The sequence below is a fragment of the Marinovum sp. J2-8 genome (genome assembly GCF_055808435.1).
This window is the reverse complement of record NZ_JBVVRZ010000004.1, coordinates 113,428-468,337: the sequence shown is the minus strand read 5'-3', so window position 1 is coordinate 468,337 and position 354,910 is coordinate 113,428. Positions and strand designations below refer to the sequence as shown.

At 59.0% G+C, this 354,910-nt stretch carries 326 protein-coding genes, 18 pseudogenes, 1 riboswitch and 2 other annotated features (1 of these 347 cut by a window edge); of the genes and pseudogenes, 206 read left to right on the top strand and 138 right to left on the bottom strand.

Annotated features, from left to right (window positions below; genetic code table 11):
- The coding region (locus AC0L4F_RS15195) for an ABC transporter substrate-binding protein (protein WP_244689715.1) at positions 1–505 on the bottom strand (505 nt) is incomplete at its 3' end.
- A 283-nt stretch (positions 506–788) separates the two neighbouring features.
- Between AC0L4F_RS15195 and AC0L4F_RS15190 the strand changes: the two genes are divergently transcribed.
- The 3 genes from AC0L4F_RS15190 (at position 789) to AC0L4F_RS15180 (ending at position 3,727) form a co-directional block, all read left to right on the top strand.
- Positions 789–1,997 (top strand): mandelate racemase/muconate lactonizing enzyme family protein, encoded by a 1,209-nt coding sequence (locus tag AC0L4F_RS15190; RefSeq protein ID WP_244689713.1) that lies wholly within the window; start codon positions 789–791, stop codon positions 1,995–1,997.
- Between the two features lie 65 nt (positions 1,998–2,062).
- Positions 2,063–2,722, top strand: coding sequence for a GntR family transcriptional regulator (locus AC0L4F_RS15185; RefSeq protein ID WP_244689711.1), 660 nt, complete (start codon positions 2,063–2,065; stop codon positions 2,720–2,722).
- Between the two features lie 36 nt (positions 2,723–2,758).
- A complete protein-coding gene (locus AC0L4F_RS15180; protein WP_244689709.1) occupies positions 2,759–3,727 on the top strand; it encodes a D-2-hydroxyacid dehydrogenase in 969 nt (322 codons plus the stop codon).
- Positions 3,728–3,903: 176 nt separating this feature from the next.
- Here the strand turns inward: AC0L4F_RS15180 and AC0L4F_RS15175 are convergent, their stop codons facing one another.
- The 3 genes from AC0L4F_RS15175 to AC0L4F_RS15165 all read right to left on the bottom strand — a co-directional run bounded on the left by AC0L4F_RS15175 (position 3,904) and on the right by AC0L4F_RS15165 (position 6,723).
- Positions 3,904–4,557 (bottom strand): GntR family transcriptional regulator, encoded by a 654-nt coding sequence (locus AC0L4F_RS15175; protein WP_244689707.1) that lies wholly within the window; start codon positions 4,555–4,557, stop codon positions 3,904–3,906.
- Positions 4,558–4,666: 109 nt separating this feature from the next.
- On the bottom strand, positions 4,667–6,052 hold the full coding sequence (locus tag AC0L4F_RS15170; RefSeq protein WP_244689705.1) for a sensor histidine kinase: 1,386 nt from the start codon (positions 6,050–6,052) through the stop codon (positions 4,667–4,669).
- On the bottom strand, positions 6,049–6,723 hold the full coding sequence (locus AC0L4F_RS15165; RefSeq protein WP_244689703.1) for a response regulator transcription factor: 675 nt from the start codon (positions 6,721–6,723) through the stop codon (positions 6,049–6,051). Before AC0L4F_RS15165 ends, AC0L4F_RS15170 begins: the two co-directional genes overlap by 4 nt.
- 140 nt (positions 6,724–6,863) lie before the next feature.
- Here AC0L4F_RS15165 and AC0L4F_RS15160 point away from each other — a divergent pair, with 140 nt between their 5' ends.
- The 5 genes from AC0L4F_RS15160 (at position 6,864) to AC0L4F_RS15140 (ending at position 12,470) form a co-directional block, all read left to right on the top strand.
- The gene (locus AC0L4F_RS15160) at positions 6,864–7,973 is read left to right on the top strand and encodes a type 2 periplasmic-binding domain-containing protein (protein WP_244689700.1); all 1,110 of its coding nucleotides are present in this window, start codon (positions 6,864–6,866) and stop codon (positions 7,971–7,973) included.
- Between the two features lie 82 nt (positions 7,974–8,055).
- Positions 8,056–10,086: a tripartite tricarboxylate transporter permease gene (locus tag AC0L4F_RS15155; RefSeq protein WP_244689698.1), complete on the top strand. Its 2,031-nt coding sequence runs from the start codon at positions 8,056–8,058 to the stop codon at positions 10,084–10,086.
- 11 nt (positions 10,087–10,097) lie between these two features.
- Entirely contained in the window at positions 10,098–11,189 is a 1,092-nt protein-coding gene (locus AC0L4F_RS15150; protein ID WP_244689696.1) for a 4-oxalomesaconate tautomerase, read from the top strand.
- Positions 11,190–11,253: 64 nt separating this feature from the next.
- Entirely contained in the window at positions 11,254–11,493 is a 240-nt protein-coding gene (locus AC0L4F_RS15145; protein WP_244689694.1) for a hypothetical protein, read from the top strand.
- On the top strand, positions 11,490–12,470 hold the full coding sequence (locus tag AC0L4F_RS15140) for a D-2-hydroxyacid dehydrogenase family protein (RefSeq protein ID WP_244689692.1): 981 nt from the start codon (positions 11,490–11,492) through the stop codon (positions 12,468–12,470). Before AC0L4F_RS15145 ends, AC0L4F_RS15140 begins: the two co-directional genes overlap by 4 nt.
- Positions 12,471–12,534: 64 nt before the next feature.
- Here the strand turns inward: AC0L4F_RS15140 and AC0L4F_RS15135 are convergent, their stop codons facing one another.
- Entirely contained in the window at positions 12,535–13,212 is a 678-nt protein-coding gene (locus AC0L4F_RS15135; RefSeq protein WP_244689690.1) for a GntR family transcriptional regulator, read from the bottom strand.
- Positions 13,213–13,323: 111 nt separating this feature from the next.
- Between AC0L4F_RS15135 and AC0L4F_RS15130 the strand changes: the two genes are divergently transcribed.
- The 11 genes from AC0L4F_RS15130 (at position 13,324) to AC0L4F_RS15080 (ending at position 25,398) form a co-directional block, all read left to right on the top strand.
- The gene (locus tag AC0L4F_RS15130) at positions 13,324–14,661 is read left to right on the top strand and encodes an FAD-dependent oxidoreductase (RefSeq protein ID WP_244689688.1); all 1,338 of its coding nucleotides are present in this window, start codon (positions 13,324–13,326) and stop codon (positions 14,659–14,661) included.
- Positions 14,662–14,686: 25 nt separating this feature from the next.
- Positions 14,687–15,439 carry an enoyl-CoA hydratase/isomerase family protein gene (locus AC0L4F_RS15125; protein WP_244689686.1) on the top strand — a complete coding sequence of 251 codons (753 nt, stop codon included), beginning with the start codon at positions 14,687–14,689 and terminating at the stop codon, positions 15,437–15,439.
- Positions 15,436–17,037, top strand: a complete 1,602-nt coding sequence (locus AC0L4F_RS15120; RefSeq protein WP_244689684.1) for an acyl CoA:acetate/3-ketoacid CoA transferase — start codon at positions 15,436–15,438, stop codon at positions 17,035–17,037. Before AC0L4F_RS15125 ends, AC0L4F_RS15120 begins: the two co-directional genes overlap by 4 nt.
- A gap of 220 nt (positions 17,038–17,257) precedes the next feature.
- The gene (locus tag AC0L4F_RS15115) at positions 17,258–18,124 is read left to right on the top strand and encodes a dihydrodipicolinate synthase family protein (protein WP_244689682.1); all 867 of its coding nucleotides are present in this window, start codon (positions 17,258–17,260) and stop codon (positions 18,122–18,124) included.
- Between the two features lie 18 nt (positions 18,125–18,142).
- The gene (locus AC0L4F_RS15110; RefSeq protein ID WP_244689680.1) at positions 18,143–19,189 is read left to right on the top strand and encodes an NAD-dependent epimerase/dehydratase family protein; all 1,047 of its coding nucleotides are present in this window, start codon (positions 18,143–18,145) and stop codon (positions 19,187–19,189) included.
- A 3-nt stretch (positions 19,190–19,192) separates the two neighbouring features.
- Positions 19,193–19,948 (top strand): ABC transporter permease, encoded by a 756-nt coding sequence (locus AC0L4F_RS15105; protein ID WP_244689678.1) that lies wholly within the window; start codon positions 19,193–19,195, stop codon positions 19,946–19,948.
- Positions 19,945–20,709: an ABC transporter ATP-binding protein gene (locus AC0L4F_RS15100; RefSeq protein ID WP_244689675.1), complete on the top strand. Its 765-nt coding sequence runs from the start codon at positions 19,945–19,947 to the stop codon at positions 20,707–20,709. Before AC0L4F_RS15105 ends, AC0L4F_RS15100 begins: the two co-directional genes overlap by 4 nt.
- 32 nt (positions 20,710–20,741) lie before the next feature.
- Positions 20,742–21,722: an ABC transporter substrate-binding protein gene (locus AC0L4F_RS15095; protein ID WP_244689672.1), complete on the top strand. Its 981-nt coding sequence runs from the start codon at positions 20,742–20,744 to the stop codon at positions 21,720–21,722.
- A 50-nt stretch (positions 21,723–21,772) separates the two neighbouring features.
- The gene (locus tag AC0L4F_RS15090; RefSeq protein WP_244689670.1) at positions 21,773–23,188 is read left to right on the top strand and encodes an enolase-like domain-containing protein; all 1,416 of its coding nucleotides are present in this window, start codon (positions 21,773–21,775) and stop codon (positions 23,186–23,188) included.
- A 205-nt stretch (positions 23,189–23,393) separates the two neighbouring features.
- Entirely contained in the window at positions 23,394–23,870 is a 477-nt protein-coding gene (locus tag AC0L4F_RS15085) for a TonB-dependent receptor plug domain-containing protein (protein WP_244689668.1), read from the top strand.
- Positions 23,830–25,398 carry a TonB-dependent receptor gene (locus tag AC0L4F_RS15080; RefSeq protein WP_244689665.1) on the top strand — a complete coding sequence of 523 codons (1,569 nt, stop codon included), beginning with the start codon at positions 23,830–23,832 and terminating at the stop codon, positions 25,396–25,398. Before AC0L4F_RS15085 ends, AC0L4F_RS15080 begins: the two co-directional genes overlap by 41 nt.
- 100 nt (positions 25,399–25,498) lie before the next feature.
- Here AC0L4F_RS15080 and proC read toward each other — a convergent pair whose 3' ends face one another.
- From proC to AC0L4F_RS15030, 10 genes are all read right to left on the bottom strand, one after another.
- Complete coding sequence (gene proC / locus AC0L4F_RS15075; RefSeq protein WP_280520622.1) at positions 25,499–26,287, bottom strand: pyrroline-5-carboxylate reductase; 789 nt, start codon at positions 26,285–26,287, stop codon at positions 25,499–25,501.
- Between the two features lie 20 nt (positions 26,288–26,307).
- Positions 26,308–27,234, bottom strand: a complete 927-nt coding sequence (locus AC0L4F_RS15070) for an aminotransferase class IV (protein WP_244689663.1) — start codon at positions 27,232–27,234, stop codon at positions 26,308–26,310.
- A gap of 23 nt (positions 27,235–27,257) precedes the next feature.
- Complete coding sequence (locus tag AC0L4F_RS15065) at positions 27,258–28,184, bottom strand: ornithine cyclodeaminase family protein (protein WP_244689661.1); 927 nt, start codon at positions 28,182–28,184, stop codon at positions 27,258–27,260.
- Positions 28,181–28,918, bottom strand: coding sequence for an amino acid ABC transporter ATP-binding protein (locus AC0L4F_RS15060; protein WP_244689659.1), 738 nt, complete (start codon positions 28,916–28,918; stop codon positions 28,181–28,183). The genes AC0L4F_RS15065 and AC0L4F_RS15060 overlap by 4 nt, the downstream gene beginning before the upstream one ends.
- Complete coding sequence (locus AC0L4F_RS15055; RefSeq protein ID WP_244689656.1) at positions 28,911–29,990, bottom strand: amino acid ABC transporter permease; 1,080 nt, start codon at positions 29,988–29,990, stop codon at positions 28,911–28,913. The genes AC0L4F_RS15060 and AC0L4F_RS15055 overlap by 8 nt, the downstream gene beginning before the upstream one ends.
- 1 nt (position 29,991) lies before the next feature.
- Complete coding sequence (locus tag AC0L4F_RS15050) at positions 29,992–31,050, bottom strand: ABC transporter permease subunit (protein WP_244689653.1); 1,059 nt, start codon at positions 31,048–31,050, stop codon at positions 29,992–29,994.
- A 136-nt stretch (positions 31,051–31,186) separates the two neighbouring features.
- Complete coding sequence (locus AC0L4F_RS15045) at positions 31,187–32,221, bottom strand: transporter substrate-binding domain-containing protein (RefSeq protein WP_244689651.1); 1,035 nt, start codon at positions 32,219–32,221, stop codon at positions 31,187–31,189.
- Positions 32,222–32,249: 28 nt separating this feature from the next.
- Positions 32,250–33,407, bottom strand: a complete 1,158-nt coding sequence (locus tag AC0L4F_RS15040; RefSeq protein ID WP_244689649.1) for a mandelate racemase/muconate lactonizing enzyme family protein — start codon at positions 33,405–33,407, stop codon at positions 32,250–32,252.
- 1 nt (position 33,408) lies between these two features.
- Positions 33,409–33,918: a GntR family transcriptional regulator gene (locus tag AC0L4F_RS15035; RefSeq protein ID WP_244689647.1), complete on the bottom strand. Its 510-nt coding sequence runs from the start codon at positions 33,916–33,918 to the stop codon at positions 33,409–33,411.
- Positions 33,905–34,147 (bottom strand): GntR family transcriptional regulator, encoded by a 243-nt coding sequence (locus tag AC0L4F_RS15030; protein ID WP_244689645.1) that lies wholly within the window; start codon positions 34,145–34,147, stop codon positions 33,905–33,907. The genes AC0L4F_RS15035 and AC0L4F_RS15030 overlap by 14 nt, the downstream gene beginning before the upstream one ends.
- Positions 34,148–34,312: 165 nt before the next feature.
- On the opposite strand from AC0L4F_RS15030, the gene lhpI reads away from it, so the two are divergent.
- The 6 genes from lhpI to AC0L4F_RS15000 all read left to right on the top strand — a co-directional run bounded on the left by lhpI (position 34,313) and on the right by AC0L4F_RS15000 (position 42,846).
- On the top strand, positions 34,313–35,989 hold the full coding sequence (lhpI, locus tag AC0L4F_RS15025; protein ID WP_244689642.1) for a cis-3-hydroxy-L-proline dehydratase: 1,677 nt from the start codon (positions 34,313–34,315) through the stop codon (positions 35,987–35,989).
- Positions 35,990–36,238: 249 nt separating this feature from the next.
- Positions 36,239–37,762: an ABC transporter substrate-binding protein gene (locus tag AC0L4F_RS15020; protein ID WP_244689640.1), complete on the top strand. Its 1,524-nt coding sequence runs from the start codon at positions 36,239–36,241 to the stop codon at positions 37,760–37,762.
- Positions 37,763–37,818: 56 nt separating this feature from the next.
- A complete protein-coding gene (locus AC0L4F_RS15015) occupies positions 37,819–38,736 on the top strand; it encodes an ABC transporter permease (RefSeq protein WP_244689638.1) in 918 nt (305 codons plus the stop codon).
- Positions 38,733–39,650, top strand: coding sequence for an ABC transporter permease (locus tag AC0L4F_RS15010; protein WP_244689636.1), 918 nt, complete (start codon positions 38,733–38,735; stop codon positions 39,648–39,650). The genes AC0L4F_RS15015 and AC0L4F_RS15010 overlap by 4 nt, the downstream gene beginning before the upstream one ends.
- The gene (locus AC0L4F_RS15005) at positions 39,647–41,473 is read left to right on the top strand and encodes a dipeptide ABC transporter ATP-binding protein (RefSeq protein WP_244689634.1); all 1,827 of its coding nucleotides are present in this window, start codon (positions 39,647–39,649) and stop codon (positions 41,471–41,473) included. Before AC0L4F_RS15010 ends, AC0L4F_RS15005 begins: the two co-directional genes overlap by 4 nt.
- Before the next feature lie 8 nt (positions 41,474–41,481).
- The gene (locus tag AC0L4F_RS15000) at positions 41,482–42,846 is read left to right on the top strand and encodes a lyase family protein (protein WP_244689631.1); all 1,365 of its coding nucleotides are present in this window, start codon (positions 41,482–41,484) and stop codon (positions 42,844–42,846) included.
- Here AC0L4F_RS15000 and AC0L4F_RS14995 read toward each other — a convergent pair.
- From AC0L4F_RS14995 to AC0L4F_RS14965, 7 genes and pseudogenes are all read right to left on the bottom strand, one after another.
- A complete protein-coding gene (locus tag AC0L4F_RS14995; protein WP_244689629.1) occupies positions 42,839–43,768 on the bottom strand; it encodes a LysR family transcriptional regulator in 930 nt (309 codons plus the stop codon). The two genes, AC0L4F_RS15000 and AC0L4F_RS14995, sit on opposite strands and share 8 nt — an antisense overlap.
- A 300-nt stretch (positions 43,769–44,068) precedes the next feature.
- Positions 44,069–44,865, bottom strand: a pseudogene (locus AC0L4F_RS14990) (HpcH/HpaI aldolase family protein).
- A complete protein-coding gene (locus AC0L4F_RS14985) occupies positions 44,865–45,992 on the bottom strand; it encodes a cupin domain-containing protein (protein ID WP_244689627.1) in 1,128 nt (375 codons plus the stop codon). Before AC0L4F_RS14985 ends, AC0L4F_RS14990 begins: the two are co-directional and overlap by 1 nt.
- 21 nt (positions 45,993–46,013) lie before the next feature.
- Positions 46,014–47,069 (bottom strand): ABC transporter ATP-binding protein, encoded by a 1,056-nt coding sequence (locus tag AC0L4F_RS14980; protein WP_244689625.1) that lies wholly within the window; start codon positions 47,067–47,069, stop codon positions 46,014–46,016.
- 12 nt (positions 47,070–47,081) lie between these two features.
- Positions 47,082–47,897, bottom strand: coding sequence for a carbohydrate ABC transporter permease (locus AC0L4F_RS14975; RefSeq protein WP_244689623.1), 816 nt, complete (start codon positions 47,895–47,897; stop codon positions 47,082–47,084).
- On the bottom strand, positions 47,894–48,778 hold the full coding sequence (locus AC0L4F_RS14970; RefSeq protein ID WP_244689620.1) for a carbohydrate ABC transporter permease: 885 nt from the start codon (positions 48,776–48,778) through the stop codon (positions 47,894–47,896). Before AC0L4F_RS14970 ends, AC0L4F_RS14975 begins: the two co-directional genes overlap by 4 nt.
- A gap of 68 nt (positions 48,779–48,846) precedes the next feature.
- Positions 48,847–50,121 (bottom strand): ABC transporter substrate-binding protein, encoded by a 1,275-nt coding sequence (locus tag AC0L4F_RS14965; RefSeq protein WP_244689618.1) that lies wholly within the window; start codon positions 50,119–50,121, stop codon positions 48,847–48,849.
- 137 nt (positions 50,122–50,258) lie between these two features.
- Between AC0L4F_RS14965 and AC0L4F_RS14960 the strand changes: the two genes are divergently transcribed.
- Positions 50,259–51,020 carry a GntR family transcriptional regulator gene (locus AC0L4F_RS14960; protein WP_244689615.1) on the top strand — a complete coding sequence of 254 codons (762 nt, stop codon included), beginning with the start codon at positions 50,259–50,261 and terminating at the stop codon, positions 51,018–51,020.
- On the opposite strand, the gene AC0L4F_RS14955 is transcribed toward AC0L4F_RS14960, so the two are convergent.
- Positions 51,017–51,898, bottom strand: a complete 882-nt coding sequence (locus AC0L4F_RS14955) for a LysR family transcriptional regulator (protein ID WP_244689613.1) — start codon at positions 51,896–51,898, stop codon at positions 51,017–51,019. The genes AC0L4F_RS14960 and AC0L4F_RS14955 overlap by 4 nt on opposite strands.
- Positions 51,899–52,005: 107 nt before the next feature.
- On the opposite strand from AC0L4F_RS14955, the gene AC0L4F_RS14950 reads away from it, so the two are divergent.
- The 11 genes from AC0L4F_RS14950 (at position 52,006) to AC0L4F_RS14900 (ending at position 66,543) form a co-directional block, all read left to right on the top strand.
- Positions 52,006–53,037 (top strand): YeiH family protein, encoded by a 1,032-nt coding sequence (locus tag AC0L4F_RS14950; protein WP_244689610.1) that lies wholly within the window; start codon positions 52,006–52,008, stop codon positions 53,035–53,037.
- Between the two features lie 824 nt (positions 53,038–53,861).
- Positions 53,862–55,334, top strand: coding sequence for a sodium:solute symporter family transporter (locus tag AC0L4F_RS14945; protein ID WP_244689608.1), 1,473 nt, complete (start codon positions 53,862–53,864; stop codon positions 55,332–55,334).
- Between the two features lie 82 nt (positions 55,335–55,416).
- Positions 55,417–55,728: a hypothetical protein gene (locus AC0L4F_RS14940; protein WP_244689606.1), complete on the top strand. Its 312-nt coding sequence runs from the start codon at positions 55,417–55,419 to the stop codon at positions 55,726–55,728.
- Complete coding sequence (locus AC0L4F_RS14935) at positions 55,725–56,819, top strand: LLM class flavin-dependent oxidoreductase (protein ID WP_244689604.1); 1,095 nt, start codon at positions 55,725–55,727, stop codon at positions 56,817–56,819. Before AC0L4F_RS14940 ends, AC0L4F_RS14935 begins: the two co-directional genes overlap by 4 nt.
- A gap of 70 nt (positions 56,820–56,889) precedes the next feature.
- Positions 56,890–58,218: an LLM class flavin-dependent oxidoreductase gene (locus tag AC0L4F_RS14930; protein ID WP_244689602.1), complete on the top strand. Its 1,329-nt coding sequence runs from the start codon at positions 56,890–56,892 to the stop codon at positions 58,216–58,218.
- 17 nt (positions 58,219–58,235) lie between these two features.
- Positions 58,236–58,757: a flavin reductase gene (locus AC0L4F_RS14925; protein WP_244689600.1), complete on the top strand. Its 522-nt coding sequence runs from the start codon at positions 58,236–58,238 to the stop codon at positions 58,755–58,757.
- Entirely contained in the window at positions 58,748–59,425 is a 678-nt protein-coding gene (locus AC0L4F_RS14920) for a 3,4-dihydroxy-2-butanone-4-phosphate synthase (protein ID WP_244689597.1), read from the top strand. The genes AC0L4F_RS14925 and AC0L4F_RS14920 overlap by 10 nt, the downstream gene beginning before the upstream one ends.
- A 288-nt stretch (positions 59,426–59,713) precedes the next feature.
- Positions 59,714–62,146, top strand: coding sequence for a calcium-binding protein (locus AC0L4F_RS14915; protein WP_244689595.1), 2,433 nt, complete (start codon positions 59,714–59,716; stop codon positions 62,144–62,146).
- A 23-nt stretch (positions 62,147–62,169) separates the two neighbouring features.
- Positions 62,170–64,257, top strand: coding sequence for an ATP-binding cassette domain-containing protein (locus AC0L4F_RS14910; protein WP_244689592.1), 2,088 nt, complete (start codon positions 62,170–62,172; stop codon positions 64,255–64,257).
- Positions 64,254–65,531 carry a beta-barrel domain-containing protein gene (locus AC0L4F_RS14905; RefSeq protein ID WP_244689590.1) on the top strand — a complete coding sequence of 426 codons (1,278 nt, stop codon included), beginning with the start codon at positions 64,254–64,256 and terminating at the stop codon, positions 65,529–65,531. Before AC0L4F_RS14910 ends, AC0L4F_RS14905 begins: the two co-directional genes overlap by 4 nt.
- A 193-nt stretch (positions 65,532–65,724) precedes the next feature.
- Positions 65,725–66,543: an IclR family transcriptional regulator gene (locus tag AC0L4F_RS14900; protein ID WP_244689588.1), complete on the top strand. Its 819-nt coding sequence runs from the start codon at positions 65,725–65,727 to the stop codon at positions 66,541–66,543.
- A 78-nt stretch (positions 66,544–66,621) separates the two neighbouring features.
- Here the strand turns inward: AC0L4F_RS14900 and AC0L4F_RS14895 are convergent, their stop codons facing one another.
- Entirely contained in the window at positions 66,622–67,581 is a 960-nt protein-coding gene (locus tag AC0L4F_RS14895; protein ID WP_244689586.1) for a cupin domain-containing protein, read from the bottom strand.
- A gap of 98 nt (positions 67,582–67,679) precedes the next feature.
- Here AC0L4F_RS14895 and AC0L4F_RS14890 point away from each other — a divergent pair, with 98 nt between their 5' ends.
- Entirely contained in the window at positions 67,680–68,462 is a 783-nt protein-coding gene (locus AC0L4F_RS14890) for an IclR family transcriptional regulator (protein ID WP_244689584.1), read from the top strand.
- Positions 68,463–68,468: 6 nt separating this feature from the next.
- Here AC0L4F_RS14890 and AC0L4F_RS14885 read toward each other — a convergent pair whose 3' ends face one another.
- Positions 68,469–69,605, bottom strand: coding sequence for an FAD-dependent monooxygenase (locus tag AC0L4F_RS14885; RefSeq protein ID WP_244689582.1), 1,137 nt, complete (start codon positions 69,603–69,605; stop codon positions 68,469–68,471).
- Positions 69,606–69,894: 289 nt separating this feature from the next.
- Here AC0L4F_RS14885 and AC0L4F_RS14880 point away from each other — a divergent pair, with 289 nt between their 5' ends.
- The 15 genes from AC0L4F_RS14880 to AC0L4F_RS14810 all read left to right on the top strand — a co-directional run bounded on the left by AC0L4F_RS14880 (position 69,895) and on the right by AC0L4F_RS14810 (position 83,533).
- A complete protein-coding gene (locus tag AC0L4F_RS14880) occupies positions 69,895–70,662 on the top strand; it encodes an ABC transporter ATP-binding protein (RefSeq protein WP_244689580.1) in 768 nt (255 codons plus the stop codon).
- A 26-nt stretch (positions 70,663–70,688) separates the two neighbouring features.
- Entirely contained in the window at positions 70,689–71,663 is a 975-nt protein-coding gene (locus AC0L4F_RS14875; RefSeq protein WP_244689578.1) for an ABC transporter substrate-binding protein, read from the top strand.
- Between the two features lie 77 nt (positions 71,664–71,740).
- A complete protein-coding gene (locus tag AC0L4F_RS14870) occupies positions 71,741–72,508 on the top strand; it encodes an ABC transporter permease (protein WP_244689576.1) in 768 nt (255 codons plus the stop codon).
- On the top strand, positions 72,508–73,245 hold the full coding sequence (locus AC0L4F_RS14865; protein WP_244689574.1) for an SDR family oxidoreductase: 738 nt from the start codon (positions 72,508–72,510) through the stop codon (positions 73,243–73,245). Before AC0L4F_RS14870 ends, AC0L4F_RS14865 begins: the two co-directional genes overlap by 1 nt.
- Positions 73,245–74,078, top strand: a complete 834-nt coding sequence (locus AC0L4F_RS14860) for an alpha/beta fold hydrolase (RefSeq protein WP_244689572.1) — start codon at positions 73,245–73,247, stop codon at positions 74,076–74,078. The genes AC0L4F_RS14865 and AC0L4F_RS14860 overlap by 1 nt, the downstream gene beginning before the upstream one ends.
- A gap of 1 nt (position 74,079) precedes the next feature.
- Positions 74,080–75,006, top strand: coding sequence for a VOC family protein (locus AC0L4F_RS14855; protein ID WP_244689570.1), 927 nt, complete (start codon positions 74,080–74,082; stop codon positions 75,004–75,006).
- Entirely contained in the window at positions 75,006–75,794 is a 789-nt protein-coding gene (locus AC0L4F_RS14850; RefSeq protein ID WP_244689568.1) for an SDR family oxidoreductase, read from the top strand. The genes AC0L4F_RS14855 and AC0L4F_RS14850 overlap by 1 nt, the downstream gene beginning before the upstream one ends.
- A gap of 16 nt (positions 75,795–75,810) precedes the next feature.
- Positions 75,811–77,478: a thiamine pyrophosphate-binding protein gene (locus tag AC0L4F_RS14845; RefSeq protein WP_244689566.1), complete on the top strand. Its 1,668-nt coding sequence runs from the start codon at positions 75,811–75,813 to the stop codon at positions 77,476–77,478.
- A gap of 3 nt (positions 77,479–77,481) precedes the next feature.
- Positions 77,482–78,306 carry an aspartate dehydrogenase gene (locus AC0L4F_RS14840; protein WP_244689563.1) on the top strand — a complete coding sequence of 275 codons (825 nt, stop codon included), beginning with the start codon at positions 77,482–77,484 and terminating at the stop codon, positions 78,304–78,306.
- Positions 78,307–78,318: 12 nt separating this feature from the next.
- Complete coding sequence (locus AC0L4F_RS14835) at positions 78,319–79,827, top strand: aldehyde dehydrogenase (protein WP_244689561.1); 1,509 nt, start codon at positions 78,319–78,321, stop codon at positions 79,825–79,827.
- Positions 79,824–81,062 carry an FAD-dependent oxidoreductase gene (locus AC0L4F_RS14830; protein WP_244689559.1) on the top strand — a complete coding sequence of 413 codons (1,239 nt, stop codon included), beginning with the start codon at positions 79,824–79,826 and terminating at the stop codon, positions 81,060–81,062. Before AC0L4F_RS14835 ends, AC0L4F_RS14830 begins: the two co-directional genes overlap by 4 nt.
- Entirely contained in the window at positions 81,062–81,526 is a 465-nt protein-coding gene (locus AC0L4F_RS14825) for a flavodoxin domain-containing protein (protein ID WP_244689556.1), read from the top strand. Before AC0L4F_RS14830 ends, AC0L4F_RS14825 begins: the two co-directional genes overlap by 1 nt.
- Before the next feature lie 61 nt (positions 81,527–81,587).
- Positions 81,588–81,848, top strand: coding sequence for a recombinase-like helix-turn-helix domain-containing protein (locus AC0L4F_RS14820; RefSeq protein WP_244689554.1), 261 nt, complete (start codon positions 81,588–81,590; stop codon positions 81,846–81,848).
- Positions 81,849–81,863: 15 nt separating this feature from the next.
- Positions 81,864–82,925 carry an aromatic ring-hydroxylating oxygenase subunit alpha gene (locus tag AC0L4F_RS14815; RefSeq protein ID WP_244689552.1) on the top strand — a complete coding sequence of 354 codons (1,062 nt, stop codon included), beginning with the start codon at positions 81,864–81,866 and terminating at the stop codon, positions 82,923–82,925.
- Positions 82,922–83,533, top strand: a complete 612-nt coding sequence (locus AC0L4F_RS14810) for a pentapeptide repeat-containing protein (RefSeq protein WP_244689550.1) — start codon at positions 82,922–82,924, stop codon at positions 83,531–83,533. The genes AC0L4F_RS14815 and AC0L4F_RS14810 overlap by 4 nt, the downstream gene beginning before the upstream one ends.
- 85 nt (positions 83,534–83,618) lie before the next feature.
- Here the strand turns inward: AC0L4F_RS14810 and AC0L4F_RS14805 are convergent, their stop codons facing one another.
- From AC0L4F_RS14805 to AC0L4F_RS14775, 7 genes are read right to left on the bottom strand one after another with little or no spacing between them, the layout of a single operon-like run.
- Positions 83,619–84,323: an SDR family NAD(P)-dependent oxidoreductase gene (locus AC0L4F_RS14805; protein WP_244689548.1), complete on the bottom strand. Its 705-nt coding sequence runs from the start codon at positions 84,321–84,323 to the stop codon at positions 83,619–83,621.
- Positions 84,316–85,032 (bottom strand): GntR family transcriptional regulator, encoded by a 717-nt coding sequence (locus tag AC0L4F_RS14800; RefSeq protein ID WP_244689546.1) that lies wholly within the window; start codon positions 85,030–85,032, stop codon positions 84,316–84,318. Before AC0L4F_RS14800 ends, AC0L4F_RS14805 begins: the two co-directional genes overlap by 8 nt.
- Positions 85,004–86,317, bottom strand: coding sequence for a TRAP transporter large permease (locus tag AC0L4F_RS14795; protein WP_244689544.1), 1,314 nt, complete (start codon positions 86,315–86,317; stop codon positions 85,004–85,006). The genes AC0L4F_RS14800 and AC0L4F_RS14795 overlap by 29 nt, the downstream gene beginning before the upstream one ends.
- Positions 86,310–86,831, bottom strand: coding sequence for a TRAP transporter small permease subunit (locus AC0L4F_RS14790; RefSeq protein WP_244689542.1), 522 nt, complete (start codon positions 86,829–86,831; stop codon positions 86,310–86,312). The genes AC0L4F_RS14795 and AC0L4F_RS14790 overlap by 8 nt, the downstream gene beginning before the upstream one ends.
- A 49-nt stretch (positions 86,832–86,880) precedes the next feature.
- Positions 86,881–87,867 carry a TRAP transporter substrate-binding protein gene (locus AC0L4F_RS14785; RefSeq protein WP_244689540.1) on the bottom strand — a complete coding sequence of 329 codons (987 nt, stop codon included), beginning with the start codon at positions 87,865–87,867 and terminating at the stop codon, positions 86,881–86,883.
- Positions 87,868–87,901: 34 nt separating this feature from the next.
- Positions 87,902–89,536: a hydantoinase B/oxoprolinase family protein gene (locus AC0L4F_RS14780; protein WP_244689538.1), complete on the bottom strand. Its 1,635-nt coding sequence runs from the start codon at positions 89,534–89,536 to the stop codon at positions 87,902–87,904.
- Complete coding sequence (locus AC0L4F_RS14775) at positions 89,533–91,596, bottom strand: hydantoinase/oxoprolinase family protein (RefSeq protein WP_244689535.1); 2,064 nt, start codon at positions 91,594–91,596, stop codon at positions 89,533–89,535. The genes AC0L4F_RS14780 and AC0L4F_RS14775 overlap by 4 nt, the downstream gene beginning before the upstream one ends.
- 423 nt (positions 91,597–92,019) lie before the next feature.
- On the opposite strand from AC0L4F_RS14775, the gene AC0L4F_RS14770 reads away from it, so the two are divergent.
- The 6 genes from AC0L4F_RS14770 (at position 92,020) to AC0L4F_RS14745 (ending at position 97,619) form a co-directional block, all read left to right on the top strand.
- On the top strand, positions 92,020–92,598 hold the full coding sequence (locus tag AC0L4F_RS14770; RefSeq protein ID WP_244689533.1) for a tripartite tricarboxylate transporter TctB family protein: 579 nt from the start codon (positions 92,020–92,022) through the stop codon (positions 92,596–92,598).
- Position 92,599: 1 nt separating this feature from the next.
- A complete protein-coding gene (locus AC0L4F_RS14765) occupies positions 92,600–94,129 on the top strand; it encodes a tripartite tricarboxylate transporter permease (RefSeq protein ID WP_244689531.1) in 1,530 nt (509 codons plus the stop codon).
- 25 nt (positions 94,130–94,154) lie between these two features.
- Positions 94,155–95,132 carry a Bug family tripartite tricarboxylate transporter substrate binding protein gene (locus AC0L4F_RS14760; protein WP_244689527.1) on the top strand — a complete coding sequence of 326 codons (978 nt, stop codon included), beginning with the start codon at positions 94,155–94,157 and terminating at the stop codon, positions 95,130–95,132.
- A gap of 66 nt (positions 95,133–95,198) precedes the next feature.
- Complete coding sequence (locus AC0L4F_RS14755; protein ID WP_244689525.1) at positions 95,199–95,372, top strand: hypothetical protein; 174 nt, start codon at positions 95,199–95,201, stop codon at positions 95,370–95,372.
- 625 nt (positions 95,373–95,997) lie between these two features.
- Positions 95,998–97,059, top strand: a complete 1,062-nt coding sequence (locus AC0L4F_RS14750; protein ID WP_244689523.1) for a protein kinase domain-containing protein — start codon at positions 95,998–96,000, stop codon at positions 97,057–97,059.
- A gap of 341 nt (positions 97,060–97,400) precedes the next feature.
- The gene (locus AC0L4F_RS14745; RefSeq protein WP_244689521.1) at positions 97,401–97,619 is read left to right on the top strand and encodes a DUF6500 family protein; all 219 of its coding nucleotides are present in this window, start codon (positions 97,401–97,403) and stop codon (positions 97,617–97,619) included.
- Positions 97,620–97,750: 131 nt separating this feature from the next.
- Here AC0L4F_RS14745 and AC0L4F_RS14740 read toward each other — a convergent pair whose 3' ends face one another.
- From AC0L4F_RS14740 to AC0L4F_RS14705, 8 genes are read right to left on the bottom strand one after another with little or no spacing between them, the layout of a single operon-like run.
- A complete protein-coding gene (locus tag AC0L4F_RS14740; protein ID WP_244689518.1) occupies positions 97,751–99,355 on the bottom strand; it encodes a GMC family oxidoreductase in 1,605 nt (534 codons plus the stop codon).
- A gap of 46 nt (positions 99,356–99,401) precedes the next feature.
- Positions 99,402–100,676 carry an ABC transporter substrate-binding protein gene (locus tag AC0L4F_RS14735; RefSeq protein ID WP_244689516.1) on the bottom strand — a complete coding sequence of 425 codons (1,275 nt, stop codon included), beginning with the start codon at positions 100,674–100,676 and terminating at the stop codon, positions 99,402–99,404.
- 31 nt (positions 100,677–100,707) lie between these two features.
- Positions 100,708–101,592: a carbohydrate ABC transporter permease gene (locus AC0L4F_RS14730; protein ID WP_244689514.1), complete on the bottom strand. Its 885-nt coding sequence runs from the start codon at positions 101,590–101,592 to the stop codon at positions 100,708–100,710.
- On the bottom strand, positions 101,589–102,467 hold the full coding sequence (locus AC0L4F_RS14725; protein ID WP_244689512.1) for a carbohydrate ABC transporter permease: 879 nt from the start codon (positions 102,465–102,467) through the stop codon (positions 101,589–101,591). The genes AC0L4F_RS14730 and AC0L4F_RS14725 overlap by 4 nt, the downstream gene beginning before the upstream one ends.
- 1 nt (position 102,468) lies before the next feature.
- The gene (locus AC0L4F_RS14720) at positions 102,469–103,557 is read right to left on the bottom strand and encodes an ABC transporter ATP-binding protein (protein WP_244689510.1); all 1,089 of its coding nucleotides are present in this window, start codon (positions 103,555–103,557) and stop codon (positions 102,469–102,471) included.
- Positions 103,557–104,603 carry an aldo/keto reductase gene (locus AC0L4F_RS14715; RefSeq protein ID WP_244689507.1) on the bottom strand — a complete coding sequence of 349 codons (1,047 nt, stop codon included), beginning with the start codon at positions 104,601–104,603 and terminating at the stop codon, positions 103,557–103,559. Before AC0L4F_RS14715 ends, AC0L4F_RS14720 begins: the two co-directional genes overlap by 1 nt.
- 1 nt (position 104,604) lies before the next feature.
- Complete coding sequence (locus AC0L4F_RS14710) at positions 104,605–105,588, bottom strand: amidohydrolase family protein (protein WP_244689505.1); 984 nt, start codon at positions 105,586–105,588, stop codon at positions 104,605–104,607.
- 10 nt (positions 105,589–105,598) lie between these two features.
- Entirely contained in the window at positions 105,599–107,044 is a 1,446-nt protein-coding gene (locus AC0L4F_RS14705) for a sulfatase-like hydrolase/transferase (RefSeq protein ID WP_244689503.1), read from the bottom strand.
- 264 nt (positions 107,045–107,308) lie between these two features.
- Between AC0L4F_RS14705 and AC0L4F_RS14700 the strand changes: the two genes are divergently transcribed.
- The 9 genes from AC0L4F_RS14700 (at position 107,309) to repC (ending at position 122,610) form a co-directional block, all read left to right on the top strand.
- Positions 107,309–108,181: a LysR family transcriptional regulator gene (locus AC0L4F_RS14700; RefSeq protein WP_244689501.1), complete on the top strand. Its 873-nt coding sequence runs from the start codon at positions 107,309–107,311 to the stop codon at positions 108,179–108,181.
- Between the two features lie 266 nt (positions 108,182–108,447).
- Complete coding sequence (locus AC0L4F_RS14695; RefSeq protein ID WP_244689499.1) at positions 108,448–109,470, top strand: amino acid ABC transporter substrate-binding protein; 1,023 nt, start codon at positions 108,448–108,450, stop codon at positions 109,468–109,470.
- A gap of 286 nt (positions 109,471–109,756) precedes the next feature.
- Positions 109,757–112,411 carry a hypothetical protein gene (locus tag AC0L4F_RS14690; protein WP_244689497.1) on the top strand — a complete coding sequence of 885 codons (2,655 nt, stop codon included), beginning with the start codon at positions 109,757–109,759 and terminating at the stop codon, positions 112,409–112,411.
- Between the two features lie 149 nt (positions 112,412–112,560).
- On the top strand, positions 112,561–113,877 hold the full coding sequence (locus tag AC0L4F_RS14685; RefSeq protein WP_244689495.1) for an NHLP bacteriocin system secretion protein: 1,317 nt from the start codon (positions 112,561–112,563) through the stop codon (positions 113,875–113,877).
- Positions 113,874–116,147, top strand: coding sequence for a cysteine peptidase family C39 domain-containing protein (locus AC0L4F_RS14680; RefSeq protein ID WP_244689493.1), 2,274 nt, complete (start codon positions 113,874–113,876; stop codon positions 116,145–116,147). The genes AC0L4F_RS14685 and AC0L4F_RS14680 overlap by 4 nt, the downstream gene beginning before the upstream one ends.
- Position 116,148: 1 nt before the next feature.
- Positions 116,149–118,980, top strand: a complete 2,832-nt coding sequence (locus AC0L4F_RS14675; RefSeq protein ID WP_244689490.1) for an ATP-binding cassette domain-containing protein — start codon at positions 116,149–116,151, stop codon at positions 118,978–118,980.
- A gap of 241 nt (positions 118,981–119,221) precedes the next feature.
- Positions 119,222–120,406 carry a plasmid partitioning protein RepA gene (repA, locus tag AC0L4F_RS14670; protein WP_244689488.1) on the top strand — a complete coding sequence of 395 codons (1,185 nt, stop codon included), beginning with the start codon at positions 119,222–119,224 and terminating at the stop codon, positions 120,404–120,406.
- Complete coding sequence (repB, locus tag AC0L4F_RS14665) at positions 120,406–121,362, top strand: plasmid partitioning protein RepB (RefSeq protein ID WP_244689486.1); 957 nt, start codon at positions 120,406–120,408, stop codon at positions 121,360–121,362. The genes repA and repB overlap by 1 nt, the downstream gene beginning before the upstream one ends.
- A gap of 159 nt (positions 121,363–121,521) precedes the next feature.
- A complete protein-coding gene (gene repC, locus AC0L4F_RS14660) occupies positions 121,522–122,610 on the top strand; it encodes a plasmid replication protein RepC (RefSeq protein ID WP_244689742.1) in 1,089 nt (362 codons plus the stop codon).
- Positions 122,611–123,013: 403 nt separating this feature from the next.
- On the opposite strand, the gene AC0L4F_RS14655 is transcribed toward repC, so the two are convergent.
- Positions 123,014–124,261, bottom strand: a complete 1,248-nt coding sequence (locus AC0L4F_RS14655; protein ID WP_473446586.1) for a replication initiation protein — start codon at positions 124,259–124,261, stop codon at positions 123,014–123,016.
- A 585-nt stretch (positions 124,262–124,846) separates the two neighbouring features.
- Between AC0L4F_RS14655 and AC0L4F_RS14650 the strand changes: the two genes are divergently transcribed.
- From AC0L4F_RS14650 to AC0L4F_RS14605, 10 genes are all read left to right on the top strand, one after another.
- Positions 124,847–126,217 carry an AAA family ATPase gene (locus AC0L4F_RS14650; protein WP_244689484.1) on the top strand — a complete coding sequence of 457 codons (1,371 nt, stop codon included), beginning with the start codon at positions 124,847–124,849 and terminating at the stop codon, positions 126,215–126,217.
- Positions 126,214–127,302, top strand: a complete 1,089-nt coding sequence (locus tag AC0L4F_RS14645; protein ID WP_244689482.1) for a ParB N-terminal domain-containing protein — start codon at positions 126,214–126,216, stop codon at positions 127,300–127,302. The genes AC0L4F_RS14650 and AC0L4F_RS14645 overlap by 4 nt, the downstream gene beginning before the upstream one ends.
- Positions 127,303–128,260: 958 nt before the next feature.
- On the top strand, positions 128,261–130,024 hold the full coding sequence (locus AC0L4F_RS14640) for a CHRD domain-containing protein (RefSeq protein ID WP_244689479.1): 1,764 nt from the start codon (positions 128,261–128,263) through the stop codon (positions 130,022–130,024).
- A 23-nt stretch (positions 130,025–130,047) separates the two neighbouring features.
- Positions 130,048–133,404 (top strand): DUF4214 domain-containing protein, encoded by a 3,357-nt coding sequence (locus tag AC0L4F_RS14635; protein ID WP_244689477.1) that lies wholly within the window; start codon positions 130,048–130,050, stop codon positions 133,402–133,404.
- Between the two features lie 128 nt (positions 133,405–133,532).
- On the top strand, positions 133,533–134,081 hold the full coding sequence (locus AC0L4F_RS14630) for a hypothetical protein (RefSeq protein WP_473446583.1): 549 nt from the start codon (positions 133,533–133,535) through the stop codon (positions 134,079–134,081).
- A 428-nt stretch (positions 134,082–134,509) separates the two neighbouring features.
- Positions 134,510–134,845, top strand: a complete 336-nt coding sequence (locus AC0L4F_RS14625; protein WP_244689475.1) for a type II toxin-antitoxin system RelE/ParE family toxin — start codon at positions 134,510–134,512, stop codon at positions 134,843–134,845.
- On the top strand, positions 134,845–135,195 hold the full coding sequence (locus tag AC0L4F_RS14620) for a helix-turn-helix domain-containing transcriptional regulator (protein ID WP_244689473.1): 351 nt from the start codon (positions 134,845–134,847) through the stop codon (positions 135,193–135,195). Before AC0L4F_RS14625 ends, AC0L4F_RS14620 begins: the two co-directional genes overlap by 1 nt.
- Positions 135,196–135,270: 75 nt before the next feature.
- Complete coding sequence (locus tag AC0L4F_RS14615; RefSeq protein WP_244689471.1) at positions 135,271–135,513, top strand: hypothetical protein; 243 nt, start codon at positions 135,271–135,273, stop codon at positions 135,511–135,513.
- A gap of 143 nt (positions 135,514–135,656) precedes the next feature.
- On the top strand, positions 135,657–138,146 hold the full coding sequence (locus AC0L4F_RS14610) for a calcium-binding protein (RefSeq protein WP_280520594.1): 2,490 nt from the start codon (positions 135,657–135,659) through the stop codon (positions 138,144–138,146).
- Positions 138,109–139,284, top strand: coding sequence for a calcium-binding protein (locus tag AC0L4F_RS14605; protein ID WP_244689468.1), 1,176 nt, complete (start codon positions 138,109–138,111; stop codon positions 139,282–139,284). Before AC0L4F_RS14610 ends, AC0L4F_RS14605 begins: the two co-directional genes overlap by 38 nt.
- A 261-nt stretch (positions 139,285–139,545) precedes the next feature.
- Here AC0L4F_RS14605 and AC0L4F_RS14600 read toward each other — a convergent pair.
- Positions 139,546–139,785, bottom strand: a pseudogene (locus AC0L4F_RS14600) (integrase core domain-containing protein); the annotation flags it as partial.
- Here AC0L4F_RS14600 and AC0L4F_RS14595 point away from each other — a divergent pair.
- The 4 genes and pseudogenes from AC0L4F_RS14595 to AC0L4F_RS14580 all read left to right on the top strand — a co-directional run.
- Positions 139,781–139,966, top strand: a pseudogene (locus tag AC0L4F_RS14595) (hypothetical protein); the annotation flags it as partial. The pseudogenes AC0L4F_RS14600 and AC0L4F_RS14595 sit on opposite strands and share 5 nt — an antisense overlap.
- Positions 139,958–140,443: pseudogene (locus AC0L4F_RS14590) on the top strand (ParB/RepB/Spo0J family partition protein); the annotation flags it as partial. The pseudogenes AC0L4F_RS14595 and AC0L4F_RS14590, both read left to right, overlap by 9 nt.
- Before the next feature lie 76 nt (positions 140,444–140,519).
- The gene (locus tag AC0L4F_RS14585) at positions 140,520–141,113 is read left to right on the top strand and encodes a regulator (protein WP_244689466.1); all 594 of its coding nucleotides are present in this window, start codon (positions 140,520–140,522) and stop codon (positions 141,111–141,113) included.
- Positions 141,113–141,767: pseudogene (locus AC0L4F_RS14580) on the top strand (DUF6927 domain-containing protein). The gene AC0L4F_RS14585 and the pseudogene AC0L4F_RS14580 overlap by 1 nt, the downstream one beginning before the upstream one ends.
- A gap of 649 nt (positions 141,768–142,416) precedes the next feature.
- Here the strand turns inward: AC0L4F_RS14580 and AC0L4F_RS14575 are convergent.
- The 4 genes from AC0L4F_RS14575 to AC0L4F_RS14560 are packed head-to-tail and all read right to left on the bottom strand — an operon-like array spanning position 142,417 to position 144,948.
- Complete coding sequence (locus AC0L4F_RS14575) at positions 142,417–142,854, bottom strand: NADPH-dependent FMN reductase (RefSeq protein WP_280520593.1); 438 nt, start codon at positions 142,852–142,854, stop codon at positions 142,417–142,419.
- Positions 142,770–142,946 (bottom strand): hypothetical protein, encoded by a 177-nt coding sequence (locus AC0L4F_RS14570; protein ID WP_244689464.1) that lies wholly within the window; start codon positions 142,944–142,946, stop codon positions 142,770–142,772. Before AC0L4F_RS14570 ends, AC0L4F_RS14575 begins: the two co-directional genes overlap by 85 nt.
- Positions 142,947–142,970: 24 nt before the next feature.
- Positions 142,971–143,855 (bottom strand): intradiol ring-cleavage dioxygenase, encoded by an 885-nt coding sequence (locus AC0L4F_RS14565; RefSeq protein WP_244689462.1) that lies wholly within the window; start codon positions 143,853–143,855, stop codon positions 142,971–142,973.
- Positions 143,856–143,880: 25 nt separating this feature from the next.
- Positions 143,881–144,948 (bottom strand): maleylacetate reductase, encoded by a 1,068-nt coding sequence (locus AC0L4F_RS14560; RefSeq protein ID WP_244689460.1) that lies wholly within the window; start codon positions 144,946–144,948, stop codon positions 143,881–143,883.
- Positions 144,949–145,142: 194 nt separating this feature from the next.
- Here AC0L4F_RS14560 and AC0L4F_RS14555 point away from each other — a divergent pair, with 194 nt between their 5' ends.
- The 12 genes and pseudogenes from AC0L4F_RS14555 to AC0L4F_RS14500 form a co-directional block, all read left to right on the top strand.
- Entirely contained in the window at positions 145,143–145,862 is a 720-nt protein-coding gene (locus AC0L4F_RS14555) for a GntR family transcriptional regulator (protein WP_244689458.1), read from the top strand.
- Between the two features lie 45 nt (positions 145,863–145,907).
- Positions 145,908–147,404 carry an aldehyde dehydrogenase family protein gene (locus AC0L4F_RS14550; protein ID WP_244689456.1) on the top strand — a complete coding sequence of 499 codons (1,497 nt, stop codon included), beginning with the start codon at positions 145,908–145,910 and terminating at the stop codon, positions 147,402–147,404.
- 15 nt (positions 147,405–147,419) lie between these two features.
- The gene (locus AC0L4F_RS14545; protein ID WP_244689454.1) at positions 147,420–148,043 is read left to right on the top strand and encodes a nuclear transport factor 2 family protein; all 624 of its coding nucleotides are present in this window, start codon (positions 147,420–147,422) and stop codon (positions 148,041–148,043) included.
- Complete coding sequence (locus AC0L4F_RS14540) at positions 148,019–149,167, top strand: C4-dicarboxylate TRAP transporter substrate-binding protein (RefSeq protein ID WP_244689452.1); 1,149 nt, start codon at positions 148,019–148,021, stop codon at positions 149,165–149,167. The genes AC0L4F_RS14545 and AC0L4F_RS14540 overlap by 25 nt, the downstream gene beginning before the upstream one ends.
- A gap of 137 nt (positions 149,168–149,304) precedes the next feature.
- Entirely contained in the window at positions 149,305–151,179 is a 1,875-nt protein-coding gene (locus AC0L4F_RS14535; protein WP_244689450.1) for a TRAP transporter large permease subunit, read from the top strand.
- Positions 151,180–151,248: 69 nt separating this feature from the next.
- Positions 151,249–152,031: a coniferyl-alcohol dehydrogenase gene (locus AC0L4F_RS14530; protein WP_244689448.1), complete on the top strand. Its 783-nt coding sequence runs from the start codon at positions 151,249–151,251 to the stop codon at positions 152,029–152,031.
- A 102-nt stretch (positions 152,032–152,133) separates the two neighbouring features.
- Complete coding sequence (locus AC0L4F_RS14525; RefSeq protein ID WP_244689445.1) at positions 152,134–153,315, top strand: OsmC family protein; 1,182 nt, start codon at positions 152,134–152,136, stop codon at positions 153,313–153,315.
- 74 nt (positions 153,316–153,389) lie between these two features.
- The gene (locus AC0L4F_RS14520) at positions 153,390–154,229 is read left to right on the top strand and encodes a 3-oxoadipate:acetyl-CoA acetyltransferase (RefSeq protein WP_244689443.1); all 840 of its coding nucleotides are present in this window, start codon (positions 153,390–153,392) and stop codon (positions 154,227–154,229) included.
- 328 nt (positions 154,230–154,557) lie between these two features.
- The gene (locus AC0L4F_RS14515) at positions 154,558–154,692 is read left to right on the top strand and encodes a hypothetical protein (RefSeq protein ID WP_280520592.1); all 135 of its coding nucleotides are present in this window, start codon (positions 154,558–154,560) and stop codon (positions 154,690–154,692) included.
- Positions 154,693–154,739: 47 nt separating this feature from the next.
- Positions 154,740–156,125 carry an IS1182 family transposase gene (locus AC0L4F_RS14510; RefSeq protein WP_244689735.1) on the top strand — a complete coding sequence of 462 codons (1,386 nt, stop codon included), beginning with the start codon at positions 154,740–154,742 and terminating at the stop codon, positions 156,123–156,125.
- Between the two features lie 129 nt (positions 156,126–156,254).
- Positions 156,255–156,587: pseudogene (locus tag AC0L4F_RS14505) on the top strand (DDE-type integrase/transposase/recombinase); the annotation flags it as partial.
- 31 nt (positions 156,588–156,618) lie between these two features.
- Positions 156,619–156,783, top strand: a pseudogene (locus tag AC0L4F_RS14500) (IS21 family transposase); the annotation flags it as partial.
- 15 nt (positions 156,784–156,798) lie between these two features.
- Here AC0L4F_RS14500 and AC0L4F_RS14495 read toward each other — a convergent pair.
- The 4 genes from AC0L4F_RS14495 to AC0L4F_RS14480 all read right to left on the bottom strand — a co-directional run bounded on the left by AC0L4F_RS14495 (position 156,799) and on the right by AC0L4F_RS14480 (position 159,682).
- Positions 156,799–157,332, bottom strand: coding sequence for a hypothetical protein (locus tag AC0L4F_RS14495; RefSeq protein ID WP_244689441.1), 534 nt, complete (start codon positions 157,330–157,332; stop codon positions 156,799–156,801).
- Between the two features lie 337 nt (positions 157,333–157,669).
- Positions 157,670–158,476 carry a transglutaminase-like domain-containing protein gene (locus AC0L4F_RS14490; RefSeq protein ID WP_473446630.1) on the bottom strand — a complete coding sequence of 269 codons (807 nt, stop codon included), beginning with the start codon at positions 158,474–158,476 and terminating at the stop codon, positions 157,670–157,672.
- Between the two features lie 508 nt (positions 158,477–158,984).
- Entirely contained in the window at positions 158,985–159,371 is a 387-nt protein-coding gene (locus tag AC0L4F_RS14485; protein WP_244689437.1) for a hypothetical protein, read from the bottom strand.
- Positions 159,368–159,682, bottom strand: a complete 315-nt coding sequence (locus tag AC0L4F_RS14480) for a hypothetical protein (protein ID WP_244689435.1) — start codon at positions 159,680–159,682, stop codon at positions 159,368–159,370. The genes AC0L4F_RS14485 and AC0L4F_RS14480 overlap by 4 nt, the downstream gene beginning before the upstream one ends.
- A 272-nt stretch (positions 159,683–159,954) precedes the next feature.
- On the opposite strand from AC0L4F_RS14480, the gene AC0L4F_RS14475 reads away from it, so the two are divergent.
- The 3 genes from AC0L4F_RS14475 to AC0L4F_RS14465 all read left to right on the top strand — a co-directional run bounded on the left by AC0L4F_RS14475 (position 159,955) and on the right by AC0L4F_RS14465 (position 161,201).
- Positions 159,955–160,380 (top strand): hypothetical protein, encoded by a 426-nt coding sequence (locus tag AC0L4F_RS14475; RefSeq protein WP_244689432.1) that lies wholly within the window; start codon positions 159,955–159,957, stop codon positions 160,378–160,380.
- Positions 160,377–160,796 (top strand): hypothetical protein, encoded by a 420-nt coding sequence (locus tag AC0L4F_RS14470; RefSeq protein WP_244689430.1) that lies wholly within the window; start codon positions 160,377–160,379, stop codon positions 160,794–160,796. The genes AC0L4F_RS14475 and AC0L4F_RS14470 overlap by 4 nt, the downstream gene beginning before the upstream one ends.
- Positions 160,797–161,012: 216 nt before the next feature.
- Positions 161,013–161,201, top strand: a complete 189-nt coding sequence (locus AC0L4F_RS14465) for a hypothetical protein (protein WP_244689428.1) — start codon at positions 161,013–161,015, stop codon at positions 161,199–161,201.
- Between the two features lie 33 nt (positions 161,202–161,234).
- Here AC0L4F_RS14465 and AC0L4F_RS14460 read toward each other — a convergent pair whose 3' ends face one another.
- Complete coding sequence (locus tag AC0L4F_RS14460) at positions 161,235–161,969, bottom strand: Crp/Fnr family transcriptional regulator (RefSeq protein WP_244689426.1); 735 nt, start codon at positions 161,967–161,969, stop codon at positions 161,235–161,237.
- 150 nt (positions 161,970–162,119) lie between these two features.
- Between AC0L4F_RS14460 and AC0L4F_RS14455 the strand changes: the two genes are divergently transcribed.
- Positions 162,120–162,356: a hypothetical protein gene (locus tag AC0L4F_RS14455; RefSeq protein WP_244689424.1), complete on the top strand. Its 237-nt coding sequence runs from the start codon at positions 162,120–162,122 to the stop codon at positions 162,354–162,356.
- A 395-nt stretch (positions 162,357–162,751) separates the two neighbouring features.
- On the opposite strand, the gene AC0L4F_RS14450 is transcribed toward AC0L4F_RS14455, so the two are convergent.
- Positions 162,752–163,986, bottom strand: a protein-coding gene (locus AC0L4F_RS14450) for an IS3 family transposase (RefSeq protein ID WP_244689421.1) whose coding sequence is annotated in 2 segments (ribosomal slippage) — positions 162,752–163,692 and positions 163,692–163,986 — 1,236 coding nt in all. Because the reading frame shifts where the segments join, the coding sequence is not laid out codon by codon here.
- Positions 163,585–163,699 (bottom strand) — a sequence feature (AL1L pseudoknot). Its footprint overlaps the gene before it by 115 nt.
- 83 nt (positions 163,987–164,069) lie before the next feature.
- Between AC0L4F_RS14450 and AC0L4F_RS14445 the strand changes: the two genes are divergently transcribed.
- Positions 164,070–165,421, top strand: a protein-coding gene (locus AC0L4F_RS14445) for an IS3 family transposase (protein WP_244689419.1) whose coding sequence is annotated in 2 segments (ribosomal slippage) — positions 164,070–164,406 and positions 164,406–165,421 — 1,353 coding nt in all. Because the reading frame shifts where the segments join, the coding sequence is not laid out codon by codon here.
- Between the two features lie 35 nt (positions 165,422–165,456).
- Here the strand turns inward: AC0L4F_RS14445 and AC0L4F_RS14440 are convergent.
- From AC0L4F_RS14440 to AC0L4F_RS14415, 6 genes are all read right to left on the bottom strand, one after another.
- Positions 165,457–165,831, bottom strand: coding sequence for an NAD(P)-binding domain-containing protein (locus AC0L4F_RS14440; RefSeq protein WP_244689417.1), 375 nt, complete (start codon positions 165,829–165,831; stop codon positions 165,457–165,459).
- Positions 165,832–165,968: 137 nt separating this feature from the next.
- Positions 165,969–166,637: an alpha/beta fold hydrolase gene (locus AC0L4F_RS14435; protein ID WP_473446628.1), complete on the bottom strand. Its 669-nt coding sequence runs from the start codon at positions 166,635–166,637 to the stop codon at positions 165,969–165,971.
- Between the two features lie 14 nt (positions 166,638–166,651).
- Complete coding sequence (locus AC0L4F_RS14430; protein WP_244689413.1) at positions 166,652–167,482, bottom strand: sulfite exporter TauE/SafE family protein; 831 nt, start codon at positions 167,480–167,482, stop codon at positions 166,652–166,654.
- A gap of 1 nt (position 167,483) precedes the next feature.
- Positions 167,484–168,971, bottom strand: coding sequence for a tripartite tricarboxylate transporter permease (locus AC0L4F_RS14425; protein ID WP_244689411.1), 1,488 nt, complete (start codon positions 168,969–168,971; stop codon positions 167,484–167,486).
- Between the two features lie 10 nt (positions 168,972–168,981).
- Complete coding sequence (locus tag AC0L4F_RS14420) at positions 168,982–169,437, bottom strand: tripartite tricarboxylate transporter TctB family protein (RefSeq protein WP_244689409.1); 456 nt, start codon at positions 169,435–169,437, stop codon at positions 168,982–168,984.
- A 64-nt stretch (positions 169,438–169,501) separates the two neighbouring features.
- The gene (locus AC0L4F_RS14415) at positions 169,502–170,449 is read right to left on the bottom strand and encodes a tripartite tricarboxylate transporter substrate binding protein (protein ID WP_244689406.1); all 948 of its coding nucleotides are present in this window, start codon (positions 170,447–170,449) and stop codon (positions 169,502–169,504) included.
- 113 nt (positions 170,450–170,562) lie between these two features.
- Here AC0L4F_RS14415 and AC0L4F_RS14410 point away from each other — a divergent pair, with 113 nt between their 5' ends.
- The gene (locus tag AC0L4F_RS14410; RefSeq protein ID WP_244689404.1) at positions 170,563–171,576 is read left to right on the top strand and encodes a LacI family DNA-binding transcriptional regulator; all 1,014 of its coding nucleotides are present in this window, start codon (positions 170,563–170,565) and stop codon (positions 171,574–171,576) included.
- A 30-nt stretch (positions 171,577–171,606) separates the two neighbouring features.
- Here AC0L4F_RS14410 and AC0L4F_RS14405 read toward each other — a convergent pair whose 3' ends face one another.
- Entirely contained in the window at positions 171,607–172,515 is a 909-nt protein-coding gene (locus tag AC0L4F_RS14405; protein WP_244689402.1) for a LysR family transcriptional regulator, read from the bottom strand.
- A gap of 110 nt (positions 172,516–172,625) precedes the next feature.
- Between AC0L4F_RS14405 and AC0L4F_RS14400 the strand changes: the two genes are divergently transcribed.
- The 12 genes and pseudogenes from AC0L4F_RS14400 to AC0L4F_RS14345 all read left to right on the top strand — a co-directional run bounded on the left by AC0L4F_RS14400 (position 172,626) and on the right by AC0L4F_RS14345 (position 184,638).
- The gene (locus AC0L4F_RS14400; RefSeq protein WP_244689400.1) at positions 172,626–174,113 is read left to right on the top strand and encodes a sulfatase-like hydrolase/transferase; all 1,488 of its coding nucleotides are present in this window, start codon (positions 172,626–172,628) and stop codon (positions 174,111–174,113) included.
- A gap of 98 nt (positions 174,114–174,211) precedes the next feature.
- Complete coding sequence (locus tag AC0L4F_RS14395) at positions 174,212–175,192, top strand: tripartite tricarboxylate transporter substrate binding protein (protein WP_244689398.1); 981 nt, start codon at positions 174,212–174,214, stop codon at positions 175,190–175,192.
- A 74-nt stretch (positions 175,193–175,266) separates the two neighbouring features.
- Positions 175,267–175,746, top strand: a complete 480-nt coding sequence (locus AC0L4F_RS14390) for a tripartite tricarboxylate transporter TctB family protein (RefSeq protein WP_244689395.1) — start codon at positions 175,267–175,269, stop codon at positions 175,744–175,746.
- Positions 175,747–175,756: 10 nt separating this feature from the next.
- Positions 175,757–177,301 (top strand): tripartite tricarboxylate transporter permease, encoded by a 1,545-nt coding sequence (locus AC0L4F_RS14385; protein WP_244689393.1) that lies wholly within the window; start codon positions 175,757–175,759, stop codon positions 177,299–177,301.
- Entirely contained in the window at positions 177,298–178,107 is an 810-nt protein-coding gene (locus tag AC0L4F_RS14380) for an alpha/beta fold hydrolase (protein WP_244689391.1), read from the top strand. The genes AC0L4F_RS14385 and AC0L4F_RS14380 overlap by 4 nt, the downstream gene beginning before the upstream one ends.
- A complete protein-coding gene (locus tag AC0L4F_RS14375; protein WP_244689389.1) occupies positions 178,107–178,943 on the top strand; it encodes a sulfite exporter TauE/SafE family protein in 837 nt (278 codons plus the stop codon). Before AC0L4F_RS14380 ends, AC0L4F_RS14375 begins: the two co-directional genes overlap by 1 nt.
- A 17-nt stretch (positions 178,944–178,960) precedes the next feature.
- Positions 178,961–179,858 (top strand): annotated as a pseudogene (gene ltnD / locus AC0L4F_RS14370) (L-threonate dehydrogenase).
- A gap of 4 nt (positions 179,859–179,862) precedes the next feature.
- Entirely contained in the window at positions 179,863–181,134 is a 1,272-nt protein-coding gene (otnK, locus tag AC0L4F_RS14365; protein ID WP_244689387.1) for a 3-oxo-tetronate kinase, read from the top strand.
- The gene (gene otnC, locus AC0L4F_RS14360) at positions 181,131–181,781 is read left to right on the top strand and encodes a 3-oxo-tetronate 4-phosphate decarboxylase (RefSeq protein ID WP_244689385.1); all 651 of its coding nucleotides are present in this window, start codon (positions 181,131–181,133) and stop codon (positions 181,779–181,781) included. Before otnK ends, otnC begins: the two co-directional genes overlap by 4 nt.
- A complete protein-coding gene (locus AC0L4F_RS14355) occupies positions 181,778–182,545 on the top strand; it encodes a hydroxypyruvate isomerase family protein (protein WP_244689383.1) in 768 nt (255 codons plus the stop codon). Before otnC ends, AC0L4F_RS14355 begins: the two co-directional genes overlap by 4 nt.
- Positions 182,546–182,588: 43 nt before the next feature.
- Complete coding sequence (locus AC0L4F_RS14350; protein ID WP_244689381.1) at positions 182,589–184,088, top strand: sulfatase family protein; 1,500 nt, start codon at positions 182,589–182,591, stop codon at positions 184,086–184,088.
- 22 nt (positions 184,089–184,110) lie between these two features.
- Complete coding sequence (locus tag AC0L4F_RS14345; protein ID WP_244689379.1) at positions 184,111–184,638, top strand: tripartite tricarboxylate transporter substrate-binding protein; 528 nt, start codon at positions 184,111–184,113, stop codon at positions 184,636–184,638.
- A 195-nt stretch (positions 184,639–184,833) separates the two neighbouring features.
- On the opposite strand, the gene AC0L4F_RS14340 is transcribed toward AC0L4F_RS14345, so the two are convergent.
- The 6 genes from AC0L4F_RS14340 to AC0L4F_RS14315 form a co-directional block, all read right to left on the bottom strand.
- The gene (locus tag AC0L4F_RS14340) at positions 184,834–185,544 is read right to left on the bottom strand and encodes an IS6 family transposase (protein WP_244689377.1); all 711 of its coding nucleotides are present in this window, start codon (positions 185,542–185,544) and stop codon (positions 184,834–184,836) included.
- Positions 185,545–185,607: 63 nt separating this feature from the next.
- On the bottom strand, positions 185,608–186,210 hold the full coding sequence (locus AC0L4F_RS14335; RefSeq protein WP_244689375.1) for a protein-methionine-sulfoxide reductase heme-binding subunit MsrQ: 603 nt from the start codon (positions 186,208–186,210) through the stop codon (positions 185,608–185,610).
- Between the two features lie 87 nt (positions 186,211–186,297).
- Positions 186,298–187,146 (bottom strand): NAD(P)H-binding protein, encoded by an 849-nt coding sequence (locus tag AC0L4F_RS14330; protein ID WP_244689373.1) that lies wholly within the window; start codon positions 187,144–187,146, stop codon positions 186,298–186,300.
- A gap of 68 nt (positions 187,147–187,214) precedes the next feature.
- Positions 187,215–187,706: a nuclear transport factor 2 family protein gene (locus AC0L4F_RS14325; protein ID WP_244689371.1), complete on the bottom strand. Its 492-nt coding sequence runs from the start codon at positions 187,704–187,706 to the stop codon at positions 187,215–187,217.
- 26 nt (positions 187,707–187,732) lie between these two features.
- Positions 187,733–188,575: a nuclear transport factor 2 family protein gene (locus tag AC0L4F_RS14320; protein WP_244689368.1), complete on the bottom strand. Its 843-nt coding sequence runs from the start codon at positions 188,573–188,575 to the stop codon at positions 187,733–187,735.
- 99 nt (positions 188,576–188,674) lie between these two features.
- A complete protein-coding gene (locus AC0L4F_RS14315; protein WP_244689366.1) occupies positions 188,675–189,001 on the bottom strand; it encodes a DUF2218 domain-containing protein in 327 nt (108 codons plus the stop codon).
- 66 nt (positions 189,002–189,067) lie between these two features.
- On the opposite strand from AC0L4F_RS14315, the gene AC0L4F_RS14310 reads away from it, so the two are divergent.
- On the top strand, positions 189,068–189,976 hold the full coding sequence (locus AC0L4F_RS14310) for a LysR family transcriptional regulator (protein ID WP_244689364.1): 909 nt from the start codon (positions 189,068–189,070) through the stop codon (positions 189,974–189,976).
- Between the two features lie 284 nt (positions 189,977–190,260).
- The gene (locus AC0L4F_RS14305; protein ID WP_244689733.1) at positions 190,261–191,295 is read left to right on the top strand and encodes an IS110 family RNA-guided transposase; all 1,035 of its coding nucleotides are present in this window, start codon (positions 190,261–190,263) and stop codon (positions 191,293–191,295) included.
- A 414-nt stretch (positions 191,296–191,709) separates the two neighbouring features.
- On the opposite strand, the gene tcuB is transcribed toward AC0L4F_RS14305, so the two are convergent.
- Positions 191,710–192,774 (bottom strand): tricarballylate utilization 4Fe-4S protein TcuB, encoded by a 1,065-nt coding sequence (gene tcuB, locus AC0L4F_RS14300; protein ID WP_244689362.1) that lies wholly within the window; start codon positions 192,772–192,774, stop codon positions 191,710–191,712.
- Positions 192,764–194,149, bottom strand: a complete 1,386-nt coding sequence (tcuA, locus tag AC0L4F_RS14295; protein ID WP_244689360.1) for an FAD-dependent tricarballylate dehydrogenase TcuA — start codon at positions 194,147–194,149, stop codon at positions 192,764–192,766. Before tcuA ends, tcuB begins: the two co-directional genes overlap by 11 nt.
- Positions 194,150–194,227: 78 nt before the next feature.
- On the opposite strand from tcuA, the gene AC0L4F_RS14290 reads away from it, so the two are divergent.
- A complete protein-coding gene (locus AC0L4F_RS14290; RefSeq protein WP_244689358.1) occupies positions 194,228–195,163 on the top strand; it encodes a LysR family transcriptional regulator in 936 nt (311 codons plus the stop codon).
- Between the two features lie 390 nt (positions 195,164–195,553).
- Here the strand turns inward: AC0L4F_RS14290 and AC0L4F_RS14285 are convergent, their stop codons facing one another.
- Together AC0L4F_RS14285 and AC0L4F_RS14280 are read right to left on the bottom strand one after the other, a co-directional pair.
- Positions 195,554–196,036, bottom strand: a complete 483-nt coding sequence (locus AC0L4F_RS14285; protein ID WP_244689355.1) for an aldolase/citrate lyase family protein — start codon at positions 196,034–196,036, stop codon at positions 195,554–195,556.
- Between the two features lie 14 nt (positions 196,037–196,050).
- Positions 196,051–197,541, bottom strand: a complete 1,491-nt coding sequence (locus AC0L4F_RS14280) for a tripartite tricarboxylate transporter permease (protein ID WP_244689353.1) — start codon at positions 197,539–197,541, stop codon at positions 196,051–196,053.
- Positions 197,542–197,642: 101 nt separating this feature from the next.
- Between AC0L4F_RS14280 and AC0L4F_RS14275 the strand changes: the two are divergent.
- A pseudogene (locus tag AC0L4F_RS14275) lies at positions 197,643–198,354 on the top strand (IS6 family transposase).
- A 223-nt stretch (positions 198,355–198,577) separates the two neighbouring features.
- Here the strand turns inward: AC0L4F_RS14275 and AC0L4F_RS14270 are convergent.
- The 7 genes from AC0L4F_RS14270 to AC0L4F_RS14240 all read right to left on the bottom strand — a co-directional run bounded on the left by AC0L4F_RS14270 (position 198,578) and on the right by AC0L4F_RS14240 (position 206,737).
- Positions 198,578–199,504, bottom strand: coding sequence for an electron transfer flavoprotein subunit alpha/FixB family protein (locus AC0L4F_RS14270; protein WP_244689350.1), 927 nt, complete (start codon positions 199,502–199,504; stop codon positions 198,578–198,580).
- Entirely contained in the window at positions 199,504–200,262 is a 759-nt protein-coding gene (locus AC0L4F_RS14265; protein WP_244689348.1) for an electron transfer flavoprotein subunit beta/FixA family protein, read from the bottom strand. The genes AC0L4F_RS14270 and AC0L4F_RS14265 overlap by 1 nt, the downstream gene beginning before the upstream one ends.
- 280 nt (positions 200,263–200,542) lie before the next feature.
- Positions 200,543–201,571: a TAXI family TRAP transporter solute-binding subunit gene (locus AC0L4F_RS14260; protein ID WP_244689345.1), complete on the bottom strand. Its 1,029-nt coding sequence runs from the start codon at positions 201,569–201,571 to the stop codon at positions 200,543–200,545.
- 2 nt (positions 201,572–201,573) lie between these two features.
- On the bottom strand, positions 201,574–203,466 hold the full coding sequence (locus tag AC0L4F_RS14255; protein WP_244689343.1) for a TRAP transporter permease: 1,893 nt from the start codon (positions 203,464–203,466) through the stop codon (positions 201,574–201,576).
- A 295-nt stretch (positions 203,467–203,761) separates the two neighbouring features.
- Complete coding sequence (locus tag AC0L4F_RS14250) at positions 203,762–204,544, bottom strand: enoyl-CoA hydratase/isomerase family protein (protein ID WP_244689341.1); 783 nt, start codon at positions 204,542–204,544, stop codon at positions 203,762–203,764.
- A gap of 158 nt (positions 204,545–204,702) precedes the next feature.
- On the bottom strand, positions 204,703–205,533 hold the full coding sequence (locus AC0L4F_RS14245) for an IclR family transcriptional regulator (protein ID WP_244689339.1): 831 nt from the start codon (positions 205,531–205,533) through the stop codon (positions 204,703–204,705).
- Positions 205,534–205,558: 25 nt separating this feature from the next.
- Entirely contained in the window at positions 205,559–206,737 is a 1,179-nt protein-coding gene (locus AC0L4F_RS14240; protein WP_244689337.1) for a CaiB/BaiF CoA transferase family protein, read from the bottom strand.
- A 136-nt stretch (positions 206,738–206,873) separates the two neighbouring features.
- Between AC0L4F_RS14240 and AC0L4F_RS14235 the strand changes: the two genes are divergently transcribed.
- From AC0L4F_RS14235 to AC0L4F_RS14195, 9 genes and pseudogenes are all read left to right on the top strand, one after another.
- Positions 206,874–208,049, top strand: a complete 1,176-nt coding sequence (locus AC0L4F_RS14235; protein ID WP_244689335.1) for an acyl-CoA dehydrogenase family protein — start codon at positions 206,874–206,876, stop codon at positions 208,047–208,049.
- A gap of 10 nt (positions 208,050–208,059) precedes the next feature.
- Positions 208,060–208,893 carry an acyl-CoA dehydrogenase family protein gene (locus AC0L4F_RS14230; protein ID WP_280520591.1) on the top strand — a complete coding sequence of 278 codons (834 nt, stop codon included), beginning with the start codon at positions 208,060–208,062 and terminating at the stop codon, positions 208,891–208,893.
- Positions 208,827–209,120: an acyl-CoA dehydrogenase family protein gene (locus AC0L4F_RS14225; RefSeq protein WP_280520590.1), complete on the top strand. Its 294-nt coding sequence runs from the start codon at positions 208,827–208,829 to the stop codon at positions 209,118–209,120. Before AC0L4F_RS14230 ends, AC0L4F_RS14225 begins: the two co-directional genes overlap by 67 nt.
- Complete coding sequence (locus AC0L4F_RS14220; RefSeq protein ID WP_244689333.1) at positions 209,117–209,899, top strand: oxepin-CoA hydrolase, alternative type; 783 nt, start codon at positions 209,117–209,119, stop codon at positions 209,897–209,899. The genes AC0L4F_RS14225 and AC0L4F_RS14220 overlap by 4 nt, the downstream gene beginning before the upstream one ends.
- A 9-nt stretch (positions 209,900–209,908) precedes the next feature.
- Positions 209,909–210,880 carry an NAD(P)H-dependent flavin oxidoreductase gene (locus tag AC0L4F_RS14215; RefSeq protein WP_244689331.1) on the top strand — a complete coding sequence of 324 codons (972 nt, stop codon included), beginning with the start codon at positions 209,909–209,911 and terminating at the stop codon, positions 210,878–210,880.
- A gap of 38 nt (positions 210,881–210,918) precedes the next feature.
- Positions 210,919–212,097, top strand: a complete 1,179-nt coding sequence (locus AC0L4F_RS14210) for an acetyl-CoA C-acyltransferase family protein (RefSeq protein ID WP_244689329.1) — start codon at positions 210,919–210,921, stop codon at positions 212,095–212,097.
- Positions 212,098–212,105: 8 nt separating this feature from the next.
- On the top strand, positions 212,106–213,227 hold the full coding sequence (locus AC0L4F_RS14205) for a 3-hydroxyacyl-CoA dehydrogenase family protein (RefSeq protein WP_244689326.1): 1,122 nt from the start codon (positions 212,106–212,108) through the stop codon (positions 213,225–213,227).
- 20 nt (positions 213,228–213,247) lie between these two features.
- Positions 213,248–213,368, top strand: a pseudogene (locus AC0L4F_RS14200) (FAD-dependent oxidoreductase); the annotation flags it as partial.
- Positions 213,369–213,370: 2 nt separating this feature from the next.
- A pseudogene (locus AC0L4F_RS14195) lies at positions 213,371–213,892 on the top strand (IS30 family transposase); the annotation flags it as partial.
- 7 nt (positions 213,893–213,899) lie between these two features.
- On the opposite strand, the pseudogene AC0L4F_RS14190 reads toward AC0L4F_RS14195, so the two are convergent.
- Positions 213,900–214,839 (bottom strand): annotated as a pseudogene (locus tag AC0L4F_RS14190) (IS3 family transposase); the annotation flags it as partial.
- Positions 214,434–214,540: a sequence feature (AL1L pseudoknot), on the bottom strand. Its footprint overlaps the pseudogene before it by 107 nt.
- A gap of 94 nt (positions 214,840–214,933) precedes the next feature.
- On the opposite strand from AC0L4F_RS14190, the pseudogene AC0L4F_RS14185 reads away from it, so the two are divergent.
- The 7 genes and pseudogenes from AC0L4F_RS14185 to AC0L4F_RS14155 all read left to right on the top strand — a co-directional run.
- Positions 214,934–215,122: pseudogene (locus AC0L4F_RS14185) on the top strand (DDE-type integrase/transposase/recombinase); the annotation flags it as partial.
- 57 nt (positions 215,123–215,179) lie between these two features.
- Positions 215,180–215,818 (top strand): annotated as a pseudogene (locus AC0L4F_RS14180) (IS6 family transposase); the annotation flags it as partial.
- A 587-nt stretch (positions 215,819–216,405) separates the two neighbouring features.
- Entirely contained in the window at positions 216,406–217,740 is a 1,335-nt protein-coding gene (locus AC0L4F_RS14175; protein WP_244689323.1) for an FAD-dependent oxidoreductase, read from the top strand.
- A gap of 25 nt (positions 217,741–217,765) precedes the next feature.
- Positions 217,766–219,313 (top strand): BCCT family transporter, encoded by a 1,548-nt coding sequence (locus tag AC0L4F_RS14170; protein ID WP_244689321.1) that lies wholly within the window; start codon positions 217,766–217,768, stop codon positions 219,311–219,313.
- A 70-nt stretch (positions 219,314–219,383) separates the two neighbouring features.
- A complete protein-coding gene (locus AC0L4F_RS14165; protein WP_244689319.1) occupies positions 219,384–220,511 on the top strand; it encodes a mandelate racemase/muconate lactonizing enzyme family protein in 1,128 nt (375 codons plus the stop codon).
- The gene (locus AC0L4F_RS14160; protein ID WP_244689317.1) at positions 220,511–221,647 is read left to right on the top strand and encodes a mandelate racemase/muconate lactonizing enzyme family protein; all 1,137 of its coding nucleotides are present in this window, start codon (positions 220,511–220,513) and stop codon (positions 221,645–221,647) included. The genes AC0L4F_RS14165 and AC0L4F_RS14160 overlap by 1 nt, the downstream gene beginning before the upstream one ends.
- Positions 221,644–222,300: a GntR family transcriptional regulator gene (locus AC0L4F_RS14155; protein WP_244689315.1), complete on the top strand. Its 657-nt coding sequence runs from the start codon at positions 221,644–221,646 to the stop codon at positions 222,298–222,300. The genes AC0L4F_RS14160 and AC0L4F_RS14155 overlap by 4 nt, the downstream gene beginning before the upstream one ends.
- Positions 222,301–222,836: 536 nt before the next feature.
- On the opposite strand, the gene AC0L4F_RS14150 is transcribed toward AC0L4F_RS14155, so the two are convergent.
- The 3 genes from AC0L4F_RS14150 to AC0L4F_RS14140 form a co-directional block, all read right to left on the bottom strand.
- Positions 222,837–223,661, bottom strand: coding sequence for an aldo/keto reductase (locus tag AC0L4F_RS14150; RefSeq protein ID WP_244689313.1), 825 nt, complete (start codon positions 223,659–223,661; stop codon positions 222,837–222,839).
- The gene (locus AC0L4F_RS14145) at positions 223,658–224,629 is read right to left on the bottom strand and encodes a TIGR03571 family LLM class oxidoreductase (RefSeq protein WP_244689311.1); all 972 of its coding nucleotides are present in this window, start codon (positions 224,627–224,629) and stop codon (positions 223,658–223,660) included. The genes AC0L4F_RS14150 and AC0L4F_RS14145 overlap by 4 nt, the downstream gene beginning before the upstream one ends.
- A gap of 63 nt (positions 224,630–224,692) precedes the next feature.
- Positions 224,693–225,874: an MFS transporter gene (locus AC0L4F_RS14140; protein WP_244689309.1), complete on the bottom strand. Its 1,182-nt coding sequence runs from the start codon at positions 225,872–225,874 to the stop codon at positions 224,693–224,695.
- Positions 225,875–225,958: 84 nt separating this feature from the next.
- Here AC0L4F_RS14140 and AC0L4F_RS14135 point away from each other — a divergent pair, with 84 nt between their 5' ends.
- Complete coding sequence (locus AC0L4F_RS14135) at positions 225,959–226,471, top strand: LysR family transcriptional regulator (RefSeq protein ID WP_244689307.1); 513 nt, start codon at positions 225,959–225,961, stop codon at positions 226,469–226,471.
- A 19-nt stretch (positions 226,472–226,490) separates the two neighbouring features.
- On the opposite strand, the gene AC0L4F_RS14130 is transcribed toward AC0L4F_RS14135, so the two are convergent.
- Positions 226,491–227,201, bottom strand: coding sequence for an IS6 family transposase (locus AC0L4F_RS14130; protein ID WP_244689305.1), 711 nt, complete (start codon positions 227,199–227,201; stop codon positions 226,491–226,493).
- Between the two features lie 104 nt (positions 227,202–227,305).
- Between AC0L4F_RS14130 and AC0L4F_RS14125 the strand changes: the two genes are divergently transcribed.
- The 4 genes from AC0L4F_RS14125 to AC0L4F_RS14110 all read left to right on the top strand — a co-directional run bounded on the left by AC0L4F_RS14125 (position 227,306) and on the right by AC0L4F_RS14110 (position 228,879).
- Positions 227,306–227,962 (top strand): DUF6927 domain-containing protein, encoded by a 657-nt coding sequence (locus AC0L4F_RS14125; protein WP_244689731.1) that lies wholly within the window; start codon positions 227,306–227,308, stop codon positions 227,960–227,962.
- Positions 227,963–228,064: 102 nt separating this feature from the next.
- A complete protein-coding gene (locus AC0L4F_RS14120; RefSeq protein WP_044353023.1) occupies positions 228,065–228,364 on the top strand; it encodes a type II toxin-antitoxin system RelB/DinJ family antitoxin in 300 nt (99 codons plus the stop codon).
- Positions 228,351–228,626, top strand: coding sequence for a type II toxin-antitoxin system RelE/ParE family toxin (locus tag AC0L4F_RS14115; RefSeq protein ID WP_093994038.1), 276 nt, complete (start codon positions 228,351–228,353; stop codon positions 228,624–228,626). The genes AC0L4F_RS14120 and AC0L4F_RS14115 overlap by 14 nt, the downstream gene beginning before the upstream one ends.
- A gap of 106 nt (positions 228,627–228,732) precedes the next feature.
- Positions 228,733–228,879 (top strand): hypothetical protein, encoded by a 147-nt coding sequence (locus tag AC0L4F_RS14110; RefSeq protein ID WP_244689746.1) that lies wholly within the window; start codon positions 228,733–228,735, stop codon positions 228,877–228,879.
- A 58-nt stretch (positions 228,880–228,937) separates the two neighbouring features.
- Here the strand turns inward: AC0L4F_RS14110 and AC0L4F_RS14105 are convergent, their stop codons facing one another.
- Positions 228,938–229,648 (bottom strand): IS6 family transposase, encoded by a 711-nt coding sequence (locus AC0L4F_RS14105; RefSeq protein WP_244689305.1) that lies wholly within the window; start codon positions 229,646–229,648, stop codon positions 228,938–228,940.
- Positions 229,649–229,696: 48 nt separating this feature from the next.
- On the opposite strand from AC0L4F_RS14105, the pseudogene AC0L4F_RS14100 reads away from it, so the two are divergent.
- The 9 genes and pseudogenes from AC0L4F_RS14100 to AC0L4F_RS14060 all read left to right on the top strand — a co-directional run.
- Positions 229,697–230,395: pseudogene (locus AC0L4F_RS14100) on the top strand (strawberry notch-like NTP hydrolase domain-containing protein); the annotation flags it as partial.
- A 48-nt stretch (positions 230,396–230,443) separates the two neighbouring features.
- Entirely contained in the window at positions 230,444–231,154 is a 711-nt protein-coding gene (locus AC0L4F_RS14095; protein ID WP_244689302.1) for an IS6 family transposase, read from the top strand.
- 244 nt (positions 231,155–231,398) lie between these two features.
- A complete protein-coding gene (locus tag AC0L4F_RS14090) occupies positions 231,399–232,742 on the top strand; it encodes an ABC transporter substrate-binding protein (RefSeq protein ID WP_244689300.1) in 1,344 nt (447 codons plus the stop codon).
- A 72-nt stretch (positions 232,743–232,814) separates the two neighbouring features.
- Entirely contained in the window at positions 232,815–234,116 is a 1,302-nt protein-coding gene (locus AC0L4F_RS14085; RefSeq protein WP_244689298.1) for a carbohydrate ABC transporter permease, read from the top strand.
- Positions 234,113–234,937 carry a carbohydrate ABC transporter permease gene (locus AC0L4F_RS14080; RefSeq protein WP_244689295.1) on the top strand — a complete coding sequence of 275 codons (825 nt, stop codon included), beginning with the start codon at positions 234,113–234,115 and terminating at the stop codon, positions 234,935–234,937. The genes AC0L4F_RS14085 and AC0L4F_RS14080 overlap by 4 nt, the downstream gene beginning before the upstream one ends.
- Entirely contained in the window at positions 234,937–235,983 is a 1,047-nt protein-coding gene (locus AC0L4F_RS14075; protein WP_244689293.1) for an ABC transporter ATP-binding protein, read from the top strand. Before AC0L4F_RS14080 ends, AC0L4F_RS14075 begins: the two co-directional genes overlap by 1 nt.
- A complete protein-coding gene (locus AC0L4F_RS14070) occupies positions 235,980–237,404 on the top strand; it encodes a glycerophosphodiester phosphodiesterase (protein ID WP_244689291.1) in 1,425 nt (474 codons plus the stop codon). The genes AC0L4F_RS14075 and AC0L4F_RS14070 overlap by 4 nt, the downstream gene beginning before the upstream one ends.
- Complete coding sequence (locus AC0L4F_RS14065) at positions 237,397–238,413, top strand: LacI family DNA-binding transcriptional regulator (protein ID WP_244689289.1); 1,017 nt, start codon at positions 237,397–237,399, stop codon at positions 238,411–238,413. The genes AC0L4F_RS14070 and AC0L4F_RS14065 overlap by 8 nt, the downstream gene beginning before the upstream one ends.
- Entirely contained in the window at positions 238,410–239,210 is an 801-nt protein-coding gene (locus AC0L4F_RS14060; RefSeq protein WP_244689286.1) for an inositol monophosphatase family protein, read from the top strand. The genes AC0L4F_RS14065 and AC0L4F_RS14060 overlap by 4 nt, the downstream gene beginning before the upstream one ends.
- 163 nt (positions 239,211–239,373) lie before the next feature.
- Here AC0L4F_RS14060 and AC0L4F_RS14055 read toward each other — a convergent pair whose 3' ends face one another.
- Genes AC0L4F_RS14055 through AC0L4F_RS14020 form a run of 8 tightly spaced genes read right to left on the bottom strand, consistent with a single transcriptional unit; the run spans position 239,374 to position 248,278 of the window.
- Positions 239,374–240,126: a TIM barrel protein gene (locus AC0L4F_RS14055; RefSeq protein WP_244689284.1), complete on the bottom strand. Its 753-nt coding sequence runs from the start codon at positions 240,124–240,126 to the stop codon at positions 239,374–239,376.
- Positions 240,126–241,187: an Ldh family oxidoreductase gene (locus AC0L4F_RS14050; RefSeq protein WP_244689282.1), complete on the bottom strand. Its 1,062-nt coding sequence runs from the start codon at positions 241,185–241,187 to the stop codon at positions 240,126–240,128. The genes AC0L4F_RS14055 and AC0L4F_RS14050 overlap by 1 nt, the downstream gene beginning before the upstream one ends.
- A 43-nt stretch (positions 241,188–241,230) precedes the next feature.
- Positions 241,231–241,836: a MurR/RpiR family transcriptional regulator gene (locus AC0L4F_RS14045; RefSeq protein WP_244689279.1), complete on the bottom strand. Its 606-nt coding sequence runs from the start codon at positions 241,834–241,836 to the stop codon at positions 241,231–241,233.
- Positions 241,817–242,728: an alpha/beta hydrolase gene (locus AC0L4F_RS14040; protein WP_244689277.1), complete on the bottom strand. Its 912-nt coding sequence runs from the start codon at positions 242,726–242,728 to the stop codon at positions 241,817–241,819. Before AC0L4F_RS14040 ends, AC0L4F_RS14045 begins: the two co-directional genes overlap by 20 nt.
- The gene (locus AC0L4F_RS14035; protein WP_244689275.1) at positions 242,725–243,795 is read right to left on the bottom strand and encodes an ABC transporter ATP-binding protein; all 1,071 of its coding nucleotides are present in this window, start codon (positions 243,793–243,795) and stop codon (positions 242,725–242,727) included. Before AC0L4F_RS14035 ends, AC0L4F_RS14040 begins: the two co-directional genes overlap by 4 nt.
- Entirely contained in the window at positions 243,792–245,744 is a 1,953-nt protein-coding gene (locus tag AC0L4F_RS14030; protein WP_244689273.1) for a dipeptide/oligopeptide/nickel ABC transporter permease/ATP-binding protein, read from the bottom strand. The genes AC0L4F_RS14035 and AC0L4F_RS14030 overlap by 4 nt, the downstream gene beginning before the upstream one ends.
- Positions 245,741–246,694 carry an ABC transporter permease gene (locus AC0L4F_RS14025; RefSeq protein WP_244689270.1) on the bottom strand — a complete coding sequence of 318 codons (954 nt, stop codon included), beginning with the start codon at positions 246,692–246,694 and terminating at the stop codon, positions 245,741–245,743. The genes AC0L4F_RS14030 and AC0L4F_RS14025 overlap by 4 nt, the downstream gene beginning before the upstream one ends.
- A 54-nt stretch (positions 246,695–246,748) precedes the next feature.
- Positions 246,749–248,278, bottom strand: coding sequence for an ABC transporter substrate-binding protein (locus tag AC0L4F_RS14020; protein ID WP_244689269.1), 1,530 nt, complete (start codon positions 248,276–248,278; stop codon positions 246,749–246,751).
- 159 nt (positions 248,279–248,437) lie between these two features.
- Here AC0L4F_RS14020 and AC0L4F_RS14015 point away from each other — a divergent pair, with 159 nt between their 5' ends.
- Positions 248,438–249,514, top strand: a complete 1,077-nt coding sequence (locus AC0L4F_RS14015; protein ID WP_244689267.1) for a substrate-binding domain-containing protein — start codon at positions 248,438–248,440, stop codon at positions 249,512–249,514.
- Positions 249,515–249,735: 221 nt separating this feature from the next.
- On the opposite strand, the gene AC0L4F_RS14010 is transcribed toward AC0L4F_RS14015, so the two are convergent.
- The 6 genes from AC0L4F_RS14010 to AC0L4F_RS13985 form a co-directional block, all read right to left on the bottom strand.
- The gene (locus tag AC0L4F_RS14010) at positions 249,736–251,004 is read right to left on the bottom strand and encodes a TRAP transporter large permease (RefSeq protein ID WP_244689265.1); all 1,269 of its coding nucleotides are present in this window, start codon (positions 251,002–251,004) and stop codon (positions 249,736–249,738) included.
- On the bottom strand, positions 251,001–251,462 hold the full coding sequence (locus tag AC0L4F_RS14005; protein WP_244689263.1) for a TRAP transporter small permease: 462 nt from the start codon (positions 251,460–251,462) through the stop codon (positions 251,001–251,003). Before AC0L4F_RS14005 ends, AC0L4F_RS14010 begins: the two co-directional genes overlap by 4 nt.
- 64 nt (positions 251,463–251,526) lie before the next feature.
- Positions 251,527–252,504: a C4-dicarboxylate TRAP transporter substrate-binding protein gene (locus tag AC0L4F_RS14000; protein ID WP_244689261.1), complete on the bottom strand. Its 978-nt coding sequence runs from the start codon at positions 252,502–252,504 to the stop codon at positions 251,527–251,529.
- A gap of 38 nt (positions 252,505–252,542) precedes the next feature.
- On the bottom strand, positions 252,543–253,214 hold the full coding sequence (locus AC0L4F_RS13995; protein ID WP_244689259.1) for an RraA family protein: 672 nt from the start codon (positions 253,212–253,214) through the stop codon (positions 252,543–252,545).
- 11 nt (positions 253,215–253,225) lie between these two features.
- Positions 253,226–254,005: an SDR family NAD(P)-dependent oxidoreductase gene (locus AC0L4F_RS13990; RefSeq protein ID WP_244689257.1), complete on the bottom strand. Its 780-nt coding sequence runs from the start codon at positions 254,003–254,005 to the stop codon at positions 253,226–253,228.
- Entirely contained in the window at positions 254,002–255,012 is a 1,011-nt protein-coding gene (locus tag AC0L4F_RS13985; RefSeq protein WP_244689254.1) for a zinc-binding alcohol dehydrogenase family protein, read from the bottom strand. Before AC0L4F_RS13985 ends, AC0L4F_RS13990 begins: the two co-directional genes overlap by 4 nt.
- A 150-nt stretch (positions 255,013–255,162) precedes the next feature.
- Between AC0L4F_RS13985 and AC0L4F_RS13980 the strand changes: the two genes are divergently transcribed.
- From AC0L4F_RS13980 to AC0L4F_RS13970, 3 genes are read left to right on the top strand one after another with little or no spacing between them, the layout of a single operon-like run.
- A complete protein-coding gene (locus tag AC0L4F_RS13980; RefSeq protein WP_244689252.1) occupies positions 255,163–255,933 on the top strand; it encodes a FadR/GntR family transcriptional regulator in 771 nt (256 codons plus the stop codon).
- Positions 255,930–256,229, top strand: a complete 300-nt coding sequence (locus tag AC0L4F_RS13975; protein WP_244689250.1) for a UxaA family hydrolase — start codon at positions 255,930–255,932, stop codon at positions 256,227–256,229. The genes AC0L4F_RS13980 and AC0L4F_RS13975 overlap by 4 nt, the downstream gene beginning before the upstream one ends.
- The gene (locus AC0L4F_RS13970) at positions 256,226–257,428 is read left to right on the top strand and encodes a UxaA family hydrolase (protein ID WP_244689247.1); all 1,203 of its coding nucleotides are present in this window, start codon (positions 256,226–256,228) and stop codon (positions 257,426–257,428) included. The genes AC0L4F_RS13975 and AC0L4F_RS13970 overlap by 4 nt, the downstream gene beginning before the upstream one ends.
- Positions 257,429–257,861: 433 nt before the next feature.
- Here the strand turns inward: AC0L4F_RS13970 and AC0L4F_RS13965 are convergent, their stop codons facing one another.
- Positions 257,862–258,248, bottom strand: coding sequence for a YybH family protein (locus AC0L4F_RS13965; protein WP_244689245.1), 387 nt, complete (start codon positions 258,246–258,248; stop codon positions 257,862–257,864).
- Positions 258,249–258,252: 4 nt separating this feature from the next.
- On the bottom strand, positions 258,253–258,561 hold the full coding sequence (locus tag AC0L4F_RS13960; RefSeq protein ID WP_244689243.1) for a hypothetical protein: 309 nt from the start codon (positions 258,559–258,561) through the stop codon (positions 258,253–258,255).
- A gap of 98 nt (positions 258,562–258,659) precedes the next feature.
- On the opposite strand from AC0L4F_RS13960, the gene AC0L4F_RS13955 reads away from it, so the two are divergent.
- From AC0L4F_RS13955 to AC0L4F_RS13935, 5 genes are all read left to right on the top strand, one after another.
- Entirely contained in the window at positions 258,660–259,562 is a 903-nt protein-coding gene (locus AC0L4F_RS13955; RefSeq protein ID WP_244689241.1) for a LysR family transcriptional regulator, read from the top strand.
- A gap of 112 nt (positions 259,563–259,674) precedes the next feature.
- Positions 259,675–259,771, top strand: a riboswitch (TPP riboswitch).
- 47 nt (positions 259,772–259,818) lie between these two features.
- The gene (gene thiM, locus AC0L4F_RS13950) at positions 259,819–260,607 is read left to right on the top strand and encodes a hydroxyethylthiazole kinase (protein ID WP_244689239.1); all 789 of its coding nucleotides are present in this window, start codon (positions 259,819–259,821) and stop codon (positions 260,605–260,607) included.
- The gene (gene thiE / locus AC0L4F_RS13945) at positions 260,604–261,218 is read left to right on the top strand and encodes a thiamine phosphate synthase (protein ID WP_244689237.1); all 615 of its coding nucleotides are present in this window, start codon (positions 260,604–260,606) and stop codon (positions 261,216–261,218) included. The genes thiM and thiE overlap by 4 nt, the downstream gene beginning before the upstream one ends.
- Entirely contained in the window at positions 261,215–262,021 is an 807-nt protein-coding gene (gene thiD / locus AC0L4F_RS13940; RefSeq protein ID WP_280520588.1) for a bifunctional hydroxymethylpyrimidine kinase/phosphomethylpyrimidine kinase, read from the top strand. The genes thiE and thiD overlap by 4 nt, the downstream gene beginning before the upstream one ends.
- Complete coding sequence (locus AC0L4F_RS13935; RefSeq protein WP_244689233.1) at positions 262,018–262,674, top strand: TenA family protein; 657 nt, start codon at positions 262,018–262,020, stop codon at positions 262,672–262,674. Before thiD ends, AC0L4F_RS13935 begins: the two co-directional genes overlap by 4 nt.
- Positions 262,675–262,924: 250 nt before the next feature.
- Here AC0L4F_RS13935 and speB read toward each other — a convergent pair whose 3' ends face one another.
- The 5 genes from speB to AC0L4F_RS13910 are packed head-to-tail and all read right to left on the bottom strand — an operon-like array spanning position 262,925 to position 266,833.
- Positions 262,925–263,878 (bottom strand): agmatinase, encoded by a 954-nt coding sequence (gene speB / locus AC0L4F_RS13930; protein ID WP_244689729.1) that lies wholly within the window; start codon positions 263,876–263,878, stop codon positions 262,925–262,927.
- 50 nt (positions 263,879–263,928) lie between these two features.
- Entirely contained in the window at positions 263,929–264,711 is a 783-nt protein-coding gene (locus tag AC0L4F_RS13925) for an amino acid ABC transporter ATP-binding protein (protein ID WP_244689231.1), read from the bottom strand.
- A 29-nt stretch (positions 264,712–264,740) separates the two neighbouring features.
- A complete protein-coding gene (locus tag AC0L4F_RS13920) occupies positions 264,741–265,358 on the bottom strand; it encodes an ABC transporter permease subunit (protein ID WP_244689229.1) in 618 nt (205 codons plus the stop codon).
- Positions 265,358–266,011 carry an amino acid ABC transporter permease gene (locus tag AC0L4F_RS13915; protein WP_244689227.1) on the bottom strand — a complete coding sequence of 218 codons (654 nt, stop codon included), beginning with the start codon at positions 266,009–266,011 and terminating at the stop codon, positions 265,358–265,360. Before AC0L4F_RS13915 ends, AC0L4F_RS13920 begins: the two co-directional genes overlap by 1 nt.
- Before the next feature lie 6 nt (positions 266,012–266,017).
- The gene (locus AC0L4F_RS13910; RefSeq protein ID WP_244689224.1) at positions 266,018–266,833 is read right to left on the bottom strand and encodes a transporter substrate-binding domain-containing protein; all 816 of its coding nucleotides are present in this window, start codon (positions 266,831–266,833) and stop codon (positions 266,018–266,020) included.
- Positions 266,834–266,938: 105 nt separating this feature from the next.
- On the opposite strand from AC0L4F_RS13910, the gene AC0L4F_RS13905 reads away from it, so the two are divergent.
- Entirely contained in the window at positions 266,939–267,853 is a 915-nt protein-coding gene (locus AC0L4F_RS13905; RefSeq protein WP_244689222.1) for a LysR family transcriptional regulator, read from the top strand.
- A 102-nt stretch (positions 267,854–267,955) separates the two neighbouring features.
- A pseudogene (locus tag AC0L4F_RS13900) lies at positions 267,956–268,145 on the top strand (integrase core domain-containing protein); the annotation flags it as partial.
- A gap of 98 nt (positions 268,146–268,243) precedes the next feature.
- Here the strand turns inward: AC0L4F_RS13900 and AC0L4F_RS13895 are convergent.
- The 4 genes from AC0L4F_RS13895 to AC0L4F_RS13880 form a co-directional block, all read right to left on the bottom strand.
- Positions 268,244–269,074 carry a GntR family transcriptional regulator gene (locus AC0L4F_RS13895; RefSeq protein ID WP_244689220.1) on the bottom strand — a complete coding sequence of 277 codons (831 nt, stop codon included), beginning with the start codon at positions 269,072–269,074 and terminating at the stop codon, positions 268,244–268,246.
- Positions 269,075–269,396: 322 nt separating this feature from the next.
- On the bottom strand, positions 269,397–270,152 hold the full coding sequence (locus tag AC0L4F_RS13890; protein WP_244689217.1) for an ABC transporter ATP-binding protein: 756 nt from the start codon (positions 270,150–270,152) through the stop codon (positions 269,397–269,399).
- On the bottom strand, positions 270,152–270,970 hold the full coding sequence (locus AC0L4F_RS13885) for an ABC transporter permease (RefSeq protein ID WP_244689215.1): 819 nt from the start codon (positions 270,968–270,970) through the stop codon (positions 270,152–270,154). The genes AC0L4F_RS13890 and AC0L4F_RS13885 overlap by 1 nt, the downstream gene beginning before the upstream one ends.
- Before the next feature lie 146 nt (positions 270,971–271,116).
- Positions 271,117–272,154, bottom strand: coding sequence for an ABC transporter substrate-binding protein (locus AC0L4F_RS13880; protein ID WP_244689213.1), 1,038 nt, complete (start codon positions 272,152–272,154; stop codon positions 271,117–271,119).
- Between the two features lie 222 nt (positions 272,155–272,376).
- Here AC0L4F_RS13880 and AC0L4F_RS13875 point away from each other — a divergent pair, with 222 nt between their 5' ends.
- The 12 genes from AC0L4F_RS13875 (at position 272,377) to AC0L4F_RS13820 (ending at position 285,599) form a co-directional block, all read left to right on the top strand.
- Positions 272,377–273,942 (top strand): sulfatase, encoded by a 1,566-nt coding sequence (locus AC0L4F_RS13875; protein WP_244689210.1) that lies wholly within the window; start codon positions 272,377–272,379, stop codon positions 273,940–273,942.
- Between the two features lie 5 nt (positions 273,943–273,947).
- The gene (locus AC0L4F_RS13870; RefSeq protein ID WP_244689208.1) at positions 273,948–275,900 is read left to right on the top strand and encodes an acetoacetate--CoA ligase; all 1,953 of its coding nucleotides are present in this window, start codon (positions 273,948–273,950) and stop codon (positions 275,898–275,900) included.
- A complete protein-coding gene (locus AC0L4F_RS13865; protein WP_244689206.1) occupies positions 275,897–277,060 on the top strand; it encodes a thiolase family protein in 1,164 nt (387 codons plus the stop codon). Before AC0L4F_RS13870 ends, AC0L4F_RS13865 begins: the two co-directional genes overlap by 4 nt.
- Positions 277,057–277,482 (top strand): Zn-ribbon domain-containing OB-fold protein, encoded by a 426-nt coding sequence (locus AC0L4F_RS13860; RefSeq protein ID WP_244689204.1) that lies wholly within the window; start codon positions 277,057–277,059, stop codon positions 277,480–277,482. Before AC0L4F_RS13865 ends, AC0L4F_RS13860 begins: the two co-directional genes overlap by 4 nt.
- A complete protein-coding gene (locus AC0L4F_RS13855) occupies positions 277,479–277,931 on the top strand; it encodes a MaoC family dehydratase (protein ID WP_244689201.1) in 453 nt (150 codons plus the stop codon). The genes AC0L4F_RS13860 and AC0L4F_RS13855 overlap by 4 nt, the downstream gene beginning before the upstream one ends.
- Positions 277,932–279,143 carry an MFS transporter gene (locus tag AC0L4F_RS13850; RefSeq protein ID WP_244689199.1) on the top strand — a complete coding sequence of 404 codons (1,212 nt, stop codon included), beginning with the start codon at positions 277,932–277,934 and terminating at the stop codon, positions 279,141–279,143.
- 14 nt (positions 279,144–279,157) lie between these two features.
- On the top strand, positions 279,158–279,811 hold the full coding sequence (locus tag AC0L4F_RS13845) for a class II aldolase/adducin family protein (RefSeq protein ID WP_244689197.1): 654 nt from the start codon (positions 279,158–279,160) through the stop codon (positions 279,809–279,811).
- Positions 279,812–279,935: 124 nt separating this feature from the next.
- Entirely contained in the window at positions 279,936–280,790 is an 855-nt protein-coding gene (locus AC0L4F_RS13840; protein WP_244689195.1) for a carbohydrate kinase family protein, read from the top strand.
- Positions 280,787–281,530, top strand: a complete 744-nt coding sequence (locus tag AC0L4F_RS13835; protein WP_244689193.1) for an SDR family NAD(P)-dependent oxidoreductase — start codon at positions 280,787–280,789, stop codon at positions 281,528–281,530. Before AC0L4F_RS13840 ends, AC0L4F_RS13835 begins: the two co-directional genes overlap by 4 nt.
- A gap of 7 nt (positions 281,531–281,537) precedes the next feature.
- Complete coding sequence (locus AC0L4F_RS13830; protein WP_244689192.1) at positions 281,538–282,974, top strand: flavin-containing monooxygenase; 1,437 nt, start codon at positions 281,538–281,540, stop codon at positions 282,972–282,974.
- Between the two features lie 26 nt (positions 282,975–283,000).
- The gene (locus AC0L4F_RS13825) at positions 283,001–284,419 is read left to right on the top strand and encodes an aldehyde dehydrogenase family protein (RefSeq protein WP_244689189.1); all 1,419 of its coding nucleotides are present in this window, start codon (positions 283,001–283,003) and stop codon (positions 284,417–284,419) included.
- Between the two features lie 4 nt (positions 284,420–284,423).
- Positions 284,424–285,599: an acetyl-CoA C-acetyltransferase gene (locus AC0L4F_RS13820; protein ID WP_244689187.1), complete on the top strand. Its 1,176-nt coding sequence runs from the start codon at positions 284,424–284,426 to the stop codon at positions 285,597–285,599.
- Positions 285,600–285,894: 295 nt separating this feature from the next.
- Here AC0L4F_RS13820 and AC0L4F_RS13815 read toward each other — a convergent pair whose 3' ends face one another.
- Positions 285,895–288,462 carry a DUF4214 domain-containing protein gene (locus AC0L4F_RS13815; RefSeq protein WP_244689185.1) on the bottom strand — a complete coding sequence of 856 codons (2,568 nt, stop codon included), beginning with the start codon at positions 288,460–288,462 and terminating at the stop codon, positions 285,895–285,897.
- Complete coding sequence (locus tag AC0L4F_RS13810; RefSeq protein ID WP_244689183.1) at positions 288,462–289,964, bottom strand: calcium-binding protein; 1,503 nt, start codon at positions 289,962–289,964, stop codon at positions 288,462–288,464. The genes AC0L4F_RS13815 and AC0L4F_RS13810 overlap by 1 nt, the downstream gene beginning before the upstream one ends.
- 84 nt (positions 289,965–290,048) lie before the next feature.
- On the opposite strand from AC0L4F_RS13810, the gene AC0L4F_RS13805 reads away from it, so the two are divergent.
- The gene (locus AC0L4F_RS13805; RefSeq protein ID WP_473446533.1) at positions 290,049–290,288 is read left to right on the top strand and encodes a hypothetical protein; all 240 of its coding nucleotides are present in this window, start codon (positions 290,049–290,051) and stop codon (positions 290,286–290,288) included.
- A gap of 109 nt (positions 290,289–290,397) precedes the next feature.
- Here AC0L4F_RS13805 and AC0L4F_RS13800 read toward each other — a convergent pair.
- Positions 290,398–290,529: pseudogene (locus AC0L4F_RS13800) on the bottom strand (IS5/IS1182 family transposase); the annotation flags it as partial.
- 40 nt (positions 290,530–290,569) lie between these two features.
- Positions 290,570–291,418: a helix-turn-helix transcriptional regulator gene (locus tag AC0L4F_RS13795; protein ID WP_244689181.1), complete on the bottom strand. Its 849-nt coding sequence runs from the start codon at positions 291,416–291,418 to the stop codon at positions 290,570–290,572.
- Between the two features lie 171 nt (positions 291,419–291,589).
- On the opposite strand from AC0L4F_RS13795, the gene AC0L4F_RS13790 reads away from it, so the two are divergent.
- The 11 genes from AC0L4F_RS13790 to AC0L4F_RS13740 all read left to right on the top strand — a co-directional run bounded on the left by AC0L4F_RS13790 (position 291,590) and on the right by AC0L4F_RS13740 (position 300,831).
- Positions 291,590–292,720: an enolase C-terminal domain-like protein gene (locus AC0L4F_RS13790; protein WP_244689179.1), complete on the top strand. Its 1,131-nt coding sequence runs from the start codon at positions 291,590–291,592 to the stop codon at positions 292,718–292,720.
- Between the two features lie 56 nt (positions 292,721–292,776).
- Positions 292,777–293,769 (top strand): sugar ABC transporter substrate-binding protein, encoded by a 993-nt coding sequence (locus tag AC0L4F_RS13785; protein ID WP_244689176.1) that lies wholly within the window; start codon positions 292,777–292,779, stop codon positions 293,767–293,769.
- 181 nt (positions 293,770–293,950) lie between these two features.
- Positions 293,951–294,895: an ABC transporter permease gene (locus AC0L4F_RS13780; RefSeq protein ID WP_244689174.1), complete on the top strand. Its 945-nt coding sequence runs from the start codon at positions 293,951–293,953 to the stop codon at positions 294,893–294,895.
- Positions 294,892–295,446, top strand: coding sequence for an ATP-binding cassette domain-containing protein (locus AC0L4F_RS13775; protein ID WP_244689172.1), 555 nt, complete (start codon positions 294,892–294,894; stop codon positions 295,444–295,446). Before AC0L4F_RS13780 ends, AC0L4F_RS13775 begins: the two co-directional genes overlap by 4 nt.
- A 22-nt stretch (positions 295,447–295,468) precedes the next feature.
- Entirely contained in the window at positions 295,469–295,837 is a 369-nt protein-coding gene (locus tag AC0L4F_RS13770; protein WP_244689169.1) for a hypothetical protein, read from the top strand.
- Complete coding sequence (locus AC0L4F_RS13765; RefSeq protein WP_348524106.1) at positions 295,734–296,405, top strand: ATP-binding cassette domain-containing protein; 672 nt, start codon at positions 295,734–295,736, stop codon at positions 296,403–296,405. The genes AC0L4F_RS13770 and AC0L4F_RS13765 overlap by 104 nt, the downstream gene beginning before the upstream one ends.
- On the top strand, positions 296,405–297,175 hold the full coding sequence (locus tag AC0L4F_RS13760; protein WP_244689167.1) for an SDR family NAD(P)-dependent oxidoreductase: 771 nt from the start codon (positions 296,405–296,407) through the stop codon (positions 297,173–297,175). The genes AC0L4F_RS13765 and AC0L4F_RS13760 overlap by 1 nt, the downstream gene beginning before the upstream one ends.
- Before the next feature lie 3 nt (positions 297,176–297,178).
- Complete coding sequence (locus AC0L4F_RS13755) at positions 297,179–298,216, top strand: zinc-binding alcohol dehydrogenase family protein (RefSeq protein WP_244689164.1); 1,038 nt, start codon at positions 297,179–297,181, stop codon at positions 298,214–298,216.
- Positions 298,191–299,177, top strand: coding sequence for an aldo/keto reductase (locus AC0L4F_RS13750; protein WP_348524105.1), 987 nt, complete (start codon positions 298,191–298,193; stop codon positions 299,175–299,177). Before AC0L4F_RS13755 ends, AC0L4F_RS13750 begins: the two co-directional genes overlap by 26 nt.
- Positions 299,174–300,016, top strand: coding sequence for an amidohydrolase family protein (locus tag AC0L4F_RS13745; protein ID WP_244689160.1), 843 nt, complete (start codon positions 299,174–299,176; stop codon positions 300,014–300,016). Before AC0L4F_RS13750 ends, AC0L4F_RS13745 begins: the two co-directional genes overlap by 4 nt.
- Positions 300,017–300,159: 143 nt before the next feature.
- A complete protein-coding gene (locus AC0L4F_RS13740) occupies positions 300,160–300,831 on the top strand; it encodes an RraA family protein (protein ID WP_244689157.1) in 672 nt (223 codons plus the stop codon).
- A 301-nt stretch (positions 300,832–301,132) separates the two neighbouring features.
- Here the strand turns inward: AC0L4F_RS13740 and AC0L4F_RS13735 are convergent, their stop codons facing one another.
- A complete protein-coding gene (locus AC0L4F_RS13735) occupies positions 301,133–301,537 on the bottom strand; it encodes a winged helix-turn-helix transcriptional regulator (RefSeq protein WP_244689155.1) in 405 nt (134 codons plus the stop codon).
- 22 nt (positions 301,538–301,559) lie between these two features.
- Between AC0L4F_RS13735 and AC0L4F_RS13730 the strand changes: the two genes are divergently transcribed.
- On the top strand, positions 301,560–302,042 hold the full coding sequence (locus AC0L4F_RS13730; RefSeq protein WP_244689153.1) for a hypothetical protein: 483 nt from the start codon (positions 301,560–301,562) through the stop codon (positions 302,040–302,042).
- A 256-nt stretch (positions 302,043–302,298) separates the two neighbouring features.
- On the opposite strand, the gene AC0L4F_RS13725 is transcribed toward AC0L4F_RS13730, so the two are convergent.
- The 3 genes from AC0L4F_RS13725 to dctP (AC0L4F_RS13715) form a co-directional block, all read right to left on the bottom strand.
- Complete coding sequence (locus tag AC0L4F_RS13725; RefSeq protein ID WP_473446526.1) at positions 302,299–303,744, bottom strand: TRAP transporter large permease; 1,446 nt, start codon at positions 303,742–303,744, stop codon at positions 302,299–302,301.
- Complete coding sequence (locus tag AC0L4F_RS13720; protein ID WP_244689151.1) at positions 303,741–304,253, bottom strand: TRAP transporter small permease subunit; 513 nt, start codon at positions 304,251–304,253, stop codon at positions 303,741–303,743. Before AC0L4F_RS13720 ends, AC0L4F_RS13725 begins: the two co-directional genes overlap by 4 nt.
- A gap of 65 nt (positions 304,254–304,318) precedes the next feature.
- Positions 304,319–305,341: a TRAP transporter substrate-binding protein DctP gene (gene dctP / locus AC0L4F_RS13715; protein ID WP_244689149.1), complete on the bottom strand. Its 1,023-nt coding sequence runs from the start codon at positions 305,339–305,341 to the stop codon at positions 304,319–304,321.
- Positions 305,342–305,389: 48 nt separating this feature from the next.
- Between dctP (AC0L4F_RS13715) and AC0L4F_RS13710 the strand changes: the two genes are divergently transcribed.
- The 3 genes from AC0L4F_RS13710 to AC0L4F_RS13700 all read left to right on the top strand — a co-directional run bounded on the left by AC0L4F_RS13710 (position 305,390) and on the right by AC0L4F_RS13700 (position 307,732).
- On the top strand, positions 305,390–306,172 hold the full coding sequence (locus tag AC0L4F_RS13710; RefSeq protein WP_244689147.1) for a GntR family transcriptional regulator: 783 nt from the start codon (positions 305,390–305,392) through the stop codon (positions 306,170–306,172).
- Between the two features lie 16 nt (positions 306,173–306,188).
- Positions 306,189–307,283 (top strand): isocitrate/isopropylmalate dehydrogenase family protein, encoded by a 1,095-nt coding sequence (locus tag AC0L4F_RS13705; RefSeq protein ID WP_244689144.1) that lies wholly within the window; start codon positions 306,189–306,191, stop codon positions 307,281–307,283.
- 167 nt (positions 307,284–307,450) lie between these two features.
- Positions 307,451–307,732, top strand: coding sequence for a putative quinol monooxygenase (locus AC0L4F_RS13700; protein ID WP_244689142.1), 282 nt, complete (start codon positions 307,451–307,453; stop codon positions 307,730–307,732).
- A gap of 232 nt (positions 307,733–307,964) precedes the next feature.
- On the opposite strand, the gene AC0L4F_RS13695 is transcribed toward AC0L4F_RS13700, so the two are convergent.
- From AC0L4F_RS13695 to AC0L4F_RS13660, 8 genes are all read right to left on the bottom strand, one after another.
- Positions 307,965–308,939, bottom strand: a complete 975-nt coding sequence (locus AC0L4F_RS13695; RefSeq protein WP_244689140.1) for an aldo/keto reductase — start codon at positions 308,937–308,939, stop codon at positions 307,965–307,967.
- A gap of 159 nt (positions 308,940–309,098) precedes the next feature.
- Positions 309,099–309,860 carry an SDR family oxidoreductase gene (locus tag AC0L4F_RS13690; RefSeq protein ID WP_244689724.1) on the bottom strand — a complete coding sequence of 254 codons (762 nt, stop codon included), beginning with the start codon at positions 309,858–309,860 and terminating at the stop codon, positions 309,099–309,101.
- A gap of 2 nt (positions 309,861–309,862) precedes the next feature.
- Positions 309,863–310,903 (bottom strand): zinc-dependent alcohol dehydrogenase, encoded by a 1,041-nt coding sequence (locus tag AC0L4F_RS13685; protein ID WP_244689138.1) that lies wholly within the window; start codon positions 310,901–310,903, stop codon positions 309,863–309,865.
- A 4-nt stretch (positions 310,904–310,907) separates the two neighbouring features.
- Positions 310,908–311,750 carry an amidohydrolase family protein gene (locus AC0L4F_RS13680; RefSeq protein ID WP_244689136.1) on the bottom strand — a complete coding sequence of 281 codons (843 nt, stop codon included), beginning with the start codon at positions 311,748–311,750 and terminating at the stop codon, positions 310,908–310,910.
- Complete coding sequence (locus AC0L4F_RS13675; protein ID WP_244689135.1) at positions 311,747–312,580, bottom strand: carbohydrate ABC transporter permease; 834 nt, start codon at positions 312,578–312,580, stop codon at positions 311,747–311,749. Before AC0L4F_RS13675 ends, AC0L4F_RS13680 begins: the two co-directional genes overlap by 4 nt.
- A gap of 1 nt (position 312,581) precedes the next feature.
- Positions 312,582–313,502 carry a carbohydrate ABC transporter permease gene (locus AC0L4F_RS13670; protein WP_244689133.1) on the bottom strand — a complete coding sequence of 307 codons (921 nt, stop codon included), beginning with the start codon at positions 313,500–313,502 and terminating at the stop codon, positions 312,582–312,584.
- A 60-nt stretch (positions 313,503–313,562) separates the two neighbouring features.
- Positions 313,563–314,828: an ABC transporter substrate-binding protein gene (locus tag AC0L4F_RS13665; protein ID WP_244689131.1), complete on the bottom strand. Its 1,266-nt coding sequence runs from the start codon at positions 314,826–314,828 to the stop codon at positions 313,563–313,565.
- 14 nt (positions 314,829–314,842) lie between these two features.
- On the bottom strand, positions 314,843–316,024 hold the full coding sequence (locus AC0L4F_RS13660; protein ID WP_244689129.1) for a mandelate racemase/muconate lactonizing enzyme family protein: 1,182 nt from the start codon (positions 316,022–316,024) through the stop codon (positions 314,843–314,845).
- A gap of 153 nt (positions 316,025–316,177) precedes the next feature.
- On the opposite strand from AC0L4F_RS13660, the gene AC0L4F_RS13655 reads away from it, so the two are divergent.
- Both AC0L4F_RS13655 and AC0L4F_RS13650 read left to right on the top strand, forming a co-directional pair.
- Positions 316,178–316,813, top strand: a complete 636-nt coding sequence (locus tag AC0L4F_RS13655; protein WP_244689127.1) for a GntR family transcriptional regulator — start codon at positions 316,178–316,180, stop codon at positions 316,811–316,813.
- A gap of 11 nt (positions 316,814–316,824) precedes the next feature.
- The gene (locus AC0L4F_RS13650) at positions 316,825–317,904 is read left to right on the top strand and encodes an ABC transporter ATP-binding protein (RefSeq protein ID WP_244689125.1); all 1,080 of its coding nucleotides are present in this window, start codon (positions 316,825–316,827) and stop codon (positions 317,902–317,904) included.
- A gap of 315 nt (positions 317,905–318,219) precedes the next feature.
- Here AC0L4F_RS13650 and AC0L4F_RS13645 read toward each other — a convergent pair whose 3' ends face one another.
- The gene (locus AC0L4F_RS13645; protein ID WP_244689122.1) at positions 318,220–319,335 is read right to left on the bottom strand and encodes a LacI family DNA-binding transcriptional regulator; all 1,116 of its coding nucleotides are present in this window, start codon (positions 319,333–319,335) and stop codon (positions 318,220–318,222) included.
- A gap of 187 nt (positions 319,336–319,522) precedes the next feature.
- Here AC0L4F_RS13645 and AC0L4F_RS13640 point away from each other — a divergent pair, with 187 nt between their 5' ends.
- From AC0L4F_RS13640 to AC0L4F_RS13605, 8 genes are all read left to right on the top strand, one after another.
- Positions 319,523–321,427 carry an ABC transporter substrate-binding protein gene (locus AC0L4F_RS13640; RefSeq protein WP_244689120.1) on the top strand — a complete coding sequence of 635 codons (1,905 nt, stop codon included), beginning with the start codon at positions 319,523–319,525 and terminating at the stop codon, positions 321,425–321,427.
- A 98-nt stretch (positions 321,428–321,525) separates the two neighbouring features.
- Entirely contained in the window at positions 321,526–323,640 is a 2,115-nt protein-coding gene (locus tag AC0L4F_RS13635; protein WP_244689118.1) for a family 10 glycosylhydrolase, read from the top strand.
- A gap of 3 nt (positions 323,641–323,643) precedes the next feature.
- Complete coding sequence (locus tag AC0L4F_RS13630) at positions 323,644–324,630, top strand: ABC transporter permease (RefSeq protein ID WP_244689116.1); 987 nt, start codon at positions 323,644–323,646, stop codon at positions 324,628–324,630.
- Between the two features lie 10 nt (positions 324,631–324,640).
- Complete coding sequence (locus tag AC0L4F_RS13625) at positions 324,641–325,819, top strand: ABC transporter permease (RefSeq protein WP_244689114.1); 1,179 nt, start codon at positions 324,641–324,643, stop codon at positions 325,817–325,819.
- Positions 325,819–327,549 carry a dipeptide ABC transporter ATP-binding protein gene (locus tag AC0L4F_RS13620; RefSeq protein ID WP_244689112.1) on the top strand — a complete coding sequence of 577 codons (1,731 nt, stop codon included), beginning with the start codon at positions 325,819–325,821 and terminating at the stop codon, positions 327,547–327,549. The genes AC0L4F_RS13625 and AC0L4F_RS13620 overlap by 1 nt, the downstream gene beginning before the upstream one ends.
- Positions 327,550–327,561: 12 nt before the next feature.
- Positions 327,562–328,347: a 2-oxo-tetronate isomerase gene (gene otnI, locus AC0L4F_RS13615; protein WP_244689110.1), complete on the top strand. Its 786-nt coding sequence runs from the start codon at positions 327,562–327,564 to the stop codon at positions 328,345–328,347.
- Entirely contained in the window at positions 328,344–329,216 is an 873-nt protein-coding gene (locus AC0L4F_RS13610; RefSeq protein WP_244689108.1) for a 2-hydroxy-3-oxopropionate reductase, read from the top strand. The genes otnI and AC0L4F_RS13610 overlap by 4 nt, the downstream gene beginning before the upstream one ends.
- 89 nt (positions 329,217–329,305) lie before the next feature.
- Positions 329,306–331,420, top strand: a complete 2,115-nt coding sequence (locus AC0L4F_RS13605) for a beta-galactosidase (RefSeq protein ID WP_244689106.1) — start codon at positions 329,306–329,308, stop codon at positions 331,418–331,420.
- A gap of 190 nt (positions 331,421–331,610) precedes the next feature.
- On the opposite strand, the gene AC0L4F_RS13600 is transcribed toward AC0L4F_RS13605, so the two are convergent.
- Positions 331,611–333,122: an aldehyde dehydrogenase (NADP(+)) gene (locus tag AC0L4F_RS13600; protein ID WP_244689104.1), complete on the bottom strand. Its 1,512-nt coding sequence runs from the start codon at positions 333,120–333,122 to the stop codon at positions 331,611–331,613.
- Between the two features lie 21 nt (positions 333,123–333,143).
- Complete coding sequence (locus tag AC0L4F_RS13595) at positions 333,144–334,280, bottom strand: iron-containing alcohol dehydrogenase (RefSeq protein ID WP_244689102.1); 1,137 nt, start codon at positions 334,278–334,280, stop codon at positions 333,144–333,146.
- Positions 334,281–334,446: 166 nt separating this feature from the next.
- Here AC0L4F_RS13595 and AC0L4F_RS13590 point away from each other — a divergent pair, with 166 nt between their 5' ends.
- A complete protein-coding gene (locus AC0L4F_RS13590) occupies positions 334,447–335,373 on the top strand; it encodes a LysR family transcriptional regulator (RefSeq protein ID WP_244689100.1) in 927 nt (308 codons plus the stop codon).
- A gap of 89 nt (positions 335,374–335,462) precedes the next feature.
- Here the strand turns inward: AC0L4F_RS13590 and AC0L4F_RS13585 are convergent, their stop codons facing one another.
- The 3 genes from AC0L4F_RS13585 to AC0L4F_RS13575 all read right to left on the bottom strand — a co-directional run bounded on the left by AC0L4F_RS13585 (position 335,463) and on the right by AC0L4F_RS13575 (position 337,173).
- Positions 335,463–336,194, bottom strand: coding sequence for an SDR family NAD(P)-dependent oxidoreductase (locus AC0L4F_RS13585; protein ID WP_244689098.1), 732 nt, complete (start codon positions 336,192–336,194; stop codon positions 335,463–335,465).
- 9 nt (positions 336,195–336,203) lie between these two features.
- Complete coding sequence (locus tag AC0L4F_RS13580; protein WP_244689096.1) at positions 336,204–336,731, bottom strand: 2,4'-dihydroxyacetophenone dioxygenase family protein; 528 nt, start codon at positions 336,729–336,731, stop codon at positions 336,204–336,206.
- A 91-nt stretch (positions 336,732–336,822) separates the two neighbouring features.
- On the bottom strand, positions 336,823–337,173 hold the full coding sequence (locus AC0L4F_RS13575) for an amidohydrolase family protein (protein WP_244689094.1): 351 nt from the start codon (positions 337,171–337,173) through the stop codon (positions 336,823–336,825).
- Positions 337,174–337,193: 20 nt separating this feature from the next.
- On the opposite strand from AC0L4F_RS13575, the gene AC0L4F_RS13570 reads away from it, so the two are divergent.
- Positions 337,194–337,649 (top strand): hypothetical protein, encoded by a 456-nt coding sequence (locus AC0L4F_RS13570; RefSeq protein ID WP_244689091.1) that lies wholly within the window; start codon positions 337,194–337,196, stop codon positions 337,647–337,649.
- Between the two features lie 99 nt (positions 337,650–337,748).
- Here AC0L4F_RS13570 and cueR read toward each other — a convergent pair.
- The 3 genes and pseudogenes from cueR to AC0L4F_RS13555 all read right to left on the bottom strand — a co-directional run.
- Positions 337,749–338,132: pseudogene (cueR, locus tag AC0L4F_RS13565) on the bottom strand (Cu(I)-responsive transcriptional regulator); the annotation flags it as partial.
- A gap of 12 nt (positions 338,133–338,144) precedes the next feature.
- Positions 338,145–340,664 (bottom strand): heavy metal translocating P-type ATPase, encoded by a 2,520-nt coding sequence (locus AC0L4F_RS13560; protein ID WP_244689089.1) that lies wholly within the window; start codon positions 340,662–340,664, stop codon positions 338,145–338,147.
- A 204-nt stretch (positions 340,665–340,868) separates the two neighbouring features.
- Entirely contained in the window at positions 340,869–342,002 is a 1,134-nt protein-coding gene (locus AC0L4F_RS13555) for a S1C family serine protease (RefSeq protein ID WP_244689087.1), read from the bottom strand.
- A gap of 198 nt (positions 342,003–342,200) precedes the next feature.
- On the opposite strand from AC0L4F_RS13555, the gene AC0L4F_RS13550 reads away from it, so the two are divergent.
- The 6 genes from AC0L4F_RS13550 to AC0L4F_RS13525 all read left to right on the top strand — a co-directional run bounded on the left by AC0L4F_RS13550 (position 342,201) and on the right by AC0L4F_RS13525 (position 347,378).
- Positions 342,201–342,419 carry a hypothetical protein gene (locus AC0L4F_RS13550; protein ID WP_244689085.1) on the top strand — a complete coding sequence of 73 codons (219 nt, stop codon included), beginning with the start codon at positions 342,201–342,203 and terminating at the stop codon, positions 342,417–342,419.
- 250 nt (positions 342,420–342,669) lie between these two features.
- Positions 342,670–343,038 (top strand): hypothetical protein, encoded by a 369-nt coding sequence (locus tag AC0L4F_RS13545; protein WP_244689083.1) that lies wholly within the window; start codon positions 342,670–342,672, stop codon positions 343,036–343,038.
- A gap of 76 nt (positions 343,039–343,114) precedes the next feature.
- Positions 343,115–343,786 carry a winged helix-turn-helix domain-containing protein gene (locus AC0L4F_RS13540; protein WP_244689081.1) on the top strand — a complete coding sequence of 224 codons (672 nt, stop codon included), beginning with the start codon at positions 343,115–343,117 and terminating at the stop codon, positions 343,784–343,786.
- A 3-nt stretch (positions 343,787–343,789) separates the two neighbouring features.
- A complete protein-coding gene (locus AC0L4F_RS13535) occupies positions 343,790–345,184 on the top strand; it encodes a sensor histidine kinase (RefSeq protein ID WP_244689079.1) in 1,395 nt (464 codons plus the stop codon).
- A 162-nt stretch (positions 345,185–345,346) separates the two neighbouring features.
- Positions 345,347–346,018, top strand: a complete 672-nt coding sequence (locus AC0L4F_RS13530) for a winged helix-turn-helix domain-containing protein (protein ID WP_244689722.1) — start codon at positions 345,347–345,349, stop codon at positions 346,016–346,018.
- The gene (locus AC0L4F_RS13525; RefSeq protein ID WP_244689077.1) at positions 346,011–347,378 is read left to right on the top strand and encodes a HAMP domain-containing sensor histidine kinase; all 1,368 of its coding nucleotides are present in this window, start codon (positions 346,011–346,013) and stop codon (positions 347,376–347,378) included. Before AC0L4F_RS13530 ends, AC0L4F_RS13525 begins: the two co-directional genes overlap by 8 nt.
- Here AC0L4F_RS13525 and AC0L4F_RS13520 read toward each other — a convergent pair.
- The 5 genes from AC0L4F_RS13520 to dctP (AC0L4F_RS13500) all read right to left on the bottom strand — a co-directional run bounded on the left by AC0L4F_RS13520 (position 347,347) and on the right by dctP (AC0L4F_RS13500) (position 351,591).
- Positions 347,347–348,450 (bottom strand): metallophosphoesterase family protein, encoded by a 1,104-nt coding sequence (locus tag AC0L4F_RS13520; RefSeq protein ID WP_244689074.1) that lies wholly within the window; start codon positions 348,448–348,450, stop codon positions 347,347–347,349. The two genes, AC0L4F_RS13525 and AC0L4F_RS13520, sit on opposite strands and share 32 nt — an antisense overlap.
- A gap of 173 nt (positions 348,451–348,623) precedes the next feature.
- Entirely contained in the window at positions 348,624–349,172 is a 549-nt protein-coding gene (locus tag AC0L4F_RS13515) for a TRAP transporter large permease subunit (protein WP_280520583.1), read from the bottom strand.
- On the bottom strand, positions 349,169–349,939 hold the full coding sequence (locus tag AC0L4F_RS13510) for a TRAP transporter large permease (protein WP_280520582.1): 771 nt from the start codon (positions 349,937–349,939) through the stop codon (positions 349,169–349,171). Before AC0L4F_RS13510 ends, AC0L4F_RS13515 begins: the two co-directional genes overlap by 4 nt.
- On the bottom strand, positions 349,936–350,463 hold the full coding sequence (locus AC0L4F_RS13505) for a TRAP transporter small permease (protein WP_244689072.1): 528 nt from the start codon (positions 350,461–350,463) through the stop codon (positions 349,936–349,938). The genes AC0L4F_RS13510 and AC0L4F_RS13505 overlap by 4 nt, the downstream gene beginning before the upstream one ends.
- Positions 350,464–350,553: 90 nt before the next feature.
- Entirely contained in the window at positions 350,554–351,591 is a 1,038-nt protein-coding gene (gene dctP, locus AC0L4F_RS13500; RefSeq protein ID WP_244689070.1) for a TRAP transporter substrate-binding protein DctP, read from the bottom strand.
- Positions 351,592–351,764: 173 nt separating this feature from the next.
- On the opposite strand from dctP (AC0L4F_RS13500), the gene AC0L4F_RS13495 reads away from it, so the two are divergent.
- Both AC0L4F_RS13495 and AC0L4F_RS13490 read left to right on the top strand, forming a co-directional pair.
- Positions 351,765–352,109 (top strand): EF-hand domain-containing protein, encoded by a 345-nt coding sequence (locus AC0L4F_RS13495; protein ID WP_244689068.1) that lies wholly within the window; start codon positions 351,765–351,767, stop codon positions 352,107–352,109.
- Positions 352,106–353,548: an aryl-sulfate sulfotransferase gene (locus AC0L4F_RS13490; RefSeq protein ID WP_244689066.1), complete on the top strand. Its 1,443-nt coding sequence runs from the start codon at positions 352,106–352,108 to the stop codon at positions 353,546–353,548. The genes AC0L4F_RS13495 and AC0L4F_RS13490 overlap by 4 nt, the downstream gene beginning before the upstream one ends.
- Here the strand turns inward: AC0L4F_RS13490 and AC0L4F_RS13485 are convergent.
- Positions 353,543–354,466, bottom strand: a complete 924-nt coding sequence (locus AC0L4F_RS13485) for a LysR family transcriptional regulator (protein WP_244689064.1) — start codon at positions 354,464–354,466, stop codon at positions 353,543–353,545. The two genes, AC0L4F_RS13490 and AC0L4F_RS13485, sit on opposite strands and share 6 nt — an antisense overlap.
- A gap of 284 nt (positions 354,467–354,750) precedes the next feature.
- On the opposite strand from AC0L4F_RS13485, the gene AC0L4F_RS13480 reads away from it, so the two are divergent.
- Positions 354,751–354,910: the beginning of a cytochrome b561 domain-containing protein gene (locus AC0L4F_RS13480; RefSeq protein ID WP_244689062.1), read on the top strand. Its footprint extends 617 nt past the window's final position; the window shows 160 of its 777 coding nt (coding positions 1–160); its start codon is at positions 354,751–354,753; its stop codon lies off the right edge, out of view.

Sequence of the window (354,910 nt, the reverse complement as noted above, 5' to 3'; positions counted from 1 at the left end):
AATATTCGACATCATCAACCGTCAGCGGCGCGCCATCCGACCATTTCATGCCTTCGCGCAGCGTGATCGTCAGAACCTTGCCATCGTCGCTGAGCGAAAAGGATTCCGCCACATTGGGCACAACAGTCCGTAGATCGGTGTCGAACTTGAACAGCGTTTCAAGCCGCATCAACAGCGTGTCCCACCCGCGTGAGTTCGGCACCGTCGCAGGCGACACCATCGCGCCGCCGTATTTCCCGATCGAATCGGCCGGTACGATCACCGCCGGATTCTTGGGCAGACGTTCGGCCAGCGGTGGCAATTTGCCCGCCGCAACCATTTCGGCAAGCTCGGGCGCCTCGTTATAGCCCGTCACCGACATGCCGGTGCTTTCAGAGAAAAACTCGGGCGTGGCATATTGCTCTGCCATGCCGCTTTCTGTCTGGGCGATGGCCGCATTTGATAGCAAAGCCGCCATGACAAATCCTGTGGCCAGCGATCCGCGGGCCAATGACTTAATCTTCATGTCGAAAAACTCCTCTCCTGTTTCTCGCGCCTTTTTTGCAATCCGGGCTGATTGGCCGGACCCCAATATTGACGCGACCAAGCCCTCCTCCCGGGCTTATTCGGCGTCCTGTTCGGACGTATCGGCACATGATTTGTCGTCTTGTGCGCTAACTTTGTAACACAGTTTTTTCCAAATCGTCGACTATTTTCTTAGATCGTCGATTATTTTTGTGATAGCGTCGACGAAGAAAGCGAAATTGTCGTCGCGATACGACAGGACACAGAACAAGGAAAAGCTGTATATGACTCTGAATTCTCGGGAAAAAACTTCCGCCGGCGCCACGAGTTCGGCCTCTGGTCACAAGATCCGCTCTGTCCTGCCCCGGATTGCGCCCAGTGGCCTGCGCCCGCAATTGCTGGTGCGGGTCGAAACCGAGAACGGTCTTGTCGGTTGGGGGGAATGCGGGCTTGCGGGCCGGGAAAAGGCGGTGATGGGCGCCATCGAACATTTCACGCCCTTGTTGGTTGGGCGCAATGCCATGGATATCGGCGCGATTTGGCAAAGACTATATCGCAGCCAGTATTATGAAGGTGGCCGGGTTCTACAGGCGGCGATATCCGGGCTCGACATTGCGCTGCATGATCTCAAGGGCAAGGCCCTGAATGTGCCGGTTCATCAGCTTTTGGGCGGACGGCAACGCGACCGCATTCCGGTTTTTGCGTCGATTCCGTCCATGCATTTTGACACTGCGCGCGAAACGGCCAATGCCTTTTATCGCGATGGATGGCGCTGCATCCGCCTGTTTCCCGATTTCAGCAATCTGGAATATTTCGAACCCCGCGAAGAAATTGCAAGAACCGCAGAGCTGTGCCGCAACGTGCGCGCCGACCTCGGAGAAGATGTGGTGTTGGGAATTGACTGGCACCATCGGCTGAGCGTGGCCGAAGCGGCGTCATTCTGTCATAAACTGCCCACTGGAACGCTGGATTTTCTGGAAGAGCCAATCCGCGACGAATTGCCGGGGGCCTATGAAGCCCTGCGACAGATGACCGACATCCCCTTTGCCATTGGGGAAGAGTTTTCCAGCAAATGGCAGTTCCAACCCTATATTGAACGCGACATTCATCAGTTCAATCGCGTCGACGTCTGTAATGTCGGCGGCCTGACCGAAGCGATGAAAATCGCCGCGATGAGCGAGAGCCATTATATCGACATCATGCCGCATAATCCCATGGGGCCAATCTGTGCGGCGGCAACAATTCATTTCTGCGCCGCGATTTCCAATATGGCCTGGATGGAATTTGCCCTGCTGCCGGACGGCTACAACCCGAGCGACAAACCACCTTCCCCCTATCTGCGCGAACCGGTTTTGAACGGAACCAGCTTTGATGTGCCCGAAGGTTGCGGCCTGGGGATCGAGATCGACGAAAGCCTGTTGCTCGATGACATGCCCGAACTTTGGCAATGTCCAATGTTGCAGCGCGCGGACGGCAGCCTGACCAATTTCTGATTTCATCTCCATGACGTGATGGCAGCAGCCCCGCGCGCTTTGGACCCCACACAGGACGGAGACAAATGGCCTCTGACAATGATCCAAATGCCGGGGTTGCGACCCTTTACGACACGGTCCTTGACGAGATCGCCACAGGACAGCTTCTTGGGGGGCAGCGGTTGAAGGTTTCTGAGCTTGCGGCGCGGTTCGGCATCAGCGCCAGCCCGGTCCGCGAAATGCTGCGCCAGATGCACGGCGAAGGTTTTGTCGAAATCAACCCGAACCGGGGCGCGACGGTCAAGGCCTCGGATCCCGGTCGGGTCCAGAACATATTCGAGGTTCTGCAACTGCTGGAGCCCTATGCAGTCAAATGGTTCGCCGAAGACGCCCCCGTCGATGCGATTGATCGGATGCAGGCGATTCAGGATCAGATAAAGGCGGCCCCGCCCGACGACGCGCTGGGGTTTACCCGGCTGGATACCCAATTTCATGCCATCGTCTTTGCCGATCACTACAATGATGTTGCGACCGAAACCTGGAAAAAGCTGCGCGTTGCCTTGTCCGTGCATTCCGCCCCGCTTCGGATCAGCATGTCACGACGGCGCAACATCATCGAAGAACATGACATGTTGATCGCCGCTTTCCGCGACCGGAATGCGCCACGGGCCGAACAGGTGATTCAGCAGCATCTTCATGGGGCATATGTCCAAATGTCCCGACAAATCCGCGCGATTGACACCTGACGCGGTTAGAAACGCACCTACAAAGGAAACAATGCAATGCATTTGATAGTGGTTGAACCAATGCTGTCCGACGTCATGACCGACAAGGATCAGGAACGGCAATGGTGGGCACGGCTAGAGGCGGCGGCGCCCGATCTGACCGTCGAATATCTGACCAATCAGACAGACCTCTGTGAAAGGATCGCCTTTGCCGATGCTGTCGCCGGGTTCATTTCCGAACCCGCACTTGCGCGGGCGGGCGACCGGCTGCAATGGGTGCATTCCTTTGCCGCCGGACCGCAGAACCAGCTTTACCCGGCCTTCCTTGCCCGCAAACTCAGGCTGACCTGTAGCAAGGGCAACGGCGCCGTGCCGCTGGCCGAACATGCGATGATGTCGATGCTGGTGCTTGCGCGCAATCTGCCGGCATATTTTCAAAGCCAGCAGAACGCCAAATGGGCCCAGCATCTCAACCTTGAATTGGCGGGCAAGACCTGTGCCATTCTGGGTGCGGGCAATTCCGCCAGGGAGCTGGCCAAACGCGCCCGGGCCTTCGGGATGCGGGTGCATGCGCTGAAACGGCGGCCACAGGATCTGCCGGATTTTGATCGTGTCATTGGATCGGATGATTTGCGCGGGTTCCTTGAGGGGGCTGATTTTCTCGTCAACACCCTGCCGCTGACCCCCGTCACCGCCAACCTGATTGGCGCAGAGCAGCTGAACTGGATGAAGCCGACGGCCTTTTATGTCTGTGTGTCGCGCGGCGGCATTGTCAATGATGAGGCGCTGATCGCCGCGCTTCGCCAGGGCCGGCTGGCCGGTGCCGCGCTGGACGCGCATTCACAGGAACCTTTGCCCGAAGACAGCCCCTTCTGGACTCTGCCCAACACCATCATTACGCCGCACGACGCCGCCCATTGCGTCGGCACGCATGAGCGTGGGGTGGAAATCCTGATTGAAAATGTGATGCGGTCGCACAACGGGCAGGACCTGGTGAATGTTGTCGATCTCAGCGCGGGGTACTAGGGGCAGGCCCCATTAATCAGACGTCTCTGGCACCAAATCCACGAAATGAAACAGCCTGTCCCGCACCATGCGGGACCGGCAAGGCGGCGCATATTCGAACCCGCCCGCCAGAGGCGTTGATCGTCCCGTTCGGCCATATGGATGCGCTACGGGCACCAACCGCACCCTGTGTGGTGCTAAATCCCCAAAGCGCGGATTTGTTGTGACATTTGCACAAACGACCCGTCCACATGTTTGCGTACGATCATATCGGCACGTGCGGTATCATTGGCGCGAAAGGCCGCAATGAGGGCATCATGTTCTTCTTTGATGGTTTCAAACCGGGTGGGCGAAATCCGAAGTCGCGCCGCCTGAACATTCAATGATGTTCTGAGGTTGCGCCAGATCTCGGCCGCGGTCTGATTGTAATGCCCGCGGCAGAACACCTCGTGAAACTGCAAATCGAGTTTTCTGAAAGCCCGTTGTTCGAAATGCGAGGTTTGCTTGATCTTGGCTTGAATATCCTCCAGCTCGTCCAGCAATTCCATTGGCGCGTAATCTGCGAACCAGGTCACGAAATAGGGTTCCAGCATCTGCAGGACTTCAAAGATATTCTGAATTGATCCGGCATCGGTGGCCTTGACCATCGCGCCACGATTGGGGTGGATCTCGACAAATCCTTCGCCCTGCATTCGGCGCAAGACTTCGCGCACCGGGCTGGTGCTGACACCAAAACGCGCGGCCAATTCCGATACTTTCAGACGCTGCCCGCCGATAAGGCGACCCTCATAGATGTCATCGAGGATTGCATCATAAAGCGGGACTTCCGCAATGTCGGCGTCAGTTTTCATAATAGCCAAATTCTCTTTTGATCAAACTCTATTATAACGTCAGGTTCCGGCGGAAACCAGTGCAGCGGGTTTGCCGGGCAAATGGCGCCTTGGCACAAGGACAAAGCGCCTATTCGTCGGGCAGCGCATCATTGGACAGCAATGGCAGGGTCACGACGATCAATGCCCCCTCTGGCGGGTCCATGATGTCCAGAAAACCTGCGTGATTTTTCATGACCCGCGCGGCAATCGGAAGCCCAAGCCCGCTGCCCGGCCCATCGTTCACCTGACTGAACCGGCTGATCGCCTCGACATGTTTGTCGGCTGGAATGCCAATGCCATCATCCTGAATGGACAAGATGGCCCCGCCCCTGTCGGTTTTCAGGTCGAGCTTGATGTGCCGCATGTTGGCCCCGCCATGCACCACCGCGTTGCGCAAGAGGTTCAAAATCGCCTCTTGCAACATCACCGCATTGCCCGAAATGATCACCGCCCCCCGGGGCAAGGCAACCTGAACGTCGATGGGGTGATCCATGTTTTGCTGGCGAAACGTATGGACCACCTGATCGACCAGCGCCCCGAAATCCAATGGCACATGCGACGCGCCGTCATCGGATCCACCGGCACGCTCAAATGACAGCAGCTGATTGGTGAGATTGCTGGCCTCGCGCGCGGCCTGAACCAGCGCGCCACAGCGTTCCTTGACCGCCTCGGGGGTGCGCGCATTCTGGACCGCTTCGGCAAGCGCGATGACACCGGCCACCGGGTTTCGCAATTGATGGGCGGCATTTGCAATGAATTCATCCTTGGAGCTGATCCGACGGGACACGCGATCCAACAGGTCATTCAACGTATTCACAAGACCGCGCGCCTCGATCGGCACCGGGCGCATGATGGGGTCCAGCTCGCTTGGGCTTCGCAGCGCGATCGCCTGTTCAAGATCCAGAAGCGGGCGCAACCCCCGTGCGACACCGAACCAGACAACAAAGGCAACAGAGACCACAAGCAGCACAATCACCGCAAACGACCGCGACACCACCTCGCGGACAAAATTTCTGCGCACATCGGCGTTTTGCCACACGGTAATGTTGAAGACACCGGTGATGCCGCTGACGGTTGTGCCATCCTGAAACCGCAGAACGCGCACGTCCTCGCCCTGGTAGCGGGCGTTGTAATAAAACGGTTCGGTCGAGTCCTCCGGCGCCGATTTTGGCAGCACCGGCGGCGTGGAATAGCCGGTCACAAATACCCCGTCTGGGGCGTAGACATGATAAAACAACACCCCACCGGAGGTGTCATTGATCAACCGCCGGGTCGCGGGGCTGAGCGCGTCACCATCCGACACCGCAATGTCCCGCGAAATCGCCAGCGCCGCCGACAAAAGCCCACGGTCAAAGATGCTTTCTGCACTTCTGGTGGTATTGCGAAACTGCCAGACGCCGGCCACCAGCGCGATCACCATCAGCGGCGTCAGGATGATCAGAATCAGCCGCCCCCGCAGCGAATAAGACGTCACCTGTCCCTCTCGATCAGCAATTGATAGCCCAGACCGCGCTGGGCCTTGATCTGAATCCCAAAGGGGCTGAGCCTGCGGCGAAGCCGCGATACATAGACTTCGACCACCGTGTCCGCCACATCCGCCCCAACACCATAGGCATGATCCAGCACCGTGCCCTTTGGCACAAGACGGCCATTGGCCGCAAAAAGACATTCAAACACCGACATTTCCCGTCGCGGCAGGTCGATCTCTGTGTCGCCGTCAAAAAGCTGGCGGGTGACGGGGTCATATTTCAACCCGCCAACATCCTGTAGCTGCTGCTGCGGGATCGTGCGCCGCCGCAAAAGCGCCCGCACCCGTGCCTCTAATTCCGCCATTTCGAACGGTTTGATCAGGTAATCATCCGCGCCGGCATCCAGCCCGATCACCCGATGCTCGGTCTCTGCCCGTGCGGTCAAAAGGATCACCGGGCGCATGTCGCCGCGTTTTCGCATCTGTTTGAGCAGGGTCAAACCGTCGATGCCGGGCAGGTTGATGTCAAGAATGATCAGATCCGCACCATCCTGCACCAGATAGCTTTCGGCCTCTGCCCCGTCGTCGATCCAATCCACGGCATGGCCCTCGTCCTCCAGACGATAGCTTATGCCCTTGGCGAGGCTGGCATTGTCTTCGACCAATGTGATGCGCATGGCAGATTGTTTCACTTGTGCAAGTTTCGCGCAAGGTTGGCAGGTCACAAGCAATTCATCAACCGGGGGCGGACACCCCCACGCGATTCGATTTTTTCGGTGATTTCAAAAATGAAGCGCCGAACTAAAGGGAGGAATATATGTCCATTTTCAAAACCACGCGTCGCGTGGCCAGCGGTCTTGTTGCCGCTGCCGCAGCAACATTCGCCGTTCAGACCCAGGCGGGCGGCCATGGCATCGACCTGACCGGGAAAACCGTTGAATGGATCATTCCGTTTTCGGAAACCGGCGGCTCTGCCAAATGGGCCAATTTCTATGCGCCGCTGCTGTCCGAAGCTCTGCCGGGAGAGCCGACCGTTGTCGTGAAATTCATGCCCGGCGCCGGTTCGACCAAGGGCGCGAACTATTTCCAGAGCCAGAAGTTTGAGGATGGCACCACGATTTTCGGGTCCAGCGGGTCCACACAATTCCCGTTCCTGCTTGGCGATCCGCGTGTGCGCTTTGACTATGCTGATTGGAATGTGGTGCTTGCCTCTGGCACCGGCGGCGTTGCCTATCTGCCGCCGGAACTGGCGGCCAAGATGGACGGGTTGGATGCCAGCGGCCTTCGGGACGTCGATTTCATCTATGGCAATCAGGGCGCCACGCGTCTTGACCTTGTGCCGACGCTGGCCTGGGAAATGCTGGGTCTGAATGTCGAAAGCGTGATGGGCGTCAAGGGTCGGGGCGATGGCCGTTTGATGTTCGAACGCGGCGAAGCCAATATCGATTATCAAACCTCGTCGTCGTATCTGTCGGGCGTGACCCCATTGGTCGAGGCAGGAACAGCCGTACCCATGATGACATGGGGCGCTTTGGATGACGATGGCAACATCGTGCGCGACCCCACATTCCCCGATATCCCGACCTTCAAGGAGCTGTGCGAAGCAACCGAGGGCTGCGCCACCTCTGGCGAGGCCTGGGACGCATGGAAAGCCTTCTTTATCGCGGGCTTCCCGGCGCAAAAGATGGTCTTTCTGCCAAACGGGGCGTCCGATGATGCGATTGCGACCTATACAGCCGCATTCGAAGCCGTAAAAGCCCGCCCTGATTTCGCCGAGATTTCCGCAGCGCGACTGGGCGTATACCCCCAGATGACCGGCGCGGCCGCGAATGCCGCATTGGCAAGCGCCACCAAGGTGTCGCCCGAAGCCAAGGCGTTCATCGTGAACTGGCTGCAAGAAAAGTACGGCGTTTCGCTGAACAACTGATCCTTGCTTTTTGAACGCCCTGCCCGCGCGGCGGGGCGTTTTCAAAAGCACGGATATTTCCAAAAAATTCGGGAGCGAGAGCATGGACGTCATCATGGAGGCGCTGCCAGCGTTGGGCAGCGCGTGGGGTCTTATATTACAGCCAATTGTCTTGGGGTATTTGATACTTGGCGTTGTCATGGGACTGTGCATCGGGGTCTTTCCCGGCCTTGGCGGCATTGCCGGGCTGTCGCTGCTGTTGCCGTTCATGTTCGGAATGGACCCGATCCTTGGGCTGGCGCTGATGGTGGGCATGGTTGCCGTCGTGCCGACATCGGACACCTTTGCATCGGTTTTGATGGGCATTCCCGGATCGTCCGCCAGTCAGGCAACCGTTCTTGACGGCTTTCCCATGGCCAAACGTGGCCAGGCCGCGCGGGCATTGTCGGCGGCCTTTGCCTCGTCTCTGTTTGGCGGTTTGGTTGGGGCGGCCTTCCTCACGGTCTTTATCCTGATTGCGCGGCCCATCGTGTTGGAATTCCGCACGCCAGAGCTTTTGATGATCACCATCTTTGGCCTGTCGATGGTTGGCATCCTTGCCGGGCGTGTTGCGATCAAGGGCATTGTCGCGGCCGGTCTTGGCATGTTGGTCGGCACCATCGGCGAAGGCGCGTCTTCGGGTGATTTGCGCATGGCGTCTTATGATTACCCTTATATGACCGACGGGCTGAAGCTGGTGATTGTCGGTCTTGGCATCTTTGCCATCCCGGAAATCATATCACTGCTGCGTCAGGACCGCGCAATTTCGCAAGAACCGCAGATCGGCGGCGGCTGGATTGACGGCGTGCGGGATTGGTTTGCCAATATCTGGCTGTCGGTGCGCTGTTCGATCATCGGGGTGATTGTCGGGGTGATCCCCGGTCTTGGCGGGTCGGTTGTGGATTGGATCGCCTATGGCCATGCGGTGCAGACCACCAAGGACAAATCGCAGTTCGGCAAAGGCGAAGTGCGCGGCGTGATCGGGCCGGAGTCGTCCAACAATGCCAAAGAGGGCGGCGGTCTGGTGCCTACATTGCTGTTTGGCATTCCCGGTTCTGGCTCGATGGCGATCTTTATCGGCGCAATTGCCCTGCTTGGATCAGGTCAGATCGAAGTCGGCCCGGCGATGCTGAAAAACAATCTCGACATCACCTATTCCATCGTCTGGTTGCTGGCATTGGCCAATGTGGTCGGCACGGTGATCTGTATCGCCGCCTCTGGTGGTATTGCCAAGCTGACAACCATCCGCTTTGCCCTGCTCGCGCCATTCCTGTTCATGATCATCAGCTTTGCAGCCTTTCAATCAGGTCAGAACCTGATGGATCTGGTGGCGTTGTTGGGCATCGGGTTCCTGGGGCTCATGCTGCGCCGATTTGATTGGTCGCGCCCGGCGTTCCTGATCGGTTTCGTGCTGTCGACGCCGGCGGAAACCTATGCCAATCAAGCGGTGCAAATCGCCCAGAGCCAGTTCCGCAAAAGCTTTGGTGAGGGGCTTGATTACATCTTCTCGCCCATTGTCATTGTCCTTGTGGTGATCACGGTCTTTTCCGTGGTGCTTGGCCTGCGGCAGGCCAAGACCATCCTGGCCGAAGGTGATGTGCAATCCGGCTCGAACAAGCGCGCACCGATGGTCATGCTTTTGGCTGTCACGGCCTATATCGCCTATGCGTTTTATGATGCGGCCTCGATCCCCAGCTACAGCCGCGACCGGGTCTTTCCGATGTTTGTCGGCGGTGTGAGCCTTGTGGGCTGTGCCATCCTGATCATCCGCATGATGTTGAAACCGGAAAGCGACACGGTCTTTGCCGACCGCGAATTGAACGGCGAAGAAGCCAGTGCGGCGCATGGGCTTTGGCCGACTCTGGCGTGGTTCGCGGGGCTGCTGATCCTGACTGCGCTCTTGGGCTTCATCCTTGCGCTTGGCCTGTTCCTGTTTGCCTTCATGCGGTATCGCGCCAGCGTCAGCACCACTTTTGCGACGGTCTATACGGCGGCGGGCATTGCCTTCATGTGTGGCATGGCGTGGCTGTTGAACCGTGATTTCCCACCGGGGCTTTTGCAGGACTATGTCACCCTGCCATGGCCGCTGGGCTGAGGGGGCATCACATGAAACAAACAGCAATCCCCTTTCTGTTCATGCGTGGCGGGACATCGCGCGGGCCCTATCTGAACCGTGCCGACCTGCCCGAAGATCTGGATCAACTGGCCAAGGTTCTGGTTGCGATGATCGGGTCGGGGCATCCGTTGAACATCAACGGCCTTGGCGGCGGCGCAGCGGTCACGACCAAGGTCGCAATGCTGTCGCGGGCAAATGACAATTGGGCCGATGTCGATTATTTCTTTGCGCAGGTCGGCGTCGAGGACCAGCTTGTCGATTTCAAACCCACCTGCGGCAATATCATGTCGGGCGTTGGCCCTGCCGCCATTGAAATGGGCCTGGTCGCGGCGCAGGACGGCGAAACCATTGTGAACATTCACGCGGTCAATACCGGCGCCAAGGCCACCGCCGTGGTCCAGACCCCCGGCGGCATCGTCAGCTATGATGGCCCGGCCCGGATCGACGGCGTGCCGGGCACCTCTGCCCCGGTGGCCCTGCAATTCATGGAAACGGTTGGCGGCATTACAGGGGCGTTCCTGCCCACCGGCAATCTGATCGACACCCTTGATGGCGTCGATGTCACCTGCATGGATGTGGCAATGCCGATGGTGATCGCCACGGCCGAAAGCTTTGGCTTGACCGGCTATGAAAGTGCGGCCGAACTGGACGAAAATGCCGATTTTTATGCAAGGATGGAGGCCATTCGCCGTTTGGCCGGGGCAAAAATGGGTATGGGCGATGTGTCCAAATCCGTGACCCCGAAATTCGGGTTGCTGGCCCCGGCCAATCAGGGCGGGACCATCGCGACACGGTATTTCATGCCGTGGAAATGCCATCCGACCATGGCGGTGACCGGCGCGCAATGCCTTGCCTCCTGTGTTTTGACCCCCGGCACCGTCGCTGATGGGCTGGCGGCCAGGCCAAACGGGTCACCCGCCAGGATCACGCTGGAACATGCCTCGGGTCTGATTGATGTGCTGGTCGACTTTAGCGACAGCAACGACGGGTTTGCGATCAATTCCGCCGGTCTGGTGCGCACGGCCCGGAAACTTGCGGCGGGCGAAACCTTTGTCCCGGCTTCGGTCTGGGAAAGGAATTGACCTGTCGCGAATACGGTATACTATGGCATACACACAGCGGGGATAGCACAGCAGGGGGCGAAACATGTCGGAAGGCTATGAGGAATGTCTGATCATCGCGCGGTCGGAATTGGCAACGGCGCGTCAGCGCCTGAATGCTGAAATCGCGCATTATCCGACGCCGATTTCGGGATGCGACGCACAGTTCAATCATCTCTTGGCCAAACGCGGGAATGTGCAACAGGCGCTGCAATCGTTGGACCGGGTGATCTTTGTGCCGACACCGCGTTCCCCGACATCACACAACATGGTTGAAAGCCGATGAAAGTTCACATTCTCGACGATTGGTTCGACACGCTGAAAACGCTGCCCTGTTTCGACCGGCTGGCCGATCATGACGTGACCATCTGGACCGATCATCAACCCGACCCTGTGGCGCTGGCCAATCGGGTGCAGGAGGCAGAGGCGCTGGTGCTGTTCCGCGAACGGACCAGAATTGGCGCTGATCTTCTGGGCCGTTTGCCAAAGCTGAAACTGATCTCGCAACGCAGTGTCTATCCGCATGTGGATGTTGACGCCTGCACGGCAAATGGCGTGCTGCTTTGTTCAAACATGCACAGTGGCACCCCGTCTTATGCGGCGGCGGAACATACGCTGGCCTTGATCCTGGCCAGCTATCGCCAGATCCCGCAACAATCTGCGTCGCTCAAGGCGGGCGAATGGCAATCGGGGGTTGGGCGGACCCTGCGGGGCCGGACGCTTGGGCTTTATGGGTATGGGCGGATTGGCCGTGCGGTGGCCGAATATGCCCGCGCATTGGGAATGAAGGTGCAATGGTGGGCGTCCGAGGCCGGTCGCGCCCGGGCGTTGGCCGATGGCGAAACCCTGGCCCCAACGCGCAAGGCGTTCTTTGCCACATCCGACATCGTCAGCCTGCATTTGCGGCTGAAACCCGCGACCAAGGGCATCGTCACCGCAGAAGATCTGGCCGCGATGTCGCCGCGCGCCTTGCTGGTGAATACCTCGCGCTCTGGTCTGTTGGCCCCCGGCACGCTGGAGGAAGAGCTGTCAAAGGGGCGGATTCATGCGGCGGTGGATGTGTTTGATCAAGAGCCAATGACCGACAAGAACAACATCTTGCTGACCCATCCCAACGTGATCGCCACCCCCCATATCGGTTATGTCACCAAAGACGAATTTGACCTTCAGTTTGCCGACATCTTTGATCAAATCAATGCCTACGCCAATGGCGAGCCGATCCATATGATCAACCCGGGCGTCCGCGACCAGACGCAGGATTAATCGGGCCTGACCGGAGGCTCTGACATTGAAGCCTGTGCAGTGTTCGGGCGCAGGTGGGCGAAATTCATTTATTCAATCGGCCCAGAATGGCAAGCTTGGATACTTCTTCAAGCAAATCCAGCAAGGCCCGCGCCTCTTGCACCGCCATTTCGGGTTCGCCGTTTGAAATCGCCCGCAGCACCCGGGCGTGATGCACCGCCGCTTTTGAAAAGCGGTCGGTTTCGGTGATGAAGGAATACCAAAACCGGCGCGACAACCCGTGCACCATCTGGATATGGGCGGCCAGATACCGGTTGCCCGCCGCCGCCGCCTCGATCCGGTGGATGTCGCTGTTGATTTCCAGATAGCGGCCCCGGTCCTTCTCGGCGATGGCCGCCTCCAGATCATCCGCCAGACGCAACATTTCCGCGCGCTGGGATTCATCGGCGCGTGTCGCGGCAAGGGACACCATCATCTCTTCCAGCGGCCGCCGCGTTTCCAGCAATTCCAATTGCCGGTTCACGTCCACCGGCGTGACCATGATCCCGCGTCGCGGCAGCACATCAACAAAACCCTCGAATTTCAGGCGCTGCAGCGCCTCGCGCACCGGCGTGCGCCCACAGCCGATCCGACGGGCCAGATCGTTTTCCGACAATAGCGCATAGGCTTCGATTTCGCCGGTGACGATCCGGCGCTGGATCTCGGAATACGCCTGCTCAGCGGTCGAAATCTCGGCCTTCGGGTTTTCAGTGCTGGCGTTCATGACGGCCCCTTCGGTTTCCCGCCATCATAAGTCTTGACTCGCTGATAAGCAAGAACTAGACATCTGATCAACAACTGATATGTCAGTACCGAATTCAGGGAGGAGACGGTTTTGACCCAACCAACAGATGTCCGCGATGTGGACAGGCTTGATACTGATCTGGTGATTGTGGGCGGCGGTGCCGCCGGTGTGGCCACCGCGATCACCGCGGCGCGCAACGGATTGCGCGTGGTTGTCATTGAGCGTCACGGCTTTTGCGGCGGTGGCGCGGTGGCGGGACATTCCGGCACGATCTGCGGCCTGTACGAGGCGTCAGAGACGCACCCCAACGGCCCGGTGCAATCGGTCTTTGGCTTTGCCGATGAATTTGTAAAAGCGCTTGAGGCGCGCGGCGGGCTGGACCGGCCTGTGCGCTATGGCAAGACCTTTACCCGGGTGCACGATCCCATTGTCTGGCGCGAGACTGCCGATGATCTGCTCGCAGCGGCGGGGGTCACCGTGATCTATCACGCCGTGGCCACCCGCGTCCTGACCGAAGGCGACAGGATCGAGGGGGTCGAGCTTTGGACCAAGCAAGGCCCGCTGCGGGTGATGGCGCGGTTGACGGTAGATGCCTCTGGCGATGCTGATCTTGTGGCGATGGCCGGATTGCCGAATTTTGTCGGTGACAATGGCCGGGTGCAGAACCCGACCATGATCTTTCGCCTGATGGGGGTCGATGTGGCACAGTTTCGCGCGGCCTATGGCGATGACACCATCATGCCGCCGGAAGTGTCGGACATGATTGTTGCGGCCAATGCGGCCGGCACCTACGCCCTGCCCCGTGCCAAGATCTGGCTGTTCACAACCACACGGCCGGGTGAATTGCTGTGCAATTGCACCCGCATTCTGGGCGAAGACGGTCGCGAGCTGAACCCGTTGTTCTGGCGTGATTTTGCCGAGGCAGAGATCCAGGGCCGCAGGCAGGCCCGCGAATATGCGCGTTTCTTCCGGGACACATTGGCTGGATGCGCGGAATCCTTCGTGAATGACATGGCGGTGCAGGTGGGCGTGCGCCAGACCCGCCAGATCACCGGCGTTGCGCGGCTGAGCAATGCCGATGTGGTGTCTGGCGCCAAATTTGCCGGCGGCATCGCCCGTTCTCCCTGGCCTATCGAGCTGCATGCCGGCGCACGCCCACGTGTCGAATGGTTGCTCAACGATGTCTATGAAGTGCCCTATTCCTGTTTCGTGCCCCAGCGTGGCGAGGGCCTGTTGGCGGTCGGCCGCTGTCTTTCAGCAGAGCATGAGGCCGTGGCTTCGGCGCGGGTGACGGCACAGTGTTTTGGCTACGGCCACGCCATCGGACATGCCGCAACAATCGCCGTCCGGGATGGTGTCGCCCCGCGCGACATCGACGGGGCCGATCTGCGCATCCTTCTGAACCGCGACGGCGCCCAACTGGACTGACCAAAAGAATTGAAAGGACCGCCTCATGACCGAACAGGTAGTGATCGAATTACGTGACGGATATGCCGTTGTCACCATGAACAAACCCAAGCGGCGCAACGCGCTTGGCACCGAGAGCGTTCGCGGTCTGTTGGCGGCATTGTCCCAGCTGGCCCAGGACGACCGGTGCCGCGCCGTGGTGCTGACCGGGGCTGCGCCTGCGTTTTGTGCGGGCAGCGACCTCAAAGAATTGGGGGGCCTGTCGATCCCCGACATGTGCGCCCACGAGGAAGAGACCGCCGCCATGGCCCGCCGCATTGCGCATCTGCCGGTGCCGGTGATCGCCGCGGTCGAGGGCTTTGCCCTTGGCGGCGGGTTCATCCTTGCCACCTCCTGTGATGTGGTGATCACGGCACGCGATGCCAAATGGGCCCTGCCCGAGGTGCGCAATGGCTGGCTGCCGCCCTGGGGATTGCAGAGCCTTCTGGCGCGTGTCGGCCCGGTCAAGGCGCAGCAGATCACATGGGGGTTCCTTGATATGGACGGGGTCGAGGCACATCGCCTTGGCGTCGCTGACGGGCTGGCCGAAAATGGCAAAACGCTGGACATGGCCTGTGACTGGGCGGCGCGCATTGCCGACCTGCCGCCCGAAGCGGTGCGGTCGACCAAACGCTATTGCGCGGCCACAATCGCCGCCGATGCCGAACGGCAAGACGCCGAGGCCAGCCGCCTTTTTGCCGCCGATTGCCAGGGGGCTGCGGCCAAGGCGACACTGGCCAAGTTCACGGTGACAGCATGACCAAGATCGTCACCGCCGAAGAGGCCGTCGCCGCCATCCCCGACGGGGCCACCGTGGCCAGCGCCGGGGTCATCGGCTGGGTCACCCCTGACAAGGTTCTGGGCGCTTTGGGGCGCCGCTTTCGGGACACGGCCCAGCCCCGCGATCTGACATTCTATTTCCCCTGCGGCACCGGCGATGCCATGGGCATCAAGGGGATGGACCATGTGGCCCAGGACGGGCTGATGAAACGCATCGTGTCGGGCAGCTATATCAACCCGGTCGACCCCGCGACGGGCAAACGCCCCGAGCTGATGCGCCTGATCGCGGAAAACCGGATCGAGGCCTATTCCTGGCCCATCGGCGCCAGCATGCATTGGCTGCGGGAAGTGGCGCGCAAGAGCCCGGGCTATATCACCCGCGTGGGTCTTGGCACCTATGCCGATCCGCGACAGGGCGGCGGAAAATTCACCGACCGGGCCAGCGATGATCTGATCCGCGTGATCGAGATCGACGGCGAGGAGCTGCTTTATTATCCGACATGGCCGCTGGATGTGGCAATTCTGCGCGCGGCGTCCGCCGATGCACAGGGCAACCTCAGCTGGGAGGACGAGCCGCTGACCACGGCCAACGTGGCGCTTGCATTGGCGGTCAAGGCCAGCGGCGGGCGGGTGATCGCCCAGGTGCGCCGCGTGGTCGACACCAACGACCGCCCGGCCAGCACGGTGCAATTGCCCGGCATCTACGTCGATCAGGTTGTCGTCGATCCCGACATGATGATGACCACCAATGTGCCATATGATGCGGCCTATTTCTCTGGTCCGCGAAAGGATATCGCAACGCTCAGCCCGCCCCCCTTTTCGGCGGACCGCATTATCGCCAACCGGATTGTGCCCGAGGTCCGCAAGCACGAACTGTCGATCTTCGGCTTTGGCGCGGCCACCGATGTGCCGTTGGTGATGGCGGAACAGGGGCTGTTCGATGATGGTGCGCTGGCCGATTACCCCGGCACCACCGAACATGGCGCCTATGGCGGTGTGGTGATGCCGGGTTGGCAATTTTCGGCCAATATCAACCCCGATGCGATCCTCGATGGTGTCACGCAGTTTGATGCCATCGACGGCGGGCTTTGCCGCTTTGCCGCCCTCAGCTTTGCCGAGTTCGATGCGCAGGGCGTTGTGAACGTGTCGAAATTTGGCCGGGCCAACCCCGGCGCGGGCGGTTTTATCGACATCGCCCAAAACGCAGAGCGATTGATCTTTGCCGGCACTTTCACCACTGGTGGTCTTCAGGCCGATGTGGTCGACGGCCAACTGGTGATCGAACGCGAAGGCAAAGTGCGCAAATTCGTGACGCAGGCGGCCTCGATCACCTATCGCGTGGCTGATGGCGTCCGCGACCGCAGCCAACAGGCCCTGATCGTCACCGAACGCGCGGTGTTCAGGGTGGCCTCCGATGGGTTGGAGCTGATCGAGATCGCGCCGGGGGTCGATCTGCAAACCCAGGTGCTGGACCTGATGGATTTTGCCCCGGTGCGCATCGCCGATCCGCTGCCCTGCATGGACGCACGGCATTTCATCCGCCTGACAGAAAAAGAACCCGCAAAGGTGACCGCATGAACCTACAGGACCTTCCCCCATCCGCACTTGCGTTGTTTCGCAAAGGCACCGCATTGCCCGCGCATGCGCTGGCATTGACCGCCGACCGCAGGCTTGACCCGATGCGCCAACGCGCCATGACGCGATATTATATGGACGCCGGCGCCGGGGCGTTGCGGTCGGGGTCCATACCACGCAATTTGCCATCCGGGATGTCGGCCTGTTTGAGCCGGTGCTGCGCATGGCGGCGGACACCGTACAGGATTGGGCCGAGGATACGCGTCTTTTGATCGCGGGTGTCACCGGGCAAACCGCACAGGCGGTGCAGGAGGCACAACTGGCCCGCAGCCTTGGCTATCACTTCGTGTTGCTCAACCTCGCCCGTCTGAAAGGTGCCTCGGAAGACGAGCTGCTGACCCATTGCCGCGCCGTGGCGGCCGAAATGCCGGTGATCGGATTTTCGCTTTTGCCAGAGGTCGGCGGCTTTCACCTGTCCTATGATTTCTGGCGTCGCTTTGCCGAGATCGAGAATGTCGCAGGCATCAAGATGGCGCCGTTCGACCGCTACCGCACGCTGGAAATCGTGCGCGCCGTTCAAGATGCGGGCGCAACGGACCGGGTGACGCTATACACCGGCAACGACGATCACATCGTGCTGGACCTGTTGCAACCCTTCACCGTGCGGTCCGAGGATGGCAAATCCGAGACCCGCCTGCGCATTCGCGGCGGATTGCTGGGCCATTGGTCGGTCTGGACAAAAACAGCGGTGGAGCTGCTCGACCGTATCCATGCCTTGCCCGATGGGGCGGATATGCCCGAAGATTTGCTGGCGCTCGACAGTATTGTCACCGATTGCAACCTTGCGATCTATGACGCGCTGAACGATTTGCGCGGCTGCATTCCCGGCTGTCTGGAAGTGATGCGGCGGCAGGGGCTTTTGGCGGGAACCTGGTGTCTTGATCCGAACGAGGTGCTGAGCCCCGGACAAGAGGCCCAGATCGACCGCGTCTATCGGCAATATCCCGAAATGAACGATGACGCCTTTGTGCGTGCCAACCTTGATCGCTGGCTGAGTGATGCCGGCAAGACCCGGCCGCTGGTGGCCTGAGGCAAGACAGGAATGACCATGACAGATATATTGAGCCCCGCGCTCTTTCCCGAACATTTCCGCGACGTTGCACATCTGGAAGACTTCATGTCGATCCCGACCCAGGGTGTGATCGACGATCTGAACGCGCTTGAGGGCGACATCATGATCCTTGGTGTCGGCGGCAAGATTGGCGTCACCATGGCGCGCATGGCCAAGAAAGCCGCCCCTGACAAGCGGGTGATCGGCGTGTCGCGGTTTTCAGAGGCGGGCGTCGAAGATCGGCTGAATGCCTGGGGGATCGAAACGATCCGCTGTGATCTGCTGGACCGCGATGCCGTGAACGCCCTGCCCAAGGTGGCGAATGTGATTTACATGGCAGGGCTGAAATTCGATGCCGCCGGGCGCGAGGATTTCCTGTGGGCGATGAACACCATCGCGCCGCAGATCACCGCCGAGGCCTTTCGCGACAGCCGGATCGTGTCCTTCTCGACCATCCACGTCTATCCCTGGTCGAACCCGCTGCATGGCGGCGTGACAGAGACATGCCCGCCCCACGCCCGCCCCGGCGAATACGCCAATTCCGTGGTCGGACGCGAACGGACGTTTCAGTATTTCTCGCGCAAATATGACACGCCGGGCCGCATCATGCGCTTCGTCTATGCCATTGATCCGCGTTACGGCGTGATGCAGGAGGTCGCGCAATGGGTAAAGGACGGCACGCCAATTCCGCTGGACACCGGTCACGTCAACATCATGTGGCAAGGCGACGCCAACGCGCAGTTCCTGCGCACGCTGGCCCATTGCGACACCCCCGCCAGCGCCATCAACATCGGCGGGCCGGAAACGGTGTCGGTGCGGTATCTCGCCAATCGTTTTGGCGCGGCCCTGGGCGTCGAGCCGGTGTTTGAAGGCGCAGAAGCCGACAATTGCCTGCTGGTCAATTGCGACAAGGCAAACGGCATTTTCGGCAATCCGGTGGTGCCGATGGACGCGATGATCGGTTGGGTCACCGAATGGGTGAAATCCGGCAAACCCGTCCACGGCAAACCTTCAAAGTTCCAGGTCCGCACAGGGAGTTTCTGAACCATGACACTCTTGTCACGTTATATCTGGGCCGCGGCGGGCCTTTCCGGTTTCATCATCGCCTGGTGGCTGGCCACGGTGCTGACCGATCTTCCGGCCTATATCCTGCCCAGCCCCGGCGCCGCCTTTGCCGAGATCTGGGAGCCGTCCTACAATTGGGGCACCCATATCTGGGCCACCACGCAGGAAATCTTTGGCGGCTATCTTCTGGCTGTGATCATCGGTGTCGCGCTGGCGGTGCTGTTCAGCTGGCTGCCCGCCCTCAACGCGGCGCTGATGCCGCTGCTGGTGTTGTTGAACATGGTGCCCAAGGTCGCGATGGCCCCGCTGTTCATCGTCTGGCTGGGCTATGGCATCGTGCCGAACATGGTGATCGCCTTCACCATCTGCTTCTTTCCGATCATGTTGACCACCTATCGCGGTCTGCAAGAGGTCGAACCGGACCTGTTGAACCTGGTGAAATCGCTGAAGGCCAATCGCTGGCAGATCTTTCTCAAGATCCAATTGCCCGGCTCGCTGCCCTTCCTGTTTTCGGGGATGAAGGTCGCCGCGGTGCTGGCCGTGGCCGGGGCCATCGTGGGCGAATTCATCGCCTCGCAAAAGGGTCTCGGCTACTTCCTGTTGGCCCAGCAGAACGCGCTCAACACCTCGGCGATGATGATGGCGCTGGCGTTCATCACCATGATCGGCGTGGCGCTCTATGGGGTGGTCATCGCGCTCGAATATTTCTTCATCACACGCAAGGGGATCAACCAATGACCGAACCGTTCGTGCGCCTCGTCGGCGTGACCAAGACGTTCAAGGTCGGCAGCAAGGAATTCCTGGCGGTCAAGGATGTGACCATCGACGTCGAAGAAGGAGAGTTGGTGTCCATCGTCGGCCCGTCGGGATGTGGCAAGTCGACAGTCCTGTCGATCCTTGCCGATCTGCACGAGGCATCCGGCGGCACGGTGGATGTCGGCAACCCCGAAAGCCCCTTCACCCCGGGTCGTGACATCGGCATGGTGTTTCAAAAGGCGCTGCTGCTGAAATGGCGCAATATCGTCGACAACGTGATGCTTCCGGCCGAAATCCTTGGCCTGCCGCGCAAGGAAAGCCGCGAGCGCGCGCTGGATTTGCTGGAAATGGTCGGGCTTTCGAAATTCGCCACCGCCTATCCCCAGCAATTGTCGGGCGGGATGCAGCAACGGGCCTCGATTGCGCGGGCGCTGGTGCATAACCCAAAGCTGATCCTGATGGATGAACCTTTTGGTGCCCTGGACGCGCTGACGCGGGAACGGATGAACCTTGAGCTGCTGCGCATCTGGCGCGAAAGCAGCAAGACGATCCTGTTTGTCACCCATGGCATTCAAGAGGCGGTGTTCCTGGGCAGCAAGGTCGCGGTGATGACCGCAGGCCCGGCACGCATGGCGGCGCATTTCCCCATTGATCTGCCAGAGCCGCGCACGCTCGACATCAAGACGACCGAGAAATTCGGCGAATACACCCGCGAAATCTATCAGCTGCTGGGCATGCACTGACCCGGTGTTCAAAAATCAATTGGGAGGAAAAAATGATCAATACCAAGACAACCGCCGTGGCCTGTGCCGCGCTTCTGGCCGGTTCTGCCGTTATGGCCGAAGACCTGAGCCTGCAACTGAACTGGACCGCCGGGGGCGATCACGCGCCGGTCTATTATGCGCAGCAACAAGGCTGGTATGCCGATGCCGGGGTCGCGCTGGAAATTCGCCAGGGCACCGGATCGGGCGCGGCCGCCACCGCGCTTGAGGTTGGCCAAGCCGATATCGCCATCATCGACACGCCCACCGCGCTGCAATTTCTGGCCAAGGGCGCGCCGTTTACCGGTGTGTTTGTCGCCTATAACGACAACGCCGCCGGGCTTTACTGGAAGAAAAGCTCTGGCATCGAAACGGTAAAGGATTTCACCGGCAAGAAGATCGGCGCACCGGCATTTGATGCCACCCGCCAGATGTGGCAACCAGCCTCGCGCGCTTTGGGGATTGATCCGGACGCGGTGGAATGGGTCAACCTGCAACCCACCGGCAAGCTCGCGGCGCTGCAATCGGGGGCGGTGGATGTCACGACGCATTTCTACTCTGTGCATTTCATCTATGAAGACATCTTTGGCGATGATCTGGGCTTTGCCCTGCTGCGCGACAATGGCATGAACACCTATAGTCTGGCCTATTACGCCGCCGACGCGGTGCTGGCCGAAAAAGCCGAGGCCGTGAAACAGGTGGTGCAGGTCACGCAAAAGGCCTTTGCCTTCTGTCTGGAAACGCCGAAACCCTGCACCGATGCGCTGTCCAGTTCGGTGTCGATGAAGGCGTCGGATGCAGAACGTCAATTCGAATATGCCGCGCGTGTGATGCCGGGATCGGGATCGGATTTGCCGATCGGCGCATGGGATATGGACAGGGTGGCCAATGATTATGTCGTGGTGCAAGAGGCTTATGGCCTGCCCGACATGGAGATCACGACAAAATTCTCCAATGATTTCATTGATGACGACCTGGCCTATCCGGCAAAGTAAGCCCGTCTGACACGGGTTTTGGCGCGGCGGAGAAGTCTGCCGCGCCTTGCATGTCCAGCACAAAGGTATCCGATACCATGATCGACACCGCGCCGCGTTTTCGCGTTACCGAGATCACATTTGACGAGCGCCCCGTGGGGCTTCGGATTCCGTTTCGCTACGGCGCGGTCACCCTGCGGCAGGCCGTTCAGGCGGTGGCGCGCGTCACCCTGACCTTTGCCGACGGGCGCATGGCCACCGGCACAGCGGCGGAACTGATGGCGCCCAAATGGTTCGACAAATCGCCGGAACTGACCAATGACCAGAATGTCGAACAGCTGCGCCGGGCGCTGGCCCTGACCCGGCAACGCTACCTGGACCACGGTGCGGAAATGACCGCCTTTGGCCTGCATGCCGCGCATGATGCCGCCCAGCGGGCAGAGGCCGCGACAGAGGGGTTGAATGCCCTGGTGGCGGGCTTTGGCATGGCGTTGATCGACAAGGCGGTGATCGCCGCGCTCTGCACCCATTGCGCCCTGCCCTTTGCCACACTTGTGCGTGACAATCTGTTCGGGCTGACCCCGGCCACGGCACCGGATCTGTCACAAGACCAGATCACCGCAACCCTTGCCACGCTGCGCCCCGCGCCGACATTGCGCGCGCGCCATACAATCGGCCAGATCGACCCCCTGACCGTGGCCGACCTGCCGGCAGAGCGTCGGGTGAACGATGGCCTGCCCGAAACGCTGCAAGCTGCAATTGCCACCTGGGGGCTGAGCGCCTTCAAACTGAAACTCTCTGGCGACGGGGATTTCGATCACAACCGGTTGGTGGCGATTGCGGCGATCCTTGACGGTATTCCCGACCTCACGGTGACGCTGGATGGGAACGAGCAATTTCCCGATGGCGCGACCTTTGCCGCGTTTTGGCACCGCATTACGGCAGATCCGCGCCTGGCGCGGCTGGTCGCGGCGACAGGCTTTGTCGAACAGCCGATTGCCCGCGCCACGGCATTGTCGACGCCGCTTGGCCCCGAATTGGGGGATCTGGCGGTTGAAATCGACGAATCCGACGACAGCCCCGATGCGTTCCTCAAAGCACGCGACATGGGGTATCGCGGGATATCGTCCAAATCCTGCAAAGGGGTGTACCGCGCCCTGTTGAACCGTGTCCGCGTGGCGGTCTGGAACGACGCTGCGGGGGATACGCGATACTTCATGTCGGCCGAGGATCTGTCGACCCCGCCGGGGCTGGCGCTGCAACAGGATCTGAGCCTAGCCGCCACATTGGGTGTCGGGCACATCGAACGCAACGGACATTTTTATGGCGATGGCACTACCGGGCTGGACCCGCAGGAAACGCAAGATCGGATCGCCGCCTTTCCAAATCTGTACTGTCTTGACCGGGGGCGGATGATGCTGCGGATCGCAAAAGGCACCATTGATCTGACGGATCTGACCGCCGCCGCCGAAGGCTATATCCGCTAGCCCCACCTTGGGTGCAGGACAGCCGACCTGTGCCCGCACATTCGCTTGCCAAACCGGGATTGTTGCACAGCGGTCACATCGGGATTGCGGCCAGCGGCCCGACAAATTGACATGGCACAAGCGGCATGGTCTTGCACCGCAATCAGGCCGCCAGCATATCGTCGCAAGCTACCTTTTCCTTAATCAATGAAAAGGCGCGCGGATGATGAAATCCAAAGCTCTCATGTCCATTCTGGCGGGAACGACCATCGTCGGATTCTCGTCAGCCACTGTGGTTTCTGCGGAAGACGCGTTCCTTGGAACGATTGTTCTGGCCCCGCCTCAGTTCAACCCCATCTCCGCCGGCGAGGAAGGTCTGTCGGACCTGGCCACGGGCGAGGTCGATGTGACAAGCGCCGGAATTGCGCTCAGCAATCCCGCCGATCTATCAGAATTGTTTGTGGCAGAGCCGACCATCGCGGTCGGCAGCTCTATTCCGATGTCGCAGAAGGTTTATGTGCAGGGGATCGAAGAAAACAACCTTGCCATCTCGATCGACGGGGCGCGGCAAAACAACAAGATTTTCCATCACAACACGACCACGCTGATTGATCCGGCCCTGCTGAAAGCGGTGCGGATTGATCCCGGTGTGGCCCCGGCCGATGCCTGGCCCCGGCGCGCTTGGCGGGTCATTGGCCTATGAAACCAAAGACGCGGCTGATCTGTTGGATGCGGACAAATCCATGGGCGGGCGCTACAAGCTCGAATACGACAGCAACGGCGGAATTCTGTCCAACAGCCTGTCGGTCTATGGCGTGGAAGGCGGGTTTGAATACCTTGGGTTTGCCAAATATGCCGAGGGCGACAATCGCATTGACGGCGACGGCGATGACATTGTGGGCTCTGGCACCGATGTTCTGAGCGGCCTTGCCAAATTCGCCTATGAAACCGAAAGCGGCAGCCGGTTGGAATTTTCGATGGAGCGGGTCAAGGATGACAATGCCCGGCCCTATCGTGCCAACATCGGGGCCATTATCGGCGGCCGACCGGTGCCGGACACCCGCCCCTACGATCTTGACCGCACGAATTATGTGCTGACCTATACCGAAACGGCGCCTGACGGCTGGTGGGATCCCAAGATCCAGCTGGCCTATAGTGTCACCGACCTGCGGATCACGGAACCGGATCAACAGATCAATGGATCAACCGATAGCCTGAGTGGCGTCATTCAGAACCGGTTCAATCTGGCCAATGGGTCGATCACCGCGGGGATCGATTTTTATTCTGACGAGGCAGAGTCGGATTATTTCTATCTGCCGGATGCCGCATGGGATGAAGCCGCCGAAGAGCATCTGCGCAATTTCGGGATCTTTGCGCAGGCGCGGCTTGAACCAACGGCCAGCACACGTGTGTCGCTGGGGGGGCGTGTCGATTTTCAGGAATTCGAAGGTGTTGACGGCTCGACGCAATCGGCCTCTGGCCTGTCCGGCAATATCTCTGGTGAATGGGACGTGACGCAGGCGCTGACGTTAAGCGCGGGCTATGCCCATGTCTGGGGCGGGATCGAGCTGGCCGAGAACTTTATCATGAACCCGTCCTGGACCTATGCGGATGACATCAAAGAGGTCACATCGGACAGTTTCTATGTCGCGGCGGCCTATCAAACCGGCAATTGGACCCTGGACGGCAAGGTGTTTTCCACCGCGCTCGACAATGCACGGGCGGCAAGTTACGGGGCCGGTCCGGCGCTTTCGGCGGATGTTCTGTCGCAGGGGTATGAGCTGGGCATTGGTTATGCCTGGATGAATGGTTTTGCCCGTGTCGGTTATGCCAAACTGGACACCGAGGTGAACGGGCGGACCGCAAATTCCTATACCGGCAATTACCTGACCATGCCGATGGGCGAGTTCATTACGCTGCACACCGCGCATCGGTTCGAAAATGGTTTGCTGATTGGCGGCGATGCGCAAATCGCGCTGGATTCTGAAAACACCTATGACACCGCCACCGGGGGCGAAGGGCCGACCTTGCCGGGGTATGCCGTTGCCAATGCCTTTGTCGAATATACCCCCGCCAGTTTCGGCGGCCTGACGCTGCGCGCCGAGATCAACAATCTGTTTGACGAAGATTATGCGGCGCGCGCCACCTATGGTCAGGAATTCGTCGACGCGGTGGTGCCGTTGAACGAACCCGGTCGGTCCTTCCGGCTGAGCGCAGAAATGCGGTTCTGACGCCCTCGGGATCGGGACTGACGACATGGAAAAGGCCGACGATCACGTCGGCCTTTTTGAATTTCGGGGGGTATCTGGTCTTGTTAGCCTGGCACAAAGGTTAGGGTTGGCTCAGCGCGATGCTTCGGTCGCGGGACGCACAGGCGGCCGTTTCCATCAGATCGAACAAACCGGTTTTCGGGGCCAGAAGATGTGCCAAGGCTTCGGCGGTTGTGCCGCCTTTTGACGTCACAGCCCGGCGCAAGTCACCGGCATCGGTGCCGGTTTCGCGCATCATCTCGCCCGCCCCGGCGACGGTGTGCACCGCAAGTGTGGTGGCCAGATCACGCGGCAATCCCATTGCCTCGCCCGCCTTGGTCATGGCTTCGGCCATGGCAAAGACATAGGCCGGACCGGACCCCGAAATGCCGGTCACGGCGTGCAATTGCGCCTCGTCCTCCAGTTCGACCGCCGCACCAACCGCGCCAAAAAGCGCGCTGGCCAGGGCGCTCTGTGCATCGCTCACATTGGCATTGCTGGCAAACACGGTGATCCCGGCCCCGACGGCGGCCAGCAGGTTGGGCATCGCCCGAACCACCGGCGTTTTCGCGCCAAAGACAGCTTCATAATAGGCCAGTGGCGCGCCGGTTGCGATGGTCACCACAATGGTGTCGCCATCGCCAAAAGCGGCAAGCGGCGGCAGGACATCCCCCAGAACCTGCGGCTTGGTCGCAATGACCAGAACAGCCGGGTTGTCAGGCAGCGCTTGGTTCAGATGGAACCCGGTTTGCGCCTTGAGCCAGTCCGAGGGAGCCGGATCCTGCACATGGATCGCCCCCGGCGCGACGCCGCTGGACAGCCACCCCTCCAACAACGCCTTGCCCATGAAGCCGCAGCCGATCACCACCATGCCGCGGTCGTTGATCGCCCTCACAATGTTGCCCCTGTGTCGGCGCGGATCAGATCCTTGTACAGCGCCTGAATGCGTTCCATCACGGGGCGCTGGCCATTGCCGATTGCCTTGCCGTCGATGGTGCCAACCGGGGTCTGCGCACCAAAGGTGCCGGTCATGAAAGCCTCATCTGCGCTATAGGTTTCATACAGCGAATAATTGCGTTCATGGACCGGGATGTCATTGGCCTTGCACAGGTCGATCACCTTTTGGCGGGTGACACCGGCCATGCAATAATCCCCGGTCGAGGTCCACACCGCGCCCTTGCGCACAATAAAGAAGTTGCAGGCGTTGGTGGTGTTCACGAAACCATGCGGATCAAGCATCAGCGCCTCATCTGCGCCCACCTGTTGCGCCTGAATACAGGCCAGCACGCAGTTCAGCTTTGAATGGCTGTTGTATTTGGCATCCTGGCTCATCGGCAGGCCACGCACCTGCGGGACGGTTGCCAGGGAAATGCCACGGGTTTGCAAGGCGGCAGAGGGCTTGGAATGTTCCATGATGATCACCAGCGTCGGGCCAGAGCGGCTCAACGACGGGTGTTGATACGGCTTGGCCTTTTTGCCGCGGGTCAGCATCAGACGGCAATGGGCATTGTCGGTCATGCCGTTGGCCGCGGCTGTGCGGGTCAGCGCGTCAAGAATGCCGGCGCGGTCCATGCCCACATCCAGCGATACAGCGTGGCAGGAGCCGAAAAAGCGGTCCATATGTTCCTCGAAAAAGGCCCATTTGCCGTTGTACAGGCGCATGCCTTCCCACATGCCATCACCCAGCATGAAACCACTGTCATAGACCGACACCTTGGCCTCGTCCCGATGCACGATCTCGCCGTTGACATAGACCTTGGTGTCAAGGTTCCGGGGATCTTCTTCGGCATCATGCGAGGTCTGTTTTTCATCCAACATGGATTTTATCCTTATTCAGCAAATTATTGGTCGACGTCGCCAAGGATGGCAAAGGCGGTCATCAGATCCAGATGCGCCCCGCCGCCATTCTTGAAAACGGTGATGTCGTCGGGGCCGGTGCGCCCGACCTGACCCTGGCTCAACTGGTAAAGATCGGCCAAGACATCGGTTTCGGCGATTGCCCCGCTGGCCAGGGGAATTTTCAGCTCGCCGATGTGGTGCATGGTGGTGTCGCGGCTGTCGACAAAGATCCGGGCCTTTTGCAACAGCGCATCGTCAGCCTCGCGCATTTCTGCCCGGAACGCCCCGATCAGATCGACATGGGTGCCGGGGGTGATCCACTCACCACGAAGCACCGGGTCGCTCGACATGGTGGCGGTGACAACGATATCGGCCTGACCGGCCGCATCGGCAAGATCGGTCACGGCCTCGACCGGCAAACCGCTGGCCACAAGATCCGCCGCCAAGGCACGCGCTTTGTCCGCCGTGCGGTTCCAGATCATGATACGCTCAAGACCGGGCAAGATCTGGCGATAGGCGGCGGCGACATTGCGCGCGACCTGTCCTGCGCCAAGGATCAGCAATGTCTTGCTGTCCTTGCGGGCCAGATAACGTGCGCCAAGCGCGCTGTCGGATGCGGTTTTCAAATCCGTGACCAATGGGCTGTCGATGGTGGCAATCAGCGCCCCGGCGCGGTCTTCGAATACCAACATCGCGCCCTGAACCGTGGGCAGGCCACGGGCCGGGTTTTCCGCCATGACAGTGACGCTTTTGACGCCATATCCCAAACCCTCGATCCAGGCTGCGCGACTAAGCAGCGTGCGCCCCGGCGGGCCGAGGAAGACATCCTCGATATGGGCGGGTGGCATCCGGTGTCCGGCGTCAATGGCATCCACGATCATGGCCCAGTCAATTTGATCGCCAAACGATTGGCGTGTCACTATTTTCATCGCTGTACAGCCTTCATGAAGTCACGGGTGATTTGATGGGTTGGCGCGGTGAACATCTGTTCTGCCGTGCCTTCTTCGACGATGCGGCCTTCGGCCATCAGGATCACACGGTCGGCCACGGCGCGGGCAAACCCCATTTCATGGGTGACACAGATGATGGTCATATCTTCGCGCGCGAGGGCCTGCATGACATCCAGAACTTCGGAAATCATTTCCGGGTCAAGCGCCGAGGTCGGTTCGTCAAACAGCATGATCTTTGGCTTCAAACACAGGGCACGGGCCAGCGCCACCCGCTGTTGTTGGCCGCCAGACAGCTGATCCGGGTATTTCTCGGCGTGGATGTCCACCTGCATCCGGGCCAGTTGCGTGCGGGCCTCCTCGGTTGCGGCGGTGCGGTCCTTGCCGATGGCGCGGATCTGCGGCAGCACACAGTTTTCCAGGATTGTCAGATGCGGAAACAGGTTGAAGTGTTGAAACACCATACCGACCTGTTTGCGCACCAGATTGCACAGATGCCGGTCATCCCCGACCGCAAGGCCCAGAACCTCGACGGAGCCAGAGGCATAGGTTTCCAACCCGTTGATGCAACGGATCAGCGTGGATTTGCCAGACCCGGACGGGCCGCAGATCACCAGCGTCTGGCCGTCCGGCACATCAAGGCTGACGTCGCGCAGCGCGTGATAATCGCCATAATATTTGTCGACGGATTGAATGTGGATTGCGGGATCAGCCATGTCCGAGCCTCATGCGGGTTTCAAGCCACGCGCCATAACGCGACAGACCAAAGACGAAGATGAAGTAGATAAAGGCGAGGAAGACGTAGACCTCGACATATTGATTGCCCCATTCGCCGGTGCCTATGGCGGCATTGCCCGAGGCCATCAGCTCGAAAAAGCCGACGAAGGTGACAATCGAGGTTTCCTTGAAGGTAATGACCGCCTGATTGATGGTCGAGGGCAGCGTATTGCGGAACGCCTGTGGCAACAGGATATCCACCACCAGGGACCAATAGGGCATGCCCAATGCGATGGCGGCTTCTTCCTGACCGGCAGAGGTGGATTGCATCCCGGCGCGAATGATTTCGGCCTGATAGGCGGCAAAGAACACCGCAAAAGCCACAACCACACGCATCAGCTTGTTGCCTTGCAATGCCTCCGGTGCGATCAGCGGCACCACCACGGCAGCGGCAAACAGAATGGTAAGCAGCGGCAGCGACCGGACGAAATCAATGATCAGGCCAAAAGATTTGGCAATCACCGGCAAATCGGATCGCCGCGCCAGCGCAAAAAGCACCGCCAGCGGCATGCCGATCACAAACACCGCCGAAAAGATGAACAGCGTCAGTGCCAAGCCACCCCATTGTTCGGATGTGACCAGCGGCATGTTCCAGAACCCGCCGCGCATCAACAGCACAAACACCGTGAACCCGCCGACCCACAGGGCCGGCAAACGCCGCACCGACCAGAACAGAGGCACACAAGACAGCACCATTGTCGCAATGATGACGAAACAGGCCAGAGTAGACCGCCATTGTTCGGCATAGGGGTAAAGGCCGAACATGATCAGCCGCCCGCGGCTTTCAATCACCGCCCAGCAGGCGCCGGCCTCATAGGTGCATTGATCCCGGTTTTCCAGCCGGAAAATCGCGTCAAGGATCGCCCAATCGACGACGCCCATCACAAACCAGATGATCAGCGCCCCGAACACCAGGGAAATGACCGCGTCCAATTTGGTGGCAAAGAAATGTTTGCGCAGGGCTGCAACAAACCCGGTCGGGTTGTCTGGATTGCTGAGTGTCAGGCTCATCTCAACTTCTCCCCTTGATCTTGATGCGGTCGTTGATCGCGTTCATCACGAAGGCGATGGAATAGTTCAGCACAATGAACCCACCCATCAGCAACGCCAGAAGCTCCAGCGTTTGACCGCTTTGGTTGATGGATGTTGAAATCACCGCAAAATAGTCGGGAAAGCCGACGGCAAGACCCACGGTCGTGGCCTTCATGAGCCAGACATATTGGTTGGTCAGCGACGGCAGCGAAGCGCGCAGCGCCAGCGGCACAAGGATCAGCCGGTTGATCTGAAACGTGCTCAGCCCCAGCGAACGCCCTGCCTCCAGTTTGCCCCGGTCGACCGAGATCAGGCCACCGCGAATGATTTCGCCGATATAGGCCGCCCCGAACAGCACCAAACCAATCACCAGCGCGGTCATTTCCGGTTTCAGCGTGACACCCCCAGCAATGCGCAGACCTTTGAGCTCAGGCAACGAAAGGATCGGCGTGCCCGCCTCATGGCCCAGCACCGCAAGAATGACAAAGATCACCCCGACCCCGCCCAAAGCGCCGCCAAACCGGACCACCGCCGACAGCCGTTCACGGCTCAGCCAAAGCCACAGGCCCGCAGCCACAACCGCCAGAGCCAGATATACAAGACCCCCGTCAACCAGCGGAATACCGGGCAGCACGATCCCCCGGTTGGACAGCATCGCAATATCCCAAAGATTGTAGGCCTGTTTCGGCCCCGGCAGATGGGTCAGAACGGCGTACCAAAAGAAGACCTGTAAAACGACGGGCACATTGCGAAACACCTCGACATAGGTCGTGCCAACGATCTTCATCAGCGTATTGCTGGACACCCGGAACAGCGCCAGAAGGATACCCAGAAGGGACGCGAAAAACAGCGTGAGAAAGCCGACCAGCATGGTGTTCAGCAGCCCGGCAAATATGATCCGGCTATAGGTCGATCTTGCGCTGACCTCGATGACCGAAAAATTGATCGGCCACCCGGTTGTGCGCTCCAGAAAGCCAAAGCCTGTGGCGATCCCCTGGGCGACGATGTTGCGTTGGCTGGTGACAACGAGGCCATACACCACGAGCACCACAAGAAGGATAAAAGAAGTCTGTATCGCCGCCCGTCTGAAGCGGCGAGATGCAAGTAACTGGCGCATGTTTGCTTTTCCGGCTTGGGGAAGAGCCGCCCAGAAAAGGGCGACCCTTCTGCTGGGATTAGTCCAGAACCAGCGGGTAAAGGACGCCGCCGTTATTCCAAAGATTGTTCAGCCCACGCGGGAGTTTGTACCGCGAACCTTCGCCAACGGTGCGATCATAAATCTCGCCGTAATTGCCGACCGCCTTGATCACGTTGTAGGCCCAATCGTCGCTCAGCCCCATGCGTTCGCCGACGCCGGGGGTCACACCCAACAGACGCTCGATTGTTGGCGAGGGCGGGTTGGCCTTCATCTCGTCGACATTGGCCATGGTGATCCCGCTTTCCTCGGCCATCAGCAATGCGCTGACCATCCAGTTGATCACGTCAAGAAAGTCTTCCTGACCCTGGCGCACCACGATGCCTTCGGGTTCAAGCTTCATCACATCGCCAAGGATGGTAAAGCCGTCGGGGTCCGGCGCATTGACGCGGGTGGCGGACAGGAACGGACCAAAGCCCGCGATCGCATCACAGCGGCCGTTATAGAACGCGGCGCGCAGCTCTTCGCCTTTTTCAAATGCCAGCGGCTCATAAGAAACGCCGTTGGTTTCCATGTAATCCGCCAGAACACGTTCCACAGTGGTGCCCGCATTGACGCAGAACACACCGCCATCAAGATCCGCGATGCTTTCGGCGCCCAGCTCTGTCTTGGCCATGGTATAGAAGGGGCCAATGAAATAGGGGCGCGAAAATTGCAGGCCAAGGTCGGTGTCGCGCGATTGGGTCCAGCCGGTGACCTTGATGATCACATCGACGTCACCCGATTGCAGCGCCGGGAACCGCTGGGCGAAGCTGACCGGGATAACCTGAAGCTTGTCCGGGCTGCCAAGGATCGCGGTGGCCAACGCCTTGCAGAATTCAATGTCGAACCCCTGCCATGCGCCTTCGCCGTCGACTTCGGCAAACCCAAGATAGCTGCCGTTGTGGCCGGTGCAGAGCAGGCTGTCGCGTTCCTTGATCGTGTCGAGCAGGTTTGCTTCCTGTGCGCTGGACGCGGTTGCGCCCGAAAGGGCAAGCGCCGCCGCCCCTGCCAGTTTGATAATGGAATTGGTCATCGGTTTCTCCGTCTGTTGAACTTGAATGTCATGGCCGCTTTTGCGGTTCTTCGAACGCGGTTGGGGCGTTCTTTGTATTGGCTGCTGTTGTGATGTCCTCCGGCAGCGAAACGCCAATGCCGGGGAGGTTCGGCAAGGCGAAATCTTTCGGCGCGCACCCCAGCGGGTCCAATCCGAATTGCTTGAAAAAGACCTGGTGCACGGTGTGATATTCCACATGCGCCACTAGGTTTTCGGCGGCTGCGATGTGACAGGCGGCCATCAACGCCACGCCGGTGGAAGACACCTCCAGCGACAGGCGGGTTTGGCTGCCGGCACATAAATCCGCCAGCGCCCGCACGCCGGCAACACCGCCACTGGCGACCGGGGCCGTTTGCAAAAAGGCGATTTTCGCCGTGTTGACCAAAAGCGCATGCACTTCGCGGCGGTATTCGGCCTCAAGCGCCATCACCGGCACACCGGCGCGCGACAGGCGGGCCATGCCGTCGATGTCATAAGCCTTGGTCGGGGATTGGAACGCTTCGATCCGGCCCTCGGGCAAGGCGCGGTAAATCGCCAGCGCGTCCTGGGCCGTATAGGAATAGACCCCGTCGATGATCAATTTGGCCTCGGGCGGCAAGACGGACAAAACCGCCCTGACCCGGCACAGATCGTCCTCGATCGACAGCCCGCCGATCTTCATTTTGCTTAATCCGAACCCCTGCGCGGCAAAGCCTGCCATTTCGGCGACCAGATCGTCGGTGGTTTTGCCCTGACCATAAAGCCCGCCACTGGCATAAAGATCCGCCGTGCCGCGCCCCGCGGGGTTCAGACATTGCCACAGCGGCACACCGTCCCGGCGGCTGCGCAAATCCCAAACCGCCAGATCAATCCCCGACACCGCAGAGGTCAGGATGCCATGCCGCGCGGTCAAGGTCGCCCGGTCGATCAAACCCGCAGTGATGCCGCCCACTTCGTTTAGGTCAACCCCGTCAAAATGCGGCAGAACCTCTGTGCGCAGATACGCCAGCAATGCGTCGGGCGCGGTATCAAAGCACCAGCATTCGCCAAGCCCCCGATTGCCGGCATCATCCTCTATCATCACGAAAACAGCGTGCTTCAGGGTCCATCGGATTGCCGGGTTCCACAGCTTTCCGCCAAGATCATTGGCGTGCGTGGCAAGCGTGATGCGGGCGATCCGGCTCAACTCAGGACTCCTGCGTTTTCGGCATCGCGGGCGGATCGCCGATCTTGAAACTTTCGTCCGGCTCGTGGCGCAGGGCAGCTAGAAACCGGTCGTGGAATTGCATCGAATGGGCGTGGGCGATGGCATCCGCCGCCGTGACGTCCTGAGCCTCGATCGCATCGACAAAGTCATGGTGCTGGTCACGCATGACGTGCTTGCGGTTTGCGGCGTCCAGATACCGAACATGGATATGCAGCAGCCTGCGCGCCTCGGACAGCAGCACACGATATTGCCGGATGACATAAGGGTTGCGCCCGGCCTCGGCCACGCCGACGTGAAAGGCGAAATTCGACTGCATGATCTTCAGCGCGTTGGAATCATGGACAAACAAGTTGAAATCATCCGCCAGCGCCCGCAGCCGACCGATGTCTTCTTCTGTGCGATTTTGCGCGGCAAGCCGGGTCGCAAGACGCTGCTGAACATCAAGCGCAAGAATGAATTCAGGAAAATGTTTAAGATCAACCGGCGCCACAATTGTCGAACGATTGGGCAGGCGCTGCGCGAGTTCTGGATGACGTCAGACGATAGAGCGCCTCGCGGATCGGCGACCGCGACACGGCAAACCGTTTCGACAACCCGACCTCGTCCAGCGGCGCGCCGGGTTCCAGCGTCAGCGTCAAAATCTCATCCCGCAGGATGTCGTGAATTTCCGAAGCGGCAAGACCGCGCTGATAGGGTTTGGCCGTGTCATCAGTGGTCATTTTGGGGCCTCTGAAATTCTGATGAGCCTGAGCGACTCACCTTGCTTTCCATTGTGTACAACATGTATGCAAGACGCGACAAGGGCGGATTTTTGGATCTCGACCGGTTGGAATTGGCACTTTGGACGCTGTCGGCGGGGCAAAACACGCCGACAAGGGGGTTAGATGGATCAGATAATTGTGGCGCATGACGTTGGCGGCCCTGTCCTGCAATGCGCAGAAGGGCTGAGTTTTTGGGGCGGTGTGAATGCCGCAACCGGCGTGGTGCAGGACGCCCATCACCCCCAGGCTGGCGCCACGCTTGCCGGGGCTATCGTGATGATGCCGACCAGTCGCGGTTCCTGTTCCGGTAGCGGCGTGTTGCTGGAACTGGCTCTCAACGGCCATGCCCCCGCCGCTTTGGTGTTTCATGAACCCGAAGACATCCTGACGCTGGGGGCCTTTATTGCCGGGCGCATGTTTGATCGCCCGGTTGCCGTGCTGCGCCTGTCACGCGAAAGCTATGATCGCCTGGCAGAACACCCCAGTGCAACAATCCAAGGGAACAGTATCATCGCCGGGGATATGACGCTGGCATTGACGCCGCTGGACGCCAGCGCGCTGTGTATGTCGGACGCGGACAAGGCCATGCTGGCGGGCGACAAGGGCGAGGCGGTCAAGCTTGCGATGGAGGCGATTTTCACCATGGGCGTGGTGCAAGGGGCGGCACGATTGACCGATATCACCCGCGCCCATATCGACGGCTGCATCTATGCCGGGCGCGCCAACCTCGTCTTTGCCGAAAAGATCCGCGATATGGGCGCGCGGGTCACCGTTCCGACAACCATGAATGCCATTTCTGTGGATCAGGACAATTGGCAATCGCAGGGTGTGCCGCCCATTTTCGGCGAACCCGCCAGCAGGCTGGCCTCGGCCTATGTCACGATGGGCGCCAGCCCGACGTTTACCTGTGCCCCCTACCTTGCCGATGATCGCCCGCGCGAAGGCGAGGACATCGGATGGTCGGAATCCAACGCCGTGATCTATGCCAATAGCGTGTTGGGCGCGCGAAGTGTCAAACATCCTGATTTCTTTGATCTCTTTGTGGCCATGACCGGCCGCGCGCCTATGTCGGGGGTCTATCTCGCTAAGAACCGCCAAGCGCAGCTGCGCATTCATATCGACCTGCCGGAACACTACAGCGAAGCGATCTGGCCGTTGATCGGCTGGGTTGTGGGCCAGGCCGCGCCGGATCGGATTCCGGTGATCGAGGGGCTGGAAGATGCCGAGATCGGGGCCGATGACCTCAAGGCGCTGTGCGCCGCTTTCGGAACGACATCCGCGATGCCGATCCTGCATATTCGGGGCGTGACGCCCGAGGGGAACCGACCGGCACGAGAGGGTGCCGAACACCGCACATTGACGCCAGAGGCGCTTGGCCGGGCCTGGGCACAGCTGAACAGCGGCCCGACACAGATCGACCTTGTAGCGCTTGGCAGCCCGCATTTCTCGCTTGATGAGACCCGCCGGCTGACCGAATTGATGCGGGGCCGCAGATGCGCGCCCGCGACCGCAATGATCGTGACGCTCAGCCGCGAAACCTATGCCCAAGCCACAATTGAGGGGCTTCTGCCCGTGCTGGAGGCCGCCGGCGTTCAGATTGTCAAAGATCTGTGCTGGTGTTCGATCTCGGAACCTGTCTTTCCGCCAAACGCCCGCAATCTGATGACCAATTCCGGCAAATACGCCCATTACGCGCCGGGGCTTTCTGGTCGAACGGTACGTTTCGGCAGTCTGGAAGATTGCGCCAAAGCGGCGGAAAGCGGCCATATGTCAAAGGAAGTGCCGACCTGGTTGATGTGAGGTGCGCGCCTTGATGGTTTGCACATTCGCGGCCCGCACAGGCGCATGACCCTGACAGGGGCATTCCCTTATCCGATGCCGCGCGATGCATCACCATTGCTGCAACATCAGGCACCCCGCCCCCAAGGTTGCGTTTCGGGAAACAATTGCCCGCGAATTCGCAATTTTTGAAACCTCGATCCTGCGATACTCTTCCCGATATGAACGCGCCCCTGGTCTATAACGAGGCGCAATTGGGAGGAGAAAATTATGCAATTTCAAAAGATCTTGCGCCGCGCGGTCCTGTCTGCTGCGGTGCTTGGGGCATCTTCGGCCGCTTTCGCCGGGTCCGAAGATGACACCCTGCGGGTTGCCATGGCCGAAGAGATCCTGAATCTCGACTACAATTATACCACCAAACGCGAATATATCATTCTGGCACAGCTGACCGATGCCAAGTTGTTCGAATTTGATCCCGACACCCAGGACGTCCTGCCATCCGTCGCCACCAGCTATGAATGGGTGGATGACACCACGCTCGACGTGGTTTTGCGCAGTGACGTCCAGTTCCACGACGCCAGCCCGCTGACCGCCAGGGATGTCGCCTATAGCTATAACTGGCTTCGCAGCGCAGAAAGTGAATCCAACGCCACCGGCGTGGTCGAACGCTGGTTGGAAAATGCCGAAGTGATCGCGCCGGACCGGGTTCGGTTCCATATGACGGCGGTTTACCCGCTGGTGCTGCGCGACATGTCCAGCCGCATCATGCTGCGCAAAGAGGGCACTTATGACGCCGGTGGTGAAATCAACCGTGATGCCATGGCCAGCGATCTGATCAGCACCGGACCCTATCGGGTCGAAAGCTTTGAGCCGGGCACCGAATTGGTGCTGAAACGGTTTGACGGCTATTTCGGGGACGCCCCGGCGATCGAGACGATCGTGGTGCGCAATATCCCCGACATTGGCACGCAACAGGCGGAAATGATGTCCGGCGGCATCGACTGGGTGTTCAAGGTGCCCGAAGATGTGGCCACCGCCGCCGATGCCCACCCGGATGTCGATTTCCTCAGCGGTCCTGACCTGCGCATCGGCTTTCTTGTGCTGGATGCCGGCGGCTGGAGCGACCCCGAAGGCCCGATGACCAAGGTCAAGGTCCGCCAGGCCGTCAATCACGCGCTGAACACCGAAGAGATTGCCCAATACCTGATGGGCGGCTCGTCCCAGGCCATTCACACCGCATGTCATCCGGCGCAATTCGGCTGTGATCAAAGCGTGACGCGCTATGGCTATGACCCCGAACGGGCCAAGGCGTTGCTGGCCGAGGCCGGTTATCCCGACGGGTTCCCGCTGGATCTTTGGGCCTATCGCGACAAACCGGTGTCCGAGGCGATTGCCGCCAACCTCACCGCCGTCGGGATCGACGTCAACCTGCGCTATGTCAAGCTGGAGAGCCTGAATCAGGCGCGTGCGGCCCGCGACATTCCCGTCTATTTCGGGACATGGGGATCGGGCGGGACCGCCGATACCGCGGCCATCGCCCGAATTCACTTTGCCGACGGCGACCGCAATCTGTCGCGCGACGCCGCGCTGACGGAAATGATCCTCGCCGCCGAACAGACCGCCGACCCGGACAAGCGCAAAGCGCTGTACACCAAGGCCCTGGGCCGCATCGCCGATCAGGCCTATTGGGCGCCGCTGATGTCATACACGGCAAACTATCTTGTGGCTTCGGACCTCGACTTTCCGCTTAGCCCCGATGGGTTGCCGCGTTTGCAGAACGCACGCTGGAAGTGATCTTTTATCGGCGGCCAGATCCCTGACCGCCGACCTTCTACAGGACCCCAAATCACATGTTGAAATATATTGCACTCAAGGGCTTGTTGGCGATTCTTGTCGCCTTCACCGCGTCCTTGGCCGCCTTCCTTTTGCTGAATGTCGCCTCTGATCCGGCCCAGGCCATAGCAGGCGAAGACGCCACCCCCGACGTCGTGGAAACCATCCGCATTCGCTATGGTCTCGACCGACCGGTTTACGAAAGATACCTCTCCTGGTTGGCCGGCGTGGCGACCGGGGATTTCGGCGAAAGCTATTACTGGCACAAACCAGTGGCAGAGCTGGTCGCCGACCGCGCGGACGAGACCCTGACACTTGCGCTTTCGGCGCTGTTCGTCACCATCCTGATTGCGGTTCCGCTGGGCGCGCTTGCCGGTCTGAACCCGAATTCCTGGATCGACCGGGCGGCACTGGGGGTTGCGGTTTCGGCCCAGGCCATTCCCAATTTCTGGCTCGGGTTGATCATGATCATCCTGTTCGCGGTGATGATCCCGATTTTCCCGGTCTCGGGTGACAACACCTGGTATCACTTTGTGCTGCCCGCGATTGTTCTGGGGGCATCGTCGGTGCCTGCGGTGATGCGTCTGACCCGCACCGGCCTGATCGAGGTCATGGGCGCCGATTACATCCGCACCGCCCGCGCAAAGGGATTTCGCGGCAATGCCCTGTTGCGGCGCCATGCGCTGCGCAACGCCATCCTGCCGGTGATCTCTGTCCTCGCGGTGCAGCTGGGCCAGAAATTCGGCGGCTCTGTCATCACAGAAAGTATCTTTGCCATCAACGGGTTGGGCCGTCTGGCGCTGGAATCCATTCTTGGGGCCGACATTCCCACGGTCCAGATGCTGATTTTCGTCTTTGCCATCGTCTTTGTGGCAATGAACCTTTTGGCCGACATCCTGAACGCGGCCCTCGACCCAAGGATTAGAATTGGATGACCGACGTTCAAATCACACAGACCACCGCCGCGCCGCAGGCCGAAACCGAAGGCCTGTCACCGGGGCAGGAGCTGCGCCAGCGGATGCTGGGCCACACCGGGTTTCTGATCGGGGCAGGTCTGATCACGCTTGTTGTGTTGATCGCGATCTTTGCCCCATTGCTGGCCCCACATGATCCTTATGCGCAAAGTCTGGCCAACCGGATGCTGCCCCCGATCTGGCAGGAGGGCGGTTCGGCGGATTATTTGCTGGGCACCGATCAAAACGGCCGCGACTATCTGAGCCGGCTGATCTATGGCACGCGGATTTCCGTCACCATCGGCATCGGCGCGGCCACCATTGGCCTGTTGATTGGCGTCACCTTTGGCGTGCTGGCGGGCTATTTTGGCGGCTGGGTGGATCATGTCATCAGCTTCCTGCTGACGGCCCAGCTTGCGCTGCCGGGGCTGTTGCTGGCGATGGCGCTGGTGTTCATCATCGGCCCGTCGATCTGGGTTGTGATCGGCATCGTCGGCGTGTTGCACTGGACCTATTACCTTGTGGTGACACGTTCGGCCACGCAACGTCTGCGCAGTCTTGATTTTGTGGCGGCCTCTGCGGCCTCTGGTGCCAGCGCGCCACAGATCATCCTGCATGAGATCCTGCCAAACCTGATCCCGCAGATCATCGTGATTTTCACCTTTGAATTGGGCATCTCGATCCTTGCGGAATTGAGCCTGTCGTTTCTGGGTGTCGGGATTCAGCCGCCAACCCCGTCCTGGGGGTTGATGATCGCCGAAGGCAAACAGGCGATGTTCTTTCGGCCCTGGTTGGTGATCCTTCCCGGTATTTGCCTGTTTTTGCTGGTGATCGGCGCCAATCTGATGGGCGACGGGCTTCGTGACATCACATCCCCGGAGGGCCGCAACGGATGAGCGCGCTTTTGAACATTTCCAATCTCAACGTCAGCATCAAACTGCCGCATGGCACCCTGAGTGCGGTGCGCGACACGACAATCACCCTGCAAAAGGGCCGGTCTCTGGGCATCGTTGGCGAAAGCGGATCGGGCAAGTCGATGACGGCGCTGTCGCTGATGCGGCTGTTGCCCCGCAGCGGGGATTTTACCGCCGACGCCATCGAATTTGACGGCACCAACCTGCTGTCACTGGATGACCGCCGCTTTGCCGAAACGATATCCGGCCCCGGGATCGGCATGATCTTTCAAGAGCCGATGACATCGCTCAATCCGGTCTACACAATTGGCCGGCAAATGACTGAAGCGGCGGTCTGGCGTGGCATGATGTCGGCCCCGGCCGCCCGGACCAAGGCCATCGCCCTGCTGGACCGGGTTGGCATTCCCGACCCCGAAGGGCGGATGTCGCAATATCCGCACCAGATGTCGGGCGGACAGCGCCAGCGGGTGATGATCGCCATGACGCTGATGCTTGATCCCAAGCTGCTGATTGCGGATGAACCGACCACCGCGCTGGATGTCACAGTGCAGGCGCAGATCCTTGATCTGCTCGACGATTTGCGGCGCGAGCGTGATATGGGCATGATCCTGATCTCGCATGATTTGGCCGTCGTGGCGCAACGCACCGATGCGGTGGCGGTGATGTATGGCGGCGAAATGATTGAACAGGGCCCGGCCGAGGCGGTGCTGCGCCTGCCTGCGCATCCCTATACCCAGTCGCTGCTCAATGCGATTCCGCAAATCTCGGGCGCGCCGGGGCGTCTTGGGGCCATTCCGGGGCTGGTGCCGTCGATCATGCAGGCCACCAACACCTGTATCTTTGCGCCCCGTTGCGCCCATGCCCATGCGGCCTGTACCGCGCAACGCCCCCCGTCGCGTGCCCAGGGGGGCGGGCATATGTGCCGCTGTGTTCTGGACACACCGCCAACGATTGTCACCTCGGTCACGCCCCTGCGGGCGTCCGCGCCGCAACCAGACACAGAGCCGGTGTTGTCTGCCCGCGATGTCACCCGCGTTTACACGTCGCGGCGGGGCATGTTCGGCCCGAAACGCGACATCAGGGCGCTGGACGATGTGTCGCTTGACCTTCGCAAAGGGGAAACCCTGGCCCTGATCGGCGAAAGCGGCTCTGGCAAATCGACGCTGGCGCGCATCCTGTTGGGGCTGGATCACCCGACATCGGGTGCGGTGTTCATGGGCGGCCGTCCGGTGGCGGAGGTCGCGGTCAAGGACCGGGCGCATTTTGTCCAGCCGGTGTTTCAGGACCCCTATTCCTCGCTCAACCCGCGTCGGCGGCTGGCGGAAATCATTGCCCGGCCGCTGGAACTGTCCGGGCATGGCAGTGCTGCGGAAAACGACGCGCTGGTGCGCAGCACGCTGGAATTGGTGCGCCTGCCGCTGCGGCTGTTGCATGCCTATCCTTCACAGCTGTCCGGGGGGCAACGCCAACGGGTGGCCATTGCCCGCGCGCTGGTCACCAAACCACAGGTGCTGGTCTGTGACGAACCTACTTCGGCTCTGGATGTGTCGATCCAGGCGCAGATCCTCAACCTTCTGGATGATCTGAAAGCCGAAATGGGGCTGACCTGTCTGTTCATCACCCATGACATGGCGGTGGTGCATCAAATCGCCGACCGGGTGGTGGTGATGCTGAAGGGTCAGGTGGTCGAAGAAGGTGCCGCGCGTCAGGTGCTGCGCCAGCCGAATAATGACTATACGCGTCGGCTGGTCGCTGCTGCGCCGCGCTTTGAGGCCAAGACCGAAGAAATGGAGATCGTGCAGTGAACAGGTCAATGAATACCAAAGAAGGCGCGCTTGCCTGGACCGGTGGCGCCCTGACGCCGCAGACCCTGTTCAGCCGTGAATCCAAATGGCAATCCTGGTTGGATGTCGAGGCGGCCCTGGCCGAGGTTCAGGGCGAAATGGGCATCATTCCCGATTGGGCGGCTAAGGCGATCCGCCAGGCCGCCAAGCTGGAAAATATTGGCGCCGAAACAATGGCGGCCCATGCGCGCATGACCATGGCGCCGGTCCTGTCGCTGACCCGGTTGCTGGCCGAAGCTGCGGGCAAGGCGGGCGATTATGTGCATTGGGGCGCCACAACCCAGAACATCACCCAGACCGGGCGCATTCTTTTGATGCGCGAGGCCGACAAGGCCATTCGCATCAATCTGGAGGCCACGTTGCAGCATCTTGCTCTGCTGGCAGAGAACCATTCTGCCACGCTGATGGCGGGCCGGACCAACCGGCAACATGCCCTGCCGATCACCTTTGGCTTCAAGGTTGCCGGCTGGATCGAAGAGCTGGGCCGCGCCGTCCAGCGGCTGGATGGCGGAATACAGCGGCTGTCGTCGCTGCCCTTTGGTGGCGCTGTGGGGGCCTTTCATGCCTTTGGGGCTGAGGGAAAGGATCTTCAGCATCGTCTTGCGGCGCGCTTTGGTTTGCAGGACATGCTTGTGCCCGGCCGCGCCATCAATGACATCTTTGCCGATTATGTGGTGCAGCTCTGTCTGTTGGCGATGACGGTGGATCGGATTGCCAGCGAGATCTACGGTCTCATGACCCAGGAGATTGGCGAGCTGGCCGAGCGGCTTGACCAGGGCACAATCGGATCGTCGACCATGCCGCACAAGATCAATCCGAAATTCGTGGTTCAGGTGCTGGCCGAAGCATCGCAGCTGCGCAATCTGTCGGGCATGGCGCTGGAAACCGGGCGCACCAGCCACGAAGGCGACGCCGCCGTGAACCAATTGCTCAGCGCGTTGCTGGACGATGCGGTGCCATTGGCCTGGCGGATGACGGACAGTTTCAAAACGCTCTTGGGGCGGCTTTCGGTTGATGTCGACCGGATGGAAAGCAACGTGCATCTCACCGGCGGGGCCATTGCCACCGAACATCTGATGATGAAACTGGCCCCCAAGATCGGGCGCGCCCAGGCCCATGATGTGGTGCACCACGCGCTGGATGCACGCCCCTCGCCCACGTCAACCGTGGCCGAGATCATGCAGAACGACCCAGAGGTGTCGACCCATCTGACGGTGGATGAAATCCGACAAGCGCTTGATCCCGCCGAATATTGTGGCGACAGCGAACGTATCGCAACCGAGGCTGCGGCCATGGCCCGATCGCTGGCCCGCCAGCTTGCGACGCCTAGATAAGGGTCATCAAATCGGCGACCTGAGCATGCGCCGCCCTTTGTTGTTCGACATGCGCGCCAAGCGCATTCAGGAACGGCTCTGTCAGGGCGGCGCGTGACCCTTTGGCAAAAACGGCGGCATAGGTGATCCAAGTGTTGCCCTCGATCGGGCGCAACACCTCGTTTTTCTGCGACACATCCGGCGCAAAGACGATATCGGCCAGGGTGATGCCGATGCCGTTGCGCACCATTTCCATGGTGACCAGCGACGACCCGGTTTGAAAGGCGATGTCGGGGCGATGCCCGGCCTTGCCCATCACCTTATCCAGCCGCAAGCGCCAGCGCTGACCGGCTGTCAGGGTCACGAATTTCTCACCCGCCAAACGATCGACCGGCACCTCGTCCAAAGCGGCAAAGGGATGGTCGGCAGGCGTCAACACACACAGCCGCGTGCGCAGCAACGGCAGCACATCCAGCGGCACGATTTCGTTTTCCACCGGCAAGGAGATCAGGCCAATGTCATAGCCGCCGCCGCCAACCTTGCTTTCGATATCAAAGCGGCTTTCCACATGGATATTGACGTCATAGCTGATGCCATCGCCGTCCAGCCGCGCCAGTGGCGGCACGACAAGCCCGTTTGCAATCGGCGCGGCGGCCACAATCGACAGGGTGCGGTTGCTTCTGTTGGCCACCTCACGCGCGATATTGGGAATCTGCGTCAACCCGTCCAGCGTGTTCGAGATCTGGTGGTAAAAAAGGATGCCGTGTTCGGTCAATTCCAACGCCCGCCGCGTGCGCGAAAAAAGCGTCAGCCCCAGCTGATACTCAAGCTGTGTCAGCAGCCGACTGGCAGCGGAATTTGACATATTGGCCCGGCTCGCGGCCTCGGCCAGGGTGCCGGTGACAACGATGTCCCGAAAGAGTTGCAAGCCGCGCAGATACATAGGTCCAACAGTTGTGAATTTTGCAACATAAGACAGCAAAACCGGGTTTCGGTCAAATGTTCAACCGGGTCTGCCCCCCTTCATCGCGTGATGCGCTTTGCCCCGGCCGCCCGATTGTGATCGGTTCCTGAAAACCGATCTTGCCACATGAATTTTGGTCCCAAATCACAGGATTGGCGCGCCCGCCACGGCACGCCGCCGCATCGCACGCGGCCAGTTTCACGCGCACCAGCCGCAGCCGCAGACGCAGCCGACCGGGGGTCTGACCCCAAAGCCGGCCGCAAGATCACGGGCGTCAGGTCAATATCCGGTGCCGGGCTGATCCTGTGCCCCCGCCGCATCTTCTTCGTCGGACAATGCGGCAACCGCCGCCGCCACGCTGCGCGTCAGATGGGCAAAGTCATTGCCCGGTGTCACCAGCGCACAGCCCTGATCGCGGCGGGCGCGGGCGTCGTTGGCATCCGAACAGAAGATGCCCACCGGGGTGCCATGCCGTTTTGCACTGGCTACGATCTTGGTTATCGCCGCCTCTGATTTCGGGCGCGGGAACCCCACATGGCCATCAACCGCAAAGGCCAGGTCATTGGGCCCAATATAGACCATGTCGACGCCCTCAACCGCGAGGATATCGTCAATCCGGTCAACGGCTTCGGCGGTTTCGATCATCGGGATGACCATCACGGTATCGTTGGCCTCAGCGACATAATCCTTGCCACCATAGAGCAAACCGCGCGACGGCCCGAAACTGCGGGTACCAAAAGGCGGATAGCGGCAGGCCGACACCAGCGCCTCGGCCTCTTCCGGGTCGAGATCATCGGGCAGATGATGCCATAAGCGCCTGCGTCAAGCAGATGCATGATCTGGGCCGGGTCAAGATCCGGCACCCGCACCAGCGGAATGGCCGGGGTAGAGGACAGCGCCTGCAACATGTGCAGCGCCTCCTGAAAGCTCAACATACCGTGTTGCAGATCGACGGTGACGGAATCGACGCCGGAATGCCCGACACCTTCGGCGGAATAGGTTGACCCGATGGAAAGCCACCCGTTCACCACGGTCTCACCTGCGGCCAACCGCGTCTTGATTGTATTGCTGCGCATTATCCTGCTCTCCTGTAATCTGGTAAAAGGGCCGCATTGGCCACATATCCGCCAGCGTCAAGCGCAAGCCCGCCGGCACGCGCGGCCGCAATTATGTCGTCCGCAAAAACCGGGTGCTTGCGATGATCGCCGGACACAACCACCAACACCTCGGCCGGGGTGTCGCCAATTGCCTTGATCGTGCGAACCGCATCCGCCGGAATGGAATAGGTGTCGCGCGCGGCCAGATCAACCGTCACATCGGCCTCTTCATTCAAGGTCAGCCGGATTTGACCGGAGCGGACGATGAGCACCATCTTTTCCGACAGGGTGAACGGGCTGACCTGTGCGCCCGCCGCAAGCCGCAGCCATTCCACCGAAAAGCCGTGCGGATTGGTGACCGGGGCGGCGTGATCGCGGTTCTGCGTCAGACCAAATCCGATCACCGGCGCGATCTCGGCCCCGCATCCGGGCAGCTGGGCGTCAACAAAGGCAGGCCGGAAATCCCGGTCGCCTTCGGTCACGACGCGGCGGCGCATCTCTTCGGGTGAAACGACCCGAAGTTGGGCAACGTCCTCGTCGGGCATCGGCGCAATGCGCGCGTCTTCGCTCGGCACCTTGTCACCGCGAGAGGTATCAATCAGCGTGTTGTCGTTCGAGATATAAAGCCCGTAAAACGCCGCCTCGCGGATAATGTCGGGGTGGAAAATCACGCCGCCGGTGTTGTCGCCGCCCAATGCGGTAAACAGCCAGCCGTCATCCGGCCCGGTGTTGGTAAAGCCACGAAAAATCCAGGTCGGCACCGAAAGAATGTCGCCCTCGCGGCCAATGAACTCATTCTCGCCTTGCGCGCCCCAACGGAAGGTCCATTCACCCTTTTGCACGATGAACACCTCGGCGGTGAAGTGCACATGCAGGTTGTTGGTGATGCCGTTGGGCATGGCCGCCGCACCGATGTTGAACCCATGCGGTTCGGGCAGGTTGATCACCTGTTCATCGGACGAGGTCACGCCGGGGCCGATGATGGAATAGTTTTCCTTCAGATGCGAGCCGGGCTTCTTGCAGTCGATGAAGGCGACAGTGCAGGAGACATAATCGTCACGTTTGACGTGGCGGGCGTCGGCCTCGGCCTGGGAAAGTCTGGGCATTTCAGTGTCCTTCTGGTTCGGTCACGCGTCGAGACGCTGGCCGGTTTGTTTGTCAAACAGGTGGATGCGCGCACCGGGCTTGGGGGCCAGGGTGCAGGGCGCGTCGATCGGGGCTTCGAAATCCGCCGGGCCGCGGGTACAGACCGATGTCCGGCCATTGCGCAGGGTGACCAAGGTGGAATCGCCGGTCAGCTCCAGCGCATAAAGTTTGCCCGAGATCGGCGCCGCGCCGGGATCGGTCAGCTGCAGATCCTCGGGGCGAATACCCAGCACGACATCGCCGCGATCAGCCCCCGCCACCGGCAATGACACGCCGGGTGCCTCAAAACGGCCACCGGTGATCCGGCCTTCGACAAGGTTCATCGAAGGCGAGCCGATAAAGCCCGCGACAAACAGGTCGGCGGGTTCGGAATAGATCTTCTTGGGCGTATCCAGCTGCACGATCCGGCCTTCGCGCATGATCGCGACGCGGGATGCCAGCGTCATCGCCTCCATCTGGTCGTGGGTGACATAGACGGTGGTGACCCCCAACTCATGATGCAGGTGCTTCAGCTCGGCCCGCATGGTCACCCGCAATTTGGCATCAAGGTTCGACAGCGGCTCGTCCATCAGAAAGATCTTGGGCGTGCGCACGATGGCCCGGGCCAGCGCAACCCGCTGGCGCTGGCCGCCGGACAATTCCGAAGGGCGGCGTTTCAGCAAGGCTTGCAGCTCGACCTTCTCGGCGGTTTCCTGCACCCGCGCCTCACGCGTCTTGCGGTCCATGCCGCGCAGCTTCAGCGGATAGCCGATGTTTTCGGCCACCGTCATATGCGGATAAAGCCCGTAGTTTTGAAACACCATGGCGATGTCACGGTCCTTGGGCGGTTTGTCGTTGGCACGTTCGCCCGCAATCATCAGATCGCCCGCGGTAATATCCTCCAGCCCGGCAATCATCCGCATGGTCGTGGTCTTGCCGCAACCCGATGGACCCAGCAGAACAAGGAATTCACCCTCTTCGATGGTCAGGCTCTGTTTTGGCACGGCGAGGAAGGAACCATAGCGTTTTTCCACGTCGACGAGTTGTACTTCGGCCATATCCCGGGCCCCCTATTTGACTGCGCCAGCGGTCATGCCGCGCGTGAAATGTTTCTGGATAAGCAGCGCCATGATGAAGATCGGCACCGTGATCATGACCCCGGCGGCGCTCATCAGCTCCCACAGATCGCCGCGTTCGGTGCGGAAACTGACCAACCCCACCGGCAGCGTGACGGCATCGCGGCGCGTCAGGATCAGCGCAAAGAGGAACTCGTTCCAGGTCAGGATGAAACAGAAGATCGACGAGGTCAGGATGCCCGGCGCCGCCATTGGCAGCACGATGTCCTTGATCACCCTGAGGCGCGAGGCCCCGTCGATCATCGCCGCTTCCTCACTGTCGGTCGGGATCGCGTCGATGAACCCCTTGATCATCCAGATCACAAACGGAGTCACAATGGCCAGATTGACCACGATCAGCGCAAGTCGCGTATCAAGCAAGCCCAGCGACCGGAACATCAGGAAGAAGGGCAGCACGATCACCACCGCCGGAATGAACTGGGTCGACAGGATCAGAAAGAACAGGAACTTGCGCCCCCGCACCCGGAACCGCGAAAACGAATAGGCTGCAAGCGCGGCACAGGGCACCGCGATCAGCACCGTCACCGATGCCACAATCACCGAATTCAGCACCATATCGCCGAGGTTCCAGGGATCGGAAAACACGGTGACAAAGTTCGACAGCGTCGGGCTGAAATCCAACGACAGGGAATAGGCATCGCGCGGACGTTTGAACGCGGTCAGGAACATCCAGGCGATGGGGAAGAGGACAATGGTGGAAATCAGCAGCAGCAATCCGCGCTCGACCCACCAGAAAACGGTTTTTCTCATGCCGTGGCCATCTTTCTTTCGCTGAGCAGCATCCGGACATACCAGACAGAGATCAGCATCATGATTGCGGTGAGGATCCAGGCCAATGCCGAGGCATAGCCCATGTCGTACCATTTGAAGCCGACGTTGAAGATGAAGAAGGCCAGCGTCTCGGTCGAGGTGCCGGGGCCGCCGCCGGTCAGGGTCACCACCTGATCGAACATTTTCAGCGCAAAGATCGTCTTCAGCACCGCCACCACCAGCAGCACGCCTTTCATCTGCGGCAGCACGATGCCGAATATGATCCGCAGGTTGGAGGCCCCGTCGATCCGGGCGGCCTCTTCTGTCTCTCGCGGGACAGAAGCCAACCCGCCAAGGCACATGAAGGTCATGTAGGGCGCCCAATGCCAGACATCGGTCAGCACCAGAATGGCCATCGCAAGGTCAGGACTGGCCAGCCAGGGCACGCCGTCCAGCGCCGGAAAGACCGCGCCGAGACCCTTGGCGATGACGCCGAATTCCGGGTTGAACATGAAACGATAGCTGACCCCGATCAGCGCCGGGCTGATCGCAAATGGCAGGATCAGGATCACCCGGGTAAAGGTATGCATCCGCCCCTTGCGCCGCAAAAGCAGCGCCAGCGACATGGCGATCACCAGGGTCAGGATCACACTTGTGATCACAAAGACCGAGGTCACCCAGAGCGAGTTCTGAAACCCCGGTTCGGAAAAGGCGTATCCGAAATTATCGACCCCGACGAAATCACCGGGGCGGCGTTGCTTGGTCAGATCCCATTCGCGAAAGGCCGTGACCAGCGAATAGGCAAGCGGATAAAGCGTTGTCGCCAGCACGATCAGGAATGCCGGGACCAGCAGTAGGTAAGACAGGGACCTGTCCTGCATGGCGCACCTCTGTTGATAGGGAAACGTGGCACGCGCCCCGCGATACGGGGCGCACCGAACACCGGGGATCAGCGAATGCGCCGGATTTCCTCGGCCGCGTGGTTCAGCGCCGTGGCGGTGTCGGTCTCTTCGCCGCTGGCAAGGCTGGAAATCGCGGTTTCGATGATTTCGGAAATCCGCGGCCAGTTGTCACCGAAATCCATACCCGCCGCCGTGGCCAAAGCATCGGCAGCGGCGGAATGCATCCCGCCCCAACGCGCGTTGACCTCTTCGTCGCGCAGGTTGGAAAAATGCACCGCGACAACCTCGCTCAGGTTTTCGTCAAGCAGCACCTCGCGTTCCAGCGCCGGATCTGTCAGCCAGCCAAGGTATTCCGCCGCGGCATCCTTGCTGTCGGCGCCCTGGGTCACGGCAAAGATCCAGGTGTTGGTAAAGGTCGTCTTGTCCGCATCCCCCACCGACGGCAGCGAGGTAAACCCGATCTGATCGGCGGTCAGTTTGGATTGCTCGGGGTCGGAAAGCTGCGAGCGCACCCACCACCACACGGGCAGCATGGCTGAATTGCCCTGTTTGAAGCTGTTGACCGCATCCTGTTCGACAAAGGTGGCCGATCCCGCCGGGGCAATCTTTTCGTCCCGCAGCAGGCTGACATATTGCTCCGTCGCGGCGATACCCGCATCAGAGATGAAGGCCGGGTCGCCGTTTTCATCAAACAGATCGCCACCGTGACCCCAAAGCAGGTTGATCCAGACCATCAGGTTCTGGCCGTTCAACTTGCCATAGGGCAATGCGATCCCGGAGGCGTCGGTCGCCCCCTGCACCGCTTTGGCTGCACTCACCACCTCGTCCCATGTCGAGGGCGCTTCGACCCCGGCCTGTGCCAGCAGATCCTTGCGATAAAACAGCAGCTGCACGTGGCCGCGCACCGGCAAACCCACCAACGCGCCGTTCACCCGTCCATGACGCAAATGCGCGGCGGGAAAATCCCCAAGGTCAACACCCTGCGCCGCGATCTCGTCTTCGATCGGCTGCACCAGCATCTGCAACGAGGGCACCCATTGGTCCATGATCGACACCACGTCGTAATCACCACCGGCAACCATCTCTGTGGTCAGCGCCTCTTTCATGTTGGGAAAGGGCACATAGTCATAGACCACATCAATTCCGGTCGCCTCTTCAAAGGCGGCGAGCCGCGCTTCATGCGCCTCGAACTGGCTGGATTTCACCGCCAACACATGAACCGTTTTGCCGTCATGGGGTTTGCCTGGGCTGGCCTCCCAGGCGCTGGCGCCTGATGCAATTAGCGCCGCGGCGATGGCAATCGCGCTGGTAAATCGTTTCATGTGAACCTCCCGAGTTGAAACAAATGTGACCATACAAATGGGTAATAATTTGGTCAATAAGATTATCAATAAGATTATTGTTGATGAAAATCGCCACACAGCCTAGGATCGTGCGGACCATTACGAGGCCAGATACAATGCCGACATCCCTTCAGGCGGACTTGGAAAACGATATTATTTTTGGGGTTTACCCCCCCGGAACGCGGATCACCGAAGACAGCGTCATGGAACATTACGACGCCAAACGGCATGCCGTGCGTCACGCCTTTGCCGAGCTGGAAAATCAGGGCCTGCTCGTGCATCGCCCCCGCCGTGGGGTCGAGGTTGTCGACTTTACACCGGATGAGGTCGACACGCTTTATGATCTGCGGATCGCGCTGGAATGCGCGGCGGCGCGGCGCACGCCCCTGCCCGCCCCGCCCGAGGTCACAAGCCAGCTTGACGACCTTACACAGCGGCACAGTGCAGCGGTGGAGCGCGGCGCATTCCGCGAGGTTTATGACCTGAACCAGCAGTTCCACGAGCTTCAATACAGCTGCTGCACAAACCCGAGACTGGCGGAACTGATCGCAAAACACGCCCGCATGGCACAGCCGATCCGGGTGGTGAAATACGATGACAAACAGCATATGCGGGTCATCGTGGAACAGCATCTCGCCATCATCGAGGCGCTGCGCGGCACATCCTCGGACATCTACGAAGCCAGCGTTCGGGCACATCTTCCGGCCTCGGCCGAAGCCTATCGCAGCCTGTATGAACGCCGCTTTGCCGCCGCAGGGTTGGCGACGGGCAAAGCTGAAAACCCGAAAACCGCATCGCGCGCGCCGCGCCCCGATCAGAAAACCGGTTCAGACCACCGGAACCAGTATGCCGGGCTCAAAAAACTGCGGACCCGTTAACCGGGGGCAAGAATATCAAGCATCACGCGCATGGCATGGGTCCGATGGCGATCGGGATGGGTCAGAACCGCAAAAGGCCGGCTGGGATGCGGCACCGGGCGGGTTATGATCCAGCCAGCCGCCTCTGATGCGACCACGGCGCGCTGTGACAACACGCTGAAATACCGCCCCGATGCAACGGCGGCGATCACGGCCTCATTGGACGGCAGTTCCAATGCGATCGACAAATTTTGCACCCCAAGCGCATGCGCCTCCAGCACCGCTTCGAACTCTGATCGCGTGCCGGAGCCTTGTTCGCGCAAGATCCAGTCTTCGGTCATGTATTCTGCCGGATCGAGCGTCGCCTGCTTCGCCCGCGGATGATCCGGCGCCATGATCAAACAAAGCGAATCCCTGACCACGACCTGACGACGCAAGGCCAGATGCGTGACCTCGCCTTCGATCAACCCAAGGTCGGCGCGCCCATCCTGGACCGCATCCGCCACCTGCGCCGTGTTGCCAATCGACATCTCCACCGCGATCTTGGGGTATTTGTCGTGCAACGCCACCAACCGCGACGGCAGCCAATAACTCGCCACGGTCTGGCTGGCATGAATGCGCAATCGCCCGCGCGGGGTAGAGGAAAAATCCTCGAGCATCAATTCCGCGGTTTCCGCCTGGGCCAGCACCGCCTGAGCTTCGCGCAGGAAGGCATTGCCGACCTCTGTCAGCACGATACGCCGCCCCACCCGGTCAAACAATTGCACCGCATGGCGCGTCTCAAGCGCCGCGATGGCGGCGCTCACGGCGGATTGGCTCAGGCCCAACCGCTTGGCCGCGCGGGTGACATGCTGCCCTTCGGCGACGGCCAGAAAAATCCGAAGTTGTTCAAGTGTCATGCGATCAATCTATTTTGTCGATGAATACAATCAATATAATTCGATGGAATGGTCAAGCGGAACATGGAACCCTGAAGGAAATTACTGAACCTGGACGTCCCCCGCACATGACTGACACGATTTCCCACACGAAAATTGCCGTTCGCCCGCGTTTCAGCGGCCTGTTGCCCGCAGCATTTGCCATTCTGCCCGGACTGGCGCTGTGCATGGGGATCGCGCTTGCGGCCATGGCCGTGCAGGGGCTGACCGGCCTCAAGGCGCTCAGCCCGCTTATGTTGGCCATGGTGTTTGGCATTGCGATCCGGAACAGCCTGGGGATGAACGTCCGGCTCGTTGATGGCGTCAAATTCTCGCTGCGCCGCATCCTGCGCTGCGCGATTGTGCTGCTTGGCTTTCAGCTTTCACTCGATCAGCTTGCCGCCATCGGGCTTACCGGGTTCGGGGCGGTTGCGGTGACGCTGATTGCGTCCTTTGTCGCAATCAAACTGGTGGGCCGGCTGCTTGGGGTCGACGACGGGCTGACGGCATTGATTGCGGTCGGGACCTCTGTTTGTGGGGCCTCTGCTGTTGTGGCCGCGAATACCGTTGTGCGCGGAACCGACGAAGATGCGGCCTATGCCATTGCCTGTGTAACCGTGTTCGGATCGCTTTCAATGGTGCTGTTTCCCCATCTGGCGCAATGGCTTGCGATGAGTGACGCACATTACGGGCTCTGGGTTGGGGCCTCGGTTCACGAGGTTGCCCAGGTGACCGGCGCCGCGTTTCAAAACGGGCAAGAGGCCGGCCAGCTCGGAACCGTGGCCAAACTCACACGGGTTGCCCTGTTGGCGCCGCTGATCCTGGTGCTTGGTGCGCTTGCTGCGCGCCACGGTGGCCAAGACGAAAAAGCCGCAGCACCCCTTCCCTGGTTTGTCTTTGGATTTATCGCCGTGGTTGTGATCAACACCTTTGCGCCCCTGCCCGCACCGATCCGTGAGGTGACGGTTTCCGGCACAACAATCATGCTCACAATCGCGTTGGCCGCTATGGGCCTGGAGACAGATTTCCGTAAACTGAAGGAAAAGGGCCTCCGCCCGCTTCTCCTCGGCGCGTTTGGCTGGCTGTTTATTTCGGTTCTGGCTTGGGTTCTTTTGATGTGATGGGAAATGAGTTGACCCATTTATTAAAGCGCATTTCTCAATTTTATTTGGCACTCCATTAATTAGAGTTGCGACCTCATCGAATTATTTACCGCACTTTAATTTCACAATTGGCGGCGAACCAAGCCCCAATTGGGGTCAAAATCATATCTAATCAATTCACTCAAACATTAAAAGAAATACGCGCGCATTATACGTGTGACTTTTACCTTATCACATACACTTAGCTTTAAATAGACCAACATGTCTTTCCAGGCACAGGTCAGATGTGGCGCCGCACGCCTCACCCCCATTTATAAATCAAAATTACTAATTACGCAGACCCGCTCAGGTGAACCGGCGGGGCACTTGCACGTCTTCCGGGCCAATCCCGGAACGCTACGCGACCTGTCGCGGGGCATGGCGACCCCGCCGTAACTGCCAGTTACGACCCCCCATACAGCAAAATTTTGATCTGTTAGCGCATAAAACGGCGCTAAGCGTCCATCTTTGGGGAAACAACAAGTGAAAATGTGATTCAAATCACAGGTTTCCGCACAAATCGCTTTGCCGAATACAATTTATAGTTGCCGGACAAACCATCAGAGATTGCTGCGCAATGACAGACGAGCGTCAAAAAGATCGGCATTTCCATATTTTTCCGCCTAATTTGTAACCATTTCATGAAAATGCACCTACCTTCCAATTCATTCCTCTGCGGCGCAGCGGGCTAATGTTTTAAAGTCTAATTGTCATACTTTGTATCTGAACAGGCCAATTACAGGCCACGTCAGGCATAAAGACTTTTACACTCTCTATTGCCACACCGACAAAGGAAACGAAAAATGGACAAGGCGGTTCTCGTCCCCACAGAAGGATTAAGTGCCCCGCTGGGGCTCACCTTGATGATAGGCACCGGCTTGGTGTTTCTCGCAATTGCGTATTTCATCAAGACATATCTTGTACGCAACACCAATGACTACATCATTGCCAACCGGCAGATCGGTTTGGGCTTCGGCATCGGCTCGGTCGTGTCGGTCTGGACCTGGGCGATGGCCGTGATGATGAGCTCTGCCATGACCTATCAATGGGGATTGTCGGGGCTGTTCTGGTTCGTCGTTCCCAACGGGTTGGCGGTGCTGGCGATGGTGCCCCTCGCCAAGACCCTCAAGAAGCGGATGCCAGAGGGCTTCACCATCTCGGAATTCATCTTCAAGCGGTTCTCGGAGTTGAAAATTGCCGCCGGCGTGGTCACGACAACCATGATCTTCGGCATCCTGCTGGAAATTCTCATCAACCTGAAAGGCACATCTGTCGTCATGTCGATCGTCTTTCCGATTGATTGGAAGGTCGCGACGCTTCTGACGGTGGCTGTTGTGCTGGGCTACTCCTACTTTGGGGGCCTCTGGACCAGCGTCATGACCGGCACGATCAACACCTGGATGATCACTGTGCCTTCGGCCATCGTGGTGGTCGCGGTGTTCGGCATGATCGACGGCGGTGCCGACAGCGTCTTTTCCGCCATCGAAGCCAACAATGCAGCCGATCTGTCAATCTTTGAGCCCGGTGCCGCAGCAGGGTTCGGGATCACGCTGGCCTTTGGTCTTTTGGCGGCCACGGTCGCGGACCAGACGTTCTGGCAAAAGGTCTGGGCGATCCGCCCGAACCAGGTCGGACGCACGTTCATGTGGTCCGGGCTGTTGTTCTACCCGATCCCGATCTGCCTTGGCATGCTGGGTCTGGTTGCGCTGGCCTATGGCGTCGTGCCCGAGGATTTCGGCGGCGACATCATCGCGGTCGGCCCCTACATCGTCAGCCACATCGGCCTGCCCATGGTCCTGATCATTGCCTATGTGTTGGCCATTCTGGCGGCATGTTACTCCACCGTTGATGGTGCCAGCTCGGCCTTGTCGTCGATCGTCGCGGTCGACATCATCCGCCGGTTCCGCCCGCAAACCACTGAAAAGGTGCTGTTCTACATCACCAAGCTGTCCATGCTGTCGGGCGGGCTCATTGCGGCGATGATCGTGTTGTCCGGGGTCGATTTCACCTCGCTGGTGTTGACGACCTATGCGCTCAAGACCTCGATCCTGTTGCCGCTGGTGCTGGCGATCCTGTGGAAACCGACCAACACCGTCGGATTTGTCGGCGGCATCGTTCTGGCCATCGCAATCGGCATGCCGCTGCGCTCTGTCTATGGCGAGCTTGTCGGAACCTTGTCCATCCTGGCGGTCAGCGGCGGTGTTGTCCTGCTTGCCGGTGTCCTGCTGGGACGCTCCGGCGAAGAGACCCCCGATATCGAGCTGAACCAAGCCTGAAAAATGTACCATCGGCCGCCCGCGACGGATCGGGCGGCCGCCCCACCCACATCACCCGAATGCCCAACAAGGAGCCCATTCCATGTCCAGCCTACTGATATTCTTCATTGTTTGCGGGATCGTCGCGACGGTCCTGTTTGTGGCCGGCTACACGCGCGGTGTGCGCGGCGCGCTCAAGACCTTTGATGACGACACAATCGACACCGAAACATCCGGCGACCTGAATGCAAAATGGTGGATGTTCGGCATTGCCGTTGTCGCCGCCAGCGTGGTCATCGCGCTGATCGGCGTCGCGCCGGTCTTTATCTACCTTGGGCCGCTTCTGGCCATCGGCAGTGCCGCCGCCAACGGCGTGGCATTTTTCCTCGACACCCCGATGCGCGAGGCCCAATGACACCCGCACCCCATCAAAACCCGGTCAGGCGCGGGACATCCGCGCCCGACACGGCACCCGGCACGGCACCGGACTCTGCGGCCCCGCAGATCGGGATATGGCTGCCGGTCTATGGCGGGTGGCTGCGCACGTTGGATATTTCGCCCACGGCCAGCATGGCCGCCTGTCTGCAAACCGCGCGGCTGGCGGACTCCTGTGACTACGACTTTCTTTATTGCTCTGAAAATCTGCTGAACCCGGTGCACGGCGCAAACGCCCCGGTCATTGACGCCTGGACCCTGCTGTCGGCCATCGCCGCCACCACGACCCGCATTGACCTGTGCGGCGCGGTCAAACCGGGGTTCCGATCCCCGCTACAGGTCGCGCGGATGGTCGATACCGTCTCGGCGCTGGCCAAACGACCCATTGCGCTCAGCATTGTCTGCGGCTGGTGGCAATCCGAATTTGAACGTGCCGGTGTGGACTGGCTTGACCATACTGGGCGTTACGACCGGGCCGAGGCCTTTTTGACCGCGCTTCACACCCTGTTCGACAGCGGCGCGTCCGGGCTTGACCCGGCGCACCGGCCCGAGGTCTGGATTGCGGGCCATTCGACCCGCGCCGTTCAAATGGCGGCTGAGGCCGGGGAATGTCTGTTCCTTAATGGCATGGATGACGCCGCCCTGGCGCATCAGATCGCAACCCTGCGCAAGACCGAGGCTGCCACCGGGCGCAAGGCGACCATCGCCATCAATGCCCATGTAATCGCCGAACCGACCAACAGCGCGGCACAGGCGCGGGTGGAGCGCCTGATCGCGCGCCGCGATACCCGGTCCATCGCAGAATTCCGCACCATCATGCAGCAATCCGGCGCGACAAGCTGGGCCAACCTCAGCGATGCCGAAATGGTCGATTCCAATGCCGGTTTCGCCGCCGGTCTGGTGGGCGATTACGCAACGCTACAGGCGCGGTTGCGCCAGCTTCGATCCCTGGGCGTGGATCGTGTGCTGTGCCAGTTCGACAACCCCGCCGCCGATATCCCTGTTTTCATGTCCCGGGTCGTCGACCCAATCCGCGACACATCGCCGGAACCCGTCGCCACCCTTCCCTGACCCTCTTCGATGCAACCCAACGGTCCGGCCCCCGCCGGGCCCCAACACTCCAAGAATGAAAGAGACTACCTTGTCCAAGAAAAAAGCTCACCTCCTCGGTTTCGTGCAACATGGTGTCAACAGCCACGCCACCGGCATGTGGCGCAACCCGACTGACAAGATCGGCTATCACTTCTCGCGCCCTGATTATTGGCAACAGATGGGCCGCACGATGGAGCGCGGCCTGTTTGACGCCATGTTCATTGCTGACGAACTGGCACCTTATAACACCTATGATGGCAGCTCTGATGCGACCATCAAATATGCGGTGCAATGCCCGACGCATGAACCTTCGACCATCGTGCCAATTGTTGCCGCTGCGACCAAGAATCTGGGCATTGGCGTGACCCTGTCGACCATGTTCACCCATCCCTATGCCATGTGCCGCCTGCTTTCGAGCCTCGACCACCTGTCTGCCGGGCGCGTCGCGTGGAACATCGTCAGCTCTTATTCCAAGAGCGAATGGGACGCCTACGGGCATGAGGACATGACCCCGCGCAACGAACGTTATGACCGGATGGACGAATACGTGAAGCTCTGCTGCGAGCTGTGGGATTCCTGGGAACCGGATGCGGTGATCGCGGACAAGGAAAGCGGGGTTTATGCCGACCCGGACAAGGTCAAGGTGATCGACCATGACGGCAAATACTTCAAATGCAAGGGCCGCCATTTCTGCTCGCCCTCACCGCAGGGCCGCCCGGTGTTCTGGCAGGCCGGCTCGTCACCGCGCGGTCGCGATTTTGCCGCTGAAACCGCCGAGGCCGTCTTTGCCGTGCATCCCAGCGTCGAGCGCATGCGCGAATATGCCGACGATCTTCAGGCACGCGCCCGCAAGTTCAACCGCCCCGACGGCAGCATGAAGCTGATCTATGGGGTCCAGACGGTTGTCGCCGCCACCCGCGAAGAGGCACAGGCGAAATATGAACGTATCGTGTCCTGCATCCCGCTGGAGGGCGCGCTGGCCTGGATGTCGGGGCACTTCGGGCTCGATTTTTCCAAAATGGATCTGGATGAAAACGTGCGGAATCTCGAGGTTCCGGGAATTCAGGGTCTGTTTAAATCGATCATCTACGCCAAGGATCCCAAGGGCGAACTGCCGGTCACCGTGCGCGAAGCCGCGCTGATCTATGCCCAGGGTATGGGCATGCCGGTGCTGGTCGGTACGGCGTCCGACATCGCCGACCAGATGGAAATCTACATGGACGAAGGCGGCGCCGACGGCTTCATGCTGGCCGCGACCTATACCCCGGGTTGTTTCGAAGAATTCGTGGATCACGTGGTGCCCGAACTGCAACGCCGCGGGCGCTATCGGACGTCCTATGCCGGGCCGACCCTGCGCGAAAACCTGTTACAGGACTAATGCCAATGGCCATTTCAATGACAAAACAGAAAATAGACACATTCCCCGCGGTCACCAAGGATCAGTTTCGCGCGGGCATGGCCCGTTTTGCCGGCGCGGTCAATGTCATCACCACCGATGGCAGCGCCGGGCGCGCGGGGTTCACGGCAACGGCGGTGTGCAGCGTCTGCGACACGCCGCCGACGCTTCTGGTCTGCGTCAACAACACCAGCTCGGTTGGTCAATCCTTTCGTGAAAACGGGCGGCTCTGCGTCAATACGCTGGGGCCGCGCCATGAAGATCTGGCCATGCTCTTTGGCGGCAAGACCCCAACAGAAGAACGGTTCGCCGCTGCGGATTGGTCGGTTGGCGTGACCGGCGCCCCGATGCTTGTGGATGCGCTGGTGGCCTTTGATTGCGATGTCGTCGACACCAAGGTCGTCGGCTCGCACAGCATCCTGCTTGGCGTGATCCGGCAAATTTCCATGTCAGAAGATGACAAGGCAAGCATCTATGCCGCCCGTCAATTCCATCAAATCGAGATCAACACATGCCTGTGACATCGCTTTTGCCAGACCGGTTCCCGTCGACCTATGTCGCCGGGCCGAATGCCACCCTGTTGCCGCATCTGAAATCCGGGAGGCTGGCCATTTTCCTTGATCCAGCCACGGATCAAGCCCTGATGTTCTGTGCGGCCCGCAACGTCAGTGCAAGCGCCATCAACGATATGGCCACGCACGCCAGAGGTCTTGTCAGCCTTGTGCTCAGCGCAGAGGCGATTGATCGTCTGGGCATTCCCATGCAGCCGGTGCGCCACCGAAATATCGGCTGGGGTCAGGCGGTTTCTATCGAGGCGCGGGACGGGATCACAACCGGCATTTCCGCAGCCGAGCGGGCCCACACAATCCGCACCGCGACTGCACCAAACGCAGGGCCGGACGACATCGTATCACCGGGGCATATCTTTCCGATTGCCATCGGGGCGGATGATGACACCGCGCGTTCGTCAAACAACGTGTTGTCGCATCTCGGGTCTGTCCTGCAACTTGTTCGGATTGCGGGCGGTGGCGGCGCTGTCATCTCGCAAATTCTGGGCGCAGGCGGCGAGGTCGCCACAGTCGAAGAAGCCATGGCCCTGGCCGCAAGAACCAATCTGCCAACGATCGACGAAATCGGCATGCGCAAATGCACCAAATTGCACTGTGTAACGCCGGCGCGCGACATCTGAACCCGGAATTACGGGTGATTGACGTCACATGTTCCCGCGCAGGGGGCTGACACGGCACGATGATCACAACGACACCAAAGGGCGCGGCCAATGATTGGCGCGCCCTTGATTGATGCCGCAATGCGACAATGACGGTGCTGGCGGGCTGGTTGCGAAAAGGTTCCGGCAATAGGCAAAATTAACACTAAAATCCCCGCAGGTTCTGTCGCAAGACGGGCCTGAGGTTAGACTTTATTTAGCGAATGTCCTGCATCCCTGCATGAGTATTTTGTCTGGGAGTAGTGAAATATGGTGAGTGAACACGACAATACATTTGTTGGTACGACCAACAACGATGCAATTACAGACGGGTTTTCGAACGGCGGTTCCAAGTCCCTGTCAGAAAAGCTGGCAGAGGTCGACAAGGTCAACGGCCATGCCGGTGACGACACGATCAGCACCGGGCACGGCAACGATCTGGCCGCCGGGGACATGGTCGGCAATGAATGGAACTATGTGAACGGGAAATGGGTCTATGACCCGGATGCGGTGGTTGTCAGCGACCTTGGCGACATCCGGTCGTTCAACGACCTGATCAAGACCGGGGCCGGCAATGATGTCCTGCTTGGGAACGGCGGTGATGACACCCTGCTTGCCGGGGCCGGAGATGACATTGTCAACGCAGGCCAGGGGAACGATCGCGCCTTTGGTGACGATGGTCACGACCTGCTGAACCTTGAACGCGGCGACGATTACGCCGAAGGGGGTCAGGGCAATGATACGGTTAACGCCGGAAGCGGCGATGACATCATTTTTGGAGATACAGCGGGCAACAACCTGCTTGGCGGCGCGCTCGACGGTCTGCAGACCATGTCGCAATTGGCCGAAAAGGGCGGATGGACCATGACCGACGACGTCGACGGCACGTCGGCGATCTCTCAGTCGGCGGGAACAGAGGCGGGTCAGGAATACACGATTTCCTTTGAGGTCGCGGCCAACCTTGCCGCTGGTCATACAACCGGCGAGATTGAGGTGCTGTGGAACGGCGAGGTCGTCGACACCGTTTCGGTCAACTCCGGCGTCTATCAAACCCACGAGGTCCAGGTGACCGGCACGGGCGAAAACGGTGAATTGACCTTCCGCACGGTCGACCCGGAGCCCGCGGAAAATCCGGGTGCGATCCTCACCTATGACAAGGAAATGATCATTGGCGGCGAACCAGTTGCGGTGGATGCCTTTGTTGCCGGTCAGGCCAAACTGTATCAGGTGATAGATGGCCAGCTAAAGGTTTTTGACACCGCCGCCAGCGAATATACCAATGTCGGCGACGATCCCGGATTCAAGATCAATTCCATCGGCTTCAATCAGGAAGACGACCTGATCTATGGCGTCGCCAAGAGCGGCGGCACGGATGCCTTGGGCAACGCGGTCAGCGCCAAGGATCTGGTGATGATCGATGCCTCCGGGTCGGTCTATCGCATCGGCGAGGCCGGAACCGGCAGCTATACCGGCGATTTCGACGACAGCGGCAACCTCTGGGCCTTCAACGCAAGCCTGAATGAGGTCAAGGTGATCGACGTCGACACCCTTGACGCCAATGGCAATCCGGTGGTCACCCATGTCGACCTGCCGGACGGCATGTTTCACGGCAACATGTGCGACATTTCCTATAACGCGGCCGATGGCATGTTTTATTCCGTGATGCCGCCGTCGACAAACGGCGGCGCGGGCAAGGTCTATCAGATCGACATCAGCGATGTTGCAAACGGCGGCGATCCGGTGGTGAATTCGGTCGAAATCACCGGCACGCTGTACGGCGACACGATGGAAAGCGGCATGGCCAAGGGCGCCTATGGCGCGGTTTTCCTCGATGGCGACGGCAATCTTTATTACGGGTTGAACCGTGGTGACCATGACCTTGATGCATCAACCGGAGCCCAAGGCGGCATTTTCAAGGTCAATGTGGATTGGCAAACTGGCCAGGCCTATACCGAATTCATGGCCGAAGCCGAGGCAACCGGATCAAACGACGGGGCGGTCGATCCCCGGTCGATGGATGCATTTTCAGAGGTCGATGCCAGTGCCGCGGTTCTGATCCGCAGCCCCGAACTTGCCGCGGATATCGGCGGCAACGACAAACTGCGGGGCGGCGACGGCGACGATAAGATGTTCGGCAATGCGGGCAACGATACGCTGCACGGTGGTTCCGGCGACGATGAAATGTCCGGCGACAGCGGCAATGACAACATGAGCGGCGGCACCGGCGACGACCAGATGTCCGGCGGCACCGGCAACGACAGCCTGATGGGGCAGGACGGTGATGACGCCCTGTCCGGCAACGCAGGCCGCGATTACCTGAATGCCGGCTCCGGCAATGACAATGTCGACGGCGGCGCGGGGAACGACAAGATTGTCGGCGGCAGCGGGTCTGACACGATCACCGGCGGCGAGGGCAATGACCACATGTGGGGCGGCAATTGGTGGAAAGACGGGTCGTCCGACACCTTTGTCGTCTCCGGGGGCAGTGGCAAGGACATGATCCACGATTTCGAGGTCGGCCATGATCAGATCGACCTGTCGGCCTATGGGCTGGAATATTCCGACCTGGAAACCGTGATGGTGGACAAGGGCTGGGCCACCGAGATCGACCTCAGCGGGCTGAGCGGCGGCAAAGAGGGTGACACGCTTCTGATCAAATCCGTCAAGGCTGACGACCTTGACGAAAGCAACTTCATCCTGTGACCACGCAAGCGGAGACGACACAAATGCAAGGAAACGACTTTCCCCTGGTCAGCCGTGTCGTTCCGCCATTGCTGTGCCTGAGCCTGATCAGCAATCTGGCAATTCTGATCAGCCCGTTGTTCATGATGCAGCTTCTGGATCGTGTGATCCCCAGCGGCAACATGGCAACCTTGCTTCTGATCGGCGGGCTTGCGCTCGCCGCTCTTGCACTACAGGCCCTGGTCGAAGCGGCCAGGGACCTGTCGCTTGCGCGGCTGTCGCGGTGGTGCGAGCAATTGGGCACTGCGCTGGTTCTGCGTCAGGACGGGAAATCGGACGGGCCGGACCAGCAACAACTTGTCGAACAAACCGCCGGGTTTTCCAAATTTCTGGGCAGCCCAAGCGCCGTGGCGGCGCTCAGCCTGCCATGGCTGCCGATTTTCCTGCTGGCGCTTTGGCTGTTGCATCCTGCCTTCCTGATCTTGTTGGCGGTTATGGCAACTGTCTTCATGGTCAGCACCTCTCTTGCACAGACGCTCAGCCAGCCTTCGGAAACTCAGGCCGCGGCCTGTGCCCGAATGGAAACCAAAACCCTGAGCCGCGCCGAACAGCTCCGCGCCAGCCTGGGCATGGCGATTGTCGCCCAGAACCTGCGGCATCGGTTTGCTGAAATTCAAAAGCTGCGGCACGCGCATCTGGACCGGGTCGAACTGACACGCACCTCGGGCAGAGCATTGACCGGCCTGGTGCGCAACTCTGGTCAGATTGCGGCGCTTGCGCTGGGGGCCTGGTTGGTGACGATGGAATTGATGAGCGCGGGCGGCATGATCGCCGGGTCGATCATCACCTCCAAGGCCTATATGTCGATAGAGCAAAGCCTGACGCATTTCCCCCGCATCCGATCCGCCCTTGCGGATTATTTTGCCCTGACAAAGATCGAGGCGGGCCAAAACGCAGCCCAGACCCAACCACAGACCCCTTCCGGCGCGTTGCGGGCAGAGGGTCTGATCGTCCCGAGGGGCGGCGGCGCACGCCCCCGGCTGGACCGTGTCAGCCTGGCATTGAAACCGGGGGAATGTCTGGCGATTGTCGGCAATTCTGGATCGGGGAAATCGACATTGTTGCGGGCGCTGGCGGGGATCGAACCGTCGCCAATCGGCTCCGTGTTTCTGGACGAAAGCGAAATTCGCGGCCTGAGCGCAGAAGCCCTGCACCAGATGGTGGGGTATCTTCCGCAATTGGGTCGCGTGACCCAAGGCACGATCGCGGAAAACATCAGCTACTTTGATGTCCATAGAGAATCCGACCGCATCATCGACGCGGCCAAGACCGCAGGCGTGCACGGCCTGATTTCCGCACTGCCGAACAGTTTCGAAACAGATCTAGAGGCCCAGCCGCATCTTCTGTCGGCGGGCCAGGCCCAGCGGGTCGCGCTTGCGCGGGCGATCTATACGACGCCGCGATACCTGTTTCTGGATGAACCCAACGCCCTGCTGGATGCCGACGGGGAACGGGCGCTTGGCCAGACGCTGCACCGCCTGAAACAACAGGGAACGACAATCGTGATGGTCGTGCACCGATCGGGCATCCTGCAACTGGCGGACAAGATCCTGCACCTCGACAACGGTCGCATGTCCGACTTTGGCAACCGGCGCGATGTGATGCATCGGCTGGGGATCGGCGGGCGTCAGATTGATATTCCGTTGCTGGCCACATCGGCCCCCGATGCGCGCGATTGGGTCGCGTCCCATTTCACCCGCGCAACGGATCAGGAATTTTCGCAAAAAGCACAGATCCTGTGCAGCGAGCTGTTGCAGATCGGCTGTGATCACACGCCACCGGACACGCTGCTCTATGCGAAATTTGCGTTCAGGTTCATGAACGACACCAGCTGCCAGATCGTCATGACCCAACCCGTCGCAACGGATTTGGACGAAAAGGTCAAGATCCTGACCGCGGCGCAGGATCGGGGGAAAACCGGCCTTTCTGCGGACATGGCGCGGATCACCAGGGTCATGGACATAAGTGACACGGTCGAGGTCGCCTGTGATGATGCGGCCACGCGGTTTCAGGTCGTCCTGTCGGTCGAGGGGTGCGAACAGACCCCGGCAATCGAAAGAAAAGTATCATGAGCCGCTCTTCAAATGCGCTCCCGTCTACGGTTCGTCGCCCGCTGGTCATTGCAACGCTGGGTGTCGGCGGGTTTCTGATCCTGTTTGTGATCTGGGCTGTGACCGCCCCGCTCGCCACCACGATTTCCCTGCATGGCACGATCGGCTCGTCCGAGCCGACATTGGCGCTACAGCATCCCTATGGCGGGTTGGTTGACGAAGTCTTGGTCGAGCATCACGCAACGGTCGAGGCCGGTCAATTGCTTGTCCGGCTCGACACCTCGCTTGAACAGGCAACCCACGCCACCCGCCTGTCTGAGCGCCGCCGTATTCAGGATGAGAATGCGGCCATTGACGAACTGCTCGCGCGACGCGAGGGCACACAGCCCCGCGTTGACAGGCCCAAAATGGCATCCCCCTTTGGACTTCGGAAACAACAGTTGGAGCTGAAGGCCCGCACCCAGCGGGAAACTGCCGCGATTTTGGGACGACAGATTGATACGTTGAACACCAAGGTCGCCTTGACCGAGGCCCAATTGGCCCTGATGGTCGCCCGATACGCGCGGCACACCGAATTGCGGCAAAAGGGGCTGCTTGCGCAGAACGAAAACGAGCGTTTGCAGGAACAGATCCTGATCGTCAAAGGCGAGATCGAAACCGACAAGGCCTCAATTCTCGAGCTGGAGAACAAGGCCGCCCAGACGTTGAAACAGATCGACGAAGAGGCGCTTGCCCTCGACTATGAACTTGCCGCCACCCGGCAACGCAATTTGACGCGGCTGGATAAGCTTGAGCGGGCCATTCTTGACGCGGGCGAAAGGATCAGACGATCCGAAGTGCGCGCTCCGATTTCGGGTGTGGTGTCCAGCATCCCGATCGAAGCCAAAGGCATGTTTGCCGCGCGCGGCGACACGCTTCTGACATTGTCGCGCCCGTTAAAAAACGCGCGGCTGTCGTTTGGGATACCGGTTGATTACATTGACCAGGTGCGCCCGGGCATGCAGGCCCGGTTGGTCATCTCCAGCCTGCCACAACGGAAAATGCCGCGCATTGATGTGCAGATCACCGCCATTTCACCACGGGCAAAATCCGACGACCAGGGAAACCCGGTAGAGTTCGAGGGCCTTGCCGTGGCGGCAGATCATTCGCTTGAAGATTTTGAAAAAAACTTTGGCATCGGCGCCCTGTCGGAAGACATGCCAATTGTCCTGATGGTTGCCGTGCGCGAAACCACCTTTGCCAATTACCTCGTCGCGCCGCTGGTGGATTCCTTTTCTCAGGCGCTACAGGACTGACGCCGACGCCCGGCGGGCGGGTTGTGTCGGTCATTCCACGCAGGCAGCTGCCCGATCCAAGCGGTCGCAACCGCCAATCCCGACAAAACAAATGGTTTTGGCGCTTCCGCGCACATGGCTATGTTGCAACGGTCTTGCCCTCTTTGTAATGTGTTCACATTAGAGTAAAATGTTCAAGAATGAAGGGCTGATTATGGCTCCTGAGGGTTCGGGCGACGACAAGAAGACGGAATATTCCGTTCCGCCAGTGGTGCGTGCCATTGCGGTGATGCGGTATATTGCGGCCGGCAATCGCTGTCGTAACATCACCAAGGCCGCAAAATCCTTGGGGATCAACCGGACCACATTGATACGCCTTCTGGCCACGCTTGAATCCGAAGCCATGATTGAACTTGTCGACGAAGATGCGGGCTATCGGCTGGGCACGGGGTTGATCTCTTTGGCGTCAGAGGCGTTGAATGACCGATCCATCATGCAGGTGGCCAGACCGTTTTTGCGCCGCCTGGTGGATAAGCTTCAGCTCTCGGCCCATCTGGGCATTCTGGACGGACGCGAAATCGTCTACCTGCTGCGCGAAACCCCGAATTCGCATTTGGCCAGCAATGTCCGGGAAGGCACGCGGTTGCCCGCCCATGCCACGACAATTGGTAGAATATTGCTGGCACAGCAGCCCAGGGTGATCCTGCGGCAATTGTACGGTGGCAAGACACTGGATTCCTTTACGGAAAAAACCCAGACCACATTAGAGGCGCTTGAAGCGCAAATAGAGCGTGACCGCGACAATGGCATCGCCTGGAGCGAAGCCAATTTCGAGCCGGGTATCGGATCAGCGGCTGTGGTGGTGTATGATCACCTTGGATCTCCGGCCGGGGCGATCAATGTAACCGGCCACGCCAGCGAATTCAGCCCCGAAAGCGGCAAGCTGGACCAAATCGAAGTTGTCCTGAAATCCACGGCGCGGGATCTGTCCGAGGCGCTTGGGTATCGTGGCTGGGCGTCGGATCAGATGTAGCCCCCTGCCCCCGGTTGCGGGCAGGTTCAGCAATTTGGTGGGTGGCCCGCCGCAGAAACCGCAACGGGCCGTCGGGCATCAGGCCGCCTGATAGACCACGCCGTCATCTTCCGCTGTGCCCATCACATGCCAGACCGTCGCTGGCGCGGCGGAATTGTTGCGAATCCAATGGGCTGTACCGGCCGGGGTCTTGACCAGATCGCGCGGGCCAAGTTCGACTTCGCTGGTTTCGCCATCCTTTTCCCAACCCACGATCAGCGATCCTTCCAGCACCATAAAGGCATCTTCGACGCTGCGCGAAAATGGTTTCAACGCCACGCCCGATGGCACGCCCCACATCTCTTTGCGGCATGTGTCGTGATTGATACCGCCTTCGCCGACATAGACCTTGCGGGTAAACCCGGCATCTTCCCAGATCGTCGGCAATTCGGTGTGGCGCACGACATATTGCGCCATCAGTTTTTGCAGCGGGTGATCGCCCTCTGGATCAAATTTCAGCGTCTTGCCCGGCGCGGCACCAAAACTACGGGCCAGTTCGGGCGCATGTTCCTTGGGGTGATAGTGATAGACCGGCGGCAGCGGTTTGCCCACATCGACCGAGATCGACATCATCACCGGCTCTACCCCATCGACGCGAAAACCATGCCCGATTTCACGGGCGTTGAGGATCATGTCCTTGGGGCCAAGGTTGACCTCGACCACTTCGCCATCTTTTTCCCAACCCACAATCAATGCACCATCAATGATCAGGAAACTTTCCTCGATCTCATGGCTATGACAGGCGGCATATTTGCCGGGTTCCTTGTAGATCAGCGATACCGTGAAATTGTCGGGTTTCAGCGTCGAGGTATCGCCAGCCTTGGGTGATCCGCCAGAACCGATATAGCGCATCTGGGCACGGGCCAGATCGTCAAAACCACGGTTGGAGGGGAAGGCATCCCAATCAAACATCTTGTCGGTAAAGCGGCCAGTATACGACTTGAGCTCTTCGGCCAGGGTTGCGGTTTTGGTTGGTGCGGGGGGCGTTTGTACGTTCATGTTGTCCTCATGCGGCTGAAAGTGATGCCATGAAACTAGCAAACCGGGGGCATCCGCAGTATTGATCGTTTTACTGGCAAAACGCTATGCGGGGCATCATGGCCGAATCGGATGACAGATATCTTGTCCCGGGTCTGATCCGGGGGTTGGATGTGTTACAGGCATTCACACCTGAACAGCCAAGCCTGTCGCTGTCGGATATTGCCCGCCATCTGGGGGTCAGCCGATCCGCCGCTTTTCGGTCGGTCTATACCCTTGCCAGTCTTGGTTTTCTGCTTCAGGACCAGCGGGAAGAGCGTTACGCCCTTGGCCCGGCGGTCTTGCGGCTGGGTCACGGGTATCTGGCCACGCGCGAATTGGTCGAAATCGCCCTGCCGGTTTTGGAAAAACTGCGCGACGACAGTGGCTGGTCCGCGCATCTGGCGGTGCGCGAAGGCAGTAGCGTGCTTTATATGCTGCGCCTGCCGGCGTTAAGCGGATTGAACAGTATCGTGCATGTCGGCAGCCGGTTGCCCGCGGCGGCAACGACCATGGGCCGTGCCCTGTTGGCGGATCTGAGCGAGGAAGCTTTGATCAAACTCTATCGAGACGAAGATTTCAGCCGCGCGCCGGGGCGCAGCCCGCGCAGTCAGGCGGCCTTGCTGAAACAATGGCAGGACGATCGCGGCCGCGACACCATCATTCAGGTCGGCGAGTTCGAGGCCGGCATGGCCTCGATCGCGGCACCGGTCCGCGATATGACAAACGCGGTGGTTGCCGCCATCAACCTGACCCGAATGACGTCCGCCCCGCCATCAACCCAGGTATCTGACGCCCTTCGGACCGAGGTGGTGCAAGCCGCCGAGCGCCTGTCGCATTTGCTGGGGTGGCGGGACGGGTAATGGCGGTTATGCGGCTGCGTCTTTCACCGCTCCCCACGCATCATACCCATAGACCCAATCGGCATTGCCACCTTTTTTGAGCCAGTCATTGGCAAGCGAGCCTTCCTGAACCCGCGTTGTGCGGGGCCGCCGGATGTCGGCAAATCGTTCCAGCGCGGCGGGCAATCCGGCGGGGTCCACACTGTCCAACGCGCAGCCCAGAACCACGGCATCCTCTGATGCCATACATGCGCCTTGCGCCATGAACGGCACCATCGGATGTGCCGCATCGCCCAGCAAAACCACCCGCCCCTCGGACCAGCGCGGCATCGGCGCCCGCACATGCAGGGCGGACCGGGTCACGTCGCGACAGGCCATCAGCAGGGCGCGGGCCTCTGGGTGGAAATCCTTGTAAATGTCGCGCAGCGCGTCGATGTCGCCCGGCAGGGTCCAACCCTCTTCTGTCCAATCCTTTTGACCTGTGGTGGCAAAAACAAAGATCTCCTTGCCGCGATTGAGCGGGAAGGTCACGATCTGCAAATCCGATGTCGGTCCCCACCATTTGGTAAAACTGTCGAGATTGGGCAGATCCGGTGCATCCTCGCGCGCGAAGACCCCGCGATACGACACAAGGCCGGTGAATTGCGGATCATCCGCACCGTATAACGCATAGCGGATTGCCGAATGGATGCCGTCCGCCCCGATGACAAGATCGAAATCTTCGCGGCTGTCATCGGCAAAGATCAGTGTCGCACCATCGTCAGACTGGCAAACATCCGCGACGCGGCGGCCAAAGATCAGGGTATCCGGCAAAAGCGCGCTTTCCAGCGCAGCCAGAAGATCGGCGCGATGAATGGTCAATTGCGGCGCGCCGTATTTTTCCTCTGCGGCGGCGCTCATCGGCAGGCGCGAGGTTTCCTCGCCGCTGTCCCAGGTGCGGGAAATGCGAAATTCCGGCCGTGCGGCGGTGGCGCGCAGCCGGTCGCCAATGCCCAAGCCATCCAATGCGTGAACGGCATTGGGCGTCAGGTTGACGTCAGCACCGATTCGTCCGAAGGCCCGCGCCTGTTCGAAAACCGTGACCGCATGGCCCTGATTCTGAAGAGCAATGGCAGCCGCCATTCCCCCAACGCCGCCTCCGGCAACAGCAATTTTCAACGGCATCTCAACTCTCCTATGTGTTCATAAGTGAACGTTATGTTCAAAATCTATTCTGATGAGCCGGTTGCGCCCTGTCAAGTCCAGCGCCCGCCACGCCCGAGCGATCAAAAGATGGGCGTTCAAACGCTCGTGAATTCCGCTCTCGGCGATACGGCTTGACAGCTGCGGTCGCAATCGGCAATCTAATATGTGAACACTACGTTCAATATAGAACTATTGCACGTTTGAACATTCAAACACCCCTTGGGCGACCTCGCCCGGCCCCTGATCGGCCACATGAAGGAGACCTGGCATGGCACTTGAATTTCGCAACGTCACAAAAGAGTTCGTGTCAGCGGACCGCACGCTGACCGCCATTCGTGATGTCAGCTTTCAGGTCCAGGAGGGAGAGTTCGTGTCCGTCGTCGGGCCGTCGGGCTGTGGCAAATCCACCCTGCTCAGCATGACAGCGGGCCTCTATCAACCGACCGAGGGCGAGGTCCGGGTCAGCAACCGCACCGTGACCGGCCCCAACGCCGAGGTCGGGTTCATGTTGCAAAAAGACCTGCTGCTGCCCTGGCGGTCGATCCTGGCGAACATCGAATTCGGTCTTGAGGCGCGGGGCGTTTCGCGCGCGGATCGTCGCAAACGCGCCCTTCAGGAGCTGAAACATTGCCAGCTTGACGGATTTGGCGACCATTATCCCTATCAGCTGTCCGGCGGCATGCGCCAACGCGCGGCCCTGGCCCGCACGCTGGCCATCGACCCCGAAATCATCCTGCTCGACGAACCTTTTTCGGCGCTGGATGCCCAGACCAAGCTGATCATTCAGGACAGCTTTGGCGCCACGATCAAAGAGACCGGCAAGACCACCCTGCTGATCACCCATGATCTGTCCGAAGCGGTGTTGATGTCGGATCGGGTGCTGGTGCTGTCCGAACGTCCCGGCACCATCGTCGCAGAAATCAAAGTGGATCTGCCGCATCGTGAATCGCCGCTCAAACGGCGGGTCATGCCCGAAGTGGCCGATTATTCCGCCCAAATCTTCAAACATCTGAAACTGGAAAGCCAAGCCGCATGAGACGGCACAACCAACAGGAAACCCACATGAAACACGTCCTCAAAACAACCCTCACCGCCGCTGTCATCGCCGTTTCCGGCGTCGCCGCACAGGCCGCCGAAGAAATCACCTATCTCTTTCCCGCGCCCGACTTTCTGCCCGCCTTTGCCCCGTTTCAGCTGGCAAAATCCAAAGGTTATTTCGAAGATGCGGGCCTGGATGTGACATTTCGCGTCGGCAAGGGCGGTGCGGATGTGGCAACCCAGGTTGCGGTCGGCAACGCCGAATTGGGCGGCGGCATTGGGGACACGCCCATCGTTGTGCGCGCCAACGGCCTTGAAATTCGCGGCGTTGCCTTGCTTGGCGGGCGCGGTTTGACCCAGATCGCATGGCGCACGGACAGCGGTATCACCGGGCCAGAGGATCTGAAAGGCAAATCAATCGGCGTTCTGTCGTTTCAGGATACAACCTATTACAACCTGTTGGGTGTGCTGGCCTCTGTCGGGCTGAGCAAATCCGACGTGGATATTCAGGCCGTCGGATCGGGTGGCATCATTCAACTGTCGATTGCCGGAAACCTGGATGCGATTTCCGGTGTGCCGGAATGGATTGCCGCCATCGAAGGCGCCGGTGTCGACATGGATCAAATGCCCGTGGACACCGTATTCCCGGCCATGGCCCAGGCGATCTTTGCCTCGGACGAAACCATCGCAGAGCGCCCGGAAATGATCGCGGGCTTTGTCGGCGCCATCTTGCAGGCGGTCAAGGACATTCAGGCTGACCCCAAAACCGCCGCCGCCGATTATGTCGCAACCATGTCGCAACACACCGGCAAAGAGGCCATGATCGAAGGCATCCTGCGGTCCTATTCCGAACTGGTCTATCCGGCGGCACCCGGCCAACCATTGGGCAGCTTTGATCCGGTCCGCATCAAGGAGGTTCAGTCGTTCTATGTCGTCAACGGCATCGTGCGCACCGCCGTACCGGTCGAAGATCTCTACACCAATGACTTCGTCAAGTGACCGATAGCACACACGCAGTCGGAGGTGCCACCGCGGCACCTCCAGGCCCCGCAACCGCAAAGCCGAGGATTTCTCCGATGCGCTCTCTCAATCCCGCGATGCTCGCGAGCTTTGCCATTCTGGCGCTGTTTCTGCTGGCATGGGAGTATCTTCCGACGGCACTTGATGTCCCGAAATTCATCATTCCGACCCTGACCGATTGTCTGATCGAAGCCAAGCGGATGTGGGCACAGGAGGGGCTGCTCCAGCATACGCTGTCGACTGCGCTCTACACTGTTTTGGGCTTTGCCATCGGCAGCGCCCTTGGGGCCGCCATCGGCTATTTGCTGGGCATGTCGGAATTCTGGGAAAAGGTTCTGTCGCCTTATATTCTGGCGTTGCAGATCGCGCCCAAGGTTGCTTTTGCGCCGCTTTTCATCATGTGGTTCGGTTATAATTCGATCCCGAAATTGCTGGTCACGGTTCTGATCGTGTTCTTCCCGGTGCTGGTCAATGTGCTTCAGGCCATGCGCACCGTGGACCGCGATCTGGTCAATCTGGCACGGGCCTACAACCTGTCGCGGTGGGGCGTGTTCATGAAGGTCGAGATGCCTTCGACACTTCCGAATTTGATGGCCGGTCTGCGCATCGCCTCGACCCTTGCCGTGATCGGCGTGACGGTTGGCGAACTGGTTGGCGGCAACACCGGGTTGGGCTTTCTGATTTCTTATGGCGGCGGTCAGGCCAATGCGGCCATGGTGTTTATCTCCATCGTCCTGCTCACTGTCATCGGCTTTCTGCTCTATTCCGTTTTGGTGCGGGTCGAAAACCGGGTGCTGCACTATCTTCCAAAGGCGGAACACTGATGTTGACCGGTCGTACCATCGTCATCACCGGTGCCGCCCGCGGGCTTGGGGCCGAAATCGCAACCACGCTGGCGGCGCATGGGGCCCGTCTTATCCTTGGCGACATCCTTGCAGACGAGGGCCGCGCCACCGCCGACAGATTGCAGGCCGACTTCCTTCCGGTCGACCTGGCAGAACCGCAATCCATTGCCGACTTTGGCGCGGCGGTTCAGGATCTGGCAGGCGGCACCGTGCATGGGCTGGTCAACAACGGCGCTATCGCCACCGGGATCGGCGGCATCCCCTTTGAAGAGATCGAAATTGACAGCTGGGATCTGGTGCAACGCGTCAATGTGCGCGGCACGTGGTTGATGATCCGGGCGATGGCGCCATTGCTGCGCGCCTCCGGCTCTGGGCGGATTGTCAATCTGGCCTCGGACACCGCGATCTGGGGCGCGCCGAACCTGATGTCCTATGTTGCATCCAAAGGGGCGGTGATTTCCATGACCCGGTCGCTGGCGCGGGAACTGGGCCCCGATCAGATCGGGGTGACCGCCGTCGCGCCCGGCATCCTGACCACGGAATCGACGGAATATGTGCCCGCGGCACGGCATGCGCTCTATGCCGATGGCAGCGCCGTTCCCGGCCCGCAAGCGCCCGGAAATGTGACCGAAACCGTGGCCTTTCTGACCAGCCCCGGCGCATTGACGCTGACCGGGCAGGTGCTGCCGGTCAACAACGGCTTTGTGTTCGCGTGATGGGCGAATTGCAAACATATCTCTCTGACGGTGTTGAATATGCCGAGCGCAGCGGTGACGGACCGGTCGTGGTACTGCTGCATGGCATCGGCTCGAATGCCGCGTCCTTTGCGCCGCTCCTGCCCCAGCTGCCCGCCGACTGGCGTGTGGTGATCTGGAATGCGCCGGGCTATGGCCGATCTGAGCCTTTGCCCGACAACTGGCCGGTTGCATCCGATTACGCCGAAGCCTTGGCAGGTCTATTTGACCGGCTGAATTTGCAGGATGTCCTGCTTGCCGGGCATTCGCTGGGCACGCTTGTGGCCGCCGCTTTTGCCACAACCTACCGCGAGCGGGTTTCGCGGCTGCTTCTGGCCTCGCCCGCACTGGGACATGGCATGGCACGCGGTGGCGCGCTCAGCCCCGCGGCACAGGCCCGGATCGACGATCTGACCACCATGGGCGCCAAGGACTTTGCAGCCGCCCGCGCCGATCGCCTGGTGTTTGAACCGGGTGCAAACCCCGATCTGGTGGCGGGTGTGCGCCGCAGCATGGAACAGGTTCAGATGCCCGGCTATGGCCAGGCGGCGCGGATGCTGGCCTCGGGTCGTTTGCTGGACGATGCCCAGCGGTTGTGCCTGCGGACCGATGTGATTGTCGGCGCAGGTGACCGCATCACCCCGCCGGACGGCGCGGCCCGCGTGCATGCGGCGCTTCGCCCGGACTGGCGCGGCCGTTTCACACAGCTGCCCGCCGCCGGGCACGCACTTTATCAACAGGATCCCAAAGGTTTTGCCACCGCAATGGCGCACCTGATCGAGGACGCCCGCAATCCGGGCAAATGGAGGCCATGAAATGACGGATACAATTCGCGTAGGCAGTTTGCGGGGCATCGTGATGCGCGGCCCCGGGCTGACCGCCACCCTGCCGTTCTATGAAGACATGTGGGGGTTGACCCTTGCGCATAATTCCGATGGCGAAGCCTATCTTCGCGGCACCGGCTCCGAGGCATTTTTGTATGGTCTGAAGGACGGTCCTGTCTTTGGCATCGAATATGTGCATTTTGCCATGCCCGACCGCGCCAGCATGCAGGCATTGCATGATCAGGTCGTGACCAAAGGCGCAGAGGTGGTTCGCCCGCTGGGTGAATTCGATGATTTCGCCGGCGGATACGGTTTCGAAATCCTCGACCCGGATGATCGCCGCCTGCGGTTCCGCTGCGATGCGCTGCAACAGGACGAGGCCCAGGAATGGGCCAAACCGCGCAAGGTAAGCCATGTGGTGTTGAACACACCCGATATTGATGCCCGGCAAACCTGGTACGAAGAGGTGCTTGGGTTTCGGGTGTCGGATTATTCCGCCGATCAAATGGTCTTCTTGCGTTGCAATTCCGACCATCATTCGATTGCTCTGGTGCGTGGAAGTTACGCTAGCGTCAATCATGTGGCCTTTGAAATGCCGACGCTCGATGAATTCATGCGTGGCATTGGCCGGATGAAGCAAAAGGGCCATGTCGCGACCTGGGGGCCGGGACGTCACGGACCGGGCGACAATCCTTTTGCCTATTTCGTGTCGCCCTCGGGGTTCGTGATCGAATTCACCTCTGAACTGCAACAGATCGACGAAGCCACCCACGAGGCCCAGGTCTGGTCGCGCGACAACCCCGAAAACATGGATCGCTGGATGACAGCAGGCCCACCCACACCGGCACAGCGCGCCGTGATGCAAGGCCTGCCCGATCCGGGATTCCCGGAATTGCGCAGCAATGGGAAGTTGGACTGATGGATTACAAATACAACGACAGCGTGGCGGTGATCACGGGGGGGTCTTCTGGTATCGGATTGGCCACTGTGCGGACCCTGCTGAACGAGGGCGCAAAAGTTGCGCTTTGTGCCCGGACCGAAGGCCGATTGATGGACGTGGCCGCAGTGCTGAAACGCGACTACGGCGAAGACCGGGTTCTGGCGCGGGCCTTGTCGGTTCTGGACCGCGATGCCGTCCATGATTTCGCCGCCGAGGTTCGGGATACTTTCGGGCGCTGCGATCTGCTGGTCAACAATGCGGGCCAGGGGCGTGTGTCGACCTTTGCCGATACAACCGATGAAGACTGGAAAGCGGAATATGAGCTGAAGCTGTTCAGCCAGATCCACCCGCTTCGGGCGTTTCTGCCGATGCTGAAAGAGGCGCAGGGCGCGGTTGTGGCGGTGAACTCGCTTCTCGCGCTTCAGCCCGAGCCGCATATGGTCTGCACCGCGTCGGCCCGTGCCGGGGTGCAGAACCTGCTGAAATCGCTATCAAAGGAAGTCGCCCCAGATGTGCGGGTCAATTCGATCCTTATCGGATTGGTGGAATCCGGCCAATGGACCCGGCGATTTGCAGACCGCAAGGAACAAAACCAGAGCCGCGCAGAATGGTACGGCAATCTGGCGCAATCAAAGGGCATTCCGCTTGGTCGCCTGGGCGCCCCGGAAGAAGCCGCCGCTGCAATCGCCTTTCTGGGGTCGCGTGCGGCCAGCTACATCACCGGGGCACAGCTGGAAGTCTCCGGCGGCCTGTCACGATCCATCTGAGGAAGAAGAGATGAAAATGGAACCGATTGCAAAGACCGGCACCGTCGGCGATTTTGTCGCCCGCTATTTGGCCGATATCGGCGTGACCACCATTTTTGGTGTCATCTCGATCCACAACATGCCGATCCTGGACGCCGTCGCCCGCCAGGGCCGGATCAGATTTGTTCCCGCACGGGGCGAAGCCGGGGCCATGAACATGGCGGATGCCTATGCCCGCGTCACCGGACAGCTGGGCGTGTGCATGACCTCGACCGGGACGGCAGCGGGCAATGCCGCGGGCGCCCAGGCCGAAGCGTTGACCGCCGGATCACCGGTGCTGCACCTGACCACCCAGGTCGATCGGGAATTTGCCGACCGCGACCGTGCGGCGATCCATGACGTGCCGCGCCAGCCAGAGATGCTGCGCGGGGTGTCCAAGGCCGTTTATCGGATGTGGGATGCCAATGGCGCCATTGGCACGCTGACGGCGGCGGTCTCGGCGGCGGTATCCGCCCCCACCGGCCCTGTCAGTCTTGAAATCCCGGTCGATGTCCAACGCTCGCCCGCGCATCCCGCTGCGCGCGTACATGCACCGCTGCCACAAACGCCACGTGCAACCGACAGCGCCGTCGAAGAGATCGCCGAATTGGTAAAACAGGCCAAACGCCCCATGCTTTGGCTGGGGGGCGGTGCGCGCGGCGCGCGTGAACAGGCCACCGAGCTGATGCGCCGGGGTTTCGGTGTTGTCACATCGACCAATGGCCGCGCTGTGGTGTCCGAAGAAGAAAGCGGCTCGCTGGGTGCTTTCAACATGACGCCCGAAGCGGCAGAGCTTTATGCCACATGCGATCTGATGATCGTGGTGGGATCGCGGTTGCGGGGCAATGAAACCCGCAACAACAAGCTGCCCCTGCCCCGCCCGCTGATCCAGATCGACGCCGAGGCCAGCCAGGGCGGGCGCAATTACGGGGTGGAAATCTTTGCCCATGGCGATGCAGCCGACACCCTGACCCGCCTTTTGGATCTGCTGCCCGCAAAACTGGACACCGATCCGGATCTGCCGTTTGACATCGCCCGCGCCAAGGCCCTGTCAGAGGGGCGGATGCGCGATCTGCTTGGCCCGTACAGCGTTGTCGCCGACGCGCTGGCCGAACGGGTCAGCCGGGATGGGCATGTTTGGGTGCGCGATGTGACGATCTCGAACTCGACCTTTGGCAACCGCTATGTTCGGATTGCCGATCCGCGCCACGGGGTACATGCGCTTGGCGGCGGCATTGGTCAGGGGGTGTCGATGGGCATCGGGGCTGCGCTGGCGTCAACCGGACCAAAGGCGATCACACTTCTCGGCGATGGCGGCACCATGCTGGGTCTGGCCGAAATGATCACCGCCGTCGATGAACGCGCGCCGCTGGTCTATGTGCTGATGAACGATCAGGCCTATGGCGTGATCCAGAACATCCAGGATGCGCAATACGACAGCCGCAGGCATTATTCGCAGGTCGCGGTGCCCGAGTTCGAAACATTCTGCCGATCCATCAACATGCCGCACCACAAGGTCACCGATGTCGAAGCCTTTGGCGCGGTGCTGGACACCGCACTGGCGGCGGATGGTCCACAGGTGATCGAAGTCGACATGTGCGTCATTGGCCCCTTCGCCGAGGCCTTTTCCGGCCCGCCCGCCGGTGCCGCCGGGAACAAGGACTGAACCATGAGACTGGCGCTGATCGGATTTGGCAATATTGCCACCACCCTGCTGACGCAGCTGGCGGCAGAACTGGACGCCCCGCTGGACGCGATAAACGTTCTGGTTCTGCCGGAAAAAGCCCCGGCGGCACAGGCCAGGATGGACGACCTGTTTCGCGATCTCGCGCCGATGCGCAGAATATGCACCGATCTGCCGGCGCTGTTGCAGTGCAAGCCGGATCTGGTGGTGGAATGTGCCCGCCATGCGGCGGTGCGGGCCTTTGCGCCCGATCTGCTGCGCAATGGGATCGACGTCGTGCAAGTCTCAATCGGCGCTTTGGTCGACACAGTACTGCATGACCGCCTGCTTGCCGCCGCCCGCGAGGGTGGTGCCCGGCTGATCCTGCCCGCCGGGGCCGTGGGCGGCATTGATCTTTTGGCGGCGCTTGGCCCTGCGGGTGAGTTGGAAGTGCACTATCGCGGCACAAAACCCCCGGCGGCCTGGGTCGGCACGCCGGCAGAAGACACGCTGGCGTTGGACAGGCTCACCGAAGCGACAGTATTCTTTACCGGAACGGCACGACAGGCGGCGACGCAATTCCCCAAGAACGCCAATGTTGCGGCGACCCTTGCCCTGGCCGGGGCCGGTTTCGAGGCCACCAAAGTGGACCTTGTTGCCGATCCAAAGGCCCCCGGCAACGTGCATGAATATCAGGTCAAATCGCCATTGGCCCAATATTCCATGCGGATCGAAAATCTGCCGTCGACCAGCAATGCCAAGACGTCGGTTTCGACTGTCTATTCCGTGCTGCGCGAAATCCGCAACCGGATCGGGCCGATGGCAATCTAAGGAAAAGAACCGATGTATGATGCAAGCAATATCGCGCTGCCCGACGGCAAGCTTTTTGTAGGTGGGCAATGGGAAACCGGCACCGGGGCCGAAATCACATCGGTGTTTCCGGCCGATGGCTCGGTAAACCGTGTGTTGCGCGGCGCGTCCCGTGCCGATGGCGAACGCGCGATTGCGCGGGCCAAGACCGCCCAGGCCGATCCGGCATGGCGCGGGTTGAAACCGCATGAACGGGCCCGCCATCTCTATGCCATTGCCGATGGGATCGAGGCGAACATCGAACGGATCGCCGTGATCCAAAGCCGCGACACCGGCAAATCCCTGAACGAAACCCGCGCCTTGGCGGGGTCCGCCGCCGGCACATTCCGCTATTTCGGTGCCGTGCTTGAAACCACGGATGAGGATCTGACCGCGCAGCGCGGCACTGCGCTGACCCTGTCGGTTTATGAGCCGCTGGGGCTGGTTGCGGCAATCACGCCCTGGAATTCGCCCATTGCATCGGATGCGCAAAAGATTGCCCCGGCGTTGGCGGCGGGCAATGCTGTGCTGTTGAAACCCGCGTCCTGGTCGCCGCTGGTCAGCCTGGAACTGGCCCGGATCGTCGAAGAGGCCGGTCTGCCCAAAGGGTTGTTTTCGGTCCTGCCCGGCGCGGGCCGTGAAATCGGCAACCTGTTGGTGGAACATCCCGATATCGCACGGGTCAGCTTTACCGGCGGCACATCCACCGGGCGCATGCTGGCCCGGCAGGCGGCAGAAAAGTTGATGCCGGTGTCGCTGGAACTGGGCGGGAAATCCCCGACCATCGTATTTGACGACGCCGATATTGATCAGGCCATTGCGGGTGTGATGTTCGGCGTGTTTTCTTCGACCGGGCAAAGCTGTATCGCGGGCGCACGGTTGTTTGTGCAACGCAGGATTCACGATGAATTTGTCACCCGCCTTGTGGCCGCAACCAAACGGTTGAAGGTCGGCCACCCCTTTGATCCCGCGACCCAGGTGGCCCCGATGGTCCATGCCGATCATCGCGACAGCGTGGCGCAATATGTGGAAATGGCACGTGCGGACGGGGCCGAGGTTCTGTGCGGCGGCACAGCCCCCGCAGGGCGCGATTACGAAAACGGCGCTTATTTTCTTCCGACCATCCTTGCCGGGGTCGACAACACCGCCCGGATTTGCCGCGAAGAGGTGTTTGGCCCGGTTCTGGTCGTGCTGCCGTTTGAGGACGAGGCCGACGTCATCGCGCAATCCAATGACAATGATTATGGGCTGGCGTCGGGAATCTGGACCCGCGACTTCCCCAAGGCCTGGCGTGTGGGCCGCGCGATCAGCACCGGCACCGTCTGGGTCAATACCTACAAGCAGTTTTCGATTTCGACCCCGTTTGGCGGTGAAAAAGACAGTGGCATAGGCCGCGAAAAAGGCCGCGAAGGCATGCGCGCCTATATGGCGCAAAAATCCTTTTACGTAGATCTGAGCGGCGCACCCCACCCCTGGGCCGGTGCCGCATTGGAGGTCTCATGACCGGACAGATTGCCATCATCGGAACCGGTCCTTCGGGCTGCTATCTGGCGCAGGCGCTGTTAAAGGCCCAGCCCGAGCTACAGGTCGATCTGATTGATCAATTGCCGGTGCCATACGGGCTGGTGCGCTATGGTGTGGCGCCGGATCATCAAGGCAGCAAAGGCGTCATTCGCCAATTCGCCCGGCTGTTCGAACGCCAGGGGGCCAGGTTCTTTGGCAACCTGACCGTGAATGATCAGCTGTCACTTGACGATCTGCGCGCGGCTTATGACGTGGTTGTTTTGGCGGCAGGTCTTTCGGGGGATCGCCGTTTGGGTGTCCCGGGCGAGGGTCTGAGCGGGGTTTTTGGCGCCGGTCGTCTGGTCTGGGCGATCAACGACCACCCGGATGCCATGGCCCTGCCCGATCTGGGGGCCCATCCGGTGATCATGGGCAACGGCAATGTGGCGATTGATCTGTTGCGGCTCTTGGCCAAGACCCCATCAGAGCTGGACGGTTCCGACGTCGGCGCATCTGTTGGTGACTGGCTTGCCAACAGCGGCATCGAAAGTCTGGAAATCATTGGCAGATCTTCGGCGGAACAGGCAAAGTTCGACCCGGTCATGGTCAAGGAATTGGCCAAGCTGACGGGCGTGTCGATAGAGGTGATCGGGGCGGCCGCAACGTCGGACGACCCGGCCGCCGCCCGCAAACTGGCCGCATTGGCCGAAATCAACGGCCATGGCAGCGGTCCGCGCCGCATCACCTTTCGCTTTGGGCTGACGCCCGTGGCGATCAAGGGCGACGACCGGGCAAACGCGGTGCACTTCCGCACCGAAACCGGCGATGACCAGATCATTCCCTGTTCCGCCTTTGTGACCGCGATCGGTTTTCAGGATCAGGGGCGGCTTGACCGGGAAACCCTGCTTGCACAGGCCGAGGATATTCAGGTCGGCAAACTGGCGGCGGGTCTTTATGCCACCGGATGGTTTCGCCGTGGCCCGCAAGGGACCATTCCCGAAAACCGCGGCGATGCACAGGCCCTGGCCAAACGCATTCTGGCCGATCTTGCCCCCATGTCCGACAAACAGGGTGCCGCCCTGTTTGCGTCACACCCCGATCTGGTGACCTATGCGGATTGGCAAATCATGGATGCACATGAAATATCGGCACCCCCAGCCGGGCGGTGCCGCCACAAGATCAAAACCCGTGCCGAGATGCTGGCACTTGGCAAGGCAAGCAAGGAGTTACTCTGATGAAGATCACCCTTTTGTACGGAACTGAAACCGGCAACGCCGAAATGCTGGCCGATGACATTCAGGCCGAATTGGAAGAGGCGCATGAAGTCGCCTGCGAAAACCTTGAGGATTTTGCGCCAACCGATTTTGAGCCGGGATGTTTCTATCTGCTGGTCTGTTCCACCTATGGCGATGGCGACCTGCCGGCCTCTGCCCAGCCGTTTGCGGCGGCGATGGCCGCTGAAACCCCGGATTTGAACGGCATTCATTTTGCCATCTTTGGGCTGGGGGACCGGGAATACGAAACCTTTGCGCAGGGCAGCGAGAAACTTGCAGCCTTGCTGGCATCACATGGCGCAACCCAATTGGGGGATCGGGTGGTGCATGATGCATCCGGCGATGACCTGGCCGAGGATCTGGCGTTTCCCTGGGCGCAGGCCATGGTCGAACTGGCCGAGGAAAAACTGAGCCAGGCCGCATGATCACCGGCGGATCAACGCCGCAACAGTTTCAACACCCATTCCCCCAGACAAGGAGGACGCCATGCAAGACCCCGCACTGCGCACCCAATCCAAAGGCCGCCCGCTGAGCGAAGCGGAAACCACCTTTGCGACCGATCTTGAACGTATCTACGAAACCGGCTGCCATGATTTCACGCTGGTTGTCGAACAGCTGAATGCCAGGGGCATCGCGCGCCCGTCGGGGCAAACCGGCGATTGGACGATCGAAATTTTCGCGGATGAATTGAAACAGATCAACGCATCACATGATGCGGCCCATGCCGAACACGGCGTCGGGGCCTGAAGGGGGAACAAGCCAATGCAAGCCAATGACGCAAACCGCCACAATCGCAACCGGGTCGAGGATTACGTGACCCAGGGCCTGCGCGGCTTCTGGATGCCGGTCGCGACCTCGGTCCAGCTCAAGGTCGGCAAGCCGCTGGCGCGCAAGATCGCCGGTGAAAACCTGGTGATGTGGCGTGACGGGGCCTGCAAGGTGCGGTGTATCGAGGATTTCTGCCCGCATCGCGGCGCGAAATTGTCGCTTGGCCATGTGCATGGCGACAACATCGCCTGCTGGTATCATGGTGTGACCGTTGATGGCACCGGCACGGTGGTGCGCGTCCCTGCGATGCCGGATTGCGCGCTGGAAGGGCGCAAGGCGCTGACCTCTTATGCCGCCGAAGAAGCCGGCGGTGCGGTGTTCATTTATATGCCATCGGCGGATCAGCCCGAAGCCCCGGAATTCGTTCCGCCTGTCGAATTCACCTCTGACGCCTGGCAGGTGTTCCCCTGCATGACCCATTGGGATTGCAACTACCGCCTCAGCCTCGACAATGCGGCCGATCCGATGCACGCCAGCTATTTGCACGCCGACAGCTTCACGCTGGCCTATGGGTCCAAGCAGGACACAATGAAGCTGGAAAAGCGCGAAAAGGGCTTTCAGATCGAACGGGTCTCGCAGCAGGGCGTGAATTTTGACTATACCGAGGTGGTGATGGACGAAGGCACGATGTTCTTTCGTCTCGACATTCCCTATCCCGATGGTGCCGGGCCGGGCGGGCCGTTTCGCATCATCGGGTTCGCCACGCCGATTGATGAAAACACCCATCACAGCTTTTTCTGGCGCTGCCGCGAGGTTCAGGGGCTGGCGGCGGAAAGCTGGCGGTTCCTGTATCGCGCGGTGCTGGAAGACCGCCATTGGCACGTTCTGGAGCAGGACCGCACAATGCTGGAATTGATCCCGTCCGACGCGCGCCGCCGCGAGATGCTGTATCAACATGACATCGGGGTTTCGCGTTTGCGCCAGATGATGGTGAAACGCGCCAAGGCACATTTCAAAGCGCTGGATGCGGCAGAGGCCGCAAAGGAAACCGCATGACCCCGATGGGCGCGGATGCGGTGCGTGCGGCTTTGACCGCACGTTTCGTGCCGGGCAAGGCGCTGGACCTGACCCGGCGCCACGTGACCGGGCCACTGGATTTGCGCGGATTGACGGTGAGCGGCTTTGACCTGAGCGGGTCGGTGTTCGAGGGACCGGTCGATCTGTCCGGCGCGACCTTCCTTGGGCTGACCTGGCTCAGAAACTGCCGCTTTGCCGCGGGTGTGCACGGGATGGACGCGCTTTTTGGCCATGACCTGCGGCTTGATGGCTGTGACATCAACGGCGATCTGACCCTGACAGGTGCCGAAATGCGCGGCACCTTTGTTCTGGATGATGCCACGCTGGGCGGAGCAACGGATTTGCGCAATATTCAGGCGCTTTCCAGCCTGTCCTGTGCCCGCACGCTGTTTCGCGGTGCTCTGGATCTGAGCGGCGCGGAATGCCTTGGCGGGATTTGGGCGGACAGCGCAGGTTTCGAAAGCGGCGTGATCGCCGAACAGACCGAAGTGCACGGCCGGACATGGCTGCGCAACAGCCGTGTTGGCGGGCCGTCACCCCGGACGCTGCAAACCCAATTGGTCACCTACGGCTATCTTTGGGAATGATCGGCAAATGGGACTGGCGGGCACGGTCCTATTGCCGGGAACATCATGGGGATCTGCGGGGATCGGAACACCGGGAAACCGCGACCTAGAACATATGGGAAATACTGGCTCCGCCGTCCTGCGACACGACCTGCCCGGATACAAAGCTGGCATGATCACAGGTCAACAGCATGGCCATGCCGGCAACCTCTTGCGGGGTGACTTTGCGTTTTGCGGGTGTCACGCTGGTCCAGTCGGAGACATGGGCCGCGTCGGGAACCATCCCCGCCGACACCGCGCCGGGGGCCAGGGCATTCACGCGAATGCCGAATTCGGACAGCTCTGTGGCCATCACCCGCGTCATGGATTCAATGCCCGCCTTCGACGCGCCATAGGCCAGTCGGCCCTTGATGCCATATTTGGCGTGGATCGACGAAATGAACAAAATCCGCCCCCCCAGTGTCACCATCTTGGCGGCGACCCCTTGGGCAATGCGAAAACTTCCCATCAGGTTCACATTCAAGACTTCGGAAAATTCGCTCTCGGACATGGACAGGAATTCATTGGCGCGGAAAATCCCGGCGGAATGAATTAGAACGTCAATGCCGCCAAGGATATCCTCGGCTGTGTCAATCGCCTCTGACACCGACTGACCATTGCCAAAATCGGCCTCGACCCAAGTGGCGTTGTCGCTTTTGGTTCTGTCAAGGTTCACCACATGGTCCCCGCGCGCCAACAGCGCCGAGATGATGGAAGACCCCAACGCCCCGCTGCCGCCGGTCACGATTGTGCGCAGTGGCGGCTTAGTCAATTTCGACATCCGTTTGCAGCTGAAATCTTTCCGGATCAAAGGTGGCCACCGAAATCTCCATCAGAATTGCGTTTTTGTCATAAAGCTGGGCAACGATGCGCAGCGCGGGGGCATCGACATCAACCCCGATGATACCGGCGATTTCAGCCGGGCATTTGATCGCCTTGGCCGTCTGGCTGACCCGGCCCACCGTGATTCCGAACCGCTCTTCTATGGTGCGAAAGACCGAAGGACCGCTTTGCTCCAGGATATGTTCAATCGCGGCATAGCGGGCGGGCACATAGATCTGGGTGTTGTTGAATGGCACCGTTTCCCCCGGCAATGTCCGGGTGCCGCTGATTTCCAGCCATTGATCGGTTTCGCTTTCATAGCCCTGCAAATGCGCGATTGTGTCGGTGGGAACGGTCCGGGTTCCGGTCAGGCGCAATTCAGTATCCCGGCCAAGGCTGAGCAGCTCATGCAATCCGGTTGTGCTCATGTTGAAGCGGGATTGCGGGCGGTCGGAAATGATCGTTGTGCCTGCCCGTTTCTTGCGTTGCAGGACGCCCACCCGCTCCAGCTCGGTATAGGCAAGCCGCAAGGTCGAGCGGCTGACCCCAAGCTCCACGGCATAATCGGCCTCTGGTGGCAGCTTTTCACCAACCTGCAATTGCCCTGCCTGTATCTTCTGTAAAATGGAGTCAGACAATTGTTGGTGTAATGCGGTCATTGCAAAGTCCTTGGAAGCCAAAGTGCCAGATCGGGAACACCGCAAGCAATATCGCAAAGCCAAGCAGGATGCCAAAGAATGGCAAAGCCGCGCGGGCAATTGCCCCGATGCTTTCGCCGGTTTGGGATTGAATGACGAACAGGTTGAACCCGATGGGCGGTGTGATCTGGCTGATTTCAACCGCGACAACCACAAAGATCCCGAACCAGATCGGATCAAACCCCGCCGCCGTGATCAATGGCAACGTGATCGGCAGGGTCATGACGATGATGGATGTCCCGTCCAGGAACATGCCCAGTGCGGCATAAAACACCAGAAGGACGATGATCAGCGCCATCGGCGACAGACCAAAGCTGGCGATTTGCGCCGCAATCGCCTTGGGTATGCCCAAGAAGCCGAAAGCCGAATTCAACAACGCCGCGCCAATCACGATCAGCCCGATCATCGCAGAGGTGCGCACCGCCCGCCGCCCCGCCGCCAGCATCGCCCGCCAGCTGAACCGGCCCATCGCGACCGAGATCAGAACCGCCCCAAGAACCCCCAGGGCGGCAAGCTCGCTCACGCTGGCAAACCCAAGGTAAAGCGCGCCCATGATCGTGCCAATCAACAGCGCAATCGGCCCGATGTCGCGCAACCCAGCCAAAAGCTCTCGGCCGGTTGGGCGTTCCACATGCGGCTGCGTGCGGGTGATGGTCTGATGTATCGCGATATAGAGCATGTAAAAGGCCGCAAGCGTCAGACCGGGAATGACCCCTGCGATAAACAGTTCAAGAATGGATTGCTCGGCCACCACGCCGTAAATGATCATGATGATCGACGGCGGGATCAAAAAGCCCAGGGTTCCCGCCCCGGCCAACGATCCCATCGCCAATTGCCGGTCATAGCCGCGCGCCTCAAGCTGGGGCAGGCTGACATTGCCGACAATCGCCGTTGTCGCCGCCGAAGACCCGGACACAGCGGCAAACAGCGTCGAGCCAACCACATTCACATGCAACAACCCGCCCGGCAAACGGCCAACCCATGGCGCAAGACCGGAAAACAATGACCGACCAAGACCGGCGCTGACCAGCACCTCGCTCATCAGGATGAACAATGGCAGCGACAGCAAAGGCGTGGGGATCAACGAGCCCCAGATCACGCCGCTGCTGAAAATATCCATTGGAATGTTGGGCTTGAAGATCGACAGCATCAGATAGCCGGTCGCAAACAACGACAGGCCGATCCAGACCGATCCGGCCAAAAGGCCGACAAACAAAAGACAGGCGACAACCGCGATTTCAAACATCAGCTTGTTCCTTGTCCGCGCCGCGCCATTCGAATTCGCGATTGGTGATGCGCCGTATCATCCGCGCAAGAAGATCGAGCCACAGCTGTGCAAACCCCCACAGGACAACCGCCTGCGGTATCCAGAGCGGGGTCTTGGACACCGAGGTCGCCAGAACATTGCGGTCAAAAGAGGTCGAAACCTTTGTCCACATGGCGCCCACGATCGCGGCAACAATGACAAGAGCGACCAGATTGGCCAGCACATCCATCCACTTTGCCACGCCCGAGGGCAGTTTTTCGGTCAGCAGCGTGATGCGCACATGCACCGCCGTTCGGATCGCGGGGCCAGAGGCCAGCGCGAAAACCGACGCCATCGCATATTGGCTGTATTCCCAGGTAAAGGAAAAGCTGCTGGCCTGCGCGCGGGCGACAACTTCGACCAGCATCAGGATGCAATAGCCGAAGATCAGCACAACAGCGGCCAATTCGGCCAGCCGCGACAGACGGTCTATGAGGGTGAGAAATCGGGTCATGACAGATCACGATACCAAGGGGCGGGCGCACCCGCCCCCAAGCATCTGCTTACTTGCCGGTCTGTTCGGCATAGGCCTCGACGACGGCCTGTGCTTCGGGAACATTGGCAAAGAAATCCGCCCACATCGCCTTGCCCGCTTCGGCCATTTTGGCGGTCAGGCTGTCATCGGCGGCAGAGATTGTCATGCCGTTTTCGACCAGAATGGCGGTTTTGGCCGCATCCTCGGCAGCAGAGGCCGCCCAGAAATCGGCCTCCATCTCGTCAGCCAGACCCTGGATCGTTTCGCGTTCCGCATCGGTCAACGCATTCCAGGCATCAAGGTTCACCGTCACCGCATCCGGCGACATCGACCAATTCAGCGGATTGAAATTGTCGGTGAACTGATACAGCTTTGAATTCGCCCCGGTCGAGGTCGAGGTCGCCGCGCCATCAACCGTTCCGGCGGCAACGGCTGTTGCCAGCTCCTCAAAAGGCAATTCAACCGGCGCTGCGCCCATCTTTTCCAAGAAGGTAAACGACGTCGCGTTGAACGAACGGATGCGCAGGCCGTTCATGTCATCCGCGCTGACAACCGGGTCTTTGGTGTAGACGCCGGGGGACGGCCACGGCACGTAATACAGAACCTTTTGATTGTGACGTTCAAAGATCGCGTCATAGGTCGGGCCAGCCACGTCAAGCCAGACCTTCATCTCGTCCTGACCCTGGATCAGATAGGGCAAGGTATCAACGCCCAAGAATGGCTCTTCGCCCGCCTGAAGGAACAAAAGCATATCGGCCATCTGAACGATGCCGACCTCAACCGCCGAGAGTTTTTCGGTGATCTTCACGCCAGTCTCACCCGACAGATGCACGGTGATATCGACCGATCCATCGGTTGCGCTGCGCACGGCATCGGCAAAGGCAATCGCGCTTTGAGCGTGAAAGTTATTGGCGCCCCAAGCGGTTGTCAGATCCCATTTGGTCTCTGCCATGGATGCAGTGCCGACAAGGGTCAGCGCGGTTGTGGCAGCAAAAAGCCTGGTCATCATAGTCATTCGTAGGTCCTCCTGTTGAGTGGAACGTTCTTGTTTACTTTGGTTTATAGATTTCCCGGGCAGAGTTTTGCGACACCAACCCATCGGCGACATCCCGGTCCAGGGCGGTTTGATCACGCGCTGCTGGGGCGCCATATCCACCGCCGCCCGGCGTTTGCAGGATGACGCGTTCACCGGCCGGAATACGGTACATGCCTTTGTCGGTCACCTCTGTGCCGTCGGTGATCGACACTTTGCCATTTGCGCCGCGCTTGCCGTTCTGACGGCCCTCTGGGCCGGATGTCAGACGTTCGAAGGCGGCGGCGGACATGAACATGTCCTCATTGATGCGCGAACCGATTTCGATCCTTTGCCCCAAACCGCCACGATACTGCCCAGCCCCGCCGCTGTCGCAAATGAACTCCTTGGCGTGGTAGATGACCGGCGCGGCCACTTCGGCGGCCTCAACCGGAACCGACCCGACACCAGAGGGAAATGCGGTCGTCGACAACCCATCGGTTTCGGGCCGCGCGCCCATGCCACCAAGAGCGACATTCAGCGAGGTAAACGGTGTTTTTCCCGCACCGGACAAGGACAACGTCCAAAGCGCACCTGCGCTTTCGGCCAGAACTTCGCCGGGCAAAGCCTGTTCAAGACAGCCCAGCATCAAATCGGGCAAGGCCTGGCCGATGACATGGCGGGCGGAAACCGGACTTGGCCGTTCGGCACTGACCACAAGGCCGGGTTCAGCGGTGATCGTGATCGCATCAAGCGAGGCCTGGTTGTTGGGAATATCCGGCGTCAGCAAGGCGCGGATGCCAAAAGACGCATATGCCGCACTGTAATTCAGTGGACAATTGATGCCGCGCCCGACCGCAGGCGACGACCCCGACAGATCCACCGCAATCGCCCCGTCGGATATGGTCATCCGCGCCCGAAGCTCGATCGGCGCATCATAGCCGTCCAGCATCATGGTATTTTCGTAAACCCCCTGAGCGGCGCGGGCCAAAGCCTTTTTCGTGCCAATCGCAGAGCGTTCAAAGATGAATTCCGCGACAGACACCAAATCCGCCAGACCGTATTCACCCATCAGATCCAACAGACGCGCCACACCGGTATCATTGCACGACAACAGCGACAGGATATCACCGCGCGCTTCATGCGGGACGCGGGAATTGGCGGTCACAATCGCCAGAAGGTCTTCGTTCAACGCCTTTCCACGGCGCAGATGCATCACCGGAAAGGTCACGCCCTCTTCATGGACCGAGGCCGCCTCGGCCGACCAACCACGCCCGCCAATATCAACAATATGGCTGGTAGAGGCGAGGTAGCCAACAATGTCACCATCCAGAAAGGCAGGCGTGACAACAACAAAATCAAACACATGCCCCGCGCCCAGCCACGGGTCGTTTGTCACCAGCACATCGCCGGGTTTCAGGCTGTCTGCCGGCACAAATGCCAACATTGCCCGCACAGAGGCCGCCATTGTGTTCACATGCCCCGGCGTGCCCGTGACCGCCTGCGCCAGCATATCGCCATTCGCGTCAAAGACACCGGCAGACAGATCGCCCGCCTCGCGCACAATCGCGCCAAAGGCCGCGCGCATCAGCGCATTTGCCTGTTCTTCGCAGACCGACACCAACCGGTTCCACAGCACATTCTGCGCCACGATATCCAATGTATGGCTCATGCCTCGCTCCGATCCAGAATAAGGTGGCCCTGGTCCGAGGTATGCACAGACCAACCGGGGCGCACCAATGTGGTGGTCTGATCTTCGGTCACAACCGCCGGACCCTGGGTCAGTGTCGGGCCAAGCGAGGACCGTTTCAGGGTTTGGTAGGTCAGTCTTTTTTGTGCTGCCAGATCAAACACTTGCCGCGTGGCAACCGGATCATTGGCATTTTGCGGGGTGAAATCCTGGGTGTCCAGCCCGCGTTTTTCGCGCGCCGTGACACTGACCGACACCAATTCAACCGGAATGTTTTTCAGGGTAAAGCCCACCAGATTTTCGTAGCGGCGGAAAAACTCGGCCTCCAGCTTGGCGGCATCAATCACAAAGCTGTCGGCGGGGTAATCCAGCGCCACTTCCAACCCCTGCCCCTGATAGCGCAGTTCAAATTTGACCGTGGCGTCGATGTGATCGGCTGGCACCGCCTCTCCGACAATTGCGCGCACATGCGCCAGTTGGTCAACAACCCGCTGCGTCAACTCTGGCGCATCAACCTCTGCCAATACCGCCATCACCGAAAGCGCGCTTTCAAATGCCACGGGCGAGCGCAGGAACCCGACCGCCGAACCGACACCGGCATTTTGCGGCACGATGATGCGCCGGATTCCCAGTTTCTCGGCGATCCGGGCGGCGTGAAGCGCGCCACCGCCGCCAGAAACCAGAAGATCAAAGCTCGCGATGTCATGACCCAGCTCAATGCCGTGCACACGCGCCGCATTTGCCATGGTTTCATCGGCCAGCTCGATAATGCCTGCCGCTGCGGTGTCCACATCGGCAATTCCCATCGGCCCCTGCACATGTTGCGCAATAACCTTGGGCGCGTTTTCCGGCGTGAGCGAAATCATCCCACCGGCAAAGCCTTCGGCGGCGATATTGCCAACCGTCAAATGCGCATCCGTGATCGTGGCATCGCCACCGCCCCGGCCATAGGCCGCAGGCCCCGGATCAGATCCCGCACTGCGCGGCCCGACCTTCAACCGCCCAAGCGTATCAACCCCGGCGATGGACCCGCCACCGGCGCCGATCTCGACCAGTTCAACCGTCGGCACACGCACCGGCAGGCCGCTGCCTTTGACGTCACGCCAGGCGCGGGCGACCTCGAACCGGCGGGTGGTGTGCGGATTGCCATCACAGATAAAGCAGATCTTGGCTGTGGTGCCGCCGATATCCAGCGACAATGTCTTGTTCGAACCGACCTCGCGGGCCACATGCGCGGCCAGCGCCACACCACCGGCGGGTCCGCTTTCGACCAAACGGATCGGAAACCGCATCGCCTGATCAAGCGTTGTCAAACCGCCGCCGGACAGCATCATCAGGAACGATCCGTCAAAACCCAATCGGTTCAACTCGGCCTTCAACGCGCCGAGGTATTTCGACATCAGCGGCCGCACATAGGCATTGGCACAGACCGTCGAGAACCGTTCGTATTCCCGAATTTCACAAGCCACATCAGCGCTTTGGCAGATGGTGACCGTATCGCCCAGCGTTTTCTGCAACCGGTCCGCAACATAGGCTTCATGCGCCGGATTGCGATAGGAATGCAGGAACCCGATTGCGACGGCCTCTACCTTTTCGCGAAGAAGCGTGGCCGCCAGCGCATCAATCTCGTCGTCTTGCGGCGCCTGATAGACAGACCCATCCGCAAGGATACGTTCCTTGATGCCCAGCCGCAGGGGCCGCGCGACCAGCGATTTGGGCATTTCGATGTTCAGGTCATACTGCTCGAAACGTTTTTCATACCGCATGTCCAGCACGTCGCGGAATCCCGCCGTGGTGACAAATGCCGTCTTGGCCCCGCGCCGTTCGATCAATGCGTTCGTGGCAAGGGTTGTGCCGTGGATCACCGCGGAAATGTCGGCATAGGTCTTGCCAAGATTGGCCAACAACCGCCCCATCCCATCAAGCGCACCCCGGTCAGGTGACGCTGGCGTGGTCAAAACCTTGACCGAGGTCAGCCCGGTTTCGGTTTCCGCGACGACGTCCGTGAACGTGCCGCCAATATCTATCGAGAACTTTATCATCCATCCATTAAGTCCGTACTTATTAATTAGGTCAACTTATTTACGATGGACCGTCAAAATATCTTTCGGAGCGCCCAAAAATTAATCAAAAGCGCAGGGTCGGGGCAGGAATCCGTGGCAAATCCCGGGGCACGCGCCAAGACAGCATGCGCCAGACGGCAAGCCGCGCCCGGCGCGAAGGCCGCCGGCGATCAATCCGACATCGGAAAATCTCTGACAACAGGGGCGATTTTGGTCGCGATAAGTAATACCGAAACCAACTTATTCAGATACGAAAGATATATTGGATGTACATATCGCTTGGGGATTAACATCAACACAACAAATGCCGCAGGCCCGCCGGGGACGTTTCGCGCCGCAATGGCGGTGCCAAATACGGCGCGGGCGGGCAGAGACCGCGGCATCATCGGGAGGACATCTAGAATGGAAAGACACGCACGCACGCGTGCCGACTTGTGGCAGTGCGAAGGCATGAAGGACTTGCAGACAGCGATCGTCCTGCTTGCGGTTGCAGTGGCCGGATTCGTATTCATCAACCCAAACGGATCATCGGTCTATCCCGGTGATGGGGGCCTGACATGGCGCACCCTGCCCTTTGGATATGCGGGTTTTCTGGGGCTGCTGGCCTGTGTCTATATCGCGCAATCCATCCGCAAGATCCGCATCGAAATGGGCCAGGTCCGGCCGACCCCGCCGGCGCCAGAGCAAGCAGCCGAGGACAGGGTTGTCTTTATCCGTCGGGCGATCAGCATCGCGCTGCTTCTGGCCTTTGCATCGCTGCTCAAGGTGTTCGGCTTCGCCCTTATGGTGCCGATCTTTCTGTTTTGCCTGTTCCGATTGTACCAACGCGGGCCCTGGACCGGCGATCTTGGCCTGTCGGTCGGCGGTGGTCTGGCGCTGTGGGTGCTTTTTGTGCCGGTGCTCAAGATGAACCTGAAGGGCGATATTTTTGACCCCCTTACCCCATTTCTTTTGACGATCACCAAAATGGCGGGCCTTTGATATGTTAGCTGGATTGTTTCAGGGCTTTGCCGAGATGGGCAGCCTCACCAACCTGTTGTTGCTCTTTGCGGGCACCGCGCTTGGCATCCTTGTGGGTGCGTTGCCGGGGTTGTCGTCGCCGATGGCGATCATCGTGCTCTTGCCCATCACCTTTACCATGGAAACGATGCCCGCCTTTGCGCTGATGATCGGCATCTACGTGGGCACCAAGCTGGGCGGGTCGTTTTCGGCCATCCTGTTGCGCACGCCGGGCACACCGGCATCGGCCTGTACGGCGCTTGACGGCTATCCGATGGCGATGCGCGGCGAGGCCGGGCTGGCGCTGGGATATGCCACCATGTCATCAACCGTGGGCGGCATTCTGGGCTGGATCGGTGCGGTGGTTGCCATTCCGTTGATTGCCGGGATCGCGCTTTATTCCGCGCCGCCGGACATTGCGCTGATTGGTATTGCCGGGCTGATCATGGTGGCGGCCTTTGCGCGGGGTTCCATCGTCAAGGGGCTGTCCGGGGTGCTGCTGGGGCTGCTGGTTTCTTCGGTCGGGATCGACGGGCAGGACGCGGTCATGCGCTATACCTTTGGCCTGACCTCGCTGGAAAGCGGCATTCCCTTTGCGGCCGTGCTGGTGGGGATCTTCGGCTTTGCCGTGGTCTTTGCCGACATTTCCCTGACCGTAAAGGGCAGCCAGTTGCTGACCAAGGATGTCACGCTGCGGGTGCCGCGCCCCGGCGACCTGTTCCGCCGCTGGCGGGCATGGTCCATCGGCAGCCTGTATGGGCTGGTCATCGGCGCCATCCCCGGTGTCGGGGCTGATGGCTCCACCTGGCTCAGCTATGCCACGGTCAAGAATTCCTCGAAAAATCCCCCACCCGAGGCGTTTGGCACCGGCGTCCCCGAGGGCATCATCACGCCCGAAGCGTCGAACAACGCCACAACCGGCGGCGCGTTGGTGCCGATGCTGACACTGGGCATTCCCGGCGACGGATCGACCGCGATCATGCTGGGCGCGATGATCATGCACGGGCTGACCCCGGGCGTCAGCCTGATGCGCGACGATCCCGATATCGTTTACGGGCTGCTGGCGGCGCTGCTGATCGCGACGATCTTCATGTTCTTTATCGCCATGGGCGCGATCCGGGCCTTTGTCTTTGTGCTGCAACGCGACCGCAATGTGCTGTTTCCCTTCATCCTGGTCTTTGCCTCTATCGGTGCCTATTCCAGCGCGAATTCGGTCTTTCCGGTCTATGTCGCCATCATCTTTGGCATCATCGGCTTCCTGTTGGAAAAACGCGGCTTTCCGGTGGTGACCATTGTGCTGGGCGCCATCCTGGGGCCGATCATCGAATACAACGTCCGGCTGGGGCTGGCACTTTCGGGCGGCGACTGGATGACCTTTGTCAACACCTGGCCGCGTATCTGCCTGGTCGCGGTGATCGCCCTGCTGCTGGCCAAGGAAATCCGCACCGCCCTGCGCCTGCGACCCGACACATCGGCGCGGTCCGCCATGACCGCCGCCAAATCTGCCGACTGATACCAACCCATCCAAAGGAGGAGCCATGAAACTCTCAACCCTGACCCGCACCCTTGCGGCGACCACCCTTGGTCTGACCCTGTCCCTCGGGGCGGCAACAGCCCAGGACTATCCCAGCGACACGATCCGGTTGATCGTGCCCTATAAACCCGGCGGCGGCAGCGACAGTATCGGCCGCGCCTTTGCCGCCGCGCTAGAGGAAGTCTCTGGCCAGCCTGTGGTGGTCGAAAACGTCCCCGGCTCGGCCGGCATCAACGGCATGCTTGCCTTGAAAAAGGCCGCGCCCGATGGCTATACGCTGGCGATCAACGGCACGACCGACGTGACGGCGCCAATCGCGTTCCGGGAAAACCCACCATATGAGCTGGCGGATTTTTCTTGCGCCGGGGCGGTGTTCAACACGCCGGTCTGGATGCTGGCGCATAGCGACAACGGATACAGCGATCTGGGCGATTTCCTGGCAGAGGCCAAGGCCAACCCCGGCACATTGACCCTTGGCATCACGGGCAAGATCTCGGCCACCGACTTTGTCGCCTCGACCGTGCGCGGCGTGAATGAGGCGGATTTCCGCATTGTGTCCTTTGGCGGCGGCGGTCCGTTGAAAAAGGCGATCCTGGCCAATCAGGTCGACGCTGGCGTCATCATCTCGCCTGTTCTGCTGAACGAAGTGGCGGCAGGCGATCTGACCGTGCTGGCGGCGGCGGGCGACATGCAGGGCATCACCTATCCCCCCGCACGCGAGACGCCACATATTCGCAATTGGGGCGCCGAGATCGACGTGGCCCTGGTGCGCGGCATTCTCTTGCCCGCGGGCGTCCCGGCCGATGTACAGACCAAGCTGGAAGGCCTGGTCACCGAGGCGCTGGAAAGCGACACCTTTGGTGATTTCGCCCAGACCTTTGGCTTTGCGCCCTATCAGGAAAGCGCCGAAGCCTTCTGTGGCCGCATGCCGCAAGAGGTCACCGACCTGAAAACCGTGCTGAGCGAACACCTCGAAAAGTGATCCGTTCAACCGGTGGTTCGGAATAGGTGCCGCCCGCGTTGGGCGGCACCCTTACCGGATGTGTTGATGATCGCGACCGTCAAAAAGGGGGGAACGTCGGTTTCGAGTCCATTTTGGCAGATGCTGCATGGTGTACGGATGTCCGCTACCGAAGGACAATCAAAAACGTTCAACAACCGCTTAGGTTTTGAACGGAGTTTTTGGCAGCCGGAAATTTGCCGTTTTTCAACCGTGCCCTAAAGGAGAGCTTACGGTACTCTGCGCATTTCGTCCGCGCGCTTCGGCGACGCTTGGCGGGATACCACAGCCGAAGCCGGGTCGACACAAAGATGAACTGTTTGAAACTAATGGGCCATCTCCTTAGTGCGCACGACTTCATCGGCAGGTCATGAAGGTTGAAATCCGTTCCGCCACTCTCAGGGGCTTCACCGCTCTTGGAATCCAACTCATTGTTGCCATCGGCTAATTTTGTTAGCTATAACGAGAAGCAAACCCAAAGGGGTATTTGCGCAACAAAGTCATGTTCGAGATAAAGATCTAACGAACACTCAATAAGTGTTCACGAAGATCAGCAATCAGCAATCAGCAATCAGCAATCAGCAATCAGCAATCGAGGTCTTCAGGAGAATACTTACTTTCACAACTGCAATCGCATTCGCCACAGGTGAGTTCGCCACTTTTGCTTCAGCCGGTGCCACAACATGTGAAACAACGGGCAATGGTGAGGGTAATACTATTTCGTGTGGGGGGGGGGGGGCAGGCAACGACTTGTGAAACTACCGGATTTGGTGCCGGAAATGACGTAGCGTGTGGCGGAGATGGCGGTGAATAAGCATTAAAATATGAACTATGAGGACTTCCCTATATGATAGCATCGGCCTTCGACGAGCTCCCAGCAGAGAAGAGGAATGACCTAATTGCTTTCCACGGCAAAGCTCAAAAAGCCATCGGAACTGGTGAAGGCTTTTCTGGAGCGATTGTATACTTGGACAACGGCGCGAATGTTAGTCCCCGCTATATCGTGGCAAAATACCCCAAAAAGAAAGAGCCAATTCAATCAAGAGAACGAGCCCTTCGCTTCCTTCGCGAACTGGAAACGCAAGCGAAATCCCACTATCATCCGAATGTTCACGGGCCTTTCAAAATTTCTATGATTTTGGGTGTTCCCGTTGCCTACTTTCGCCGATGGGAAGGTGATCTCTCCTCCTATATTGCGTCCGATGCGCTCGGAGATACAGGCCGGTTAATGCTGATGATTCAATTGATTTCGGGGTTATCACATTGTCATGCAAGAGGATTAATCCATCAAGATTTGAAACCAGAAAACATCTTTGTTCGTGATTTGAGAAGCAGTATTAAAAGCCTCCCAAATACTGATTTTTGGTTCCGACCAAAGGTTGCAGATTTTGGCAGTGTGAACCTCGCTTCAGAGATTAGTGAGTTTCGCGGAAGTCGACCCTACATGGCTCCGGAACAATGGAAAAAGCAGCCATTGGGAGAATGGACCAGCTCGTTTGTAGTTGGAATAATATTACATGAGATGATCTCACGCGGGGAGCACCCAGAGGGTGTTCAGATTGGGGCTTGGCATAGCCGTGAAAATCCTGTGTTCAATCGATTGCAAAAGGATAATTACTGGCGGAAATGGCTGGATCGGGCTTGTCAAGTGGCCTGCCCCCTTTCGAACACAGGTTTAGCTGCAGTCGTAGCCGATTGCCTTCAAGTTACCCCCAATTTGCGACCGACGTTGATCGATGTACAACAACGCCTTCAATCCATTTTGTCTGAACTGTCTCAAGCTGCGTCTGATCAATCCGATTTATTTCTTCGGGAAGCAGACGAAATTTCTACACCAAGTAACTGGGAATATCTCAACGAACAATTGGCATCACTAAAGCGGACTATTGATAAAACGTATCCGGCATAGTCCATGCTTACTTATCGAGTGTCAGCTTTGGAATATTGCAACGCAGGGGCTCTCAGCATTGCGAAACTCCGTGATGGGGCCATTCGCCGCGCCAGCATTGACCGCTCAAGCAGGACCGTTTGTTGAACGGTTCACTAAACCGGACATTGGTGCTGTTGCAGCGAAGGTTTGAAAAGTCCCGCACAACCGACTACCGGGGCGGCGAAAATAATGGATTTTGCTCGCTGCGCCGCCGCATGTCCGCTTTAGCGCCCAGACCGACCAAACACATCGCATTGCGGCTCGCGGATGTTCGCTCTATGTTCTTGCCTGTGTAGCTCCAACAGTAAGGTTCAACTAATATGAGGTCCACTCTAAGAACGAAGGCAATCGCAGTCTGCAATGACAAAATTGCGAAGAAGGGGGAGACTGTAGGTCTTTCATTCTATGCATTTTTTGCCAATAAGAATGACGATCCGGAATTGCTCATGGAGGCGGCTGAATGGTGGATCAAGACACATGAGCTTGATCACTTCGAGAAGGCCGTGAAAATCCGAGAGATGATCAGCTCAGGCGTTTGAGCAATGGCGACGTCGTCCGCACAGCCGGCATCCTGGGGCATCAGGCCTTTTGCGAACCATAGTGCTTTCACAATTATGCTGGGCCTTCCAACACATCCGGCAAGAGGCCTGGGCGTTAAACGCCACCCTTTTTAGGATCCGGCAAGGATGAAGTCGGCCACCATTTCACCGGCCAGAAGACTGGGGGCATGGGTGTTGGCCGAGGGCATGGTGGGAAAGATCGACGCATCTGCGATGCGCAGCCCCGTGATCCCGCGAACCCGCAATCTTGCATCGACAACCGCTTCGCGCCCTTCGCCCATCCGGCAACTGCCGACCGGATGATAAGAGGTTGTGCCGGTCTCGCGGATGAATGCGGCGATGTCATCATCGCTTTGCGCCACATCGCCGGGTCGGATTTCAACCGGGTCAAACGCCGCCAAGGCAGGCTGCTGCGCGACCTTTCGGGCAAGGCGCACACCGGCAACCGCCCGCACCAGATCCTCTGGATTGCCTAGATAATTCGCCACAATCACCGGCGGCGTGTCAGGATCGGCAGAGCCCAAATGCACCGACCCCGTGGCGCGGGGGCGCAGGGGGAACGTCCCGATGCCAAAGCCGGGAAACCGGTCGAACACCAGCTTGCCAGCGGCGCGCGCATCGGCCGAGGACATGGGATGCAATTGCAACTTCATATCCGGTTGGCCGGGGCCATCGCCCGTGCGCACCAGTGCATGTACGGTTGAGGTCGACCCCGACATCAAACCATCACGTCGCAGCAGATAGCGCAGGCCAAACAGCGCCTTGCGCAACGGATTATGCATGATCTGGTTCAAGGTCACGACGTTGCGACAGCGAAAGGACAACCGCGTATGCAGGTGATCGCGCAGCCCCTCGCCCACGCCGGGCAGGTCATGCACCACATTGATCCCGAGCTGGCGCAATCGCGCGCCCTGACCGATGCCGGACAGTTCCAACAGCTTTGGTGTGTCTATCGCCCCGGCGGCAAGGATGATCTCGCCCCGGCAGGCATAGTGTTCCTGCTGTCCCGCGCGTTTCACGACAACGGACACCGCCCGCGCACCATCGAAATCAACCCGCTGCACCACGGCATCCGACAGGATGTCCAGCCCCGCGTGGTCTTGCATCCGATGCAAATAGGCCTCGCGCGCGCCATGGCGCAACCCGCGCCGGGTGTTCGTCTGTAAATAGGCCACGCCGCCATACTGCGCGCCGTTATAATCATCGGTGCGCGCAATGCCCGCGCCCTCGCACGCCGCAATAAATCCGTCCGACAGCGGGTCATCGGGGCCATAGCGCGTGACATGCACCGGGCCATCGCGCCCGCGCTGCGCATCCTCCCCCAATGTCGTGCTTTCCATCCGCTGGAAGCGCGGCAAAAGCGACGCATGGTCCCAGCCGTCACAGCCCTGCGCCGCCCAGCTGTTGTATTCCGCCGGATCGCCCCGCACCCAGAGCATCCCGTTCACCGTCGAGGTGCCGCCCCAAACCCGGCCACGTGGCCAGAAGATCTCGCGGTTGTTCAGATGTGGTTCCGGCGCGGTCCAATACCGCCACAGCGCGCGCTTGCCCGTCAGCACCTTGCCGATGCCCAATGGCACCCGCAGCCAATGCCAGGGATCGTCCCGCCCGGCCTCGATCAGCAATACGGAATGTCGACCGCCCTGGGCCAAACGTGACGCAGCAGCAGAACCTCCGGCACCTGCCCCCACCACAATATAATCATAGGTTTTCATGTCAGGATAAATGGCCCACGGCGTGCCCGCCGCAGGCCTGCTCCGATTAACGCGCCAGAAGACGCTGGATCTGCTTGTCCGCAGCGGCAAGCGACGATTCAATATCGCCCCCCTTCAGAATGCGCTGATACTCCGGCACAACCTTGTCGAGGATCGCATAGAACTTTGGATGTTTGATCGGCAACTCGTTATAGACCTCAAGCTCTTTGACAAAAGCCTGGGTAAAGGCATCCGCGCCCATCGGCCCCTTGGACAGCAGATCGGCAGAAGGTGTCGAAACCTGATCGCTACGCTCATAGTACATGTCGGTGATGCCCTGATCGAACAGGATCAGCTTGATGAAATCCGCCGCAAGCTGTTTGTCCTCGGCGGCGCTGGAGACGGCGATCACATGGCTGTTGCCGATCGTGCGGTGGCTGCCGTCCGGCGCATTAGGCAGCGGTGCAACCCAGATATCGCCATCGGGCGCGGTCTTGATGGTGTTTTCCGACAGGTTGTTGAACAGCCCCCGGCCCCAGGGCCCTTCGAGGATGAAACCGGCCTTGCCCGCCGCCATCAGATTGCGGGTCTCACCCACAGAGAAGCCATCGGGCGCGCAACCCGCTTCGGAAATGTCCTGCAACCAGGAATAGGCCGCCACGGTTTCCGGAGTGTTGAAGGCAACATTGCCTTCGTCATCCACCACGTCGCCGCCAAAGCCATAGATCCACGGGATCGACCATTGCACCGCGTTGGGGTTGGACCAGCTGCGCAATGCCAGACCATAGATCTTGCCATCATCGCCCGCAGGCAAGGCACAGATGCCCATGATCATCTCTTTCAACCCGTCCCATGTGGTGGGCGGTTGATCGGGATCGAACCCGGCCTGTTCCAGAAGGTTGCGGTTATAGAGCATCATCACCGGGCCCGGCACCCAAGGCAGCGCATAAAGCTTGCCGTCATCAAAACGCAGGGCATCCAGCGCCGCATCGGGGATCTGTGCCAGTTCATCCTCGGTAAAGAGATCATCCAGCGGCGCCAGCCCGCCAATCGCCTCCATCGCGGGCACCCAGCCTGGGATCAGGTGAATGAGGTCCGAGGCATTGCCGCCCAGATGGGCGACTGTGGCCTGATCAAGCGCTTTTTCGAACGGCACGTCCTGACGGATGAAATCCACACCGGGATGTTGTTCCTCGAACTTCTTTTCCATCTCGCCTGCGACCGGCTCAAGATAGCTATAGGTGCCAAGCCAGCCGGAATAGACAAGCTCTTCTGCCTGTGCGCCCCCGGTGGCGGCCATGCCGATGGCCAGCGCCGTCAGGCTTGTTTTCAGATGTTTCATGGTATCCTCCCATTGGTTTGTTGAAACGTGATCAGCCTTTGACCGCACCGGCCGTAACGCCGCGCAGAAAGGTTTTTTGAAAGAAGAAAAAGAGCACCAGCACCGGAACAGACACGATCACCGCAAGCGCCATCATCTCGCTCCAGGCGCCTTCGAATTCCTGAAGGAAGATCAGGGTAATCCCGGCGGGCAGTGGGCGCATGTCGGTGGTGCTGGTAAAGGTCAGGCCGAACAACAGTTCATTCCAGCTGACCACAAAGACAAAGATCGCCGAAGCCGCCAGCGCGGGCCGCGCCATTGGCAAAACGATGAACACAAACACCTTGAGCGGCGTCGCGCCATCGACATAGGCGGCTTCTTCGACCTCACGCGGGAGCTGGTCGAAGAAGTTCTTGAGCAGCCAGATCGACACCGGAATGGTGATCGCCGTATGGCCCAGAACCAGCGCAGCATAGGTGTTGAGCAGCCCCAGTTTCACGAACAGCCCGTAAAGCGAGATCATGATCAGCGGCACCGGAAACGCCAGCGACCCCATAAAGAACAGCATCAAAACCGGCCCGCCCCGAAAGCGGAAACGCGAGATGCCATAGGCGGTCATCGCGCCGACAAATGTCGACAGCGCCGCGGCACAGACCGCCACGATCAGCGAATTCAGCGTCAGGGTTCCCAGCACCTCGTTGAACTGGGCGGCATAGTTTTGAAAGGTGATGACCTCTGGAATCCAGCGCGGCGGGATCTGAAACACGTCCTTGAGCGGTTTGAACGAGGTCGAGAGCATCCAGCCCACCGGGATCAGCATCACCATGACCAACGCGGTGACACAGACGTAAATCATGCCCAGGTTGGCGCGGCGGCGCAGGGTTCGGGAAATGCGGCTTGGGCTGGCGCGGCGGCTCATCGTCAGGGATTGGGTCATGCGGATTTCCTCAGCGCAACGCGGTTATAGATGCCGGCAAAGATGATCACGAAGACCAACCAGAAAGTGCCAGCGGCGGCGGCAAGCCCGAAATCCCATTCAGTGAAAGCGGCCTTGTAGGTGAACAGGCTGAGCACATTGGTCGCACCGATCGGCCCGCCCTGGGTCAGCACCAGCGGAATTGTGACCTCTTGCAGAAAGCGCACGGCCTCAAGCAACGCGGCGGTCATCACGATGTTCTGCAACAGCGGCAAAAGGATATGACGCAGCCGGTTGAAATATCCGGCGCCGTCGATCTCGGCCGCCTCCTGAATTTCCTTGGGGATGCCCTGCAATGCGGCAAGGGCAATCACCATGACAAAGGGCACCGCGCGCCAGGAATAGGCAAAGATCACCACCCAGGGCGCCAGCTCTGTCTCGAACAGCCAGGCCATCTGGCCCTCGACCACACCGATGCTGCGCAGGAAGTGGTTCACGATCCCCCATTCATCGTTGAACAGCCAGCCCCAGAGGATGGCAATCACGATCCACGGCACCACCCAGACCTGAAAAACGGCGGCACGGAAGAAGCCGACAAAGCGGATGCCACTGTCCAGCAACAGCGCCACGATCAACCCCAGAACGGTGCAGAAAATCGTGGACACGCTACAGATAAAGACGGTGTTGCCCAGCACATCCCAGAACTGGGGATCTTCGAACAGATAGACATAATTGCCCAACCCCACAAAGTCGGTCGTCGGGCGCAGCGGCGAGGCATTGGTGAAGCTCAGCCAGATGCCGTTGACGATAGGATAGAGCAGCAGCCCCCCCACCAGAAACAGCGCCGGGGCGAACAGGGACATAAAGAAATAGGGATGACGTTTGATCGAATACATATCAGACCCCGATCTCGGCGATGCGCTGTCCGGCGGGGCGGCTGAACAGGTGCAGACGGTCGTTGTCCATCGCGATGCCGGTTGTTTCGCCCACGCGCGGCACCGGGGTGCGCGCCGGGGCCCGCACACAAAGATTGCCGATGGCGGTATCCGCAAAGACCAGCACCTCGCCGCCGGTGTGTTCCACCACGGCCACCTGCCCCTGCAACACACCCGCACCCGGCGCACAAAGCGACAGATCATCGGGGCGGATGCCCCATGTCACGTCGGCGTCGGTCGGGGCAAAACGCCCGCCAAGATCGACGCCAGATCCATCCGTCAGGGTCAGCGCAGCGCGCCCCCCGCTATGCTGCAACTGGCCATCAAAAAGGTTCATCTGCGGCGAGCCAATGAACGAGGCCACAAAAACCGTCGCCGGGCGATCATAAAGCTCCATCGGGGCGCCCTGTTGGACGATATGACCGTCGTGCAACACCACGATCCGGTCGGCCATTGTCATTGCTTCGACCTGATCATGGGTCACATAAACCGAGGTCGCCTCAAGATCCTGGTGCAGCCGCCGGATTTCCGTCCGCATTTCGACACGCAGCTTCGCGTCAAGGTTCGACAAGGGTTCGTCAAACAGGAACACCTTGGGCTTGCGCACCAATGCCCGCCCCATCGCCACCCGCTGGCGTTGTCCGCCAGAAAGCTGCGCGGGGCTGCGATCAAGGTAATCCGTCAGGTTCAGCGCATCCGCAGCGGCGCGCACCTTCTGGTCAATCTCATCCCGTTTGGCCCCCCGCATTTTAAGGGTGAAGGCCATGTTTTCATAGACGTTCTTATGCGGGTAAAGCGCATAGGACTGGAACACCATCGCGATGTCGCGGTCCTTGGGCGTCAGGTCGTTCACGACATCGCCGTCAATGCTGATCTCGCCCTGACCCAGTTCCTCCAGCCCGGCGATGATCCGCAGCAATGTGGATTTTCCGCAGCCCGATGGCCCTACCAGGGCAACAAATTCGCGATCCTTGATGCCAAGGTCGATGCCATGCAGGATTTCCACCGGCCCATAGCTTTTCCTGACTTGGTTGATTTGAACATTGGCCATCAGTCTTGAGACTCCTGAATAAGACGCGCGTCGATTATTCCGGCCGATGCAAGATCGGGGAACAGTGACGCCGGAAGCGGGGCTTGGAACGCCGCCGCACATTGGTTGACTTCATCCGCCGTGCGCATGCCGGGCACGACACAGGCCACCGCGGGGTGGATAAGGGGAAATTGCAGGGCGGCGGCCACCGGGCTTACGCCGTGATCGGCACAGATGGCGTGGATGCTGCGCACCTTGGCCACGATCTCTGGTGCGGGTTTGCGATACATATGCAGCGCCTGTTCGGGGTTGTCGGCCACCAACAACCCAGAGGCAAAGGGGCTGCCCAGCAACACCGCCTGATTGCGGCGCTGGCATTCGGGCAGGAACCGGTCAAGCGCACCCTGATCCAGCAGGTTGAAATGCCCGGCCATCATGAAGCAATCGAAATCACCTTCTGCCGCGAACCGTTCGGCAATTGTCCAGTAATTGTTGCCAACGCCAAGCGCCTTGACGGTGCCTTCGCTGCGCAATTGGTCCAGCGCGCGATAGCCGTCGGTCATGCATTGCGAAAACAATGCCTCCAGCGCGTCGGGCGCATGGTTGGCCGGGTCGATGTTGTGAATATGCAGGATGTCGACACCGGGCAGGCCCAGCCGTTGCAGGCTGTCTTCGACGCTGCGCATGATACCGTCGTAGCTGTAATCATTGGTCAGCGAGAAGGACAAAGGCCGCTCAAAGATGCTGGCCGCCTGATCGCCGGTCAATTTGCCCGACCGGTCGGGAACAAGCTTGCGGCCCACCTTGGTTGAGGTGACGAAATCGCCCATCGACTTGTTGCGCAGGAAGGCCCCCAGCCGATGCTCGGCCAAGCCATGACCATAAAGCGGCGCGACATCGAAATAGCGGATACCGGCGTCCCATGCGGCATGAAGGGCGGCGTCGGCCTCGGCATCGCTCAGGACCGTGGGGTAATTGCCAAGCGGCACGCACCCAAAGGCCAGCCGCGTCACCCGAAGCCCGGTGTCGCCGATATAAGAGGTCGGTATGGAATGTGGTTCTGTCATGTCAGGGGGTCTTGCTCTTTGGGGGTTGTGGCGTGTCGATCCGGTAAAAACCCTTTGCGGTATCGTGGAAAATGGCGCGCAGATCGGCCTCGGGCAGCGGCCCGAGTGCGGCGACATATCCCGCCAGAAGCGTCGGGTAATCGGAAAACAATCCGTCCACCGGAAAATTGCTGCCGAACATCAAACGGCGCGGTCCAAAGGCGGTGCGCAAATGCTGGACCAAGGGCGCGAGGCTGTCGCAGGTCCAATGCCAATCAGTCATCGCCAGACCCGACAGTTTGACCACCACATTCGGGGCCTCGGCCAGACGGCTCATGCCATCGCGCCACCGCTCCAGACCTTCGGCGCTGCGATCCAACGGCAATCCGCAATGGGTGATCGCAATGCGCGCCTTGGGGAATTGAGCGGCCAGCTCGGCTACGGCAACATGGGTGATCGGCGGGGCCTGAAGATCGACACAGAGATCCTGCGCCACCAGCGCCGCCATCCCGCGCTGAAATTGCGGATCCCGGTAGAGCGCCGCACCCTCGGGCGCGCCCCGCCCCATCGCCATGACACGAATGCCGCGAAAGCCGGGGAATGCCTGATGCGCCGCAAGCACCTGATCCAGATCGGGCGCGGCCAGATCCGCCGCCCCCATCATCACGCTGGGCAGGCCATGGTCGCAGGCATGGCCGGTCAGCCATGCCGTTTCGCCTTCGGGTGCTGTGCCGCCCCGCCAATGGGCCTCGATGTGAACCGATGCTGCCAAGTTTACCTGCCCCAGATCGGCCCTCAGGTCCGGTGCCAGATAGCTGCGCCGGATCGCGGCATAATCGCCGAAATGCGCGGTGATCAACTGATCCTGAAGCCAGGGGTAATGGTTGTTCGCCAGATCCCAGAAATGGTGGTGGGCATCTATTATCCCGCCAACAGCCACAGCCACCCGGCCACTGCTGGCCGCATCTGGCCGCCCATCGGGGCCGATGATTATTTCAGACGTCACAGACACGGGCTCAGGCGTCTTCCGATTTGGCAAAGGTCGCTGTCACACCCGGCGGTGGTGAAAAGCCGAAATCGCCGCGCGCGATGATCTGATCCGCGCCACCAAGACTGTCGATCCGGCTCTGTTGATCCGCAATGGCGCGATCATGGGCCGCCGACGCATCCACCTTGGCAAAAAGCGCGGCATGACATTCGGCCAAAACCTCGGCATGGGGCGGGTCTTGCGCCAGATCGGTCATCTCTTCCGGGTCGGTTTCCAGATCAAAAAGCTGGGCCGCATATTTAGCGTAATAGACGTATTTCCATTGCCCCTTGCGCAGCATGAACGCCCCGCTGCGCGACCCGGTCGCATGGTATTCCGACAGGACGACACCGGCCTCATCGCTCAGCAGATCATGTTCGCCAAATCCCTGGCCGTCACATCCCGTCGATTCCAGGATAAAGCGTGACAGGTCGATCAGCGACCGGGGCTGGTCGTTGACCTCCCCCGCTGCAACCCCATCGCCCGAGACAATCATCGGCACGCCGACCGCCTCTTCGTACATGTTGGATTTGCCCCAAAGCCCCCGCGCGCCAAGATTGTCGCCATGATCGCTGGTATAGACAACGCGCGTGCTGTCGTTGAGCCCGGCCTCCTCCAGCGAGGTCAGGATGTGACCGACCTGATCGTCGATAAAGGTGCACAGACCCATGTATCCGGCAATCGCCCGGCGCACATCCGCCTCGGTGCGGAAATGGTCGTCATAGGCAAATGCTTCGCGGTAGTCGCGCAGATAGGGGTGATCCGGGCGCTCGTCCTTGCCATAAAGCTTGGGCATCGGCAGCTTGGACTGGTCATAGCGATAGAAATATTCCGGCGGTGCGGTCAGCGGGAAATGTGGCGACACGAAGCTGACAAACAACACCCAGGGCTTGTCGGTGATCGCCGGGGCCTCTTCGCGCAGCCATACCTGTGAACGTGCCGAAATATCCCGGTCATAACGGGTATAGATCGACTCGCCCGGACCAGCCATGCGCGCCATCTTGTCCGCGGCACCGCGCACCACAGACCGGTCACGGATCAGGCCCAGCACATCGCCCATCCCGTCCACGATATTCATCGGGATCTCGGACTCGGTGAAACCATTGTCATCGGCCTCTAACCCACGGAAATGCAATTTCCCGATAGAGCGCACATGATGACCATTTTCGCGCAGCCGGTGGTGCCAGCTTTCCTGTGTGCCGTCATAGGCATGGGCGTTGTCCCAGGCACAGATCTCATGCACCGGACGCCCGGTGGCAAAGCTGGAGCGCGCCGGCACACAGATCGGGCTGGGCGTATAGGCGTTGGTAAAACGTGTGCCGTTTTGTGCCAAACGATCCAGATTGGGCGTTTGTACAATGTCATTGCCGTAGCACCCAAGGTTCTTGATGCTGTGTTCGTCCGACATGATGACGACAAGGTTCTTGGGTTCCATCCATCATTCACAGACCTCTGGGGTCCGCGTCCTCTTGTTTTTGAAATTGTTGAAATGCGGTCTTGGTGCGCTTGGTGAACGACCGGGGCTAACGGTGCCCTGGTTCGAAATGTTGGCCCAAAATTTTGGCCCGATACTATAGCCCCTCCCCGGCCATTCGTTCGTGTCTTCGCTCCACTTTACGCAGCCGACAAAAAGACATCCAATATCCTTTTAATCTTGCATTAATACCGGCAGCGTATTTATATGCCCGGCATTATGGAGATGCATCAACTTCGATATTTCGTTGCGGTCGCCGAGGAGCTGCACTTCGGGCGCGCGGCGCGGCGGGAAAATGTCTCGCAGCCGCCGCTCAGCCTTCAGATCAAGAAACTTGAAGAAGAACTGCAGGTTACGCTGTTTGAGCGCACCAAGCGCCGGGTCGCCATCACCCCCGCCGGCAGCGCGTTCCTGCCCGAGGCGAAATCCATTCTGGCCGCGACGTCACATGCCAAACACGTGGCACAAAAGGCATATCGCGGCGAAATCGGACAGGTGCGCATCGGGTTCGTACATTCGGCCTCATTGGGATATTTGCCGTCCTTGATCGGGCCGTTTCGTCAAATTTATCCCCAGATCGAGATTCGATTGCATGAAATGACGGTCAGCGAACAAAACGTCGCGCTGGCCAAGGGGCGCGTCGACATCGGCATCGTGCGCCCACCGATCGAAAACCCGCAACTGGCCAGTTTCGATGTGGTCAGCGAACCGTTTTGCGCGGTGGTTCCGGTTGATCATTGGGCGGCATCGGAAACCGCGATCGAACTCAACGCGCTGGCAGATGAAGATTTCGTATTCTATCCCCAACACCGCTCGCCTGCGTTCTATCAGCAGCTGATGACGATGTGTTCGTCCCAGGGGTTCCTGCCCAGAACGGTGGTCGAGGCCAATACCATGTACACCGCCATCGGGCTGGCGGGGACCGGCGCCGGGGTGGCCATCGTACCCCAAAGCGTGAGCTGCATTGCGATACCTTCGGTGCGCTACATTTCGCTGACCGGATTGACGGAAAAGGCAACCCTGACGCTTGTGCATTCCGACACGAAAGTATCGCAAAGCACCCGCAAACTCATCGAGTTCGCTTACGAGCGCCTGTAACGCAAGGCCCGCGCCAAGGTGTTGCCGGTTGCCACAAATGTCCCGGGTCCATCCCTATCTTCCCCGGCATGGGACCAGCGGTTTCAGCAGCGCGATCAACCGCGCGCGGATGGCCGGGTGCAATGCGCCGATTGAAATACGTGTCGATACCACCACGGAATATGTTACCCCTGCGCAGAGCGCTTGCATTCGAATTCATCGCACGATCACATATGCCGCACTGGGATACGGAAGCGCCCCGGGTGTCCATGACTGGGAGAAGAGACGTGAAGAATTTGATTTCGATGGTGATGCTGTCCTTGATGGCCCCTGTCCTGATGCCATCGGTCACGCATGCGGGCGAAACGCTGGATGCTGTTCGGCTGCGGGGCGAAGTCGCCTGTGGCGTGTCGGGCAAGGCCATCGGGTTTTCCGAGATCGGACAAGACGGTGACCGTCAGGGGCTTGATGTGGACATGTGCCGCGCCATCGCCGCCGCCGTGTTCGGCGACGCCAGCAAGGTCGATTTTGTGGAACTGTCAAATCTGGACCGCTTCGATGCCCTGCGCTATGGCGAAATTGACGTTTTGATCCGCAACACCACATGGACATATACCCGCGACACCACGCTGGATCTGGCCTTTACCGGGATCACCTATTTCGATGGCCAGGGGTTCTTGGTGCATTCCGACGCGGGCATTCGTACGATTGATGATCTGGACGGCAAACGCATCTGCTTCAAAACCGCCACCACGCATGAGCTGAACCTCAATTCCATCCTGACCGCGCGGGATCTGACCTTTGAGCCGATGCCAATGGATGAAACCGATCTTGCCATCCTGATGTTTCAAAACCGCCGTTGTGATGTGCTGACATCGGATCAATCGGAATTGTTTGGCATTCGCACCGCTTTGGCGGCCCCGGACACCGCCTATGTCATGCCCTTGCTGATATCCAAGGAACCGCTGGGCCCGTCGGTGCGCCAGGACGATCCCGAATGGGCAAATATCGTCGAATGGACGTTGTTTGCCATGATCAACGCCGAAGAACTGGGCATCACCAGCACCAATGTCGGCGATATGTCCACCAGCGATGATCCCGCCGTCGCCCTGCTGTTGAACGGCGCAGAAAGCGAAGCTGGCACGCTGGGGCTGGATGCCGGATGGCCCGCCAAGGTGATTGCCCAGGTCGGCAATTACGGCGAAATCTTTGATCGCAATCTTGGCGCAGAGTCGCCCATTGGCATCAAACGGGGGCTGAACGCGCTCTGGACCGAGGGCGGGTTAATGTACGCACCGCCATTCCGATAACGGCACCGTTTCCAATCCAAAATCAAAATGAGCCTTCATCAGGCGCTCCGTCATGGGGCGCCTTTTGTTTTTCAACGAATTTGCCGCCTGTTTTTAAGGGCCATCGCAGCTTTTGCGCGAAACCCAAGGCACGCCAAACTCATCGCGAGCGCCCAGCATTCGCCTCAAATTGTTGATTTTCGACCGAAGTTTTCCAGATTGCTCCCCATTCCCGCCGCATTTGACCGGAAAGAGTGACCCATCGTCAACGTCACCAAATTTATTTCAAAAAATGGACCTCCCCGAAATGACCAAGCAAAAGAAAATTGATACCGCCACCGCCAAGCCAATTGTCGACAACGGCATCGAAGAACATTTGCTTGAACAGGTCGTGGGGGGACGCGGCCGCGGCTATTCCACAGCCCAGCGCAACCGGTTCAACGAAGCCGCCGCAGAGGCCGCAACAGAAGAAGCGCAACCCGTATATTACGGCAAGTTCGGTGCCCCGGTCGAAGTCACGCCCGAACCGACCCCCGCACCGACCCCTGCACCAACCCAGGTTCCGGCGCCCACACCGGAACCCGACGTGACCGCCACGGTCGCAAGCGTGATGGCGGACCTGCCGGACACAGAGCCGACATATGTCGCACCGACAGCGCCCGAGGAAGAAGAAAAACCGGATTACGAGCTGTCCACCTCGTTCGAGGCAGAGGCCGATGGCATCAAATCCGTTTACACCACCGGGATCGCCGGCGTCTGGAACGCGGATTCCTCTGGTGCGGCGGTTGGATTTGGCCTGAGCGCGCAAATCATGACCGAAATGGAGCTTGGCGGTGGCGCAACACTGACAAACACCACCGAAGCCTCGATCGGCGCAGGCGCGGAAATCATGATCGAAAACGGCCTTGGTGCCGAAGTTGCCGCCGAAATTTCCGTTACGGTCGCATGGGAAATCGCCCGCCAGACAGAGCTTGGCAATGGCGTGACAATGGACAACAGCGCCGGCGTCGAAGGTTTTATGGGCGCCGCCGCCGAAGGCGAGGCCTATGTCGGCGAAGAAGGGGGCAAATGGGGATTTGATGCCAAGGCAGGTGCCGACTACACCGCAGAAACCTCGGGCACGATTGATGCCTCCCAGGTTGCAATGACCGGCGAAGCCTCGATTTCATCCTCCGGCAGCATCGGCGGGGCATTTTCCCAGGAAGCCACCTACAAAGACGGCGCTTTGACCCTTGGCCTCAGCGGTGATGTCGATGCGGTGATTGCCGGTGGGGGCCTTGGTGGATCGGTCAGCATCCAATTCGAAGACAAATACGGCACCGTTGGATCGCCGGCGGAAATCGCCGCCGTTCAATCGCAACTGCAACATTTCGACAGCGCGGCCGATTTGGACAATGCTTTGACCAACACCTGGCATAATGACCTGAAAAATGACGTCACAACCATGCGCCAGGAACAGGAATGGGCCGAACACCGGATCGAACAACACGCTGAGGTTCTTGAAAAATTTGACGAAGCCGTCAGCACGACAATCGACGATCTGGCCACCCGCGAAGCCGATCTGAAAGACACCGCCGCAACAATCGAAGCACAAGAAACCGCCATTCGGGCGCACTTCCCGGATGATGCCGCCTTTGAACAAGCCATGGCAGATATCCGCGCGTTTGAAAGCGGCAGGATCAACGATGTCGTCAAAGACAACGCCTTTGGCGATGTGGGTCGTGTGGTGGACGGCATTGCGAAAGCCGCAGATGGAAGTGAGGTACGCGACACGGTTTTTGCAGTCGTGGAAAGCGGCGAACCGCCGGTTTTCCTCGATCGTCCAACCGAGGAAGCCAATGCACGGATTGAAGCGCTTCGTCAGGAAAACCCGGACCTTTTCGATGACATGCGGTCATTTGCCGTCATGGATGCCAAACAGGACGCCGAAGAAGCGCGCCTGGATCGGGACAAAGACATCTTTCACGCCGTCATGCAATCGGACGGCGTTCAGGAATTTGTCGCCGAGGAAAAGGCGGTGATTGATGGCTATATCCTGCATATGCAAACCGCAGGGGCGATTGCGGACAGTCTCGAAGCCAAATTCGAAGCGGTGAAAGACATGTCATATTCAGCAGCCGTCGTGACAGCAGACAAAATGGTCGCAATTGCCGACGCCAATGTGAACGACGCAAGTGCCGAACTGGTCGCCGCCCAGGAACGCCTTGCTGTGGCACAGACAAATGTCGACAACAGCCCCTATGTCGGCAAAAGCAGCAGCCCGGTTGTGTCCGCAGAAGATGCCAAAGCATTGGAAGACGCCAAAGCAGACGTCACAGCCGCCACCGCCAATGTGACCCAGGCTATGGTCGACCAACGCGCGATCTATGCCCAGGCCACCGCATTGCACCCCGAAAAATCCATGGCCGCAACCGAAGAAATGGCTGGGAACCTTCATCAAAAGGCCGAAGAAGTGCGCGCTAACTTTGAGGCACAATTCGTCGGTGTCGAAATGACCAAGGTCGAACAAGCCCAATTGCGCGCCTATCAACACGCCGAACATCTGATGGACAAATTCAGCGACATCACCAAAGATGATGGCGCTCTGCTTGGCAAAAAGGCCGAAGCCTTCGGTGAAAAATCCGAGGTGCTCAAAGCCCAGCTTGCGCTTTTGACCGCGATGGAACTGAAAGAGCGCGGGGTGATCGGCTATGCCGAGGAATATTTCAACGAGGCCACCGGCGTGCTGGGCGAAGGTGTAACCACAATGGCCCGCGCCGGCGAGGTCACAATCGAAGCGATCGGCGACGCGGCCACAACGGCGGGCAATGCCGTGGCGGATGGTGTCACAACCGGCGCCAATGCCGTGGCGGATGGCGTCACGACCGGCGCCAATGCCGTGGCCGATGGCGTTACAACCGGTGCCAATGCCGTGGGCGATGCCGCCGAAGACACCTGGAACTCGGTCACAAGCTGGTTCTGATACGCAGCGGGCTAAATCCCCCCAAACTCTTGTTTACGGCGGCCCCGCTGGGTCGCCGTTTGCATTAAACCGCCCAAGGCTTGCCCTGATTAATCCACAATCTCAGGCAAGATTGTTTCCCAGCGCGAAACCAATCGGAACCCCAGGCCATGAACGCATCAAATAACTCGACCGCCGGTCTCTTTCGAAAGTCAGCCCTGGACAAGGCCGGTGGCAGTGCGATTGAAAATGTCGATCTTGGCGTGCATGTGGTCAAGGCCCCGCAATGGATCATGCTCGCGGCGGCGGTGGCGGTGGCAGTGGCCGGAATAGGGCTGAGCCTGCATCTCCCGGTCCCGTCCAAGGTCGCGGCCCAGGGCATTCTGATCACCGCACAAGGTTTGAAAGACATCGAAGCGGCCACAGCAGGCCGTGTGGGTATGGTGTTTGTCGCGCCCGGCGATTTTGTCATGCGCGGTCAAAAGGTTGCACAGATCGAACAACCCGATCTGACCCAACAACTGGAACAGGCCCAGGCCAAAATGGCCAATCTGCGCAACCGCCACAAACGGATCGTGGGGTTCCACAACCGCACCCGCACCGATTACGACAGCATGACCGCCCAACGCCGCGCCGAACTTGAAAGCATGGTCGAATATGACGAACAGCACGTCGTGTGGTTGCAAAGCAATCTTGAGGGCTATGAAAACCTGTCGGCCAAGGGGCTGACCTCAAAAATGGCGCTGATGGATGCGCGGGTCCGGCTGAACGAAGCCAAAGAAGCCTTGTTGCGGGATTCCAACGCGCTGGCCTCGCTTGGCTATGAAAGCAACACCCGCCAGATCGAACAGGAACGCGAAATCCTGTCGCTTGAGGTCGCAATCGAAGAGGCCCGGCGCGAGGTCTCGGCGCTGCGCGAACGCCGCCAGCGTTTGGCCTATCTCGAAAGCGCCTATGACGGCATGGTGGTCGAGCAGAAATTGAACGTCGGCGAATTGGTCGATCCGGGCACATCGGTGTTGTCGATCCTGCCCGGCGTGTCCCAATCCGAGGTGGCCGACGGCCAAACCAACATACCGCTGGTCGCCACGCTCTATATTTCCTCGTCCGAAGGCAAAAAGGTGCGCCCCGGCATGCCGGTTCAAATCGTGCCCTCAACCGTGAAGCGCGAAGAATACGGTTTCATCCTTGGGGAAATCACCGATGTCGCCACCGTGGCCTCGACCGAAGAGGGCATGATGCGCAATCTCAAGAACAAACAACTGGTGCAGGATCTGTCGGCCAATGGCGCGCCTTTTGCCGCCACCGCGGAACTGACGATCTCGCCCGATACGGTGTCGGGCTATAAATGGTCCTCCTCCGAAGGGCCGGACCAATCCATCGGTCCGGGAAGCATGGCGCGCGCCGAAATCATAACCAAGGAACAGCGCCTGATTGCCTTGGTCATGCCGGCCTTGCGCCGTCTGTTCGGTGATTTCACATCATGAGCACCGCAGCGATTGCCGACTTCACCACCGATCTGCCACGCCATGCGCCCCGCGCGCGCGTGCCCACCGTCATGCAACAGGAATCCGCCGAATGCGGCGCGGCCTGTCTGGCGATGGTGCTGGGCCGTTTCGGGCTTTGGGTCAGCCTGGAGGAACTGCGCGATCGCTGTCAGGTCAACCGCGACGGCACCAATTCCGCCAATATCCTGACGGCGGCCCGGTCCTATGGATTGGAAGCGCAGGGATTGAAACAGGACATCGAAGACCTGCCAAGCGCCGATCTGCCGATGATTTTGTTTTGGAATTTCAACCACTTTGTAGTGCTGGAACGGATCACCCGCTCTGGCGCATGGATCAACGATCCCGCCACCGGGCCGCGCCGTGTAACCCTTGCGGAATTCGACCGCTGCTTTACCGGTGTCGCCCTTCGTCTGCGCCCCGGTCCTGACTTTCGCCCCGGCGGACATCGGCCCAGCTTGGCCGGCATCGTCCTGCGCACCCTGGGCGAGGCCCGGATCGGCCTGATCTATGCCATCATCGCCGGGATCGCGCTTTTGGTGCCGGGGCTGGCCGTGATGGGCAGCTATCGCATCTTTACCGACGACATCCTGATTGGCGGCGAAAGCCGCTGGCTCATGCCGCTACTGATCGGATTGATCGCAGCGGGGTGTTTGACGGCGCTTTTGACCTATGCGCAAAAGAACGTGCTGGCCCGTATGGAAACCTCGCTGTCGGCATCCATGTCGCTGCGGTATTTGTGGACGGTGATGCGTTTGCCGCTGGATTTCTTTGCCCAGCGATATTCCGGCGACATCACCAACCGGATCACCCAAGCCGAACAAATGTCCAGCGTGGTGTCCAGCGGTCTGGCCGTCGCTCTGGTCGGGATTGTGCCGATCATCGGCTATGGCGTGGCGCTGTTGCTGATTGATCCAATGCTGGCCTCGATCGTCTTTGGTGGCGCGGTGCTGGCGGTTGTGTTGCTTTTCGTGGCGTCGCGGCTGTTGCAGGATGCCAACCGCCGGGCGCAAAACGATAACTCCCGCCTTCAGGGTCTCACGCTTCAGGGGTTGTCGATGCGCGACGATTTCCGCGCCGCCGGCAGCGAGGGCCTGTTTCACAAACGCTGGCAGGCCGCACAGGCCCGCGTGTTGGTCGGCGAACAGACAACCGGCCGGGCCAACCTCTGGGTCAGCGAAGCAGCGGCCCTGATTTTGGCGCTTGCCGGGATTGGCGTGCTGGTGGTGGGTGGCCTGCGGATCATGGAGGGCGCCTTGTCCATCGGTCTTCTGATCTCGGCCCGCGCCCTGATGTCCAGCTTTTCCAGCCCGGTGGTCGGGCTGGTCGATGCCGGCGCACAATTGCAATCGGTGCGCGGCATCACCGAACGTTTGGCGGATGCGATGAACCACAACGGGGCGGCGGCACCCGCACCGTCGAACACATCTGTGGATACGCCCGCTGCAACGGCCAAGTCCCCGGTTGCGCCCGCATCAGACCTGCCGCAATCCCTGAAGGACGCTGCACATACCACGCCCAAGCCCGCCGATGGCCCCCTGTTGCCACTGCGGGCGTGCAATATCACCTTTCGCTACGAGGCCGGCAGCGTAGCCGCGGTTCAGGACGTGTCCCTGTCGCTGGGCGAAAGCCAACGCATCGCCCTTGTCGGCGGCAGCGGCAGCGGGAAATCCAGCCTCGGGCGGGTGCTGGTCGGTCTTGCCACCCCCGAAAGCGGCCACATCGACATCTATGGCCAACCGCTTGACGCCGACGGCACCGCCCGTACCCATGGCCAGGTGGCCTATGTCGGCCAAACCGTCGATCTGTTCGGCGACACGGTTCAGGACAATATCACGCTTTGGGACGACACCATGCCCGAAGAACAGGTGATCGCCGCCGCTCAGGACGCCTGTATCCACGATGTAATCACCGCCCGCGCCGGCGGCTATCTGGCCCGGCTGTCGGAAAATGGCGGCAATATGAGCGGTGGGGAACGTCAACGTCTTGGAATTGCACGCGCCTTGGTCGGAAACCCCCGCATTCTGGTGCTCGACGAAGCCACCAGCGCGCTGGACCCGACCACCGAACTTCGGGTGCTGGACGCCCTGCGCCGCCGTGGCTGTGCAACGGTCATAATCTCGCACCGTTTGGGCAGCATCGCCAGCTGTGACGTCATCCATGTGATGGAGGCGGGCCGCATCGTCGAAAGCGGCAATCACCGCACATTGCTGCGCCGGGGTGGCATGTATTCAAAAATGGTAGGAAGCTGAGATGAACCAGACGGTCAAACAAACCGGGCTTACCGTTCTTCACACCGGCGACCAATACCAACCGCGCGGCGAAAAAAACGCGGCCATTCTGGAAAGCGGACATTGTGACGTCTACGCGGTGGTCGGCGGGCGGCGCATCTTCTTGCACGACATCACTGCCGGATCGCTTGTGGTGGCCCCCGCCACGCAATTCGGGCAAATCGTCCTTGTCGCACGCGACCAAACAGTCCTGCGCAAAATCATGCTGGCCGAAGCCGTGCGGTCGCAGGATTGGATCGGGGCCGTCGAAACCTGGTGCGAGGCGCTGTCGACCGGCCTTGCACGGTTGGCCCATCAACGCCCGGCCATGGCCCCGCTGCATGCGGGAGCCGAACTCAGCACCGAACCCGACCTGTCGCTGACCGCGGCCCACGGCATGGTGTGGATCGCCACCCATGCGCTGCGCGGTGTCGATTATATGGACATGCGCCCGCTGGAGGGGCGCGGTTTCCTGCCGTTGACCCATCGCACATGGATTTCAATAGATGCGGACCAAACGCTGACCGCCATGACCACGGCGGATGTGCTGGCCAAATCACCGATGGGCGGCTTTGCCTGGGTTCAGGTGCCCCAGGCGTTTACCTCGTTGGTGCTGGACACCGTGACCCGGTTTGTCGCCCGTCAGGACAAAACAGAAGCCGACAGGATCGCCCGCCGCGAAGACAAGGTCGCCGCAGATCTCTCTGGCGGTGTCGAACGGTTCCAACGCATTCTGACCGACAACATCAGCCTGCCCCCGCAGGCCAGCGATTTCGGCTTTGTCTGGCAAAGTCTGGCCGGGGAAAAACCCGATCCCCAGGTGATCAAACGCGATCTCGACGACTTTGACCGGTTCTGCGAACTTCATGATGCGCGCATTCGCACGATTTCCCTCGCAGAAAACTGGTGGCACCGGGACACAGGGCCGATGGTTGTCACCCGCCGCGAAGACGGCCGTCCCGGTGTTGTCAAAACCGATGCTCTGGGCCGCTATCGCCTGTTTATCAGGGGCGCGCGCCCACGTCGGATCACCGCGCGGCTGGCCCAAACGCTCTTGCCCGAGGCCCGGATCGTTGCGCTGCCGCTGGCCAACCGCCCGCTGTCGGTGCGCGATGTGATGATCACCGCCTTTGCCATGAGCAAAATTGACCTTGGCACGCTGATCGTCGCCTCTTTTGCGGCGGCACTGCTGGCGCTGTTGGTGCCGCTGGCCACCGGTGTTCTGGTCTCCACCTATATTCCGACGGGCGCGCAAGGCCCGGCCATTCTGATCGGCATCGGCCTTGTCGTCGCCCAGATCGCTGCGACCTTGATGACATCGGCTTCGGGTTTGTTGCGGTTGCGGATGGATGGGCGCGTGGCCGAACGGCTGAACGGCGGGATGATGGACCGGATGATGCGCCTGCCCGTGGCCCTCACCCGCTCGATGAGCGCGCCGGATCTTGCCCTTCGGGTCGCGGCGGTGGACGGCATTCGCCGTTCCATCATGGGGGCGGTTCTGGATTTCGTCATTTCCGGCGCATCCGGGCTGGCGGGCATTGCGCTTTTGCTGTGGTACAGCCCGATTGCCGGCGCGGTGGCCTTTGGCATGCTTGTCCTTGCGGTGACGGCGGGCATTCTGACCGGGTTTCGTCAGGAACGCGCGATCTACGAAGGCGAAAAGATGAACGCCAATGTGATCTCTTTCACCCAGGAAATGATTTCCAACATCGCCAGCCTGCGGGCCGCCGGCGCGGAACGCCGCGCCTTTGCCCGTTGGGCCGGCAGTTCCGCCGAAATGCGGGCGCGGTCGTTCCGCACCCGGCAGATCGGCAATATGTTCGAGGCATTCCTGTCGGGATTTCAGATTTTTGCAGTGGCGGCGGTCTTTGCCATCATCGGCTTTTCACTGGGGCCGGACACGGGGCTGTCCACCGGCGGATTCATTATCTTCGTCACCACGTTTCAGGGCTTCTTGATGGCGGCCGTCATGCTGGCCCGCAGTGCCAATCAGTTGGTGATGGTCCGCCCCCAGCTGAAACGGGCCAAACCCTTGTTGGACAATGCCCCCGAAACCCCTCCGCACACCAAAGATCCCGGCGATCTGAGCGGCGCGGTCGAGATTTCCAACCTGACCTTTCAACATGACGATCAGCGCCAAATCCTGCGGTCGGTGTCGTTTCGGGTCAATCCCGGCTCTTTCGTGGCCCTTGTTGGCCCCTCTGGGAGCGGTAAATCCACCCTGCTCAGCCTGATGGTCGGCTTTGATCGTCCCGATAACGGCGCGGTGCTGTTTGATGACAAGGATCTTGGCGGGCTGGATCTTGCACAGGTGCGCCGCCAGATCGGTTTCGTGCGCCAGAATGGCCGTCTGTTTGCCGGCACCTTGTTCGAAAACATCATCGGGGCACACAAGGCCGACGAACGCGCGGTCTGGAAGGCGGCGGAGGCCGCCGGCATCGCCGATGAAATCCGTGACATGCCGATGGGGCTGCAAACCGTCGTGACCGAAGGCGACACCGCCTTTTCCGGCGGTCAGGTTCAGCGCATTCTGCTGGCCCGCGCCATCCTTGGCCATCCCAAGATCCTGTTGCTGGACGAAGCCACCAGCGCCCTGGACAACCAGCTTCAGGCCAAGGTCTCGGCGAATATCGAGGCCCTGGGCGCCACCCGCATTGTCGTCGCCCACCGTCTCAGCACTGTGCGCAATGCCGATCTTATCCTGTTTCTTCAGGATGGCAGCATCGCGGAAAGCGGCACATATGATGCACTGATCGCGCGCAACGGCGCATTCGCATCTTATGTCCGCGATCAATCACCACAAGCCGCAGCATAACCCCCCTGCCCCGCCTCGGTGCCTTCCCACCAAATCGCCGCCACAACCCCGGATATTTTCGAATTACTTCAATTACTTACAGTCGAACCTTCAGATCCCGCTTCAACATCCACAGAATATGCCCTCCCAACCAATTTCCGTCGCTTTGCAAGATTTTCTTGCCAACGGCCCCTGCACTTGCTTAAAGAAACGGTAAATAACGCGATGGCGGAAAATACCGTTACCGAGCGAGGCAAAGCAGATGATCGGATCACAACAGATCCATATCAATTCCCGTATTCGCGAGAATGCGGAAAATTTGGCGGCGGCATTAGAGCATCATATGCTCAAAAGCTTCGCACCCGATGCGCGCAAAGAATTGCGGTTGTTCAGTGCGGGCGAAGCCGCGGAACTTCTGGGCATATCGACCAGTTTCCTGCGCAAGTTGCACTTTGACGGGCGGATTGCGGATGTACACACTACATCTGGCGGGCGGCGGCATTATTCCATGGCCGATCTGAACGGCATCCGTGCGGTTTTGGACGATACGGCCAAGACCCAAGGCACCTATCTGCGCGGGCGTCGTCCCGGTGACAAGGTTCAGGTGCTGTCGTTCCTGAACTTCAAAGGCGGCTCTGGCAAAACCACAAGCGCCATCCATGCCGCGCAACGCTTTGCCCTCAAGGGCTATCGCGTTTTGGCGGTCGACATCGACCCTCAGGCTTCGCTGACCACGTTGTTCGGCTATCAGCCAGAGGTTGATTTTCTGCATTCCGGGTCGATCTACGATGCCATCCGCTACGAAGACCCCCTGCCCTTCTCGTCGATCATCCAGAAGACGTTTTTTACAGGTCTCGACCTCGCGCCTGGGGGGCTGATCCTTCAGGAATTCGAACACGAAACCCCGACAGCGCTGCGCAACAACCTGCAACCGCCGTTTTTTGCCCGCATGGCCACCGCCCTACAGGAGGTCGAGGCCGATTATGACGTGATCATTTTCGACTGCCCCCCCCAACTTGGCTATCTCACCATGTCGGCCCTTTGTGCGTCGACCGGGGTTCTGATCACGGTTGTGCCCAATATGCTCGACGTGGCCTCCATGTCGCAATTCCTTCAAATGAGCGCGGACCTCCTTGATGTGGTGTCCAATGCCGGCGCCCGCATGGAATTCGATTTCCTGCGGTTTCTCATCAACCGATACGAGCCGTCGGATGGCCCCCAGCAACAGGTTGTGGCCTTCCTGCGCCAGCTTTTCGACAAAGAGGTCATGGTCGCGTCCATGCTGAAATCCACAGCGATTTCTGATGCCGGGCTGACCCAGCAAACCGTTTATGAGGTCGAGCGAAACGCATTTCACCGGTCAACCTATGACCGTGCGGTCGAATCTCTGAACGCGGTCAACGACGAAATCGAAAGTCTGATGCAACAGGCATGGGGACGGGGTTGATGGCACGCAAGGGTATCCTGACGACTGACAACACCCCATCACAGCGCCGCAACAGCGGCGGTGGCCTTGCCCCGCGCGGGGCAGTTGGCGCGCTGCAAAGCTCGCTTTCGAAACTTCAGGAAAACGCGGTTCAGGACATTGATCCCCACCACATTCATCAGGCGGGTGTGGTGGATCGACTTGGCAATGACACCCAGGCCGACGAAGCGTTAAAGGAATCGCTGCGCATCTATGGCCAACAGGTGCCGGTGCTGGTGCGCCCGCGTGATGGCGCGCCCGGCCAATATGACATCGTTTATGGCCGCCGCCGGGTGCTTGCCCTGCGTGACCTTGGCCTCCCGGTCAAGGCGATGGTCCGCCAGTTGGACGATCACGCCCTTGTGCTGGCACAGGGTCAGGAAAACACCGCCCGTCAGGATCTGTCCTTTATCGAAAAGGCCAGTTTCGCCGCCCAGCTTGATGCGTTGGACTATGACCGCCAAACCATTGCGGCGGCCCTGTCGATGGATCTGCCAATGGTCAGCCGCATGCTCAAGGTCGGCCGCGCCTTTTCCGTCGATTTTCTGGTGCACATCGGCTCGGCCCCTGGGATCGGGCGGGAACGCTGGATGAAACTCGTGGCCGCAATGGACGCCCCCGAAATGCGTGACCGGGTCGAGGCCCGGTTGCCCGCGCTGGTCCCAGTGCCGACATCGGATGCGCGTTTCGAACAGGTGCTTGCCTGGGCCACCGGCGCACCGCCCCCCAAAGCGGCCAGGCCCCCTGCCCCACCGGCGCGCAAGATCACCAGCGCCAATGGCATCCCCCTGGCCAAGGTCAAGCGCACCGAAAGCGGCGTGACCGTCACCATTCCTGCCGCCGACGCGCCCGGTTTTTCCAACTGGATCAACGCCGAAGCGGACACCCTGATACAAGACCTTTACGACCGCTGGCTTAAAACGCGGTCGGAAGACTGAGAGCAACCGAGCAGACAAAGGAGCACGACCACCAGATAAAAGAAAAGCCCCCCAGGACAAATCCCGGAGAGCCTCTCATTTCTCGCACTCTTGAGATACCCTCCCTGCCCTGACTCTGTCAACTCTGCCTATTCGGCGGACGGCTTTTTTTTGTCTTTCGTGATGTTTTACATGAAAAGAATGTCCCAGATCGCTGTGGGGCAGCCGGAGACGGCTGTTCAACCGACAGATAAATGGGCGCTACTCGCCGCCCTGACCGAAGCGGCGGAGGATGTGGGTGTGAATCATCGCACCCTGTCCGTGTTGCGCGCCCTCCTCACCTTCTACCCGGATCGCATCCTGCCCTGCGGTCCCGGCTGCGCGGTTGTCTTTCCGTCCAATGCCACGCTGTCCAAACGGCTGAATGGCATGCCCGAAAGTACCTTGCGCCGTCATCTGGCTGTGTTGGTCCAAACCGGACTAGTCGCCCGGCAAGACAGCCCCAATCGCAAGCGGTTCGCGCGGCGTTACGGTTTGGCCTTCGGGTTTGACCTTAGCCCCCTTGCCCGCGCGGCACAGGACCTTGTCAATGCCGCCGACAGCGCCCGTGAACGCCAACGCCAAGTCGCAGCCTTGCGTGACCGTCTGGCATTTGTCCGCGCACAGTTGCTGAACGAAGCTGACGTGACACAGAACCACGAATGGTTGGAAACCGCCCGTCTGGTTCTGCGCCGTAAAACCAACATCCAAACGCTGCAAGCGCTGCTGACCAAATTGGAATCTCTGTTAAAGACCCCGATAACAACACCCCCCGTTTCAGAAAAAATGAGCGGCAGCCACATCGAAAATGAGCGGCACATACAGGGTACAAATAAGAAGAATATAGTAAGAAAGACGTCTACAGATCCGGACCGCACAGGACCGAAATCCCAGACAGTGTCGCTGGGGGATGTGCTGGAGAATTGCAAAGAATACGCCTGCTATTTCCCCAAAGCCACGTCCGATTGGTCAGGATTGATTTCGGTGTCCAATCAACTTCATTCGATGATCGGGATCGAACGTCCGATTTATGATTTTGCCCTGCAACGATTGGGGCCGAACATGACCGCGACCATAATGCTTTGCATGCTAGAAAAAATTGGCCAGATCAAGAATCCTGGCGCTTATCTGCGGGGTTTGGTCCGACGGGCGGAAACCGGTTCTCTTAATCTTCGAGCGATGGTTTTCGGGTGTCAGCTTCGAAAATTGTCAGCTGACAATTTTGCCTGATTTGGGTTAGCTTGGTCCGGGTTTTCCCGGATTGCGTCGGCGTGCTGTGCGGGCAAATGGAAAAATTGTCAGCTGACAATTTCACCACCCATAGCTCCATCGCTTCGGTCCGACTGCCCATTTTCCCATCCGCAGAACCGAAGCACCCCCGAGGATCAATGCCGCGCCGATCCAGAAGCCCGTCGATGGCACCGCGTCAAATACCAGATGGCCGACGCGTGGCGGTCCACCCCGGGGGCCAATCGAGCACGACGAAACGGCCACATTGTTCCGCCTTGGCCTATCGCCAGAAACGAGCTTTAGCATTCACTCAATGAAACTAACCTGACTATGCCCACGCAAGATCTCTGTGATGACTGATCACCGCAGCACAGTGGCGGCGTTGTCTCGCACGCGAGACGCATCAATCCGATTGCTCTGGCAGACCTTCCGGGATCAAATCGGACCAGAAGTCACGCACCTTGGAAAACACCGCCCGTGCGTGCCAGCCGTACCGCCGGAACTGGCCGAGTTCGAAATCGTCCTCCAGCTGACGTTCGAACCGAACCCGCACCGCTTTTCGACTGGCTGGAGACCGTTTCTCGAGGCTGGCGTCGATCAGTTCGAGGCAGGTCTGCCGCCAAGCGGCAAAGCGTGCCTTCTCGGCGGTGCGCTCGATTTCGGCAATCTCTTCCTCACTCGGTTCCGCAACCACTGGCGTAGATTTTACTGGCGCCGGAGCCGTCTGTTTGAAGTCGCCCTTGATCGCCGCCGCGAGATACCCAGTCGGGGTCTTGCGCACCCTGCCCCGGCGACGCTCGGCTTCGACAAAATCCATTTTCTCGGCCACATAGGCCTCGCCGTGTTCGGCAATCCAACGCTGAGCAAGCCGCTCTGCAATTCCGTTTTGAACCAACCGCCGAAAGGCGTCCGACTTGCGAACAGCATCGTCATCGCCGAAGTCAAACAGCGTTTCCTGACCATTACGCGAAATTAGAAACCGGATGTATTTCGCCCGGCGGCTCTCGCGGCGAACCTCGGCCACCAGCGAGATGTCGGAAACGGCGTTCACCTCTTTGACAGACGGCTTGATGATCTTGGCGTTCAATTTCGAGTAATCATCGTAGTACACCATGTCATGCACGCCCATCAGGCGACGAAAGACATCAAGCTCCCACCAACCGGTGCTCCCTGTGCGCACAAAGCGAAAGCAGTTCTCATAGAGCGCCAGCGCATGCCCCGAGGTGAAGTTACGCTGAATGCGCATGTTGATCATTGAAAACACGCTGGGATCAAAGAGCTTGGCCGCCAGCGGCGCGGAGTAGGCATATTCGCAGACCCCGCCCGCCAGCTTCGCATAGGAAATCAACGAGGAAACGCCCCATTCCTCCTCGCCGTTGTCACCCAGCATGTTCCATTCCGCAGTGGTCTCAGCCAGGGCCCGTAGCGCCGCCTTGAGTGTATCGCGATCCCGTGACGTATAGCCCGACAAAGCGCAAAGTGTTTCGGCGTCGATCCGATGCGTATTCTTGGTCAACAGCTCATCATAAGCATGGAGCAACAAGCAGTTGCTAAGCTTACGCTGCAACAAGGTCAGCTTGCCGCCGACATGGATTGCAGCCACGTGCTTGCGAAGACTTTCCCGTTCGGTGACTGTGCGGAACTGCGTCACTGCGCGACTCACATTATTGTTTTGGCCATACGACCGGAAAACCAACCCGACTGTCAATCGCCACGGGTAGATATTTTCCCTGCCATCCCGGACGGCCGCACGTATCTGGGTAGGTTTCGCACAAGGGAGTGCACGTAAACGGGTCTGTTTCGAAGGCAACCCACCCCCAGACGAGGCAAAAATGGGCCGAGAGCCGCAGTTTACAACAGGTTTTGACTCTGTTTCCTACGCGGCGGCCAGAAATAAAGCCTGCACGCAAACGGGTCGACTTGTGCACGTAAAAGGGTTGGTTTGCGACCGTATCTGGGTCGATCCCATCCCGAAGACGGGTCGATTTCATCCTGATCTTGGGGCGATAGCAACCGGCAAGTGATTGAAAGATAACACTCAATTCAAACGGAAAGATTTTAAGAGTTCCTAAATAATACAAAGGTTTTGCTGTCTGTTTTCTTTGAAATTTAGATCTGGGAAGGGTGTCTCGCACGCGTGACACCGGAAAATAATTCTCTTATGATATCCACGAGCTCTGGAGTTCGCACAAACGCGCGTAAGCAGAGAAAGCACGAACATTCGAGGCAATGACACATGAGCAGCCCCAACCCCTCTATATCACTGCAACCTATTGATCCGAGGGATGCGCTAAACGATGTGCCGGACCGGGTCACGACCGAACGGTTCACCGTCGCAGCCGAGATCTGTATGCGGGCCAGAGATGATCTTGCCAGACGAGGCTACAAACCTGATGGGGCAAAAATCCTGCGACGCTTCGGCATTTGGGAGATTACCACTTTCATGTTGCCAGTGTCGGCACAACATCTGCGGCGGGTTCTTAAGGCTAACCCGGATCTGCCCCAAGGAGAGTTCGAAAAGGCCGGCAGTGCCAAGACCTTTACCTTGAATGAGGTCAACCAGATACGGGCCTTCCTGGAGGCCGAGGGACAGCAAGGCAAAGGTTATCGCCCATACCGGCCCAAGGACCGGCCCGCCAAGGTTGTCTCGGTTTGCAACTTCAAGGGAGGGGTGGCAAAAACCACCACCGGGGCGCATTTGGCGATGGCCTCGGCGTTGGATGGCTACCGCGTGCTTGTCATTGATCTCGACAGTCAGGCGTCGATGAGCACGATGTTTGGCTCCCTGGCTGAGGATGAGGGGCAGACCGCCTATTCTATCCTCGCCTGGCACCGCGCCCGTCACGCAGCCATGACGATGGGTATCGAGGACCTGACCTCTGAAGAACTTGACGAGGAAATCCGCGAGGCCGCCGCGGTGACGGCAGATGACGTGATATTCGGAACGCACTGGCCCACGATCGACATCCTGCCAGCGCAGCTCAACCTGTATTGGGCGGAGTTCCAAGTGCCTGTTTGGATGCAGACCCACAGAAGCTGGCAGTTCTGGGATGCGCTGCGCGCTTTCCTGGAGGTTCAAAACCTGCTGTCCGATTATGACATCATCATTATCGACACGCCGCCCGCGCTTGGCTATCTGACGATCAACGCGCTCTCTGCGGCGGATATTCTTCTGATTCCAGTCGGTGCAAGCTTCATCGAGTTCGACTCCACCGGCCGCTTCTTTGACATGCTTTACACCACTTTCGTTAGTATCGAAGACAGCATGGCACGGTTGCACGAGGATGCCCCGAAGTTTTCCTGGGATGCGGTGCAGGTCCTGTTGACGCGCTACGACGACGCTCAGCAATCGGAGCTTGCCAATGTCATCCAGGTCTATCTCGACGATTTCGTCGCCAATTATCGGCAGGAGTTCACCGCACTTGTTGGCCAGGCGGGGGAACGTGTGTCCGGCATTTATGAGGCCAGCCACACGGATTTCAACCGCGACACGTATCGTCGCGGCCGCGAGACATTCGACCGGTGTTATCACGAATTCAAGAGACTTTTGATCGGGTGCTGGGAACGCGACCGGATCGAAGCAGAGCGCAAGGAGGCTGCTGAATGACACGCAAAAGACTGGGCAGTATCGACAAGGACGCGGTTTCAACGCTCCGTTCCGTTGCGGAAAAAACTGCGGCCGACAGGCGTGGCGGTATCGGCGGCAAGACGCCCCCGATTGCGCAGGTCGCGGGTGGCGCAGCGCGCTCGCTCGAGGGAGAGATCCTGCGGCTACGCAAAGACCGGGACATGTTCAAGGGCGATGCCGAAGCTTGGCGCTCGGCACAAACCGCCGGGCTTGTCATCGTTCAGATCAATCTCGACCGGATCGACGATCATGCCTATACGCGCGACAGACGGTATCTGGATCGCGATGGCGAGGCTTGGCACGAGCTGAAGGACAGCCTGCGCGCCCGTGGTCAGCAGACCCCAATCGAGGTCACGGTGTCGGACAAGGATCCGGACACTTACCGTCTGGTGAGCGGGTTCCGACGGCTAAGCGCCTTGCGCGAGTTGCGGTCCGAGACCGGCGAGGACCGCTTTGCCACTGTCAAGGCGCTGGTCACCGATCGGCCCGAGACGGTTGATGCGATGGTGGCCATGGTCGAGGAAAACGAAATCCGTCAGGATGTGAGCTTCTATGAACGTGGGCGGATTTGCTGTCTTGCGGTCGAACACGGTGTGGTGGAAACCGTCGACGATGCCATCCAGATCCTATTCGCCAACTCCAGCCGCAACCGGCGTTACAAGATCAGGAACTTTACGCTGATCCATCAACAGCTCGCGCCCTATCTGGACTATCCGGAGGCCATCGGCGAACGGTTGGGCGCGCGTCTGGCTCAGGCCTTGAAAGAGGGCAGGGGCGGGGAGTTGACCGCGGTGTTGACCGACCGGGGTGAGAAATTCGCTGATGCCTCTGAGGAGACCGCGCTGTTGGGCGCGTTTATTGAACGTAAAGGTGTTTTCGCAGAGGAGCGATCGGTGCGAAGACCGGACGTATTGACGGCCAATTGGGAAGGGCAGGGTGGTCTAAGGTTGAGCGCGAAGGCACGCGGCAAGCGGGTCACGCTGGATTTGTCCGGGCTTGAGATCACGGATGAGGCAGTGCTTGAGGAGCTTCTGATCCGGATTGGCGCCGCGGCGGAGACTTAAGAGCAATCCCGGTGTCTCGCGCGCGAGACACCCCCCTTGGCGGCCCGTGGCGGATTTGCAGTTTGAGAGCGGACAGGTTCCGTGAGACGAGACCGCCAGGGCAGAGGGCGTTCTGGCTGGCGCGATGGGGGCGGCATCCGGTGATCCTGTGTGTTCTCTTCGGGGCTACTTTGTCCCCGGCGCCGTGTTGCCAGTGACCGCCCGTATTCCTTGTTACGGTGTGCTGCGCAATTGCTGCGGCAGTCGGGCGGTCAAGGCGTGCGGCCTACACTGGAACGTGGCGAGCCCACAGGTTGAGCAAGAGACCTGCCCGACAGGTGAATAATAATTCTGAGGGTGAAAACCCTATTTTGGCCGAATCCACCCATGAAATCAAAACGACTTTGCCAAGGTGATGTGTATTTTAAATAATGTCCGATAATGCAAAATTATTGGACGCAATTTGGATCAATACTGTGCGGCGGTTCATGCGCTATTTGACGGCTAAAGCGCCCTTGCGCGATACTCTGAGCGCATGATCTGTCCTGGCAAAACCGTTGGGGGCAGACCCCGATACGCTACCCCGGACGCCCTCCCGAGTTACGCACCTGCAGGGTGAAGCCGTTGAAGATGTTGCGCTTTTGTCAGTTGTGTCGGGCGGTTCCCTTCATCTTGTGTGGAGGTGTGTTCATACTCCTACCCCTCGTTGAGTGATGGTCCCTTCCCTCCGGTCGTTTCGGGTTCTCTACGCCAAGTAACGGTGTGACGCCGACGCGCAATAACAAGGGCGTCGCACATGAAAACGGCTCCATCGAGGGCAGCACCGGTCCCAGCAAAGGTTTGAATTTACTTGACTGATTCAACGGGCATCAAGACAGTGTTGCGATACGCTGCTGCTCTGGCGTTCAGATTGAATTTAAACAATTTCATTCCCCAAAGAACGGATTGAAATCGTTAAATTATTCCTGGGGGGGATATTATGCAGATTGTTTACCAATTTTCGTTGGACAGCGGCCAAGTGACAACCGCGACGGGGTCGACCGCCACCGGCACCGGCTTTGGTGTGTTTGACACCGACACCGGCAGTCTGACCTATAGTTTAAGCGTCACCGAGCTGGATTTTGGCAGCCTGCTGCCCGGCTTTCCGGACCGTGCGACGGCGGACACCACGGATGATGTGACCAACGCGCATATCCACAATGGCGCACGTGGTGTGAACGGCGGCGTGGCCTTTGGCTTTTTGAACGATGCGGACCTGAGTGCAGTCCTGAATGCCGATGGCTCCTGGACGATGAGCGGTATCTGGGACAGCAGCGATGGGATTGATCCCTTTGCGACGGCGTTTGGCACGACCGCGCCGGGCACCGACATGCCGCTTTATTTCAATGTGCATACAACGAGCTTCGGCGGTGGTGAAATCCGGGGACAGATTGTGTCTTCGGCAGATGACACGGCAAATACAATCACCGGCACGGCGGGCAATGACACCTTGTTGGGTCTGGGTGGCGAGGACACGATTGAGGGCGCGCAAGGCAATGACAGCCTCGATGGCGGGGCGGACAGCGACTCGTTGATTGGCAACGCGGGCGCGGACGTTCTTAACGGCGGCGCGGGCGATGACACTATGGTTGGTGGCACCGAAAACGACATATATTACGTGGAATCCGCAGGTGATGTTGTCAGCGAAAATGACGCAGAAGGTGACAACGACGTTGTGTTTTCGGCGATCACCTACACTTTGGGCGATCATCTCGAGCGTCTGATCCTTACCGGACCAAGCGGTAGCGTCGCAGACACCCTTGCTATTGATGGCACCGGCAACGCGCAGGCCAATAATGTTTTCGGCAACGCCGGGGACAACCAATTGTTCGGGATGGCCGGCGACGACACTTTGTTTGGCCGCGCGGGGAACGATGCGTTGTCAGGTGGCGACGACACTGATACGGCGATTTTTTCTGCGGCGAGTACCGATATCACTGTGGCTATGGGGACAAATGCGCTGATCGTGACGTCAACAGAGGACGGCGTTGATACCGTTATGAATGACGTGGAAAATTTTCAATTTTCCGACCAGACGCTGACCTATGCCGAAGTTATGGCGATGGCGCCGACACCGGAGGAGCGGGTCTATCAGTTTGAACTGAATGGTGCGCAGGCAAATGCCGGGGCTGGCACCGGAAGCCCGGCAATTGGCACCGGCTACGGGGTTTTCAACCCCACGACAGGTGAACTGACCTATTCTCTGAATATCTCCGGGTTGGATTTTGGCACCTTGCTGCCGGGCTTTACAGATCGCGCGACGGCGGACACCACAGATGATGTGACAGTTGCCCATATCCACGATGGCGCACGCGGCGTAAACGGTGGCGTTGTGTTCAACTTTCTGGGCGATAACGACCTTAGCGCGCGCATGAATTCCGATGGCTCGTGGTTGATATTTGGCAAGTGGGACAGCGGCGATGGGATTGATCCCTTTGCGACGGCGTTTGGCACGACCGCGCCGGGCACCGACATGCCGCTTTATTTCAATGTGCATACAACGAGCTTCGGCGGTGGTGAAATCCGTGGACAGATTGTGTCTTCGGCGGACAGCACAGGGAACACGGTCAACGGAACCGCAGGCGACGACATGTTATTGGGTCTGGGCGGCGAAGATACGCTGGATGGTCGCGCGGGCAATGACCAATTGCAGGGTGGGAACGACGACGACACCCTTCTTGGGGGGAGGGCGACGACGGCCTGATTGGCGATGCCGGCGATGACAGCATGGTTGGTGGCCCCGGCGACGATACCTATGTCGTGACTGAAGCTGGCGATGTTGTGGTTGAACAGGCGGACGAGGGTTCGGATACGGTTGTTCAATGGATCGAGAGCCTGACGTTGGGCCAGAATGTCGAAAATCTGGTTTTGCGCGGGGCTTTGGCGCACACCGGCATCGGAAACGATCTGGACAACGTCATTTACGAGAGCCGTGCACCGACCGATAGCACCATCGCTTTGACCCTGCGGGGCCTCGGCGGAAATGATTATCTCGGTGGCGGTGGCGTCAACGACACGCTGGAAGGCGGCGAAGGCAACGACATTTTGGATGGCATGGCCGGTGTCGATTCCATGGTAGGCGGACTTGGGGATGACGTTTTCATTCTGAGCGAACCGGCTGATATCGTGGTGGAAAATGCTGGAGAAGGCAATGACACTGTTCAAGCTGCGTTTGATTTGGATTTGCGCAATTTCACCGCAGAGATCGAGAATTTCTCGTTGGGGGGATCGAGCGCCGATTTGAACGGCACGGGGACCGATGGTGATAATTCCGGCATCGGCAACTCGGGTGCCAATATGCTGATCGGCCTCGGCGGTGACGACACGCTGGAAGGCCGCGGTGGCAATGACACGCTGGATGGCGGCGAAGGCAACGACAGCCTGCGCGGCGATGAAGGCGACGATTCCATGATCGGCGGCGAAGGCGATGACCGGGGTTATGGCGCTGACGGTGACGACACGATGGAGGGCGACGGAGGGAACGACTGGCTCAGAGGCAATGGCGACGGCGACAGTATTTCCGGCGGATCGGGGCAGGACAGTCTTTCGGGTGACGAAGGCGATGATCGTCTGGATGGCGGCGCAGATGCTGACAGCCTCTATGGTGGTGACGGCGATGACAGTCTGACCGGTGGGAGCGGAAACGACTTGCTTGCCGGCGATTTGGGCGTTGACCGTTTTGACGGAGGTTTCGTGGGCAATGACACTTTAAGAGGCGAAGAAGGCAACGACACGCTTGAAGGCGGTGCTGGCGATGACTTGTTGGAGGGCGGTGTCGGCGATGATCTGGTCTCTGGCGGCGATGGCACTGATACGGCTGTGCTTGGTGTTGCCAGCGGCGATGTCACTTTGGCGCAAGGGACAAATGCGCTGATTGTGACATCCACAGACGGCGTAGATGTGATCAACGATGATGTCGAATTCATTCAGTTTACAGACACGACACTGACCTATGCGGAGCTTGCAGCGACGATCAATACGCCCCCCAGCAATGTGGTGCTGGTCAACGCTGTGACCGATATTGATGAAAACACCGACACGACAACCCGCATAAAGATCGCGGATATTTCGGTTGCCGATGATGGGCTTGGCACCAATGATCTGGGGCTGGCGGGGGCTGACGCGGCGCTGTTTGAAATTGACGGTACGGAGCTATTCCTCAAAGCGGGCACTGCGCTTGATAATATGACCCAGAGCCAGTTCGATGTGTCTGTCACCGTGGATGACACCACTGTTGGGGCAACGCCTGATGCGAGTGTGGCGCTGTCACTTGCGGTGAACCAAGTGAACGCGTCCCCCACCGCTGTGGCGCTGGTCAACGCTGTGACCGACATTGATGAAAACACCGACACGACAACCCGCATAAAGATCGCGGATATTTCGGTTGTCGATGATGGGCTTGGCACCAATGATCTGGGGCTGGCGGGGGCTGACGCGGCGCTGTTTGAAATTGACGGTACGGAGCTATTCCTCAAAGCGGGCACGGCACTTGATAATATGACCCAGAGCCAGTTCGATGTGTCTGTCACCGTTGACGACACCACTGTCGGGACAACACCTGATGCGAGTGTGGCGCTGTCACTTGCGGTGAATGATGTGAATGACCCGCCCACGGGCGCGATTTCGATCAACGGCTTCACCGAAGAGAATGCGGAACTAAAAGCCACCTCTACCATCGCTGATGCCGATGGCTTGGGCGCGTTGAACTATCAGTGGCTGCGCGATGGCACCGCCATTCCGGGGGCCACTGCAGAGACCTATGCGCTGACTGCGGATGATGTCGGCGCGCGGATTTCTGTCAGGGCGACCTATACGGATGACGGGGGTACGCTTGAATCCGTGACTTCCGCCCAAACCACCGCGATTGCGGAACGTGTTGATCTGCGCGGCACCCCGGCGGCGGATCTTTTGGTGGGCACTGCCAACCCCGAGCTTATCGAAGGGTTGGCTGCCAATGACACCATCACCGGCGGTGGCGGGAGCGATCGGATTTATGGCCGCAATGGCGAAGATATCCTGTTTGGCGACGGCGCCGCCGCCGCATATTATGGGGCCAGTTTTGCCAACCAGATTTTCCGGCTCTACAAGGCCACGTTTGACCGCGATCCCGATGCAATTGGTCATGTAAACTGGACCGGGCGGATCGCGACGGGTGTGCGCACGTTGCAGGAAGTCACCCAGGGGTTCGTGGCCTCACAAGAGTTCCAGAACACCTTTCCGGATGGCACCTCGTCTGAGACCTTTGTGCGCGCACTTTACAAAAACGTGCTGGATACCGACAACCCCGATGCCATGGGCCTTGCCCGCTGGACAGCGGTTGCCGATTCCAACCGGGCAGACGCGGTGATTGGCCTGATGAACAGCCCGCAATTCATCCAAAGCACAACCGATGCGGCCAACGCTTATGCATTTATGAACGTCACCACCAATTGGAGCGACGATGTGTACCGGCTGTTCCGGTCGACACTGGATCGAGATCCCGATGTCACTGGCCAGACCAACTGGGTTGAACGGCTGGCAACGGGGGAGCGGACGTTGACCGAGGTGGCCGAGGGGTTTGTCGGCTCGCCGGAGTTCCTCGCTGCCTTCCCGGCGAATTCAACGGACGAGGCCTTTGTGCGGCTGTTGTATCAAAACGTGCTGAACAACGACGACCCAGATGCCGCTGGCCTGGCGCGCTGGACAGGTGATTTGGCAAATGGCATGAGCCGCGCCGACGTCGTCCTAGGGTTTTCCCAAAGCCCGCAATTCGCCGCAGAAACCGCAGCGCAACTCAAGTCCTGGATGCGCAATCAGGGTGTAGATGACCGGATCGAGGGCGGCCCGGGCGGTGATCTGATGGCGGGCGGCCAGTTCGCGGATGTTTTTGTGTTTGACGCCAGCCACGACGGTGCCAATTTCGTGGCCGATCTGGAGGCTTGGGATTACATTGAACTGAACGGTTTTGGGTTTGTCGACGCAGCTGCGGCGCGCGCAGAGATGACCCAGGTCGGTGCAAATCTGGTGTTTGATGACCAGGGGGTGCAGATCACATTTGCGAACACCACGCTGGCGCAAATCACTGACGATATGATCTGGGTTTGATATTGCCGGAACTGTTGCATTAATCTGTTCGCTTGGTCCATCCAACGGCTTTTGAGGTTGGTTATGCCGCGCAAAACTGCGTTCTTATCAGGATGTGGCTGACCTGCTGGCTCAGCGTGCAATGACTGTTGGTTGATCGACTGTGTGCCGCTCGCTGGGTCCAGAAGCTTGGTCTTGAGCTGGCGAAGCGGACCGAGAAACACCTGCGCCGTGCAAGCGTCAACCGGTATGTGGACGAGACCCACATTCGTGTTGGTGAGAAAGGGCGCTACTCGCTGCTCTCTTGGGTATTCCAAAGGAATATCCAAGAGGGTTGGCGTGCAATTGATGCCAACGGGCTAGGTGGTCGAAATCTTCGCGTAAACGCACGCCATTCCCCGGCATCTATGCGACCAGCCAAAATTAATGCAACGGTCACCGCCGTCCTCGGCCTGAGAGATGGGCGCGACGCTCACATGGAGCATATCGCCGAGCATGGCCGAATGGCGTGGCAGGCAGCGACGGGGTACAATGATCGCGCCCTCGTCGAAGCCCAAATCGGGCGCCGCAAGTTCGTCATCGGCCCAGAGCTGAACGCCAGGGAAATGAACCGCCAAGTCACAGAAAACCAGATCGCCACAAAATCACTCAACCGCATGACCCGCCTTGGTCGTGCGGTCTTCAAGCGAGCCGCATAGTCACTTGGGGAAAGGGGCGACTGCGCCCATATTCTGACCCATGCAACAAGCTGATCTTAGGCCGCAGGCGACCAGACGAGCAAAAGAAAGAAAGAGTGCTTCCGCACTCACCAAAGCAGGGGGATTTTCACCAGCTCCCGCCAACTTTCGACGTTTACGATCCATCACACAGAACCATGCCTACAACCCCGCAAGGGGGTATTCCGGCAGAACCATGTGTGACGGAACGACACTCAAGCGAAAGCAGGCTCATACGAAGCAGGGGAAAATAGGAACCACCTTCCAACACAACAAACAGCGGGAGCCCTTTTCGTCAGGTTCCAGTCAGCTCAGAAGAGCAGGTTGGACTTTCTACCCAATGATTGGGGTAGGCACAGGGGTTAGATAGTTCTTGCTTTTTGAGTATCGTATATGATACCGCTACCTATATGATTGAGATTGAAGTTTACACAACGCCAGAAGGGAAGCAGCCATTTATCAAGTGGCTTTCCAAGATCAACAGGCAGGCCAGAAAACGGGTGACAGTTGCGTTAGGCCGATTGGAAGAAGGCAACACTGGAAGCCTCAAATCCGTTGGTGACGGTGTTTTCGAAATCAGGCTCACATTCGGGGCAGGGATTAGGATTTACCTAGGCCAAGAGGGCGATAGGCTTGTGATCCTGCTTCATGGCGGCACAAAGCGCCGCCAGAGCGATGACATCGCAAAAGCCAAACAGCTTTGGCGTGATTATCAGGATGAAACCACAACAGAAAGGAAAGGATAATGCCAACCACATCATACAAAGCCGCCATGAAAGCCATGGTCGATGAAAATCCCGAGTTTGGGGCGGAAATGCTGGAAGACGCACTCAATTCGCTGCTCAGTGGTGAGCTGAACGAGGGGCGGCTTTTGCTACGTCAGTTCGTCAACGCCACCATGGGGTTCAAAGAGCTGGCTGAGCGTACTGGCAAGGTGGACAAGAACCTCATGCGCACCTTGAGCGCCGCAGGCAATCCAACCGCGTCCAATCTCTTTGAGATCGTACAGGCTTGCATTCAGGCTGAAGGTGTCACCGTGGCCGCTCATGTTCAGCGGCAGGGCGATTGCAATCTGCCCCAAGCGGGCTTGCGGTAACTTACCCACAGGAAGGGCAGGGGTTTTTGCTGTTTTCTCTCAGGTGATCGACGGCAGGGCGGTTAAGCTGCTGCCATGACAAAGCTTGAAGCACTCGCACTGGCCGTTCTCTCCATCGTCGTCATGTTTGGCGTGTTTTGGGTCAAGGCGGTCTACGTGGATGCGCCAGCCGTGGCGCAGGAAGGGGATAGTGAGCTGGATGGAAAACGGGGTACATATAAAATATTTGAGACCGCTCAATCATGCGGATGTGAGGCGGCGGAGCTGCTATTTCGTGCCGTGGGTTTTGAACCCGCCCAAAAACAAATTCATCATTGATGCCGCTTGTATGGGAATTGAGGTTATTCGGGTGATCTGGTCGAGTTGACACTCTGTGTGTAAGCGCGCTCATCTTGTCCGTGACAAGAGCCACCATCTCTGCAAAAGTCATTCACAGCAAGATATTTACTGAGTGATCATTTATGCCCAATCCTTACACTCTCATTGATATTCACGATTACACTGGTAACCAAGTCATTGGCCATGCGCTGTTTGAAGGCTCTCAAGTCGGCCCAGGGCAAGGTGAGTTTGTCGCGCTTATTAGCGGTTATGATTTTCGTGATGCCAATTTCGACGGTAATGTCTCATTTTTAGAAAGCTTCGCAGACACGGTGTTTGGATCATCCTTCATTGGTCAAAGCGAATTTAGCATTCAGGCATTCAGACAACTTCATCTGCTAACAGCCGATGGTCGCTTTCATCAAGCTGCCAACAGAGAGCTTTTGTCTCTAACCACAGATTTAGTCGCTGAGGGTGTGTCTTATGCTTGGGGTATTGAAGACAGCCTTCTAGAGCAGCTAGCAAGCAGTGTTGGTGTTCCTGCGCTTAGTTCACTAGCTCAATCCGTTGTTGGCGACTATATTCCGCAGTTTATAACAACCGCCGCAAGTCAAATTATTGTCGAAGGCTTGCTTGAAACGGTCACATTAGAACAAGTACCAACGAGTCCATACACATACGTCGCCACAAGCAGTAACGGCAGCAGTTACTCAAGCGGAGATGGGGACGACAATGCCTACTTGATCCTTGACGATGATGAAGGGAACCAAACATCCTTTTTCGGTGGTGGCGGTATTGATCACGTCACGCTTGATCTCACACGGTTCAACGAAGGCCTGTCTTTTATCACTTGGGGCACGGATGGCTTCCGCGTCATTGGACGCGACACATCAACCGTTTTTGCCCAAGCAAATGGCGAAGCCTTCACCATGCTGGGTGGCGAAGGTGATGACATATTTTCATTCGCTAATGGTATCACCGAAGACCTTGTGATCCATGGCAACGGCGGCAACGACAATCTGAACGGTGGCGAAGGCAATGACAGCATCACAGGTGGCAGCGGAAACGATGTCCTTGATGGTGAAGAAGGCAATGACACCCTCGATGGCGGTGAAGGCGATGACTATATCAGTTCCGATTACGATGACGGCCCCGATACTCTTATTGGCGGCAGTGGCTTTGATGCGCTCTCTATCAATCGCCGCGATTTTGCGGGAGCTCTGGACTTCACTTATGACGCCGCCTCCGATGCACTGATTTCTCTTGCTGATGGAACATCCTTCGAGGGCTTTGAGTGGCTTCAATCGTTGACAAGCGGGCAGGGTGACGATGCCGTTACGCTTATCCTTGATCCAACAAACACTAATCGAACCTACTACAACGGCAACGGCGGCATTGATCACATTACGCTTGATCTCACTCGCTTCAATGAAGAGCTGAGCTTTCATACTTGGGGCCCGAACGGTTTCCGCGTCATTGGACGCGACACATCAACCGTTTTTGCCCAAGCAAATGGCGAAGCCTTCACCATGCTGGGTGGCGAAGGTGATGACATATTTTCATTCGCTAATGGTATCACCGAAGACCTTGTGATCCATGGCAACGGCGGCAACGACAATCTGAACGGTGGCGAAGGCAATGACAGCATCACAGGTGGCAGCGGAAACGATGTCCTTGATGGTGAAGAAGGCAATGACACCCTCGATGGCGGTGAAGGCGATGACTATATCAGTTCCGATTACGATGACGGCCCCGATACTCTTATTGGCGGCAGTGGCTTTGATGCGCTCTCTATCAATCGCCGCGATTTTGCGGGAGCGCTGGACTTCACTTATGACGCCGCCTCCGATGCACTGATTTCTCTTGCTGATGGAACATCCTTCGAGGGCTTTGAGTGGCTTCAATCGTTGACAAGCGGGCAGGGTGACGATGCCGTTACGCTTATCCTTGATCCAACAAACACTAATCGAACCTACTACAACGGCAACGGCGGCATTGATCACATTACGCTTGATCTCACTCGCTTCAATGAAGAGCTGAGCTTTCATACTTGGGGCACGGATGGCTTCCGCGTCATTGGACGCGACACATCAACCGTTTTTGCCCAAGCAAATGGCGAAGCCTTCACCATGCTGGGTGGCGAAGGTGATGACATATTTTCATTCGCTAATGGTATCACCGAAGACCTTGTGATCCATGGCAACGGCGGCAACGACAATCTGAACGGTGGCGAAGGCAATGACAGCATCACAGGTGGCAGCGGAAACGATGTCCTTGATGGCGAAGAGGGCAACGACACCCTCGATGGCGGTGAAGGCGATGACTATATCAGTTCCGATTACGATGACGGCCCCGATACTCTTATTGGCGGCAGTGGCTTTGATGCGCTCTCTATCAATCGCCGCGATTTTGCGGGAGCGCTGGACTTCACTTATGACGCCGCCTCCGATGCACTGATTTCTCTTGCTGATGGAACATCCTTCGAGGGCTTTGAGTGGCTTCAATCGTTGACAAGCGGGCAGGGTGACGATGCCGTTACGCTTATCCTTGATCCAACAAACACTAATCGAACCTACTACAACGGCAACGGCGGCATTGATCACATTACGCTTGATCTCACTCGCTTCTTATGACGCCGCCTCCGATGAAGAGCTGAGCTTTCATACTTGGGGCACGGATGGCTTCCGCGTCATTGGACGCGACACATCAACCGTTTTTGCCCAAGCAAATGGCGAAGCCTTCACCATGCTGGGTGGCGAAGGTGATGACATATTTTCATTCGCTAATGGTATCACCGAAGACCTTGTGATCCATGGCAACGGCGGCAACGACAATCTGAACGGTGGCGAAGGCAATGACAGCATCACAGGTGGCAGCGGAAACGATGTCCTTGATGGCGAAGAGGGCAACGACACCCTCGACGGTGGCGAAGGCGATGACTACGCAATTAGTGGATCAGGCAATGACCAAATAACCTCGTCATCTGGCTCGGACCTTCTTCGAGGACTAGCTGGAAATGATGTGATCCTCCTTTCAGGCTCGTCCTATCACACATCTGGCTATGTCGCCTTCAATGTCAGCTCCGATACCCAAGTAGGCACACAGGCGCGGGTCAACCTCGAAGGACTGGTACGCATCGAAGCCGTGACCGATGGCGGCGCGGATGCTGATATTGTCGAACTCAGTGGCGAAGGCGATGCTTTCTTCTTGCATGACGCCTATTCCGGCTTCCACAGCTCAGTTGCTTTGACCGAAGACTACGTGGGCAACGAAAGCGCCGCGCGTTTCGCCAACATCGAAGAAATCCGAGGCATGGGCGGCGATGATATCATCGACTTGACCAGCCCAGATTACAGTCTTTCTGGCGTCGCCATGTCCATCGACGGTGGTGAAGGCAATGACGTGATCTGGGGCTCGGATGCCAACGAAGACATCTCCGGTGGCAACGGCAACGACACCATCTTTGGAGGTATTGGAACCGACGTGCTGACAGGTGGAGCTGGCGCAGATGTGTTCGAGTTCACCCGCACATCAACCGATACATCCGTAACCGATTTTGATGCTAGGGAAGGTGACGCCCTACGGTTCTACAATGTTGGCGGCGTAGAGTTCGACGCGTCGAGCGTAGCATTGACTGCCAGTGGAATAACCATCTCCTACACCGACACCGCGTCTGGAGCCGAGTATGATATTTCCATCGCTCTTGCGGCAAACGCTGCTGATTTCACGACCACGCTGCCAGAGATTTTGAACGCCTTGGAGATTGTTTGACGGCTAGTGGTGTGAGATTTTCCACTCTCGGCCATAGTGGAAAATCTCACAATTCCGGTGCCAATCCGTCCCCAATCGCGGCACCGCAGAATAGATCAGGCGGGAGCCGATAGAAACCGTACATGCTCGTTTTGGGGGCTATGGTCGGGTGGCAAGCAGTGCTGTCACCTGTTCAACTGAATTTACCCATTGCGCGGTACCACGTCTTCTCCATTCAATAACTGAGCTACTCCCCATTTGTTGGACAGGATCTGGCGTAAGTTAAGCTACTCTTTGCACCTGCTGATCGGAGTTGGTGGTTTCATTTTGCTGCCAATAGACCACGGCAGGTGGTCGCCCGCCAAGGGCAGAATGCGGGCGCTTTTGGTTGTAGAACTCCATCCATTTCCTCACGCCAGCTTTTGCCTCTGATCCGGTTTCCCAAGCGTGCAGATAGACGCATTCATACTTCAAGGATCGCCAGAGCCGTTCGACGAAGATGTTGTCCAGGAAGCGACCTTTGGCCACTCTTGCGGTCGCACGAGGCACGCCGTTCATCGATATCAGACCCGTCACCGATGTCATCGCCTTCGTGCACCTGCCGCGGGTGACGCGGAACGGAACGGCCGACCCTGACCCTTCGGGTGCCGGCAGGTCCGTTTCACTGACCACCTACATCGACATGGTCGACAAGCTCGGTGCCACCCGCGCGCCCGCCGATCAGTTCGCGGCGTTTCGCGCGCTGGAGGCAGACGAGAAAGCTAAGCTCGTGGCCTATGCCACCGCCAGCACCACACAGTCTTGTTTCGCGCGGGACCGGCAGCGTGACAGCCTGATGCATGACTTCGAGATCGAGATCATGCCCGACATTCGCGCGCATTGGACGCCGAACGCGGCGCTGTTCAACCGCTTCAAGAAGGCCTGGCTCTTGAAGATCCTCGGCGAGGATCTGGGTCTGGCCCAGGAGGCGGTGACGCTGGCCTCGTCGAGCAAGAAGGAGATCGTCGCCTTTTGTGACAAGCTCTTCGCCGAGCCCTTCGCCACCCTCACGGACGCGCAGCGCGCTGCCGTGGCCGCCTGGTGCCCGCCCATGATGCAGACCGCCGGTGTCGCCTGTGATGAGGCGGAGCCCGCTGCGGGAACCCCCGAGCCTGAAAGCGAGGTCGCGCAAGCGGCCTGAGCCATCACGCGACCCGCGCGTGGACCATACCACCCGCGCGGGTCGACCCTCCCACACCCAACTGAAAGACATCCCCATGGCTATTCTCAAGTTCTCTGCGTCGGCGGTCGCGGCGCAAATCGCACATGCGCGCGCCTGCAAAACCTTCCTGCCCAACTGGAACGGGCCCGTGGACAGGCCGGCCCTGATCCTCATCGTCGGCAATGGTGTGCATCTGCGCTCGAACGGCATCGATGGCACGACCACCTGTATCGTCACCACCGAACAGGCCGATCCCTCCTTCGCCTTCGCCGACGGTATGAACCCGTTTCGGGATACCGACTGGATGGCGCAGCGCCGCATGGCGTTTCGCGATCTGACCGGCCAGTTCTACACCGACATCCTGGATGACGTGCAGGTGCTGATCGACCGGGGGCGGGGGGCGATCCGGCTCGCCACCGATGGCCACAGCATCCGCGTCTTCGTGCGCCGGGCCTCGGACTATCTGATCGGCGGGACCTACGAAGTGCCCTCGGGCCTGGGCGGCACCTTCCGGGTCATCCTCAAGGATGCCTGCGACACCTTCGCGATCGTGCAGAACTGCGGCAATTGCGAAGATTTTGACGCGATGCAACCCTACCGCGTGCCGCTTGATGTGCTGATGGAGATCGACGATCGGAGGGCGGCCTAATGGGTTGGCTGTTCTACACCGACCGTCGCGTCAAATCCTACGCGGATGAGAAGGCGGAAATCACGCGGCTTTGCACCTTCGAGGGCGACACGCGCAAGACCGAACTGGTCAAGGCCTGCAAGGTTGGCTCCACCTGGTATGCGGCGGCAAGGGTCACCAATCTCGACGGCACCGCTGTCGAAGACGCAACCTATGTGACCGATGCGGATGGCTCCATCACGTTCGGGGCTGTCTTCCTCACCCGATACGATGACGGCTGCTGGGGCTACAAGGACATGGAGGAAAGCGCTGGCCCGAACGAGTTCGTGCTCCCTTGGGCTGATCGAGCTCCTCTCCGACCTGAAAGACCCGGACAGCTACGCCCATGCCTGGCGCCAGCGTTGCCGGGACTGGGCTGCGATCCCGGACTACGAGGAAGGCGACAAGATCAGGCTCGCGGCCCCTGTGACGCTCACCGATGGCAGCACCTGCCAGATCGTCACTGCGACCCACTACAGGCGGGGGCGGCAAAACCGCCGCTGCTACCGCATTGAGGAAACCGGCGGGCTCGTGCGCCTGTCTAAAGCGACGCTCGCGGGCTCGGAGCTGCTCAGCTCCGCGAAGGGCGCGGCCAGTCCTGTGCTAGCGGAGTTTCTGGCGGGGCAGGGTGGCTGAATCGCAACTGGCCGCCGGTTGACCAGAGCGGACCTTCATTATCAATAAATCGAGAGGCAGCTCTGCGGACGTTGCCGTCATTCGTTTTTCGCAGTTAGCTGACGCAGCATGATTGTGCACGCGCAGCAGATTTCAAGTTGCGTTGCAGCCAATTTTATCGAAGCGGTCATTGCTTCCGCAACGTTTACCTAAGTTAACCGTGTACTTGTCACGAGGATTTATCTCGTGTGGTCGAATGGGGCACTGGAAGCCACAGCGCGACGCTTCATTCGAACGATTTATCCAGAAGCCGATTTGGTTAGACGCAGCGAATGCGTTCCTTATTCGCTTGGCTTTTGCACCGATTGAGATCACCCAACAGTGGGAATAGCATTTATTCAATTCCCGAAGTTTGAGATAGGTTATGAATGTGGTTAGGGAAAATCAAGCCACATCCGATCAACTACTGTTTTCTTAACCAGTCACTCTAGGATTTATGTGAAATTGATAGGGCTCAGGCCAACAAACCGAGAAGCACGATATGTTTTGATCGCGTAGCAGACACTGAAAGCGATAAATGGAAATGGGGCGGTTTATGTTACGCACAAGTTTCTTTCACCGTGAACCACCTTCTTCAAGCTATGGCAAGTCGCGTTCGATTTAAGACTACTCAACCAGCCAGATGTGCCAAAAATTTGTTCAGGCTCTCCAACGCAAAATCCAACGTTGCTGCATTTGCAAAAGCTCTGTCCTTAACTGCCGCAACGGCATGGGGCACGGCCACCTCCGGGGTCGTGTAGACCTCTGCAAGCATCCCGTTCAGGATATACTTTAAATGGGATTGGGCGCGGACGCCGCCAAGGGCGCCTGCGGAAATAGAGATTGTGAAAACCGGCTTGCCTTTGAAGACCGAGTTCATGGCAGGGCGGGACGCCCAGTCGATTGCGTTTTTCAGAACGCCCGGGACACTATAGTTGTACTCTGGTGTGACAATGACCACGCCATCGGCATCCGCAATCTTTTTTAGGAACACCTCAATCGCCCCGTCGGGGGGATGTCGGAATTGAAATGCGGCAGGTGTCCGATTTCGGCAATGGATGTGCCGCATGCCCCGCTCAGGCGGCTGACCAGCGCCTGGGTCAGGGCTTTGGACGCGGACTGTTCGCGCAGGCTTCCGGGAATGAACAATAATTCTGCCATTGGTCTCTCCAAAATTGTTAGGTTTTATGCCTTTTGGGCGAGCACGAAGTCATATTCCACGTCGTAGAATTTCGACCCGTCGAAGCCATGTTTGGCGGCTTGTTCCGCATCATCTATGGGCTTGAATTCAGCCATCAGGCTTTCTTTCACTCCGAACACAGCGTCTGAATTGATATATTGATCATCAGGGTCAAAGATGTGCGTTGTTAGCTTTTGATAGCCGTCCAGCGTGATCAAGTAGTGGAAATGCGCAGGACGGAAGGGGTGTCGACCCAGTTTGCCCAGCAACTGGCCTACAGGCCCATCGTCGGGGATCGGGTAAAACTTTGGTTTAATCGCTTTGAACCAATACCGGCCATCCGCGCAGGTTCTAAAGACGCCGCGCAGGTTGAAATCTGGCTGAACACCGCGTTGCTGAACGTCGTAGAACCCTTCGTCATTGGCTTGCCAGACATCGATCTTGGCCCCGGCCAACGGCTTGCCATGAATATCCCGCACATAGCCATGCACGAACATCGGCTCACCCTTCTCATCAAGGCAAATATCCGATCCCATTTCAAGTTCGGGGGCATCACCCACATGGAATGGGCCGAGGACCGTGTTTTCGGTCGCACCAGATGGACGGCGGCTTTGGATCGCGTCAGATAACATCGACACGCCAAGGATATCGGACAAAAGGATGAATTCTTGCCGATAATCATCGCAAATCTGGCCCGTCCGGGTTAAAAACATGATCGCTTCCAGCCACTCATCCTCGCTTGGCTCGATTTCTTTGACCGCTTCGTGCAATTTGCGCACGATCACTTCCATTACCTCTTTGAGGCGCGGGTCTTTAGTGTTCTTGTTGCGGGCAACAACAACGTCTACCGAGTTATCTTCGGTGAAATATCCTGCCTCGTGGTCATCCATATCAACGCGCCTTTCTGGTCAGATTTTAAATGTTTGGATCCGGTGGCATAGCGCCATCAAATGCGTTTTGTAACATCGCCCGTAGGCCGCTTTGGTCGATAGGTCGTGGGTTCCAATATGGATTGGCTGCCGCAATCTCTGCGGCGCGATCCAGATCCTGTTCTTTCAAACCCAGCTCTTTCAACGATGTTGGCGAGCCAAGCTCCTTGGCAAAACCAAACAGCCCAACCCCCGGGGATTTCCCGAAAATGTCGCCGATCGGGGCCAGCAAATCAGGCACACTTTTCGCATTGAACCCAATGGTATGCGGCAACATCACGGCGTGAGTTTCGGCGTGGGGCATGTTGAAGGATCCGCCCAGCGTGTGGCAAATCTTGTGGTGTAGCGCCATGCCGACTTGGCCCAAAACGGTGCCACACAGCCACGCCCCATAAAGGGCGGCGTCGCGCCCCTCTATGGACCTTTCATCTTCAACAATCAGGCCAAGGCCGGTTTTCATCGCACCAAACCCTTCAACCGCCAACATCGATGAAACCGGATTGCGGTCTTGGGCATAAAGCGCCTCTGCCGCGTGGGCCATTGCATTTAACCCGCTGACGATGCTCATCTTCAGAGGCAAACCATCGGTCAATGTCGGGTCATAGATCACGGCCGTAGGCAGAATGCTGCCCGCCCTTATAGTGGTCTTGAGGCCGTCTTCTGTTTGCCCCAAGATATCCGTCACCTCAGAGCCTGCATAGGTTGTCGGCACAACGATATGGGGAAATCCTGTGCGATGGGCCAACGCCTTGCCCAGCCCCGTGGTCGACCCTCCGCCCACGGAAACGATGCTGTCAGCGCCAATGGATTCGCAATAGGCTACCGCTGTGTCGGTCACATCTGTGGGCGTGTGCATCACTGCGCCTGAAAACATGCCTGCTGCTGCACCACCTAAATAGCCGACAGCGGTTTCTGCCATAGGCTGTTGAAATTCCGTGGATAAAACCAAGGCCCGGATTGCGCCGCAATCCTCAACGACTTGAGGAACCTGTTCGAACGCTCCGCGACCAAACGAAATCCGTGACGCGCCGGTCCGGTAAGAAAAACTTCTCATGACTCCCCCTTTTGATATTTATCCTGCAATGGATTCATACTTGAGGTCAATGGGGTCATTTTCGCTAGAGTTGCATCATTATGGATTCATTTATCTTGATCGAATCCATTATTGCCTCTAGGCTAAATGGATTGGTGCCCCCTTGGTGGCCCGAGATTAACGGTCTAGGCCGCTAGAATTTCAGGGAGAATATCTTGGCAGAAGCAGAGCAGAAAGTTCTTTCGGATCTACGTAAAATGATCATGGAGGGGGCGATTGTCGCGGGAGAAAAGATCTCTGAAGTAAGCGTGTCGCAGATGCTCGGCGTGTCACGCACGCCTGCCAAGTTCGCGCTTGCGCGCCTTGAGATGACCGGCCTAATCGAAAAATTGCCGGGCCGTGGGTACGCTGTTTGCAGCGTCAAGCTGGAAGACATCGAAAAGATTATTCAGCTGCGCGGCGTGCTTGAAGGGTCTGCAGCGGGCCACATGGCGATGCACGGCATGTCCGAGGAGGCGCGCAAAGCGTTCGTCTATTCGCTGAGCGTGTCTGGCGCGATCACCAAAAAAGGCAGTGCCACAGTTCAGGACATCGAAGACTATCAGGCTGTAAACACGCTGTTTCATGAAACTGTGATGGACCTGTGCGGCAACGATTATATCCCGAAGGTGTATGACCGGATCCGCCACCTGCCTATGGCGGAACTCGGCGCGGTTGTGCCCGACCTTGATCGTCTTGCAGGCGAATTCATGCGTATGTCCATTGGCCACGCCCAGCACACCATCATTTACGAAGCGATTTCGTGCGGCGACGCGATGCGCGCCGAAATGGTGATGCGCGAACATTCGCATGCCACGCTTGATTATGCCCGTCTGTTTGTCGGCAAAGACGCCGTCGATAAGTCCATAAAAACCGTTACCGCAAAGCCGTCGTAGTGAGGGCCTTGGGGACTGCAAAACTAGACAGTGAGGACTTTTGAAATGTCATTTGATGCGACCAGTACGAACGCTGATTACGCAGCTGGCTATGTTGCCAAGGGCATGTCTATGGGGGGGCGCTGGGTCGCTGCCCAGGACGGCAAGACCTTTGATGTGCACAATCCCGCGACTGGCAAAGTCTGGAGCAGTGTTCCGGATGCGGGTCGGGTGGACGCCGCCGCCGCGATTGCCGCTGCCGCCGCCGCACAGCCCGCATGGGCCGCGATGGCCTTTGACAAGCGTGCTGTGCTGATGAACCGGGTGGCCGAAGTTTTGGAGCGTCGCAAGGACGACTTTATCAAGGCGCTGACATCTGAGTGTGGCGGCTGGGTTCGCAAAAGCATGTTCGAGATCAACTACGCGCCGACAGTCTATCGCGCCGCCGCCGCCGCTGCCTATTCGCCGATGGGGGAAACCCTGCCGTCCGAACACGGCAAGCTGAGCATGGTGGAACGCACGCCGTTGGGCGTTGTGTCCGTAATTTCGCCGTGGAACGTACCGCTTTTGCTCTCAAGCCGCGGGATCGGTGTCGCGATTGCCATGGGCAACTGCGTGGTTCTGAAGCCGTCCGAGGAAACGCCTGTCACCGGTGGGTTGATGCTCGCCGAAGTGTTCGAAGAGGCGGGCGTACCCGCGGGTGTGCTTAACGTCGTGACTTGTTCGCGCGATCGCGTGTCCGAAGTCGGCGATGAACTGGTGGTCAATCCGTTGGTCAAGGCGATCAGCTTCACTGGCTCCACGGCTGTGGGAAAACATATCGCCATGACGGCGGGGGGGCTTTTGAAAAAGGCCTGTGTAGAACTTGGTGGCAAGGATTCCTTGATTGTGCTGGATGACGCGGACATGGACCGCGCGATCCGCACAGCGCGCTTTGGCGCGTTCTTTCACCAAGGACAGATCTGCATGTCGACCGAAAAAATCCTTGTCGACAGGAAGCTGGAAGACGAATTCATGTCTCGTTTCATTGCCGCGACCAAAGAACTCAAGGTCGGTGATCCGACGCAGATGGACAACCAGATCGGACCAATCATAAACCAAAAGCAAGTCGAGGCCGTTGAAGCACGCCTTGCCCAGGCGATTTCGGATGGCGCGACGCTGCATCATGGTGGTACGCGCGACGGGCTGTATTTCAACCCGACCGTCATCACGGGTGTGACGCCGGATATGGCGATGTTTCACGAAGAAACCTTTGGCCCGGTCGCCAACATCATGTTCTTTGAAAACGAAGCAGAAGCGCTGTCGCTTGCCAACAATTGCGACTACGGGCTGTCCGCATCCGTTATCACCCGCGACGAAGCACGCGGATTGCGTGTGGCCCGCCAGATCGAATTCGGCATGGCCCACGTCAATGATGCGACGATCTATGACGAACCAACGATCCCCTTTGGTGGCGTAAAAAACAGCGGCATGGGGCGGCACGGCGGCAAGGCATCGATTGACGCATTTACACAAACACGCTGGCTCACGGTTGAACGTGGCGGGCGCAATACACCCTTCTAAGACAAAGGAACGAACGTGGATCAGGATCTATTGGACCGCCTCGAACTTAGGCAGCTTATCGACAATTGGGCCATTTGGCGTGATGCGGGCATGTGGGACAAATTCCGCACGGTCTGGCACGACGATGGGCGGATGATGGCTACATGGACGCAAGGCACCGCTGATGAATTCATCGCGATGAACAAAGAGGGCTGGAAAAAGGGCGTATCGATCCTGCATTTCCTTGGGGGGCATACGGCCGAGATCAACGGTACCCGCGCCGTGACCCAAACCAAAATGACCATTTCACAACGCGGCGACGTGCATGGCGTGTCGTGCGATGTGGTCTGCACCGGTCGGTTCTATGATTTTCTGGAAAAGCGAAAAGGTAAATGGGGCATGTGCCTGCGACAGCCGATCTATGAAAAAGACCGTCTTGATGCGGTGGACGCAAATGCCCCGCTTACCCTTGAACAAGACCTGCTTGAGCAGTTCCCAGTGGGATACCGCCACCTCGCCTATATCCAGACCAAGGTCGGATACGAGGTCGAAAGGAACATGCCAGGTCTGAAGGGAGAACGCGTCGAAGAGCTTTATGCGACGGGTAGCGACTGGCTCGCAGGGAAATCAATCTCATGGTCTGGAAATACATGGGGATGAGTCTGAAATCGCACGGGGGGAGCCGTGCATACAATCAAAAGAAAACAGGGAGGACTACAATGTTTAAGTTTACCACAGCCTGCGTGCAGGCCGCCACCTGTGTGGCCGTCATGGCAACACCAACCTACGCCGATAAAATCAAGCTGACCGCCGCGTCCAGCCATCCGCCGATCCTGCCATGGGTCGAGGTGATCACCAAACACGTCGTGCCGGAAGCCAACGCACGTCTGGCTGCCATGGGCAGCGAAAACGAAATCCTGTGGACAGAGGCATATGCGGGCGCGCTGTTTAATGCGCTAAACGCACTTGAAGGTGTCGAGGGCGGTCTGGCTGACATCGCATGGGTTGGAACGATCTTTGAACCTGCGAAACTGCCGCTGCAGAACGTGCATTTTTACGCACCGTTCGTTGTGGGTGATGTGCATGCGCTGACTGAAATCGGCAACGAATTGCACGCCACCTTACCGATCATGAACGAACAGTGGGACGACAATAACCAACGCTTCCTGGGGGCGATGGCGGATGGGTCTTACCATCTGATCACACGCGAACCGATCAATTCGATCGAAGACCTTCAGGGTCTTAAATTGCTGGCAGGTGGCGCTGTTGCGAACTGGCTCGATGGCACGGGGGCCACGGCCGTGAACGCGGCGTTCCCCGAGTTCTACAACTCTATCTCAACGGGCATTGCAGATGGTGCGGTCATGACGATCAACGGCATGTTGCCGTTCAAGATCCACGAAGTCGCACCCTACATTACGCTGGTCGACATGGGTGGCCCGATTACCGGTGTGCTGACGATTAACAATGACACATGGAACAGCCTACCCGAAGACGTGCAGGGCGTTCTGACCGAATTGGGCGGTGAATACAGCACCATGGTCGCAGATTCTGTGGCAGCGCGCGAAGAAACGTTCCTTGGGATCATGGAAAGCGAAGGCGCGACGATCTCTACGTTTGATGCCGCTGAACGTCAGAAATGGGCCGATGCACTGCCGGATCTTGCCGGTGACTGGGTTGCATTGAACGAAGCTAAGGGTTTGCCCGCTGGTGAAGTTCTTAAGGCCTTCCTCGAAGGTGCCCGCTCCAGAGGCTATGAGCCTTTGCGCGCTTGGGGTGAGTAAAGCGTACTCTGACAGATAGGAAATCAGCAATGGCCGAAAACATTCCCTCAAACGAGACACCGTCTCTCGGACAGGTTCACCCGGCCATTGCGGCGCTTCGAAGGTCGGATACGGGGCTCAGGCGCCTCACTGAGTTCATGAGCAGTATCGGGACTATCTGGTTCTTCGCGTTGGTCATTCTAATTTGCGCAGAAGTTTTCCTGCGCGAGGTCTTCTTGTCGCCCATTCGCGGCGTCACAGAAATGGTCGCCTATTCCGTTGTCGGCGCGACGTTCCTGCAACTGGCGGGCACTCTATATTCCGAGCGCATGACGCGTGCGGATTTCCTTGTCTCCATCTTGGGCAAGCGCATGCCCAAGGGCGAAGCGGTGCTAGAGGTCGTGGTTTCGGTGATCGGGGTCATCGCGATGATCTTGCTGCTACAAGCGGCCTTGCCCAAGTTTATGGATGCTTATAGCGAAGCCGAAATCGTTGGTAATCCGGGTGAATTTTCCTTCCAAGTCTGGCCGCTGCGTCTGCTGGTGATCATCGGCAGCGCGGTGACGGCCCTTGCCTTTGCCGCGCGTGCGTTGCGCAAAACGGGCACGCTCATGTCGGAATATGGCATCAATGGCCTTGTCTGGCTGGCTGTGACCTGTGTTGTCCTTGTCGCGATGTGGTTCATTCTGTTCCCGATGCTAATGGACGCAGGTCTGAGCAACTTTACCCTTGGCGCGATGATGCTGGGTGTGTTGGTCGTTGTGGTCCTGTTTGGTGTGCATATCGGAATCGCGATGCTGGTCATCGGCTTTGTCGGGCTGTGGTTACTGAAGGGGCGTATCGCGTTCGGCTATACGATGCTCGGGATCGCCGGGAATGAATTTCTGGCGAACTACTATTTCAGCGCCGTGCCGCTGTTTGTGATGATGGGCCTGCTAGTGGCCGCCGCTGACATCGGGCGCGAGACATTTGCGGTTGCCGCATGGATCACCAAACCGATCCGTGGCGGGCTTGGCATTGCCACAGTCGGCGCGAATGCGGTCTTTGCCGCCATCACCGGATCCTCGGTCGCCTCTGCGACGGTGTTTGCCAAAATCGCGACCCCCGAAATGATCCGTCACGGCTATAACAAACAATTCTCGGTCGGCGTTGTAGCGGGCAGTTCGGTGCTGGGCATGTTGATCCCGCCGAGCCTTTTGTTGATCGTCTATGGTTTCCTTGCCGAACAATCGGTCGGTTTCCTGTTTATCGCCGCGATCGTGCCGGGCCTATTGTTGGCGGTGATGATGTCACTGATGATCTGGCTGAACGCAACGTTCCGTCCCCACACCGTGTTCGAAGCCGAACCTGTGTCAGACGCGGAACTCGAAGTCGTTAGCAGTATCGGGCAGGCGGGCATTCTTCTGGCGCCAGTCTTAGGGCTGATCATTCTGGTGCTGGGCGGTATCTATGGCGGCTTCTTTACACCGACCGAAGGCGGCGCTGTCGGGTCGGCGGGTGCGCTGATCTATGCGGTTTTGCGGCGCCGTCTGAACTGGGCTTCGCTGTGGCAAGTGATGGTGGAAACAGGCCAGATTGCCACGACGGTTCTGTTCATGATCCTCGCGGCGAACATCTTTACGATCATGCTGGCCTCATCAGGGTTCGTGCAAAATATAGGCACGATCATCAACACGCTGGATCTGAGCCTGTTCCAGTTCGCGGTTGCCTACGTGATCCTGCTAGTTTTGTTGGGTATGTTCCTTGAATCCGTTTCGATCATGCTGATCGTGGTGCCGATTGCATTCCCAACGATGCTGGCCTTGGGCGGGGATCCGATCTGGTTCGGTATCCTGACAGTAATCGCCGTAGAAATTGGCCTGCTGACACCGCCGTTTGGACTGGCCTGCTATGTCGTGTCTGCCACCTTGCGCGGCACCGGGATTGAGCTATCCGATATCTTTAAGGGTGTGATGCCGTTTGTCGGTGTGATGTTCCTGATCACTGCCATCATCATCTTGTTCCCGAGCCTTGCATCGATAACGTTCCGATGACTGGGGTCGCGTGCAAGACGTCAACTTAACCTACTTTGTAAGAGCCCCCAAATTCTGGAGAATCCAACCATGCATGAAGGCAAAACCTATATCGTAACCGGCGTGGCATCGGGCATCGGAGCAGAGACTTGCCGCCTGTTAAAAGCGCAGGGCGCGGCTGTTATCGGCATTGACCGCAACGAAACAGACACGGCCGACCAATTTTTTCAGGCTGACCTCAGCGATCCAACTTCTATTGATGCATTGATCGAAAATCTGCCTGCTGGGACAAACGGACTAGCTAACATCGCGGGTCTGCCACCGACTGCGCCTGCCTCTCTTGTGATGCGGGTGAACCTTTATGGTTTACAGCGACTGACCAATGCGCTGGTGCCCAAAATGGCGGATGGCGCGTCCATTGTGAACCTTGCCTCTCTGGCAGGGTTTGGATGGTCCAACGCGCTAGAACAAAGCACTGCGGCGCTGGCGCTTTCGATGGATGATAACGTCGATGGTTTTTGCAGTGCTCAGGGGCTGGACACGGATGATAGTGGACGAAGCTACTTTTTATCCAAAGAGGCACTGATCATCTGGACCATGCAAAACCGGTGGACCTGGCGCGACCGCGGGATCAACATGAATTGTGTAAGTCCCGGTCCGGTCGACACACCAATCCTTGGCGATTTCATCCAGACCTTAGGCGCGCGCGCCGAAGAGGACATGAAAGTTATGGATCGCCCGGGCGCGCCACAGGATGTCGCTCCGGTAGTCAGTTTTGCCCTTAGCGCGCATGCCAAGTGGTTCCGTGGCTCCAACCTGACGGCAGATGGCGGCATGTCCAGCCACATATTATCCAACATCCATCACTTCTGAGGATTATCTGTACCGCGCATCATAGCACCTACCTGGCCCACGAAAACTTCAACACATAGCGCCATGACAAGCAAAAATGGCAGACACTAAAGGACAAATACCATGGCAGCACTCGGCGAAAACCTCATTGGCACAAGTAGCGTCGCTCCGTTTTTCAAAGTGACGAACGCGGATGACGTGTCGATTGATGCGCCTGAAAACCGCAAAGGCGATGCGTTGCGCACTTGGGTGCGTTCATTGTCAGGATTTCAGAAAGAGGCGCTCGTGCGTTCTGCCAAAACCGGCGAGACGTGGCGTTTGGTGTCTGACGAAGGGCCTTATCTGAACGGCCATGATGCAGCGCCGTGCCCGCTGGCTTTCTTGTCGTCCGGCATGGCAGCAAGTTTTATGAATGAAATCCTCGCACTGGCCAAAATCCAGAACGTCGAAATCCGCAAACTGAAGCTGATCCAGGACAATTATTATACGATGAAGGGGTCCATGCCCAAACGCACCATGGTTGGGGGCGCCGAAAATATCGACCTTCAGGTCGAGATTGACTGCGACCTTGATGATGCTGCGCTGAACGAATTCTTGATCAACGCCACCTATGCATCGCCGCTCAACGGTCTGATGCGCGGACAACTCGAAAGCCTATTCAAGTTGGGTAAGAACAACGTCGAATTGCCAACGGCCAAAGTGGCTGAACTGGATGGTGCATTGTTCCCTGATCCGGGCAACCACTTTGCCAAATCAAAAGCAGACTCCAGCGATCTGACGTTGATGGAACCTGTCGGGCCGACTCCGAAGAAGGACGTTGTCATGGGCACCTCATCTGCGGGTGGCAGCATGGCCGAAGAACAAGACCGCCGCCTAAACATCGGCGCTGTCGCGATCATGCGTGAGGATGGCATCAAAGAAATCCAGCAGATGCAATATTCGCCTTATGGCACGTCCTTTCGGTTCCTAAGTTCCGAAGACGGACGCGCGCCAGATGCAAATAGTCTTATCAGTGCAGGCATCGGTTTTTGTTTCATGACCCAGTTCGGGCGGTTTGTCTCGATGCTGAAACTTGACCTGCCGGACTACCGGATCGTGCAGGACACCCATTTCAGCCTTGGCGGCGCATCCGGCGGGACGGGCAAGGCGGGCGAAGCGGATTTAATTGAAACTCACGTCTATCTCGAAACGTCCGAGTCCCATGAGACGGCGCAGGAGATGCTCGACATCTCAGAACAAACTTGTTTCCTGCACGCCTTTTGCCGGACGGACCTGAAAACCAAACTAAAGGTCGTGCGCGTTTGAATTCTGGTGATGGACGATACTGCACCTGTCGCCCCTCGTCGCTGTCCACAGCATGATTGAATGGAAACTGAGAAATGACCACACCCTGTATTATTTGTGTCGCGATCACCGGTTCACTGCCGACCAAGGCGGACAATCCTGCGGTGCCCATCTCCGTTGATGAGCAGATAGATAGCACACAAGCCGCCTTTGAGGCCGGGGCGACGATCTGCCATGCCCATGTACGTAACCCGGATGAGACGCCCAGTTCTGATCCAGAAAAATTTGCGCTGTTAAAGGAAGGTCTTGAAAGGCACTGCCCGGGGATGATCATACAGTTCTCAACAGGGGGGCGCTCTGGCGCAGGCAAGACGCGAGGCGGTATGCTGACGCTCAAACCTGATATGGCGTCTCTGTCGGTTGGGTCTAATAATTTTCCAACCCGCGTCTATGAAAATCCACCGGATCTCGTGGCGTGGCTTGCGTCTGAGATGTTGACCCATGAGGTCAAACCAGAGATCGAGGCCTTTGATCTTAGCCACATCATTCAGGCACATTCGATGTTCAAGAACGCTCAGATTGCCGCACTGCCATATGTCCAGTTCGTCATGGGCGTCAAGAATGCCATGCCTGCCGATCGCCATATTTTTGACTACTATACTGCGACTGTGAAACGCTTGTTTGGAGTAGGCGCTCCGTGGTGCGCAGCCGGGATTGGCGCAAACCAGTTGGTCCTGAATGACTGGGCGATATCATCGGGTGGTCACGCGCGCACCGGACTGGAAGACAACATCAGGTTGGACCGCGACTCTCTCGCTCCGTCAAACGCAGCGTTGGTCAGGCGCACTGTTGAGGTCTGTGAAAAATATGAACGACCTGTCGCGACCTACACGCAGGCACGTGAAATCCTTGGTCTGCGCCCATTTGCCTGCTAAAGGTCTCAATCCGCAATTAACTCTGCTTCAGAGCATAGCAAATAACTGCTTCCCGCATGATGCATCGTAATTATCCACTGTCAGGATATTGTACGACCGCGACAGTTTAGACGACCTTCTCAGCAGCTGAAATGAACGCTGCCGCCAAGGGAATAGATTTGGCCCGACATCACCGAAAAGACAGTTTGTGAGTATGCCGTAGCGCCGCAGATTTGCCACTTCTTGCGCTGCGAAAGATCGCTACAATGGCCGGGGTTGCACCCGCATCGGGCCTTAAACACTCAAGACCAGAAAGTTGTGCTCCCCTCCAGCACTGCGGATAGCATAAATGGCTACTTTATTCGCCGCGCAGCAGCACCGGAATTTTGGCTCATGTGGCATTTTTGGCACCGCTTCGGCACGCCGTGAAAACGCGTCACTTCCGCTTTGGGCTTATTTTGTTGAAAAACTCTTGTTGATTTGACGGCTCATGGCTGATTCAATTTCTCTATGGCAGCGGGGGATTGAATGATGATGGGACCAAAACAGGAAGCGCAGGGCGCACTGTTCTACGAGTTCTCGCTGGAGGATCACGTTCCACAAGACCACCTGCTGCGCTCGATTGATCGGTTTGTCGATCTGGATAGCATTCGCCCCCATCTGTCGAGTTTCTACAGTCACACGGGCCGTCCATCGGTTGACCCCGAGCTTCTGATCCGGATGCTTTTGGTTGGCTATTGCTTTGGTATCCGGTCTGAGCGACGTCTTTGCGAGGAGGTGCATCTGAATTTGGCCTATAGGTGGTTTTGCCGCCTCGACCTGACCGATATGATCCCGGATCATTCAACATTTTCCAAGAACCGGCATGGACGTTTTCGTGATAGCGAACTTCTGCGCCATCTGTTCGAGACGACTGTCGCTCGTTGTATCGAGAAAGGTTTGGTCAGCGGTCAGCGCATGGCCATCGACGCCAGCCTGATTGAAGCGGAGGCGAACAAGCAGAACTCGACGCCGAAGGGAGAGTGGGACGCCTCGACGATTGATCCAACTGACGCGGCCCGCGCCGTGCGTGAATATCTCGACACGCTGGATGAGGAGGCATTTGGCTCAGCCAGCGAGGTGCAGCCGAAGTTCTCCTCCCATTCCGACCCGGCGAGCCAGTGGACGGCAGCGCGTAAGGGCCCTGCATTCTTTAGCTATTCTGATAATTATCTCATCGACACGGATCACGGTGTTATCTTGGATGTGGAACCTACCCGTTCCATCCGGCAGGCCGAAGTTGGATCAACCAGGACGATGCTGACACGAGTGAAGGACAAGTTCGGCCTGGTCCCTGACTGGATGATCGCCGACACGGCCTATGGCTCAGGCCCAATGCTTGGCTGGCTCGTAGATCGTAAGATCGCCCCTTACATCCCTGTGATCGACAAGGCCGGACGCCCCGATGGCACCTGGACACGTACAGATTTCGACTGGGATGCGCAGAACGACCAATACATCTGCCCCGAGGGGCATGCCCTCAAGCAGTTCCGCCGGAATTATTCCGATCCGAACCGGGGCCCGACGGGCAAAGGCACCGCGAAATATCGTGCTCTGAAACTGACCTGCCAGGTTTGCCCGTCCAAACCGAAGTGCTGCCCCAATGCCGACGCCAGATTGATCACCCGTGAAGAACAAGAAGATGCCCGCCAAGTTGCCAGGGATTTGGCCAACACTGATGAATACGTGATTGCGATGAAGCTCCGAAAGAAAGTCGAAATGCTATTCGCCCATCTGAAACGTATTCTCGGTCTGGGACGGCTCCGATTACGTGGACCATGCGGTGCAAATGACGAATTCCTCCTCGCCGCCACCGTCCAAAACCTCCGCAAATTGGCCAAGATCTTTCCTGCACCGCAGCAAACGCGAAAAGCCTGACCTCAAAGGCGCTTGCGCCGAATTTGGAAGTCCCAGTTCTGCATTCGCAAACGTCAGTTTTTCAACAGAATCGGCTCCTAGCGGTCGATCGCCGCGCGCTGCCTCAATGTCGGCTCTATTGATCAACAAGTTCGGCGGTTTGGCAAACCGCGTGTCGTCGTGACGGACAAGTTGCGGAGTTACATCAAACCGGTCCGGACCCTCGCGCCAGAAGCGGATCATCGGGCACACAAAGGGCTCAACAACCGCATCGAGGGTTCGCATCGACCGACCCGCAAACGAGAGAAGGTCATGGGACGGTTCAAATCGATCCGACAGACGCAAAGGTTCCTCGCGGCCCACGATCAAATCAACACCATGTTCAAACCCCGACGCTACCGCCTCTCCACCGTCTCATACCGCCAAGCAAGGTCCGATGCTTTCGACCTGTGGCACGATTATGCGTTCGAAATGACCGCCTGAGAAAATCACCCCTGGGGACCGTCACAGGTCAATGCCGTCAAGTTGGCAATGCCTAGCGAAGATCCGGCGGGCGTATTTTCAGGACAAGAAGTCGATCAAGCAGATCTGCCGTGATCTGCGGGTATCGCGGAACACGGTGCGCAAGGTGATCCGGTCGGGTGCGACGGAGCTCACCTACGAGCGAACCATTCAGCCGAGGTTTTGTTCGCGATCATGTCAAATCCGCGCTGACTTCCGTGCGCATAGCCGACGTCCCTGTCGGTCGTGGAGGCATGCCCTCGTTTTCAGCAGCATGGATTGACGCCATGTCACGTGCACCTAGACGCGCCGGGTTCCGGTCCAGAACATCCCTGTCAGATTGGGGCGTCCTAAGCCCCGAATAGAGATGCCGCATTTGTGCTGCAGAGACCCCGTCGGCCTCCATCACGAGGCACACCATCGGATCACCAAGCATTTCCTCAAGGAAGAAGTCGGACAACGCTCTGCCTGTCAGCTTGTCCCTGGCGCGGGCATAGTCCAGATCGGCTAGGGAAACGGTCAGAGATCGCGCAAGCCCCGGATGCGATGTCCGGGGATGAAGTCTCACCAGGACTGAGGCTTTCCAGGCTGCAGGGTCCTGTTGATCCGGGGGTGAAACCAATTCCGTTTCGATCTCGTACTCTCCCGCCGGAAGCGTCTCGTTGAAGCCTGGAACGGTGAACGGGCGGGAAAAAACCGCAACGGTCTTGCTCATCAATTCTTCCATTAGTATGGTCCTTTCCCTTGTTGCTGTGGGTGGTCCGCGCGGCCGTTAAGAATGGGGCGCGTGGCCGGTGCAAATCTCAAGATGTCTTGGATTTCGCTGGTGCTTCCTTGCCAACAGCCTTGGGCTCGTTCTCTTTGGCAGGGGTCTTCGCAGGCTTCGGCTTCATTGCGGCCGCAGCCCTGGCTGTCAGGTCCTTGAAGGACATATCATCGATCCTTTGATTGGCCGACGCCAACTCCTTATCCATGTCGGACCGGGATGCTTGACGCCAGTGTTACTTATATGGGGGTTGGCGACCCCGTTTACGATAGCGCATCAAAAAGGAAGCCAAGGTCAGTCAGGCCAGTTCATCCGTCCAGACCTTGAATTCCGTCAACGTATTTTCCCCAAATGTCTGGGTCAGCGGTACATCGGCGGCATCGCGCCCGCGAGCAATCAAAATTCTCGCGAACTTCGGCTTATTGTTCCGGGGGTCGAACATGTGCCATTCGCCGGAGAGAAAGACCTCAATCCAAGCGGCGAAGTCCCCCGGCGGATGAGGCAGAGGCTCCCCGATGTCGCTCAGATATCCGGTGCAGTAGCGGGCCGGAATGTTCATGCAACGACATAGGGCGATGGCGAGATGGGCGAAGTCGCGGCAGACACCCTGTCGCTCGGCGAGGGTCTGCGATGCGGTACGCGTTGCCTTCGCCTGCATGTAGTCGAAGCGGACATGCACGTGCACGAAATCGCAAATCGCCTGAACGCGTGACCAGCCCGGGTCCGTGGTCTCGAAGAGACCCCACGCCTCCTCCGAAAGAAGATCGGTATCGCAATACCGGCTGCCCTGCAGAAACACGAGTGTCTCGAACGGCAGATCCTGAACTGCGTGCTGCTGCGCGTCCGGGGACGCGGGATCGGGTCGGCCATAGTCGCGGAAGATGCCATCTGTCGACAGGCAGAAGTCGCCCGTCGGAGCCAGGAGGCGCGTACACCAGTTGCCGAAGCCGTCCCGATAGCTTTCGAGCGGCACGCTCGGCTGCGTCACAAGATAGTCGGCACGCTCCAGATCGCCAAAGCGCGAGTAGTGGACGTTCAGCATCGCGATCAGCGGCGTCGGCTGCGGGAAGCTGTAGCGCAGACGGCACCCGATGCTGACGCGCATGCCGGACCCGCCACGACGAAAAATATCCGCTTCACCGCCCAAGGATGCACACCCCATCGGAGAGCCGTAAGCCTCGATTGCAGCCCCACCGGTTGCCGGATCGGTCGATATAAGCGTTCTTGGGCAGATCAATGTCGATGCAAACACCACCATAGCTGGGCGCCTTGGCATCCTGCTGTATCGGCCCCGTGACGTCCTGCGCAAGCACAGGGAAGGCGAAAGACGCTATCACACCGGCAATGACTGGCGTCTTCGCAATCAGCTTCGCGAGGGGATGTCTCATCGCCGCTTGCTCCTCGGCGGACCAGAGTCCGCCGGTTGCCGCACGAATCTTGGATAGCCCAAGCGTGAGCGTTCCGATCAGCCGTGGAGTGGGCGTAGGCGGGGTGCCTCTGGAATTCGATCTCGATGACATGCCTTCGTTCTCGGCCACCTGGATCGAGAAGTCCTGTGGGACTGTCAGATGAATCCTACTAGTCATCGGGGGACGCTATCGGCATGGCGCGGTTCATCCTTCATCGACCGCACTTTCCGGACGCTCCGGCAATCCGTCAACATCAAGGGCGCCTAGGCAGGCCTGCGCGATATCGCGGTCCGGGGCCTCGGTTCCGGGCATCGTCGCCCAGCCGGATGTCATGAGGGCGTCGCGCCTCTGGTAGGTCGAGGCAGACCGGATTGTTGCAAGCTTGTCCGCCCGAGCCGGGTCTGACCGCGCCATGTCGAGGCAGACCGGGACCATTGAGGTGACAACGTTGTCGCGGGACATCGCCATCGCCCTGTCGTTCGAGGTGCCACCGGTCACCCAGCCACCCCAGGAAAATCCGACGATGCCGACACAGGCGGCGCCGATTAACGCGCCATAGATGCCGGGCTTGAGCCATTCGGGAGTATTCATTTTAAGTCCTCCTGCGGAGAAAGCGCCGCTTCGCTGTGTTTGTTTGTTTCGAATATGTCCGCGTCCCAGCGCAGCGCCTCCTTTAGGTCGCTCTCGGTCGTCAATCGGAGCTCACTTCGCCCCGCGTGAGCACCCTTGCCGCGCACCGTCATGTAGGTTGCCGTCCGTCGATAGGCCTCGAAGCTAAGCCCCTGGAGAAGCTCCTCTTCGACAAGAACTTCGTAGTCGCCCGCAGGCAGTTCGCCCGGGTATCCCGGCAAGGTGAACGGGTTCGAAAACGTCACCATCGATCTGGTCGACCGCATGTTCATCTCTGGTCTCCGCGATGTTGGCAGATTTGTCGCCCGCCACTGTTGACGGCCCCTTGGAGTGGGGGACGGACCAGTCGAACGAGTTAATTTCTTATACCCCGGGATCGTCCGACGGGCGCTGACGCATGTTAGTCCCGGGCTCCGAACCGGCTGCGACCTTCCTGGGGGCAGTCACCCGCACTGACCTGTGTAAGGGCGGCGAGACCGACCTGCGCGTATCCTTTGGGAAACAGGGATGATTTGCGTTCCTGCAACCAAGGAATGGAATGACAATGGCCGCCCCCAATTTTCTCAACCCGTACCCGCCCGAGTTCGATCAGTTTCTCTATGCATCCGTCGGCGAGGACCGGAACGGCTACGCCGTGACCGTGCTCTCCACTCTCGCGCGGCTTGGCCTCGATCCATGGAAGGAAACCGCGGAAATGGTCATGCTGGGGCACAACGGCGCGCGGGCACGATTGGGACCGCTGCTCGCCCGATTTCGAGACGTTCCGGCGCTCACCAGCGATCATGGCAGGATTGCACGAGACCTGTGCCAGCTGCTTCCCGAAAGACTAACGCCAGGTGCCCTGCAGCGCGCCGCCTCGACCGTCACAGACAGCCACCCGGGCAAAAGCGGCGCGATCTGGGCAGTACTCGCGATCATCTTTGTACTGTTTCAGATGTTCATGGTTGGCGGGTCGGGGTCAGGCCAATGACCGCCTCAACCACTACCACGACCACGGGCAGACCGGCCCATGCGGCATACAAGTCCGGCACGCTATCGCCTCGTGAACAGAGCGTTCTCTGGGACATGGAGGAACACTTCTGGACCAGTGGTGCTGAAAATGCGCGGACGACGACAGCAACCAACGCCGTTATGGTCTTCCCCTATCCGCCCGGCATCCTTCAGGGTGACCAGATCTGGCCCCATCTTCGCGAAAGGAGCGGCTGGCGTTCCGTCGTCATGGCCGAACGGCGCGTGATACGGTGTCCTGACATTGCCATTCTCACCTATCGCGTCTCGGCAGAGAAACCTGATGTGCCGATCTACAAGGCCCTCTGTGCCTCGACCTACCTCAACGATGACGACACCTGGCTGAGGATCTCCCACCAGCAAACCATTGTGGCCTGAGTGCCGCTGTGTCATTCGACCTGCCGCACGCGCCGGGACTAACCTGCGTCAGTGCGGCGGGGCGTTGATATCGGCTAGGTGAGATGTGCCCGCCAATTATTTGGTGAGGCACTTTTTTTCCGAGCACCCAAGAAGCGTGTTGGCGTGTTGAAACCGAAAGGGTCGGCATGTCGGCGCGCTTCTTATTTCTCGGAACGTCCAGAAAGGACATTCCCAATGACACCCGAACAGACCAAGACGGCCGACAAGATGAAGTCAGTGAAAGCCGCCTGGGACAATGCACCCTCAGGCCCGAAGAAGGATTCGGCGCTTAAGCATTACCAGGCAGCTGAGAAGGCGAAAACGGCGAAGAACGACGCCGAGACTAACAAGGAACTCGACGCGGCGCAGCATTCGCTTGCGTGACAACCAGCGTCTGACCTGAACACCAGGGCCTTCTTATTTCAAGAGCGGGCCGGTCTGATCCAGATAGGCTGCATCAAACTCAGCCAGCTCCACCAACCCGGCATGATCTTCAAAGGACACGCGACCGTCCCGAAAGGTCACCAGTCCACTCTCGCGAAGCTGACGCAAAACGCGGTTCACGTGGATGGCACTCAGCCCCAGCGCATCCGCGAGGTGGTACTGGGTCAGCGGGCAGTCGTACCCACCCTTGGTCCCCATGCCCACCAGCGCAAGCCGCGATCCCAACTCCAACAGAAAATGCGCCATGCGGGCGTCCGCATCACGCCGACCGATTCCGACGAGATGTTCCACGACCATCGCTTCGTCCCGTGACGCCGCCCAGAGTATGGCGGTTGCAAGGCGCGGCGTCTGCGCGAATGCATCCAGAAGGTCGCTCTTCAGCACTTCCGCAGCCTCGATGTGGACGATGGGTTCGAAGCTGTGGTCCGACGTGCGCAAAAGGACGCTTCGCAAGCCCAGAAAATCCCCCGGCACCTGGAAATCCACGATCTGCCGGGTCCCGTCGGCCTGCAATTTGTAGGAACAGACCCAACCCGCGGACAGAATATAAGCGGCCCGAGCCGACTGGCCCTGATGCACCATATCACGCCCCGCGGCGAAGGAGCGCCGCCGCTGGTGCAGTTGTTCAAGGACAGCCAGTTCGACCTCCGACAGGGCGACGAAGGCCGACAGCTTGCGGGTAAGAGGGCTGTGTTCAACTGATGTCATGGGGCCTCCCGGCGTGTCGTGACCCAAGAGCAGAAATCGGCTCGGGCACTGCTCTGGATCAGTCCAGCATAGAACACTTCCTGCGAGATGTACGGATGTATCTGAATCTTACCTTCTCCCAGACTCACGATGCCAACGAAGGAAACTCAGATGTCCACCTCAAGCGAACATGCAGGCCAGGCCGCCCTATCGATCTGCGAGGCGCTCCTGCTTGCCATGAACGATCACGGGTTGCTGCCGGAAAACGAGATCGTGGGGATTCTTCGTGACGCCGCGGCGACCCATGTGAACGCCATTGGCACCGAACTCGAAATGGAAAGGCACCGGGCTGTCGCCGAAATGATCGAAGCGATCATCTCTGGCGGGAACTCTGTTCGACGCCCGTGAAGCAATACAGCGGCGGTCGCGATCCGCAATCTCGCAGTAGAAGCCGGACAGGCTTGTTGGAATGTCCGAAATCGATGCCATGAGCGGCATGATGAAAACTGGCTCAATGCTGATATCCAACGACGCACGACAGAGTTTGTGTTGGCAAGAAACGTCGGTATCCGTCCGACCATTTGAAAGCACAATAAACATGACATTGCAGGGGGACTGTTGCGTTCATCGACGGACTGTTCGACCGCGCCGCCATATAGCCGACGTACAACACTGTTATCCATGCGGCCGTCGTCAATTAACGCAACAGTCCCAGGCCGACAACTGCGGCTGCCAATGCGGCGGTAAATGTGGATCGCATTCTATGAACCGCCCCTTATTTGCCGGAGGCAGATTACTTCATCTCATGCGACCATATCTAACGTGTTGAACTGTGCATAGTACCTCTCTTCTGCTTCAGCGGGCGGGATATATCCGATAGGCTCAAGCAGGCGGCGATTGTTAAACCAGTCGACCCATTTGAGCGTTTCCCATTCGACGGCGGCCATGGTTTTCCATGGACCAAGCCGGTGAATGACCTCAGCTTTGTAGAGACCGTTTATCGTTTCGGCCAAGGCATTGTCATAGGAATCGCCAACGCTGCCAACAGAGGGTTCGATCCCTGCCAGGGCCAATCGCTCGGTATAGCGAATGGACAAATATTGCCCGCCGCGGTCCGAATGATGAATGAGACCACCTTTGTGAACGGGGCGGCGATCATGCAGCGCCTGCTCCAGCGCATCGAGTGCAAAATCTGTTTTTGGTGAGCTGGAAACACGCCAGCCCACGATCTTATCGGCGAAGGTATCGATGATAAAAGCGACATAGACGAAGCCCTGCCACGTTGAGACGTAAGTGAAATCGCTTACCCAAAGCATGTTTGGTGCCGGGGCTCGGAACTTGCGGTTCACCTTGTCTTTTGGACATGGTTGGCTCTTATCCGGTACGGTTGTCTTTTGCACCTTTCCGCGAATAACACCCTGAATATCAAGCCGTTTCATAAGCCTGGCCACAGTACAGCGTGCGATAGTGAACTTCTCACGCTGTAGTTGATGCCAGACCTTCTGGATGCCGTAGACTTCATTGTTCTCTTCCCAAACACGTTTAATCTCAGGGCTAAGATCGGCGTCCCGCTTGGCACGATCCGAGGCCAAGTCTGGGTTTTTGATGATCGCTGCATGCGCATAAAATGTGGACTGGGCGATTGGCAAAACCTTGCAAATCGGCTCGAAACCCAGGTCATTGCGGTGCTCCTCTATGAAGGTAATCATCGTTTGAACGGGCGGGCGAGCTCCGCCTGTGCAAAATACGCTGAGGCCTTTCTCAGGATCTCATTGGCTTGGCGCAGCTCTCGGATCTCGCGTTCCATCGCCTTGATCTGGGCGCGCTCATCAGAGGTCTGCCCGTCTTTGCAGCCGTTATCGATGTCGGATTGTTTGACCCAACGCCGCAACGTGTCCCTGCCACATCCGATCTTTGGTGCGATTGCCATGATCGCAGCAGATTGATTGGCGTATTCATGCTCGTGTTCCAAAATCATCCGAACCGCGCGGGCACGCACCTCAGTCGAAAATCTGTTGGCTCTGCTACTTTTTTCCATGGGCTCCATCCATACTTACTTTGGAGCCTCCGGCAAACTGGGGGCGGTTCATTCAGGCTCATCGTAACCACCAAGGAGTGAAGATGAGACAGAAACCCGGAACCAAGCGGGGCCACGGCGAGAAGGTCGTCAAGGACATCCGCCGCGCGACCCGCAAACAGTATTCGGCCGAGGAGAAGATCAGGATCGTTTTGGACGGCCTGAAGGGCGAGGACAGCATTGCGGAGCTGTGCCGCCGCGAGGGCATAGCCCAGAGCCTGTATTACAGCTGGTCGAAGGAGTTCCTTGAGGCTGGCAAGAAGCGGCTGGCGGGGGATACAGCGCGTGCTGCTTCGACAAGCGAGGTCAAAGATCTGCGCCGTGAAGCCCGTGATCTCAAGGAGGTCGTTGCTGAGCAGGCCCTGGAACTGCGGCTGCTCAAAAAAAGCATGATCGCGGATGGGGACGACGGCGAATGAGGTATCCCGCATCCGAGAAACTGGAGATTATCCGCCTCGTCGAAGGCTCACACCTGCCGACGAAGCGAACCCTGGACAAGCTGGGCATCCCGAGGGCCACCTTCTATCGCTGGTATGATCGGTATCTGGCCGGCGGTCCCGAGGCGCTTGAGGATCGCAGCCCCAAGCCGTCACGGGTCTGGAACCGCATACCCGAGCCGGTCCGCGAGAAGATCAAGGACCTGGCCCTGAAGGAAAGCGAACTGTCGCCGCGGGAGTTGGCCGTGCAGTTCACCGACACGGAAAAGTATTTTGTGTCAGAGGCTTCCGTCTATCGCATCCTCAAGTCTTATGACCTGATCACCAGCCCAGCCTATGTGGTGGTGTCGGCGGCCGACGAGTTCCGGGACAAGACGACCAGGCCGAACCAGCTGTGGCAGACCGACTTCACGTACCTGAAGGTCATCGGCTGGGGCTGGTTTTACCTGTCCACCATCCTCGACGACTTCAGCCGCTACATCATCGCCTGGAAGCTTTGCACGACGATGAAGTCGGGCGACGTCACCGACACGCTGGACCTGGCGCTGCAGGCTTCGGGCTGCGATCAGGCGACGGTGCTGCACAAGCCACGGCTGCTCTCGGACAATGGGTCGAGTTACATCTCGGGCGAGCTGGCCGATTGGCTGGAGGACCGACAGATGGGCCATGTCCGCGGCGCGCCCTATCACCCCCAGACCCACGGCAAGATCGAGCGGTGGCACCAGACTCTGAAGAACCACATCCTGCTGGAAAACTACTACCTGCCGGGTGATCTCCGACAGCAGATCGACGCATTTGTCGATCACTACAACCACCGACGATACCACGAGAGCCTGCAGAATCTCACACCCTCCGACGTATACTTCGGACGGGGCCAGACCATTCTGAAACAGCGAGAAAAGATCAAACGAAAGACCATCGAAACGCGACGCTTGCTTCACCGCAAATCCGCCGCATAATCAAACCAACCAGATGAGCCAGACCCTTTCTTAGATCAGGCCGCCATCGGTCCCAAAATCCCTGACGACGGACACGCCGCACAGCGCCGCGCCATGTCTTTGGCGAAATCCGGGGCAACAGTGGCACAGGCGATCACGGTCGCGCCTTTTTGCAACTGCGCGGCCCAGCCCGCGTCGCCAAACAAAACGCTTTCGGTCTGGGCGGCGTTCAGCACCACCAGAACCAAACAATCTGTCCGCGCTGCCGCATCGGATTGGGGGTCTGACTGGCCGCTTTCTTCGGCGAATTTGGCGGTGGTGTCTGGGTTGATGTCGAACCCGTGAACAATATGGCCCGCGCGCAACAGCGATTGCGCCATGCCGTACCCCATGGACCCGAGCCCGACGATGGAAGTGTGATGAACGGTCATTTCGGAAATCCTCTAATTGGTCCAATGCTGAAGTAATGTCGCGACCGGCTCTGGCGTTGCAAAACAGATCGAATGGCCGCCTTCTATGATGTGCAGCGCTGCATCGGGCATGGCGTTTGCAATATTCTCGGCTCCTGTTAGCGGGGCCTGTTGATCGTAGCGCCCGGCAAAAACCAGCGTGGGCGTTGGTATGTCGGGCAAGGCATCCCAAGCGTTGTGATCTGCGCGGGCGGCCAACAGACGCGCATGATTTTTGGCGTTGTCACCACTGGCCAGAAAGGCGGCCTCGGCCACGATGCGCGTATCAATGCGGTTCTGTGCCTCGGTCGGATCGCTGTCACGCAGGGCGGCAAATCGATCATCCATGATCCCAAGCGCGGCACAGGCGCGGTCATTTGGGTCGGTGATATCGCGCAGCTTCTGGATGGGATAGGATCCCCCCCTGCGCCACCGGCAGACCCGGCAACAAGCGCCATGCGCCGAATGCGGTGATCCGCACGCGCCGCCATATGAAGCGCCGTCATCGCGCCAAAACTTTCCCCCAGCACATAGGCATTTTCCCAATGGAGCGCGTCCAGAATATCCAGCGCATCCTGCGCATAATCCTGCATCGTCCAGGTCCCATCAGGGGCCTCAGTGCCGCCCAATCCGCGCGGATCAGCGGCGGCAACGGTGAAATGCTGCACCAGAGCGCTGTCAAAAACCGGGGCATTGACCGCAAGATCAAAACTGGACCCGCCCAAAAACAAAAGCTCTGGCCCCGTGCCCTCGACCCGAATGTTGAAGGTCAATCCCTTGGTCTTCATCTTGTGCGCGCGGGTCATACCACGGATTTCCAAAGCATCCGCGCCGCAGAAATGGCAAGGAACACCGCAAAGGCCAGTTTAAGTTTGCGCGGCGCCATCAGGTGGGCAATTTTCGCGCCATACGGGGCGGTCAGAACGCTCATGGAAAACAATGTCACCGCCGCAGGCAGGTTCACATAACCAAGCGACCCCGGCGGGCGGCCTTCTACGCCAAGGCCCGCCCAGACAAAGCCACAGACCGCAGGCACCGCAATCGCCAAACCAAAGACCGACGCCGTGGCCACCGCGCGATGCACCGGCACGGACAACATCGACATGACCGGAACCGACAGCGTGCCGCCCCCAATGCCCATCAAGGCCGAGGTAAACCCAATCGGCAGGGCAATTGCGCTTTGTTTTGCGCGGGATGCCGGTGGTTCGGCGGCCAAGGTCAGGGTTTTGGGCAGGGCAAGATTGACCGAAACCACCAGGGCCACAGCGCCAAAGATAAGCGTCAAACCAGCCGAGCCGATGTATTTTGACGCAATCCCGCCAATCAGGGCCCCAAGGAAAATCGCAGGCACCCAGCCGCGCAGGATGGCAGGATCAATCGCGCCGCGTTTTTGGTGGGCCCGCGCCGAAGATATCGACGTGGGGATGATGGTGGCCAGCGACGTGCCAACCACCAGCAACATGGCGATGCTGTCGTCGATCTTGAAAAGCTCGGCCACGATGATCAGCACCGGCACAATGACGATGCCGCCACCAACCCCCAGCAGCCCCGCCAAAACACCCGCCATTGCCCCGGTGACCAACAGCCCGACAACCAGCCCCAAAAGGATCGGAAGTGTGAATTCAACAATCATGTTAAGCAGCTTTCCTGTTTTTAAGGATGCGGATAAGGGGCAGCGACAGCATGCCGAAAGCCGCCATCACCAACACTGCGGCGATTGGATGTCCGACGAAAAAGGCCGAAAACTGACCATCCGTGATGATCAAACCTTGGCGCAGGCTGATTTCCAATGTGGGCCCAAGCACCATGCCAATGACCAGCGGCGCCATTGGATAGCCCTGACGCCGCAGGATAAATCCAAGAATGCCGGCAATCGCCATCACCACCAGATCAAACGGATTGCCGCGCACGAAATACACGCCAACGGTACACAGCAGGCAAATCATCACCAGCATATAGGCCTCTTTGATCCGCAGGATCGGGGCCGCCATCCGCGACACAAGCATACCCAGCGGCAACAGCATCAGGTTGATCACAAAGAACCCCGAAAAGATCGCGGCCATCAAAACCGGGTTGTCGGTCATCAGCCGAATGCCGGGCGTCACGCCATGCAACGTCAGCGTTGCCAGCATAACCGCGGTGATCGCGTCACCGGGGATCCCCAGCGCCATGGTGGGCACCAGCGCGCCGCCGGTCACGGCGTTGTTTGCGGATTCCGATGCAATAAGCCCGTCTGGTTCGCCCTTGCCAAAGTTTTCGCGCGTGGGCGCGGAACGGCGCGCCTCGGCATAGGAAATAAAGGCGGCGGTGGCGGCCCCGGTGCCGGGCAGAATGCCAATGCCGTTGCCGATCAGGACCGATTTGATCAGACCTTTGATCCGCCCCTTCCATTCATGCAGCTTGGGCAAGACGATGCCGTTGAAATCCACCAACGGCGGCTCGCCATCGCGCGATGCGGCGGCCCGGGTCAGCACTTCGGACAGGGCAAAGACCCCAATCACAACCGCCAACAGGTTGAACCCCGCGATCAATTGGAACTGGCCAAAGGTAAACCGCGCTTCGCCGGTGATCGGATCGCCGCCAACGGTGGACAAAAACAGCCCGATGAACCCGGCGATCAACCCTTTGACCAACGAACCTTCGGACACCGACACGATACATGTCAGCCCCAACAGGATCAGCGCAAAGGTTTCAATCGGACCGAAATTCAACGCAAAGGCCGCCAGTTGCGGCGCCGCAAAGATTAACACAACAGCAGAGGTCAGCCCGCCCACAACCGAGGCAATGGTGGACCAGCCCAGCGCTTTGCCCGCCTCGCCCCGTTGCGCCATCGGATAGCCATCAAGGCACGTCGCGGCAGATTGCGGTGTGCCGGGTGTGTTGATCAGAATGGCCGAAATCGACCCGCCGTAAACCGACCCGGCATAGATCGCCAACAACAACAGGATCGCCGGTGCCTGACCCATGGTCAACGTAAAGGGCAGGATCATGGCCACCGCCACAGTTGATCCGATACCGGGCAATGCGCCCAAAATAATGCCCAACATGGTGCCCAGCGTCAGGACAATCAGGCCCTCAAACGTCAGGATAAGCCCCAGGGCCTCAGGAATTGATTGAATCATCGGTTCGCTTTCATATCCACCAGAAAAAGGGCGAGCTGGGCAGCGGCATTTTCAAAACATGATTGAAAAGCCCGACAAGCGCGCCAGCGCCACAGAGCGGAAAGAGAATGATTTGCAACGGGTTGCGCAGGCCAAGCGCCAATAGGATGACCAAACCAACGGCAAACGAGCTGATGAAATAGCCCAACGACATCACCACAAGAACATAGGCGACAAAGGCGATGCTGATGATCACAACCGGCCAAATCTCTATCGGGTACTGTTCTTCGGGTGTATGCAGATCAACCGCCATATTCAGCGCCGCCAACCCAAGCAACACGATAAGAATGATGCGCGGAAAGAACATCGGGCTGAAGGCGCCACCAAGATCCGCAAAATCAAGCCCAAAAGTCGAAACAACAAGCCCCGCTGTCAAAACCAGAATAATGATCGAAAAAACACGACGTTCCGTGAAAACAGGTGCCATCGGATTGCATCCTTTTGATCAGCCACCCCCGGATCAGACCCGAGGGCGGCTTTGTCGATAAAGTTCAGAGACCTGCCGCTTCGATCAGCGATGCGTTGGCGTCGTATTGCGCGCGGAAAAAGGCATCAAATTCGGCGGCGTCGCGGTAGCTCAGCACTGTGCTGGTGTCTGCCGCGAATTTCTGAAATCCGTCCGAATTCATCGCCGTTTCACAAGCATCCGACAGCGTGGATGTTACATCGGCGTCCATGCCCGCAGGTCCAAACAACCCGCCCCAGAGGTACAGCTCGTTCAACGGTGCGGCGATGCCCACCTCGGCCGCGGTGGGCACATCGGGCAGGCTGTCCAAACGTGTGCTGTTGAACACGACAAGCGGGCGGAAATCGCCCCGCGTCATGAGCAATTCTGTGTCGCCAAAGAATTGGATCGTGCCCGCCGCCATAGCCTGAAGCGCGGGGCCAGAACCTTGAAACGGCAGGTGCTTCATATCGTCAATCAGGCCAAGCCCGGAAAACGCAGCAACCGTTGTCAGATGGGTGATGGCACCGGGGCCAGACGAACCATAGATGTATTTGCCCGGTGCGTCCTTGACGGCGGCAACCACATCCTGAATCGTTTCAAACGGGCTGTCCGCCTGGGTAAAGAGCACAGTCGGAGAGGCCGCCACCGAACAAATCGGCGTCCAGCTATCAACACCGTAGGGGACGTTTTTGATCTGGGGCTGGATGGTGGACACCGTGACCGACCAATAGCCAAGCTGATAGCCATCCGGCTTTTGCCCGGCAAGTGCAGCCGCGCCAACCGTACCGGACCCACCGGCCATATTGGACACAAATGCATCGCCATCCAGCGCTTCGGCCAGATGGGGTGCAAGCGCGCGCAGCAACAAATCCGTGCCTCCGCCCGCATTGAACGGCGCAACAAGGTTGATCGGACGCACAGGATAGTCCTGCGCGAATGCCGCACCTGCGGCGGCGGTCAGGGCAAGGGCTGCGATGGTTTTCTTCAACATTGGATGTGTCTCCTCCCAAAGAATCTTCATTGGTAACGTTGTCAATTTTCTTGGTAACGTTGTCAATCTAAAATTCACCCGTCATACTCTGGCTGCCGGACGGAGGAGAAATGATGAGCAAGGACAGTCGCCCGCCAACGCTAAAGGACGTGGCAGCCCACTGCGGTGTCAGCGTCATTTCGGCATCGCGCGCGATGAGCGACGCGCCAAACGTATCCAAAGCTCTGCGGGAAAAGGTGGAACGCTCGGCCCGGATCATCGGCTATCGCCGCAATCGGATCGCCGGATCCTTGCGCGGCCAGGCCACCGACCTGATCACTGTGATCGTCCCATCGATGAGCAACCACGTGTTCCCGAATATCGTCGATGGCATTGATGACGCGCTCCAAGGATCCCAGCTGCGCCTTGTTCTTGGCATGACCAAATATGACGACGCCAACGAAGAGGCGATACTGCGCGATATGCTGACGTGGAACCCCGCCGGCATCATCCTGAGCGGGCTGGAGCATTCCGACACGACCAAGGAACTGCTGTCGCATTTTGCCGGCCCCATTGTCGAAGTCATGGACACCGACGGCGATGCCATCGATATGGCTGTCGGCAATTCCATGAGCGAAGCAGGCGAGCTTATTGCCCGGCATCTGGTTGCCAAGGGCTATGGCCGGATTGCCTATGTTGGCGCATGGGGCGAACGGCCGAAACGATCGGCCAAACGGCGTGTGGCATTTGAAACCGAACTGGCCCGACTGAACAATCCGCTTGTGACGTCGGTTATCCTAGAGGGCGAGTCATCTCTTGAACTCGGCGCAACCGGGATCAAGCAACTGTTGGATCGTGACCTGAACATTGACGCGGTGTTTTTTGCCAATGACGACCTTGCCCTGGGGGCTTTGTTCTACTGTCAGGCCAATGGCATCCACGTGCCAGAGGACATCGCGCTTGCCGGTTTCAACGGGATTGAAATGTGCCAATCGATCACACCGCGCCTGACAACAATTGCCACGCCACGATACCAAATCGGGCGACTGGCCGGGGAGTTGCTGCAAAAAAAGGTCAGTCGCGCAGAGATGCCCGACAAAAAGACGTTTCAGCTCGATTTGGAATTGATCGAAGGCAGCACAACCTAGGGTCCTGACCCTTGGGTCAGGCCCGCGCGTTTACGCGGTGGCAAACCGTTCAAATTCCACCTTCAGATAGCTCATGATCCGCTTGGTCCGATTGTCCAATGCGTGTTGTTTGCTCTGAAGGATGCCATAGGTCAAATGGACCTCGGGCCGCCACGGGCGGGTGATCAGGCCACTTCCGACAAAGGATGTCGGGCTGAACGGATCACACAGCGCAACGCCCAGCCCCGATGCCGCCATCCGACAACAGGTGATCGCGGACGAGGATTCCAACTGAGCCGACACATGCAGCCCCGCCTTGTTCAGCGCCGCATCGATCCGCGTCCTCAGCGGCTGACGGCTTGGCAGGATCAGGCGGTCGTCTTGAATATCCTCCGGGGACACGGTCTCTTGGGCGGCCAGCCGGTGATCGGCGGGCATCACCACAACGGCGCGGGTCTCGACCAGGGGCGTTTCTGTCAGCCCGGGATGGTTTGACGGCAAAAGCGCCAGCGCAAGGTCAATGTGCCGGGCTACCACCCAATCTTCGATTTCGATCCGGTGCCTGGGTTCAAGCGCAATCCTGACATCCGGGTGATCCGCGATAAACCGCGATGTCGCCGCCATCAGCGGCGCGCTGTTGATCAGCGGCGGCGTTGCGGCAATTCTGATCCGGGTGGTGTTGCGATGCTCGATATCGCTGGCGATTGTCTCAATCTCTTCGAGCCCGACAATGGTGGCCTCGATCGCGCGGAAAAAATCCAGCCCCTGTTGCGTCGGCGTCGCGGCGCGCCCGCTGCGCCGATCAAACAACCGCAGGCGAATGGCGTGCTCCAAATCGCTCAGCTGTTTGCTGATCGCCGGTTGTGTCAGGTTCAGCCGCTCGGCGGCGGCTGTCACGCTTCCGGTGACGATAACCGCGTGAAAGGCACGCAGCTGGCGCAATCCCAGACGTTTGGTCATTACAGGCCTCCAAAACATTCCATATTCGTATGTTAAGCGAAGAAATCGTCATTGGCATTATTTTTCGAAATGCCACATAACACTGTCCAATGAGGAAGGACACCAAAACAATGACACATACGCGTCCAAACGTTCTGCTGATCTGCACCGATCACTGGGCGGCAGAACATCTTGGCTTTGCTGGAAATTCATCGATCATCACCCCGGGCCTGAACGAGCTTTCGGCCTGTGGCGTGCGATATTCCAATGCCTATTCCGAATGTCCGGTCTGTATTCCGGCGCGTCGCACCCTGATGACCGGGCAATCGCCCCGCACCCACGGCGACCGCGTGTTCAACGACCAGCTGACCATGCCAGATGTGACAACCATGGCCCAAGCGTTCCGGGATGCCGGGTATCAGGCCGATGCCGTGGGCAAACTGCATGTGCATCCGCAACGGGACCGGGTGGGCTTTGATTCAGTGCTGTTGGACGACGAAGGCCGCCCCCAATGGGGCACGCTGGACGATTATGACATCTATCTTGGCGATCAGGGTTTGCCGGGCCGTCAGTTCGATCATGGCATGTCAAACAACCAATACAACTGGCGGCCCTGGCATCTGGACGAAGAACACCACGCCACCAATTGGGCAGGCCGGATGATGGCCCGCACGATCAAACGCCGTGATCCGAACAAACCGGGGTTTTGGTATCTTGGGTTTCGTCACCCGCATCCGCCGCTTGTGCCGCCACAGGCGTTCATCGATCTGTACCGCGATGTCGAAATCGAAGCGCCCTATGTCGGCGATTGGGCCAAGGACGGGGCCGACCGCCCGTTTGCCATTCAGGCCCAACTGAGCCGCACCAACCTGTATACCAAGTCCCAGATGCAGGCCGCCAAACGCGCCTTTTATGCGCTGTGCAGCCAGATCGATTACCAAATCCGCTATCTTGTCGGCACCCTGCGGTTAGAGGGTATCCTGGACGACACGATCATCATGTTCACTTCGGATCATGGGGATATGCTGGGCAATCATGACATGGCCGCCAAGCGGATATTTTATGAAAGCAGCGCGAATATTCCGATGATCCTGTCGCCCAACAAAGGTAACCCAAAGGTCACCGAGGGTGTTGTTGATGACCGCCTTGTCGGGTTTGCCGATGTGATGCCAACCCTGCTGGATCTGTGTGACATCGAGCCGCCGGAAACGGTTGACGGAATCTCGATGGTGGGCGCGCAAACCCATGATCACATCTATGGCGAATGCGGCGAAGACGACACATCAAGCCGGATGATCCGGGATGCGCGCTATAAGCTGATCTATTACCCGGTTGGCAACCATTCCCAATTGTTTGATCTGGACCAGGATCCGCGTGAAATGGTGGATCTGGCGCGCGATCCGGCCCATGCCGAGACGCTTGCGCGCTTGCAGGACACTTTGATTGGCGAAATGTACGGCGTTGATCTTGATTGGATCGACAATGGTGCGCTGGTGGGGAAACCCGATCGGGAATACCGCTGGGCCCCACACCGCAGTTTGAATTCACAACGCGGGGATGGCTGGCCGCCATCGCCCAAGGTGGAAATTCAACAAATCGAATGGACAATGGAGCGCTGATCAAAGCGCCGATTTTCTCAGCCTGGATCAAGGGGCGCTGGCCACGCGCCGCATCTTTTGCCCCGGCTGGTTACAACTTTATGGAGGAGGAAAACCCAATGATTAGGACGTTTAACCGTCGCTCTGTGACCGCCGCTCTTGGGGGCGCGGCACTTGCTCTTGCCACGTTTGTCGCAGGTCCGGCGCTGGCCGATTATCCGGTCAAGCCAATCAACCTTGTGATCGGGTTCAATGCCGGGGGCGGCACTGATCTGACCGGGCGGGCGATGGCCGCGGAATTGCAATCGATCCTCGGCAAACCCGTTGTTGTGGTCAACAAACCCGGCGCCGCAAGCATGATTGCCGCCAAGTTCGTGGCAGACAGCCGGTCGGATGGCTATACGCTGTGGTATGGTTCTGTCGGGACCATGGTGTTGAAACAGGAACTCGGCCAATCCGACGTCGATGTTTTCACTGATTTCAAACAGGCGGGCACAGTCACGCGGCTGGTGCCGGCCATCGCGGTGCCCACCGACAGCCCCTATCAAACGCTTCAGGATCTGATCGATGATGCCAAGGCACGCCCCGGCGAATTGCGCTGGGGCCATGGTGGCAGCGGGTCGGCGTTCATGGCCTCTGGCGTTGGGTTTGTCGAGGCAAACGGGCTTGATGTTCAGGCGGTTCCTTTTAGTGGGTCGGCCAAATCGCGCATCGCGATCATCGGCGGTCAGGTGGATTTTGGCATTCAAAACATGAACACCCGCATCAATTTCGGCAAGAAAATGCGGGTTTTGGGGGTGTTGCGCCAGAGCAAGGCCGATCTGATTGACCAAGAGGTGCCCGCAGCAGGCGAAGAAAGCATCGAATACATCGCGATTGACAGCCCGGTTGGCGTTCTGGCACCGGCGGATGTGCCCGACGATGTGCTTGCCACCCTAGCCGCGGCCGTGGAACAGGCCACCGCCAGCGAAAGCTATCAGGCGGCGATGGATAAGCTGTTGTTCCCGGTGGCCTTTGTACCCGCGTCCGAAGGACCGGCCCAAGCCGAGACAATTCAGCAAAACGTTCGCAAAATCCTTCCGCAACTGAACGGAAACTAAGCCGGATGGCCCGGGCGCATAGGGGACGCCCGGGCCTTTCAGTTTTTTTGGAATGACAGTGGGGGAGTCAAAAAGTGGATCGAAATATTGGCTGGCTGACCAATGTAGTTATCCTTGTGTTTGGGTTGGTTTTTCTTTTTGAGGCAATCAAGATTCCGGCGGGGTTTGCGGATTCAATCGGGCCGCGTTTGGTGCCGGTGTCGGTTGCGATTGCTACGATTGGGCTGACGTTGCTTTTGATGCTGGTCGATTGGCGCACAGCAGACCCAGAAGAAACATCGCATGACATCACGGCCAGAAACCTTTTGGTTCAGGCAGGGCCGATGCTGATGCTGGCGGTGCTGTCGGGGCTGATGATTGGATGGCTTGGCTACTTGTTGGCCACGGCGATCGGCGGCGTTGTCATCTTTCGCCTGTTTGCCAATTCCTGGCGGCTGTCACTGGCCAATGGCTTGGCCTGCGCGATCGTATTTTACCTGTTGTTTATCAAAGGCATGGGCATCTACGACCCGCCCGGAACCATCCTCGACATTTCCAATTATCTAATCTGGTAGGAGCAAAACCATGGATATTCTCAACGGATTTGCTTATCTGTTTTCCAACCCGACAGCGCTTGGATTTGTTGTTCTGGCGGCCTTTGTCGGGGTGATTGTTGGCGCCATTCCGGGGCTGACGGCGGCGGCCGCGATTGCGATGCTGGTGCCGGTGACATTTTACCTTGATCCGCTGTCCGCGCTGGCATTTTTGTATGTGATCGGCAAATCCGGCCGGTTCGGCGGCTCGATTTCCGCAATCCTGTTCAACACGCCGGGCACGGCGGCCTCGGCGGCCACCCTGAGCGATGGCTATCCGATGACGCGCGCCGGCAAAACCGGCAAGGCGCTGAAAGTGGCGACAATTGCCTCGGTCATCGGCGATACCGTGGGCGAACTCATCCTGATCTTTGGTGCTGTGGCCATTGCGTCCGTGACCGAAGCCTTTGGCCCGCCGGAATATTTCGCGGTCTATATGATGGCCTTTATCGTGATCAGCTCGGTCACCGGCAATTCGATCATCAAGGGGCTGTTGGCAACGGTGCTTGGATTTTTGGTGGCGATGATTGGCATCGATCCGATTTCGTCCGAACCACGTTTGGATTTTGGCGTGCTTGAATTTCAATCCGGTCTTGCGCTGATTCCGCTGTTGCTGGGGATTTTCGTGTTGTCCGAACTGGCGATTCAGATCGAAAGCGCCCGCAAACAGCAAACGCACCAGAAAAACGCGCCCAGCGACGATCCCGATGCCGCGCGTTTCACCATGCCGGAATTCATCCGGTGCCTGCCGGTGATGCTGCGCTTATCCTTGATTGGGTCTGTTATTGGCATTCTGCCCGGGCTTGGATCCGCCGTTGCCGGTTTCGCCGCCTATGGCGAAGAAAAACGCCGCTCAAAAAACCCCGAGAAATGGGGCACCGGCATTGTCGAAGGCATCGCCGCCCCGGAATCCGCCAACAACGCCGTGTCCGGCCCGACGATGATTCCGCTGTTGGCGCTGGGTGTTCCCGGCAGCACAATTGCTGCTATCCTGATCGGTGTGTTCCTGATCCATGGCATCCCGGTCGGCCCGTCGATCTTTGACACCTCAAGAGAGCTGATCTTTGGTCTGTTTGCCGCCGGATTGCTTGGCATCGCGCTTTACGGGGTCATTGGCTACTTTGGAAGTCCCCTTGTGGGCCGGGTCATCGCCATGGTGCCGCCGCGTCTGATCTATCCTTACATCTTTCTGACTTGCATCATCTCGGCCTATTCCGCGCGCACAAATATCTTTGATATCATGATCATGTGCGCGGCGGGGCTGCTGGGGTATCTGATGCGCAAACATGATTTTTCGCCTGCGGCGTTTATCATCGCCTTTGTGCTGGCCCCCGGTGCCGAAGAGGCATTCCGCCAAAGCCTGCTTTTGTCCAACAGCGGTTGGCTGATCTTTTTCCAACGCCCCTGGGCCATTGCGTTTCTCGCGATTGCTGTGCTGATCTCGGGTCAGAGGATCTGGAAAAAACTTCAGGCCGCGCGCCTATCCCCAGCCCGTCAATCGACCACCGACACGCCAATTGACGAGCTGGCAGAATGAGACCGGTTGTCGTGAATGGGCTGCGCTTTATGACCGGCGTTGCCGGGGCCGGGCCACGGCTTTTGTTCCTGACAGGCAGCGGTGCAGACCTTCGAAAGCGCAAAACGCCACTGAACGGGCCATTGGCCGCGCAATTTGAGGTGCTGAGTTATGATCAACGCGGCATGGGCCAAAGCGACAAACCCGACAGGCCCTACAGCATGCAGGACTATGCCGAGGATGCCATCGCCATTCTGGACGCTTACGGCTGGGATCGCGTGCGCATTGTTGGGTACTCCTTTGGCGGCATGGTGGCCCAGGAAATCGCGCTGGGCTGGCCCAAGCGCGTGCAAAAGCTGGCTTTGGTGGCCACAACGGCGGGCGGGGAAGGGGGATCCTCCTATCCGATCCAGAACCTTGCCGACCTGCCGCCGCGCGAACGCGCCCGCAAGGGATTGGAGATCGTCGATCTTGGCTTTACCCCCGACTGGCAGGCCACCCACCCCAAAGAGGCCGCCGCCCGGATCACCGCCCGCGTCGCGGCGCAGACGCGCTTTGCCGATGAACCCGGCGCCGCCATCGGGCGACGGCGGCAATTGGCGGCGCGCGCGTGTCATGACACCTTTGACCGGCTGACGAACATCACCGCGCCAACGCTGGTTCTGGCCGGACAACAGGATGGCCAGGCCCCTGTCGCCGCCCAGCGTGCGATGGCCCGCCGCATTCCCAACTGCCGATTTCAATTGATCGACGGCACCCATCAGATGGTTTGGAACAACGCGCAAACCAATGAAATTATTGCTGAATTCATGAAGGATGTCGCATGATGACCGATCAGTATTCTGCCGCCATGCTGGCCGCATTGATTGTCGGGCTCTTGGCGACCGGCGCGGTTGCCGGGGTGTTGGCCGGTCTTTTGGGGGTCGGGGGCGGCATTGTCATCGTGCCGGTGTTGTTTTGGCTGTTTGACTTGTTGGACGTGCCCACCGCCGTGGCCATGCACCTGGCCGTTGGCACATCGCTGGCCACGATCATCCCAACTTCGATTGCTTCGGCCCGGTCACACCACCGCAAAGGCGCGATTGACGTGGAAATGCTTTGGGCCTGGGCGCCGCTGATCTGTGCCGGCGCGTTGGTGGGGGGCGTTCTGTCGCGCTTTGTGTCCTCTGGTTTTCTGACGTTGTTTTTTGGCGTGGTCGCGATGATCGTCGCGCTCAACATGGCCTTGCCGAAAAAGATCACCCTGTCCAATGGGTTGCCCCGCAATCGGGTTGCCAAATCGTCCATCCCGTCGGGGATTGGCCTGTTCTCGGCGCTGATGGGGATTGGCGGCGGCACGTTGTCAGTGCCGATCCTGACGATGTTCTCGGTGCCGGTGCATCGGGCGGTGGGCACAGCGGCGGCGTTTGGATTGGTGATCGCGGTGCCCGCGGTGTCGGGCTTCATCTGGTCCGGGCTGGGCCAGCCGGCGCGCCCGCCGTTTTCCATCGGCTATGTCAACCTGCCCGCCGCGATCCTGATCTTTTCGACCAGCGTATTCACCGCGCCGCATGGCTCTCATCTGGCGCATCGCCTCAACCCGGACCGGCTCAAGAAACTTTTTGCTCTGTTCCTGTTTCTGACCTCGCTGCGCATGCTGTGGTCGGTTTTGGGAACGGGCTGAACCATGGAGAAGACAATATGAAAATGAATGTAGCCGTCATTGGCTTGGGCTCGATGGGATTTGGCATTGCAGGTGCGGCGCTTCGTCGCGGGCATCGCGTCTGGGGCGCGGATATCAATCCCGATCAGGTCGCCAGATTTCAGGCCGAGGGCGGCCAAACCGGCGCTTTGGCTGCGGTGGCCGGCACTCTGGATGCGGTGGCTGTCGTGGTGCTGAACGCCGCCCAAACCGAAAGCGTTCTGTTTGGCGATGCCGGGATCGTTGACCAGCTGAAACCCGGTGCGGTGGTGTTGGCCTGTGCCACCGTACCGCCCGCCTTTGCCCGCGATATGGCGGCGCGCTGCGCGGATGCGGGTGTGCTTTATCTGGATGCGCCGATCTCGGGCGGGGCGGCCAAGGCCGCTTCGGGCCAGCTCAGCATCATGGCCTCGGGCTTATCCGCAACATTCGCCGCCGCGCGCCCGCTGTTGGACAGCATTGCCGAAACGGTTTTCGAGCTGGGCGATGCGGCTGGTGCTGGCAGCGCAATGAAGGCCGTCAACCAGCTGTTGGCAGGTGTGCATATCGCCACCATGGCCGAGGCGCTGACCTTTGGCATGACCCAGGGTGTGACACCCGACAAATTCGTCGAGGTGATCAGCAAATGCGCCTGGCACCAGCTGGATGCTGGAAAACCGCGCGCCGCATATTGTGGCCGGGGATTACACGCCGCTGAGTTCGGTCAATATCTGGCCCAAAGACCTTGGGATTGTGCTTGATATTGCCAAATCCGCGCAATTCAGCGCCCCCATCACGGCAACCGCGTTGCAACAATTCGTGGCCGCGGCGGGCATGGGCCATGGCGGTGAAGACGATGCAGCGGTGGCCAAAGTCTATGCGCGCAATGCCGGGCTGACCCTCCCGGGCGAGGCATAGGGCCATGACAACGATACTGGGCTGCATCGCGGATGATTTCACCGGGGCCACGGATTTGGCCGGATTGCTGGCGCGCAGCGGCGTGCGGGTGTCGCTTCGGATCGGGGTGCCCACCACACCGCCAACCGACACCGCCGCATTCGAGGTGATCGCCCTGAAATCGCGCACCGCCTCGGTGACCGAGGCAGTGGCAGAAACCCGCGCCGCGCTCAGATGGTTGCAAGCGGCGGGCGCAAAACGGTTTTTCTGGAAATATTGCTCAACCTTTGACAGCACGGCCAAGGGCAATATCGGCCCGGTGGCCGAGGCTCTTATGACCGATCTGGGCACCGATCAAACCATCTATTGCCCGGCCTTCCCGGAAAACGGGCGGGCGGTGTTTATGGGCAATCTCTTTGTCGGACAACAACCGTTGTCGGAAAGCCCGATGAAGGATCACCCCCTGACACCGATGCAGGACAGCAATCTGATGCGGCTGCTTGCGCCCCAGGTGACGCGCCCGGTTGGGTTGGCGGATCGGTTGACCGTGGCAACCGGGGCCCAGGCGCTGCGTGGCAAGCTGGCATCGCTTGGGGCCGAAGGGGTGGCGCATGTGGTGGTAGATGCGGTGGCGGACAAAGACCTGCAAATCATCGCAACAGCCTGTCGTGACATGCCCCTGATCACCGGGGGCAGCGCAATTGCCATGCCTTTGCCCGCGCTGTATCTGGCCGATGGCACCCTGTCCAAAGACGCGGCCAAAAGGGCAACCCCGGCGATTGGGACCGGCACGATTGTCCTGTCTGGCAGCTGTTCGGCAATGACCAACGCACAGGTGGCCCACTATATCGCGACCGGCGCAGCGGCGTTTCAGCTTGATCCGCTGGCCATCGCCGACCACGGCATCGCCGCGCCGCTGGATTGGTTGGCCGCCCAGGATTTGGACCGGGCGCCGCTGATCTATGCCACCGCCCACCCCGCGCGGGTCAAAGCGGCGCAGAACAAAATCGGCGTCGCCCGCACCGGCGAGATGATCGAACAGGCGCTGGCCGCCTGTGCCATTGCGGCGCGCGATCATGGGGCGCGGCGGGTCATTGTGGCGGGGGGCGAAACCTCGGGCGCAGTGACCAAGGCGCTTGGAGTGGCCCAGCTTGATATAGGTGCCGAAATTGCGCCGGGGGTGCCCTGGACGTTCTGTCAATCGGGCGGGCATCAGATCGCCCTGACCCTGAAATCGGGCAACTTCGGCACCGAGAGCTTTTTTAGCGATGCGCAAATGCGGCTGGGGGCGGAATGAGCCAGGAAAACGCACTCAGAGATCAGATGTGCCTGCTGGCCCGGTCGATGTTTGACCGGGGGCTGACGGGGGGATCGACCGGCAATATTTCGGCGCGCACCCCCGATGGCGGGCTGTTGGTCAGCCCGACCGGAACCAGCTTTGGCCGGCTTGATCCAGGGCGGCTTAGCCGGTTTGATGGACAGGGCCGCCATATCGCCGGGGACAGCCCCACCAAGGAAATGCCGCTGCATTCGGCGTCTTATGACACCCGCAGCACAACAGGCGCGGTGGTGCATCTGCATTCTTGTCATTCCGTAGCTTTGTCGATGATGCCGGATGTCGACCCTGACAATTTTCTGCCGCCGCTGACGCCCTATGGGATAATGCGGCTGGGCAAGGTGACATTGCTGCCGTTCTTTTTGCCGGGGGATCCGGCGATGGGCGATGCCGTGCGCGGATTGGCGGGCAAACGCAGCGCGGTAATGTTGGCCAATCATGGCCCCGTGGTGGCGGGCAAGGATATCGAAGCCACCTGCAACGCCATAGAAGAGTTAGAGGATACCGCGCGTTTGGCGATGATGACCCGGGGATTGATGCCGCGCGCGCTGACCGAACCCCAGGTGCAGGCGCTGATCACCAAATTCGATGTGGAGTGGGACGTATGAAATTTTCGGCCAACCTTGGATTTCTCTGGAACGACCGGCCTTTGCCCGGAGCCATTCATGCGGCCCATGCCGCAGGTTTTGACGCGGTGGAATGCCACTGGCCCTATGATGTGGCGGCGGCGGATGTGCGCGCCGCCTTGGATCAAACCGGGCTGGCCATGCTGGGCCTGAACACAAGTCGCGGCGATGTGGCGGCGGGCGAAAACGGCCTGTCCGCGCTCCCCGGTCGCGAGGCTGAGGCCCGCGCCGCGATTGACGAGGCCGTCACCTATGCAAGCCAGATAAAGGCACGGAATATTCATGTGATGGCCGGCTTCGCCTCTGGCCCTGCAGCGCATGACACCTTTGTCGCCAATCTGAACTATGCCTGCGATCTTGCGCGCCCTGCCGGCATCGACATTCTGATCGAGCCGCTGAATGTCTATGATGCGCCGGGGTATTTCCTGACCACAACCGATCAGGCCGTCACGATCCTCGATGCCGTCGCCGCCGCCAATATCAAGCTGATGTTCGACTGTTATCACGTTCAGCTGATGGAGGGCGACCTGTCCCATCGGTTGGCTGACCTGTTGCCGCGGATCGGGCATGTTCAAATCGCCTCGGTGCCCGATCGCGGCCCGCCGAACCATGGCGAAGTGAATTACAGCCATATCTTTGAAGTGATCGCTGGCCTTGGATACAGCGCCCCGCTGGGGGCAGAGTACAAACCTACCACTGACACCGATCAATCGCTTGGTTGGCTGCGCGCCATCCGGGCCAAATGACCCCGGTGAAAATCCATACCTTGAACGTTCTGAGGGCAAAACCATGAGCAAAAAACCCAATATTCTGATGATCTATGCCGATCAGATGCGGTACGACTGCATGGGATGTTCCGGCAATCCCGATGTCAAAACCCCCAATATCGACCGGCTGGCCCAAGAGGGCGTGTGTTTTGATGAGGCATTCACGTCCTATCCGCTGTGCACGCCGTTTCGGGCATCGCTCTTGACCGGGAAATACGCGCATGAGGCCGGGCTGTATTCAAACCATTTCCCGATCAACACCGATCAGCCATCGCTGGCACCCTATCTGAACAGCATCGGATATCAATCCGGCTATATCGGAAAATGGCATCTGTTTGGCGGCCCCAAGCCGGGATTTGTGCCGCCGGGCCCGGACAGGATGGGGTTTGACCATTTTGTCGGTTACAATCGCGGCCATCAATATATGGACGCGATTTTTTACCGCGACACCGATCAACCCTATCATTGCAAACGCTATGAACCGGATTTTCAGACCGATCACGCCATTGAGTTCATGGACAAAGTACAGTCCGAAAGCGATGATCCCTTTTACGCCTATATCTGTTTTGGCCCGCCGCATTTCCCGATGGATATGCCGGAAAACTGGCGCAACATGTATGATCCCGATGCGATCACCCTGCCCAAAGGCACCCCCAATCCCGAGCTGCAAAAGCGCCGGACGCAGGAACGCACCTTGCTGGATTTTGATGGCGATGACCGGTTTGGCGAACGGTCCAAAGCTGACAAAATCGAAGGCCAGGACCGCGAAATTGAAACCGAACAGCAAATTCGCAAATTCGTGGCGGAATATTACGGCATGATTTCGAATATCGATTTCAACGTTGGCCGGCTGCTCAGTTGGTTGGATGCCAAGGGATTGGCCGAAGATACATTGGTGATCTTTTTCTCGGATCATGGGGACATGCTGGGGCAGCATGGGTCATATTGCGGTTTGAAACGACAGGCCTATCGCAGTTCGGCGCATGTGCCTTTGATGGTGCGCTATCCCGGAAAAGTCGCGCAAAACAAACGCGTCTCGTCGCTTGTTGATGTGGCGGTGGACACTATGCCAACCCTGCTTGAGGTATGCGGGCTTGAGGTGCCAAAGGATGTGCAGGGCCGCAGTTACCTTTCGCTGTTGCGGGACGGCCCCGACACCGCCACGCGCGATCATGTGCAATATCAGGTGATGAAGGCCGATTTTGGCGGCCGCCCGGAACGGCACGTCAAACCCGAACGCGGCATTCGCACCCCGGAATGGCTTTATGTCCGCAAAAAGGACCGGCCGTTGTATTTGTTTGATCAGATCAACGATCCAGACGAGGTATTCAATCTGGTGGATGATCCGGCATATGCCACTGTCCAGGCCGAGCTTGATGCGCGGGTACTGGCGAATATGGCCGAGACCGGGGATGGCTGGGATCTGGAAATGGATTTCCCGCCGCCGGGTTACATGACCCACGCCGAGGCGCACCAGCATTTGTTGACCACAATCAAACCAGCCGCGATCGAGGTGCTATAGCAACTGTATTTTTCAGGCGGTTATGCTTGAAACCGCCAAGGAACGTGGCTGGATCAACTATGCGTCGATCATCCCGTTGGACCGGGCAATCATGCAATATGTCGGCAAAAAGGAAGACATCGCTGTCAATATCGTGCCGACCCGGGGCGGGGCCGGTGCGCGGCAGGCGGTGCTTGGTGGTCACGTGGACCTGGCGTTTTCGGGCTCGAACGCGCTGCCGATGATGGAAGACGGCGCGCTGAAGGTCGTCGCCGCCCTGAACCCCGAAGGCATCGAGGAGCATCCCGGCATTCCGACGCTGGACGCGCTTGGCTATGGCGTCAGCGCCGTTGAGGCCGCGGTGTTTTTTGGGCCGAACGACATGGATGCCGACGCCGTGGCGACGCTGGAATCCGCGTTGGCGCAAGCCGTGCAATCCGACACGTTCAAGGATTTCGTGAACAACAAGTTCCGCGGCTTCGAGACATTCAAGACCGGGACTGAGACCGCCGATGGCATCGCCTCCGACGTCCGGGCCTATCGTGGTCTGCTCGACTTTATTTCGGAGTAGGGCGCGATGTCACGTTCTCCCGAAGGGCCCGGCGGCACCACGTCGCCGGGTTTTGCGACCGATCTGATCCTTGGGATCGTGATTGTCCTGTTCAGCCTTCTACTTCTTTTCTGGATCATCCCGGCCCAGGTGAATGACGCGGGGGGGATTGCCAAGTTGTTGTTCTTGGATTTTAAAGTTCTGATGTTCGGTCGATCACGTCACCATTTCGGCGGTGTAGTCGGCCCAGAGGCTGAACGCGTCGTGACGAGCGTGGCGGTATGATGTTGCGGTGAGTTTGTAACGGCGGGGACGAAAGATCAGGTTGATCGGGTCATGTGCGGTCAGGAATCTCTGTGCTTGCCGGTGAGATTTGAACCGCCCGAGTATCTTCTCTCGCTTTCGTGTCAGCCTGTGAGACCCTTCAATTGCGTTATTCAATCGCTTGTGAGCGCGGTGGTCAGCGTCCGGCGCCAGCGTTTTGATCGGCTTGATGTAGCTGCGTAATTTATCCGTGATCACGACCCTCGGCGCGCCGAACTGAACTACCAGCCTTTTGAAAAACCTCTTTGCTGCCTTTCCACTTCTGCGCGTTTGCACAAGTATATCGAGAACCTCGCCGTTCGCGTCCATTGCGCGCCACAGCCAGTGCTTCTTGCCGCGGATCGGAACAACGACTTCGTCGAGATGCCATTTGTCGTTGGGACGAGGGCGATCACGCCGGATGCAGTTCGCGAAATGGCGACCAAACCGATTGACCCACAACCGGACGGCTTCCCGGCTGACAATCACGCCCCGCTCAGCCAGCAAGTCTTCAACGTCAGCCGTGCTCAGCGCGAAGCGGTGGTACGCCCAAACAGCGTAAGCGATGATCTCGCGAGGGTAGCGGAAGCCCTTAAGGCGAGGCAAACTGGTCGGAATTCTCATACCGCTAAAATAGCCCGGTCATGTCTGACGAACAAGTTGGCAATGCCGTCAGTTGTCCTTCGGTCACGCCACCCGCGGGCGCAAGTACCAGTACCAGAAGCGGTAGCCCTCCAGCAGGCCGAGCGGGACAAAATGCACCAGTGCAGGGCCGAGACCACCCCAGTCGTGCAGCGTTGCCCAGTGTAGCAGTGTCAGGACAGCGGCGGCATAGGTCGTGCGCTGCAGCGTTTTCCAGGTGCGGCCCATCTTTCGAACAAGGTAGTCCGAAGAGGTCACGGCCAGCGGCACGAAGATCAGGAAAGCGATCCAGCCGGTCCAGATGTAGAATTTCGGCAGGTCGGCGATCACCTTCTGCGCGCTGCCAAGGTCGACGAGATACAGCACCGTATGCGCCAGCGCGTAGAAAAAGGCCGCGACGCCAAAGTAGCGGCGGTTTTTCTTCAGCCAGCGCGGGCCGCGCCAGCCCTTGAACACCAGCGCCAGCGGCGAGGCCAGCATGGCGATGATCATGAAGCGCGCGCCGAATTCGCCGGTCGGGTGCAGCGCCGCGTGGATGGCAGCACCGGTGGCCTCGGCATCCGCCGCGCCCAGGATGCTTGCAAGGATGCCGAGGCCCGGCAGCGCCATCAGCGCCCAGAGCCAGTAGGGAGAAAATCGTGACAGCATGTCTGTTGCCTTTCTTGGATTGGTCGCGGCGGCGACCCCATAGACGGGTTGGTGGTGATACGCTGCAGCGCAGGAGTTCCGTCGCGCTCAGGCGCGGAGCGAGGAAAAATAATCTTCCCAAGATTGGTGCGGGCAACCGGTGACCTTTGCAAAGTCACCCGGCCGGTCATAGGCACCTTGGCGAATGCCCTCGTAGATGCCGCCGATGATCGGGCCGATGAAATCGCCCAGCTCGGTGCTGCGGTCGGCGACGAAATCTTCGGAGGTCATCTCGCGGTAGGTCAGGTCGGTGCCGAAAGTGCGGTTCAGGTAGCCTGCCAGTCTTCCTTGCGTGATCGGCGTGCCGTTCAAGTCATAGGTCCCGCCGTTCAGATCGTCGCGCGTCAGCAGAGCGGCATAGGCATGGGCAAGTTCCGACCGCGTGGTGTAGCCGCATTTGCCGGTTCCTGCGCTGTTGGCGATCTCACCGCGGGCCTTGTAGCTGTCGATGTATTCGACATCGGGCTCAATATAGATGCCGTTGCGCCCAATGGCCCAGTCCAGACCACTGGCGCGAATGTCCGCCTCGGTCTGCCGATTGCTTTGCACCACCGGCGAAAAGCGCGTGTCCTGTTCGGAGCCGATAATGCTGGTGTAGACCAGCTTCTGCACACCTGCGGCGCGGGCGGCGTCGATCACGTTGCGGTGCTGCTGGATGCGGTCCTCGGGTGGGGCCATGCCCGAGACGATCACCAGCGCGTTGACCCCCTCCAGCGAGGCTTTCAATTGATCCGGTTGATCGTAGTCGCCCGGGCGTACCTCGACACCAAGATCGGTGACCTTGGCGGGCGTGCGGGCCAGCCCGATGACGGGCGCGCCGCCCGGCATGTCAATCAGTTTGCGGGCGATCTCATGGCCAAGCTGGCCCGAAACGGCGGTAACGGCATAGGTCGTCATGGTCTGTCCTCTATCCGAAGCGATGGGCAAAGCCGCCAGAACCGACGGCTTTGCCAAGGGTATGCAGATCAACCGTGGTAGGCTTGACTGACGGCAAAGCTGTCCTCGAACCAGTGCCACAGCACTACTTGGCCATCGCGGACCTTAGCCCGCAGGGCAAAGGTGAATTCGCCGATTTCCTTGCCTGAATGGGGCGTGATGCCGTTCATCTTGCCAAAGACGGCAACCGTGTCACCCGAGGCGAAGGCGTCGGTGTTTTCCCACTTGGTCGTCTGAAGGTTCTCGGAAAACACGCCGAGGAATTCAAAGATATTCTCTTTCCCTTCCGCGCCACCGATCCACGGCAGGCTTTCGTCGCCTTCGTTGTGCCACACCATGTCGTCGGCCATCAGCGCGCTCATCTTTTCCATGTCGCCCGATCCCATCGCGCCCATAAAGGCCATGACGGTGTCAAAGCTGGCTTGTGTCTGGTCGTCCATTGTCTGTGCTCCTGCGTGTTGTGCGAGAATTGTGGCGAGCGCTGCGCCAATCGAGGTTTTCAAAAGTGTTCTGCGGTTCATGTCGTGCTCCTTGAGGGGCGGGGTGATCAAAATTTGCCAGCTTCGTTGTGCGGGGCGTCCGGGCCGGGCATGGGGGCAATGACGTCCCAGTGCTCCACAATCAGCCCGTCCTCGACGCGAAAGAGGTCGTAGAAGGCAGTCGGTTCACCGCCGAGGGCGCCCTCGGACAGGGTCAGCACGAAGTTGCCTTCGCCGATCACCTGATTGACCTGGGTGTAATCCATGCTGATGCCCTGTTCGGCCATCTGCGCCATGAAGGCACCAAAGCCTTCCAGCCCGTCAGCGACCATCGGGTTGTGCTGAATGTAAGTAACCGGGCTGATGTAGTCGGTGATATTCACCTCGGCATGTTCGATCAGGGATTTGGTGATGAATTCTTCGACCAGCGCCTTGTTGGCCTCGGTCTTATCCAAGTCAGTGATTTCAGTCGCGCCGTCGATCTGGGTGCGGCCCGAGGGGTTCGGTGCGGCCTCGGGAATCAGGTTGTCCCAATGCTCGGCGATCTTGCCGTCCTCGACGCGGAAGACGTCAAAAGCGATCATCGCTGTTTCGCCAAAGCCCTCATAGCGGGCATGAACGGCCACGATGTCATCATCCGCGATTACGCGGACGTAGTCCGCCTTGAAGGTGCCGCTGCCTGCGAGAAAGCCGACGACGCCTTTTTGCGCTTCGATGCCGCTGGCGAACATCTCGTTGTGCTGGATGATGTCTTCGGAAAAATACTGGTCAACGGCTTCGACATCGCCCGCCAGCAGCGTGTTTTCCAGCGCTTCGAGAACAAAGGCCTTGTTCTCCGCACTGTCGGCTTGCGCCGCAAACGGCAGAGTGGCGACGATCGACGCTGAGGCAAGAAGTTGGGTCAGTTTCATTGTGGTCTCCTCGGGGTGTTTGGACATGCCCTCTCTGTTCGCGCTCCGGGGTGGGGCGTGTTCGGGCGTGTCCTGGAATGGAAAGAGTTTGGGCCGACGTCAGGCCCCGGTGGATTCGGCCCGGCTCCAGGTCAGGTCCGGGTTTTCGCGGAATGCGAAGCGTTCAAGGTGGTTGGTGATCACCTCAATCGTCTTGTCGAGTTCGGGCGTGTCCGCGGCGATGGCGGTCAGGCGCAGGCCATCGGTGTCGGCGCGCAGATCGCACTGTCCAAAGGGCAGTTCGATGTGGCCCGCTCCGGGCTCGAAAGAGACCGGAACCTTGTGGCCGAAATGCTTGCACAGCGTGCCCAGATAGCGTTCGGCGTTTTCCGTCTTGAAGAATGTGCTCGCGTTCATGTCGATGCTCCGTCGTGTTGCAAAGAACATCTATCCCTACCGCATTGATCCGGGTATTGCTTGTTTTCGGAAGTCATAATTCGGGTCAGCGGAACAATGATCGAGCATCTGCGCCATATGGCGATCTTTGCAAGAGTCGTCGACGAGGGGTCGTTCCGTGCCGCGGCCAAGGCGATCGGCCTTGCGCCATCCCGCATCAGTGAGACTGTGTCGGACCTGGAGGATTTCCTTGGCGTGACATTGCTGTATCGCACCACACGCAAAATCGCCCTGACCAACGAGGGGCGTATGTTCTATGCCCGCGCGGCCGAGATGCTGCGCAGCGCGGAGACCGGGTTGAACGAATTGAACGCCCTGTCGCTGGAACCGGTGGGCGCGCTGCGGGTGTCCATGCCGGCTTTCATGTCCTCGTCCACGCTGGCCACGGCCATAGCGGAATTTGTGCGCCGCCACCCGCAGGTCGCGCTGTCGGTCAGTTTCACTGATGGCCGCACCGATCTGCTGGAGGATGGGTATGACGTGAACATCCGGGCCGGATGGCTGGATGACAGTTCGATGATGTCGCGCAAGCTTGGCGAGAGCGCCCGCGCCTTGGTTGCGGGGGCGGGCTATGCCGCCGCCCGACCGCGCCCGTTGCATCCCTCAGAGCTGGAGGACTGGGACTGGCTCCGTTACAAACACCGGTCCGAATACACCACGCTGACCGGACCAGGGGGCGACACGGTCAAGGTGCTGGGCCAGGCTCGCCTGGAGGCTGACACCATCGATGCACTTTATCATTTCACCTGCCAGAACCTTGGCGCGACGGTCCTGCCCGAACATCTTGCCGCCCGGGGTGAGGCCGAGGGAAGGCTGGTGCGCCTCCTGCCAGATTGGCGGTTGATACCGCTGGGGATCTTCGCGGTCTGGCCGGACACATCAAGACGCGAGAGCCTAACACGGATATTCGTGCGCTTCGTCGTCGATTGGCAGGCAGGCGTGTCGCCCCAATCAACAGGCATTTGACTCCCAAAGCGATCAAACCCGCATCAGCATTGCGCAACCGATACAAGGAGTTTGGATGAAACGGCATCAGCGTTCACCTCGTTCTTGGCCAAATCTTGCCTCCTCCCATTGAAAGCTTGCCGAACATTCCAGACCTTGGCGCATCGTGCAGCAAAATTCCGCTTCCTGCCGGTTGGTGTTGATGGACGCGAACGGCCCGAAGCATGCGTAATTGGGCTGCCCTCTGTTCTGAGGTCGAGCTCCCGATAGGATCACAGCATAGCTGTGAACAAGGGAGATAGATGATGGAATACTATGCTGGTTTAGATGTGTCGCTGCGGTCGTGTGCGGTTTGTATCGTCGATACCAAAGGGGCGGTGCTGTTGGAGCGGGAACTGCTTTGTGAGGTCAAAGAAATCGCAGAGTGCCTTGCCGTTTTTCCATATCCGATTGAACGGGTCGGCTTCGAAGCAGGCACCATGAGTCAGCATTTGTACTTCGGCCTCAAGGCAGAAGGTCTTGACGTTGTATGCATGGAAGCGCGTCAAGTGAACGCCGCGCTGTCGGCCATGCGCAACAAGACGGATAAGAACGATGCGCGTGGTATTGCGCAAATCCTGCGCACTGGCTGGTTCAGCCCAGTCCACATGAAGAGCCGTGAAGCCCATGGTGTTCGGGCATTGCTTAGTACTCGCAAAGCGCTGCTGAACAAAACGATTGATCTTGCCAATGAGGTACGGGGGCTGCTGAAGATCTTCGGGATCCGCCTGCCCAAGACTGTGAAGCATGGCAGCTTTGACGGCATCGTCAGACCTATGATCGAAATGGACGATGTTCTGGCACATGCGCTGGTGCCACTCCTTGATGCGCGGCTCGTGTTGTATCAGCACTTTCTGGAACTTGACTGGCGGGTCAAACGCGCGGCAAGCCACGATGACGTATGCATGCGCATGATGACTGTGCCGGGTGTCGGCCCTATTGCCGCTTTGACCTTCAAGGCTGCTGTCGATGATCCCGCTCGCTTCAAGCGCTCCCGCATGGTTGCCGCGCATTTTGGACTGACACCGCGACGATATCAGTCGGGTGAACACGACAATCCTGGCCGCATATCGAAGGCAGGCGACCGAGATGTCCGTGCAACGCTCTACGCAGCGGCCAATGCGCTTCTGATGCGCACGATGGCCGGGTCGCAGATCAAATCCTGGGGCATGAGGCTGATCCGCACCAAAGGCCGCCGTCGTGCTGTCGTTGCTGTCGCCCGCAAACTCGCCGTTTTGCTCCACCGGATGTGGGCAGATGGCACAGAATTCCGTCTGGCACAGGTGGAGGGCACAGCATGATCTGATACGCCAACCACCTAACCTGACGGGGTCGTCCCTCACCGGACGAGGTCTGTGGAAGAAGCCGAAAATGGCTGCTGCGCACCTTGAAGAGCGTCTCCAAGCAAGGCTCTCCACTGCCGATCCGACATATGCGTGCAGCGGTGCTATCGCGGCATCAACAAGACTGCGAAGAGAAGCGTGACCCGGATGAGCGACAATGACCCAAAATAAACAAGGAAAACGAGCTTGACCCAGAAACCCAATTAGTGAAGCTGCCACTCACAGTGCTTCTATGATGCGGCGCTCGCAGCCCGCATCGCCGACATTCGTTGTAATATGGCGATCAAGAGGTCAGCGTAGTCAAAGGTTGCAGGACAAATCGGCATTTTGCAAATGTTGCCGCGCAGGCCGGGAAGGGCTTTCAACATCGCGCTAGGCCCCCTTGCGCTGTGCGTCGCGCACCAACGCGGCAAGGCGATAGAACCCGTGGGCCATTTTCGTGTAGGGCGTCAGAAGGAAAAACGCGAGGACCGAGCCCAGATGCAGGGCCAGTATGACCGGCATCAAAGTCGTTGCGCCAAGCCCATAAAGAGCAAGCCCGCTGAATCCGACGAAGCCTAGGAGCGCGATGAACCCGAACTCACCGCTTCGCGCAGCCTTGGCTCCAAGTTCAGGATCAGCCTTGAGTTTGAGATGGAACAGCCAGATAGCGCCGAAAGTCATCATCAGGCCACCAGGGATCCCCAACAACTTGGGCAGCGAAAACAGGCCGTAGGGGGCAGGCAGGTCGAAGACGTAGTGCAAAATGGTCCCAGACGAGGTGCTGGCGAAGCACAGCAGGAACCCATAAAGCACAAGTTGGTGCGCAGTACGACGGGCCTGGGTGAAGCGATCCTCGTCCTCAAAATTGCAGCCGTCGCCATGGCCGCCCGCAAGGTTGCGCATGTTGGCAACTGCTCCGAAGGCCTGCTTGATATGGTTGAACGTGACGGGTTTCCCGTCGACGGTTGACCAGTAACGCCGCAGACTAACGACGAGACTAGCCAGTGGGAACAGGAAGGCAGGTGCAAATATGGCGACCATCAGATTGTGCGACATGACCGCATAGAATCCTTCGCCTTCCCTCAGCCCGATCCATTTGGCCAAAGCGAATAGCACTGCAAAACAAAGCGTTGCTGCAATGGCGACGGCCATGCCGTTCTTTTGGAACTGGCGCGCGACCACGCTTGGATAGGCCAATTCCTCCCAGCTGTCGTGTCGAACCTCCGCCAATGCGGCAGGTAAGTTCAAGTCAAACTCGTGCGGGGCCGTGTATTGGCAGGCATAGTAGCACCCCCGGCAGTTGTGACAGAGGTTGGCGAGCTGCGTGATGTCCCCATCAGAAAACGCGCGATTGGCGTGGAGTGACGGGAAGACGGAACAATAGCCTTCGCAATAGCGGCAGGCGTTGCAAATCTCCGCCTGACGGCGGGCTTCTTGAATCAGATCAGTTTGCATATTTTGCCGCCTCTTTCCCTGCGATACGCCCGAAGACGGTGCCGATGGTCATGCCGAAACCGGCCAAGTAGCCTTTTCCCAGGATCGATCCGGCCATGGTTTCGCCCGCAGCCCAAAGATTGCGGACAGGGAGGTTGCCCATGCTGCACTGCGCAGCATCATCCACCTTCAACCCCAGATATGTGAAGGTCACTCCGGTGCGCAGGGAGTAGCCATAGAACGGGGCCTGTGTGATCGGCCGCGCCCAGTTTGTTTTTGGCGGAGTCAGACCAGAGGTTGAGACCCCATCAAGGTCGGTCGGGTGAAAACCCGTCGTGTCGCCGCAGGCTGCATTGAATGTATCGACCGTGTCGCGCAGCCCGTCCGCTGGCAGGCCCATCTTTTGTGCCAGCTCTTCGATCGTGTCCGCTTTGATTGGTGGAAAGACCGAGGGCATGAACAATTCCAGCGACTTTGCATCGATGATGACATAGCCCACCTGATCGGGCTGTGTGGCGACGAGGCGACCCCAGATCGCATAACGTTTGGGCCAGATATCCTCGCCCTCGTCATAGAACCGCTCTGCATTCTTATTCACGACAATGGAAAATGGGACGCAATCGAGCCGTGTGACAATTCCCCCGTCGAACTTGGGCGCCCGCCCGTCGATGGCCACGGCGTGACATTGCGTCGGGTCGCCCACCTGTTCCACGCCCTGTTCCAGCAGATCCGCCAAAACAACGCCGCGATTGTAAGGCGTACCACGAATGAGGAAGTTCTTTGCCGCTGGCCCCCATGCCCGCGCAAGCCAGTCCATGTCTGCCTGAAACCCGCCGGATGCGACAACCACGGCCTTCGGCGCAAGCCGATGCGTCTGTTCGCCTTGAACATAGTCTAGGTAGACAACCTTGCCATCTTCCACTTCTAGGTGGGTGACCTTTGCGTCGTACTCGACATCGACACCCAGCTTGGCGGCGGTGCGGTAATAGGCATTCACCAACCCCTTGCCGCCGCCCAAGAAAAAGGCGTTGGTCCGCGCGAGCGACAAGGTGCCCGACAGGGACGGCTGAAACCGGACGCCGTGAGATTCCATCCAGGGCAGGCATTCTTCGGAACGGCGAATGGCCATCCGCGCAAGCCCCTCATGGGTCTTGCCATCCGTGACTTTCATGAGATCGGCAAAGTATTCCTCTTCGCTATAGCTTTCGATCAGCGGCCCTAGTGGCCCTGAATGCATGCAACGAAAGTTACGGGTATGGCGTGAATTGCCGCCTCGATAGGCTTTGGGTGCCGCCTCAAGGATCAAGACCTTCGCACCATCCTCTGCGGCGGTCATCGCAGCGCAAAGGGCCGCGTTTCCGCCCCCAATCACGACAATGTCGTAGAGATTATTCATGCCCGGTCTCCTTCAAGTGCGAACATATTCGGTCTGGTTTTATTTGACTAATGATCAAGTTTGTCTAATTATTGCATTATGCGCATCAATTACGATTTCAATGACCTAGAAGCGTTCTTGGCCGTAAAGGAGACGGGTTCTTTCCATCTTGCCGCTGACAAACTGAACCTGTCGCAATCCGCGATAACCCGACGCATCAAAAAACTGGAAGAGGCGCTGGACTCCCAACTGTTCGAGCGCACAACCCGTGCCGTCAAACCGACCCTTGCGGCAAAGCGTTTGCAGGCACGTGCAGAGGCCATATTGGATAGCGCCAGGGAAACGGCCCATGCAATGCGAGACGAAAGCGCGGTTTTCGGCTACCAGACAAATGCAATTGTCACTGTCGGGATCATACCCAGTGTTGCCGCCGCCTTGCTTCCCACAGCGTTGCGGCGTTTCCGTGCCGCCGGTCATACCGCGCGCATAAGGTTGCTGGATGGTAACGCCAACGAGGTCGCCGAGGCCGTCTCCGGCGGCGAAGCTGACTTCGGGATATCCTCGCTCCCCATGCTTGAACCTTCCACCACCTTCGAGGCCCTGTTCGATGATCGGATCGGTCTGGCCATGCCGCCGTCTCATCGTCTTGCGGCGAAAAACGCGATCCTTTGGAGTGACCTTGCGGGCGAGGAATTGATCGTCCCTGTGCGTGGCACGGGTAATCGACTGCTGATTGATGAAGCGATGGCGCAAAGCCGGCAACCTATCGCATGGACGTTTGAGGTGGGGCGCTCGACCACTGCGTTGGAAATGGTAAGCGAAGGCGTTGGCGTGGCTATCCTCCCCCAATCAACGGCATCCTACGCAGTTGTCCGTTCCGTCATCATGCGCCCCATGATCGACCCAAGCATCGCTCGGCCCGTCGGTTTGCTGACCCGAACAGGACAACGAGAGACCAAAACGGCCATGTCTCTCAAGCGAACCATTTTGGAAACGACCAAGCAGGTCGCCACCCGGATGATGCAGCAAGATTGAGTAGATGAGGCCGTAAAGATCCGAAGCGGACATCTGCAGGTCGGAGTTTCGAACCCGCAGCGAATGTCGGCAATCCGCCCTTGGTGCTACCGGTCGGAAGCGGCCCAGAGCCGCCGTCTATCAATGGTCAAGAATGCTGCGGTGCGGCCAGAGATTGCGGCCTTTAGCAGCGCTCGTGTAGTCTCTTGTGCAACAGGAAGGTTAGCAAAAAATCGTTTAGATAGGCTGACCTTCGTCGCTTGCAGAAGCAATGACTTTAGCCGTGAAATATCTCTTCTGCAGTCCGCGACGTGTGGGCTATCGGCCTATGTCGCTCTGATGCCGGCGGATTGGCTGGCGCTATTATGGTCGCAGGGCACAGGCACTGTACGGTGCCGGGATGCCGGTACGTCAGCCAGACAGCGGCCCTCGCGCGATAATGGACTGGGCCCGGGTCACCAGCGGCAAATCGATCATCTGGCCATCGAGCTTCGTCACGCCTTGCCCCTTTCTGGCGGCGGTCTCGGCGGCCTCTACAACTCGTCGCGCCCATCCAAGCTCGGCCTCGGTAGGCGAAAAGACGTCGTTGAGAACCGCCACCTGGGCCGGATGTACCGCGTAGCCACCAGTGGACCCGATGGCGCGGGCGTATGTGGCAGCGGCCCGCAAGCCATCGATGTCACGAAAATCGGACATGCCTGCGGCGACGGCGAAAGAGGCGACCGATGCCGCCCGCGCGGCCTGGTTGACCTGTTGAACAGCGGGCCTCAGAACATCCGGCGTGGCGGCGACGCCCATCGACGTTGCATAGTCCTCGACACCAAGCCGCGTCATATCGACAACGCGCAGCCCGGTGAGCGGACCTTTGGCATCAGGTGTGTAAGGGGTCTTCATGGAATTCCTTTCCATTAGCCGTCGGACAGGCGGTTACGATCGCGGATCAGCAGCCACGCCACGAACGGCGACGCGGCAAACAGGACCAGCGCGAATGGATGATCGAGGATGGCAGCGGGGTTGCGGCTGAGCAGGATCACGGATTGACGGATCGAGAGTTCGATCATCGGGCCGAGCACGAGCCCGATGATGAAGCAAACGATGGAGATCTCGAGCTTCAGCATGAAGAAGCCCAGCACCGCGAAGGCCAGCATGACGCCGACGGCGAAGAATCCGCCCTGGCTCACGTAAATACCTACGACACAGAGCAACAGCACGATGGGATAGATGACGAAGGGTGGGACCTTCACAATCAGCGCAAACGCACGAAGCCCCAGGGATCCGATGATCAGCACCATGACATTGGCCATGATCATCGCCGCAAAAAGCCCGTAAACCAGCGACGTATCGCGCTGAAAGATCAGAGGCCCGGGCGTGACACCATGGATCAGGAAGGCACCGACCAATAGGGCGGCGGTAAGGTTGCCGGGGATACCCAACGTTAAAAGCGGGATCAGGTTCGCGCCTGAGACAGCAGAATTGGCGCTTTCGGTTGCGGCAATGCCCTCGGTCGCGCCGGTGCCGAGTTTCTCAGGCGCTGTCGAGAACCGCTTGGTGGCGGCGTAGCTGAGAAAGGCAGCGAGCGTTGTGCCAAGCCCCGGCAGTGCGCCGATGGCCGTTCCGATACCCGCCCCACGCAGGACAGTGCGTCTCAGGTTCAGGAATTCACCAAAAGTCAGGCGATCATCCCCCTCACTGTTGGCAACGGCCCTGCTGGCATCGGGGCGGTAGCGACGGCCCTCCTGCAGCCTCAGAATGATTTCGGGTACAGCGAGAACGCCGATGGCAACGGCCGCGAGGGGAAGGCCATCAAAGAGGTCGACCTGTCCGAAGGTAAAGCGCGGCGCAGCGGTTTCCGGGTCCACCCCAACTGTGGCAAGAAAGGCGCCAAGCGCCGCGGCAAATATTCCCTTGGTCAGCGAGCGGCCCGACAGCGAAGCGATCAGCGTGAGCGAAATCACCAGGATTGCTGCAAGTTCGACCGGTCCTGCCCGAAGGGCAAAAACTGCAAGCGTGGGCGCCAGCAGGATCAGCACAAGGTCAGAGCAACTGTCCCCCGCGACGGAGGAATAGAGCGCGGTCTGCAGGGCCTTGCGCGGTTTGCCGCCCTTGGCGAGCGGATGTCCGTCAAGGGTCGTCGCGGCAGAGTGCGGCTCACCCGGCGTGTTGAGCAGGATGGCCCCGATTGCGCCGCCGAAGCCACCCCCCTTCATCACGCCCACCAACATGCCGATCGCCGCGAGCGGCGCCATCGTGAATGTCAGCGGGATGGCCACCGCGATGGCCATAGGGGCATTCAGCCCAGGCACCGCGCCAATCACGATCCCAATCATGACGCCGAGCACGACCGACAGAAACGTCGTCAGCGACAGCGCGTCGAGCATGGCTGCAAAAATGATATCCATGTCTTGTGTCCTGTCAGGGCAAAGGCAGTTCCAGGCCCCACCAGAACCCGGCATGGCATTGCTAACTTGTTCGTCAGACATGACCGGGCTATTTTAGCGGTATGAGAATTCCGACCAGTTTGCCTCGCCTTAAGGGCTTCCGCTACCCTCGCGAGATCATCGCTTACGCTGTTTGGGCGTACCACCGCTTCGCGCTGAGCACGGCTGACGTTGAAGACTTGCTGGCTGAGCGGGGCGTGATTGTCAGCCGGGAAGCCGTCCGGTTGTGGGTCAATCGGTTTGGTCGCCATTTCGCGAACTGCATCCGGCGTGATCGCCCTCGTCCCAACGACAAATGGCATCTCGACGAAGTCGTTGTTCCGATCCGCGGCAAGAAGCACTGGCTGTGGCGCGCAATGGGACGCGAACGGCGAGGTTCTCGATATACTTGTGCAAACGCGCAGAAGTGGAAAGGCAGCAAAGAGGTTTTTCAAAAGGCTGGTAGTTCAGTTCGGCGCGCCGAGGGTCGTGATCACGGATAAATTACGCAGCTACATCAAGCCGATCAAAACGCTGGCGCCGGACGCTGACCGCCACGCTCACAAGCGATTGAATAACGCAATTGAAGGGTCTCACAGGCTGACACGAAAGCGAGAGAAGATACTCGGGCGGTTCAAATCTCACCGGCAAGCACAGAGATTCCTGACCGCACATGACCCGATCAACCTGATCTTTCGTCCCCGCCGTTACAAACTCACCGCAACATCATACCGCCACGCTCGTCACGACGCGTTCAGCCTCTGGGCCGACTACACCGCCGAAATGGTGACGTGATCGACCGAACATCAGAACTTTAAAATCCAAGAACAACAACTTGGCAATCCCCGTCAAACGCCTTCTTCCTGAGTGGGGCCGCCGGTACTATTGCTTTGGTGCGGGATGAATCGGACAAGCGCTTTGCTCAAAATGGCAAAGTCGCACCAATGAGGTGATTTTCGCCATGAGTTTTCGCAATATCGCCGATCAGCCGTGTGGCTGATCGGTCGGTGGGGCGATTTCATAGCTTTTCGGTCATTTCCGGGACAGCGTCGAAGAGGTCTGCCACGAGGCCGAAGTCGGCGACTTGGAAGATCGGGGCTTCTTCGTCCTTGTTGATGGCGACGATGACCTTGGAGTCCTTCATGCCTGCCAGATGCTGGATCGCGCCCGAGATGCCGATTGCGATGTAAAGCTCTGGTGCGACGACTTTACCGGTCTGTCCGACCTGCCAGTCATTCGGCGCAAACCCGCTGTCTACCGCTGCGCGCGATGCGCCAACGGCGGCACCCAGCTTGTCTGCCAGCGCCTCGATCATCGCGAAGTTCTCTTCTGATCCGACACCGCGTCCGCCAGAGACCACGACACCGGCCGAGGTCAGTTCGGGACGGTCGCTTGCAGCGACCTTGTCCTCGATCCATTCGGACAGGCCGGTGTTTTCGGTTGCCGAGATCGTCTCGACCGGGGCGGCGGCCTGTTCATCGGCTGCGTCGAAGGTCGACGTGCGGAATGAAATCACCTTGGTCGCGTCCGAAGATTTGACCGTCTGGATCGCGTTGCCCGCATAGATGGGGCGTTCGAAAGTTGCGCCATCAACGACACCCGACACATCGGTCAACACCATGACATCCAGCAGGGCGGCGACGCGGGGCAGGATGTTTTTCGCATCCGTCGTTGCAGGTGCCACGATATGTTCATAATCGCCTGCAAGGCTGACGATCAGCGCTGCGGTCGCTTCCGCCAGACGGTGGCCAAGGCCTGCATCCTCTGCGCACAGCACCTTGGAAACACCGTCGATCTTGGCCGCTGCTTCTGCTGCGGCTGCGGCAGTTGCGCCGACACAAAGCGCGGTCACATCGCCAAGCGATTTGGCGGCTGCGACAGCCTTGGCGGTGGCGTCCAGCGCCAGTTCACCATTATTTACTTCGGCAAGGAGAAGAACAGCCATTACACAGCCCCCGCTTCTTTGAGTTTCGCGACAAGCTCGTCGACCGTGCCAACCTTGATGCCCGCGGCGCGTTCTGCCGGTTCGGAAGTCTTGACGACTTCCAGACGCGGAGAAACATCAACTCCGTAATCAGCGGCGGTCTTCTCGTCCATCGGCTTTTTCTTGGCCTTCATGATGTTGGGCAGCGACGCGTAGCGCGGCTCGTTCAGGCGGAGGTCAACGGTGACAATCGCGGGCATCTTGACCTTGATCGTCTGGAGGCCACCATCGACTTCGCGTGTCACGGTTGCCGCGTCGCCTTCGATGTCCAGCTTCGAGGCGAAGGTTGCCTGCGACCAGCCCAGCAGCGCCGAGACCATCTGGCCGGTGGCGTTCATGTCATTGTCGATCGCCTGCTTGCCACACAGCACGAGGCCGGGCTGCTCTTCTTCGACGATTTTTGCCAGGATCTTGGCAACGGCGAGCGGTTCGATATCGGTATGCACGTCATCGGCGGCAATCACCAGAATGGCCCGGTCCGCGCCCATCGCCAGCGCGGTGCGCAGCGTTTCCTGGCTTTGCTTGACGCCGATGCTGACCGCGACGATCTCGTATGCCTTGCCCTCTTCCTTGAGGCGGATCGCCTCCTCAACGGCAATCTCGTCGAACGGGTTCATCGACATCTTCACATTGGCAAGATCGACACCCGAACCGTCCGCTTTCACACGAACTTTCACGTTGTAGTCGATCACACGCTTGACCGGCACAAGGACTTTCATCGGCGTAACTCTCCTGAAAATTTGTTGAACAAGGACCGAGTTACAAAAGCCGAAACACTCGAAGGCTTCTTCAACTGCTCGAACTTGGGCAACACCCGGTCGGTTTTCTTTTGTTCAGCTCAGCCGTGGTTTGGCCAACGAGTATTATCGTTTCGACGGATACCGTTTTGTCGGACCTGGCTGCTTAGGCTGGTAAGGGGAACCATCCCCATGCTTGGAAACCAAGATGGGGACGATCCAGATCGCGTCTTACCGAAAATACCGGGCAACGCTGTTCTTGTTACTTCGCTTCCGGTGGAATCAGATCTTCAGGGATATCGATGCCCACTGACTTGTAGTATTTGTACGCGCCAATGTGCAGCGGTGCGTTCATTTGCGACAAGGCGTTTTCCGGCGTGATGACCTGCATCCACTGTGCGGCGGCGACCAGATCGTCACTGTTTTCGAAGATCGCCTTGGTGATGTTGTATCCATCTTCCTCGGACAGCCATTTGTTCGTGCTCAGCCCGACAATCGTGTTCACTAGGCGCACAGGTTTTTCGTTGACGAGGCCGCTGTATGAGCCCGGTGCGAGCAACGTGAACTCGCGACCCGGAACGTTAAAGGCCTTTTGGATGGCTTCGCTTTCCACCTTGTCATCCGGGATGCCGAGAACCCGGAATTTGCCAAGAGCCGACAACTGCTGAAGCTCCGCGCTCGGGACAGGGGCGGCGGTAAAATAGACGTCGATCTGGTGATCCTGAAAGGCCTGCTCGGCAGACGACCAGTCCACGCTGATGGCCTCGAAATCGGTGCCGACCTCGTAGCCGGTCACGCCAGTTATGATCTGTCCAATGGTCGCGCGGGCCGCGCCGGACGGTGGGCCGATGAAGACCTTTTTGCCTTTGATCTCTTCAAGCGACGTGATGCCTGAGTTTTCCCAAACGATAGCGTGATAGGCGCCAAACGGATAGTTCAAGATGCTGCGCAGGTTCCCAAACAATTCTGGCGCGTTTGGCATATCCTTGTACATGCGCGTTCCGTCCCGAAGAAAGCCGTTAACCGACACCGCCGACACGAACAGATCCAGCTGCTGATTTGCCGCTTCGACGGCTTGGCGGGTGGCTGGAGACCCTGTCGAGAGCTGGGTAGAGTAGCCGTGCTCTTCCTTCAGGATCTGCGTAACGGCAATCGAGAAGACGGTTGTGGGCGACGATTGACCGAGCGATGCCATGCGCAAAGACTTGCCCTGAGCGTGGGCGGCGCTGCCCAAGGTTAGGGCCGCCACGGCTAGGGCCAAAGCGCCGCTTTTGATATTTTGTTTGAACATGTTTAGGTCTCCTCCGGTGAATGTTCAGTGGTTTTTACAAACATCGCCGTCTCTGCGAGGCGTGGGCTTTTGTGAATGGCGAGAAGCCCGACAGCGGCAAGAATGCAAAGGTATTGCAGTTCCGGGATCTGGATGATCAGGCCGACGGCGAGCGCGATCCTGACCGCGCGGCCAAATAGGCTCAGGCGTTCGCTAGCATACCCGGCCGCTCCTGTGTTGAGCATCCAGATTGCGAGCGACAATGCGGTGCATACGCGGATGAAGCTGAGCAGGTCAAAGTCAAGGACAAGCAGCAGCGACGGTTCATAAATGAAGATGAATGGGATGATGAAGCCGACGATGGCCAATCTGACCGCCACGAAGGCTGTGCGCATTGGGTTCGAACCCGCGATGGGAGCTGCAGCGAATGCGCCGATGGCTACAGGCGGGGTGATCGCCGAGAGCACGCCAAAATAAAGGACGAACATATGAACCGCCAGCAGATCAGCGCCGAGATTGGTGACGACAGGTCCCAGCACCAGCACGATGATGATGTAGGCCGGCAGCGTCGGCATCCCCATCCCCAGCACAAGGCAGGCAAAGGCGGTGATGATCAGTGACCACAGGAGAGATTCCTCGCTCAGCGACGAGATCATCGAGGCAAAGCTGAGACCCACGCCCGTCAGGTTCATGACACCCAGGATGATACCGATACAACCGACCGCGACCAGGATCGAGGCACAGGCGATACCCGCCTTGACTGCAATGTCCCAATAAAGATTGAGGCTGGAACGGTTCTTCTTCCGGAACAGCCCTAGAGCCAGGGCGAGTGTTACGGCAACAAGGCCCGCCATCGTCGGCGAGCGCCCCAACAGCAGCACAATGATGATCGACACGATCGGCAGCAGGAATTGCAACGACGCGATGTAGTCGGCCCGGGTCAGCGTGATCCGCTCGCTTTCGGGAATCGGCTGAATACCGGCGGCGTTCGCATCGACCGACACCGCGGCGAATAGGGATCCATAGTAAAAGAGAGCGGGAACCAGTGCAGCGAGCGCAATGGTCGTGTATGGCTCGCCCGTCAGATCGGCCATCATGAATGCGGCAGCCCCCATGACCGGCGGCATGATCTGCCCGCCAGTTGAAGCAGCGGCTTCGATCCCGCCTGCTGTGGCAGCCGGGAACCCGCGCCGTTTTATCATCGGAATGGTAAAGCTGCCCGAGCCAACCACGTTGGCCGTGACGCTGCCCGACATCGAACCGAGCAACGCGCTTGCCACAACGGCTGAGTGGGCGGGTCCGCCTCGGGTTTTGCCGGTCAATGCGACAGACACTCGGATCAGCGTATCACTTGCCCCGGTGCCTTCAAGGACCACACCGAAGACGACGAAGATAAGCACGACCCGAATGACAACACTGGTCGGTGATCCGAAAACACCTTGGTAGCCGTACCAGATTGTATCCATTGCGCGGTCCAGGCTGATGCCAGGATGGTTCAGGAAACCCGGCAGGGAATTGCCAAAGAAGCAGTAGACCAAGGTCAGGATGGCGATTACGACAATCGGCAACCCGAAAAGCCGCCGGGTGGCTTCTAGCAGGACTGCGATTCCGCCGAGCGACAGCCAGAGATCGAAGCTGGAGAAGAAGTACAGCGTCTGCTCCATCAGATACGCAACCTGAGTGAAACGGATGCAGGAGGCGACGATCACGGCGATCATCAACCAGTCAAGCACCAGTCCGGCGGCCCTTACCGCGGAGGAATGGTGTTCGTATGGGTCAATCGTCGGCTTGGTAATAAGGACGATGACAATCGCGGCGCCCACCAGCATGTTAAGGCCATAGGCGATGTTCCATGGGCCAAAGTACGCCACATAGATCGACTGGATCGAGACAAAGGCCGCGATGATCCAAGCCATGTACAGGGCGATGTTTGTTATCGAAAGAGATCTTTGCATAGGTCGTCTACCATCTGCTTGGAATGTTTGGGTATCGGAAGTTGCACAACATTGTCGCTGGGGCCGTGAAAAGCGCTGCCTGCCGTGTTGGGGCGCTCACTGCCGAATCCCGGAACTGCGGTGACTACCTATCGTCAGATGATACATTTTTCCCTCCCGTTCGTTATATGCACAGATATATACTATGTGTTCAATATAATGCAACAAAAAACGCTGATGTTGTATTTTTTGACATTAAAGCCACGAGCCGCCTGCCTCACGCGCCCCTGAAACTTGGCTTTTGCTTTGACAGAAAGGCTTCTATTCCGGTCTGTCCGTCATCCGTGCGCATCATTTCAGCAATCGAGCGGGTTTCCTTGCCGAGCTGGGTCTCAAGGCTCTCGCTGTAGGCTGTATCAAGCAAACGCTTTGCGCCACCGAAGGCCCTCGTTGGACCTGATGCCAATTCGGTGGCGAGTTTGCGGGCGTCAGCAATCATCTGCCCAGATGCAACCACACGCGTAACCAAGCCCCACTTGCAAGCCTCCTGCGCACTGAGCACGCGATTGGTGAGGATCAATTCCTTGGCGCGCAGCAGGCCGATGTGTTTGGCGAGATAGTATGTCAGCGAGCCATCCGGTGAGAGACCGGAGGCTGTGTAGGCCGACACAAATCTGGCGTTTTCCGACGCCAGAACAATATCTGCCGCCAGCGCCATGGAAAAACCGGCGCCGCCAGCCGAACCGTTGACAGCGCTTATCAACGGAGCGTCCATATGTGCAAATCGCGAAATTGCCGCATGGACCATCGTGGCCATTCGCGTCACGTGTTCAGCTTTGTTCTTTGCGCGTGAGAATTCACTAAGATCGCCGCCGACATTGAAGGTTTTGCCTGTCCCGGTCAGAATGACCGCGCGCGCGCCTTCCGTCTCGCAGCGGCAGGCAGCATCGAACAATTCGTCGCACATCCGCGCATTCAACGCTGTGGCGCTGGCGTTTCGGGTCATGACGATCTCGGCCACGTCATTTTCCAGTGACCACAGAATTGTTTCGTAGGCCATGTATTAATTTCCTGCCTGTTGCTTCGAGAAATTGGGATCAAACACTGTGCCAACACCGTGCGACTTCCACTCGATAATTGACGTGAGTTTTGGGGCAGGCGCTTTCGGGCTAGCCGAATTGACTGCGGAATGGTGCTAGTCTCAGCGAGACTGGACGGTTAGTCTCGTCTAAAGAGCCCTTTGGCCCTCAACGCTTCGGCCACATGTGCCAAGCGAGGTCCGATGCTAGTTTCGAACTTGTCTTCGACAACACGATAGCTCGGCATGCCACAGGCCATTGCAACCAACAGGCCGTCCTCTGTTTTCCCCAACGGGGTCGCGGCTGCTACAATGCTGGATCGCCACTCACCGTAAGAAACGCAAAAACCCTCGTTCCTGCAGCGAGCGATGCCTTTGCGGGTTAGCTCTCGCGACTCGTCAGACACTTCCGTGTCCAGCCCGTCCAAATACTGCAATTTCGCGTTTAGCTCAGGCTCATCCAAGAGAGATAATAGCGCCCGACCTGTAGAGGACCGAAGCAGCGGTCCATTCAAACCGATTTCGGGGACGTGCGGGTACTGATCCTTTACACCAACTGTCTTGATCTGCACGAACTTGTCATCGGACATGATCGACAGCGTCATTGAACCACCGGTCAATTCGGCGACTTCTTCCATCACGTCGGTGGCTTCATGCCGCCAAGGCATCGCGGCCAACAGCGGATAAATGAGAGTCAACAAGTTGGGCGCCAGTCGAAACGTGCCATTGGCGTCGCGTCGCAAGTAGCCTACGTGCAAAAGAGTTTTGCAAAGGCGCGAGACCGCAGGTCTGTTCATGTCTAACCTGCGGGCCAGTTCAGCATTGCTGAGGGCGGCGTCTTTGTCAGTGAAGCATTGAAGCACCTCGAGACCACGTATCAACGTCGTCGAAAGGGTTGATGCTTCGGTCTGGCCCAATTTGCTTGTTCCCTGCTCGCATAGCGTCGCCTGAACGTCAGTATGTTCAATCATATGACGCCTCTCCTCTTCAAGTCGATCAACGACTCTTCGTCAAGCCCCATAAGCTCGCCGTACACCGCCTGGTTGTGCGCGCCCATGCCCTTGGCGGCCCAGCGAATTCGCCAGGGCTGTTACGGAAGCGGGGTACGAGGTTCTGCATCTTGACGGTGCCAAAATCGTCATCTGCGACCTCGGTGATGGCGTCTCGCGCAATGAAATGCGGATCTTCGAACATCTGGTCAATCGAATAGATGGGCGCAATGGTGCCGCTGGCGGCCCGGAAAGTAGCAACGACCTCGTCCTGCGTGTGCGCTCCGATCCAGCCGCCGAAAATGCGGTCCAGTTCGGCCGAGTTCTTTACGCGTGCGAGGTTTGTCGCAAAGCGTTCTTCCAGGATCAGTTCAGGTCGCCCGATTGCTGCGGCATTATTCTGAAAGATACGGTTGGTGCTGCCGGACAACGACACGTAACGTTTGTCACTTGTCATGTAGACACTCGCAGGCGCGGAGTATTGGTTGCGGTTTCCGCTTCTCTGATGCACTTGGCCGAGTTGATCATACTCGATAGCCAGAAACTCCAGAATCCGGAACGTCGCCTCGGTCAGCGAAACGTCGATCTCTTCGCCCTTTCCGTTGTTACGCTCACGGTTCAGAAGCGCGGTGACGGCCGCAAAGGCGCCGAACAGCCCCCCAATCGGGTCGCCCAGCGGATAGCCTGTGTGCATCGGCGGGCGATCTTCGTCTCCTGTTATATGTGTCAGGCCGCCCATAGCTTCGAAGATGCGCGCGAAGCCCGGCAACTTTGCGTATGGGCCGTCCTGACCGAACCCGCTTACTCTGAGCACGACAAGGCCGGGATTCGCCTCCCATAGCGTGTCGATATCGAGCCCCCATCGATCCAATGTGCCAGGCCTGAAGTTCTCTACGACCACATCCGCTTCGGCCACCATCTTCAGAAACAGCTCGCGCCCGTCTGGCTTGCGAAGGTCGAGAGTGGCGAAGTACTTGCCGCGATTCGTCACTTTCCACCAAAGCGGCTTGTCATCCTTCAGCGGAGGAAAGCCACGCAGGCCGTCGCCGATGCCGGGCAATTCGACCTTGATCACCTCAGCGCCAAAATCGGCCATCAAGGTCGCCGCCATGGGGCCGGCAATAACGGTAGAGATATCCAAGACACGGATTCCGGATAGCGGCCCTTTGCCTGAGTTTTTCAGCATGCTGCGAGCTCCTATAAAGCGGATGGCTTCGTAAAGTGTTTCATTATATATAACGAAACAAAAAAACATGTCAAATAGTGTTGCAAAGATAATAAATTGTTGTATCAGAAGTGGCAGGCACATAGTGAGGCAAAAAATGGATTTCAGTTTCACACCTGAGGAAAACAGCTTTCGCGAAGAGGTTCGCGCGTTCATGGCTGCAGAGTTGCCGCAAGACATCCGCGACACGCATTTCGGCTTTCGTCGGCATACGTGGGAGCAGATGTTTCGCTGGCACAAGATCGTCGCTAACAAAGGCTGGGTCGCGCCCTATTGGCCGGTTGAATACGGCGGCACGGGTTGGACGCCGGTCCAGCAGTACATTTTCGATGAAGAAGCGATGCTGGCCGGCGCGCCAAGGCTGCGGCCTTTCGGCCTGAAGATGATAGGGCCGGTTCTGATCCGCTATGGATCTGACGAACAGAAGGCACATTTCCTGCCGCGCATCTTGTCTGGCGAAGACTACTGGTGTCAGGGGTTCTCCGAGCCGGGGGCGGGGTCGGACCTGGCAAGCCTCAATACACGTGCGGTACGCGATGGTGATATCTACAAGGTGAACGGACAGAAAACGTGGACCACGACAGGTCAGCACGCGAACTGGATGTTTACGCTCGTTCGGACCGATCCCACTGCCGAAAAGCCACAGCAAGGCATCTCGCTTCTATTGATCGACATGAACCTGCCCGGGGTCGAAGTGCGCCCGATCATTACGATCGACGGCGATCACCATGTGAACGAAGTGTTTCTCAATGATGTCGAGGTGCCTGCCAGCATGCTCGTCGGTGAAGAGAACAAGGCTTGGACTTATGCGAAATTCCTGTTGGGGAATGAGCGTGTTGGCATCGCCAATGTCGGGCAGAACAAGGCGGAGCTGCGTCTGCTCCGCTTGCTTGCGCTGAAACGGCAGCGCAATGGCGGGCCACTGATCGAGGATCCGGTGTTCGCGGCGAAGCTTGCCGATCTGGAAACGGATTTCATGGCGTTGGAAATCACCAATCTTCGGATGCTTTCTTCCATCAAGCCGGGCGGGGATTCCGCCGAACTGGCACCGTTCCTGAAGCTGCGGGGCAGCGAAATTCAGCAGCGCACCAACGAACTGGCAATGGAAGCGGCAGGTCCGCGCGCGGCCGTTTGGGAAAAAGAAAATTCGGGCGACGCCGTTTTGGACCGCTATGGCACGCACGGTTGGTTGTTGTCGCGGGCGTTCACGATCTTCGGTGGTTCCAGCGAAGTGATGAAAAACATCGTCGCCAAACAAACACTCAGGCTTTGAAGGACCCGTCATGGATTTTGATCTGACAGATGAACAGCGGATGATTGCGGACACGGTTACTGATGTCATGCGCGACGCAGACGGTACGGCGGTTTGGCAGTCTTTGGTTGAGTCAGGCCTTCTGGGCATGACCTATTCCGAGGATGACGGCGGTGCCGGACTTGGGGTGTTGACTCTGGCGCTGGCGCTTGTCGCGATGGGCCACGGCAAGGATAGCCTGCCTGTCGTAGGCGCGGCGGTCCTGCCCGGATTGCTGACTTCGCGTTGCGAATTGCCGAACTTTAACGCATCTTCGGCGTTGGAAAACGCTGTGCCCGTTGCTGTCGCACTGCCCGAGAACGCCGCCGGACTACGTACAGAAAACGGCGTGTTGAACGGGACCGTGCAAACGGTTCTTGGGGGTGCGGAAGCGCAGGTGCTGCTTTTGTGTCTAGAAGGCGCAAACGGGTCTGCCTGTGGTTCGGTCGAACTGACGGGCGAAGGCGTCACGGTCACGCAGCTTCCGTTGCTCGACGGGCAGATTGCGGCCGATATCACGTTCGATAATGTTGCGGTCTCGCTGTCGCGGGCAAGCGAGGATCTGACCGGGTGGATGAGCGATGTTGCTGCGGTGTGCCTTTGTGCAATTGCCTTGGGTGCGGGGCAGGCAATGCGGGAGTTGACGCGGGACTACCTTACGACACGTAAACAGTTCGGCAGACCCATCGGCAGTTTTCAGGTGTTGCAGCACGAAATGGTCGATGTGTTCCATGAAACCGAACACTTTGAATTCTCGTCTTGGCTGCCGCCAGTGCCTGTGACGCGGACGATGCGGAGGCGCGCCAGAAAATCGTCTCGGCGTTGAAACGCTACTGCGGCACGCGCATGCGCGATGCGGCCAGTGCCTGCATCCAGATGCATGGCGGCATTGGCACTACCGAAGAGTACGAACTCGACAGGCTGGTCAAGCGTATCCTGATGGCCGACATGCTGTTCGGCACCGTCGACATGCATACGAACCGATTGGGACAGTTGATCGCCATAGCTGCGCGGAAAGAAGCAGAGACTTTCGGCTTGGAGATCCCGGCGTGACGGAAGTTGTTTCTCACAGCCAGGGCGGCATCCTCGCGTTGACGCTAAATGGTCCGGACAGCCGGAACTCGATCAACCCAGAGATTTATCGCACCGTGCGTGACCACGTCATCAACGCGGGAGATGACCCCGACACACGGGCGGTTGTCATTACCGGGGCGGGCGGCTTTTTCAGTTCGGGCGGCAACGTTAACGCCCTGAAAAATAGCGCCGGTGGACCTTTATCTGCGGTCAATGCAAATACCGATTACCTCAATGCGATGATCCGGGCGATTGTAGATTGTCCGACGCCTGTAATCGCCGCCGTCGAGGGTGGCGCGGCAGGTGCGGGCGTTGCCCTTGCGCTAAGCTGCGACATGATCGTGGCCGAGGCCGAAGCAAAATTTACTGCAGGCTATGTGCGTGTCGGTCTCAGCCCCGATGGTGGCGTGACGCATTTTCTGCGCTCGGCGATGCCCCGTCAGTTCGTGAACGAGCTTTGTATTCTAGGCCGTCCAATCACGGCTGAACGTCTGGCGCAATTCGGCATCGTGAACGAGGTAACCGTGCCGGGCCAAGCATTGGACAGCGCCATGGCTCTGGCGGGAAAGGTCGCGGCGGGCCCGCCATCGGCCATCCGCTCGGTCAAACATCTGGTCAACATCGCCGCCGATACCGAACTTTGCACCCATCTCTGGGCCGAAGCAGACCATATCAACAAGGCAAGGTTCGGCCCCGAGGCAGCAGAGGGTCTTTCGGCCTTTCTGGAAAAGCGCAAACCCGACTTTCGCAAGATCTGAGGCACCGTGATGACAATTCCAATTCAACTTCAATCCCTCCGCCTGCCATTGATCGCAGCCCCGATGTACATCGTGTCGAACCCAGATTTGGTGATCGCGCAATGTCAGGCCGGGATCGTCGGCAGTGTGCCCGCCCTGAACGCGCGGGACAAAGACGGCGAGGGCATCGTTCTGGAGGTCTGGCTAAAGCGCATCACCGAAGAACTGGACGCTTGGAACCAAGCCAACCCTGACACCCCGGCGGCGCCGTTTGCGGTCAACCAGATCGTCCACAAGTCAAACGAGCGGCTAGAGCGCGACACCGAGATTTGCGCCAGATGGAAAGTGCCGATCTGGATCACTTCGCTGGGCGCGCGGGAAGACGTGAATACGGCGGCCCATGACGCAGGCGCGATTGTCTTGCACGATATCATCAGCGACCGCTTCGCGCGCAAGGCAATCGAAAAGGGCGCTGATGGTCTGATCGCTGTTGCGGCTGGGGCCGGAGGCCACACGGGGGCGCAGTCGCCCTTCGCCCTGATCCAGGAAATCCGGCAGTGGTTTGACGGGCCGCTTGTTTTGTCCGGCGCGATTGCATCTGGCGCATCCTTGCTCGGGGCGCAGGCGGCTGGGGCGGACTTTGGCTATATGGGGACGCCCTTCATCGCGACGAAAGAGGCCAGCGCACCGCCTGCATATCAGGACATGCTCTGCCGCGCGCAGGCCCAAGACATCGTCACGACTGCTGCAGTCACGGGGGTGAACGGCAACTATCTTTCAGAGTCGCTCACACAAACCGGCGTTGATCCCAGCACGACTGGTCAATTGTCGCTTTTAGGCGACAAGAGCAATACGGGGCCAAAACCTTGGCGCGATATCTGGAGTGCTGGCCAAGGTGTCGGTTCGATCACGGATGTCGTGCCTGCCAAGAGTTTGATAGCGCGCATCGCACGGGAATACGACGCCGCGAAAATGCGTCTTTCGGCCGCGACGGGCAGCTGACGCCAGAACATTATCGCCAGACTATTGAAAGGAACACCATGCAGGAAGTTGTCATAGTCTCTGCGGTCCGGACCGCAATCGGGAGCTTTGGCGGATCGCTCAAGGATTTGTCGCCCACAGAGCTTGGGGTGGTCACCGCAGAGGCCGCCATCGCTCGGAGCGGCCTTGAGCCCGCTGACATACAACATGCGTTCTACGGCAACGTTGTTCACACCGAACCTCGGGATATGTATCTGGCGCGAACGATCTCGGTTGAGGCAGGCGTTCCCACCGAGTCCGCTGCGCTGACGGTGAACCGACTTTGCGGCAGTGGACTGCAAGCGATTATCTCGGGGGTTCAGACACTGGCCCTTGGTGACGCCAACATCGTGCTGGCGGGTGGGGCCGAGTGCATGAGCCGGGGCGGCTATCTGATGCCCACAGCCCGTTGGGGCCAGAAGATGGGCGATGCTCAGATCATCGACATGATGATTGCCGTGTTGAACGACCCCTTTGGCCACGGTCACATGGGGATCACGGCCGAGAATGTCGCCGAGAAATTCGGCATATCGCGCGAGCAGCAAGATGCCTTTGCCGTTGAAAGCCATCGACGCGCTGCGGCCGGCATCGAGGCCGGGCATTTTGATGATCAGATTGTCCCTGTTTCGATCAAGACGCGCAAAGGCACAATCGAATTCAAGACAGATGAACATGTGCGCGGCGATGCCTCGGTCGAGCGCATGGCAAGCCTGCGGCCGGCTTTCAAAAAGGACGGGAAAGTCACCGCCGGGAATGCCTCGGGTATCAATGATGGCGCGGCATCGCTTGTCTTGATGACCGCAGATGAGGCCGCGCGCCGAAATCTGAAGCCAATGGCCAAAGTGCTGTCCTATGGCCATGCGGGTGTTGCCCCGCACGTCATGGGAATTGGCCCTGTTCCAGCCATGCAAATTGCGCTGCGCAAGGCTGGCCTTTCGGTAGGCGATCTGAACCTCGTGGAATCCAACGAAGCCTTTGCGTCGCAGGCCTGTGCCGTAACCGCCGAGCTTGGATTGGACCCTGCAATTGTGAATCCCAACGGCGGGGCGGTGGCCTTGGGGCATCCGGTAGGGGCCAGTGGTGCCATCATCACAACAAAGCTGCTTCATGAAATGAAGCGCCGGGAGGCTCGGATCGGAGCGGCAACGATGTGCATTGGCGGCGGGCAAGGTATTGCCTTGATTGTGGAAAACATCTGAGGCGACTGGTGCGCGATCTGCGTATGCGTTCGCGCAGCTCTTCCTTGGGGGCGCCAGCTTTGATCCCCGGAAATCTGATGTCTTCGAAAATGACAGGTTCGAACAAGGGAAACCGTATGCTTAGGCAAATTGCTATTATTGGGGCTGGAACCATGGGGACCGGCATCGCCGTCAACGCGGCCATGAACGGGGTGTCAGTAATCCTGTTGGATACCAGCACTCAGTCGTTGGAGCGAGCCACACCGAGAATGCGGAAGATGTTGGACCGCCACTGTGCAAAGGGACGGCTCAGCGATCAGGAAAACAACGATAGCCTGGCCCGCATCGCGGTGACATCGAAACTGGAAACCGTCCGCTCCGCACCTCTTGTCATCGAAGCGGTGTATGAAAACTTCGACGTCAAGACCGAGGTTTTGACCCGACTTGGCCTCATTTGCGCGGTGGACGCCGTCATTGCGACAAATACAAGCGCCTTGCAGGTTTCCGCTCTTGCCAAAGTCGTTCGAAATCCTGGCCGGTTCCTTGGCATGCACTATTTTTCGCCGGCAGACAGCTCGCCTGTGGTTGAGCTTATTCAGGGCGATCAGACGAGCGCGGAAGCAATTGATTGTGCCAAAGAATTTCTTGTTCGCACCAAGCGGGATATTCTTGTTTGCAAGGATTCACCCGGCTTTGCGATCAACCGTTTCTTCGTACCCTTCCTGAACGCGGCCGCGCAGGCCGTCGACGCCGGGCTAGGCACTGTTGGGCAGATCAATGCGATTGGCCGGGAACTGACGGGCTGTCCGATCGGACCTTTTGAAGTCATGAACTTCATCAAGCCGGAAATCGTCTTGCACGCACAATGCAATCTCGGTGCGTTGGGGGATTTCTACCAACCAGCCGCCGGCCTCGCTCGCTTGGTTGAAAAGGGTGAACAATGGCAGATCGAAGACGAACCACTGCGCTTGGAGGATGCTGAGAAAGCTCGCCGCGCCTTGCAACGCGGCATTCTGATACCGGCAGCTGCATTGCGCGAAGAAGGAGTGGCTCACCCGGCTGACATCGACCGATGTGCCAAATCAGCTTTGAAGTGGGCAAACGGCCCTTTCAGTGCTGATTGGGCGGAGAACGGTGAGGTTTCGCCGTGAGTGATTTTCAACGCGAAGCGATGGAATATGACGTAGTGATCGTTGGGGGCGGGGCCTGCCGGTCTGTCGGCAGCGATCCGCCTGAAACAACTGGATGCCGATCTTCAGGTCGTCGTGCTGGAAAAAGGATCAGAGGTTGGCCGGACCTCATTCTCGGCCTCGGCAGCTCGGCGATCGGCACGCTGGTCGAACGCACGACCCGTTTCACCATGCTCCTGCACCTGCCACGCATGAAAGGGGACGGAACAGGGAAACCAGTCAAGAATGGACCAGCCCTTGCCGGTCATGGTGCCGAGGCTGTCCGGGATGCCATCTCAGCGACGATCAGCAGCCTGCCTGCTCAACTGCGTCGCTCGCTGACCTAGGACCAAGGTGCAGAGATGACCCAACACGCGCAGCTTCGGATCGAAACCGGTCTTGAGATATACTTCTGCGAACCTCAAAGCCCATGGCAGCGTGGCAGCAATGAAAACACCAACGGTTTGCTCCGCCAGTACTTCCCAAAGGGCACGGATCTCAGCCAGCATTGTGCTGACGAGTTGAGCGCCGTTGCCAACGCGCTGAACACTTGCCCTCGCAAAACACTGGGTTGGCAAACACCGGCAGAAGATCTCGACCGGCTGCTCAAACAGGATATGGTAGTAGGTGTTGCGACGACCGGTTGAATCCGCCTTGCCCGCCGCGGTCCGAATGATGGATCAATCCGGCTTTCTGTACGGGCCGTCGATCATGTAGGGCCTGTTCCAGAGCATCGAGGACAAAGTCTGTTTTTGCAAATCGCGAAACCCGCCAGCCGACGATGTGATCTGCGAACGTGTCGATGACAAAAGCCACGTAAACAAAGCCCTGCCAGGTTGAGACGTAGGTAAAGTCGCTCACCCACAACAGGTTCGGCGCAGGTGCGCGGAACACGCGGTTCACTTTGTCGCGCGGACAGGGCGCTGATGTGTCAGGGATCGTTGTCTTTGCCACCTTTCCACGCTCGGCACCACAGATACCAATCTGTTTCATCAGTCTCTCCACGGTGCAGCGCGCGAGTTCGAAGCCCTCGCGCTTGAGCTGATGCCATGCCTTTCGGACCCCGTACACTTGGTAATTCTCGTCCCAGACCCGCTTGATCTCAGGGCGCAGCTCTGTGTCGCGCTGATACCGTGCCGAAGCTTTGGATGGATCAGCAAGGCACGCCAATCGGTGGTAATATGTTGACGGTGCAATCGGCAGCACCCAGCAGATCGACTCGACACCGCAAACAACGCGCTGATCGTCGATGAAGCCGATCATCGCTTCAGTGGGCGGTCGAGTTCCGTCCCGCTGCACGGCAGTCGTTTGCATTTCAAACGATGAGAGTGGGCGCAAAATAAGTTGACGCCTTGCGAAGGATCCCGCTGGCCTGGCGCAGCTCCCGGTTCTCTTGTTCCAGTGCCTTGATCCGGTCGCGCTCCTCAGTGGTCACACCGTCGCGCATACCGCTGTCTTTCTCGGCCTGCTTGATCCATCCGCTCAAAGTCTGGGGAATTGGTGCAATGGCCGCGATCGCGCCCGCCTGCGTTTCGTAGGCGCCTTGATGCTCGAACACCATCGGTAATAATTTCAAGCTCAGACATATGCACATGCTTAAGGCTATCCTTAAGCCTCCAGACGCAGGCGGAGGTGTCCGGTCGAAATGGGGGCCAGTTCAGTCTCCGACAGACCCGGGGCGATTTAACCTCAACAATATCATTGATCAGGATCACCGTTTCATCAAGAAGTTCACCCGGCCGATTCAGACTTTCAAATCGCTGGATTCAGCTTCGGCTACTCTTGCCGGGATTGAAGTCGCGCATATGATCCGGAAAGGTCAGTTTGACCGGTCAGAGAAGTCTGGCTTCGCGCAGTTCGCAGCACTCGCTGGATAGGTGTGTCGGCTTTGTCAGGTTGCCTGTCGCCGGCTGTGAGGTTACCGCTGGCTGATGATGTTTTCTGTCCCGTCATCGGCCTTGAAGGGCTATCGCTTTCCACGTTCGGTCATTGGTTATGCCGTTTGGGCCTATCACCGCTTCGCCCTCACCCTGCGGGACGTCGAGGATCTTCTGGCAGAACGCGGCATCACGGTTAGCCATGAGACGATCCGAGATTGGGTTGCAAAATTTGGAACACACATTGCTGCCAAGATCCGGCGTGATCGAGCGAAGCCCGCCGACAAGTGGCATCTGGACGAAGTTGTGATCACGATCAGCGGGAAGAAGCACTGGCGCTGGCGCGCGGTCGATGGCAACGGAGACACGCTCGAGATCCTTGTGCAATCACGCCGAAATGCTAAAGCCGCCAAGCGGTTTCTGCGGAAACTTATGAAGCGGTGGGGTGCACCTCGAGTCATCGTGACGGACAAACTGCGCAGTTATCGCGTTGCCACGCGCGAGCTTTGCCCAAGTGTCGATCACAGATCACACAAGGGATTGAACAATCGCAGCGAGGCATCGTATCGACATACTCGTCGACGGGAGAAGATATTTGGCAGGTTCAAATCGGCAAGACAGGCCCAGATGTTCCTGTCCGTCCATGATCAAACTGCCGTTCTCTTACGCCCGAAGCGCCACCGTCTATCAGCTGCTGACTAACGCCGCAAATGAACAGAGGCTCAGGGCATCTGGGTTGGTTACGTAGGCGAAATAGTGGCGTGATGCTTCCGCATCTGCTTCTTATCCAAGCGTTGAGAAATAACCTGACAAAGCCGGGTGAAGTCCGACAATGCACCAGCGTATTCCGTGCCGCCTGAGAGCGCAGGGGTCACCGGATCCAGCTGTGGAAGCAAACCGCAGTCGCTGTTGAACAAACTGTCGGTGCGCAATACTTCTCGGGATTTCGCGCTTGGGACTGACTGACAATCTTGAGGCAGACCATCATCTTGATCGCAGCATAGTACCAGTCCGAGCCCATTCCGGTCATTGTGATTTCGTGCGGCAATCGCAAACGGCGCTCGAAGTGCCGCAACAGGATGGTTTCTCACTTTACGATGCGGCGCCGGAATCAGCCCTTCGTACTTCACGCAACGAGGTTAGCGGTGTCAGTACTCGGGATCGTCCGCTTGAGTCGATCCGCACCGCAATTTGTCGTAATACATGCTTATATAGTCGCTTTTAGATCAGACCAGCTTTCAATATATTTACGATATATCTAGAAAATATTATCGGAGAGCTGAATGCAAAAATACCTGCCAAGCCAGGGACCTGGCGGTTATAAAGGTGTCCCGGAATTCGGGGCATTTGACGTAATCGTGCTCGGCGGCGGTCCTGCGGGGATCGCGGCGGCGACTACAGCCGCGGAGTCAGGCCACAGCACGCTCCTGATTGAGCGGTTAGGTTTTTGCGGCGGCGCGGCGGTCTCGGGCATGTCGGGAACGATCTGCGGGCTCTACATGACCGTCGCTGAGCCGAATGTCGCGCAGCCTCGGCAGATCATTTTCGGCTTCGCTGAAAGGTTCCGCGCCGCGCTTGACAAAGAAAGGGGGCTTACGGCGCCGCAGATCTACGGCAAGACCTGGGTCACCACTCACGATTGCGCCAAGTACAAAAAGGTTGCGACAGACCTGCTGCGCGGTGCCGGTGTGCAAATTCTCTACCATACAGAAATGGTGGACGTGATCACCGAAGATGACGCTCTGACAGGTCTGGTATTGCACACGCGCTCCGGTTTCACGCGGGTCACGGCCAAGCGCGTGATCGATGCCAGCGGCGACGCAGATGCCGTGTTCCGCATGGGGCTGACAACTACCAAAGGAAATAACGGTGTCATCCAGAACCCGTCGATGATGTTCAAGATCGGCAATGTGGATCGGGATACCTACCTGAACTACTGGGGTGACGACACGATCTCGCCGCTCAAAGTTGTTGAGAAGTTGGAAAAGCGTGACGAACTCCTGAGAAAGAAGGTCTGGCTGTTCCCGACGGTGAACCCCGGCGAGATTCTCGTCAACGGAACCAAAATCACCGGTTTCGACGGCCGCGATCTGGATGTCACCAACCCGGTTGATCATTCCGAGGCAGAACAATTCTCGATCTACCAGGCGAAGGCCTTCTTCGACTTCTTGAAGGAGGAAATCCCAGGCTGCGAGAACGCCTACTTCATCGACTACGCGCAAGAAGTGGGTGTGCGGCAAACCCGTTCGATCGAAGGCGTAAAGCGGCTGATGAACGACGACGTGGTGAACACCCGCAAGACCAAGGATTCGATTGCCCGGTCAAGTTGGCCAATCGAACTGCACTACGGCGCCAAACCGAAAACCGAATGGCTGGTGGACGACTACTACGATGTGCCCTTCGCCACCTTGGTGCCGAAACAAGGGCGCAACGTGATTGTCGCAGGCCGCTGCCTGAGTGCCGAGCACGAGGCGCTGGCAAGTTGCCGGGTGACCGCGCAGTGCTTCGAATACGGACGGGCCGCCGCGCTCGCTGCCGACATGTCGATCCGGGAGGGGATGGATTTTCAAGCCATCGACGGGGTCGAGATTTCCCAACGCATGCAATCCGCCGGCTGATCCGGCACACTTGGAGGAGACAGACGTGGCAATAGTTGAAGAGGCGCTCTATGGCGCCGAGCAAAAGCGGGTGGGTGGACCCGAGACCGACCGGCGGATGCAGGGCATCAGCCTGGCGCTGATTTTCGGATCGGCAGCGTTGCTGATCCTGTTCCCCGAACAGAGCAAGACAACGCTGGACGGTCTATTCAAGTGGATGACGGACAGCTTCGACTTCGCCTTCCTGAGCGTTGGCTTCGGTGCGCTTGTCTTCGTTATCTGGCTCGCCGCATCGCGCTTCGGCACCGTCAAGCTGGGCGCCGAGGGCACCGCGCCGGAATTCACTTGGTCGGCCTGGGGCGCGATGGTCTTTCTTGCCGGGATCGCCTCCGGGCTGATGCTCTGGGCAGGCACCGAATGGGCCTATCACTACGCCTGGCCCCCCTTCGGGCTCGAAGCCGCGTCACCGCAGATGTTCACCGTGGGGCAGGCCTATGGCATGTTTCACTGGGGTCCGACCGCCTGGGCGCTCTACTGCATTCCTGCGGTTGCCATGTCCTACATTTACTACGTCCGCAAGCGCCATATCTACAAGGTGAGCGAAGCGTGCCGCGGCGCGCTGGGGAACATCGTCGACGGGCCGGTGGGCCAGGTGATCGACTACATGTTCATCTTCGGCATTCTTGGCGCGGCGGCGACCTCTCTGGGGCTCGGAACCCCGATGATCGGCGGCGCGCTGGCCAACGTGCTGGGGATCGCACCTAACGTCTGGCTCGACGTGGCGATCATCCTGTGTTGCACTGCGGTCTTTTCGATTTCCAGCGGCCTCGGCCTCGACGACGGGATCAAGCGGCTGTCCTATGCCGGCTCGTTGCTGACCCTCGCAATTATCGTCTACGTGTTCTTTGCAGGCCCGAGCGCCTTCATCGTCGAGCTTGGCATGGACTCGGTTGCCTACACGCTGAGCAACTACGTCACCATGAGCCTCTGGACCGACGCGGTGGGCCAGTCCGGCTTTCCGCAAGCCTGGACCGTGTTCTACTGGGCCTGGTGGGTCGCCTACGCCCCGTTCATGGGCCTCTTCGTGACCCGTATCTCGATGGGGCGCACGATCCGCGAGGTCATCATCGGTCTCCTGACCTTCGGCTCCTCGGGCTGCGTTCTGTTCTACGTGGTGCTGGGCGGTTATGGCATCGACCAGCAGATCAACGGCACCCTGCCAATGGTCGACCTGGTGAACGATCGGGGTGTTGCCCCGGCGATCATCGAGATGTTCAAGACCCTGGCGGGCAGTTCGCTGGTCCTTGTCGCGGTCGCGGTCTCAGGCATCGTGATGCTGGCCACCACCTTCGACTCCGCGGCCTACGTGATGGCCTGCGCCTCGACCAAGGAGCTGGACGAAGGCGAAGAGCCGGCCCGGGGCAATCGGCTGTTCTGGTGCGGGGCCATCGCCGTCCTGCCGATGTCGCTGCTTTTTCTCGGCGGGCTGAAGACCATGCAGACCGCGGTGGTGCTGGTGGGTCTTCCGGTCATCGTCATCATGGTCTTCATGATGATCACCACCGTCCGGTTCCTGAAACAGGACCAGGCCTGATTTTCGACACCGGCGGCGGCCCCCCGGCCACCGCCGGTTCTCTCACCCCATTCCTTTCCGGATACGCATCATGTCTGCAGCACTGGTTGAAGAAATCGAACTCCTGGCCGTCGGTCCCGACGGCGAACGCGTCACCTGGTCCTCGCATCTGGGCGAGATGTACGAGGCCCTGATCATCGCGCGCCTGAAGCTGTCGAACGGCGTCGAGGCGATCTCAGGCATGACAGTCTATACCGAGCACGAATTCGACAACACCGTTTTCTCCGCCGTCTCGCTGATGGCGCCCTTCGTGTTGCGCCGTAACATTCTCGAAACCCCGCAGGTCTACGCCATGATGCGTAGCCGCTACGTGCCGCTGAACCATCTGGCGACCTCGCTCTTCGACATTGCGCTGCATGACGGCAAGGCCAAGACGCTGGGCTTGCCGATCTACCAGATGCTGGGCGCGGTGCGAGACAAGATCATGGCCTATGCTTCGAGCCCGCTTCTGCCCGACGACGATGCCTATGTCGCCTATTGTCAGAGCATGCTCGACCGGGGCTATCGCGCGATCAAGGTGCATCCCTATTGCCGGTTCCACGATGACATGCGGCTGGTGCTGCGCCTGCGCGAGGAATTCGCGGGACAGGGGATCGGCTGGATCCTCGACGCCGACGCCAATTACAGCCTTAACCAGGCGTTGCGCATGGGCCGCGTGCTCGATGCCTCGGGCTGGGAATTCTTCGAAGCGCCGATTCCGGACAGCGACCTGTCCGGCTATCAGGCCCTGTCCAACGCGCTGGACACCGACGTGATCTGTGGCGGCAATTCCGTGCCCGACCTGCGGCTGATCCAGCTGGCCCTTCAGATGCGATCCTGGGACCGCAGCCGCTTTGACGTGACCGGCATCGGTGGTTTCACCGGCGGCAACGAAGCGATGGCGATCACCCGGGCGCACGGCATGAAATCCGAGGTGCAAAGCTGGGGCTACACCTTGACCCAAGCCGCCAACCTGCACCTGATGCTGGCCAACGAGAACTGCGACTTCTTCGAACAGGCCGCGCCGTTCGAGAAGTACGAATTCGGCGCCAAACAGGTGATCCGTCCCGATGAGCAGGGGTTTGTCCATCCCAGCGGCTTGCCGGGGTTGGGCATTGAAATGGACTGGGATGCGATTGAACCCTTCGTCTATGCGCGCAGAACGTTCCAGGACACGTGATGATAAAAATTCAAAAGGTTGAAGTGATCTGCCTGCGCGACGCGCGGGCGGGTGACCATCAGTTCGAGGGCAGCTACCAGAATGCCCTCGTGCTGGTTCACGGGGATAACGGTGAAATCGGGATCGGAGAAAGTGACACACCGCCAAGTGTGATCAAGGCGATTATCGAAATGCCGGATTACAATTCGCTTGCTTGCGGGCTGGCGGGGATTTTGGTTGGGCAAAGCTTGGACGATCCAAGCCGGCTGACACAGGAGATGTATGATCGCACGCAATGGTTCGGGCGCCATGGCGTCGTGATCCATGCGATCAGTGCGCTTGATATTGCCCTTTGGGACCTGTTTGCACGCACACAATCCAAACCGCTGCATGAGGTTCTTGGCGGCAGGCATCATGACCGGTTGCCGGTCTACGCCACAATTTACCCTCTTGAAACCAGCTTTGAAAAGATAACCGATCAGGTCGCACCATTGCTTGCGGGCGGGTTCCAAAACCTGAAGGTCTGTGCCGACGCCAATTGGCGGGACATGCAGCTGGTGCGGCGCAACCTGACGCATCTGCGCGCGGTTGTTGGGTCTGATCGCCGCCTTATGTTGGATGTAGCGCAGGAATTTCAACGGTTCGAGGATTTCGCCCCGTTCCTGCCACTTCTTGAGGAACTTGATTTTGCCTGGATCGAGGCGCCGTTTCCGCTTGGCAATCTGGAGGATCACGTCAGGTTGAAGGCTGCAACTGCGATCCCGATCGGGGTTGGTGACCTGGGGATGACCACATGCCGGGAGTTCGCCCCCTATCTTGCCGCAGGCGCTTTTGACATCGCGCAGCCCGACCTGACCATGTTTGGCGGCATAACCGAGGCAAGGCGACTGGTCGCCATGCTGGCCCCGACCGGACGCCAAATCGTGCCACATGGCTACAACACCGACATTACAATTGCGGCCAACCTGCATTTCCTGGCGTCATTGCCCCAGGGCGGCCTGATCGAGTATTCAACAAGCCCATCGCGTGTGCGCCGTGAACTTGCGGCCGGGTTGGCTCCGATCAACAGTGATGGTACACTCTACGTTCCAGACACGCCGGGGCTTGGCCTGACCTTGAACAGGCAACTGGTTGAGGCAACAAGAGCAACGGCGTGACGCAAAACAGCACTTCTTTCCGCAAGACCAAGGCAGAAACCGCAGCTGAGATGCTGGAGGCGGCGATCGTCAACTGTGATCTTGAACCGGGCAGCATCGTTGCCGAAGCGGATCTCATGGAATTGCTGGACTTGGGCCGGACCCCGGTGCGCGAGGCTTTGGTCCGGCTTTCCAGCGAGAACCTCGTCAGGCTGGGTCGCGCGGGCATTCTCATTCCTGAACTCAACGCCATGACGATGCTCAAATTGCTGGAACTGCGCGAACCGATCGAGCGGCTGAGCATCGAGAAAGCCGTTCAGCGCCACAACAGCGCTGACATGGAGCGGTTCGCGCAAATCCTCGCCCAACTGGAACCGCTTCCCAACACTGACCGGACGGGTTTCATGGACCTCTTGCGCCAAATTCATGCTGCGCTGGCCGAGGCTTCAAAAAACGAATTCATCCTTTCGACAATGAAAACGACCCAAGGTCTTTCTCGCCGTTTCTGGCGCTATTATTCAACAGACGAAGATCAGCAGTTCTGCACTGAACTCTACTGCGCATTGTTGCAGGGTCTGTTGTCGGGCGACGCAGCAGTGCCGATAAAGAAATCGTCAGAACTCATGACCTATTTGAGGGTCTTTACCCAGCGCCAAATGGAGGCGCTTGTCTAGACCGTGGTGACAAAGGGTTTTCACATCCGGGTGCCGGTCGTAATTCAGACAGGCATCTACGATGGAAATCGGCTTGGCACGAAGCCTGGTTTCGACCAAGAGAAGGTTTGCACCCGACTGTCATCCTTGCGCTGATGAAACAGTGTTAGAATTTTCAGACTTCAAACTTTATCTGACGGATACGCTGCATATTGGTATGTCCGGCTTGTTTGCGCGTTTCGTCTGCCCAACCAAGCCGCAGCGAAGGAGCGGTCTGAGTTCCGCCGATTTCCGCGGGCCCTAATGACCGGAAACGGGAAGTTCGCCGCGCTGCTGAAACGAGGGTTTTCTGCGTCAGCAACGGCAGCGACCGCAAAAGTCCGGATCGTCCGCACACTGTGAGTTCGCCCCCAACGCTTTTGGCGTGCGCAGCTAACGGCCGTTTCGGTGGGCCGCACCTCAGCGTTGCGATGGTTTGTTGATTGGCCGGTGAGGGCCGAAGGCCGAAGACGACGGGTATATAGGTCCTGCAGTGTTTTTGCAGGACCAGTGAATGATCAATCCCAAGCTGGGGCGAGTGTCTCCGGGCTTACCAACCGACCCTCGGCTGTTCCAAGGGCATCAATTCGGGAGATTTCCTCTGCGCTCAGCACGATTTCTGTTGCACGGAGATTGGCGGCAAGCCGGCTCGGGTTGCCGGTCCGGGGCAACGCGATTCCCATTGGTCGGGTCAATGCCCAAGCGACGGAAATCTGAGCGGGGCTGGCATCGTGCGCGTAGGCAATCTCGCGCAGCGTGGCGTTCTCCATGACCTTACCTTGCGCCAGCGGCGAGTAGGCCTCAACCGGAATGCCCTTGCTGGCGAGGTGAGCGATCATCCGTGTTTGGTCAATCAGCGGATGCAGTTCGATCTGGTTGGCGGCCAATGGCGTGTTCAAAGCAGACTGTGCTTGATCGACCATAGCCATGGTGAAATTAGACACGCCCCCATGACGGGCTTTGCCCGCAGCAATCAAAGTATTCAGGGCGTCAATGGTGTCGGCAATCGGGACTTCCTTTGAGGGCCAGTGTAAGAGTAGCAGGTCGACATAGTCCGTCCCCAGTCGTTTCAAAGAAGCGTCGGCGGCAGCGATGAAGGCTTCAGGCGAGAAGTGCTCGGGCAGGATTTTGGTGGTGAGGAACACATCATCGCGGCGGACATCGGCGCGGCGCAAACCTTCGCCAACTTGCTCTTCGTTCTCATAGGCCTGCGCCGTATCAATATGGCAGAACCCTTCGGAAAGCGCCGCGGCCACCATGTCGGCTACCGTATCTTGCTCAAGTTGAAAGGTGCCGAAACCCATGGACGGAATTTGGGCAGGGCCTATCAGGGTGATACTCATTGTTCTGTCTCCATTGTGTTTTCTTGTGCAAACTCAGGGATGACGTGCTTGGCCAGCTCGGCCAGAACGTCTTCAATATCGCGCTGTGATTGGCGCAGGTTAAAGGCGATGTGGGCGACCCCTGCAGCGTGCAGCGATTGAACATGTGTGATGAGCGCATTGCGACCGATACGGCTCCCGAACTGGATTGGCCGGGAGGGCGCATCGGGATCAGGGTCAAGGTCCAAGTGCATGGCGGTCAAGACCGGCGCAGGGGGAAGGCCAGCATCGGTGCGCGCCTGCCGCCACATCGACAGACGGCGTTCGGCCTGCTCAGGAGGGCCGGGATAGGTGAACCAGCCGTCCAATGTGCGGGCGATCCATTGCAGGCTTTGCTGGCCCATCCCGGCCATGACCATCGGGATACCTTCCGGCACATAGGGGCGCACGGTGACGGGGCCTTGTGGTCCTTGCAGCGCATCCCCTGACCAGAGGGTGCGCATCTGTTCGACGCGATCGCGCAGGGTGGCCCCGCGAGCCTCGTAGTCGAGCCCCATAAGCGGGTATTCCACCGGGCGGTCCCCCGACGCTATGCCAAGGATGAACCGCCCGCCAGACAGATGGTGCAAGCTGGCCGTCATTTTGGACAGCAGGATCGGGTCGCGCAGGGGCAGGACGATACCGGCGGTGCCAAGTGCGATCCGTCGCGTGCGGCCCGCAAGAAAGCCGAGATAAGGGAAGGGGTCGAAGACCTGCCCCGCATCCCCGAAGCTTGGATCGTGGACCGGCACATCCCGGAGCCAGACCGCATCAAAGCCAAGGCACTCTGCCAGCTCCACGCCCCTTTCGGGGTTTGTGATGTCAGGCACGCCAAAGGGGCGACCCTCGGTACGGGCACGGCGTTGCCCGGCTTCGGACCAGTCGCGGTCCAGTGGCAATTCAACGCCAAAACTCATGCGGTCTTTGTAAATCAGATTTAGGGCAGACATGTTACGAACTTCCTGTTCATTGGTCTGCCCCGCCGCACGTTAGATACGGCGGGGCAAATGAGGTTATTCAGCAGCAACAGTTTGGGGTGCTGTTGCGTTCAAGCGACCAGACAGGCGCACCAGAACAATCCCAACGACGACTACACCTGCGGCGATGTAGGGAGCAGCGGCAAGGCCGATGCCTTCGACTACAAGCCCCCCGGCCCATGCGCCCCCGGCAATGCCAAGGTTGAACGCACCAATGTTCAGGCCGGACGCCACATCCACCGCACCCGGAGATACTTCGCGTGCGATTTGCACGACGTAAGACTGCAGCGGCGGCACGTTGGCGAAGGCAAAGCCGCCCCAGAAGGCCGCAACCGCGATGGCTGCAATCGGGTGTGTAAGGAAGGCACCAAGTGCGACCAGTGATATCGCAAGGCCAGCAAAGATCACCGTCAGGGACGCCACCGCACCAATCCGATCCGCCAGTTTGCCGCCCGCAATGTTGCCCACGGCAACAGATGCACCATAGAGCAGCAGCACAAGGCTGACCGCACCCGCCGACAGGCCGGTGACCTCGTTCAACATCGGCGCAAGGAAGGTGAAGGCGATGAAGTTACCGCCATAGCCGACAGCCGTGATCAGATAGACCAGCAGAAGCCGCGGCGAAGTCAGCACCTGCAACTGTGCCTTGATCCCTGCCGAGGCGGTCTTGGTCAGATTGGCGGGCACCAAAATGGCAGAAGCGACAAAGCCGATCACACCCAACGCGACAACGCCAAGGAAGGTCGACTGCCAGCCGAAGTTCTGGCCGATGAAGGTCCCCAGCGGCACCCCCGTCACCAGCGCGACGGTCAAGCCAAGGAACACCAAAGCAATGGCCGAGCTTTCCTTTTCGGGCTCCACCAGATCGGTCGCGATGGTCGACGCGATGGCGAAGAACACACCGTGCGCCAGACCAGTAATGAAACGCGCAGCGACAAGGCTGCCGTAATCCGGCGCAAAGGCGGCGTAGGCATTGCCGAGCGTGAACAGCGCCAGCAAGAGCAGAAGCAGCGTTTTGCGCGGCACCCGGTCGGCCATGGCGGTCAGCACCGGCGCGCCGATGGTCACGCCAAGCGCATAGAGGCTGACCAACAGACCAGCGGAAGGGATAGACACCCCCAGATCGGCGGCGATGGTGGGCAACAGGCCGACGATAACGAACTCTGTCGTTCCAACGGCAAAGGCGCTGATGGTCAGCGCCCAAAGGGCAAGTGGCATCGGGTTTCTCCAATAAATTTGATGTCGACGCCACATATGCCTGCCGTTATCTATTGCGGGAACGGACAAGTTTGGAATGGATCATTGCAGAAACTGCACGAATTGCTGCGCATGGGGGATTTGGCTGCCTTTGTCGGGATCGTCGATGATGGCGGTTTTGCGGAATCCGCACGGCGGCGTGGCGTGTCGGCCTCGACGCTCAGCCGGTCAGTCACGCGGCTGGAAGAACAGTTGAAAGTCACATTGTTGCGCCGCACCACACGATCCATCGAGATCACCCCCGAAGGCGCCGCAGTTCTGGCCGAGGCGCGCGAAATTCTGGACCGCAGTGAAGCGCTGCAAGAAATCGCAACCAGCGGACAGGCCCCCGCCGGGCCACTGCGGGTCAACGCACCGGTTCCTTACGTCCTGCATGTTCTCGCCCCGCATCTTGCCGAATTTCATGCGACATACCCGGGTATTCAGCTGTCGATTGATATGACGGATACGCTGGTTGACCTGATCGGCAGTCATGCGGATGTCGCCATTCGTCTGGGCCGCCTGGGAGATAGCCAGATGTTGCATCGGGATTGCCAAGTTGTTGTTCTTGGATTTTAAAGTTCTGATGTTCGGTCGATCACGTCACCATTTCGGCGGTGTAGTCGGCCCAGAGGCTGAACGCGTCGTGACGAGCGTGGCGGTATGATGTTGCGGTCAGTCTGTAACGGCGGGGACGAAAGATCAGGTTGATCGGGTCATGTGCGGTCAGGAATCTCTGTGCTTGCCGGTGAGATTTGAACCGCCCGAGTATCTTCTCTCGCTTTCGTGTCGGCCTGTGAGCCCCTTCAATTGCGTTATTCAATCGCTTGTGAGCGCGGTGGTCAGCGTCCGGCGCCAGCGTTTTGATCGGCTTGATGTAGCTGCGTAATTTATCCGTGATCACGACCCTCGGCGCGCCGAACTGAACTACCAGCCTTTTGAAAAACCTCTTTGCTGCCTTTCCACTTCTGCGCGTTTGCACAAGTATATCGAGAACCTCGCCGTTCGCGTCCATTGCGCGCCACAGCCAGTGCTTCTTGCCGCGGATCGGAACAACGACTTCGTCGAGATGCCATTTGTCGTTGGGACGAGGGCGATCACGCCGGATGCAGTTCGCGAAATGGCGACCAAACCGATTGACCCACAACCGGACGGCTTCCCGGCTGACAATCACGCCCCGCTCAGCCAGCAAGTCTTCAACGTCAGCCGTGCTCAGCGCGAAGCGGTGGTACGCCCAAACAGCGTAAGCGATGATCTCGCGAGGGTAGCGGAAGCCCTTAAGGCGAGGCAAACTGGTCGGAATTCTCATACCGCTAAAATAGCCCGGTCATGTCTGACGAACAAGTTGGCAATGCCGCCTTACCGCGTGCCGCTCGATGCGCTGATGGAAATCGACGACCGGAGGGTGGCGTGATGGGTTGGCTCTTCTACACAGACCGCCGCGTCCAGACCTACGCGGATGAGAAAGCGGAAATCGCCCGGCTCTGCACTTTCGAGGGCGACAGGCGCAAAACCGAACTGGTCAAGGCCTGCAAGGTCGCCTCCACCTGGTATGCGGCGGCAAGGGTCACCAATCTCGACGGCACCGCTGTCGAAGACGCAACCTATGTCACCGATCCTGATGGCTCGATTACTTTCGGGGCTGTCTTCCTCACCAGATACGATGACGGCTGCTGGGGCTACAAGGACATGGAGGAAAGCGCTGGCCCGAACGAGTCTCGTGCTCCCCTTGGGCTGATCGAGCTCCTCTCCGACCTGAAAGACCCGGCCAGCTACGCCCATGCCTGGCGCCAGCGTTGCCGGGACTGGGCTGCGATCCCGGACTACCAGGAAGGCGACAAGATCAAGCTCGCAACACCGGTGACGCTCACCGACGGCAGCACCTGCCAGATCGTCACCGCGACCCACTACAGGCGGGGGCGGCAAAACCGCCGCTGCTACCGCATTGAGGAAACCGGCGGGCTCGTGCGCCTGTCTAAAGCGACGCTCGCGGGCTCGGAGCTGCTCAGCTCCGCGAAGGGCGCGGCCAGTCCCGTGCTGGCGGAGTATCTCGCGGGGCAGGGTGGCTGAGTTTCCCGCTGAGACAACACCACAGGCACGCGCGCGCATACTGCCGACTTGAAATTGTATCTCAAATGAGATACATCACTTCCATCAATTAGAGGACTATCCATGCCTGCCCAAACATCCATGCTTCATGTTCGTGTTGACGATCAGCTGAAAGCACAAGCTTCTGACGCACTTGCGGGCGTCGGTCTGACGCTCTCCGACGCGGTGCGTATTCTTCTGACCCGCGTGGCCGCAGAAGGCGGCTTGCCTGCCGGATTGACCGCTGATCCGGATGCCTATGACGCCTGGTTCCGGGCGAAGGTACAGGAAGCGCTGGACGATCCAAGGCCCACAACGCCCCATGCCAAGGCGATGCAAGACGCCCAGGCATTGATTGACGGGAAGCGCCTTGCCAAATCTTGAATGGAAAGCCACGGCCATCGCCGACTTGTTGGCAATCATTGACTACATTTCCGACGACAACCCGGATGCCGCCCAAGTTCTTAAAGATGAGATTGAACACAAGACGTCCCTCCTTCCAGAACGCCCTCAAATGTACCGCGCGGGCCGTGTCGATGGGACCCGGGAGATGGTTATTCGGCCGAACTACATCGTGGTTTATGCGGAAAGCCCTGAGATGGTGACCATTTTACGCGTTCTTCATGCTGCGCAGCAGTGGCCATGATCGGCGTGCAGGCCCTCCGCTAAGAAATTGCCCGCTCTACGCCTTCAAAGTGTAGAGCGGGCTTTTTGTCCTTTGGAACTCAGACCCTGATCCAAAGGAAACCCCCATGACCAAGCCCAAACCGGCAAACTCGGCTCCTTCGATCTCCCACCCTGACCTCGCCTCTGCCCTCGCGCGCATCATGCGCGAGACGTTCAACGGCAGTGATGCCAGCGGTGCCTGGGACTGGCGGATGGCCTACGACCTGATGTAGGCCGCAGGGGATTGCCAAGTTGTTGTTCTTGGATTTTAAAGTTCTGATGTTCGGTCGATCACGTCACCATTTCGGCGGTGTAGTCGGCCCAGAGGCTGAACGCGTCGTGACGAGCGTGGCGGTATGATGTTGCGGTGAGTCTGTAACGGCGGGGACGAAAGATCAGGTTGATCGGGTCATGTGCGGTCAGGAATCTCTGTGCTTGCCGGTGAGATTTGAACCGCCCGAGTATCTTCTCTCGCTTTCGTGTCGGCCTGTGAGCCCCTTCAATTGCGTTATTCAATCGCTTGTGAGCGCGGTGGTCAGCGTCCGGCGCCAGCGTTTTGATCGGCTTGATGTAGCTGCGTAATTTATCCGTGATCACGACCCTCGGCGCGCCGAACTGAACTACCAGCCTTTTGAAAAACCTCTTTGCTGCCTTTCCACTTCTGCGCGTTTGCACAAGTATATCGAGAACCTCGCCGTTCGCGTCCATTGCGCGCCACAGCCAGTGCTTCTTGCCGCGGATCGGAACAACGACTTCGTCGAGATGCCATTTGTCGTTGGGACGAGGGCGATCACGCCGGATGCAGTTCGCGAAATGGCGACCAAACCGATTGACCCACAACCGGACGGCTTCCCGGCTGACAATCACGCCCCGCTCAGCCAGCAAGTCTTCAACGTCAGCCGTGCTCAGCGCGAAGCGGTGGTACGCCCAAACAGCGTAAGCGATGATCTCGCGAGGGTAGCGGAAGCCCTTAAGGCGAGGCAAACTGGTCGGAATTCTCATACCGCTAAAATAGCCGGTCATGTCTGACGAACAAGTTGGCAATGCCGTTTCACGAGCTTCGATGTCCCGCGCGACAACACGCCTGTCTCGGACATCTATGCGCGCTACCGGCCGCAGCGGATCGAGATCGCGGGTGCGCAGGAACATCCCACCCCGCTCGTCGAAAGCATCGCCATGGCCTCGGTTGCCCCGCCCATGCCCTCAAACACGGGCAGTGATGACTTGCGCCTGCCCACACGGTTGATCGAGGAGGGAGATCTCTCCGAGGCGCAGCTCGAGACCACCATCATGGCGCATGACGCCCATGGGCGTGATCTGCCCGGTCGGTTTACCATCGATGACGACCAGACCAAGCTGACGCGCGCCGATGATGATCCGGATGCACGTGCCTATCGCCTTGGCTATTTCCTCGGCGACGGCACCGGTTGCGGCAAGGGGCGTGAATGCGCGGGGCTCATCCTTGTGAACTGGCTGGCCGGACGCAGAAAGGCCATCTGGGTCTCCAAATCCGCAACGCTTATCGAGGACGCGATCCGCGACTGGACCGATCTCGGCGGCTCGCCCGCCGACATCCAGCCGCTCTCCAAATGGAAACCGGACCAGCCCGTCCCTATGGGTGACGGTATCCTCTTCGTCACCTACGCCACGCTGCGGTCCGCGGGCAAATGCGGCACCACGCGACTGAGCCAGATCCTCGCCTGGATGGGTGAAGACTTTGAAGGCGTGCTGGCCTTTGATGAGGCCCATGGGCATTGCCAACTTGTTCGTCAGACATGACCGGGCTTTTTTAGCGGTATGAGAATTCCGACCAGTTTGCCTCGCCTTAAGGGCTTCCGCTACCCTCGCGAGATCATCGCTTGCGCTGTTTGGGCGTACCACCGCTTCGCGCTGAGCACGGCTGACGTTGAAGACTTGCTGGCTGAGCGGGGCGTGATTGTCAGCCGGGAAGCCGTCCGGTTGTGGGTCAATCGGTTTGGTCGCCATTTCGCGAACTGCATCCGGCGTGATCGCCCTCGTCCCAACGACAAATGGCATCTCGACGAAGTCGTTGTTCCGATCCGCGGCAAGAAGCACTGGCTGTGGCGCGCAATGGACGCGAACGGCGAGGTTCTCGATATACTTGTGCAAACGCGCAGAAGTGGAAAGGCAGCAAAGAGGTTTTTCAAAAGGCTGGTAGTTCAGTTCGGCGCGCCGAGGGTCGTGATCACGGATAAATTACGCAGCTACATCAAGCCGATCAAAACGCTGGCGCCGGACGCTGACCACCGCGCTCACAAGCGATTGAATAACGCAATTGAAGGGGCTCACAGGCCGACACGAAAGCGAGAGAAGATACTCGGGCGGTTCAAATCTCACCGGCAAGCACAGAGATTCCTGACCGCACATGACCCGATCAACCTGATCTTTCGTCCCCGCCGTTACAGACTCACCGCAACATCATACCGCCACGCTCGTCACGACGCGTTCAGCCTCTGGGCCGACTACACCGCCGAAATGGTGACGTGATCGACCGAACATCAGAACTTTAAAATCCAAGAACAACAACTTGGCAATCCCAATTGCCCTGCTGTTCATCGGTTTTCCGGACGCTTTTTTCTGGCAAGAGAAGTCAAAGATTTTTCGATAAAAGTGATGTTTTTACAAAACTGACACAAAGCTTGTAATCTTCTGTTGTAAAAAATGTGCACTACTATGCACACGTGTGCAAAACCTCACCGCGCGCGCCCTACAGCTTGGAGAGATAGATTCCATGATAAAGATGACCTGCGCCACCGCGCTGATCGCCGCCACCGCCGCAATGCCGGTTTTGGCAGAAGATATCACCATCACAGTCTGGGCAGGCGGGTCCAATGAGGGTGATCATTACCGCATCGAAAACATCGAAATTGCCGCCGACCTTTTGTCGCGCGAAGCCGCCATTCACGGCGAAGAATTGAACATTACCGTAGAAGGCAAGCGCGACTTTGACGGTTGGGATGGCTTTAAACAGGCCGTGACCCTGGGCGCCGAAGCGAACAATGCACCGCATATCGTTGTCACGTCGCACCTGGATATCGCCCCCTGGGCCAGTGCAGGTTACATCGTGCCGGTCGAAGATTATGTCGATCTGGATGCCTGGCCGCTGAACAACATTTACAGCAACCTGATGGATATTGCGGCCTATGACGGCGTGCAATGGGGCGTGCCCCAAGATGCCGAAAGCCGCCCGTTCTTCTATTGGAAAGACACATTCACGCAGCTGGGTTACACCGATGCGGACATGGCCGAAATGTCGGCCCGCGTCGAAGCCGGTGAATACACCCTGCGCGACATGCTGGCCGATGCGAAAAAAGCCGTGGACATGGGGCTGGTCGAAGAAGGCTATGGTTTCTATCCGCGCGTGTCCAACGGACCGGATTATGCCCAGTTCTATCAATCCTTCGGCGGCGAGCTGACGGACCCCGAAACCGGCAAGCTGCTGTTTGACCGCACCGCGATGACCGAAATGTATCAATTCTTTGTTGATGCGGTCGAAGCAGGCGTGACCCGCAAGAACCACATCGGCACCGAATGGGACCAGTGGTATTCCGAAGTTGCCAACGGCAAAGCCGCATTCTGGCACGGTGGCACATGGCATTATGGCCGTTACACCGGCAAAGAGGGCAACGAAGATTTCTTTGGCACCATCGGCTTTACCCTGATCCCGGCGGGCAATGATGCGGGCCGCGCCAACACTGTGACCCATCCGCTGGTTTATCTTCTGACAGATCAGGAAGACGACCGCGCCGAGGAAATCGCCGCTCAACTGGTCGCCATCGCGTCCGAGCCGCGCCTGAACACCCTGCATGCGATCAAATCTTCGCATCTGGCCATCGGCAAGGCCGAATCCGGTCTGGACCTTTACGCCGGCGATCGCTGGGCATCCGAGGCAACCGAAGTGCTGTTGCCCCATGCAAATGCACAGCCGAACCACCCGTCCTACGGTGCTTTCTCCGAGGCCATGTTCAAAGGTCTCGAAGCGGCATGGACCGGCATCCAGACCCCGGAAGAAGCCGTGGCAGAAGTGGAGGCCCAACTGACAGCCACCCTTGGCGACGAGCTGATCATCCGCTGATCTGCGGCATTGAACATCCCGCGACGGCGCGCCTCCTGTGCGCCGTCGCCCCGATTTAATACGAGGTGTGACATGACCCGACAGACCCTTCTGGGCCTGGGCTTTCTCAGCCCCGCACTGCTGGCGGTGGTAATGTTCTTTTTGCTGCCGGTTGTGCTGACCGTCGTTTTTGCCTTCACCAATATGAGTACATCGACCGGCATTCTTGGCGGCGCGTATCAGATCAGTGAAAGCGACCTGCGGCGTCTGCCCGCGGCCGGGGTGAGCGACGAGGCCGTGACGCTTCTGGAGGGTGCCGGATATGCGGTACAGCCGGAAACACTGGCGTTGTTTGCCGCTGAATTCGGCGAAGACCGCGCCAGCGAGCTGGAAAAGCTGCATGGCGGTGCGACATTCGATGACCGTCGCGCCATGGAGCGCGCGCTCAAGGAGTTGCGCCGCAACCCGCTGCGCAAGGTGCGGGATCGCAAGACCGCGGCAGAGTTGTTCCGGGTTTCGATCCTTGGCCAGAGATTTGCCACCGAAGCGGAATTCCAGACCGCCATCGCCGATCTGGGCGTGCCGGACCCGGATCGCGCCGCATTGACCACGGCGGCATATACCGGCTGGACCTTCACCACCCAGAATTTCGAGCTGTTGTGGAAATTGCCCGCAACCTGGCGCTATGCGCTGAATACGGTGCTCTATGTGGTGCTGACACTGGGGTTCAACGTAAGTTTCGGACTATTTCTGGCTCTGTCGACCTTTTATCTGCCGACCCGCACGGCCCAGACTTTTCGGGCCATCTGGTTTTTGCCCCGCATTCTGCCCCCTGTTCTATATGTGTTGATGTGGCAATGGCTGACCTGGGATCAGGGCTTTATCTCGGCCATGATGCGTCCCTTCGGGATCGAACCGATCAACTGGATGCGCCACACCGCCACCCATGCATGGATCTTCATTGTGTTGATCAACGGCTGCGTCGGTGCGTCACTGGGGATGATCCTGTTTTCCTCGTCGCTGCGCGCAATCCCCGAGACACAATTGTTCGCGGCACAGGTCGATGGGGCCAACCGTTGGCAACAGGCGCGTTACGTTCTGCTCCCGCAGATGCGTTGGCCGATCCTGTTCATCACCTCGTATCAGACGTTGTCGTTGCTGACATCGTTTGAATACATCCTGCTGGCCACCGATGGCGGCCCCGGCAGACAAACCGAGGTCTGGGCCCTGGCCGCTTATCACACCGCTCTGTCGAACTACGGCGGGAACCTCGAATATGGATTGGGCGCGGCTTATGCGCTGGGGCTGGTGATAATCGGCATCCTGTTGTCGGCCCTTTACCTGCGTTTCTTCAACTTCCGCGAACTCGTCGCCAAGCCGAGGATCGAACAATGAACACCAAAGGCAACTGGATCCTGATCCTCGCGCTGTCGTTGATATCGGCGCCGCTGGTCATCATGTATGGCTTTCAGCTGATTGACAGCATCTCACGCCCTGCGCCGGGCGGGATCATTCCGCAGGAATGGGAACTGACAAACTGGCGCTTTCTATGGACAAGCATCGACAGTGCGCGGCCGTCTATCTGGCGGGTGACCTTCAACACCTTTGTTTTTGCCAGCTCGACCGCGCTTTTGGTGTGCGCCTTTTCGATCACTGCGGCCTATGCGCTGTCGCGACTGAACTTTTCGGCGCGGCGGTTCTTTCTGGCCGGGTTGATCATGCTGCATGCGTTTCCGACAATCACCCTGATCATCGCCATTTTCATCGTGCTGCAATTTCTCGGGCTTTATGACAGCTTGATGGGGGTGATCCTGGTGAAAGCGGCGCTGGAACTGCCCTTTGGGATCTGGATCATGAAGGGTTTCTATGATTCCGTCCCTTGGGAAATCGAAATGGCCGGTGTTCAGGACGGGGCCTCGCGGTTTCGCGTCTGGCGCGAATTGATCCTGCCACAGGTCAAACCGGGGCTGTCGGCGCTGCTGATCTTTTCCTTCCTGGCGGGGTGGTCGGAATTCATCCTGCCGTTGGTGCTGGCCCCCGGCGCAGATGCCCAGGTGTTGGCCACCTATATGAACGCGGTCATCGCGGACGACACACGCCCCGACTATGGGCTCTTCAAGGCGATCGGCATGTTCTACGCATTGCCCGTCATCGCCGTTTACCTGCTGTTCCAGAAACGGCTCATGAACATTTATGGCGGAGGCACGAAAGGCTGATGCGGATCGAACTGCAAAACTTTACCAAGCGTTTTGGCGACACCACGGTGATCGAGGACATGTCGCTGTCTGTCGCCTCTGGCGAGATGGTTGCGTTGCTGGGGCCGTCGGGCTGTGGCAAATCGACGACGCTGTTTGCCATCAGCGGCATTCACCGGATTGACGGTGGCACGCTGCATTTCGGGGACCGCGATGTGACCGCCCTGCCACCGCAGGACCGTCCCGTCGGTGTGGTGTTTCAGAACTATGCGCTTTACCCGCATATGAGCGTGGCTGAAAACATCGGCTTTCCGCTGAAAGTGCAGAAGCTGTCGTCGTCAGAGATCAAGCGCCGGGTGAGTGAAATGGCCGATCTGGTGCAGATCGGCAATCTGCTCAGCCGCAAACCGCAACAGCTTTCTGGTGGTCAGCAACAGCGTGTGGCATTGGCCCGCGCGCTGGTGCGCAAACCGGATGTGCTGTTGCTGGATGAACCGCTGGCCAATCTTGATGCCAAGCTGCGGTTGGAAATGCGATCCGAGATCCGCAGGCTTCAGCGCGAAACGGGTATTACCGCAATCCTCGTGACCCATGACCAGATCGAAGCCATGTCGATGTGCGACCGTATCGCATTGATGAAAGACGGCAACATCGAACAGATCAGCACCCCGTCCGAGATGTACGAACGCCCCGCATCGCGCTATGTGGCGGGATTTTTGGGCAACCCCCCGATCAGCTTTTTGCAGGCCGAGGCCAATGGCCAGCTTGCCCTTGGCGGTGGCAATGCGCTGGCGTTGCCAAATGGGATCACGGCCACCGGCCCTGTGACGCTGGGGGTGCGACCCGAACATTTCGGGCCCCAGCATCGCGGGTCATCCGTTGCCGGGCGGGTAAGTTTCATTGAACCGCAGGGCCGCGAAGACCTGATTGATGTGATCCTGCCGGATGATCAGCGGTTGCGCGCCATTGTGCCCGCTGGCCATGACATCACGCTGGGACAAGAGATCTCCTGGCAGGTCGATCTTGACCGTGTGCATCTGTTTGACGCCGAAGGAGCCCGCCTGTGACCGCATCTGACGACTGGACCCGCCCCGCACGCCCCTATGCCATCGCCCATCGTGGCGCATCGGCCTATGCCCCCGACAACACGTTAGAGGCGTTTCGCATCGCCAGCGCGCTTGGCGCCGAGATGTGGGAGGTCGACATTCGCATGACATCAGACGGCCAGATCGTTGCCTTCCACGACAAGATCCTGTCGGACGGGCGCAAGATCGTCGATACCACCTTTGCCGAAATCCTGGCCCACACCACCGACCAGAACCGGCCCTGTCCGCTCTTGCGGGATGTGGTGGCCGAAGCTGCAAAGCTGGACGCAGGGTTCTATGCGGATATCAAGGATACGCGTGCCACCCTGCCGGTGCTTCAGATGTTGCGCGAACATGGTATCACCCGTGCGATCCTTGGGGCCTTTGACCGAGAGGCGGCGAAACTTCTGGCCGAGGCGAACAGCCCCTATCCCCGCTCTGTGCTGGTGCCACTGGGCGCCGAACCCTTTGCCTATGCCGAGGGCGCGGATGTGATCCATCTGTGTTGGGAACATATGGACCGCCCGCAAGACACGCTGACCGATGCGTTGTTTGAACAGGCTTTTGCCAATGGCCAGCGCATCGCCATCTGGCACGAGGAAGATCCCCGGCGGATGGCCGATATTCGCACCAGACCGGTGATCGGCATCTGTTCTGACCGGCCCGAGCTGGTCAATCAACCGGGTCGTGGATTGCCGTTCAAGACGGTTTGCCACCGGGGGGCCAACAAGATTGCACCGGAAAACACCCTGCCGGCTTTTGAATGTGCCTTGGCGGCGGGTTTTGATTTCATCGAATGCGATCTGCATCAGACGGCCGACGGGGCCATTGTCGTTCATCATGATCCGACGTTGGATCGGACCACCACCGGGAAGGGGCCTATTACCGAGAAAACCCTGGCGGAATTGCGGGCGTTGGATGCGGGCGTCTGGTTCAGCCCGCATTTCGCCGGGACGCAAATTCCGACGCTGGACGAGGTTTTGAACCTGCTGCAACGTTACGACGGGCGTGCCTATCTGGAATTCAAATCCGCCCCGCCCGCACCGGTATGGCAGGCCGTTTGTGCGGCGGGTCTGCAAGATCGGGTGTTCTTTTGGTCCTTCAATCATGCGGCGCTAAAGGATTTGCGCGCCCTTGCACCAGAGGCGCATATCATGGCCCGGCGCCAGGATTATTCCAGCCTGCAGGACACGCTGGCCGATCTGTCGCCGCAGATCGTCGAATTCACCATGCCCGAAGGCACGGAAGATTTTGCAGCGGTGCGCGCGGCGGGGGTTTCGGTCATGATTGCGGCCATGGCGGGCGATGCCCAGACATTGGCGGCGGTTGTCGCTGCCGCGCCGGATCTTGCCAATGTGGATCAGCCTTTTGCCCTTGCGCGGCAGGCACATGGCGATGACTGACCACCGCCGACCGACCTCTTATGATGTGGCCCGAAAGGCGGGGGTGTCGCGCTCTGCCGTGTCGCGGTGTTTCACGCCCGGCGCAAGCATTGCCGATGAAACCCGCGCCAAGATCATGGCCGCCGCTGCGGATTTGGGCTATCGCACCAATGCGCTGGCGCGAAACCTGAAATCACAGCAATCCCAGCTGGTTGCCATGCTTGCCTCGCGGCTGGACACCCCGTTTCGGGCGCGGCAGGTCAAACATCTGTCTCGCGCGCTGATTTCAGAGGGGTTTCGCCCGCTGTTGCTGACCGCCGAGGGCAGTGATGATCTGGAACCTCTGCTGTCCTCCATGCTTGACTATAATCTCGCCGGGATGATCGTGACCTCGGACACGCCCCCCGCCGCCGTGATCGAGGAATGTCAGCGACTGCGTGTGCCGGTTGTTCTGATCAACCGTTATCCGGGGCCAAGCGGGGGGGATCGGGTGCAATTGGACGTCACCGCCGCTGCAAACATCGTATTCAATATGCTGCACGGCGCCGGGGCGCGCCGCTTTGCCGTGCTGCGCCCGGAGGATCGAACCTATTCCGTGCTTGGTCGGGTCAACAGCTTTTGTGAGCTTGTGCGCGCGCACGGGATGACCTGTGACGTCCTGCCCTGCGAGGGGCAATCTTATGACGCCGGGCGCGCGGCGATGCAGCGCCACGATGTCACTTTGCGCCAATGTGACGGGCTGTTTGCGGCGAACGACCTGTTGGCCTGTGGCGCGTTGGACGGGCTGCGGCGCGATCTGGGCCTGCGCGTGCCCGAGGACATGCGGGTTGTGGGGTTCGATGACATTGAACAGGCCGGTTGGGCGGCCTATGACCTTTGCACAGTGCGGCAAGACGCCGATACCCAGGCGGCAATGGCGGTCGAAGTCATGCGGTATCGCCTGCAAACGCCTGACGCCCCCAGCTTGCTGAAACATCCGCCATTGCAGGCAATTCTGCGCGGCACCACCGGAAAGACCGAAATATCATGAATTTGCACGATCGACTGTCCTTTGCTGTTTCTCTCGCCCGCGAAGCTGGCCGCCTTGCGCTTGACATGCGCGCCGCACAGGATGGGCTGACGATTGATGTCAAAGGGCCGCAGGATTTTGTGACCGGCGCTGATCTGGCCGTTGAAACGTTGATCCGTCAGCGGCTCTCGGAACATTTCCCCAACGATGCCATTGTCGGCGAAGAAGGCGGGCGTGAGGGCGATGCGACGTCTGGTGAGGTCTGGATCGTCGATCCGATTGACGGCACGACAAATTTCATGCGCGGGTTGCCGGATTGGGCCATTTCCATCGCCTGTGCCAGCGAAGGCGAGATCGTGCTGGGCGCGATCTTTGCCCCGGATCTTGATTTGATGTTCGAAGGCATGTTGGGCGACACGCCGGTGGCGCGCAAGAATGGCACCGATCTGAAGGTCGCGACCGGCCGTGAGGCCGCCGGGGCCTTGATCGCCGTCGGATGGTCCCCCCGCACCGCGTTTGGCGAACACGCGGTGTTTTTGGAACAGATCATTGACGCAGGCGGGGAATACCGCCGCTCTGGCGCGGCCACCATCGGGTTGATCGGCGTCGCGGCCGGCTGGGTCGATGCCTATATGGAGCGTTGTCTGAACCTTTGGGATGCTGCCGCCGGCATTGCGATCATCAAGGCCGCTGGGGGTGTCGTCGAGGCACCAGATTTTACCGCGTCGCTGGCGGCACCGGCCCCGTTGCTTGCCATGGCGCGCGCGGATCACGAACTGGCCCCGGTGTTGCGGAAAAACGTCTTTCTGCCCGAGTAAGGTTGGTTCTGCGCGGATGCTTTCCAACGAAAAGGGCCAATGGCGCAAAGTCACGCGCGATGGCCCGGTTGGCAAAAACGCAAGGAACAAACAAACCATGCCTGCGGCGTGGTTTTTCCTGCCTTTTGCCGTGGTTTAGAGGCGCGAGTGGCTTTGACCCGCCTTACGCGCCACCAAACATTTGTCCCCACTGTGGGAGCCAATCGAGGTGGTTTGGCCCGCTCGGAACATATTCAAAGCCGATGGCGCCGGCGTAAGAAAGGTTGTGAAGGGCGTCATGCACGGCGGCAAAGTCAATCGTTCCGGTCGCAGGTTCCGCGCGGCCGGGAAAGTCCGCTATGTGGACATGCCCAAGAGATGCGCCCGCGCGCAGGAGTGCCTCGGCAGGGTCGTAGCCCGTGGCGCAGGTATGAAACGTGTCGATCAACACCTTGAACCCGCGTTCCTGTGCCAGTGCAATCAAAGTTGCGATATCGGACATGAAATACCCCGCCACTGTCGCGTCGCTGATGGCTTCGATCAGGAGATTGGGAGCTCTGTTTTCGCTGAGTTTCTGTGCCACGTCCAGATTGTTGAGGTAGGTCGCCATGGTGCCATTCACCCCTGCCATCGCGTGCACGAAAGGACAATGGATGTCTTCGGCGTAATCCAGCGCGCGTGCGAAGTCGTCGTGAAACTCTGCTTCGCGCCCCGGAAGGCTCGCGAGGCCTTTTTCGCCTTGCTGCCCCATGCCAGAGGATATTTGCGCGATCTTCAAGCCGGTGTCGTCGAGAATGCCGCGCAATGTGGCGGCGGGGATCGCAAAGGGGGCAGGGTGCTCGACACAAGTGAACCCTGAATCCCGCGCCCTCGGAAATCTTTGTTCCAGGGGGAGGTCCGGGAAGAGATAGCCGAGGTGCGCGGAAAGAGTGGCCATTACAGAGTGTCCTGTGAAATGGCGGTGATGTTTCGAGATGTGGCGACCGTTCGAAGATCGGCCAGGACATTGTCGGTGACGGGGATGCCTGATGCACGCCGCTTCGCCTCGGTCCGTTCCTCTGGTTCGCCGGGCATTAGAATTTCGTCACATCCTGCGGCACGCGGGAGTGCCTTGATCCGACGGTTGAACTCCGCCATGCGGGCCTCGAAGTCGGTCATGGCCATGAACAGATCGGGCCGAATGGCGATAAACATATGGCCCACATTTTGCGGTTCGGAGTGGTCGAAATAGAGCGATTTGACATCGCCGCCATAGTTCGCCCCCGTCAAAAGACCCGACATCAGGTCCATCATCGTGCCCAAAACAGACCCTTTCACGCCACCGAAAGGCAGGCAAACACCTTCAAAGGCGGCATTGGCGTCTGTGGTTGGGTGCCCGTCTGAGTCGAGTGCGAGGCCTTCTTCGATCGGCTCGTTGCGCATCGCTTTGAGGCGAATTTTGCCGCGCGCGATGACGGTCATGGCCATATCCATGACGAAAGGGGCGGAGGTCCCGCCGGGCACACCGGCGGCAATCGGGCTCGCGCCGAGGAAGGTCGAACGGCCCCCCCACATGGCGATTGCAGGGGACGAATTGGTGAACACCATCGACACATAGCCGCGTTCGATGGCCTGCAAGGCGTAAAGCGCGCCCATGCCGAAGTGGGTGGAGCGATGCACCCCAACCATGCCGATGCCCGCGGTTTCCGCGAGGTCCATCGCCGTGTCCATCGCAAGGTGCGAGGGCAGGAAACCCATCGCGTTATCAGCATCCAGATGCGCCACCGCCCCGGCGACTTTTGTGACCTTCATGTCGGGGTTTGGATTGACGAGGCCGCGCTCCAGGCGTTCGAGATACATCGGGATGCGCGAGACCCCGTGCGAGTCCAGCCCGCGCAGATTTGCCTTGACCAGGTCTGCGCCGATCACAGCGGCATGGGCCGCAGACAGTCCTGCGCTTTGGAACGCGTCGGTGGCAAAACGTTGGAGTTCCGCGTGGTCGATATTCTGATGTGTCATACGTGGTCCTGAAGTCGATATCTTTGCGTGTTGTGGGGGGGCGTCAGTGGGGTTCCGGGCGTGCGCTGTCGAGATCTCTGATGGCGCCGAAGATATCCATCGGCCGTCCGGCAAGTTCGGCCCGCAGCGCGTTGAGCGTGCTGTTGGCTTCTTCGACCATTGGCGGGTTGAGCACCGCAAGTGCACTGGCGATCATGTCGATCAGAACCAATGCCCCCGCGCGACTAAGGTCGCCGTCAATGAGGTCGGGCAGCGAGAAGCATGGCACGCCGAGGCTGTTGGCGTGGCGCTGGGTCACGTCGATGTCGCGATGGCCCGTCACGCGCGAAGTCACCAGCAACACGTCGCCGGGGCGCATCAGGATCAGAAAATCAGCCAGCCTCAGCCCGGTGATGTCCGTAGAAATGGCCTGAATGCCGCGCCGTACCAAACGGGTTTCGGCGTAGCTGGCAAGGGCACCAGAGGTGCCAATCCCCTGGACAACGATGCGGTCGGCGGCGGCCAGGGCGTGAATGCACGCGGCGACGCGTTCGGGAATGATGGCCGATTGCAACGCCGTCAGGTTTTGGATCTCGGCGCCAATGGTGTTGCGGACAACGTTCCGGAGCTCGGGGCTCAGGTCAGCGGGATCAGAGGGTTGATGTGACATTGGCGCTTTCTTTGGTTTGGGAATGGGGGTCGCTCTGCGCAACATGCGGGTGGCGGGCGTGGTCGAGGTGGCGGCGGAAAAAGTGTTTTGCGCTGTCAACGAGATCAAGCAGCTCATGGCCCTTGCGCGGCACCAGACATAGGTCTGGCGATATGCCCTGTGCCTCCAGCGATTGGGACAGAGACAGCAGTCGTGCATAGGCGGTTTCGCCTGCGTCGCGTCCGCCGGGCATCCAGGACAGGCTGGTTTGATCGGTTCCGGGATCGACATCCGCCGTGCCGACCAAGAGCTGGATTGGCAGGTCGCGCAGCGCAGCAAGATCGACGGAGGTGTCGAATTGTGCCTCGAGATCGGCCACGCCCAGCCACCACAGGCGCTCGAAGTCCAACAGCGTCACGGACCCCGGCGCGGCGATGCACGCCGCCCAAAGGCGCTGTGCGTGCAAGAGCATGAAGCGGTTCGTGAACTGCGCGCCGCCGGCGAATCCGAACAGGCCAAACCGTTCCGCAGACAGGCCCAGCCGGGTGGTCACCTCTTCTACGATCTGCAACAAAACCAAATCGTAGCGAATGTCCCCTTCGATCAGGAACTTGAACCCGTCCTTGTTGTTGTCGCCCAAGACGCCGACGGGAAACAGCGGCGCAATCACGACGCAATCGTTCCAGCGCGCGAAATCGGCAAAGGCATCGCGTGTCCGTTCCAGGCTGCGCATATTGCCGTGGATCGCCACGAGGATCGGGGTGTCCGGCGTGATTTCGGCCGGGCGTCTGAAGCTGTAGCAAAAACGCGGATCAAAGCGGCATGCGGTGATCGGGGAGGCCTCTTTCGGGTGGCTTTTAAATTGCGGTTTCAACTGCGCCAGTTCGCTGGCTTCTGTTTTTGGAATGCTCACCCAGTGGTCCTTTCGGTGTCTGCGTCTGCCTTTTGAATGTCGAGCCAATGATGACAGGCGACTTGGCGGCCCTGTGTTGCGACTTCGGCGCGCGGGACGTAATCCGCGCAAATCGGCGTCGCATAGGGGCATCGCGGGTGGAAGTGACAGCCCGAGGGTGGGCTGAGGGGGCTTGGCAATTCACCGCGGATCACGGCATCCTTGCGCGTGCGCGCCAGATCGGGATCAGGCACCGGCAAAGCGGCGATAAGGCCACGCGTGTAGGGGTGAAGTGGTTTGGCGAACAACTCGGCGCTGTTGGCCAGCTCTACAATGCGGCCCAGATACATCACGGCGACATCATCCGCGATATGGCGCACAACGGCGAGGTCATGCGCAATGAACAGATAGGCCAGATCGAGATCGCGTTGCAGTTTCACCAATAAGTTGATGACCTGCGCCTGCACGCTTACATCAAGGGCCGAAATTGCCTCGTCGCAGATGATGAAATCGGGTTCCACCGCAAGCGCCCGCGCAATGCCGACGCGTTGGCGTTGCCCACCGGACAACTCCTGTGGCAGACGGTTCGCGAGCTTCGGGTCCAACCCGACGAGGCGCATCAGCTCCTCCACCCGTGCGATTGCCGCTTTCCCGGAGGCGAGCCGATGGACGGTCAACGCTTCGGAGATGTTTTGGCCAACTTTCATCCGTGGGTTCAAGCTTGAGTAGGGATCTTGAAACACCATCTGCATTTGACGGCGCATCGCCTGCATCTGTTCCGGAGAGGCCTGCGCAAGGTCGACGCCATTGAGCACGATACTGCCCTCTGTCGGTTCCAGCAGCTTGACCAGCAGCCGACCGACGGTGCTTTTGCCACAGCCGGATTCGCCGACCAGTGCGAGTGTTTTGCCCGCCTTGATCGAGAAAGAGATGCCGTCCACAGCCCGCACGCGCCCGACCTCTCGCGAGGAGAAAAATCCAGATTGGATTGGGAAGTGCTTTTTGAGGTCGTTCACTTCGAGGAGATCATGCCCGTTGCCTGCGTCCTGGTCGCGGGGTTTGGGTCTTGTGGTCGCCGCAGTGTTCATCGGTTCCTCATCGGTTCTGTGGTTTGGCTTGTGCTGTTTGCGGCGCGGTCACTTGGCGGATCGACCAACCAGCACGCAGCGGCGCTTTGGGCGTCATGGTGAATGAGGTGCGGGCGGTCTGTTTCGCATCGTCTTTGACGCTGTGGGCAGCGCGGCGCGAAGGCGCAGCCCTGCGGCAATGCGGCCAAATCCGGTGGCAGGCCGGTGATGGCTTGCAGGTCCGATTTCGTCGTATCGGTGATGCTGGGGATCGAGGCGAGCAAGCCCTGTGTGTAGGGGTGAGCGGGCGCCTTGAAGACTTGGCGCACTGGCCCGGTCTCTACGATATTGCCCGCGTACATGACAGCCACGCGATCCGCGAGCCCGGCGATAATGCCCAGATCATGGGTAATCATGATCAGCGACATTCCCATCTCTTCCTTGAGACTGCTCAGCAGATCGAGCACTTGTGCCTGAATGGTGACATCCAGCGCGGTGGTCGGCTCGTCGGCAATCAACAGCTTTGGCTCACAACTTAGCGCCATGGCGATCATCGCGCGCTGTCGCATCCCGCCCGAGAATTGATGGGGGTAATCATCGACACGACGGCCCGGGTCAGGGATGCCGACGCGGTCGAGCAGGTCGATGGCGCGGCGGCGCGCTTGTGCGCGGCCAAGCCCGAGGTGGCGACGCAGGGTTTCGCAAATCTGCTGACCTATGGTGAGGACGGGGTTCATTGCCGTCATCGCATCTTGCAGCACCAAGCCGACCTCGCGACCGCGCAGGTCAGACAGGGCGCGTTCGTCCATGGTCATCAGATCACGACCATTCAACAAGACCTGTCCCTGCGTCACGCGACCGGGGCGCGGCACCAGACCCAGCAGGCTCAGCGCTGTGACGCTCTTGCCGCTGCCGGATTCACCGACGAGGCCGAGCACTTCGCCGCTGGAGACGCTCAGGGACACGTCGTTCAGGACACGCACAGTCCCGTGGTCAGAGCGAAATTCCGTGCGGAGCCCCCGAATGTCGAGCAGAGGCACCGATTGTGCCGTGGCAGAGATTGTTTGCTTTATGTGAGACATTACTCGACCTTCCAGATCTGGCGGAAGTCCGTCGCCCAGCAGGTTTGCGCTAAACACAACCATCGCGATACAGAACGCAGGAGAGACAGCGATCCACCAGGCGGCTTGCAGACGGCTTTGCCCGTCGGCAACCATCCGGCCCCACGATGGCCACGGGCGCTGAACGCCAAGACCCAGAAAGCTGAGCGCGCTTTCGGACAAGATCACACCGCCAAGCGATACCATCGCCAGCACCATGATGGTCGGGAACACATTCGGCCAAAGGTGACGCAGCAGCAGACGCGATGTCGAAACGCCCAGAACGCGTGCGGCATCGACATATTCGCGGGTCTTTTCGACCAGTGTCCGCGCCCGAACCATGCGTGCATAGAGCACCCAATCGGCAAGGGCCAGGACGATGGCAATGGTAACGATATTGGGACCGATGACGGCGAGAAAGAAGAAGATGATCAACATCGACGGCAGCGCCAGCTGGATCTCGGAGAGCATGGTGACCACCGCATCAAGACGACGGCCGAAGTAGCCCGCCAGAAGTCCGAGAGTGGAGCCGATTGTCAGGCTGACAACCACGGCCAACGCCCCAATGGCCATCGACGTCCGGCCCCCCACCATCACGCGGCTGAGAATGTCGCGCCCCAGTTCATCGGTCCCGAGTATGTGGTTGAACGTTCCGCCGGCAAAAACAGGTGGTTGCAGGCGTGCAGAGAGGTCCACAGCGTTTGGCGGGTGCGGGGTCAGCCATGCGGAAAAGAAACACAAGATCGACATCACGATCAACACGGTGGCACCGGTGATCACCCGTGGCATACCGCGACGCGACCAAGTGCGGCGAACGCGGGACAGGAGCGACGCCGTGGCGGACGGGGGCATTGTTGCTTGTTCGGTCATGAGCGGCCCCCTGTGCGCAGACGTGGATCAAGCGCGCCGAACAAAACGTCGACCGTGATGTTCACGATGATGAAGGCAAGCGCCGCCAAGGGGATGACCAACTGGACCACGGGGTAGTCACGGGCGATGATGGAGTCGATCATCAGCCCGCCGATGCCCGGCCAGCGAAACAATGTTTCGACCACGACAGAACCCGCGAGCAGATCGCCAAACCGCAATCCGATGATTGTCAAAAGCGGGATCATGGCGTTCTTGAGCGCATGCACCAGAACAATGCGCCACGACCGCAGCCCTTTGGCGCGCGCGGATTGGATGAACTCGGATCGCATGATCCGCGCCATTTCGGTGCGTGTGACGCGCAGCAACACGGCAGAGAAAGAAAAGGACAACGCCAGTGCTGGCAAAATCACCGACTGCGGGCTGTCATATCCGCCAGTCGGCAAAATGCGCAGCGTGAGTGAGAAGAACAACATCAACAGCATCCCGGAGAAGAATGCAGGCACCGACGCAAGGACACTGGCCAAAATCAACACCAGCTTGTCGAGGATGCTATCGGGGAAAAGCGCCGCGAGAATCCCGAGCGGCAAGGCGATCAGCATCGAAAAGATGATGGCAACCAGTGCAAGATACCCCGTCGCCGGAAGGCGGTTCATAACCAGATCGAAGACCGGCACACCCGGCATCCCCGCGACCCGTTGAAATTGATAAGAATCGCCAGCATTGCCCTGAACCAGATTGGCCAAATAGATAAAGAATTGTTCGACGATGGACTTATCCAGCCCCCACAACTCGCGCAGGCGGTCGAGCTGCTCTGGGGTGGCTTCACCCATCATCAAGACGGTGGCGGGGTCACTGGGGACCATGCGGATGATGACGAAAACGAGTGTCAGGGTGAAGAACAGCGTCACCGCACCCAGCAGCAATCGCCGTCCTAACATGTCTGCTAACATTTTTCTTCCAATCTCGGGCAGGGTGCGGCCCCGTTTTGTCGGGGCCGCAGGCTGTTATTCGGACCACGACGCGTTGCGGAACAAGGTCCAGTTGTTCGGGATCAGCTCGACGTTCTGCAACTTGGGGGCGGCGGCATACACGAGGGGCGACTCGAAGCTCCACAACCACGGGCTTGTGTCCCACCAGGTTTGCATCGCCTGGGTCATCATCTGCTCGCGCTCGGGCGTGTCGCCCTGTTGTTGCGCCTGAGCGAGAAGTTGATCGCAGGTCGGGCAATCGACGGAAAAGTTCCGTTTCGCGGTGTTGTAGTAGTAGCTGGCCTCTGCCGTTGAGGCCGCCGTTCCGTCCGTGCGCAAATCCCACGTGGCGGTGGGTTCGCGCTCGCTCATCTGGCCTTGATCCAGCTCTTCATATTTGAGCGTGACGCCGATCTCTGCCATTTGCGATTGCAGATATTCGACAACCGACGTGAGGTTGGTGAAGCTGCCGGGTTGCGCGATCAACGTGAGATCAAAGCCGTCGCCATAACCGGCCTCTTCGAGGAGTGCGCGCGCGCCGTCAAAGTCACGCCCCGGATAGCCGTCACCATTGTAAGCGCCGTAGGCGCCGGATGGTACGGGGCCGCGGCCCTCGCTTGCGAAGCCTTCGAACAATCCGTCGATAATCTCTTGCCCCTCGAATGTCATCTGGAGGGCGCGTCGCACACGTGTGTCGGCAATCGGAGAGTCGACGGCCAAATTATTGAATGCTATCAAGTTGTTGCTCTGTGGGTTGTCGACCTGAATGATCTGGAAATCTTGCCGCAAGTCGTCAAGACGGTCCAGCGGAGCCTCCCAGATGAAGTCGACCTCGCCTGCCTGAAGCGCGGCAACACGGGCGGCGGCCGAAGAGATCGCGATGATTTTCAGGCTGTCGATTTTTGGCGCGCCATCCCAATAGTCTTCGTTGGAAACAAGGTCGATTGCGCCGCCTTGTTCCCAGTTCTCAACCTTGAACGCACCTGTGCCAACGGGCCTGTCAGCGTAGCTGGGTTCGAGGGTTGCCTTGGGTGGCAACATGCCGATCCGCATCATCAGGCGCGGCAGGTTGGGCAGGGGCTCTGGTGTGCGCACAACAACGGTATAGTCGTCTTCGACCTCGGCTGTTGGTGGCCAGGCAGGAGCCCAGTTCGGGATGTACAGATAGGGCGGGTCAAGCTCGGCATATTGCTGGATCGAGAATGCGGCAGCCTCGGCGTTGAATGGTTCGCCGTTGTGGAAATGAACGCCCTCGCGCAGGTGAAAGCGCCACGTCAGCGGGTCAACCTGTTCCCAGTTTTCCGCCAGCCGGGGGCGGTAGTTCAGGTCGCTGTCGAAGTCGAGCAGGGCATCATAGATTTGCAGAAACACGCTTTGTTCGACCTGACGGCGGTGGATGCGTGCATCCAGGACGCGGGGCAAAACGTGGCTTGCCCAAACGATGCTGTTGTCCTCAGGGCCTGCGGCGGCCGACATGGGGAGCGTGAGCGGCGAAACGAGCGCCGTTGCGACGAAAAGCGATCCGAGAGTGCCGCTCGGTTTGAGAAATTTTGAGAGAAAGGCCATGATCTCCTCCTAAGTAGCCAAGTGTTGCGGTCCGATCTGGCTGTCAGCCTCCTCGCTGACTGTCAGAATAATATTTGCGACCCAGTCATCTTTTGTATTGATTGATTGATTGACTGGTTGTATGATTGATTAGAATTTACGCTCTGTCAAGGAGGCATGATGACTCTTGTCGAAGACCTGCGCCGCAAGGCCGCCGACCTGCCTCATGGGGCGAAGTTCCCGACCGTCCGTCAGTTGGTGAAAGAACTGGGGGCCACCCAGTATGCGATCCAATCTGCCATCAAGGCGCTGAATGCCGATGGCGTCCTTCAGTCGCGCGTGGGCGATGGCACGCGTGTTATTCATCTGGATCAAGCGGTTGGAGAGGCTGGTCAGGCCGGACCGGGTGTTTTACGGGTGCTCTTGCTTCACCACGTTGCGCCAAACGCGCGCGGCGAGATGATCACCACGCAGCTTCATGACGATCTGACGGCGCGCGGCTTTCGTGTTGTGACGATATCCTACTCAAATGATGATGATATTCGGACGCTTCTTGGGGCGGGAATGTTCGATATATGCGTTCTTCAGCCGCGATTTTCTGTGCTGACGATTCGGCTCTTGGAGGTCGCGTCGAGGTGCAGTCGGCATTTGATCGTCGAGGGCAAGAATATGGATGGCCTCGCCGTGGACCTCGTGGCCAGCGATCACATCAAGAGTATGCGGCTGGCGCTGGAGCATTTGATTGAGTTGGGCCACCAACAGGTGGGGCTGATCAGTGAAGATCGCGATTTGGACGGCGCGCCGATTGATTTCGAGCAGCTTTACGAGTTTTGGGTCCACACCGTGCGGCGCGATCCGATCTGTCATTTTGCCCGCCGCGCGGCGTTTTCATACGATCAAACCTCTCTCGATCAATTGAATGATTGTATGGCGGCGTGGCGGGCGTTGGACCCAGCAGAGCGCCCAACCGCGCTGATTATCTGGGGCCGTTTCACCGCAGAGCAGGTTCATGCCGCGACTGAGGCGCATAAAATCTCGATTCCTGACGATCTTTCAATTGTGCGCGTGTGTTCAACCAGCGTGGAGGCATTGCATGGCGGCGTGCTTACGACCGTTGGCCGGTCTACGCAGTCGATCTCGGATGCGATCAGCGAAATTGTGCGCTGGCGTGCCGATAACCCCTCCGCGCCGCGCCGTACCAGGCACACCATCCCAGAGGTTTTTGTTCGCAAGAGTTCTGGCCCGGTGGCGGTTTGATGCGGCTGCTTTAAAAGCATTTTCTGCACCTGCGCCGCTGGATGATGACCGCCTCGCGCGAAGTTTTGTGTAGAGTCGCGCGAGGCGGTTTCTTAACCCTGAACCCGCCTTCCAATTCAAAAGGCGGGTGTATGTTGTCGCAGGTGGTAGAAACCCGTTTCTCGAACCTTGCTACAGAGGCATATGCAAGGCCCTCGTCCAATCAGTGCGGTGGCTACACCTCAAAACTGGAGGGTCAACGCCGGGAACAGGACTACCAAGATCAGTACCAGCAGCAAAGCCGCGAAAAATGGAATCGCTTCGCGTGTAAACTCGGCAATGCCGGTTTTTGATAAGTTGGTCACAAGTAACATGACGGTCCCGACAGGTGGGGTAAGCGTCCCGATCGACAGGTTCAGAATCATCACAATGCCAAAATGTACCGGATCAATACCAAGCGTCGCCAAGGTCGGCTTGAGTAATGGGACCAGAATGATCAACAGGGCAGTTCCCTCGATCAACATCCCGAGCATCAGCAGGATGACGTTGACCATCAAGAAAAACATGTAAGGGTTCGCAGTCTGCGCGGTGATGAAATCAGCGAGCGCCACCCCGGCCTTTTCGACGGAAAACACCCAGCCGAGCGCCCCGCTCGCCATGATGATCAACATCACCGAAGCAGTGGATTTGCTGGCCTCGAACACGGCTTCGACGATATCGCGCGTGCCCATCTGCCGATAGATGAATACACCGGCCACGATTACAAGTAACACCGCAATGGCGCCGGCTTCGGTCGCCGTAAAAACGCCAAAACGAATGCCGCCAATGATGATCGCGATCAGCAGCAGCGCCGGCCAGGCACCGATAATGGTGCCGATGGTTTCACGCCCGCTGGATGGCTCTGTTCGGGCCGGGCGATACCCACGGCGCACCGAGATGAAATAGCTCACGCCCATCAGAAACAGGGCGCACATCAAGCCGGGAACGATACCCGCCATGAACATGGCCGCCACCGAAACATCCGCAATAAGCGCATAGATAATCAGCGCGATGCCCGGCGGAATAATAGGTGTGACCAGCGCCCCTGTCGCGGTGACCGCCGCCGAGAACGCCCGGCCATAGCCGCGCTTTTCCATTTCGGGCACCATCATCCGGGTCAACATGGCGCTGTCCGCAAGGTTCGATGCGCTCAGCCCGCCGAGCAAAGTGCTTACCAGAATATTGCCTACGGCCAGGCCCCCGCGCATTCGCCCAACCAGGATCAACGCCAGATCAACCACCCGTTCGGCAATGCCCGAGCGGGACAATAGTGTACCCAGCAGCACAAAGAAGGGAATAGCCAGCAATGACGCGTTTTGAGACGGCGCAATGAAACGTTGGATCGCGATTTCGAGCGGCATGCTGGCAAAGAACAGGAAATACAGCAATACCGCAGCGAGGATGCCAAGATAAAGTCGCATATTAAGCGCGAACAACGCCAACATGATTGGTAAGATGATTGCCCAGCTCATTCTTGGGTCTCCCTGTCGGCACGCAGCATCCGCCAGGCGCCCGCGATATAGCACAATATTATCCCGACAAATCCGACCGGTACGGCGATGTCGATCCAGTACCAGGATATCTTGAGAACCCCGGTCAATTTGAAGGCGACCTTTTCCGCAAGCGTCACGCCGTAATAGGCCAATAGCGCCAATAGCCCTACGGACAGTATGCCAATCACGCATTTCACGATGACCTGACCGCGACGGGACATAGCCTCAACAAAAATTGGGATGCTCAACTGTTCGTTGTCACGTTCGGCGGCAATCGCGCCGATCATCACAATCCAGATCAACGCGATGCCGGACGCCTCTTCCATCCAGTGCAATGGGGCCCCGGCCCAGTAGCGCAGCACCACCGCATATCCGGTTGCGATCACCAGAAATGCCACCGGAACAAATAGCGCGATGCGCAACAGCCAACCGATCATTGGCGTTTCCTCCTACAATGCGAACCAAAAACGAGGAGGCCAACCGGCCCCCTCGCCTGATAACCTAGTTGCCGAGTTGCGACTGGATCTCTTCGTACAAGCCCTCACTCCACTCAGGGAATTCGTCATAGACCGCTGCTGCCGCTTCCTTGAAGGGACCAACGTCGGGATAGATCACTTCAACCCCGGCCTCTTCCATCTTTGCAATAACCGCAGCGTCGTTCTGCTCGGCCAATTGCTGGCTGTAGAGGCCGGCCTCGTGGGCGGTTTCATGGATCATCGCAAGATCTTCTTCGCTCAGGCTGGCAAAGAAAGCTTCGCCGCCGATAAAGACCGAAGTATTCAGCAGGTAGCCAATCATGTTGAGATACTTGGCCTCTTCATGGAAACGGCCCCCATAAATCACCGCCAGCGGGTTTTCGACCCCGTCGATGATGCCCTGCGACAGAGCGGTATAGGCTTCGCCCAATGGCATCGGCGTAGCTGTGCCACCCATTGCCTCGATTGCCTTGATCTGCATCACGTTGTTGGGTGTGCGGATCTTCAGTCCCTTCAGATCCTCGGGGGTGCGGACCGGTTTCGTCGCAATGAGATGCCTTGTGCCGTAGAGATAGTTGGTCATCACCACGTGGACGCCTTTTTCGGCCAGCTCCTGCTCTTTTTCCTTGAACCAATCGCTTTCGTAAATCGCGAACAAGGCTTCGGGGCTTTCACTGAGGTAAGGGCCAAATAGAATGCCCAGATCCGGCACAAAATCGGCAAGGAAGCCGACATCGGTAATCGTGACCACGTTGGAACCCAACAATGCCTGTTCGGTCACGTCCTGCTTGGAGCCAAGCTGCGAGCTGGGATAGAGTTCCAGCGTGATTTCGCCATTGCTGCGCTCGGCAAGCGTTTCGGCCCACTTATTCACCACAAGGTCAACGGGTTCGCCGGGATTGTTTTCATAGGCAACCTTGATCGTCACCTCGGCCAATGCGGCGCTGGCAAGTCCAGCGACCAATGTCAGCCCGAGTGCTGCTGTTTTGAATGTTCGACGCATGGTTGTGTCTCCTCCTGTTTATGCGCAAAATTGCGGCGTCACATGACGCCAAAAGTTTCAAAGGCTTCGACTGTGCTCATGCCGTTTCGGATGGCATCAGCCACTTGATTTTCGGTCGCGACCTTTTGCAGAGCGCGTTCGATGGCCTCGGTTTCGGCAGCGCGCGGGATCACCAGCACGCCCTCCTCGTCAGCAAAAATCAGATCACCAGGCGTGATCCGCACGTTCCCGATGGTCAGTGGCACCCGGTAATCAAGCACCTTGCCGCGCACGCCTTGGTCCTGAGCGTAGCTGCCCTGCGAGAACACCGGAAAACCCAGTTTTCGGATCTCGGCAGTATCGCGGACATAACCATTCAGGATCGCGCCCGCCGCCCCAAGATGCAGTGCCCGGGTCGACATCAATCCACCCCACAGCGCAAAGGACAGTGACGCCCCGCTGGCGATGTAGATCTCGTTGCTTTTCAGGCTATCGAGCGCGTCGAACATCACGCCAAACGGTTTGTCCGACAATGGCCCGGGACCGCTGGCGCTTTCGTAATCAGCCTCCAGTACGGTCATCGCGCGTCCGACGATCCGGCTTTGCGGGTTCAGGGGCTTGATCGCCTGTGGCAAGAATTGGTGCCGATAGCCCATCTCGTCCAGAATGTCGCCAACGACGGCGGTGAACAGATCGGCCTTGATCTGCTCGAAGAGTTTAGCGTCTTTCATGTTGTCCTCCTTTAGAAACCGGTTGCCCCGCCACCATCCACAAGGATGGTCTGGCCGGTTACGTAGCGGGCCGCCTTGGACGCCAGGAATGCACAGGCCCAACCAATATCCTCTGGCTGGCCAAGCGCGTTCATCGGAATGCGGGACATGATCTTTTGCTGACGTGGCAGGTCGCCATCCGTCGCCTTGCGATAAAGATCCGTGTCAATCCAGCCGGGTGCAACGCCGTTAACCCGCACGCCTTGTGACGAAAGTTCGGCGGCCAGGCCCCGGATGACGCCGGAGATCGCCGTCTTGGAAACCGTATAGCCCAGCACGTTGGGCTGCCCGATGTAGGCAGTCATCGACGAGGTGAAGATCACCGATCCGCCTCGATCCTCATCTGCGATCTGCTGGCGTACCACTGCGCGAGTCAGTTCCAGCGCCCCGCGCACATGTACGTCAAACACGCCGTCAAAATCGGCCATGTCGCTGTCGACAAATGGTTTTTTGAGCGTGTTGCCCGCGTTGTTGATCAGGATATCTATCGGACCATGCGCCGCGAGAATTTCAGCAGCGGCAACGGGCATGCCTGCGACATCCGCCAGATCGAGAACATGGATACCGGTGCTTGCGCCGATTTCAGGAGCGGCAGTTTCCAGCACATCGCGTCGCCGGCCAACGATTATCACCTGCGCCCCCGAGGCGGCCAGACATTTGGCAATGGCCAAGCCAATTCCGCTGCCGCCACCGGTCACAAGCGCGGTCTGCCCGTCCAGTGAATAGGCCTGTTGCATGTTCATGAATGTCATAATGTCACTACCAGTTTCAGGACATCTTGCGGGTTCGCATCCCAATAAGGCAGAGCGGTTGCGGCTTCGGACAGCGGGATTTGCCGCGTTACCAGCCGATCCGCCACATCGCCCCGGGTTTCAAGCGCTGCCATAACCGCGTCAAAATCCTGTCGCGTTGCATTGCGTGATCCGAGGATGTCTAATTCCTTGAGATTGAACAGCTTGGTTTCATAGGTCACCGGCGCCTTGGAATAACCGACATAGACCACCGTGCCGCAGAACGCCGCGAGGTCGATGGCGGCGGTGAATGTTTGCGGCAGTCCGACCGCCTCGATTACTACATCGGCACCTTCGCCATCTGTGGCCGTGGACACCGCATCAAGCAACGCGTCACCAGTTTCCGAGAGGAACACGTCCGCCCCGCAATCGCGGGCCATCTGTTCCTTTTCCGAAATCGGATCAACCGCGATCACCGTGGCGCCCGCCTGTGCCGCTGCCATCACCGCGCCCAGGCCGATCATGCCACACCCCAGCACCACGACCCGGTCGCCCGCCTTGACGGAACCACGCCCCGCCGCATGGAACCCGACCGACAGTGGCTCGACCAGAACCATTTGATGCAGCGGCAGGCTGTCATTCGCGATGACCGCATCCGCAGGCAGCACGATATCCTCGCGCAACGCTCCGTCTCGCTGGACGCCCAGCGTCTGATTGTTGCGGCAGGCATAGCCGCGTTGCTTGCGACAGGAGGAGCACGCCCCACAGGCAGAATATGGCCAAAGCACAACCGGGGTGCCGGGTTTCATCGACACGCCCGCGCCAGTTTCGACAATCGTACCCACCGCTTCGTGTCCGGGAATCCGCGGAAACTCGACCAACGGATTGCGGCCCCTGAACGTGTTCAGGTCACTGCCACACAGTCCAACATGAGTCAGCTGCACGCGCACCTGGCCCTCGCCAACCGGCTGGGCCTCTACCTGGCATAGGCTGGTTTTGCCAATCTCGTCTATCCTTAGCGCCTTCATGGCGTCTTCGCCTCCACTTAAAGCTCTTAATCGCCCCAAACATCCCATCTATTGTGGGATTGGGCGCGTATTATGCGTCATTTGTCGCGATAGTTTGCCTGTCATCCGATGTTTGGTGCCAGATTCATCCAACCTTTGTCAACACGATACTTGAAATTTGCATCGGTCTTGGTCTACACACGACGAAACATCCAATCTTTGTGGGGGGCTGATATGAGTAGCCAGAAAGTCGATCGTGCGATAAGCCTCGTGAAAGATCTAATCCTCGCGGGTGAATTTCGCCCCGGTGACAAGCTGCCCAACGAGGCCGGGCTGGCTGCGCGACTTGATGTCTCGCGCAACTCGCTGCGTGAAGCAGTCCGTGCGATGCAGACCATGCGAATCCTTGAAGCGCGCCAAGGGGACGGCACCTATGTCTCCGATCTCGACCCCGTCGCCATGTTGCAGGTGCTTAGCTTTGCCGTCGACGTATCGGATGCAAGGTCGGTGCTGTGGTACCTGGAGTTGCGGCAGGTTTTGGAGCTGGCCGCAGTTCAGGAAGCCGCCGCGCGTCGCAATGATGCCGATCTGGCCGATCTGCGGGAGATTCACAAATGCACCCTGATCGAAGAAGATCCCCAGCGTCTGATGGCGCTGGATGCCGCTTTCCATGATCGGATCGCCGCCATTGGCGCCAACCCGTTTCACGCAGCCCTGTTGCGCATCGTTTCAGCCCCAACCGTGCGGGCGCGAATTTGGCGTCAGCGCATGGAAGATCAGGATTACCAAGATCTGCGCAACGAACATGGCGCCATATTAGATGCGATCGAGCGCCGCGCAGTGCAGGCGGCACAAAGTGAAATGTGGCGTCACCTGAACGGTGTCGTTAGCTGGGTCCGTGACAATGCCGAGGCCCTTGCCAAACCAGAGGAGCCGAAATGAGTAGAGATGATCCGCGCCTGATCCGCCTGGCCAACGAAGACAACATCGTTGTTCTCGGCGCAACAATACACACCGGTGAAACTGTGCTGGTGGATGGCGAGCTGATCACAGTGCCACAGACGCTGGGCATGGGTCACAAGATCGCCAGCCGTGCCATCCACACGGATGAAGACATCTTGAAATACGGGATGCCCATCGGTTTTGCGGCTTGCGATATCGCGCGGGGCGAGCACGTGCACCTGCATAACCTCACCAGCCGCTACACCCCTATCGAGATCATGGAGACACAAGCATGACCGCACAGATGCAAGGCTGGCTACGCGACGATGGCCGTAAGGGAATCCGCAACGTCGTATTGGTGGCCTATCTCGTCGAATGCGCCCACCATGTCTGTACCCGCATCGCACGCCCTTTTGATGAATCCGAAGTGCAGGTGATCGGCTTCTCTGGTTGTTTCCCGTCGGATTATGGCCAGCAGATGATGGAGGCGCTGTGCACTCACCCGAATGTCGGGGCGGTGCAACTGGTGTCTCTCGGCTGTGAGAACTTCAAGAAACGGCGTCTGGCCGAAGTGATCGAGGCCTCAGGCCGACCTGTCAACCTCGTGACAATCCAGTCGGAAGGTGGGTCGCAAACCTCGATCGAGGCAGGACAAGGTTGGGTCCGCGCGCAACTCGCCAATCTTGCCGCGCAGCCCAAGGTGCCGATGGCGGTTTCGGAACTGGTGGTCGGCACGATCTGCGGCGGCTCTGATGCGACGTCGGGTATTGCTGGCAATCCGGCTGCGGGTGTGGCCTTTGATCGACTGGTTGCCGAGGGTGCAACCTGTATCTTTGAAGAAACCGGTGAATTGATCGGCTGCGAGCACATCATGGCCGACCGCGTGGCCAATCCCGACTTGCGTCCGCAGATCATCGCCACGGTAGAGAAGGCGGCGCATTATTACGCTGCCATGGGATATGGTTCGTTTTCAAACGGCAACGCCGAGGGCGGGCTTTCCAGCATCGAGGAAAAGTCTTTGGGTGCTTATGCAAAGTCCGGCTCCAGCGCCATTCAGGGTATCGTTCGCCCCGCGCAGCGCCCGGCCAATGGTGGGCTCTGGCTGCTGGACGTGGTGCCCGATGGCGAACCCCGGTTCGGCTTCCCCAATATCAATGACAGTGCAGAGATCATTGAACTGATCGCCTGTGGCGCCCATGCCGTAATCTTTGTCACCGGACGCGGTTCGGTGGTCGGATCGGCCATCTCGCCGGTTCTCAAGGTCTGCGCCAACCCGGATACTTATTCCAGAATGCGTGAAGACATGGATGTCAATGCTGGACGAATCCTGCATGGACATGCCTCCATAGCTGAAGTTGGTGAAGAAATCCGTGATCAACTTGTGGCATTGGGGCTGGGAAGCCGTAGTCGTTCCGAGCAGCTGGGTCATGCTGAATTTGTGCTAACCTATAAGACACCGGTATCGCAACAACCGGGCTGTCATCCGGGGGGGTAAGCTGTCCAGCAATTGGATCAATGATTTCGATTCAGAAGTTGATGGGGTACATATCTGCCCATAGCCAATGGGCAGATGACGCAGATCGCACCGCGCAAGAATCCGTTCATCGACATCGGTTTCCGCGGGAATTCATCCTGATGGCAGTTCGCCGGTTTTGCCGCTGCTCCCTGTCGTGCAGGATGTACGCGACATGCTGGCAGAGCGCGGCATGATGGTCGACGTTTCGACCATCCATCGCTGGGTCCGCAAATTCGGTCCCGAGATCCGCAGGCGGGCTTGTGGCGATCACCGGTCCTGGCACGGGCTGCAATGGCATCCAGACGCGCGGATGGCGCGTCTGGGGCCCTGTTTTCCGAAATCCCACGGCAGGCCGCGCGTCGATGACCGGCGTGCGCCAAGCCGCAGCGCCATTGGCGCGATCTGCCGGGCCTTAGGTCGGGCCGTTGTTGTCCATGTCGAGGAACATCTTCCACGCGCCCGTTTCATCGCGTTTGTAGCCAAGTACCAACCGGCCTTCGGGGCTTTTGACTTCGCCGGAATCGCGCATTTTCATCGTGCCGTAGAAGCGACCGGACACGATGACAGTATCGCCATAGTCTTGCAGCTCTTCGATATCATAGCCCGAGGTGATTTCAGCGGCTGCGATGCGCGGGCTGTACTTGTCGCGAATGGCTTGCGTGCCAACTGTGACAGGCTGGCGTTCGTTGATGGTCATAACGTCCGGGTGGCAGGACGCCACCATGCGCTCGATGTCCCCGCTGTCGAGGCCATTGTTCCACTCATTAATTGCGGCTTGGATTTCGTCACGTACAGTCATTGTCTTACTCCGATGGTTTGGGTTGATAGGCAGTGAAGAATTGCCCAACGACGATTTCTTCGATTTGACCAAGGAAAGCCTGGGTCGCAGGACGTTTGGCGAACTCCGGCGTCACCCGCTTGGCCGTCTCGTGATCTGGAAATGTGAAGATGTCCGCATAGAGGGTTTGGCGAGATTCATCTGTCGTCACCAAGGTTTCCCATGATGTCACGCCATCAAGGGCGACAAAGTCTTTGCGGGCAGCTTCGCGGATCGCATCGACTTGTGGGTCATCTTTCATCTTGAGAATGAAAATCTCGGTGATTTGCGCCATTGGTTTGTCCTCGTTTTGTGTCTTGCTGAGAACTTATGACGCTGATACCGTAAGGATAACCCACCTAATACCTAACGCAGTGATCGGAAAATCGAACAATGGCCCGTGGTGGTTTTGGAGATATCCGCGTCTTTGTTGAAGTGGCGCGGCGCGGCGGTTTCCGCGCGGCAGCAGAACACCTTCAACTGGCCCCGGCATCGGTTAGCGAAGCTGTGCAACGATTTGAGGATCGTCTTGGCGTCCGGCTGTTGGAGCGATCATCTCGGTCGGTTGCACTCACACCCATTGGCGAACAGTTCTACGCGAAAAGCCTTCCGGCAATCATCGAGCTTGAAGGGGCGATGAATGACTTGGATGAACAGAAGGATGAAGTCACGGGCACTCTTCGCCTGACAGCCCCGTATAGCGCAGGTCCGTTCTTTTTGGATGATCTGGTCGCGCGGTTTGCGCTTGAGTATCCGGGCGTCAATGTTGAGCTCATTTATGACGACAAGAAAGTTGACCTTCTTGCGTCCGGCGTTGATGCGGCCATTCGGTCGAATACGCTGCTTGGGCCAGACACCCACGCCGTACCGGTCGGGCCAGAGTTGGCAATGACCATTGTCGCATCGCCGCAATATCTGGACGAGAACGGCAGGCCGGAAAACCCGAAGGACATCTTGAATCATGACGCGATTTGCTACGCCTTCGGTATGGGAGGACAAAACGCGCCCTGGGGCTTTGATGGGCCGGATGGGGCCTATAAGATGCAACCGAAACCACGGATGGTGGCGAATGATATGCGGTCCTTGGTCTACTATGCAAAGCAAGGGCTTGGGTTGGCCTACCTTTATCGAGAAATTGCCGTGCCACATCTGGGCGAAGATGGCTTGACCGAAGTGTTAAGCGATCACCTCGCTCAATTGCCGCGATACTCTCTGAACTATCGCAGCAAGCGCAATATGACGCGCCGGCTCAGAGCTTTTGTGGATATGGCAAAGGCATCGCCAGCAGGAAAATAGAGGACATTACCGACCTCGGTCCGTTTTGAATAATGGGCTGGTTTTGATTGGCTTTATGTTGAGGTCGAATTTTACTCTGCATTTGACACTAGAACCGAAATCGTTAGCATCAAGCGCACAACAGGGGCATCCGGCATCGGTCGGGTTGAGACGTACCCTTTGAACCTGAACCGGCTCATACCGGCGTAGGAAGTTGTGTTTGCCCCTGTGATTTATTGGGTCAAACCGATTCCCTTCGTCTTAGAAAGGGATGCATATGAACCAACCTTCACACGATCTGAACGCCATGCGTGCGGCGGCACCGCTGGTGCAAAACATAACCAACTATGTGGCCATGAATGTGATGGCCAACATCATGCTGGCGGCGGGGGCCTCGCCTGCCATGGCCCATGCGCGGGGCGAGGCCGCTGAATTCGCGGGTCTGGCGTCTTCGTTGAGCATTAACATTGGCACACTTGATGATGAATGGGCCGCTTGCATGCAGATCGCGGCCAAGGCGGCTGGTGAAAACGGAAAACCGTGGGTTCTGGACCCTGTTGCCGTGGGCGCGACAGAATTGAGACGCGAGCTTGGCACACGCTTACTGGCATTGGGCCCAACGGTGATCCGCGGGAATGCGTCTGAAATTCTCGCCTTGTCAGGCGCTTCGGCGCAGGGACGAGGTGCCGATGCCGCTGATCCCGTCTCTGCCGCCGAGATTGCCGCGCGTGATCTGGCAATACGCACAAACGCCGTTGTGGCGGTGACAGGAGAGGTCGATTTCGTCACGGATGGTACACAGTCAGCACGTATCGCGAACGGCGATCCGATGATGCCCCGCGTCACTGCTTTGGGATGTTCGTTGACGGGCGTTGTGGCCGCGTTTTGCGCAGTTGCCCCGCCGTTTGAGGCAACAGTTTCCGCGCTGGCCTATTACGGTGCCGCAGGCGAAGTGGCGGCGCAAACTGCCCGTGGTCCCGGCAGTTTTCAGGTGGCGTTTCTGGATGCCTTGTTTGCAATGACCGGCGACGAGCTGGACGCAATGGCGCGGATCGAGGCCGCATGATCCCGCCCCTTTGCTTCATCACCGATGCCGATGCACCGTTGCCCATTGTCGATCAAGCCGAACAGGCCGCGCGCGGTGGGGCGGCCTGGGTTCAGTTGCGCCACAAGACACTTGACGACGCAGGTTTTGCCGATCTTGCAAAGGCCCTGCGCGCGCGGCTTGATCCTTTGGGTGCGAAGTTGATCTTGAATGATCGTGTGGAGATCGCCTGCACCTTGGGGTGTTTTGGCGTGCATGTCGGTCAATCTGATGGCGACCCTGCCGAAATTCGCGCGCGGATCGGGCCGGATGCTGTACTTGGCCTGTCGATTGAAACGCCGGCGCAGATGGCGGAAGTCCCTCTTGGCTGTGTCACGTATCTGGGCGTCGGTCCGGTGCGCGCAACAGCCTCCAAGCCCGACCACGCCCACCCGTTGGGCTTTGATGGTCTGGCGGATATCACCCGTGCGGCGGCGTTGCCCTGCATGGCCATCGGCGGGCTGACCGCAGCGGACGTGGCCAGCGTGCGTCGCGCGGGATGCACAGGCATCGCAGTGGTATCGGCTATTTCCCGCGCGCGAGAGCCGGAACGTGCAGCCCGTGGCTTTCTTGATCAATGGAGCGACATATGATCCCCAATATCCTGACCATTGCGGGATCGGACCCTTCAGGCGGGGCCGGTATTCAGGCTGACATCAAAGCGATTTCCGCCAACGGCGGCTACGCAATGGCGGTCATCACTGCGTTGACGGCCCAGAACACACAGGGCGTAACAGCGGTCGAAATGGTGTCCGGCCCAATGATCGCAGCCCAGATTGCCGCGCTCCGCGCGGATATCGACATTCACGCGGTCAAGATCGGGATGCTGGGGGATGTCGCGACAATCGAAACCGTGGCGAACGCGCTTGAAGGATTGGATGTACCCATTGTACTGGACCCCGTCATGGTGGCCAAAGGCGGTGACAGGTTGCTGGCGGCAGATGCCGTTATGGCCCTACGCGAACGCCTTTTGCCGCGCGCCAGCGTGTTGACGCCAAACCTGCCCGAAGCTGCGGACCTTTTGCAAACGACTGAGGCCACAACCCTGGAAGAGATGAGAGACCAGGCTTTCCAGCTCAGGGCGATGGGCTGTGATGCCGTTTTGATCAAAGGCGGGCATCTGGCGGGGGCGATGGCGACGGACCTGCTGATCACGTCACTTGGCGAAACCGCGCTGCCTGCCAAGCGGTTCGAGACGTCAAACACACATGGCACCGGCTGCACATTATCTTCTGCGTTAGCGACACAAATCGCGTTGGCCCACGCGCTGCCCAACGCGGCCCGTCGTGCCAAGGCCTATATCACGGGTGCGATTATGGCCGCCGACGACCTCTCGGTCGGCGGTGGTCACGGCCCGGTTCATCATTTTCACCCCCAAGCCGAGAACCAGACATGAGCTTTACCCAAGACCTGTGGTCCATGACTGCCGACCTCCAAGACGCAATCCGCACGATGCCATTCAATACTGAATTAGCGCAAGGCACCCTGCCACCAGAGACGTTTCGTGAATACATCATTCAGGATGCACATTACCTGGAAGGTTTCGCACGTGCGCTCGCACTGGCGGCCTCGCGTGCGCCGGATGCAGAAAATATAGCAAGACTGGCAGGGTCCGCCAACGGGGCGATTGCGGTGGAACGGCAGTTGCACGGTGAATACATGAAGCTATACGGCGTCTCCCCCGCAGATTTCGCGACAACTCCACCCTCGCGGGCCTGCGATCACTACGTCAGCTTTCTCATCCGCACGGCGGCAGTTGATCCGTTTCCGATCGCGGTCGTGTCGCTTTTGCCATGCTTTTGGATATATCAACGCGTTGGCGCCGCGATCCACGCACAAGCGGCGGCAGATCATCCCTATCGCGCCTGGATTGATACCTATGCCAGCGAAGCATTCGAGGCCTCGGTTCAAGGCATGCTTGATCTAACGGACGTTCTGGGAAAGACCGCCGACACGTCAACACGAAACGCCATGCAGAAAGCCTTTGCAAAAGCGTCTTGGCATGAGTGGAAGTTCTGGGACAGCGCATATCATCGGAGTGGATGGTGATCGCCGAACAGCACGCATAGAACCAAACCACATGCGTCAGCTTGCAAGTGTGACCGATTGCATCTGACCTAGGTCTAAACTGGGACTACAAATATCGCCCTTCACGCACTGCGCGATGTCGGTCGCTTTTGGCTCAAAGCCAACCTGCGGCGGCGAGGCTTGCATCGCAAGCCCCGCCCCTCAGACCGTCAGCAACGGCCCAGGCCGCATATTGAGCCTGGTGTGCGAATGCTGCAGAAGCAGCCCCGTGTTACGCTTCTGTCTGGTTTTCAAAAATTCGACCGATGGCATTCAGCAGAATTTGTGCGGCCAGAATACTGGTCGTTCCGGTGTGGTCATAATCCGGCGCAACTTCGACAAGATCAATTCCAACGATTTTCCCACGTTTGGAAAGACCGTCCACAAATTCCAAGACCTCATAATACAAGAAGCCACCATGACTCGGTGTGCCCGTTCCTGGCGCAATCGAAGGATCAAATCCGTCAATATCAATCGTCAGATAGTACCGTTTCCCCTCTGGAATGCGCTCCAGCATCGCCTCCACGCCCATGGTTCGGAACTGGCGCACGGACACGATATCTGAACCCATTTTGCGTGCGTCATCATACCCTTCCTTAGCGGTGGAAGAGACATTGCGTATGCCGACTTGGGACAGGCCCGTGACCCAGGGGCGCTCGGCGGCGCGGCGCATCGGGTTGCCGTGACCATTGCGCACACCGTGGCGCTCATCGACGAAATCCAGGTGGGCGTCGATCTGTACGATGTGGATTGGATCCTGGTCCGAAAATGCAGCGACGCAAGGAATATTGATCGAGTGATCGCCGCCTAGCACAACCGGTAACGCGCCGGCATCCAGAATAGCGCGTACGCCTTTTTCGATATTGGCATGGCTGCTCTTGGTATCGGTGTGCACGATGTCGGCATCACCTATGTCCACAATCCGTGTGTCAGCGAGATAGGTCACGTCATCTTCGTGATCATAAGCCCCAGCATGGCCAAACGAGAACAATGTGGAGGCGTCACGAATGCCGCGTGGGCCAAATCGTGCGCCTGCACGCCACTGCGTGCCAAAGTCAAAAGGCGCACCCAAAATGGCGACATCGGCGTCAATTTTGGACCAATCCGGCTCATAAGGGGATTTTGCAAACGTCGCGATTCCGACAAAGGGCAGGTCCAAGCGACCGGTTTCGTATCCGTGGCTCATTTCTATTCTTCTCTTGTTGTTGAAGACGTCCCAATGGTGGGACACACTGTTCAGATCGCGCGCTCACGCGAGGTTTCCAAAAATTGGCGCAGTCGTTCGCTTTTGGGATTGCCAAAAATTTCGGCTGGTGGGCCGTCTTCAACGATGGTGCCATGATCCATGAACACCACACGGTTTGCCGCCTGAGCAGCGAAGCCCATTTCGTGGGTGACAATCACCATTGTCATACCGTCATCGGCCAGAGCACGCATGACGTTCAGAACTTCCCCCACCAGTTCAGGGTCCAGAGCAGAGGTGGGCTCATCAAACAGGATGGCCTTGGGAGAGACCGCAAGTGCACGTGCGATGGCAACACGTTGTTTTTGACCGCCGGACAATTGATGGGGATGTTTGTAGGCATGTTCGCCAAGACCAACCTTTTTCAACGCATCAAAGGCAATGGTCTCTGCTTCCAAAGCAGATTTTCCGTGCACCAGTTTCAACGCCAAAGCCACGTTGTCGATGGCCTTCATATGTGGCCATAGATGAAAGTGCTGAAAGACCATACCCAGAGGCGCACGTGCCTCGGCCAGCTCTTTTTCACTTTGCTTGACCTTTTGCTCTGCACCACCGTTCCAGCCGATCTCACGTCCGAAAATGTGGATATCTCCACCGTCATGGGGTGCCAGAAACGCAAGCGTTCGCAGCAGTGTGGATTTCCCTGAACCGGACGGGCCGATAATACAGACCACTTCGCCTTCTTCGACCGTCAGATCGACATCGCGAAGAACGGTCTTGGTTCCATAGGCCTTGGTGACTTTGCGGGCACTGATGGCATGTTCGGTATTGGGCATCTCAGTGGCCTCCTATTTGGTAGTGCCGCTCAGCGGCAAGTCCAACCTGTGCAATTGCTTCGACGAGCGCCCAATACAGAAGCGCCGCGACGATAAACGGTTGCACAGAAAAGGTGAGGGTCGCCAATTCGCTGGCCGCTTTGGTGAGTTCGGCGATGGTTATGACGGATAAGACGGCAGAATTCTTTAACCAGGATAATAGTTTGGCCAAAGATCGGTGGAATGACGGTTCGGACAGCCTGTGGGATCTCAATATGCACAATACATTTGAAGCGATTGATGCCCAACATGGATGCCGCCTCGACATCTCCGGTCGGAACTGCATTCAGGCCAGCCCGCAGGATTTCCGCGAATGCCCCAGCTCCGAAAAAGCCCAGGCCGACAATGCCGGCCACCGGTGCAGATAGGCGCAATCCAATCTGTGGCCCCCCGTAATACAGCAAAAACAATAGAAGAACGAGCGGAGCCCCGCGCATCACTTCGACGTAGACGCGTGCGGGTGCACTGATCCAGAAACGGTTGGAACGCAGGCACAACGCAAGGGGAACTGCGAGCGCAAGAGCAAGAAGCGTGCCCCACAGCGTCATCCATGCAGTGAGACCAAGCCCCTGAATTAGAAGCCCTAAATCTGTAGAAGTAAGGCTCATTAATGCGCCTCCTGTTGTTTCAGGCGGCGCTCTAGCAACATGCCAATGGCCGATAGAACCAAGGCGATCGCGACATAGAGGATCAATGCGATCATATAGCTGTCCAGCGGCTGAAAGGTAGACGAAGCGATTTGCTGCGCACGTCGTGTCAGGTCGGTGACGGCGATGACGGAAATCAGTGAGGAATTTCGCACCAATGCCAGCGTTTCACCAACCAATGCAGGCAGCATGATGCGGATGGCCTGAGGCGCTTCAATTTTCGCAAGGATTTGGCGGCGGGACAATCCCAGCATCTGGGCGGCTTCTACTTCGCCCTCCGGCACAGCGGCAAGTCCAGCGCGATAGATTTCAGACTGGAAGGCAGCGGTATTGCAGGCGAGCGCCACCACCGCAGCCAGTGTTGGCGGCAGGTTGATGCCAATTGCTGGCAGAAGATAGAAAATCAGCAGGAGTTGCACCAATATTGGCGTGCCCCGCCAAAACGAAACGTAAACTCGTGCTGATCGACGCACCAGCCTGTTATTCTGGCGACTAGCAGTCGCCAGAATAAGACCAAGGGGGGCGCCAAGCGCGATAGCAAGAAAGCTGACCCCAAGGGTTGTCAGCACGCCTTCGATCAGGACAGCCTGGTTGTCGATCAGCAGATCAAGCATGTCGATTTACTGCGCAGGGAGTGCGCTTGGCAGGTTCATCGCACCGCCAAACCACTTTTCTTGCAGTTGGGCCAGAGTGCCATCTTCAATCAGGCGTTTCAGTTCCGCGTCAAACAGAGCGTTCAAGCTGGCACTGTCTTCGTCGGTGCGTCCGGCCCAGGAGAAATATGTCGGCTCACCAAAGGTCGGTGCAACAACTTCAAAGATGTCAGGACGCTGGCGCGCGGCTTCCAGCAGGTTTGGCAGCGAGTTCACCACAGCATCAATGCGGCCTGCGGCAAGATCGGCGTAGGCTTCGGAGAAGTCGGTGTAGGTCGAAATCTTTGGCGTATCATCCAGAGTGTCAGCATACCCTTCCAAAGCAGCCAGCTGTGCAGAACCCGCCTGGGACCCCACTGGTTTGCCTGCCATATCAGCAGGGGCACCAATGCTGTCATCACCTGCGCGTTTAAGGACAGCCATGGTTGCATCCGCAATTGGCACAGACAGGTAATAGGCGTCGCGACGCGCTGGCGTCACAGTCACCGAGGTGACAACATAGTCAAAACGCTCTGCCGCAAGACCCGGCAGAATACCCTGCCATGGCAGATCCAGACGCTTCAGCTCCACCTCGGGCAATGCAGAATCCATAAGGATTTCCATGATGTCCCCCGAATAGCCAACGATCTCGCCATTCTCGACAAATTCGAACGGTGGAAAACGCGCTTCGGTGCCAACGGTCAGGACACCGTCCGCTGTGATGCGGGATAGCAAATCTTCGGCAACGGCTGAAACTGGATTCAGCATCAGGGTGGCAGCGGCGGTCAGGAGAAGGTGTTTCATGGAATCCCTATTTCATGGTCAAAGCAGTGTTGAGTTGACCGTAGGGCTTCTAAAGCATCAGTAAAATAGCTATGAGTTAATCTTCATATCGAAGGATTAGATGTATTGAATTTCGCAAATTCAGATCTAAGATCACTGGCCGTCTTTCGCGCGGTTGTTGAACGGGGCGGTTTTGTGGGGGCGCAGGCGGAGCTTGGCATGTCTCAATCGACGGTCAGCTTCCATATGAAGGCCCTGGAAACGCGCCTTGGGTTTACATTGTGTGAACGCGGTCGTGGCGGGTTTCGCCTGACGGAACGCGGGAAGCTTGTTCATCAGAAATCTACAGAACTCTTCATTGCCCTTAACGACTTTGAAGGCGAGATTGGCAGCTTGAGAGATCGGGTGGTTGGCACCCTACGGCTGGGTATTATCGACAACACCTTATCTTTTGATGGCCTTCCGTTGCCAAGGATCATCAATCGGCTGCGCAGACTGGCCCCTGAAGCTGAGATCCAGATTTCTGTGGATGACCCTCAGGTGCTGGCGGCCGATGTTTCAAGCGGGAATATTGATGTGGCCATCATGCCGCAAACACGGCCTGTCGCCGGTGTGAAAATGTCCAAACTCTATGTCGAACGGCACTCGTTATATTGCGCGAAGGGTCATGTGCTGTTTGATGTCCCGGATCGTGAAATCTCTGAAAGCTTGGTGGCAAATCAAACCTTCGTTGCCCGCAACTACGGGAATTTGATCGAACTGGATCGCTTCCCAAATGCGCATGTCGGTACCTTGGCAGATCATATGGAAGTGCAGGCCATGTTCATTCTTTCAGGGGACTACATCGGATACCTTCCCGACCACTTTGTGATGGATCGCCTGGACCGTGGCAATTTGAGATGCCTACTGGGTGAGGAGGCGGTACTGAATTCTCAGTTCGTCCTCGCGACCCGGATCGGTCGGCGCTCAACCGGGTTGATGGATCTGTTTGTACGAGAGTTGGTAGGATCGCTGTCAGAAGTGTACCATCGTGCCACGTGAGGGCGCGTAAGTGCGCGATGAGGAACTCGCTTGGAATAAGTTTCCTTCGTGAAAACAGGGCGCCGCATTTTGCAGTTTGGGTTTACACCAGACCTCGGATACAGGGCAGCGGACAACATCTTTATCGAACGGCTCTGGCGCACGCTGAAAATACGAGTGTGTCTACTTGCATGCCTGCGAGGCAGGTTCGGAGACAAAGGCGGCCATCCGGAAGTGGATGACCTTCTATAACCACCAGCGCCCTCATTCAGCCCTGGGCGGCGAGCTTCCGGCGCTGGCACTGCCGAAATAGACCGGGATGCACTGTCCCATCAGACTGAGCCGAACTTACAAGTGCGCCAATGCCATCACCGAGTGGCACATAGCTTTATTGGGCGGCTTTTTCCGAGGTCAGTTCGACACCGATATGTGTATCCGCGCGGCCTGGCTGTTATAGAAAGCGCGGTAATATTCCAGTGGCGTGCCGTCGTTTTCATACCCGACGGATTCAATCCAAATAAGCGGTTTGTCGGCGGAAATGTCCATTTTTTCGCACACATCCGCGTTGGGCATGGCGGCTGAGAACCAGCGCTCTGCCCTGACCAGTTGCCGTTGATACATCTCTTGAACCATGCCGAGAACAGATCGCCCTTCCAGATCGGTTTTTTCGAAACCCGGCACTTTCTCTGCTGGAAAGGAAATATTGGTATAGGTAATCGGCTCTTCGTCGACCCAGAAAACACGGGACACCCGGACGACCTCGGCCGTGTCGCCCAGTTGCAAAGCGGCACGTTCCTCGTCGTTGGCAAGGGATTTTGCCAGCTCGAAAGTGCGGGTGCGGATTTTGGCCCCACGCGCGATCATGTCATCAAACAGGCTGACGTTCGAGGTGACAAAGCTGCTTTCGCGGGGTGGTTTGCCGACGAACATGCCCTTGCGCGGCAGTTTGTTGACCAGACCGCGGGCCGCCAGGGCGCTGATGGCGCTGCGCACCACTGGCCGGGATACATTGAAAATGTCGCAGAGGGCGGATTCAGAGGGTATGCGGGATTCCGGTGCCAGCTTGCCGCTGAGGATCAGGTTTTCCAATTGGTCGCTCAACTGGGTCCACAGCGGAGAGGTGACTTCGCGCGACAATACGATCCGGCTGACCTCACGCCGGAATGCTGCGGTTGCAAGTCCGTCCGATTGTTCGAAGCTGGGGCGACCTGAGCGGCCCGATTTGGTATTTGGTCTGCTCACATTCAACCGGTGTCCGTCCTATTCGTCCAGGAGACTGAGAAAGACGCTGCGCGGTGCAGCGGCGCGATGATCTTATGCGTTCAGGATTGAGACGTCCACGCGATCTTGCCGGAAAGGGGCGGTAACGGTGTTTATCGGTGCGGGCGAAAACAAATTTACGGCGCGATGCTTTTATTTCGCCGGTCTTGGAGTTGCTGTCAGGGCGTGAGCCAATTTAAACCCGGCGCCGCATTTGCTGAAGCGCCGGGGCAGTTTTTCGCGGCCATGCAAGTTTGGTGCCATAACCAGATACATTGGAACAGCACTGCACGTGGCGCAGTTTTTAATGTTCAAGCATCGCCCAGAGACGGCGTTTGATCGCAAGGAAATCGTCGGTCAGGCGCATGTCATTGGTACGCGGCCGGGGCAGGGACACCTCTTCGATATGATGAACGCGGCCGGGGCGCGCGGACATGACGATGATCTTGTCGGCCAGGAAAATCGCCTCTTCCAGATCATGTGTTACGAAGACGACGGTTTTGCGGGTCGCTGACCAGGTTTCAAGCAGGTCGGACTGCATCCGTTCCTTGGTTTGCGCGTCAAGCGCGCCAAACGGTTCGTCCATCAACAGCACGTCGGGGTCGTTGGCATAGACGCGCCCGATGTCGACCCGTTTGCGCATACCGCCGGACAATTCGCGGGGCCAGCGATCCTCAAACCCGGTCAATCCGACCATGCGGATCCACTTTTCCTCGATTTCGGCCTGCTCTGCCCGGCTGGCGCCGCGCAGGCGCGGACCATAACTGACGTTGCGCGCGACGGTCATCCAGGGGAAAACCGCATCCTGTTGGAACACCATGCCCCGGCGACGGTCGGTGCCTTGGATGACTTCGCCGTCCAGTGTCATCTGCCCGTCGGAGGGATCGAACAGGCCCGCCATCATCTTGAGCAATGTGGACTTGCCACAGCCAGAGGTGCCGACAATGGCGTTGAAGCTGCCGGATTCCAGTTTCAGGTTGATACCGTCCAGCACCGTCAGCGGTGACGCGCTGCCCTTGCCGAACGTGTGGGTTAGATTGTCTACTACGATTTCCGACATTATTCGCGAGCCTCCGACCAAACCATGAGACGCGCCTGAATCTTCCTGAAAGCTCGGTCCATCAAGAAGGCGCAGGCGCCGATTATTACGATGATCATCATCACCTGATCCGTCAGGAAGTAGCGCCGCCCCTCCTGCAGCAGGAAGCCAAGACCGTTTTGCGCCGCAATCAGTTCGGATGCGACAAGCGTGGTCCAGGCCGCGCCAAGAGCGATGCGATAGCCGGTGATGATAAAGGGGGTTGCCGCGGGCACGGCGACGGTCCGAAAGACCTGCAACCGGGTTGCGCCCATGGTTGATGCGGCATCAACATAGACTTGTGGCACGTTCTTCATGCCCGCGATCACGTTGACAACGCAGACCATGAAGCAGGCAATCGTGATGATCAGAATGCGGCTGAATTCGCCAATGCCAAACCAGATGATGATGATTGGGATATAGGCAAGCGGCGGGATCGGGCGCACCGCTTCGATCAGCGGGTCAAACAGGTATTCCGCAACTTTGTACCAGCCGATCAGACAGCCGATCAGGACCGCCAAACTGGTGCCAATGAAGAAGCCCATGATGACCCGGAACAGACTGGCCCCAAGTGCGGTGGCCAAATTTCCGCTGGCGACATTGGTAAAGAATGCACCGACAATGTCCCGGATCGGGGGCAGCAGGGCAGGGTTGTTGTTGGGCAGGTTCGTAATCCAGACATAGGCGAGAATGACCGTGGCCACCGATGCTGCCCCCAGCACCAGCCGACCCGACAATCGGTTTTTCAATCCGCGTAGTGGCATGATTGTGTCCCGTGGCAATGTTTCTGTTTTATCCATAGCTCAGATCCACTTGTGGGTTCGATCCGCAAACGGCGCTTTGCACAGCATGGCACCGAAACAGCGGATGGGCACGCCGGAATTTCCGGACGCCCGTGCAGGATCAGGCAGGGCGCTCACCGCCACTGCCTGTGTCGTGACCTTTTTCAGAGTTGACGGACAATCTGGTCCGAGACGAGCGCATCGAGATCGGGAATGCCGCCGATACGGTCGTTCGCAACCAGGAATTCCGACTGCACCTGAAGCGATTTCTTCAGTTGGCCAGAGGCATAGACGTCTTTGATTTCGTCCGTGTCGAAGTAGAAATAGCTGTTCAACAGCGGTTCGACATCTGATGCGGTGACGCCTGCCCGTCCGATCCCGGATTGCCATGCCACCATACGGTCGATGACTGTGGCGTTGTCATTGCGCAGCATCGGTACGGCTTCCCGATGGAAGGCGCCAACAACCTGCTTCAGCGCGTCTTCCTTGGCATCCATTGTCTGTTGGGTCGTCATCAGGACGTCCATGATGCTTGGCCGGGTGGCCAGCGGCAGTTTCAGCCCGTCGACGATCAGGCTGGCATCTGGCAGTGCGTCAAAGATAAGTTTGCGCGAGGTTGCCAGTGGGACATTGGCATCGACCGCCCCGGCGACCAACGCGGCCTGGCCGTCGATTGGCTCCATGTTGATTCGGTTGAGCGGCATGTCTTCAAGACCCTCGGCCTTGAGCACGGTATCGAGGAAGAAATCAAAGTTGGAGCCGGACGTGACGGCAATCCGCTTGCCCTCAAGATCGGCCAAGGTATTGATTCCCTTGCGTCCAACCACGGTGAACAGCCCGCTGGCATCCCCACAGACCGAGATTTCACGGAAATCGGCGACCTTGCGGTGCATCGCTGCGAGCGGCGGCACGGACCCCACTGTGATGGCGTCAACCGACCGGCCCACCATCGCTTCGATCGCGGGCGGCCCCGAAGGAAAGACGCTGAAATTCATGTCGATTCCGGGCGCCATACCCTGATCCTGGATCAGCCAGTAAAGGCCGAAGGAATAGGCGGGGATGATGCCGATATTCAGGGTCTCATTGGCGGCATGCGCCTTGCCCGCAAAGAATGTAGGCGCGGCAAGTGTGGTGGCTGCGGCGGCAACGCCGGTGCGCAAAAGACTGCGGCGGCTGATGTAGCTGTTTCTGGAATTCGTCATTCGGATTCTCCTCCCGTGATCCTCATTGGCCAGCGTCCATCGACGCCGAATAAATCTGAGTATAACCAGATCTTTTTTCTTTTCAAACATAAAATTCTTGTATATCACCGGATCATGGATTTCTGGACATAATCAGATGTGGCCAGAAAGAACGCTAGCCCTCCCGCGTATCGCGCGCCGCCAAAGGCGCAGCGGGCGGGGGCAACCGGGGAGAGAGAACTCATGAATATCATCCTGATTCTGGTAGACAGCCTGAACAAGGAAGCGCTGCGGTGCTACAATCCCAAGACGCGCTGCCGGACGCCCAATATTGATGCTCTGGCCGATCGCGCCTGTGTCTTCGACAATCATTATATCGGCAGCCTGCCGTGCATGCCCGCCCGCCGCGAGATCTTTACCGGGCGCAAGGAATTCATGTGGCGTCCCTGGGGCCCGCTTGAGGTGTTCGACCCGCGCCTGCCGCGCGAAGTGCAGGCCCAAGGGTACAACACGGGCATGGTCACCGATCACTACCATTATTGGGAGGAGACGGCGAACGGTTACATCCAAGGATTCCAGTCGCTTGAAATGATCCGTGGCCACGAGACAGACTTTCACCGCTTGCCCGACACCAAAGGCGACGTGCCAAAATGGGTCGAGAAGATGAGCGAGCACCGCTCACCTTACCACATGCGGCAATACTATGAGAATATTAAGGAATTTGGCGGCGAAGAGGATTTCTTCCCGGCCAAGACCTTCTCGGCCGCGGCGGATTGGCTTGATCGGTATTCGGATCGCGGGCCGTTCTTCCTTCAGGTTGAGACCTTTGATGTGCACGAGCCGTTTCATGTGCCCGAGCCCTATGCCTCGATGTACACCGACGGTATCGAGGGCACGGCGGACGACCACAACATCTGGCCGCCCTATCAGGTTTACGACGACCTTGATGCCTTTATGGAGCAAGCCACGCCAGAAGAGCTCGCCTATCTGAAGGCGCAATATTACGGCAAGACCACGATGGTCGACAAATGGATGGGCGTGCTTCTCGACAAGCTTGGGGAAAAGGGGCTGTGGGAAGACACGCTGGTGATCTTTACCACCGATCACGGTCACGATCTGGGTGAGCGCGGGCATTTCGGCAAGCAATATCCACATTACGACAGCCACGCGAATATTCCGATGATCGTCTGGCACCCCGGTGCCGAAAACGGCGGCCGTCGGATTCCCGAAATCACGCAAACCGTCGATATCTTTTCGACCATCATCGAGGCGTCGGGCGGCACACCGCCGGACAGCACGCGCCATTCCCGGAGCTTCCTGCCGATTCTGGAACGCCGTGAAGCCATCCGAGACGAAGCAATCTATGGCACGTTCGGGCAGGGGGCCTGTATCTCGGATGGGGATTGGACGCTGTTCAAATCGCCCGAGAAGGGCAAGGTGCTGAACACCTATTCGACCATGATCACCCGGCCTTTGCTGGTGGATAATCCGATTGACGGGCGGGTGGGCGCATTGCCGCCAGAACCTGAGGCGACCGGAAAATATGATCCGACCGTAGAGTATCCGATGTGGAAAACGCCGATCACCATTGATCCGCGGACCTATGAAAACTTCCTGTTCAACCGGGCCGAAGATCCCGAGCAGCTGACAAACCTTTGGGAGACCCAGCCCGAGCAGCGTGACCGTCTGCTACGCTTGCTTCGCCTGCGGCTGGATGAAGAAGGCTATCCAGAGGAACAGATGGACCGATTGGGTCTGACCTCGGTCGCGCCGGCGGCTGCGGCCCCTGTTGCGGTTCCGGCGGAGTAGTGGTGATGCCGGATACAGATATTCTATGGACACCCCCCGCCGAAGCATCCACGCAAACGGCACTGGCGAAATTCGCCCGTGCCAACGGGTTTGATCCGGCGGATTACGAGGGGCTTCACCGTTGGTCGGTCTCGGACCTTGGCGCATTTTGGTCGGCGCTGTGGGACTTCTGCGGTGTTATGGGCGACAAGGGCGAAACAGCCTTTGTGCCTGACGATGCCGCATGGATGACCGGCGCACAGTTTTTCCCGCAGGCCCGTTTGAATTTGGCCGAAAACCTGTTGAAGGGTGAGCCAGGCGATATCGCCGTCTATTCATCCGACGAGCTGGGCGCAGTGACATCGTTGACCCGTGGGGCGTTGCGCGCAGAGGTCGGGCGGGTCGCAGCGGGCCTGCGTGCGGCGGGTGTTGTGGCCGGGGATCGGGTTGCCGGCGTGATGCCAAATACCGCAGACGGTTTGGTGGCTTTGCTTGCCAGCCTTAGCATCGGTGCGGTCTGGACATCATGTTCGCCCGATTTCGGAACCGCCGCGATTGTGGACCGGATCGGGCAGGTCGAGCCAAAGGTTCTCTTTGCTGCGCCGACCTATCGCTACGGTGGTCGGATGCATGACATTGCCGGGCGGATCGCCGAGGTTCTGGCGCAAGTGCCTGAAATCAAGACCCTTGTGATTAGCGGCGAAGGCGAAATGGCCGATGCCACAGCAACCGCTTTTGCCGATTTCGGTGCAGGCGAGGGCGATATGGAGCCGGATTTCACAAGGCTGCCTTTCGATCATCCGGCCTATATCCTTTACACATCCGGCACGACAGGCGCGCCAAAGGCCATTGTCCATCGCGCCGGCGGCGTGCTGATGCAGCACCTCAAAGAACACGTGTTGCACGGCGATGTGCGTCCGCAGGATCGCGTGTTCTGGTACACAAATACCGCTTGGATGATGTATCACTGGATGGTTTCCGCGTTGGGTGCGGGGGCGGCTGTGGTTCTGTATGATGGCGCGCCGATCCTGAAGACGGCAGATGGGCTTGACCCCGCGCCGCTTTGGAAATTGGCCGAGCAGGTCAAGGTTACGCATTTCGGCACCAGCCCGAAATACCTCGCCACGCTGGAGGCCGAGGAATACCACCCCGGCGCACGTCATGACCTGTCGTCGCTCCGGTCGTTGATGGTGTGCGGTGCGCCCTGTCTGCCGCATCAGTTCGACTGGGCGTATGACGCGGTCAAACGGGACATGATGTTTGCGTCGATCTCTGGCGGCACCGAAATTCTTGGGTGCTTTCTGATTGGCTCTCCCTTGCATCCGGTGCGGCGCGGCAAGCTGACAGTGCCGGCGCTTGGCCATGCCATAGCCGTATTCGACGACCGTGACGCGCCGGTTGTCGGGCGTCGGGGCGAATTGGTGTGCACAGAGCCGTTTCCCTCCATGCCGCTGACGTTTTGGGGCGAAGGCGGCGACACGCGGTATCGCGACACCTATTTCGGGGATCGCCGCGAAGTTTGGACACATGGCGACGTGGCAGAGATCCGGCCCTTGGGTGGTGCAATTGTTCACGGTCGATCAGACAACACGCTAAAGCCCGGCGGCGTTCGTATCGGAATTTCCGAAATCTATGCGGTGTGTGAACGCCAGCGCGCCCTGGAAGACTTTCTTGTCTTCGGCGCGGCGCATGAGGGTGATGAAGAGGTTGTTCTTGCGCTCAAACCGGTGCCGGGGGTTGCAATCAACGCGGAACTTGTTGCTCAGCTGCGCACACAAATCCGCGCCGAAGCCTCGCCCCGCCATGTTCCGGCACGGGTCCATGTGGTGGCCGATATTCCCTATACAATCAACGGCAAGCGCGTTGAGGGGGCGGCGCGCACCGCGCTGGCCGGAGGGGTGGTGAAAAACCTGAGTTCTCTTGCCAATCCCGAATGTCTTGACGAATACCGCGCGCTGGACAGGGAGGCATCGCTATGAGGCACCTGTCCCCGCGTGCCGCAATCAGCGGCATAGGAGAGCTGACGCCGCAGCGCCGCACAGAAGATGTCGCGACGATGGATATGCTCATGCGCGTATCGGCGGAGGCGATTGCCGATGCCGGACTTGCGCCGTCCGAGGTTGACGGGCTTCTGGTCGGTCCGCAGGTCGGCGAAACACCGCAGCATGTGCCCGCAGCCGTGGCCGAATATTTCGGGATGCAGCCGACGATGGCCAATATGGTCGATCTGGGCGGAGCCTCTGGCCCTGGCATGATCTGGCGCGCGGCGGCGGCGATTGCGGCGGGTCAGTGCGAGACCGTGCTTTGCGTTCTGGGCAATCATCGCAATCCGGTTGCGCCACGGTCGCCAAATCGAAACCCTGCGCGTGAATTCGACACGCCGTTCGGGGCGTCGGGGGCCAACACATCCTATGCGCTGCTGATGCAGGCCCATATGGCCCGCTACGGATGTAAGCCCGAAGACTATGCCGCCCTGGCCGCTGGATCGCGAGCAAATGCTCAATTTAACCCGGCGGCTATTTTCCATGGTGCTCCGGCCAGTGTTGACGATGTTCTGGCCTCGCCGATGATCGCCTCACCTCTGCATTTGTTTGAAATCGTCATGCCGGTGGCCGGCGGTGAAGCGGTGATTGTCACCACAGCCGAACGCGCCGCCAAGGGGCCGCACCGTTCCGTGCATCTGTTGGGTGCGGGTGAAAAGGTCACCCACCGTGCGGTCAGCCAAGCGCCGGATCTTACCTCGGGGCCGTTGAAGCCCTCCATTGCCCGCGCGTTGGGGCAGGCGGGGATGGACGTGGCTCAGGTGGATTTTCTGAGCTTTTACGACTGCTACACCATCATGCTGGCCGCCACGATTGAAGACGCCGGTCTTTGCGCACCGGGGAAATTCGGGCAGTGGCTGCGGGACAATGGCGGCATGGGATCGGATGCGCGTCAGCCGATCAACACACATGGCGGGCAGCTTGGCTTTGGTCAACCCGATCTGGCGGGTGGCATGACACATGTGGTGGAGGCCGTGCGCCAGATCCGGGGTGACACGCCCGGACGACAGATCGCCGGGTGCAACACCGCTTTGGTCACCGGCAACGGCGCCACGATGAGCGAAGCCGTGGCATTGGTTCTTGGAGGCGCGTCATGAACGATCTTGCACAACTCAAGGTTCCCGGTCCGATTTACGAACCGTTGAACGCCCATTTCTGGCAAGGCGCGGCAGATGGCGTGTTGAAGATCCAGAACTGTGTCGATTGCGGCGCTTATGTTTTCTACCCGCGTCCGATTTGCCCGCACTGCTGGGCCGATGCGCTGACCTGGGTGCGGGCAAGCGGGGCCGCGACGCTGAAAAGTTTTTCGGTCATTCACAAGCCGGGGCATCCCGGTTGGGCGCCGGTGGCCCCCTATGTTGTCGGGCTTGTTGAGCTGGCCGAAGGGCCAACGATGCTCAGCCATATCCTGACCAATGCACGGACGCCGACGGTCGGTGCAACGCTGGCTTTTGCCCCCACAGATATTGGTGGCCGCGTGCTGCCTTGTTTCACACTGTCCGAGGAGATCAATCAATGAGCACCACAGGAAAAGACGGCTGGGCCAATGTGACGGCAGGCAAGCCCGCAGTCGGCCAAAAGTCCGAGCGTAGCCGGACCACCGAGATGGGCGATATTCATGCCTTTACCGCGATGACCGGTGATCGCAACCCGGTGCATTATGACGAGGCGCTGGCCAAGAAAACGCCCTTTGGCAAACTGATTGTGCAGGGCGGTGTCACGACCGGGATTCTCAATGCCTGCGTTGCCGAAGACCTGCCCGGACCGGGCACGGTGTTTTTGAACACCAACCTCAATTTCCGCAAGGCCGTCGGCGTTGGCGAAAAGATCACCGGACGGGTCGAAGTGACCTCGGTTCGGGGTGACAAGCCGATTTGCGAACTTGCGGTTTCGGTTGTCGATGCGGCCGGAGACATCTGTGTCGAGGGCAGTGCCACGACCTATACCATGCCGCTCGAAGGTCTGTAAGTGACCGGCGCCCACACCGATAAGTGGCGCGCTTTGGCGCTGACGGGATTGGCTGTTGTTTTGTCGATGACCACCTGGTTTTCGGCAACGGCAATCATCCCCGAGCTTAGCAAAAGCTGGTCCCTGACCCCGGCAGAGGCGGCTTGGCTGACAAACGGCGTGCAGGCGGGGTTTGTTCTTGGGGCATTGGCATCAAGTGTGATGTCGCTGGCGGATGTCTGGCCCATGACGCGGTTGATGACCGGGGCGGCCATACTGGCGGCGCTGGCAAATGCGGTGTTGTTGCTGGAGCCGGGGATCACGGGTGCCGTTACGGCCCGTTTCGTCACCGGGGTGGCGCTTGCCGGGATTTATCCCCCCGCGCTCAAGTTCATTGCCACCTGGTTTGTGCAGGGCCGTGGTCTTGCCATGGGGACTTTGGTGGGCGCGCTGACGCTTGGATCGGCGCTGCCACATCTGGTGCGGGCGCTTGGGGCGACATTTCCGTGGCAGGGCGTTCTGATCGTCAGCAGCCTTGCGACGGTCGGCGCGGCGGTCGTGTTCGCAACGGCACTGCGCGAGGGGCCGCATGGTTTCGCGCGGGCGCGTGTTGATCTGCGCCAGATCGGGGCAATCCTGCGCAATCGTCCGGTGATGCTGGCGAACCTTGGGTACTTTGGCCACATGTGGGAGCTCTACGCCATGTGGGGCTGGTTTCTGGCCTATGCCACGGCGGCAAATGCTGCTGGATCCTGGTCGCTCAATGCGTCGTTGCTGGCCTTTGCGGTGGTCGCAATGGGGGCACCGGGGTGCGTTCTGGCAGGGGCATTGGCCGACCGGATCGGGCGCTGCGCTACAACAGCCCTGGCGATGGCCATTTCAGGCAGTTGCGCGCTTTTGATCGGGTTTCTGTTTGATGCGCCGACATGGATGTTTTTGACCGTCGCGCTGATCTGGGGGCTGACCATCGTGGCCGACAGTGCGCAATTTTCGGCCGCCGTGACCGAGTTGTCAGATCAGGCACAGGTCGGGGCCGGGCTGGCGTTTCAGATGGGCGTGGGTTTCGCGATCACAATTTTCACAATTTGGCTTTTGCCCGTGGTGGCAGACGCTTTTGGCGGGTGGCGCTGGACGTTTCTGGTGCTTGTGCCCGGTCCGGTCATCGGGCTGGCCGCCATGCTTATCCTTCGCAACCAGCCAGAGGCGGCGCGGCTTGCGGGCGGCAAACGATAACGGGAGGACACGGAATGCTGGACAATCGAAACGAAGACGACAAACGGCAGGAAATCATAGATTGCTGTCGGAAAATGAATGCCTCGGGGCTGAACCAGGGCACGTCTGGCAATGTAAGCCTGCGTCACGGTGACGGGCTTCTTATCACGCCGACAAGCCGCCCCTACGACAGCCTGACGCCCGAGGATATTGTCTATCTCGATATGGATGGCACGCCGCATGGACCGTGGAAACCGTCCAGCGAATGGCGCTTTCACCGCGATATTCTGGCCGCGCGCCCGGAAGAAAACGCAGTGCTGCACGCTCATCCGACCTTTTGCACCACGCTGGCAATCATGGGCCGGGACATTCCGCCGCTGCATTACATGGTTGCGGTGTTCGGCGGGCCGGATATCCGCTGTGCGCCCTATGCGATTTACGGATCGGCGGAACTGTCCCGTCTGGCGCTGCAAGCCATGGAAGGGCGCAAGGCCTGTCTTCTGGCGCACCACGGCATGATCGCGGCGGGCAGTGATCTGGCTCAGGCGTTCTGGCTGGCGGAAGAACTGGAAACCCTTGCGCGGCAATACCACGGCTGTCTGCAATTGGGCGAACCGCCACTTCTGAGCGACCAACAAATTCAAGACGTTATCGACAAGATCTCTGGCTACGGCCTGAGCGACGCATAATGGAGGACGACAGAATGCCAACTTATGATTTCAGCGCCGTCGGCTTTTTGGTGCTTGATGTGCTTGGCCGCTATGCGGACGAACTTCCGCCCCCGGCGGGGCCACATTCATTGACGAAATTACCATGACCGTGGCCGGAACCGCCGGCGCGACTGCGGTGGATTGCGCAATCCTCGGGCTGAATGGCCAGATTGCGGCGCGCATCGGACGCGACGCCATGGGCGATTTTCTGGCAGCAGACATGGCAAAATACGGTCTGAACCTTGATCTGCTTCAGCGCGATGATACCGAGCAGACCTCTTGCAGCATGTTGCCAATCCGGCCCAATGGCGCACGCGCGGCGTTCTTTGTGCCCGGCACCAGCAAGACCTTTCTGCCAACCGAGGAAGAGATCGCGCGCATTCTGGACGCAGGCATCATTCATCTTGGCGGCACTGGCTTTCTGGACGCCTTTGATGGCGCGGCATCGGTCGATCTGTTGAAACGTGCCAAAACGATGGGGCGTACAACCGTCTTTGACCTGATCCAGGCCAATGCCGAAACCGTCCCCAAGGTGCTGCCGCTGCTCCCGTATATCGACTATTTCGTGCCGTCGATCCACGAAGCCGCGGCGATGTCTGGCGAAACCGATCCCGCCGCTGTCGCGCGTTGGTTCAAGGCACGCGGGGTCAAGAACGCGATCCTGACGCTTGAGGGGGACGGGGTCTATGTCGATCCCGCCGAAGGGACACCGTTTCATCTGCCTTCGCACCGGATTGATGTGATCGACACCACCGGATGCGGGGACAGCTTTACCGCCGGCATCATCGTGGGGCTGGCCAAGGGCTGGTCGCTGCGCGAATGCGCCCGTTTTGCCAATACCGTTGCCGCCCATGTGGCGCTTGGCCTTGGCTCGCAGGGGCGGTTGACCTCATTCGACGACACTTGCGCCGCAATGGAAAATTGGCCGCTGCGCGAAACTTTGGGAGAAATGGCATGATGCTTGCAGGAAAAACCGCCTTCGTTACCGGGGCCTCGCGCGGAATTGGTGCGGCTGTTGCCGTTGGTCTGGCGGAAAACGGCGCCGATGTCGTGATCAGCGATCTGGAACGGCAGAATTCCGATTTGGAAAAGGTGCGTGACCGCATTGCGGCGACGGGTCAAAAGGCCCGCGTGCTGCATCTGGATGTCACCGACAAGGCCGCTGTCGAAGCGGCCGTGGCAGAAGCGGGGCAGATTGATATTCTGGTCAACAACGCCGGCATTCTGATCCCCAGCCGGTTGGAAGATCTGGACGAAAAGACCTGGGATGCGCATTTCGATGTGAACGCCAAGGGCGTGTTGCTTGTCACCAACGCCGTCTTGCCGCAGATGCGGGCGCGCAAGGCCGGACGGATCATCAACATCGCCTCAATCGCCGGGCGTCAGGGCGTGCCGACCCAAGGCCATTATGCCGCGACAAAGGCCGTCGACATCACGTTGACACGGGTTTACGCGCAAGAGGCGGGGATGGACGGTATCACCGTCAACGCGATCTGCCCCGGTATTATCCTGACCGAAATGGGCAAGGAAAACCTTGGCACGCAGGAGGCAATGGACCACTGGGCCAATGTGGCCGCCCTGAAACGTCTGGGTGATCCTGACGATATTGTCGGCCCAGCCGTCTTTTTCGCCTCGGATCAGTCGCGTTTTGTCACCGGTCAGGCGTTGAACGTCTGTGGTGGCATCTATTTCCACTGAGACCGTCATGGAAGAGGTCGCTATCATTGGTGCGGGGCCGGGCGGCATTGCCGCCGCCCGCTGGCTAAAGGCGCAAGGTTTTTGCCCGCGCATATTCGAAGCGCATGAGGCCCCCGGCGGGCAATGGGCGCATGACAATCCGGCCAGTGGTATCTGGCCGGGAATGGTCACAAATACCTTCGGTGAAGGCACCCGGTTTTCCGATCAACCCTGGCCCGAGGGCACGCCGCTGTTCCCGCATAATGCCCAGGTATTGGCCTATATGCGCCGCTACGCCGACGCGCATGGGCTGTTGGAGCGTGCAGAGTTCGGTTGCCGTTTGACGATGATGGAACAGACAGACGCGGGCTATGCCCTGACGTTTGTGCAGGGCGGCGAGGCGCGGACCGAAACCTTTGCCCGCGTTGTCATTGCCAGCGGCCGGTTCAATAAGCCGGTGATCCCGCCGATCCCCGAAGCCGAGGCGTTTACGGGTGAGTGTGGGATTGTTCACAGTTTTGATTACAAGAACCCGGACCTGTATCGCGGGCGTCATGTGATCGTAGCTGGCGGGTCGATCTCGGCGCTTGAGATTGCGTCCGACCTGTCGATGTTGGGGGCGGCCTCGGTCCGGCTGACGCAGCGGCGGCAACGCTATGTGAATCCGAAAATGGTCACGGGCGTTCCGTTGGAATATTTCGTCTTTACCTATGATCGCGCCGCGCTGTGCCTTGGCGATGACAAGGCTGCCTTGGCCGCGAATGACGAGGCTTTGGTCCATCGCATTGCCGGAGATCCAAGCCGTTACGGCGCCCCGAAACCACATGCGGATTTTGCCCGTGCCGGTGTGACGGGCTCTCAGCATTATCTGAATTTGGTGGCCGAAGGTCGCGTGAAACCGGTGCCGTGGATTGCCGGGATCGACGGCCGGTGTGTGACTTTTGAAGATGGGCAAAGTGTCGAGGCCGACGGGATCATCGCCGCCACGGGTTTTGCCCTGAACCTGCCGTTTCTGTCCGAACCGATGCGTCAGACGCTCGAAGTGACCGACAACGCGATCACGCTGGATGAATTCACCTTTCATCCCGATTTGCCGGGGCTCGCCTTTATGGGGCTTTGGTCACAAATGGGGTCTTATCCGGTACCGCTGGAACAACAGGCCCGGTTTTTGGCCTATACTTGGGGTGGTGTCGTTGCGCGTAGCGAAGCCGAAATGCGCGCGGGAATTGAGGCTTGTACGCACCAGGGCCATCACAGCGGCTATCGCCGCCAAAACGAAATGGCACTGCGTTTTGCACGGCTCTGCGGCACTGATCCGATGGGACAGGTTGCGGGCGACTTGATGGACCGTGTGCGCCAAAGCGCGACCACCGGGGTCATGTATCGCCTTGCCGGGCCGGATGCTTTGCCCGACGCGCGCGCCGAATTTGACGCTCAATTCGAACGCTACCGACCTGCGGTCTGACACCGCAGAATGAGGAGGATATCAAGATGACATACGACAGGTTCTATATTGGCGGCGCATGGGTTGCGCCACGTTCAACCGATACCCACGCATTGATCAACCCGGCAACCGAAGACAAGATCGCCGACATTCCCATGGCGGGCACCGATGATGTCGAGGCAGCGGTGGCTGCTGCTCGGGGGGCCTTTGACCGCTGGTCGCTGACGGAACCGGCGGAACGGCTGGCGCTTCTGCGGGGCCTGTTAGAGCTGTATAACGGTGCCTACGACGAGATCGCCGATCTGATGGTGACTGAGATGGGCACCACCCGCAGCTTTTCACAGAACGCACAGGCGGCTGTGGGGCGGATGCATCTTGAGGCGGCGATAGACGCGCTGGAAGGCGAGCGTTTTGAAGAGATGCGCGGCTCTACCCTGATCTCGAAAGAGCCGATTGGCGTTTGCGCGCTTATTACGCCTTGGAACTGGCCGATGAACCAATTGGTGGTCAAGGTGGCCCCGGCCTTGGCGGCGGGCTGTACCGTGATCGCCAAACCGTCCGAATTTTCGCCGCTGTCGTCGCTGCGTTTTGCCGAACTGGTGCATGAGGCTGGTTTCCCACCCGGCGTCTACAATCATCTGACCGGATACGGCCATATCGCAGGCGAGGCGCTGTCGCGTCATGCAGAGGTTGATATGGTGTCGATCACCGGGTCCACCCGCGCCGGAATTGCCGTGGCAAAAACCGCGGCAGAGACCGTCAAGCGCGTCGCGCAGGAATTGGGCGGAAAGTCTGCCAATCTGATACTGCCCGACGCCGATCTTGCCCGCGCGGTGCGCGAAGGGGTTGATGCCTGTTTCGTCAACTGCGGTCAGGCGTGCCGTGCCCCGGCGCGGATGTTGGTGCCACATGACCGGATGGCCGAAGCGCGCGATGTCGCACGTCAAGCGGCAGAGGCCCATAGTGTCGGTGACCCAATGACCGATGTGGCGCTTGGCCCCGTTGTCAACGCCGCACAGTTTGATCGAATTCAGTCGTTGATTGCGGCGGGTATCGACGAAGGCGCAACACTTGTCGCAGGGGGGCTGGGGCGGCCAGAGGGGCTGAGCCGGGGGTATTTTGTCCGGCCAACGGTCTTTGCCGATGTGACAAATGACATGACCATCGCCCGCGAAGAGGTGTTTGGCCCGGTTCTGACGATCATCGGCTACGACACCGAAGAGGATGCAATCCGCATCGCCAATGACTTAATCTATGGGTTGTCGGGATACATTCAGACGCCTGATCTGGAACGGGCGCGGCGCATTGCGCGGCGGCTTCGGGTTGGGTCAATCTGGATCAATGGCGCGGATTGGGATGCCCGTGCCCCATTCGGCGGCTACAAGCAATCCGGCAACGGGCGCGAACATGGCGAATGGGGCCTGCACGACTATCTGGAGATCAAGTCAACCGCTGGCTGGGCCTGAACCGATGGAACAGGTGTACATCTCTGCGGCCAAACGCTCGCCAATTGGTAAGCTGAATGGCGCCTTTACCGGACTGTCGGCCGCGGACATCAACGCTCAGGTCATTCGCGCGCTTCTGGCAGAGACCGGACTGGACGCGGGCGCATTGGACGAGGTGTTGCTGGGGCAGGTTCTGATTGGCGGCGCCGGTCAGAACCCGGCGCGGCAGGCCGCGATGGGTGCCGGCATTCCCGTCGATGTGCCAGCGGTCACGCTGAACATGGTGTGCGGCGCGGGGCAAAAGTCGATCCATATGGCCGCACAGGCGATCAAGGCAGGTGATGCCGGATTGATCCTTGCTGGCGGTCAGGATTCGATGACGTCGGCCCCGCATTTCATGCATATCCGCAGCCCCCAAAAGATGGGGGATGCAACGGCGCGGGACATGATGCTGACCGATGGGTTGTGGGATGTGTTCAATGACATCCATATGGGTGCGACAGTTGAACAACTGGCGGCGCGGTATCAGGTGACCCGGGAAGAGCAGGACGCATTTGCGCTGCTGTCGCAGAAAAAGGCCGCCACTGCGATCCGGGCGGGCCATTTCGCGCAGGAAATCGCGCCGGTGGTGGTGCCCGCCAAAGGCGGTGACCGGACCATTTCCGCTGACGAACACCCCCGCCCGGATGTATCGGCACAGGATCTTGCGGCCATGCGACCGGTTTTTGACCCCGAAGGCACCCTGACCGTTGGCAATTCGTCCGGGCTCAACGATGGGTCTGCGGCATTATTGGTGGGCAGCGAGCGGCGCTTGCGGGAGGTCGACCAGCCACCGTTGGCCCGCATCGCATCCTATGCCTCGGCGGCGCTGGACCCGATGGACATGGGGTTGGGACCGGCATTGGCCGCGCGAAAGGCATTGGATTTGGCCGGATGGCGTGCGGCGGATCTGGACGTCATTGAGTTGAACGAGGCCTTTGCCGCCCAGGCGATCGCGGTGAACCGCGAGATCGGTTGGGATGACAGCAAGATCAACCCAAATGGTGGGGCCATCGCGCTTGGTCATCCTCTGGCCGGATCCGGGGCGCGCATCGTTGTCACGCTTTTGCATCAGATGAAGCGAACCGGGGCAAAAAAGGGCCTTGCCGCGCTTTGCATCGGAGGCGGCCAAGGCGTTGCGATCTGTCTGGAAACCTGTTGAGGCCCTTGTGGGGCTAATGATTCAGGCCAGGCGCGACCGCGCGCTTTGCGGGGTGGCTGGCGACGTCGCAGGGTGCGGGCAATCATTGAATTGAAGTTGATGGTCCAGCGCAGGATGGGCGCATACGAAACGCCAACGCCCCGTTCGAGCATTACTCTCCAATCTCGCGCTGGTTCAAGTTGCGCCCATTCGATCCCTCCGAACGGGGTGTTGCTTGGTAACTCCAACCAACTCGGTCCGGATCGAATGGGCGGCCTGTTGAAAACCCACAACTAGAGGCTCGTGTTTAAGGGTGTCACATCAGGAACATGTCGTCCGTAATGTCACTCAACGTCGTGTTACGGAACGTGATTTCTGTGCCCTGATCCATGAACACCAGGTCAGCACCGGTTTGTGTCATATTGGCACGCGCCGCGTCTGCATCGGCGTAGCCGAAACCATTGAGGTCGATGTAATCCCAGGCTTCAAGATCGGCGACTGTCGTGCTGCTCGCGTCTGCGCTGTTGAACACAAAGACATCTGCGAATTGCCCACCTGCGACGACATTGGTGCCCGGGCCCGCATCAATCGTGTCATCGACACCTTGGGCGCGCATCCATGCTTTCAGCGCCGCTTTCGTCTCTTGGTTGAACTGCGGGCTTTGCGAGAAGCCCAACACCACTTCGGCACGGCTGGCACCATTGGCCAATTCACCGGTCCAACGCGCCAGACCGGCGGCGTCGGGCGTATCGTTGTCCAGCACATTGCTATAGAGCAGCCTGACAAAGGCTTCGTCCGTGAGGTTTTGATAGGTCGCCTGGAATTCCGGCGAAGCGACAAAGCCTTCGGCGACCTCCAGCAGGGTGCGTTCGCCGCTGGCAATGCGCCCGGTCCAATTGGTCTGGCCCATGTAGTCGGGCGCGCGGTCAAGCGTTGCCTGATAGAGCCGGTACACATCGTCCGACCAGGTGGAGCTTAGGCTTTGCGCAGCAAAGCCGTTGGCCGCGGCCTGCGTTTCGTTGATGAACTGCGGGCTTTGCGAGAAGCCCAACACCACATCGGCGCGGCTGGCGCCATTGGCCAAATCGCCGGTCCAACGCGCCAGACCCGTCGCGTCGGGCGTATCGTTGTCCAACACATTGCTATAGAGCAGCCTGACAAAGGCTTCGTCCGTCAGGTTCTGATAGGTCGCCTGAAATTCCGGCGAGCGGACAAAGCCTTCGGTGGCCTGTTGCAACGTGCGTTCGCCGCTGGCGATCCGCCCGGACCAGGCCGCATGGCCACCCGCATCGGGCATCCGGTCCAGTGTCGCCTGATACAGCCGATAGACCTGATTGGCGATGGCGTTGCCATAATAGGCCGCGGCCTGGCCATCACCAAAGACAAAGTCATCATTGTTGTTGCCAAAGAGCCGGTCGAACCCACCGCCGCCAACAACGAGGTCATTGCCGGCCAGCCCTTCGATCACCTCGTGATTTTCGGTGCCAATAATACTATCTGCCTGGGGCGTTCCGGTGGTGTTGACACGTCCAGGGATTTCACTTGTTTCAGTTGAGGTCACTGACTCGGAGGTGCCCTGAGCGTCAGTGTAGCTGACACGGACCGAAATTCTGGCCCCTGTATCAGCATCGACCAATTGATAGGACTTCGAGGTCGCATCCTGAATGGCCACACCGTCCCGCAACCATTGATAGTCAAACGAACCGATGCCGTCGGCATCAGCAAGGGTCGAGGACGGGGTCAAAATGCCCCCCTCGATCGCCACGCCGTTGATTGTGACGCGACCAGTGGGCGCGTCGTTGACATTTTCCACCGGCGGTGTCGTGGCGCTTACCAATGTCTCGGCGCTGCCAAAATCGTCGTTAAAGCTGATGCGGACCGATATTTCGGAAGTGACATCGGACTGGGTCAGCACATGGGTTGGGCCAGTGGCGCCATTGATCGGGGCGCCATCGCGCAGCCATTGGAATTGAACCGCGGTCGGATCAAAACCATCAATGTCGGAAACGCCTGAAATATCTGCCGTCAGGGTTTCGTCTTCGCGCGCGGTTCCGGTGACCAGAACTTCGCCACTTGCCGGATCATTGACGTTTTGCACCAGACCTGTCGGCGTACTTGTCACCGTTTCAATCCGGTTGAAATCGTCGGAATAGCTGATGCGGGCGGTGATCCGGGCACCAACATCGTCCTGGTCCAGACCATAGTTGCCGCCCGTTGCGCCGTTGACCTCAACACCGTCGCGAAGCCATTGGATCATGACGCTGTCCCGGTCGAGGCCGTCCAGATCGCCCAGAGTCGAAATGTCGTAGGTAATGACATTTCCCTGCACTGCCGGAGCGGCCCCTATGAGCGTGACCGCGCCGGTTGTGGCGAAATTCACGGGCACGTTATTGAATGTCACGCTAGAGCCATCGCCAAGGGTCATGACGCGATCGCCATTGCCGTTTTCGGAAATCGTGATCGCGCCGATTTCATCTTCGCTCAAAGCGGACAGGTCAATAATATCGGTGCCAAAATTGAAATCGGTGATGGTGTCATTGCCCGACCCGAGGGTCACGACAAACGTATCGACATCGTTGCCACCGGTCAGCTCGTCATTGCCCGCGCCGCCGTTTATCGTGTCCGTCCCTGTCGAGCCATTTAGCGTATCGTCACCGCCATTGCCGTTGAGCAGGTCATCGCCAGCACCACCGCTGACGTCCTCACCTTCATCCGACCCCTCAAAGGTGTCATCGCCTCCTTCCAGCAAAAATTTATCCGGCGCAATGATTTCTGTCAGGCCGCGAAGGTCAAAGAAATTGGCATCGTCCGTTCCGGAATACCTAGTGCCATTCATATTCAGAGTTTCGATCGACACTTCCGATGTCGTGGAGACACCGTCCATCAGATAGGTAACTGTCGCCCCAAGAAATAATTCTCGAACTCCGGTCTAAAAGAGCCAGACAGAGTGTCTTCGCCTGCGCCGCCAAGAAAAACATCGTTCACATCTACTGCGAATTCCTCAAGCACCAAGAGATCATCGCCCGCGCCGCCGTTTATCGTGTCCGTCCCTGTCGAGCCATTTAGCGTATCGTCACCGCCATTGCCGTTGAGCAGGTCATCGCCAGCACCACCGCTGACGTCCTCACCTTCATCCGACCCCTCAAAGGTGTCATCGCCTGCTTCCAGCCAAAATTTTTCCGGCGCAATGATTTCTGTCAGGCCGCGAAGGTCAAAGAAATTGGCATTGTCCGTTCCGGAATACCTAGTGTCATTCATATTCAGGGTTTCGATCGACACTTCCGATGTCGTGGAGACACCGTCCATCAGATAGGTAACAGTCGCCCCAAGAAATAAATTCTCGAACTCCGGTATAAAAGAGCCAGACAGAGTGTCTTCGCCTGCGCCGCCAAGAAAAACATCGTTCACATCTACTGCGAATTCCTCAAGCACCAAGAGGTCATCGCCCGCGCCGCCGTTTATCGTGTCCGTCCCTGTCGAGCCATTTAGCGTATCGTCACCGCCATTGCCGTTGAGCAGGTCATCGCCAGCACCACCGCTGACGTCCTCACCTTCATCCGACCCCTCAAAGGTGTCATCGCCTCCTTCCAGCCAAAATTTTTCCGGCGCAATGATTTCTGTCAGGCCGCGAAGGTCAAAGAAATTGGCATCGTCCGTTCCGGAGAACGCGGTGCCGTTCATATCCAGAAACTCTATGGACACCGGAACTGTGTAGGTCGTTCCATCGTAAGAATAGCTCGTTTCCGAGCCTAAATTGAGGTTCAAAAACTCAGGAGAAAACCCGGATTCCAGAGTATCCTGACCCTCACTTCCGATGAACACATCGTCAACGGCTTCGGCGAAGTCCTCAATCTGAAGCAAATCATTGCCCGGCCCACCGATCAGGGTGTCATCACCGGTACCGCCATGCAAAAGGTCGATGGCGTCATTGTCATCCAACAGCGTTTCACCCGTTGCAAGAAGACTGTCGCCGAACAGAATATCGTCACCTTCGCCGCCATATAGGCTGTCGTTCTGTTGTCCCCCGATCAGGGTGTCGTCACCCTCTTCCCCGAAAATTTGGTCGTCGTTTTGGTTGCCCCCGAGATAGTCCCGACCACTGCCGCCATAAATGGTATCTTTGCCATCTATTTCATTGAATGTTCCCGGCAAATAAAGTGGTTGGCCTTCGGTACTGTTCACTCCATCCGCAAGCCCGGCTTCACCACCCCAAATGACATCAGGCCCATCGTTGCCGCGAATATAGTCCGCGCCCGCCCCGCCGCTGATCGAATCGCCACCTTGCCACCCTTCAATCCAGTCGTCGCCGCCGAAGCCGGAAATGATGTCCGGCGCAATTGTACCGTCAAGCCAGTTGCCGTTGCCGTCGCCATTAACTGTGGCCATAAGAATCACCATAAATTTAAATGTATTTACAGGTATCTGACAGGTGGAGTTTTAAAAAATCAATCCCAAATTTATGAAACACATATGATCGAGGCTTATAGCCTGAAAATGACAAGAGCGGTGAATGCGATGGCTGATAAAAAGGTCTTGGTGCATCTGTCGTACGGAGTTGCGATGCGCGCCAGTCTTTCATCCGACCGAACATGTTCTCGATCCGGCTTCGACACTTGTTACACCCTTCTGGCCGTGGTTGATGGCGCGCAACTTGGTGTTCAGCCGCCTTTGGTCCGGCCAATCAGGCGTCCGTCTCCCCCCTTTGTTTGACGTCCAAATCGGCCATCGCCCGAGTATTTACATCTCTGTTTTACAAAGGCTTAGAGGTTTCACGGGGTTGCGCGAGCCTACCGCGGGCACGGTCCCCTTCAACTGTATGGCCATAGGCCGCGGGTGCGTCGCGCGACCTATGACCATTGCAGTCTATGAAGATCATCCCACTCAATACACGTCAATCATAAATGCGGTGTTTGCCGTGTGACTTGGGAAAGAATGGCGCAAGGCGTGCCATCTGCGCCAACGTTAATCAGAAAAGAATGGATGCACATTTTTTAATCAAAAAAGCGATCGAAGGCTCTGAATTGTTTGGGGGTATAGCCGGTGTGGTGTTTGAATTCACGCGACATATGTGATGCACTGCTGAAGCCGAGGTCTTCTGCCAAATTTGAGATGGGTTGTGATGAGAGGCGCAGTTCCCGTTTTACCAGTTCAATGCGTTGTTTTCGAATGTAATCTTGTGGTGACATGCCAAAAGTCATTGTAAATTTCTTGGCGAAATATGAGCGGCTCATTGCGGCCAGACGAGGTAAGTCGGCGACTGTTATTCCCGTTTCCAGGTTTTGTTCAATATAGCGCAAGGCGGGTGCCAGACGTTTCATATCCTTGCGCCGTTTGCGGAGTTTTTCGGTATCTGATGCTTGAAAATGCGGGCCAAGCAGCGTCAGGATTTGGCCGCGTATCGAAAGCTGGTGCGCAAAGGAACGCTTTTGCGCCAGCGCATCAATTTCCACCATCTTGTTGAGTGTTGTGGTCATATCCATCGCGGGCACGATTACATGGAAAGGGTGGAGGTCCAGCGCGTCCAGGCCATTGTCCAATGTCATTTTGAAACACACATTGAGCAGCCGCAGATGCGAAGGGCACGCATAGCGAAACAGCGTCGTGGTCGGGAAAAGATAGGTATGGCCCGCGACCAATTTCTGGGTCGTTTCGTTATAGGTGACTTCGGCTTCACCTTCCGCGATAAAATAGAGCCGATGGTAGTCATCGTTTAGACGCACGCCGTTCCACTCTGTGCCGTAGGTGGAGTTGTCTGAATGAAAGATGTCGATGTGCAGCGCACCCGCAGATTTGTCCAAAAGCGGAATCCAGTCACTCTTTTTGCCAAAATAATAGGTCATAGCTTCAACGAAAAAGCCATAAAAGTATAGGCATGCTGCACAGAAAGAGACATGCGTGACATTTTTGTGGAGATCTGAGCATAGACGAATGCCCCGACAATACGAATGATCATTCCTCACCCGCGGGTCGCAGAGTTAAGGAAATCTGCCTTCGACCGCTTAGGAGGATTGATGAGAGTTGAGAAGTTCGAAACCTGGATTTGCACACGTCCAAAAGGGCTGTTCGATGAAAGCCGCGAAGGTGCTGCCCCCATGCCATGGGATTATGGCGTTGGTCGAATTACAACGTCGGACGGGGTTGAGGGGCTGGCGACTTTTTGGGCTGCGCGGTCTGGGGCTGTCACCCAATCGTATCTGGCAGATGTGATTGCGCCAGTCATCCTGGGGCGCAGCATCACCGATCGTGAAAAAATCTGGCACGACTTTTGGAACATTGATCGCCACGGCGCGTTCTTTCCGGTGTTCCTGCCGGGCCCGATTGACGTCGCGATTTGGGATGCTGCGGCGAAGACAGCAGAACTGCCGTTGCATCAGTTTATCGGCAGCTACCGATCAAAACTTCCTGTCTACGCGAGCAGCTTGTGGTTGGAGACGGTCGAGGAATACGTGACCGAGGCGCTGCGGTATAAGGCCAAGGGTTTCAAGGCTTATAAAATTCATCCCTGCGGTCCGAGTGACATGGATATGGCCATTCACCAAGCGGTCCGCGATGCGGTTGGACCAGACATGATCCTTATGTCCGACCCGGTTGCGGAATACTCTCTGAGCGAGGCAATCAAGGTTGCGCGCCATCTGGAAACCTTGAACTTTCGCTGGCTCGAAGAGCCGTTCCGCGACTATGAGCTGGACAAATATGCCAAGCTTACGGCCGCCGTGGATATTGAAATCGTTGGCACAGAGACAACGCGGGGTGGCCCGTGGGGGATCGCCCAGGCGATCAAGTCCGACGCCGTAAATACCGTACGCGCCGACGTTTCCTGGAAGGCGGGCATCACGGGCACGCTCAAGTCCTGCTACCTGGCCGAAGCACATGGCATGAACTGCGAATTGCACACCACAACGATGGGGCCAATGGACATGGCGAATGTGCATGTTTCATGTGCCGTTCGGAATTGCGATTTCTTTGAATTGTTTGTGCCCGAAGACACGTTTCAGGCGCCAATGAAGCAAAGCTATTACGACTTTATCGATGCCGAGGGGGATATCCATGCGCCGTCAGGTCATGGACTGGGTGTCGATATCGACTGGGATCTTGTCGAGAACTCCTGTTGTTCTCATCAGGTTTTCGAACACCGGGGTTAACCCGGAAACTGTCCGCTCTCGTGACGCAAGTGGGCGCAAAATACTGGAGGAAAACAATGAAAAACATTCTGAAAACCGGCCTTGCCGCCGTGGCCGGGGCCGTTTTTGCGACGGGGGCTTTTGCGCAAGACGTCAAATACGCATGGTATGCCTCGACGGTGCATCCCTATTTCGACGAAGTGCAAACAGGTGTCGATCAATTTGCAGAAGACTACGGTGTCGAAGTCTTCAAGCGCCTTGGCCAGGACTGGACCCAGGACAACCAGAACGACAACGTCACCGCCATGGCGGCACAGGGGTATAACGCCTTTTCCATCTACCCCGCCGACGTCACCGCCGCGAAGGGGCTATATGAGGAGCTTGTCTCCTTTGGCGTTGATGTGGTCGATTTCGGCCAGGCGACAACGCAGCCCACCCCAGCCTCCTTTTACGTTGGCACGCAACTGAAAGAAGCGGCGATGCTGGCGACAGAGGAGCTGATTGCGGCAATGGGCGGCGAGGGCAATATCCTCAACGTGCTGGAAGTGCCAAGCGAAGCAACCCTGCTGCGCAAGGAAGGCGTCGAGGAAGTGGTCGCCAAATATCCCAACGTGCAGATCATCCAAACCGTTGGCGACATGTCGACGATTGAGGAAAGCACCGAGAAAGTTCAATCCGCCATGGCTGCGAACCAAGGCAAAATCAACGGGATCATCGCGACGGGCTATACGCCCACCGTGGCCATCGCGCAGATCCTGACCGAGTATCACGAAGGCGGTGGCGAACGCATTCATTTCTTCGGCATCGACACGGATCCGGTTGTGATGGACGCGATTGCGGCGGGGCATATTGACGGCACCATGGCGCAAAATCCGTTTGGGCACGGCTACATTTCCATGGTGTTGCTGAAGTACAAGTCCGAGGGCTGGTCCGCCAAGGAAGGCGTGCACGCGATTGATGCGGGTGTTGTTCCTGTGACCGCGGCCAATCTCGACACCTATGCGGATGACATCGCCACATTGACCAAGTCGATCATTGCCAACCTGGAAACCGAATATTTGACGAAGTAGCCTCCCTACGCGTCATCGGCCGGTCCCTGCGTTATCGCGTGGGGGCCAGCCACAAAAAGCGATCCACCACGCCTCCCCAACCACACCACCAAGACCCACCAGCGTCGCTCCCCCTCGGGGTTGAGCGCGCCACTAAGTGAAAGTGAACACCTTGACCTTCAGCAAACTCAAAAATGGGAAAGTGATCTCAGGAGCCGAAATAGGCATTCTGGGGGCCGCACTTTTGCTCATCGTGATCTTCTCGTTTTTGTCGGATAGCTTTCTGACCCCGTTCAATATCTTCAACCTCACGCGGACGCAGTCGCTTTATGTCTTTGTCGCGCTGGCGCAGGCGGTGATGTTGGTCACGGGCAATATGAACCTCTCTGTCGGCGCGATTGCGGGTCTGACGGCGGTGATCTTTGGCTATCTCATCGACACGCTTGGCCTGCCGCTGCCGGTCGCGCTGTTGGGTGCGATGGCTGTGGCGTTGCTTACCGGCGCGTTCAACGGCTTTGTGATGACCAAGCTCGGCGTGAACTCTTTCATTGTCACGCTGTCGACGCTCTTTATCTTCACCGGCTTCGTATACGGCATTTCCGAGGGCTATTCCTTCCGCGAAATCCCGCCCCTTTTCGTCAAGATCGGGCGGGGGAATTTCATGGGTCTTCCCTATCTGTTCTACCTCATGATCTTCACGCTGATCGCCGTATGGTATCTGTTCCGTTATACGGTGTTTGGTCGTCAATTGCTCGCCACCGGCAGCAACGAAGAGGCGGCGGAACTCTCGGGGATCAACACCCATCGCGTCATCATGGGGGCCAATCTGCTCTCTGCATTTTTCGCGGGTGTTGGCGGGTTGCTTTGGGTGTCGCGCCTTGGGGCGGCGCAACCGGCGATTGGTGAGAATTGGCTCATCATCTCGTTTGCTGTTGCCATTATTGGCGGCACGGCGCTGGCGGGTGGGCGTATCACCGCGATCGGCATCTTTGGCGGCGCATTGATCATGGTGTTGATCAAAAACGGCCTGATCCTGCTGCAAGCCAATGTCTATTTTGAGCAAGCCTTCCTTGGGGCGATCATCCTGCTCACCATTCTTCTCGACCGTGGTCGAGAGGTCTGGAGCGGGAAGGCAGGCAAAAAATGACGCTCGAACTTCGTAATATCAGCAAGAGTTTCCCAGGGGTGAAGGCGCTGGACGATGTGTCTGTGACCTTCCACCCCGGCCAAGTGCATGCGCTCTTGGGGGAAAACGGTGCGGGGAAAAGCACGCTCATCAAAGCGATCTGTGGCATCCACAAGGCCGACAGCGGCGAGATCGCGCTTGACGGCAAGGTGCTCAACCTCGGGTCGCTCAAGGACGGAATGCGCCACGGCATCACCATCGTGAACCAGGAAATTCAGGTGTTTGCCGAAAGCAGCATCGCCGAGAACATCATGATGGACAAGCTGGAGATCTACCGGGGTCCGCTTGGGATCGACTGGGTGCGGATGAACCGCGACGCGGAAATCTACCTCAAGCGCGTCGGTCTTGACCTTCATCCCGAACACCCCATCGGCGGCCTGAGCGCGGCGCAAAAGCAACTGGTGCAAATCGCCAAAGCCCTGTCGCGCGATGCCAGTGTCATCCTGCTTGATGAACCGACATCGTCGATCACGGTGAGTGAAGTGCGCAAATTGTTCGAGCTTCATCTCTGAACTGCGCGACAAGGGGATCACGATGATCTTCGTTTCGCACAAGTTGGAAGAAGTGCAAGAGATTTGCGACATGATCACCGTGCTGCGCGACGGTCAGCACGTGGGCACCAAATCCATGTCCGAACTGGACCGCGAGGGCATCATCGAGATGATGATCGGCCGCAAGATCCAGATCGAGACCTACGATCAATTGCACACCGACCCAAAGGATATCGTGCTTGAGGCCAGGGGGCTGACATCGCATGGGCTGATCGAAGACGCGAGCTTCTCCCTGCGGCGCGGCGAAGATTCTGGGCTTTTACGGGCTGGTTGGATCGGGGCGCACGGAACTTGCCAAAACCATCATCGGCTATTTGCCCAAACACGCGGGCACGCTGTTGGTTGCGGGTGAAGAGGTGCAGATCAATTCGGTGCAGCACTGCGTCGAGCGCCATAGCATTGGCTACATCTCGGAGAACCGCAAAGAAGAGGGTCTGTTCCTCGATTTCGATATCGAGACGAACATGACCATCACCATCTGGAAACGTCTGCGCAACCGCCTGACCCGCGCCATCAACAACCGCGCGCAAGAGGCCAAGGCACAAGAGATGATGGAGGCGCTGGACGTGCGCGCCACGGGCATCGGCCAGCGGGTCGGCAACCTGAGCGGCGGCAATCAACAGAAGATTTCCATCGCCAAATGGCTGGCTGCTGACAGCAATATTCTGATCATCGACGAGCCAAGTGTCGGCGTGGATGTGGGCGCAAAATCCACCATCCACGACATCGTCTGGGATCTCGCCAACACCAAAGGAAAATCGGTGATCCTGATTTCGTCTGACATGCCGGAAATGATCTCGCTCGCCAGCAGGATCGTCGTGTTCAAAGAGCGCAAAATCACCGGTGTGGTCGATGGAATTGCCTGTCCCGGCCAGAGTTATGACAGCGTAAGCCGCGATATTGGGGGGCTGATGGCCTGATGGATACCTTGATTGAAAACCCGTTCCGGCTTGACGGAAAAACCGCGCTTGTCACAGGCGGGGGGAGTGGCCTTGGCCTTGGCATCGCGCAATGTTTCGTGGCCTCTGGCGCGCGGGTGATGATTGCGGGCCAGTCAGAGGCAAAGCTGACCGCCGCGGTTGAAAAACTCGGGCCCGCTGCGTCGTATCATGTGGCCGATGTCACCGATGCGGAGGCGGCAAAGGGCCTGATCGACGCCTGCACCGCGCGGTTCGGGACGCTCGATTGTCTTATCAACAACGCGGGCACCCATGTCAAAAAACCCTATCTCGAGATGACGGACGAGGACGTGCAAAACGTCCTGGACGTGCATGTGGTGGCGGCCTTTCGGTTGAGCCAATTGGCCATTCCCGCCATGCGCAGGGCGCATTCGGGCAGCATCGTGTTCATCGCCTCTATGGCGTCTTACCTTTCGATCCCGCAGGTGATCGGCTATTCCGCCGCCAAATCCGCCGTGCTGGGGCTGGTGCGCGGCACCGCCGCCGAGGTGGGCGGCGACGGCATCCGTGTGAACGCCATCGCGCCGGGGTGGATCACCTCGCCGATGACGGAAAAAGCCCTCTCGGGCGACCCCGAACGCAAACACAAAATCCTGTCACGCACGCCAATGGGCCGCATGGGCGCGGCCACTGATATTGGATGGGCGGCAACCTATCTGTGTGCGCCCGCCGCGGGCTTTGTGACCGGACATACCTTAGTCGTCGATGGCGGCGCAGTGAGTGGATTTTAGACCATGCAAGCATTCTTTATTGACGGGCCGGGCGCCACCCATTTTGGCGAAATCGACCCGCCCCAGATCAAGGCAGGCGAGGTCCTGTTGCATGTGGATCGTGTCGGTCTGTGCGGCTCTGACCTTAATACATTCAAGGGGTTGAACCCGCTGGTCAGCTACCCGCGCATCCCCGGCCATGAGATCGCTGCGACGATTCTGGCCGTGGGCGCGGATGTGCCAGAGGGGTTTGCAAAAGGACAGCGTGTCACGCTTAACCCCTACAAGAATTGCGGCACCTGCTATGCCTGTCAGACGGGGCGGATCAACGCCTGTCGCAACAATCAAACCATGGGCGTGCAGCGCGAGGGCGCGTTGACCGAACAGATCGCAGTCCCATGGGAGCGCGTCGTCACCTCAACAGTGACAGACCCCAACCACCTGGCATTGATCGAGCCGATGGCCGTCGGCTTTCATGCGGTGCGCCGTGGCGCAGTGAGCGCCAGCGACACCGTCGCGGTGTTCGGTTGCGGGGCCATTGGGCTTGGCGTGATCGCGGGCTGCGTGCGGGTGGGGGCGACGGTGATTGCGGTTGATATCGACGACGCAAAACTCGACGTTGCGCGGACCGTAGGGGCCAAAGAGGTCGTCAACAGCGCCACCACCGATCCCGTTGCGCGCATCCATGAGATGACAGCCGGCAACGGCGTCCAGGTCGCCATCGAAGCGGTGGGGCTGGCACAAACGTTTTTGGCCTGTGTTGATGTTGCGGCCTCGGTCGGGCGGGTGGTTTATATTGGCTATTCAAAGGCCCCTGTGACCTATGACACCAAGCTGATCCTGACCAAGGAATTGGATATTCGCGGCTCTCGTGGCGCGCTGCAGCAAGATTTCCTCGATGTGGTGGGCTATGTCGAAAGCGGCGCTTATCCCGCCGACAAAACCATCTCGGGGGTGTTCCCCTTTGACAAGGTCGCAGAGGCCCTGGCGGCATGGGAAAACGATCCGCGCGCGGTGACGAAATTCATCGTGGCCAATGCGCCGGTATCCGAAGATGCGTAAAGGTGAATGCCCTGTGGCATTCGGGTGTTCGAGCCTCGGTGGCCTGTACGCCCCTATGGATGACGATACCGCACAAGACCTGCTGCAAGCCGCATGGGATGCGGGTCTTCGCTATTTTGACACGGCACCGCATTATGGCAACGGCATGTCAGAGCACCGTCTGGGTCACTTCCTGAAGGGGAGGGACGGCTATGTGATCTCTACCAAGGTTGGACGCGTTTTGACCCCGTCAAGCGCGCCGCAAGTGCCTGTGAATGGCTTTCACAGCCCTTTGCCCTTCGATCAGCATTTTGATTACAGCTATGATGGCATCATGCGATCCGTCGAGGGGTCTCTGGGGCGTCTTGGCCTTGATCACGTCGACATCTTGTATGTGCATGACATCGGCGATCCGAACGTTGGCACGGATACGCCGGGGCATATGGCTGCGTTGACTGACGGTGGACATCTTGCGTTGTCGAAGCTCAAGGCCGAAGGTGTCACGCGCCAGATCGGATTGGGGGTAAACACCGTCAGCGCATGTGAAACCCTGATCGGGCGCATGGAGCTGGACACGATTTTGCTTGCCGGGCGCTACACGCTTCTGGATCAAACTGCGGCGCTTGGGCTGTTGCCCATGTGCCGCGCGAACGAAATTCGGATCGTCATCGGCGGGGTGTTCAATTCGGGCATTCTCGCCACAGGACCAGTGGAGGGCGCGATGTATGATTATGCGCCCGCGTCAAAGAATGTTTTGGACCATGTTCAGGCGCTTTTGGATATTTGCGCCAAACACAATGTGCCGTTGGCCGCCGCTGCTTTGCAATTTCCGGGGCGTCATGACCTCATCGTCTCGACTTTGATTGGCACGTCGAAACCGGCGTCACTTCAGCGGAATCTGGCGCTTCTCAATACGCCATTGCCAGCGGCGTTGTGGGACGATCTTGCCAAATTGGCGAGCCAAGCCAAGGAATTGCCATGATTTTGGATGAGCATCAGCACTTCTGGCAATTGGCCCGTGGTGATTATCCGTGGCCGGATGAAAGTGTTGCGCAGATTTTGCGCGACTTTTTGCCCGATGACCTTGCCCCGCATCTGAATGCCAATGGCGTGGCAAAGACGATCCTTGTTCAGGCAACAGACACGGTTGCGGAAACCGAGTTTCTGTTGGCGCTTGCAGACCAGCATGCTGTTATTGCCGGGGTTGTCGGTTGGGTTCCGTTGGATAGCCCGGACGCCCCGGATTTGATTGATCGGCTGCGGCGCAATCCAATGCTCAAGGGGCTGCGCCCGATGCTGCAAAACATTGTTGCAGATGACTGGATTCTGCGGCCAGAAGTCCAACCCGCCCTTGCCCATATGCAAGCGATCGGGCTGTGCCTTGATGCGCTCATTCAGCCCCGGCATCTTGAGGTCATGGCCTGTGTCGCCAAGACCTATCCCGATCTGAAAATAGTGATTGATCATATCGCCAAACCGGACATGGGCGCGGGGAACCTTCCTGATGGCAAATGGATCAATGGCATGTCGGCCCTTGCACGTTGTCCCAATGTTTTTTGCAAATTTTCGGGCATGGTCACAGAGGTTGGCCCGGCGTGGTCTCTTGATCAAATTGCGCCCTTTGCCGATCACGTGCTGAACTGCTTTGGTCCGTCAAAGCTTATGTGGGGAAGTGACTGGCCGGTGGTGAACCTCGCCTCTGACTATCCAACGTGGTGCCAGACAGCCCGAAAACTGGTCCGCCACCTGTCTGAGGACGCGCAGCATGCCATTTTCTGGCGAACCGGGACCGATTTCTACAATCTCTCTTCCGCGAGATAGGCAGAACCGGGAACACGAATGACATTCTCTGGTGCAACGCAGTCGCCCGCCAACCAGCATCCGTGGATGCAACACAAATCACAGACCGCGTCGTGCGTTTACAGGGCGGCGTGTGGGCCTGAAATCAAACAAGGATACCCGACATGAAAGACGCCGAAACCTTCAGAAAAATCAAAACCTCGCTGTGTACGGCCGTTGTCGGGGACGTTTTGGATACGATGGGGTTTCGCCATCAGTATTTGCCGCAACCGATCAAACCTCTTGTCGAGAATACCAAATTGGTCGGGCGTGCAATGACCGTACTGGAGGCCGATTATCCAGAAGGCCGCGGCCATGGTCCTTTGTCGGATGTACCGTTTGGCGTCATGTTCGCGGCATTGGATGATCTCAAATCTGACGAGATCTATATCGCGTCGGGTTCGTCATTCGAATACGCGCTTTGGGGTGGGTTGATGTCGACACGGGCGCAGCACCTGAATGCCGCAGGCGCCATCCTGAACGGATTTATTCGCGATACCGGCGAAATCCGAAATCTTGATTTCCCGGTCTTTTCCCGTGGCAGTTTTGCCCAGGATCAAGGCGTGCGCGGCAAGGTCCTCGACTATCGGGTGCCCATTGAGATGAACCATCTGACAGTGCAAAACGGCGATCTTCTGTTCGGAGACGACGAAGGTGTTCTGGTCATTCCGCAATCAGCAGAGCAGGAGGCTATTGAGTTGGCATTGGAGAAGGCCTCTACCGAAAACGCCGTTGCAGATGCAATCCGTAACGGCATGAGCGCCACCGAAGCCTTTGAAACCTTTGGCGTGATGTAGGTATCAATGCCGATCAAGTGACACCTGGGCCTGACGGCTGGGAATCGCCGGAAGAGGGGAGCCGCTTGACGCTGTGGCCCTTCGGTTCGGGGTGCCAGCGCCACTATATCGAACGTCGAGAAATTGTGCGATCGAAGTGCCGATGTCGGACATCGGGACACAGGTCTGCGCGCCGGTGCCTTCCGACCCTCGGATGAGGATCAGAACCTGTTTTCTTGTATGGTCGTTCCGGTCCAGATCGCAATTTCGACAGGGTCTCCGCGAGGCGATTGTCAAATGCCCCCAACATCCGATTTTGAATTCAACCCTCACGCAGCTCATTTTCAAAGCCAACGCGATCGCGCTGGATCTTTTCCAAAACGTCGCGCTTCGCGACCGCTCTCTCGTCGTATTTGCCGCTCCATATTACAATTTCAATCAGGATCGGGGCGAGGTCGCGGCCTTTTTGCGTGAGGCTGTAGATAAAACTGCGGCGATTTTCCGGGTCACGGTTTTTCTCAACGATCCCATTACTCTCAAGCTGCTTGAGGCGATCAACAAGGATGTTGGTGGCGATCCCCTCTTCTGACTGGAGGAACTGACTATAGGTCCTTTTGCCGGCCAGCATGATTTCGCGAATGATCAGCAGGGTCCAGCGATCCCCGAAGGTATCCAGCCCAAATGCGACGGGGCAGCCAGAGGTGCGTTTTTGCGTTTCGGGTTTCATGCCGCCACCTTAGAAAGATAACTTGCAAAGTGCAATGCGTAAGGCTGTCGAATTACGTATTGCATTTTGCAATCAAAGGAAACTTGGTATGCCAATTACACTTACACTCACACAAGGTGTCCTGCCTGCCGGGCAGGAAGCCGTTGCCGTTGCTCAAATCACTGACGCTTTCCTCAAGCATCACGGATTGGCCGGACACAGGGTGATGACACCCAATGTGACCGCCCATCTCGTTGTTTTGCCAAAGGAGAGCACCTTTTCCGGCGGCAAGCCGGTTGCCGGTGCATGGGTCGAAACCAAAACGCCATCTTTCGCGCTCGCAGACCGGGCGGTCCAGGCCGCGTTTTTTTGTGAAGCGACGCAAATCCTGCACGATCTTTCGGGTGGCACGCTTTCAAAGGACCGCATTTGGTCAAACGGTGTTCATGCGGTTGACGGGACATGGAATATCGCTGGCAAAGCACTCAGCAACGCAGAGATTGCCGAGGCCCTATCCGCAGGGTGATCATGGCTGACCCTATCCTTCGTCCGAAACGTTTACCCGTCTGGGAACGGTCCTGAGCGCAGCTTGCCACCGAAACGGGATGCTGCTTTTGCAGCATCCCCACGACGGGTCTTTGTCGCGCCAGCAGCATTGGGAAATCCTGGCCAGGCAGCAGTGCAGGGCTTTCCCGAGCCATATTGCAGCCATCCATTGCCGGTTTGGAGAGCCGTTCAGTCAAGCCGAATAGGCCGCGGTATCAATGGCGTGGTTACGCAAATCAGATTGATCCACGTGCAAATGCGATCAATGCCCAAACCAGCGTTACGACGGCAATCGCGCCAATAATCTCTGGCCACCACCCGAAATCGTAAATCTTGTGATCTTCGTCATTTGTATCCATGGCGATGTCCTTTCTAGAGGCCCGGCAGCCAAAGTGCGATCTGTGGGAAGGCCATGACAAGCGCAAGGCCAATGATCTGAAGCCCAATAAAGGGAAGCACGGCGAGAAAGATCTCTTGAAGCGTGACATCCTTGGGCGCGACGCTTTTGAGATAGAAACAGGCGGGCCCAAATGGGGGGAGAGCATGTAAACCTGAATGTTCATCGCAAAAAGTATGCCAAACCATACCGGATCATACCCAAGTTGTACCACGACAGGCGCAAAGACCGGCACCGTGATAAAAACAATCGCGATCCATTCCAGAAACGTGCCCAGAAAAAAGATGATCAGCATCATCACGATGATGACCATGATCGGTGCCATGTCCAGCCCGGTCAGAATGCCGCTCAAAAAGCGCGTGCCGCCCATCAGGTTGTAGATCCCGACAAGGCTCACCGCGCCGATGATCAACCAAAGGATCGAACCGGTCGTGATGGTTGTCGCCCAGAGCGCTTCTCGCACGCCCTGAAAGGTCAATTCGCGGCGTGCGGCAGCAACAATCAATGAGCCAAGAGCACCAATGGCTGCGGATTCCGTGACCGTTGCGATACCGCCATAGATCGAACCAAGAACGCCGAAAATCAGCAAGAACGGCAAGATCAGCCCCTTGAGATACGAGAGCCGTTGGAAAAACGACAGCCGGGCTTCGGGCGCGTCATAAACCGGCCCCACGGCGGGGTTCAATTTTACCCGGACAAGCACATACCCGATATAGAGAGCGGCCAGCAAAACGCCCGGGCCAACGCCTGCGGTGAACAAGTCGCGCACGGAAACACCCGCTTCGGCACCGTAAACGATAAGCACGACACTGGGCGGAATGAGTGTGGCCAAAGACCCCGATGCGCAAAGCACCCCGATAGAGAGTTTGCGGTCATACCCAAGCCGAAACATTTGCGGCAAGGCGATCAGGCCCAACAGCACAATCTCGCCGCCCACAATACCCGACATGGCGGCAAGCACCACGGCCACAAGGCAGGTCTGAACGGCAACGCCACCGCGCATTTGGCCGCCGAGCACAGCCATGGAGTTGAACAGTTCCTTGGCGACCCCGGATCGTTCCATGATATTGGCCATGAAAACAAAGAAGGGCACCGCCACCAGCGTCTGCTTGTCCATCACCTTGGAGACAGCAGAGGTCACAAGGATGAAACCGTTTGTGCCATAAGCGAAATAAGCGGTGCAGACCGAGATCAAAAGCGTGGAGGCCCCAAGCGGCACCCCAATTGCCATGAGGCTGAAAAGCGCGGTTACGATGCAGATTGTGATCAGCTCAATGCCCATCATTCAACTCCCATTTCGGCCGCGGCCTGTGTTTTTGGCGTCGGCGTCAGCAGATTTGCGAGCAGTTGAAGGAAATAAAGCGCAGCCGAGACCACGAGCATCGTCTTGACGTATGTGGGCGTATAGGGATCAAAGGCGCTGCCGGTGGTTTGCGGTGCCTTGAGCACCTTCACCATCGGCCCCCAAAGCATGATGAAAAGTCCGGCAACGCCGATCATCGACAATACGATTGCCAGCTTCTTCATGCGGCCCCAAAGTTTCTCACCCACCAGAATTTCCATCGTGGTGACGGTGATATGCCGCCGTTGCTGGGTGACGGCGCCGACGCAGAGCATCCAGGCGGTCGCCACCAAAACCATGATCATTTCCGATGTCCAGGAGGTTGGCGCGCCGAACACGTAACGCATAAAAACCTCATAGAGTGACAAGGAAACTGCCGCGAGGTAGAAAACCCCGCACACCTTGCCCAGGAAGACCGAAATCTTCCCCATATTTTCGACGAATGCCTGCATCCTACCCTCCCCGGTGGCGAAAAGGGGCAAGCGTCCGGGCGCGCCCCTTTTCCAGTTTGTTGTCGTTATTGGTTCAGAAGACCGATCTGCTTCATAAAGCTATAATGGGCATCAAGTGCCTTGCGGGCTTCGGGCGACTTAGCGGCCGTTTCTTCCCATGCCTCAGCGGCCAGAACGCGGAATTTGTCGCGCTCTTCCTGGCTCCAGTCGACCACGGTGATCTCACCGGCGGCCTTGTCTGCCTGCACTTGCTGCTTGTCCTGAAGATCAAGTTGCCGACGCAGGTCGTCATACGACGCATAGAACCAGGTTTCGACGGCAAGCTGCTGGTCTTCGGTCATTCCGTCCCAGACGCCTTGATTGATGACGAACTGGCGCATCGCCATGGAATGGATGCCGGGATAAAGCGGATACTTGGCAACCTGGTGGAACCCGCTGGTTGAGTTGTTGATGTAAGCCGAGGCATCAGCGGCGTCGATCACGCCCTTCTCGAGTGAGGTGAACACATCGCTGATCGACATCGAGACTGGTGCCGCGCCTGCTTTCTGAAAGACAGTGGCGGCAAGGCCAGAGGGCGACCGGATCTTCACGCCATCCAGATCGTCAACGCCGCGAATTTCGACCGTGGACACCAGCGCCTCTTTGGAAACGGCACCGCAGCCGACAACATGCAGGGCATCGGGCAGCGCCGTATCCCACAAGTCTTGCAGCGCATCGCGCCCACCGCCGTGGCGGCAAAAGGTTTGTACCTGCTCGGGTGAGTCGTCGCCGGCGATCAGGTCGCCCATGATTGCAAAGGCCGGATTGCGGCCCGTGAAATATGCCACCGAATTGAGGTCACCGCTGAGCACCCCGGCCATCACCGCCTCTGGCGTCTCGTTGCGATCGACGATCGCGTTGATCGGAAAGAACTCTATCGTGACTTCGCCGCCGGTCATGGCAGCCAGGCGTTTACCCCATTCATCTTCAAGGTAGCTGTATTCAAAAGCGCCACTTTGCGCCGAAGACTGAATCTTGAGAACCGTTTGCGAACTCGCAGCTGTGGCTGCCAACGACAATGCTGCCGCCGTAAGAATTATCCGTTTCATCTTTCCTCCTCCTGCCCGCGGTCGGGCCTTTTTCGTCGGTTGACCGACATGCCTCACAATAAGGCATTTTCTATTGCATCCGTCAATGTGTACATTAATGTATTTGACGGCGCCGACACGAAGTGCGATTATGCTCTCAACCAAAGGAGCCGCTTTCAGATGGCAGAGGCTATAAAATTATCACTCGTCGAGGCTGCCTATGCGCGGCTGAAAGAGGAAATTCGCACCAATCGGCTGCCTTCTGGCTTTCAGGCTCCGGAGCCTGAAATCGCCCTGCGACTTGGCATGAGCCGAACCCCGGTGCGCGAGGCACTGATCCGGCTGGAAGCCGAGGGGTTGGTGGAATTGATTCCGCGCCGTGGCGTGCGGGTATTGCCGATCCGCGCCGAAGACATGCGTGAGATCTATCAAATCCTGACCTCGCTCGAACCCGACGCCGCTGCGCGCTACGCGGAGACACGCCCCAGCGCAGAAGAGCTTAGCCCGCTGGCAGAGGCGACCGCCGACATGGAGGCCGCGCTGGAGTCCGAAGATCTTGATACATGGGCCGAGGCAGACGATCGTTTTCATCAAATCCTGCTGGATCTTCAAGGCAATCGCCGCATCAAAGACTTCGTTCGCGCGCTATACGATCAGGCCCATCGGGCGCGGGTCGTGACCATGCGGATGCGCGGACCGCCCCACCGTTCCACCCAAGAACACCGCGAAATTCTGGAATATCTGCTCGCGGGCGACGGAGAGTCTACACGCCGCCTGTTCAAGCAGCACCGCACGAGGTCCGCCGAGGAACTGCTGGCCATTCTCGAAAAGTACAAATTGGGCCAACTTTAGGCCGGAAGGAAAAAACATGTCAGAGAAACTGGGAATTGCGCTCATTCGGGGCGACGGGATAGGCGTGGACGTAGCGGACGCAACAATCGCCGTTGTGGATGCCGCCGTAGCCAAAGCCGGGCTTCCCGCGCTCACCTACGAAGAGATCCTCGCCGGCGCCGGTTATTACAAGGAAACCGGGCACGACATCGCGCCCGGCGGCGAGGTGCGTGCCGGAGAACTCGATGCGATTTTCCTCGGTGCCATCGGCATGCCGTCGGTGCGCCATGAAGACGGGACAGAGATTGCGCCACACCTGCGGCTGCGGGATCGCTATGGCCTTTATGCAGGCGTCCGCCCGGTCAAGGCGTACCCGAATGCCCCGCAGCGGCTGGCAGACCCTCGGGCCGCCGGGATCGACATGGTGATCCTGCGCGAATCCACCGAAGGTTTGTTCTTTTCCGCGGCAACCCATGGCCGCCCGAATGTTCACACCGATGAAGAGGTGTGCGACACCCTGCGCATCACCCGGCGCACCAGCGAAAAGCTCTTTCATTTCGGGTTCCGGCTGGCCGAAAAGCGCAAGGCACGTGGCCGCCCGGGCAAGCTGACCTGCGTGGACAAGGCAAATGTGTTCAACTCCATGGCCTTCTTTCGCAAGATCTTTAAAGAGATCGCGCCGCAATATGACGGGATCGAAGCCTCTTATAACTATGTAGACGCCCAGGCGCTGGATCTGATCCGCAAGCCTTGGGAATTCGATGTGATGGTGATGGAAAACATGTTTGGCGACATCCTTTCCGACCTGGGCGGTGGCCTTGTGGGCGGCATGGGCATGGCTGCATGTGCCGAGATCGGCGACGAAAATGGCCTCTTTCAACCCGCGCACGGCTCCGCCCCCGACATCATGGGCCAGGACAAGGCCAACCCGCTAGCGGCCGTGCTTTCGGGGGCATTGATGCTCGATTATCTCGCAGAGCGATCGGGCAACGAACGCTGGGCAGAAGCCGCCGAAATGGTGGAATCCGCCGTGCAAAAAGGCTTTGAGGCGAACCGTCTGCGACCCATGGAATTTGGTGGCGACATGGGCACGAAAGCCGTGACAAACGAACTTCTCGACCTGTTGGGTTAAGAGAGCCGGGCCGCTTAGGCACCATAGCCGAGGCTGTCATCGACCTGTCCGAATTGGCGAACACCTTAGCCGGATCGGGCAGGTCGGTTCTATCGGCCACGATTGCCCGTCAAGGTGCCGAATTCAGGCGATTCCGGTACCTTGCCGCCGCCGAAAAAGGTTATTCCATGTACGTTATCACCGTCACCTTCGAACCCCACCCCGGCCAAATGGACGCGTTTCTGCCGCTGATGCTGGAAAACGCAACCCGCTCGCTCGAAGACGAAGCCGGTTGCCACCGATTTGACGTCTGCCTGTCCGAAGACCGGGACCGCGTCTTTCTCTATGAATTATACACCGACAAAGCCGCCTTTGGCCGACACGTCGAAACCAGCCACTTCAAATCATTCGACGCAGCAGTCGCCGACATGGTGCTGAACAACTCAGTCCAGAGCTACGAATTGATATAAGCGGCGTTCCGATCACCCGGTTACATATTTTGCCCGAACCCGCGCCGGACATGATCCTGATTGGCTATCATCCCGATTGGGTCCGGGAAAGGAAATTAATCCGGGGCAAAATGGGGTGGGGTGTGTGCAATATGACCGAAAAAGTTGCGCGCGGTCTTTGCCCCCCTCAAAGAGAGTATTGCGCCCATGTCTTCATGCCGTGTCTACGTCTTGCGACGGCCTGCATGGATCGCTACAGACCTGCCGAAATTGCGGCAATGTCCGCGCCGTCCACCGCTTGTGCCAGCGCATCAAGGTTGCGCGCGAGCGTCGAAACCTTGCCGGAGGCGATAAGGATGGAAGCGACGCTGGGGTAATTCCGGGCGAAATGCAAGGCCGCGGTCGGCAGGGTCAGTCCGCGTTCAGCCGCCTTTTCCTGAAGACTGGCGACCTTGGTCTTGATCTCGTCGGACGCCGGTTTGTAGTTGTAGGTTGCGCCTTCGACCGGACCGGTTGCCAGAATGCCCGAGTTGAAGACACCTCCCAGAACCAGGCTGGTTCCTGCTTCGCGGCAACGTTCGGTCAGGGCCTCTTCTGCGGTACGCTCCAGAAGCGTCAACCGCCCGGCCAGCAGGATCACGTCAAGCGGCACTTCGTCCATCACGTCAAGACAGACCTGCGTTTCGTTCACGCCCAATCCAAAAGCCTTGATCCGGCCCATACGTTTCAGCCGCAGCAATTCGTCAAATCCCGACGACATGAGCGCGCTCATGTGCTTGTCGTTGGCCGCGCCATGTGTCCTGTGACCGATGTCATGGACATAGACAATATCGATGGTGTCGGTCTGAAGCCGGTCACAGCTTTGCGCGAAGGATTGTGCAATGCCATTGGCGGAATAGTCGTACCGCACGTCATTGGGCAGAGGATCAATAAAGCCGTCGGCATGGTTCATCGCCTGTCCGGGGGACAGGACGCGCCCGACCTTGGACGAGATCACGATATCGGCCCGGTCCCGGGTGGCCTGGAACCGGCCCAGACGTTCCTCTGACCTGCCCCGGCCATAATGGGGGGCCGTGTCGAAATAGCGGATGCCCGCCTTCCAGGCGTGATCGAGCACCGCAGAAGCCTCTTCGTCGCTGATCTTCCGGTACAGGTTTCCGATGGAGCCACAGCCAAAAGACACATCCGTGACCTCCAGCCCGGTCTTCCCGACAGATCGCTTGTTCATGGCTTCGCTCTCTTTGATGTTGTGAGACTTCGTTCGACGGGCAAGACCTGCGGGCACATCGGTGTTTGGCCCGGGGCAGGATGACGACCCCGGCCGCCTGTATGGACGGCCCGGGTGGCGCGCATCACGGGTGCGGCGCGTCAAGGATCGGCTGTTATCTCAGCGGCCCATCCAGCCGCCATCGACGACCAGGATCTCGCCGTTGACGTAATCCGACGCCGGGGATGCAAGGAACACGGCCGGGCCTGCGAAGTCCTGGGGGGTGCCCCAGCGACCGGCGGGGATACGTTCGAGGATGGATTTCGACCGGTCCGGGTCATCCTGCAACGCCTGGGTGTTGTCGGTGGCGATATAGCCGGGTGCGATGGCATTGACGTTCACGCCTTTGCCCGCCCATTCATTGGCCAGCGCCTTGGTCAACTGGCCGATGCCGCCTTTGGACGCCGCATAGCCCGGCACCGTGATGCCGCCCTGGAAGGTCAGAAGCGAGGCGGTAAAGATGATCTTGCCCCGGCCCCGTTCGACCATGCCACGGCCGATTTCACGGCTGAGCACGAATTGCGCCGACAGGTTGACCTCGATCACCTTATCCCACCAATCGTCGGGATGTTCCGCCGCCGGTTTGCGCTTGATGGTGCCGGCATTGTTCACAAGGATATCGGGCGCGATGCCGTCAGCCTCCAGCTGGGCGGCAAAGGCGGCCACGGCAGCACGGTCCGAAAAATCGCATTGATAGGCGGTGAACTTGCGCCCCAGCGCGGTCACTGCCTGCTCGACCTCGGAACCGGGGGCGAGCGTGGCACTGACACCGACGATATCGGCGCCAGCCTGTGCCAGCGCTTCGGCCATGCCGCGCCCGATGCCGCGCTTGGCACCGGTGACAACGGCGGTCTTGCCGCTCAGATCAAAGCTGCTCAACACGCTCATGCCGTTTCTCCGACCTTGATCAGGCTTTTCAGCGCGGTCGGGCTGGCGTCCAGCGCCTCGAAGGCCTTTTGAATATCGCCCAGCGGGCTGACATCGGTGATGACCGTATCCGCGTCGATCGCGCCCCTGGCCACCAATTCGATCGCCTTGTCGTAATCTTCGGGTTCATAGACCCGCGCGCCGATCAGCTTCAGCTCGCGCCAGAAGAACTGGAACATGTCGACAACCGGCTTTTTCGCATGGATCGCCACCATGCAGATGCGTCCGCGTGTTGCGGCCACGGCGGTCATCGCATCGACACCGGGTTGCGAGCCGGAGACCTCGAACACCACTTCCGCGCCCTTGCCACCGGTGCGGCCCTCGATCTCGGCCTTCAGGTCGGTTTCCATCGGGTTGACGGTGTCAAAACCCAGCTGCTCTGCGATTTTCAGACGGTGCGGATTGACCTCGGAGATCACAACCTTGCCGCCCGCATCGCGCGCCACCATGGCAACCAGAATGCCGATGGGGCCGCCGCCGATGACGACAACATCCTCGCCCGCCTGAAGCCCGGCCATGCGCACATCGTGACAGGCCACGGCCACCGGTTCGATCAACGCCGCATGGTCCAGCCGCATCCCGTCGGGCAGGGCGTGCAGGGTGAAGGCCTGCACATTCCACAGCTGTTGCAGCGCGCCATCGGTGTCGAGCCCGATGAATTTCAGGTTGTGGCTGATGTGATGATACCCCGCCTCGGTCGCCGGATTGGGCGCGCCGGGGTCCAGCGGGCGCACAACAATGGCGTCACCTTCGGACCAGCCTTCGACGCCATCGCCCACAGCCGAAATCACGCCGGACATCTCATGCCCGAGAATGCGCTCAAAGCCGACACGGGCGTCCATATTGCCGTGATAGGCATGCAGATCGGTGCCGCAGATGCCGCAATAGGCAACGCGCACCTGAACCTCGCCAGCCGCAGGGGGCCGCGCTTCGATCTCTTTTACTTCAAAGGTTTTGTTGCCGCGGTAATAGGCGGCGGTGATGGTCGAGTTGGTCATGGTGTCAATCTGCTTTCGAAGTTTGTAGGTTCCCGGCGCGGTCGAGGCGGTAAATCCGCTCTGCCACGCCGCCGAAGATCTGTGCACGCGCCGGGGGCAAAAGTTCCGTCAGAAGATCGCGGCTTGTGGCGCACCAATCGCGGTAGGTCGATGTTTCGTTCAGCACCGGCCAGTCGCTGCCCCAGATCAGCCGGGCGGGGCCGAACAGGCGCACCAGGGCCGAGGTGACCTGAGTGAGCGATGGTCCTGACACACAGGCCGTCAGCCCGGACAGCTTGCAGGTCACATTGGCGCAACCGGCAAGCCGTTCCATGCCGTGTTCCCATGCCGCAAGATCGGCAGGATCGGGCTTGGCCGCATGATCCACCACCATCCGCACCCCCGGATGCGCCAGGGCCAGATCCAGCGCCGGCGCGAGGTGGTGCGGTTGCACCAGCAGGTCGAGCACCAGATCAGCGGCCTCCAACTGCTTCAGGACCGGAGAGCCGATCAACCGGCGCAGCCAATCTGCCTCTGGCTGAGGCTGGGCCATGGCGCGCACACCGACGAGTGCCGGATCCTGCGACATCCGCATCAGATCATGTGCCCCCGCAGCTGTTTCAAGATCGACCCAGCCGACGACGCCGGCGATCCCCGGCGTGTCGCGCGCAAGGCCCAGCAGAAACTCTGTTTCCGCGACCTCTGGCACCGATTGCACCACGATGGTGCGTGCGATGCCATTGGCGATCAGTGACCCGGCAAGATCCTCGGGCATGTGATCGCGGTTCAGCACCGGTCTGTGCGGCCCGATCCAACCATATCCGCCGCGATCAAGCTGCCAGTAATGCTGATGGGCGTCGATGATCATTTTGTGGCCCCTGATGTCAGGCCCGAGACCAGCATGCGCTGCAACGGCAGGAACAAAAGCAGCGTGGGAACGGTCGCCACGACCGACCCGGCCATGACCGCGCCCCAATCGACCTGGACATCACCGAAATACTGGTAAAGCCCCAGCGGAATTGTCTTTTTGTCGTCCTTGGTGATCAGCGCCAGTGCCAAGAGATATTCCGACCAGCTTTGCAGGAAACCAAAGGTCGCCGCCGCCACCATGCCCGGCCACATGATCGGCAGCACGATGCGGGTCACCACAAAGAACCGCGAGGCGCCGTCGACAATCGCCGCCTCGTCGAGGCTGCGCGGGATCGTCGTCAGATAGCCCACCAGCAAATAGATGGTGAAAGGCGTGATAAAGGCGGTGTAGCACAGGATCAGACCCACCTGGCTGTTGATCAGGCCCGCGCGCGCAAACAGGATGAAGATCGGGTTGACCAGGATGATCCAGGGAAAGAACTGCCCGCCCATGATCGAGCCGAACACCAACATCCGGCCGGGAAAGCGGAACCGCGACAGGCCATAAGCCGCAAAGAGCGAGATCGTACAGGCCAGCAACGTCGCGGTGATGCAGACAAAGAGGCTGTTGATCACGTAGATCCAATACCCGTCGCTGAGCACGCGGATGTAATTGTTGAGCGTCCAGCCGCCCGACGCCGCGCCGAGCGAGACCGAGATATTCTCGAACGAGCCTTTGAAGACGAACCAGGCGGGCGCCAGCAGGAAGACGGCGAACAGCGCAAAGAGCGCCAGCATGGAGCCATTCTCGATGTACTTGGCGGCACCTTTCTTGTGGAAGGTCTGCATCTTATCCTACCTTGTCCTGCATGTCGGAAAGCCCGAAGAAGCGGAAATAGAGCGCGCCAAAGACGCCCATGACGATGGCCATTGTCACGCCGATGGCCGCGGAATAGCCGATACGCAAATCGACAAAGGCCTTGAGATAGACCTCGGTGGCCAGCACGTTGGTATAGGTGCCGGGGCCCGCGCCAGTGGTCAGCCAGACATAGACGAAGTTGTTGAAGGTCCAGATCACGCTCATCAACGTAAGCACCGAGATTGTCGGCATCAGGTAGGGCAGCGTCACAAAGCGGAACATCTGAAACCGGTTGGCGCCGTCGATCTCGCCCGCCTCATAGAGCTCGCCCGGCACGGTCTGAAGCGAGGCCAGCAGCGAGACACCGATCAGCGGCGTGGTGTTCCACACAACGATGGTGACAATCGAGGGCCAGACAGTTGCCAGATCTGCGGTAAAGGCGATAGGGTCGTCGATCAGCCCAAAGTTCAACAGCCAGCGGTTCAGCGGACCATTGGTCGGCTCAAACAGCCAGCGCCAGGCGATGACCGCGACAACCGGCGGCGTGGCCCAGGGCACCAGCAAGATCAACCGGGCAATGGTGGTCATCCTCATGTTGCGCAACACGTTGGAGTTCAGCAGCAACGCAAAGCCAAGCCCGAGGATCATGCGGATCGTGACCGACACCGCCGTCAGCCAGAAGATCGTGTTAAAGGCAATGTGGAAGGACGACGACGAGGTCAGGAATTCCCAGTAGTTTGCTAGCCCAACCCAGTCGCCGCCCTGGCGCAGCTTGAGCAGGGTGATGTCGGTGAAGCTGAGTTCAAGGTTGTAGAGCGTCGGGTAGAGATAGAAGCCGACGAGTACCAGGAACGTCGGGAACAACATGGCAAAGACCGTCATCCGGTCGCGCATCAACGGGCTTAATTTCATCGGATCCGATCCTGATTGGCGTGTCGGGGGCCGGCGCGTATGGTCGGCCCCCCGGGGCATTTACTGGTCAAGCATCCGGTTGATCTCGCCCAGCAGGTCGGCAGCGGCCTGATCCAGCGAGGTTTGGCCCGAAAGCGCGGTGCCGAAGGCACGTGAGGTCACGTTCCACAGCGGCCCGACACCGACGCCGCTTTCGGCATAGGCGCCCCATGTGCGGGTGTGATCGGCCAACTGCTTGGCAAAGCCCATCTCTTCGTCACGGTATTCGATTTGCGACAGCAGGGTTTTCTGCGCCGGGAACTGATTGGTGTAGTATTTCTCGAACAGCGGTGCCGAAGCGAGGAACTGGACAAGTTTCCATGCGGCTTCCGGTTCATCGGTGTTGGAATTCACCACCAGCGTCCGCCCGCCCAAATGGGTCAGCGGAGCAGAGTCGCCAGCCATCATGACGGTCGACTGGAACGGCAAAGGTTGGCCGGGGTTGGTCTCTTCATAGGCGCCCAGAAGCTGACGGTAGGTGTTGGTGGGCATCGCGGCAAAGGCCTGATCGCCATCAAGCAGCGCCTGCATCAGCGCCGGGTCATGCGGCTGGTCGATCGACAGGATGGATTTCGGCGCCAGACCCTCGTCGATGTAGGTCTTGAAATAGCCCATCGCTGCAGCGAGCTGATCCTGCGACACACCGATGTCATAGCCACCGTTGCCGTCGGCACTGATGAACTCAGCCCCGTTCGACCACAGGTAATAGTTCACCGGGAACCAGACCTGGTGCGCGGCGGGAAAGGCGAATCCGGTCTTGCCGGTCGTTTCCTTGATCGTGCGGCTGGCGGCCAGAAGTTCGTCCCAGGTGGTGGGGGCTGCGACACCGGCCTCTTCCAGCACGTCTGTGCGCATCACCATCGCCCAGGTGTCGGCGCTCCAGGGCAATCCCCAGTGCTGGCCTTCGTAGGCCGTCAAATCCGTGGCAATGAAATCATCAAAGCCGTTGGGCAGCGCGCCGTATTCCTGAAGCTCTTCGATGGGCAGGACGGCCTGGGCTTCGGCCATTTCCTGGGTCCAGACAAAGGCGATATGCACCACGTCCGGCCCCTGACCGACCGCGGATTCGCGCAGGAACTGGTCACGGCTGTCCTTCCACGAGATGGTTTCCAGCTCGACCTTGATGTCGGGGTTTGCCGCTTCGAATTCGTCCAGGGCCGCGCGCATTTCCTCGCGCTCGCTGTCGTTGAAGCGGAATGTGATGTTGGTCTCGGCTGTGGCCGAAACGGCCATCAGCCCTGCCAGCGCCGTCGAGAGCGTTAATGCCTTCAGCGTGGTGCGTTTCATGATGTTTCCTCCCATCAGTTTCTTGTCACTGTCGTTTCCGCAACGCAGAATCTGCGCAGCGCTTCGGGATCGGGTTCGAACCCGATCCCCGGTCCGTCCGGCACGGGCAATCTGCCCGCGTTCGGACGCAATTCCATGTCTCCCAAATCGGTGCGCAGCGGGTTGGGATTCGCGTCCAGCTCGACCCTGCCGTCACATTTTAGCGCCGACATGACATGTAGCGAGGCCGCAAGGCCCAGCGCCGTCCCCATATAGTGCAGCATCACCTGTGCCCCCTGGTCCAGCGCATCGCGCCCGACCTCCATCGCGCCAGAGATCCCGCCCCATTTCGCCACGTCCGGCTGGACCACGCCCAACCTGCCTTGCCCGACCATATCGGCGAACTGCCGGGCCGAGGTAATGTTCTCGCCCGCTGCAATCGGCACCGGGGTGCCCGATGCCACCTGGGCCCAGTCCCTGAGCGGGTCCAACGCAAAAATCGGTTCTTCGACAAAAGCCAAATCATGCGCCGCAAGCAGGTTGATCACCTCCGCCGCCTCTTGTCCTGACCAGTTCTGGTTGGCATCGACCCCCAGCATCATGCCCGCCGGGTCACCGGCGCGAAACCGTTCAAGCAGGCGCTTGTCGCCTGCCGCATCAAAGCCGACCTTCAGCTTGACGCCGGTGTGGCCCAATTCGATCAGCCGCTGGGCAAGATTGTCCGGGTTCTCGACCCGCGGCGAAGAGGCATAGACCGCCACATCGCCGGACGGATCTGTCGACAAGAGCCGCGCCAGCGGCACATTTGCCGTTTTGGCCGCCAGGTCCGCCGCCGCCATGTCGATCGCCGACAGACAATGGTTGAATGGCCCCGGCTCGCCGGTATGGACAATCATCCGGGCCCATTCCCGTTCCAGCCGGCCGCGCAGCGATGCCCAATCGCCGACATCTTTTCCCAAAAGGCTGTCACCAATCGGACCTTCGAACAGGGCGAGCTTTGCGAGATTGCCCTTGGGCGGATAGTTGCACCATGCCTCGCCCCAGCCAGTCAGGCCCAAATCCATCGTAAGTCGCACCAGCAACCCGTTGCGAACCGGCATCAGCGCCAGCGTCGAAACCGGCCCCTCTGGCACTTCACATGCAAGGGCAAAAACCTCGATCCGGTCGATGCGGCCTTCGACCATCTGGCTGGCCTTCAATGCGTTCCGAGCGTCCATGAAGTGTCTTCCCCGTTCAGTTGATGGGTGGATTAATTAGTGATTGACGAGTGATTGTCAACTGATTAATCAGTAGCCCAACCAGTGAATGCTGGCCGATGCATCACGCGGCATGTTACCAAGGCTGCAAATTCAACAGATGGAATGAAGTCGATGTCACGTGCAGACGCCTATCATGAGTTTCGAGAACGCCTTCTGTCGGGCGAGCTTGCGCCGGGCCAGTTTGTTACCCAGAAGGAGCTGGCAAAGCTTGCCGGGGTTCCCGTGGGCACAGCCCGCGAGGCGATCCAGCGATTACAGCACGAATCACTGCTGAAGGTGCATCCGCAGCGCGGCATTCAGGTGATCGACCTGACCACCAAATTCATCCGCAATTCCTTTGGCTTGCGCATGGCGCTTGAACTGCACGCGGTAGACAATTTTGCCTCTGGCGAATTTGAGACCGAGGTGGACGCGCTGATCGACGCCACCGGGGCCATGCTGGAAGAAGCCCAGCGCACAACCGACCCAGAGGTTCTGAAGCGTGCGGTGGATGTCGACTGGGACATGCACGACAAGCTGATCGAATGCCTGGACAATGCGCTGATCTCGGAGACCTATCAGATCAACGCCACCCGGTTGCGGCTGATCAAGGTCAGCAACCGCCTGTCGCCGGATCGCGTGCATTCGGCGCTGAAAGAGCACCTCGACGTCTTGCATCACTGCAAGGCGCGCGACGGAAACGGGGCCCAGAGAGCCCTGGCACATCATATGGACACGGCCCTGTCGCGCGCGCTTCAGGGAAAATAGGGAGCCTCGAAATGGCGCAGATCGAACTGAGTTCCGCCGTCAAGCGATACGGTAGTGTGGACGTTATCCACGGCATCGACGTGGATATCAAAGACGGCGAATTCGCCGTTCTAGTCGGCCCATCGGGCTGTGGCAAGTCGACCCTCCTGCGAATGATCGCGGGATTGGAGACGGTCTCGGACGGGGAAATCCGCATTGCCGACAAGGTGGTCAATGACCTGCGTCCAAAGGAACGCGGCATCGCGATGGTGTTCCAGAACTACGCGCTTTACCCGCATATGACGGTGCGCGAAAACATGGGGCTCTCGCTGCGACTGTCCAAGGTCGCGCCCGACACCATTCGCAGCAAGGTGGATGACGCGGCGGCGATTCTCGGGCTGGAGGCGCTTCTCGACCGCTATCCCCGCCAGCTTTCGGGTGGTCAGCGGCAGAGGGTGGCGATGGGACGCGCCATCGTGCGCGACCCTGCGGTGTTCCTGTTTGACGAACCCCTGTCGAACCTCGACGCCAAGCTGCGGGTCAAGATGCGCACCGAGATCAAGGCCCTGCACCAGCGGCTGAAGACCACGATTGTCTATGTCACCCACGACCAGATCGAAGCCATGACAATGGCCGACAAAATCATCGTGCTGGAGGGCGGTCACGTCTCGCAGGTCGGCACGCCGCTCGATCTTTATGACAACCCGCGCAACCGTTTCGTGGCCACTTTCATCGGGTCGCCCTCGATGAATATTCTGCCCGCTACGACGGGTGAAAACGGCACGCTGGTTCTAAAGGACGGGGCAACATTGACCATCGGGCATCACCTGCCGGCAGGGCAACAGGTCGAGTTTGGCATCCGCCCCGAGCACCTGAGCCTGACTGACACAGCCGACAACGCGCTGTCGGTGCAGGTCGTGGTGACCGAGCCGACCGGGGCAGAGACATATGCCGTGACCGACCTGCAAGACACCGAGGTTGTCGCCGTGCTGCGCGAGCGGGTCACTCTCGAATCCGGCAGCCGGATACACTTTGCCATAGACACAAATCACTGCCATCTGTTCGATCCGGCGACAGGAGATGCCATCAATCGAAATCCGGGATTGCAGTGACCGGCGGCATTGATGCAACAGCCCCACTGCGGCGGACGTCGCTTTCGTGAAACCTGAGGGAACAGCATGAAACGAATGGGCAAAATCACCGGGTGACGCCCGGAACATGTCGCCGAATACAAACGTGTACACGCCGATGTTTGGCCAATGGTGCAGGAGCGGTTTTGTCAGGTTGTTGGTGCCAGATCGAGTTTGCGGTGGCGCCCAAACTCAGGCGATCAACCTGGAGGTAAACCGCTTGCCTGCGCGGCCCGATCACGCTTGGCTATCCGGGTGCTGAATTTCTCAACTCATGCCCGGATTGCTTGGCTTTGGTCATGCCGCTCGGTACGAATTCAGTTCGCGCCCCGCGCGTTGGCGATGCCGTCTGCACACCGGTCCGGGTCGGGAACCCACAAGCCACAGCAGGATTCTACGGGAAGATCTTTCCAAACAGTCTTTCCTGCGTCTGAACAGAAGGCGCGGGCCCAGAAAGTCGCGCTCTATCAAGATATTTGGCACCCGCACTCGCCACGACATGTCGGGCCAATCCGCCACTGTCAGTCGCGAATGGATAAGCCGTACCGCCGCGCGGCCCATATCAATGCAATTGGTGTGAATGGTGGTCAGGGGCGGGCGGATGTAGCGCGCGGCGCTAAAATCACCGAATCCGACAACCGAAATATCTTCGGGTATACGCCACCCACGCGCCATCAGGTCCGTCACCGTGGTCAGCGCCAAATCGTCGATGGCGCAGAAAAATGCCGTCGGACGCGCGCCTTCGGCCAACAGGGCGTCAAACCGTTCGGAAAATCCGCCGCGGGTTTTCCAGGTCACGTCATGAACCAACGTTTTTTCGGCCATCAGGCTCAAGGCCGCTGTCATCCCGTTAAGCCGTTCGCGCCGCCCCCGCAGATCGAACGTCCCATGTATATAGGCGAACTCCCTATGGCCCAGACCATAGAGGTGCTTGGCGACCGCTTCGCCCGCTTCGTGGTCGGTGCCGCCAACGGAATCGGCCTGGTCGAGCGGCGCCAGCCAACCGTTGCAGACAATCGGAACCTTCAGCCCACGCAGCGCATTCAGATACCTTTCGTGGGTCACATTCACCGTCACCAGCCCATCACATTTGGAGGCAAAGCCCATCATTTCGTCAAAATCATGCATCCAGTGCACCTGTGCATCGTAGCCGACATTATTGGCCTCGATCTGTATGCCGGATTGGATTTGCGTGTGGATTTCGCCGTTGAAGTTGCCACCATCCCAAAAAATGGCCCCGATCACCCGCAACTCCTGTCGCGTGGGCAATTGGTATCCCAGCCGTTCCGCCACCGATAAAACCCGCTTCCGCGTCTTTTCGCTGACGCCTGATTTGCCGGCAAGCGCACGGGAAACGGCGAATTTCGACAGGCCGGTTTGTTCGGCAATTGTCTTCATTGTGACCCGCGACATGATCGAACCGTACCTTTCATACTAACCTAACGACGTTTAGTGAGTCAGATAAATACTTGAAAGTATTACTTATTTGAAAAATCTTCGTCAGATCGAAAGAAAATCTAGCCTAACTCTTTACCTAACGTTTGGTGAAAAGCAAGAATAAGTCACACAAGAACAAAAAACGCCACCAAGGAGGAAAACCATGCAAAGTCTGACAAGACGTCACTTTCTATCCACGGCAAGCGCGCTGGTTGGCGCGGGAACATCAGGGGTGTTGTTTCCCGCAGCGGCCGCATTTGCGCAGGATCTGCCCCCGCTAAATGAGCGGTTGCCGGAAAACCCGCTTGTGATCACGCCAACCGACCGACCCGGGAAACGGGGCGGGACATGGAACCATGCGCTTGTGGGTGGCGGATCGCTGTCGATGCTGGTGCGGTATCAGGGATACGAACCGCTTGTCCGATTTGACCCTGCCTGGACGAAAATCGAAGCAAACGTCGCCGAAAGCTGGGAGGTCAGCGCAGATTCCAGGACCTATACCTTCAATCTGCGCAAGGGTCACAAATGGTCCGACGGCACAGCCTATACCACCGAAGATATCCGGTTCTGGTATGAGGACCTTCTGCTTGACCCGGAAATAACATTGTCCAACCAAAGCTATTGGTCGACCGGCGGCGAGATCGGCAAGCTGGACGTGATTGACGAGACCACATTCAGCGTCACCTTTTCGGAACCCAACGGGTTTTTCCTTCAGAACCTTGCATGGGCACAGTTCGATCAGCTGACCCGCGCGCCTTCGGCCTATCTCAAGCAATTCCACGCCAAGTATAACCCCGACGCCGACAAGCTGGCGCAGGAGCGCGGGTTCGACAGCTGGGTTGCTTTGTTCCAGCGGGAACATGGGCTGCATCAGGACAATGTTTTCTTTCAAAATTCCAACCGTCCAACATTGAACGCATGGGCCTTTACCTCGGCCCCCGGCGAAGACACCGAACGCGCCATCGCCGTGCGCAACGATTACTATTTCAAGGTCGATACCGAAGGCACCCAGCTGCCATATTTTGACAAGGTAATGTACCAGATGGTCGCCGACCCAGAGGTTCTGTTGCTGAAGGCGCTGCAGGGTGAAGTTGATCTTATGGATCAATATATTGGCACCCCAACTAACAAACCCGTCCTGTTCGACGGAAAAGCAGACGGCGATTATGACTTTTATACGCTGAAAGAAAGCGCCGCTAATGTCATGGTATTTCAGCTTAACCTGAACCACACCGACGCCACCAAGCGCGACTTGTTCAACAAACGCGACTTCCGCGAGGCGCTTTCGATTGCCATCGACCGTCAGGCATTAATTGATGCGGTCTTTGTCGGGCAGGGCAGCCCCGCGCAGCCGTCGATCAGCGAAAATGATCCGCTATATAACGAACGGCTGGCCAAACAGCACACCGAATATGATCCGGATCGGGCGAACGAGATCCTTGATACCCTCGTGCCCGAACGTGACAGTGAAGGCTATCGTCTGGACGCCGAGGGCCGTCGTCTTTCGATTATCTTTGAAATTGACCAGGTGCGCACGACCTTTCTTGACATGTTCGAACTGGCGCTGCCGATGTTCCAGGACGTCGGAATTGATGCCCAAATCCGCACGATGGACCGGTCGCTTTGGGAAACCCGAGTGCGCAATGGCCGGGATTTTGACGCCTCGGCCCACCAGTTCGGCGCCAATGCCGGGATCGCTGCAATGATTGACCCGCGTTACTTGGTGCCGTTTTCGTCAAACTCGATCTATGCACCGGGCTGGGCACGTTACTATATCGACCCGACCGCAAGCGATGCCGAGGAACCGCCCGCCGAAATCAAGGCGCAGCAGGAATTGTATCGCAAACTGCTGTCGACGGGCGATCCCGATATGCAAAAGGAATTGTTCGGTCAGATGCTGAACAATGCGGCGGATCAGTTTCTGGTCTTTGGGGTCAGCCTGCCGCCGGATGGCTACGGTATCGTCAAGAACGACATGGTGAACACGATGGACGTCATGCCAAACAGTTTTGGCTGGCCGACCCCCGGTCCGGCGCGTCCAGAGCAGTTCTTCAAGTCGTCGACTTGACGACAAACTGGTGAGCGGTCCTCCCCCGCTCACCTCCTTTTCTTCAATTTTCCAAAATCACCGGCAGGGGTTCTCTGCCGCATACCAAAGGTCTGTCCATGTTCAACGCGCGAAAAGATACAGAAACTACGCTCAGAACCCCACATTGGTATCGCAGCGCGACCCGTTGGACCCAGCTCACATTGGCCGAGGATGACCCGATCAAGTTTGATCCAGAGCAGTGGATCGACATTTTCAAACGCACGAAATCCAACGCGACCTGTCTGTCTGCGGGGGGCTATATCGCCTATTATCCGTCCAAGGTGCCGCTGCATTACGTCAGTAAATATCTGGGCGACAGCGATCCGTTTGGCCAACTGGTGGACGGCGCACGCGGGTTGGGGATGCATGTCATGGCGCGTGTCGATCCGCATGCGATCCACCAAGAGGCCGCGGATGCGCATCCCGAATGGGTGGCCGTCGATGCCGATGGCAACCCGCGGCGCCACTGGGCCTATCCCGATGTCTGGGTGACCTGTGCCTATGGCAGCTATAACCGGGATTACATGCCGGAAATTGTCCGCGAACTGGTGCGGGATTATGACATTGATGCGGTGTTCGCCAACCGCTGGCAGGGGCATGGCATCTGCTATTGCAAGTCTTGTACAACCGATTTCGCCGCGACCACCGGTTTCGACCTGCCGCGCAGCACCGACACCGCCGATCCGGCGTGGCGCGCATGGTCCAAATGGCGCCGCAGCAAGCTGACCCAAATGGTTGTGGAATGGGACGAGGCGGTCAAGGCGATCAAACCCAACGCCAGCTTCATCCCCAACATGGGCGGTGCATCGCTGATGGAGTTTGAGCTGTCGCTGATTGAAAAGCATTGTCCTTTCCTCGTGGTTGACCATCAGGGCCGCGACGGGACAGAAGCGATTTGGAAAGCTGGCCGCAACGCCAAACGAATGCGCGCCACATTCCGCGAACGGCCCGTCATCCTGATCACCTCGGTCGGGCCAGAGGATCATCGCAACCGGTGGAAGGATAGCGTCACCACTGGGCCAGAGATCGAAAGCTGGATCACCGATGGCGCGATGCATGGCATGTTGCCATGGTTCACCAAGTTTAACGGGGTTGTGCCGGATGAACGCTGGATCGCGCCGGTGGCCGATGCATTCGATCTGCATGCCAAGGTAGAGCCGCTTTTGACCGCATCGTCTACTGCCACGGAAATCGCCGTGCTTGATGCCACCACGACCCTACGCCACTATGATTGGAATGATCGCGCCGCCGCCGAAGCAGACGAATTGGGCGTGGATCATGCGCTTATCGAATCCGGTCTGCCGTTTGAATTCATCTCTGACCATGCGATGAGCGCCGAACTGCTGGATCAATTCCGCCTGATTATCCTGCCCAACGCCGTATGCCTGTCTGATGCGCAATGTGCGCTGCTATCGGATTGGGTCGGGCGTGGCGGCAATCTGGTGGTGATGGGGGCCTCGGCCACCTGTGACCAGGACGGCACCCCGCGCGACGATTTCGGTCTGGCCGATGTGCTGGGCAGCCATCTTGCCAAGGGCCCGCGCGGCCCGCTGAAAAACACCTATGTTGCCTTTGCCGACACCGATCATGCGATCTGTCAGGGATTTGGACCGGCAAAACGGATTATCGGCGGCACCCGGCTGACCGATGTGACCGTCGAGGCCGATACCGGCGCGCCCGTGCTTTACGTTCCCGATTTCCCCGATCTTCCGATGGAAGAGGTTTACCCGCGCGAGGAACCGCATGGCCCGGCGATCATCACCCGCGAACATGCGTCTGGCGGGCGTACGGTGCATATTCCGTGGAACATCGGGGCCACGTTCAATGACGTGTTTGCCGAAGACCACAAGATACTGATCGAAAACGTTGTGCGCTGGACGCTGGGCACCGCGCCGATGCTGGACGTCACCGGCAAAGGCGTGATTGATCTGGCGGTGCGCACGACCGAAAACGGCGTGCTTGCGCTGATGACAAACCTGACCAATCCGATGATGATGAAGGGGCCAATCCGCGACATCTGGCCCGTTGAAGACATCACACTGCGCGCACGCCTGCCCAAAGGGGTCAGCGGTGCCAGTGCCCGGCTGGCTGTCGCGGGCCAAGATGCCAACGTGCGTATCGCGGCGGGAATCGCGCATGTCACGGTGCCGCGCATCGCACTGGCAGAAGTCGTGTCGATAGACTGGAGCTGAACTATGTTTGGGTACGTCCTGAAACGAATTGTGCTGATGATCCCGACGATGATCGGCATATCCTTTATTGCGTTTTTCATCATACAGTTGCCGCCGGGCGATTACCTGACGTCCGTCATCGCGTCGATGTCGGACAGCGGCCAGGACATGCACCCCGACGAGGTGCGCCGCATTCGCGCACTTTACGGTCTGGATGAGCCGATGATCGTGCAATATTTCAAATGGATCACCGGCATCTTGCTGCGCGGCGATTTCGGCTATTCCTTCGAATGGGGCCGCCCGGTCAGCGAGCTGATCTGGGACCGGATGGGCGCGACATTGGCGGTGTCCATGGCGTCTCTGTTATTCGTCTGGATCGTATCGCTGCCCATCGGTGTCTATTCCGCTGTGCGTCGCCATTCGATTGGCGATCATGTGTTCACGTTGTTTGGCTTTTTGGGTCTTGCGATCCCCAACTTCATTCTTGCGCTGACGTTGATGTACGTGGGGTATAAATACATGGGGCAAAGCGTTGGCGGATTGTATTCGCCAGAGTTTGTCGGTGCCCCTGCCAGCCTTGCCAAGTTCTGGGATTTGCTGAAACACCTGTGGATTCCGGTTGTGGTGATTGGCACCTCGGGCACCGCATCGCTGATCCGCATTCTGCGCGCCAATCTGACGGACGAGCTGTCAAAACCCTATGTCATCACTGCCCGCGCCAAGGGTTTGCCAGAGCATCAGGTCATCATGCGCTATCCGCTGCGCATCGCGCTGAACCCGTTTGTGTCGGCCATTGGCTGGGTTCTGCCGCAGTTGATTTCCGGCGTGACGATTACCGCCATCGTGTTGAACCTGCCCACCGCCGGACCGCTGCTGCTGCGCGCGCTGGTGGCACAGGACATGTATCTGGCGGGCAGTTTCATTCTGTTGATGGGCATTCTGACCCTGATCGGGATGTTGATTTCCGACCTACTTCTTGCGGCGCTCGATCCCCGCATCCGGTTCACCTGAGGAGCGTCCCATGACCCTTGTATCGCATTATGACGATCTGGCCGAAGAAACCGGCCCGGCAATTTCGCCCCTGAAACCCGGCGACGACCCCGACAAGATCGCGGTCGCCAGCCAATGGCAGCTGATCCGCGCCCGGTTCTTTGCCAACAAGGTCGCGGTGGTGGCGGGCATCATTGTCCTGCTGTTCTATTTCGTCGGGCTGTTTGCCGAGTTTCTGGCCCCGACAATTCCGTCCAAGGCGCAGCCGCGCTTTACCTATGCGCCGCCGCAAAGTCTTGCCTTCTTTGTCGAGGATGCGGAGGGCAACCGCCGGTTTCAACTGCATGTCAAAGGCTATGCAATGTCGGTTGACCCCGAAAGCCTGCGCCGTAGCTTCACCATCGACCCCGACAAGATCGTGCCGGTTGGTTTCTTCGTGAAGGGCGAACCCTATAAAATGTGGGGGGTGTTCGAGATGGAGCGTCGGCTCCTTGGGGCGATCAACAAACGCGACCCGATGAACCTGTTGGGCACCGACAGTCTTGGGCGTGATCTGCTGAGCCGGGTGATCTATGGCACGCGGGTGTCGATGTCGATCGGGTTGATCGGGGTGGCGTCGAGCCTGATCATCGGCACCGTTCTGGGGGCTTTGTCAGGGTTTTATGGTGGTTGGGTCGATCTGTCGGTCCAACGGTTGATCGAAATCATCTCGGCCATGCCGACCATCCCGCTTTGGCTGGGTCTGGCAGCGGCCATTCCGATCACCTGGTCGCCGCTCAAGGTCTATTTCGTGATAACGCTGATCGTGTCGCTGCTGGCCTGGACCGGGTTGGCCCGAGAGGTGCGGGGAAGGTTCTTTGCCCTCAAAGGCGAGGATTTCGTGACCGCCGCCACGCTGGATGGTTCCAGCCAGCGCCGAGTGATCTTTCGCCATATCCTGCCGTCGCTGACCTCGCATATCCTTGCGGTTGTGACGCTGGCGATCCCGACAATGATCGTGGCGGAAACCGCGCTCAGCTTTCTGGGAATCGGGCTGAAAGCCCCGGTTGTCAGCTGGGGTGTGCTGCTTCAGGACGCCCAGAATATCCGCACCGTCGCCACCGCACCCTGGCTGTTGATTTGGCCCTGCCTTGCGGTCGTGGTGTCGGTTCTGTCCTTCAACTTTCTCGGAGACGGGTTGCGCGATGCCGCCGATCCCTATGGTCACTGATGCAACAGACAGCCAATATACATGAACACACGGCCGCAGACGATCTGGCCCTTACGGTACGCAATCTGAGTGTCGATTATCACTTGCGGTCGCACATTCTGCATGCGGTGCGCGATGTCAGCTTTGACTTGGTCAAGGGCCGCACGCTGGCGCTGGTCGGGGAAAGCGGATCGGGAAAATCCGTCACCGCGCGGGCGCTTTTGCGGATCATTGACGCCCCGGCGCAGGTCACATCGGGCGAGATCACGCTGTTTGGCCCCGACGCGCCCTTGCGCGTGGATGAAATGGGCGAAAACAGCCGCGAAGTGCGGGCCATTCGCGGAAAACGCATTGGTCTGATCTTTCAGGAGCCGATGTCGTCGCTTTCGCCGGTGCGCACCATCGGGGCGCAGATTGTGGAATCCCTGCGCCTGCACCGCAAAATGACGGTTGCCGAGGCCAAGGCCGAGACGGTCAATCTGTTGCGTCAGGTTGAAATCGCACAACCGGAACAGATGGCTGACCGCTATACCTTTGAGTTTTCCGGCGGCATGCGGCAACGGGCGATGATCGCCATGGCGCTGGCCTGTGACCCAGAGGTTTTGATCGCGGATGAACCGACGACGGCGCTGGATGTGACCACACAGGCCGAGATCATGGATCTGATTGCGCGGCTGCAACATCAGCGTGGCATGGCGATGATGTTGATCACCCATGATCTGGGTCTGGTTGCGGAAATGGCCGATGATGTGGCCGTCATGCGGTTTGGCCGGATTGTCGAACAGGGGCCGACAGATGCGATTTTTCACGATCCGCAGACGGCCTATACCCGCAGATTGATCGACGCGACCATGCGGCTGGAAACCGGGCACAACCGACCGCCGCCGCCAATGGACGGGCCGCCGCTTTTGTCGGCCAAGGAGGTCAGCAAATACTTTGGCGAGGCCACCTGGCGGGGCAAGAAAAAGTGGGGGATCACCGCAGTCGACGGCGTCAGCCTGGATCTCTGGCCGGGCGAAAACCTTGGCATTGTAGGGGAAAGCGGATCCGGCAAGACGACGCTGGGCAAGATGCTGCTGCGCATTGTCGAACCCAGTACAGGCAAAGTGATCTGGCGGCCGGGTGCGGGCAATGGCGACGCGGCGGAACGTGACGTGACCGCGATGCCGAAAGAGGCGCTCAAGGGGTATCGCCGCGCTGTGCGCTTGGTGTTTCAGGATCCCTTTGCGTCGCTCAATCCGCGTATGACGGTGAAACAGGTTGTTGGCGATCCGCTGATCGTGGCCGGGTTGGCCAGCGGGTCCGCGCTGGAAGACCGGGTAGCGGAATTGCTGGACATGGTGGGCCTGCCACGCGACGCGATGGAGCGGTATCCGCACGCCTTTTCCGGCGGTCAGCGCCAGCGGATCGGGATTGCCCGGGCGCTTGCGCTTGACCCTGAAATCATCATCGCGGATGAGGCGACCAGCGCGCTTGATGTGTCGATCAGAGCGCAGATCCTTGATCTGCTGCTTGATCTGCAAAAGCGGCTGAACCTGTCCTTTGTGTTCATCGCCCACGACATTTCTGTCGTGCGCTATTTCTGTGATCGGGTCGCGGTGATGCATCGCGGCAAGATCGTTGAAACCGGCACCGCCGAACAGATCATTACCGATCCGCAGCACGACTATACCCAGTCGCTGATTTCGGCGGTGCCCAATCCGGATCCCCGCAACAAACGCATGGCAAGCCGTATTCGGTTTGCCAGCTGACAAGAGGATATTATGCCCAGATTTTCCGCCAATCTTTCCATGCTCTACAGTGAATATGGCTTTCTAGACCGTTTTGGCGCGGCTGCCGATGATGGCTTCAAGGCCGTTGAATACCTTGGTCCTTACGATGAAACCCCGGATGCCGTGGCCAAGGCGCTGGCTGACAACGGTTTGCATCAGGCGCTGTTCAATCTGCCGTCGGGTGATTGGGCCGGGGGTGAACGTGGCATTGCCGCGCTGCCGGGGCGCGAAGAAGAGTTTCAAGCGGGTGTCGCCCGCGCCATCACCTATGGCCGCGCCATTGGCTGTACACAGATCAATTGTTTGTCTGGTATCGTGCCTGCCGGGGCAAAGGCCGCCTGCGAAGCGGTTTTGGTCGAGAACCTGAAATTTGCCGCTGATCATCTTGCCGAGGCTGGCATTCGCCTGTTGGTCGAGCCGGTGAACACCCGCACCATTCCGGGCTTTGCAATTTCAACCACTGACCAATGGGAACGGATCGCCGCCGCCGTCGGCAGTCCAAACCTGTGGCTGCAATACGACTTCTTTCATATGCAGATCATGCAGGGTGATCTGATTCCGACGTTTGAGCGACTGCAACCGCGCATCGCCCACGTCCAAATCGCCGACACCCCCGGCCGACACGAACCTGGCACGGGCGAAATCAATCATCCCTTCCTCTTTCAGCGGCTGGATGCGCTTGGCTACGACGGCTGGGTGGGCTGCGAATATGCGCCACGGTCCGGCACGACCGAGGGACTGGGATGGATCAACCACATGACAGGAGCAACAGCGTGAAGATCGGATTTATCGGCCTTGGGGTCATGGGACGGCCCATGGCGAAACACTTGATTGATGCGGGTCATGAGGTCGCGGTGTCGCGGGTCAAGGAAGCATCGCGATTTCTGATCGACGCGGGCGCGCGTGAGGCGGCAAACGCCGCTGATGCCGCCCGCGAAGCAGAGGTCGTGATATTGATGCTGCCGGAAACCGAACACGTCGAAGAGGTGCTGTTTGGCGCAAACGGTGTGGTTGCAGAGCTGTCGCAGGGCGCGCTTGTGATCGACATGAGCTCCATCTCGCCCGTTGCAACGGTGGGCTTTGCCGAAAGAGTTGAGGCGGCAGGCGGTCTATGGGTGGATGCGCCAGTTTCCGGCGGTCAAAAGGGGGCCGAAACCGCCAGCCTGTCGATCATGTGCGGCGGATCTGACGCCGCGATGGACCGCGCGATGCCCATTCTGGAAACACTGGGCAAACGCATCACCCATGTGGGCCCGGCCGGCGATGGGCAGACCGCCAAGGTCTGCAATCAAATCATTGTTGGCCTGAACATTCAGGCGGTGGCCGAGGCGCTGACCTTGGCCGAAGCGGCGGGGGCGGATCCAGCCAAGGTGCGCGCCGCGCTGTTGGGCGGTTTTGCCGACAGCACGATCCTGCAAGTGCACGGCGAACGCATGATCAACCAGACATTCGATCCGGGTTTCCGCATTCGGCTGCACCGCAAGGACATGACGCTTGCCGTTGAAGCGGCCAAGGCACTGGATCTGATGCTGCCCAACACCGCCAATGTGCAGGGCATGATGAACGCAGCCGTCGGGCGTGGCGATGGCGATCTTGACCATTCGGGAATGATCCGAACGCTGCACGCGCTGTCCGGGCGCGGCTGACAACACAACGAAACGGCGGGGGGCTCGCTCTCGGTTCGGCGCTTTGGCCGCACCGCTGGGGAACCCTTTGCCCAAACCAAGGATAGAAGATGACCGCCAAGACACCGCAAATCCCGTTCGGAGCCGTCTATTTCCGCAAATCCAATCCGCCGCGCGAAGACTGGTCGCGCGACTATGGTATTGCGTCACAGGATGGGTTGAACACCTTTCGCCACTGGTTCATGTGGTCCGCGATCGAGCGCAAGCCTGGCGTCTTTGACTGGGACGATTGCGACCGTCAGCTGGATCTGGCGGCAGAAAACAACATGGCGACAGTGATCGCCGAATTCACCATGGCCGCGCCGGATTGGCTGCAACGCAAATATGCGCAGCACCGCCAGGTCAGCATTGACGGTAAATACATGGCCTCGACCCTCAGCCCGTCGGTGGCGGTGGGCGGTTTCGGGCAGGGTCTGGGCGGGGCGGGCGCGCTTACGCTGAATGCACCCGAAGTGCATGAAGCGGTGATGGAGTTCCTTACGACCCTGGCCACCCGGTACAAGGATCATCCCGGGCTCTACGGCTATGACGTGAACAACGAAGTCAACTATCAGCCGGATTTCGATTTCTCGGACGCCACTGCCGCGGCATTCCGTGTCTGGTTGCAAGAGAAATACGGATCCCTCGATGCCCTGGCCGAGGTCTGGCACCGTTATTCCTATGCCGAATGGGACGACATCATGCCGCCACGGCAGGTCCAACCCTATGCCGAATGCTATGATTGGCTTCGGTTTCGTCGGGACAACTTCTATGATCATGTAGAGGACAAGATCGCCACGATTCGTGCCGTCGATCCGCATGCCAAGATCATCTCGCACGGGATTGCCGGGGCTGTGACTGCGCTGGGTCGGCATGGCTGTGACGATTGGCGCGCGGCCAGTCAGGTGGATATCTACGGCTATACCTGGATTGCGGCGCGCAAGGGCAATCAGGCCTGGCGCAACTTCTTTGCCGGGGATTTGATCCGTGGCGCGTCACGTGGCAAACCGTTCTGGCATGCCGAGCGTCAGGGTGGGCCGCTCTGGATGCAGCCGCAGGTCATGGGCCGTGACAAGGACGATGCCCGCGTCGCAGAACCAGCCGACATTCGCCTGTGGTCATTGGCCTCTTTTGCCGCTGGGGCACGGGGGATGATGAATCTGCGGTATCGCCCGCTTCTGGATGGGCCGTTGTTCGGGGCGTTCGGCAGCTATGGCATGGACGGCAGCCGGACCGAACGGTCCGACATGGCCGCCAGCATTGCGCAATGGACAAACGCGCCAGAACAAGCCGATGCAATGGCCGCAAAACCGATGCGCGGCGAGGTCGGCCTGCTGTTCGCGGATGAGACACAGATGTTTGACAGCCTGTTGTCGGCCGAGGGTCAGTTCAAGACCTTTCAAGAGGCAATGTGGGGGGCCTATCGCGGGTTCATGGACGCGGGTTTGCAACCGGATTGGGTGCATCCCGATGACATGGACGGGTACGACGTGATCTATGCGCCATACCCCGTTATGTGGCCTCGCGCGGTGGCCGAGCGCATTCGCGATTGGGTCGCTGCGGGTGGCACCCTGATTTCCGAGGCTTGCCCGGCCTATTTCGGCGATCATGGTCGGGTGGGCGTGCATCAACCGAACTTCGGTCTGGATCAGATGTTCGGCGCGCGCGAGGTCGAGGTGGAGTTCATGCCCGACATTGCCGACCACGCGCATTTCGAATTGAATGGCACGCGCATGACCTGTGGCGGGTTTCGGCAAGCCTATGATGCGCCCGAGGCCGAAGTTCTGGCGCGGTTTCCCGATGGCAAAGCCGCCATCGTGGCCAATACACATGGGGCGGGTCGCACGCTTTTGGTGGGATCGCATCTGTCGGCGGCGGATTTCCAGGCCAAAGAAACGGGCGGGTCAGGTGCCCCCGGCTGGTGGGATTTCGTCTGCGATTGGGCAGGGGTCACAGCCAATGTCACCTGCACCAACAGCGCCGTGATCACGCGGCTACACCGGTCGGAAAGCGCCAGATATGTCTGGTGCATCAACCCCACAAACCGCCCGCAGACCTGCCGGATCTCCATTGATGGCGCGCCGGTCGAGGGCAGGCCGCTTTGGCTGGACGGCACCGACCGGGGGGCTGGCACTTTCGATCTGACGGACCGGGGGGCATTGGTCGTGTCTGTGCCCGACTCCTAGAAATGGCGTTCTGGACCTGTAACGGCCCGGTTAGGGGGGTATCGCAAGGTCTCTGGCGCAACGACCTAGGCGAGCAGCTGTGTGTATTCGCCGGGCTGAAGCCGCCGATTTCTGCTCGCCAAATGTAAAATGCGCCCTGTCCGTTGGACAGGGCGCTTCGGCCAGCTGGAAGAAATCTGACCGGCGGTTCTTAGAAAGCTTCCGGCAGAAGGGCGTCCGGGAAGTTTTGATAGCTGACCGGGCGCAGGAAGCGTCGGATCGCCAGGGTTCCGACGGACGTCGCCCCGAAGTTTGTCGAGGCGGGATAGGGGCCGCCATGAACCATTGCATCCGCGACCTCGACCCCGGTCGGGAAGCCATTGACCAGCAAGCGTCCGGCTTTGCGTTCGATGATCGGGACCAGTGGCTTGGCGGCCTCGATGTCGCCCTTATCCATGTGCAATGTCATGGTCAGCTGGCCTTCGAAGCCTTTGGCCAGTTCCTGCATCTCTTCAACGTCAGAGACCCGGACCACAAGACCCAATGGGCCAAAAACCTCTTCTCCCAACGCATGGTCCTGAAGATAGTTTTGCGCGTCCGTCTCGTAGAGGTTCGGCGAGGCGTTCCGACCTTCATCAGTGTTGGTCAGCACCGGCTTCACGGCGTTGCGGCCCTCAAAGCGGGATTTTCCGTCTTGGTAGGCTTGCGCAATGCCATCCGTCAGCATGGTCTGGGCGGCAACCGCCTCCAATGCGGCTTTGGCCGCAGCGACAATAGCGTCACCTTCCGCGCCCTTCTGAATCACGGCAATGCCGGGATTTGTACAGAACTGGCCCGCGCCCATGGTCAGCGACCCGGCCCAGCCGGTACCGATGGCTTCACCGCGGGCTTTGGTCGCCTCTGGCAGCACAAACATCGGGTTAACGCTGCCCAATTCCCCGAAGAAAGGGATAGGCTCGGGCCGCTGAGCGCAGAGATCAAACAGAGCGCGACCACCACCGAGCGAGCCAGTGAAACCCACCGCCTTGATCAGCGGATGTTGCACCAGACTGGTCCCGACGTCACGCTTGCCGCCCTGAATCAGGCTGAAGACGCCCGGATGCTGGCCGGTCTTCTGAATGGCTGCGTGGATCGCCTCGGCCACAATCTCGCCCGTGCCGGGGTGGGCCGAATGGCCTTTGACCACGACAGGGCAGCCCGCTGCGAGCCCGGCGGCGGTGTCGCCACCAGCGGTGGAGAACGCCAGAGGAAAGTTGGATGCGCCGAACACGGCCACTGGACCTATGGGCCGCTGCACCATCTTCAGGTCGGGACGCGGCAGGGGCGCGCGATCCGGCAGCGCATCATCATGGCGTTTGTCCAGATAGGCGCCATCGCGGATATGCGATGCGAACAAGCGCAACTGGCCAACGGTTCTTCCGCGTTCGCCTTGCAGGCGCGCCTCCGGCAAACCGGTTTCCTGTGTTCCTATCTCGGTAATCGCGTCGCCGCGCGCGTCGATTTCGTCTGCAATGGCCTCCAGAAATACGGCGCGTTCTTCGCGCGTGCTGTTTCCATAGCTGAGAAACGCATCCTCAGCCGCTTGACAGGCCTGGTCCACCAATTCGACCGTGCCGACCGAAAACGCGTGAGAGGGGCCATGGGCCGGGCTGCTGTCAAACGTGGCATCATTGGCGACCCATGCGCCGGCGATAAGATGTTTTCCATGAGGTGTGAATGTCATATCTTGCTTTCTCTTTCCGCTTCAGTAGGAGTCTTCCAGCATCGCCATGTAGTCATCGGCGCTGGCATCTATTGGATTTGTCTTGTGGCTGTGATCCGCCAGCGCACCTGTAATGATCCGGTCAAACAGGTCTTTGGTGACGCCCATTTCAGACAGTGTTGTGGGCAGGCCAATGGCGGCGGTCATATCCTTGATGGCCATCTCGATGTCATCGCCCGAGGACAGGTTCATGGCGTTTGCCATGATGGCATATTTGTCTTCAGACACCGAGGTCGGCGCGGCTCTGTTGAACTTTAGGACCGCTGGCATGAAAACGGCGTTTAGTGTGCCGTGATGCAATTTCGGGTTAATACCGCCAAGCGCATGGCTGAGACTGTGCACACATCCCAGACCCTTTTGGAACGCCATGGCGCCCATGGTTGCGGCGATGGCCATATTGCCGCGTGCGTCTTTGTCATCGGGGGTTTCAGTGGCCTTGCGAATATTCGCCCAACTGCGGCGCAAACCTTCCAGCGCAATTCCATCCGCTGGCGGATTGAAAGACGGGGCAAGGTAGGTTTCGATGCAATGCGAAATCGCGTCCATCCCGGTGGCCGCGGTCAGCATGGGCGGCAAACTCATGGTCAGCGCCGGGTCAACGATCGCGGTCTTCGGGATCAGATAGGGCGACAAAAGACCCACCTTGCGGCCATCGTCCAGAATGACGATCGCCGCGCGCCCCACCTCGCTGCCTGTCCCGGAGGTTGTCGGAACGGCGATCATCGGGAAGGTTTTTGCGGTGATCTTTTCCAGCCCGCCTTCGATCAATGCATAGGTCTTAAGCTCGCCGCCATGGGCCGCCAGGATTGCGACACCTTTGGCCAGATCCAAAGCAGAGCCACCACCAATGGCAATGATACCATCTGCATTGGATGCGGTGAAAGCTTCGGACGCGGCGCGCACCGCTGCTTCGTTTGGGTTGCCAGGGGTCTCGTCATAGACGCCCACAGGCGACGTCGAGATTGCGGCTTCTATCTTGTCAAGAAAGCCAAGAGCGCGCACGCCCTTGTCCGTGACAATGAAGGGGCGTTGAATGCCAGCCAGGGCAAGCTCTGCCTTTAGAGTGGCCAGTTCGCCAAACCCGAATTGCACTCGGGTGATGTAGTTGATCAGCCCCATGGGCTACTCCCTGTTTCCAAAAAGAGATGCCGGATTTGCGATCCGGGCCTCGTCTGCGCCAGAATCACGGCTCCCAATTGCTTCGGTCGCCGAAAATATGGACTGAATCCGGCTTGTAAATCCGATAAGTTGGGATAGGCATATAACAAAAAGGAAACTCCTCATCGTGACGAAGCCCAGCAAAAGCCTGCGCCAGCTGTCTCTCAGGCATCTCTCTTTGATCTCTGCCATCGACGACACTGGCTCGCTCAAGCAGGCGGCAGACAAGATCGGGATGAGCCAACCGCGCGCCACCAAAGCCCTGCAAGAGGCCGAAGAGACCTCCGGGCATATGTTGTTTCACAGGTCGAACCGGGGACTTAAATCCACAGTCGCCGGTGATATGGCAATCCGACATGCCAAGAACGTGCTGGCGCAAATGCGCAGCATGGAACGGGAATTCCGCAGTTTGTCTTCTGGATCAGGCGTGCGTTTGCGCGTCGGCACAATCATGGGCGCGGTGCCATATGTATCGGAGACGCTTCAACGGTATTTGCAGACCTATCCGCAATCGACCGTTGAAATACAGGAAGACACCAGTGCCGCCTTGCTGCGCCAATTGGATCTGGGCGCATTGGATGTTGTAATTGGTCGCCACCTTTTCGGCGAAAACCCGGACGATTACGTCGCCACGCCCTTTCATGATGAAATTCTGCGTGTCGTCACCAGCCCGGACAACCCGTTGATACGAAAGTCACGAGTCGCGCTGGAGGATTTGTCCGAAGCGCGCTGGATCGTGTACACGGAAGGCATGCCCATGCGGCTGTCGCTCGAACGAGAATACCGGACAGCGGGATTGCCTCTGCCGACATCCTTGATCGAAACACAGTCCGTCCTGACGACAATTTCACTGATGCGCGGCGATCCACATGCGGTTGCGCTTCTGTCCGGGGATGTCGCAGAGTTCTTTTCCAATGCATCGCTTGTTGTCCCGATGAGCGTTCATTTGCGGACGAAAAGCGAACCTTATGAGGCTATCGTCCTGAAAGGTCGGGACCGGACAGAGCATGTGCAAAAGTTCCTCGACGATCTGATTTCCTGGGCTTCAAACTAGCTGTCGCGCGGCCCCAATTTGGGAAGTGATGCTGTAATCGTCCCGGCGGCACACCTCGGCAGTTTCAGCCCGGCCCATAAACTCAGTTGTTAGGTGACAAGGTATCCTCCGTCGATTGGAAGTACCGTACCGGTAATATACTGGGCAATCGGAGAAGACAGAAAGACGGCACCACCAGCAATGTCTTCTGGCGTACCCCAACGGTTCAAGGGCGTTCGGTCCAAAATGGCCTTGCTTCGAATTTCATCAGCTTGAAGCGCCGCCGTCAGAGGGGTCGCAATCCATCCCGGCGCAATGGCGTTCACCCGGATCCCATCGGGGGCATAGGCGATGGCAAGCGATTTGGTCAGCTGGGCAATCCCACCTTTGGATGCAGAATATGCAGGAACCAATCCCCCGCCAAAAAACGACAACATCGAAGCCATGTTCACAATGGTTCCTTTCGATGTTTTCAGAAGGTCACGGGCGGCGGCGCAAACGCGCATTGTGCCCGTGAGGTTGATATCCACCACATCGGCAAAGACCTCGGGTTGGTGCTCATCATTGCGGCGAATAATACCGGCACAGTTCACCACATGGTCCAGACGCCCGAACGACCCTATCAACGCCTTCACTTGCCCGTCGTCGCGCACATCCAGTTGCCGCACATCAAACGCAGGGTGTTTGCCCTGCGCCGTGTCTACTTCGCCCTCGGTCGCCCCCGTGACGGTCACGCGCGCACCCGCCTGTGCAAAGGCCTGCGCGATCCCCTCACCGATGCCGGATGTGGCACCGGTGACAAGGACATTGGCATCTTCAAAACACTTATCTGGCCAGATCATCTCAGCACCCTAACGAATGAATTGATCAACATAATCCCCGCCGAGGCCAACCGCCTCATAGTGTTTGCGGCAAAGATCTATTTTGGTGAAGACATCTTCATATCCGATGCCTTTGCCCCAGGGATCAACGTAGTACATCACGCCCTGAACCTGAAACAGTGTGATCATTTCCTCCACATCGTCAGGCACAATCAACGTGTGCGTCTCGCCGGGAGGTTCGTAGACAAACCCGCCTTCGCGCGCTTCCCAGTCGTGCTCAAGATAGTGCCAACGGCCCTTGAGAACCCAACCATGTACCGCTTGTGGGTGGCGGTGGCGCGACAGAACGCCGGATTTGCGCACGCGCAGCAGGTTCATCCAATACCCCTGGCTGCGGTTAAGGATCAGCGGCCTGAAAGAGACGTTCTCGGCTTGTGGAACCCAGACACGCTCATCTTCGGGAATGCCATCAGGGATGACGATATCGGGCAGACATTCCGCCGGATTGTCGTACTGATAGGGCATCCGTGGGTCGGTTCCTGTATCTTCGATCGGCATTTGATTTCTTTCATTTTGGTGCCAAACCCTGTCTCACTGCAGGCTCTGGCGTTTTGAAGTATTCCGAACTGGGTTGGCTGGATGTGCGGCGTCAGCCCCGCGTCACACCCAGTCGATAAACACGGTCAGCAGTCCCGATAAACAGATCGTTTTGCTCGTCGACAGAGAGGTCCGCCACGGCCGCCTCATAGGCCGCGTAATAGGCATCAAAGCTGTTGTAGGCCTTGTCGACGGGGAAGTTGCTGGCAAACATGGTACGGTTTGGGCCAAAGATTTCAATGATGTCGCGCACCATTGATCCCATGGATTGCGGCGTCCAATTCCAGTCGGTTTGCCCCAATCCCGAAGCCTTGATCGTCACGTTTTCGTTTTCGGCAAGCGTGCGAAGACCAGAGCGCCAAAAGGCAAGCCCCTCTGTTTGCTCCTTCGAAAGGCTGAGCAAACTGAACATCAGAACGCGGGATGGTTCGGGGAGCAGGTCACGAGGATTATGTCGCCGAGAAGCTGGCCTATCTTCAGGGGCGCGATGGGGTGAAAAGCCCGGTGCGGTATCTGAGCGCGGCGCTGCGTGATGATTACAAGGGGGAGGTCGCGGCGGAGCCATCGCCAGAGGCGGTCGAGGCCGCCGAGGTGCGCAAGGCACAGGCCGAGGCAAACAGCCGGGAAGAGGAGGCGCGCGAGGCCGAGATGGACCGTGCCCGCCGTTTGCGGGCCGGGCGTTTGGGGCGTATCCGCGAATTGGTGGCGGCACGCACACCGACGCAACGCGACGCGGACAAGCGGCTGTTCCTCGCGCGGTTGGACGATGACGTCGAGCGCGAGGAATTCATGCGACTGGGCTGGGGATCGGCCCTGTCGGTGGGCGCGATGGTCGCCTTTTGGGAAGAGTTGGTGCCGGGGGCGTTCGAGGAGGTCTGATCAGCCGCGCTGGCCAATCCGCCGTTGTCCCGGGCGCTGCCCCGGATGTTGTTCCGAAGTTTGCTTGGTGGATGTCTCTGGCTGCGGGGCATTTTTCGACGCTTTTGCAAGGTCCGCGAGGATCGGGCAATCGGGGCGGTGGTCGCCGGCGCAGGCATGTACCAGATGGGCGAGGGTGGCGCGCATTTCCCCGAGCTCTGCAATCTTTTCGTCGATCCGCTCCAGGTGATGCTCTGCAATATCCTTGACCTCGGCGCTGGCGCGGTGGTCGTCCTCGTACAGCGCCATGAGGTTGCGGCAATCCTCGATCGAAAAGCCAAGCGCGCGGGCGCGGCCCAGGAACGCCAGCTTGTGCGCATCGCTTTCGCGGAAGCTGCGATAGCCGTTGGCGCTGCGCAGGGGTTTCACCAGCCCGATGTCTTCGTAATAGCGGATGGTTTTGGCGGGCAGGCCGGACAGGGCGGCCACATCTCCGATATTCATGGGGTATCCTCCTTATTCAGCGGCGAGTGGGGTGGGGGAGGGCGTTTGGCCCTTGGCGGGACGTGGCGCGCAGGCCTCGTCCATGACGGGGCGCAGGCGGCGCAATCTCAGGGCATTGGTCAGAACGAAGACCGAGCTGAGCGCCATGGCCCCCGCCGCCAGAACCGGCGACAGAAGCAGGCCAAAGGCGGGATAGAGCACGCCCGCCGCCACCGGGATCAGCGCGACGTTGTAGCCGAAGGCCCAGAACAGGTTCTGGCGGATGTTGGCCATGGTCCGGCGAGAGACGTCGAAGGCGTTGACCACGCCGCGCAGGTCGCCCGACATCAGCACCACATCGGCGGATTCGATGGCGACATCGGTGCCGGTGCCGATGGCAATGCCGACATCGGCATGGGCCAGCGCGGGGGCGTCGTTGATGCCATCACCGACAAAGGCGATCTGTTGGCCGGTGCCGCGCAGCTCGTCCAGCGCCGCGACCTTGCCATCGGGCAGAACGCCGGCGATGACGTGGTCGATCCCGGTTTCGCGGGCAATGGCCAGCGCGGTTTCGCGTTTGTCGCCGGTGATCATCGCCACCTTCAGGCCAAGGTCATGCAGTGCAGAGATCGCCGCCGCGCTGGCCGGTTTCACTGGATCGGCGACGCCGATCACCGCCGCGACCCTGCCGTCGATGGCGGCGAAAAGCGCGGTGCGGCCTTGTTCGGCAAGGCGGCGTTCGGCATCGGCCAGCGGCGTGATGTCGAGCCCCTCGCGGGTCATGAGGCGGTCGGCGCCGACCAGCACGTCACGCCCGGCCACCTTGGCCCGGACGCCGTAGCCGGTGATCGAGGAGAAGTCGTCGACGTCGTGGCGCGGCGAGCCTTCGGACTTGGCGGCGCGGACAATGGCCTCGGCGATGGGATGTTCCGACAGCGCCTCGACCGCCGCCACCAGCGCCAGCACATCGGCCCGGTCGAAACCTTCGGTCAGCACAAGGTCGGTCAATTCGGGGCGGCCTTCGGTCACGGTGCCGGTTTTATCCAGCGCGACCACATCGACCGAGGTCAGCTGTTGCAGTGCATCGCCCTTGCGGAACAGCACGCCCATTTCGGCGGCACGCCCGGTGCCGACCATGATCGAGGTCGGCGTGGCCAGCCCCATCGCACAGGGGCAGGCGATGATCAGCACCGATACCCCCGCGACCAGCGCATGGGACAGTGTGGGCGCGGGGCCAACCACGAGCCAGACCAGCACGGTCAGCGCGGCCAAGGCCATGACGGCGGGCACAAACCACAGGGTGATCCGGTCCACCATGCCTTGGATCGGCAGTTTCGCGCCCTGGGCCTGTTCGACCATGCGGATGATCTGGGCCAGCGTGGTGTCGGCGCCAACGCGTGTCGCGCGGAACTGGAAACTGCCGGTGCCGTTGACGGTGCCGCCGGTGACCGGATCGCCGGTGGTCTTGGCGACGGGAACGGGCTCGCCGGTGATCATGCTTTCGTCGACATGGGCGTTGCCCTGGGTCACCTCGCCGTCGACGGCAATGCGTTCACCGGGCCGGACAATCAGGATGTCGCCCGCGCCGATGCGGTCGATGGGCACCTCCTGCGGCTCGCCATCGACCATGATATGCGCGGTGCGGGCCTGTAGACCCAAAAGTTTCTGGATCGCCGCCCCGGTGCGGCCCTTGGCACGGGCCTCCATCCAGCGGCCGAGCAGGATCAGCACGACGATCACCGCCGCCGCTTCGAAATAGACGGCGCGAGAGGCTTCGGGCAGCAGGCCGGGCGCAAAGAGCGCGGTCAGAGAAAACAGATAGGCCGCCCCGGTGCCGACAGCCACGAGGCTGTTCATGTCGGGCGCGCCTTTTATCAGGGCGGGAAAACCCTTGGTGTAAAAGTGCCGCCCGGGCCAGAACAGTACCACGGTGGTCAGGACGAACTGGATCAGCCAGCTGGTGTGATGGCCGATGGTGCGCCCGATCAATTCATGCACGCCCGGCACCACATGGGCGCCCATTTCCAACAGGAACACCGGCAGGGCCAGCGCCGCCGCAAAGGCGGTCTTGCGCGCCAGATCGCGCGCCTCGCCTTCTTTGCGGGCGCCGGGGTCTTCGGTTGTTGTCGCATCGACGGGGTCCGCCGGGTATCCGGCATCGGCCGCAGCCTTTAACAGGTCGGCCAGAGTCACCATGCCCTCGGCATAGGTGACGGTCGCGGTTTCCGAGGCGAGGTTGACATTGACCTCGGTCACGCCGGGCAGGGCCGCCAGCGCCTTGTCAACGCGCCCGACGCAAGAGGCACAGGACATCGAGGCGATGTTCAACCGGAGGCTTGTGGTGCGCGCCGGATAGCCCGCGCGGTCCAGCGCTGCGATCACCTCGGGGATGCGGGCGTCTGTATCCACACGCGCCTGCGCCGTTTCGGATGCAAGGTTGACGCTGACCTCTTCGACGCCGGGCAAAGCCGCCAGCGCACGTTCGACCCGACCAACGCAGGATGCGCAGGACATGTTTTGGACGGAAACCCGCAGTTCTGATGAGGTGGACATGATATCTCCTTCGTCGCTGGGAAGGTATCTAATGGTTCCACTCACTGGAAGGTCAATAGTGTTGCGGGATTATTTACGGCGTGCCCTTGGCCCGGGTGGGGCATCGGCATGGCGGGGGGCAGTTGTCGCAAAAATTCAACCTGCCCCGGTGTGAATGGCACCGGGGCAGGCGATTGTTGTGTGTGCGACGCGGCAAGGCAGGTGTCAGGCGTCCTGCGCCGTGGCGCGATTGGCCAGGGTGACATCCAGCGTCAGGTGTTCGCCCTTGCGCAGAACCTCGATCTTTGAGGCCGTGTCCGGGGCGGTGTTCGCAACCGAGCGGGTCAGGTCGCGGGCGTCTTCGATCCTGGTGCCATCGAAGGTGAGCACAATGTCACCGGATTTCAGGCCGGCTTTCTGCGCCGGGGTGCCCTCCATGACCTTGTCGATCATCGTGCCCTGACCGGGTTTCAGCCCGAGGACCGATGCGACCTCTTCGCTTACCGGTTTGATCTGGACCCCCAGCCAACCGCGATCAATCTGGCCGTCGTCCTTGAGGTCGGCAACGATGGTGGACACCTGATCCGAAGGCACGGCAAAGCCGATCCCGGCGTTCGCGCCATTGGGTGAAAAGATCGCGGTGTTGACGCCGATCACCTCGCCCTTGTTGTTGAACAGCGGGCCGCCGGAATTGCCACGGTTGATGGCGGCGTCGGTCTGGATGAAGGAATCGAAGGGGCCGGATTGAATATCGCGATCCTTGGCCGAGACAATGCCGGTCGTGACCGTGCCGCCCAGCCCGAATGGGTTGCCCATGGCGATCACCTCGTCGCCGACGCGCATCGCATCGGACGAGCCAAACGCCACGGTCGGCAGGTCCGAGCCTTCGATGTCGAGCAGGGCGATGTCGGTCAGAGGATCGGCGCCGATGACCGTGGCGTCATATTCCGTGCCATCCGCGAATTTGACGGTGACGGTGGTCGCGCCATCAATCACGTGGTTGTTGGTGACGATCAACCCGTCGTCCGAGATGATGAAGCCAGAGCCGAGCCCCTGACGGTCGGGTCTGTTCGGCACCTGTGGCATCTGGGGCATGGCATCGCCAAAGCGGCGCTGGAATTCCTTGAAGAATTCATCGTTGGGCATGCCGCGTTCTGCGCTGGCGGGGGTGGCCTTGGTGGTGACTTCGACAAGGACGACAGCGGGGCTGAATTGTTCGATCAGGTCGGCATAGCCGCCTGCGGGAACGGCAAGCGCGGCAGAGGGCGCCAGTGCGACAAGCCCGGTCGAGGCGACAGTGGCCGCAAGCAAGGCAGCGGTCAGCGGGGTACGGCGTTTCGGGGCGTGTTGGTGTGACATGAGGGGAACTCCATGTTCATGCGGTGTGGAGCAGATATCGGAACCGAGGATGAACACGAGGTCGCAGGAACTATACAGATTTGTAATCCGGGGGCTGCTGCATGAAACCGGCGCATAACATCGTTGTAATGTCAGCGTCAGGTCATCGCCGATGTCCGGCCCCATATTCCTGTCACAAGGAACAAGGAGATCTGACATATGCAACGTATCAAATCAGTTTTGGCAAGCGCGCTTCTGGCCGTGATGGTGTTCGCCGGGTTCGGCTTTGGGATCATGGCGGTTGGTTTCGCCATTTTGCTGGGGGGTGTTTTTGCGCTGGCCTTGCGTCTGGCGGGGCCGGGGATCATCGCGGCGGCGGAAAAACGCGCCAAGGCGGCGCAGAGTGAACGCTTTGAGGACCGGCCTGTCACGGCCTGAGCCACATATTCTGACGACAAGCAGACGGCGGGGGCATCCCCGCCGTTGTGCGTTTTACTGCCCGGTTTTGCTTTTGTCGCTGACGCAAATCGCCCCGTCAGCATCGTGGTTTGAACGGCGGTTCAGGGTTTCGCGGCGCCATATCCAGACCTAACAGAGATGTAATGCACCGGTCAGTCGCCCGGCATTCGGAGACCTTAGATCAATGTCATCGGGCGGGATGGTCCCGCCCAACACCAAGGAGATGACCATGAAACGCAATAAGATCGCAGGCGCTGCTACCTCTGGCCTTGTCGGCCTGTTTGTCCTGACCGGCACGCTGGCCTATGCCGCGACAGGGTCGGACGCCAGATCGGCGCAAGAACTGCAACAGTTCCTGACCGCCCATCCCGAAGTGGCCGCCGTGGTGGCGGACGTCGAAACCAAGACCGGCGGCACGGTCACAGAGGCCGAATTCGATGACGATACCCCGGGCAATGGCATTGTGGAATTCGAGGTCATGATGGCCGATGGGTCCGAGCAGGAGGTGCTCTTTACGTTGGCAGATGGGTCGATGGCGGTCGAGGTCGATGAAGACGGCGACGGTGATGGCGATATGGACGGCGACGACGACAAGTAAGTCGCAAAGTTCTGAGATCCATGGCAAAAGACCGGTGGCCCCCTTGTGGGTCCATCGGCATGTGACGGAGCAAGAGATGAAGATCCTGGTGATCGAGGACGACAAGACAACCGGCACCTACATCGCGGATGGGCTGCGGGAAGAAGGCCATGTTGTCGACCTTTTGGAGAACGGGCGCGAGGCGCTCTTGCAGGCCAGCACCACCGATTATGACATCCTGATCGTCGACCGGATGTTGCCCGGTCTTGACGGGATGGCGCTGGTCAAAACCCTGCGGGGGGCCAAAAACCAGACGCCGGTGCTGTTTCTGACATCGCTTGGCGGGGTCGATGACCGGATCGAGGGGCTGAACGCCGGGGGCGATGATTATCTGGTGAAACCCTTTGCCTTTGGTGAGCTTTCGGCGCGTGTTGCGGCGCTGGCGCGGCGACCGCGCGCCACGCAGGAGGATACTGTCCTGCGCGCTGGCGATCTGGAAATGGACCTTGTTCGGCGCAAGGTGACGCGCGCGGGGCAGGTCATCGACCTTCTGCCGCGGGAATTCGCGCTTCTGGAACATCTTTTGCGCCGCAAGGGCCGGGTGCAGACCCGCACCATGCTGCTGGAGGCGGTGTGGGACATCAGTTTCGACCCCCAGACAAATGTGGTCGAAACCCATATCAGCAGGCTGCGCGCCAAGGTCGACAAACCCTTTGACCGGGACTTGATCGAAACCGTGCGCGGGTCGGGCTATCGGATCGAGGCCTGAGCGATGGGCACCGCACGCGACATCTGGACATCGACGCCGCTGCGCCAATCGCTGGCCATGGCGGCGCTTTTTGCATTGGTCAGCCTTGTCAGTCTGACGGCGACTTATGCGCTTGTCCGCGACAATTCCGAACAATCGCTTCGGGCGACGCTTCAGCAGGAGATGGCGGGGTTCAAATCCCTGCCCAATGCGGCGGCGGTGCTGACCTTTGTGCGGTCGCAGTCGCGCACAGCCTCGCCCGAGGATCGCATTCTGAGCTATGTTCTGCCCGGCGGGCTTCATGTTGGCAATGCGGCGCTGATTTCCACGAAGAACGGATTTGCGGTCGTGTCCTTTGATCGCGATGACGAAGATATTGATGGCAATTACTTTGCGCTGAGCGCGGCGGTGCATGGCGGGCAGCTGACCATCGCCGTCAGCGCCGAACCGTTGGAGGACATCCAGGAGGCGTTTCTGGCGGTGTTCCTGTTCAGCCTGATCCCGACGACGCTTATTGTGGTCGGCGGTGGCATTCTGCTGGCGCGACGCACGGTCAGCCGGCTTGACCGGATTGATGACACGCTTGAACGGCTGACAACCGGCGATTACGCCGCCCGCGTTGCACCGATGGCGGGGCGGGCCGACGATCTGACGCAGATCGGGGCCCGGATCGACAAGATGGCGACGGTGCAGGAACAACAGATTTCGGCGCTGAAACAGGTGTCTGCCGACATCGCCCATGATCTGAAGACCCCGATTCAGCGGGTTTCGGTCCTGCTGAACCAGTTGCAGGACAAGGCCGGAGAGGACGGTGCAATCGCCGATCTGGTGGCGCGGGCCAATATCGAAACCGATGGCATCGTAAAGACGTTTCAGGCGCTGTTGCAAATCGCCCAGATCGAAGGCGGTTCGCCAAAGAAGCGGTTTGAAAGGGTCGATGTTGCGGCGCTGGCGCGTACCTTCTGTGAGGTTTACGAACCTTCGGCCGAGGAAACCGGTCATGCGCTGATCTGTGACGCGCCAGAGCGGGCGGCATATGTGCGGGGCGATAAATCGCTTCTGGGGCAGGTCTTTGCCAATCTGATTGAAAACGCCCTGCGCCATACGCCGGAAGGGGCGGCAATCACCGTCAGCGTCGCGACCGGTGGCGGAACCGTCCGTATTCTGGCCAGCGACACCGGCCCCGGCATTCCCGAGGATGAGCGGGAGAATGTGCTGCGCCGTCTTTACCGGCTGGAGCACAGCCGCACCACACCGGGGAACGGATTGGGGCTGAGCCTTGTGGCGGCAATCGTCGAGATGCACGACGGCGCATTGGCGCTTGAGGACAACAATCCGGGCTTGCGGGTCAGGATCACTTTCCCGGCGGCGGGAGGGGCGGATGTGGTCCCGGCCAGAAACGTCCCGTCAAAGCGATAAACCGCACCGGCCAGCGCCGTCCATTTTCCCCCGGATAAACCGAAATTGGGGCGCTGCGCCTGACCTCTGGGTTGGCGGCGGTATACGGATTGGTAATCTGACGACCGTGGCGCACCGCAGGCTTTCCCGGTAACATCGGCGCAGCAAACAATGGTGGACATGATGCGCGTGCTGATCGTTGAGGACGACCAGGAAACAGCTGACTATATCTGCACGGGTCTGGCCGAACTTGGCCATGTGTTTGAACATGCGGCCGATGGCAAGACCGGATTTCTGAGCGCGCTCGACAGCGAATTTGACGTCATGATCATCGACAGGATGTTGCCGGGGCTTAACGGGTTGTCGCTTGTCAAATCCATCCGTGGCGAAGGTGTCGGGACGCCGGTTTTGTTTCTTAGCGCGATGGACGGCATCAACGACCGGGTTGACGGTCTGGAGGCCGGGGCGGATGATTACCTGGTCAAACCCTTTGCCTTTTCCGAGCTTTCCGCCCGTCTTACCGCATTGGCGCGCCGCCCCCCGATGCAGACCGAGGAAACCAGGTTGCAGCTTGCCGATCTGGAGGTCGACCTGATCCGGCATTTGGTGACACGGGCCGGGGGGGCGATACAGGTGCAACCCCGCGAATTCCGGCTGCTGGTCTATCTCATGCGCAATGCCGACAGGGTGGTCACGCGCACGATGCTGCTTGAGGGGGTCTGGGATTTCCATTTTGACCCAAGGACCAATGTCGTAGAATCCCATATCAGCCGCCTCAGGAACAAAGTCGACAAACCCTTTGACCGGCCCCTGATCCACACGGTGCGCGGCGCGGGATATTCCATGCATGTTTAAACTTGGCCGGATGTCGCGGCGGCTGTCGCTTCAGTTTGCATTTCTTTATTCCCTGCTGTCCGCCCTTGTCTTTGTCGGGGCCTATTGGTTCACCAATTACGAGGTGCGTGACTGGCTGCACGATCAGATGGATTCGGACCGGGGGAACCTGTCAGAGGTTCTGAGGGAGGAAGGTGTCGACGCATTGGCGCTGAGCATTGATGTGCTGACGCGGGTGAATTTCGAAAATGCGCGTATCTTTCAGCTTGCCGATGCTGATGGCAGGGTTCTGGCGGGCAACATCCGGCGCGTCACGGGCCGGATCGAAAATGGCTATTTCCCGGTCGAGAACCTGGAGATCGACGGCGAACACGGCGATGAAATTTCCGGCTATTGGATCACCTCTGGCCCGATCGGGCCTTATGTGTTGTTGCAGGGGACCGGCAACCACGTCATTGCCGAGGTCCTGGAGGCATTGGCGATTTCACTGGTCTCCGGGTTCATCCTGATCATGGTGCTGGGGTCTTTTGTTGGTGTTTGGGTTGGGCGGCTGACCGGATCACGCATTGAGGTCATCTCGGGCACGATGGAGGTCTTTTCCAGAGGCGAGCTGACCGCGCGTATCCCGAATGGCGACGAGGGTGGCGACGATCTGTCGGTTGTTGCGACCCGCATCAATCGGATGCTGGGGCGGCTGGAAAACCTGATCGAAAGCCAGGTGCAGATTACCAATGACATCGCTCACGACCTTCGGACGCCGCTGCAACGGCTTCGGCAACGGTTGGAACGAATGGCGACACGGGACCGGGTTGATCCCAATGATGCGCATGTGGCACTGGAACAGGCCGAAGACATCATCAATACGTTCAATGCTCTGTTGCGCATCGCCCAGATAGAGGCGGGCGACCGCCGGGAACGGTTCCGGGCAACCGATCTGAACGACCTTGCGGTTAACGTCTTTGACGCCTTCGAACCCAGCGCCGAGCAGAACGGGCAGCAGCTTCGGGTGACGACCTTTGGCCAACCTGTGACGATGCTGGCCGATCCTGACCTGTTGATGCAGCTTATATCCAATCTGACCGAAAATGCCTTGCGCCACACGCCAAAGGACACGGTCATCGAAATCGCCGTGTCGCGGATCGACGGCGCGCCGGTTCTGACGGTGTCGGACAATGGTCCGGGATTGCGCCCCGAGGATCGTGAAAAGGTGTTTCGCCGCTTTTATCGTGGCGAGAAAAGCCGAACCACGGGCGGAAATGGCTTGGGGTTGAGCCTGTGCAAGGCGATTGCCGAACTGCACCACGCAACCATCCATTTGTCTGATCGTGATCCCGGTCTGCGGGTCGAGATCAATTTTGCGAAAGCGTCGCCGCCGGTATGACCGGCGGTTTCAGGGCAGAGAGCGTTTTTGTTGCGCGCGCCGGGGTGCGGCGGCAGGGCAAGGCCCCGGACCCCGGAATGATCCTGTTTTCGCCAAGATAAGACCAGCCAACGGCATCGCTGGAAAAATCCAGCTTCAGGACACCGGGGGTATCGGTGATCAACTCAGCCGTTCGTTCATTGGCGACAACGGGTTTGCCGGACACCTTGCCCCCGGCGCCTGCGACAAAGATGGTGGTGCCATCGGTCGCGGGGGTGCCCCCTGCATCCAGCGGTTTCGTGTGTTCGAGAAAGTGGTTGTGCCCATTCAGGACAAAGACCGCGCCCGCGTCGGCCAGCCTGGCAAACAGCTGTTTCGCGGCCTCGGACCCGCCCCGCGCGACGGCGGAATATGCCGGCCTGTGGAACATGGCGCCAATGCATGCGTCCGGGTGTGCGGCCAGAACATCCGCCAGCCAGACGGCCTGATCAGAACCGTCCGAGGCATCTGTTTCGCTGTTGAGTGACAGGATGATCCAGCTGCCGGCGCGAAGGGCATAATAGCCGTTTCGATCCGGGCCGGCGCGCTCTGCCCAATAGTCGAAGTAGCCGAATGCACCGGGCGAGCGATATTCGTGATTGCCGGGGGTTGGCCAGGTGCGCGCCTTTGCCCTTCCCCAGAACGGATCATAACAATCCTGAAAGGCGAGGGGTTCGCCCCGGTTATAGGCCAGATCCCCAAGCGCGAGAACACCCAGGTCCGGGTGCTGGTCCAGGATCGACGTTGTGACAACCATGCCTTTGTTGGGGGGGAGCGGCGTGTTTTTCAGGCCCATGGCCAAGCTGATGTTTCTACGCAGCCTGTCGATGCCATCGACATCGCATGACGCAATATCACCTGCGGCCAGGAGTGAAAATTCTTCGCCCACGCGCAGGTCGTGAATGCGGGACCGATCGAACAGCCGCGGGCTGTCGGAACCGAGCGCGCGGGTCGCCAGCGATGCGGTCAGGAACCAGGCCGTTCCATCCGAAGCCGCAAATATGGCAAACGCGACTGCGATCAGCGCGAGACAGCTTTGGAATTTTGTCAGCATGGCCACTCCTTTTGAAGGTGGAGTAACCAGATCGCGGTCGCGCGCAGGTTGGCCAAAGGTTACGAATTCGTAACCTCTGGCATGTGACCGGACGGGGGACAGGGCGGGGGACAGGGCCTTGGCCCGACCGGCGCGCCACGACAGTTTCATTTTGGGGTATCGTGGCTGGCCCGCTATTCGAGGAACTTGACCAGCCAGAGCACGGTGATCGGCGAGAATACGAACAGCATCAGCCGCGCGAGGTCGGCCAGGAAGAAGGCAATGACGCCCTTGTAAATCCGCATGATGCCCACGTCCGGCAACATCGACGAAATCACAAAGACATTCATGCCGATGGGGGGCGTGATCAGGCTGATCTCGACCGCAACCACCACGATAATGCCCCACCAGACCAGTTTCAGGTTCGGATCAATCGGCAGGGCCAGTTCGGAAATCACCGGCACAAAGATCGGCACGGTGAGAAAGATCATGGCCGGGCCGTCGATGATCATGCCCAAAAGCACATAGCAGCACAGGATCACCATGACGGTGCCCCAGGGACCGATGCCGAGACCGCTGATGAAGCTCAGGATTTCCTGTGGTGCGCCCGCGATGTTCACGAATTGGTTCAGCATCAGCGCGCCAAAACCGACACAGAAGATCGTTGCCGTGGTGACGCCTGCCTCGACCAGAGAGTCAAAGAACACCCGGATGTTCATTCGGCGGCGCAGGGTTGCAATCAACAGCGCACCGCCGCGCCGATGCCGCCGCCCTCTGACGCGGTGAAGATGCCGAAAAAGATGCCGCCCATGATCAAAAGGAACAGCGCGGCAATGCCCCAGATGCCGCTGAGCGAGCGCAGTTTTTCCTGCCAGCTGGCCTCGGCCGCGCGGGGGGCCCATTGTGGTTTGACGATGCAGACGATCTGAATCGCGATCAGGTAGAAGACCACCGAAATGATGCCGGGGATGAGCCCCGCCATGAACAGTTTGGCGATGTCGACCTCGGCCAGCAGCCCATAGATGATCAGCGCGCCGGAAGGCGGGATCAGAATGCCGATGGTGCCGCCAGCGGCCACGGTGCCGGCCGAAAACGCATCGTCGTAATTGTAACGCCGCATCGCCGGGATCGCGACCTTTGTCATGGTGGCGGCGGTGGCCATCGACGAGCCGGAAATCGCCGCCATTCCGCCACAGGCCGCGACCGTCGACAGCGCCAGCCCGCCGCGCATATGCCCCAGCCATCTGGAGGCGGTGTCATACATGTTGTCGGCGATCCCCGATTTGGTGACGAAAACCCCCATCAGGATGAACAGCGGCAGCACCGCGAATTGGCTGTTGGCCGCCAGTTCGAGAATTTGCTGACCCGCGACCGTGCCCGCGGCATCAAACCCGCGGGGATGGGACAATGCGAAACCAACATAGCCCACAAACAGCAGCGAAAACCCCAGCGGAAACCCAATGCCGGCGATCACCAGCATGACCACAATGGCGATGACGAGTTCGATCATAGGGAAATATCCTCGTGGTCGGAATGTGCGGTGTTGCCGGCTTCACGCGCGGCGCGCAGCGCAAACAGGGCGGCGCCGATGACCAGCAAGGCGACATAGGTCAGGACCACGGGATACAGTGGCCAGTCCATCATCAGGCTGGTGGTGTCGCGCTGATAGTAGCGCATGCCCTGATCAAACAGCCGTTTGGCCATGAACAGGGACATCGCCACGATGCCGACATCAATGGCAATCAAGCGGATGCGATCAAAGGTCGATACCTTGGCAAACAGCGGCACTAGCAGATCGACCTTGATATGCCCGCGCCCCAGCGTCACTGCCGGGAATGCGGTGAAGATCGTAATGCCCAGCATGATGGCCATCAGATCCTCGGTCGCGGCAATCGGCGAATTGAGCACATACCGAAAAAAGACCGAAAGAAAGACAAGCGCCATCAGGCTGAAAATCGACGCTGCGGCGATGTAGCTGAGAAACCGGCTGATGAAACCCGCCCAGACAGGCATGGTGTTCGGTAAGTTTTTCATGAAAAGCCTTTCCGGGGAGGATGCCACAGCGGTGCCGTTTTCGGCGCGGTGGCATCGTCACATGGTTGGTCAGGGGGGTGTCACGGGGGATTAGTCACGGGTGGCAATTGTTTTGAAATGGGCCAGTGCGGCAGTGCCATCAATGCCGGCGGATTTGGCCTCATTTAGCCAATCTTCCACGGCGAAGGCCCCGGCGGTTTCGATTTCGGCGACAAAGCTGTCAGAGGCTTGGATGATCTCGATGCCCTTGTCCTGAAACTTTTTCAGGCCAGAGGCATCAATGTCGTCCATGATCTGGCCAAACTTGGCGGCGGCATCTGCGCCGGATGCGCTGATCAAGGCGGTTTGCGCCTGTTCCGGCAGATCCTCGAACCGGTCGCGGCTGATGAACAGGGCAAAGACCGCGCGCCCGCCAAAGCCGCCGGGCACAAGCGTGACGCTTTTCGAGGCGTCGAGAAGGCCCTGAACGGCGGCGGTGCCCAATGGGTTTGTCGCCCCGTCCGCCACGCCGCTGGACAGCGTTTCAAACGGTTTCTGACCAGATCCCGACACCGGAGAGGCGCCCAAGGCGTCCCAGACAGTCACGTTCACATCGCCGACGGCGAGAACCTTGAATCCGTCAAGATCGGCCTTGGAGCGGATCGGGTGGGCGTTCGAAATGATCGCAGGCGCGCCAAGGGTGAAGAGGGTCAGCAGAACGAAATCGTCCCATTTGTCCGCCTCGGCAAAATAGGTTTTGTGGGTGTCCCAGAGCGCGACCGAGGCGCCCCTGGCCGTTGGGGCGATCAGCGGGACAGAGCCGATCAGATCCAGCGCGAACTGGTTTTCGCGGAACGAGATCGGCGCCACGGCGATATCGGCAACGCCGTCCTGCACAATGTCGAACAGACGCGGCGGCGGGGCCAGCGATGATGTCGGAATGGTCAGCGTGAGGGTGCCGTTCGATGCGGCCTCGACCGCGCGGGCCCAGGGTTCCAGCCCTTTGGTGAACAAGGGTGCCGCTTGTGGAATGAAAACATTGAACAGCAGTTCGGTGTCCTGAGACTTTGCCGCGCCGGGCAATGACGCAAGTGCAAATGCGCCGGCGGCCATTGTGGCAAGGGCGCGCCGTGTCAGCGATTTTGTCATTTGGGTTCCTCCCTTTGGACCCAATGGCACACGCCGGTTGGGCCGGTTCCTCGGGGTCTTTTTACGGTGTTGGGGGTGGGGCGGGGTATCCTGCCATAACCTATCGCGATAGGTTTTTATGGATACCGGGTTGGCGCGTCGGGGGGGTATGTCTGGATGCAAAAGGGCATCCCATGACACATGTTGAACCAACCCCCGACGACGCGGCACGCGCCACATTGAAGCAGATGCGATGGCAGGCCGGCACCCTGTTTCGGGCGCTGGATCTGGATGGCGACGGTCGGCTTTCGCCGACCGAGATTGACGCCGCGCCGGAGGTTCTGCGCCGGATGGCAGACAGCGACGGGTGCTTGCGGGAATCTGCATTGGGGGGGGCGACGGTCATTCCCTATATGATCCGTCGCAGTGGCATTCTGCGTCTGCTCGACCCTGACGGCGATCTTGTCATCACGCCCCGCGATATTGCCGATGCGCCCGCGCGCATTCGCCGCTGGATGGCGATCAGGACGGGTATGTGACGGCGGATGACGACCTGCCGGATCTGAGCCAGAGCGCGGAAAACCGGATGCCGATGGGCACGGCGTCCCAGATGCTGGCCTATCAGACCAAGATGTTTTCGCGGACCCCGGAGATGACCGGGCCCCTGCCACCACAGGGCGAGGCGGCGGTTCAGCCGGGGTATTTGCTGATCCAGGAGGTCAGCGATCGCGGCGATGTGCAAAAATCGCACAAGACCCTTTTGATGGACGAGCACGGCAAGGTTGCGCATGTCTGGCCCACCCCGCAGCGCCTGCCCGAGGCGACGGTGACCTATCTGCTGGATGACGGCAATCTGCTGCGCACCACCTGCAAACATGACTGGCTGACCATGGATGGGCAATTTCCGATTGGTGCGAATGGAACGGTGTCGATTGTTGCGCCGGATGGGCAGGTGCTTTGGGAATGGTCAAATCTGGAATTCGGCAAGGAGGCGCTGCACCATGATGTCGAAATGATGCCAAACGGCAATATCCTTGCCATTTCATGGGATATTCTGACGGCGGAACAGGCCCGCGCGCGGGGCTGGGCGCAGCAAGGTGCGCGGGACCGGATCGTGCTGGACAAGATCTATGAGTTGAAACCGGATCTCGCCACCGGCGGCACCGATGTGGTCTGGTGCTGGCGCATGGTTGATCACATCGTGCAGACCCAGGATGCGACGGCCCCCGGATTTGGCAATCCTGCCGACCACCCCGAAAAGATCGACATCAACTGGCCGCAACTGGATGAGATTCAGTTCAATTCGGGCCAATTGCTGCATACCAATGCGGTGTCCTACAATGAAAAGGAGGATGTGATCCTGATTTCCTCGGCCATCTTTGGCGAGATCTGGGCGATTGATCATTCGACCACAGCGCAGGAGGTCACGGGATCGACCGGCGGGCGGTATGGCCGGGGCGGGGATCTGATCTGGCGGTGGGGCAACCCGCAGACCTGGGGGCAGGGCGGCCCGGAGGATCAGGAGCTGTTCTGGCAGCATGATGCGCATTGGTTACGTGATGACGTGCCGCATCAGGGGGATGTGCTGGTGTTCAACAATGGAATGCGCCGCAGCGCAGAGGGCAGCGCAGACTACGGCCAGATCTGCATGGGCATGATAACCGGCGCCTATTCCGACATCCTTGAAATCAGCCTGCCACGGGATGCGAACGGGATGTTCGTGATGGGCGAGGGGCCGTTTATTGAATGGAGCTTCAACACCGACGGCGCCGAGGACATCTATTCCCCGTTCATGAGCAACGCCCAACGCCAGCGCAACGGCAACACCCTTATGGTGCAGGCCTGTGACAAGCGCATTGTCGAGGTCACCGCCGATGACGAGATCGTTTTGGATTTCCATGTCGGCGGGCCGGGGCGGATGTACCGTATCTATAAATACCCGCCGGATCATCCGGGGATACGGGCGCTGGGCCTATGATCCGGTGGTTTTCCATTCGTTGAGAAGATTGCCAACCCGGTGGCGGATGCAATCGGCCAATGCATCCCCGGCCGGGGTCAGGGACCGCCCGGCACGGGTCACCATCGAAATGGACAGGGGTTTGATCGGTTCCTTTATGGCGACGCGCACGACGCCCCGGTTTTGGCCGACCTCTTCCAGCAGCCGCACGGGAAAGGTCGACACGGCCCCGAGCTCTTCGACCAGAGCCAGAATGCCAAGTTGCGATTCAGACGAGGCGCGTATGCGCGGAGGGGGCAGGCCGGCCTCGGTGAAATGGTTCAGGAACTGCTTGCCCGGACCCAGCGACGAATTCCACAGCGAGACCCAGTCGCAATCGGCCAGCGCGCTGAGCGATGTGGCGGTGGCATAGGGAGAATTCTTTTTGGTGATGATCGTGATGTCGGTTTTGAACAATTCTTCGCACACCAGATCAGAGGCCTGTGCGGCCTGTGGATTGGGGCCGATGATGATGTCGCAATGACGATCCCGCAACAGCTGCAAGGCGTGGCTTTCCATATCCGCCGACAGCGTCACGCCGACATCGGGGAAGGATTTCTGAAACCGAGCGATGGCGCGGGGCATGATCTTGATCGCGACCAATGGCGTGACACAGACGCGGATGTTGCCGGTCTGTTTGCCGCGCAGGCCCGCGATTTCCTGTTCCAGTCTTTCGCGCTCGGCCTCGACCGATCTGGCGCGGGCCAGAACCGTCATTGCGGTTTCCGTCGGGGTGATGCCGCGCGTGGTGCGCACAAACAGGGGAAAGCCGATGTCGGCCTCCATTTCCCTCAGGCGCGCGGTGATGACCGGTTGCGACTTGCCCAAACGCGCGGCTGCGGCCCGGATCGAGCTGCATTCGGCCAGGACAACCAATGTTTCAATGTGAACGAGGCGCATGATGGTGAACCGCTCCTATCCCGGCCAGCGGAAGGACATCACAGGATGTCATGTGACCGGCCAGTCATTTGTCATCTGGTATCGGGTGTCGGCAATCCGGGGTGCGTACTTGAATTCTGTATACGGTTTTTGGTACACCAAGGCAAGCAAGCCGCGCAACGACGCGTCGGGCGCTGTGCGGCGATGCCCACGGTGACGGGCCGTGGCCATTCATGCCCGACGCCAGTGTGTCGTCCGAAATGTGTCGCCCAAAGGACAGAGGTACAGGTGAAGAATCTGCAATCATGTTAGAATTTCTGTTTTCCCCGATTGATCCGTCGCGCATTCACGAGGTCGGCTTTGCCCTGTCCTGGCATGGGCGGTTCATGGTTTTTGCCTGGGGCGTGCTTTTGCCGCTGGGCATCATCACCGCGCGGTTTTTCAAGGTTCTGCCGGGGCAGGACT

Coding starts and splice junctions, on each gene's coding strand:
- AC0L4F_RS14050 (WP_244689282.1), bottom strand. CDS start 241,187: ATGACACATCAGAATATCGACCACGCGGAACTCCAACGTTTTGCCACC.
- AC0L4F_RS13795 (WP_244689181.1), bottom strand. CDS start 291,418: ATGACCTATTATTTTGGCAAAAAGAGTGACTGGATTCCGCTTTTGGAC.
- AC0L4F_RS14475 (WP_244689432.1), top strand. CDS start 159,955: ATGGCCGCCCCCAATTTTCTCAACCCGTACCCGCCCGAGTTCGATCAG.
- AC0L4F_RS13835 (WP_244689193.1), top strand. CDS start 280,787: ATGATGCTTGCAGGAAAAACCGCCTTCGTTACCGGGGCCTCGCGCGGA.
- AC0L4F_RS13655 (WP_244689127.1), top strand. CDS start 316,178: ATGTCACGTGCAGACGCCTATCATGAGTTTCGAGAACGCCTTCTGTCG.
- AC0L4F_RS13920 (WP_244689229.1), bottom strand. CDS start 265,358: ATGAGCCTTACTTCTACAGATTTAGGGCTTCTAATTCAGGGGCTTGGT.
- AC0L4F_RS13880 (WP_244689213.1), bottom strand. CDS start 272,154: ATGACGAATTCCAGAAACAGCTACATCAGCCGCCGCAGTCTTTTGCGC.
- AC0L4F_RS15095 (WP_244689672.1), top strand. CDS start 20,742: ATGATCAATACCAAGACAACCGCCGTGGCCTGTGCCGCGCTTCTGGCC.
- AC0L4F_RS13710 (WP_244689147.1), top strand. CDS start 305,390: ATGCCTCACAATAAGGCATTTTCTATTGCATCCGTCAATGTGTACATT.
- AC0L4F_RS13670 (WP_244689133.1), bottom strand. CDS start 313,502: ATGAAATTAAGCCCGTTGATGCGCGACCGGATGACGGTCTTTGCCATG.
- AC0L4F_RS13965 (WP_244689245.1), bottom strand. CDS start 258,248: ATGACTGTACGTGACGAAATCCAAGCCGCAATTAATGAGTGGAACAAT.
- AC0L4F_RS14435 (WP_473446628.1), bottom strand. CDS start 166,637: ATGAAGACCAAGGGATTGACCTTCAACATTCGGGTCGAGGGCACGGGG.
- AC0L4F_RS14535 (WP_244689450.1), top strand. CDS start 149,305: ATGAGCAGTATCGGGACTATCTGGTTCTTCGCGTTGGTCATTCTAATT.
- AC0L4F_RS14310 (WP_244689364.1), top strand. CDS start 189,068: ATGATCGAGCATCTGCGCCATATGGCGATCTTTGCAAGAGTCGTCGAC.
- otnC (WP_244689385.1), top strand. CDS start 181,131: ATGAGCCAGGAAAACGCACTCAGAGATCAGATGTGCCTGCTGGCCCGG.
- AC0L4F_RS14060 (WP_244689286.1), top strand. CDS start 238,410: ATGAATTTGCACGATCGACTGTCCTTTGCTGTTTCTCTCGCCCGCGAA.
- AC0L4F_RS15165 (WP_244689703.1), bottom strand. CDS start 6,723: ATGCGCATCACATTGGTCGAAGACAATGCCAGCCTCGCCAAGGGCATA.
- AC0L4F_RS13595 (WP_244689102.1), bottom strand. CDS start 334,280: ATGGGGCTGATCAACTACATCACCCGAGTGCAATTCGGGTTTGGCGAA.
- AC0L4F_RS14925 (WP_244689600.1), top strand. CDS start 58,236: ATGACAAAACAGAAAATAGACACATTCCCCGCGGTCACCAAGGATCAG.
- AC0L4F_RS14955 (WP_244689613.1), bottom strand. CDS start 51,898: ATGACACTTGAACAACTTCGGATTTTTCTGGCCGTCGCCGAAGGGCAG.
- AC0L4F_RS13530 (WP_244689722.1), top strand. CDS start 345,347: ATGCGCGTGCTGATCGTTGAGGACGACCAGGAAACAGCTGACTATATC.
- AC0L4F_RS14845 (WP_244689566.1), top strand. CDS start 75,811: ATGGAACCGATTGCAAAGACCGGCACCGTCGGCGATTTTGTCGCCCGC.
- AC0L4F_RS14785 (WP_244689540.1), bottom strand. CDS start 87,867: ATGACTATGATGACCAGGCTTTTTGCTGCCACAACCGCGCTGACCCTT.
- AC0L4F_RS14550 (WP_244689456.1), top strand. CDS start 145,908: ATGTCATTTGATGCGACCAGTACGAACGCTGATTACGCAGCTGGCTAT.
- AC0L4F_RS14035 (WP_244689275.1), bottom strand. CDS start 243,795: ATGAACACTGCGGCGACCACAAGACCCAAACCCCGCGACCAGGACGCA.
- AC0L4F_RS14760 (WP_244689527.1), top strand. CDS start 94,155: ATGAAACTCTCAACCCTGACCCGCACCCTTGCGGCGACCACCCTTGGT.
- AC0L4F_RS13995 (WP_244689259.1), bottom strand. CDS start 253,214: ATGAAAGACGCTAAACTCTTCGAGCAGATCAAGGCCGATCTGTTCACC.
- AC0L4F_RS15005 (WP_244689634.1), top strand. CDS start 39,647: ATGAGCGCGCTTTTGAACATTTCCAATCTCAACGTCAGCATCAAACTG.
- AC0L4F_RS14130 (WP_244689305.1), bottom strand. CDS start 227,201: ATGAGAATTCCGACCAGTTTGCCTCGCCTTAAGGGCTTCCGCTACCCT.
- AC0L4F_RS14120 (WP_044353023.1), top strand. CDS start 228,065: ATGCCTGCCCAAACATCCATGCTTCATGTTCGTGTTGACGATCAGCTG.
- AC0L4F_RS14800 (WP_244689546.1), bottom strand. CDS start 85,032: ATGACCGCATTACACCAACAATTGTCTGACTCCATTTTACAGAAGATA.
- AC0L4F_RS14150 (WP_244689313.1), bottom strand. CDS start 223,661: ATGAGTATCACCCTGATAGGCCCTGCCCAAATTCCGTCCATGGGTTTC.
- AC0L4F_RS15110 (WP_244689680.1), top strand. CDS start 18,143: ATGACAGATATATTGAGCCCCGCGCTCTTTCCCGAACATTTCCGCGAC.
- AC0L4F_RS14970 (WP_244689620.1), bottom strand. CDS start 48,778: ATGCAGGACAGGTCCCTGTCTTACCTACTGCTGGTCCCGGCATTCCTG.
- AC0L4F_RS14995 (WP_244689629.1), bottom strand. CDS start 43,768: ATGTATCTGCGCGGCTTGCAACTCTTTCGGGACATCGTTGTCACCGGC.
- AC0L4F_RS13960 (WP_244689243.1), bottom strand. CDS start 258,561: ATGGCGCAAATCACCGAGATTTTCATTCTCAAGATGAAAGATGACCCA.
- AC0L4F_RS13740 (WP_244689157.1), top strand. CDS start 300,160: ATGAAAGACGCCGAAACCTTCAGAAAAATCAAAACCTCGCTGTGTACG.
- AC0L4F_RS14260 (WP_244689345.1), bottom strand. CDS start 201,571: ATGTTCAAACAAAATATCAAAAGCGGCGCTTTGGCCCTAGCCGTGGCG.
- AC0L4F_RS14950 (WP_244689610.1), top strand. CDS start 52,006: ATGACTGACACGATTTCCCACACGAAAATTGCCGTTCGCCCGCGTTTC.
- AC0L4F_RS14315 (WP_244689366.1), bottom strand. CDS start 189,001: ATGTTCTTTGCAACACGACGGAGCATCGACATGAACGCGAGCACATTC.
- AC0L4F_RS14330 (WP_244689373.1), bottom strand. CDS start 187,146: ATGACGACCTATGCCGTTACCGCCGTTTCGGGCCAGCTTGGCCATGAG.
- AC0L4F_RS14020 (WP_244689269.1), bottom strand. CDS start 248,278: ATGGCCTTTCTCTCAAAATTTCTCAAACCGAGCGGCACTCTCGGATCG.
- AC0L4F_RS15055 (WP_244689656.1), bottom strand. CDS start 29,990: ATGAGCCTGACACTCAGCAATCCAGACAACCCGACCGGGTTTGTTGCA.
- AC0L4F_RS13970 (WP_244689247.1), top strand. CDS start 256,226: ATGACCGCACAGATGCAAGGCTGGCTACGCGACGATGGCCGTAAGGGA.
- lhpI (WP_244689642.1), top strand. CDS start 34,313: ATGGATCAGATAATTGTGGCGCATGACGTTGGCGGCCCTGTCCTGCAA.
- AC0L4F_RS13915 (WP_244689227.1), bottom strand. CDS start 266,011: ATGCTTGATCTGCTGATCGACAACCAGGCTGTCCTGATCGAAGGCGTG.
- AC0L4F_RS14025 (WP_244689270.1), bottom strand. CDS start 246,694: ATGTTAGCAGACATGTTAGGACGGCGATTGCTGCTGGGTGCGGTGACG.
- AC0L4F_RS15090 (WP_244689670.1), top strand. CDS start 21,773: ATGTCCAGCACAAAGGTATCCGATACCATGATCGACACCGCGCCGCGT.
- AC0L4F_RS13640 (WP_244689120.1), top strand. CDS start 319,523: ATGCAAAGTCTGACAAGACGTCACTTTCTATCCACGGCAAGCGCGCTG.
- AC0L4F_RS13580 (WP_244689096.1), bottom strand. CDS start 336,731: ATGCCGATCGAAGATACAGGAACCGACCCACGGATGCCCTATCAGTAC.
- AC0L4F_RS14320 (WP_244689368.1), bottom strand. CDS start 188,575: ATGAAACTGACCCAACTTCTTGCCTCAGCGTCGATCGTCGCCACTCTG.
- AC0L4F_RS14835 (WP_244689561.1), top strand. CDS start 78,319: ATGTATGATGCAAGCAATATCGCGCTGCCCGACGGCAAGCTTTTTGTA.
- AC0L4F_RS13805 (WP_473446533.1), top strand. CDS start 290,049: ATGATCGAGGCTTATAGCCTGAAAATGACAAGAGCGGTGAATGCGATG.
- AC0L4F_RS15100 (WP_244689675.1), top strand. CDS start 19,945: ATGACCGAACCGTTCGTGCGCCTCGTCGGCGTGACCAAGACGTTCAAG.
- AC0L4F_RS14745 (WP_244689521.1), top strand. CDS start 97,401: ATGAGGTCCACTCTAAGAACGAAGGCAATCGCAGTCTGCAATGACAAA.
- AC0L4F_RS14230 (WP_280520591.1), top strand. CDS start 208,060: ATGGATTTTGATCTGACAGATGAACAGCGGATGATTGCGGACACGGTT.
- AC0L4F_RS14565 (WP_244689462.1), bottom strand. CDS start 143,855: ATGGATGACCACGAGGCAGGATATTTCACCGAAGATAACTCGGTAGAC.
- AC0L4F_RS13550 (WP_244689085.1), top strand. CDS start 342,201: ATGCAACGTATCAAATCAGTTTTGGCAAGCGCGCTTCTGGCCGTGATG.
- AC0L4F_RS14985 (WP_244689627.1), bottom strand. CDS start 45,992: ATGCCCAGACTTTCCCAGGCCGAGGCCGACGCCCGCCACGTCAAACGT.
- AC0L4F_RS14940 (WP_244689606.1), top strand. CDS start 55,417: ATGTCCAGCCTACTGATATTCTTCATTGTTTGCGGGATCGTCGCGACG.
- AC0L4F_RS14255 (WP_244689343.1), bottom strand. CDS start 203,466: ATGGCTTGGATCATCGCGGCCTTTGTCTCGATCCAGTCGATCTATGTG.
- AC0L4F_RS14720 (WP_244689510.1), bottom strand. CDS start 103,557: ATGGCCAATGTTCAAATCAACCAAGTCAGGAAAAGCTATGGGCCGGTG.
- AC0L4F_RS14030 (WP_244689273.1), bottom strand. CDS start 245,744: ATGACCGAACAAGCAACAATGCCCCCGTCCGCCACGGCGTCGCTCCTG.
- AC0L4F_RS14495 (WP_244689441.1), bottom strand. CDS start 157,332: ATGGAAGAATTGATGAGCAAGACCGTTGCGGTTTTTTCCCGCCCGTTC.
- AC0L4F_RS15185 (WP_244689711.1), top strand. CDS start 2,063: ATGGCCTCTGACAATGATCCAAATGCCGGGGTTGCGACCCTTTACGAC.
- AC0L4F_RS14635 (WP_244689477.1), top strand. CDS start 130,048: ATGGTTGGTGGCCCCGGCGACGATACCTATGTCGTGACTGAAGCTGGC.
- AC0L4F_RS14795 (WP_244689544.1), bottom strand. CDS start 86,317: ATGTTTGAAATCGCGGTTGTCGCCTGTCTTTTGTTTGTCGGCCTTTTG.
- AC0L4F_RS14515 (WP_280520592.1), top strand. CDS start 154,558: ATGGCTACTTTATTCGCCGCGCAGCAGCACCGGAATTTTGGCTCATGT.
- AC0L4F_RS14340 (WP_244689377.1), bottom strand. CDS start 185,544: ATGAGAATTCCGACCAGTTTGCCTCGCCTTAAGGGCTTCCGCTACCCT.
- AC0L4F_RS13810 (WP_244689183.1), bottom strand. CDS start 289,964: ATGGCCACAGTTAATGGCGACGGCAACGGCAACTGGCTTGACGGTACA.
- AC0L4F_RS14280 (WP_244689353.1), bottom strand. CDS start 197,541: ATGGATATCATTTTTGCAGCCATGCTCGACGCGCTGTCGCTGACGACG.
- AC0L4F_RS13910 (WP_244689224.1), bottom strand. CDS start 266,833: ATGAAACACCTTCTCCTGACCGCCGCTGCCACCCTGATGCTGAATCCA.
- AC0L4F_RS14385 (WP_244689393.1), top strand. CDS start 175,757: ATGGATATTCTCAACGGATTTGCTTATCTGTTTTCCAACCCGACAGCG.
- AC0L4F_RS13600 (WP_244689104.1), bottom strand. CDS start 333,122: ATGACATTCACACCTCATGGAAAACATCTTATCGCCGGCGCATGGGTC.
- AC0L4F_RS15120 (WP_244689684.1), top strand. CDS start 15,436: ATGACCAAGATCGTCACCGCCGAAGAGGCCGTCGCCGCCATCCCCGAC.
- AC0L4F_RS14570 (WP_244689464.1), bottom strand. CDS start 142,946: ATGGCAGAATTATTGTTCATTCCCGGAAGCCTGCGCGAACAGTCCGCG.
- AC0L4F_RS14510 (WP_244689735.1), top strand. CDS start 154,740: ATGATGGGACCAAAACAGGAAGCGCAGGGCGCACTGTTCTACGAGTTC.
- dctP (WP_244689149.1), bottom strand. CDS start 305,341: ATGAAACGGATAATTCTTACGGCGGCAGCATTGTCGTTGGCAGCCACA.
- AC0L4F_RS13675 (WP_244689135.1), bottom strand. CDS start 312,580: ATGCAGACCTTCCACAAGAAAGGTGCCGCCAAGTACATCGAGAATGGC.
- AC0L4F_RS14480 (WP_244689435.1), bottom strand. CDS start 159,682: ATGAACATGCGGTCGACCAGATCGATGGTGACGTTTTCGAACCCGTTC.
- AC0L4F_RS13750 (WP_348524105.1), top strand. CDS start 298,191: ATGCGCCGGTATCCGAAGATGCGTAAAGGTGAATGCCCTGTGGCATTC.
- AC0L4F_RS13525 (WP_244689077.1), top strand. CDS start 346,011: ATGTTTAAACTTGGCCGGATGTCGCGGCGGCTGTCGCTTCAGTTTGCA.
- AC0L4F_RS15085 (WP_244689668.1), top strand. CDS start 23,394: ATGAAATCCAAAGCTCTCATGTCCATTCTGGCGGGAACGACCATCGTC.
- proC (WP_280520622.1), bottom strand. CDS start 26,287: ATGGTGGTGATCGGCTGCGGCTTCATGGGCAAGGCGTTGTTGGAGGGG.
- AC0L4F_RS13645 (WP_244689122.1), bottom strand. CDS start 319,335: ATGTCGCGGGTCACAATGAAGACAATTGCCGAACAAACCGGCCTGTCG.
- AC0L4F_RS14875 (WP_244689578.1), top strand. CDS start 70,689: ATGAAACACGTCCTCAAAACAACCCTCACCGCCGCTGTCATCGCCGTT.
- AC0L4F_RS14850 (WP_244689568.1), top strand. CDS start 75,006: ATGGATTACAAATACAACGACAGCGTGGCGGTGATCACGGGGGGGTCT.
- AC0L4F_RS13620 (WP_244689112.1), top strand. CDS start 325,819: ATGCAACAGACAGCCAATATACATGAACACACGGCCGCAGACGATCTG.
- AC0L4F_RS15030 (WP_244689645.1), bottom strand. CDS start 34,147: ATGACCACTGATGACACGGCCAAACCCTATCAGCGCGGTCTTGCCGCT.
- AC0L4F_RS14885 (WP_244689582.1), bottom strand. CDS start 69,605: ATGCCGTTGAAAATTGCTGTTGCCGGAGGCGGCGTTGGGGGAATGGCG.
- AC0L4F_RS14085 (WP_244689298.1), top strand. CDS start 232,815: ATGACCCGACAGACCCTTCTGGGCCTGGGCTTTCTCAGCCCCGCACTG.
- AC0L4F_RS14735 (WP_244689516.1), bottom strand. CDS start 100,676: ATGAAACATCTGAAAACAAGCCTGACGGCGCTGGCCATCGGCATGGCC.
- AC0L4F_RS14065 (WP_244689289.1), top strand. CDS start 237,397: ATGACTGACCACCGCCGACCGACCTCTTATGATGTGGCCCGAAAGGCG.
- AC0L4F_RS14455 (WP_244689424.1), top strand. CDS start 162,120: ATGTCCACCTCAAGCGAACATGCAGGCCAGGCCGCCCTATCGATCTGC.
- AC0L4F_RS14175 (WP_244689323.1), top strand. CDS start 216,406: ATGCAAAAATACCTGCCAAGCCAGGGACCTGGCGGTTATAAAGGTGTC.
- AC0L4F_RS15150 (WP_244689696.1), top strand. CDS start 10,098: ATGAAACAAACAGCAATCCCCTTTCTGTTCATGCGTGGCGGGACATCG.
- AC0L4F_RS14915 (WP_244689595.1), top strand. CDS start 59,714: ATGGTGAGTGAACACGACAATACATTTGTTGGTACGACCAACAACGAT.
- AC0L4F_RS13705 (WP_244689144.1), top strand. CDS start 306,189: ATGTCAGAGAAACTGGGAATTGCGCTCATTCGGGGCGACGGGATAGGC.
- AC0L4F_RS14215 (WP_244689331.1), top strand. CDS start 209,909: ATGACAATTCCAATTCAACTTCAATCCCTCCGCCTGCCATTGATCGCA.
- AC0L4F_RS13845 (WP_244689197.1), top strand. CDS start 279,158: ATGCTGGACAATCGAAACGAAGACGACAAACGGCAGGAAATCATAGAT.
- AC0L4F_RS13830 (WP_244689192.1), top strand. CDS start 281,538: ATGGAAGAGGTCGCTATCATTGGTGCGGGGCCGGGCGGCATTGCCGCC.
- AC0L4F_RS13555 (WP_244689087.1), bottom strand. CDS start 342,002: ATGTCACACCAACACGCCCCGAAACGCCGTACCCCGCTGACCGCTGCC.
- AC0L4F_RS14560 (WP_244689460.1), bottom strand. CDS start 144,948: ATGAGAAGTTTTTCTTACCGGACCGGCGCGTCACGGATTTCGTTTGGT.
- AC0L4F_RS14420 (WP_244689409.1), bottom strand. CDS start 169,437: ATGGCACCTGTTTTCACGGAACGTCGTGTTTTTTCGATCATTATTCTG.
- AC0L4F_RS14055 (WP_244689284.1), bottom strand. CDS start 240,126: ATGGCCACTCTTTCCGCGCACCTCGGCTATCTCTTCCCGGACCTCCCC.
- AC0L4F_RS14910 (WP_244689592.1), top strand. CDS start 62,170: ATGCAAGGAAACGACTTTCCCCTGGTCAGCCGTGTCGTTCCGCCATTG.
- AC0L4F_RS15010 (WP_244689636.1), top strand. CDS start 38,733: ATGACCGACGTTCAAATCACACAGACCACCGCCGCGCCGCAGGCCGAA.
- AC0L4F_RS14855 (WP_244689570.1), top strand. CDS start 74,080: ATGACGGATACAATTCGCGTAGGCAGTTTGCGGGGCATCGTGATGCGC.
- AC0L4F_RS13685 (WP_244689138.1), bottom strand. CDS start 310,903: ATGACCAACTCGACCATCACCGCCGCCTATTACCGCGGCAACAAAACC.
- tcuA (WP_244689360.1), bottom strand. CDS start 194,149: ATGAATAATCTCTACGACATTGTCGTGATTGGGGGCGGAAACGCGGCC.
- AC0L4F_RS13990 (WP_244689257.1), bottom strand. CDS start 254,005: ATGACATTCATGAACATGCAACAGGCCTATTCACTGGACGGGCAGACC.
- AC0L4F_RS14235 (WP_244689335.1), top strand. CDS start 206,874: ATGGATTTCAGTTTCACACCTGAGGAAAACAGCTTTCGCGAAGAGGTT.
- AC0L4F_RS14105 (WP_244689305.1), bottom strand. CDS start 229,648: ATGAGAATTCCGACCAGTTTGCCTCGCCTTAAGGGCTTCCGCTACCCT.
- AC0L4F_RS13505 (WP_244689072.1), bottom strand. CDS start 350,463: ATGAAAAACTTACCGAACACCATGCCTGTCTGGGCGGGTTTCATCAGC.
- AC0L4F_RS14305 (WP_244689733.1), top strand. CDS start 190,261: ATGGAATACTATGCTGGTTTAGATGTGTCGCTGCGGTCGTGTGCGGTT.
- AC0L4F_RS14290 (WP_244689358.1), top strand. CDS start 194,228: ATGCGCATCAATTACGATTTCAATGACCTAGAAGCGTTCTTGGCCGTA.
- AC0L4F_RS14415 (WP_244689406.1), bottom strand. CDS start 170,449: ATGTTGAAGAAAACCATCGCAGCCCTTGCCCTGACCGCCGCCGCAGGT.
- AC0L4F_RS13650 (WP_244689125.1), top strand. CDS start 316,825: ATGGCGCAGATCGAACTGAGTTCCGCCGTCAAGCGATACGGTAGTGTG.
- AC0L4F_RS13745 (WP_244689160.1), top strand. CDS start 299,174: ATGATTTTGGATGAGCATCAGCACTTCTGGCAATTGGCCCGTGGTGAT.
- AC0L4F_RS14750 (WP_244689523.1), top strand. CDS start 95,998: ATGATAGCATCGGCCTTCGACGAGCTCCCAGCAGAGAAGAGGAATGAC.
- AC0L4F_RS14690 (WP_244689497.1), top strand. CDS start 109,757: ATGACCAAGCAAAAGAAAATTGATACCGCCACCGCCAAGCCAATTGTC.
- AC0L4F_RS14140 (WP_244689309.1), bottom strand. CDS start 225,874: ATGCCACTTGCCCTTTGGGCGCTGACCATCAGCGCCTTTGCCGTTGGA.
- AC0L4F_RS15180 (WP_244689709.1), top strand. CDS start 2,759: ATGCATTTGATAGTGGTTGAACCAATGCTGTCCGACGTCATGACCGAC.
- AC0L4F_RS14725 (WP_244689512.1), bottom strand. CDS start 102,467: ATGTATTCGATCAAACGTCATCCCTATTTCTTTATGTCCCTGTTCGCC.
- AC0L4F_RS14740 (WP_244689518.1), bottom strand. CDS start 99,355: ATGAAAACCTATGATTATATTGTGGTGGGGGCAGGTGCCGGAGGTTCT.
- AC0L4F_RS14810 (WP_244689550.1), top strand. CDS start 82,922: ATGACCCCGATGGGCGCGGATGCGGTGCGTGCGGCTTTGACCGCACGT.
- AC0L4F_RS14090 (WP_244689300.1), top strand. CDS start 231,399: ATGATAAAGATGACCTGCGCCACCGCGCTGATCGCCGCCACCGCCGCA.
- AC0L4F_RS15060 (WP_244689659.1), bottom strand. CDS start 28,918: ATGGCTGATCCCGCAATCCACATTCAATCCGTCGACAAATATTATGGC.
- AC0L4F_RS14335 (WP_244689375.1), bottom strand. CDS start 186,210: ATGCTGTCACGATTTTCTCCCTACTGGCTCTGGGCGCTGATGGCGCTG.
- AC0L4F_RS14890 (WP_244689584.1), top strand. CDS start 67,680: ATGGCCGAATCGGATGACAGATATCTTGTCCCGGGTCTGATCCGGGGG.
- AC0L4F_RS13695 (WP_244689140.1), bottom strand. CDS start 308,939: ATGAACAAGCGATCTGTCGGGAAGACCGGGCTGGAGGTCACGGATGTG.
- AC0L4F_RS13755 (WP_244689164.1), top strand. CDS start 297,179: ATGCAAGCATTCTTTATTGACGGGCCGGGCGCCACCCATTTTGGCGAA.
- repB (WP_244689486.1), top strand. CDS start 120,406: ATGGCACGCAAGGGTATCCTGACGACTGACAACACCCCATCACAGCGC.
- AC0L4F_RS14080 (WP_244689295.1), top strand. CDS start 234,113: ATGAACACCAAAGGCAACTGGATCCTGATCCTCGCGCTGTCGTTGATA.
- AC0L4F_RS14245 (WP_244689339.1), bottom strand. CDS start 205,533: ATGATTGAACATACTGACGTTCAGGCGACGCTATGCGAGCAGGGAACA.
- AC0L4F_RS13820 (WP_244689187.1), top strand. CDS start 284,424: ATGGAACAGGTGTACATCTCTGCGGCCAAACGCTCGCCAATTGGTAAG.
- AC0L4F_RS14680 (WP_244689493.1), top strand. CDS start 113,874: ATGAGCACCGCAGCGATTGCCGACTTCACCACCGATCTGCCACGCCAT.
- AC0L4F_RS15155 (WP_244689698.1), top strand. CDS start 8,056: ATGGACGTCATCATGGAGGCGCTGCCAGCGTTGGGCAGCGCGTGGGGT.
- AC0L4F_RS14425 (WP_244689411.1), bottom strand. CDS start 168,971: ATGATTCAATCAATTCCTGAGGCCCTGGGGCTTATCCTGACGTTTGAG.
- AC0L4F_RS14110 (WP_244689746.1), top strand. CDS start 228,733: ATGACCAAGCCCAAACCGGCAAACTCGGCTCCTTCGATCTCCCACCCT.
- AC0L4F_RS13700 (WP_244689142.1), top strand. CDS start 307,451: ATGTACGTTATCACCGTCACCTTCGAACCCCACCCCGGCCAAATGGAC.
- AC0L4F_RS13660 (WP_244689129.1), bottom strand. CDS start 316,024: ATGGACGCTCGGAACGCATTGAAGGCCAGCCAGATGGTCGAAGGCCGC.
- AC0L4F_RS13860 (WP_244689204.1), top strand. CDS start 277,057: ATGAACGATCTTGCACAACTCAAGGTTCCCGGTCCGATTTACGAACCG.
- AC0L4F_RS14715 (WP_244689507.1), bottom strand. CDS start 104,603: ATGACAGAACCACATTCCATACCGACCTCTTATATCGGCGACACCGGG.
- AC0L4F_RS14160 (WP_244689317.1), top strand. CDS start 220,511: ATGATAAAAATTCAAAAGGTTGAAGTGATCTGCCTGCGCGACGCGCGG.
- AC0L4F_RS13840 (WP_244689195.1), top strand. CDS start 279,936: ATGACCGTGGCCGGAACCGCCGGCGCGACTGCGGTGGATTGCGCAATC.
- AC0L4F_RS14270 (WP_244689350.1), bottom strand. CDS start 199,504: ATGGCTGTTCTTCTCCTTGCCGAAGTAAATAATGGTGAACTGGCGCTG.
- AC0L4F_RS14825 (WP_244689556.1), top strand. CDS start 81,062: ATGAAGATCACCCTTTTGTACGGAACTGAAACCGGCAACGCCGAAATG.
- AC0L4F_RS14490 (WP_473446630.1), bottom strand. CDS start 158,476: ATGCGCGTCAGCATCGGGTGCCGTCTGCGCTACAGCTTCCCGCAGCCG.
- dctP (WP_244689070.1), bottom strand. CDS start 351,591: ATGACAAAATCGCTGACACGGCGCGCCCTTGCCACAATGGCCGCCGGC.
- AC0L4F_RS14075 (WP_244689293.1), top strand. CDS start 234,937: ATGCGGATCGAACTGCAAAACTTTACCAAGCGTTTTGGCGACACCACG.
- AC0L4F_RS14045 (WP_244689279.1), bottom strand. CDS start 241,836: ATGTCACATCAACCCTCTGATCCCGCTGACCTGAGCCCCGAGCTCCGG.
- AC0L4F_RS14870 (WP_244689576.1), top strand. CDS start 71,741: ATGCGCTCTCTCAATCCCGCGATGCTCGCGAGCTTTGCCATTCTGGCG.
- AC0L4F_RS14980 (WP_244689625.1), bottom strand. CDS start 47,069: ATGGCCGAAGTACAACTCGTCGACGTGGAAAAACGCTATGGTTCCTTC.
- AC0L4F_RS13720 (WP_244689151.1), bottom strand. CDS start 304,253: ATGCAGGCATTCGTCGAAAATATGGGGAAGATTTCGGTCTTCCTGGGC.
- AC0L4F_RS14210 (WP_244689329.1), top strand. CDS start 210,919: ATGCAGGAAGTTGTCATAGTCTCTGCGGTCCGGACCGCAATCGGGAGC.
- AC0L4F_RS13485 (WP_244689064.1), bottom strand. CDS start 354,466: ATGCGCCTCGTTCACATTGAAACATTGGTTGTCCTGGCCGAATGCAGC.
- AC0L4F_RS15175 (WP_244689707.1), bottom strand. CDS start 4,557: ATGAAAACTGACGCCGACATTGCGGAAGTCCCGCTTTATGATGCAATC.
- AC0L4F_RS14645 (WP_244689482.1), top strand. CDS start 126,214: ATGACACGCAAAAGACTGGGCAGTATCGACAAGGACGCGGTTTCAACG.
- AC0L4F_RS14520 (WP_244689443.1), top strand. CDS start 153,390: ATGACCACACCCTGTATTATTTGTGTCGCGATCACCGGTTCACTGCCG.
- AC0L4F_RS14240 (WP_244689337.1), bottom strand. CDS start 206,737: ATGCTGAAAAACTCAGGCAAAGGGCCGCTATCCGGAATCCGTGTCTTG.
- AC0L4F_RS14790 (WP_244689542.1), bottom strand. CDS start 86,831: ATGACCCGATTTCTCACCCTCATAGACCGTCTGTCGCGGCTGGCCGAA.
- AC0L4F_RS13665 (WP_244689131.1), bottom strand. CDS start 314,828: ATGAAACGCACCACGCTGAAGGCATTAACGCTCTCGACGGCGCTGGCA.
- AC0L4F_RS14625 (WP_244689475.1), top strand. CDS start 134,510: ATGATTGAGATTGAAGTTTACACAACGCCAGAAGGGAAGCAGCCATTT.
- AC0L4F_RS13815 (WP_244689185.1), bottom strand. CDS start 288,462: ATGGACGGTGTCTCCACGACATCGGAAGTGTCGATCGAAACTCTGAAT.
- AC0L4F_RS14440 (WP_244689417.1), bottom strand. CDS start 165,831: ATGACCGTTCATCACACTTCCATCGTCGGGCTCGGGTCCATGGGGTAC.
- AC0L4F_RS14770 (WP_244689533.1), top strand. CDS start 92,020: ATGGAAAGACACGCACGCACGCGTGCCGACTTGTGGCAGTGCGAAGGC.
- AC0L4F_RS14685 (WP_244689495.1), top strand. CDS start 112,561: ATGAACGCATCAAATAACTCGACCGCCGGTCTCTTTCGAAAGTCAGCC.
- AC0L4F_RS13775 (WP_244689172.1), top strand. CDS start 294,892: ATGACGCTCGAACTTCGTAATATCAGCAAGAGTTTCCCAGGGGTGAAG.
- AC0L4F_RS15125 (WP_244689686.1), top strand. CDS start 14,687: ATGACCGAACAGGTAGTGATCGAATTACGTGACGGATATGCCGTTGTC.
- AC0L4F_RS13885 (WP_244689215.1), bottom strand. CDS start 270,970: ATGGATAAAACAGAAACATTGCCACGGGACACAATCATGCCACTACGC.
- AC0L4F_RS15105 (WP_244689678.1), top strand. CDS start 19,193: ATGACACTCTTGTCACGTTATATCTGGGCCGCGGCGGGCCTTTCCGGT.
- speB (WP_244689729.1), bottom strand. CDS start 263,878: ATGAGCCACGGATACGAAACCGGTCGCTTGGACCTGCCCTTTGTCGGA.
- AC0L4F_RS14755 (WP_244689525.1), top strand. CDS start 95,199: ATGATCGCGACCGTCAAAAAGGGGGGAACGTCGGTTTCGAGTCCATTT.
- AC0L4F_RS14620 (WP_244689473.1), top strand. CDS start 134,845: ATGCCAACCACATCATACAAAGCCGCCATGAAAGCCATGGTCGATGAA.
- AC0L4F_RS13975 (WP_244689250.1), top strand. CDS start 255,930: ATGAGTAGAGATGATCCGCGCCTGATCCGCCTGGCCAACGAAGACAAC.
- AC0L4F_RS13870 (WP_244689208.1), top strand. CDS start 273,948: ATGCCGGATACAGATATTCTATGGACACCCCCCGCCGAAGCATCCACG.
- AC0L4F_RS14460 (WP_244689426.1), bottom strand. CDS start 161,969: ATGACATCAGTTGAACACAGCCCTCTTACCCGCAAGCTGTCGGCCTTC.
- AC0L4F_RS13535 (WP_244689079.1), top strand. CDS start 343,790: ATGGGCACCGCACGCGACATCTGGACATCGACGCCGCTGCGCCAATCG.
- AC0L4F_RS14350 (WP_244689381.1), top strand. CDS start 182,589: ATGAGCAAAAAACCCAATATTCTGATGATCTATGCCGATCAGATGCGG.
- tcuB (WP_244689362.1), bottom strand. CDS start 192,774: ATGCAAACTGATCTGATTCAAGAAGCCCGCCGTCAGGCGGAGATTTGC.
- AC0L4F_RS13825 (WP_244689189.1), top strand. CDS start 283,001: ATGACATACGACAGGTTCTATATTGGCGGCGCATGGGTTGCGCCACGT.
- AC0L4F_RS13605 (WP_244689106.1), top strand. CDS start 329,306: ATGACCGCCAAGACACCGCAAATCCCGTTCGGAGCCGTCTATTTCCGC.
- AC0L4F_RS14935 (WP_244689604.1), top strand. CDS start 55,725: ATGACACCCGCACCCCATCAAAACCCGGTCAGGCGCGGGACATCCGCG.
- AC0L4F_RS15140 (WP_244689692.1), top strand. CDS start 11,490: ATGAAAGTTCACATTCTCGACGATTGGTTCGACACGCTGAAAACGCTG.
- AC0L4F_RS14615 (WP_244689471.1), top strand. CDS start 135,271: ATGACAAAGCTTGAAGCACTCGCACTGGCCGTTCTCTCCATCGTCGTC.
- AC0L4F_RS15145 (WP_244689694.1), top strand. CDS start 11,254: ATGTCGGAAGGCTATGAGGAATGTCTGATCATCGCGCGGTCGGAATTG.
- AC0L4F_RS13630 (WP_244689116.1), top strand. CDS start 323,644: ATGTTTGGGTACGTCCTGAAACGAATTGTGCTGATGATCCCGACGATG.
- AC0L4F_RS15000 (WP_244689631.1), top strand. CDS start 41,482: ATGAATACCAAAGAAGGCGCGCTTGCCTGGACCGGTGGCGCCCTGACG.
- AC0L4F_RS13510 (WP_280520582.1), bottom strand. CDS start 349,939: ATGATCGAACTCGTCATCGCCATTGTGGTCATGCTGGTGATCGCCGGC.
- AC0L4F_RS14430 (WP_244689413.1), bottom strand. CDS start 167,482: ATGATTGTTGAATTCACACTTCCGATCCTTTTGGGGCTGGTTGTCGGG.
- AC0L4F_RS14265 (WP_244689348.1), bottom strand. CDS start 200,262: ATGAAAGTCCTTGTGCCGGTCAAGCGTGTGATCGACTACAACGTGAAA.
- AC0L4F_RS13495 (WP_244689068.1), top strand. CDS start 351,765: ATGACACATGTTGAACCAACCCCCGACGACGCGGCACGCGCCACATTG.
- AC0L4F_RS13955 (WP_244689241.1), top strand. CDS start 258,660: ATGGCCCGTGGTGGTTTTGGAGATATCCGCGTCTTTGTTGAAGTGGCG.
- AC0L4F_RS15020 (WP_244689640.1), top strand. CDS start 36,239: ATGCAATTTCAAAAGATCTTGCGCCGCGCGGTCCTGTCTGCTGCGGTG.
- AC0L4F_RS13985 (WP_244689254.1), bottom strand. CDS start 255,012: ATGAAGGCGCTAAGGATAGACGAGATTGGCAAAACCAGCCTATGCCAG.
- AC0L4F_RS14525 (WP_244689445.1), top strand. CDS start 152,134: ATGGCAGCACTCGGCGAAAACCTCATTGGCACAAGTAGCGTCGCTCCG.
- AC0L4F_RS14675 (WP_244689490.1), top strand. CDS start 116,149: ATGAACCAGACGGTCAAACAAACCGGGCTTACCGTTCTTCACACCGGC.
- AC0L4F_RS13865 (WP_244689206.1), top strand. CDS start 275,897: ATGAGGCACCTGTCCCCGCGTGCCGCAATCAGCGGCATAGGAGAGCTG.
- AC0L4F_RS14325 (WP_244689371.1), bottom strand. CDS start 187,706: ATGAACCGCAGAACACTTTTGAAAACCTCGATTGGCGCAGCGCTCGCC.
- AC0L4F_RS14705 (WP_244689503.1), bottom strand. CDS start 107,044: ATGGAACCCAAGAACCTTGTCGTCATCATGTCGGACGAACACAGCATC.
- AC0L4F_RS14095 (WP_244689302.1), top strand. CDS start 230,444: ATGAGAATTCCGACCAGTTTGCCTCGCCTTAAGGGCTTCCGCTACCCT.
- AC0L4F_RS14250 (WP_244689341.1), bottom strand. CDS start 204,544: ATGGCCTACGAAACAATTCTGTGGTCACTGGAAAATGACGTGGCCGAG.
- AC0L4F_RS14485 (WP_244689437.1), bottom strand. CDS start 159,371: ATGAATACTCCCGAATGGCTCAAGCCCGGCATCTATGGCGCGTTAATC.
- AC0L4F_RS14700 (WP_244689501.1), top strand. CDS start 107,309: ATGCATCAACTTCGATATTTCGTTGCGGTCGCCGAGGAGCTGCACTTC.
- repA (WP_244689488.1), top strand. CDS start 119,222: ATGATCGGATCACAACAGATCCATATCAATTCCCGTATTCGCGAGAAT.
- AC0L4F_RS14865 (WP_244689574.1), top strand. CDS start 72,508: ATGTTGACCGGTCGTACCATCGTCATCACCGGTGCCGCCCGCGGGCTT.
- AC0L4F_RS15135 (WP_244689690.1), bottom strand. CDS start 13,212: ATGAACGCCAGCACTGAAAACCCGAAGGCCGAGATTTCGACCGCTGAG.
- AC0L4F_RS14375 (WP_244689389.1), top strand. CDS start 178,107: ATGACCGATCAGTATTCTGCCGCCATGCTGGCCGCATTGATTGTCGGG.
- AC0L4F_RS15190 (WP_244689713.1), top strand. CDS start 789: ATGACTCTGAATTCTCGGGAAAAAACTTCCGCCGGCGCCACGAGTTCG.
- AC0L4F_RS14345 (WP_244689379.1), top strand. CDS start 184,111: ATGCTTGAAACCGCCAAGGAACGTGGCTGGATCAACTATGCGTCGATC.
- AC0L4F_RS13585 (WP_244689098.1), bottom strand. CDS start 336,194: ATGATCTGGCCAGATAAGTGTTTTGAAGATGCCAATGTCCTTGTCACC.
- AC0L4F_RS14145 (WP_244689311.1), bottom strand. CDS start 224,629: ATGTCTGCCCTAAATCTGATTTACAAAGACCGCATGAGTTTTGGCGTT.
- AC0L4F_RS14830 (WP_244689559.1), top strand. CDS start 79,824: ATGACCGGACAGATTGCCATCATCGGAACCGGTCCTTCGGGCTGCTAT.
- AC0L4F_RS13545 (WP_244689083.1), top strand. CDS start 342,670: ATGAAACGCAATAAGATCGCAGGCGCTGCTACCTCTGGCCTTGTCGGC.
- AC0L4F_RS14470 (WP_244689430.1), top strand. CDS start 160,377: ATGACCGCCTCAACCACTACCACGACCACGGGCAGACCGGCCCATGCG.
- AC0L4F_RS13790 (WP_244689179.1), top strand. CDS start 291,590: ATGAGAGTTGAGAAGTTCGAAACCTGGATTTGCACACGTCCAAAAGGG.
- AC0L4F_RS14000 (WP_244689261.1), bottom strand. CDS start 252,504: ATGCGTCGAACATTCAAAACAGCAGCACTCGGGCTGACATTGGTCGCT.
- AC0L4F_RS13770 (WP_244689169.1), top strand. CDS start 295,469: ATGATCTTCGTTTCGCACAAGTTGGAAGAAGTGCAAGAGATTTGCGAC.
- AC0L4F_RS14285 (WP_244689355.1), bottom strand. CDS start 196,036: ATGAAGACCCCTTACACACCTGATGCCAAAGGTCCGCTCACCGGGCTG.
- AC0L4F_RS13520 (WP_244689074.1), bottom strand. CDS start 348,450: ATGCTGACAAAATTCCAAAGCTGTCTCGCGCTGATCGCAGTCGCGTTT.
- AC0L4F_RS13875 (WP_244689210.1), top strand. CDS start 272,377: ATGAATATCATCCTGATTCTGGTAGACAGCCTGAACAAGGAAGCGCTG.
- AC0L4F_RS14465 (WP_244689428.1), top strand. CDS start 161,013: ATGACACCCGAACAGACCAAGACGGCCGACAAGATGAAGTCAGTGAAA.
- AC0L4F_RS14575 (WP_280520593.1), bottom strand. CDS start 142,854: ATGCGGCACATCCATTGCCGAAATCGGACACCTGCCGCATTTCAATTC.
- AC0L4F_RS13540 (WP_244689081.1), top strand. CDS start 343,115: ATGAAGATCCTGGTGATCGAGGACGACAAGACAACCGGCACCTACATC.
- AC0L4F_RS14530 (WP_244689448.1), top strand. CDS start 151,249: ATGCATGAAGGCAAAACCTATATCGTAACCGGCGTGGCATCGGGCATC.
- AC0L4F_RS13760 (WP_244689167.1), top strand. CDS start 296,405: ATGGATACCTTGATTGAAAACCCGTTCCGGCTTGACGGAAAAACCGCG.
- AC0L4F_RS14405 (WP_244689402.1), bottom strand. CDS start 172,515: ATGACCAAACGTCTGGGATTGCGCCAGCTGCGTGCCTTTCACGCGGTT.
- AC0L4F_RS13560 (WP_244689089.1), bottom strand. CDS start 340,664: ATGTCCACCTCATCAGAACTGCGGGTTTCCGTCCAAAACATGTCCTGC.
- AC0L4F_RS13680 (WP_244689136.1), bottom strand. CDS start 311,750: ATGATCATCGACGCCCATCAGCATTACTGGCAGCTTGATCGCGGCGGA.
- AC0L4F_RS14960 (WP_244689615.1), top strand. CDS start 50,259: ATGCCGACATCCCTTCAGGCGGACTTGGAAAACGATATTATTTTTGGG.
- AC0L4F_RS14880 (WP_244689580.1), top strand. CDS start 69,895: ATGGCACTTGAATTTCGCAACGTCACAAAAGAGTTCGTGTCAGCGGAC.
- AC0L4F_RS14895 (WP_244689586.1), bottom strand. CDS start 67,581: ATGAACGTACAAACGCCCCCCGCACCAACCAAAACCGCAACCCTGGCC.
- otnI (WP_244689110.1), top strand. CDS start 327,562: ATGCCCAGATTTTCCGCCAATCTTTCCATGCTCTACAGTGAATATGGC.
- AC0L4F_RS14165 (WP_244689319.1), top strand. CDS start 219,384: ATGTCTGCAGCACTGGTTGAAGAAATCGAACTCCTGGCCGTCGGTCCC.
- AC0L4F_RS14765 (WP_244689531.1), top strand. CDS start 92,600: ATGTTAGCTGGATTGTTTCAGGGCTTTGCCGAGATGGGCAGCCTCACC.
- AC0L4F_RS13890 (WP_244689217.1), bottom strand. CDS start 270,152: ATGTCGGAAATCGTAGTAGACAATCTAACCCACACGTTCGGCAAGGGC.
- AC0L4F_RS14840 (WP_244689563.1), top strand. CDS start 77,482: ATGAGACTGGCGCTGATCGGATTTGGCAATATTGCCACCACCCTGCTG.
- AC0L4F_RS14125 (WP_244689731.1), top strand. CDS start 227,306: ATGGGTTGGCTCTTCTACACAGACCGCCGCGTCCAGACCTACGCGGAT.
- AC0L4F_RS14355 (WP_244689383.1), top strand. CDS start 181,778: ATGAAATTTTCGGCCAACCTTGGATTTCTCTGGAACGACCGGCCTTTG.
- thiE (WP_244689237.1), top strand. CDS start 260,604: ATGATCCCGCCCCTTTGCTTCATCACCGATGCCGATGCACCGTTGCCC.
- AC0L4F_RS14975 (WP_244689623.1), bottom strand. CDS start 47,897: ATGAGAAAAACCGTTTTCTGGTGGGTCGAGCGCGGATTGCTGCTGCTG.
- AC0L4F_RS14380 (WP_244689391.1), top strand. CDS start 177,298: ATGAGACCGGTTGTCGTGAATGGGCTGCGCTTTATGACCGGCGTTGCC.
- AC0L4F_RS14410 (WP_244689404.1), top strand. CDS start 170,563: ATGAGCAAGGACAGTCGCCCGCCAACGCTAAAGGACGTGGCAGCCCAC.
- AC0L4F_RS14775 (WP_244689535.1), bottom strand. CDS start 91,596: ATGATAAAGTTCTCGATAGATATTGGCGGCACGTTCACGGACGTCGTC.
- AC0L4F_RS15045 (WP_244689651.1), bottom strand. CDS start 32,221: ATGACCAATTCCATTATCAAACTGGCAGGGGCGGCGGCGCTTGCCCTT.
- AC0L4F_RS14730 (WP_244689514.1), bottom strand. CDS start 101,592: ATGACCCAATCCCTGACGATGAGCCGCCGCGCCAGCCCAAGCCGCATT.
- AC0L4F_RS13855 (WP_244689201.1), top strand. CDS start 277,479: ATGAGCACCACAGGAAAAGACGGCTGGGCCAATGTGACGGCAGGCAAG.
- AC0L4F_RS14820 (WP_244689554.1), top strand. CDS start 81,588: ATGCAAGACCCCGCACTGCGCACCCAATCCAAAGGCCGCCCGCTGAGC.
- thiM (WP_244689239.1), top strand. CDS start 259,819: ATGAACCAACCTTCACACGATCTGAACGCCATGCGTGCGGCGGCACCG.
- AC0L4F_RS15115 (WP_244689682.1), top strand. CDS start 17,258: ATGGCGGCGGACACCGTACAGGATTGGGCCGAGGATACGCGTCTTTTG.
- AC0L4F_RS13635 (WP_244689118.1), top strand. CDS start 321,526: ATGTTCAACGCGCGAAAAGATACAGAAACTACGCTCAGAACCCCACAT.
- AC0L4F_RS14945 (WP_244689608.1), top strand. CDS start 53,862: ATGGACAAGGCGGTTCTCGTCCCCACAGAAGGATTAAGTGCCCCGCTG.
- AC0L4F_RS14400 (WP_244689400.1), top strand. CDS start 172,626: ATGACACATACGCGTCCAAACGTTCTGCTGATCTGCACCGATCACTGG.
- AC0L4F_RS15015 (WP_244689638.1), top strand. CDS start 37,819: ATGTTGAAATATATTGCACTCAAGGGCTTGTTGGCGATTCTTGTCGCC.
- AC0L4F_RS15065 (WP_244689661.1), bottom strand. CDS start 28,184: ATGAAAATAGTGACACGCCAATCGTTTGGCGATCAAATTGACTGGGCC.
- AC0L4F_RS15070 (WP_244689663.1), bottom strand. CDS start 27,234: ATGTTGGATGAAAAACAGACCTCGCATGATGCCGAAGAAGATCCCCGG.
- AC0L4F_RS14015 (WP_244689267.1), top strand. CDS start 248,438: ATGACTCTTGTCGAAGACCTGCGCCGCAAGGCCGCCGACCTGCCTCAT.
- AC0L4F_RS13625 (WP_244689114.1), top strand. CDS start 324,641: ATGACCCTTGTATCGCATTATGACGATCTGGCCGAAGAAACCGGCCCG.
- otnK (WP_244689387.1), top strand. CDS start 179,863: ATGACAACGATACTGGGCTGCATCGCGGATGATTTCACCGGGGCCACG.
- AC0L4F_RS13935 (WP_244689233.1), top strand. CDS start 262,018: ATGAGCTTTACCCAAGACCTGTGGTCCATGACTGCCGACCTCCAAGAC.
- AC0L4F_RS14610 (WP_280520594.1), top strand. CDS start 135,657: ATGCCCAATCCTTACACTCTCATTGATATTCACGATTACACTGGTAAC.
- AC0L4F_RS14650 (WP_244689484.1), top strand. CDS start 124,847: ATGAGCAGCCCCAACCCCTCTATATCACTGCAACCTATTGATCCGAGG.
- AC0L4F_RS14585 (WP_244689466.1), top strand. CDS start 140,520: ATGGCTATTCTCAAGTTCTCTGCGTCGGCGGTCGCGGCGCAAATCGCA.
- AC0L4F_RS14640 (WP_244689479.1), top strand. CDS start 128,261: ATGCAGATTGTTTACCAATTTTCGTTGGACAGCGGCCAAGTGACAACC.
- AC0L4F_RS13925 (WP_244689231.1), bottom strand. CDS start 264,711: ATGCCCAATACCGAACATGCCATCAGTGCCCGCAAAGTCACCAAGGCC.
- AC0L4F_RS14920 (WP_244689597.1), top strand. CDS start 58,748: ATGCCTGTGACATCGCTTTTGCCAGACCGGTTCCCGTCGACCTATGTC.
- AC0L4F_RS13725 (WP_473446526.1), bottom strand. CDS start 303,744: ATGATGGGCATTGAGCTGATCACAATCTGCATCGTAACCGCGCTTTTC.
- AC0L4F_RS14395 (WP_244689398.1), top strand. CDS start 174,212: ATGATTAGGACGTTTAACCGTCGCTCTGTGACCGCCGCTCTTGGGGGC.
- AC0L4F_RS14905 (WP_244689590.1), top strand. CDS start 64,254: ATGAGCCGCTCTTCAAATGCGCTCCCGTCTACGGTTCGTCGCCCGCTG.
- AC0L4F_RS14965 (WP_244689618.1), bottom strand. CDS start 50,121: ATGAAACGATTTACCAGCGCGATTGCCATCGCCGCGGCGCTAATTGCA.
- AC0L4F_RS14860 (WP_244689572.1), top strand. CDS start 73,245: ATGGGCGAATTGCAAACATATCTCTCTGACGGTGTTGAATATGCCGAG.
- AC0L4F_RS14780 (WP_244689538.1), bottom strand. CDS start 89,536: ATGAGCCATACATTGGATATCGTGGCGCAGAATGTGCTGTGGAACCGG.
- AC0L4F_RS13570 (WP_244689091.1), top strand. CDS start 337,194: ATGGTTCGGGGAGCAGGTCACGAGGATTATGTCGCCGAGAAGCTGGCC.
- AC0L4F_RS15160 (WP_244689700.1), top strand. CDS start 6,864: ATGTCCATTTTCAAAACCACGCGTCGCGTGGCCAGCGGTCTTGTTGCC.
- AC0L4F_RS14815 (WP_244689552.1), top strand. CDS start 81,864: ATGCAAGCCAATGACGCAAACCGCCACAATCGCAACCGGGTCGAGGAT.
- AC0L4F_RS13785 (WP_244689176.1), top strand. CDS start 292,777: ATGAAAAACATTCTGAAAACCGGCCTTGCCGCCGTGGCCGGGGCCGTT.
- AC0L4F_RS14005 (WP_244689263.1), bottom strand. CDS start 251,462: ATGATCGGTTGGCTGTTGCGCATCGCGCTATTTGTTCCGGTGGCATTT.
- AC0L4F_RS14900 (WP_244689588.1), top strand. CDS start 65,725: ATGGCTCCTGAGGGTTCGGGCGACGACAAGAAGACGGAATATTCCGTT.
- AC0L4F_RS15080 (WP_244689665.1), top strand. CDS start 23,830: ATGCCTGGCCCCGGCGCGCTTGGCGGGTCATTGGCCTATGAAACCAAA.
- AC0L4F_RS14540 (WP_244689452.1), top strand. CDS start 148,019: ATGGTCTGGAAATACATGGGGATGAGTCTGAAATCGCACGGGGGGAGC.
- thiD (WP_280520588.1), top strand. CDS start 261,215: ATGATCCCCAATATCCTGACCATTGCGGGATCGGACCCTTCAGGCGGG.
- AC0L4F_RS14010 (WP_244689265.1), bottom strand. CDS start 251,004: ATGAGCTGGGCAATCATCTTACCAATCATGTTGGCGTTGTTCGCGCTT.
- AC0L4F_RS13735 (WP_244689155.1), bottom strand. CDS start 301,537: ATGAAACCCGAAACGCAAAAACGCACCTCTGGCTGCCCCGTCGCATTT.